Origin of the sequence: Stutzerimonas stutzeri (assembly GCF_000219605.1) — a bacterium.
GTDB lineage: Bacteria > Pseudomonadota > Gammaproteobacteria > Pseudomonadales > Pseudomonadaceae > Stutzerimonas > Stutzerimonas stutzeri.
The window spans coordinates 1,191,080-1,639,606 of sequence record NC_015740.1 but is presented as its reverse complement, the minus strand read 5'-3'; the positions used below and the strand labels follow the sequence as shown (position 1 = coordinate 1,639,606).

Sequence of the window (448,527 nt, the reverse complement as noted above, 5' to 3'; positions counted from 1 at the left end):
GGTGCCGTAGAAGTGGTCGACGGTCTTGTAGCGAAAGCTCATCGTGTGCCAGTTGAAGCGCAGCTTGCAGAAGCCCTCGCCCTGCTCGATCAGCTCCAGGTTGCTGATGTTGTGCGAGGTGCGTGTATCTGGGATCGTGGCGCTGGAGCGCTCGGTGCGGATGCGAAACACACGGTCTTCCAGGCCGCCACGGTTGCCGTACCAGATCAGCGAGATTTCCCGCTGCGGATCTTCGGTGAGCTGGTCGGCGTCGTCCCAGGCCGGCATCCAGAAGGTGGCGTCGGCGGCATACAGTTCCAGCCAGCTGTCCCAGTCCTTGTCGTCGAGGTAGCGCGCTTCGCGGTAGAGGAAGTCACGCGCGGTTTCGTAGGCGATGCTCATTTTCATGCACCCTCCACGTGAATCAGCTGTTCCTGCTCGGCCTTCACGGCCTTGATCATCTGCTGTTGCCAGTAGTGGTGCTGGAGCACGAACAGGCCCTCATCCTCGGTGCGCGCACCGCTCATCATCGGCTGCAGGTCGATGCTGCGGGCGCCATCGTCCGCTCCCTCGATCCAGTGCTTGGCACCGCGGGACATGTCGTTCCATTCCATGGCGCGACCGGCAAAGCCCTGCTGGCAGGCGCGGAACTCTTCAAGATCATCCGGCGTGGCCATGCCGCTGACATTGAAGAAGTCTTCGTACTGGCGAATGCGCCGCGCCCGCGCTTCGGCACTCTCGCCCTTGGGTGCGATGCAGTAGATGGTGACTTCGGTCTTGTCCACCGACAGCGGCTTGGCGATGCGCAGCTGCGAGCCGAACTGATCCATCAGGTACAGGTTCGGGTAGAGGCACAGGTTGCGCGAGTTCTCGATCATCCAGTCGGTACGGGCCTGGCCGAACTCGGCGACCATCTCCTCGCGACGGGCATACAACGGGCGATCTTCCGGGTTGTCCCAGCGAGTCCAGAGCAGTAGATGGCCGTTCTCGAAGGAATAGAAACCACCGCCCTTCTTGCCCCAGCCGCCGGCGCTCATCGCACGGATGTCGTCGCCGGCTTCCTTGAGCTTGCGCTGCTGCTGGGTGGCGGCGTAGTTCCAGTGCACGGCGGTGACGTGGTAGCCATCGGCGCCGTTCTCGGCCTGCAGCTTCCAGTTGCCTTCATAGACATAGGTGGACGAGCCGCGCAGCACTTCGATGCCATCCGGCGATTGATCGACCACCATGTCGATGATCTTGCGTGACTCGCCAAGGAATTCCTCAAGCGGGGCGACGTCCTCGCGCAGGCTGCCGAAGAGGAAGCCGCGGTAGGACTCGAAGCGGGCGACCTTCTTCAAGTCATGGGAGCCGTCGCAGTTGAAGCTGTCGGGGTAGCCGGCTTCCTTGGGGTCCTTGACCTTGAGCAGCTTGCCCGAGTTGTTGAAGGTCCAGCCATGGAACGGACAGGTGTAGGTCGCCTTGTTGCCGCTCTTGAAGCGGCAGAGCATGGCACCGCGGTGGCTGCAGGCGTTGATGAAGGCGTTGAGTTCACCCTCCTTGTTGCGCGCGATGAAGATCGGCTGACGCCCCATCTGGGTGGTGTAGTAGTCGTTCTTCTCGGGGATCTGGCTCTCGTGAGCGAGGTAGATCCAGTTGCCCTCGAAGATGTGCTTCATCTCCAGATCGAACAACCGAGGGTCGGTGAACATCTCCCGCTTGCAGCGAAAGATGCCCTTCTCTTTGTCGTCTTCGAGCAGCGAATCAAGGTAGTCGATTCCCAGGGACATGGCCGGGGCCTCCATTGTTATTGTTTCCACGTGATGAAGGCTACGGCGGGGGGAACGGCATCAATATCCGTTTTCTGCAGCATCTCTATCCGTTTTCTGCAACACGCAGGCAGACGGATGCCGCGCCTGCAGCGACGCGCTGAGGGCGATCAGCGAAGGGAGGAATGGGCGTAGCGGATGCGGCCGCCGTCAGGCTGGCGGCCGCCGAAGCGGATCAGTGATGGCGGCGCAGGGTGTCCGACGGCAGCTCGCCGAAGGTGCTCTTGTAGCTTTCCGAGAAGCGCCCCAGATGCATGAAGCCGTAGTCCATGGCGATCTCGGTGATGTTGCGTACCCTGGCCGAAGGGTCGCTCAGCCGGCCATGGATCTGCTCCAGCTTGCGCTGGCGGATGTAGGACTTGGGCGTGGTGCCGACCTTGCGCTCGAACAGCAGGTACAGCGAGCGCAGGCTCATGTTGGCCAGTTCGGCCAACTGCTCGACGGAGATATCCTGTTTCAGATGCTCGTCGATGTAGTCGGTCAGCCGACCGAACGACGGGCAGCTGTCACCGAACGGATCGCGCTGGATATTGCTGGCCAGGCTGCAGAGCAGCTTGCTGGCGATGATCCGGCTGTACTGCTCCTGAATCTGCGGGATGCTCTGCTCTGAGCCCGCCTCGCGGCAGACCAGCCCAAGCAGGCTGTCGAAGCCGTCCATTTCGCCGAGCGCATGGCGATTGGCACTGAACCGGATGCCACCGGAGGGGGCACGCCATTGGTTCTCGCTGCAGGCCTGTTCGAGGAAGGACGCCGGCAGCTTGACGATCAGCTTTTCGCAGTCGTCCGAGTAGGTCAGGTCAACCGGATCGTCCGGGTTGATCAGCAGCAGCTCACCGGGGGTGAAATAGTGCTCCTGGCCCCGTCCGCGCCACAGGCAATGGCCACGCTGCAGCAGCTGCAGGTGATAGATGGTTTCCAGGGCTGGCGAGGTGACATGAACGCTGCCGCCATAACTGATCTGGCAAAGGTCGAGCTTGCCGAACTTGCAGTGGCTGAGGCTGGCCTGAGGCGTGCCGGTACGAGGCAGACGAATGCAGTGCACGCCTACATGCTGATTGACGTAATCCGACACCGCATGCGGATCAGCACGCTCGAAGATCCTGCTTTTTTCATTCAGCAGTCGTTCCATCACCCGGCACTCGGTTGTTTTTATAGTTGGCCGGCGCTTGGTGGCCGGCTTGGTCGGTATCACGCAGATCGAGAATATTGATCTGCGTCAAGAATATCGACTGATCGAAGCATAGGAGATTCGACCAACGGCGGACACCCCGCCGTTCGGTGACCGAACAGTTTTTGCACAAGCGCGCCATCGTTCACATATGGGCACGATTGCGGCGGAACGCTCGGCGCCTCTTCGCACTCTGAGTGCAGATCGCACAAAACGGATAGGTCGTTGGGCGACGCCGAGCATCGGCGGCCCTATGACCCAGCACAAGAAGGTGTGCCCTGCATGAAGATTTCCCTCTTCCCCATCGCCCTGCTGGCACTGCTCTGCAGTGGCACCAGCGCCGCGTCCGCGGTCACAGAACCGGCCCACGACGGGTTGGCTGCGCTGGAGGTCATACGCCCGAGCCGCCCCTGCTCGTCATTGCTCACGCTCGACCTCGCATCGATCGGCGGAAGCGGTAGTCGCGTCACGTCCGCATCGGTACAGGACACTGATCAGGGCGCCACCGTATGCAATGTCGAAGGCACGCTGGCACCGAGCATCGGCTTTCGCGTGCAACTGCCGCTGGATGGCTGGACCCAGCGCTTCCTGCAGGTCGGCTGCGGCGGGTTGTGCGGCCGCATTTCTCTGAGACCGGACGCAGTCGCAGGCTGCGTACCGTTCGAAAGCGGCCGCTTCGTCGTAGCCAGTACCGACATGGGTCATCAGGGCAATGGCGGGACCTTCGGTGCCAATCCGCAGCAGCGCGCCGATTTCGCCCACCGCGGTGTGCACCTCACCGCACGGGCTGCGAAAGCACTGATCAAAACCTTCTACGACCGGGGTCCGGCGTATTCCTATTTCAGTGGATGCTCGGACGGCGGGCGCGAAGCCCTGATCGAGGCGCAACGCTATCCGGACGACTTCGACGGCATCGTCGCCGGCGCGCCGGCAATGAATTTCCAGGTGCAGAACTCGCTGCTGCACGCCTGGCAGGCGCGGGTGAACCGCGCCCCGGATGGTCGCAGCGTGCTGGTCGCCTCACAGCTGCCGCTTCTGCATCGAGCCGTGCTTGAACAGTGTGACGGCCTGGATGGCCAGCTCGACGGGCTGCTCAGCGACCCACGAATCTGCCGATTCGACCCGGCAACGATCCAGTGCCCCGCTGGCCAGGACAGCGACCAGTGCCTGACTGCCGCACAGGTGCAAGCGGCAAGGCGCATATATGACGGGCCGCGCGACGAGCGTACCGGTGAGCGATTGGCCGTCGGCGGTCCGCAGCCCGGCTCGGAGCTCGCATGGGGCGGCGTGTTCGTGCCCGAACGCGCACACGGCCCGCTATTCAGCGAAACCATCGCCCTCGAGGCACTGCGCTATCTGGTGTTCGAACAGGCACCGCAGCCTGGCTATCGGCTGGAGCAGCTGCGCTTCGACGCCGAGACCTTCGATCGCCTGCGCGCCCGCCATCCTCTGTTCGATGCGACCGACCCCGACCTCTCCGCCTTCGCCGACAAAGGCGGCAAGCTGATTCTCTGGCATGGCTGGTCCGATCATCATATCTCGCCGATCAATACCATCGCCTACCACGAAGCCCTGCAGCGCCACCTGGGCAAGCCAGAAGTCGAGCGCTTCGTGCGCATGTACCTGGTGCCGGGCATGTACCACTGCCACGGCGGACAGGGGCCGAGCGAACTGGACCTGCTGACGCCGCTGATGCGCTGGGTCGAATCCGGCCAGGCCGCTGACGAGATCAAGGTGTATCAGGCGAGCCGATCCGGCCTGCCGCTCTCGCCGAAGAGCAGGCGTGCCAAGACCGGGCGAACCCCGGAGTACCGGCCGGTCTACCCCTACCCGGCCGTGGCGCGCCTCGTCAGTGATGGCCAAGGAGAACGCTATACCCGCGGCGAACCCCTGACCGATACGCCGACGCCAGCCTGGCGAGGCGCGGACTTCTACCAGCCCTACCGCCCGCGCGAGCGCTGAGTGATGGCCGACTATTTCCCGTTATGGCTGACTTTCAGGCTGCGCTTTCTGGAGCTGGCTTCGGCGGTTCAAGGTCGCACGAATGGGCTTCATGGCGCCCTCACCGACGTAGGCCTGAGATCGCTCGCGCGCCGTACGGTGCCGACGGAGCGGAACACAAACCAAGGGCGATTATCGAACAGATTCGCTCGTTTACTGCGCCACTCGGTTGCGATGCAACCGGCGAGGTTGCTTCTATACGGAGGCGTTCACCGTCTCGGCGACTCGCGTGTAGCGGGGCTGCCGGAGCGGAACATCCGCGGGGCAGCCGGTTGCACGCGCAATTACAACAACAAAAGGGAATACCCCATGTCGAAATTGCCCAGGGCCTTGCTGGCACTTGCCTGCGTCAGTTGTCTGAGCCTGTCCGCCTACGCTCAGGAAGCGGTCGTGACGCTCAAGGTTCATCATTTTCTTCCCGCCCATTCGTTGACCCAGGCGAACCTGCTCAAGCCGTGGGCGGACGAGATCACCGAAGCCTCCGACGGCCGTATCCAGTTCCAGTTCTATCCCTCGATGCAGCTGGGCGGCACACCACCGCAGCTGGTGGACCAGGTGCGTGACGGCGTTGCCGATATCGTCTGGACGCTGCCGGGTTACAACAGCGGGCGCTTCCCGCTCATCTCGGTCTTCGAGCAGCCATTCATGAGCCGCTCCGCCGAGGCGACCAGCCAGGCGATGTGGGAGTTCGTCGCCAAGCACGGCGAGAAGGAATTCGCCGGCATGCACCTGCTTGCGACCCATACCACGGACGGTGCGCTGATCCACACCGGGAAGAAACCCATCAACAGGATGGCCGACTTCCGCGGCAAGAAAATCCGCGCCGCCAACCGCACCTCCACCAAACTGATCTCCCTGCTCGGCGGGACCCCCGTCGCCATGCCGGTCCCGCAGATTCCCGAGGCCCTGTCCAAGGGCGTGGTCGACGGTGCAATCGTGCCCTGGGACGTGGTACCAGCGCTCAAGTTGCACGAGCTGGTCGGCCACCACACGGAAATGGCCGAGGGGAAGCCGGCACTGATGTACACGGTGATGATTCTCGCCATGAACCCGGCTACCTATGAGGGGTTGCCCGAAGACCTGCGCAAGATCATCGACGAGCGCAGCGGCGCGGTGCTCTCGCGTCGAGCGGGCCAGCTGTTCGACGAGATCGCCGTGCAGAATGGCCATCGTCTGGCCGAAAGCCGCGGCAACATGATTCACCAGCTGTCCGAAGACGAACAGCAGAAGTGGATGAAGGTGGCCGAGCGCCTCGACCAGGACTGGATCAAGGAAGTCGAGGGCAAAGGCTATGCGAATGGTGCCGCCCTGCTCGAGGACGCACGCCAGCTGATCCAGCAGCACAGCGACACCGCTTCCCGCTGATCGACCCCGGCGCCAGTTCGCCCGGCGCCCTGCTCCGGAGACTTTCATGAGCGAACCTGACGTTCGGGCCGCGACCGTGCCTGCCGATCCGATGGGCCGCGTGCTCGATCGGCTGTCACGGCTGCTGGCCTTCGTCGGCGGCCTGCTGCTGGTGGCCATGACGGTGATGGCGACCTACAGCATCGCCATGCGCACCCTCTTCGACGAACCGCTGCTCGGCGACGTCGAACTGGTGCAGATGGGTTGTGGCATCGCCATCGTGTTCTTTCTGCCGCTGTGCCAGCTCCGCCGCGGCAACGTCATCGTCGATGTATTCACCTTGCGCGCCTCGCCTCGCGTGCGCAGCGCGCTGGATGGCCTGGGCAGCGTGCTTATGGGGTTGGCTGCTGCGCTGCTGGCCTGGCGTTCACTGGCGGGCACGCTGGACGCCTACTGCACCGGCGAGGAATCGATCATCCTGGGCGTGCCGATCTGGTGGTCGATGAGCGCCTTCGCACCGGGCTTCGCACTATTGGCGGTGGTGGCGTTGTACACCGCCTGGCAGGACTTTCGTGGTGAGGGCAAACCCGCATGAGCAGTGTCGAAATCGGCGGGCTGTTCCTAGCCGCCCTCCTCGTTTTGCTGGTGGTGCGCATCCCGATCGCCATCGCCATGCTGCTCACCGGTGTCGGCGGCTACGTGGCGATTTCCGGTTGGTCGCCGCTGCTCAGCTATCTGAAGACCGTCGCCTATGCGCGCTATACGGTCTACGACCTCTCGGTCATTCCGCTTTTCCTGCTGATGGGGCAGTTCGCCTCCCGCGGTGGCCTGGCGACCGGCCTGTTCCGAGCCGCCGCGGCCATGATCGGCCACTGGCGCGGCGGTCTGGCGATGTCGGCCGTTGGTTCCTGTGCTGCCTTTGGTGCCGTCTGCGGCTCATCCATCGCCACTGCGGCGACCATGGGCCAGGTCGCGCTGCCGGAACTGAAGAAATACAACTACTCGGGCGCGCTTGCGGTGGGCAGCCTGGCCGCCGGGGGCACCCTGGGCATCCTGATTCCGCCGTCGGTGGTGCTGGTGATCTATGCCATCCTCGCCCAGGAAAACATCTCCGCGCTGTTCATGGCCGCATTCATCCCCGGCGTGCTGGCGGCAATCGGCTACATGATCGCGATCGCCATCTACGTGCGGATGAACCCGGACGCCGGCCCCGCGCAACCGAAGCTGACCTGGCGCGAGCGGCTGGCCGCGCAGCGTGGCGTCTGGCCGGTGTTCCTGATCTTCCTGCTGGTACTTGGTGGTATCTATGCCGGCTGGTTCACACCGACCGAAGCGGCGGCCATCGGAACCGTGGGCACCGGCCTCTTCGCCGTCGCGCTCGGCGGCATGCGCTGGGCCCAGTTCAAGGAAGTGCTGTTCGGCACCGCGGTCACCACCGGGATGATCTTCATGATCCTGCTCGGCGCCGATGTCATGAACGCCTTCCTCGCCGTGTCGCAGCTCCCGGTGGCGTTGGCCGAGGCGATCAACAATGCAGGCGTGGGGCCCTTCATGGTGCTCGCCGGTATCCTGATCCTGTACCTGATCCTCGGCTGCGTGATGGACACCATGTCGATGATCCTGCTGACCATCCCGATCTTCTTCCCGCTGATCATGGGGCTGGACTTCTACGGCCTGGATCAGACCGAGAAGGCCATCTGGTTCGGCATCCTCGCACTGATGGTAGTGGAGATCGGCATGATCACCCCGCCGGTGGGCATGAACGTCTACGTGATCAGCAGCATGGCCCGGGATGTCCCCCTACGCGACGCCTTCCGCGGCGTGGTGCCCTTCCTGATTTCCGACATCCTGCGCGTCGTGGTACTGGTGCTCTTCCCCTCGATCACGCTGTGCCTGGTGCGGTGGCTGACATGACGACCGCCGTCCGGCTGATCCGATTGCCGAGCCTCCCTCTCCTCGATGCTCCACTTTCGCACGCCAGCTAACGGGGCATTTTTTCCGGGTTGCGTGCTCACGCGCCAACCCGTTACCCACCGCTCGGCGTCCGCCATCGAATTCGCTTATCGGGACAGCAGCCACCACCATGCTCAGGCCAGGGCGCGCCTGATAGAATGCGCGGCCGCGATCCAGACCCGACCCCGTCCGCATGACTCTCGACCAAACGCCCTCGGCCACAAAACCGGTGCTGTCCCGCCGCTTCTCCGTCGCACCGATGATGGACTGGACCGACCGCCACTGCCGGTTCTTCCTGCGCCAGCTTTCCAAGCACGCCCTGCTCTACACCGAAATGGTGACGACCGGCGCGCTGCTGCATGGCGATACGGCGCGGTTTCTGCGTTACGACGAGAGCGAACATCCGCTGGCGCTGCAGCTGGGTGGCAGTGTGCCGGGCGATCTGGCGGCGTGCGCGAAGCTCGCCGAGGCCGCGGGTTACGACGAGGTGAATCTCAACGTCGGCTGCCCCAGCGATAGGGTGCAGAACAACATGATCGGCGCCTGCCTGATGGGCCATCCGCAGCTGGTCGCCGACTGCGTGAAGGCCATGCGCGACGCGGTGGGCGTCGAGGTCACCGTCAAGCACCGCATCGGCATCAACGGGCGCGACAGCTATTCCCAGTTGTGCGACTTCGTCGGTCAGGTGCGCGAGGCCGGCTGCCGCAGCTTCACGGTGCATGCTCGCATCGCCATCCTCGAAGGGCTGTCACCCAAGCAGAACCGTGAAGTGCCTCCGCTGCGCTACGACGTCGCCGCGCAGCTCAAACGGGATTTCCCGGACCTCGAGATCATCCTCAACGGCGGCATCAAGACGCTGGAAGAATGCCGCGAGTATCTGCTGACCTTCGATGGGGTGATGCTCGGCCGCGAGGCCTACCACAACCCCTATCTGCTGGCGCAGGTCGACAGCAGCCTGTTCGGCAGCAACGCACCGGTGATCAGCCGTGCGCAGGCGCTACGCAACATGCGCCCGTACATAGAACGGCATCTGGCCGAGGGTGGCGCCATGCACCATGTCACCCGCCACGTGCTCGGCCTGGGCCAGGGTTTCCCCGGCGCGCGGCGCTTCCGTCAGCTGCTTTCGGTGGACATTCACAAGACCGACGAGCCGCTGGCGCTGCTCGATCAGGCGACGGCATTGCTCGAGGGCCACTGAAGTCCCGCGGCAAGGAACGCTACCGAGACTATCGGATCAAAGGCCAGGCGCATCCGGGTCCATGCGCTCGTTGAGCGGGCAGACGGGCTCGGGTAAGGTCATGCCACTCACAGGACGGAGCCCTCCTTTATATGACTTCCAAGCTGGAACAACTCAAGCAGTTCACCACCGTTGTCGCCGATACCGGCGATATCGACGCCATTGCCCGCCTGAAGCCCGTGGATGCGACCACCAATCCGTCGCTGCTGCTCAAGGCCGCGGCCATGCCGCGCTACGCCGAGCATCTCGGCAACGCGATGAAGCAATGCCAGGGCGATATCGGCCTGGCCTGCGACCTGTTCGCGGTCGCTGTCGGCAAGCAGATCCTCGAACTCATCCCCGGACGCATTTCCACCGAGGTCGACGCGCGCCTTTCCTTCGACACCCAGGCCATGGTCCAGCGCGGCGAGCGCCTGATCGGTCTGTACGAGCAGGCCGGCATCAGCCGCGAGCGCGTGCTGATCAAGATCGCGTCCACCTGGGAAGGCATCCGCGCCGCCGAGCAGCTCGAAAAGGCCGGCATCCAGACCAACCTCACTCTGCTGTTCTCGTTCACCCAGGCGGTGGCCTGCGCCGAGGCCGGCGTGTTTCTGATCTCCCCCTTTGTCGGCCGCATCTACGACTGGTACAAGAAGCATGAAGGCCGCGACTATCAGGGCGCGGAAGATCCGGGCGTGCAGTCGGTCAGCCGCATCTACGACTACTACAAGACACACGGCTACAAGACGGTGGTGATGGGCGCGAGCTTCCGCAACGTTGGCCAGATCGAGGCGCTGGCTGGCTGCGACCGGCTGACCATCAGCCCGGAACTGCTCGGCCAGCTCGCCGAAGCCAGCGGCACGCTGGAGCGCAAGCTGGAGCCGGGCCGCGCATCCGAACAGCGCATCAGCCTGGATGAGAAGAGCTTCCGCTGGGGGCTGAACGAGGATGCGATGGCGACCGAAAAACTTGCCGAAGGCATCCGTCAGTTCGCGAGGGATCAGGAGAAGCTCGAGGCGCTACTGGCGCAGCTGGCCTGAGTTCCGCTCAGGAGCGCTCCAGCGCGGTGACGAGGTCATGGAAGGCCTCGCGGTTGGATTCGTTGAGGCTCATCAGGATACGGTGAGCCTCCAGCACCTTGGCCTTCACCACGTCCTCGGACTGGTCCTGCGAAGGCAGGTCGGCCAGGCACTCCGGGCACGGCAGCGGCGTGTCGACGATGTTGAACACCTGATCGAAGCCCATCGACTGCAACAGTCGAGTGATGTCCGGATGGGTGGTGACCAGGGTCGGCAACATGCCGACCTTCTGCCGCGACAGGATCGACAGCTTGGCCAGCAGGCCCAGCGTGGTGCTGTCGATGCTTCGGCTCTCGGTCAGATCGATGACGATGGAAGAGAAATTCAGCGACGAGAAGATCTTCTCGATCGTCGCATCCAGCGCCGAACAGAGCGTCAAACGGATCTCACCAATGAACTTCAGAACAAAGGTGCCATCCATCTCGGCGAACTGGATTCTACCAGTACTCATGCAAGGTTCCTGCTCAACACCAGCAAGGCGATATCGTCGGGCATGTCAGCCAGTTCGGCCAACCCGAAGACTCGACGTAAACCGTCCAGCGTGCCACCGGCGTCCGAGATCAGACCGGGCAACGCAGACTCTTTTTCTTTGAGTGTCTCGCCAGGCAAAAGGTCCAGAATGCCATCGGAGAGCAAGGTCAGGCTGAAGGTCTCAGGCAGCTTCAGCTCGAAATCCTGATAGGTCGCTTCGACGAACAGGCCGACCGGCAGACCGCGTCCTTCCAGGTAGTGGGCGCCCTCGCCCGTATAGAGCACCGGCATCGGCAGATGACCACCGATGCTGTAGTGCAGCACGTCACGCTCCTGGTCGATCACCCCACCCAGCATGGTCACGTGCTTGCCCAGCTTGCAGTTGATCAGCCCGCGGTTGATATGGTCGAGCACTTCCGAGGGCTTGAACTCGCGCAGCGTACCGCCGCGGCGCGACTCGTACAGCAGGCGGGTGGTCATGAACTTGAGCAGCACGGTGACGAATGCCGACGACGCACCGTGGCCGGACACGTCGGCCAGATAGAAGCCGATGCGGCGCTCGTCCACGCGGAAGTAGTCGACGAAGTCGCCGGACAGATACAGCGAGGGGATGATCTGGTGCGCAAAATCGAAGCCGTCAACGCTCCAAGGCGTTACCGGCAGCATGTTCATCTGAACCTGGCGCCCGGCGTCCTGATCTTCCTGCAATAGATGCAGGCTGGCCTGCAGGTCGCGGTTGGCGGTCTCCAGTTGCTCCCGATAGCGACGATTCTCCAGGCGCAGACGAGAGCGATCCAGCGCGCGGCGAACCGAGTGCTCGAGCATCGCCAGATCTTCGAGCGGCTTGATCAGATAGTCGGCGGCGCCCAAACGCAACGCCTCCACGGCATCGCTCATAACACCGGCACCCGAGACCACGATGACCGGCAGGTCGATCTGGCGCTCACTGATCTGGCGGATCAGTTCCAGGCCGTCCATCTGCGGCATGCGCAGGTCGCAGATCACGAGGTCGGGCTGCTCGGATTCGAAGAGCTCCATACCCTGCGGCCCATTGGCGGCCTGCAGCACACGGAAACCACTGTCATCCAGATAGGCAGCCAGGCTGGCTCGAACCACATCGTCGTCGTCTATGATCAGCAGCGTCGCGCTTGGTTTATGCATGTTCCTACCAGGCGGTGTCGCCAGGATGGTTGGCGAATACATTGGCCCGGCGTGATGCGGGGCATAGGTTCGATTCAAGGCGCAGACGGTACTCCCATACGATCGGGGTTTCAAGCCGACCGGCAGGCGCCTTTACAGGTCGAATTGAGGGGCGCTATAAGAATCCCGCTAGCCATATATAAAAGGTAGAACCATGAGCCAGAAAGACCGCGATTACAGCGAAAAACGCGATTTCATCCGGATGCAGATCGAAACCACCGTCGCGCTGGAACATGGCGACACAAAACTGAGCGGCGTCTGCATCGACCTTTCCAGCACCGGCATGCAGATCCTGGCCAGGACGAACCTGAGCATGGGCGACAAGCTGCGTGTGCTGATCCCTTCCGAGCACAGCGAGCTCAAGGGGCTGGATGCGCAGACCGAAGTAGTGCGCATCAGCCAGCTCGACGATGGCCGTCAGAGCCTGGGCCTGGCCATTCTTTCCATGTCCTGACCCCACTGCCCCGCTCCGGCATTGGCCGCAGCAACTGCGGCCAATATCAGAAATCGTCCTCGACCTCGCCGTCCTTCACCCGGAACTCGCGGTTCTGCAGGTAGGCGTTGCGCACGAAGATGTAGCGATCGCCACGAATCATCTTTTCCGCCGACAGCAGGCTGGCACGCGTATCCACCAGATCCACGCCGCGCGTCACGTTGCGCGTAGGCACGTGACTCATGTGCGGATAGGGCTCGAGGAAGGCATCGGGCACGCGGCCGATCGCATCGCGCACGGTGCTCGGGCCCAGCAACGGCAGCACCACATATGGCCCACTGTCCACCCCCCAGGCGCCCAGGGTCTGGCCGAAATCCTCGTCGTTCTTGTGCAGCCCCATGCGGGTCGCCACATCGAAGAAGCCGAGCACGCCGAACGTGGTGTTGAACAGAATGCGACTTGTGTCGATGCCGGCATCGCGGACCTTGCCCTGCAACAGATCGTTGGTCAGGACGATCACATCGCCGAGATTGCTGAACACGTTACCGATGCCGTCTTCGACGAACTCCGGGGTCACCTTCTGATAGCCCTTGGCCAAAGGCTTGAGCGTGTAGGTGTCGACGGTATCGTTGAAGCGGAACACCGCGCGGTTGACGCCTTCCCACGGATCTTCTTCGGCGGCCAGCGCAGGGGCTGCCGCAAGCATGGCGGTGGCAGCGACGAAACTGGCCTTGAGCACGGCGATCCAGGCCGTTGCGATCTTGGGCATTGCTTTTATCTCCCTAGGTTTTTGGTGCATGCGGCGCACCGACGCAGACCGCGCAGTATAGAGCGAACACCCGTTTTGCGGCAGTCAGCCGGACACGCGGCCTGCCCTGCCCCCGCCCACCGATGCAAAGGCACGACAACACCAGGCCGCTGGTTTAACCTTCGGGTATCGAGGCTTTTACCCGTCGCCCGTAAACCCATGAGAGGGAAGCAAAATGCCGGAACATGATCTGCAGTCGCAGCTCGAAGAACTGCGTAGTCAACTGGCCCAGGACACGCCGCTGACCGATGAGGAGCGCGCTTCGTTGCAGGCGATCGCTCAGGATATCGAAGCGCGACTGGCGACCGAGGGCACGACCGAATACAACGACTCGCTGGTGGATGGCGTCAACCTCGCGGTCGAACGCTTCGAGGTCAGCCACCCTGGCATGGCCATGACCCTGCGCAACATCATGCAGACCCTGGCCAATATGGGTATCTGAAAACCGCTCGCGGGTCGCGCCATGCGACCCGCTGCGTCACTGGCGCACCAGGCGGCGGTTGTCCACCACCAGCGCCTCGGTGCTGCGGTACGGGTTGATATCCAGCCCGCCACGGCGCACATAGCGCGCGTAGACGGTGAGCTTCTCGGGCTGCAGCAGACGCTGCAGGTCCAGGAAGATGCGCTCCACGCACTGCTCGTGGAAATCGGCGTGCTGGCGAAAGCTCACCAGATAGGCCAGCAGACTCTCCGGCAGCAGCGCCGCACCGCGATACTCCACCACCACACTTCCCCAGTCCGGCTGGCCGGTGACCGGGCAGTTGGATTTGAGCAGGTGGCTGTGCAGTGATTCCTCGACCACCCGACCGGCATCGCAGGTCAGCAGCTCGGGCCGCGGATGGTCATAGTCCTGAATGGCGACGTCCAGTGCGTCGATGCAACGCCCTGGCAGCGTCGCGACGCCATCGGCGGTGACTTCGTCCAGCGTGCGCAGGCGCACCCTGACTGGCTTGCCGGCAGCGGCCGACAGATCGCCGGTCATCACTTCCAGCAGCGCGTCCCGTGATTCGAACACCGATTGGTTCAGCGAATTGAGGTAGAGCTTGAACGACTTGGACTCGATGATGTTCGGCGAGTCCGCCGGAATCTCGAATTCGCCGATCGCCACCACCGGCTTGCCGGACGGCAGCAGCCAGGACAGCTCGTAGCAATTCCACAGATCCACGCCCTGATAGGGCAGCGTTTCTGCGGTCAGCCCGAGCTCGGCCCACTTCGGCGCACGCGGAATCGGGAACAGCAGCCCCGGGCTGTAGGTGGCGACGTAGTCGCTGGACTTGCCCAGCGGAGAATGTTCGGCGGGATGCTGCATCGGAAGGGAACCTGAACGGAAAACGCCGCGAAGTTTAGCGCTTCGCGGCGTTCTTTTCAGCGCCATCGACGCTGCGGGCGGAGAAGCGGCTGCTATTGCCGCATGCCTCGCCCACTCTTGAGCAGATGCACGGATACCAGGTAGAGCACCGCCACCGCTACCAGCATGAAGCTGATCGCAACCCCGATGCGGATATCCGAAACGCCGAGAATGCCGTAGCGGAAGGCATTGACCATGTGCAGCACCGGGTTGGCCAGCGACAGCGTCTGCCAGAACGGCGACAGCAGGTTGATCGAATAGAACACACCGCCCAGGTAAGTCAGCGGCGTCAGCACGAACGTCGGGATGATCGAGATATCGTCGAAGTTGCGCGCGAACACGGCGTTGATGAAGCCGCCCAGGGCGAAGATGCTAGCGGTCAGGGTGATGACCAGCACCGTCACGCCGAGGTGGTGCACCTGCAGCGAAGTGAAGAACATCGACAGCAGCGTGACGATCACCGCCACCGCCAGCCCGCGGGTGATCCCGCCCAAGGCGAAGCCGATGACAATGACGTGCGGCGACACCGGCGAGACCAGCAGCTCCTCGATGGAGCGCTGAAACTTGGTGCTGAAGAAGCTCGATACCACGTTGCTGTAGGAGTTTGTGATCACCGACATCATGATCAGCCCCGGCACGATGTAGTCCATGTAGCTGAAGCCATCCATGTCACCGATCCGCGCGCCGATCAGGCTGCCGAAGATGACGAAGTACAGCACCATGGTGATCGCCGGGGGCAGCAGCGTCTGTGGCCAGATGCGCGTGTAGCGACGGATCTCGCGCTGCACGATGGTCTGCAGCGCGACCAGGTTGGGACGCAGTTCGCCGCTCATGACTTCACCTTCAGGTTGTTCTCCACCAGCGACACGAACAGCTCCTCCAGCCGGTTGGTCTTGTTGCGTAGGCTCAGCACCTCGATGCCCTGGGCGCCGAGCAGACGGAACAGCTCGGTGACACCCTGGCTTTTCTCCACCTGCACTTCGAGGGTGTGATGGTCGATCAGCCGCGACGGATAGTTGCCCAGTTCAGGCGCCACCAGTTGCGACTCCTTGAGATCGAGCAGGAAGGTTTCCACGTGCAGCTGCTTGAGCAGCTCGCGCATGCTGGTGTTCTTGACGATCTGGCCGTGATCGATGATGCCGATGTTGCGGCACAGCTGCTCGGCCTCTTCCAGGTAGTGGGTGGTGAGGATGATGGTGATCCCCTCGCGGTTGAGTTCGGTGAGGAACGACCACATCGACCTGCGCAGCTCGATGTCCACGCCGGCGGTGGGCTCGTCGAGAATCAACAGGCGCGGCTGATGGATCAGCGCCCGGGCGATCATCAGACGACGCTTCATGCCGCCGGAGAGCATGCGCGAGGACACGTCACGCTTGTCCCACAGGCCCAACTGGTTGAGGTAGCGCTCGGCGCGCTCCTTGGCGATCTTCGCCGGAATGCCGTAATACCCGGCCTGGGTGACCAGAATGTCGAAGGCCTTCTCGAACTGGTTGAAGTTGAATTCCTGCGGCACCACGCCCAGGCAGCGCTTGAGCCCGGACGGGTCGCGATCCAGGTCGTGGCCGAACACGTTAACCGTGCCGCCACTCTTGTTCACCAAGGTCGAAAGGATGCCGATGGTGGTGGACTTGCCGGCGCCATTGGGGCCGAGCAACGCGAAGAAGTCGCCTTCGGCGACATCGAGATCGATGCCCTTGAGGGCCTGGAAGCCGTTGCCGTAGGTCTTGGTCAACTGCCGGATGGACAGAGCAGTACTCATAAGAAGGTGCACACAACGCAGGAGGAGTGAAGCTAGATAAGGGCGCGAGCAGCCAATTGCAACCGCGCATTTCCCGGCGCGGGTATCACTGCCCTGCCTCGAGCCGCTCCAGCGGCACGACGATCAGCGCCGCACGCTGGCCTTCGGCGACATCGGCCATGGGAAACAGAATGCGGGCGCCCGGTTCGTCGACCACCCAGCGCGCCGCCTCATCCTCGGCCAGCAAGCTGCCGAACGGCAGCGGCGTGAAGTTCTCGATATCCGGCGGCAGACACAGCCGGAACCGCGGGCTGCGCTTGATGATCTCGCGGGAAATCTGCAGCAGCTGCAGCTCGGCCCCGGAACCGACCGGCAGCGTTCGCCCCTCGATCATTGCGATCAATCCGGTTTCGAACGCCAGCACGGCAGGGTGCACGGCCTCCACCCCGCTTTCGGCGAGTTCGAGGGTGAAGGCCTCGGCGCCATGTCGCATGGCAGTCAGCGCGGTGAAGGTGGACGTGGCCTGACGCTGCAGCAGGACGCCATCGATGGCCAGCCCCTGCAGCCGGGCCAGCGCCTCGGCGGGCGCCTGTTGGTCTTCGCGCCAGGGACAGATGGCGAACTGGGGCAGGCGCGACGGACGCATCGCCGAGTGCAGATCATAGTGCCGGCGCTGGCGCCCGGAACCACCGAAGAAGCTGCTGACCAATGCTTCCAGCTCCGCCGCACGAATGGCCTCGCTGCCCCAGTCATCGGCATGCGCGCCCCGGAACAGGCGATTGAGGTCATGGTCGACCTGCCGCAGCGTCCGCCGCATCGCCGCCGGGTTGGCGAACAGCAGCAACAGGCGTGCACGGGGCCTGATCTCGCCACGGGCGAGCGCTCGGATCAGGCGATCCAGCACATGAATGGGGACGAGTTCGTTGCCATGAACGCCTGCAGAGATCAGCAGGTCGAGGCCGAGGTCGGTGCTGGCGGGCGGAGAAACGAGCAGCGCGCCCTCGGCCAGCCAGTGCAGCTTCACCCCATGCGGGGTGAGCTGGATCTTCTCGCAGGGCTCACGGCCGGCGAGGGTCAGCTCCAGCAGCTTGCCGAGGGCGAGCATGCCGGGCCGCGGTCAGTGGTTGCAGTCGGGGCCGTGGACGTGCTCGTCGTCATCGGCCTCGACCGGCTCCATTTCCAGCTGCAGGCTGACCAGGTTGGTCGCCAGCGGGCGCAGCACCAGATTGGCGTATTCGGTATCGCCATCCTCGACATCCACGCCGATCATCAGCTGGCCGTTGCCGACCTGTTGAATCCATACCTCGCGCCCCTGCCAGACGACCGCGAAGCGGGTGCAGGAGGTTTCCAGTTGGGTTCCGTCGACGTCTTCCAGAACCAGTTGCAGGCTATCGCTCATTGAGTGTGCTCTCGTTTGGTAGAGGCGCGATGCCCTTCGGCACCGCGCAGGATTGATCAGGCCTGGGTCAGCGTCGCGATGGCGCGCTCGAAACGATCCAGCCCCTCGTCTATGTCAGCTTCGTCGATGATCAGACTCGGCGCCAGACGAACCACGTCCGGCCCTGCCTGCAGCACCATCAGCGCCTCCTTCTCCGCCGCGGCCCAGAATGCACCGGCCTTGCCTTTCCAGGCATCCGAGAGCACGCAGCCGATCAACAGGCCACGGCCGCGGACCTGGCTGAACACGCCGTAGCGCTCACCGATCTGCAACAGCCTGGCCTTGAAGCGCTCGTGGCGGGCCTTGACGCCCTCCAGCACCTCCGGCGTGTTGACGATATCCAGCACCGTCTCAGCCACCGCGCAGGCCAGCGGATTGCCGCCGTACGTGGTGCCGTGGGTGCCGACGCTGAAATGGGCGGCGATCTCGTTGGTGGTCAGCATCGCACCGATCGGGAAGCCGCCACCCAGGCTCTTGGCGTTGGTGAGAATGTCCGGCGTGACGCCATAGTGCATGTAGGCGAACAGCTCACCGGTACGGCCCAGACCGGTCTGCACCTCATCGAAGATCAACAGCGCGTTGTGCTCGCTGCACAGCTGGCGTGCACCTTCCAGGTACGCCTGCTCGCCCGGCAGGATGCCGCTCTCGCCCTGGATCGGTTCGAGCACCACGGCACAGGTCTTGTCGGAGATCGCCGCCTTCAGCGCTTCGAGGTCGTTGTAAGGCACGTGAGTGATGCCTTCGATCTTCGGCCCGAAGCCATCGGAGTACTTCGACTGCCCGCCCACCGTGACGGTGAACAGGGTGCGGCCGTGGAAGCTGTTGAGCGCCGAGATGATCTCGAATTTCTGCGGGCCATACACATCATGGGCGTAGCGACGGGCCAGTTTGAACGCCGCCTCGTTGGCCTCTGCGCCGGAATTGCAGAAGAAGGCGCGGTCGGCGAAGGTCGCCGCCACCAGCTTCTTGGCCAGGCGCAGCGCCGGCTCGTTGGTATAGATGTTGGAGATGTGCCAGAGCTTGCCAGCCTGCTCCGTCAGTGCCGCGATCATGGCCGGATGGGCATGGCCCAGGGCGTTAACCGCGATGCCGCCAGCGAAGTCCACCAGTTCTCGACCGCTCTGATCCCATACTCGCGAGCCCAGACCACGCACCGGCACGAAGGCGGCGGGGGCGAAAGTGGGAACAATGACCTGGTCGAAATCGGCGCGTTCTACCGGGGTGTGCGGGGCGGACATCGGGGCTCTCCTGCGAGGCGACACTGAATGAGAAATGAAAACGCCCCGCCATCGGCGGGGCGTCACTTGCGCAGTGTAAACGCAGGGCCGGCCCTCGTGCGCACTCGAACGGAAATTCTCTCGCGCAGTGGGCCTGCCGGGTCAGCCGAAGTGCTGCTGATCCAGGGCGATCGCCTGGTCCAGCGTCTCCAGCAGAGCCTTGCGCACTTTCAGCTTGGTGTTCTTGTGCGCCACCATGTTGATCTTTTTCAGCTGCTCGGCAGCCGCCTTGGCCACCGCCAGCAGCTCACCGGCTGGCACTACCTTGTCGAGGAAGCCGGCATCCACTGCGCCTGCCGGGTCGAACATCTCGCCATTGATCACCGAGCGATGGAATGCCGACTTGCGCAGGCGATCACGTGCCAGCTCGATACCAGCGTGGTGCATGGTCATGCCGATCTGCACCTCGTTGAGGCCGATATGGAAAGGGCCCTCGACCCCGATGCGGTAATCCGACGACAAGAGCAGGAAAGCGCCCTTCGCGATGGCGTGCCCCGGGCAGGCGACGATGATCGGGAATGGATGCGCCAGCATGCGGCGGGAGAAGGTCGAGCCGGTGGCGACCAGTGCCATGGCGTTCTGCGGGCTGGAGGTCATGACCTTGAGGTCGTAGCCACCGGAAAGGATGCCGGGCTGGCCGGTGAGGATGACGATGGCCCGGTCCTGCTCGGCGCGATCCAGCGCCGCATTGAGCGCCTCGAATACCGCAGGCGAGAGCGCGTTGACCTTGCCGTTACAGAGCGTCAGCGTGGCGACGCCGTCTTCGAATTGGTAGGAGACCAGCTCAGTCATGACGAGATTCCTTGTTCTTGAAGTGCGCAGACGTTACCCAGCACCCGGGTTCAGGTAAAGCACGATGACCGACCGGCCGGTCACGCTTTGCGCCTGGAAACGGCGGCGCAGGCGGTCGGTGCCAGGGCTCAGGCGTCCAGTTCGAAGTCGGCCAGGGCCTGCGGATGCAAAATCGACTGCAACTCCGGATCGGCGATATGCAAACCGAAGGAGCCATCGGGCAGCCCACCGCAGATGCGATAAGGCGTGCCCTCCTCGTCCACGGTGATCCGCGCCAGGTCCAGATAACGCGGCGTGCAGCGCTGCTTTGCCGCATCGCGCAGCACCACGACCCGCGGGCGCAGCTGCAGCTGCTCGTGCTTTTCGACCACCACCGCCACTTCGCCGGTGTGCAGTTCGACCAGCGTGCCGACCGGGAAGGCGCCGAGCCAACGGATGAATTCGCGCACCAGCTCCTCGTCGAATTGCCGGCCACTGGCGCTGCGCAGGATCTCGAACGCCGACTGCACCGGTCGCGCGTAATCGTAGGCGCGATGACTGGTGATGGCATCGAACGCATCGACGATGGTGATGATGCGCGTCATGTAGGGAATCTGTGACGGCCCGGAGCCAAGCGGATAGCCAGTGCCATCGAGCCGTTCGTGATGACCGTAGGCGGCCTGCAGCGCCACCTGGGGTATGCCCGGCTGCGCCTGTAGCGCCTCCAGCCCGAACGCCGGGTGGCGCTTGATCAGTTCGAATTCCTCGGCGGTGAGTTTGCCCGGCTTGTTGAGAATCTCGGGATCGATGCGCATCTTGCCGACGTCATGCAGCAGTCCGGCCATGCCCAGCAGCTGCAGCTTGTCATCCGCCAGGCCGAGGTGATTGCCGAATCCCATCGCCATGATCGAAACGGACAGGCAGTGCAGGCTGGTATACAGGTCCTTGCTCTTCAGCCGGATCAGCCAGAGCATCGCGCTTTCATTGCGCAGCATGCTCGCCAGGTTGCGCTTGACCACGCCATGGCAGGCCCGCGTGTCGATCACTCGGCCATGCTGCACGTCGGCGAGAACCTGTTCGATCAGCTCGGAGCCGTTCCGATAAGCCGCGCGAGCCTCTTCTATCTCGCTGGCCAGTGGCTGCTGCGGCCGCTGCGGGGTCTTGCGTTCGCGCGGCGCCACGGCGGCCGGTCCACCGTGCTGTAACCGAACCCGCCGCGTATCGTCGACATACACGTACAGGCAGCACTCGCGCACGGCACGCATCTCGTCGGGCGTGAGCAGTGGAAATCCCTGAAAGGCGAAATTCGTTTCGCTCCATGGACGGTCCAGCTCACAGACGAACATGCCCAGTTCCAAGTTGGCCACCGCCACCCGACGTCGGGTAGGCACCACCAAGGTATCGGGATGGTTGTCTGACTCGCTTGTCAGTCTCATGGGACAGCCGCGCTCCATTCGCTTGCCTTTAACATAACCCAAGCGAACGCCGAGGTTGCAACTCAGTCTAGCGGAACGTGCAGCCCATCACCCGAGCGAAGCGGATTTGTTAAGCGCATGAATAAGTTAAAAAAGTTTTTGCCAAAGGCCATTCGTTCGATTACATTAGCGCGCCTCGACGGACATGAACCTCCGTCGATCCGGTGAGGTGTCCGAGCGGTTGAAGGAGCACGCCTGGAAAGTGTGTATACGAGAAATCGTATCGAGGGTTCGAATCCCTCCCTCACCGCCAGATCGAAGAAAAGCCCTGACTTCCAAGAAGTCAGGGGCTTTTTCGTTTCGGGTGCCTATATCTCATGGCTGCCTCGCACCCCGATGACTGGCGACCACCCCGCCGCATGTCCAGCAGCCGTTGCCAGTCCCCGCCACCTGTAGCATGTTCAAGGCGTTGCTTCACGACGGGATGCCTTACCCATGAACGACCCATTCGACCTGCAGCGCTTTATCGATGCCCAGCGCGACCACTACGAACAGGCGCTGCAGGAGCTGCGCGCCGGGCGAAAACAGACGCACTGGATGTGGTACGTATTCCCGCAACTGCATGGGCTGAGCCGTAGCGCCATGGCGCAGCGCTACGCCATTTCCGGGTGCGACGAAGCCCTCGCCTATCTGCAACACCCTTTGCTCGGGCCCCGCCTGCAGGCCTGCACCCAGGCAATGCTCGAACACCGGGCCGCCAGCGCGCACCGGATTCTGGGCAACCCGGACGATCTCAAGTTCCACTCCTGCATGACCTTGTTCGCCCGTACCGCGCAGCAGCCAGCCTTGTTCGAAGACGCCCTGCAGGCCTTTTTCGACGGTCAGCCGGACAGGGCGACGCTGGAACGCCTGGACGGCAGCTGATCAGGAAGCGTCAGCACCGATCAAGGTTGCCCCGCCGCACCGCCAGTCGGGCCACCGGTCGCCGCACCGCCACTGCTGGATCCGGCAGCACCGTTACCGTCATCTGTTCCCAATCCACCCGGCGGGGTGACGCCGCCCGGGCTGGCGTTTCCATTGGCACCACCTGGCGTGCCCGGAGTCTGGGTTGCGCCGGGTGCAGGGGCAGTCCCGGCACCACCACTGGGCTGCTGCATATTGTCCTGGGTGCTGGGCAAGCCGGTCCCGGCCGGCGGGTTGGCGGTACCTGGAACGTTCGGCTGCGGATTGACCGCATCGCTCTGCACGCCGCCGCGATTGATGCCCTGCGTCTGATTCTGCGAGGCATCCGACTCGCGGATTCGGTTGATATCCCGGCCGATCTGCTGGCGATTGTCCTCCAAATCGGCGCCCATCTGATCACGCTCGTGCTGCAGCGTCATGTCCTGCTGCTGGGCGAAGGCGGCGGTGGATGCGGCACTGAGCAGCACCAACAGCGATAGCATTGGCTTGTTCATCGGTAGCCCTCCAGTTCTGTCTACTCATGGAAGACAACCTGAAGATGCGCTTGGCTCCCTTCTTCAGCCCGATTGCTGGTGTGGAACTTGCTTGCATCTCTCCGCCAGGGCCGAATGATCAGCGCGTCTCGTTTTCGCAGAGAGCTTTCTGGAAACCGCGGGCCGCGTGCCGTCTCGGCCATCGCGACAAGGCGACAATCCGCTACACAAAAGAATAAAAGGCCATGTCATGCTCAAGCAGAAGAAATTTCGTCAGGCGACACTGATCGTGATCGCCACGGCAGTGATCCTGATCCTGCCAAACCTGTCCCGCATATTCAGCTGAGCGCGCCCACAGCGCGCCGCGAGGAGTCCGAAAATGCGCGCTCTCACCCTACTGCTGCTCGGCGCTCTCGGCTTCGGCGCCAACGCCGGCGAGATCGACCAGGCCGCCGCCCTCAAGCTCCTGCAGCAACCGGAAACCGTGCTGATCGATGTTCGAACCGCGGACGAGTTCGCCGAAGGCGCCCTGCCCGGCGCGGTTCGCATCAAGACGCCGGACCTGGCCCGACACATCGGCTCCCTGGCGCCCGCCAAAGACACGCCCATCGTCGTCTATTGCCGTAGCGGCCGACGCTCTTCGGCCGCCCAGGACGTTCTCGAGGGGCTCGGCTACAGCCGCGTCGTCAACGCCGGCGCCTACGAAACGCTCGCCCCGGCGTTCAGTCCCGACTGATCCTGCTCTCACGCCGCACTAGCGCCTACCTCCGGCAGACCACCGACAAGGGAACTTCTGCGCAGCGAGGAGCACTGAAAAACGTGGTCTTCGCCGCATTCATGCGCACCCTTACCGGAGGATTGGATGAACTGGGACGCCCTGCTAAACGAGACTTTCTGGATCAACCTGGCCATCGTGCTGGGCATCACCATCGTCAGCTTTCTGGTCCTGCGCACCATTCTAGGCATCGTGACCCGACGCCTGAGCAAGCTGGCGACCGGAGCGAAGACCAAGTTTCTCGGCATCGCAGCTGAACTGCTTTCGCGCACCAGCAACCTGCTGATCCTGGCTTTCTCACTGCTCATCGCCCTGAAGACGGTCGAATTGTCGCCACGCTGGGAATCGACCATGTCCCATGGCTGGTTCATCGCCCTGGCGTTCCAGATCGCCCTGTGGATGGATACCGGCGTGCGCCTGTGGATGGAGAGCCTGACCCGCGACGGCAAGGCGCGTAATCCGGTGACCACCACCATCATCGGCATCATGATCCGCATCGTGGTCTGGACCATGATGCTGCTATCGATCCTCGCCAACCTGGGTGTCGACATCACCGCCATGATCGCCAGCCTCGGCGTCGGCGGTATCGCCATCGCCCTGGCAGTACAGACGCTGCTCAGCGACATCTTCGCCTCGCTGTCCATCGGCGTGGACAAGCCCTTCGAGATCGGCGACTTCGTGGTGTTCGGCGAGGTGGCCGGCAACATCGAGCATATCGGCCTGAAGACCACCCGCATCCGCGCCCTGAGCGGCGAGCAGGTGGTGATCGCCAACGCCGACCTGCTGCGCCAGATCGTGCACAACTACAAGCGCATGAACACGCGGCGGATCGTCTTCAAGTTCGGCATCACCTACAACACGCCGACCGAGAAGGTGAAGGAAGTCGCCGCCCTGGTGAAACGCATCATCGAGGGCATTGAGGTGGCCAAGTTCGATCGCGCGCATTTCCTGGGGTTCGACGACAGCCAGCTGACCTTCGAAGTCGTCTACATCATGCAGGTATCGGACTACAACCGGTACATGGACACCCAGCAGGCGATCAACCTGGCTCTGCTCGAAGGCCTGCGCGAAATGGACGTACAGTTCGCCTTCCCGACCCGCAGCGTCGAGTTCATTGGCGGGCGACTGCCCGAGGTCAGCGTGGCCGGCGTGCCGCAGGAGAAAGCGGCCAACCAGCCCGCCGGCGATGCCGAAAGCCAACCGCGCGGGATCCAGCCCAGCACCTGATGAATCACCCGCCGCAGGCCGACGGCCTGCGGCGACACCGCGTCCCACGCCCGCTCGGCCGCGAGCGCCTATGCTGAAGACGGAAGCATTTCACCCATAAAGGACAAGACTCATGACGCTGCTCTGGCTGTTGGTACTCCTGCTCGGCATCGCCGTGCTCGCCCACCTGCGCGTAGCGCCCCGGCTGGCACTGGCGATCGTCGCCACCTACCTGATCTTCATGACCGCGGCGGAAACCTCCGGGGTGGTGGTGTTCCTGCTCTGGCTGGTGCTGATCGCCGTGGCCGTGCCACTGCTCGTCGCCGATGTGCGCCTGCGCTATTTCAGCGGCCCTATGTTCGACTGGTTCAAGAAAGTCCTACCGCCGATTTCCGCCACCGAGCGCGACGCCATCGACGCCGGCACCGTCTGGTGGGATGGCGAGCTGTTCAGCGGCCGCCCGGATTGGGACACCCTGCTCGGCTATCCGAAGGCGCGCCTGACGGATGAAGAACAGGCCTTCCTCGACGGGCCTACCGAAACCCTCTGCGAACTGGTCAGCGAATGGGATATCGCCCAGCGCATGGACCTGCCGCCCGCCGCCTGGGACTACATCAAGGCCGAAGGCTTCTTTGCCCTGATCATCCCCAAGGAATATGGCGGCAAGGGCTTCTCCGCCTATGCCCATTCGCAGATCGTGATGAAGCTAGCCACCCGCAGCGGCGACCTTGCCAGCACCGTGATGGTGCCCAACTCCCTCGGCCCGGCCGAGTTGCTGATGCACTACGGCACCGAGGAGCAACGCAACCACTACCTGCCACGCCTGGCCAACGGCACCGACATCCCCTGCTTCGCCCTCACCGGCCCCTACGCCGGGAGCGATGCGGGCGCCATGAACGACAGCGGCGTGATCTGCCGCGGCCAATGGCAAGGCGAGGAAGTGCTCGGCCTGCGCCTGAACTGGGAGAAGCGCTACATCACCCTCGGCCCAGTGGCGACGCTGCTCGGCGTGGCCTTCAAGACCTACGACCCGGACCACCTGCTGGGCGATGAAGAAGAGCTCGGCATCAGCCTGGCACTGATCCCCACCGACACGCCCGGCGTTGAGATCGGCCGTCGCCATCTGCCACTGGGCGCAGCCTTCATGAATGGGCCGAACTGGGGCAAGGACGTCTTCGTGCCACTGGAAGCCATCATCGGCGGCCGCGACATGATCGGCAAAGGCTGGATGATGCTGATGAACTGCCTGTCGGTCGGCCGCTCGATCTCCCTGCCGGCGACCGGCACCAGCGCCGCCAAGGTCTGCAGCTACGTGAGCGGTCGCTATGCGCAGGTCCGCGAGCAGTTCAACGTGCCGCTCGCCGCCTTCGAAGGCATCCAGGAACCGCTGGCGCGCATCGGCGGCAACGCCTGGCTGATGGACGCGGCACGTATCCTCACCGCCAACGCCGTCGACCTGGGCGAAAAGCCCTCGGTGCTGTCGGCCATTCTCAAGTACCACCTCACCGAACGCGGCCGCGCCTGCATCACCGACGCCATGGATATCCACGGCGGAAAGGGCATCATCCTCGGCCCGAACAACTACCTCGGGCGGATGTGGCTGTCGGCGCCGATCTCCATCACCGTGGAAGGTGCCAATATCCTCTCGCGCAACCTGATGATCTTCGGTCAGGGCGCGATCCGCTGCCATCCGTTCGTGCTGCGGGAAATGGAGCTGGTCCATGAGCCGGACCGCGACGCCGCGGTGAACAAGTTCGACGACCTGCTGATGCAGCACATCGGCTTCGCCGTCAGCAACACGGCCAGCACCCTGCTGCTGGGCCTGAGCTTCGGCCTGATGGGGCGAGTGCCCGGCACCGCCGTGACGCAGCCCTACTTCCGCGCGCTCAACCGCATCGCCGCAGCCTTCGCCATGCTGGCCGATCTGTCGATGATGCTGCTGGGCGGCGAGCTCAAGCGTCGCGAACGGCTGTCCGCGCGCCTGGGCGACGTGCTCAGTCATCTCTACCTCGCCTCGGCTGCGCTCAAGCAGTTCCACGACCTCGGCCACCCGGCTGAACAGGAGCCGCTGCTGCGCTGGGCGCTGGAGGACTGCCTGGAGAAAGCCGAAAGCGCGCTGCAGGAAGTGCTGGCCAACTTCCCCAACCGCATCCTCGGCCATCTGCTGCATGCCCTGGTGTTCCCCTTCGGTGCACGGCACAAGGGGCCGTCGGACACGCTGGACGCCGAAGTCGCCGCCCTGCTCGGCCGCCCCGAGGGCGATCCGGCGCTGGAGCGCATCCTCGACGGCATGTATCGCCCGCAGGACCCCGAGCAGCCTCTGGGCGCGCTGAAGCATGCCTTCGACGCCCTGGCCGCCAGCCAGGGTGCGGCGAAGAAGCTGGCCAAGGCGATGAAAGGCGGCACGCTGCGGCCGTTGCCGGGCGAACATCCGATCGATGCAGCGCTGACCGCCGGCGCGCTCGATCCGGCCGAAGCCGAACAGCTGCGCATGGCCGAGCTGGCGCGCCGCAAGGTGATCGACGTGGATGACTTCGCCAAGGAAGAGCTGACGCTGGATGAAGGCCGGATTCGTTGATGGAGATTGGGGCGCGGGCACTACGTAGCATTCGCGTAGGGTGGGCTTCAGCCCACCAGCCCTCCCCTCGCCACAGCTTCCAGCGGGCTGAAGCCCGCCCTGCCGCAGCTGTGGGAACGTCAGCTCAATCCACGTGCTGTCGCGGCCAGACCAGACTGAAACGCGCGCCACCGAGCTCGCTGTGCCCGACCTGGGAACGGCCGCCATGCCAGTAGATGATGCGTCGCACGATGGACAGGCCCAGCCCATGCCCGCCCGACGCACGGGTGCGGCTGTCGTCCAGACGCAGGAATGGCGTGAAGACCTTTTCCCAGTCCGCTTCCGGCACACCGGGGCCGTCGTCGTCCACATCCAGCCGCGCCGTTTGCCCGTTGATGACGAAGCTGACCCGTACCTGTCGCTCGGCATGGCGCATGGCATTGGTGATCAGGTTGCTCAGCGCGCGGCGCAGGTACTGCGGCTCGGCATCGGCCCACCCGCTGCCGTCTTCGGCGACCACGCACTCACCGCGATCGACGCTGACATCAGGGCGCAAGGGCGCCAGTTCGCCGATCACCTGATCGACCAGCGCCCCCAGTTCCACCCGCTGGAAACTCAGGTTCGGCGAACCGCGCTCCAGCCGTGAATACACCAGCATCTCGTCCACTAGTGCGTCGAGGTCGTCGATGTCGCCATCCATGCCGGCCAGGTATTTCTGCCGCGCCTCGTCGGTCTGGGCCTCGGCGGTCATCTCCAGGCCGAAGCGCAGGCGCGCGACAGGAGTGCGCAGCTCGTGGGCGACGGCGCTGACCATCTCCCGCTGTACTGCCAGCAAGCGCTGCAGATGCTTGGCCATGCCATTGAAGGCCGCCGCCAGTCGGCCCACCGAGTCGGTGCCGACATCCGGCACGCGGGTTTCCAGATTGCCCGCGGCGATGCGCGTGGCTGCGCTTTCCAGCACGCTCAGGCGCTGCTCGAGCTGGCGCACCAGCAGGTAGACCGTCAGGCCAATCAGCGACAGCCCGAGCACACCGATCAGTACCAGCAGCTGCCGCGGATAGGGATTCATCTGATGCAGCGGGCCGAGCTGCATGATCCAGCGCGTACCGGCGATGGCGGCGAACACGCGCACGGCATCACCGCCGCGGGCCAGGGCCATCACGGTATCGCCTTCGTCCAGGCGCCTGCGCTGATCGTCGTCGAGGTTGGCATTGTCGCGGGTCAGCAGCTCCAGATCGAAGCCGAAGCCGCGCGCCTGCTTCAGCTCGGCGAGCCGCCTGGGCTGCTCCACTTCGGGATAGCGGATCAGCTCGTCGATCAGCAGATAGATGGTGGCGCGCGCCAGCTGCTCGCTCAGCTGCTCCACCTCGCCGGTGAGCACCAGCCGATCGCGGGCGCTGACCAGGCTGAATACCGTGGTGCTGCGCGGCCGGATCTGCTCGACGAGCACCTGCCCGCGTAGAAGGCGCGCCTCCAGCCGGCTATCCAGGCTGACATCGTCCAGCGTCCGTACCCGCAGCGGAATGCCCAGCAGCCGCCCCCAGAGGTTGGCGGCCTGGCGCCGCTCGACGGGCGTCATGCTGCTCATGTTGTGCGCCATCAGGCGGAAGGTGCCGCTGGCCAGGCGCTCGCGGTGATCGTCGGCGCGAAACTGGTTGAGCAGATGCAGCCCGCCGGCGCCGAGCAGCGCGACCAGCACCAGCACGCCGAGCATGCCGCCGTAGATGCGCAGGAAGATCGAATTCATGGAGAACGGCGCTACACCAGCGCCGCAGCCGCTTCGGAAACGAACAGATAGCCCTTGCCGCGCACCGTCTTGATCAGCCTGGGGTGATCCGGGTCATCACCGATCTTCGGGCGGATACGCGAAATACGCACATCGATGGAGCGGTCCTGGCCGTCGTATTCGATGCCGCGCAACTGGGCGAAGATTTCTTCACGGGAGAGGATGCGCCCGGGGTTGGACGTGAGCAGCCAGAGCAGATCGAACTCGGCGCCGGTCAGCTCGATCTGGTGTTCGCGCAACCAGGCCTCGCGCAGGGCGCTGTCGATCACCAGCGGGCCGAACTGCAGGCGCTTGGCGCTGGCCGGCACTTCCGCCTCTCGGCGCCGCAACAGGGCGCGGATGCGCGCCAGCAGCAGCCGCGGCCGCACCGGCTTGCAGACGTAATCGTCGGCGCCGGTTTCCAGCCCCAGCACCTGATCGAGATCATCGGCCCGCGCGGTGAGCATGAGGATCGGCCCATCGTAGCGGTCGCGCACCCGTCGGCAGATCGACAGGCCGTCTTCGCCGGGCAGCATCAGATCGAGCACCACCAGGTCCGGACGCTCCTCGATGATGCGCTCGACCGCACAGGCGCCGTCCGACTCGATCGACACCTCGAAGCCGCCATTGCCGTGCAGATACTCCTGCGTCAGCTCGGCCAGTCGCCGATCGTCCTCGACGATGAGAATACGCCACGTCTCTTGTTCCATCCCCGCCCCCTGTCTACGCGTCAGGCCACAAACCGAACAGCGCGCATTGTACCCAACGCCTGCCCGCGCACGATGCACAAAAAACGTGCAGGGGCAAACACAACATCTAGTGTCGGCCCAATCCGTGAAAATGCGCCCGGCGGTGCGTATTTCGTCGGCTTTCGCGCAGGCGCCGAAGCCATGCGGGCTGTGGCCGGGCGCTGTGCTTTAACCCACAAAAGGCTCACACCTTATCCACAGCTTATCCCCGGAGGCGGTCTTGCATTGGCCCCGAGCCAGCATTATCTTGTCGCCTCTGCGCGTCTCAGCCCCTAGATGTTGGGTTCTGGCACGCGAAACGACACAAGTGAAGAAATATCGAGCCGGGCGCGCTGCCCTCCTCCCGATCAGTTCTGCAACATTGTTCGGCGCCTCAGGTCAAGCGCAACAGCACGACCGCAAGGCCGCCATGACGACTTCAAGCCCGGATCTAGGAGCTGTGCTCGGAGCCACGACAAAACACAACATATTGTGTTGACAGTTCCTCCAGCCTGACTATCCTTCCGGACACCGACTCCGCCAGCGAATGGCCAGGGTCACGTTTTCCTTGCGACACACATGCGCCCGCAATGCGGGGCATGGCTTATGCAACAGACAACGCCGTGCTCAATCGAGCCCGCAGACAGATAGAACCGCGACCAGAAGAGAATCCGGAGCCCCCATGCAAAACCAATCCACTCGCGAGAACCCGCTATCAGCCGATGCACCGGATCTGGCGGCTACCGCCCCGGGCCAGCTGCGCGTGATCAAGCGCAACGGTACCGTCGTCCCCTACACCGACGACAAGATCACCGTCGCCATCACCAAGGCCTTTCTCGCAGTGGAAGGCGGTAACGCTGCCGCTTCCTCGCGCATCCATGACACCGTCGCGCGCCTGACCGAGCAGGTCACCGCCACCTTCCGCCGTCGCATGCCCTCCGGTGGCACCATCCATATCGAGGAAATCCAGGACCAGGTCGAACTGGCCCTGATGCGTGCCGGCGAGCAGAAGGTCGCGCGTGACTACGTGATCTACCGCGAAGCCCAGGCCGTCAAGCGCAAGAGTGCCAGCGGCAGCAGCGACATCGCCCAGCCGCACCCGAGCATCCGCGTCACCCGCGCCGATGGCAGCCAGCAGCCGCTGGACATGGGCCGCCTGCAGACCATCATCACCGAGGCCTGCGAAGGCCTGGCCGAAGTCGATGGCGCGCTGATCGAGCGCGAGACCCTGAAGAACCTCTACGACGGCGTGGCCGAGAAGGACGTCAACACCGCGCTGGTGATGACTGCCCGCACCCTGGTCGAGCGCGAGCCGAACTACAGCCAGGTCACCGCGCGTCTGCTGATGGACACCCTGCGTGCCGAAGCCCTGGGCTTCCTCGGCGTAGCAGAGTCCGCCACTCACCACGAGATGGCCGATCTCTACGCCAAGGCCCTGCCGGCTTACATCGAGAAAGGCGTCGAGTTCGAACTGCTCGATTCCAAGCTCAAGAGCTACGACCTGGCCAAGCTGGGCGCCGCGCTCAACCATGAGCGTGACCAGCAGTTCACTTACCTCGGCCTGCAGACCCTGTACGACCGCTACTTCATCCACAAGGACAACGTCCGCTTCGAGCTGCCGCAGATCTTCTTCATGCGCGTAGCCATGGGCCTGGCCATCGAGGAAGAGCAGAAAGAAGCGCGCGCCATCGAGTTCTACAACCTGTTGTCGTCCTTCGACTACATGGCCTCGACGCCGACCCTGTTCAACGCCGGCACCCTGCGTCCGCAGCTGTCCTCGTGCTACCTGACCACCGTGCCGGACGACCTGGGCGGCATCTACGACTCCATCCGCGACAACGCCCTGCTGTCCAAATTCGCCGGCGGCCTGGGCAACGACTGGACCCCGGTGCGCGCACTGGGTGCCTACATCAAGGGCACCAACGGCAAGAGCCAGGGCGTCGTGCCGTTCCTGAAAGTGGTCAACGACACCGCCGTCGCGGTCAACCAGGGCGGCAAGCGCAAGGGCGCGGTCTGCGCCTACCTGGAAACCTGGCACCTGGACATCGAGGAATTCCTCGAGCTGCGCAAGAACACCGGTGACGACCGTCGCCGTACCCACGACATGAACACCGCGAACTGGATTCCGGACCTGTTCATGAAGCGCGTCTTCGACGACGGCCAGTGGACCCTGTTCTCCCCCTCCGACGTACCGGACCTGCACGACCTCACCGGCCGCGCCTTCGAGGAGCGTTACGAGTACTATGAGGAGCTGACCAAGTACGGCAAGATCAAGCTGTTCAAGACCCTGCCGGCCAAGGACCTGTGGCGCAAGATGCTCTCGATGCTGTTCGAGACTGGCCACCCGTGGCTGACCTTCAAGGACCCGTGCAACCTGCGCAGCCCGCAGCAGCACGTCGGCGTGGTGCACAGCTCCAACCTCTGCACCGAGATCACCCTGAACACCAACAAGGACGAGATCGCCGTCTGCAACCTGGGCTCGATCAACCTGGTCAACCACATCGTCGACGGCAAGCTGGATTCGGCCAAGCTGGAGCGCACCGTGCGCACCGCTGTGCGCATGCTCGATAACGTCATCGACATCAACTACTACAGCGTGCCGCAGGCGCAGAACGCCAACTTCAAGCACCGCCCGGTGGGCCTGGGCATCATGGGCTTCCAGGACGCCCTGTACCTGCAGCACATCGCCTACGGTTCCGATGCCGCCATCGACTTCGCCGACAAGTCCATGGAAGCCATCAGCTACTTCGCCATCCAGGCCTCCTGTGACCTGGCCGACGAGCGTGGCGCCTACTCCAGCTTCGACGGCTCGCTGTGGTCCAAGGGCATCCTGCCGCTGGATTCCCAGCAGATCCTCATCGAGGCCCGTGGCCAGAAGTACATCGACGTCGACCTCTCCGAATCCCTGGACTGGGCGCCGATCCGCGAGCGCGTGAAGAAAGGCATCCGCAACTCCAACATCATGGCCATCGCGCCGACCGCGACCATCTCCAACATCGTGGGCGTGTCGCAGTCCATCGAGCCGACGTACCAGAACCTGTACGTCAAATCGAATCTGTCCGGCGAGTTCACCGTGATCAACCCGTACCTGGTCCACGACCTCAAGGCCCGCGGCCTGTGGGATCCGGTGATGGTCAACGACCTCAAGTACTACGACGGCTCCGTACAGCAGATCGAGCGCATCCCGCAGGATCTGAAAGACATGTACGCCACCGCCTTCGAAGTGGAAACCCGCTGGATCGTCGACGCCGCCAGCCGCCGCCAGAAGTGGATCGATCAGGCGCAGTCGCTGAACCTCTACATCGCCGGCGCCTCGGGCAAGAAGCTCGACGTGACCTACCGCATGGCCTGGTACCGTGGTCTGAAAACCACCTACTACCTCCGTGCCCTGGCCGCGACCAGCACCGAGAAGTCCACCATCAACACCGGCAAGCTGAATGCCGTGTCCAGTGGTGGCAGCGAGGCGGCGAACTCCGCCAGCGCCGCGCCGGCTGCAGAGCCGAAGCCGGCTCCGGTGCCGCTGGCGTGTTCCATCGATAACCCCGACTGCGAAGCCTGCCAGTAACAGAAGTCGCGCGTAGCTGAGCGGCGTCTGCGGCGTTGGCCGCCGAACCGGACCCCATCACGTACAGCTGTACGCTCAGGGGTTCCGGCTCGGCAGCCGCCTAGCAGCCACTCGCTCAGCTCCACGCTCGCACCCTGTTGCAACAAGGAAACAGAACGGCCCGCTCCTGCTCGCCAGGAGCCCAAGGCCAACGCAGTGGCTACCGATCGAACAAGCCAGACGCCAACGCCGAACCAGTCCCCTCGCCCCTCCGGGGAGAGGGTTAGGGTGAGGGGCAACCCCACCAGACGATACAAAAGGCCCGACCTACCTCGGCCAAAACCAGACACCGCTTTTGCGTGCAAACCAAAAGCCACCCAAATACATCCGACCGGCCAAGCCCCGGTCCCCGATCAGGAGCAATCGCACATGCTGAGCTGGGACGAATTCGACGAAGAAGACACCACCACCGCCGCGCCGGCCACCGCTGCCGCGCAGCCGGCAAGCCAGACCGCCGTCAAGCTGGACAACGAAGCCGCCGGCTCCGTGGAAGAAGCCCGCGCCGTTGCCGCTGACGACTCCGACGCCATCGCCCGTGCCAAGCGCGCGCTGGACGAGCTGGACATCCGCGAAGGCCTCAACGAACTGGAAGGCGAAGCCGCCCGCGTGCGCGTCGACGAGAAGCGCATGATCAACGCCCGCGCCGACCTCAACCAACTCGTCCCCTTCAAGTACGACTGGGCCTGGCAGAAGTATCTGGATGGTTGCGCCAACCACTGGATGCCGCAGGAAGTGAACATGAACGCCGACATTGCCCTGTGGAAGAGCAAGGACGGCCTCAGCGAAGACGAGCGCCGCATCGTCAAGCGCAACCTCGGCTTCTTCTCCACCGCCGACAGCCTGGTCGCCAACAACCTCGTGCTGGCCACCTACCGCCTGATCACCAACCCCGAGTGCCGCCAGTACATCCTGCGCCAGGCCTTCGAAGAGGCGATCCACACTCACGCCTACCAGTACTGCATCGAATCGCTGGGCATGGATGAAGGCGAGATCTTCAACATGTACCACGAGATCCCGAGCGTCGCGAAAAAGGCCAGCTGGGGCCTCAAGTACACCCGCTCCATCTCCGACCCGACCTTCCAGACCGGCACCCCGGAGACCGACAAGCAGTTCCTGAAGAACCTCATCGCCTACTACTGCGTACTCGAAGGCATCTTCTTCTACTGCGGCTTCACCCAGATTCTCTCCATGGGCCGCCGCAACAAGATGACCGGCACCGCCGAGCAGTTCCAGTACATTCTGCGTGACGAGTCCATGCACCTGAACTTCGGCATCGACATGATCAACCAGATCAAGATCGAGAACCCGCACCTGTGGGACGCCGAGATGAAGGACGAAGCGACCCAGATGATCCTCCAGGGCACCCAACTGGAAATCGAATACGCCCGCGACACCATGCCCCGTGGCGTACTCGGCATGAACGCCGCAATGATGGAGGACTACCTCAAGTTCATTGCCAACCGTCGCCTGACGCAGATTGGGTTGAAGGAAGAGTATCCAGGCACTACCAACCCGTTCCCGTGGATGTCGGAAATCATGGATTTGAAGAAGGAGAAGAACTTCTTTGAGACGCGGGTTATTGAGTATCAGACTGGTGGGGCGTTGAGCTGGGATTAAATGTAAAGATTGTCGCAGAACCATAAATGAGCCCTGCTAATGCAGGGCTTTGCTTAAGAGTTTTTCACTAGGACGCCGAAAATGCTCTCTTGGGAAAAGTTGCTAAACCCTGTTCGCAGGAAAGATCTTCATGGCTCAAGCGAGACCATAGGCACTGCTTCGAAAAGAACAGAGATCGAGCGTGATTACGATCGCATTCTGTTCGCAACACCAACTAGGCGCCTAGCTGATAAAACGCAAGTATTTCCAATGGAGGAAAACGACTCTGTCAGGACTCGTCTGACTCACTCACACGAAGTCAGCAACCTAGCCAGGGGAATTGGTATTCAGCTTGCGTTTGAGCATGCAGAACGGGTTTTTGGGCCAGACCACGAAAAGCTAAACGTTAAAAGGAACATTCCTCCTTTATTAGCTGCCGTAGGACTAGCACACGACTTGGGCAACCCTCCGTTCGGGCACCAAGGCGAATTAGCAATGCAACAATGGTTTGCGGAGCGGAATGATGAAAATTTTGACCTCGATTTCCTAGAGTTCGACGGCAATGCTCAGACGTTCAGGCTACTGACTCGGCTACAGGTGTTAAACGATCAATTTGGTTTAAACCTCACGCTCGCAACATTGGCGGCATTATTAAAGTACCCGAGCATTTACGGCTCAGAAAATAAAGGCGGATTCAAAAAGGCCGGGATATTCAAAAGTGAACGAAGCATAGTTCAAGAAGTATGGGAACATACTGGACTATCTGAAGGCATAAGACACCCCCTCGCATATATCATGGAGGCTTGTGACGATATCGCATATTCAGTTATTGATGCGGAAGATACAGTCAAGAAAGGCTACGCATCTTTCTATGACCTCATGGATTACCTCGACAGTAATTCGCATCAAGACGAGGTCATCGAAAGAGTCATTACCTCATCCAAACGTAAAAATGAAGAGTTCAGAAAGGAAAACCTTAGCTCTCGCGAGCTGAACGACATATCGATGCAAATGTTTCGCGTGACAGCGATTTCTGAAATGGTTAATTCAGCAATCAGTGTTTTTGTAGAAAAAGTTGACGACATAATGAGCGGAGAAATTGCCCCCGGCTTCGAAATCATCAAAAACTCCAGCTGCCGCCACCTTTGCGCAACGACCAAAAAATTTGATTTTCACTTTGGCTTCCAACATAAAGATGTGCTAAAGCTCGAGTTGCAAGGGAGCAATCATATAAAAAGCATGATGGACATGCTCTGGGACGCCGTTTCCAAAGGCGAAAGCAGAGATCACCCATTCGAGCGTTACGTTTTCGGAGCCATTTCAGAAAACTACAGGAGAGTCTACAAGGACGCTGTTACGACTGGAGGCCATGAAAACCCGAACTACCCAAAAGCGCAATTAATTTGCGACGCACTCTCCGGAATGACTGAGTCATACCTCATTAAGAAGCATAACGAATTTAGATCATTGACAGGCTTCTCCCAATAGCATGCGAGCAGTCGCCTCATTCTCTAACCTAAAGTCTAGGGTAGAAAGGTTTTTTGATACCGCACCCAAGCGGCCAATGACCAAAAACCAAATCCCCCTAGACTTAAATGATACTTCCACGAAGACGGGAGGCGCCGCCTATGCCTTCAAAAAGCCAAAAGATTTTATTGAATTAATATCCAAGAGCTCCCCCTATTCAGATATCTATCTTTTTGGAGGAATACTCCGCGACATAGCCATGTTCGGAAAAAAAGGTTTCTGCTCAGATATTGACATAGTCATAGATGGGAACTGGGAAGACTGTTTTAATATAATCTCAAACCTTGGACTCACACCGAATAAATTCGGCGGCTACAGACTAACTGTCGCCGGCTGGCCAATTGACATATGGCACGCAAAGGACACATGGGCTGTAGCTCGCGGCTTCGTAAAATACGAATCAATTCATTCCCTAACCAAAACAACAATTCTAAACTGGGATGCCATACTAATGAACTGGCGCTCCCGTGAAGTCATTTGCGATTCTAGCTATCTAGAAAGCTTAGAAAGAAAAAAAATGGATATAGTGCTTTTGCACAACCCAAACCCCAAAGGAGCTGCCGTCAGGGTCTTTAGACATTTATGCCTTAAAGATGCGAGAAGCATAACGCAAAGCACAGCCCTTTACTTAATTAATACAACAAAACAGTTTTCGCTGCATGAGCTAAAAGAATACGAGCTTTATAGTTACAGCAATACGTTTATCGAGCCCAGCATTTATGAACTTTTTAAAAAAGCCCAAGAAATTGAGGCACTATCTACAAGAGACCGCATCGACGAAGCTGCAAAGCTTTTACTTATGCAAGGCGTAGCACCCTCTTTTAAACAAATGCACTGGGACTTTTCTTGAGCTTCTCCTTTCTATGCAACTAGAAATGAGCCACAAAAAAGTGAACAGTTTATTTTCAGGTGATGGCGCGCTGCTTGATGCTCCCGCCACGCTTTCCTCGTCCCAACCGGCAGATTTCGCCTGCACGGCGAGTCACTTTCTCTTGTCTGGCCAAGAGAAAGTAACCAAAGAGAAGGCCACCCCGACATCCGGGTCTGACCTCCGGCCAGACTTCCCTCGCACCGGCGCTGCTCCGGAGGCCGGCTTACAAGGGCCATCCTTGGCCCTTTATGCGGGGGCGCCTAGCCCTCTCGCCGCATCCATGCGGCTCGTCCCCCTACGCAGCACCTCCACTCGGCCTCCTGACGGGAAGCGAAGCCCGAGTCGCCTGAAAGTTCGAGCCCCACTTATTTCGGTTTTGCAGAGTTATCAGGCGACACCAACCGCCCCTTTCAGGAGGGTGAGTGGAATCGCCGTGGAAGGGGTTGAGCGGCATGGATGCCGCGAGAGCCGCGATGGGCCAGGGATGGCCCTTCGCGGCGTGCCCCTGGAATGGCGATGGAGCGAACGAACCCGGAGCGAAGCGCAGGGCCGGATGGCGGGGCAAGCGTTTTTGGTTACTTTTGTCGCGACTGACAAAAGTGACCCGCCCAGCAGGGCGGAACAGAAGTTTCGCCCCTGAAGCGAGTAGCCGGTATATGACGGATTGAAAAGGCTTCGCCGTTTCCATCCCGTCGTCAGCCCAAACGCCGACTGTCACCCAACCGCACAAACCGCTTGCCGATCCCCGCGGCTATCGGCAAATTGCTTGACGCAATCATTTAGCCATCACAAGGACGCGATATGGCCCGCCGCCCCAAGCAATCGCCTTTCGAAGACCTGATCGATCTCGCAGCATTGATGCCCTGGTGGATCACCCTTCCACTGGCGCTCATCGCGTACCTGTGGCTCAACAGCATCGTCACTTCACCGATACCGGCACCAGCCAATCCAGCCGATTTAGGCAGCCACATGTCCGGCATGATGCTTCGAGGATTGGCAGTACCCGCGCAGTACTTCGTCCCTGCCGCACTGGTATTTGGAGCCATCGCTTCAATATTTGGCCGCATGCGACGCAAGAAGCTTTTCGACTCCGTCGCAAGCAACGAAAACACCCTGGAATCCATCAGCTGGCGCGAGTTCGAGCTGCTGGTTGGTGAAGCGTTCCGACGCAAAGGATTTACTGTTCAGGAGACAGGCCAAGGCGGAGCCGATGGCGGCATTGATCTGGTGCTTCTGAAGGACGGCGAAAAGTACTTAGTCCAATGCAAACAGTGGCGTCGCCAGCTGGTTCAGGTGAACGTGGTGCGTGAGCTGTTTGGTGTGATGGCGGCGGAGAGAGCAAAAGGCGGCTTCATCGTGATCTCCGGTCGGTTTACCGAAGATGCGAAGGTGTTCGCCCAAGGCAAGAATCTGCGGCTGATCGAAGGCGCCGAGCTAAACGAGATGATTCGTCAGAGCCGCGCAGCCGCGGCGCGTCAGAACTCCCAACCGACAATTAGCAAAGCGCCCTACCAACCTACATCGGCCACACCAGACCCGCTCGCCCACCCCCCTCGCGAAACACAACCCATCTGCCCTACCTGTCAGGCGCCGATGGTTCAGCGTGTGGCGAAACGAGGAAGCAATGTCGGGAATACGTTTTGGGGTTGTTCGCAGTACCCCAAATGCAAAACCACACGAAACGAGATGCCAGCGTAGCGGGGCCTTTGGAAGTACGCATGTCAGCCTAATACGGCCCCGCCTTGCGCGGTTCGCCTCCCCATCGAAGACTTGGAGGGACGCGTGGAAAAGGCTTCGCCGTTTTCCACCCTACGCTGCGGCGAATTAGCCAGTCAGCTCACACAACCCACCCGGCACTTTCATCACCCATTCCCTTACCGCCCGAACCGTCGGGTCATCCCGACGGCTCTCCGGGTACACCAGATGAAACGGCTTGCCCTCCATCTCCGGCCCGAACGGTTGCACCAGCCGTCCTTCCCTCAGTTCATCTTCGATCAGCTGCCGACTCATCAGCGCCACACCCTGCGCGCCGATGGCGGCGGAGATGGCGTGGGTCTCGTCGGAGAAAACCAGCCCGGCGCTCACATCCAGCCCCGGTACATTGGCAAGTTTCTGCCACGACGCCCAATGAATCGGCGCGGACAAGGCGGCTTGCGCACGGAAGTGGATCAACGGGTGTTTGGGCAGCTCGGCTACATCACGCAAGCCGAGGTGCGGGCTGCAGACCGGGACGAAGGTGTTGTCGAACAGTTTCTCCGCCACCAGCCCCGGCCAGCGGCCATCGCCGTAGCGGATGGCGATATCCGCCGTGACGCCATCCAGCGCAACCGGTTCATGGGAGGTGTGGAAGCGCAGGTCGATATCCGGATGCGAATCACGTAGCAGGCAGACCCAGGGCACCAGCCAGCGCACAGCGATGGCCGGTGTGGTGCTGAGGGTGATCGCCTGGCGGCAGGGCTTCGCGCTCAGGCGTTCGACCGTGGCGCTGATGCTGTCGAACGCCGTCTCCAGCGTCTGTTGCAGCTCGCGCCCCGGGTCGGTCAATTTCAGCTTTCGCGGTTTACGCAGAAACAGCGCCACACCAAGGGATTCCTCCAGCGCACGAATCTGGTGGCTGATCGCCGTAGCCGTGACGGACAGCTCCTCCGCAGCCTGTTTGGCGCTCTCGTGGCGAGCGGCGGCTTCGAAGGCTCGCAGCGCAGAAAGCGAAGGCAAGCGGCGGTGCGCCATGGCTGAGTTTCTCTCATCTGTAGTTGGAAGAAATGGTCGTTTGTCGCTCGTACAGCCTAGCCCTAGGCTGGATTTACCGCGAACGACAGATGAATTCAATCACAGAGGAGATTCGCCATGACGCACCTTCTGCACCTCGACGCCAGCGCCCGCCCCGGCCTTGCCGGCAAGGACGAACACGGTTCTCACAGCCGCAACCTCAGCCAGCGCTTCGTCAGCCAATGGTTGGCGCGTCGCCCGCAGGATGGCGTGACCTACCGGGACATCGGCCAGAACCCACCCTCCTTCGTCAGCCATGATTGGATCGCCTCGGCCTTCACGCCGGAGGAGCGCCGGGAGCCGTGGATGAAGGACGCGTTGGCCGAAAGCGACAGGCTGGTCGACGAACTGTTGGCCGCCGATGTGCTGATCATCGGCACGCCGCTCTACAACTTCGGCATGCCGGCGGCGCTCAAGGCGTGGATCGATCAGGTGGTGCGCCTGAACCGCACGGTCGGGCTGGACGAGAGCAACCCGCTTGATCCCTACGTGCCCATGTTGGCGGATCGGGAGCGGCACGCGGTCATCCTCACCGCCCGGGGTGGCGTAGGCTTCGGCCCCGGAGGGGCGATGGCGCATATGAACCATCTGGAGCCGAACCTGGCGACCGCGCTGGGGTTCATCGGCATCACCCGCATCCACCAGATCGCCATCGAGGGTCAGGAGGTGGGGGGCGAGCTGATGGCCAATTCGGTAGCCGAGGCGCTGCGTCAGGTGGATGCGCTGGTGACGGAGCTGCAGAGCACCATCGCCGCGCCACGCCCCCGCGTCAGCCAGCGCCAGGCCGAAGCGAGCTAGCGAGCTAGCGAGCCTGGATGGCGGCCGGGCGACGCGAGCGAAGCGGCGTTCGGTCGCCGCGACTGGGCGGAGCCTCCCGCTCCTAGGGGCGATATGGAACCGACTTCCCTCTCCCCTGCCTGCCCCTGGGCCTTACAATGCCGCCTTTGCCGCACAGCCCGGAGCCCCCATGTTCACCCTCGCCCATCTGGAAACCCCGCCGCCGGAAGCGCTGAAAGGCCAGCTGCTGCAGATGGTGGTGGACTACCTCGGCGACATCAGCGCCGTCTCGCTCACGCCGAGCAACCTGCTGTACCCGCTGTATCAGTACGTGGTGGGGCTCGAGGTGCATCGCTATCTCGACAGCATGGACGGTGCGCAGCCCGGCAAACCGGAGTTGATCATGGCGCTGGATGCGGAAGATCCGGCGACGCTGCTCGGCTTCGCGCTTTACCTGCCGTATGTGGACGACCCCGAGGCCTGTGCCCTGGTTTACCTGGCCGTGACCGCGGAGCAGCGCCGGCAGGGCATCGGCCGGGCGATGCTCGAACGGATGCTGTCGCGCTATCCCCACGCGGAGGTGGCGTGCGTGGCGGGCAAGGCCGGGTACTTCGAGGCGCAGGGCTTCATGCCGCTGGTAGCGCGCGGCCCGCAGGTGCTGATGAACACGCGGAGCCAGGCTTCAGACGGTGCGGTGGCGGTGCAGGATCTGCAGCCCATCTTCCAGTCCAGGGAGGTCCGGCAAATCTACAGCTACCTGGTCAAGCAGCACGGCCAGAGCGCCATGAAGGCAGCCGAGAAACAGCGCGACTGCTGCTCGACGAGCTGGCCCGACAGGCCGATCAGCTGATCGGGCTGCGCACCTCGGCCAAGCGGTTGCACTGATCGCGCTAGCTGCGTGCACGCCGATCAGCGCTTCACGCAGGCGAAGATGGCGTTGCCGGACGCCGTGTCCCACGGAGCGATCTTCTGGTAGTCGTGCTCGAGCACATGCACCTCGAAATAGGGTTCCAGCAGCGCGATCAGTTCAGCGAAGCTCACCGCCACCATCGGATGCTCGTCCTGCCAGACCTGACTGGCTCCGGCCAGCGTCTTTTCGATGCGCAACCGCAGCAATTGCCGCTCGCCCTGACCGCTGTAGTACCAGCCGGAACTGAAGCCGAACAGGCCATCGGCATGGTGAGCGGTGTGAGACACGTATGAGCGGTTGTCGATCCGCCGCTTGTCCACGGCGTTGAAGCAGAACAGCCCCTGGTCGGCCAGCGCGGCGTGCACATGGGCGATACAGGCGGCGAGCCGCTCGAGCCCGGCGCTGTAATGGATCGAGTACAGGAAGCAGGTGATCAGGTCGACCGGCCGATCCAGGCTGAAGCTGCACATGTCCTGCAGCGAGAAGCGCGCCTCCGGGCAACGCAGCGTGGCCCGGTCCAGCATCGGCTGATTGATGTCCAGCCCGCTGCTGTCGTAGCCCGCATCGATGAAATGGCGCACATGCGGCCCGGTTCCGCAGGCGAGATCCAGATGCCGTCTTCCACCATTGCCGAACAATTGCTGCAGCCGCTGGACGGCACTGCTCTGGGCGCCGTAGTCGATATCGGCGCACATGAGGTCGTAGTAACCCGACAGGTCGGTATAGATGGCGGTGCCGGGCATGCTGGTCTCTGCTGAGCGAGGCGCTGGGGGCGCGCATCATAGCCGGGCCGCAGGAAAATCGCGCGGCAAAGCTGTGGCGCAGGCACTTGCCGGTCAGGCTTGAAAGCAACGGCGGCGCCCCGCAGGACGCCGCCGCCGCACCTAGGCCGACAGTTTCTGGCTGAACTGATCGGCGGGTTTGCCGATGTCCATCCGGTCGGCGTTCATCACCTTGTCCCACGCCTTGGCGAAGTCGCGCACGAACTTCTCGTTGCCGTCGGCCATGCCGTACACCTCGGCCTGGGCGCGCAGCTCCGATTGCGAGCCGAAGATGAGGTCCACACGGGTCGCCGTCCAGGTGGGCTGGCGGGTCTTGCGGTCCAGGCCCTGGAAGCGGTTCTTGTGCTCGGTGGCCGTCCACTCGTTCTTCATGTCCAGCAGGTTGACGAAGAAGTCGTTGGACAACACGCCGACGCGGTGGGTGAACACACCGTCCTGACTGCCGCCGGCATTGGCGCCCAGCACGCGCATGCCGCCCACCAGCACGGTCATCTCAGGTGCGCTCAGGCGCAACAGGTGCGCCTTGTCCACCAGCGCTTCCTCGGGCGCCATGAAGTGGGACTCGTGGTAGTAGTTGCGGAAGCCGTCGGCCACCGGGCGCAGCGCCTCGAACGACTGCGCGTCGGTCCATTCCTCCAGCGCATCCATCCGCCCCGGGGTGAAAGGTACGGCGACATTCACGCCGCCATCCTGCGCGGCCTTCTCGATGGCCGCACAGCCGGCCAGCACGATCAGGTCGGCCATGGAAACCTTCTTGCCACCGGTGGCCGAGCCGTTGAAGTCACTCTGTATCTCGCCGAGCTTCTGCAGCACCTGCGCCAGCAGCGGCGGGTTGTTGATTTCCCAGTCCTTCTGCGGAGCGAAGCGAATGCGCGCGCCATTGGCTCCGCCGCGCTTGTCCGAACCGCGGTAGGTCGCCGCCGAGGCCCAGGCCACCGACACCAGGTCCGATACGGAAAAGCCCAGGCCGAGGATCTTCTGCTTGAGCGACGCGATGTCGGCGTCGTCGATCACCGGGTGGTCGCGCTCGGGAATCGGGTCCTGCCAGATCAGCTGCTCCTTCGGCACCAGCGGGCCGAGATAGCGCGCGATGGGGCCCATGTCGCGGTGGGTCAGCTTGAACCAGGCGCGAGCGAAGGCATCCGCGAATTCGTCCGGGTTCTCGAGGAAGTGGCGCGAGATCGGCTCGTAGATCGGGTCGAAACGCAACGACAGATCGGTCGTCAGCATCGTCGGCTTGCGTTTCTTGTTCGGGTCGAAGGGGTCGGGAATGATTTCCGGGGCATCCTTGGCCACCCACTGGTGCGCACCGGCCGGGCTCTTGGTCAGTTCCCATTCGAAATTGAACAGGTTCTCGAAGAAGTAGTTCGACCATTTGACCGGCGTCTGGCTCCAGATGACTTCCAGCCCCGATGTGATGGCGTCCGGTCCGATGCCGGTCTGGAACTTGCTGCGCCAGCCCAGGCCCTGGTCTTCGATCAGCGCGCCTTCTGGCTCCGGCCCGATGAACGAGGGATCGCCCGCACCGTGGGTCTTGCCGAAGGTGTGGCCGCCGGCGATCAGCGCCACGGTCTCGTAGTCGTTCATGGCCATGCGGGCGAAGGTTTCGCGAATGTCGACGGCCGCGGCCTTCGGGTCCGGGTTGCCGTTGGGACCTTCCGGGTTCACATAGATCAGGCCCATCTGCACCGCACCCAGGCCCGGGTGCAGCTGGCGTTCGCCGCTGTAGCGCTCGTCACCCAGCCAGGTGCCCTCAGGCCCCCAGAAGAGCTCTTCCGGCTCCCAGGTGTCGGCACGGCCGCCGCCGAAGCCGAAGGTCTTGAAACCCATGGATTCGAGCGCGACGTTGCCGGTGAGCACGAACAGGTCTGCCCAGGACAACTTGCGTCCGTATTTCTGCTTGATCGGCCAGAGCAGGCGTCGCGCCTTGTCCAGCGAGGCGTTGTCCGGCCAGCTGTTGAGCGGAGCGAAGCGTTGCTGCCCGCCGCCCGCGCCGCCGCGGCCGTCGGTGATGCGGTAGGTCCCGGCGCTGTGCCAGGCCATGCGGATAAAGAGGCCGCCGTAATGGCCGAAATCGGCCGGCCACCAGTCCTGCGAATCGGTCATCACCTTGTGCAGGTCGGCGATCACCGCATCGAGATCGAGGGAGTTGAATTCGGCGGCGTAGTCGAAATCGCCCCCGTAGGGATTGGAGCGTGGCGAGTGCTGGTTGAGCGATGTCAGGCTCAGTGCTTCAGGCCACCAATCGCGATTGCTCGGGCGTTTGCGCGGTGCGCCGGCGCCATGACCGAGTGGGCAGCCGCCCCCGGCATTTTCTCCAGATTCGGCGTTCATGTTGCATTCCTCACGTGGTTGTCGTTAGCGGCCAGGCACCGCTCAGGAAACCCTAGCACCCGGTCCGCTCGGCGTAGGGCACCGCACGCTGCCAGCGGGGCCGATCTGCCGTGCCGACAATTGCTAGATAGGCTGAAAGACCCTGGCTAGAGCGGCTGCCCTGAGGCGAAGCAGCGCTTGCGAGCGGCCATGAATAATCCCTATCGCTCCGATAGAAGTTTTTCCGCGTGTAAACGCGCCCACAGCTGAGCGTGGACAACGCTTCGCTTGTTCGCCGAAGATGTCGCACGGCGCTGGCGCGTCCGTCGTTGAACCGCCGGTAGTGCGCGCACCCTCGTTATCAAGAGCACAGCATGAAAGCACTTTCGATTACGGGCCTGGCCCTCGCCCTTCTGATTCCCGCAGCCCAGGCTCAGGAGCTGCAGGTCACGCTCAGCGGGCTGCAGCATGACCGCGGCCAGGTGGCCGTGGCGGTGTTCGCCGATGCCAAGAGCTTCCGCAAGGATGACCAGGCCTTCGCCGCGCAGAAGGCCAAAGCCGAAGCCGGTACGGTAACCGTGACGTTCGACGATGTGCCGCCCGGCCGCTACGCGGTGCTGGCCTACCACGACGAGAACGATAACGGCCGACTGGACCTGCGCTTCGGCATGATTCCGGTCGAAGGCTACGGGCTATCGAACAACCCCAAGGTGATGGGCCCACCGTCCTACGAGGACAGCGCCTTCGAGGTGACCGCCAACGAGCCCGCGCGGATCGAGCTGAAGATGCGTTACTAGTCGCGCCTTCCACGGCCTTGCGATCAGACGGCACCAACGAGACGGCGACACGACCGAAACTCATGGCCGGCGCCGGTGCACTGACCAGCCCCAGCTGGAAGAACCCGCGCCGCGTACGGTCCAGCTCGCCTTCAACAGAACCGGTTCAGGGTTCTCGGCATCTTCATCCTGATCCGAGCGGTCGTAGCGACACGCGAATACCGATCCGTACGAAACAGCTCACAAAAATATCGCCAGCGTAATGGCATTTAGCCCGTATTATCTCGGCTGCCAAGGACGGCGGAAAGGCTCCAACTTCAGAGAGTAGCTGCACGTCGTTCGCGGCCTGCCAACCCGTAGAACATCAAGGAAGTACCATGACCCCCTTCAAATATCTGGTCGCCGGCCTGTTGAGCCTGGCGCTGACCGGTTGCGTCTCGTTCACCCCCACTGGCCCCATTGGGCTGCCCTCCCAGGCGATGGCGCAATCCGTCCCGGTTGGCGCTTTGCTCAAGGACGTCCAGGTTAGCGACCCGCAGCTGAACGAGACCCAACGCCGCAACATCAGCAATGTGCTGACCGCCCAGATTGCGCAACATATCGATCGTGGCGAGTACTTCGAACGCATGATCAGCTTCCCCGCCAAGCTGGACGAGCGAGACGTTGAGCTGCGCTTCAACTTCACCTCCCTCAAGGGCAAGCGCACACCGCACCCGGGCTATTTCCCGGGTGCGCTGCTGACGCTGACCATGTGGATCTGGGTGAACGGCCCCATCTACGTCGACAAGTACGATCTTCGCGGCGAGCTGACGATCGACGATGCCGCCGGTAAGCAAGTGGCACATGTAGAGAAGGTCCTGGTGCTGAATCAGAACACGGGACTATGGGATGCCGATTACTTCAATGCGTCCGGCTCGCAGCAACTGACTCAGCTGGTTGAGCAGTTGCTTAAAGACGGCACGCAGCAGCTCGCTCACTGACAGGGATGCCAAACATGAAAAAACTGATGACCATCGTTGCCGCCCTGGCGTGCCTGACCCTGACGGGATGCATGACCTACTCCCACAAGTCGCTGCCCGAAGTGAGTCAATGGCCGCTCGAATCGGTACAGAAGAAACCGAGCGCCTACATCAAAGTACAAACCGAGTATTCGTTTAACGGCACACCGAAGGCGAGCAATCCCAACATCGCCCGGCTTGAAGAGCTGATCAGAAAGGAGTTCGTCGACAGCGGTCGCTTCTCCCGAGTGAGCACCGAACAAGAAGCCTCGGATGTCTACGTGACCGTAACCTTGCGCAACCAGGAAACCGGCAATCTCGGTCTGGCGGTGATCACCGGCGCGACGTTCTTTCTGATCCCGGGCACCTTCGACAACACGCTGATCATGGACATGACATTCCGCGACGGCGAAGGCAGGAAAGTCGGCCAGGTACAAAAGCAGGAGACCCTGACAACCTGGATGCACCTGTTCCTCGTCTTCGCTCTGCCCTTCAACGGTTCGGGCGAGGAGATCCTCGGTGAACTGGCCAAGAGCAACCTTGAAGCAGCGGCGCAGAAGAACCTGATCTGACCGGTTGGCCCCGCCGGCGACGCGCGGGGCACAACCGTGTACTCTGCGCGCAGTTCCGCGCTCCGATGGAGCAGGGTTCGACCGCCCTCAACCATCGGAGCCGATCACGTGGATGCAGAGCCCCTCAGCGCCCGGCGCCACTTCGGGCCGCAGCGTCAGCGCCGGAATCTCGTAATCCCCACCGTTCTGCTTGCGGTACGCAATCGGCTCAGTGCGCCACAGGCTGTCGAGGCGCTCACCCAGTTGTTCGCGGATGTCGGCAAAGCGCGCCTCATCGATGCGGCTGGTACGGTACACCACGAACGGCGGCAGTACATCGAAGCCGGGGTAATGCAGGATGCCGTGCTGGATCGGAAACAGCAGATCGTCCATCGGCCCGTTGATACCGCGCGGGCTGTAGTGCGATGCCCAACCACCGGTGGTAACGATAAGCATGGCCCGCTTGCCGACCATCGTGCCTTCGCCGTAACGATCACCCCAGCGCGCATCCGAGTGCTCGCCTACACCGTAGGCGAAGCCGTAGGCATACACCCGATCGACCCAGCCCTTGAGGATGGCCGGCATCGAGAACCACCAGAGCGGGAACTGCAGGATCAGCGCATCGGCCCAGCGCAGTTTGTCCTGCTCGGCGGCGATGTCCGGGCTCTGCCGGCCGCTGGCGAACGCACGGCGCGAATCCTGCGAGGGGTCGAAGCGGCTCTCCAGGTCGTGATCCAGGCTGTCTCGGGCGTCGATGGGGGCTTTCCAGCCCATGGCGTACAGATCGGACAGCTGCACGGCGTGGCCAGCGGTGCGCAGCCGCTGGACAGTGAAATCCTTCAGGGTGCCGTTCAGGGAACGCGGTTCGGGATGGGCATAGACGATCAGAACATTCATGGCAGGTCTCCGGTTGCAGGACACGCGCAGGATGCCGAGCGCACCAGGTATATTGGAAATGAATAACCAAGATTCCTGGTATGTGCATGAATAATCTCAGACGTCTGGACCTGAACCTGCTGGTGACCCTCGATGTGCTGCTGGCCGAGCACAACGTTACCCGCGCTGCCGAGCGGCTGAACTTCTCCCAGCCTTCGGTGAGCGTCCATCTGGCCAAACTGCGCGAGATATTCGGCGACCCCCTGCTGCTGCCCGGTCCCCGCGGCATGCACCCGACGGCACGTGCCGAGGAGTTGCGCGAGCCGCTGCGCCTGGCCTTGCAGGCGCTGGAACGCGCGGTCGCGCCGGCCAGCCCGTTCGACCCGGCCGCGGCGCAGGATGTCTGGCGGGTCGCTGCGACCGATTACGGTGAATCGGCCATCGTGTTGCCGGTGCTGAGCCGGCTACGCAGTATGGCGCCCGGCACTCGCCTGGCAGTGGTCGAAATGGTGCCGGCACGCATCGCTCGTCAGGCGGAACAGGGCGATATCGACCTCGCCTTTCATACCGCAGAGGGTTCGCCGCCCGGCCTTCGCCGGCGTACGCTGTTCACCGAGCGCTACGTACTCGCCGGTCGAGTCGGCCATCCCCAGCTGAAGCGGCGGCCGACGCTCGAACGGTTCTGCACGCTCGAGCAGGTCATTGTCTCACCGGACGGCGGTGGGTTTCAGGGTGCAACCGACGAGGCCCTCGCGCAGCGAGGCATGCAGCGGCGGGTCGTATTGTCGGTACCGCATTTTCTGTTCCTTCGATCGGTGCTGGAGAGCACCGATCTGGTGGCCATGCTTCCCGAACGGCTGGTGCGCGGCAGCAGCGCGCTACAGGTGGTCGAGGCGCCGCTGGAGGTGCCAGGTTACGAGATGGCCATGCTCTGGCACGAGCGTTCGCACCGCGATCCCGCGCATCAATGGCTGCGTGAGCAGATCGCCAAAGCCGTGTAGGAGGTGGATCAGGCGGCGCCCCGGTGGGGCCATGGCTAGCGGCAATTGCCGGCGCAACCGCCACGCGCGCAGGCCGGCGCTTCAGGGTTTTTCAGCACCCGGCTGCTCACCACTCCGGCGGCGGTCAGCAGCCGGGTCACCGGCGCATCATCCGCAATGGTGGCATCTTCAGCCAGCGCGCCGGCCACACGCAGCTCACCCCAGGTCTTGGGGCGCAGCGCCATGGCATGGCGCACTTCATAAACCTGGCCGTTGGCTTCACAGCGATAGTCGTAGGTCGGCATGGCGATTCCTCTTGGGTAGACGGGCCGGGCCGTTGGATGGAAGAAAGCGCGATTGTACGAGCGAAAGAGCCGTTCGTTCAGCCCCGCCGTCACATCAGGAGTCGACCCGGCGCGGCGGACTGGCGGGCATGAGCTTGCGGGCCGTATCCACGAATGGCATCAGGATCAGGCTGTAGAGCGTCAGGTAGCGGTGCGAGTCTTGCTCCGCGGTACCGAAGCGCAGCGTCTCGGGGCTGGCGCTGGTGACGTAGAGGGTGCCGAACATCCAGTCCCAGATGGACAGATTGGTCCCGAAGTTCTTGTGGAAATGCCGTGGCGCATCGCTGTGGTGGATCTGGTGCTGCGCCGGGCTATTGAGAATGTGCTCCAGACGTGGCCCGAACGACAGCCAGACGTGGCTATGTCGCAGGTTTGAAGCCAGCGCGTTGAAGATGAAGACCAGATAGGTCACCCCGAACAGCGTGTAGCGGCTGATCTCACCGCCGCAGGCGTACCAGAAGATGCCGGCGTAGGCGCCAAGCAGCACCAGGTCCACCAGCCGGCCGACGATCTTCTCCAGAAAGTGCACGCGGCTGGCCGTCAGCGGAACCATCACCGGTGCCGAATGGTGCACCTTGTGAAATTCCCACAGCCAGCCGCAGTGGAACGCCCGGTGCACCCAGTAGCCGGCGAAGTCACTGATGATGAACACGCCGAACCCGTAGAGCAGCGCCAGCGAAAGGTTCTGCCCAACTTGCGGCCGCGCACCCCAGAGGTTCTCGAAAAAGGCGATGTAGTCGCCCGAACGCAAGATGTATGGATCGACGAGCGCCACGATCGGCACCACCAGCGCGACCTTCAGCACGCCCCGCACGAAGTAGTAGCGGTAGTCCAGACGCGCCGAAGGATGCCAGTGCACGCGCCAGCCTCCGAGAAAGGCCCAGAACGACATCGCCTGCGTCAGCCCATGCTGTCGTCGGTAGCGAAATAGCAGATAGGCGACGGCATAAGACACGCCGAGAAACAGCAGGCCCAGGCGACCGTTCAGGTCGAACAGGCTGGTGAACTGGTGTACGAAAGGATCGATCAGGTACCGCTGGAAGGAGTCGGAAACGCCCATGCCTGGCCGCCTCGGAAAAAAGGTGGCGGATTATAGAGGCAGGCGAAACGCTTCGTATATGCGAATGCTTATCGTACGATAGTTGCAGGCCTTCCCTGCTCCGCTACGAACAGGCACGCACGCAGGCCGCAGGAGCGGCGTACGGTCACCGGACTGCTGAAACTCCTGTTGTAGTACAACTAGACAACACCACACTCTCGCAAAACCCTAATTTATCTACATAAAACACTTACGGCTTCGCCTATGCTTTTTGTCATTTTGAAAGTCATCATACCTCTACTATGATTCGTTCGCGGTCCCCCTCCGATTTCGAACAAGGGTCCCTCAAAATGGACGAACAAGAACAACACTCATCACCCGGTTCCCGCCGCCGCTTTCTAAAGCAATCCGTTGCCTGCTCCACCGCGTTGCTGGCTACCGGCATGGCGCTGCCGCGGCTCGCTCAATCAGCTGAGCCACTCAGCAGGCGTTACCCCGATCCATCCCTGGAAGTACTGGATGAAAGCTTTCTGCAATTGCGCCTGTTCAACGCCAGCGTCGAGAAGATCGCCGACGGTCTGCGCTGGGCCGAAGGTCCGGTATGGGTTGGCGACGGGCGCTACCTGCTGCTCAGCGACATTCCCAACAACCGCATCATGCGCTGGGACGAGATCAGCCAGTCGCTGGGCGTATTTCGCGAGCAGGCGAACTTCTCCAATGGCCTGACCCGCGATCGCGAGGGCCGGCTGGTGGTCTGCGAAGGCTCCACGACGCATGAACTGGGTCGGCGCGTGACCCGTACCGAGCACAACGGTGCGATCACCGTGCTGGCCGACAACTATCTGGGCAAGCGCTTCAACTCGCCGAACGACGTGGTGGTCAAGCGCGATGGGTCCATCTGGTTCAGCGATCCGCCCTTCCAGGCTGGCAACTATTACGAGGGGCACAAGATTCAAACCGAGCTGCCGGACGCGGTCTACCGCATCGATGGCAGCACGCTGGAGGTGACCCGGGTTATCGAGGGCATCGCCGGCCCTAACGGTCTGTGCTTCTCGCCCGACGAGAGCACGCTCTATGTGGTCGAGGGCCGCGCCAAGCCCAACCGCCTGGTGTGGGCCTATGCGGTGAACGGCGACGGTACGCTGGGTGAGCGCAGCCGGCATATCGAGGCGACCGGCCATGGTGCACTGGACGGCATCAAGTGCGACGAGGCCGGCAACCTCTGGTGCGGCTGGGGCAGCTCCGGCTCGCCGGAAGCCAACCCGGAAGGCCTGGACGGCGTTCGGGTTTTCAATCCACAGGGCGAGGCGATCGGCCATATTCACTTGCCGGAACGCTGCGCCAACCTGTGCTTCGGCGGTGTGCAGGGCAACCGCCTGTTCATGGCCAGCAGCCACGCCCTCTATGCGCTGTACGTGAACGCGCGAGGCGCCACCTTCACCTAAGCAGTCGCCGATGCGGCGCCAAGACCTCGCGTTTACAGCGGCTTGATCATCACCAGCGCGAAACCGGCAGCGATGCCCGCCAGGGCGATCAGCCAGCCGATTCGGTGGGCGCGGTTCTTTTCGGCTTGCCGGATGGGGTCGACGGGCTTTTTCTTTTTCACGGTAGGTCTGCCTTCAGCCAAGGATGCCGCACCGGCCTCAGGGCGGCCGGCGCAGCGCGCTTTTTAGGCCGGGCGGGGAGAATTGTCCAGTCACGCCGGCAGAAGGCGTTATCCCAGCGGGCTTTCTCCCGCGTTCGGCTCGTCACTCGGTTGGCTGTCGTCAGCGTTCTCGCCGGAATCCGGCACGTCGCCGTATTCGTCGTAATCGGGCGGGGTCAGTCCATCCTTGAGCGGGTCGTCTGGATCGATCATGGCAGCGTCCTCGGCAGTGGGTTCAGTGCGTTGGAGTGCCGTACTAGCTGGTCGTTCTGCGATCGTCGACAGTGGGCCCGGCCTGCTGTACCGCTGCCGAAAGCGCTTCGATGATGCGGCAGTCTTTCACCGACGACTGATTGCAACCGGCCAGGCGCTGCAACTCCGCCTCGAGCCGCTGCAGGTCGGTGATGCGCTGGCGCACTTCGACCAGGTGGGTCTGAACCAGGCGATCGACATCGCTACAGGCGTGACCCGGCTGATCGGCCAGTTCGACCAGCGTGCGAATTTCTTCAAGAGAGAAGCCCAGCTCCCGCCCCCGCTTGATGAACCGCAACCGCGCCACGTCCTGAGCCGTGTAGCTGCGATAGCCGGACGACGTCCGCAACGGCGCCGCGAGCAGGCCGATGCGCTCGTAGTAGCGGATGGTCTCCACGTTCACAGCCGTGGCCTGGCTGAGTTTGCCGATGGTGATAGACATGGCTTGACCCTGTAGTTGCTACAGGGTTTAGCGTAATGCCATCGACATTCCGAGGCGACGTACATGGCAGGAAATTGCTGCAACAGTGGTTGCGCCAGCGCAGCGGTGCGCGGGCGCTATCGGCGGATTCTCTGGATCGCGCTGCTGATCAACCTGGCGATGTTCGCCGTGGAGATAGGCGCCGGCGTGCGGGCCGGTTCGGTCTCGCTGCTGGCCGACTCGCTGGACTTCTTCGGCGATGCGGCCAACTACGGTGTCAGCCTGTTCGTGCTGGGCATGGGCGTGGTCATGCGGGCCCGGGCGTCGCTGGCCAAGGCACTGACCATGGGTCTGTTCGGCCTGTTCATCCTGGTAGTCGCGATCGACAACTTCATCGATGCCAGCGTGCCCCAGGCCACGACGATGGGCATCGTCGGCACCATCGCACTGCTGGCCAACGTCGCCGTGGCGCTCATGCTCTATGCCTACCGTGAAGGCGACAGCAACATGCGCAGTGTCTGGCTGTGCAGCCGCAACGATGCGCTGGGCAATATCGCCGTGATGCTGGCGGCGCTGGGTGTGTTCGGCACTGGGGCGGGCTGGCCGGACCTGATCGTGGCCAGCATCATGGCGCTGCTGTCGATCAGCGCAGCCGTGCAGATCACTCGCCACGCCCTCGACGAGCTGCGCACCGAGCGAATGGCCGTCAGGCAAATGGAGCGAGGCGCCTGACGCAGGCTTCGCGTTCTCTACCGATCGCAGCCCGACCGGCTGCGCTCGTGGAGGAAGGCCACCGGAGCCGAGCCATCGGCGTTCAGCTGGAGGATTTCCCGCGGCCTGCCCTGCTCATCCAGCACCAGCAGGCCGATGCCCGAGCCGTTCCACAGACGCTCGCCCGCCTGGCTGCGGTCCGGCACACGCGGCACGACTTCCAGGCGCCGCCGCTTGGTCAGCCAGTTCAGCGGCGACCAGGGCGCATACAGCCAGCGATTGAGGCGATCGAACCAGTCCAGCAGGCGTCGTGGAAACTCGTTCTTCACCCCGCTGCTGGTGATCTGCCAGACCCTCGGCCCGCTGTCGCGGGCGCGGATGTGCACTTCGTAGACGAAGGAGTAATGCACGTCACCGGAGAGGATCACGTAATTACCGGGCGTGCGCGAATGACGGAAGATGTTCATCATCACGTGCGCGGCACCACGGTGGGCCATCCAGTTTTCCGCATCCACCAGCAAGGGCTGGCCGGCCCAGCTGAACACCCGCTGCACCGCCTCGATCAGCTTGACGCCGAACATCGGCGCCGGCGAGACGATCAGCACCGAGGGCTTGTCGAGGATGTTCTGCTGCAGTTCGCTAAGCGCCTCCCAATCCATCAGGCCGGAAGGGCGACTCAGATTGCGCTCGCTGCGCCAGCGCCGGGTGCGGGTGTCGAGCACCACCAGCGGCGGTTCGCTTGGCAACTCGTAGCCCCAGCCGTCCAGACGCAGCAGCGTCTCGATGAGACGGTCCTGTTCGGCGCAATCGAGCCAGCCATCCCGAGCAGCCTCCAGCAGCTGCTGCACCTGCGCCAGCAGCGCGCCGAAACGCTCGGGCTGATTGCCCCAGGCCTGGCAGAGCAGATAGGCGATGAGCGCATTGCCGATGATCCGCCGCGACAGCGGGTGACCGTAGGCGGTCTCCTCCCAGCGAGCCGACAGGTTCCAGTCGTCGGTGATGTCGTGGTCGTCGAAGATCATCAACGACGGCACATGGGCCAGCGCCCGCGCAGCCTGCGGCAAAGTGCGCCGGAACCCCCGCAGACAGTGCTCTTCGCGGCGATAGCGCTCGGCGTGCTTCGTCTCGAGCGCAGGCATCACCGGTTCGATCAGCGACCACGGCGTGGGCGACCACACCAGCAGGTACATGGCCATGACTTCGGCGAGGGTGATCAGGTGGTTCTGCCCGTTGGCGGTGGTGAACACCGGCTTTTCCACACCGCCGAAGAAGCGTTCGCGCAACGCCTCGTTGGACTTGAACGCGGGCAGCAATTGCTCGCGCCGGTAGTAGGTGGCCGGGAGGGCCAGCAGTTCATCGCTGTCATCCACCACCGCGCCCTGGAGATGCTCGCCGTACAGGCCCAGCCGGCGCATCAGCGCGTGGATGGCAACCAGCATCGGCCCAGCGACATCATCGGCGTAGACCTGGTCGCCGGTCATCAGCAGCACTGCCGGGCGCGCGTCCGGATCGGTCAAGCCGCGGCGCACCAGCTCATCCACGCACAGCAGCCCATCCGCGGCCGCATGGTGCGGTTTGCGACAGGAGCCGTGCAGCACGCGGTCGAGCCGCGACTTGATGACGAAGCTCGGCCGCGTGGCGCCGTCGTGCAGCAGGTGTGGCGCCCAGTCGGCGATGCCCCGCTGCTGCTCGCCCTCGTGGAGCAAAAGGTCGTACTCGATCAGGCAGTCGCCGGGCAGCGCTGCATCGGGCGTGAAACGGATGAGGTGCAGCACCGCATGATGGCCAAGCCGCAGCCGCTGGCAGGCCTCGCCTTCGAGTCGAATGCGCCGCTGCTGGCCGGCCTGGGGGCTTTCAAGGATCAGCGACAGCTCGAGCACGCGTGACGCGATCAGCCAGAAGGTCAGACCGCCAGGCTCGGCTCGACGCAGCAACGGGCCGGCCAGCACGGGCGGCAGATCCTGGTGGGTGGGAATATCGGTCAAGGGCAACCCTGTCTGTGGCAACAGGCTTCTCTGACAGCACACCGGCCCCGATCGCTCATTGGAAGCAACGAGGGGCTCGACTTGCCGTTCAAGGGGCGCCGAACATGGCCGTCCAGTAGATGGCCGCGTCGCTCTGCGGATCGACCGCATAGGCCGCGCCTAGCTCGGTGTACGCCGGGTTCATCAGGTTGGCGCAGTGCCCCGGGCTGGCCAGCCAGCCTTCCAATACCTTGCGCGCGGTCGGCAGCGCCGCGGCGATGTTCTCACCGACCAGGCTGCCGGCGTAGCCGGCGAGTTCGGCGCGATCGCCCGGCGTACGGCCGTCCTCGCTCAAGTGACTGAAGAAGTTGCGATTGGCCATCGCCCGACTGTGAGCCTCGGCGGTGCTGCCCAACGTCGCGTTCCAGGCCAGCGGCCGCGCGGCGGCGAAATCCTGGCTACCGCAACGGCGCGCCGAGGCCCGGGCACGATTGATCTGTTCCAGCAGCTTCTGCCCTTCGGCCTGCCAGTCGCCGAGGCGACCATCGAGCAGCGGCCGCGCCACCACGATGCGCCAGTCGCGACCTTCGCGGCTGACGCCGATATCGGTGAACTGAGGATCGAGGATCACCCGGCAGAAGCTTTCGCGCAGCGCCTGCATCGCCGCCTGGGCATCCCGCGGACCGGACAGCGTGATCGCCTGCACCGTGACCATCGGGTAGCCAGCGCGGGACAAGGCATCCTGCAGGTCACCGGCGGCGCCGACCGGCAAGTTCAGCCGCGAATCGGCCGTGAGTGGCGGCAGCTCCTCGCTGGCCTTGCTGCCGCAGCGCTGCACCTCGCCACGGTAGGCATTGATCGACTCGACCAGCCGGGCCTCCTCGGCCGCAGCGGTGCCGGCAACGCAAAGGGTCGCCAGCAGCAGGACGGATGACAGAACACGCATGACAGTTCTCCAGCAATTCCCTGACGGAACGACGCGCACCCGGCGCGGAAACTGGCGCCATGGTGCGCGACACCGCCGCGCTTGTCATCACCGCAGCGGCACAAGGCCACCGGCTGGGCGCCGCTGGCGGCCTTGGCTATGATCAGGCGCCATGAACAGCCAACCGCCGATTCGCCAATCCTGCCCACCCGGCACCTGCACCTGTCGGCGGGACGAGCTGCTGGAAGCACCGGGCGCCGACGTGCGCATCCTGCTGCTCACCCGCCACGAGGAAAACCGCCTGCTCGAGCGTCTGGCCAACGTGCAGAGTCTGGAGGAACTGGAGCGGCTGCAGCAGCGCATGTTCGAACAGCTGGGCATTCGCATGACGATCGCCCCCGGCCACAACGAAGTGCGCAGCATGCGCGGCATCGCCATCGAGTTCGCCGAGCAACCCGGCCTCTGCCGCAAGACCCGCCCCGCCATTGCCGCCGCCGTTCGCCGCGGTCTGGCGCAGCGCCCGGAAATCGCCTGGCGCCTGCTCGATGCGCACGATTTGCTGGGTGGGTTATGAGCAACCTGCGCCCCGTCGCGATCGACCTGCGTTCGCTGCCATGGGCGGTTTCATAGCCGAGCCCGCCCCCTTCGAAAAAAATCCGTTCCTGCCGCTTGACCCTCACGCAGCGTCAGCCCCGACGATCCCTGCCGTGCGAAACGAAAAGGAGACATCAATGTTGCTCAAGGTAGGCGAACTGGCCAAGCGCTCCGGCGTGACCGTCCGGACGCTGCATCACTACGACAACCTTGATCTGCTCAAACCGTCCGCACGCTCCGATGCCGGTTATCGGCTCTACGACCGCAAGGACGTCGAGCGCCTGCATCACATCCAGGCACTGCGTGGCCTTGGCCTGTCGCTGACCGACATCGGAGCCCTGTTGAACCAGCGCGCGGTTTCCCTGCCCGGACTGATCGACCAGCAATTGCTGCAGCTCGATCGCCAGTTGCAGAGCCTCCAGCGCCTGCGCAGCCGATTGCACAGGCTGCGCGAGCGCTACGTTCTGGGCGAAGAACCCGCGCTGACCGACCTACTGGATACCCTGGGATCGATGATCATGTACGAAAAGCACTTTTCCGCCGACGAACTGGCCAGGCTGGCCTTCACCGAACGCCTCGACCAAGGCACCAGTGCCTGGCCCGCCCTGGCTGAGCAGGCCAAGGCACTGATGGAGGCCGGCGTACCGCCGCAGGCTGAGCAAGCACAGCGGCTGGCGCGGGACTGGATGATCCAGCTCGAGCGCGACACCGCACAGGACCCAGCCCTGCTGACCAGGCTCGACACCATGCACGCAGCCGAGCCAGGGCTGCAGCAGCGAACCGGCGTCAGCCAGGCCATGCGCGACTATGTGCTGGCGGCGTTCGCCGAATACCGCCTGGCGATCTACCGGCGCCACCTGACGGACGACGAGTTCGCCCACATGCGCACGCATTACGCCGCAAGCCTGCGCCAATGGCCGGAACTGCTCGCGCAGCTTCAGCGCTGCCGTAGCGAGCGTCTCCCGCCGGAGCACGAGCGGGTGATCGCACTGGCACGCCGCTGGGGTGAGTTGTTCAGCGCCTACGCCGGCCCGAACGCCGACACCCAGCGCCGAATCCAGCAGGCCGAGCAGCAGGAACCGGAGTTGCAGGCCGGCACCTGGGTAGCGCCCGAGGTGATCGATTACCTGCGGCAGGCCATGACGGCCCTGATGCAGCAGGGCCGCGGCTAGGCAGACCGCCGGCGACGAGCCTGCATGCCGGCCACGCAGGCTCCCGGCTCGGCGGCAACAGATCGTCGCCAACGGAGGCGTTGCGCATAGACGCTGCGCGGCAAGTCTTTACAATGCACGACCTCGAAACACAGCCGGTCCGTGCCCATGTCCCTTCCCAAGCACCATCTCGAACTGCTCGCCCCTGCCCGTGACGCCAGCATCGCCCGCGAGGCCATCCTGCATGGCGCCGATGCGGTGTACATCGGCGGCCCCAGCTTTGGTGCCCGGCACAACGCCGAGAACAGCGTGGCCGACATCGCCGAGCTGGTGAAATTTGCCCATCTGTTCCACGCGCGGGTGTTCGTCACGCTGAACACCATCCTGCACGACAACGAACTGGAAGCAGCGCGCGCGCTGATCCAACAGCTGTACGAGATCGGCGTTGACGCGCTGATCGTGCAGGACATGGGCATCATGGAGCTGGATATTCCGCCCATCGAGATCCATGCCAGCACCCAGACCGATATCCGCACGCTGGAACGGGCCAAGTTCCTCGACAAGGCCGGTTTCTCGCAGCTGGTCCTCGCCCGCGAGCTGAACCTGCAGGAAATCCGCGCGATCTACGACGAAGTGGATTCGACCCTGGAATTCTTCATCCACGGCGCGCTGTGCGTGGCGTTTTCCGGGCAGTGCAATATCAGCCACGCGCAGACCGGGCGCAGCGCCAATCGCGGCGACTGCTCGCAGGCCTGTCGCCTGCCCTACACGCTGAAGGACGATCAGGGCCGCGTGGTGGCCTTCGAAAAGCACCTGCTGTCGATGAAGGACAACAACCAGAGCGCCAACCTGAGCGCGCTGGTGGATGCCGGCGTGCGTTCGTTCAAGATCGAGGGGCGCTACAAGGATGTGAGCTACGTGAAGAACATCACCGCTTACTACCGCCAGCGCCTGGACGGCATTCTTGCCGAGCGCCCTGACCTTGCCCGCGCCTCCAGCGGCCGCACCGATCACTTTTTCGTCCCGGACCCGGACAAGACGTTCCACCGCGGCAGCACCGACTACTTCGTCACCGACCGCAAGATCGACATCGGCGCCTTCGACTCGCCGACCTTCACCGGCCTCGCCGTGGGTGAAGTGCTCAAGGTCGGCAAGCATGACCTGACCGTGCAGACCCGCGAGCCGCTCTCAAACGGCGACGGCCTCAACGTGCTGATCAAGCGCGAGGTGGTGGGTTTCCGTGCCAGCGTGGTCGAGCCGCTGAAGCAGTTCGAGGAAGACGGTCAGCCGTTCTGGCAGTACCGCGTCGAACCCAACGAAATGCCCGCCGCGATGCGCCAGGTGCGCCCGAACCATCCGCTCAACCGCAACCTGGACCACAACTGGCAGAACGCACTGCTCAAGACCTCCGCCGAGCGCCGCATCGGTGTGCGGTGGCTGGCAAAATTGCGCGCCGATGAGCTGGAGCTGCATGTCACCAGCGAGGAAGGCGCCTATGCCACGGCCACCCTGCCCGGCCCCTTCGGCGAAGCGAAGAAGCCCGAGCAGGTGCCCGGCCAGATCGCCGACCTGCTAAGCCAGCTGGGCACCACCATCTACCACGCCGAAGAGGTCGAGGTGGATGCGCCGCAGGCGTTCTTCATCCCCAACTCGCAACTCAAGGCGCTGCGCCGCGAGGCCATCGAGGCACTGACCGAAGCGCGCGAAGCCATCCGCCCGCGCGGCGGGCGCAAGCCGGTCAGCGTGCCACCGCCGGTCTATCCAGAATCGCACCTGTCGTTTCTCTACAACGTCTACAACGAGAAGGCCCGGACCTTCTATCACCGTTACGGTGTGCAACTGATCGACGCGGCGTACGAGGCCCACGAGGAAACCGGCGAAGTGCCAGTGATGATCACCAAGCACTGCCTGCGCTTCTCCTTCAATCTGTGCCCGAAGCAGGCCAAGGGCGTCACCGGCGTGCGCACGAAGGTCGCGCCGATGCAGCTGGTGCACGGTGACGAGGTGCTGACGCTGAAGTTCGACTGCAAACCCTGCGAGATGCACGTGATCGGCAAGATGAAAGGCCACATCCTCGACCTGCCGCAGCCGGGTAGCGCCGCCAGCGTGGTCGGGCACATCACGCCGGATGATCTGATGAAGACCATTCGCAACAAGCCGCACGCCTGACGGTAACCAGGGCAGCCGAGATTTCGTTCGCGGACTGCTCTGCACCGAGGGCCAGAGCTGGCAGCTATACCGCCGGCGTGCTGGCGGTTCGAGAGAACCGGTAGGTGGCGACGCCACACAGCAACAGGCCGGCGACAGCGAGCAAGCCGGCAGCCACGCCGATCTCACGCAGCCCCAGATGGCTGACAACGAGGCTGCCAAGCAAGGCGCCGCCGCCGATTCCGACGTTGTAGATGCCGGAGAACATAGCCATGGCGACGTCGGTCGCGTCCGACGCCAGGTTCAGTACCTTCGATTGCACGGCCAGGCCGAAGCACATCCCGGCGATACCCCAGATCACCACCACCGCACCGAGCAGCGAACTCTCGCGCGAGGCCGGCAGCAACAGCAGCAGGCAGGTCGCCATGACCGAGATCGCCGCAATCAGAAAGCCCCGTGGATAGCGTCCGCTGTAACGGCTGAACAGCAGTGAGCCGAGCAGACCAGCACCGCCGAACAGCAACAGCAGGACGGTGGTCATGTCGCCGCTCAGGTGCGCGACGGTTTGCGCAAAGGGCTCGATGTAGGTGTAGGCGGTGAATTGCGCGGTGATGACCAGCGCGGTCAGCACATAGGCAGTCAACAGCGCAGGGCGCTTCAACAGCACCGGCAGGCTCCGCAACGAACCGGAATTCTGGCTCGGCAGCGATGGCAGCGTACGCGCCAGGACGACCAGCACCAGCGCGGCAATCACGCCGATGGCCAGGAAGGTGGTACGCCAGTCCAGCGCCTCGCCCACCACGCGCCCCAGCGGAATTCCCAGCACCATCGCCAGCGCACTGCCGGTTGCCAGCAGGCCCAGGGCTTGTGCCTGCTTGCCTGCGGGCGCGACACGCACCGCCAGCGATGCGGTGATCGACCAGAACACCGCGTGCGCCAGGGCGATGCCGATCCGGCTGAGCATCAGCATGCCGTAGCTAGACGCCACGCTCGAAACCAGATGGCTGCCGATGAACACCACGAAGACCAGGATCAGCAGCGCGCGCCGCTCGAAATTGCGCGTCAGCAGCATCATCGGCAGCGACATCAGTGCAACCACCCAGGCGTAGATGGTCAGCATCAGCCCGACCTGGGATGGCGGCATGTCGAACGAGCGGCCGATGTCACTGAGCAGCGCCACAGGGACGAACTCGGTGGTGTTGAAGATGAAGGCGGCCAGCGCCAGTGCGATCACGCTGAGCCAGCTCCCGGCAGGGGAGCTTTGCGATTCGTTCATGGAGAAGTGGGTCTGGTATCGATTCAATCGAAGCAAAGCGCGACGAATGAGGGTGTAAGGGCGACGGTTCCTGCCCGAATGCCATGACACACGCGGCCCGCACGCGCGAAGCGAGCAGGATGGCAGCGGGAGCGGATGGAGGTGAGTGGCAGGACAGTCGAAGCGGCGCGAATTCTACGCCCGCCATCCGCTGATGTCAGGTCGCGAACGTGCGCCACGACGAGTGGCCGCGATGGCGTCGGCGCTGCCGGTGGTCGTCAGGCCCGATCTGGACTCCGCTGCAGCCGCCTTCGCTCGGCAAGCACGCCCCCCAGATGCTCGAAGACTTTCGGCAGCCAAATGCCCATGAGGCGCTGCGGCCCCGTCCGAACTAGGCTCGGCTTACGTTTAACTCGCCTGCGAAGACTCGTCATATGTCGGCGGCCAGACCATTCATATCAATGGCGGCAAGGTGATCAACGGCTAACCCGCGATGAATCTGCAACCCAAGCCGCGCCGGCCAGGCGCGGCCCTGGTGGTCAAGGCCGAACGGCAGTGACTTCAATCTCGACAAGCCAATCGGGGTTGGCCAAGCCTGCAACCTGAAAAACAGATCGGGTCGGAAGATTCGGCTGGTCTTCGGTGCCGAAGAACTGTGTATAACCCTTCATAAACCCCTCGAAATCCATCTTGCCGGCCTTGGCCGAGTCGCCGACAAGAAATACCTGCATCTTGATCACATCCTTCATCGCAAGATTCAGGCTCTTGAGCGTTGCCTCGATGCTCTGCAGCACACTGACTGTCTGCGCTTCGGTATCACCATCGCTGATCTTCGGCACAGCGCCACTAAGGTTGACCACGGTCACGCTCGCAGGGATTTCCACCGCCAGCGAAATCGGGAAATCCGAATTGGGGATCTTGTGGCGAACTATGCCATCGGCTGCCTGGACATGGCTCACGAACAGAACGGTGGACAGCAGCGTGGCGGCATTTAGCAATTTTCGGGACATCGATTTCTCCTGGTTGATATTCGAGCTCTAGCGCAGGCTGATCTTGCGCACGTCCTCGACGCTGACGGCGTCGGAGAAGTTGTTGTCGAAGTGAGTACGGACATAATTCACCACCTCGGCGATCTGCTGATCACTGAGATAGTCCTTGAAGCTGGGCATACCGCCCTGGCCGTTCACCACCATGTAGATCGGGTAAGCCGCTGACGCGACGCGCGGATTGCCTTTGAGCGCGGGGTACGCACCCGCCCCTATCGCGCCTTGTCCGCCTTCCATGTGACAGCCCTGGCAGATACCGTTGAATAGATCCTCCCCGGTCGTCTCCTCGAAGGTTTCGCCCTTGGAAAAAGGTGGCGGATTGGCCGCCGAAGCGGGAGTCGCCGCGACCGCCACGGCCAGAAGGCTGATCGCTGAAACCAGGCCTAGGTTGAATATCGACATGATGCTTCTCCTCATGGGCTCAGGCAGCGCGCTGCGTGGCGACGGCGTGGGTGTGAAGGCGTTTGATTGCATCGAGCGAGGACTGAATTGCCCCTTCCATCCAGGCCGGAATGTAGGACGCATGCTCACCGGCCAGAACGATGCGGCCATCGATCTGGCACAGATTGCGGTAATGCTTTTCACGGCTGCCTTCGCTCCACATGCCGTAGCATCCCTGCGCCCAAGGCACGCGGTGCCAGCCAACGGCGATGCCGTTATCGAACTCCTCGGGATATTGCTCGTGCAGCAGCGCGCCGTACTCGACTGCTTTTTTCACACGCTGCTCAGGAGACATGGCGGTGAATTCGTAGGCATTGGGGCCCCAGACATAGGCGCCCAGTAGCACTGCCTTGCCGGGTTTTCCGTAGTCAGTGCTGGGGTAGCTGATCTTCTCGATGGGGGTGTTGGTGTAGCTGATGCCACCATAGATGTGCTCATCTTCTTCCCAGAACCGACGTTTGAACTGCAAACCGATCTTTACGGAAGAGTCATAGGGCACGGCGCGGATCGCATCCTGCATGGATTGGCTGACGTTTACGGGGATCTGGCTCAGGATCGACAGGGGCAGCGTGCAGACGCACCAGTCGGCTTTGTCCTGCATCGCTTCGCCGCTGCCGTCGCTGTTCTTGTAGGTCACGGTGACGCCCTGCTCGTTCTGGTCGATGCGAGTGACCTTGGAACCGTAGCGAATCATTTCCCCCGTTTCACGCTCGAAGGCCTTGGCAATCATGTCCATGCCACCGACCGGCTGGAAGATGCTGCTCTGATACTCGTATTCCTGCCCGTCGATCAGTTTTTTCCATAGCCCAGAATCGAGCAGCGCATGCCGGTCGATAGGCTCCGATGGCTCGGCCAATGGCATCAACCCGCCCCCTGCATCGACTGCAAAGCCGCGGCGCAGGCTCGATTCCATGTTTTTTTGGTAATTGCCGTCGTGGTCGAGCGCCCCCCACGCGCGTAGCGACTCGAAAAGCTTTTCGCGATCTTCCACGGTCAGGCTCTGGTCCAACGCGCCCTGATTGACCGCCTTGCCCAATAACTCGGCGACGTGTCCCTGAAAATCGGCCTGCACTTCGCGGTGACGCTTCGGCTTACCGCCAAAGGCCTCAGTGGAATGGACCAGCGCGTTGTAATTGACCTGAATGAAGGGTTCGAGCTTCACCCCGAAACGCTTGCAGTAAGCCAGAACAGCATGATGGTGATAGGGAATCCGCCAGGGACCGGGATTTAGGTAGTTGCCTTCATCGAAGCGGCATTCCTGCGTCGCACCGCCCAACTCTGTGTAACGATCGCCTCCGCGCAGGGACCAACAGCGCCCGCCAGCCTTGGCGTTGTACTCAAGCACCTTGACCTTGTAGCCGGCACGGCGAAGCTCGTAAGCCGCGGTCATTCCAGCGAGCCCTGCGCCCAGCACAAGTACAGACGCGCCCTTTGGTGCGCCGCTCAGGGCGAACTGCTCGTCGTGACGGGTTTCAGCGGCAAAGCCAAGCGAGGTCATTGCCTGGTACATGGCAGCCGCACCAGCCGTTTTGCCAATCCACTGCAAAAGTGTACGTCTGCTTACTGCGTAACTTTCCATAATACTAATTCCTTGAATCTGCATAACTAAGCACGCCAACTGCTGATCAAACAGAAGAGCGATAGAAGCGGATCCCGCTTCCGGTTTACCTAGGCGATTCGTACTTAGCAATCAGCGCGCCAGAAGCTCGAGGACGGCCTTCTCAAGGAAACAAAAACCAAGACTATCTGCAGACAAAGGAAGTAAATAAGGATATTAACGGAGCAGTTTAAATTGTACCGGAACAGTTAATGACTGTTTTCAGGACTACCATTACCACCACGCAATAAGGTGGTGCATTGCACGAAAAGAAGCACCTGAAAAGCGCATTGTTAATCAGCCAATCGCAGCAGGCATACACCGAAACTCGAACTTGCCCATCTCTGCCTGAAGCATCGGGAAATGAGCGCGCATGGAACCTTCGCCAAGGTAGTCACGCCAAATAGTCGATACCTATGCGTTGACCCCTATAGGTCCAGACGCCCGCCACCGCAGCCATGCTGCATATGAAAAGGTGTAGTCATGACCCAAATTCTAATTGCCGCTTTCGACCGCTATGCCGAAGCAGAGAAAGTGAAAGCCGAACTCGTGAGCGAGGGGGTGTCCAGTGATGACATCCAGATATCGGCATCCTTCAACGCCGACAATGTCGATAGCAGTCGCGTGGAAGTAGTCGGCGAGGAGCCGGATGAAGATGCAACGGTGGCCGACAAGATCGGCAGCTTCTTTCATAAGGTTTTCGGCGATGGATCCAGCCAGCATGCCGGTCGCTACCCCGAAGCGGCCCGCCGCGGATCGACCATCGTGACCGTCACCCTTGAAGACGACAGTCGCGTATCAACGGTCGAACGAGTCATGGAGCGCAACGGCGCCATCGACATCGACGAGCGCAGCGTTGGCTGGAGCGATGCCGATGCCACGCCGGTGACCGCCAGCACCGAGACGCTGACCACCGGCTATCCGGATGCCGCGTCGATCAGTGTCGACCAGCGCGAACTGGACGGCAGCGCCACGCCCGACCGAGGCCAGGATTCTGGCTCGATCCCGGGCCGCGCGGAGAACGAAAAAGCAGGGCGGCGTGACAATACCGCAGGCCGCGTGCGCATCATTCCGCGCTGAACCGACGCGCCCCTCTCAACAACGCAACATCGCCTGCAACGCCAGCGCGTTTTCGGTCGCAGCGCCGCTGGCAGTGTTGTCGAAGATGCACCAGCAGGGTGTATCGCTGTAGTCACGCAATTGCTCGGCCAGGCGCTCCAGCCATTGGCTGGGATACGCCGAGTGATAGATCCGCGGGGATCCATGCAGGCGGTAGTAGCGCAGGCCCGGCCAGCCACCCGGCTCACCGCCACCCGGGAGGGGCGACGGGTCCGCGGCGGCACGGGCGATACGCCAGTGCCGGAGCTGGGCGTCGGCCTCCAGCCAGCTGGCATGTCGTGGTTCCAGCGCCAGGTCGCCTCCGTAGCGCTCGCGCAGTTCCGCGAAGAACGCCTCAGCCGGCGTGTGCTCATAGGGCAGCGATGGGGGCAACTGCAGCAGCAGGCAGCCGAGCCCGGCACCCAGCTCGGAAACTTCGCCGAGAAAGCGCTCCAGTTCCTGCGTGCAATCTCGCAGGCGCTTTTCATGGCTGATCTGCCGCGGCAGCTTCACGCAGAAGCTGAACCCCTCCGGCACGCTGGCGGCCCACTTGCGGTAGGTCGCAGGGCGATGCGGGCGATAAAAGGAAGAATTGATTTCCGTCGCGTGAAGCACCTGTGCATAACGCTCGAGATGAGTGCCCTGCGCGGGGAAGACTCGCCAGGCCTCGCGCGGCAGGCTCCAGCCGGCACAGCCGAGGCGAATGTGTGAGCTCTTCGTCATCGCGACCTCTTCTTCTCCGATATCCACGCAACACCGAGCCGGTGCTTTAGACTTGCGCGCTTTTCGCAGTTCACGACTCACGGTCAATCCATGAAGCAGCGCCCCGTCACCCCCTTTCAGATCCTGACTCTGGTCCTGTCTGTCTATGTGATCGGCGCACTGGTGGCCGACCTGGTATTCGACCTGCCTGACGATGTTTCGACGTTGCTCGGTTATCTGGACAACGTCGTGTGCTTCTTTTTCTTCCTCGATTTCTGGATGCGCCTGCAACAGGCGGAAGACAAGCTGCGCTTCATGCGCTGGGGCTGGATCGATCTGCTGGCCAGTGTGCCGGCCGGCGGATTGCAGGCGGCCAAGCTGTTCCGCGCCTTCCAGGTGCTGCGGGTGCTACGGGCGATCAAGTCGCTGCGGCTGATCTGGCGAATCCTGTTCCGCAATCGCGCCGAGGGCATCGTCGCTTCTGCCGCCACCGCGACCATGGTGCTGGTGGCATTCGGCGCGCTGACTATGCTGCTGGTCGAGGCACCCAACCCGCAGAGTTCGATCAACACTCCCGAAGAAGCATTGTGGTGGGCGTTTGTCACCGTCACCACGGTCGGCTACGGCGATTTCTACCCAGTCACGACCGAAGGTCGCATCGTTGCCGTGCTGCTGATGGTGTCAGGCGTAGGTCTTTTCGGCAGCTTCGCGGCGTATATCAGTTCGCTGTTCGTTGCCGACCGGCACGCAGAGCACCAGTCAGCCGATGCAGAGACGCTGCACCGCCTACTGTTGCAAATGGAAAGCCTGACGGAGGAGGTGCGCACTTTAAAACTGCGGCTAGAAAGCCAGCCGACAGGCCGCGACCATTCGCAGGGTGCACAATGAACTAGCCAGGTCGTCGGATTGATAACGCGTATGGCGACTCCTTAGTAGTAGCACGAGTCGTAACAGAACACTGATCAGCAAAGGCGTCGATCATGGCAAAGGCCGGAGGCAAGCAGCTCAAATCCATCAGGCTCGAGCGCCTGGCGCGGTTCATCGAGTGGGCAACGGCGCGTTATCCGGATTTCGTCGCGAAGAAGCACCACCAGGAAAAGTGGTTCGCGCCCTATATCGGCTACCCGATGCCGGGGCTCGGCCGGGCGGCAAAAGCGTTCTGGCTGGGGCTGCAAGGCCCGGCAGTGGACCAGCTGATGGCCGAGCCCGCTACGGATGAACTGCTCGAGCGGATCGTCAGCCGCGACCTCGGCGAGATCCCCTGCAGCATCGATGTGTACGGCAGCCAGAAGACGTTCACCCTGGGTTCGCCCGCCCACCTGCTGGAACCGGAATGGGCACTGCGCCTGGCCGACAGTCCACAGCGCGACGACTTCCCAGGCAATCTCCAGGCGGCCGTCCAGCAGTACGTACGCGGTCGTCTGCAGTTGCTCGAGCGGCCCTTCGCCGAGATGGACGAAGAGGACCGCCAGCGCTGCCTCGCGCGGATCCGGCCGGAGCTGTCGCGACTCGACGAGTTCCTGCAGCACGCGGTCGCCACGGTCAACGAGATCCGCCACGACCTGCGCTATCTGGTGACGCTGCACCATGGCCCGCTCGAGCTGGAACTGCAGCGGCGCATTCCCGCCGACCAGGACCACCTGCTCAGCGCTGCCGAAGTCGAGGCCTGGCAACGTCAGGACCGGGCCGACCTGCAGGCCAGCTTCGAACGCATGCTCGAACTCGCCGACGGCTTCGACCTGCAGCAGCTCGGCCACAAGCGTCTCACCGAACTCATCGCGCTCGAACCCGGACGCATGCGCAAGGCAATTCGCGCCGCGCGCCGCGAGCATGAGGAGCGCATGGCCTTCGCCGTGCTGCTGGAAAACAACCCGCGCTTCGTCCATTACCACAAGCTCTATCCGGCGCGCCGGCTGACGCGACGCTGGATCGCCCTGCTCGGCCCGACCAACAGCGGCAAGACGCACCGCTCCATCGAGGCGATGGCCGCCGCCGAGCACGCCATCTACCTCTCGCCGCTACGTCTGATGGCACTGGAGAATCAGGAGCGCATCGAATCGATGGGCGTGCCCTGTTCGCTGGTCACCGGCGAGGAGGAAATCATTCGCGAAGGCGCCACGCACTTCTGCTGCACCGTGGAGGAGTTTGCCCGCTTCCGGCACCAGCACTGGGACGTGGTGGTGGTCGACGAGGTGCAGATGATGGCCGACCCGCAACGCGGCTGGGCCTGGGTCGATGCGCTGGTCAGCGCACATACGCCGAAGCTGATGATGACCGGCCCGGCGCTGATCGAGCCGTCGCTGCGCACGCTCTGCGAACTCTGCGAGGACCAGCTGCAAGTGCAGCGCACCAAGCGCCTGTCGCCAGTGGAAGTGGCCAAGCACGCCACCACGCTGGAGCGCCTGGAGCCCGGCTCGCTGCTGGTGGCGTTCAGCCGCAAGCTGGTGCTGGAACTCAAGGGCATGCTCGAAAGCGCCGGCAAGAGCGTATCGGTGGTCTACGGCGCGCTTTCGCCGGAGGTGCGCCGCGAGCAGGCCCGCCGCTTCCGCGAAGGCGAGGCGGACATCATGGTCGCCACCGACGCGGTGGGCATGGGCCTCAACCTGCCGGCGCACACACTGTGCTTCTACACCGACGAGAAATTCGACGGCATCCAGAATCGCCAGCTCAAGGTGCAGGAGGTCAAGCAGATCGGTGGCCGCGCGGGCCGTTTCGGCCACCACGACAGCGGCGAAATCACCGCGCTGGACCCGCAGACGCTCAAGTCCATCCGCCGCCTGTTCAACAGTCCGGACGCGCCGGTGGACCTCAGCCAGTTCCAGGTGCGCCCATCCATCGATCACCTGTCCGCCATCTCCGAGCTGATGGGCGAGCCGAGCCTGCTGCGGTCCTGGCTGACCTTCAACCGCAACATCAATTACGGCGAAGCGTTCGTCTCGGTGCTGCCGGACGAACTGGCCGAGTGGATCGAGCTGATCGACGATCCGAAAATCCCACTCTGGTTGCGCTGGACGTTCGCCTGCACGCCGATCCGCGGCGGTTTCGACAGTCCGGCCAGCCAGCATGCACAGCGCTGGATCAAGCGCGTCGCCGAAGGCCACGCCATCCCCATGCCGCGCCTGCTGCTGGGCGCCGACCTGGCCAGTCTGGAAAGCACGCTGCATGTGGTGGAAACCTACCTGCATCTGGCCCGCAGCCTCCCCGAGCATTTTCCCGAACACGACGATGGCGAGGAGGCCCGCAAGCTGCTGAACGATGCCATCACCCGCGAACTGTCGCGCCAGCGCAAACCACGGGCGGCGAAGCGCGGTGGCGGGCGCAAGGCAGGCAGGCGGCGCTGAGTTTCGCCGACACGCGAGGTAGGCGCGCGCGCGTCGCTATAATCGCCGCTTTGCCGCCAAGCGCGAGCCCCGCATGCCGATCAACTATGCCCGTCGCCTGACCGATCGCCGACGCTCCACCCGCAGCAACCGCCAGCTCGGACTCTGCCTAGCCTTCGTCGCCGGCGCGGCGAACGCCGGGGGCTTTCTGGCCGTGCAGCAATACACCTCGCACATGACCGGCATCGTCTCGGCGATGGCCGACAACCTCGCCCTCGGCGCCACCGATCTGGCGCTGGCTGGCTTCGGCGCACTGCTCTCGTTCGTCCTTGGCGCCATGTGCTCGACGCTGATGATCAACTTTTCGCGACGGCGCCGACTGCACAGCCAGTACGCCCTGCCGCTGGCGCTGGAAGCCGGGCTGTTGCTGCTGTTCGGTATCCTCGGCGCGCAGCTGATGTCGGTTCCGGGCTTCTTCGTGCCGCTGACAGTGGTGCTGCTGTGCTTCATCATGGGCCTGCAGAACGCGATCATCACCAAGCTTTCCAACGCCGAGGTGCGCACCACGCACATCACCGGAATGGTGACCGACATCGGCATCGAACTGGGCCGGCTGATCTATTTCAACCGCAATCGCGATGGTGAACTACCGCCGGTGCGCGCCAATCGCGAACGTCTGCGCATCAATGCGTTACTGGTCGGCAGCTTCTTTATCGGCGGCCTGAGCGGCGCACTGGGCTTCAAGCACTTCGGCTTTCTCTCCACCGTACCGCTGGCCGCTCTGCTGCTGACTCTGGCGCTGGTGCCGATGGCCGACGACTTGCGGCTAGGCTGGCGCCTCTGGCGTCGGCGGCGCTGAATCACCGCCCCAGTGAATCGGCGCCGACCGCAGCAGCACCCGTTGGTTCCGTGACCAGCCTGAAAAATGTTCGATTTTTTACTTTGACAGCGGCTTTCTTTGCCTCTAAGTTTTCGTTTCCGAACAATTCCGAACCAAAGCAGTGCTCGGAATAAAACAAAAACAAACGAACGAGGCTCCGCGCATGAGTACGCCCATCGTCCCGACCCTCAAGGGACAATGCATCGCCGAATTTCTCGGCACTGCCCTTCTCATCTTCTTCGGTACCGGCTGCGTCGCAGCGCTCAAGCTCGGCGGCGCCGACCTGGGGCTGTGGGAAATCAGCATCATCTGGGGTATCGGCGTTTCGATGGCGGTGTACCTTGCCGCTGGCGTTTCCGGTGCCCATCTGAACCCGGCCGTCACCATCGCACTATGGCTGTTCGGCACCTTCGAGCGGCACCGGGTGCCGGCCTACATCCTGGCGCAGGTGGCCGGCGCCTTCTGTTCCGCGGCATTGGTCTACGGGTTGTATAGCAGCCTGTTTTTCGATTTCGAACAGGCCCAGCAGATGGTTCGCGGAAGCGTCGAGAGTCTCGAGCTCGCGTCGATCTTCTCCACCTATCCGCACGCCTCGTTGTCGTTCGGTCAGGCGTTCCTTGTGGAAGTGGTGATTACGGCCATTCTGCTGGCGATGATCATGGCCATCACCGATGACGGCAATGGCCTGCCCAGCGGCCCGCTCGCCCCTTTGCTGATCGGCCTGCTGATCGCCGTGATCGGTGGTGCGATGGGACCGCTGACCGGCTTTGCGATGAATCCGGCGCGGGATTTCGGGCCTAAGCTGATGACCTTCCTGGCCGGCTGGGGTGACGTGGCCTTCACCGGTGGGCGAGACATCCCGTATTTCCTGGTTCCGATCTTCGCCCCGATTCTCGGTGCCTGCCTCGGCGCTGCAGGTTACAAGGCACTCATCTGCCGGCACCTGCCAGGGGTTGGCTCGGCCGCCTGTGATGCACCCAAACCCAAGGAAAAGGCCACTGCCGAAATGGGCTCCGCGCAGCCCGATGTCAGCAAAGTTCGCTAAGGAAACGTCGCCATGAGCAACCAGAACAAGCAATTCATCGTCGCCCTCGACCAAGGCACCACCAGTTCCCGCGCCATCGTGCTGGACCGCAACGCCAACGTGGTGACCATCGCCCAGCGCGAGTTCGCGCAGATCTACCCGCAACCGAGCTGGGTCGAGCATGACCCCATGGAAATCTGGGCGACCCAGAGCGGCGTGTTCGTCGAAGCCCTGGCCCAGGCCGGCATCACCAACGAGCAGGTGGCCGCCATCGGCATCACCAACCAGCGCGAGACCGCCATCGTCTGGGACAAGATAACCGGCCGTCCGATCTACAACGCCATCGTCTGGCAGAGCCGCCAGAGCACGCCGATCTGCGACCAGCTCAAGCGCGACGGCATGGAAGACCACATCCGCAAGACCACCGGCCTGGTGATCGACCCCTACTTCTCCGGCACCAAGATCAAGTGGATTCTCGATCACGTCGAAGGCAGCCGCGAGCGCGCTCGCCGTGGCGAGCTGCTGTTCGGCACCGTCGACTGCTGGCTGATCTGGAAGATGACCCAGGGCAAGGCCCACGTCACCGACTACACCAACGCGTCGCGCACGCTGCTGTTCGATATCCACAAGCTGGACTGGGACCCGGTGATGCTCGAAGCGCTGGACATTCCCCGCGAGATGCTGCCGGAGGTGCGCTCATCCTCGGAAGTTTACGGCCACGCCTATATCGGTTCCGGCCAGAGCACCGGCATTCCCATCGCGGGCATTGCCGGCGATCAGCAGGCCGCGCTGTTCGGCCAGATGTGCGTCGAACCCGGGCAGGCCAAGAACACCTACGGCACCGGCTGCTTCCTGCTGATGAATACCGGGACCAAGGCAGTGCAGTCCGAACATGGTCTGCTGACGACCATCGCCTGCGGGCCGCGGGGCGAAGTGAATTACGCGCTGGAAGGCGCCATCTTCAATGGCGGCTCCACCGTGCAGTGGCTGCGTGACGAACTGAAGGTGCTCAACGAATCGCTGGATTCGGAGTACTTCGCCACCAAGGTGCCGGACAGCAACGGCATCTACCTCGTGCCGGCGTTCACCGGCCTTGGCGCGCCCTACTGGGACCCGCGTGCCCGCGGCGCACTGTTCGGCCTGACCCGCGGGGTCAAGGTCGATCACCTGATCCGTGCTGCGCTGGAATCCATCGCCTACCAGACCCGCGACGTGCTCGACGCCATGCAGCAGGATGCCGGCGAGCGCCTGCGCGCCCTGCGTGTGGATGGCGGCGCCGTGGCCAACAACTTCCTCATGCAGTTCCAGGCCGACCTGCTCGGCACCCAGGTCGAGCGCCCACAGATGAAGGAGACCACCGCCCTTGGTGCGGCCTACCTGGCCGGGCTGGCGACCGGTTTCTGGAGTGACCTCGACGAATTGCGCAGCAAGAGCAGCATCGAGCGCGTGTTCGAACCGGCGTGCGGAAGCGAACAGCGCGAAGCGCTCTATCGCGGCTGGCAGAAGGCGGTCGAGCGCACCCGCAACTGGGCCGAGGACTGAGAAGCCCACCCCGCGCCTGCCCGCGACCGGGTCGCAGGCAGGCGCGGTATTGCGCGAATTCGAACAAAGCGCGCTTTAATCGAACGTCAGACTGGGGCATGCTTCCGCCACCACCGCGAACAAGGAAGCCCCATGAGCCTGGCGCCCCGACAGCAGAACATTCTCGAACTCGTGCGCGAACGCGGCTATGTGAGCATCGACGAACTGGCCCGGCACTTCGCCGTCACCCCGCAGACCATCCGCCGCGACATCAATCAGCTGGGCGACGCCGGCCTGCTGCGGCGCTACCACGGCGGCGCGGCCTACGACTCCAGCGTGCAGAACACTGCATACAGCCAGCGCGCGCATCAGATGCGTGACGAAAAACAGCGCATCGCCACCGCCATGGCCGCACGCATCCCCGACCAGGCTTCGCTGTTCATCAATATCGGTACCACCACCGAAGCCATCGCCCGCGCCCTGCTCAACCATCGCGACCTGAAGATCATCACTAATGACCTGCATGTGGCGAGCATCCTCAGCACCAAGGAAGACTTCGATGTGCTGATCGCAGGCGGCAACGTGCGCAGCGACGGCGGCGTGGTGGGCCAGGCGACCGCAGACTTCATCAGCCAGTTCAAGGTCGATTTCGCCTTGATCGGCATCAGCGGCATCGACGAGGACGGCACCCTGCTCGACTTCGACTACCAGGAAGTCCGCGTCTCCCAGGCGATCATCCATAATGCACGCAAGGTCTTCCTCGCCGCGGACTCCAGCAAGTTCGGCCGCAGCGCCATGACCCGGCTCGGCTCCCTGGAGCAGATCGACTGCCTGTTCACCGATACCCAGCCGGACGACGTGTTCGCCGAACTGCTGGCACGGTACAAGGTGCATCTGGAGATCGCCGACTAGGTTCGGCGTCAGCCCTTCTTCGCGGCCAGGTCCGCTCCCACGAACGGAGAATCCAGGAGCCGCGGTCGCCATCGTCCAGGCCGCTAACGGCGGCCGGCAACGATTCACCCGCCCCGCCTATTGTCCGCATGTCCGCCTGGGCGCGCGCGACCTGCCAATGTCAGCAGCCGGCGCCCACGCCCTAAGCGTGGAAGCCCTCTGCATCACCCCCTGCTCTGCCGCACCTGTTCGCGGACAAGTCGTTCCCTTGAGCGATGCCAAGCCTCTGGAAGCGACCGCGACCACGAGCCAGACGGAACAACCATGCCCGCGAAGCAAGAACTCGCCCTTCGTTTTATCGATTTCGAACATTTTGCACTTTCAATAATGTTTATTAACGAATAGGATGTTCCAAAACGAACATCGTATTCGTATTCGAGGAGGAACCCGTGCCCCATATTGCCCAGCCCGTCTCCGAGCTTTATGACATCGCCGTGATCGGCGGCGGTATCAATGGTGTCGGCATCGCGGTCGATGCCGCCGGCCGTGGGCTGTCGGTGTTCCTTTGCGAACGCGACGACCTGGCCAGTCATACGTCATCAGCGAGCAGCAAGCTCATTCATGGCGGGCTGCGTTATCTGGAACACTACGAATTCCGACTGGTCCGCGAGGCACTGGCCGAGCGCGAGGTGTTGCTGGCCAAGGCGCCGCATATCGTCAAACCGATGCGCTTCGTGCTGCCGCACCGCCCTCACCTGCGCCCGGCGTGGATGATCCGCGCCGGTCTGTTCCTCTATGACCATCTGGGCATGCGCAAGAAACTGCCGGCGTCGCAGGGGTTACGCTTCGGCAGCGAGAGCCCGCTCAAGCCGGCCATCACCCGCGGTTTCGAGTACTCCGACTGCTGGGTCGACGACGCACGCCTCGTGGTGCTCAATGCCATGGCGGCGCGGGAAAAAGGGGCGCATATCCATACCCGCACGCTGTGCCTGAGCGCCAAACGTGCTGGAGGCATCTGGCACGTCGAGCTGCAGCGCGAGGACGGCAGTCGCTTTTCCTTGCGCGCCAAGGCACTGGTGAATGCGGCAGGGCCCTGGGTCGCGCAGTTCATTGGCGAGCGCCTGCAGCAGCGATCGCCGTACGGCATCCGCCTGATTCAGGGCAGCCACATCATCGTGCCCAGGCTGTATGAAGGTGAGCAGGCCTACATCATGCAGAACGAAGATCGGCGTATCGTCTTCGCCATTCCTTACCTGGACCGCTACACCATGATCGGCACCACCGACCGCGAGTATCACGGCGATCCGGCCCAGGTGAGCATCACCGAGCAAGAGATCGCCTACGTGCTGGGTGTGGCCAATACGCACTTTCGCAAGCAGCTGGAACCCAGGGACATCGTGCATACCTTCGCAGGCGTTCGCCCCTTGTGCGATGACGAATCGGACAATCCGTCTGCCGTCACCCGTGACTACACCCTATCGCTGGTTGCTGAGGAAAAGCAGGCGCCGCTGCTCTCGGTGTTCGGCGGCAAACTGACCACCTACCGCAAGCTCGCCGAATCGGCGATGGCTCAGCTTAAGCCATTTTTCCCCGGCATGGGCGACAGCTGGACGGCCGATGCCGCGCTGCCCGGCGGCGAAGACATGGGCACGCCCGAAGCACTGGCCGAGGCACTGGTCGCCCATGTGCAAGGGCTGGAGCTGCCCCTGGCCAAACGATGGGCCACGCTGTACGGCAATCGCGTCTGGCGGATGCTCGGCGACGCCCGTTCCCTCGATGCCCTGGGTGAAGACCTTGGCCAACAGCTCTATGCGCAGGAGGTCGAGTACCTCTGCCGGGATGAGTGGGCAATGCAGCCGGACGACATTCTCTGGCGACGCACCAAACTCGGCCTGGCCTTCAGCGAGCCGGAAAAATCCCGCCTGGCACGCTATCTGGCGGAGCGACCGGCCGCTGAGTCCACCCACAGCAGCGACGCGGCCTGAGCGCAAGAACACGGGCCTGCCTTACGCAGGCTCGTGCTGATCTGGTACTGACCGGTCGCATACGCTCGATCGAGCAGGAAACGGTTCAATCCCAAGGGCACCGTTCATCCGTACAGGCCGCTTCGGTCATCAAGCGTTCACACCATGGCACACCGTCGAGCGACCGACCTGCTCGCGGGAGTTGCCAGATGACGACGAATACCGGCGCCCTAGCCGACCACTCCACACCCGCTACGCGCCAATGGCTGTCGTGGCTGTTGGTCATCACACTGATCTATCTGCTGCTGGCAGCCGTCGGTGCTATCGGAGATGGCTTCAAAGCGGCGGTCGGCGACAACGCCAAGGAACTGTTCGCGTTCGCCACCAACCCCTTTGTCGGCCTGATGATCGGCGTTGCAGCGACCGCACTGATCCAGAGCTCCAGCACCGTAACGTCCATCATTGTCGGGATGGTTGCCGGCGGGCTGCCCATTCCGATCGCGATCCCGTTGATCATGGGCGCCAACATCGGCACGTCCCTCACCAGCACCATCGTCAGCCTCGGCCATGTGCGCAACGGCGTCGAATTTCACCGGGCCTTCGCGGCCGCAACCGTGCATGACGCATTCAATATCACGGCGGTGGCGATCCTCCTGCCGCTCGAACTGCTGTTCCATCCGCTGGCGCAGATGTCCGAAGTTCTGGCCGGCCTTCTGGTCAGCGACAGCACAAGCGTCGACATGAAGAGCGTGAACTTCATGAAGACTCTCCTCACCCCTGCCAGCGACCTGCTGAACGCCAGCGTGGCCTGGCTGCCAAGCCAGGTCTGGTCGGGTGTCGCGCTGATCGTCATCGGGATCGGCCTGATCCTGTTCGTGGTCCAGGCCATCGGCAAGGTGCTGCGCAGGGTCATGGTCGGCCGCGCCAAAGAGATCATGCACACCAGCGTCGGGCGTGGCCCGGTTTCGGGGATCGCCTCGGGAACGATCATCACGATCCTGGTGCAATCCTCATCGACCACCACCGCGCTGATCGTGCCACTGGCAGGAACCGGTGTCTTTTCGCTCAAACAGGTCTATCCGTTCACCCTCGGCACCAACATCGGAACCTGCGTGACCGCGCTGCTGGCGGCCACCGCCATCTCCGGGCCCACCGCCGAACTGGCGATGCAGATCGCACTGGTACATCTGCTGTTCAACCTGTTCGGAATCTTCCTGATCTACGTACTACCGTTTCTGCGCGGCGTTCCGCCTGCCATCGCCACGCATCTCGCCGATCTGGCGCAACGCAGCAAGCTGTACGTCGGGGCCTACATCGGCGGTGTGTTTTTCGGCCTGCCTCTGCTGTTGATCGGCGGCAGCCAACTCTGACCTGGTCGGGAGCCCGCACCTATGCAAAGCGAACGTCGTAACCAGACCGAGAATCGCATCCGCGAACTGCGCGAATCGCTCAATGAGCTCGAAGCACAGCTCAAGCAGATCGATGCTCAGGAACAACAGGCCCAGCATCGGGAAATCGATCGGCTGGATGACTACATCAATGCGGTAGACACCCGCTTCCACAGCCTGCAGGTGTTCTGGAACTCACTGAAGCACGATTGGCTGAAGGCCAAGCCCTGAGCCAGGCCAAGGAGCGACAGCATGCACGTCAAAACCGGCCCGCTACTGCTGATCAGTCTTTCGCTTGGCCTGCAGCTGGCATCCACGCCAGCCGTGAGCGCTGCCGAATCCGCCGCCGAAGGGCTGCTCATCGAAGGCTCCAGCACCGTTTACCCACTGACCCGCGAAGCGGTAAGCCGTTTCCAGCGCGCGCAGCCTGGGCATCCGATCGAGGTGGCGTTTTCCGGGACCAGCGCTGGTTTTCGCCGCTTCTGTGCGGGGAAGACGGACATCAACGACGCCTCGCGCAGGATGAACAGCAACGAGCAGGCACTCTGCGCGCAGAACGGCATCGGCTATCGTGAAGTGCCCCTGGCCATGGACGCGATCACGGTCGTCGTACACCCGAGCAATGATTGGGCGAGCGACATCACCGTCGAAGAGCTGAAGAAACTCTGGACGCCCGCAGCCGAAGACAAGGTCAGGCACTGGAGTTACATCCGTGCCGGCTGGCCCGACCGGCCGGTGAAACTGTTCGGCCGAGGTCAGGACTCCGGCACCTACGACGTCTTCACCAGGCAGATCGTCGGCGAGGCGCATCGCAGCCGCCAGGACTATACCGCCGGCGAGAACGAAGAGGAGTTGGCCGCCGGCATCGCTGCCGAGCCGGATGCGCTCGGATTCTTCGGAATCGGCGCCTATCACCGGCACTGGGACGAGCTGAAGCTGCTTGCCATCGACAGTGGCAAGGGCCCGGTCTACCCGACGCTCAAAACCGTCAGCGAGGCGCACTACCAGCCATTGACCCGCCCGCTTTTCATCTATCTGAGCGAGCGGAGCCTGCAGGAAAAGCCGACCACACGAGCATTCGTGATGCATTACCTGCAAGGCCTGCCGACCTGGATCCACTTCACCGGTTTCATGCCGCTGCGCGCCGAGCGCTACGCGCAGAGTCTGCAAAGTCTCGAGTCGTTCAACGCAGCGCCGGCGGCGGATCCAGCGGGCACTCGGTGAGAACCCCTGAGCCGGTGCACTGCGGGCACGATCACCCGCGACGTTTGACTCGCAGGGCAATTGCGGTAGGCTCGCAGCTTTTCCACAGGAGTACACACCATGGCCCGAGCCACTGCCCGCCACATCCTGGTTTCCACTGAAGCAAAGTGCAACGAGCTGAAAGCTGCCATCGAAGGCGCCGCCGACTTCGCCCAGGTCGCCAAGGAAAACTCCACGTGCCCGTCCAGCCGCCAGGGCGGCGATCTGGGTTCGTTCGGTCCGGGTCAGATGGTCAAGGAATTCGACACCGTGGTGTTCAGCGCGCCGCTGAATGTCGTGCAGGGCCCGGTGAAGACGCAGTTCGGCTATCACCTGCTGGAAGTGACCAGCCGCCAGGACTGATCCACCCCTGTCCCCGCGCGTCCATGCGCGGGGGCACTCGCACCGAGCGGTGCACTATCCGCCGCACCACCCTGCCTCACCTTCCTGTCACGCCTGTAGGCGGAAACGCCCCGTCAGCGCCTTGAGCCCGTTAATGCTCTGCATGATGGTATTGCCCGATGCCGCGGTATCGTGCGTGACGCTCGCGGCCTGATCAGCCACCTGGGCGATGCGCGTCAGCGACTTGTTCATGTCCTCGGCGACCTGCGACTGCTCCTCGGCAGCCGTGGCAATCTGATTGGTCATGCCACGAATGGTCTGCACCGCACCGACGATCTGGCCCAGCGCATGTTGCGCCGCCTCGATCTGCGTCAGGGTGATGGTGCTGCTCTGACGCGAGGCATCCATGGCCTGCCCGGCGCGCGAGGCCTGGCTCTGCAGGCGCTCGACCAGCACGCCGACCTCCTTGGCCGAACTCTGGGTGCGACTGGCGAGGCTGCGCACCTCGTCGGCAACTACCGCGAAACCGCGGCCCTGCTCACCGGCCCGTGCTGCCTCGATGGCTGCGTTGAGCGCCAGCAGGTTGGTCTGCTCGGCGATGCCGCTGATCACGTTGAGCACCTTGCCGATCTCGTGGCTGTCGAGCACCAGCTGCCGCATCACGTCCGCCAGGCCATCGACATGGCCACTGAGCGTGCGGATGGCGCCGACCGATTCGTTCATCACGGCGCTGCCGGCGTTGGTCTCCTGTTCGGCGACGTCAGCGGCATTGGCGGCCTCGACAGTGCTGCGTGCAACTTCCTGGGAGGTGGCGAGCATTTCATTCATGGCAGTAGCGACCTGATCGATCTCCGCCTGCTGGCCTTCCACATTGCGCGCGCTGTCCCCGGCCAGGTTCGCCATGTGCTTGCATTGCCCGTCAGCGTCATCGGCCGCCTGGCGCACGCCGCGGATCATCTCGCCAACCTGACCCAGCAGGCTGTTGTAGGCCAGGGTGATCCTGCCCATCTCGTCATCGGCATGACGCACCTGCAGCGGCGCGGAAAAATCGCCCTGGCTGACCTTCTCCAGGCGCCCGCGCAGCTCGTCGATCTGCAGCATCAGCCAGTTCATGCCGGCGATCCGTCCGAGCACCACCAGCAGCAGGATGCACAGGGTGGAACCCAGCGCGACCCACAGCTGCTGGGAGGCACTGCGATTGGCCTGCGCCGAGATCAGCGACACCACTTCGTTGGAGGCCGCGAGAATATCGTTGGAGTCGCTGGCCAGGATCTTCAGATCGGCGCTCTGCCCTGCGGCCAGCGCCTGTACGGCGGGACGGTAGCGCTGCAAGATCTGATCGACGCGCTGCAGGTACGGCTGTGCGCTGGCCAGCTCGACGCGGACGACACCCTGGGCGCTGTCGCCGTTGAGCAGCAGCCGATGGGATTGCTCGAAGCGCTGGATGGTCTTGTCGACATCCGCCGGGCTACCGATGCCCTGCGCAGCGAGCAGCGCCTCTTTCATCATCTTCTGGCTGAGCATGCGCTGCGCGCCGGCCATGTCGATCTGGCTGGCGTCCTTGCTGGACATGAACAGCACCCCGGCGGTCAGCGCCGCGCAAAGGAAGATCAGGCTGTAGGAAAAGAAAAATTGCAGGTTGATGGTACGTAGGCCCAGCCCGCGCAGTACGGACTGGATGACGTTCGCCAAGGTGCTGGTCATGAAGGAATTCCAACTGCAGAAAAGCAGGAAAGAACGCGCCGCCGCCACTCGCTGGCGTCGCAGTTATTCCGTTTCTCGGCCGGCCAGCGAGCAACTTGATACCGTTGGTCCGCCGCCTTGAAAGCCAGGCGCCACGCGGCCTGCAGGCACTTTTGCTAACGCACGGATCAACGCCTCGCATGCTGATCCAGATCAATGGAATCGCCCGCGTTTCGCCTGTTTTTTTGGCTCGATCCCCTCGCAGCGACTATGGTCTGAGGACATCGCGGCCACCCGCAGAACCGAGAGGGACTCGTCATGTTTCAGGTATCGCGCAGAGGCGAAAACCGCATCGATATCGACTTCTCCGGCAAGCTGGACAGCCAGGCCATGCGCGCCGCGCTGGACGACCTGCTGTTCAAGTCCGAAGGCATCAGCCACGGCCGCATGCTCTACCGCATCGGCGACTTCGATCTGCCGACCCTGGGTGCCGTCGGCGTGGAGCTGTCACGCCTGCCCCAGCTGCTGCGCTTCATCCGCCGCTTCGACCGCTGTGCGGTGATCGCCGGCAAGGAGTGGTTGCGCAAGGCCAGCGAAGTCGAGGGCGCATTGATTCCGGGACTGACCATCAAGGCCTTCGATCTGCACCAGGAAGCCGAAGCCCTCGCCTGGCTCGAACACAGCTGACCGAGCGAACCGACCTGTGGAACGAATGGCACGCCGTGGGTTGTTGTCGAACGCAGACACCAACAGCACGGAGAACGGACATGGGACTTTTCGATTCGATCAAGGCGAAGCTCGGCCTGGGCGATGTCTCCAACGAAGCGGAGCGCAAGGCCGACACGCCGCCGGCTGACGCCAGCCACTCCAGCGCCGAAGGCATAACACTGAGCGAGCGGCCGTCGACCACGACCAACGCGACACTCGGGCCGGACAGGGATCTGAACCAGCCGACTGCCCCCGCCCGTGGCGTGGACGTGGTGGCGCAGCTGGAAGCGAAGGCGGCGGCACACCCCGAAGCGCTGAACTGGCGCACCTCGATCGTCGACCTGATGAAGTTGCTGGGCCTCGACAGCAGCCTGGAGTCGCGCCGGGAGCTTGCCACCGAGCTGGGCTGCCCGCCCGATCAGATGGCCGATACGGCGCAGATGAACATGTGGCTGCACCGCGCGGTGATGAAGAAGCTGGCCGAGAATGGCGGAAGCATTCCGCCGGAACTGCTGCACTGATGCGCGAAGGGCCTTCCGCTGGGAAGGCCCTTCATCGGGGGCTTATGAATTGCGGACCAGTTCGTCCGCGAGGAAATCTTCCTCCAGTAGCGCGTCACGACCGGCTACGGCACCGTCGATTATCTGCGGCTGGGCGCCGGCGCGCTTGCTGCGCAGCTTGCCGAACTGGTGAGCGAGCGCATTGCTCAGCTTGTCGACCGCGCCGTCGATGGCCAGCTCCAACGATTCAGCCTTGTGGGTGACGGAGATGGGTTGCAGGCCCTTGGGCCGCGCCTCGATCTGGCAGCGCTTGTCATGCGCGCCGGCCTTGTCGCCGTTTTCGTCGTTGAGGTGCACGACGACACGTGTCAGCTCGTCGTCATACCGGTCCAGCTTGCCTGCGACACTGGCACTGACCCAATCAGCCAGACGGGCACTGCCTTCGATGTGGTTATCGCTATGAACCTGGATTTGCATAAGTCGTCCTTACTTCCGCTTATGAACACCACCGTTGCCGGTGGCTTGGTGATAGCTATGCCACCGTTTGGATCATTAAGCAATGCGCCAAATGTCGCCGAACCTTTCCTGGGCAATGCGCCGTGATAGCGTTGCACTCAGGAAGACTGCGCAATCGCAACCAATGCCAGCATGGGTCTGAAAATGCCGGCACGCAGCCTCGTGCGCGGAGGGGCCGCTGAGCCCTATCTAAGTGCTATCGGCCTGATCCAGGACAACAAAAACGCGCCGGACGCAGGCGTCCGGCGCGCAGTAGCAAGAGCGGTCAGGCGGCCTTTTGAAACAGCTCGCGCCCGTGGTCGAGGTGCTGGTCCACCAGCCACTTGCCGTGGGCGATGGACAGCCGCTGGGCCTTGTCCAGTTCGTCCATGAACGCATGCTCGAGTGGCAGCGGCAGGCGACGGGTGACGTGTCCGTCGGGGGCGGTAATCCGGCAGCCGCCGGCCCAGGGAGTGGAGGTGCCAGGATATTCCATTACCTCGGCGGTGATGATGTGGTCGCGGTAGGTGCATTGCATCATGGTCATGATCGTTACCTCGCTATGTGCGGGCAGCCATCGATCACGCAGGTTGGCTCGGGCCCGATGGCTGCCGGAATTCCCCCCTGTTCAGAGCGGGCCAGGCGGATAAGCCGGCCCTCGGTGCGTCACAACGGTATAGCACAGGCTGCCGACCGCGCCTGCGCCGATCGACGAACGCGCGGCTCAGGCATCCAGCGAAGGGCCGATCAGTTTGGCCAGCTGGCTGTACACCCCGGGCGCCGCCACCAGATACGGATTACCTCGCAGCAGACCGTCGTTACGGAAGAAGTCGTTGCGCAGGCCACCCGCTTCGGCCACCAGCACCAGCCCGGCCAGGCAGTCCCAGCTCTTGAGCTCGGTCTCGTAGTAACCGATCAGGCGACCCGCAGCGACGTAGGCGGTCATCAGCGCGCCGGAGCCGTTGCGGATGAACATGCCGCCTTCGGCCAGCAGTTTCTCCAGAAACGGAATGAAATGTTCCTTGCCGCGTGGATGGAAGGTACCGGCGCCGGTCAGCCCCTCGCACACGTGGGTCGCGGTGCTGGCTCTGAGCGGCGTCTCGTTGACGTAGGCGCCCCGGCCAAGGCAGCCATGGAAGAGTTCGTCGTGATTCGGATCGGCGATCGCGCCGACGTGCGGTTCGCCGTCCACCAGCAGGCCGATGGAGACGCACCAGTTGTGCAGGCCGTTGACGAAGCAGGCGGTGCCGTCGATGGGGTCGATGACCCAGACGCAGCGTGCCTTGAGACCGGCCGAGCCGCTCTCCTCGCCGAGAAAGCCGTCTTCGGGAAAACGTTCGGCGAGCCGCCCGCGAATGAAGTCCTCGATGCGCTTGTCGGCGATGCTGACCACGTCCTGGCGATCGCTGCCCTTGTGCTCCACATCCAGTGTCTCGCGCTGACGGTAATAGGTCATGCCGAGCTGCGCAGCTTCCAGCGCAAGGCTCTTGGCGCAGGCATAGCGGGCGTCGATGTCGAGGTTGCTCATGGCGGATTTCCCGGTCAAAAGCGGCATTCTAGGCGGACGTGAAGCCCAGCACGAGGAGAGGTGCGCAGTCCGAAGGCTTCGGCTGGTAGCCGGCCACGAGCGACGAGGCGCGACTAATCGAAGCGCCGGCGGTCCTAACTGCGAGCCAAGGCTCACGTATCCACGCAGACAGGAGAATCCTCATGGGCTTGTTCAGTTCGATTCTGGAAAAGATCGGCATCGGCCGGGCGCACGCCGAGCCGGACAGCACCGCACCCACTACCCCGCCGGAAGCGTCCACCGGTGGTGCCGGCGCACCCACGACGCCTGCCGTGGATCAGGTAGACGTAGCCGCGAAGCTGGACGGTATGGCCAACAATCATCCGGAAAAGCTCAACTGGCGCACCTCCATCGTCGACCTGCTCAAGCTGCTGGGCCTGGACAGCAGCCTGACGGCGCGCAAGGAGCTTGCCACCGAACTCGGCTGCCCAGCGGACAAAATGGGCGATTCGGCGCAGATGAATCTGTGGCTGCACAAGGCCGTGCTGAAGCGGCTGGCCGAGAACGGCGGCAATGTGCCGGCCGATCTGCTGGATTGAGCCACAGCCCGCGCAAGCTGCGGTCGCTGCCGCAGCCTGCGTGGCGATCAATGCTCGTGCAGGCGCACGTTCAGCTCGTCGACGATGGGCGCCCATTCGGCGTCCTCGACCCATTCGTCACGCAGGAACGCGCGCTGCGACTCGTTCCAGAACGGGGCATCGGCCAGACGGACATCCTCCGGCAAGCGGCCGTGCTTGGCGATAAAGGCATCGATGCTGGCAGGATCGGATTCCAGGCCGAGCTGTTCGAACAGGGTGCCGAGGTCTTTGTTGGGCAGTTCCATGAGATTCTCCTTGGGCTTGGTCAATGGGCCGGACGGCGCGAGCGCGGTCCGTGACTTGCCTATTCAGAGACTCCGCGGCTGACTACAGTTCCGCTTCGCCCACCTGGAGCCATTCCATGGACCTACTGCTTTGCGGCAGCTTCGACAGCGAAGAACGCGACGCCTGGCTCGTCGAGCTGCAACGCGCCATGCCCGATGCCCGCTGGCACCTGCACGTCCCGACGCAGAACGCCGGGCGCATCGTCGCCGCCGTGGTTGCCAACCCGCCGCCAGGCTCCCTGCAAGGCCTGCCCCGGCTGCGCCTGATCCAGTCGCTCTGGGCCGGCGTCGATCGCCTGCTGGACGATCCCAGCCTGCCGGACGTACCCCTGGCGCGCATGGTCGACCCGGCGATGAGCGCGGCCATGGCGGAAACCGCCTTGTGGGCGACGCTTTCGCTGCATCGCCGCTTCTTCGACTATGCGCAACAGCAGCGCGATCGCCACTGGTACCCTCTGCCGCAGCGGCGCGCCGACGAGATCGAGGTAGCCGTGCTGGGCATGGGCCAGATGGGCCGGACCTGCGCGCGGCGGCTGCTGGAAACGGGTTACCGGGTGACCGGCTGGAATCTGCACGGTGGCACCATCGCCGGCATGGCGCTGGAGCACGGCCTGGAAGCGCTGTGGCCGCTGCTGGCACGCAGTGACATCGTGATCAACCTGCTGCCCCTCACCGCACAGACCGCCGATCTGCTGGACCGACGGTTCTTCGCCGCCATGCGCCCCGGCGCTGCCCTGATCAACCTCGCCCGTGGCGGGCACCTGGTGGAAGCCGACCTGCTGCAGGCGCTGGACAGCGGACAGCTCGATCGTGCGGTGCTGGATGTGTTTCGCCAGGAGCCGCTGGCGACGGACCATCCGTTCTGGTGCCATCCGCGCGTGACGGTCCTGCCGCATAGCGCCGCCGCGACGGACATGCGCAGCGCCGCGTCGATCGTCGCGCAGAACCTGCAGGCCCTGCGCGACGGCCGGCCGATCAACCATCTGGTGCAGCGCAAGCGCGGTTATTGAGCCGCGGCTTGCGCCAGCGCAGCGCCTCAGTCGTGGCTGAGCGCGCCGATGCGATGGATCGAGAGGTCCGCCCCGTTGAATTCTTCCTCCTGGCTGAGGCGAATGCCCATGGAGTGCTTGAGCAGGCCGTAGACGCCGAAGCCACCAACCAGTGCCACCAGCATGCCCAGACCGCTGCCGATCACCTGGCTGATCAGGCTGACGCCGCCGAACCCGCCCAACGCCGCCTGGCCGAAGATGCCGCAGGCGATGCCGCCCCAGATCCCGCACAGACCGTGCAGCGGCCATACACCCAGCACGTCGTCGATTTTCCAGCGGTTCTGCGTGGCGGTGAACGCCCAGACGAACAGCGCCCCGGCAATCGCGCCGGTGGCCAGCGCACCGACCGGATGCATCAGATCGGAGCCGGCGCAAACCGCCACCAGCCCGGCCAGCGGGCCGTTGTGCAGGAAGCCCGGGTCGTTGCGGCCGGCCAGCCAGGCCGCGGCGGTGCCGCCCACCATCGCCATCAGCGAGTTCACTGCCACCAGGCCACTGATGCCCTCGATGGACTGCGCACTCATGACGTTGAAGCCGAACCAGCCGACGATGAGAATCCACGAGCCCAGCGCCAGGAACGGGATATTCGACGGGGCGAAGGCCACCAGCCGGCCGTCGCGGTAGCGGCCGTTGCGACGCCCGAGCAGGATGACCGCACCAAACGCCAGCCATCCGCCCATGGCGTGCACCACCACGGAGCCGGCGAAGTCATGGAAGGGCGCACCGAACTGGTGCTCCAGCCAGGCCTGGAAACCGAAATTGCCGTTCCAGATCAGCCCTTCGAAGAACGGATAGACGAACGCCACGATCAACAGCGTCGCGCACAGCTGCGGACCGAAGCGCGCACGCTCGGCGATGCCGCCGGAGATGATCGCCGGAATCGCCGCAGCAAAGGTCAGCAGGAAGAAGAACTTCACCAGGGCATAGCCGTGGTCGGCCACCAGCTGATCGGCCGGCTGCATGAACGTCACGCCATAGGCGATCCAGTAGCCGATGAAGAAGTACGCCAGGGTCGATACGGCGAAGTCGGTGATGATCTTCGACAGGGCATTGACCTGGTTCTTCAGCCGCACGGTCCCGACTTCGAGGAAGGCGAAGCCGGTATGCATGGCCAGCACCATCACCGCGCCCATCAGGAGGAACAGGGTATTGGAGCCATGGACCAGGGTTTCCACGGCGCTGTTGAGGCTTTCCATGGGTTACTACAGACTCAGCGGGAATACGCACCAAAACGGTAATCGCCAGAGTGCGAATGCACCGAGATGCATCACCGCGCACGCGACGACTACCGCCACCTGCAGCCGGAGTCTGCCTCGGTAGAATTGCCGAGGCACCATGAAACCTTTGTTTTCAACGGGTTATGGGAACTGCCGGGATTTCATCGTGCGCCATTGCGGGGCTTGCACGACGACTGCTGCACCAAGCCATAGCAATGCCTGTACCAAGCGCAGCGCTGAGCGCTGCCGAGACCGGCTTCAGCCTCATCGATCGACCTGGGCTCAGAGCGCCGACAGCGCGCGGTACTCGTCCTGGGCAAGCTGGTCGGTCATGCCGCTGATGAAGTCCTGCAGCATGCGGTTGCGGTAGTAGAACTCCCACAGCGGGCGATCGTCCGACGTCTCGGTATGGGGCTTGAGCGCCTCGTGATAGGCCTTGACCAGCTGATTGGGCAGCCGCCGCGCCAGCATCTGCAGATGCGGCTCGCTGCGACAGCCGCCCAGGGTTAGCGCGTCGAACACCGGCGCCGGCACGCGCAGCAACGGCGCATAGAAGTCCAGCAGTCCCTGGAGGATGCGATAGCCCTGCAGCTGCAGCGTTTCCACCTCGCGGTGGCAGAACACCTTGTCCATCGCCACATCCTTGAAGGTCTGCACGATGGCGTTGGGCAGGCTGTCGTCCTCGAGCAGGGCGCGGTCCAGCGTGCCGTGGTACACCGCTTCGATGTTGTCGATGAACTGACGGGCAGCGTGCTGCACCAGCGGGTGGATCATGTTCACCCGCAGCCAGATGAAGAACTCGCCGGCCTTGTTGATCGGCTCCTTCTGCGCCCGCTCCAGGGCGTAGCTGACCATGCTGCGGAAACTGCGCTCCGGACCGGGCACGGGCGCATCGACGTCGCCATGCAGGGCGAACTTGTCCAGCAGCAGCTGTGCCAGCTGCTCGATGCTGAAGATGCCCTTCTCCACCGAATCCTCGATGTCAGCCAGGCAGTAGGCAATGTCGTCCGCCGCCTCCATCACGTAGGCCAGCGGGTGGCGCGTGCAGGGCTCCATCTGGAGGGCCGCCTGCAAGGCACGCACGAAGGGTTCTTCGGAGAGGTAGAAGCCGGGCTTCTTCTGCAGATAGGCGCCCGGCGTGCCTTTGTCCGGTCGCGGCATGTAGGCCGGGCGGACGTATTTGAGCAGGCCGGCGGTCTGGGTGTAGGTCAGGTTCAGGCGCTGCAGCGAGACCACCAGACGAATCGCCTGAGCGTTGCCCTCGAAGAGGTTGAGGTCATCTAGCATGCGCTGGCGTAGCCCGGTGTCGCCCTGCCCTGGCGGCACGGCAGCGGCGAACAGTTCATCCAGGTGGCGCTCGAACCATTCGCCGATGGCGTATTCACCGAAATGGCCGAATGGCGGATTGCCGATGTCATGCATCAGGCAGGTCATCTCCACCAGGCTCTCCAGTGCCGTCTCCAGCCCATCCAGGCCGAACGCCGCGGCACGGCTGCCAAGCTGCTTGTAGAGCGTACGGACGATGAAGCGGCCGGTCTGCTGCACCTCCAACGAGTGGGTCAGGCGGCTGCGCACTGCGGCATTGCGCTCCAGCGGAAAGACCTGCGTCTTCTGCTGCAGGCGGCGCACCGCCGCGGAATTGATGATGCGCCCGCGATCGCTTTCCAACTGGTCGATGACCGCGCCCAGATTGCCCTCGCTGGCGCGCAGGCCGGGCTCGGCCTTGCCGTAAGGACGTTGACGGGAAATCTTGTGCTTGAAGTTCACGGGCTCGGACATGCATCGTTCTCATGGCGCGACAAACAGCCCCGGAGCCTAACGCGAGCGTTCCGGGTTTACCATCGCCCCCCACCTGCCAGCCAGAACATCGCGACGGAGACCAGCCGTGAGTCGTGCCGACTTCCACCACCGCAACGCCGAACGAGCCAGCGCCGAAGCCCAACGTCTGATCGAACAGCGCGCCATTCTGGGCGCTCGCTGGCTGGACTGGGTCGCCGGCGAACTGTATCGCCTGAGCCCGCCGGAATACGCCTCGATGGTTCGTCGTGAACTCGAACGTCTGGCCCAACCTTGAGCGATAAAATGGCTGCATCCTGGACCGTTAGCGGCCCACTGCTGTGCCATGCGTTCACCCCACTGCCGGGCAGCCGCAAGGCGACCGCGATGGACAAGCAACCGGCAGACGGCCCGCTCTGGCTGGGCAGGGATGGCCTGCGGGGCGACCGGGTCGCCGAGCGGCGTTTTCATGGCGGGCCGGACCGTGCCCTGTGCCATTACCCGACGCAACATTACCTCTATTGGGCGCAGCGCTTTGCGCCGCTGCGCACGCAGCTGGGGCTCGGCGCCTTCGGCGAGAATCTGGGTGGCGAAGGGCTGAACGAAGCGCAGCTGTGCATCGGTGATCGCCTGCGCTGGGGCGATGCGCTGATCGAGGTGAGTCAGCCGCGCTCGCCCTGCGTGCGCCTGGACACCCGTCACGGCATGCGCGGTCTGGCGCGAGAGCTGTCAGCGAGTGGCCGCACCGGCTGGCTTTATCGGACCCTGGAGCCAGGCCACGTGCGCCCTGGCGACACGCTGCAACTGCTGGAGCGCCCGCACCCGAATATCAGCGTCGCCTACCTGTGGCGCTGCTTTCTCGATCCGAACCAGGCGCGAGACAGCCTGCTGCAGCTTGCCGAGCTGCAGCCTCTGGCCATGCACTATCGGGCGATCTTTCGCCAGCGTTACGACGTGCTCCGCGGCCAGCGGGACCAGCACAGCCTGTTCGACTGATACCTAGGGTCTTTTCCCCTTTCGTACGCGGCCGCGCGGGAGCCGTTTGGCGCAGCGACGCGCCTTGCAACGAAACGGGAACAGTCCTAAGCAACGCAACGCGTGCATTGCGGCCCAGCAATGCCATACTGCAGCAGTCACGGAAGACGGCAGGCCGGAAACAGGCATCGCTCCTGCAGCGACAGTCAGGCCTTCGCCCATCAGGACATGTCCAGCCAGCAATCAGAGGTGAACACCATGAGCAAGGGAATGGACGCAAAGAAAAACAGCAAGAAGAAGCCGATGAAAACGGCACAGGAAAAACGTATGGCCAAGCGCGACAAGAAGAGCGGTTCCACCACACTGCTCGGCACCCACGCCGCCACCCATTGAGCCTGATCGCCACAACGCCCGGCTGATGCCGGGCGTTTTCAGACGCGCACCAGGCGCAACCGGCCGAACAGCCAGCCTCCCCAGACATTGACTGCCAGCCCGATCATCACCAGCAGCGCACCGGCCAGCTGCAACAGGACCAACCGCTCGCCCAGCAAGATACTGGCCGAGGTCAGCCCCACCACCGGCACCAAGAGCGAAAACGGCGCCACCTGGCTGGCCGGATAGCGCGACAGCAGCCGACTCCACAGGCCATAACCGAGAATGGTCGCGCCGAAGGCCAGGTACACCAGGACCAGAATCGTCTGCCAGCCGATACCACGCAGCGCCGCTTCGATCACGCCCGGGCCTTCCAGCCATAGTGACAGCGCGAGAAACGGCAACGGCGGCACCAGGCTGCCCCACACCACCAGCCCGACCAGATTCACCTTGCCGACCTTGCGCGTGACGATATTGCCCAGCGCCCACATCGAGGCGGCACAGATCGTCAGGAGAAATCCGCCAAGGGTCATGCCCAGCCCACTCTGCGCGCCGATCAGTGCGAGGCCGCAGGCCGCGATCAACAGGCCCAGCAGGTTGGCCGCGCGCAAGCGCTCGCCGAGAAACAGCGCAGCGAAGAACAGCGTGAAGAACGCCTGGGACTGCAGCACCAGCGACGCCAGGCCTGCGGGCATGCCGTGCTTCATGGCGGTGAAGAGAAAGGCGAACTGGCCCAGCGAGATGGTCAGCCCGTAGGCCAGCATCCAGCGCAGCGGCACCTGCGGCCGTCTGATGAAGAACACCGCCGGCACCGCCGCCAGCATGAATCGCAGGGCACCGAGCAACATGGGCGGGACGTCGTGCAGGCCGACCATGATGACCACGAAGTTCATTCCCCAGACGACGATGACTACCAGTGCGAGCAGCAGGTCCCGAGGCGACATGACGACGCACCCTGTTACGAAAACATCCATTAGAGCGGCGCGATGGCTGTACCGCTCCATACAGTGAGCAGCGAATTGGCCGGCACAGTCCGGCTTCGCCGTCGATCGGCCCAAGCTCATCCTCGCCCAGCACCGGCGACGAAACCCGCGGTGACGCTATAGAATTCGCGCCTGGTTCCCTCACATCAGACGAGTACGAGCATGGGCGCACAGTGGAAAGCGAAGCATAAGGAAGCGGCGGCGAACGCCAAGGGCAGGATCTTCGGCAAGCTGTCGAAGGAAATCATGATCGCGGCCCGCAGCGGTGCCGACCCGGACATGAACCCACGCCTGCGTCTGGTGGTCGAGCAGGCCAAGAAGGCTTCTATGCCCAAGGACACCCTGGAGCGCGCCATCAAGAAAGGCGCCGGCCTGACCGGCGAGGTGGTGAACTACGAGCGCACCCTCTACGAAGGCTTCGCTCCGCATCAGGTGCCGCTGATCGTCGAATGCCTGACCGACAACGTGAACCGCACCGTTGCCGAGATCCGCGTGCTGTTTCGCAAGGGCCAGCTGGGCTCTTCCGGGTCGGTGAGCTGGGATTTCGACCATGTCGGCATGATCGAAGCCGCACCCGCAGGCGACGCCGACCCGGAAATGGCCGCCATCGAGGCTGGTGCTCAGGATTTCGAGGCTGCCGACGATGGCGCCACGCTGTTCATTACCGAGCCGACCGACCTCGATGCCGTGTGCAAGGCCTTGCCGGAATTCGGCTTCACCGTGCAATCGGCGCAGCTGGGCTATCGACCCAAGAATCCGGTCAGTCTGTCCGGTGCCGAGCTGGAAGAGGTCGAAGCCTTCCTCGAGGCCATCGACGCCCATGACGACGTGCAGAACGTCTATGTCGGCTTGGCGGGCTGATGGCCCATCGTCTTTACTAGGCCCTGTTGGCGTTCGGTTCGCGGCCACGCCGTGACCGGATGTCACCGACAACCCAAGCAGCCGGCGAGTACTCATCATGAGCAGCAACAAACCCACCACGCCCTACAGCCAGCGCGAGCAGGGCTATCGGGAAAAGGCACTGAAGATGTATCCCTGGGTCTGCGGGCGGTGCGCGCGGGAGTTTTCCGGCAAGCGCCTGAGCGAGCTGACGGTCCATCACAAGGACCACAATCACGACAACAATCCCGAAGACGGCTCCAACTGGGAGCTGCTGTGCCTCTATTGTCACGACAACGAGCATTCCCGCTATACCGACAACCAGTACCAGGCCGAAGCCCGGCCCGGTAGTGACCTGGGCCCGAAGGAAACCTTCAAGGCCTTCGCCAACCTGGCCGACCTGCTCAAGGGCAAGCAGGGCTGATCGGCCAGGCCGGATGCCTCCTTCTATTTGACCAGCAGAACCGGAACCGACACCTCGTGGATCACCCGGCTCGCCACCGAGCCCAGCACCAGCCCGGTGAAGCTGCCCAGGCCGCGAGTGCCCATCACAACCGTGTCACAGCCCAGCCGCTTGACCGCATCGTTGATCTGTTCGGCCACGTTGCCCAGCTGGGTGTGGGTCTCGCAGGTCAGCCCACCGGCCTGCAGCATCGCCGCCGCCTCGTCGAGCACACTGCGGGATTTGGCCCAGGCTGTTGTTGAGCTCGTCGATCATGGCCGAGGTGACGTACTCGCCATAGATGATCGGCTCGTGTTGAACATTGACCACGTGGATCTGCAGCGCCATCCCGGTGTCCCGGGCCAGATCGACGACATACTGCAGGGCGCGCTTGGAGTTGTCCGAACCATCGTATGCAACCAGAAGCCTGCGCATTTCCTGTCTCCGCTGTTGGGTAGGTCTTCAGCTTAGACCAGCTGCCGCGGCGTTGTGGCCACTGCTTGCACTTGTCTTGATCTGGCACAAGCGCGCATCATCCCGCGCCCCGTTTCCAAGCCAGAGGCGCACTATGAATCCCGATCAACGTCCCGTTTTCGGCGTCGGTGACGCCTCGTTCCAGGCAGCCGGTGGCGAAGCCGGCCTGCAGCGGCTGGTGGCCGATTTCTATCGGGTGATGGACGAAGCGCCCGAGGCCGCGAACGTCCGCGCGATGTACCCAGCGGACGTCAGCGAAGCCGCCGATCGACTGGCCAGCTTTCTGTGCGGCTGGTTGGGTGGGCCGAAACGCTACGCCGAGAAATATGGCGCCATCAGCATCCCGCAATTTCACACCCGCTGGCCGGTCGGCGAAGCCGAACGCGATGCCTGGCTGTTCTGTATGGAGCAGGCGATCGCCAGGCAACCCTACAGCCCGGACTTTTCCGAGTACCTGCTACGCCAGCTGCGCGTGCCGGCCGAGCGTATCCGCCAAGTGCAGGCCGCCTGCCCTGCCCGCCCAGGTCAGAACTGAACGCAGTGGCCGAGGCGGTCGGCCCGACGCAAACAACCGAAGGCATGCCCTTGCGCAGGACGCCTCGCCTGAACATCCTGGCTTGCGTTTAAGCCGCCGTTCGCATCGATGATCGCGTCGCGCCTGCTAGGCGAAATCCGCCACGCAGGAGAACCGAGCCCTTCCCCTTGCGTCATACAAGCATGGCTATACCGACGCGACATCCATTCGCTGCGCAACCGGAGCTGGCTCGTTCGATGAAAATCCGCTTTGCGTCCATCAATCAGCAGAAGATCCGCGAGGTTCGCGAGATCCTCGAGCCCAGTGGAATCGAGGTGAAGCCCTTTCCGATCCGCATCGAAGAGCTGCGTACCGAGGACCTTTACCAGCTGGTCAGCGACAAGCTGCTGGTGGCGTTCAAGATGATCGGCAAGCCGGTGTTCGTCGAGCATACCGGGCTGTTCATCAACAGCCTCAACGGCTTTCCCGGCGGTCTGACCCAGATATTCTGGGACCGCCTGCAGGCCGAGCGCTTTTCCGAGCTGATCGGAAGGCTCGACGACCCCGCAGCCGAAGCGCGAACCTTGATCGGCTACTGCGATGGGCGCAAGCGACATTTCTTCGAAGGCGTGGTGCCGGGTCGCATCTCGCCGTCGCCGGCCGGCCATGGCGGCTTCGAGTGGGACGACGTGTTCATTCCCGAAGGCCAGAACCAGACGTTCGCGCAGCTGGGCACGCAGAAGAACGGCCTGTCCATGCGCCGTCGCGCGCTGGACGCCTTCGTCACCTTTCTGCGGGAGTCCTGACGCATCATGGACCAGCTGCGCGACGCCTACCGCAACAATCGACTGATCCTCTTCGTTGGCTCCGGGGTGTCGGCCAACATCGGCCTGCCACCTTGGAAAGAGCTGATCGACGAGATCGCCGTGCAGCTCGACTATGACCCGGAGGTCTTCAACACCTACGGCAATTTCCTCGCCCTGGCTGAATACTACCGGATCAAGAAAGGCAGCATCGGCCCACTACGCAGCTGGATGGACCGCGAGTGGCACCGCAACATCGAGATCCGCGACTCCGAGATCCACCGGCTCATCGTTCATGGCCGTTTTCCGGCGATCTACACCACCAACTACGACCGCTGGCTGGAATATGCCCATGATGCCTACGCGGTGGACTACATCAAAATCGCCAATGCCAGCGACCTCACCAAGGCGCGTGATGGCGTCCGGCAGATCGTCAAGTTTCATGGCGATTTCGATGACGACGCCTCGATCGTGCTCGACGAGACCAGCTATTACCAGCGGCTGCAATTCGAGACGCCACTGGATATCAAATTGCGCGCCGACACGTTGAGCAAGGCCGTCCTGTTTATCGGCTACAGCCTGTCGGACACCAATATCCGATTGCTTTTCCACAAGCTGTCGAAGATATGGAATGAACACGAAACACTGGGCGTTCGCCCTATTTCATATGTGTTCTCGCACAAGCCGAATCCGGTTCAAGAGGAGGTGTTGCGCCAATGGGGGATTCGCATGATTGCATCCGAGGATGATGAACCTGGCATTGCACTCAGGAATTTCCTGCAGCAACTGGTGGAAGCCTGATAGAAAAATACGCGGCAGATAGAGGAAAAAAGTTGCGCGACGCCAACGAGGCGCCGCGCATGCTTCGATCAGTAATTGAAGCCAATACCGATGCTGTAGAGGAATACGCCGTCATCATATCGGTCCTGCGCATCACTGCCGCTCTTGAACAGGAATTGATATTCCGCCATTGCAGTAATGAACGTCTTGTCCTGAACGCTACCGCCAAGTGCTATTAAAATGACACAACTCAAAAACGGGGCGTTATATATGTAACGAAACGCCCCGCTATTTAACCTGCCATGTCCGGCCGCTCGGCCTGAAGTTCGGGTGCCTCTTCTTCATGCTGATCATCGAAATAACGGCTGAAGGCGAGATACATCCAGACCGGCATCAAGACCAGGCCGATCACCACACATATCCAGGCCAACATCGGGCTGCCGTCGGGTTGCGGGAAGAGCAGGCGACCTACACCGATCAACAGCGTGTACACCGACAGGGCCGTTACCGCCACGGCGAACAACCGGGCACCCAGCGCCTTGAGCGATTCACGGCGGGTAACGCCACAACGCGACGCGGTCCGCCCCCAGAACCCGAACGGGCGCACCTTGCGGTAGAAGCGATCCAGCGTCTGCGTATCGGTCGCAGGGGTGACGAAGCTCACCAGAATTGCCGCGCTGCAAGTCACCAATGACATGATGCCCAGGCGTATCCACTCGCGCTCAGGGTCAGTCCCAAGGAAATACAGCAGCAGCGGCGCCGTGATCAGCGACACCACCATGGCCGTCAGTTCGGAATACAGGTTGATCCGCTCCCACAACCAGCGCAGCACCAGCACCGACCCCATGCCGGCCCCGAACAGCAGCGAGATGAACCAGGCGGTCTGGATCGAGCCCAGATTGGCCATGATGACCATGGCGATCAGCAGAATCAGCACGTTGGACAGTCGCGCCACCAGTACCAGCTCCTTGTCCTTCGGCTTGCGCTTGAGCAGCTTCGGCGCCACCACACCACCGTAGACGTCGTTGCTCCAGTACGAGGCGCCCCAGTTCAGATGCGTATCCACCGTCGAGGCCAGGGCTGCCAGCAGCCCTACCAACATCAGGCCGCGGAAGCCCGGCGGCAGCAGCTCGTCGATGCCGGTGACGAACAGCGCCTCGCGGGCGGCCGTAAAGCCGTCACCATTCATTTCCTCGGGGCTGAACGGATAGAGCACCAGCAGGCCAATGGCGATCGCCAGCCAGAACAGGCTGCGCAGGAATATCTGCAGCCAGGTGAACACCAAACCGGCGATACGTGCTTCGCGATCGGTCGGACAGGCCATGCTGCGCTGCGCCAGGTAGCCGGTGCCGTCCGAGTTCATCTGAAACAGCCACTGCAGCCCGACGATCACCAGGAATGGCATCAGCGCCTCACCCGCGTTACTGGGCGGCGAGAATGAAAGCATCTTGGCCGCCTGCTCGCTGCCGTAGATCTCGACGATCCGGTCGGTCAGCCCCCCGAGTCCACCTGCCGCATCGACCACGAACCAGGCATAAACCAGCGTGCCCAGCATGGCCACACTGAACTGCATGACGTCGGTCTGGACGACCGCGCGCAAACCGCCGGTGATGGAGTACATGGCGGTGAAGACCAGAATCAGCACGATCGAAATGAGGTTGTTGGTGCTGGTCGTCAGTTGATCGAGCCCGGTGATGCTGTCGCCCAGGCGTATCCCGCTGGCTTCGACCACGCCCTTGATCATTTCGTACAGCCCGCCCGGCAACCAGTCGTGCCAGGGTAGGAACACCTCGGCGATCCGGATCGCCGCGACCAGCACCATCGCCAGGACGACACAGTTGATCACCGTGCCGTAATAGATCGCCTTGAACAGCCGCAGCGGCACGACGGCGAGGCCGCTGTAACGCACCCGGGTGAGTTCGGCATCGGTAAGCACGCCGGCGCGCCGCCAGCCAGACGCGAATACCCACGCGAGCAGGAGAAAGGCCAGGCCGTAGATCCACAACCGCCATAACGCAAAAACCCCGGCAGTGGCGACGAGTCCACTGACCAGCAGCGGCGTGTCGGCCGCAAATTGGGTGGCGGACATAGATACGCCGGCCCGCCAACCCTTGATGGTTCGTCCGGCAAGGAAGTATTCGTGCAGACTTTGAGAGGCTTTGCTGCGCGCTCGCATCCCCGCAGACAGCCCGTAGAAGACGAAGGCGAGCACAATCAGTAGGTCCAACATGTTGTTATTCCTGTCGTTGGAGGTGCTAAGGGTGAGAACACCTCGACGACGGAAAAGATGCAGCGAACGGACAAACGGCACACACCGGCGAAGAAAGTTTGGCGCCGGCGGCCCAGACGCTAGACTAGCGGCCCCCGTAGACAGCCCGGATGGCCATGCCTGCTCTCGACTTTTCGCCGCTTCCACATGCCCTTCAGCCGCTGCTGGTGAGGTTCTATCGAGCCCACAACAGCCGCAATCGGGTGCGCTCCGAAGCAGTCTGCTGGGTCGCCAGGCGGGGCGGCATCCTGGCGGGTCTATGCCTGACGCCCGTCGCCCACGGGCATTTCCTGACCGGGCTGCTGGTAACCCCGCCGGAACGCAATCGCGGAATCGGTGCACGACTGGTGCGCGAGGCACTGGCCGCCAGCGCGGGGCCGGTCTGGCTGTTCTGCAAGCCCGAGCTGTTGCCTTTCTATACGCGTCTGGGCTTTGGTGTCGCGGACCAGCTACCGGATACGCTAGCCGAGCGTCTCGCCCGCTATCGACGCACCAAGACGCTGATTGCGCTACTCAATGACCGAAGGATAGAGCCTATGCCCGTCGCGACCCTGACAATCGCCATTGCCTGCCTGTTCGATGAACAAGGCCGGGTGCTGGTGGTACGCAAACGAGGGACCCGCTTTTTCATGCTGCCCGGTGGCAAGGCGGAAAGAGGCGAGCGTCCGCTGGACACGTTGAGGCGCGAGCTGCACGAAGAGCTCGACCTACAACTCGCAGAAGCCGATTTCCAGCCGCTCGGGCACTTCCAGGCGCCGGCCGCCAACGAGCCGGGCCATCAGGTCGAGGCAGACGTGTTCATGGCGCGGCTGCCTCGTGCCGTCACCGTGCAGGCCGAACTGGAAGAACTGGGATGGTTGGCGCTGGCGCCATGCGAGCGCGAGGACATCGCGCCGCTGCTACGCAGGCACATCATGCCCGCGCTGCTGGCCCGCGCGGCGCAAGCCGAGAGCCAATCCGCGACGCGGGCCAGGTAGGAAATCAGGGCGAGATCGGATCGCTGGCCGGAAAGGTTTCCTCGATCGCCTCATCGAGCTGATCCTCGTCCGCTTCATCCGGCCGACGAACCACGTCGTCCCGCTCTTTGGTTGGCTGATCGTTGTGCTGTTCGCCGTTCATAGGTTCCTCCGCTGATGGGCTGTTCACCTTAGGCCGTGCCACGGCCACTGGGTTCAGCTGGAGTTTCCGGCGGGCAAAAAAAGGGGCGGGGTTGACCCCGCCCGCCTCCTTCCCTGTTCCCTGTATCCCTTCTCATCGTCCTGGATGACATCGCGTCCTGCGATGGTCCTGACCCTCGTCCTGAGGGCCGCGCTAATCCCTGAGCGCGGGAGCGATATTAATGGAAGCCTTTTGCGCAGCAAGCTGCGACACACTCGCGCAGGGCCGCGGACGACACACGACCAACAAAAACAAACTCATCCAAATCAATGAGTTAAAAAACTTTCAACAGCGGAATCGTCGTTTGTCAACACGCACTCTTGGGCTTTGCTTACAGAGCGTGTAAGCAAATGCTTACACGCGAATGAGAGATCCAGGAAATCGGCCCAAGAATGGATTAACCCTATGGAGTGATGCCATTCGGGGACGGATGCCGGATAAGAGCGGCGGGATCAAAGGAGGCACAGCGTAACGCCGGAGCCCGGAAACCAGGCCCCGGAGTACCGTTGGTGTCACTGGAACAGCGCGTCGCTCGACAAGCCGTTTCGCTCCAGTATTTCGCGCAGACGCCGCAGCGCTTCGACCTGAATCTGGCGCACCCGCTCACGGGTCAGGCCGATTTCCTGGCCCACCTCCTCGAGTGTCGAAGCTTCGTGGCCCCGCAGGCCGAAGCGGCGGATAACCACTTCGCGCTGCTTTTCCGAAAGGTCTGACAGCCACTGGTCGATGCTGTTGGACAGATCATCATCCAGCAACAGCTCGCATGGATCAGTGGGCCGGTCGTCCGTCAGCGTGTCGAGCAGGGTCTTGTCGGTATCCGGGCCAAGCGAGACATCCACCGAGGTGACCCGCTCATTCAGGCCCAGCATGCGCTTGACTTCGCCGACCGGCTTCTCGAGCAGGTTGGCGATTTCCTCAGGGCTGGGTTCGTGATCGAGCTTCTGGGTCAGCTCGCGAGCCGCCCGCAGATAGACATTCAGCTCCTTCACCACATGGATCGGCAGGCGAATCGTGCGGGTCTGGTTCATGATGGCCCGCTCGATGGTTTGCCGGATCCACCAGGTCGCATAGGTAGAGAAGCGGAAACCACGTTCCGGGTCGAACTTCTCCACTGCGCGAATCAGCCCCAGGTTGCCCTCCTCGACCAGATCCAGCAGGGACAGGCCGCGGTTGACATAGCGCCTGGCGATTTTCACCACCAGTCGCAGGTTGCTTTCGATCATGCGCTTGCGCCCCGCCGGATCGCCTTTCTGCGCAAGGCGCGCGAAGTGCACTTCCTCTTCGGGGGTCAGGAGGGGGGAGAAACCGATTTCGTTGAGGTACAACTGGGTTGCATCCAGGGCCCGGTTGTAGTCGATGAACTTGTGCTGTCTGGTGCTGGATGCGGCCTTGGGTCTGCCTGCAGAGGCAGCCTTGGTCACTTTGTCTTTCTGGTCGAAGTGGATGGGCGTTTCCATGAGCAGAACCGCATCGTCGACGTCAAACTCCAGCGCTTGGTCTTTAAGTGCCATTATTCTTGTCCTGTTCCGAGTTCGACAACAGGCCCAAGCGACGCGGGTCCCTGGCTACGCTCAAGCCTAACCTAGTGCTGGAACAGGCAGGCGACAGGTCAACGTCTTGGCAGATATTGCAGCGGGTCTACGGGTTTACCCTGGCGACGAATTTCGAAATGCAGCTTCACCCGGTCGGTTCCCGTCGATCCCATCTCGGCAATACTTTGCCCAGCCTTGACTTGTTGGCCCTCCCGCACCAGCAGCCTGCGGTTGTGTCCGTAGGCGCTTACATAGGTATCGCTGTGCTTGATGATCACAAGTTCGCCGTAACCCCGTAATCCACTGCCGGCGTACACAACAGTCCCATCAGAAGCAGCCAGAACAGGCTGTCCTAATTCCCCAGCGATATCAATTCCTTTATTCAAACTACCGTTTGAGGAAAAACGACCGATGATCGTGCCGTTCGCCGGCCATGCCCAACCGCTTGCCGAGCGGGCAACCGGCGTAACCGGCGTGCTTGCCGGCGGAGCGGCAGGTGGCGGGCTGGCGGGTGTGGTAATGGCAGGTTGACGCGGCACCGGCGTGGCTACTACCACCGGGCTGGTTGGCGCAGGTGCTGGGGCTGGCTGAGGTGCCGGTCGCGGCGCGGCGGAGGCGACACGCGAAGCACCGCCGTCGAAGCGGATCTTCTGTCCGGGGTAGATGACGTGCGGCGGCTGAATGCCGTTCACCCGCGCCAGCTCGCGCCAGTCCCAGCCGAAACGGAACGCGATGGACCAGAGCGTATCGCCGCGCCGCACGATGTACTGGCCGCTGGTGACCTTGTCACGCTGGTTGCGGTCGACGACCTGTACGCCGCCACCCTGAGGCGATGACGCACAACCGACCAGCGTTCCGGCTATCACCAGAACGCCGAGCATCGAACGGACCATGGGGTCGCGCATCCACCGCGGTACTGCTGTGAGCCTCAATGCCCGCTCCCTTTCATAGACAAGTGCGTCAGACGCCTTCGGTCATCGGCTGACGCCGGCCGGCAAACCACTCAAGCCCCAGGACCAGCACGATACCGGCCACCGCCAGCAGCACCGACAGCAGCAGCTGCGGGTCCTGGCCGGTCAGATCGCCATAGGCGCCGGGCAGCAGGTTCTGCTGCAGGACCGGAACGTTCTCGCCACTGGAATTGGTGCGCCAGGTCAGCGTTTCCTTCCACGGCCAGACCTTGTTCAGCGAGCCGAGCATCAAACCGGTGAGAAACGCCAGGGTCAGGTCCCGCCAGCGCTTGAGCAGCCAGCTGAGGAACTTGGCGAAGCTGAGCAAGCCTACCAGACACCCGGCGGCGAAGATCGCCATCACGCCAAGATCGAAACTCTTCACCGCCCCCAGAACCACCGGGTACAAGCCCAGCAGCACCAAGATGAAACTGCCGGAGATGCCCGGCAGGATCATCGCGCAGATGGCGATGGCGCCGGCGAAGAACAGGCTCAGGCTACTGCTGCCCCATTGCACCGGCGCAGCCACGGTGATCCAGTAGGCGAAACCGATGCCCAGGCAGAAGCTCACCAGGCGCGACAGGTTGCGGCGCTGGATTTCCTTGCCCACCAGATGGACCGAAACCAGGATCAGCCCGAAGAAGAAGGACCAGACGGGAATCGGATGCGCTTCCAGAAGATAGGTGATCAGCCTGGCGAGGCTTAGGATGCTGGTCAGAATGCCGGCGAACAGCACCAGCAGGAAGCTTGCATTGGCGGTTTTCCAGGCCTCGGCGAAGCGCCCCCGCAGCAATGGGCCTACCGCGTAGGGCACTGCGCTGATGGAGCGCAGCAGCTCATCGTAGATACCGGTGATGAACGCCACGGTACCGCCGGAGACACCGGGCACCACATCCGCAGCACCCATCGCCATGCCTTTGGCGTACAACAAAAAAGCGTTTTTCATGCTTCCTTCCGCTGAATGATCAAATCACGGGTCCATTGAGCAGCGGCACGAAACGTACGGTATCCAGAAGATGGCGGGAAAAGCCGTTTTCCTCTCGAATGATCAGCATGAGTTGCTGGACCTCGCCGGCCCCCACCGGAATCACCAGGCGCCCACCGGGCGCCAGCTGATCGAGCAAGGCCTGCGGCACATCGGCTGCCGCCGCGGTGACGATGATGCCGTTGTAAGGCGCCAGTGCAGGCCAGCCCTCCCAACCATCGCCCCAGCGAAAGACCACATTGCGCAGCTTGAGTTCGACCAGGCGCTCCTTGGCACGATCCTGCAGCGCCTGGATGCGCTCGACCGAGAACACCCGCTCGACCAGCTGCGCCAGCACGGCGGTCTGATAGCCCGAGCCGGTCCCGATCTCCAGCACCTTGTCCAGCGGGCCGTCAGCCAGCAACAGTTCGCTCATGCGCGCAACCATGAACGGCTGCGAAATGGTCTGGTTGTGGCCGATGGGCAGCGCCGTGTCCTCGTAGGCGCGATGCGCCAGTGCCTCGTCGACGAACAGATGACGAGGGGTACGGCGGATCACTTCGAGCACATGGGCGTTGGACAGGCCTTCTTCGTAGAGTCGCTGAATCAAGCGGTCACGTGTGCGTTGCGAGGTCATACCCGAGCCGTGGAGCAGGCTGTCTTGTCCGCGATGTCTCACAGCACGCTCTCCAGCCAGCTCTCGAGGCCGTCGAAGGCCTCGCGGAAGGTTCGATCCAGCTGCAACGGGGTGATCGACACGTAGCCCTGCATCACCGCATGGAAATCGGTTCCCGGGCCGCCATCCTCGACGTCGCCCGCCACGGAGATCCAGTAGCCCTCCTTGCCGCGCGGATTGGCCTGCTTGACCGGCGGCTTGGCCCGACTGCGATGGCCCAGGCGGGTCAGCTGGATGCCACGGATATGATCCAGCGGCAGATTGGGCACATTGACGCTGAGCACCGTGCGCGGCGGCAGCTCGAGCCGATCGTGCTTCTCCACCAGCGCACGCGCGATGTACGCCGCTGTAGAAAGATTGTCGGGCAGGCGCGACAACAACGAGAAGGCAAACGCCGGCCGCCCGGTGAAACGCCCCTCGATGGCCGCAGCGACGGTGCCAGAATAGAGCACGTCATCCCCGAGATTGGCACCGAGATTGATGCCGGACACCACCATGTCAGGGGTATGTTCGAGCAGGCCATTGAGGCCGAGATGAACGCAATCGGTAGGCGAGCCGTTCAGGCCGATAAAGCCGTTGGGCATGCTTACGGGGTGAAGCGGGCGGTCCAGGGTCAGCGCGCTGCTGGCGCCGCTCATGTCCTGGATCGGGGCTACCACCGTGCACTCGGCATAATCCGCCAGCGCGTCATAAAGCGCGGCGAGCCCGGGTGCATACACCCCGTCGTCGTTGGCGATCAGAATACGCATCAGATGTCCGTCTGCCCTGCCAGGCTGACCAGCTCACGCACCATGGCGGTGGCGAAGCATCCGGTCGGCAGGACGAATTCCAGTTGCAGAATGTCAGGCCCGGGATAATGCCACGACAAACCGCCAATGGGGAGGCGAAGAATGCGCCGTTCGTGCTTCATCCCCGCCTGCGCCAACCAATTGGCGATCGGTTCTTCACTTGCAGCCACTGCATCTTCGAGCGCCTGGATCTCGGCGCCCGCCGGCGAGCCCCCTTCACCCCAAAGCGGGCCAGTGGGATGCAGGTCGAGGATCGCCAGGCGCGGATCGCTGCACTCCGCCTCTGCGGCGGGAAAGAAACTGCGGCTGTCGGTGAACGCCAGCAGGTCCCCTACCCGCGCCTCGGCCCAGCTGCCATCGGCGACACGCTGGGCCAGCACGCGATTGAACAGGTAGCTGCGCCCCGCCGAAAGCAGACGCGAACGCAGGTTACGCTGAACCGGCAGCTCGGCCTTGGCGGCGAAATCACGGGCGCCAAGGAGGTTGCCACCTTCATAGCCGAAACGTTGCAGACCGAAGTAGTTCGGCACGCCCTGCGCCCTGATCCGCTCCAGCCGCGCATCGAGCTGCGCGTGATCGGCATGCAGATCGGTCAGGCGCAGGCGAAAGCCATTGGCCGAATGTGCGCCGCGCTGCAGCTTGCGCTGATGGCGAACGCGCTGGAGCAGCCGCAGGCTGTCATCTTCGGCGGCAGACAGATCGGGGTCGGCCTTGCCCGGCAAATGCAGGCTGAACCACTGCCGGGTCAGCGCCTGACGATCCTTCAGGCCCGCATAGCTGATCAGCTTCAGTGGGACGCCGGCAGCACGGGCGATGCGCTTGGCGGCCTCCTCGGTGTTGAGGTTGCGCTTTTCCACCCAGAGCCAGAGGTGCTCACCCTCCCCCGACAGGGGGATGTCCAGCACCTCGTCGACCTGGAAGTCCTCGGCGACCGCCTTGAGCACAGCGCTGCCACAAGGCTCGCCGTGGGCACGCGGGCCGAGCAGCTGATCCTCGGTCATGGGCGAACCAGCAGGGCGACCGCGTGCACGGCGATCCCTTCCTCGCGCCCGGTAAAGCCGAGCTTCTCCGTGGTGGTGGCCTTGACGTTGACCTGATCCAGCTCCACTTGCAGATCTGCGGCGATCAACGCGCGCATGCGCTCGATATGCGGCGCCATCTTCGGTGCCTGGGCGACGATGGTGGCATCGACATTGCCGACCACATACCCCTTGGCCTGCACCTGCGCCAGAACATGGCGCAGCAGTGCGCGGCTGTCGGCGCCCTTGAACTGCGGGTCAGTGTCCGGGAAATGCTTGCCGATATCTCCCAGCGCCGCGGCACCGAGCAGCGCGTCGCTCAGGGCATGCAACAGCACGTCACCGTCGGAATGGGCGAGCAGCCCGAACCTGTGTGGAATCCGCACGCCGCCAAGCGTGATGTGGTCGCCTTCGCCGAAGCGGTGCACGTCGTAACCGTGGCCGATACGCATAGATCAAACACCCTGGAATAACTCGAGGCGGCGATTCTACAGGAGCCGGATGACCCCGGGCGGATCGTCACGGTCCGCTCGATCATCGACCTCGACGATATGCACCATCAGCCGAATCGATCTTGTATCGTCAGTTGGCGATATATAGTTCGTCTCAATCCGATACAGGCAGCCGAAACTCATGCCGGACGACTTCGACGACATCATCAAGGCCCTCGCCCACCCGCTGCGCCGCGACATTCTGCGTTGGCTCAAGGAGCCGCAGCGCTATTTCGCCGCGCAGCACCATTCGCTGGAGAACGGCGTGTGCGCCGGCCAGATCGACCAGCGCGCCGGCCTGTCGCAGTCCACCGTTTCGGCTCACCTGGCGACCCTGCAGAAGGCCGGGCTGGTCACCTGCCAGAAAATCGGCCAGTGGCACTTCTTCAAGCGCAACGACGCAGTCATCCAGACCTTCATCGAGCGCATCGGCCAGGAACTCTGAGCCTTTTCTCGCACCACCACACAGGAGCGGTATCGCTATGCCCACGCTTTTCGACCCGATCAAGATCGGCGACCTGGAACTGAACAACCGCATCATCATGGCGCCGCTGACCCGCTGCCGCGCCGAGCCTGGCCGCGTGCCCGGCGATCTGATCGCCGAGTACTATGCCCAGCGCGCCGACGCCGGCCTGATCATCAGCGAGGCCACCTCGGTCACGCCGATGGGTGTGGGCTATCCGGACACTCCTGGCATCTGGTCGGCCGAGCAGGTCCAGGGCTGGAAGAAGGTCACCGACGCCGTGCATGCCAAAGGTGGCAAGATCGTCCTGCAGCTCTGGCATGTCGGCCGTATTTCCGATCCGCTCTACCTCGACGGCCAATTGCCGGTCGCCCCCAGTGCCCTCAAACCCGCGGGCCATGTCAGCCTGGTCCGTCCGAAGAAGGATTACGAGACCCCGCGCGCCCTGGAGATCGACGAAATCCCCGGCATCATCGAGGCCTACCGCAAGGGGGCGGAGAATGCCAAGGAAGCCGGTTTCGACGGTGTCGAGATCCATGGCGCCAATGGCTACCTGCTCGATCAGTTCCTGCAGGACAGCACCAACAAGCGCACCGACGCCTACGGTGGCTCACTGGAAAACCGTGCACGACTGCTGCTGGAAGTGACCGATGCCGCCGTCTCCGTATGGGGCGCCGGGCGCGTCGGAGTGCATCTGGCGCCGCGTGCCGACTCCCATGACATGGGCGACTCCAACCGTGCCGAGACCTTCGGCTACGTCGCCCGTGAACTGGGCAAGCGCGGCATTGCCTTCATCTGCACCCGCGAGAAGGCCGGTGAAGACAGCCTCGGCCCACAGCTCAAGCAGCTCTTCGGTGGCGTCTACATCGCCAACGAACGCTTCACCAAGGAGCAAGGCAACGCCTGGCTGGCGGAAGGCAAGGCCGATGCGGTGGCCTTCGGCATTCCGTACATCGCCAATCCGGATCTGGTCGAGCGCCTGCGTCAGGATGCACCGCTGAACGAGCCCAAGCCCGAGCTGTTCTATGCCCAGGGCCCGGACGGCTACACCGATTATCCGTCGCTCTAAGCTCCTGGCGATGGAAAGGCCCGAGCGGCATATCCGCTCGGGCCTTTTTTGTGGCTGACGTTTCTGGCAGTCGGCGCGAGCGCCGTTGCCCACCCTACGCCGTCAACGCGTCGGCATGATGGCGCAGGTGATCATCGATAAAGCTGGCAATGAAGTAGTAGCTGTGGTCGTAGCCCGGCTGGATGCGCAGCGTCAGCGGGTGCCCGACAGCGTCCGCAGCGGCACGCAGCGCTTGCGGCTTGAGCTGGCCGTCCATGAAGTCATCGCGGTCGCCCTGGTCCACCAGCAGCGGTAGCCGCTCGCTGGCTTCGGCGAGCAGCGCGCAGGCATCCCACTCCCGCCAGCGCGAACGGTCCGCGCCCAGATAGCGGCTGAACGCCTTTTCTCCCCAGGGACAGTTGATCGGGTTGCTGATGGGCGCAAAGGCCGATACCGAGCGATAGCGGCCAGGATTTTTCAGCGCGCAGATGAGCGCCCCGTGTCCGCCCATGGAGTGCCCGCTGATGCCGCGGCGGTCGGAGACCGGGAAGTTGGCCTCGACCAGTGCCGGCAGTTCCTCGACGACGTAGTCGTACATCCGGTAGTGCTGGGCCCAGGGCTCTTGCGTCGCATTGAGATAAAAGCCCGCGCCCAGGCCGAAATCCCAGGCGCCGTCGGCGTCATCCGGCACGCCTGGGCCACGCGGGCTGGTGTCCGGCGCGACGATGATCAGACCGAGCTCGGCCGCCATGCGTAGCGCTCCGGCCTTCTGCATGAAATTTTCGTCGGTGCAGGTCAAGCCGGACAGCCAGTACAGCACCGGCAGTTTGTCACCCTGCTCGGCCTGCGGCGGCAGGAACACGGCAAATACCATGTCGCAGTTCAGGGCGTTGGAGCGGTGGCGGTAGCGCTTGTGCCAGCCACCGAAGCTCTTGTTGCTGGAAACGATTTCAAGGGTCATGAACGGGCCTCGCGCAGGTGGAAACCGCACGGGCCTCCACGGTCGAGGTGGACAAGCCGCCGAACGACGGCATTGCCCACCCAGGGATCAGAAGTGGATGACGGTACGGATGCTCTTGCCTTCATGCATCAGGTCGAACGCTTCGTTGATCTGCTCCAGCGGCAGGTTGTGGGTGATGAAGGTGTCCAGCGGAATCTCGCCGCTCTGCGCCTTCTCCACATAGCTCGGCAGCTCGGTACGACCCTTCACACCGCCGAATGCCGAACCGCGCCAGACGCGCCCGGTGACCAGCTGAAACGGACGCGTGCTGATTTCCTGGCCCGCGCCGGCGACACCGATGATGGTCGACTCGCCCCAACCCTTGTGACAGCACTCCAGCGCTGCGCGCATCAGCTGCACATTGCCAACGCATTCAAAGGAATAGTCGACACCGCCATCGGTCATCTCGACGATTACCTCTTGAATCGGCTTGTCGTGATCCTTCGGATTGACGAAATCGGTGGCGCCCAGCTCTTCGGCAATAGCGAACTTGCCCGGGTTGATGTCGATGGCAATGATCCGGCTGGCCTTGGCCATCTTCGCACCGATGATCGCCGCCAGGCCGATGCCACCCAGGCCGAAGATCGCCACGGTAGCGCCTTCCTCCACCTTGGCGGTGTTCAGTACGGCACCGATCCCGGTGGTCACGCCGCAGCCCAGCAGGCAGACCTTTTCCAGCGGCGCCTCCTTGGGAATCTTGGCTACCGAGACTTCCGGCAGCACGGTGTACTCGGAGAAGGTCGAGCAGCCCATGTAGTGGTAGATCGGCTCGCCGTTGTAGCTGAAGCGCGTGGTGCCATCGGGCATCAGGCCCTTGCCCTGGGTGGCGCGCACGGAGCTGCACAGGTTGGTCTTGCCGGACTTGCAGAACTTGCACTCGCGGCATTCGGCGGTATAGAGCGGGATCACGTGATCGCCGACCGCCACCGAGGTGACGCCCTCGCCAACGGCCTCGACGATCCCACCGCCCTCGTGGCCAAGAATGCAGGGAAAGACACCTTCCGAATCCTCCCCCGAAAGCGTGTAGGCGTCGGTATGACAGACACCGGTGGCCACGATACGGATCAGGACCTCGCCGGCCTTGGGCGGAGCGACATCCACTTCGACGATCTGCAGGGGCTGGTTGGGGCCGAAGGCAACGGCCGCGCGCGACTTGATGGTCATGAACATCACTCGACTGTGTGGAAAAGCATAGAGTGTAATTCACGCTCATTCAGGGATTGATGGATGATTCTGGAAAACATTGTTGCCGTACAGGGATAATCCGGCGAATGCTGAATCTTGTGCGTCGATAAACCTGCCTCAAGGAGGTGAGCATGAACCGCTGGGAAGGGCTCGACGAATTCGTCGCGGTTGTGGAATGCGGCAGTTTCATGCGCGCCGCCGAACGTCTGCGGGTGTCGTCCTCCCATGTCAGCCGCCAGATCGCCCGTCTGGAAGAGCGCCTGCAGGCCCGCCTGCTCTACCGCACCACTCGCCGCGTGTCGCTGACCGAAGCCGGTCATACTTTTTTCGCGCGCTGCCAGCGCTTGATCGAAGAGCGCGACGATGCCTTCCTCGCCATCAGCGACCTGCACAGTGCCCCCACCGGACTGCTGCGCATGACCGCCGCGGTGGCCTACGGCGAGCGCTTCATCGTGCCGCTGGTGAATGAATTCATGGCGCGGCATCCACAGCTGCGCGTCGACATCGAACTGTCCAACCGCACACTCGATCTGGTGCAGGAAGGCTATGACCTGGCGATCCGTCTCGGCAAACTCGGCGAGTCCCGCCTGGTGGCCACGCGGATCGCGCCGCGAGCCATGTACCTGTGCGCCGCACCGGGCTATCTGGAGCGCTACGGTCGGCCGCATACGCTCTCAGAACTGGCACGGCACAACTGCCTGATCGGCACCAGCGACGTCTGGTCGTTCCAGTCCGACGGGCGCGAGCAGCACTTCAAGCCCAGCGGCAACTGGCGCTGCAATAGCGGCCAGGCGGTGCTGGATGCCGCATTACGTGGCTTCGGCCTGTGCCAGTTGCCGGACTACTACGTGCTCGAACCGCTGCGCCGGGGTGAGCTGGTCTCGCTGCTCGAGGCCAACCAGCCTCCGGACACCGCCGTGTGGGCGGTGTATCCGCAGCGGCGCTACCCGCTGCCCAAGGTCAGGTTGCTCGTCGAGGCGCTCAAGGTCGGTCTCGCCGCGCGCCCGGAGTACCGCGGCGGGCAAAGCTGAACAAAGGTTGAACCGCGCGTCTGAGGTCCGCGCCGAGGCGGAACCCGTCTTAATCCGCCACGTCGTACCTTCTGTAGCCGCAGCTCGTCGTGCGGCGCCGCAAATCAGGAGGAAACCATGCAGGTTCTGGTGAACAGCAACCACAGCATCAGCGTTACCGCCGATCTCGAAGAGCGAATCAAGGCGACGGTGGAGACCGAGCTGGACCGCTTCGACGATCATCTGACCCGCGTCGAAGTCCATCTCAACGACGAGAACAGCAACAAGAGCGGACCGCATGACAAACGCTGCCAGATGGAGGCGCGCGTCAAGGGCCACGACCCGATTTCCGCCACGCACAAGGCCGAAACCCTGGACCTCGCCATCAACGGCGCCGCGGAGAAACTGAACCACGCGCTCAGTCACGCCCTGGACAAGCTCAACCGCCACTGACCTGGCCCATCGTTGGCCATTGAGTGGCCATCGACATCTCTGCGAGGGACCGAACCACAGCAACTGGAGGCCACGCATGAACCGACTGCTCGATCGTGAAACCCTTACCCAACTGCTGAAACGCCGGGACGGGCCCTGCCTCTCCCTGTACCAGCCGACTCATCGCAGCTTTCCGGAACGCCAGCAGGACCCGATCCGCTTCAAGCAACTGGTCAAGCAACTGGAAGAATCCCTCAAGCAGCAGGGCCATGCCGAACAGGCACGCAGCCTGCTCGAGCCGTTCCATGCACTGATCGACAACAACGACTTCTGGAACCACAACCTCGATGGCCTCGCAGCCTTCGCTGCCAAGGACTATTTCCAGGTCTATCGCCTGCAACGTAGCGTGCCCGAAATGGCCGTGGCCAATGCGCGCATGCACCTCAAGCCGCTGGTTCGCATCGCCCAGTCAGCTGATCGCTTCCAGATCCTCTGCCTCTCGCGTGACTCGGTGCGCCTGTTCGAGGGAAACCGCGACGCGCTCGATGAGGTGCACCTGCACGAAGCGGTGCCCAAGACACTCGCGGACGCGTTGGGCGGCGATCTCACCGAAAAGGGCCAGAGCGGTTTTCCCCAGGGCTACAGCCGTGCCAGTGAACGTGGCGACCCGATGCAGGTGGAAGCAGGCGGCAGCGGCAAGCAGGCGGAGATCGATCGCGACCGCGACCGCTATTTCCGTGAGGTGGACCGGGCCATCATCGAGCACCACTCGAGAGCCTCGGGACTGCCGTTGATTCTCGCCGCGCTGCCGGAGCAGCAACCCCACTTCCGTCGCATCAGCCATAACGAGAACCTGCTGCCTGAAGGCATCGAGATCGGCCAGAGCACGCTGAGCCTCCAGGAATTGCGCGAGAAGAGCTGGATGGTGATGCAGCCGCGCTACCTCAAGCGCCTGGAAGGTCTGCTCGACCAGTTCGGCGCGTCCCATGGCCAAGGCCTGGCGTCGGATCAGCTCGAGGACATCGGCCAGGCCACGCGTCAGGGCCGCGTCGCGACGCTTCTGGTGGAAGCCGAGCGGCAGATACCGGGGCACGTCGACCGTAACGATGGCACGGCCACAGCTGCCAACGAGGATGAGGTCAACACGCCGGACCTGCTCGACGAACTGACGATCTGGACGCTGGAGCAAGGTGGCGATGTGGTCGTGGTGCCGACCGAGCGCATGCCAACCGGCACGGGTGCCGCGGCGATCTATCGTTTCTGACGAGGATGGCGGGCAGACTTGCCCGCCATCACTGACGACCGGTATTCCAGCACTGCGCGAGCCAGCGCAGATCTTCGGGGCGGGTTACCTTGAGGTTATCCGCTCTCCCCTCCACCAGCTTCGGCGAATACCCCGCCCACTCGATGGCGGACGCCTCATCGGTAACCGGCACGCCATCGCCAAGCGCCGCGCCCAGCGCGTCGCGCAGCATTCCGAGGCGGAACATCTGCGGTGTGAAAGCTTGCCAGATAACGCTGCGATCCACGGTTTCCGCGACGCGTCCGTCCGCGTCCGCACGCTTGAGCGTATCCCGCGCAGGTACTGCGAGCAGCCCACCGACCGGGTCCGCCGCCAGCTCGTGCAAGAGCTTGTCCAAGTCCTCCCGGGCGAGGTTAGGCCGAGCGGCGTCGTGCACCAGCACCCAGTCCTGGTCAGCAGCGCCCATCAGGCCGAGACGCTGCAGGCCGCTGAGCACGGAATCGCACCGCTCACGACCACCAGGCGCGCGCTGGATGCGTGGGTCACTGGCGCAGGGGAGACCCGGCCAGTACGGATCGTCGGCCGCGACACAGACCACCAATCCGGCGAGTGTCGGATGGTCGAGGAAACAATCGAGGGTGTGTTCGATGATGCAGCGCCCGGCTACCTGCAGGTACTGCTTGGGGCGATCGGCGCGCATCCGGCTGCCAACGCCGGCTGCCGGAATCACCACCCAGAATGCAGGCTGGCTCATTCGATAAGCTGGTAGAGGGTTTCACCCTCTTTGACCATGCCGAGCTCCTGACGGGCGCGCTCCTCAACGGTCTCCATGCCCTGCTTGAGCTCCAGCACTTCGGCTTCCAGGATTCGATTGCGCTCCAGCAACCGCTCGTTTTCACCCTGCTGATCGGCGATCTGCTTGTTCAGGCTGTTGACCTGCGCCAAGCTGCCCTCGCCTACCCAAAGACGGTACTGCAGCCCGCCAAGAAGCAGCAGCAGGACGACGAACAACCAGTAGGGGCGACGCATAGCAGGCATGAAACGACTTCGGCTGTGATTCGGGTATCGGAACGCCATCGGCGTGGCCGGCGCAACGCCGGTGCAACAATGATTGCGCCGGCACGACGCCGATTGAAACAAAAAAGGGCGACTCGCGCCGCCCTTTTTTAATGCCGCAGGATCAGCCGCGGAATTCGGCGCGCCCCTTGTATGGCGCCTTGCCTGCCAGCTGCTCTTCGATACGCAGCAGCTGGTTGTACTTCGACACGCGGTCGGAGCGGCACAGCGAACCGGTCTTGATCTGACCAGCGGCAGTGCCTACGGCCAGGTCAGCGATGGTGCTGTCTTCGGTCTCACCGGAACGGTGCGAGATCACCGCGGTATAGCCGGCCGCCTTGGCCATCTGGATGGCCTCCAGGGTTTCGGTCAGCGAGCCGATCTGGTTGAACTTGATCAGGATCGAATTGCCGATGCCCTTCTCGATGCCTTCCTTGAGGATCTTGGTATTGGTCACGAACAGATCGTCACCGACCAGCTGGACCTTTTCGCCGATCTTGTCGGTCAGCGCCTTCCAGCCAGCCCAATCGGCTTCGTCCATGCCGTCTTCGATGGAGATGATCGGGTAGCGCTGGGTCAGGCCCGCCAGGTAATCGGCGAAGCCCTCGGCGTCGAACACCTTGCCCTCACCGGCCAGGTCGTACTTGCCGTCCTTGTAGAACTCGCTGGAAGCGCAGTCCAGCGCCAGGGTAACGTCGGTGCCCAGCTTGTAGCCTGCCTTCTCGACCGCCTCGGCGATGGCACCCAGCGCATCCTCGTTGGAAGCGAGGTTCGGCGCGAAGCCACCTTCGTCGCCCACGGCAGTGTTCAGGCCACGCCCCTTCAGCACGGCTTTCAGGTGATGGAAGATCTCGGCGCCCATGCGCAGCGCGTCGGCGAACGTCTTGGCGCCAACCGGCTGAACCATGAATTCCTGGATGTCGACGTTGTTGTCCGCGTGCTCGCCGCCATTGATGATGTTCATCATCGGCACCGGCATCGAGTACTGGCCGGGAGTGCCGTTGAGGTCGGCGATGTGCGCGTAGAGCGGCACACCCTTGGCCTGGGCAGCTGCCTTGGCGGCAGCCAGGGACACGGCGAGGATGGCGTTGGCGCCCAGCTTGGCCTTGTTCTCGGTACCGTCGAGCTCGATCATCGCCTGATCCAGAGCCTTCTGATCGGCCGGATCCTTGCCCAGCAGCAGATCGCGAATCGGCCCGTTGACGTTGCCCACGGCCTTCAGCACGCCCTTGCCCAGGTAACGGCTCTTGTCGCCATCGCGCAGTTCCAGAGCCTCGCGGGAGCCGGTGGATGCACCGGACGGCGCGCAGGCGCTGCCGATGATGCCGTTATCGAGGATCACATCGGCTTCCACGGTGGGGTTGCCGCGGGAGTCGAGAACTTCACGCCCCTTGATGTCGACGATCTTTGCCATTGTTGTTAACACTCCATAGATAGCTGCAAGGCTTTCAAGCAGTTTCGATTGGCGGGAAATTCTTGACCAGATCATCCAGCTGCTTGAGCTGGGTGAGGAAAGCTTCGAGCTTGTTCAAGCGCAGCGCGCACGGGCCGTCGCACTTGGCATTGTCAGGATCCGGGTGCGCTTCCAGGAACAGCCCGGCCAGCCCCTGGGACAGGCCGGCCTTGGCCAGATCGGTGACCTGGGCACGACGACCACCGGCCGAGTCGGCGCGACCGCCGGGCATCTGCAGGGCATGGGTGACGTCAAAGAACACCGGATACTCGAACTGCTTCATGATGCCGAAGCCGAGCATGTCGACGACCAGGTTGTTGTAACCGAAGGACGAGCCACGTTCGCAAAGAATCAGCTGGTCGTTGCCGGCCTCCTCGCACTTCTTGAGGATGTGCTTCATCTCCTGCGGTGCGAGGAACTGTGCTTTCTTGATGTTGATCACCGCACCGGTCTTGGCCATCGCCACCACCAGGTCGGTCTGCCGCGAGAGGAAGGCCGGCAGCTGGATGATGTCGCAGACATCGGCCACCGGCTGCGCCTGCCACGGCTCATGTACGTCGGTGATGACCGGCACGCCGAAGGTCTTCTTCACTTCCTCGAAGATCTTCATCCCCTCTTCCAGACCCGGGCCGCGGAACGAAGTGATCGAGGAGCGGTTGGCCTTGTCGAAGCTCGCCTTGAAAACGTAGGGAATGCCGAGCTTCTCGGTCACCCGCACGTACTCTTCGCAGGCCTGCATGGCCAGGTCACGGGACTCTAGGACATTGATGCCACCGAACAGCACGAACGGCTTGTCGTTGGCGATCTCGATGTTGCCTACGCGGATGGTCTTCTGACTCATGCCTTTTTCGCCTTGTATTCCAGCGCTGCGTTGACGAAACCGCTGAACAGCGGGTGACCATCGCGCGGCGTGGACGTGAATTCAGGGTGGAACTGGCAGGCGACGAACCACGGATGATCCGGAGCCTCGACCACTTCCACCAGCGCACCGTCTCCGGAGCGCCCGGTAATCTTCAGTCCGGCTGCCTGCAGTTGCGGCAGCAGGTTGTTGTTCACTTCGTAGCGATGACGGTGGCGCTCGACGATGCGCTCCTTGCCGTAGCATTCGAATACCTTCGAGCCCGGTTCCAGGCCGCATTCCTGAGCGCCAAGACGCATGGTACCGCCCAGATCCGAGTTATCACTGCGGGTTTCCACGGCGCCACTGGCGTCTTCCCACTCGGTGATCAAGCCGACAACCGGATGGCTGCTGTCCTTGTCGAACTCAGTGGAGTTCGCGTCGGACCAGCCCAGCACATCACGGGCGAACTCGATGACCGCGACCTGCATACCCAGGCAGATGCCCAGATACGGGATCTTGTTCTCGCGGGCGTAGCGCACCGTAGCGATCTTGCCCTCGACGCCGCGCAGGCCGAAACCGCCTGGCACGAGGATGGCATCGACACCTTCGAGCAGACCGGTGCCCTGGTTCTCGATATCCTCGGAGTCGATGTAACGCAGGTTCACCTTGGTCCGGCTCTGGATGCCAGCGTGGCTCATCGCCTCGATCAGAGATTTGTAGGCGTCCAGAAGTTCCATGTACTTGCCGACCATGGCGATGTTGACTTCCTTCTCTGGATGCAGCTTGGCATCGACGACACGATCCCATTCGGAGAGATCGGCGCCACGGCATTCGAGACCGAAACGTTCGACGACATAGTCATCGAGGCCCTGGGCATGCAGGATGCCCGGAATCTTGTAGATGGTATCGGCGTCCGGCAGGCTGATCACCGCACGCTCTTCGACGTTGGTGAATAGCGCGATCTTTCGCCGCGAAGACACGTCGATGGCGCGATCGGAGCGGCAGACCAGCACGTCCGGCTGCAAGCCGATGGAGCGCAGCTCCTTCACCGAATGCTGGGTTGGCTTGGTCTTGGTTTCGCCGGCGGTGGCGATGTAAGGCACCAGCGTCAGGTGCATCAGCATGGCGCGCTTGGCGCCGACTTCCACGCGCAACTGGCGGATGGCCTCGAGGAAAGGTTGCGACTCGATGTCGCCCACCGTACCGCCGACCTCCACCAGGGCCACGTCGGCGTCGCCGGCACCCTTGATGATGCGACGCTTGATCTCGTCGGTGATGTGCGGGATGACCTGGATGGTTGCGCCCAGGTAGTCGCCCCGGCGCTCACGGCGCAGCACGTCTTCGTAGACGCGACCGGTGGTGAAGTTGTTGTTCTGGGTCATGCGGGTGCGGATGAACCGCTCGTAGTGCCCCAGATCGAGGTCGGTCTCGGCGCCGTCATGGGTGACGAACACCTCACCGTGCTGGAACGGGCTCATGGTGCCCGGATCGACGTTGATGTAAGGGTCCAGTTTGAGCATCGTGACCTTCAGGCCCCGCGCCTCCAGGATGGCCGCCAATGAAGCCGAGGCGATGCCTTTCCCCAATGAAGAAACAACACCACCCGTGACGAAGATGTAGCGCGTCATGAAAAACCCTAGAAGTCTGCGTTAAGCGGCCGGCGCCGCCGGGGGAAAGCGAAGGTGCCATTGCGCGGATCGGCAATAGCGCAACTGCCACGGATTCGAAGAAACCGCAGAAGCTGTATTGAGACGGGAGCGTAGTCTACCGGAAAGGCCCTATCAGCTCAAACCACTTAGCAGCCCGGCGCGCACCAATTCAGGGCGCACCGGCCAGCGCTCAGTTGCGGCAGATTGGCCACGGCGACCAACTCGCCATTGCAATACAGCAGCGGCAGGCGCTTTCGGGCGAACGCAGGCACCGCGGCTTCATTCAGCAGGCGCTTGAGATCGCGCCGGCCGCGACCGGACACAGCCATGACTTCACCGCCGCTTCGATAGCGAATCTGCAGCCTGCCAATGGGCGGCGCCCCCTCTAGCCGAAGCGAGCCATTGCCGGGAAGCTGCAGCTCGACGGACGGGTCGGGCCAGTCAACCGGCCCACTAACAGAGGCAAGCCAGCCGTCCGGCAGCCACCAGACGCGCTCGCCACTGCGCTGGAGCTCGCCACCTGCCAGCCGCCAGCGAGGCGTGGCATCTGGCTTGGCGTCACGCAGACACTCCCAGCCGGCCCAGTGATTCTCATCCGGCGCCAAGGTCAGCCCTGCCAGCCAATGGCGCAGCGCATTACGCTGCCGCGCCGATGTCAGCTCGCGCAGCGGCGCTAGCGCGAGGCTCGGCAGGTTCAACCATCGGCAATCGCTGCCAGCCTGCGCCGCGGCGAGATCCTGCTGCGCAAGCTCGTCGAGCAAGTGCTGCGCCTCGGCCATAAGCGCGGCGGTACGCGCCAGGTTGGACGCCGCCCGAGGCCAGCGCTGCTGTAGCAAAGGCAAGACCTGCCGACGCAGAAAGTTGCGTGAATACTCCAGCTGCTGATTGCTGGGATCCTCGACCCAGGCGAGACCGTTGGCACGCGCATAATCCTCCAACTCGGCCCGGGAGACCTCCAGCAACGGCCGAACCAGGCTGCCGCGCCCCATCGATCGCACATCCGGCATCGCCGCCAGCCCGCGCACACCGGCGCCGCGCAACAGGCGGAACAGCAGCGTCTCGGCCTGGTCATCGCGGTGCTGCCCGGTCAGCAGCAGCTCACCCTCCCCTACACAGGCGCTGAACGCCTGGTAGCGGGCATCGCGCGCAGCCCGCTCCAGACTGGCACCGGGAACCACCCGCACACGCACGATTTCCAGCGTGACGCCGAGTTGGTCGCAGACTCGCTGACAGTGTGCCGGCCAGTCATCACCAGCGGCTTGCAGGCCATGATGCACATGGATCGCACGAATCACCGGCAGCGCCTGACGCTCAGACAGCCGCGTCAACGCATGCAGCAAAACGGTGGAGTCGAGACCGCCGGAGAACGCCACCCACCACGCCGATGAGCCGCGCCACGGAGCAAGACGGGAAAGGAGAAGGGAATCGAGGGACATGCGGGCGCTTCGAAATCGAGAATGCCGGCAAGCATAAGGCTCAGGAGCGAAAGCCGCGAGCGAAGGCCCGACAGCGAATCCTGGCGTGCCTCGCTCAGAGAGGCGAAGCACGCACAGGGATGACTCAGGCGATACCGTAGCTCATCAGACGCTCATAGCGACGCGCCAGCAGCGCATCGGTGTCCAGCGACTTGAGCATGTGCAACTGGCTGTTGAGCTGCTCGCGCATGGCCGCAGCCATGACGGCCGGATTGCGATGCGCGCCGCCCAGCGGCTCGGGGATCACCTTGTCGACGATGCCCAGATCCTTCAGGCGCTCGGCGGTAACACCCATGGCCTCGGCGGCTTCCGGCGCCTTCTCGGCGGTACGCCAGAGAATCGAGGCGCAACCTTCCGGCGAGATCACCGCGTAGGTGGAATACTGCAGCATGTTCAGCTGGTCGCAGACGCCGATCGCCAGCGCACCGCCAGAACCGCCCTCGCCAATCACGGTGGCGATGATCGGCGTCTTCAGTCGCGCCATCACGCGCAGGTTCCAGGCGATGGCCTCGCTCTGGTTGCGCTCTTCGGCATCGATCCCCGGGTAGGCGCCCGGCGTATCGATGAAGGTCAGGATCGGCATCTTGAAGCGCTCGGCCATCTCCATCAGGCGGCAGGCCTTGCGGTAGCCCTCGGGACGCGGCATGCCGAAGTTGCGACGCACTTTCTCACGTACCTCACGGCCCTTCTGATGGCCGATGACCATCACCGGCTGGCCGTCCAGACGCGCGGTACCGCCAACGATGGCCGCGTCATCGGAGAAATGGCGATCACCGTGCAGTTCTTCGAACTCGGTGAACAGGTGATTGATGTAGTCAAGGGTATAGGGCCGCTGCGGGTGGCGGGCCAGACGGGCGATCTGCCAGCTGGTCAGATTGCCGAAGATGCTTTCGGTGAGCGACTCGCTCTTGTCCTGCAGGCGGGCAATCTCATCGCCGATGTTCAGCGAGTTGTCGTTACCAACCAGGCGCAATTCTTCGATCTTGGCTTGCAGGTCGGCGATCGGCTGTTCGAAATCCAGGAAGTTCGGGTTCATAGGCATCCGTCATGCGTCGACGGCCAGGCGGCCGGGAGGCTGTTCCGTTTTTTGCGCCTTACCTTACGGGAGCGGCGCATTCAGGTCGAACAAAAATTGTTCTGAAACCATGACCCGGTCACTGCCGGGCCGTTCAGGCCTGGCTCGGAACGCGCACCTCGGTGGCATCCCGGGCCATGGCCCTCTATCGGTATTGCAGGAAGACGTTGTCGCGTCCGAACTGGTCACGCAATGCCTGAATCAAGTTGTCCGCCGGATCGATCCGCCAATCCTCACCGAACTGCAGAAGCGCCCGTGCATCATGTCCGGTGTACTCCAGCGTGATCGGACAGGCCCCGCGATGGCGACCGCAGACCTCGGCCAGCCAGCGCATGCGTTCGCCCTTGAGCGCCTCGCCGGCGACCTTGACCCGCAGGCTCTCGGCCAGACCAGTACGCGCTTCCTCCAGGCTCATGACACGTTTGGCTCGCAGGCGCAGACCGCCAGAGAAATCATCGTTGCTCACCTCGCCCTCCACCACTACCAACGCATCGGTCTGCAGCAGGGCCTGGGCGCTGTTGAACGCTTCGGCGAACAACGAGGCCTCGATGCGCCCGGAGCGGTCGTCCAGGGTGATGAACCCCATCTTGTCGCCCTTCTTGTTCTTCATCACTCGCAAATTGACGATCAGCCCGGCGATGGTCTGTTCGCCACGCGCCGGGCGCAGATCGATGATGCGCTGGCGGGCGAAGCGACGGATCTCGCCCTCGTATTCATCGATCGGATGGCCGGTGAGATACAGGCCGAGGGTGTCCTTCTCGCCTTTCAGACGTTCCTTGAGCGACAGCTCGCGGGCGTTGCGGTGATTGGCATAGACGTCGGCCTCCGGCTCGGCGAACAGGCCGCCGAACAGGTCCATGTGACCGCTCTCCGCGCTGCGCGCCGTCTGTTCGGCGGCCTGCACCGCCTCTTCCATAGCCGCCAGCAGTACCGCGCGATTGCGGTCGATGTTGGCCTGATAGGCCTTGGCCTCCTCGAAGAAGTACGGCCCCAGGCGGTCCAGCGCGCCGGAGCGGATCAGCGCTTCCAGGGTGCGCTTGTTGATGCGCTTGAGGTCGATGCGTGCGCAGAAATCGAACAGATCCTTGAACGGGCCGCCTTCGGCACGGCATTCGGCGATAGCCTCAACCGGCCCCTCACCCACGCCCTTCACTGCACCCAGGCCATAGACGATACGGCCGTCGTCGTTGACGGTGAACTTGAATTCGGAGACGTTCACGTCGGGCGGATCGATGCGCAGCTTCATGCTGCGGCATTCCTCGATGAGGATCACCACCTTGTCGGTGTTGTGCATATCCGCCGAGAGCACGGCCGCCATGAACGGCGAAGGGTGGTGCGCCTTGAGCCAGGCCGTCTGGTAGGACACCAGGCCGTAGGCGGCCGAGTGCGACTTGTTGAAGCCGTAGCCGGCGAATTTTTCCACCAGATCGAAGATGTTGCCTGCCAGGTCCGCATCGATCCCGTTGTTGGCGCAACCCTCGATGAAGCCACCGCGCTGTTTGGCCATTTCCTCCGGCTTTTTCTTACCCATGGCGCGGCGCAGCATGTCGGCGCCACCGAGGGTGTAGCCGGCCATCACCTGGGCGATCTGCATCACCTGTTCCTGGTACAGGATGATGCCGTAGGTGGGCTTGAGCACCGGCTCCAGCCCGGCGTACTGATAATCCGGGTGCGGATAGGAGACTTCCGCACGGCCATGCTTGCGGTTGATGAAGTCGTCCACCATGCCCGACTGCAACGGGCCGGGGCGGAACAGGGCCACGAGCGCGATGAGGTCTTCCAGACAGTCGGGCTTGAGCTTCTTGATCAGCTCCTTCATGCCGCGCGATTCGAGCTGGAACACGGCCGTGGTCTCGGCCTTCTGCAGCAGCTGGTAGGTCGGCTTGTCGTCCAGCGGGATGAAGTCGATGTTGACCGGTTCCAGGCCCTTCTTGGCCTGCTCGCGGTTGATGGTCTCCAGCGCCCATTTGATGATGGTCAGGGTGCGCAAGCCGAGGAAGTCGAACTTCACCAGGCCGGCCTGCTCGACGTCGTCCTTGTCGAACTGGGTCACCAGTCCGCCGCCCTCCTCGTCACAGGCGATCGGCGCGAAGTCGGTGAGCTTGGTCGGCGCGATCACCACACCACCGGCGTGTTTGCCGGTACCGCGGGTGATGCCTTCGAGCTTGAGCGCCATCTCCCAGATTTCGCGGGCATCCTCGTCGACGGCGAGGAAGTCGCGCAGCGGCTCTTCCATCTCGTAGGCCTTCTCGAGGGTCATGCCCACCTCGAAAGGAATCATCTTCGACAGACGGTCGGCCAGGCCATAGGACTTGCCCTGGACCCGCGCCACGTCACGCACCACCGCCTTGGCCGCCATGGTGCCGAAGGTGATGATCTGGCTCACCGCATTGCGCCCGTACGCCTCGGCCACGTAATCGATGACCCGGTCGCGGCCGTCCATGCAGAAGTCGACGTCGAAGTCGGGCATGGAAATACGCTCGGGGTTGAGGAAGCGCTCGAACAGCAGGTCGTAGGCCAGCGGATCGAGGTCGGTGATCTTCAGCACGTAGGCCACCAGCGAGCCGGCACCCGAACCACGGCCCGGACCGACCGGAACGCCGTTGTTCTTGGCCCACTTGATGAAGTCCATAACGATCAGGAAGTAACCGGGAAAGCCCATCTGAATGATGGTGCCCAGTTCGAACTCGAGGCGGTCGATATAGACCTGCTTCTTCGCCTCGTAGTCCGGCGTGTCCTTTGGCAGCAGGACTTCCAGGCGCTCCTCCAAGCCCTCGAACGAGACCTGACGCAGGTAATCGTCGATGGTCATGCCTTCGGGAACCGGGAAGTTCGGCAGGAAGTAGGTGCCCAGCTGCACTTCGATGTTGCAGCGTTTGGCGATCTCGACGGTGTTTTCCAGCGCCTCGGGCAGGTCGGCGAACAGCTCGGCCATCTCCTCGGGCGTCTTCAGGTACTGCTGATCGGAATAGGTACGCGGGCGTCGCGGGTCGTCCAGAGTGCGCCCTTCACCGATGCAGACGCGGGTTTCATGCGCCTCGAAGTCTTCCTGTTTGAGAAAGCGCACGTCGTTGGTCGCCACCAGCGGCGCGCCGCTGCGCTCGGCCAGCGCCACGGCCGCATGCAGATGCTCTTCGTCATTGACCCGATTGGTGCGCTGCACTTCCAGGTAGAAGCGATCGGCGAATACCTCGCGCCATTCGGCAAGACGCGACGCCGCCAGCGCTTCGTCGCCATTGAGCAGAGCGTGGCCGATCTCCCCTTCCTTGGCACCGGAAAGCGCAATCAGCCCTTCGGCCGCTTCCTTGACCCACTCCCGCTCGATGATGACCAGATCGTTGCGCTGGCCTTCGGTCCAGCCGCGAGAAATCAACTCGGTGAGATTGCGATAACCCTTGGGGTTCATCGCCAGCAGCGTCAGGCGGCTGAGAGGACCATCCTCGTCGCAGCCAGCCAGCCAGATATCGGCGCCACAGATCGGTTTGATTCCGGCGCCCTGCGCCGTCTTGTAGAACTTCACCAGCGAGCACATGTTGCTCATGTCGGTCACCGCCACCGCGGGCATTCCGCCCGCCGCCACCGCCTTGATCAGCGGCTTGACGCGCACCAGGCCATCGACCAGCGAGTACTCGGTATGCAGACGGAGATGGACGAAGGAAGCAGGCATGAACAGACCTTGAGCTGGCAGAACGACAAGCGCGGGATTGTACCGGAAAGCAATCGTCCGCTGGCGAACCTACCGACCGCCAGAGCCATTGCAAACCGTGATCGCAGAAGCGCATGAAGGCAGAGCGGAACCTCTGTCCGTGGCAGCCGGCAAGCCCTAGACCAGCAGGACGCTGGCCGGAACCTCTACCTCGATGCTCACCTGCTCGAGCATCGCGCGGACGGGCGCAAACGAGCGCCGATGAATGGGCGTGGGCCCGAGGCGACGAAGCGCCTCGAGGTGGCTCGGCGTCGGGTAGCCCTTGTGGCCGGCCAGACCATAGCCCGGATAGCACAGATCCAGCGCCTGCATTTCGCGGTCACGACTGACCTTGGCCAGAATGGACGCCGCCGCGATTGCCGGAACCTGTGCATCACCCTGGATCACCGGCGCGCTGGGCACAGCCAGTTGGGGACAACGATTGCCGTCGATCAGCGCCAGCCGCGGCGTGACACTCAGCCCTTCGACGGCGCGCTGCATGGCCAGCATGGTGGCATGCAGGATATTGAGCTGGTCGATCTCCTCCACCTCGGCACGGGCGATGCACCAGGCGACCGCCTTCTCCCGGATTTCGTCGAACAGGGCCTCTCGGCGAGCCTCGGTCAGCTTCTTCGAGTCGTTCAAGCCTTCGATCGGCCTTGCCGGATCGAGAATCACGGCCGCCGTCACGACCGGCCCACACAGCGGCCCACGACCCACTTCGTCGACACCCGCGACCAGCTCTTCCACGAGATTGAAATCGAGCCCGAACTGCATCAGCGCGCTCCTACCAGCCGCAAAACCGCGTCTGCAGCCTGGCTCGACGCATCGCAGCGCAGCGTGCGATGGATGCTGTCGAAGCCTTCCGTTTGCACTTCGCCATCGTCCAGCAGCGGCGATAGCGCCTGGGCCAACGCCTCCGGTGTCGCCGCGTCCTGCAGCAGCTCCGGCACCAGCAGGCGCTGCGCCAGCAGATTGGGCAACGCAACGTAGGGGCTTTTAACCAACCGGCGCAGGATGCGATAGGTCATCGGTGCCACGCTGTAGGCCACCACCATCGGGCGCTTGAACAACAGCGCTTCGAGCGTGGCGGTGCCGGAAGCGATCAGCACTGCGTTGCAGGCGGCCAGCGCCTCGTGGGACCGGCCGTCGAGCAGCGTCAGCGGCAAGTCGCGGGTCGCCAGCATCTGCTCCAGCTGCAGCCGGCGCTCCGGGCTGGCGCAGGGCATGACGAAACGAATGCCGGGCCGCATGGCGCGCAACCGCTCGGCGGCACTGAGGAACAGCTCGCCCAGGCGAGCCACCTCGCCGCCCCGACTGCCCGGCATCAGCGCGACGATCGTGCCCTGCTCCGGCAAGCCGAGCGCCAACCGCGCGGCTGCTCGGTCGGCACATAGCGGAATGGTATCGGCCAGAGGATGACCGACGAAGCGCACCGGGACCTGATGGTCGTCGTAGAACTTGGCTTCGAAGGGGAACAGCGTCAGCATCAGATCGCAGGCTTCCCGGATCTTCAGCACCCGCTTCTGGCGCCAGGCCCAGACCGACGGGCTGACGTAATGCACTGTCCTGATCCCGGCTCGACGCAGCTTGAGCTCGAGCCCCAGGTTGAAGTCAGGGGCATCAATGCCGATGAACACATCGGGCCGCTGCTGGATCAGCGTATCCACCAGGCGCTTACGGCGCGCCAGCAGCTCCGGCAGACGGCCGAGCACTTCGACCAGGCCCATCACGGCCAGTCGCTCCAGCGGGAAATAGGATTGCAGCCCTTCGGCCTGCATGCGTGGACCACCGACGCCAATGAACTCGACATCGGCGTGTTGCGCCTTCAGCGCCTGCATCAGGCCCGCGCCGAGAATGTCACCAGAGGATTCCCCGGCAACCAGGGCAACCCTGAGCGGCCTGCTCATCTCAGCGGGTGATGCCACGAGTCGACGCCTGGATGGAGTCGCGGAAGATCGCCACCTCCGGGAAGGCCGCCGCACTCTCGGCCAGCTCGCTGAGCGCTGCCTCCACCGTCAACCCTTTGCGATAGACGATCTTGTAGGCATTGCGCAGAGCGTGCACGGCTTCGGCGCTGAAGCCGCGACGACGCATGCCCTCGAAGTTCATGCTGCGCGCTTCTGCCGGGTTGCCGAATACGGTGACGAATGCCGGCACATCCTTGCCAATCGCCGTCCCCATGCCGGAGAAGCTGTGCGCCCCGATGTGACAGAACTGGTGGACCAGGGTGTAGCCGGACAGAATCGCCCAGTCCCCCACGTGCACGTGCCCCGCCAGCGCGGTGTTGTTGACCAGGATGCAGTGGTTGGCGATGACGCTGTCGTGGCCGATATGCGCGTACGCCATGATCAGATTGTGATCACCGATGGTGGTTTCGGAGCGATCCTGCACGGTGCCGCGATGGATGGTGACACCCTCGCGAATCACATTGTGATCGCCGATCACCAGTCGAGTCGGCTCGCCCTTGTACTTCAGGTCAGGCGTATCTTCGCCTACCGAGGAGAACTGATAGATGCGATTGTGCCGACCGATACGGGTCGGCCCTTTGATGACCACGTGCGACGCGATCACCGTACCCTCGCCGATTTCGACATCCGGACCAATGATCGACCAGGGCCCCACCTGGACGTCATCCGCCAGCCGAGCGGCAGGATCGATGATGGCGCGAGGGTCGATCAAACTCATATTTCCTGTTCCGCGCAGATGATTTCAGCCGAGCAGACCGGCTTGCCATCGACGGTAGCGCGACAATCGAACTTCCAGATACCGCGCTTGTTGCTCAGGAAATCCGCCTCGAGAACCAGCTGGTCGCCGGGGCGTACCGGCTGGCGGAACCGCAGCTTGTCAGAACCGACGAAATAGTAAAGCGTGCCATCGGATGGCTTGACACCCATCATCTTGAAGCCCAGGAGGCCAGCGGCCTGCGCCATGGCTTCGATGATGAGCACGCCCGGCATGATCGGGTGCTGCGGGAAATGCCCATTGAAGAACGGCTCATTGATGGTCACGTTCTTGTAGGCGCGAACGCGCTTGGCCTCGACATCCAGTTCCGTTACCCGATCCACCAGCAGGAACGGGTAGCGGTGAGGCAAATATTCGCGAATCTCGTTGATATCCATCATGTCAGGAAAGAGCCCGTAAAAAAGTATAGGGCCGCCTGCGCCGAAGCTCGCGCCAGCACTCACAGGCAGTTACCCCGAAAAAACCGGATCAGACGGTAAGTTCAGGCATCAGAAGACGGATTCTGACCCTGAGTCACGGCGGCCAAGCTTTTCTCCAGCTGCTGCAACCGACGCGCCATGTCGTCCAGCTGCCGAATGCGCGCAGCGCTTTTTCTCCAATCGGCCGCATTCTGCATGGCCGTACCGGAAGAATAACTTCCAGGCTCGGTAATGGAACGCGTGACCATCGTCATTCCAGTCACGAAAACGTTGTCGCAGACCTCGATGTGGCCGACCATGCCGACGCCACCTGCAATCATGCAGTTGCGCCCGATCTTGGTGCTGCCGGAAATTCCCACGCAGCCAGCCATCGCGGTGTTGTCGCCGATCTGCACGTTGTGCGCGATCATGATCTGGTTGTCGAGCTTGACGCCGTTGCCAATCAGCGTGTCGGAGAGCGCACCACGGTCGATGGTCGTGTTGGAGCCGATCTCGACGTCGTCGCCGATGCGCACGCCGCCGATCTGGGCGATCTTCTGCCAGGCACCTTTTTCCTTGGCAAAACCGAATCCCTCGCCGCCGATCACCGCCCCCGACTGGATGACCACTCGCTTGCCGATCTGCACATCGTGATAAAGCGTCACACGCGGCGCCAAACGACCGCCTTCACCGACCCGACTGCGCGCACCGATGAACGACTGCGCGCCGATCTCCACATCCGCCTCGATACACGCCCCCGCCTCGATCACCACGTAGGCACCGATGCTCGCCGACGGATGAACCTCGGCATCGGGCGCGACGACCGCAGTCGGATGCACACCGCTAGAAAATGCCGGGCGAGTTTCGAACAGGTGGGATGCCCGCGCGTAGGCAAGATACGGATCGCTGACGATGATCGCCGCGCCCGGGTAGCCCTGCACATCATCGGACGAAAGCAATACCGCGCCCGCCCGAGTAGAAGCCAGGTACTTGCGATACTGGGTATTGGCCAGAAAGCTCAGCTGAGACGGGCCAGCCTCCTGCAAAGTGGCAAGCCCGTCGATGACTCGGGCGGCATCGCCGCGCAGGCTGCCACCCAGCTCCTCGGCCAGCTGACCGAGCGTAAACACTGCGCCGGCCATGTCAGCGCAGTTGGTTCATGCGCTCGATGACCTGGCGGGTGATGTCGAACTGCGGCTTGACATCCACCACGGCGCCACGCTCGAACACCAGGTCGTAGTTACCCTTCTTGATGACTTCTTCGACTGCCTGATCCAGCTTGGGCTTGAGCTGCTTGAGCATGTCACGGTCAGCGACGGCCTTCGCCTCGTTCAGCTCCTTGGACTGAAACTGGAAGTCACGGGCCTTCTGCTTGAACTCCAGCTCAAGGCGCTCACGCTCGGCCTGCTGCATCTTGTCACCGTCCTTGACCAGGCGGTCCTGGATGCGCTTGGCATCGCTTTCCAGCGTCTTGAGCTTGCTCAGCTGGGGACCGAATTTCTTCTCGGCATCGACTGCATAGCGCTTGGCCGCGTCGGACTCCAGCAATGCCATCTGATAGTTCATGACGGCGATCTTCATTTCGGCGAATGCGGGAGTCGCCACCAGCGCGGCAACGACGAGAAACAGTTGAGTCAACTTACGCACGGTACACACCACTCCTGAAAGAAAGCACTGAAGCATGGCGCCCCAATGCTAGAACGTTTGTCCCAGCGAGAACTGGAATACCTGGGTATCGGCATCGTCCGGCTTCACCACCGGCATCGCCAGGCTGAAGCTCAATGGTCCCATCGCGGTAATCCAGGTCAAGCCGACACCGACCGAACTGGCCATGTCACCAAAATCGATATCGCTGCAATTGGCGGCACCGGACGGGCAATTGGTGTCAAAAACGTTACCAACATCCCAGAACACAGAGGTTCTCAACGAGCGCTGATCTTTGACGAACGGCATGGGAAAGAGCACTTCCAGCCCGCCTTGGACCAAAACGTTACCGCCGAAGGGCAACGGATCTTGGTCCGGATCACGAATCGTCCCCGGTTTTCCGCCAGGATTACCTTCTCCCCGGCTAGGAGTGCTACGCGGACCGAGACTACTGTCCTCAAAACCGCGAACGGAATTGAAACCACCCGCGTAGTAGTGTTCATAGAACGGCAATCTAGAAGTAGAACCGTAGGCATCACCGTAGCCCAGGCGCGTATGCATGCGCAGGGTGTAATCCTTCGTCATCGGCACGAACAGCTGGCCGTTGTAGTCCAGCTTGTAGAAGGACAGGTCGCTACCCGGCACGGTGGTCTCGAAGACCAGGCTCTGGGAGTGACCGCGAGTGGCCAGCACGCCGCGGTTCAGCGTCGACTCCGACCAGCCGACCGACGCCTTGAAGTTGAGAAAGCTATCGCCCTCTTCTTCCATGAAGTCGAAAATCTCATCGACGGTATAGCGACCGGTATCCAGATCGTCCTGCTGCACGGTCAACCCGAAGGACAGACGCGAGGTCTCACTAATCGGGTAGCCGATGTTGATACCGGCACCCAAGCTATCCACCGAGTAGCTGGAGACGTCATAGTCCAGCTCGTCGTAGTCGGTGGTGCGATAGAAGGCGTTGTAGCCCAGGCTGACGCCATCTTCGGTCCAGTAGGGGTCGACGAAGCCAAAGTTGTAGCGCGACTGGTACTCGCTGCGGGTCAAGCCCAGCGAGACACGGTTACCGGTACCAAGGAAGTTGTTCTGACTGATGGAACCGCCAAGGATCAGGCCGGCGTTCTGCGCGAAGCCGATACTGGCCATGATCGAGCCGGACGGTTGCTCCTCGACGCTGTAGTTGACGTCGATCTGGTCGTCGGTACCAGGCACCTGAGGTGTTTCGACGTTGACTTCCTTGAAGAAGCCCAGGCGCTCGAGGCGAGTCTTTGACTGGTCGATCAGGTAGGTCGATGCCCAGCCGCCCTCCATCTGGCGCATCTCGCGGCGCAGCACCTCATCTTCGGTCTTGGTGTTGCCACGGAAGTTGATGCGATTGACATAGGCACGCTTGCCCGGATCGACGACGAAGGTGATCGAGACGGTGTTGTCCTCGTCGTGCGCCTCCGGGACACCATTGACGTTGGCGAAGGTATAGCCCTCGTTGCCAAGGCGACGGGTGATCAGCTCGGACGTCGAGGTCATCACCTTGCGGGAGAACACCTGGCCTTCCTTCGCCAGGAGCAGCGCCTCGATCTCTTCCTGCGGAACCTTGAGATCACCGCTGAGCTTGACGTCGCGAACGGTGTAACGCTCGCCTTCGTCGATGTTGACCGTCACATAGACGTGCTTCTTGTCCGGCGTGATGGATACCTGGGTCGAGGTGATATCCATGTTGATGTAGCCACGGTCCAGGTAATAGGAACGCAGGCGTTCCAGGTCGCCGGACAGCTTCTCGCGGGCGTACTTGTCGTCGTTGCGGAAGAAGGAAAGCCAGTTGGTGGTCTTGAGCTCGAACAGGTCGACCAGATCCTCGTCCGGGAACACCGAGTTGCCCACGACGTTGATGTGCTTGATGGCAGCGACCGAGCCTTCGTTGATCTTGATCTTCAGCGCGACGCGATTGCGCGGCTGGGCCACCACTTCGGTTTCGATGGTGGCCGAGTAACGACCCTGGGCGACATATTGACGCTGCAGCTCGTTGCGCACGCCTTCGAGCGTCGCACGCTGGAAGATCTCGCCTTCGGCGAGCCCTGACTGCTGCAAGCCTGACAGGAGATCTTCGGTCTTGATCGCTTTGTTGCCCTCGATTTCGATGGCGGAAATCGACGGACGCTCGACTACGCTGATAACCAGCACATCGCCTTCACGACCAAGCTGGATGTCCTGGAAAAAGCCGGTTCGAAAGAGCGCGCGAGTAGCATCGACAAGTCGCGCATCATCGGCCGCCTCGCCCACATTCAACGGAAGCGCACCAAAAACGCTGCCGGCGGAAACCCGCTGCAAGCCGTTGACTCGGATATCGGAGATAGTGAAGGACTCAGCGTGAACTTCGGCAATCATCAATGCGGAAATAACCGCAGGTAGCAGCAGACGTTTCATGAAGTCCTTTCTTATTCAAACCTGATAAATGAACCGGCAATTAGGCGCGGCGACACTACGGATTCGGCGTTACAGACGGCCAAGATCATTGACCAATGCAAGCAGCATCACCCCTACCACGAGGCTGATGCCGATCTGTACCCCCCATCCCTGCACCCGTTCCGAAAGCGGACGCCCGCGGACCCACTCGACGAGATAGAAGAGCAGATGGCCGCCATCGAGCACCGGGATAGGCAATAAATTGAGAACCCCCAGACTTATGCTCAGATAGGCGAGGAAATTGAGGAAATCCCCAAGGCCGGACTGGGCCGAAGCGCCCGCCACTTTAGCAATCGTTATCGGACCGCTCAAGTTTTTTACCGAGAGCTCCCCGAAGAGCATTTTCTTCAGGGAATCGAGCGTCAACAGGCTCATGGTCCAGGTGCGTTTCGCCCCTTCCACCACCGCATCCAGCGGGCCGAAACGAACCTCGCGCAACATCTCGGCCGGCCATTCACCGCCTTCGACGCCCGCACCGAGATAACCGCGCCGCGCTTCACCCTCTCCGCGAGCGGCAAGTGTCAACGGCACATCAACACGTTGCCCGTCACGCTCAACCTCGAGAACCGCTGTCGCGCCGGGCAGAACCTTGACCGCGTCGATTACCTGCTGCCAATCGTCGAGCGGTTGCCGGTTCAAGCTGATCAACCGATCGCCGAGTTGAATTCCGGCAGCCTGGGCAGGGCCTTCGGGATCGAGCTGGGCGATCACCGGCGCGATCTGTGGGCGCCATGGCCGAATGCCGAGCGCCGTAATCGGGTCCGGCTCCTCCACACCTTTAAGCCAGTTCTGCAGCGGAATCTGCAGCTGCCTTTCGGCGGAGCTGCCGACCTCACGCACCGTCACGTCGAGCTGACCGCTTTCGCCCAGGCGCCGTACCAACTGCAGGTTGACCTCACCCCAGCCACTGACAGGCTTGCCGTTGACCGCGACGATCTCCTGATCGACCGCCATCCCGGCCTGCGCGGCGAGGCTACCAGACTCCACAGCCCCAACCACTGGACGCACCTGCTGGCTGCCGAGCATTGCCAGGAGCCAGAAGAACACCAGAGCGAGAAGGAAATTGGCCAGCGGACCGGCAGAGACGATGGCGAAGCGCTGCCGCACCGTCTTGCGATTGAACGCACTGTCGAGCAGCGCTGGTGGCACGTCACCCTCGCGCTCGTCGAGCATCTTGACGTACCCGCCGAGCGGGATCGCGGCGATCACGAACTCGGTGCCGTGCCGATCATGCCAGCGCACCAGCGGACTGCCGAAGCCGACCGAGAAGCGCAGTACCTTGACGCCGCAACGCCGTGCGACCCAGAAGTGACCGAATTCGTGGAAGGTAACCAGCACCCCGAGCGCAACGAGGGTGCCGATGATCATGTAGAGCGCGCCCATAACTTTCCTCCGGGGTGGGTCTGGTGACGTTCGACTGCAAGCCGCTCGGCCGGCAGACCCCTATCGCCCGTTGCGGTACAGCCACTGCCCGGCGACATCCCGGGCGCGCCTGTCAGCCGCCAACACATCTTCGAGGCAAACGGTGGGAACCGACGCCTCATGATTCAACACGTCGTCGATGATACTCGCGATCTCGGTGAAACGGATGCGACGATTGAGAAACGCGTCGACGGCCACCTCGTTCGCCGCATTGAGCATTGCCGGCGCGGTCCCACCGACCTCCGCCGCCGTCCGGGCGAGTCGCAGACAAGGGAAACGCCGATCATCGGGAGCCTGGAAGTCCAGACGCCCGACCCGCAGCAGATCAAGCGCCGATACGCCCGACTCAATCCGCTCCGGCCAGGCCAGCGCATGCGCGATCGGCGTGCGCATGTCCGGATTGCCCAGCTGCGCCAGTACGGAGCCATCCACGTAGTCCACCATGGAATGAATGACGCTCTGCGGATGGATGACCACCTCGACCTGATGCGGGCGTGCATCGAACAGCCAGCAGGCCTCGATCAATTCGAGCCCCTTGTTCATCATGCTCGCCGAATCCACCGAGATCTTTCGCCCCATGGACCAATTGGGATGAGCGCACGCCTGCTCGGGAGTCACATCGCTCAGAAGGTCGGGCGCCATTTCTCGGAACGGCCCACCCGAAGCGGTGAGCAGGATCCTGCGCACACCGACGGTCCCAAGGCCTTGCGAATAGTCCGTCGGCAGGCACTGAAAAATCGCGTTGTGCTCGCTATCGATCGGCAGCAGAACGGCACCGCTGTCACGCAACGCCTGCATGAACAAGGCACCGGACATGACCAGCGCCTCCTTGTTGGCCAGCAGCACCCGCTTGCCGGACTGCACCGCCGCGAGCGTAGGCTTCAACCCTGCCGCCCCGACGATGGCGGCCATTACCACGTCCACCTCCGGGTGCGCTGCCACTTCGCTCAACCCACCTTCGCCGTCCAGCACGCGAGTGCTGACGCCATCGGCATGCAGCTGATCCTGCAGTATCCGCGCCTGCGCCTGATCACCAACGACCGCATAGCGTGGTCGGTGCTTGAGGCAGAGCGCACGCAGCTCGGCAAGCCGACTGAAGCCGGTCAGGGCGAAAACATCGTAGCGATCCGGATGGCGGGCGACGACATCGAGCGTGCTCAGGCCGATCGAGCCGGTCGCGCCCAATATGGTGATCTGCAAAGGTCGACTCACAATGCGCCCCAACCGGCAAGCCATAGCAACACAACGAAGACCGGAATGGCCGCGGTGAGACTATCGATGCGATCCATCACACCGCCATGTCCGGGCAGCAGCTGGCTGCTGTCCTTGATGCCTGAACTGCGTTTGAACATGCTTTCGGTGAGGTCACCGATCACCGAGATCGCCACTACCAGCGCGGCGCCGAGAAGTGCGAGGATCAACTCGCGCGCCGACCAGCCACGATAGACACCCACAGCCAAGGTGATCACAAGACTGGTCAGCAGACCGCCGATCAGCCCCTCCCAGCTCTTGCCAGGGCTGACCTGCGGAGCGAGCTTTCGCTTGCCAAAGGTCTTGCCGGAAAAATAGGCACCGATGTCGGCGGCCCATACCAGGATCATCACAGCCAGGATCAGCCAGTTGCCCAGCTCCCACTGCTTGAGCAGGATCAGCGCCTGCCACGACGGAAGCAGGATCGCCAGGCCGATCAGCAGACTACCACCCGCCCCGCCCCACAGGCGGCTGCTTTGCGGGTAGGTCAATACCAGGTAGGTGGCCGCCATCCACCAGAGTACGGCCACCGCCAGCAGCCACGGCGCCAATCCCGGCAGCTGGTAGAGCAGGCCTAGCAGAATCACCACCAGTGCGGCATAACCGACGCGTACCGGCTGGCTGGTAAAACCCGCCATCCGCGCCCACTCCCAAGCCCCCAGCGCTACAACCAGACCAATGAAGACCGCGAAGGCAAGCCCCTCGAGTAGGAAGAAACCGATGATCGCAATGGGCAGCAGAATGGCTGCGGTGATGATTCGCTGCTTCAGCATTCGGCCTTGACCTCGCTTTCGACCTGCTCACCCGTCTTGCCGAATCGCCGCTGCCGCGTCGCGAAATCGGCAAGCGCCTTGCGCATGGCCACGTGCTTGAAATCCGGCCAGTACAGGTCGGAGAAGTACAGCTCGGCATAAGCGAGCTGCCAGAGCAGGAAATTGCTGATGCGTCGCTCGCCACCAGTACGGATACACAGATCCGGCAGCGGCATGTCGCCCGTAGCAAGGTAGCTCTGGAACAATGCCGGCGTGATCTCGGCTGGATTGAGCCGCCCGGCCTGAGCTTCAGTGGCCAGATGCTGAGCAGCCTGAAGGATGTCCCACTGACCACCATAATTGGCGGCAACCTGGAGCACGAAGCGATGGTTGGCCGCGGTCATTTCTTCGACTTCCGACATCGCCGCCTGCAGCTCGGGATGGAAACGCGAGCGATCGCCGATGATGCGCAAGCGGATGCCGTTCTCGTCGAGCTTGCGCGCCTCGCGCCGCAGCGCGGAAAGGAACAGCTCCATCAGCGCACCGACCTCATCGGCCGGACGCTGCCAGTTCTCGCTGGAAAAGGCGAAGAGGGTCAGCACCTCCACACCGGAATCGGCACAGACCTCGATCACGGCGCGAACCGCATCGACTCCGGCCTTGTGCCCAGCCACGCCAGGCAGCAAACGTCGCTTCGCCCAACGATTATTGCCATCCATGATGATCGCCACGTGGCGGGGTACGTTCCGCCCAGGGATCCGCCTGACCTTTTCCATGAACAACTCTACTTGCGCTAAAACACGCTGCGAACCAAAAGAAAAAGCTGCAAGCAACAGCTCGATGGCATCCTCGCGACCACATCGGAAAGTTCTTCCGTGTGGCCGCGAAAGCGCGATGCCGGCCTTATACGGCCATCAGATCGGCTTCTTTTCCTTCGAGAGCCTTGTCGATTTCGGCAACGTACTTGTCCGTCAGCTTCTGGACATCGTCCTGACCGCGACGCTCCTCGTCTTCGCTGATTTCCTTTTCCTTGACCAGGTCCTTGAGCTGAGCGATCGCGTCACGCCGGATGTTGCGCACCGCAACGCGGGCATTCTCGGCTTCGGCGCGCGCCTGCTTGGTATAGCCCTTGCGGGTCTCCTCGGTCAGCGCCGGCATTGGTACGCGGATGGTGGTGCCAGCAGTAGCAGGATTGAGCCCCAGATCGGAGGTCATGATGGCCTTCTCCACCGCCTGGATCATGCTCTTGTCGAACACGGTCAGGGCCAGGGTACGGGAGTCCTCTGCCACCACATTGGCAACCTGGCGCAACGGCGTGTCGGCGCCGTAGTAGGAGACCATCACGCTGTCGAGGATGCTGGGGTGGGCGCGACCGGTACGGATCTTGGCGAACGCATGGTCCAGCGCTTCCAGGGTTTTCTTCATGCGCTCCTGCGCGTCTTGCTTGATCTCGTTGATCATTCGTTCGATTCCTCGATCAGGGTTCCTTCGGCACCGCCCAATACGATGTTGAGCAGGGCGCCGGGCTTGTTCATATTGAAGACTCGCAGCGGCATGCTGTGATCGCGGCACAGGCAGATGGCAGTCAGATCCATCACCCCGAGCTTGCGATCGAGCACTTCATCGTACGTGAGCTCGGCAAACTTCTCGGCGTTCGGATCCTTGAAGGGATCAGCCGTATAGACGCCGTCGACCTTGGTGGCCTTGAGCACGACATCCGCCTGGATTTCGATCGCGCGCAGGCAGGCCGCCGAATCAGTGGTGAAGAATGGATTGCCGGTTCCAGCAGAGAAGATCACCACTTCGCCACTCTTGAGATGACGCATGGCCTTGCGACGATCGTAGTGGTCGGTGACACCGACCATGGAAATGGCGGACATCACCAGCGCGGGAATATTCGAGCGCTCCAGGGCGTCACGCATGGCCAATGCATTCATAACCGTGGCCAGCATACCCATATGGTCGCCGGTCACACGATCCATGCCGGCCGCCGAGAGCGCCGCGCCGCGAAACAGGTTGCCGCCACCGATAACCAGACCGACTTCGACGCCGATGCCAACCAGCTGGCCGACTTCCAGGGCCATGCGGTCGAGCACCTTGGGATCGATGCCGAAGTCCTCGGACCCCATCAGGGCCTCGCCGCTTAATTTGAGCAGAATGCGTTTATAGCGAGGATTGCGTGCACTCATCTGCTGAGCCATTGGCGTGTTATCTCCTGCGGCGTGCTATGACCAAGTCTGAATGACTCAGACAAAAAATATCTGCGCTTTGACAGCGCAACTCGGGGTTGGTGCCAAGCGATGACTATACCGTGACAAAAAAACAAATCCGCTGCCCAATTCGACAAAGAGGCCGCGCGCGTGAGCGGGCAGCCTCTTTGCCAGAACCACCGAAGCGGTCTTATTTCTTGGTCGCAGCGACCTGAGCAGCCACTTCGGCAGCGAAGTCGACTTCGGCCTTTTCGATGCCCTCGCCCACTTCGTAGCGAACGAAGGAAACGATTTCAGCGCCAGCCTTCTTGGCCAGATCACCGACCTTGACTTCCGGATCCTTGACGAAAGGCTGCTCAACCAGGCTGGCTTCGGCCAGGAACTTGTTGATACGACCCTTGATCATGTTCTCGACGATGTTTTCCGGCTTGCCGGCGATCTTGTCGGCATTGAGCTGCAGGAAGATTTCCTTTTCCTTGGCGATCAGCTCTTCGGACACATCCGCCGGACTCAGGACGGCCGGGTTGCTGGCAGCCACGTGCATGGCGATGTCCTTGGCCAGCTCGGCGTCGCCGCCTTTCAGGGTGACCAGTACACCGATGCGATGGCCGTGCAGGTAGGCACCCACCACTTCGCCTTCAACCGCGCTCAGGCGACGGATGTTGACGTTCTCGCCGCACTTGGCAACCAGGGCCTCACGGGCGGATTCGCGGGAAGCGATCAGCGGAGCCACTTCGGTCAGTTTCTGCTCGAAGGCCTCGTCCAGGCTCTCCTTGACGAATGCCTTGAAGTCGTCCTGCAGAGCCAGGAAGTCGGTCTGCGAGTTGACTTCGATGATCAGACCACGGCCACCTTCGACGCGAACGGCGATCGAACCTTCGGCGGCGATGTTGCCCGACTTCTTGGCGGCCTTGATGGCACCGGAAGCGCGCATGTCGTCGATGGCTTTCTCGATGTCGCCACCAGCGGCAACCAGAGCCTTCTTGCACTCCATCATGCCCTGGCCGGTACGCTCGCGCAGTTCTTTGACCAAGGCTGCAGTGATTTCTGCCATGTTGGGAATCCTCTCGATTTGGTTTCTAAACCACTCACCCAAAGACACAGGTGATCAATTCGCAAGAGACAAAAAGGGGGCCTAGCCCCCTTTTCGTTTATCGGGTATCACGCTGCAGTGCGTCGCACTCAGCCCTGAGCCGCCTCGGAAGCTACTTCTTCGACGAACTCGTCAGCACCACCGGCACCGTTCTGACGACCGCGCAGAACGGCATCAGCCATGGAGCCGAGGTAGAGTTGCACGGCACGGATGGCGTCATCATTACCAGGGATGATGTAGTCGACGCCTTCCGGGCTGCTGTTGGTATCGACCACGCCGATTACCGGAATGCCCAGCTTGTTGGCTTCGGAAATGGCGATGCGCTCGTGATCGACGTCGATGACGAACATGGCGTCCGGCAGGCCGCCCATGTCCTTGATGCCGCCCAGGCTGCGCTCGAGCTTCTCGAGGTCACGGGTACGCATCAGGGCTTCTTTCTTGGTCAGCTTCTCGAAAGTACCATCCTGAGACTGGGCTTCCAGCTCACGCAGACGCTTGATGGAAGCGCGGATGGTCTTGTAGTTGGTCAGCATGCCGCCCAACCAGCGATGATCGACATACGGCGAGCCGCAACGAGCAGCTTCTTCGCGAACGATCTTGCCAGCGGAACGCTTGGTACCGACGAACAGAATCTTGTTCTTGCCTGCAGCCAGCTTCTCAACGAAACGCAGGGCGTCGTTGAACATCGGCAGGGTCTTTTCCAGGTTGATGATGTGGATCTTGTTGCGCGCGCCGAAAATGTACTTGTCCATTTTCGGGTTCCAGTAACGGGTCTGGTGGCCGAAGTGCACACCGGCCTTCAGCATATCGCGCATGGTGACTTGAGACATGATAAGTCCTCGAATAAGTCGGGTTAGGCCTCCACGCGTCCCGATATCCAACTCTTGCGAGCACCCAGGATACCGTGTCGACACGTGTGTGGGGTTAAGCGCGACGGGGTGTCCCCGTCGAGCGGCGCGTTTTATAGCATAAAGGCCATCGACAGGCTACTGCTTTGACCATCCGCCGCATGTTCGGCTGCCGATCGCCCCCTCTCCTGCAGGGTATGGTTGCTTTGGTTTATCATCGCGGCTTTCCGTTTATTGCCTTCGCCTGCCGGCGCACTAAGAGGTTTGCATGACAGTCACCATCAAGACGCCCGAAGATATCGAGAAGATGCGCGTAGCCGGGCGTCTCGCCGCCGAGGTTCTGGAAATGATCGGCGAACACGTCAAGCCGGGCGTGACCACCGAGGAGCTCGACCGCCTGTGCCACGACTACATCGTCAACGTTCAACAGGCGACTCCGGCACCGCTGAACTACAAGGGCTTCCCCAAGTCGATCTGCACCTCGATCAACCATGTGGTCTGCCACGGTATTCCCAACGACAAGCCGCTCAAAGACGGCGACATTCTCAATATCGACATCACCGTGATCAAGGACGGCTACCACGGCGACACCAGCAAGATGTTCATGGTCGGCAAGGTGCCCGAGTGGGCCGAGCGCCTCTGCCAGGTGACGCAGGAATGCCTATATAAAGGCATCGAACTGGTCCGTCCGGGCGTCCGTCTCGGGGACATCGGAGAAGTCATCCAGAAGCATGCGGAGAAGAACGGCTTCTCTGTGGTGCGCGAGTACTGCGGCCACGGGATCGGCAAGGTGTTCCATGAGGAGCCGCAGGTACTGCACTACGGCCGTGCCGGCACCGGCATGGAGCTCAAGGAAGGCATGACCTTTACCATCGAACCGATGATCAACCAGGGCCGCCCGGAAACACGCCTGCTTGGCGACGGCTGGACCGCGATCACCAAGGACCGCAAGCTCTCGGCGCAATGGGAGCACACCATCCTGGTCACCGCCGATGGTTACGAGATCTTCACGCTGCGCAGCGACGACACCATCGCCCGCACTTCAGCCTGAGACACCCCGCCGCCGCATTGATGGGAGGACGTTCGCATGCCCCAGGTTGATCCGGAGCTGTTTGACCGCAGCCAGTTCCAGGCGGAGCTCGCACTCAAGGCCAGCCCCATCGCTGCGTACAAGAAGGCCATTCGCCAGGCACGCCAGGTGCTGGACGAACGCTTCAGGGCGGGGCGGGACATTCGCCGCCTGATCGAGGATCGCGCCTGGTTCGTCGATCAGATCCTGCGCTCGGCCTGGAGCCGCTTCGATTGGGACAAGGGCGCCGACATCGCCCTGGTCGCCGTGGGCGGCTACGGGCGCGGCGAACTGCATCCCTATTCCGATATCGACCTGCTGATCCTGCTGGACGAGAACGATCAGGAAATCTTCCGCGAGCCGATCGAGGGCTTCCTCACCCTCCTCTGGGACATCGGCCTGGAGGTCGGCCAGGCTGTACGTTCGGTAGCCGAGTGTGCCGATGAGGCGCGCGCCGACCTCACCGTCATCACCAACCTCATGGAAAGCCGCACGATCGCCGGTCCGGAGCGCCTGCGCCAGGCCATGCTGCAGGTCACCAGTACCCAGCAGATGTGGCCGAGCAAGGAGTTCTTCCTTGCCAAGCGCAACGAGCAGCGCGCTCGCCATGCCAAGTACAACAACACCGAGTACAACCTGGAGCCCAACGTCAAGGGTTCCCCCGGCGGTCTGCGCGACATCCAGACCATCCTCTGGATCGCGCGTCGCGAGTTCGGCACCCTCAACCTGCAGGCCATGGTCGACCAGGGGTTCATTACCGAAGGCGAACATAGCCTGCTGACCGCCGCCCAGGAGTTTCTCTGGAAGGTGCGCTATGGCCTGCACATGCTCGCCGGACGGGCCGAGGACCGCCTGCTGTTCGACCACCAGCGCAGCCTTGCCGCCCTGCTCGGTTACGAAGACAGCGATGCCAAGCTGGCCATCGAGCGCTTCATGCAGAAGTACTACCGGGTGGTGATGAGCATTGCCGAGCTCAGCGATCTGGTCGGCCAGCACTTTGCCGAAGTGATCCTCTGGGAAGGCGAATCAGGCCCGATCGTTCCGCTCAACAGCCGCTTCCAGGTACGCGACGGGTATCTGGAAGTCAGCAACCCGGCGATCTTCAAGCGCACACCGTTCGCCATCCTGGAAACCTTCGTGCTGCTCGCCCAGCATCCGGATATCCAGGGCGTACGCTCCGACACCATCCGCCTGCTGCGCGACCATCGATACCTGATCGACGACACTTTTCGCCAGGACCTGCGCAACACCAGCCTGTTCATCGAGCTGTTCAAGTGCAAGGAAGGCATCCACCGCAACCTTCGCCGTATGAACCGCTACGGCATCCTCGGCCGCTACCTGCCCGAATTCGGCCACATCGTCGGGCAGATGCAACACGACCTGTTCCACATCTATACCGTCGATGCGCACACGCTCAACGTCATCAAGTACCTGCGTAAGCTGACCAAGCCAGGCGTGGCCGAGAAGTATCCGCTGGCCAGCAAACTCGTCGAGAAGCTGCCCAAGCCCGAGCTGATCTACATCGCCGGCCTCTACCACGACATCGCCAAGGGTCGCGGCGGCGACCATTCGGAGCTGGGCGCGGTCGACGCCGAGCAGTTCTGCCGTCGCCACAAGCTGCCGGCGTGGGATACCCGGCTGGTGGTCTGGCTGGTGGAGAACCATCTGGTCATGTCCACCACCGCCCAGCGCAAGGATCTATCCGATCCACAGGTCATCAACGACTTCGCCCAGCGCGTCGGCGACGAGACCCATTTGGATTACCTGTACGTGCTGACCGTGGCGGATATCAACGCCACCAACCCCACGCTATGGAACTCTTGGCGCGCCAGCCTGCTGCGCCAGCTCTATACGGAAACCAAGCGCGCGCTCAAGCGCGGGCTGGAGAATCCTCTGGGCCGTGAGGAGCAGATTCGCCAGACCCAGCGCGCCGCCCTCGACGATCTGGTGCGCCATGGCACCGACCCGGATGATGCCGAGCAGCTCTGGGCGCAGCTGGGTGACGACTATTTCCTGCGCCACACCGCCACCGATGTCGCCTGGCACACCGATGCGATCATCGAGCACCCGGCCAATGGCGGCCCGCTGGTCCTGATCAAGGAAACCACGCAGCGCGAGTTCGAAGGCGGCACGCAGATCTTCATCTATGCGCCGGACCAGCACGATTTCTTTGCGGTAACCGTGGCGGCGATGGATCAGCTCAACCTGAACATCCATGACGCCCGCATCCTCACCTCGAGCAGCCAGTTCACCCTGGACACCTACATCGTGCTGGAAGCCGACGGCAGCCCCATCGGCAACAACCCCGAGCGCATCGAGGAAATCCGCAGCGGACTGATCGCCGCGCTGCGCAATCCGGACGACTACCTGACCATCATCCAGCGCCGTGTACCGCGCCAGCTCAAGCACTTCGCCTTCCCACCGCAGGTCACCATTCACAACGACACGCAGCGCCCGCAGACCATTCTCGAGATCATCGCGCCCGACCGTCCCGGCCTGCTGGCGCGGGTCGGGCAGCTGTTCCTGGATTTCGACCTGTCGGTGCAGAACGCGAAGATCGCCACGCTTGGCGAACGGGTGGAAGACGTGTTCTTCGTGACCGACGCCGACAACCAGCCGCTTTCGGACCCGCAACTCTGCCTGCGCCTGCAACAGGCGATCATCAAGGAGCTGCAGCAGGAAAACGAGCAGCAGCCTTCGCCGAGCAGCATCGTCATCTGAACGGCGGCTGACCGCGCCGTGACGCGCGGTCAGCTGCGGGCATCAATCCCAGGGTTTGCCGCGGGTCTGCTCCACTGCGGGCAGTTTCTGCTGCATGGCCGCCTTGGCCAGCATGTGCGCACTGACCGGAGCCGTGATGAACAGGAACAGGGTGATCAGCAGCTCATGCAGACTCAGTCCGTCATTGTGATGACTGAAGAACAGCATCGAGGCGATGACGATGCCGCCCACACCAAGCGTGGTCGCCTTGGTCGGCCCGTGCAGACGCGTGTAGAAATCCGGCAGACGGTACAGCCCGATGGCTCCGATCAGCGCGAACAGGCTGCCGATGATGAGGAACACGCTGACCAGCGCTTCAATCCAGAATGGCATATCGCCTCCTCAGTCGATGATGTCGCCGTGCAGCAGGTGCTTGCCCACCGCGACGGTACTGACGAAGCCCATCACCGCGATCAGCAGCGCCGCCTCGAAGAACAGGTCCGATGCCAGCCAGATGCCGAACAGCACGATCAGCGCCAGGGCATTGATGTACAGCGTATCCAGCGCCAGCACCCGATCGGGCATGTCCGGGCCCTTGACCAGGCGCACGACGTTGAGCACCGCGGCCAGGCCCAGCAGCGCCAGGCAGAAAGGGATCACGTACGCGAGCATTCGAAAATCTCCAGTAGCGGCGCTTCGTAGTTGCGCTTCACATCGGCCGCGACCTCGTCGGCATCCGGCGCATCCAGCGCATGCAGGATCAGCAGCTTGTGGTCCGCGCTGAGCCCGGCGGACACGGTCCCGGGGGTCAGCGAAACGATGCTGGTCAGCGTGGCGAGGACGAACTCGTTCTCGATCGCCATCGGAACCACGATGAACGCCGGTTTCAGGCGGCTTTTCGGCCCGAGCACCAGCTTGGCCACGTGCACGTTGGCGACCACGATGTCGTAGAACACCTTGAGCATGAACAGGCACAGCTTGAACGGCTTGCGTACCCGCGGCACCTCGATCAGGAAGCCCCGCACCAGCAGCGGGATGGCCCAGCCGAGGAACAGCCCCAGCAGCAGATGGGCGAAGCTCAGCGTATTGTTCAGCAGCAACCAGATCAGCGTGAGCAGCAGCGTCAAGGCGGGATTGGGTAACCAGCGGGCCTTCATGCCTCACCTCCGCGGATGATGTCCAGATAGGGCGCCAGATCGAGCAGTTGCGCGGCGGTGGCCTGCACATAGCCCTGCAGCGGTTGCGCCGCAACCACCAGCACCAGGCTGCCGAGCAGCAGCCCGAGGGTGGCCAGCACCCGGACCGGATCGGCAGTCAGGCCGCTGGCCGCTTCGCTGGGACGCCAGAACACCAGGCTGCCGGAGCGGCTCAGGGCGATCAGCATGCCCAGCCCGCCGACCAGCACCACGGCCCAGAGCGCCACCGCTTCCGGCCCCGGGGCGACGGCGCGCAGCAGCATCAGCTTGCCGAGGAAGCCCGAGAAAGGCGGCAGACCGGCCACCGAGATCGCGCCGACGAAGAACATCGCCCCCAGCAGCAGCGGCTGGCGCAGGGCCGGCGCGGTGACCAGGTCGGTGCCGTACTCGCCGCGCTGGCGGGCGATGAGATCGGCCAGCAGGAACAGCGCGCCGGCGATCAGCGTGCTGTGGATCAGGTAATACAGGGCTGCCGCCAGCCCCTGTGCGTTGCCCAGCGCGATGCCGGCCAGCAAGGTGCCGACCGAAGCCACCACCAGGTAGGCCAGCATCACCTGCAGGTTGCGCGCGGCCAGTGCCCCGACCACGGCCACACCCAGGGTGAGCAGGGCCAGGGGCCAGAGCCAGTCCTCGACCATGTTGCTCAGTGTTCCCGCCTCGCTGCCGAACACCAGCGTGAACACCCGGACGATGGCGTACAGGCCGACCTTGGTCATGATTGCGAACAAGGCAGCGACCGGGGCCGTAGCCGATGCATAGGCCCGCGGCAGCCAGAAATACAGCGGCAGCACCGCTCCCTTGAGGGCGAAGACCACCAGCAGGATATAGCCGGCGGCCGCCAGCAATGGTGCCTCGGCGGGATCGGCGAGGCTCACTCGCAGGGCCAGATCGGCCATGTTCAGGGTGCCGAGCAGGCCGTAGAGCATGCTCACGCCGATCAGGAACAGCGCCGACCCCAGCAGGTTCAGCACCACGTAGTGCATCCCGGAGCGCACCCGCTGCGGCCCATGGCCGTGCAGTAGCAGCGCATAGGAGGAGATCAGCAGGATCTCGAAGAACACGAAGAGATTGAACAGGTCGCCGGTGAGGAAGGCGCCGTTGATGCCGAGCAGCTGGAACTGGAACAGCGCATGGAAGTTCGGCCCGCGCTCGTCGTCGCCGCGGCTGGCGTACAACACCGCGAAACCGGCCAGCACCGCGGTGACCAGCAGCATCAGCGCGTTCAGCCGGTCGAGCATCAGGATGATGCCGAACGGCGGCTGCCAGTTGCCCAGCGCATAGACGCGCAGCTGTCCGTCGTCGGCCAGCAGCAGCAGCCAGATCGCGATGGGTACCAGCGCCCATGTCGCCGCCAAGGAGAGAATTCGCTTGGCCGGCTTGCCCATGCGGTGGCACAGCAGCAACAGCGCGCCAACGAACAGCGGCACCAGCAGCGGGAGGATCAGCGCATGATTCATTTGCGGGGCTCCTGCCCATCGACATGGTCGGTACGTACTTCGCCGATGCTGCGCAGCGACAGCACCACGACGAATGCCGTCATGGCGAAGCCGATGACGATGGCCGTGAGGACCAATGCCTGAGGCAGCGGATCACCGTACTCGGCACTTTTGCCGATGACGGCCGGAACCCCGGTAGCCAGGCGCCCCATGGAAAAGATGAACAGGTTGACGGCGTAGGAAATCAGCGTCAGCCCCATGACCACTGGAAATATCCGGGCGCGCAGGAGCAGGTAGACACCACTTGCCGTCATGATTCCGAGCGTGATCGCGAATACCGCTTCCATCACACCACCTCCCTGTTGGAATCGTCCTGCCTGACTTGGCCGATATTGGAAAGAATCAGCAACGTCGCGCCCACAACCACCAGATAAACCCCCAGATCGAACAGCATTGCAGTGGCCAACTCGAATTCGCCAATGAGCGGCAGATGGAAATGATCGAACGCGGATGTCAGGAACGGGTAGCCCAGCAGCAGGCTGCCCAGGCCGGTTGCTCCGGCAATGAGCAGGCCGGCGCCGCACAGCGAGTGGTAGCTGAGCGGCTGCCGCGCCTGGGCCCAGCTCACACCATGGGCGATGTACTGCAGGATCAGCGCGACGGCGGTAATCAGGCCGGCGATGAAACCGCCGCCCGGCAGGTTGTGTCCGCGCAGGAAGATGAATGCGGAAATCAGCAGCGCCATCGGTAGCAACGCGCGCGCCAGTGCGTCCAGCACCATCGGATGCTTGTCCAGTGACCACAACCGCCCGCCGGCGTCCCGGATCGGATGTGGCAGGCGCAGGCCGCTGAGCAGGCTGTAGATGCCGACCCCGGCAATGGCCAGCACGGCGATCTCACCCAAGGTATCGAAGCCGCGGAAGTCGACCAGGATCACGTTGACCACGTTCGTACCGCCCCCGCCGGAGACGCTGTTCTCGAGGAAGTAGGAAGCGATGCTGTCGTAGGGGCGCGTCAGCACCGTATAGGCGAGCAGCGCCACCATGGTGCCGCAGCCGGCGGCCAGGACGAAATCACGGAACGCCCGCAGGCTGCTGGATTCAGCCGGCGTACGATCGGGCATGAAGAACAGCGCGAGAATCAGCAGGATGATGGTCACCACTTCCACTGACAGCTGCGTCAACGCGAGGTCCGGCGCCGAGTAGCGGGCAAAGCCCAGGGCGACCATGAGCCCGACCACGCTGAGCACCATCAACGCCACCAACCGCTGACGGTGGAACAGCACGGTGAGCAGCGACGTGAGCGCGAGAATCACCATGCCCAGCACCGTGATCGCGTCGAGCGGCGTCAGGGCCACCGGACCATGCAGCGTTTGCAGCGGCGTCAGCGCATACACCACCAGCACCAGGGTGCTGATGAGCATGAGCGCGACATAGCGCTGCAGCGAACCATTATCCAGCAGGCAGGTTAGATGACGTGCGCCCAGCGTCAGCCCAGCCATCACCTGCTCGAACACTTCCAGCGAATCGACCGTCGGCAGGCCCTCATACCAGCGGAACGCCCACTTGCGCAGGGAATAGATCAGGATGCCGCCGATCAGTGCCGCGAAGCTCATGGCCAGTGGCAGATTGAAGCCGTGCCAGATCGACAGGCTGTACTCGGGTACGTTGCCGTTCAGCGTCCCGGACACCGCGGCGGCGAGCAGCGGACCAACGGTGAATGCGGGCAGCATGCCGACCAGCAGGCAGAGCAGCACCAGGATCTCCACCGGGATCTTCATGTAGCGCGCCGGCTCGTGCGGCGGATACTTCGGCAGGTCGACCGGCTCGCCGTTGAAGAACACGTCATGCACGAAACGCAGCGAATAGGCGACCGAGAACGCACCAGCCAGCGTGGCCGCAGCGGGAATCGTCCAGTAGAAGCTGCCCAGCAGGTGCTGATCGAGGGTCTCGGCGAAGAACATTTCCTTGCTGAGGAAGCCGTTGAGCAGCGGCACACCGGCCATGGCCAGGGACGCGACCATGGCCAGCGCAGCCGTATGCGGCATGTACTTCCACATGCCATTGATACGCCGCATGTCCCGGGTGCCGGTCTCGTGATCGATGATGCCGGCGGCCATGAACAGCGATGCCTTGAAGGTCGCGTGGTTGATGATGTGGAAGATCGCTGCGACGGCGGCCAGACGCGAGTTCAGGCCGAACAACAGGGTGATCAGCCCCAGGTGGCTGATGGTCGAATAGGCCAGCAGTCCCTTGAGATCGTGCTGGAACAGCGCCATGACGGCACCCAGCAACAGCGTGGCCAGGCCCGTCATGCTGACCAGGTAGAACCACCACTCCGATTCGGCCAGGGCCGGATACAGACGGGCAAGGAGGAAGACCCCGGCCTTGACCATGGTCGCCGAATGCAGGAACGCCGATACCGGCGTCGGCGCAGCCATGGCCTGAGGCAACCAGAAATGGAACGGAAACTGAGCGGACTTGGTGAACACGCCCAGCAGTATCAGGATCAGCGTCAGCGGGTACAGCGCATTGGCACGGATCAGATCGCCCGATGCCAGCACGGTCGACAGTTCGAAGCTTCCGACGATGTAGCCGATCAGCAGGATGCCGGCGAGTAGCGCCAGCCCTCCGCCACCAGTCACCGCCAGTGCCATGCGCGCGCCCTGACGAGCATCGGCCCGATGGTTCCAGTAGCCGATCAGGAGGAATGACGACAGGCTCGTCAGCTCCCAGAACATCAGCATCAGCAGCAGGTTTTCGGACAGTACCACGCCGAGCATCGCGCCCATGAAGAGCAGGAAAAACCCATAGAAGCGCCCCATGGGATCTTTCTTCGACAGGTAATAGCGCGCGTAGAGGATTACCAGCAACCCGATGCCGAGAATCAGCAGGGCGAACAGAAAGCCCAGCCCGTCCAGCCGCAGGCTGAGGTTCAGGCCCAGCTGCGGCAACCAGGTGTAATGGATGATCTCGGTTTGGCCGGAAAACACGTCAGCGCGTTTGGTCAGCAACAGAACCAGTGCTGCCAGTGGCGCCAGACCTGCACCGAAGGCACAGGCGGAACGACCGAAACGCTCCAGAAGCAGGGGCAGGAAGATGCCCAGAAATGGCAAAGCGATAATCAGCGCAAGCGCCATGAACGAGACCCCTTAAGCCATCAGTCCGGATGGCATTCTTATCCTTGCAGGCACGGCAACTGCCTGAAACGGCACACAAATGTGTGCCCGATTATCCATACGGATGATGCCGACGTCATGGACTCATGTATTTCGAAAAACAAAAGGCGCCGCCTCCGTCCCGTTTATCGGAACGGAAGACAGCCCCCGGCTTCAGCTGTGGGCGATGTTCGGCGCGCTCAAGGGGCCACGCGGCTGGTGCCACTGACAGTGAGGATGCGCACCCGCTGACCGACGCGGAATACCTGATTCGGCTCAACGGCCTGAACATAGGCGCGCATGTTGCCGTCATCTTCGCGCACCGTAATCTCCACCCCCTGGGTGCGGGTGATTCCCTCCTCAGCCGCAGCGCCGAGCATACCGCCAGCGACCGCACCGATTACCGCGGCGACCGCACTGCCGCGCCCACCGCCGACACCACTGCCGGCCACGCCGCCGACCACGGCGCCTGCGCCTGAACCGATCGGCGTCTTGGTTCCCTCGATCTTCACGGGCCGCAGCGATTCGATTGTGCCGTAGCGTACGGTCTGAACAGCACGCGCCTCGTCCCGGGAATAGGTATCGCCGGTAAGGCTCGAGGCGCAGCCGCCCAGAGTCAGCGCCAAGGCGGTAAAGGACGCGACAACGATGGATTTACGCATTGAAAGTCTCCTGCAGACTGCTGTTTCGTTCCCGGGGAATGGCTTAGGTGGCAGCGACGAAACGGCACTTGGCAACTTCACCGCCCTGACTCAGCATTCGCCATCTTCCAAGCATACCTATGCGAGTCGAACCTGGCGTATCAGGTTCCTTCAACGAGATGAACCATGGATTACTTCATCATAGCCATCACTACTGTGGCTGGCCTGGCTTTTCACGCCTGGCTGATCATTCGCTTCCGCCGCTGGGCCGATCGCGACCTGGCATTGTCGATTGCCGGAAGCGACCCCGACCGGCGCGCCTGGATGCTGCAACGTCTGACCGACGCGAAAAACCAGAAGGTCAAGCGGCGCGACCTGCAAGGTTGGCTCGAGCAACAGGCCCAACGCTACCCCGACGCCTGAGCGCGGCCACACGGCGGGTACCATCCGCCGAGCCCGGCCAGCCTGCCATATCGCACCAAATAAAAGGTGATTTTCCGAGCCCGCCGGTTTGCCGGATGGTTACGGCAAATTACTAACCCACTCACCGTCGTGCCGCTAGCCGCTGGGAGTGAGCGGCTCGAATGCAGCGACCGAATCAGGGGGCCAGGCGCTCGCGCTGCCAGCCATTGGCGACCAGGCGATAGTCGAGTCGGTCGTGCAGGCGGCTCGGCCGCCCCTGCCAGAACTCGATGCGCTCCGGCAGCAGCCGGTAGCCGCCCCAGTGCGGAGGACAATGGGGCGCCTTATCGAGGAAGCGCTGCTCGGTCTCGGCCAGCAGCCGCTCCAGCTCAGCGCGATCGCGAATCACCTGACTCTGCGGTGATGCCCAAGCTCCGAGCCGACTGCCTAGCGGGCGCACCTGGAAATAGGCATCCGATTCCTCTGCCGTCACCTTCTCGACGCGCCCCTCGATACGGACCTGTCGTTCCAGCGTCGGCCAGAAGAACGTCATGGCGGCATAGGGGGACGCGCCCAGCTGCTGCCCCTTGGCGCTGTCGTAGTTGGTGAAGAACGTAAAACCGCGGTGATCCAGCGCCTTGAGCAGCAGGATGCGGCAATGGGGCCGACCGTCGACGTCGACGGTTGCCAGAGACATGGCATTGGGTTCGACGGGCGCCTGCTCGGTCTGAGTTGCCTCGGTGAACCACTGACGGAACAGACCGAAAGGGTCGTCGGGCGCGTTGGCCTCGCTGAGTCCGTCACGGGTGTAATCGCGGCGCATATCGGCCAGGGTCTGGATCATCGCGTGGCTCCTTCATCGAATAGGCAGGCTTTCAGCGTATCAGGGCGCAGGATCGGGCGACGACCATGAACCGAGCCGGCCTGCCGAAAAAGCTTATCCGCGTTTGCCCGTCACGCCTTGATTCAAGGCAACCAGCCACAACGAAAACAGGCCCGCATGCGGGCCTGTTGCAGTCGAACTCGATCCAGCCCCTACTTGGCGACCTCGGCCTGGGCTACCTGGGTCGCAGGCTCTGCCGGCCGCTCGTACTTGGCGATAAGTGCCAGCATCGTGGTCTGCGGCGCCAGCACCATCTCCACCCGACGATTCATCGCCCGGCCTTCCTTGCTGTCATTGGCCGCGCGCGGCATGTCGGAGCCCAGCCCACGAATACGCAGGCGGTCGTGCTTGAAGCCACTGAGGCGGAAGATCGCCGCGACCGCGCTGGCGCGCTCACGGCTGATGGTGCGATTGACGTCGTCCGCACCGGTGCTGTCGGCATGCCCGAGGATGACGACCGCCGTCTTCTCATCCTTCTCGACCAGCTTCGCAACGCGGGTGATCGGGCCAAGGGTCACCGGCAACAGCATGCCGGGACGATCGGGATTGAACGAGGAATCCACTGGTGCCGTGACCACCAGCACGTTATCGCGGCGCTCGACCTCGAAACGGCTGTCCACCAGCGCATCGCGCAGCTTCGGTTCATATTCGTCAAGCCAGGCGTAATCCACCTTCGGCGCAACCGGAGCCGCTGCCTCACTGGGTTTCTTCTCGCCCTTCGAGCTACAGCCGGCGATGACGATCATGCAGAGAATCAGGGAGGCGCTCTTCAGCAGGTTCATGAGCAAAATTTCCGTGCACCAGATGCGTTTCTTGGACGGGCATCGAAGATGAGATGCCACTATTGAGTTTGATTCGAAATTGTGGACGCAAGTCCTTCTTTTGAAAAGTCCGGCCGCCTTGAAGTGACGAGTGGTTCAATGCAGGCAGGCGGCTACGCAGCGAGCCAGCGATTGCGCTCTCGGGTCCATCAGCACATAGGGCCCGAGAGTATTGGTGACGAAGCCGAACCCCAGTTCACGCTCCGGATCGGCGAAGCCAATGCAGCCACCCGCACCTGGATGGCCGAACGCGCGCGGCCCCATGGCGAACGTCGCATTGGCAACGTCAGGCTGATCGAGCCAGCAACCCAGGCCGAAGCGCGTCGAGGCCAACAGGGTACGGTCCTCGCCAGCGCTGTGCTCATGGGTCATCTCACGCAGGACCGCCTCATCGAGCAGCCTGCCCTGAAGCAAACCGGTATACAAGCCGGCCAGCGAGCGCGCGTTGCCGTGGCCGTTGGCCGCCGGCTGCGCCATGCGTCGCCATTCCGGCTTGTTGCCGCTGCTCATGATGGATGGCGGATTGTTGAAAGCGCGGGCGCTGATGGATGCAGGATCACTCATCAGCGCCTTCAACAGACGCTGGGCGCAAGCGTCGCCGAAGTCGTTCTTGGTCCTGGTCAGGTAAGCGACGCGATCGGCCTGGCTGTCGTCCAGGCCAACATGGAAGTCCAGCCCCAGGGGCGCCGCGGTGCGACGAACGATCGACTCGCCCGCTCCGCAGCCATCGACACGACGCAGCAGCTCCCCGACCAGCCAGCCGTAGGTCATGGCGGCGTAACCCTGGTCGGTACCCGGTGCCCACCAGGGCTCCTCGGCGGCCAGCGCGTCGGTCATGCACGTCCAGTCGTAGAGTGCCTCGGGCGCCAGCGGCCGGCGAATGGCCGGCAGCCCGGCGCGATGACAAAGCAGCTGGCGCAAGGTTATCGATTCCTTGCCATTGGCCGCGAATTCCGGCCAGACCCGCGCGACCGGGGCATCCAGTTCCAGCTTGCCCTCCTCGACCAGCTGCAGCGCGGCCACCGCGGTAAAGGTCTTGGTGCAGGAAAACAGGTTGACCAGCGTGTCGCTGTGCCAGGCCTGCTCGCCCTGGTTGTCGGCGACGCCAGCCCACAGATCGACCACCGTTTCGCCGCCGATCTGCACACAGAGTGCGGCGCCGCGTTGCTGGGTGCCGTCGAACAATGCGGCAAACGCATCGCGAACCGCTTCGAAGCGAAGATCGAAATAACCCTGAACCTGCACGTCGCTACCCCTCATGTTTGATTGCGGGTGATTCTTGCAAGCGCGGCCCGGCAAGGGAACCGGCAGCCAATGCCGTGATGGACAGCTATCGCAGCCCGTGATCCTGCCCGATCAGCCGATGTGCCGCCTGAATGGCGGCAGGGCATTGAGAATCGCCTTGCCGTAGCGCTGCGTCACCACTCGCCGGTCGAGCAAGGTGATGGTCCCGCGGTCCTGTTCGGTCCGCAACAGACGCCCGCACGCCTGGACCAGCCGCAGCGAAGCGTCCGGCACAGCGATCTCCATGAACGGATTGCCGCCGCGGGCCTCGATCCACTCCGCCAATGCCGCCTCGACCGGATCGTCCGGCACGGCAAACGGAATCTTGGCGATGACCACGTGTTCGCAATAGGCCCCAGGCAGGTCGACGCCTTCGGCGAAGCTGGCCAGGCCGAACAGCACACTGGGTTCGCCCTCGTCCACGCGCGCCTTGTGCTTGTTCAGCGTTTCGTGCTTGGACAGATTGCCCTGAATCAGCACGCGTCGGCGCCAGTCCCGCTCCAGCCCATCGAAGACGTCCTGCATCTGCCGGCGCGACGAAAACAGCACCAGCGTTCCACGGGCGCCTTCCACCAGCTTCGGCAGCTCGCGGACGATGGCGGCGGTGTGCGCCGGCGCATCACGAGGGTCAGCCTGCAGATCCGGAACCCTGAGCTCGCCGGCATCGGCATGATGGAAGGGGCTCGGCACCACGGCAGTGACCGCCGCCTTGGGCAGGCCGGCTCGCATCCGGTAGCGATCGAAGCTGTTCAACGCGGTGAGCGTGGCTGAGGTTACCAGGGCGCCGAAGGCGACATTCCAGAGGTTGCGCCGCAACGTTTCAGCAGCCAGGATCGGACTGGCATTGACCTCGATATCGAACAGCGCGCCGCCTTCGGCCAGCGTCAACCAGCGTGCCATCGGCGGGCTGTCTTCCGGATCCTCGACGGTGAAGGCCGTCCACAGGTCCCAGTTGCCCTGCGAGCGCGTCAGCAGGCTGCCGAACAGGGGATACCACTCCTCCGCCTGGTGGCTGGCGATGCCGCTGCCGGTCTCGCCGTCCATTGCCTCCTTGAGCAGTTCGGCGATGCGGGTGAAGAGATCGGTCAGCTTGGCGAAACCTTTCTTCAATTCAGTGCCAAGCTCGACCAGATGCCCTGGCACGACGCCACCGACGAAACGATGTCGCGGCCGCTCACGCCCCTCCATGTCCTCCCCGGCCTTGAAATCCGCGACCTGCTCGCAGGCGCTGAACATGAACTGTTGCTGGGTACGCAGCTCTCGGGCGATCTCCGGAATGCCTTCGACCGGGCGCCCCAGCTCACCCGGTAGCGAATGCTGGGCCAGCAGTTTGGTCAGGTTCTTTTCCACCTGCGCCAACCAGTCCGCCGTCGAGCGCAGCCGAGTGAAATGTGCGAAGTGGCCAATGGCCTTGTCGGGCAGATGATGCCCCTCATCGAACACATAGATGGTGTCACGCGGGTCGGGTAGTACGGCCCCGCCCCCGAGCGCGAGGTCGGCCAGCACCATGTCATGGTTGGTGACGATGACATCCACCTTGGTCATGCCTTCCCGCGCCTTGTAGAAGGCACATTGCTGGAAGTTGGGGCAATGTCGTCCGGTGCACTGGCTGTGATCAGTGGTCAGCTGTCCCCAGTCCGCATCGCCCAGCTCTTCCGGCCAGCTGTCCCGATCGCCATCCCACCGATTGCCGGCCAGTTTTTCGATCATGCTGGTGAACAGCTTCTGGCTGCGCTCGTCGACCTCGATGCGAAAGCCTTCCTCCTCGAACAACTGCGCGGTGGCGCTCTGTGCCTGACCTTCCTGCAGCAGCATGTCCAGCTTGGACAAGCACAGGTAACGCCCCCGACCCTTGGCCAGGGCGAAGCTGAAGCTGAGCCCGCTGTTGCGCATCAGATCAGGCAGATCCTTGTGCACGATCTGCTCCTGCAGCGCGACGGTCGCGGTGGCAATCACCAGCCGCTTGCCGGCAGCCTTGGCCGTGGGGATCGCGGCCAGGCTGTAGGCGACGGTCTTGCCGGTGCCGGTACCCGCCTCGACGGCAACGACAGCCGGCTCGCTGCTACGACGACCTTCATCGTCGACCTTGACCGTGCCCAGCACCTTGGCGACTTCGGCGATCATCAGGCGCTGGCCATAGCGGGCCTTAAGCCCCTTGGCTTCGAGGAAACGGGTATAGGCGCCCTGGATCTGGGACTTGAGTTCGGTGCTGAGCATGGGCGCGGAGCTGTATATATTTTCAGTACTTCGATCGGGCGGCTATGATAGCGCGCGTTCGCCCAACCGCCACCGGAGATTTTCCCATGACACCTTTTGCCTTGCTTTACGCACTGCACGTACTCGCCGCAACGGTGTGGGTCGGCGGCATGTTCTTCGCCTGGATGGTCCTGCGACCAGCGGCCGTGGCGATGCTGCAGGCGCCGGAGCGGCTGCGGCTGTGGACCGATGTACTCCGCCGCTTCTTCGTCTGGGTATGGGTAGCGGTGCTGGTGCTGCCGATCAGCGGAATCGGTATGTGGCACATGCGATTCGGCGCGCTGGAAAGCGCGCCTCGCTATGTGCACATCATGGCGGGGCTGTATCTGGTGATGCTGGCGCTGTTCCTGCGTATCCAGCTGCTGCAGCTACCCTCGCTCAAAAGAGCCGTCGAGGCCGAGCAATGGCCAGCAGGCGGCGCAGTGCTGGGGCAGATTCGCCGGCTGGTGGGAATCAACCTGATTCTGGGCCTGCTGGTGGTCGCACTGGCCAGCGCCCGCCCCCTGTTCTGACTCGCCCCCAAAAAAAGCCGGGCGCAAGGCCCGGCTGGATCAGTACTCAGCTGATTGATCAGGGACGCGCTTCGACCTCGGCTTCCACGCGACGGTTGATCGCGCGACCTTCCTCGGTGGAGTTGTCGGCGACCGGGCGAGACTCGCCATAACCGACGGCGTTCACGCGATTGCCCTCGACACCCAGTTCATCCACCAGCACTCTGCGAACGGCGTTGGCACGACGCTCGGAAAGGCGCTGGTTGTAGGCGTCGGTGCCGACCGAGTCGGTGTGGCCTTCCAGTACGGTGGTGGTCTGGCGATATTCTTTCATGAAATCGGCCAGGTTCTGGATGTCGCTGTAGCTGTCCTGCTTGACCACGTCGCGGTCGAAGTCGAACTTGACGTCCAGTTCGACGCGCACCGGCGCGGCAGCCGGTTCCGGCTCAGGCTGGGTCTGGGGCATCGGCTCGACCGTTTCCACGACCGCGACGGTTTCCTCTTCCATGCCGTTGGCCCAACAATAGGCCGCCGCGACGCCACCACCGATCAGCGCACCCCAACCGGCGTAGGTGCTGCTTTCGATGGCCCCCAGCGCGGCACCAGTCACGCCACCTACAGCCGCACAGGTCGGCCAGTCCTGCTTCTGCACGCCTGCACAACCGGCCAGGAACGTGGTCATGACAATAACGGGTACTGCTGTCCGTAATGTACTCATTGATCAAAACCTCCAGTATGGACATTCAGCCAGAAACGCCACGCATGGGAATCCGGGCGGCTCCGGTTACTTTTCAGACTAGGCCGACAAACGGCACCGCGCTAGTCTTCACCTTTGAAACGAGGATTCTCTGTTGAGCGAAAACCCTGTACCGCTGCATACGCCGCAGCAAGCGCTTGCGGCAATGCTCGACCATTACGCCCCAACACGCGTGCTGCTCGTGGGGCGCAGCGATCAACCTGCTCTGGCTGCCTACGCCGAATGCCACCCGGAGTGTCAGCTCGATCGCGCCGATCCCGCACCGCTGCCTGACGATCTGGCGAACCAGCGCTACGACCTGGCCATATTCGTCGACTGCCTCGAGCATCTGCCCAAGCGCAACGGCCTGGAGCTGCTCGGCAGCATCCGCAATCTGAATACCAGCCGGATGGCGGTACTCGTCGATCTCGATGCATGCGAATGGCGGACTACGGACTTCTATGCACTGGCACTGCAGGTCAGCGAACGCTTCCAGCGCGACGGACAGACCTTGACGCTCTTCACTTACGACCTGCTGCAATACAAGCAGGTTCCGGACTGGCTCAATGCCAGGTTCTGGGCCAATCCTGAAATGTTCGGCAAGTACTGGTGGTGACATGAGCGAACCGCGTCCAACCGACCTGAACTGCCCCTGCGGCAGCGGCGATGCCCTCGGCGAATGCTGCGGGCGCTATCACGCAGGCATGGCCGCGCCGAGCGCCGAGCTATTGATGCGCTCGCGCTACAGCGCTTATGTACTGGGGCTGGTGGACTATCTGCGGGCCACTACGCTTCCCGCGCAGCAGGATGAACTGGATGTAGAGGGGATGCGCCGCTGGAGCCTGGAGAGCACCTGGCTAGGGCTGGAGGTAAACGAAAGCAGCGTGCTGGGCGGCAAGCCCGAGCATGCGCTGGTGACCTTCACCGCCCGCTGGCACGACCAGAGCGGCGAACATGCCCACCAGGAGCGATCGGCATTCGTCCAGCGGGACGGGCGCTGGTATTTCATCGATCCGACGGTACCGCTCAAGGCCGGCCGCAACGACCCCTGCCCCTGCGGGAGCGGTCTGAAGTTCAAGAAGTGCTGTGCGGCTTACCTCTGAGCGGCGCGGAGCATGAGCGGACGTGCCGCTGCGTGACAGCGGCGACATGAGCCCAGTCGTTTACTTCTCGACGAAGGCCCGCTCGATCAGGTAGTGCCCCGGATCGCCCATGCGCGGCGAGACTTTCAGACCGAAGCTGTCCAGCACCTGGCTGGTTTCATCCAGCATGCTCGGACTGCCGCAGATCATGGCGCGGTCATCTTCTGGGTTGATCGGCGGCAGGCCGATATCACTGAACAGTTTGCCGCTGCGCATCAGATCGGTCAGACGGCCCTGATTCTCGAACGGTTCGCGGGTCACGGTCGGGTAGTAGACCAGCTTGTCCTTGACCGCTTCGCCGAAGAATTCGTTTTGCGGCAGGTGTTCGGTGATGAACTCGCGGTAGGCGACTTCATTGACGTAGCGAACACCGTGCACCAATACGACCTTCTCGAATCGCTCATAGGTTTCCGGATCCTGGATCACGCTCATGAACGGCGCCAGGCCCGTACCGGTGCTGAGCAGATAGAGGTGCTTGCCGGGCAGCAGATCGTCCAGGACCAGCGTGCCGGTCGGCTTGCGGCTGATCATGATCGAATCGCCTTCCTGCAGATGCTGCAGTCGGGAGGTCAACGGGCCGTCCTGCACCTTGATGCTGAAGAATTCCAGGTACTCTTCGTAATTCGGGCTGGCGATACTGTAGGCGCGCATCAGTGGACGCCCCTCGACCTCCAGGCCGATCATCACGAACTGACCGTTCTCGAAGCGCAAGCCTGCATTGCGAGTGGTCTTGAAGCTGAACAGCGTATCGTTCCAATGGTGCACACTGAGAACGCGCTCTACGTTCAGGTTGCTCATGCTGCGAATTCCTCATGGTGTCGCGACGGACGTCGATAATGACGGCAGTTTAGCGAGCGGATCCATATTCGTTAACTGGATAATAAAGATATAGGTTATCGGTTATATAGATATGCATTTCACGTTGCGCCAGATCGAAGTTTTCGCCGCCATTGCCCGCCAGGAAAGCGTTTCCAAGGCTGCTCAAAGCCTGTCGCTGTCCCAGTCGGCAACCAGCACATCACTGGCCGAGCTGGAGCGGCAATCCGGCTGCCAACTGTTCGACCGGGCCGGCAAGCGGCTCTGCCTGAACGCGCTGGGCCAGCAGCTGCTGCCGCAGGCGGTCGCCCTGCTGGATCAGGCGCGGGCCATCGAGGATCTGCTGAACGGCAAGAGCGGGTTCGGCTCGCTCGCGGTGGGCGCCACGCTGACCATCGGCAACTATCTCGCCACGCTGTTGATCGGCAACTTCATGCAGCGTCACCCTGAATGCCGGGTCAAACTGCACGTCCATAACACCGCGCATATCGTGCATCAGATCGCTCAGCACGAACTTGATCTTGGTCTGATCGAGGGTGACTGCCAGCATCCCGATCTGGAAGTGCAGCCCTGGATCGAGGACGAGCTGGTGGTGTTCTGCGCGCCGCAACATCCGCTGGCCGGACGCGATGCGGTGGATCTCGCGGAACTGTCGGGCGAGGCCTGGATTCTGCGCGAGCAGGGTTCGGGAACGCGTATGACCTTCGAGCAGGCCGTGCGGCACCGCCCAGGGAAGCTGAACGTGCGCCTGGAACTGGAGCACACCGAGGCGATCAAGCGCGCCGTCGAATCGGGCCTTGGCATCGGCTGCATCTCGCGACTGGCGCTACGCGATGCGTTCCGCCGCGGCAGCCTGGTGCCGGTGTCGACACCGGAGCTGGATCTGCGACGCCAGTTCTATTTCATCTGGCATACGCACAAGTACCAGACCGCGGCGATGCAGGAGTTCGTCGAACAGTGCCGGGCGCTGACCTCTGGCGTGCGCCGCAGCGATGAAATCCAGCTGCCGCCGATCGCCTGAAGCGCCGGCGGCAGCGGTTCAACTGGTGGGAATGGAACCCATCTGCTGCAGCAGCAAGGCCGCCTGGGTTCTGGTGCGCACGCCGAGCTTTCGGAAGATGGCGGTCACATGGGCCTTGATGGTCGCTTCGGAAACGCTGAGTTCATAGGCGATCTGCTTGTTCAGCAGGCCATCGCAGACCATCGTCAGGACGCGGAATTGCTGCGGCGTGAGGCTGGCCAGTCCGGCGCTGGCCGCCTTGGCTTCCTCACTGACATTCGCTTCGTCCTGAATGTTGCTCGGCCACCAGACGTCCCCTTCCAGCACGGCCCGTACGGCCTCCTGGATCGTCTCGAGCGAACTGGACTTGGGGATGAAACCGCTGGCACCGAACTCGCGCGAACGCGCAACGACCGCCGCGTCTTCCTGAGCCGAGATCATGACCACCGGCAGATGCGGATACTGCCCCCTCAGCAGCACCAGGCCGGAAAAGCCATAGGCCCCCGGCATGTTCAGGTCCAGCAGGACCAGATCCCAGTCGGCACCCTGGTTCAGAAAGCCTTCCAGTTCGGCGATGCTGGCCGCCTCCACCAGACGTACGTTCTCACCAAGCCCCATGGTGAGCGCCTGCTGAAGCGCACTGCGGAAAAGCGGGTGATCATCGGCAATGATAATTTCGTAAGCAGCCATTGGCAGACCTGTAATTTTTATTGGCGCTTTTCATCGGCTTGAGCAGCCGATGCCGACAAGATGACGGCAGAAGACCCCGTAAAACCGCTCCGGGGGTGGTCCGATGTAGATTTTCAACTGACAGACCGAATATCGGCCGCCCGCTGCAACAAATCAAGCGGCGCAAGCATGCCCACCGATGAATAAGTGGTCAAGCGCGGCGCTTTGTAGCAAAGTCTGCGACTTTTCCCTGACGAGCCGAAACATGCGTAGCCAAGCCCTCCGCGCCGACTTCCTGATGCTGATCACCGCCATGATCTGGGGGACCGCCTTCGTGGCCCAGCGCATCGGCATGGACAATATCGGCCCGTTTCTTTTCACCGGTCTGCGCTTCGCCCTGGGTGCCCTGGCGCTGCTTCCTCTGGTGATCTACCAGGGGCGCACTGCGGCCCGGCACGAGCCCTTCCTGCAGCGCGGCCTGATCCTGGGCGGCCTGAGCATGGGCCTCGCACTCACCCTGGGGATCAATCTGCAGCAGGTCGGCCTGCTGTTCACGAGCGTGACCAACTCAGGCTTCATTACCGGCCTTTATGTGATCGTGGTGCCGTTGCTGGGGCTCGCCATCGGGCACAAGACCGGTCTGGGTACCTGGCTCGGTGCGTTCCTCGCGGTGGCCGGCATGGCATTGCTGAGCATCGGCGAGGACTTCACCGTCGCCTCGGGCGACTGGATTCAGCTGGCCGGCGCCTTCGTCTGGGGTGTGCACGTGCTGCTGGTGAGCTTCTTCGTCAGCCGTCATGACGCCATCCGGCTGGCCTTCCTGCAATTCGCGACCTGCGCGGTGGTGAGCCTGTTGCTGGCGCTGATCTTCGAAGACATCAATCCGGCCAGCATCTGGCTCGCCGGCCCGGCCCTCATCTATGGCGGACTGTTCGCGGTAGCGGTCGGCTACACCCTGCAGGTCGTCGCACAGAAGCATGCGATCGCCTCCCACGCGGCCATCATTCTGTCGCTGGAAGCGGTCTTTGCGGCAATCGCCGGCGCCCTGTTCCTCGAGGAGAGTCTGACCCTGCGTGGCTACATGGGCTGTGTACTGATGTTCATCGGAATGCTTGCCGCACAGCTGTGGCCGCGCAAACCGGAACCGCTGGCTACCGCAGCCCCGGCCAAGGCCTGAGGCCTCACGCCGACCCGTCAGGTACCTGCAGTGCCCGGTGCGCAGCGTTGTGCAGATCCGGCTGGCGATGGTGCTTGGCGCCCAGATAGTGTTCGGTGAACACGTCGAGCCAGGCGTCCAGCGTGTTGGCTGCAGCCGAATCCCCGGCCAGCTCCAGACAGAGCGCAGCGACCTCGGCGGTGCACAGATGATCGCTGCGGGTCGAGCGCCGCAGCCGATAACGTGACAAGGCTTCGGGCTGCAGGCTCAGCACCGGCAAACCGTCCAGATAGGGGCTTTTGCGAAACATCTTGCGCGCCTCGGTCCATGTTGCATCCAGCAGGATGAACAGGGGCCGCTTGTCTGGCTGTCGCTCGACTCGCTCGACCACCCGCTGCGGGGCCGCATATTCACCGGGGAAGATCACCAGCGGCTGCCATTGCGGATCGGCCAGCAGATCCAGCAAGCGCGGATCGACCCCGGTGCGCTGCCAGGTGAAGGCGAAGGTATCCGGCACCACATCGGCGATCAGCCAGCCCGTATTGCTCGGCTTCAACGGTTCGATGTCGTGCATCAACAGGCACACGCCGCACTCGCTGTCGACCCTGGGCAGCCAAGGGCACAGGCAATGGCTGAACGGTACTCGGCAACGCAGACAGCGCGGTGCTCGCGAGCCGCGCGCGACGAAGGGCTTCAGGCTTTTCGCCAGGCGCTCGTCGCGCAAACGGGCTACGGCATGGGGCATGGATCGACTCGGGATTGACGGCGGAGCGCGGCAGTCTACCAGCGCGGACAGGGCGGCGGCAGGGCGGACGAATGAACCGTGCCACGGCCCGCCGGTCGAACTAGCGCAGTCATAAGGAGACCGCCATGTATCGTCTGACCACCCTGCTCGCCCTGAGCCTCGCCCTGCCCGTTGCCCATGCCGCCTCGCTGCAAGAACAGCAGCTGAGCCAGTTGCTCGATCAGGTAGCCCGCGAAAGCAACGTCGGCACGCCTCGAGCGATCAACGAAGACATCCTCGACCAGGGTTACACCGTAGAGAACAACCATCTGGTCAACCATCTCAGTGTGCAGCCACGCCATGCAGCGCAGATGCGCGACAACCCCGCCGACGTGCGCAGCCAGCTCGCGGTCAGCGTCTGCGGCAACGAGGGGCTGCGCAAGCTGATGAGCCAGGGCGCGGTGCTGCGCTACGACTTCAGCGAATACCAGAGCAACAAGCCCATCGCCAGCGAGCGCTACACCGCCGCAGACTGCAAGTAAGGCTGCAAGAAATGGGCGGGAGCGGCGGACACGCCGCATCCCGCCGGGCCGAACTCAGCCTTTGTCGTGCCGCAGGATCTGCGGATCACCCTTGCCCGCCACCGCGGCAGCTTCGTCCCGAGTGAGCAATGCGGTACGCGGCACGTTGCGCAACCGCGCACAGGCTGCCAGCACATTGGCCCAGCTGGCGCGGTTGGCGAACTGCATGCCGAACTCGTCCAACGTGCCGCCACGGTTGCGATAGCCGAGTGCCGAGCACTTGCGAGCGTCCGGCAGGATCGGCCACAGGTGGCCGCGCGCGACTTCCGGGCGCATGTGGGTCAGCAAGACACGCATCTCCATCGAGTCCGGGAACAGTCGCTCCGCCACCCCCTCGCTTGCCCGTGCCTCGACTTCCCAATGATCGCGCGGCCCGCGGAAGCGACCCGGCTCCTGCAGATAAACCAACCGGTAGGCGCAGTCGGCCTCCTTAAGCCGCTTGGCGGCGCGGAGCATCTCGCCCAACTGGTAGCTGCCGTTGGCGATCAGCAGCAATGCCTCACTGCCCGGCACCTCCTCGACCACAATGGCGCCATCGCGGGCCAGCTGCTCGGCCTGTTGCCGATTGAAGTAGCACGGCCGGTCGCGCTTGGGCATGACCATGCAGGTCAGTTCGCCACGCGCCTGATAGATCGAAGGCAGCAGCGCCAGAGCACTGTTGTGGTCCGCCGGGAAAAGCACGCGGACCATGTCGTTCATTTCGCCGAGCAGCGCCTCGCAGAAGGTGGTGTCCTGATGCGACTGCTGATTCTTGCCGTTCTCCCAGGTATGCGACGTCGCGATCAGCGGCCACCCCAGCCAGCCTGCTGGCCTGCCGATCTCCTTCTGCTGACGGGAGAAGATGATGCTCTGGCGCACCACGCCGAGCATCTTCACGCAGAACGCCTCATAGCTGGCCACGAGGTTCAACCCGCCCTGGTTGGCCAGGCAGGCGGAGACCACGGCCTCTTCGTTGAGCGCGGTGATGACGGCGCCGTCGATCGCCTCCAGTTCGCTCTCCGGCTCGATCACACGGTGCTTGAGCGCCTTGAGCACGCCACCCAGCCGGTTGCTCGCCAGCTCGTCAGGGTTGCCCACCCGTGGTCGCAGCGAAGGGTTGGCCTCGGTCAGCTCGACGAAGAAGCGATCCACCGCGGCCATCGGCGAGCAGGCATCGTCACGATACTTGAGCTGCGGGATGACCGGCGCCGGCGGGCGTCGCAGAGCCAGCGGATTGTCGCGTTCGAGCAGGCGTCCCTGACGGCTGCGCACGAACAGCTCGAGGGCCGCCTGAAGATCGCCCTGCGGCACGAAAAGCCGCGCCGTATGCTCGTTGAACAGGTTTCGGGACACCTCGTCTAGGCGCGGGTTGCCCGGCAGCGGCAGGTTGTGTGCGGCATTGCTGCCCGCGCCATAGAAGCCGAAGCCCTTGACCGTCTCGGCAATGCCGTAGGGAATCGGCAATGGATAGTTGAGGATGCCGCGTGCCTTTTCCTCCACGCGGCGCTCCAGGCGCAGCTCCATTTCCCAAAGGGTCGCGACGAATGCGGCCGGGTCGCGCCCATCGAACGGCATCGGATCGAAGCCGCATTGGCTCAGGTGCTGGCGGAAATCCTCCAGGCCCTGCTCGGTCCCCAACGCCGTTCGCTGCTCGATTCGCCGGCCGTTGGCGATCATCACTGGCAGCGCCACACCGCAATCCTCGGCCCGCCACCAGCGCGGAATCCAGTCGCTGCCGCGCTGTTCTTCGGCCGCACCATCGGACAGGAACGCCACCAGCGTCTCGCCGGGCAGCGGCATGTGGGCATATTGAAGCTCGGCGAAGCCCAGATAACCGCCTTCGGCAATCCCACCGGCGGTATGCGGATTGACATGACTGCCCAGCGGCGCCAGTGGGCTGCCATCGGCGGCCTGGCGATAACCGTAGAAGTCCTGCAGCAGGCGGTTGATGCCCGCTTCGCCGCCAGCATAAGCCTGCGCCTGCTCGGGGTGCAGATTGCCGGTCAGCAGGTTGAGTGCGTCGACCGCAGCCACGCAATGGCCCTGCCCCATCAGCCAGGCTCGGGTACGGCCGGTCAACGCATTGAGCGCCAGATAGCCGGCATAGGCAGGCACCATGTTCAGCGCGCCGCCGGTATGGCCTTCGGGATTGGTCTTGAAGTCGTCGGCCGCCAGCGGCGTGCCGTCCAGGTGCACCTGCTGCGCATAGGTCATGTGCACCACCAGCCAGAGGCCGGCGCTGGCAACGCGATCGACCGCCTGCAGCAGTCGATAGACGCTCGCCAGATCCGGCTGATGTCCTGCCTGTACCAGCTGATGGGCCAGACGGAACACCGCCGCCTGGGTCTCCAGCGCGTGCTCGAACGGCCCGAAGCCGCCACGCCAGGTGGCGAACTCCGGTTCGGCTTGCGCGTGTTGATCCAGCTCGACGAGGCTGGGCAGTAGCTGACTCATGGGTTCACTCCGTTGGTAAGCGGGATGTGCTGTAGTCTAGGCAGGGCTCGTTTGGTTATCTCTGATATGTATCAAGTGGTCGTGGCAACCGAGCGGGCACAGTGGACATCATCGTACGAACAGGAAGGCAACATGGCTTTGCTCAGTTTTCTCGGTGCCATTCAACAGGTAACCGGCTCCTGCTACCTCATTGAGACACACGACGGCGCAAGGGTTCTGCTCGAATGCGGCATGCATCAGGGCCGCCGGGAGGAGGAAAGCGACAACCGCGCCGCCTTCGCCTTCGATCCGAAGAGCCTGGACGCCGTGGTCCTGTCCCATGCCCATATCGACCACAGCGGGCTGCTGCCACGGCTGGTCGCCCTCGGCTACCGCGGCCCGGTGCACTGCACCGAGGCGACAGCCGAGCTGCTGGAGCTGATGCTGCTGGACTCGGCGCAGATCCAGGAGAAGGACGCCGAGTGGGAAAACAAGTGGCGCGCACGCATCGGCAAGCCCATGGTTCAGCCGCTGTACACCCGCGTCGATGCAGAGCGAACCCTAGGGCAGCGCGCCCCTCCCCCCTACGGCGAAACCTTCGAGGTTGCCCGGGGCGTCGCGGTGACCTTCCACAACGCCGGACATATCCTCGGCTCGTCCATCGTCCAGATGGATGTACACGACCATGGCAGGACGCGGCGACTGGTCTTCTCGGGTGATCTGGGCAATGTCTGCTCACCGCTGATGCCCGCCCCGACGGTGCTCAAGGAGGCCGACGTGGTGCTGATGGAGTCGACCTACGGCGACCGCGACCATCGCAGCCATGAGGACACCATCGAAGAGCTGGCCGGTATCCTGCAGCAGGCCCACCGCGACGGCGGCAACGTGCTGATGCCTTCCTTCGCCGTTGGACGCACGCAGGACCTGATCTACTACCTGGGCCGCTTCTACCGTGAAGGGCGACTGCCGCAGCAGGCAGTGTTTCTCGACAGCCCCATGGCCATCGGCGCCAATGCCATCTACGCACATTACAAGGACCAATTGGACCTCAACGGCATCGATCCGGCCTTGAGCGGCGCCAGTGGCAAGCTCTACGCCGAGCGCTGGCTGCCGATTCTCAAGTCCACGCCGACACCCGAAGAGTCCATGGCGATCAACCGCTTCAAGAGCGGCGTGATCATTATCGCGGGCAGCGGCATGTGCACCGGCGGGCGCATCCTGCATCACTTCAAACACAACCTCTGGCGCGAGGAATGCCACCTGGTCATCCCGGGTTTCCAGGCCAGAGGCACTCTGGGCCGCGCGATCGTCGATGGTGCCGGCAGCGTCAAGCTGCTGCACCAGCGCATCGCGGTGAACGCCAAGGTGCATACCCTCGGCGGTTTCTCGGCCCATGCAGGCCAATCGCAGCTGATCGACTGGGTGAGCAACTTCGAGAATCGGCCGGAGCTCTACCTCGTCCACGGCGAAACCGAAAAAATGCAGGTCCTGCAACAAGCCATTCGGGATCGTCTTGGCTGGGAAGCCCGCATTCCGGAACTCGGCGATCGCATCGCGCTCTGAGCGGGACGACTGGCCCGAGCCTCCGCGCCCGGGCCACCAGCGGCCGCCAATGCTTGAGCCCACCGGCCGCAGCCTATAGCCTGAACGCGACGCCCATACATGGAGATGTTGTATGTCCTTTGATCCGGATGACTATCTGTCGCGACACTTCCAAACCAGCGGCGCCGAACTGGAAAGCAAGATCGATGAGCTGGCGGCCATGGTCGTTCCGGCCAACAGTCCCAACCTGCCGCTGTACCGGGAAATGCTGGTGACCGTCACACGCATGGCGCAGGCCGATCGCAGCCGCTGGGACGCCAAGATCCTGCTGCAGACCATGCGCGAGATGGAGCATGCATTCAGCCGCCTCGACCAGTTCAAGCGCCGGCGCAAGGTCACGGTATTCGGTTCCGCGCGCACACCGGTCGAACATCCGTTGTACGCCCTGGCGCGTCAGCTGGGCTCCACGCTTGCGCACTACAACTTCATGGTCATCACCGGTGCCGGTGGCGGCATCATGGCGGCCGCCCACGAAGGGGCCGGTCGCGACAACAGCCTGGGCCTGAACATCACCCTGCCGTTCGAGCAGCACCCCAACCCGACGGTTGGCGGTACCGAAAACCTGCTCTCGTTCCACTTCTTCTTCGTCCGCAAGCTGTTCTTCATCAAGGAGGCGGATGCCCTGGTGCTCTGCCCTGGCGGGTTCGGCACCTTGGACGAGGCACTCGAAGTGCTGACACTGATCCAGACCGGCAAGAGCCCACTGGTGCCCGTCGTGCTGCTCGACGAACCCGGTGGCACTTACTGGAAGGATGCACTGCGCTTCATGCGCGGCCAGCTGGAAGAGAATCGCTACATCCTGCCCAGCGACATGCGTCTGATGCGCCTGGTGGATGATGCCAACGAGGCGGCGAAGGAGATCGCCAACTTCTACCGCAACTTCCACTCCAGCCGCTGGTTGAAGGATCGCTTCGTTCTACGCCTGAACCACAAGCTCAACGAACAGGCCATGGAATACCTGAACGAGGAATTCGTCGACCTGTGCCTGACAGGCTCGTTCGAACAGCAGAACTGCTGTGAGTCCGAACTGGACGAACCGGAACTGCAGCGACTGCCGCGTTTGAGCTTCGTATTCAACGGCCGCAACCATGGTCGATTGCGCGAGCTCACCGATTACGTCAACGAACCGGCCAACTGGGTGCGGCCGCTGGACAACGAGGACTGAGGGCGCGCCAGCGCCACGGCTCAGCTCTGTCGAACTGCGAAACCGCATCAGGCACGCCTGCGCTCGAACCCAGCGATCAATCAGCCGAACCATTGCCTCGCAACAGGCGGCTGATCAACTCCAGCGGATAGCCGCGATAGCTGAGAAAGCGCCCCTGCTTGGCGCGCTCCCGCGCATCCGCCGGCAGGCTTCCGGCGAACTTGCGTTGCCACAGCTCTCGCAGCTGCTCGCTCCAGTCGAAGCCACTGTCGCGCAACGCCTGCTCGATATCCGCGCGCGGCAATCCGCGCTGCGCAAGCTCTTCACGGATGCGCAACGGCCCATAGCCGGCGTTGGCTCGGCTTCTGACGAAACTTTCGAGGTAACGGGATTCCGACAGCAGGCCCTGTTCGCAGAGGCGATCCAGAGCCTGTTCGATCAGATCAGGCGGGGCGCCACGCTGGCGCAACTTGCGGGCCAGCTCGACACGACCATGTTCGCGGCGAGCCAGCAGGTCCATGGCTGCCCGCCGCACCGCGACGGGGTTATCGAGCACGGCGGCCATGGGGATCAGAGATCGGCGTCGACCAGATCTTCGCTGACCACGTTCGCCTTGCTGCTACCGCCGGAAACCACCAGCAGCTTGTCGCGGATCTGCTGTTCGATTTCGCGACCGATTTCCGGATTGTCTTCCAGATACTTGGCGGCATTGGCCTTGCCCTGACCGATCTTGTTGCCCTTGTAGGCATACCAGGCGCCAGATTTCTCGACCAGGCCCTGCTGCACGCCGAGATCGATGACCTCGCCATTGCGGTAGATGCCCTTGCCATAGAGGATCTGGAACTCAGCCTGACGGAAGGGCGGCGCCACCTTGTTCTTCACTACCTTGACGCGGGTTTCGCTGCCGACCACTTCGTCGCCTTCCTTGACCGCGCCGGTACGGCGAATATCCAGACGAACCGAGGCGTAGAACTTCAGCGCGTTACCACCGGTGGTGGTTTCCGGGCTGCCGAACATCACGCCGATCTTCATGCGGATCTGGTTGATGAAGATGACCAGGCAGTTGGCGTTCTTGATATTGCCCGTGATCTTGCGCAGCGCCTGAGACATCAGACGGGCCTGCAGGCCGACGTGCGTATCGCCCATCTCGCCTTCGATTTCGGCCTTGGGCACCAGCGCCGCCACGGAGTCGACGATGATCACATCCACCGCGTTGGAGCGCACCAGCATGTCGGTGATTTCCAGCGCCTGCTCGCCGGTATCAGGCTGCGAAACCAGCAGGTCGTCGACGTTCACGCCCAGCTTGCCAGCGTAGTCCGGGTCCAGCGCGTGTTCGGCGTCGACGAAGGCACAGGTGGCGCCCATCTTCTGCGCTTCAGCGATTACCGACAGGGTCAGGGTGGTCTTACCGGAGGATTCCGGACCGTAGATCTCGACGATACGGCCCTTGGGCAGGCCGCCAATTCCAAGCGCGATATCCAGGCCCAGCGAGCCGGTAGAAATGGCCGGAATGGCCTGGCGATCATGATCGCCCATGCGCATCACTGCACCCTTGCCGAACTGCTTTTCGATCTGGCCCAGGGCTGCAGCCAGGGCGCGCTTCTTGTTCTCGTCCATCAAATCCTCACTTGATCAAGAGGGCCGGAGGCCACAACAACTGTATAAGTAGCCAGTATTAGAACATAGGCAAATTTACTCGCCTAGCCCCGAAACTGTTTTTCTCCGACCGCCAGCGCAAGCAAACCTTGCAACGCCGCCGCCACCGTCTGCTCACGTACGGCCTGGCGATCACCGGCGAATAGATAGCGTTGGGCCTGCAGATGCGAATCATCTGCCCAGGCAATCCAGACCGTACCAACCGGTTTTTCTGCCGTGCCGCCGCCGGGTCCGGCAATGCCGCTGACAGCCACCGCAAAGCGCGCACCACTGTTGCGCTGCGCGCCTCGCGCCATGGCCTGCACCACTTCGGCACTGACCGCGCCGACCTGCTCGAATAGCTCCGCCGGTACGCCGAGCTGGCGCGTCTTCTGGGCATTGGAATAGGTGATGTAGCCGGCCTCGAACCAGGCCGAGCTGCCGGCGATACGGGTGATGGCCTCGGCAATGCCACCACCGGTGCAGGATTCCGCAGTGCTGACTTGCGCACCCAGTCGTTGCAGCGCATCACCCAGCTGTGCCGCCAGTTCGGTGAGATTCATCAGGGCTCCAGCCGAAGGAAAGTGGCCGATACCCTACACCAGCGGGCTCCCGAGTTCAGCCATCCGGATGGCCAATGGTCGAGTTACGCGTCGCCCATCAGGCATCCTGGCGAACCGGCAGCACGACACGCTCGCCGATGCTCCGTCCGCGACGGCTTACCACTGCATCACCATAGCGCTGGATGGGATCTGCCAGGGTTCGCTTGACGAAGAAGCCGAACAGCGTCACCAGTAACAGCATCACCGCGATGTAGAGCGGGCCGGGAATGGCCAGCGCTCCAGCGCCGAAGCCCAGTCGCTCGGCGATTGCGAATACCGATGGATGAGACAGGAAGACGATATAGCCGATCCCACCTAGCGGCGCGATCCAGCGCAGCCCTTTGCCGCTGATGCGTGTCGCGCCAATGAAGACCGCAACGCCCACCGCATAGCTGACGAAGTAGCGATACCAGGTTTCCCCGAGACCGGTATCGCGCGAGTAGGCCAGCACGCAGATCGGCAACAGAAACAGGTAGAACAGGCCCACTGCGATGCGCGCGTAATGCCCGGTATCGGGTGCGCGACCGTTATCCGTGGCCTTCCACAATGCGCCGAGGAAACACACACTCAGCATCAGCGGCAGAGCCACCGGCAGCTTCATTTCCAGCTTGTAGCGCAGGAACGCGAGCAGCAGGGTAAAGACGTACTGGGCCAGCAGAAACAGCAGATCGCGCTTGGCCGAGCCGCCCAGACGCAGCGCGAAGATGACAATGCACAGCACATAGAAGGTCAGCTCTATCTGCAGCGTCCAGTACAAACCGATCACGTTTTCGACAAACACGAAGCCTTGCAGCATCGTCGCATTGATCGCGATGACAGCCGGACTGAACACCCGAGCCGGATCGTCCCAAGGAAACATCACGCCGAGAAGCAGCGATAGCCAGTACAGGGGAAACAGCCTGAAGAAGCGCTGATAGACGAACGCCGCGATCGGCCGTTCGTAGCGATGGCGGCTCTTGTACAGCGCCGCAACGACGAAATAGCCGCTCAGCGCGAACAGCACCAGCACGCTGGTCTTGCCGACATCCAGTACCGTTTTGCTGACAAGAAACAGATCGCTGGTCAGCCCATCGAAATGGCCGTCACGCTTCATTTTTGCGATCAGATGGGAATAGGCAACGCACAACGCCGCAACGCCGCGCAGGGCGTCGAGTCCGAGTAGTCGAGACATGTCTGCTGCTCACTTGACCAGAAAGGGAGGTCGCCAGCATTACTGCAGGAAGAACTGACGCGAGGGGGTAGAACAGGCATTCGCCGAGGCGGGATGGCCGGGGCTGCAATCCACAGGGCGGCGAAGCACGAGCGATAATCAGGCAAGCTACCGCGACAGGCACCGAGGGGCCTGCACGACTGCGTGATCGAGGGAGTCGCAGGCCCGGCGTACACGAGGCCCGAAGCGCACCGGCAACCTGTCGACAGACCAGAGTTACCAACAGCTCCGGTTCGCTTGTCAACGCCTTCTGTGCCCGGCCCGACAAATGACACCTGAACGTCGCTCAGACTGTCCCATGTCGTCACCTGTCGAGCCGCTCGGCCCGTGTTAACCTTGCCGGCTTTCCCGCGGGAACCTGGCTGCGGACGATCCGACCGCATCGTCATCCGATAGCCTTACCCGCCACTCAACGAACCGCACGCAAACCGATGACCAAGCCCAACGCCGACCTTTCCGCCCATACGCCGATGATGCAGCAATATTGGAGACTCAAGCGCGAGCATCCGGACCAGCTGATGTTCTACCGCATGGGCGACTTCTATGAGCTGTTCTACGACGATGCCAAGAAAGCCGCCGCGCTGCTCGACATCACCCTGACCGCACGCGGGCAGTCGGCGGGCACGGCGATCCCGATGGCAGGCATTCCGTTCCATTCCGCCGAGGGTTATCTGGCGCGGCTGGTGAAGCTTGGCGAGTCGGTGGTGATCTGCGAGCAGATCGGCGACCCGGCCGCCAGCAAGGGACCGGTGGAACGCCAGGTGGTGCGCATCATCACCCCCGGTACGGTGAGCGACGAAGCGCTACTCGATGAGCGCCGCGACAACCTGCTGGCCGCAGTAGTCGGCGATGAGCGCCTGTTCGGTCTGTCGGTGCTGGACATCGCCAGCGGCCGCTTCAGCGTGCAGGAACTCAAGGGCTGGGAAACCCTGCTCGCGGAACTGGAGCGTTTGAGCCCGGCCGAGCTGCTGATCCCCGACGATTGGCCGCAGGGCCTGCCGCTGGAGAAACGCCGCGGTGTGTGCCGTCGCGCGCCCTGGGATTTTGATCGCGATTCGGCATTCAAGAGCCTCTGCCAGCAGTTCTCCACCCAAGACCTCAAGGGCTTCGGCTGCGAGAACCTGACGCTGGCCATCGGCGCCGCCGGTTGCCTGCTCGCCTACGCCAAGGAAACCCAGCGCACCGCCCTGCCCCACCTGCGCAGCCTGCGCCACGAGCGCCTCGACGACACGGTGATCCTCGACGGCGCCAGTCGGCGCAATCTGGAGCTGGACGTCAACCTTTCTGGTGGCCGCGACAACACGCTGCAATCGGTCATGGATCGCTGCCAGACCGCCATGGGCTCGCGGCTCCTGACCCGCTGGCTGAACCGCCCGCTGCGCAACCGCGAGATTCTCGAAGCGCGCCAGGATTCGATCACCTGCCTGCTCGAACACTACCGTTTCGAGCAGCTGCAGCCGCAGCTCAAGGACATCGGCGACCTGGAACGCATCCTCGCCCGGATCGGTCTGCGCAACGCCCGCCCGCGCGATCTGGCGCGCCTGCGCGACGCCCTCGCCGCGTTACCGCAGCTGCAGGCCGGCATGCAGGATCTGGTGGCGCCGCATCTGCTCGGACTGGCGAAAAGCATCGGCACCTACCCGGAACTGGCCGACCTGCTGGCGCGCGCCATCATCGACAATCCGCCTGCGGTGATTCGCGACGGCGGTGTGCTCAAGACCGGCTACGACGCCGAGCTGGACGAGCTGCAGTCGCTCTCCGAGAACGCCGGCCAGTACCTGATGGATCTGGAGACTCGCGAGAAAGCGCGCACCGGGCTGGCCAACCTCAAGGTCGGCTACAACCGCGTCCACGGCTACTTCATCGAGCTGCCGAGCAAGCAGGCCGAATCGGCGCCGGCCGACTACATCCGCCGGCAGACGCTCAAGGGCGCCGAGCGCTTCATCACCCCGGAACTCAAAGAGTTCGAGGACAAGGCGCTGTCGGCCAAGAGCCGTGCCCTGGCCCGTGAAAAGCTGCTCTATGACGAGCTGCTGGAAATGCTCATCGGCCACCTGGCACCGCTGCAGGAAAGCGCCGCCGCACTGGCCGAACTGGACGTGCTGAGCAACCTCGCCGAGCGGGCGCTGAATCTCGATCTGAACCGCCCGCGCTTCGTCGAGCAACCCTGCCTGCGCATCGAGCAGGGCCGTCACCCGGTGGTGGAGCAGGTATTGGAGACGCCTTTCGTCGCCAACGATCTCGCCCTCGACGACGCTACCCGCATGCTGGTCATCACCGGGCCGAACATGGGCGGTAAGTCCACCTACATGCGCCAGACTGCGCTGATCGTGCTGCTGGCGCAGATCGGCAGCTTTGTCCCGGCGGCTGCCTGCGAGCTCTCGCTGGTGGACCGTATCTTCACCCGCATCGGCTCGTCGGACGACCTCGCCGGCGGGCGCTCCACCTTCATGGTGGAAATGAGCGAAACCGCCAACATCCTGCACAACGCCAGCGACCGCAGCCTGGTCCTGATGGACGAAGTAGGCCGCGGTACCAGCACCTTCGATGGCCTGTCGCTGGCCTGGGCCGCCGCCGAACAGCTGGCCCGGCTGCGCGCCTTCACGCTGTTTGCCACCCACTACTTCGAACTGACCGTGCTGCCGGAAAGCGAGCCGGTGGTGGCCAACGTGCACCTCTCGGCCACCGAGCACAACGAGCGCATCGTCTTCCTGCACCACGTGCTACCCGGTCCGGCGAGCCAGAGTTACGGCCTGGCGGTGGCGCAACTGGCAGGCGTGCCGGGCGAAGTCATCCAGCGTGCACGCGACCATCTGTCGCGCCTGGAAACCACCAGCCTGCCCCACGAAGCGCCGAGAATGGCACCCGGCCAGCCAGCGCCGCCGATGCAGAGCGACCTGTTCGCCAGCCTGCCGCATCCGGTGCTCGAGGAATTGGGGCGGATCAATCCCGATGATGTGACGCCGCGCCAGGCGCTGGAGCTGCTATACAGCTTGAAATCACGCATTTGATACGCCGCGAAAGCTGCTAGAATCGCGCGCATTTTTTTGATAAGCGGCATTTGCCTGTGCCGCCTACTCGCAGGGGCGTCACCGTAACGCCTACCTGACACGCCTGAGGAGATAGCTAGACATGACCTTCGTCGTCACCGACAACTGCATCAAGTGCAAATACACCGATTGCGTGGAAGTCTGCCCGGTGGACTGCTTCTACGAAGGCCCGAACTTTCTGGTGATTCACCCGGACGAGTGCATCGACTGCGCCCTCTGTGAGCCCGAGTGCCCTGCCCAGGCGATCTTCTCCGAGGACGAGGTACCGGAAGACCAGCAGGAGTTCATCGAGCTGAACGCGGATCTGGCGGAAGTCTGGCCGAACATCACCGAGAAGAAGGATGCACTGGCCGATGCCGAAGAGTGGGACGGCGTGAAGGACAAGCTGCAGTACCTGGAGCGCTGATCGCGCAACACCGCTCAAAAAAAATGCCCGCTCGATGCGGGCATTTTCATTTGTGGGGCAAGCCGTTCAGGCCTTGTCGATGCCCTTTTTCAGGGTGTCTTTGACATCACCCTTGACCTGCTGAGCCTCGCCCTTGACTTCCTGGCGCTGGCCCTCGCCTTTCAGACGCTGGTTGTCGGTCGCTTCGCCCACACCCTGCTTGATCTTGCCTACGGCTTCGTTGGTGTTGCCCTTGACCTTGTCTTCGGTACTGCTCATGGCGTGATCCTCGCTTCTTCATTGATGACATAGGGTGGACCGCCCGAGCGAAGCGTTAGTTTCTCCCGGCCATCGGGCTAGAGCCGCTCAGGCATGCCGCGACGGCATCAGCCGGCGCAACAGCGGCCGCCCTGCCAGCTGCAGGAATACCGGTGCGCCGACGATCAGGTAGAAGTAATAGGTCACGAACCGCCAGATCAGGATCGCCGCGGCCGTGGTCGACTTGCCCACCATGGGCGTCAGCAGCGCCGCCGAGGCCAGCTCGGCGCTGCCGGCACCGCCGGGCAGCAGGCTGACCTGGCCGGCGGTGAGCGCGAGCAGTTGCACGAGGAAGGTCCAGGCCCAGGCCAGTTCGCTTCCCAACCCCTGGAGGGTCAGGTAGAGCACGCTGAAGCGCAGCAGCCAGTGCAGCGTGGTCAGCCCGAAAACCGCAAGCAGGATTCGCCGTGGCAGACGGAAGCAGTCCACCAGCGCGTTGCGAAAGCCCAGCACCTTGCGCGCCCACCGCCGCTTGCGCGTTTCCTTCATGCCGAGCCGCGTCACCAGCCAGCCGTTGAGCAGGAAGACCTGGTGGTGGAAGCGTCCAAGCAGCGCCAGCAGCACCATCACCCCGATCAGCAAGGCCGCACTGAAGCCCAGCAGGCTGGCGATATGCGTGCTCAGGGCATGAGTCAGCGCATAGATCAGCACGCCGACCAGGGCACAGGCGAAGAACAGCAGATCGCTCAGCTGCTCGACGGCGTAGGTCGCGGTGCCTTTGGCCGGCGCGACGCCCTGGCGCATCAGCAGCGCCATCAAGGTCAGCGGGCCGCCGGCACCGCCAGGCGTCGCACAGATGGCGAACTCGGTCGCCACCACGATTCCGAAGGCACGCCGCTGGCCCAGCTTGCGCCGCCCCAGCAGCAGGCGCAGGCGCAGCGCATTGAGATTCCAGCCGACCAGCACCATGGCGAGCATGGTGACCAACAGGCTGCCAGGGAAATGGCGCAGCCGCTCGAACAGGCCGGTACCGCCGAGCAACAGCGGCACCATAGCCGCTGCGAGCAGCGCGCCACCCAACAGCCACCAGCGTCGATTCATGCGGCGGTGCTCGTGGAACGGTAGCGGTCCAGCCAAGCGATCTTCGTCATCGGTCGGCGCCCCTGATGCAATAGCCGCATCAGCACATCGAGCCAGTAGCGACGGGAAAACTCGTGACGCATATCCACGGGATGCAGGCCGAGGCGCAGCAATGGCGCCGCCTGGCTGCGCCGCAGCTGCCGCTCGCTGACCAGCCAGGACGCACCGCGCCGCCAGGCGCTACGGGCACTCCAGACCAGGCCGGGCGCGGCAATGGGCGTGAACGCGGGCAACAGATAGAAATGCCGGGGGTCGCTGGTATAGACCAAGCCGCTGCCGGCCAGCACGCGCCGGGTGCCCTCGCCCATCAACCAGGCGGGAGCAACGAAACCATGCAATGGCCATTGATAGCGCTGGAACAGTGCCATCCCATGCCGCAGGCGTTCGCCAGCGGCGTTTTCGTCCAGCCCGTAGAACTCGCCTTCATGGGTGTATACCCGACGCATGAACCAGTCCCGCGGCGTTTTCGGAGCAGGTTCGAGGTCGGCATGGTAGCAACCGTGCAACACCAGTTCGTCGCCGCGCTGCACGCGCGCATCCAGCACGCGGCGAAACTCCGGCTGCTGGTCGAGGGGGTTGCGCCGATGGAAATCCGGTACCACCAGCCAGGTGATCGGCACCCCACCGATGGCATCCACCGCCTCGACGAAGGGACGGTAGTCGGGCCAGGTTTCTGCCGCGACGTCGTGCAACACCAGGGTCAGGGCGCGCTCAGCCATGTACCGCCACCGGCAGCTCTGCCGTGCCCAGTACGGCGTGGTAATGCGCGAGCAGGCCGGCTACCACCGCATCCCAGGCATGGTGCGCCTCGACATGCTGGCGGGCCTGTTGCCCGAGCAGGCGCGGATCATCTTCGAACAGCTCGCGTACGGTATGCGCCATCGCCCTGGCATCCAGCGGCCGACACAGGCGCCCGCTGTAGAACGGCACCAGTTCTGGCAATGCACCCGCCCGCGCCGCGACTACCGGGATACCGCACGCCATGGCTTCCAGCGCCACCAGGCCGAAGGTTTCCTGATTGCCGGCGTGCAGCAGCACATCGCTGCTGGCCATGAAGCGCGCCACCTCACTGGCTGGGCAGAAGCGATCGATCACCGTGACATTGTCCGGCACCCGTTGCGGCATGCTCGAGCCAACCAGCAGCAAGTGATACGGTTTGCCCAGCTGGCGCGCAGTCTCCAGCAGGATATGCAGGTTCTTCTCCCGCGAGCCGCGCCCGGCGAAGATCATCAGCCGCGTGTCGTCCGCCAGGCCTAGCTCCCGGCGCACCTCCGGGTCGCGACGCTGGGGGCAGAAGGTGTCCAGGTCGACGCCCAACGGCTGCACGAACACATTCTTCACCCCGAGATGGATCAGCTTGTCCGCCATCACCTCGCTGGGCGCCAGCACACGATCGAAACTGCCATACAGACGCGACACGTAGCCATTGAGATTGGTGCCCAACCAGCTGCCGATACGATTGCTGACCAGCAGCGGCAGGTCGGAATGGTAGAAGCCGATCACCGGCACGTTCAGCCGGCGCCCGGCGTCCAGCGCGGCCCAGGCCGTCATGTAGGGGTCGCCCACCTCGATCAGATCCGGGCGCAGTGAGCGCAGCAGGTTGCGCCAGGGCGCACGCCGAATGGGAAAACGGTAGCCCTTGCCAAACGGCAGGATGGGCGCTGGAACCTGGTAAAGCCCGTCGTTGTGGCTGTAATCACCGCCCGGTACCAGGATGCTGTGACGCACGCCCGAGTAAAGCTGCAACCGGCGATGCTTGGCCTCTAGGTAGGTGCGCACGCCACCGCTGGCAGGTGCGTAGAACATGGTCATGTCCGCGATATGCAAGGTACTTCTCCGTTCGGTCCCGTTGCAGAACCCGGTCTTCGCCGGACAGGCCGACGCTTCGACGGCCCGCTCCGCAATCCCTGCGGAATAATTCTGTAATGAAATAAATGACCGTCACGTAGAAGGGTCGTTCGCAGCGGAGCGCCGGACGGCGGCTCAGCCATCCATCTGCTTGTCGCCCGGATCCTTGCCCTCCACCGAGGCGTGCTCGATGACTGCGTTGAGCTCGGCGCCGAACAGCAGAACCGCGGCCGATATGTAGAGGTATAGCAGCAGCACGATGATCGCGCCGATGCTGCCGTAGGTCGCGTTGTAGTCGGCGAAGTTCTGCACATAGACGCCAAAGGCGACCGAAGCCAGAATCCACACCAGCACGGCCAGCACCGAGCCGGGTGTAATGAAACGGAACTCCTGCTCCACGTCCGGCGCCACGTAGTAGAGCAGCGCGACCACCAGCATCAGCATCAGCACGATCACCGGCCAGCGCAGCCAGGTCCAGAGCACCACCACCAGCTCGCGCATGCCCACCTGCCCGGCCAGCCATTCCATGGCCTGGGGGCCGATCACCATCAGCCCCGCGGTGAACAGCAGCAGCACAGCGACACCGGCCGTGTAGGCCAGCGCCAGAATGATCAGCTTCCAGGTGGGTCTTCCCTCTTCCACGTCGTAAGCCTTGTTAAGCGCATTCATCAGCGAGCGAAAGCCGATGGATGCCGTCCACAACGCCACCAGAATACCGAACGACAGCAAGCCGGCCTGCTGTTCCTGCAACTGGTCGATGACCGGATTGATCTGCTCCATTGCCACCGGCGGCAGCGCCAGCTCCGCTTGCATGCGCAGCCAGTCGAAAAAATTCTGCAGGTCGAGAAAGCCCAGCAAGGCGATGAGAAAGACCAGGAACGGGAACATGGCGAACAGCCCCCGATAGGCCAGCGCCGAGGCGTAGGTCGACATGTCGTCGCTGCTGAATTCCTTGAGAGTGCGCTTGAGCAAGGTAAAAGCCCCGACGCCGCGGGTGTCCAGCATGGCCATTGAAGATTCCCCGGTCAGTGAAGTGTTGCGGTCTAAAAATGGGACGACCGCACTGCCGGAGAGTTCGCTGCGATGCCCGGGGGCCAAAGGAGTAGCCATCAGCGGGAACGTTTTCAATGTGCGCTCGGTCACATAAGGGCAGATTGGCATCAGACCTTCTGGGCCGAGTCGCTCGACGAGCGAGGCCGTCATTACACGCAGAGGACGACAGGATGTTTTCCAGCTATCTCTATGAAGCCGCACTCATCTATGGCCTGGTCTTCACTTCGGTGGGGTTCGTGCTGGGCATGTTCTACAACAACCGCAAGGTCTTCCAACTGGAGGACAAGGTGCAGCGTCTCAAACGCACGATCCGGCACCTGCAGCGCAAGAGCGAACCTTCGGCTTCGCGACCACGCATCGTACGGCAGCCGCCCGGCAGCGCAGGTTTGAGCAGCGCTCGCTGAACACCCCAGGGCATACCTGCAAAAACCGATTGGCGGGCAGAAATCCGATTTCTGTCCGCCAATCGGCGTTTTCGCTACGTGAAGTCATGCACTAACCTGAACGCAGCAGATCGGCCGGCAGTTGCTGCGCCATCCGTCGGTACGGACCTGCGTTCCCCCTCCGCCGCCCCATCAAGTCCAGCCATTCGCACAAGCGAACCGGCGGAAAGGAATACGGTCCGAGACAAGACATACAAACAAGAATGTAAGCCAGGAGTCAGATCATGCATGCTCGTTCTTTGCTGTGCCTGTGCCTGCTCGCCGCATCGCTCGTGCCCGCCCTTGGCCACGCCGACATCCTCTCCCTCAAGGTGGAAAACGACATCATTGCCACTGGCAGCGATGGTCATTACACCAACGGCGTGGAAGTCATCTGGGGCTTCGCGCCGGATGAGCAGAACTGGACCCGACGCTTCGCCGACCTGTTGCCGGGCTGGTCGGGGAGCAACCTCGACAACGTCGCCTACCGCTTCGGCCATCAGATCTACACGCCGAAGGAGATCGAAACCGAAAGTCTGATCGAGAACGACCGCCCCTATGCCGGCCTGCTGTTCGCCGGGATGTCGATGTTTTCCGATACTCAGCACGATGGCTGGCGCGCGGCCCAGGGGCTGCATCTGGATGTCGGCATGGTCGGTCCTGCCGCCGGCGGCAAGCGGCTGCAACGCGCCGTACACAAGGTCACCAGCAGTGACGAGCCCAACGGCTGGAACAATCAGTTGGAGAACGAAGCCTTCGTCAATCTGGGCTATCAGCATCGCTGGTGGCTGCAGCAACGCTTCGCCGGGCTTGAGCTGGAATACGGCCCCAGCCTCGGCTTCGCCCTCGGCAACCTCTACCGCTATGGCTCGGCCGGGCTCGGTTTGCGCCTGGGGCAGAACCTGCAACGCAGCTTCAGCATCCCGGCGGTCACGCCGGCCCAGAGCGGCAGCCAGCTCTTCCGCCCGGGCGGCGACTTCGCCTGGTACGGCTTTGCCGATCTCGAGGGTCGCTATATGGCCCACAACATGCTGCTGGACGGCAACACGTTCGAGGACAGCCACTCGGTGGACCGCCGCGAATGGGTCGGCGACGCCAAGCTCGGCGTGGCGCTGACCTGGAGTCGCTGGCAGCTGGCGTTCGCCAGCGTCTGGCGCAGTCGCGAATTCCAGGGGCAGAAGGAGCATGACCAGTTCGGCTCGATCACCCTGTCCACTGCTCTCTGATGATTCACCGACGGGCGTCGGTGCCGTTTGCGTCGCGCATTCGCAAGTCTCCCGCCGCAACACCGCCTCGATGCGAACGCTCAGTTCGCACAGGTTGAATGGCTTGAGCGGATAGCCGTCGGTGCCGGGGCTGAGCCGCCGATGCGACCTGCTCGTCACCAGCGCTGACGCAGGACGCCCGACGGCGCAGCTGCTCCAGCACATCTAGCCCGCTGGCGCCGAGCCCATGCGCATGCAGCAACGCCAGCTGGCTGGCCGACCCCGTGTCAGACGCAACAGTCATGTATCATTGCTGGCCAGTGGCTTCCTCTCGGCACGAAGTCTTACCAAACCCTTCATTGGCGACGACGCCAAGCACGACCCGGAATGGAAGCTTCATGTCCCGGCTGGATCTACAGAAACTCACGCTGCTGCTGGCACTGGTGGCAGGCCTGCTGACCTTCGCCAACAGCTTCTTCGCTGGCTACAGTTCCCAGCGCGACCAGCTGTTCGATCAGACACTGGAGGCCAACCGGGCCTATGCCCGCAAGCTGGCCGACACGACCGATCAGTTCTTCGTGAACAGCCGCCGTGAACTGGCCTTCGCAGCCGAAACGCTGTCGACCCGCTTCGACGATCCCGAGGCCCGCGATAGTGAGACGAAGCGGCTCAAGCTCAAGAGCGACCAGTTCAGTCGAGCCATCATCGTCAGCGCCGCCGGGGAGATTCTCTCCGCCTCGCCGGGAAGCAGCTTGAAAGTGGGAATGAAGGTCAACAGCGTCGGTGCGACCCGCGCGCTGACTGAACGCGCCCCGCTGATTACCGACCCGTACACCGCCACGGACGGCATCTACCTGATCGCGATATCCCATCCGATCTTTGGCGCCGACGGCAGCTATCGAGGCTTCATCAGCGCCTCGCTGTTCCTGCGTGAACGCAACGCACTGCATGGCCTGCTGGGCGTCCATTACTACCGCGACGGCTCGTACCTGTACGTCGTCGATACCCAGGGCAACCTGGTGTTCCACGAAGACGGCGAGCGGGTCGGGCAGAATGTATCGAGCAATCCTGTCGTACAGCAGGTGCTGCAAGGCCAGGAAGGCAGCCAGCGGGTGATCAACACCCGTGGCGTGGACATGCTGGCGGGCTACGCCCCCATCCAGAGCACCGGCTGGGGCATCATCGCCCAGCGTCCCACGGCCGCCATTACCGCCAAGCTCACCCAGCTGGCACGCGCGACGCTGCTCAACGCGGTGCCGTTCGCCATCCTTTCCCTCGCCGTGTTCTGGTGGCTGTCCAAACTCATCTCCTCACCAATCCGCGCGCTGGCCGATACCGCCGAGCACTGGGGTGCACCAGAGGCCGCGCAGCGCATCTCTACCGTCAACTCCTGGTACTTCGAAGTTGCCCGTCTGAAGGTGGCGATGCTGACCGGCGTGTCGCTGCTGCAACAGAAGATGGGCGCACTGGAGGCAGCCTCCATGACCGACCCGCTGACCGGTCTGCGCAATCGTCGCGGCCTGGAGCTGGCCCTCAAGCAGTTCGAACTGCTCGATCAGGGCTATGCGGCGCTGGCACTGGACATCGATCATTTCAAGCAGGTCAACGACCAGCACGGCCATGATGTCGGCGACGAAGTGCTTCGCTTCCTGGCGGCGGAGATGCGTGAATGTTCGCGCCCCACCGATGTGCTCTGTCGTATGGGTGGCGAGGAGTTCCTGATGCTGCTACCCGAGACTGATGCCACGGGTGCCAGCGTTGCCGCCGAACGCCTGCTGACACGGCTGAGGCAAACCACAAGCCCGACCGGAACGCCGGTTACCGCCTCAGTCGGCATTGCCTTTAGCGGCGACTACCCGAACGCCGATGCCACCTTCAAGGCCGCGGACGCCGCACTCTACCAGGCGAAACGAGCCGGCCGAGACCGCGCTGTGGTCGCCGCCGCGTAGCGATTCAGGCAGCCCCCAACGGTCCTGACGCAACGCTGACACTTCGCGTGCGGAGCCTGCACGGAGCGGTGCACGCCATCTGTTGCCTCGCAGCGGTTTCGTCGCATGAAGATGAGAACATATCCTGTTTGATAATAGTTGTTATTGATATTAGGATGCGCGCCCTCGCTCCCCTTCAAGGAGCTTCCGATGCGGCGCCTTATCGTCTCGATGCTTGCGGTTCCGACCCTCACCAGCCCTCTCGCCGCCTACGCCAACGACGCCCCCTCGACGCCGCTGGCGCTCGAGGAAATGCAGGTCACCGCATCTGCCGAACGCGCCGACGGGCCAGTACAAGGCTATCGCGCCACCCGCTCGGCCAGCGCGACACGGACCGACACCGCCATTCATGACACGCCGCAATCGATCAGCGTGGTGCCGGCACAGGTGGTACAGGACATCGGCGCGGTGCGCCTGGAAGATGCGCTCGACTACGCCGGCGGCGTGGAGCGCGGCAACAACTTCGGCGGGCAGGGCCTGACCGATTCCTGATTCGCGGCTTCAACAGCCAGGAGTTCTATCGCAACGGTTTCGCCGTCAACCGTGGCTACCCGAACATGCCCGACGCTAGCACCATCGAACGCATCGAAGTGCTGCGCGGCCCGGCCGCCATGCTCTACGGCCGCAGCGACCCGGGCGGCACCTTCAACATCGTCAGCAAGCAGCCGCAGGCCGAGCGCCGCACCGTGCTGGGCAGCCAGGTCAACAGCGAAGGCTTGCGTCGCGGCACTCTGGACACCACTGGTGCGCTGGACGAGCAGGCCGACTTCACCTACCGCCTGAACCTGGTAGCCGAAGGTGGCGACAGCTTCCGCGACGACGTCGAGAGCGAGCGCTACAACGTCGCTCCCGTGCTGCGCTGGCAGCTCAACGAAGCCACCGCCATCACCCTCGAAGGCGACTACCTGCATAATCGCCACCCGCTCGACCGCGGGGTCACCCGCTACGCCAACCAGCAGGGCAAGCTTCCGCGCGACCACTTCCTCGGTGAAAAGGCTGCCGGCAAGCTGACCAACGAGAACGCCACCACCCAGCTGCGTATCGAGCATCTGCTCAATGAGAGCTGGACGCTGCGTGGCGGCGTGCAGTATCTCGATGGCGAGATCTACGGCGGCGCCGTGGAGAACAACAGCAACAGCTATGCGATGGGTCTGTCGCCGGGTACCAGCTTGGTCGGACGCAACTACAACGAACGCTGGCTGAACTGGAACGACGTCAATGCCCAGGCCAACGCCGAAGGCAACTTCGACCTCGCCGGCTTCGCCCATACCCTGCTGGTGGGTGTGGAGTACGACAAGTTCAACTACAACTCGCTGATCATCCGCTCGCCCGGTGCTGGGGCCTACCCCATAGATATCTACAACCCGGTACACGGCCAGCCGCTGCCGGCGCTGACCCGCACCACCACCCACGACAGCGAGAACCTCGAGTCCTACGCCTTCTTCCTCCAGGACCAGATCGCCCTGACCGAACGCCTCAAGGCGCAACTGGGCGCGCGCATCGAGCGCTTCGAGCAGCGCTATAACGACAAGCTCAACCCCAACGGGAACTGGGACCAGGCGCATAACGCCGTCACCCCGCGCTTCGGGCTGATCTACGACCTCACCGACGAGCTGGCGGTGTTCGCCAACACCTCGCGCTCGTTCAAGCCCAACCGCGGCGCCGACCGCCTGGGTAATTCCTTCGACCCGGAAAAAGGCGTCGCTCACGAGGTCGGCATCAAGTACGACATGGCCGACCGTGACCTGAGCCTGACCGCGGCGATGTTTCATATCGTCAAGGAGAACGTGCTGACCAACGATCCGCTGGACAGCACCCGCAGCGTCGCCGCCGGCGAAGTACGCAGCCGCGGCTTCGATATCAACCTGGCCGGCAACATCACCCCGCAGTGGCGTGTGATCGGCGGCTATGCCTATGTCGACGCCGAAGTCACCAAAAGCACCAGCGCCAGCATGCCGTCCGGGTCTCGCCTGGGTAACGTGCCACGCCACAGCTTCAACCTGCTGGATACCTACGAGTTCGCCGGCGGCCCCCTGGCCGGCCTCGGCCTCGGTGTCGGGCTCAAGTACGTCAGCGATCGCCAGGGGCAGACCAGCAACAACACCTTCGACATGGACGGCTACGGCCTGGTCGATCTGCTGGCCTATTACCCGCTTACCGAAAACGTGCGGCTGAACCTGAACCTGAACAACGTGTTCGACAAGCACTACGAGGAACGCGCCTGGAACGCCTGGGCCTATCCGGGCGAGCCTCGCACCCTGCAGGCCGGCATCTCGATCAGCCTCTGACCTCCGCGGGCGCAGCCACCCTGGCTGCGCTCCCGCTCGCGCTATTGCACCGCCTCATAGGGCAGCCCCACATAGTTTTCCGCAATGGTCGTCAGCGCCGCCGGCGTGCTGGTGAAGTAATCCTGCTCGCTCGCCTGAATACGCCGGGCGAAGGCATCGGTATCCGGGAAGCGATGCAGCAGGCCGGTCATCCACCAGGAGAAGCGCTCGGCCTTCCAGATGCGCCGCAGACAGATCGGCGAATAACGCTCCAGCAGGTCGACACGCCCCTCTCGATACACGTTGAGCAGGATGCGGTACAGCGTGCTGACATCGCTGGTGCGTCGGTAACGGCCGAGTCGCGGACAGGAACTGCTGGCACGTTTCACACGCCTGGTGGAGCAAGACTTCCGCCAGCAGCGCTCGGTAGAAGCCTATGCCATGCAGCTCGACATCAGCCCGGCCTACCTCAACACGCTGGCCCGACGCTTCGCCGGTCACACCGCCCTGGGGTTGTTGCACCAGCGATTGTTGCTGGAGGCCAAGCGGGAGCTGATCTACACGTCCATGACCATCAGCCAGATCTCGGATCAACTTGGATTTTCCGAGCCTGCGTACTTTTCCCGATTCTTCAAGCGAATGACCGGGCGATCGCCGAAGGACTTCCGTCAGCAGCCCAGCGGCGCTTGAGCATCAGCTGTCGGCGCGCACCAGCGCGGCGATGTCACCAAGCACGTCGCGCCACTCCTCTTCGCTGATCTCCATCAGGCGAAAGAAGCGCAGCGTGAAGATTCCTTCCGTGGCAAAGAAGGCCAGCCGCGCCCGCCGGCCCGCCTCGCTGGACGTATCGAGGCCGGCCAGGCGCGCCTGATACCAGGCGCGGGTCGAAGCCAGGTGCTCGGGCGTCTGCAGCAACGCCGCCATCAGGCTCGCGGCCTTGGCATCGGCGTCCGAATCCGAGGCGCGGGTCGCCTCGACATGGGCGCGCACCGCCGTCAGCGGGTCAGGATCGTCTCCGGCGATGCGCTGGAACTGTTCCGTATAGCCCTTGCCCCAACGCTCGAACATGGCATTGATCAGGTCGTCCTTGCTGCCGAAGCTGTACTGCACGCCGCCCTTGGTAATGCCCGCCGCCTTGGCGACTGCGTCAATGGTCAGCGCGGCAGCGCCCTGCCGATTGACGATGCCCTCGGCCACATCCAGCAACGCTTCGCGATCGATTGTCTTCTTTCTGCCCACCGACGCCCCTTTTAATTCAATACGTATGTATTTATATTCTACCGGAACAACCATGCTCCAACCAATCGCGCTGCCACCCGCAACCTGAAGGATCGACTCGTGAAATCGCCTCTTCGCTGGCTGGTGCTGGGCATCCTGTCCAGCGCGCTGCTGCTGATCGTCATCGACATGACGGTAATCTACCTCGCCCTGCCCAGTCTGACCTACGAGCTGCGTGCCACGGCCAACGAAAAACTGTGGATCGTCAACGCCTACGCTCTCACCGTTGCCGGCCTGCTGCCGGGCATGGGAGCGCTGGGCGACCGTTTCGGCCACAAGCGGATGTTCGTCGCCGGGCTGGTGGTGTTCGGCCTGGCCTCCCTCGGCGCCGCCTTCTCGCCCAGCCCGGCGCTGTTGATCGCGGCACGCGTCGCGCTCGCGGTTGGGGCGGCAATGATGATGCCGGCGACCCTGGCGATCATCCGTCATGTTTTCGACGATGATCGCGAGCGCGCCCTGGCGTTCGGCATCTGGGCGGCGATCGCCTCCGGTGGTGCAGCCTTCGGGCCGGTGGTCGGCGGTGTGCTGCTCGAACACTTCTGGTGGGGCTCGGTGTTCATCATCAATGTGCCCATCGTCCTGCTCGCTTTGGTTCTCGCCTTGCGCTGGGTGCCAACCAGGCCCGGCAATCCCGAGCGGCCGTTCGACCTGCTCGCCTCGCTGTGGGTCATGGGCGCCCTGGTCGGCCTGACGCTGGCCATCAAGGAAGCCGGCAAGGCCGACTTCTCGCTCCTGCAAGCCGGTATGGCGGCAATCGCGGCAGTGATCTGCAGCCTGGCTTTCCTGCGACGTCAGCGGCGAGCGACGATTCCCATGATCGACTTCACCCTGTTCCGTGACCGCAGTTTTTCTGCCGGTGTGGCCACCGCGCTCATCGCTTCCGCTGCACTGATGGGTATGGAACTGGTGGTCAGCCAGCGTCTGCAACTGGTGGTAGGCCTGTCGCCCCTGCAGGCGGGTCTGACCATCCTGCCAATCCCCCTCGGCGCCTTCATTGCCGGCCCGCTAGCGGGGCTGGCACTGCCGCGCCTGGGCGCCGAACGCATTCTCAGTGCATCACTGGGCCTCGCCGCAGCCGGAGCCCTGCTCTACCTGCTGGGCTACAGCGCCGCGTACTGGATTCAGCTGGTCTCGTTCGCCCTGCTCGGTTTCGGCGTCGGTGCGGCAATGACGGCCGCCTCCAGCGCCATGCTGCTGCATGCTCCGCCAGACCGCGCCGGCATGGCCGCTTCGATCGAGGAGGTTTCGTACGAACTCGGCGGCGCATTCGGCATCGCCGTGCTGGGCAGCGTGATGTCGGCGGTTTACACCCGCGCCTTCGCTGCCCCTGCCAGTGTGGACGCCCCGGCACTGGCCCGTGACAGCCTGGACGGCGCGCTGATCGCCGCCGAGTCCCTGCCCGACAGCGTGGCTGCTCAGCTCATCGGCGTGGCACAAAGTGCGTTCGACAGCGCATTCGTGACGGTCATGATCCTGGTCGCCGCCCTGCTGACAATGGCCGCACTCGGTATTGCCCTGACCACGCGAAGAGCTCGGTAGCCCAGCCGCCACGCCAACAGCGCCCATAAAACGAAAAAAGCCCGCATCGCTGCGGGCTTTGAGTTCTGTGGTGCCGGAGACAGGAGTCGAACCTGCGACCTTCGCATTACGAATGCGCTGCTCTACCTACTGAGCTACACCGGCGCCAGGCGGCGGATTATCGGAGGTTATGCGATCGGACTCAAGCCCACCGCGCGTCTCGCGAACGGCAACCCGCCGACGCTCCGTCAGTGCGGCCGTGAGGCCGGTTGGCCGTGATCGCGCTCCAGGTCGTGCTTTACCTGGCTGGCCAGATGCTCACCTTCGGCACTGGCCATTTCGTAGCCTTCACGGGCCTTGTGCTTGAGCTTGCCGGTCAGCTCGTCGCTCTTCTGACCCATCAGTTCGTCTTCACGACGGGTCGGTGGAACGGTAGCAGCCAGCAGAGCACCCAGGGCAATACCCATGGCGCCAAGGGCGAGCGGCTGCTCGTTGAGCAACTGGCTGAAGCCACCACGAGCGCGATCGGCGGTGTGCTTCAGGCTTTCCGCCGCCTGACGGCTGGAGTCGCTGACCCGATGGCGGGCGCTGCCCAGACTACTGGAGGCGTCATGACTCATCTGAGCCGCCTTGTCCTTGATGCCGGTGCCCTGCTGCTTCAGGCCAGAGGCCTTGGCCGCGAGCTTGTCGGTCATCGACGGGCCGCTGGAAGCGTGGGCACTGTAATCCGGGCGACGATTCTGCCCGGCCATCAGCCAGACCAATCCGATGCCGGTAAGCAAAGTGGGCACAGGGTTGGCCTTCACCGTATCGCTGAGGTTGTGCAGGAACTCACCGCCACCACCCTTGGCGTAGCCCAGTGCGGTGTCGATCATCTGCCCCGGCGACAATTTGCTTTCCAGAGCGTGGACGATGTTGCCGATCTCGGCACGCTGCTGATCGATCTCGCGTTCGAGCGTGCTCGGGTCTTTCTGCGCTTCCAGATCTATCTGATTGTGCGTACTCATGCGTGCCCCCTGACGATTTCTTTGTCCTTCTGCAGAGAATGGATGGTGCGGTCAGGCTTCAACGAAGAAGCTTCGAATTTCTTCTTGCCCGCCGAGACCATGATCAGGCCTACCACCACCACGACCACGCCGACGATCAGCGCAGCGAGCCACAGCTCCATCATCGTTCCGAGGAAGTACACGGCCGACATCAGCAGCACGATGAAGCCAGCCAGCAGCACGGCACCACCGGTGGCCACGCTCGCGGCGCCGGCTTTGGTGGCACGGATGGATTCGCTCAGCTCGGCCTTGGCCAGAGCCAGCTCCTTGGTGAACAGTGACGGCACTTCACGCGTCAGCTGCCGCAACAGGCCGCCCACGGAAGTGTCGTGCTCGGGGTTCGCCGCCGGTTCGTAAGGCGTGTTCAGGTTACGTTGCTCGTTCATCGATTCAGCCCTCCGTTTGTGCCTCTGCCGTTGGCGCCGATGCCGTTGGTGCTGCCCGGCGTCGAGGTCATGCCCGCATTGCTGACGCTGCCGACCGTACCGCCCGATGCGCCGCTTGAAATGCGCGAATCGAGTTCGGCCTGGCTCGGCAGGGTTTCAGCTGTTACGTCAGCCGGAACGCCCAGCGGCGAAGTGGGATGCGGTCGAGCAGCATCGGAATGGCCGTAATCGGTGGTGGGCTCGCGTGCCGTCGTGTGGGTGCGATTACTCGAAGCCCGCGCAAAGCGGGTCAGGCCGAAGCCGAGGGCGACGCTGCCGGCAATGAACAGGCCCGGATTGTTGCGCGCCAGGCGGTTCACCTCGCCGACCAGCTCGTCGACGCTCTGGCCGCGCAGGTTGTCGGCCAGGTCGACCATGCTCTGAGCAATGTCGGACACGTAGTGGGACAACCCGGCGCTGTCCTGATTTTCCAGCTCTGCGGCGGCAGCCTTGGCGCTTTGCGCGACCTTTTCCAGTTCGTCGGCAGCGGTGCCGCGATAGCTGTCCAGCTGTGCCTTGCCCTGATTTTTCAGCTGTTCGCCGGCTTCGGCTGCCTTGGCCTTGATGTCCTCGCTGGTGGCACCCTGGCTGGCCCCGGAGCCACTCATCGGGGCCGCACCAGTGCCGGACGACGAACTGCTCGACTGTCCGCTGGAGGCGGCCTTCTGCGGCGTGCCGGTGCCGGCTTGGCCGCCGTAACCTGTGATTTCTTCATCGGGTGTCGTCATTTTGTCCACCTTTATAGGGTTATGGATTGGCCGGATGACCACGGTCCGTTGAAGCACAGCGATGCGGATCGCCGCGGCCGTGCAATGTAAGTGCGCACATAAATGGTGACCGGACCCCATTTTTCGAGTTCCGTGGCTCGGGCCAGACGGTTCCGGCGTTCGCTGGCGGGCTATCGCGGCGGCGCCGGTAGTGGACGAGCGAGCCGGACAGCGCTGGTTTGCTGGCGCTCTGCCCACGATAGGCCTGCAGGCGGCATCGCGACTGGGCTACGGATCGGCGTACGAAAACAAGCGAAACGGCGCGTGACGGCACGTTTGTGACCGAATGGTCGAAGGTAGCTGGCACCGGGCTGCCTCGAGCGAGCCGACGAGCTGTAGCAGACAGGCTGGGCGCTGAAACGCAAAAACGGGCCCGAAGGCCCGTTCTTGCTTGAGGGTGAAGTCCTTACAGCGGACCGATGCTGGTGCAGCTGTGCGCGGTCTTGGCGTGCTTCTGCAGAATCGGCAGCTGCGGGCGGTGCTTGCCACTGGTCACGTCCAGCGACAGTGCGTACTCGCCCCACCAGGGACCTGCTGCCCAGTAAGTGCTGGGGATGCAGTTCTGACGCAGGTAAGACAGCAGGTTGTCAGTGGCCACCAGGGCGGACGGCGAGAAGTCCGGAATACCGTGCTCACCGATGTAGCCACGCAGCTTGTTCTGCTTCAGCCAGTCGACGAAAGGCTTGACGCGATTGACACCGATCATCGGGTCGAACTTTTCGTTCTTGTCGAAGTAGTTACCGGAGAAATCCTTGTCGATGTACATGTGTGCTTCGTACACCAGGTTGTTCTTCGGATCGCGCATCCACGGGTTGCTGATCAGCTGAGTGTTGTAGTGCGGCCAGTGGAAGGCACTGGACCAGCGGTCACCGGCCACGTAGATCCAGCGCTTGGAATCCACGGTGCGGATCGCCTGAGCAGCAGCCAGGGCGGCCTGTGGCCAGAGCCCATTGGTCGAATGTGGCTCGTTCATCAGCCCGTAACCTTCCACCGCCGGGTGGTTGACCACTTCCTGCGCAATCTGCTTCCACACCGCCGCGAATGAGCTGATGGGTACTTCGTTCGAGCCGATCAGCTTGTTGAAATAGCGGTAGTAGTTGTGCAGGTCGAGGATCACCTTGACGTTGTGCTTCTGCGCGAAATCCAGCGACTGCTTCAGGCGCGCAAGTTCTGTGGCATTCAGCGGCGTGTTCAGCTTGGGCTGGATACGCTCCCAGAGGAACGGCAGGCGTACCAGCGGCATGCCGAGGTCGGCGTACTTCTTGTAGTACGACTCGGCCGGGTAGGTGTAGTTGGTGCCGTGTGTACCGGGAACCACCGACGGGCCGAAGCCTGCACCGGACAGGTTGACGCCAACCAGCAGCGGCTTGCCATTGGTGGTGCTCGGCGCTGACGGCGCTGGGCTCGGGGCCGGTGCGGCAGCCACGGTTGCGACCGACTGCGGTGCACCCACCTTGTTGCCATCGAGCTTGGCGCCATCAAGGAACACACTCATGTTGCTGCCGACGACCTGCGCGCGGCTGATGGTGCGCACTTGGCCGTCCGCCAGGCGAACCGAGGCGCCCGCCTTGAAAGCCGCCTGGTTGGCAGCCGTGGCCGGAATGGAGAAGCCTGCGCCAGTGCGCCAGACACCATTAAGCCAGTCGGTATTGGTAAAGGCGTTGACCTTGGTGGAAACGGAGGCTGCAGCGACAGTGGTAGCTGCAGCAGCGTAAGGAACAGTTGCTACGGTTACGCCACCCATGAGAGCAGCCATGGCGATGGAAGCGACGAGTGCCTTACGGGCACCGGTAAACAGGTTGGTGGACATTGAGTCTTTCCGGAACTTACTGCTTCAAAGGCCCAGCCTTCGAAAAGTGACGGGAGGTCGATAAGTCGTGGGGCGATACTGGAAGGAACCGCGGTGTCACAACAAACGAACCGTTCTACAAGAAATTTCCCGCCGTCCACTCCCTGAACAAACCGGTAAATCGTCTTGCGTGGCGGCTTTATAATAGGTTCGAAAAAATAATGGAAATCTTTGTGGCGAAAAAAGATCGCCAATAAGCCGCCATATATCTGTCACCGATATTATGTTGCCATTATATAAACGGGTACAGATATCGATTTGATATGACGCTTAGCCCCCTTGCTAGAGGAATTTGTCGTTCCGCTTGCGACGGTTTTTTGAATTCGCCAACTTTCAAACGGCATTAAATCCTATGATTTTGTCCCGACGAACGGCACCGCATAATTGCGCGAAACGGCAGGGATTAATCCCTATATAAGGGTGACGCTCGGGCAACCGTCGGCGCGCTTTCGAGGTCCAACATGAGGATCAACAGACGCAGGCGGAGGTTAGCGATGAGCCATAAGTTCAAGGTCGGCGATCACGTGAGCTGGAACTCGGAAGCGGGACGAGTCCGCGGTCGCATCACTCGGGTGCACACGGCCGACACCGAGTTCATGGGCCGGACCCGGCGTGCCAGCCCCGAAGCACCGCAGTACGAGATCAAGAGCGACAAGACCGATCACGTGGCGATGCATAAAGAGTCGGCGCTGACCAAGCTGGACTGATTGCATGACTGACACGCTGACCGTCTGGACCATTGGCCATTCGAACCGCTCGCTGGAGGCCTTTGTCGAGCTGCTGCAGTTGCACGGCATCGAAGCCATCGCCGACGTGCGCCGCTTCCCCGGTTCGCGGCGGCTGCCACAGTTCGGCAGCGAGGCGCTGCGGGGTGCATTGGGTGAAGCGGGTATCGGCTATGCCTGGTTCGAGGAGCTTGGTGGTCGCCGACGGCCGCTTGCGGATTCGCCCAACCTGGCCTGGCGCAACAGCTCCTTTCGCGGCTACGCCGATCATTTGCAGAGCGACGAATTCAACCGCGGGCTCAACCGTTTGCTGGAAATGGCGGGCCGGCAACGCACCGCGATGATGTGCGCCGAGGTGCTCTGGTGGCGCTGCCACCGTTCACTGGTATCGGATGTGCTGAAGACCCGAGGTATCGAGGTGCTGCACATCCAGGACGAGAAGCCGCCCGCCGCCCACCCTTTCACTGCCCCGGCACGGCTGGTCGACGGCCAGCTGAGCTATGCCGCAGGCAAGGGCGTGCCGCTGAGGAAGGAAGCTGGCAGCCAGATCGACCTGGATCTTTAGCCCATGACGCGCATCAGGGGCGCTCGATGCGGTCCGGGTGGATGACGATGCGGCCCTGCTTGTAGAGCCCGCCGATGGCCTTCTTGAAGTTGCCCTTGCTGACACCGAACCGCCGCGCGATCTCTTCGGCCGGGCTCTTGTCGCTCACGGCCAGCACGCCCTGGTTTTCCTCCAGTTGCTGGAGGATCAGCGCCTGCAGCGCATCGGTCGCCTCGCTGCCGATCGGCTGCAGGCTCAGGCTTATCTTGCCGTCGGCGCGCAGCTCGCGGATGTAACCTCGCTCACGCATGCCGCCGCGCAGGAACTTGAACACCTCGTTCTTGTGGATCAACCCCCAGTGCTGGCCGTTGATGATCGCCTTGTAGCCGAGATCGGTCGGCTCGACGATCAGCAGGTCCACCGCGTCGCCCACCCGGTAGCGCGCCGGCGTCTTGTCCAGATGGCGATCCAGCCGTGCGGTGGCGGTGATGCGACGGGTGCGCTGGTCGATGTACACGTAGACCACACAGTAGTCGCCGACTTGCAGCGGCCGCTTCTCCTCCGAGTGCGGCAGTAGCAGATCCTTGGGCAGCCCCCAGTCGAGGAAAAGCCCGACGCGGTTGATTTCCGCCACCTTGAGACTGGCAAACTCGCCGACCTGCACCCTGGGCTTTTCCGTGGTCGCGATCAGCTTGTCCTCGCTGTCGAGGTAGACAAACACGTTCAGCCAGTCGTCCACCTCGGTCGGCACATCCTTGGGGATGTAGCGGTTGGGCAGCAGAATCTCGCCATCCGGCCCGCCGTCGAGGTAGAGGCCGAAACCGGTGTGCTTGACGATCTGCAGGCTGTTGTAACGTCCGATGGCGGCCATGGCGGGTGTCCCAGTGATGAAGGCGGCGATTCTAGCGGCGCGGCAAGGCATAAGCGATGACTGAATCCCCTGCCTTGGTGCCCAGCGAGCCATGCCCGCCGGCGACCACCACCACCATCTGCCGCCCGGAACGGGTCTGGTAGGTCATCGGCGTCGCCTGGCCGCCAGCCGGCAGGCGCGCCTTCCACAGCTCGCGACCGGTACTGACGTCGTATGCACGCAGATAGTAGTCCAGCGTGCCGCTGAGAAACGCCACGCCACCGGCGGTGACCATCGGCCCGCCCAGGCTCGGCACCCCCATCTTGAACGGCAGCGGAATCGGCGAGCGATCCCGCACGGTGCCGTTCTTGCGCAGCCAGTGGGTCTTGCCGGTGCGCAGGTCGGCGCCCGCCACATAGCCCCACGGCGGCGCGGTGCATGGCAAGCCGATCGGCGATACGAAGGCCTCCAGTTCCACCGCGAATGGCGAGCCGAAGTTCTCGTTGAGAAACGGCTCCTTGTCCGAGACATAGGTCGTCTCGTCGTCCTCACGCGGGATCAGCCGCGAAGTGAAGGCCAGGTACGCCGGTGTGCTGAATACCATCTGGCGTACCGGATCAACCGCCACCCCACCCCAGTTGAAGACGCCGAAGTTACCCGGATGAACCAGCGTGCCCTGGGTGGAGGGTGGCGTGTAACGTCCCTCGTAGCGCAGCGAATGGAACTGGATATGGCACATCATCTGGTCGATCAGTGTGGCACCCCAGAGGTCCTTGCCCTGCAGCTTCGGCGGTTCGTAGGACAGTGCCGACGCAGGCTGCGTCCTGGCGACCCAGTCGCCTTCGGCCGCACCTCGTGGCGCGGGCACCTCGCGCACCGGCAGGATCGGCTCGCCGGTGCGGCGGTCCAGCACATAGATGTCGCCCTGCTTGGTCGGCGCCACCAACGCCGGCACCGGCCCCTCCTCCGTCTGGATGTCGATCAGGCTAGGCTGTGCCGGCACGTCCATGTCCCAGAGGTCGTGCCGCACGGTCTGGAAAACCCAGCGCAGCTGGCCGCTATCCAGGTCGAGCGCCACGATGGAGGAGGAAAAACGCTCGCTGTTCTCGCTGCGCCGCCCGCCCCACTGATCCGGCACCTGGTTGCCGAGCGGAATGTAGACCAGCCCCAGCGTCTCGTCCGCGCTGGAAATGCTCCAGCTGTTCGGGCTGCTGGCACTGTATGTCTGCCCGGCAGCGATGGGCGCGGTCTCGTCGGGGTTGCCCGGGTCCCAGTTCCACAGCAGCTTGCCAGTATAGACGTCATAGGCGCGGATGACCCCGGACGGCTCGTTGGCGCGCACGTTGTCGTTCACCGCACCGCCGATGATCACCCGGTCGCGCGCGACCACCGGCGGAGAGGTCGAGTAGTAGAAACCCTCTTTTACGTGGGGCATGTTGGCCCACAGGTCCACTTCGCCGTTGTCGCCGAAGCCGGGGCATATCTCGCCGGTTCTGGCATCCAGCGCGATCAACCGGGCGTCGGCAGTGGGCATGAACAGCCGCTGGCGACAGCTCTGCGCCTGGCTGGAGGCGGGAGCGGCATGATAGGAAAGCCCACGACAGGTCAAGTGCTGGCGGTTGACCGAATGCGGCACCTTGGGATCGAAGCGCCAGCGCTCTTCGCCGGTCTCGGCATCCAGGGCGATCACCAGGTTGTGCGGCGTGCACAGGTAGAGGCTGTCGTCGACCTTCAGCGGAGTGACCTCGTAGGTGGTCTCGTCCGGGTCGTCCGGACCGCGCAGATCGCCGGTCTGGTAGTGCCAGACCGGCTCCAGGCGCTCGACGTTCTGCGGAGTGATCTGCGCCAACGGCGAATAGCGCTGGCCATGCTGGGTACGCCCGTAGGCATGCCAGTCGCCCTCCGGCACGCTGTCGTCGACGGCAGGCGCCTCGGCCAATGGCGGCGGCAGCATGCCTTTGATGTCATGGCTGTCGCGCCCCACCGCATAGATGGCCGCCACACCCCAGAGCAACACCGCCAGCATCAGCGGAAGCGCTGCACCACCCCAGGCACGGAAGCCGAAATGCTGCCAGCCCAGGCGACGCGCGATCCATGGTGTGAGCAGCCACAGGCCGAGCGGCGCGATGATGCTGCCGCGTGGCGCCAGTTGCCACCAGTCCAGGCCGACTTCGTACAACGCCCAGCCGAGCGCACCGAGCATGAGCAGGGCGTACACCCACAGCGCCGTGCGGCGGCGCATCAGCAGCAGGACACCGGTCAGCAGAAAGCCGGCCGCCAGGATGGCGAAGTACCAGGTTCCGCCGAGGCTGATGACCTTTGCACCGCCGACGCCAAGCGCCAGCCCGACGATGATGCAGAACAATCCGCTGATGACTACTGCCACGGCGCCAACTCCTCGCTCTTGTTATTCGACCTGCACACATTCCAGATGACCGGCACGGACGGCCATCACTGGAATGGGACAGGCGATGAGCGGGAATGCTCCGTGGTAGCGGCAGTGCGGCGGAGCAGGCCGCCTGCCCGCCGCTGCCCCGGCGATTAGTTGCTGTCCAGCCCTACCTGCAGCAGCTTGCCGTCAGCGGCATCGGTGAGCAGGTAAAGGAAGCCGTCCGGCCCCACACGCACGTCACGGATACGCGCATTCAGGTCCTTGAGCAGACGCTCCTCGCCGACGATCCGATCGCCATCCAGCTGCAGCCGGATCAGCGACAGGTCCACCAGGGCGCCGATGAACAGGCTGTGCTGCCAGGCCGGGAAACGCTCGGCGTCGTAGAACGCCATGCCGCTGATACCCGGCGATTTGTCCCAGACGTGATGGGGCGGCTCGGTGCCCTTCACGGTTTTGCCCTTGGCCTCCGGGAACGGCAGCATGCTGTAGTTGATGCCATGGGTCGCCAGCGGCCAGCCATAGTTCTTGCCGGCCTGAGGGATGTTGATCTCGTCGCCACCACGCGGGCCATGTTCGTGCGTCCAGAGCACGCCGCTCCAGGGGTTGAGCGCGGCCCCCTGCTGATTGCGGTGGCCGTAGGACCAGATTTCCGGACGCACGCCGTCGCGCCCCACGAAGGGATTGTCGTCGGGCACGCTGCCGTCCAGGCTGATGCGCACCACCTTGCCCTGATGCTTGTCGAGGTCCTGCGAGGTGGAGCGCTGGTTGTTCTCGCCCAGCGCCACGAACAGATGGCCGTTGCCATCGAAGACCAGCCGCGAGCCGAAATGAATGCCGCTGGACAGCTTGGGCAGCTGGCGGAAGATCACCTCGAAGTTTTCCAGCCGGTATCGATCATCACTGAGCCGGCCGCGACCGACGGCCGTCCCGGCCTTGCCGTCCTCGCCAACCTCGGCGTAGCTCAGATAGACCAGGCGGTCCTGCTCGAACGCCGGCGACAGCCGGACATCGAGCAGGCCACCCTGCGCGCGGGCGAATACGTCCGGCACGCCAGCCAGCGGTTCCGATCGGCTGCCATCGAGCCCCACCAGCCGCAGCCGACCGGGCCGCTCGGTCACCAGCATGTGCTCGCCATCCGGAAGAAGGCCAGCCCCCACGGGTTCTCCAGCCCCGCGGCGATCTCCTTGACGGTTACCTGCCCCGCCTCGCTGGGAAAGCGTTGCGTTTCACCGGCAACCTGGAACGAAGCGGCAATGACGAAACCGCAGAGCGTGGTGCGAATGGCTTGACGCAGCATGAAGGTCCTCCGGTGATGGGGCGTTGTGATTCCCAGATACGCCGCTTCATTGAAGACCAGAGCGTCGGCTCGGTGGTTGCGAAAACGCTTCAAGAAATGACCGACCGTAAAAAGCTGAACAAAATTTGATCAAATCTGTATAATGCCCGGTTCGACTGATTGAAGGAAAAGCGATCCATGGCCACCAAGACCACCAGCGCCAAGCGCAAACCCGAACCCGCGACCGAAACCAGCCAGTCCCTGGCAGAGCAGATGGCCGCGTTCCTCAAGGCCGGCGGTGAGATCCAGACCATCCCCAACGGCGTGAGTGGCCAGACCCAGGGCCCGTCCCGGCAGATCACCATCAGCAAGAAGTGATGCGCTGACACGAACCGCTTTCGGCGAGCCGCTCTGTACAGGCTCGCCGCGTTCCACCTCCTTCCTGATTTCTCCGAGCATCCCATGACCGATCCCGTGCGCCTTGCCAAACGCGTCGCCGAGCAGTTCGGCTGTTCCCGGCGCGAGGCCGAGCTGTACATCGAGGGCGGCTGGGTCACTGTCGACGGCGAGCTGGTCGAAGCGCCCTTCCTCAAGGTAGGTCCGCAGCAACGTATCGAACTGCAGCCCGGCGCCACGGCGAAGGAAATCGCCCCAGTGACGCTGCTGCTGCACAAGCCAGCCGAACTCCCGATCGACAGTGATAACGATGGCCCCCGCCGTGCGCTGCAGGCCAGCGAGCACTGGGTCGATGATCCGTCCCGCGCCGAACCACTGCAGCGTCACCTGCTGCGCCATACCTTGCTGCTGCCCCTGGATGCCGATGCCAGCGGCCTGAGCGTGCTCAGCCAGCAGCGTGAAGTGATCCGCCTGCTCGGCGACACGCGCAACAAGCTCGAGCAGGAGTACGTCGTCGAGGTCAGCGGCGAAGCGGAAGAAGGTGGCCTGGCGCTGCTGGCCAAGGGAATCGGGCATCGTGGCAGGATCCTGCCCAAGGCCAAGGTCAGCTGGCAGAGCGAAAACCGCCTGCGCGTGGTGGTCAAGGAACCCGCACCAGGCGAGGTTCGCATGCTCTGCGAGGCCATCGGCCTGCGCGTCGTCGCCAGCAAGCGCATACGCATCGGCCGACTGTCGATGGCCAAGCTGCCGGTGGGGCACTGGCGCTTTCTCGGCGAACACGAGCGTTTCTGACGCTGCCGCCTGCACCAGTCGGCGGAGCGCGCTTGCCTTGCCCGCCGCGCTGAATCAGTCTTGAGCACTGGGCCGGGGCAATTCGCCACGACGGCCCACCCTCCAAGACAGGACCGCGATGCAGAAACTGCTGCTCTTGTTGCTGATTCTTCTATCGCTGCATACCCAGGCGGCCGAGCCTGTCACTGTCTGGGCCTATCAACCTTCTCCGCCGTTCGCCTCCGGCCAGAGCCCCGGCCTGTCCGAAACCCTGGTACAGCTGCTCAACGAGCACCCGACCAACCAGGGTCGTTACGAATTCCGCCTGACGCAGCTGCCGCGAAAGCGACTCGATGCCCGGCTCGCCGCCAACGAACCGGGCATTCTTTTATGGGCCACACCGGAGTTCTTTCCCGAACGGTTAACCGCTCGGGCCAGCTGGACGCGACCGCTGCTCTGCGACATTCAGGATTTCGTCTCGCGGCGGGCGGCTCCGGTCGACTATGACGGCCCGCGCTCGCTGCACGGCCTGCGCCTGGGCGGAATCCTCGGGCATCGCTATCGCACACTGCAGGCGGATATCGACAAGGGGCTGATCCGCCGCGAAGACGTGCATACGGACCTGCAGAATCTGAACAAGCTGCTCTCAGGGCGCATCGATGTCGCCCTCATCCCGCGCTCGTCACGCCTGTTCTACAGCCTGACCGAGGTGCCAGAAGCGCAGCTGCACGTTTCACCGAGCCCCCTGTACGTGTTCGACCGCCACGTGCTCATGACTGCCAGCCTGCCCGCCGCGACCACGCAGTACATCCAGCAGCTTGTCGCCGACCTGCCGCACAGTGCCCGCTGGCAGACGTTGCTGCGCCGCTATGGCCTGCAACAGATGAACGCGCCCTGCCCCAATTTCTAAGCGAACGTAAGCCGCACTGGCGAATCGAAGCAGGCACGCCCCATACTGGCGAAAAGAGAACGGAGTACCAATTCAGCCATGAAAAAGGCATTGCTCTTCGGCCTGCTGTTGACTCTCGGCGGTTGCGCCAGCCAATCCTGCGATCGCGCCTGGGACGACGACGGCTGTCGCGCCGAGCGTCTGCTGTACCAGAACGATCTGATGCAGGCCAAGATTCTGATATCGGTCGGTGATGAAGACAGCTACGAACTGGCCCAGGCCCTGCTCGATCGCAGCGCGCGGCTGGATCGGCGCGGTGAGACCGAGTTCTACCAGGCGCTGCTGCTGATCCGTCAGGGCCCGGAGCCCTCCGAAGTGCTGCAATTGCTGGAGAAGGCCAAGCGCAAGGGCCACCCGCACGCGGTGGCGCTGCTCTACAAGATCTACCAGGAGCCCTATCTGATCGAGCAGGCGGACCCGATCAGGGCCGAGGTCTATCGACAGGCCTACGGCGAACTGGACGTCGCGCGCAGCGGCTACCCATCGTTCGACAAATCGCTGGAACTGGTCGATCAGCTGGTTGCGCCACCGCCACCCTCTGTGCCGTACCAGGCACCATGCCCGCAACACTGCCTGGAGCAGTCACGCTAGCATCGCGGGCTGGCGAGGAGCGATCAGGGCGCAGGGGTCTGCGAAATCCGCGGTTCCTCTTCGCCGTCGGCGACCGCGCGCGCTTCCGCTTCGGTGGCGTAAGGGCCGCCAACGATGGTGCCGTTCAGTTCCACCACCCAGCATACGGCCCAGGTCGGGCGCCAGGCTTTGGGTACGTCTTCGCCGCTGAGGTGCTTGATCTGCGAGGTCATGGCGTTTCTCCATTGCTACTGAGACAAGACGGCCGTCCGCGCCGCGGAGCCGGCCCCATGCAATGCAGACCACAAGCCGGCACGCTTTGCTCGTCCCGATCGACGAAACGGACCGAGCCAGAACCCTTGGCGGCAGCTGGGCTCTACACACACAGGTGCCGCCCGCTGAGGAAAGACGATGCGCTCCACCAGCCGCCTGTTTCTGCTGATGTCGCTCTGCACCTTCCTGCTGGTCGGCTGCAGCCGCGCAACCCTGGTCTACCGCAATCTCGACACGCTGATTCCCTGGACACTCAACGATTACCTGGACCTGGACCGCACCCAGCAGCGCGAACTGCGCCAACGGCTGCGTGAACACCTGGCCTGGCACTGCAGCACCCAGTTGCCGGAACTCCTGGCCAGGCTTGACCGGCTGGAGCGAAGCAGTGCCGACGGCCAATTCGAGCCGAGCGATCTGGAGCCACACTACCGCGGCGTACGCGACGCCATGCACAGCATCGCGGTGGAGGTCACCCCGACCGCCACCGATCTGCTGCGGGCATTGAACGACGCGCAAGTCGAGGAACTGCGCAAGGCGCTGGACGAGAACCGCCGTGAACACCGGGAGAAGTACCTCGAGCCGCCCCTGGAGCAGCAGATCCGCGAACGCGCCGAGCGCATGCAGGAGCGCCTGCAGTACTGGTTCGGCCCGCTGAACGCGCAGCAGCGCCAGCGCGTGCTGCGCTGGGCGCACACCCTGAGCGAGCAGAACTGCCGCTGGCTGCGCAACCGCGAGCAATGGCAGGCGATGCTGCTGGCCGCCGTCGAGCAGCGCCACGGCGCCGATTTCGATAAGCGTATCGCCCGGCTCTTGCAGGATCGCGAAGCGCTGCTGAACGAAGATGACCGCGCGGCGCTGCAACGCGCAGAACAGGCCGGTCTGGAACTGGTGGCCGACCTCCATCGTCTGGCCGACGACGGCCAGCGCGCCCATCTGAGCGGACGGCTGACGCAGCTGCAAAGCGACTTCGGCAGTCTGAAGTGCCTGGCCCAGGCCGGCTGACGACCGGGCCTCAGTGCCCCGTCGAGGTCAGCCGACGCAGGGCCTCACGCTGCGCCGGCTCGTCGAGGTCGAGCAACCACTGCGGCTTGCCCGCCACCAGCGCCGCCAGCGGCACGCCATCGCGGTAGAGGATGCGGTTGCCCGGCAGCGCCGGCACCTTGCTGCCCGGCAACAGCGTCCCCAACTGATTCAGCGGATCGACTGCCGAGACCGCCAGCAGCTCGCCCGCCAACGGCCGCTTGCGCACCTCACGCAACAGCGCCAGCGCTTCCGGCAGGGCGAACTGCTCGCCCGCCACGCCTGCGACGAAACGCCCGCCGCGGATCTCGCCACGCGCTTCCAGCCGGTGGTAGACCCGCAACAGCTCGCGCCAGGGCGGCAGCCAGTCCGCCTCGCGCGCCAGCAGTCGCCAGAACACCACGCCGTAACGGCGCAGCAGCACGCGGGCAATATGCTCCAGCGCCTCAGCCGAAAAGCCGGAGCGGCCGGTCGTTTCCTCGGCCTCGGCAGGTTTGCGCACCAGCGCCCAGCGCCCCGCGTCGGCCATACCGCCGATAAAGGCGCCTCCGAGGGTTCGCCGCGCCGTGCGCGAACGCTTGCTGGCCGGCGTCAGCAGCGCACGCAGGCCGGCGAAGCTGTCGGCGTTCACCAGCCCGACCGCCACCAGTTCGCCCAGGGCGTCCTCCAGTTCGCTGCGCAGCAGATGGGCATCGTGCTGCAGTTCGTCGAAGAACAGCGCGCCATGGGTCTGCAGGCAATCGAACACGCGCTGCGCCCGCGATGACAGTTCCGGCGCGGGCGCGTCGCTGGCCAATGCATGCCAGGCACCGAGCTGGCGCCGCGGCAACAGTACGATAGGCGTGCCACGTACCGGCCCGCCGCTGGCCTTGAGACGCCCGGACAGCCGCGTCCAGACAATGCGACCGGAGCGGCACAGCTCATCCAGCCAGGTGCTGCCGTAATCCTTCAGACGGGCCGGCAGCAAGTCGCTTTCCCAGGCCGTCGCGGCCGCCTGGAAGCCTTCCAGCTGCTCGACCAGTGTGCCCAGCGCCTCGCGCCCCTGCATGCGGGTGCCCGCCGACAGATGCTGCCAGTCGGCGAGAAAGCGCATGCAGTCGGCAAGCTCCACCGGCTCGATCTCGCGGCGCAGGCGCTTGACCGTGTAGCGATGGATACGCGCCAACAGGTGCCGCTCGCACCACTCGTCCTCGCTCGCTCCCGGGCTGAAGCGCCCGCGCAGCACATAGCCCTGGGCCTCCAGACGGGTCAGCGCCAGCGCCACCGCCGAGGCCGGCAGGGCCAGCGGTCTAGCGATCAGCGGTACCGGCAGCGGCGCGAAACCGCTCAGACGGGCGCGGATCAGTTCCACCAGCGCCTCCTCTTCGTCGAGCAGCTGGTCATAGCCGGCCGGCAATGGCAGACACGGCTCGCAGGCCGCCTGCGGATAGATCGAACGCAGCCAGGCCAGGCGCTCCAGCGGGGTCCAGAGCGCGCGGTCGTGAGCCACCTGCAGGCGTGTCGCCCGCCCCGCGCGGGCCAGCTCGGCGAGCCATTGCAGCCAGTGCGGCTGCCCCGCCGCCTCGGCCTCGGCGATGCAGCCCAGCGCCGTCAGCGCCTCGTGCAGCTCGTCGCTGTTGCGCGCCTCCGGCCAGGCCTCCGCCCCCACCGCCGCTATCGCCTCGGGGTCCAGCGCGCCAAGGTCGTCGGCCGATTCCGGATCGCTCCAGCGACGGGCGAGCACCGCCTGGGTGCGTCGCTCTTCCAACGGGGCGTCGTCGAGAAAGGCGTAGGGGCGCGCGCCGAGGATTTCCATGGCCAGTGGCGACGGCGCCGGCAGGTCACGTGTCAGCAGCTCGACTTCTCCGCTCTCCATGCGCCGCAGCAGCGCCAGCCAACCCTCGCTGTCCATGGCCTCGTGCAGGCAGTCGTCGAGGGTCTGGCGCACCAGCGGGTGGTCGGGAATCTCCCGCTCACCCACGATGTTCTCCAGGCAGGCCACCTGATCGGGGAACACCGTGGCCAGCAGGTCTTCGCTTTTCATCCGCTGCAGCTGCGGCGCCACCTTGCGCCCGCCGGCCATGCGCGGCAGGGCCAGCGCGGTAGTGGCGATCCAGCGCCAGCGCACGCCGAACAGCGGCGCGTCGAGCAGCGCCTGGATCAACACCTGTCGAATGCAGATAGCGCCAGACCTCATCCAGCGCGAAGCTGTGACTGGTCGACAGCGACAGGATGATCGCGTCCTCGGTGGCTGCCGCCTGCAGCTCGAAGTTGAAGGTGCGGCAGAAGCGCTTGCGCAGCGCCAGGCCCCAGGCACGGTTGATGCGGCTGCCATAGGGCGAGTGGATCACCAGCTGGGTGCCGCCGGACTCATCGAAGAAGCGCTCCATGATCAGCCGCCGCTGGGTCGGCAACGCGCCCAGCGCCGCACATGCACGGGAAAGGTATTCGACGATCTGCTGCGCGGCTTCGCGTGGGATGCCCGGGGTATCGGCGAGCCAATCGATCACCGGCTGCAGGCGTTCGGCCGCTTGCGACTCGGCGCTGGCCAGGCGCTGGTCGATTTCCCCGCGCAGGCGGGCGACCGCGGAGGACAGCTCGTCGCTGCGCCCTGGCGCTTCGCCGAGCCAGAACGGGATGCTTGGCGGCATGCCCTGGGCGTCCTCCACGCGCACCCGCCCCGCCTCGATCTTGAGGATGCGGTAGGAGGTGTTGCCGAGCTGGAACACGTCCCCGGCCAGGCTCTCCACGGCGAAATCCTCGTTCACCGTGCCGATGTTCAGCCCCTGCGGCTCCAGCAGCACGGCGTAGTCGGAGTTGTCGGCGATGGTGCCGCCGGAGGTCAGCGCGGTCAGCCGCCCGCCGCGGCGGCCGCGCAGGCTGCGGGTCGCCAGGTCGCGATGCAGATAGGCGCCGCGCGCGCCATGGCGAGTGGTATAGCCTTCGGCGAGCATCCTCAGCAGCGCCTGATAAGTGTCGTCATCCAGCACCGCATAGGGCATCGCCCGGCGCAGCAGCGCCAGCAGCGCGTCCTCCTGCCATTCACGGCTGGATACCTCGGCGACGATCTGCTGGGCCAGCACGTCCAGCGGCGCCGGGGGAATTCTCAGCGTGTCCAGTTCGCCGCGGCGCACGGCATCGAGCAGCGCGGCGCATTCGATCAGGTCATCACGCGAGCTGGGAAACAGGCGCCCCTTGGATACGCCCGACACCTGGTGACCGGCGCGCCCTACTCGTTGCAGGAAGGCGGCGATCGAACGCGGCGAGCCGAGCTGGCAGACCAGTTCCACGTCGCCGATGTCGATGCCCAGTTCCAGCGAGGCGGTGGCCACCAGCACCTGCAGTTCGCCGCGTTTGAGCTTCTGCTCGGCCGTCAGCCGCTGCTCGCGCGCCAGGCTGCCGTGGTGCGCCGCCACCACCGCGCCGCCCAGCCGTTCGGCCAGATGGCGGGTGGTGCGCTCGGCCATGCGGCGCGTGTTGACGAACACCAGGGTGGTCCGATGCTCGCCGGCCAGCGCGGCCAGGCGGTCGTAGACCAGCGCCCAGGCATCGTTGCTCATTACCGCTTCCAGCGGCACCGGCGGGACTTCAAGCGCCAGGTCGCGGGCGCGGCCATGGCCGATATCGACGATCTCGCAAGGGCGCTCGGTTCCGACCAGAAAGCGCGCAACCGCGTCTATGGGCTTCTGTGTGGCGGACAGCCCGACACGCACCAGCGGCCGTTCGCAGAGCGCCTCCAGCCGCTCCAGCGACAACGCCAGGTGGCTGCCGCGCTTGTTGCCGGCGATGGCGTGGATCTCGTCGACGATCACGCTGCGCACATCGCGCAGCATCTGCCGCCCGGACTCGGAGCCGAGCAGCACGTAGAGCGATTCCGGCGTGGTGACCAGGATATGCGGCACCCGCTTGCGCATCGCGTTGCGCTCGGCCTGCGGCGTGTCGCCGGTGCGCACAGCGGTGCGAATGTCCACCGGCGGCAGGCCGAGCCGTTGCAGCTCGGCGCCGATGCCGGCCAGCGGTTGCTCGAGGTTGATATGGATATCGTTGGACAGCGCCTTGAGCGGCGAGACGTATAGCACCTGGGTGCCGTCGACCAGCCCGCCCTCGGTCAGGCCCTGCTGCACCAGCGCGTCGATGGCAGCGAGAAAGGCGGTCAGCGTCTTGCCCGAACCGGTCGGCGCGGCGACCAGGGTCGAGCGACCGGCGCGTACCAACGGCCAGGCTGCTGCCTGAGCCGGTGTCGGGGCGGGAAAGCTGCGGGAAAACCAGCCCGCCACGGCGGGATGGAAGCGGCACAGCGGATCGGGGGCAGGCATGCTCATGCGGATGAATATGGTGCCGCGCCTGCCATTGCACAAGCGACAGCCGGTCGGCTGTGGGGAAACGGCACCGGCATATGGCGGTCAACTCCAGACAACGGCAACGCAACGGAGACGATCATGACCACAACGCCCCTGAGCCTGGACAACGCGATGCAACTGGCCTCGGAAGCCTTTCTGCCCTGTGGCTGCGTGACCAGCGCCAACCCCGAAGACGACAGCTTCGGTTTCACCGTGATGAACGGCAGCGGCGAAGAACTCGCCCGGGTAGCGCAGGTGCGCGACTACGCCGACCCGCTGCGCATGGCCCAGGTCATCGAGCAGACCCGCCAGGAGCTGATCGACAAGGGTTGCACCCTGGAGCCCTGGACGATGCCCTTCATCACCGACGCCAGCGCCATTCCGGAAACCACTCCGAACTACTGAGGAGGCGGCATGAGCGATCCCGTTCTGTTGATCACCGGCGCCTCGTCCGGGATCGGTGCGGCCACCGCGCGCCAGGCCGCCAAGGCCGGCTATCGCCTGGCACTGGCCGCGCGTTCGGCGGACAAGCTGCAGCGGCTGGTTGATGAAATCGGTCCGCAGCGCGCCATCGCCATCCGCTGCGACGTCACCGACTACGCCGAACAGCAGGCAATGGTGCAGCAGGTTCTGGAGCGCTTCGGCCAGCTCGATGCGGTCTACGCCAACGCCGGCATACCGGGCAGCGAAGGCGGCTTCAGCGCGGCCGACCCGGCGGTATGGAAGGAGATGCTGCTGACCAACGTCTATGGCGTCGGGCTGACGCTGCGCTGCACGCTCGCCGCGCTGAAGGCCAGCCGCGGCCATCTGCTGCTCACCGGCTCGGCGGCAGGGCGCTTCGTCATTCCCGGTTCGATGTACAGCGCCAGCAAATGGGCGGTGACCGGCATGGGCCTGAGCGTGCGCGAGGAGCTGCGCGGCAGCGGTGTACGGGTCACGCTGATCGAGCCGGGCATGGTCGATACGCCGCTGTTCGACGAGCCGCCGGCCTATGCCCTGCAACCGGAGGACATCAGCCGTGCGGTGGTCTACGCGCTGTCGCAACCGGCCCATGTGGATGTCAACGAAATCCTGATCCGCCCGACACCGCCGCTGCAGGACAAGCAATAGGCGCGGCGCTCAGTGCGGGTCGCTGCGCTGCTGCTGTTGCCGCAGGCGGCCCGACTCGTTGATCTCCGCCGGTCCGGCCGTATCGCCATGCCGGTGTTCACCCGCGCCACGCACCCGCTGCAACTGGATGACCTCGCCCTTCTCCCAGGCATTGGCAGCCGTGTCGACCTCGGGTTGCACGATCGATTCGCGGTCACGGCGCCTGGCCTGGGTATCCACACCCAGGCGCTCGTCACGGGCCTTTTCCAGCGCCGGGTCGAGCTGGCCGTCGGCGGTAAAGCCCATCATCAGCGCCGGAATGCCGTAGGGCAGCTCCTTGTCTCGATCGGTATGCCAGGTATGCCAGGTCTTGCCGTAGGTGCTGACCACCTGTTTCATCAGCCGCCTTTCCGCTGCCTGCGGTAGACCCGGCGCAACCAGGCTGCCGGATTTCACCTCGTAGTCGTGGCTATGCCAGAGCTTCTTCTCCTCTTCCGGCAGGGTCTCGAACAGGCGCGCGCTGATGATGTACTCCACCCCCATCAGCTTGGCGTCGCGGCCGTTGCCGTCGTAGATCAGCGCCTGCATCACGTCCTCGTTGAGACGGGTGACGTAGTGGTGCGTCTCCATCTGTCCGTTCATGTCGCCGTTGTAGAAGTGAAAGCCGTTGAGATAGGCGCTCACCGCATTCAGCGGGGCCTGCCCCTGCAACAGCCTTGCCCCCGCCTCCAGGGCATGGGTCTCGACGCTTTTCGGCTTGCCCGCGGTCTCGGTGTAGGACGCGGTGTCGTGCTGGGCGCAGGCGGCGAGCCCGAGCGCCGAGCACAGCATCAGAAACTGTCGCATGGATCGAACTCCTGCTTGGCTTCCTACAGGGAGTGGCCAGGCGTCAGGCGAGTTCAGGACCGAGCAGAAACTTTTGCCCGGCCCGTCGGGTCGCTATGGGAGGCCGTTTCGGTCGTGCAGACACCGCAGGGGGGAACGCCATGGGCAACCTGGCAGAGCAGCCACATCCGCACCCGGCACTCGCCGAACTCGATCAGCTTTTGCAGCGCTACCGCCTGGTGCGCGCCGCCAGCGAGGCGATCTGCACGCCGCTGCAGGTGGAGGACTATGTCATCCAGAGCACACCGGAGGTGAGCCCGCCGAAATGGCATCTGGCACACGTCACCTGGTTCTTCGAGACCTTCGTGCTGCTGCCCTACCTGCCTGGCTACCGGCGCCTGAACGAGGCCTACGACTACCTGTTCAACTCCTACTACCAGACCCATGGCCTGCCCTTCCCGCGAACGCGGCGCGGCGTGCTGTCGCGTCCGGGGGTCGAGGAGATTTATGCCTATCGCCGGCATGTCGATCAGGCCATGGGCGAGCTCTTGGTAAATCCGCCGCGCGAGCAGGCTGCCGAGATCGTCCGTCGCGTCGGCCTGGGCCTGCAGCACGAGCAACAGCACCAGGAGCTGCTGCTCATGGACATCAAGCACATTCTTGCGCAGAACCCCATGCACCCGGTCTATCGCGACGACCTCGCCAGGCCGCAGCCGAGCAGCCCGGAGCGCCCGCGCTGGCACGAGTTCGCTGGCGGCGTGCAGCATATCGGCCATGCTGGCAGTGAGTTCGCCTTCGACTGCGAGACACCGCGGCACCGCCAGTTCGTCGAAGATTTCCAACTGGCCGAACGCCTGGTGAGCAATGGCGAGTACCTGTCCTTCATCGCCGATGGCGGTTACGCGCGACCGGAGCTCTGGCTGTCGGACGGCTGGGATCTGATCCAGCAGGCTGGCTGGAATGCCCCGCTGTACTGGCTGCGCGAGGATGGCGCCTGGCACGAGATGACCCTCGGCGGGCTGCGCACGCTGGATCTGGAAGCGCCGGTCTGCCATGTCAGCTATTACGAGGCCGACGCCTATGCGCGCTGGGCCGGCGCACGGCTACCCAGCGAAGCCGAGTGGGAAGTGGCGGCAGCCGACCAGCCGCTGCGTGGCAACTTCCTGGAAAGCGATTACCTGCAACCGGTCGCTGCGCCTGCCGGCCACGATGGCCCGCAGCAGCTGTTCGGCGACGTCTGGGAGTGGACCGCCAGCGCCTACCTGCCCTACCCCGGCTTTCGCCCGCTGGAAGGCAGCCTCGGCGAATACAACGGCAAGTTCATGTCTGGACAGATGGTGCTGCGCGGCGGCTGCTGCGCCACGCCGGAATCCCACGTGCGGGTGACCTACCGCAACTTCTTCCAGCCGGCGATGCGCTGGCAGTTCGCCGGGCTGCGCCTGGCCAGGGGGCTTTGAACATGGCATTGGCGATACATTTTCACGATCAGCTGCAGCAGCCGCACGAGGCCTCGCTGCGCGACGAGACCCTGGCCGGGTTCGCCGCCACGCCCAAGTGGGCGTCGCCGAAATTCTTCTACGATCGTCGCGGCTCCGAGCTGTTCGAGCAGATTTGCCGGCAGCCGGAGTATTACATCACCCGCACCGAGGAGCAGATCCTCGCCGAGGCGGCCAGCGACATCCTCGACATCGCCGGCCCTCACAGCGATCTGATCGAGCTGGGCAGCGGCGCCAGCCGCAAGGTTCGCCTCCTGCTGGAAGCGCTGCACCCCACCAGCTACCTGGGCATCGACATCTCCGAGGACTTCCTGCTCAGCAGCACCCAGCGCCTGGCCGCGGATTACCCCTGGCTGGAGGTGCATGCTGCCTGCACCGATTTCTCTCATGAACTGAACCTGCCGGATGATTTCTCCAGCGAGCACCCGCTGGTGTTCTTCCCGGGCTCGAGCATCGGCAACTTCACACCCGCCGAGGCCGCGGCATTCCTGCAGCGCCTGCACGATGTGCTGCCGGCCGGCGGCGGTCTGGTGATCGGCGTCGACCTGGTCAAGGATCGGGCGGTGCTGGAAGCGGCCTACAACGACCGCGCCCATGTCACCGCCGCGTTCAACCTCAACCTGTTGCAGCGCATCCGCAACGAGCTGGACAGTGACATCGACCCGTCGCGCTTTGTCCATCGGGCGTTCTTCAACGAGGGCGAGTCGCGCATCGAGATGCACCTGATCAGCCCCGAGGCGCAGGATGTGACCATCGAGGGCCGACGTTTTCACTTCGATGCCGGCGAGAGCCTGCATACGGAAAACTCCTACAAGTACACGCTGGACTCCTTTGCCGCCCTGGCCGACTCCGCCGGCTTCGACTGCCGCGGCCAGTGGACCGATCCGCGCGGGCTGTTCAGCGTCAACTACCTGCAACGGCGTTGACCCATGACGTGTCGATTACCTGCTTCGTTCGCCCTCGGCCTCGCCATGTTCGGGGCCATGGCCACCGGCCCGGTGGCTGCCAGTGAGGAACTGCGCATCGCCCGGCTCACGCGGTGCGGCGATCTGTTCGCCGAGAACGCGCTGAGCTGGTGCCTGAATGCCCGCGGCCTGCCCCGTGCCGACGTGCAGCTGAAGCTGAGCGGCGAGGCGCTGCCCGCCGAGCAGATCAGCCGCGACGGCAATCAGCTGCGTCTGACCCTGCCCGCCGACCAGGTCCGCAGCGGCCCGCTGTGGCTCGAGCACGACGGCAAGCGCAGCAATCCGGTCTGGCTCTCGGCAGGTCGCAGCCAGGTACTCGCCGCCAAGCCCGACGAGGTGGCGCGCAACATGGATGACCTCACCACCTATGTCGATCTGGTCAGCCTGATCATCGAGGAAGACCACGAAGGTCTGGAGAAGGCCCGCCAGCTGTCCGAAAAGTACGGCGCCGAGGTAGTCGGTGCCATCCCGCCGCTCAATACCTACCAGTTGCGCCTGCCGGTGAAAGACCTGACCGAGCGCGATGCCATGGTGCTGCGCCTTGGCAGCGAGGTCGGCGTAGATGCCGTGGTGATCGAGGAATCCGCCGCGGAAAGCGACGAACAGGACAAACAGGAACGGCCGCGCCGGCAGAATCGCGAATGGGCGGCCAACCGCTTTCTCGACGCTGTCGACTATTACCGCGAGCGCATCCCGGATGACCAGCGCGCCGCCGACCGCGCGCCGGTACGCATCGGCATCATCGAACGCGCGGTGGACTTCGACGCCCCGCACTTCGCCGAATACCTCCAGCCCTGCGATCCGCCCGAGCAACGCACCTGTCTCTATGCCCGCGACGCCGACAAGCCGGACAACCACGGCAGTAGCGTGGCCGGCATCCTCGCCGCCCACGCCAGCGACGCCCGAGACCAGGGCTTTCTCGCCTCCCTGGACGGCACCGGCCCGGGCTTCGAGGTGATAGTCGAGCGCAACTCGGACGCCGGCATCACCGCCAATGTGGCGGCCTCGGTGAATCTGGTCGAAGACGGCGCGCGGATTCTCAACTGGAGCTGGGGCATCCATCGCATCGGCACGGTGGACGTGGAAGGTGAACCGGTGGATTCGCTGCTGCGCTCGGGCATCGCCATGAGCGGCTACGAGGAGCTGCTGGAAGAGTTCTTCCTCTGGCTGCGCCGCGAACATCCCGACGTGCTGGTGATCAACTCCGCGGGCAACGGGTCGGCGCACTCCGGGCGCGACGATTATCGCCTGCCGTCGTCCTTCATCACCGAGCAGCTGCTGGTGGTCGGCGGCCACGAGCGCAACGACAAGAAGGATGTCTCGGTGGAACACCCGGACTATGTGCGCAAGCGCAAGTCATCCAATGTCGACATGCGTGTGGACATCACCGCCGCGGCCTGTACGCGCGCCGCCACGCTCGATCCGGAGCAGCGCGGTGACGTGCACTGCGGCACTTCCTACGCCACACCGCTGGTGGCCGGCGCGGTGGCGGCCATGCTGTCGGTCAATCCCGAGCTCGAACCCGATCAGGTGCGTGAATTGCTGCGCCGCAGCGCCATGACCATCGGCCGCGACTCGGACTTCGAACCGGCCGAGGCGGACGACCTTACCGCGCCGATCCTGCCGTCCGAGCGCGGCTATCGGCTGGATGACAACGATGTCGGCCGCTCGGCTCGACTCGACATGCGCAAGGCCCTGGAACTGACGGTCAAGAGCCTGGAGAACACGCGCTAGGCCACGTCACTCCATGTCGCCACAGAGTTCGGCGGCACGCAGCAAGGCCGCCGTCAGCGCGTGGCGCTCCCACGGCGGCAGCGCGGCGAAACGTGTGCGGAATTCCGGCGGCAGCAACGCCGGTGCGTCCTGGAGCAATTCCCGGCCGCAGTCGCTGAGCAGCAGCCATTGGCGGCGGCGGTCCTGGTCGTCGCGCTGACGTTGCAGCAACCCGCGTTCTTCGAGTCGATCGAGCTGACCGGACAGCGTCGCGGCGGTCAGGCTCACGCGCCGGCTCAGGGCACTGGCGGTCATCTGCCCTTCACCGGCCAGCACCTGCAGGATCATCAGCTGCACCGGGCTCAGGCCACCGTAACGCGCCAGACGCTTGGCATGCACTTCGGCATCCTGCTGCAGCCGGCGCATGGCCTGGAACAGCGGCAGTTCGAAGGCCTGAACCTCCAGCACATTAATTTCATTTGAAACTGTTTTTTCAGCCATAAGAACACTTTTCATTGATCCACTCACTTTGACATCAAAGCATTTTTTTGCTTTGGTGTAAAAAGATGACTGACCCGGCCTTAAGCCGATCCAGCGCCGCTGCGCTGGTCCGAAAAGCTGAACTTAGGCGATGACGGGTCAGTCACACTCCCCAACGGCAAAACCGGTAAGGACCTTATGTGTGGCATAGCTGGAGAACTTCGTTTCGATAACCGCCCCGCCGATCTGGCCGCGGTTGAACGCATCACCCAACACCTGACCGCACGCGGCCCGGACGCGTGCGGTTTCCACAGCCAGGGGCCGCTGGCCCTCGGCCATCGACGCCTGAAGATCATGGATCTGTGTGAGGCGTCCGGCCAGCCGATGATCGATTCGGCTCTCGGCCTGTCGATGGTCTTCAATGGCGCCATCTACAACTACCCCGAACTGCGCGCAGAGCTGGAAAACCTCGGCTATCGCTTCTTCTCCGAAGGCGATACCGAGGTGCTGCTCAAGGGCTACCACGCCTGGGGCGAGGCATTGCTGCCACGCCTTAATGGTATGTTCGCCTTCGCTATCTGGGAGCGGGACCGCCAGCAGCTGTTCATCGCCCGTGATCGCCTCGGCGTCAAGCCGCTGTACCTGTCACGCACCGACCAGCGCCTGCGCTTCGCCTCCTCGCTGCCGGCCCTGCTCAAGGGCGGCGACATCGCCGGTGTGCTGAACCCGGTGGCGCTGAACCATTACATGAGCTTCCATGCCGTGGTGCCGGCACCGGACACCCTGATTGCCGGCATCGAGAAGCTACCCCCGGCCAGCTGGATGCGTGTCGACGCCGATGGCACGACCACCACCGAGCGCTGGTGGGAGCTGCAGTTCGGTGCCCGCGAAGACGAGCGCGACTACAGCTTCGAAGACTGGAAGCGTCTGACCCTGGACACCATGCGCGAAGCGGTGGCGATCCGACAGCGTGCCGCAGTGGACGTCGGCGTGCTGCTGTCCGGCGGCGTCGACTCCAGCCTGCTGGTGGGTCTGCTGCGCGAGGCGGGTGTCGACGACAACCTGCTGACCTTCTCCATCGGCTTCGAAGACGCCGGCGGCGAGCGCGGCGACGAGTTCAAGTACTCGGACATCATCGCCAAGCACTACAACACCCGCCATCACCAGCTGCGCATCCAGGAAAAGGAAATCCTCGAGCAGCTGCCGGCCGCCTTCCAGGCCATGAGCGAGCCGATGGTCAGCCACGACTGCATCGCCTTCTACCTGCTCTCGCGGGAAGTGGCCAAGCACTGCAAAGTGGTGCAGAGCGGCCAGGGCGCGGACGAGCTGTTCGCCGGTTACCACTGGTATCCGCTGGTCGATGGTGCCGAGGACCCGGTGGCGGCCTACCTCGCCGCGTTCCGCGACCGCAGCTACGAGGAATATGCCCAGACCATGCAGCAGCAATGGGTGCAGGGCGATTTCTCCGGTGATTTCGTGCGCCGCCACTTCGCCCAGCCGGGTGCCGAGGCCGCGGTGGACAAGGCGCTGCGCATCGACAGCACCGTGATGCTGGTGGATGACCCGGTCAAGCGCGTGGACAACATGACCATGGCCTGGGGCCTGGAGGCGCGCACGCCGTTCCTCGATTACCGCGTGGCTGAACTGTCGGCGCGGATTCCGGCCAAGTTCAAGCTGCCCGAAGGCGGCAAGTACGTGCTCAAGGAAGCCGCACGCCAGGTGATCCCCGCCGCGGTGATCGACCGGCCCAAGGGCTACTTCCCGGTGCCGGGCCTCAAGCACCTGCAGGGTGCCACGCTGAACTGGGTGCGCGAGATGTTGCTCGACCCCAGCCAGGAGCGCGGGCTGTATAACCCGCAGATGCTGGAGAAGCTGCTCGCCGATCCGGATGGCCAGCTTACCCCGCTGCGCGGTTCCAAACTCTGGCAGCTGGCGGCGGTCAACCTATGGTTGAGCGAACAAGGCCTCTAGGGGCATCGATGAGGTCGCGCCATGGCTAGACGGCCCCAATAACCCGCTCACGAACGGCTGCGGCTGGCACGCGCCACGGGGGCGACCGTTTCGCCCCGCCGCTGGCCGGTTCGTGACTTAGCATCAAGGAACGTACCATGCAGAAGTCCCAAGCCTACGGTCAGCGCCTGCTGCGCGGCCAGGCCCCGACCTACCAGCGGTTGCAGGCACGCTTCGCGGAGGATGGTCAGGAAGAACCCTGTGGGCCCGTGGTCCTGCACTGCGGCTGGGGGCGCATCCTTGTCGGCCACACCTATTCGGATCCCGCGCAGCTTGCCGCCGAGCTGCTCAACGAGCAGGCCGGCGAACGCGATATCGCGTTGTACGTGGCGGCGCCCCATCAGGTCCTGTCCTACGCACCACAGCAGCTTTTCCTCGATCCCTCCGACACCCTGCGCATCTGGTTCAGCGACTACCGCCCGTCACAGAAACCGTTTCGCGGCTTCTGCGTGCGCCGCGCCCAGAGCGAGGCGGACTGGCATGCGATCAACGGCCTCTATCAGTCGCGCGGCATGATGCCGGTAGACCCGGAGCGCTGCACGCCACGCGAGCAAGGCGGGCCGGTGTACTGGCTGGCCGAGGACGACACCTCCGGGCAGATCATCGGCAGCGTGATGGGCATTGATCACCACCGCGCCTTCAATGATCCGGAAAACGGTTCGAGTCTCTGGTGCCTGGCAGTCTCGCCCAGTTGCCCCCGACCCGGCGTCGGCGAGGCACTGGTACGCCATCTGATCGAGCACTACATGGGGCGCGGCCTGGCCTACCTGGACCTGTCCGTGCTGCACGACAACCAGCAGGCCAAGGCGCTCTATGCCAAGCTCGGCTTCCGCGACCTGCAGACCTTCACCGTCAAGCGCAAGAACAGCTTCAACCAGCCGCTGTTCCTCGGCCCGGGGCCGGAAGCCAAGCTCAACCCCTACGCCAAGATCATCGTCGACGAAGCCCGCCGGCGCGGCATCGAGATCGAGGTCAACGATGCCGAGGCCGGACTGTTCACGCTCACCCAAGGTGGTCGGCGGGTGCGTTGCCGGGAGTCGCTGTCCGATCTCACCTCGGCCGTGAGCATGACGCTCTGCCAGGACAAGCGCCTGACCCACCGCACCCTGTCCCACGCCGGGATCTGCCTGCCGGCGCAGCGGCTGGCTGGCACGGCGGAGGAAAACGCCGCCTTTCTCGCCGAACATGGCAGCGTGGTGGTCAAGCCGGTGGATGGCGAGCAGGGCATGGGCGTGGCGGTGGACCTGCGTGACGGTGCCGAGATGGAGGAAGCGATCCAGCGCGCCCGCCAGTACGACAGCCGGGTGCTGCTGGAGAGCTACCATCCGGGCCTGGACCTGCGCATCGTGGTCATCGGCTACGAGGTGGTTGCGGCAGCCGTCCGCCGCCCCGCCGAAGTCATCGGTGACGGCCGCACCCGCATCGGCGCGCTGATCGAGAAGCAGAGCCGGCGGCGCCAGGCCGCTACCGGTGGGGAGAGCCAGATCCCGCTGGACGAGGAAACCCAGCGCTGCCTGCGTGACGCCGGTTTCGATTTCGACAGCGTACTGCCCGAGGGCAAGCGCCTGTCCGTGCGGCGCACCGCCAACCTGCACACCGGCGGCACGCTGGAGGATGTCACCGCCCAGCTGCATCCGGTGCTGATCGATGCCGCTGTGCGTGCCGCCCGCGCGCTGGACATCCCGGTGGTCGGCCTCGACCTGCTGGTGCCGGCGCCGGACCAGCCGGAGTACGTCTTCATCGAAGCCAACGAGCGCGTCGGCCTGGCCAATCACGAGCCGCAGCCGACCGCCGAGCGCTTCATCGACCTGCTCTTTCCGCTCAGCGTCGCTGGCTGATCGCCACCCGCCCGGCCTCGGCCGGGCGCAGGCCATCCATCGAGGGGCAGCCCAAGGGCGCCCATCACGCTGTCTCCATTCATTTCATCGGGTGGCTGCAAGGCCGCCGTCAACGGGAGGTTTCCATGACCGCACAACTACCCGAGCCCGATCTCAACTACATGCAACGGGTGCTGCTGGAGATGCTCGCCATCCCCAGCCCGACCGGCTTCACCGACACCATCGTGCGCTATGTCGCCGAGCGCCTGACCGAACTGGGTATCCCCTTCGAGCTGACCCGCCGCGGCACCATCCGCGCCACGCTCAAGGGTCGCCGTTACAGCCCGGACCGCGCGGTCGCCGCTCATTTGGACACCATCGGCGCCATCGTCCGCGAGATTCACGATACCGGCCGCCTGGGCCTGGCGCCGGTGGGTTGCTGGTCGAGCCGCTTCGCCGAGGGCAGCCGCGTCAGCGTTTTCACCGATACCGGGGTGATCCGCGGCAGCGTCTTGCCGCTGCTGGCCTCCGGGCACGCTTTCAACACCGCGGTGGACGAGGCTCCGGTCAGCTGGGACCACGTCGAACTGCGCCTGGACGCCTACACCTACAGCCGCAACGAGACCTGTGCCCTGGGGGTCAACGTTGGTGATTTCGTCGCCTTCGATCCCATGCCCGAGTTCACCGAGAGCGGCTATATCAGCGCTCGTCACCTGGACGACAAGGCCGGCGTCGCGGCTTTGCTGGCCGCGCTCAAGGCCATCGTGGAAAGCGGCCGCGAGCCGCCGATCGACGTGCACCCGCTGTTCACCATCACCGAGGAAACCGGCTCCGGTGCCGCCGGCGCCCTGCCCTGGGATGTCAGCGAGTTCGTCGGCATCGACATCGCCCCCGCCGCCAAGGGCCAGGCCTCCAGCGAGCATGCGGTCACCGTGGCGATGCAGGATTCCGGCGGCCCCTATGACTTCCACCTGTCGCGCCATCTGCTCAAGCTCGCAACCGAGCACGAGATACCGGTACGCCGCGACCTGTTCCGCTACTACCACAGCGATGCGCAATCGGCCGTGGAGGCCGGGCACGATATCCGTACCGCGTTGCTGGCCTTCGGCTGCGACGCCACCCATGGGTACGAGCGCACCCACATCGACAGCCTCGCGGCCATGAGCCGGCTGCTCTGCGGCTACATGCTCAGCCAGCCGGTATTCGCCAGCGATGCCCAGCACGCGAAGGACTCGCTGGAGCGCTTCAGCCATCAACTGGAGCACGATGCGCAGATGGAAAACGATACCCGCGTGCCACCGGTGGATACCCTGATCGGCCGCCATTCCAATCCGCAGGAGCGCAACAGCTGAAATCCGATTGCGTGACAAGCCGCCTGCTTTGCCGCAGGCGAGGCTTGCCGCTCGGCGCGTAACTCGGCAAAGTTGTCCGGACAAGGACGTGCGGCACTCTGAAGGCGCCATGTAGAGCCCGAAGGAATCGGTACCGTCACACCGCTCTACTAATCTGTGTCGCCCTGCCCAACGGGCGCACCTGCCGGATCGAAAAATGTTGCCGCGTTTATGCCTGGCTCTGCTGCTGTTTTGCCTGTCGCTTCAAGCCTGGGCATTCACGCCTGTGGTGCTCGACTCGATCGATACGCGCCAGTCCCTCGGCAATGGCACCTTCTACCTGGAAGACCGCACCGGCCGTCTGGACGTCGATGAGATCCTGGCACTACCGCCCGAGCGCTTTCGTGCCGTCGAGGGTGGCCACGTCAACGAAGGCAAGAACAGTTCGACCTAGTGGCTGCGCGCCGGTCTGTCCAACCGTCTCGCCGAGCCGCTGAGCGGCTTCATCGAGATCAACTACCCGCTGCTCGACCATATCGAGCTGTTCCTGCGATACCCCGATGGCAGTCTGAGCCAGCAGTTGACCGGAGACCTCCACCCGTTTGCCGAGCGCCCGGTGAAGGTCAGCAATTTCTGGTTTCCGGTGAACCTGCCGCCCGGCGAAACCACCCTGCTGCTGCGCATCAAGACCACCAGCACGCTATACGTGCCGCTGTACTTCAGCACCTACAATGCCAGCGCGTCCCAGCACGAGGAGCTGAACGGGCTCAGCGGCGCCTTCTACGGCGTGCTGTTCGCGATGTTCTGCTACAACCTGTTCCTCTTCGCCTCGCTGCGTGAGCCGGCCTATTTCTGGTATCTGATCTACACGGTCAATGTCGGGCTGTTCGCCCTGTCGTTCGACGGTTTTCTGGTCAAGTGGCTGGCCGACGATGGCGGCTGGGTCGCTCAGGGCATCTACGTGCTGATGTTCAGCCATTGCCTGATCGCCATCCAGTTCAGCCGGCACTTCCTGCATACCCGCGAACTGTTCCCGCGACTCGACCTGCTCCTGCGCTGCACCCTGCTGGCCGCGTTCGGCAGCATGATTTCCGGCCTCGTGCTGGACGTGCAGAGCTGGAGCATCCTGGCGAGCATCACGGTGATCATCGTGTCGGCCGGGCTGCTGCTGGCGGGCGCCTTTGTCTGGCGCCGAGGCGTGCGCTACGGCGTCTACTACACCCTGGCCTGGGGCGTGCTGCTGGCATCCTTCATATTGGTCACCGCCGGCTCCCTCGGCATCGAGCTGTTGGGGCTATACGGGGCGGCCGTGGTGAAAGCCAGCGTCGCCTTCGAGCTGATCACCCTGTCCATCGGACTTGCCGACCGCATCAACCTGCTCAAGGAAGAGGGCTACCGCTCCCGCGAGGCTGCCGAGCGGGCCGCCAGCGAGAACGAGGCCAAGAGCCGCTTCCTCGCCAAGATGAGCCATGAGATCCGTACTCCGCTCAACGGCGTGCTCGGCATGCTGCAACTGCTGCGCGAAACGCCGCTGGATCGCAGCCAGCAGTTCTACCTGGATACCATCTCCAGCTCCGGCAATTCGCTGATGGCAGTCATCAACGACATCCTCGACTATGCCCGCATCGGCTCCGGCAAGCTGAGCCTCGAAGACATCGACTTCGACCTGGAAATCCTCATCTCCGAGACCATTCGCCTGTTCACCGCCCAGGCGCTGGAAAAGCAGCTGAGCCTGCATGTCGGCCTGGAGCCCGGCGTCCCGCGACGCATCCGTGGCGATCCCACCCGCCTCAAGCAGATTCTGATGAACCTGCTGAGCAATGCGCTGAAGTTCACCGAACACGGCCATGTGCTGCTGGAAGTGTCCAGCCGGCAGACTCAGGACGGCTCGCGGCGCCTGGTGTTCTGTGTCAGCGACAGCGGCATCGGCATGCGCCAGGAGGTTCTGGCTCAGCTGTTCGAGTCCTTCTCCCAGGGCGACTCCAGCACCACGCGCCGCTATGGCGGCAGCGGGCTGGGCCTGGCCATCAGCAAAGAGCTGGTGGAAATGATGAACGGCCATATCGAGGTGCAGAGCGCACCGGGCCGTGGCAGCCGTTTCTGCTTCGAGATTCCTTTGCATGCCGCCAGCGACGTGGAAGACCCGCTGAACCAGCTGCTGGCGGGCCGGCCGGCGCTGCTCGCCTCGCAGGACGCCCAGGGGCTGGAGGCACTCAGTCATCTGCTGCGTCGCTGGGGCATGCGTACCGAGCGTTGTCACGACCCGGAGCGCCTGCCGGATTGCCTTGCCGACTTCACCGCCCCGCCATTGCTGGTACTGCTGGCGCCCTGGCCGGGCAGTCCGAGCCAGTGGCTGGAACGTCTGCGCCCGCATCTGGAGAGCAATCAGCGCGTGCTGATGCTCTATTCGCCGATTCACGAGCCGCCACCCGTCACGCCGGGGCTGCGTCTGGTCAGTCTGGCGCTGCCGCTGCAGAGCGCGCCGCTGCGCGAGGCATTGCAAATGCTCTACGCCCAGAAACCGGCAACCGCCGGCGAGCGCGGTTCACCCTCACCGGCGCAGCCGCAGGGCGAACCCTGCATTCTCGTCGCCGAAGACAATCCGGTGAACCAGATGGTGGTGCGCGGCCTGCTGAAGAAACGCGGCTACGCCGTGCAGCTCGCCGACAACGGCCGCCAGGCCGTGGATCTCTACCGCCGCGATCCGCACGCCGTTCAGCTGATCCTGATGGACTGCGAAATGCCCGAGCTGGACGGTTTCGAGGCCAGCCGCCAGATCCGTGAACTGGAAGCGGAACAGCAGCTGCAGGCCGTGCCCATCATCGCGGTGACCGCCCATGTGCTGGCCGAGCACCGCCAGCGTGGCCTCGACGCCGGGATGGACGAGTTCATCGGTAAGCCGCTGGAGAGCCGGCAGCTGTATGCTTGCCTGGACAGCTACCTGCAGGGCGGCGCGACCTAGCATCGCCCGTCCGTCTTATCGAAGAAGCCCCATGCTCATACCCCACGACCAGCTCGAACCGGACACCCTGACCCGCCTCATCGAGGATTTCGTCACTCGTGACGGCACCGACAATGGCGACGAAACGCCACTGGAAACCCGGGTCGCGCGGGTACGCCGCGCCTTGGACAAAGGCGAAGCCGTTATCGTCTTCGATGCGGACAGTCAGCAGTGCCAGCTCGCGCTCAAGCACGACGTGCCCAGGGAGTGGCTGGACTGAGCCGCACCGGGGTCAGCCGAACAACCCGCTTTCCCGCTCCCAGGCGCAGCGCATGCGCAGGTCGCTCTGCTGCGGGCTGTGGCTACCCGAGTCGGTTTCCCAGCGAAAGGTATGGGTGCCGTTGAGCTCGGTCTCCAGGTGCACCACGGCGCTGGTCCAGTACAGCTGTTTGAGCAGCGCCTCGAAACGCTGCACCCACAGCGCCCACTCGTACTCCACTGCGCGATAGCTGGCGCCGAAATGGATCACCTGGGTCTGGTACAAGCCCAGGTCCTCGTCACGGCAGAAGGAGAACATCTCGCGGCCGATGAACGGCCAGGCCTCACCCTGCGGCAACGCCTGCACGGCGGCGAGATTGTTCGCCCGGCGCTGGCGGCACTGCTCGAGGTCGGCGGATGGCCAATCGCGGATGCAGCCATAAACGATGGATTCAGACTCCAAGCAGAACTCCGGCGCGCTAGGTTGGGACGTGGACGGCGAGCTTTCTAGCACAGCACGGCGAGCCGGTCATCCGCGGCATGGCAAGCGGTGACGCAGGCCACAGCCAGACCGCTCAGCGATCGACATGTCGTGGCCGCAGCCGCATCGCCAGCAGTGACATGCACGCCGCCATGACGGTCAGCACCAGGAATGGCATGCGGTAGTCGCCCGCCAGATCACGGCCGAGTCCGGCCAGCACCGGTGTCAGGCAGGCCAGGCAGTAACCCGTGCAGAGCATCATCGCGGTGAGTCGGCTGACGGCCAGCGGCGTGCCGGCTTCGTACATCGGCGAAATCAGCGCCAGGGAAAAGGTGCCATTGAGCGCAACACCCAGCAGCATGCAGACCACCAGCGGCTGCCAGCCGGGTCGCAGCGCGATCAGCGCCAGGCACAGGGTCGCCAGCACTCCGCAGGTCGCCATGATGCGATGACGGTTGCCCAGGCGCTGCGCCAGCCAGGGCATGGCGAAGGCGCTCGGCAGGCCGATCAGCATGAAGCCACTGAAGAACGCATTGCTCTGCAGCAGGCTGTAGCCCACCTCGTGATAACGCGCCACCAGCCAAGTGGCCAGCGCGTAGAACAGCCCGGCCTGCAGCGCGAAGTAGATGCTCAACAGCCAGGCCCGCGGCTCCTTCCAGGGCAAGCCCGCACCGCTTTCACTGGCGGCCTCCGGCTGATTGGGCAGACGCAGCCAGATCAGCAGCGCCAACACCGCCGGCAGCGCCCAGATCGCCAGGCCAGCCGTCCACCGCTCGCCCAGCACCTGGGCCGCAGGCGCCGTCAGCACCACGCCAAGGGTCCCGCCCACCGCCATGCTCAGCGAGTACCAGGCGGCGACCTTGCCCATGCGTTCGAGGAAGTAGCGTTTGATGAAGCCGGACAGCAGCGGACCGGCAACGGCGATGCCGGCACCGACCAGGCCGGCAGTGACGATCAGCAGCACGGCATTGTGGCCGAATAGACGCAGCACCAGCGCCGCGGCGATCAGGCCAAGACACAGGGCGATGCTGCGCTCCAGACCGAAGCGCACCGCCAGCCGCGGTGCCAACGGCGCCAGCAGGCCCATCAGCAATACCGGCAAGGCTGTGGTCAGGCTGATCAGGCCACGGGACAGGGCAAGCTCTTCGGCGATGCGTTCGATAAGCGGGGCGAAGGACGTGATACCAGGACGCAGGTTGATCGCTGCCAGCACCAGGGCCAGCATCAACAGTCCGCGGGAAGGGAAATTCACAAGCGATCCATAGGGTTACGGCAAGAAACCGGACAGGCAACCCTACTCCCCAGCCTCCCCGGAGGCAACCGCACCGGCCGCTTGAAGGCAGCGGCCGGCCGGATTCAGACGGCCTTGCTCTTGGCCCGCTTCTTTTCGGCGAGCAGCGCCATCTCGTCATAGATCGCCTGAGGATTCTGCTGCTTGACCTTCCAGGCCATGCGCCCCTCCTCGTGCGGCAGGATCATGAACTCGCCCTTGGCGACCTGCTGGTGGATGTAGTCGGCGATGTCCGCCGCGGTGATCGGCGATGACTCCAGCAGCTTGCCGATCTGCGCCTTCACGTTCGGCGTCGGCCCGCGGAAGGAATCCAGCAGGTTGGTCTGGAAGAACGACGGACAGACCACGTGCACACCCACTTCGGCCTGGCGCAGCTCGACCATCAGGCTCTCGGAGAGCGCCACCACACCGGCCTTGGCCACGTTGTAGTTGCTCATGCCGGGCGCCTGCATCAGCGCCGCCATGGAGGCGATGTTGATGATCTTGCCCTTGCTCTTCTGAACCAGCGGCAGGAATGCCTTGCAGCCCTTGACCACCCCCATCAGGTTGATCGCGATCTGCCAATCCCAGTCTTCCAGCGACAGCTCGTCGAAGAAACCGCCCGATGCCACGCCGGCGTTGTTGACCACGACATCGATGCCGCCGAGCTTCTCTTCGCAGGCCTGGGCGAAGGCGATCAGCTGGCTGTAGTCACGTACGTCGCAGCGCATGGTGAAGCCATCGCCGCCCGCCTCGCGAACCATTTTCAGGGTTTCCGCCAGCCCGGCCTCATTGACGTCGGAAAGCGCCAGCTGCCAGCCGTCGCGCGCCCAGCGCAGGGCGATTTCCCGTCCGAGCCCGGAACCGGCGCCGGTGATCATCATGCGATTGTGCATTGTTGTGCTGCCTTTGTTGTTCGGGTAGTGGCAGCGAGTCTAGCGAATGCCCGGAGCCGTACCGGCATCCATCAGATTGATGAATGCCCCTCGCAAACCCTTGGCCAATGGGGCTGACCGCCCGGTTCCCGGCAGGCAATATGGCGGCAACATGGGCGCGGTGCACGCTGGTGATTTGCACGCCACCAATGAAAAAGGGCAGCCCGTGGGCTGCCCTTTCGCTTGCCGGCTGATCGCCTTAGTGAGCGACGGCGCCAGTTGCACCCAGACCGGTCTGCGAACGGACGAACTGGGCGAAGAAGCGCTCACGCTCCTCCCCTGCCCGCTTGGAGTTGTCGGTAACCGAGAAGAACCAGATACCGACGAAGGCGGCGACCATAGAGAACAGCGCCGGGTACTTGTAGGGGAAGATCGCCTCGGCATAGCCGAACACGTCGACCCACACGGTGGGGCTGATGATGGTCAGCACCAGCGCGGTGATCAGGCCCAGCGCGCCGCCGAACAGCGCACCGCGCGTGCTCAGCCCCTTCCAGTACATGGAAAGGAACAGCACGGGGAAGTTGCAGCTGGCGGCGATGGAGAACGCCAGGCCGACCATGAAGGCGATGTTCTGCTTCTCGAAGATGATGCCAAGCAGAATCGCCACCACGCCCAGGGTCAGGGTGGTCAGCTTGGTCACACGCATCTCGTCCTCTTCCCGCGCCTTGCCCTGCTTGATCACGCAGGCATAGAGGTCATGGGAAACCGCCGAGGCACCGGCCAGGGTCAGGCCGGCCACTACCGCGAGGATGGTGGCGAAGGCGACCGCGGAGATGAAACCGAGGAACAGATTGCCGCCCACGGCGCTGGCCAGGTGGATGGCGACCATGTTGGTGCCGCCGACGATGGCACCGGTCACGTCCTTGAAGTCCGGGTTGGTGCTGACCAGCAGGATCGCGCCGAAGCCGATGATGAAGGTCAGGATGTAGAAGTAGCCGATGAAGCCGGTGGCGTAGAACACGCTCTTGCGCGCTTCCTTGGCGTCGGACACGGTGAAGAAGCGCATCAGGATGTGCGGCAGGCCGGCGGTACCGAACATCAGTGCCAGGCCCAGGGAAATCGCCGAGATCGGGTCGGAAACCAGACCGCCCGGGCTCATGATCTGCGCGCCTTTCTCGTGGATCTTCACCGCTTCGGCGAACAGGCTGCCGAAATCGAAGCCGACGGTCTTCATCACCATGATGGCCATGAAGCTGGCGCCCGACAGCAGCAGGACCGCCTTGATGATCTGCACCCAGGTGGTCGCCAGCATGCCGCCGAACAGCACGTACATGACCATCAGCACACCGACCAGCACCACAGCCACGTAGTAGTCCAGGCCGAACAGCAGCTGGATCAGCTTGCCGGCACCGACCATCTGCGCGATCAGGTAGAAGGCCACCACGATCAGCGAGCCGAATGCCGAGAGCAGACGGATCTGCGTCTGGCCGAGGCGATAGGACGCCACGTCGGAGAAGGTGAACTTGCCCAGGTTGCGCAGGCGCTCAGCCATCAGGAACAGGATGATCGGCCAACCGACGAGGAAACCAATGGAGTAGATCAGGCCGTCGTAACCGCTGGTGTAGACCAGCGCGGAAATGCCGAGGAAGGACGCCGCCGACATGAAGTCGCCGGCAATCGCCAGACCATTCTGGAAGCCGGTGATGCTGCCGCCGGCGGTGTAGTAGTCAGCGGTCGAGGTGTTGCGCTTGGCCGCCCACTTGGTGATGCCCATGGTGAACACGATGAACACCACGAACATGATGATGGCGGTGTAGTTGGTGGCCTGCTTCTGGACTTCGCCGGTAATGGCATCGGCGAGCAGCGCGGGCGAGACTGCCAACAGCAGGGCAGTCATCAGGAAACGCAGGATCATTATTTCTGTGCCTCGTTGAGGATTTCCTGGTTGATGCGATCGAACTCACCGTTGGCACGCTGCACATAGACACCGGTCAGGATGAACGCCATGAAGATCACTCCGATGCCAACCGGAATGCCCCAGGTGGTCACGGTATTGGCGGACAGCGGAATGCCGAGGATCTTCGGCTCGAAGGCGATCAACAGGATGAACGCCAGGTAGGCGCCGAGCATGACGGCCGACAGCAGCCAGGCGAAACGCCCGCGCTTGGCCACCAGCTCCTGGAAACGCGGATTGGCATAAATCTGCCGGTAAACATTTTCATTGTGCATTGGAATCTGTCTCCACGGTCGCTGCCCCCTGATGGAGGCAGGGCGGCCACTTTAGGCCCGGCCGAAGCGAACACCACCCGACTTTGGTCTGAATGCGTCTTGCGAAAAGGCCCGACATAGAGCCCTCGAGCCGCATGAATCGGCGCTTCGCAACAATTCCAAACACAAATAGTGTGGCGCTATGTCGCACATGCAGAACGTTGATTTCAGACATTGCTCGACCTCGACCAGACTCTCCTTGTCGCGAGAACGATTCTCGACTGCACAAGGAGACAGGCCATGCTCAAGACCGTGACGTTCACCCTGATGCACTTCTGCATCGCCTTTTCGGTGACCTACGCGCTGACCGGCAGCATCGCCATCGGTGGACTGGTCGCCGCCATCGAGCCGCTGTGCAATTCGGTAGGTTTCTACTTCCACGAGAAGGTCTGGCAGCGATTCGAACGCAGTAGACGCAGCGCAGCGATTCCTAAGCATGCCTGGCTGCATCATCAGGCGTGACGACCGCGGCAGACGAGCCACTTAGCCCGGCGGTTCGCCAGCGACCGTCGGTCGTCGACATTTTCCATCCCCGCGCAGGGATCGAATTCCCCGCGCCGCTGCCATAGAGATGTTGGCTTGCACTGCGCTGCCAATGCAGTTCTGATGGGACAGGCGGCACGAGACATCCGTTGCCGCCTCGCTACAGGCCGCGATGGCCTGTCAACGGAGATACACCATGCAGCTGTTGTTGCGCCTGACCGCCCTGCTCGCCCTTATCGTTACGCCGCTGCACGCGGCTGATCTCAGCATCGAGGAGTATGGCTACCCCCTGGCCAATCCTTTCGAAGCGACCATCGCCGGCACGCCGAGCGCATTGCGCGCCGAGGTACCCAGTGACGACGCCATCGACCAGGCTGACTACAGCCTGCGTCTGCGGCCGGAGCGCGAATTCACCCTGCCGGACAACTTCTGGCCGGTCAAACAGCTGCGCTATCGCCTGGCACGCCAGCGCGGGCCGGCGCCGCTGATCTTCATCATTTCCGGCACCGGTGCGCATTACTCGGCGGGCAAGACCGAGGCACTCAAGCGGCTGTTCTACGGCGCCGGCTACCACGTGGTGCAGCTGTCTTCGCCTACCAGCTACGACTTCATGTCCGCTGCCTCGCGCTATGCCACACCGGGCATCAGTGCCGACGATGCCAAGGATCTCTATCGGGTCATGCAGGCCATTCGCGCCAGGCACCACAAGCTGCCTGTCACCGAGTTCCACCTCACCGGCTACAGCCTCGGCGCGCTGAACGCCGCGTTCGTCAGCCAGCTGGACGAAACCCGCGGCAGCTTCAACTTCAAGCGCGTGCTGCTGCTCAACCCGCCGGTAAACCTCTACACCTCGGTCGGTAACCTGGACAAGCTGGTGCAAACCCGCGTCGAAGGCATCGACGACCACACCACCTTCTATGAAGTGGTGCTGGAAAAACTGACCCGCTACTACCAGCAGCGCGGCTACATCGACCTCGACGAGGCGATGCTCTACGACTTCCAGCAGTCGACGCTGAAGCTCAGCGATGAGCAGATGGCCATGCTGATCGGCTCGGTGTTCCGTTTTTCCGCGGCCGACATCAATTTCACCTCGGACCTGATCAACCGGCGCGGGCTGATCGTGCCGCAGGATTATCCGATCAACGAGGGCACGCGTCTGGAGCCATTCTTCAAGCGCGCCCTGCTCTGCGATTTCGACTGCTACATCACCGAGCAGCTGATTCCCATGTGGCGGGCGCAGTACGACGGCGGCAGCCTGCCGCAGCTGATCCAGCAGGTCAGCCTTTACGCCCTTGAGGATTATCTGCGCCAGAGCCCGAAGATCGCGGTCATGCACAATGCAGACGACCTGATCCTCGGTGCCGGTGATATCGGCTTCCTGCGCCGCACCTTCGGCGACCGTCTGACGCTGTACCCGCGCGGCGGCCACTGCGGCAATCTCACCTACCGCGTCAACGCCCAACACATGCTGGAGTTCTTCCGTGGCTAAAGGAATGCTGTTGCCGCTGCTGCTGCTCAGTGGTCTGGCCTTCGCCGACACACCGGCGGTCGACGAGGATGGTTTCACCCATCCGTTACGCAACCTGGAGTTCAATCCGGGGCTGGACCAACGTGAGTTCGAGCGCGCTACCTTTCAGGCGCTGGACGTCTACGACCCGTTCGAATCGGTCAACCGGCGCATCTACCACTTCAACTACCGGCTCGATCAATGGGTGATGCTGCCGGTGGTGCGAGGCTATCGCTATGTCACGCCGCAACCGGTGCGCACCGGCGTGAGCAACTTCTTCGCCAACCTCGGGGAGATTCCGACGCTGTTCAACAGCGTCGCGCAGCTCAAGGGACAGCGTGCGGCGAATGCCACCGCCCGCTTTCTGTTCAACAGCATTCTGGGCGTCGGCGGACTCTGGGACCCGGCCACGCGCATGGGTCTGGTGCGCCAGAGCGAGGACTTCGGCCAGACACTCGGGTATTGGGGCGTTCCCCAGGGGCCATACCTGATCATTCCGGCTCTCGGCCCCTCCAACCTGCGCGATGCCACCGGCCGCGTCACCGATTTCGCCGTCGAGCGACAGGTCGATTTCCTCCAGTACGCCGAGACCACCGGTGGCGAGTTGAGCCTGACCGCGTTGCGCGCCATCAACGCCCGCCACGTCACCAGCTTCCGTTACGGCCAGCTCAACTCGCCGTTCGAGTACGAGAAGGTGCGCTATGTGTATAGCCGTGCGCGGGATCTGATGGTGGAGGAATGATCCAACTAATTGATTGGTTATAGCGATAATGCGCAACCGTTAATCGAAGCCGTACGTTTACGCTGGAGACATTCCAGACCGAGAGGCATTCGATATGTCCCAGCGTGAAATCCTTTCCATCACCACCGGCCGCCCGACTTCCGATGGCGCCGGCGTCAGTCTTACGCGCGTATTTGGCGGCGCCGCGCCGGAGCGCTTCGATCCGTTCCTGATGCTCGACGAGTTCGGCTCCAACGATCCCGACGAGTACATCGCCGGCTTTCCACCACATCCGCACCGCGGCTTCGAAACCATCACCTACATGCTCGAGGGGCGCATGCGTCACGAGGATCACATGGGCAATGTCGGGCGGCTGGAAAGTGGCGGCGTCCAGTGGATGACCGCAGCGCGCGGTGTGATCCACAGCGAGATGCCGGAGCAGGAGCAAGGCCTCATGCGCGGCTTCCAGCTGTGGCTGAACCTGCCCGCCCACGCCAAGCTCGGCGAGCCGGGCTACCGTGACTTCGCACCGGCGGAAATTCCACAGCTGACGCTGCCAGGCGGGGTCCAGGCAAAAGTCATCGCCGGCACGCTGAAGGTCGACGGCATCGAGCAGCCGGGCGTCGTGCAGCGTCCGGATACCGAGCCGCAGCTTTTCGATCTGCATCTGCCGGCCGGTAGCGGCATCAGCCCGCAGGTGCCGGAAGGCCATCGGCTGCTGCTTTATGTCTACGAGGGTGCGCTGCGCCTTGGCGAACACACGCTGGGCAAAGGCCAGCTGGTGCGCCTGTCCGAACATGGTGAGGTGCGGTTGCACAGCGAGTCGGGAACCCGCCTGCTGCTGTTGGCCGGGCGCCCCCTGGGCGAGCCCATCGTGCAGTACGGCCCCTTCGTAATGAACAGCCGGGAGGAGATCGAGCAGGCGCTGCGGGATTTCCGCGATGGAACGCTGGCCTGATTCGGCTGGGTCGACTGGATGGCCGGAACCACCGGGACGCCGCCCGGGATGTAGCCGGCCGTCACCCACGGGGTGGCGTTAGCGCACCACACGCCCGCCACGCTACACGGGCAGGAAAGCGCATTACACCGGCTTGCGCTTCTTCTTTTTCTTGTACAGCCCCGGCTCGCCGTCCGGCCGGGTCTTGAAGCGCCGGTGCGCCCAGAGATACTGCTCAGGCAGGGCGCTGACGGCCTCCTCGACCCACTGATTGATCCGCAGACAATCAGCCTCCTCGCTCTCGCCAGGGAAATCCTCCAGCGGCGGATGGATCACCAGCCGATAACCCGAACCATCCGCCATGCGCTCCTGCGTGAACGGTACGACCTTGGCCCTGCCTAGCCGAGCGAACTTGGTGGTGGCGGTCACCGTGGCGGCCTGGATACCGAACAGCGGTACGAACAGACTCTGCTTGCGGCCATAGTCCTGATCCGGCGCGTACCAGATGGCGCGGCCGGCACGCAGCACCTTGAGCATGGCCCGCACGTCTTCCCGCTCGATGGCAGTGGCGTCGCGGTTGTGCCGCTCGCGTCCGCGGCGCTGTACATAGTCGAACAGCGGATTCTTGTGCTCGCGGTACATGCCATCGATGGTGTGGCGCTGACCGAGCAATGCGGCGCCGATTTCCAGCGTGGTGAAATGCAGCGCCATCAGGATCACCCCCTGCCCGGCCGCCTGGGCCTGCTGCAGATGCTCCAGTCCCTCGATCTTTGCCAGCCGCTGCAGGCGCGCCTGCGGCCACCACCAGCTCATCGCCATTTCGAAGAAAGCAATGCCGGTGGACGCGAAGTTCTCGCGCAACAGACGTTCACGCTGCGACTGGCTGAGTTCGGGAAAGCACAGCTCCAGGTTGCGTCGCGCGATGTAGCGCCGGGAACCGGCGAATCGGAACATCAACGCGCCGAGCCCACGGCCCAGTTGCAGCAAGAGCGGATACGGCAACTGCACCAGCAGCCAGAGCAGGCCAAGCCCCAGCCACAGCGGCCAGAAGCGCGGATGCAGGAAGTACGCACGAAACTGAGGACGGTCCATGAATAGCTCGACAACCGATGAAGCGACGCATTCTAGCGGCAAAAGGCGTGGTTGACCGAGCCTCGGCGCACCAGCGATCGCCCGCGACACACGCGGCGGGTTGCAGGCAGCGGCACACCTCGTTATAAGTCCTCGCCATTTACCGCAGCAGGCAGACCATGAGCCAAGCCGACCTCCCCGACCAGTCCCCAGCCTTCCAGCTCAAGGGCAGCATGCTCGCCATCACCGTGCTGGAGCTGGCCAGCAACGACATCGAACGTCTCGACGAACAGCTCGCGGCCAAGGTCGAACAAGCCCCGGACTTCTTCAACAATACGCCGCTGGTCCTGGCGCTGGACAAGTTGCCCGAGGCGGCGCGGGAAATCGACATCAAGGCATTGGTCGCACTCTGCCGCAAGCATCGGTTGCGCACCCTGGCCCTGCGCGCCAGCGAGCCGGCGCATATCGAAGCAGCGGCGGTGCTGGATCTACCGGTGCTGCCGCCTTCGGGGGCTCGCGAGCGCCAGGTCGACCTGGCATCGAAGGCTCCGGCCAAGCCTGCCGAACCGGTCTACCGCCCGACCCGCGTGGTCACCACGCCCATCCGCGGCGGCCAGCAGATCTACGCACAGGGCGGCGACCTCATTGTGCTGGCGCCGGTAAGCCCCGGTGCGGAACTTCTCGCCGATGGCAACATCCATGTCTACGGTCCGCTTCGCGGTCGCGCCCTGGCTGGCATCAAGGGCGATACTTCGGCGCGGATCTTCTGCCAGCAGCTCGCAGCGGAAATGGTCTCCATCGCCGGCCAATACAAGGTCGCCGAGGACCTGCGACGCGATCCTCTCTGGGCTGAAGCGGTACGCATCAGCCTCTCCGGCGACGTGTTGAACATCACCCGCCTTTAACGGATACTGCCGCGAATTTTCAAGGACCAAACGGGCAATCCTGACGCCAAAACCGGGCGGAAGGTCCCGATTTTTCAATTTTTAGGGTGAATCACCTTGGCCAAGATCATCGTAGTCACTTCCGGCAAAGGTGGCGTTGGTAAAACCACCACCAGCGCCGCCATCGGTACCGGCCTCGCTCTGCGCGGCCACAAGACTGTCATCGTCGACTTCGACGTCGGTCTGCGGAACCTCGACTTGATCATGGGCTGCGAACGCCGGGTGGTTTACGACTTCGTCAACGTCATCAATGGCGATGCCACCCTGACCCAGTCCCTGATCAAGGACAAGCGTCTGGAGAACCTCTACGTGCTGGCTGCCAGCCAGACGCGCGACAAGGACGCCCTCACCCAGGAAGGCGTCGGCAAGGTGATCGACGAGCTGGGCAAGAACTTCGAATACGTCATCTGCGACTCCCCGGCGGGCATAGAGAAAGGCGCTCATCTGGCCATGTACTTCGCCGACGAAGCCATCGTCGTGACCAACCCGGAAGTCTCCTCGGTACGCGACTCCGACCGCATGCTCGGCCTGCTGGCCAGCAAGTCGCGTCGCGCCGAAAACGGCGAAGAGCCGATCAAGGAACACCTGCTGCTGACCCGCTACAACCCTGAGCGCGTCACCAAGGGCGAAATGCTCGGCGTCGAAGACGTCGAGGAAATTCTCTCCATCCGCCTGCTGGGCGTGATCCCCGAGTCGCAGGCTGTGCTCAAGGCGTCCAACCAGGGCATCCCGGTGATCCTCGATGACCAGAGCGACGCCGGTCAGGCCTACAGCGACGCGGTGGACCGCCTGCTGGGCAAGGAAGTGGCGCACCGCTTCCTCGACGTCAAGAAGCCTGGCTTCCTGCAACGACTTTTCGGAGGCCGCGAATGAACCTCTTCGACTTCTTCCGTGAACGCAAGAAGAAGGAAACACCGGCCGCCATTGCCAAGGAACGCCTGCAGATCATCGTCGCCCACGAACGCGGCCAGCGCACCGAGCCGGACTACCTGCCGGCATTGCAGAAGGAGCTGGTCGAGGTGATCCGCAAGTACGTCAACATCGACAGCGATCAGGTTCAGGTCGCCCTCGAGGATCAGGGCAGCTGCTCGATTCTCGAACTGAACATCACCCTGCCGGATCGCTGAGCGGCACGGCGTACAGAAGCGGCGGCCCACGGGTCGCCGTCTTCGTTTGTGGGAAGAACAATGCCTCTTAGCAACATCCAGATCATTCACCAGGACGCCGCCCTGCTGGTGATCAACAAGCCGACCCTGCTGCTCTCCGTGCCAGGACGGGCTGAAGACAATCGTGACTGTCTGGTGACCCGCCTGCAGGACAACGGCTACCCCGAAGCCCGCATCGTGCACCGCCTGGACTGGGAGACCTCTGGGCTCATCGTGCTCGCCCGCGACGCCGATACGCACCGCGAGCTGTCCCGTCAGTTTCATGACCGCGAAACGGAAAAGGCCTATACCGCGCTGTGCTGGGGCCAGCCGGAGCAGGACAGTGGCAGCATCGACCTGCCGCTGCGTTACGACCCGCCGACCAAGCCACGGCATGTGGTCGATCACGAACTGGGCAAGCATGCGCTGACCTTCTGGCGCGTACTCGAGCGCTGCAGCGACTACAGCCGCGTCGAACTGACCCCCATCACCGGGCGCTCTCACCAGCTGCGGGTGCACATGCTGTCGATCGGTCACCCGTTGCTCGGCGACCGGCTTTACGCGCATGAACAGGCGCTGCATGCGCATGAGCGGCTGTGCCTGCACGCCAGTATGCTTACCCTGACTCATCCGCAGACAGGCGAGCGCCTGCGCTTCGAGTGTCCCGCGCCATTCTGATGGAGCGATTTCTTCAGGCGACCCGCGGCGCCCCCGAACATCCCAGCCTGCGCAAGGCGCTCAACCTCTGGAAAGCGCCTCCCGGAACCGCGCTTGACCTGGGCTGCGGCGCAGGTCGCGACAGCCTGGCGCTGCTGCGCGATGGCTGGAGCGTGGTCGCACTCGATCAGTCCAGCCCCGCGCTCGATGCGCTGCGGGCACAGGTGGACACCGGTGTGCATAAGCTCACCACGCTCTGCGAGCCATTCGAGAGTGGTGCTCCCCTTCCCACCGTCGAGCTGGTTAATGCCAGTTTCGCTTTACCGTTCTGCAAACCGGAGGCATTCACGAGTCTCTGGACGCGCATCATGGAGTGCCTGTGCAGGGGTGGCCTGTTCAGCGGTCACTTTTTCGGGCTTCGTGACAGCTGGGCGGGGCGCAACCTCACCTGTCACCGTTATGAGCAGCTTCTGGAGTTGTTCGAAGACTGGGAGCTGCTGGAGCTCAACGAGATCGAGTTCGACGGCAAGACGGCGACCGGCCAAGACAAGCACTGGCATCTGTTCGAGGCCATCGCTCGGCGCAGGTGAGGCCGTGGGAATGCAGCCATGCCATGCGATGGGATAGACTTCGTGACCTTGCAGTCCGGAGTCCGAAATGCGCAAAGCTCTCAACCAAGGCCTGATCGAGTACCTGCAGGCATCGCCCACCCCGTTCCATGCCACCCAGAATCTCGCCCAGGCACTGCAGGCGGCCGGCTACCGTGCGCTGGATGAGCGCGAGGTCTGGCACACCGAACCTGGTGGACGCTACTACGTCACCCGTAACGATTCGGCCATCGTGGCGTTTCAGCTGGGCAGCAAATCGCTGGTCGAGCACGGCCTGCGTCCGGTCGGAGCCCACACCGACAGCCCCTGTCTGCGTGTGAAGCCACAGCCGGAACTGCAGCGCCAGGGTTTCTGGCAAGTAGGAGTCGAAGTCTACGGCGGCGCCCTGCTGGCCCCCTGGTTCGACCGCGATCTGTCCCTGGCCGGACGGGTGACCTACAGCCGGGATGGTCGCATCGAGAGCCAGCTGATCGATTTCAAGCTGCCGATCGCAACGATCCCCAACCTAGCGATTCACCTCAACCGGGAAGCCAATCAGGGTTGGGCGATCAACGCGCAGAACGAACTACCGCCGATCCTCGCGCAGATTGCCAGCCAGGAAAGCCCGGACTTCCGTGCACTGCTCGCCGATCAGCTCGGCCGTGAGCATGGGCTGGTCGCCGATGTGGTGCTGGATTTCGAACTGAGTTTCTACGACACCCAGAGCGCCGCGGTCATCGGCCTGCATGGGGATTTCATCGCGGGGGCACGGCTGGACAACCTGCTGTCGTGCTTTGCCGGCTTGCAGGCCCTGCTCGCGGCCGAGCGCGAACATACCTGCGTGCTGGTCTGCACCGACCACGAGGAAGTCGGCTCTACCTCCATGTGCGGCGCGGATGGCCCGTTCCTGGAGCAGGTACTGCGTCGCCTGCTGCCTGACGAAGACGACTTCCAGCGTGCGGTCAGCCATTCGCTGCTGATCTCAGCGGACAACGCCCACGCCGTTCACCCGAACTATGCGGACAAGCACGACGGCAACCACGGTCCGAAGCTCAACGCCGGCCCGGTGATCAAGGTGAACAACAACCAGCGCTATGCCACCAGCAGCGAAACCGCCGGCTTCTTCCGCCATCTCTGTCTGGAAAACGAGGTGCCGGTGCAGAGCTTCGTCACTCGTAGCGACATGGGCTGTGGCTCGACGATCGGCCCGATCACCGCTAGCCAGCTGGGCGTGCGCACCGTCGACATCGGCCTGCCGACCTTCGCCATGCATTCGATTCGCGAGCTGGCCGGCAGCCAGGACCTGGCCCATCTGGTCAAGGTGCTGACCGCTTTCTACGCGAGCAACCAGCTGCCCTGAGCTGTCCCGGCCGGCCCGCGATCGCCGCGAGCCTGCCGGAGGCGCGTCAGGACAGCGAGCTGTCGATCACCAGGGCCAGCTTGCCGGACACGGTATTGCTGGCCAGAGCCTCGAACGCGGCCTCGACATCGCCGATGGCGAAGGTGCGCTCCAGCCGCGGCGACAGCTTGCCCTGGGTGAACAGCGGCCAGACCTTCTCTTCCATCTCCGCCAGCAGGCCGGCCTTGTAGTCGGCGTCGCGGCTGCGCAGGGTGGAGCCGATCAACTGGATACGCTTGGCCAGCAGCCCCGCCAGGTCCATCTCGGCCTTGCGGCCGCCCATCAGGCCGATCATCACCCAGCGCCCGTCCATCGCCAGCAGCTGCAGATTGAGCGCGGCGTACTTGGCGCCGACCGGATCGAGGATCATGTCGAACGGCCCGAAGTCACGCAGCGCTTCCAGCGAGTCGCCACGCAGCACACCACCCTGTGCGCCTAGTGACTCGCAATAAGCCAGACGCTCGGCCGAGCCGACGCTGACCCAGCAGGGATTGCCGAACGCCTTGCACAGCTGGATGGCCGCCGAGCCGACACCGCTGGCACCGGCATGCAGCAGCACCCTGTCGCCGGCCAGCAACGCGCCGAGGCGGTAGAGATTGAGCCAGGCAGTGGCGTATACCTCGGGTATCGCAGCCGCTTCGTGCAGCGACATGCCTTCCGGCACCGGCAGCACGTGGCGGGCATCGACCACCACTTCCTCGGCCATGCCGCCTCCGGCCAGCAAGGTGCAGACGCGGTCGCCCACCTTCCAGCGGCTGCGTCCGTTCACCTCGGCGATCACGCCGGCACACTCCAGGCCAAGGATGTCGGTCACGCCTGCGGGCGGCGGGTAATGGCCGGCGCGCTGCAGCAGATCCGCCCGGTTCAGCCCAGCGGCCGCCACCTGGATGCGGACCTCCCCTTCGCCACATGCGGGAGCGGGCCGCTCTGCCCACTCCAGATGACCCTCGATACCTTGCAATGCCTTCATGCTGCCTCCATAGTGGTTCCTATCTATGCCCACCCGACCGATCACTCGCTGGCCTTCTTTTGACCACCTGTACCATCGGGCTCGTGCTTTCCACCGCCGGACGGAAAACCGAACCGGCGCTTACTGTAGATGGCCTAATATGCGTTATTCCCTTGCATCTCGTCGCCCCCACGCCATGAAACGTACGTTGACCTGCACCGTTCTCGCCGTTCTCTTCGGCCTTCAAGCATCCCTGGCGATGGCCAAAGCGGTCAGCACGCCGGAGAACTGGGACTACCTGCAACCCGATCGTGATCAGGTGATCGCCAGCCTCAACGTCGTCGAGCTGCTCAAGCGCCATCACTACAACAAGCCGCCGCTGAACGATGCCCGTTCGGCGAAGATCTTCGACAGCTATATCAAGATGCTCGACCCTGCGCGCAGCTACTTCCTGGCATCCGACATCGAAGAATTCGGCAAGTGGCGCAACCAGTTCGATGACTTCCTCAAAGGCGGCAACCTCGAACCCGGCTTCGCCATCTACAAGCGGCACCTCGAGCGGCTGCAGAACCGCCTCAACTTTGCTCTGGGCCTGCTCGGCAAGGGCGTCGAGAGCTTCGATTTCACCGTCGATGAAGAGCTGCTGGTCGACCGCGAGAAAGCCGCCTGGGCCAAGGACATGGCCGAGCTCGACGACCTCTGGCGCAAGCGCGTCAAGGACGAGGTCCTGCGCCTGAAGATTGCAGGCAAGGAGCCCAAGGCCATCGAGGAGCTGCTGACCAAACGCTACAAGAACCAGCTGGCGCGCCTCAACCAGACTCGCGGCGAAGACGTGTTCCAGACCTACATCAATGCGTTCGCCCAGTCCTACGATCCGCACACCCAGTACCTCTCGCCGGACAATGCCGAGAACTTCGACATCAACATGAGCCTGTCGCTGGAAGGTATCGGCGCGGTGCTGCAGAGCGACAACGAGCACGTCAAGATCGTACGCCTGGTGCCGGCCGGCCCGGCAGAAAAGAGCAAGCAGCTGGCACCGGCTGACAAGATCATCGGCGTTGGCCAGGCCAACGACGAAATGGTCGACGTGATCGGCTGGCGCCTGGATGAGGTGGTCAAGCTCATCCGCGGTCCAAAGGGCTCGGTGGTCCGCCTCGAAGTCATCCCGGCGAGCAATGCACCGAACGACCAGAGCAGCAAGGTGGTGGCCATCACCCGTGAGGCGGTCAAGCTCGAGGAGCAGGCCGCCAAGAAGTCGGTGCTGAACCTCGCGCATCAGGGCCAGAACTTCAAGCTCGGCGTGATCGAGATTCCGGCGTTCTACCTCGACTTCAAGGCCCTGCGTGCCGGCGACCAGAACTACAAGAGCACCACCCGCGACGTGAAGAAGCTGCTATCCGAACTGGAAGCGGAAAAGGTCGACGGCGTAGTCATCGACTTGCGCAACAACGGCGGCGGCTCGCTGCAGGAAGCCACCGAACTCACCGGCCTGTTCATCGACCAGGGCCCGACGGTGCTGGTGCGCAACAGCGACGGCCGTGTCGACGTGCTGGCCGACGAGCAGACCGGCGCATTCTACAAAGGCCCGCTGGCGGTGCTAGTGAACAGGCTGTCGGCCTCCGCCTCGGAAATCTTCGCCGGCGCCATGCAGGACTATCATCGCGCGCTCATCCTTGGCGGCCAGACCTTTGGCAAGGGTACCGTGCAAACCATCCAGCCCCTCAACCATGGCGAGCTGAAGCTGACCCTTGCCAAGTTCTACCGCGTTTCCGGGCAGAGCACGCAGCACCAGGGCGTGATTCCGGACATCGCTTACCCGGCCGATGTCGACACCAAGGAGATTGGCGAAAGCGCCCTACCCGAAGCGCTGCCGTGGGACAGCATCCGCGCTGCGATCAATCCCGACATGAACCCCTTCAAACCCTTCCTGGCCGAACTCAAGGCTCGCCATGAGGCGCGCACCGGCGAGAACCCGGACTTCGTCTTCACCCGCGACCGCCTGGCGCTCGCCCAGGAGCTGATGCACGAAACCACCGTCAGTCTCAACGAAAAGAAACGCCGTGCTCAGCAGGCGGATATCGAGAAGCGTCAGCTAGCGCTGGAGAACGCGCTGCGGCTGGCGAAGGGTGAACAGCCGCTGGCCAAGCTGGAGAAGGACGACGAAACCACGCCGCATCAGGAGGTGGACAAACCGAAACCAGAGGACGATGCCTACCTGTCCGAAAGCGGTCGCATCCTGCTGGACTATCTCGGCCTCAGCTCGGCAATGGCCAAGCACTGAAGGGCGCGCAACCCGCGATGTCATCAAACTGACATCACGGTGACGTGAAATGAAGGGGCCGCAATGCGGCCCCTTTTCTTTCAGCCCAGAGTCCTCCCATGACAGTCACCGAGCAGTTGAGCACGCTGGGACAGATCCTTGCTCACGGCGACATCACCACCCTGTTCCAACCCATCGTGTCGCTCTCCGAGCGACGAATACTCGGTTACGAAGCGCTCAGTCGCGGACCGTCCAACAGCCCCCTGCACTCGCCGATCAACCTGCTTACCACGGCCCGTCATGCCGGCCGCCTCAACGAGCTGGAAATGACCTGTCGCGAAACGGCGTGCCGGCGATACAGTCAGGGCGCGCTACGCGGCAAACTATTCCTCAACGCCTCGCCAGAGACCCTGCTCGATGCCACGCACAAGCCCGGGCGGACGCTCGAGCTGCTCCAGGCCTATGGCATCTCCGCCGATGAGGTCGTCATCGAACTTACCGAACAGGCCCCGGCAGATGACCTCGAGCTGCTCGACAAAGCGCTTCACCATTACCGCTCGATGGGTTTCAGCATCGCCCTGGATGATCTCGGCGCCGGCTATTCGAGCCTGCGTCTGTGGTCGGAGCTGCGTCCCGACTATGTGAAGATCGACCGCTACTTCATAGACGGCATCCATCTCGACCCGGTGAAGCGCGAGTTCGTCGAATCGATCCTGAAGATCGCCCGCGCTTCACGAGCCCAGGTTATCGCCGAAGGCATCGAACTGCAGGAGGAGCTGGTCGTGCTCGCCAGCATGGGCATCGACCTGGTTCAGGGCTACCTGCTCGGACGTCCGATGGAGCTGCCGCCTCAGAATATCGACGAAGTGCTGCCCCAGTCGGAAGTGCAGACGGCCTTCGGCGAGGAAACCGGCAACCTCAGCGCCCTGCTCATCCAGCAACCGGCCATGTCGGCCGATCGCCCGGTTGCGGAGATGCTGGAAGCGTTTCGCCTGCAGCCCAACCTGAACTCGATTGCGGTTCTCGATACCGATGCCAGACCCGTTGGCGTCATCCACCGCAATCTCATCTCGGAGGCGCTGCTCAAGCCGTACGCGACCGACCTGCTGGCGCGCAAACCCCTGAGCCGCCTGATGAGCACGGACTTCCTTGCCGTTGAGCTCGACCAGTCACTGCAGCAGGTAAGCCGACTGCTGACCAGCCGAGCCCGCCAGCGCATCGAAGAGGATTTTGTCATCACCCAGGCCGGGCGCTATCACGGCCTCGGCCGGGTCATCGATGTGCTGAGGCTGATAACCGAACTGAAGATCCAGCAGGCGCGGCATGCCAACCCGCTCACCTTGTTACCTGGCAACGTGCCTATCCAGCAATGCCTGACTCGCCTGCTGCTGCAACGGCGCCAGGCGCTGGTCTGCTATGTGGATATCGACAACTTCAAACCCTTCAACGACCTCTACGGCTATGCCAAGGGTGACGAGGTCCTGCTGTGCCTGGCGCAATGCCTGAACGAACGGGTCGATCCGCGGGTGGACTTTGTCGGCCATATAGGTGGCGATGACTTCATGCTGGTTCTGGGTGGACAGGACGGTCTGCAGCGGATCGATCAGCTGCAACATGAGTTTCTACGCCGCAGCAGAACCTTCTACCAACGCGAGCACCTGGAATCGGGAGGTTTCGTCTCTGCCAACCGAGACGGGCGCGAGCAGCGCTTTGCCCTCCTGTCGCTGTCGATTGGGATCGTCGATGTACGACCGGAACACACCGAACGGCTGGATGCTGGAAGGCTTGCCGCACTGGCGTCGGAAGCCAAACGGCAAGCCAAGCAGACGTTCGGCCCGAGCGTGCATGTCCTGGATGCGGACAGTACGTCGAAGGATGCTCACAATCCGAGCTGTGCTGCCTTCTCCTTGTAGCGGTCGGCCTGACGAGTATCGGCAGCCAGACCATGCCCCCCGGCCCGATAGAGCTGCTCGAGGCGAACCGCCGCCAGCGGGTGCCCCGCTTCGGCGGCCTGAGCCCACCATCGCGCCGCTTCGCTGCCATCAGGGCCGTGGGAGGCATCCTCGCTCAGGCTGATGACACCCATCTGGTACGCGGCCTTCACATCACCGGTGGTTGCCGCGAGCCGCAGCAGGCGAACCCCTTCACGCTTGGCGCCATGACCAAGGCCACGAAAATAGAGGATATGCCCGTAGAAACACTGGGCCTCGACATCGCCTTGTGCCGCCATGCGCGCGAACTGCCCCTCCATCCAGCGCCAGAGTTTCGGTTGCTGGACCGCACGATGCGACTTCATCAGTTTGCGCGCTGTGAAGTACCCGAGCCTGGCACGCAGCCTTCCCAACATCAGACATCCTCCGGATAGTCGAATTCGAACACCCGAGCCACCTCGCCGGCATGCCACGATGCGGCTGCGGCGCCATCGACCGGACCGGAGAACCGTCCGAGCCGGGCGGCGCATTCGAAGAAACCGGTTCGCGGCAGACGGCTGGCGCCCTGGCTGATGACCAGCGCACTACGCAATGGGCGCTCCGAGCGGGCGTCCAGAGCGGCCAGGTATTCCAGTGCCGCGGTCAGGGTTTGCATCGCCGGCGTGGGCAGCTGAAGGCGCTCGATTAGCGCTCGGTAGGTCACCAGGTGCCGCTGCCGCCGCGCATCATCCAGTTCGCCGAGCAATGCCTGCCAGTGCTGGCGGCTGATGGATACCGAGGTCAAGCGTCGCCCTCCCAGCCATCGATCTCCAATGCGCGGGCCAGTGCCCGGCGAATGGCCGCATCGGGAACCCGCTCGCCCGCCTCGATCAGTGCGAGATAGGCGGGACTGATCCCGACCGAGCGCGCCAGCGTGTCCTGGCTGAGTCCCTTGCCCTCACGAAGCGAAGACAATTCGGTAAGCGCCGATAGCCGCTGCGTGTCCGGGCTGGAAACCGTAGCCGAGGAAGATGGTGCGCCTACGGCGGCAAGCAGAGCCTGGTACTCGTCCCATGGCAGTACGGCGTATTCCGGCGAGCCGTCACGCATGATGACCTGTACGTTCATCCGTCTATTTCCCCTGGCTTCTCGATCAGAGGCGGAATCTTAACAGCCCTCGCGGCTCGTTGAAGCCACCTGCCTGCAGGAGGCAAAAGCGAATCGGGATCGACGCCGCAAATGTCCGAATGCTGCCGACCAACGGGCGTACCCCCATAGCCGCTGCATCGGCCTGATCATCCGCCAGCCCGGGGCTCGTCAAGTTGCGGGAGCTCTTTCAGGGCGGCCTGGCGCTCGGCCGTCTGCGTCTGCTTCCAGGCTCTGAACGCATCCAGTTCAGCCGACCACTTACGCATCACCCAGCCCAGAACAGCGAGATCGTCCACAAATCCCAGCCCGGGAATCCAATCGGGAATCGCATCCAATGGTGAGAGGAAATAGAGCAGGCCGGCGACCACCGCTACCAGCGCGTTGGGGCTGATGGCCCGATACTCGCCGCGCCACCAGGCAACACACAGCGCCTGTAGCAGCGACAGGTCCTCGCGAAGCCCCTTTATCAGCCCACGCTTGGATGATGACTTGCGGGCCACGGCGAGAAGCAGAGCGGGGATTTTTCCGTGCTTGATCAGACGCCGCGCCAGCGGCAGATAGCGCAGCAAATTCCAGGGAGCTTTCATCAGACACCTCCAGCCAGCGCCATCCGTGACCTCGGCTACGTTATCCACCGAGCCTGTGGATAACCTTGTGAACAGTTTCTGGATGACCGCCGCTAACGCCCGTGCCACGGGGGTGGCGAACAGATCGGTGTTTTTTTACTCAGCTCATGATTCCCTTTTAAATCAATGATTTACAAAAGGCCACAAAAGCAATGTACAAATGAGGGAGCAGAATGAATGGAGCTATTTCGAATGTGCATAACCGCGGAATGTCAATGCCTTTCAAGCTCTTTGACTGGCCATTGCACAGGGTGTTCGGTGTGGCAGGCGGGCGACTATCTGGGCAGCCGATCAAGCCACGACGGGGCCGCCCATTGCGAACGGCCCGGTCTTTCAATCACTGAACGCTGAGTTGACTCCGCAATTTTTCCAGAGTGGCCGAGCCGATCCCTTTTACCTCGAGCAGCTCATCGACCGAACTGAACGGTCCATGCTCTTCCCGGTAGTCGATGATGGCCTTGGCCTTGGTTGCACCGATGCCTTTCAGCTCGCGGGTAAGCGTAGCGGCGTCGGCGGTATTGAGGTTCACCGGCGCTTGCGCCACGGCTGCCGCCGGGGCGGTCGGAGCCGGTTGGGCTTGGCTGGCGGCGTAGCTGCCGAACGAGAAGCTGGAAAGTACGGCAAAAGCCGCTGCGGCAATAAACGCGTTGCGCATGAGCATGTTCCTTATGCGATTGGGGAGTTTTGCGGGACATCCTGCTCCGCGTCAGCCAATCTAGCCGCCTACCCACCGATGTCAAAACGAGGTCGTTTTTTTGCGAACCTCGTCAAACCTCTCAGCGCATCGCGTTGAACAGGTTCAGGCCGCTGATCTTGACGTAGCTCTGCTGAGCCGCCTCGAGAAGAATGGTCTGAAACGACAGCCTGGACAGGGCCTCGGCGTAATCCAGCTCACGCAGCTCGGCCTGGACGGCCTTGTTCACCAACGCGACATCTTCGTTGTCGGTCTGAGTCGTTTCGATCACATTGAGGCGAGCACCGATGTTACCGCGAGCCGCATCGACGCTGATCATGCCGTGGTCGAGGTTTGTCAGGGCTACGGCTACGGCGTCACGGACGCCGTTCCCGTTGGAGCCAGGGTTCTCGAGTGCGGAACGAAGGTTTGCGATGGTGTCGAGAATGCCTTGTTTGCTCTGCACCGTCGCGTTGGGGTCGCGAAGAACACTTCCGTCCGTATCAAGGCCTGAAATGCTGCCAGGTACTATCGCAACCCTGTCTCCTTCAGCCGGAGTCCCGTCAAGGTGTACCGTAACGCCGCGAAAAACCAATTTATCGCTTTTCTTGGGATCGTTATCCATCGACAAATCATCTTTTAAAACAACGTCGTCAGCGGGATCAAGTGCCCTGGGCAAGCGATAAATTACGTACTTTCCGTCAGCTTGGAATTCGAGCTCAATGCCCTCTGGCGGAAACGGTTCGGCTCCTGAAAAAGCCACCTCATCACTTACTAGCGGCGCAGAGACAACTAGGGTGCTCGTCACTGGCGCGCTCGCGTTAAACACTGGAGCGGTTGTTAAACGCCCGGCATTAGTGATGTTCTGGAAAATTGACTTACCGTTGTCACTGATGGGGATATTGAGCGAACTAGCGATCTGCAGCTTCCGCTGCCCCTCGTCGCCCTGGTAGCTATAGCTGCCGGCACCATCTCGCACGAATGGCTGTGTCTTGCCCTGAAAGCCCGAAAAGAGGTACTCGCCGCGAGCGTTGCGTGTGTTCATCAAGGACAGCAGTTCATCTTCGCGCTCGCGCAGTTCGGCAGCGATGGATTTCCGATCCTCGGCGCTCAGACCACCGTTGCCCGCCTGTACGGCAAGCTCACGTACACGCTGCAACACGGTATTGACCGAGTTGAGAGTGACTTCTTCCTGGGTCAGGCTGTTCTTCGCCGCGGTCAGGTTGGCATTGTATTGACTCAGCACGTTCTGCTGCTGGTCCAGCTGCAGCAGGCGCACCGACGCTACCGGGTCATCTGCTGGTGTCAGGATGCGGTTGCCGGTACTGATCTGTTCCTGGGTACGGGTCGCGTTGGCGTAGTTGCGCTGCAGTCCGGCGACGCCGTTATTGAATGCTTGCAGGGTGGAAATGCGCATGGGGCGGCCTATTACCTGAAGGTGCTGATCAGTGTATCGAACAGGGAGCGGGCAACTTGAATGATCTGAGCCGAGGCGTTGTAGTACTGCTCGAACTTGATCAGGTTGGCGGCCTCCTCGTCCAGGTTCACCGCCGAGAGCGAATCACGGTTGTCGGTCGCCTGCTTCAGAATGGCCCCGGTGGCTTCGCTGTCCATCCGGGCCTGCGCCGTCAGCGTGCCAACGCGTTCGACCAGCTCACCGTAACCATCGGTGAAGCTGAAACCCGAGCCAGCAATGCCCGCTGTCACGCCGACGGTCTGCTTGCTTTGCAGATCCACCAGCTTCAAGGCGTTGCGGTTGTCGGACACACCGTTCTGGTTAAAAGCCAGTGCGAATTCGTCTCCAGCCATAGGCCGACCGCTCATAGAAAGCTCGAACCGGTAGGTCTCACCATCGGCTGCAGCGTAAGCCAAGCGCACAGTATTGCTGTTACCCATGGTCATCGCAGGCGCTACAACCGGCTGCCCATTAACTTCAAGCGGTTGGCCATCATCATCCAGCACCCGTGCTAATGGGTTGCCATCCTGATCTGCCAACGGCTCGATCAGGTCACCATTTGCGGATCGCTGAGGCACGATTGGGTCACCTCCTTTGGCTACATACGACCAGCCAGTCGGAAGGGCGCCCAGCGTATAGGTTTTTCCGTCCGCGCTCAGATTCGCGCCGAGAGAAAGGTTTGCCACAGCAAGCGCATCCCTACTGATCGGTGACGGGCCGGCAACCAAGCTTGGCTGACCAATAACTCCAGTGCCTCGGTTCTGCAGCTTGCTTTCGGCACGAATAGGCGCGGCGAAGGCCAGCTGGTCGGCCTGATCCAGCGTCGCCTTGATATCGGACGCGCCACGGCGGGTCGGCTGCAGGCTGAACTTGTCCCCCGCTGTCGGAGCGGGATTTCCCAAGACGACCTGGAAGCCCTGATCCCGTCCATTCTTGTCCGTGAAGGACAACGTCCCAACGGGATTTTCCGCCACGGTCATCAACTGGTTGTCGCTCAGGCGCCTCACCTTGTAGCTGCTACCGTCATACTCCATCAGATAGTCGCTGGTGGTGAGCACGCTGGTATCGGTGATATTCATCAGCGGCTGCGCGTTGCTGTTGCCCACGAACGCATTGACACGCAACTTGGCCAGCGCCGGATCGTTGTAGTTGCCAAACAGTGCCGAACCGACCTGTCCCTTGAGATCCAGCCCCTGCCCCAGCTGCGTGTTGACCTGGTCGCTCACGGCGAGTGCCAGGCGGCCCAGGGAGTTCATGGTGGAATCCAGCACTTCCTCGCGATAGCGAATCAGCCCGCCCAGCTCGCCGCCGGTGATCTGCGACGTGATGCCCTGCCGCGAGCCGCCGCTGATGAACTGCACCTCATGGCGGTTGGGATCGCCCTGCCCCGGCACTACCTCGAGACGCGCCACCTTGCTGCCAACCACCAGCGGCTGACCGCTGCCGATGAAAACGTTGAAGCTGCTGTCATCCTGCGGGACAACGGTCACGCCGATATAGCCCGACAGCTGGCGGACGGCTTCATCGCGGGCATCGAGCAGGTCGTTCGGCTGCTTGCCGTTGGCCGCCGCGATGGCAATCGCTTCGTTCAGAATGCCGATGCTGCCCGCCAGGCGATTGACCTGGTCGGTCACCGCGGCCATCTGCTTGTTGGTGAAATTGTTCTGCTCGGAGAGCCGGTCATAGACCGTGTTGAAGCGCCTGGCCAGGCCTTCTGCCTCCGCCAGAACCAGTTGGCGTGCCGGGATGTTCGCCGGATCTTCGGCAGCCGTTTGCAAGGCCGAGAAGAACTTCTGCAGCGAGGGCGTGATGCCGGTGGTGGTGCCGGCCAGCAGCGAATCGAGCTGATTGATCTGGCTCTTGTAGGCCTCCACATCCGCGCTCAGCGATGTACTACTACGCAGCTGGCTGGTGAGGAATTCGCTATAGCTGCGGCGAACTTCCACCAACGTGGTCCCCGAGCCGATATAGCCGGCGCCGCTGAACTGCGGCGAGCGGGTAGCCTGGGTTGCGTCCTGCCGGCTATAGCCAGGCGTGTTGACGTTGGTGATGTTGTGGCCGGTGATGGACAGCTGGGTCTTGCTGGCGGCCAGGCCGGAAAGGCCAATGCTCAATAGGTCAGCCATGATTTAGCCTCTGGTCCGCATCGCGGGCACCGAATTCGCGTCGGCAACGGTCTGGTAGGTCTGCATCTTGCGCGCGATCTGGGTGATCTTGCGGGCGTACTGGGGATCGGTGGCGTAGCCGGCTTTCTGCAGTTCCTTGACGAAACGCTCCGAATCACCCGTGTTGCTCGCGACCTGGATAGCGGTCCGATAGCGGTCGTTGTTCTCCAGCAGGCTGACAAAATCATCGAAGCTCTGCTCGAACGAGTCGTACGCGCGAAACCCCGCCTTCTCGCGGGTTGCCTTGCCGTTGACGTACTCGGTGGTCATTACGGTGGCAGAGGCGCCTTTCCAGCCAGTGGCCTTGATACCGAACAGGTTGTGGCTGTTGCTGCCATCGGCCTGGCGGATCATGGACTTGCCCCAGCCGGTTTCCAGCGCGGCTTGCGCTACCAGGAATCGCGGTTCGATACCCAGGCGCTCGGCCGCCTTCTCGGCCATCGGCAACATGGTGGTAATGAACTCTTCGGAAGAACTGAAGCGCGTCTTGCTCGGTGAATTGGGCGCGCTCTTCTCCACTCCATTGACCGTCAATGGCCGGTCTTTCGGCGGAACGAACGCCGTGGCGGGCTTCCAGTCGACATTGACCAGCGGCTGCGCGCCTTCGCCGGTTGTCGTCGGCGCGGTAGCCGATACGTTGGCCAGCTGGCGATCGCTCGCCTTGCCCGGCAGAGCCAGTCGACGCTGATTGAGCAGGCGCGAGTCATCCCGGCCGGACTCGACCGCAGCCGCCGCCGGCTTGCTCGGCCAGGCCGCGCCCTCGGTTCGTGCGACCTGAGCGAACGGGTTGTTGCGGGTCACCGTCTCGGTCTGCTTGCTCAGCTGGCGCACGAGTACGTCAGCAAGCCCGATGCCGCCGCCCTCCTTCGAGAGACTGACCGACAGTTGCTGGTCGTACATGTCCTGGTACTGCTTGGTCGCCTGGCTGTTCAGCGGGTTGTCCTTGGCCAGCACCTCGGTAGCCGAGCGCATCGACTTGAGCATCTCGTTCAGAAACAGCGACTCGAATTCCTGCGCAACCTTGCGCACGTTCTCCTCGCCATCCCGGTCCTTGCCGACCTTGAGCTGGCTGAGTCGATTGAGATCGTTGTAACTGCCGCTGTCGAGGGCGCGGGCCCCGCTGCCGAGTCGGTTTTCCATGTCGCTAATCCTTAGATCACGATCAGATCGGCTTGCAGCGCGCCAGCCTGCTTCAGGGCTTCGAGAATGGCCATCAGGTCGCTGGGCGCAGCACCCACCTGGTTCACCGCCCGGACGATCTCATCCAGCGTGGTGCCCGGGCCGAATTTGAACATCGGCTTGGCTTCCTCTTCGGCTTTCACCTTCGAGTTGGGTACTACCACGGTCTGCCCATCGGAGAACGGCTCGGGCTGGCTCACCTGCGGGTCTTCGGTAATGGTGACCGTCAGGCTGCCGTGGGTAACCGCGGCCGGCTGAACCCGCACGTTCTGGCCAATGACGATGGTGCCGGTACGCGAGTTGATGATGACCTTGGCCACCGCCTGGCCGACCTCGACCTCGAGGTTCTCCAGAATCGACAGGTAATCCACCCGCTGACTCGGATCCAGCGGCGCAGTCACGCTGATCGAACCGCCATCCAGCGCCTGAGCCACGCCCGGGCCGAGCAGGTCATTGATCTGATCGACGATGTTCTTCGCCGTGGTGAAATCCGGGCGATTGAGGTTCAGCGTGAGCGTATTGCCCTGATTGAAGCCACTCGGCACCGGTCGCTCGACCGTGGCACCACCGGGGATGCGTCCAGCCGACGGCGAATTGACGGTAATGCGCGATCCATCGGCGCCACTGGCGTCAAAGCCGCCGACAACCAGGTTGCCCTGAGCAACGGCATAGACGTTGCCATCGATCCCCTTCAGGGGCGCCATCAGCAGGCTGCCGCCACGCAGACTCTTGGCATTACCGATGGACGATACGGTGATGTCGATGGTCTGCCCCGGCTTGGCGAAGGGTGGCAGCTCGGCATGAATCGACACCGCGGCGACGTTCTTCAACTGGATATTGCCGCCGGCCGGCACCTTGATGCCGAACTGCGCCAGCATGTTGTTGAAGGTCTGCACGGTGAACGGCGTTTGGGTGGTCTGGTCACCGCTGCCATTCAGGCCAACGACCAGGCCATAGCCGATCAGCTGGTTGCTGCGCACACCGTGAATGGTCGCGACATCCTTCAGCCGCTCGGCCTGAGCAGCGCTGCAGAGCATGAGTGAACCCGCGAGCAGAAGCAGTTTTTTCCACATGGCATCAGCTCCGGTCAGAAGGGCCACATCGGGCTCATGAAGAAACGGTCGAGCCAGCCCGGCTGGCTGGCATCGGCAAAGGCGCCGGTGCCCGAGTAGGTGATGCGCGCATCGGCAATACGGGTGGACGGCACGGTGTTGTCGGTGGAGATATCGTCCGCGCGAACCAGACCTGCGATACGCACCAGTTCGTCACCGGTATTGAGCGTCATCCACTTCTCGCCGCGCACGGCAAGGATGCCGTTAGGCAGCACTTCGGAAACGGTGACAGTAATGGAGCCGGACAGGCTGTTGCTCTGCCCTGCCTGGCCAGAGCCGGAGGTGTCGCGCGACGCCTCGTACTCGGCTCCCAGGTTCATCGAGTTGCCGGTCAGAGGGTTGGCCATGGACACCGCGCCGCCAAACAGCGAGCCGAGACCTATGTTCGCGCTGCTGTCCTTCGAGAGTTTCGACGTCGCGTTCTTGCTGGCCTGGGTCCGCTCGTTGAGGGTAATGGTGATGATGTCACCAACCCGATGAGCCTTGCGGTCGTCGTAGAGGTTGGTTTCAAAGCCCGCCTGGTAGATCGCGCCATTGTTCTGCGCAGCCGGCAACGGTGTGCGTGGCAGCACCGGCGCGTAGTACGGATCGTTCGGTTTCGGCGCAGGAGCAACACATCCGACCAGCGCCAGGGCAGAAGACATCGAAACAACAATCAACAAACGGCTCATAAACACCTCAAGCCATGACAGGCCATCGAAACTACAGCGGGGGGACATGGTGCCTACCCGCAAACAACGGCGAACCCGCGATCAGAGCTGCTGCGTCACGAACGACAGCATCTGGTCCGCGGTGGAAATGACCTTGGAATTCATCTCGTAGGCGCGCTGAGTGGTGATCATGTTCACCAGCTCCTCAACGACGCTGACGTTGGAGTTTTCCAGGGTGTTCTGCAGCACGGTGCCCAGACCATTGAGCCCCGGCGTGCTGACCTGCGGCGCGCCGCTGGCAGCGGTCTCGAGGAACAGGTTGCTGCCCATGGCTTGCAGACCGGCCGGATTGATGAAGTCGGCGGTCTGGATGTTGCCAATGATCTGCGGCTGCGGATTGCCCACGGTGGTCACCGAGACGGTGCCATCCTCACCAACGGTGAAGGTCTGGGTTTCCGGCGGAACAACGATGGCGGGCTCCAGCGCATAGCCATTGGAGGTCACCAACTGGCCGTCCGAACTCAGATGGAAGCTACCGTCGCGGGTGTAGGAAACAGTGCCATCGGGTAGCAATACCTGAAAGAAACCACGTCCATTGATGGCCATGTCCAGCGGTTGCTCGGTGGTTTGCAGGCTGCCGGTGGTAAAAATCTTCTGCGTGCCGGTCACTCGCACACCGGTACCCAGCTGCAGGCCGGAGGGCAACTCGCTGTCCTGGCTGGACTGACCACCGGGCTGGCGGCGAATCTGATAGAGCAGGTCCTGAAACTCGGCACGGTCCTTCTTGAAGCCGGTGGTGGACACGTTGGCCAGGTTGTTGGAAATGGTCGTCAGGTTCATGTCCTGAGCGGACAAACCCGTCTTGCTGACCCAAAGTGCTGGAAGCATGAGCTTTCTCCTCGTGCGCCGCCGGCGCTACGCTATTAGCTGAGTTGCAGTACGCGCGCCATGGCAGCCGCATCATCTTCGGCGGTGCGCATCATCTTTACGTGCAGTTCGAACTGGCGGGACAGCGCCAGGATGGAAGTCATTTCGGAAACCGCGTTCACGTTGCTCGTTTCGAGAAAGCCCGACACGACCCGTACGTTCCCGTCCGCCTCTACCGGCTGGCCACTCTTGAGTCGGATCAGGCCATCGGTTCCCTTTTCCAGCTGTTGCGGATCGGGATTGACCAGCTTGATGCGGTCCACGGTAACCACGATGTTCGGATCCTCACCCAAGGCGCGGATGCTGATGGTGCCGTCATGGCCGACATCCACCTTTTCCTCCGGCGGAATGGCGATCGGCCCGCCATTGCCCATCACCGGCATGCCATCGGCGGTGCGCAACATGCCCAGCACGTCAATATTCAGGCTGCCGGTACGGACATAAGCCTCGCTCCCATCCGGAGCCTGCACGGCGATCCAGCCCTGCCCTTCGACGGCCACATCCAGATCCCGACCGGTCTCCTGCAAGGTCCCCGGAGTAAAATCGGTGCCCGGACGCTCCGACATTGCATAGACGCGCGCCGGATGGCTGTCGCCGAAAACCTGCATCGAGCGGGCCTGCTCGAAGTCACGGCGAAAACCGGTAGTGGAAATGTTCGCCAGATTGTTGGCATGAGCCTGCTGGGCCCGCGCGTTCTGGCTGGCACCGGTCATGGCCACGTAGAGCATCTTGTCCATCGACTTCTCCGAGACGCGAGTTTGACACTAGCGATTCTGTTGATGAGCAAAAATGCAAGACGCATGCCACTCCGGACAGCATCATTCAACTGCTTGATTCTGATAGGTTTTTCGAAAAGCAAGAAGGCCCCGAAGGGCCTCCTCTGGCAAGAGCGGCGGAATACTGCCGTCGGCGGCAATCTTCCGCTGCCGTACCTATCAACGCAGATTGATGATCGTCTGGGTGATCGCGCTTTCGGTCTCGATGGTCTTGGCGTTGGCCTGGTAGTTGCGCTGCGCAACGATCAGATTGACCAGCTGGTCCGACAACTCGACGTTGGAGTCTTCCAGCGCTCCAGCCTGGAGCGCACCGAGCGTTCCGGAGCCAGGTGTACCCACTACCGGTTCGCCTGATTCGAACGACTGTACCCACTGGGTCTTGCCCACGGGAGTCAGGCCCTGGACGTTGGCGAAGTTGGCCAGGATGATCTGCCCCTGCACTTTCGACTGCCCGTTGGTATACCGCGCGAAGATCACGCCGGTATCGTCGATCTCCAGGCCGGCCAGCTCGCCGGTGGTGTAACCGTCCTGCGCGACGCTGTTCACGGCGAAGGCACTGGCGTACTGCGACGACTTGGAAAAGTCCAGCACGATGCCGCCCGGATTGGCCAATGCTCCATTGGCGGACCAGGTCGCCGGAGTGGCACCGTTGGAAATCGCGGGAACCCAACCATCGTTACTTCCGACTGAAGATGCGCTACGAAGTGTGATTTTGTTATCCGCCGAAACACTGAACAACGCAGAGTCGCCAGTTCCGATGGACTTCAGTGCTCCCGAGGAATCGAACTCCAGCCCCATCACGTAGGGGGTCGGCGGCTGCTCTCCGGGATTCGCGGGGTTTCGACCGTCGATGAGCACCTTCATGTCCCAAGTATTGGCTCCTGTCTTGACGAAATATTGCGTCATAACATGGGCGTTGCCCTGCGAATCGTAGATGTTAAGAGAGGTAGAACTATTATAGGTGGTCGGATCAGCCGGATTAAAAGTCAACGCCGCATCACGAAGCGCAGTATCTTCAACTGCAGCAACCGCAGCGGAGTCGGCAAGGACTGCTGCATCTGCGGCACTCATTGCCGACCGAATTGCCGCCTTGATGGCGGTTTCGTATCCGGTGGAATCAACAAGATTTCCCAAATCATCTTCAAATGGCGTCCTGCTTGGCTCGCTATACACACCTTTCAATTTTGAAAGGAAAAAATCGCTTGCCCCCGGCGCAGCTGATAACAGGTTCGACTGCCATGCAACGGGGTCGAACGCAACATCATTTATCTGGGTGCCGGATAGCGCCATGCTTCCCGTTTGGGCCCGCAGAGCGGTTAAAGCTGAGTTATTGAAAGCAGCCTGCCACGTCGCCGGCGATTTCTGCGTCGAGTTCAAGTTAAACGCCGTATCGATCTTGCTGGTAGCTTTCGGCGCCTGGTTGGTCGTCTGGACCTGCAGGTTGCCAACGACGCCATTTTGCAGGTTGCCGTTGTTGTCCACCGGAAAACCCTGCAGCTTGTAGCCGAAGTTGTCGACCAGAAAGCCTTCGCGATCCGTACCGAAGTAACCGGCGCGGGTGTAGCTCACCGCACCGTTATTGGAAACCTGGAAAAAGCCGTTGCCGTTGATGGCCAGGTCCAGCGCGTTCTGGGTGTAGTTGATGTTGCCCTGGTTGAACTGCTGGGAGATGTTGGACATCAGCACGCCGCTGCCCTGCGGGTTCTTGCCCGTGCCGAGGACGGACGCCGCGTAGACGTCGGAAAACTCCGCGCGCGATTGCTTGAAGCCCACGGTGCCGGCGTTGGCGATGTTGTTACCAGTGACGTTGAGGTCCTTGCTCGCGGCACGCAGGCCGCTCAGACCGATATTGAAGGACATGGAATTACTCCTTTGCCGAGGTGCCGGCGGTTATTGTCCGATGATCTGGACCTGGGAGAGGCCGATGCTGCCGATACCGGCAAGGTTGAGCATCAGCTCCCCGCCGTTCTGCCCAAGCGTGACGCTGTCGACGTTCGCCGGCAGCAAGGTGTAAAGCCCTTTGGTTTCGCCCTGATAGGTAGCCTGCGCCTCGAAGCGATAGGTACCAGGCGGCAAGACATTGCCACTGGCATCTTTGCCGTCCCACATGAAGGACACGTTGCCGGCTTGCTGCTGGCCCATGTTCACGCGCCCGACCGAAGCACCCGTGCTGTCGTAGATATTCACGAATACGTTGCTGCTGGAGGTCGGCAATACCAGGCTCGCCTTGAAGGTTTCGCTGGTATCGACCACTGCCTTGTCAGTCGGCACGATGACCTTGCGCCCTACCAGCGACGAGGCCTGCAGCGCCTGGGACGATTGGTAGCCGGACAGGATCGTCTGCATGCTCGAGTTGAGCTTCTCGACGCCTTCCACGGTGCTGAACTGCGCCAGCTGACCGATGAACTCGCCGTTTTCCTGCGGCTCCAACGGGTTCTGGTTGTTCAACTGGGCCACCAGCAACTCAAGAAACTCGTTCTTGCCGAGGTCGTTACCCTTGGCTTCGCGCTTTTCGCCGAACTGGTACTGATCCAGTATCGAGCCGGTTCCACCGACGCCGTTCGTAGTGCTCATAATTGCGCTCTCGTAACTATCACTGACCCAGCGTCAGCACTTTCTGCAACATGGTCTTGGCCGTGTTCATCAGCTCGGCGTTGGTCTGGAAGGCACGACTGGCCGAGATCATGTCAGCCATCTCTTCCACCACGTTGACGTTCGGGTAATAGACGTAACCGGCCTCGTCGGCAGCGGGATGATTGGGCTCGTAGCGGGCCTGCAGCTCGCTCTGGTCCTCGACTACACCCAGCACCTGAACACCAACCCCGGCCTGGTCCTGACCGGCGAACAGCGACTGGTCGGGCTGACCGTTGGCCTGTTGGAAGACCGTGGCGAATACCGGATGACGCGCCCGGTAGGTCTGATCGACGCTTGACGAAACGGTCTCGGCGTTGGCGATGTTGCTGGAAATGGTGTTCAGCCGAGTGCTCTGGGCACTCATGCCGCTGCCGGCAATGTTGAAAACGCTGCTAAGAGACATGAGACACTCCTTTATTCGCCGCGCAGGGCGCTCATCAGCCCTTTGAACTTGCTATTGAGCAGGGTGAAGCTCGCCTGGAAGTCCACAGCGTTCTTCGCGTAGTTGGATTGCTCGATCTGCAGATCGACGGTGTTCTGATCGAGGGACGGATGCGCCGGCGTGCGAAAGCGCAGCGAGGCATCAGCGATCTCCAGCCCCTCGGCGGCAATGTGCCTTTCACTGGTCCGGGCGACGCCGAAGCCGCCCTGGCTACGAGCAGATTGCTCGGCGAGCACGCTGCTGAAATCCAGATCACGGGCCTTGTAGTTGGGGGTATCGGCGTTGGCGATGTTGTTGGCCAGCACCTCTGCACGCTGGGAGCGAAAGCCCAGCGCCTTTTCGTGGATGCCAAGTGCCTTGTCGAAACTGATGCTCATGTCTGGCCCTCTGCCGGATACAAGTCTGCTTGCGCATACTCCAGCAAAGCTCATGCCATCAAACACAAATCAATGATTTTAAAGGACTTTCAACCTGGCGGTATCGCCGGTCGCGTCAAAAGCGGCAAGCCATTACCGCTTTATTGCCGCAGACCGCCACCTTGCATGACGGTTTTCTGCCGCCAAGTGAGGCTCACTTGGCCTTGTAGATGATGCCTGGGCTGCACTGAATCATCTGGTACAGCTCGGGAAGACCATTGAGCGCTTCGGACGCGCCAAGGAAGAGATAGCCACCTGGTCGCAACGTCGCGTGAATACGCTTGAGGATGTCCTTCTTCACATCGGCGGAGAAATAGATCAGCACGTTACGACAGAACACGATGTCGAACTTGCCCAGTGCCGCATAGCTATCCAGCAGGTTCTGCACCCTGAACTCGACTCGCGATCGGATGGCGGGCTTGACCGCCCACCGACCCGGCGCCTTGACATCGAAGTAGCGCTGCAGGCGATCCGATGACAACCCACGGGCAATCGCCAGGCTGTCGTACTCCGCCGCCTTGGACGCAGCCAGCATTGCCCCGGACAGCTCCGTTGCGACGATCTGGATGCCCGTCTTTGGCTGACTCGGATTGCTGCGCTCGTACTCGTCGATCGCCATGGACAGCGAATAAGGCTCCTGCCCGGACGAGCAGGCCGCCGACCAGATACGCAGACGCTGCCCGGAACCGGCCTTGAGCATCTCTGGCAGCACGCGACTCTTCAGCACCTCGAACGGATAGGTATCACGGAACCACAGCGTTTCGTTGGTCGTCATCGCGTCGACAACCGCTTCGCGCAAACCGCTGCGTGGCTGCGCCTGAATCTTTCTGACCAGATCACCAAGCGTCTTGATGCCCTGCTGTTCCATCAGCTTGTTCAGGCGGCTGGATACCAGATACTGCTTGTTGCTGCCCAGCAGGATGCCGCATGTCTTTTCAAGAAATACCCGGAACTGCTCGAAATCCAGATCGACTGACACCAATAAAGCCTCACCATCATGAGAGGAGCTAGCCTCAGTTTGCATCCGCCTGCCTGATCCGCTCGGCCACCCGAGCAGCAAGATCATCAGGCTGGAACTTGGCGAGGAAATCATCCGCCCCCGCTCGCTTCACCATGTTCTGGTTGAACACACCGGAAAGGGAAGTATGCAGGAGTATATGCATTGCATGCATGCGCGGATCGTGTCGCACCTCGGTAGTCAGGGTATAGCCATCCATTTCCGGCATTTCAATATCGGAAATCATCATCAGAAACTCTTCCGCCGGATTCTTGCCCTCGTCGGCCATCCGCTTCAGGTAATTGAGTGCCTCGCGGCCGTCGTTGAGCTTGATGACCTCGATACCAATGTTCTCCAGGCAGCGGGTAATCTGCTTGCGCGCCACCGACGAGTCATCCACAACCAGGACGCGACACGACAGCGCCTTGGCGCGAGTATCGTCGTCCACCACTTCCGGCGAAACCTCTTCCGAGGTAGGCGCAACTTCCGCCAGCACCTTCTCGACATCGATGATTTCCACCAGCTTGTTGTCGATGTGCGTCACAGCGGTCAGGTAATGATCGCGCCCAGCACCGCGCGGAGGAGGCAGAATGGCCTCCCAGTTCAGATTGACGATCCGCTCGACAGAACTCACCAGAAAACCCAGCGTCCTGTTGTTGTATTCGGTGATTACTGCGAACGAATTTTCAAGATTCATCAGCGCCGACTTACCGGTCGCTAGCGAAAGATCCAGGATCGGCAGCGTGCTACCGCGGATGCTGGCCACACCACGAACCACTCGACCACACTTGGGCATGATCGTCAGGCGCGGGCACTGCAGCACTTCCCGCACCTTGAAAACGTTGATGCCATAGAGCTGCTCGCCATCGAGGCGAAACAGCAACAGCTCCAGACGGTTCTGTCCCACCAATTGGGTACGCTGGTTAACCGAATCCAATACACCGGCCATGCCAGTTCCTCTCTGCTTGCAGATTACGGGGCCGAACGATTCAGACGCGGCACGCCCCTTGCTTTGGTTGGGATATGAACGTCCTTATGACCATTTTCCGACGCGCCGATCTGGCGCTGTGCCGGATTGCGCTGCTACTAGTACTTTGCGCGACGGGCTCACTCGCCCACGCGTCAACCATGTCACATCCTGAACAGCTTATCGACGTGACCGAGCAGTTTCTTGAGCGCACGGTTGGCGAGTATTTGATCCGCAGCGCAATCACCGCCCGGCATGAGATCAGCGTCAATCGATTGGACCCTAGGCTGCGCCTCAACCCTTGCGATCAGCCGCTCGCCGCCAGCCTTGGCGGAACCACCGCTCCCGTTGGACGTGTCACGGTAAGGGTAAGTTGCGAAGGCAGCAGCCCGTGGTCGGTTTTCGTACCGGCGCAGGTGCGCCTGTATCGCGAGGTGATCGTCGCAAACAGATCCCTTCTACGCGACACGGTGCTGAGCCAAGCGGATGTCAGCCTCGCCGAGCGGGATGTGTCGGCGCTCAATCAAGGCTATTTGACCCGAATGGACGAGGCCCTGGGCAACAAGCTTACCCGCCCGGTGCAACCCGATCAGGTGATCACACCCAATCAGCTGGCGATGGCCAAGGTTGTCCGCAAGGGGGATCAGGTCGTCATCACCGCCAAGACGGGTTCGATCAGCGTACGCATGCCCGGCGAGGCAATGGCTGATGGCGCTCCGGGCAAGCAGATTCCTGTCAAGAATCAGCGTTCGGGCCGCACGATCAAGGCCAGAGTAACCGGCCCCGGCCAGGTGGAGGTCGCGATGTGACCGGGATTCAACAGTTTTCCGATGTGTACCCAGGAAAAAAACGCTAAAGTTTCCATCACTGTTGCCGAACACATGGCAAGCGTCCTGATTCCTTCGAGGTTTGCATCATGGTCATCGACTTCAATCGGCCCAACAGCCCACTGAATGCCCCCAGCGGGCGCAACGGTGTGCAAGGTAGCGAGCGCGCAGCCAACCCGCAGCAAGGGCCGGCAAGCGAAGCAACGAAAACCAGCACCGTCAGCGGCAATGCCAGCGACACCGTTCAACTGAGCCCTGAAGCTCAACGCCTGCAGCAAGCGGCCGACAAATTGGCTGATCAACCCGCTGTAGACCAAGAGCGCGTAGAAAAACTGAAAGCAGCGATTGCAGACGGCTCTTATAAAGTCGACAACCAGCGCGTAGCAGCCAAGCTGCTGGCGTTCGAGACGCAACGCTGAGCCTGAGCCCGACTAACGCGAGCAAGCCCAGAGACCGAAATGCACGAAACAGCCCTGCTTGAGCAGCTAACCGAAGATATCGGCATTGCACATCAACTCCTTGAGCTTATCGATGAGGAGTTTGCTGCTCTGGGCAACCGTGATCTTGCTGGGCTTGAAGCGATCCTGACAAAAAAGCAGCCTTTGCTGGCACTGCTCGGCCAGCATGGCGCCCAGCGCAGTCAGTGGCTGACCGGACAACAACTGACACCTGATCGCAATGGCCTGCAGGCCGCAGTCAGTGGCTCACCGAGCGGCGAGACCATTCTCGAACAAGCCCGCACGCTCGAAGCCGAGCTGGAAAGCTGCCGTAGCGCCAACGAGCGCAATGGCCGGCTGATACGCGCCAACCAGAGCGCCTTGGGTAGCATGCTGCACATACTCCAGGGCAAGGACGATACTCCCGACCTGTATGACAATCGAGGCGGAGCGTCCAAGAGCAAGCAGCAACGACCTCTCAGCCAAGCCTGACGATAGACCGCTACAAGGACGCCACGCGATGGTGATAACAATGCGCCGGAGAACACCGGACCGTGTCTAACTCATTTTTTGGTGACGAGGGCCCGCAACCGCCCAAGGTACTGACGGCACCGCTAGAGATCTACGCCAATCTGCGTCCCCTGCTGGATAACAATATTCCCCTGACACTGCGCTTCCACGAGCGCAGCCAGCGATACCAGAGTTATCTGGTCGAGATGAACCGCGAAACCGGCTGGATCGCCCTCGACGAGCTTATCCCCAACGATGGCGAGAGACTGCTCCTGCAGGGCGAAGCCGTTCACGTCGAAGGCTTCTACGAAGGCGCACGCATCTTCTGGACAAGCCAGCAAGACGTGCATCTTGGAGAAATAGACGGGGCACGTTGCTACTGGATCCCTACCCCTGCCGAACTGACCTATCATCAGCGCCGCAACGCTTATCGCGCGCAGCTGAAGGAGCTTGCCGTCACCGCCCAGCTAGGCGGCGCAGCGGTACGAAATGCATTGGAAGGCCGCCTGCTCGATATCTCCGCAACGGGCTGCAAACTGAGCATCAAAGGCAATCAGGGTAATCTGCAGACAGGCCAGGTTTATGAACTGGCCGCCAAGCTCCCGATCGGAACCATTCAGACGGAAGTCGAACTCCGCCACCTGGTGGTCGATGAAAAGCTGGATATGACCATGTGCGGGCTGCGCTTCCTGCGGATTCCACGGTCATCTGGCCACCCATTCCATGAGCATCTGACCACCGATTCCACGGTGATCCGGCCACCCATTCCACGCGTATCCGACCACTGATTCCACGGCCATCCGGCCACCCAACCGGGTAGGCAGCTACGCAGGATTTCTTCACTACCATCGACCTCTTTTTCGAAGCAGAGAGGTCGTCGTGGAGCGTTTATCCATGCGTAAGATTCGCGAAGTACTTCGTCTCAAGTTCGAGGTCGGGCTATCGGCTCGCCAGATTGCGGTCAGCGTGCAGATCGGTCGTGTCACCGTCGGCGATTACCTCAACCGCTTTGCCGCCAGCGGCCTCAGTTGGCCCTGTTCGTTGTCCGATTCCGAGCTGGAACAGCAGCTGTTCCCACCGGCGCCGGCAGTGCCCAGCGAGCAGCGGCCACTGCCTGATTGGTCTTGGGTGCATGCCGAGCTACGCCGGCCGGGCGTGACCTTGGCGCTGCTCTGGCAGGAGTATCGCCTGAGCCAGCCGAAAGGCTTTCAGTACAGCTGGTTCTGCGAGCACTACCGGGCCTGGCAGGGCAAGCTGGACGTGGTGATGCGCCAGGAGCACCGCGTCGGCGAGAAGTTGTTCGTCGACTACGCCGGGCAGACGGTGCCGGTGATCGACCGCCACAGCGGCGAGATCCGCCAGGCGCAGGTGTTCGTCGCGGTGCTCGGTGCGTCCAGCTACACCTTCGCCGAAGCCACCTGGTCGCAGCAGCTGCCGGACTGGCTGGGCTCGCATACCCGCTGCTTTGCCTTCCTCGGCGGCGTGCCGGAGATCGTGGTGCCGGACAACCTGCGCAGCGCGGTGAGTAAGAGCCATCGCTACGAGCCGGACATCAACCCGAGCTACCGCGATCTGGCCGAGCACTATGGCGTGGCGGTGGTGCCGGCGCGGGCGCGTAAACCGCGCGACAAGGCCAAGGCCGAGGTCGGCGTGCAGGTGGTCGAGCGCTGGATCCTCGCCGCGCTGAGGAATCGGCAGTTCTTCTCCCTGGATGAACTCAACAGCGCCATCGCCTTATTGCTGGAGCGGCTCAACCGACGACCGTTTCGCAAGCTGCCGGGCTCCCGGCAGTCGGCCTTCGAAGCTCTGGATCGTCCGGCGCTGCGCCCCCTGCCGGAGCAACCCTACGTCTACGCCGAGTGGAAGAAGGCGCGGGTGCACATCGACTACCACGTCGAGGTCGATGGGCACTACTACTCGGTGCCGTACCAACTGGTGAAGAAACAACTGGAAGTACGCCTGACAGCGCGCACGGTGGAGTGCTTCCACGCCAATCAGCGGGTGGCCAGTCACCTTCGCTCAATGCACAAGGGCAGGCACAGCACGCAGGCCGAGCACATGCCCAAGAGCCATCGCGAGCATGCCGAGTGGACGCCGCAGCGGCTGATCCGCTGGGCCGAGCAGACCGGGCCGAACACGGCCGGCGTGATCCGGCACATCCTCGAACGGCGCATCCATCCGCAGCAGGGCTACCGGGCCTGCCTGGGCATCCTGCGCCTGGGCAAGACCCATGGCGAAGTGCGCTTGGAGTTGGCCTGCCGTCGCGCCCTCAGCCTCGGCGCGTGCAGCTACAAGAGCCTCGAATCGATCCTGCGCCAGGGGCTGGAAAACCTGCCGTTGGCTCAAGCCAACCTGCCCCTGCTGCCGGACGACCACGCCAACCTGCGCGGCCCCGCCTACTACCACTGACCCCAAGGAATCCCACCATGCTGCCCCATCCGACCCTGGACAAGCTCCAGACCCTGCGCCTGACCGGCATGCTCAAGGCACTCGCCGAGCAACTGAAAACCCCCGACATCAACAGCCTGAGCTTCGAGGAACGCCTCGGCCTGTTGGTCGACCGCGAACTGACCGAACGCGACGACAAGCGCCTCAGCAGCCGCCTGCGCCAGGCCCGGCTCAAGCACAACGCCTGCCTCGAAGACATCGACTACCGCAGCCCGCGCGGGCTGGATAAGGCGCTGATCCTGCAACTGAGCGGCGGCCAGTGGCTACGCGACGGCCTCAACCTGATCATCGGCGGCCCCACCGGCGTGGGTAAAACCTGGCTGGCCTGCGCCCTGGCCCACCAGGCCTGCCGAGAGGGTTACAGCGTGCGTTACCTGCGCTTGCCACGCCTGCTGGAAGAGTTGGGCCTAGCCCACGGCGACGGGCGCTTCGCCAAGCTGATGAGCGGCTATGCCAAGACCGACCTGCTGATCCTTGATGACTGGGGTCTGGCCCCGTTCACCGTTGAACAGCGCCGTGACATGCTGGAGCTACTGGACGACCGCTACGGCCAGCGCTCGACCCTCGTGACCAGCCAAATGCCCGTGGACAACTGGCACGAACTGATCGGCGATCCGACCCTGGCCGATGCCATCCTCGACCGCCTGGTGCACAACGCTTATCGGATCAACCTCAAGGGCGAATCGATGCGCAAACAGACGAAGAAATTGACGACACCGGGCACCTCAGACTAACAATGCAACCCCTGCGTCGCTGCGCTCCGACTGCCCGGCCGGATGGCCGTGGAACAGGTGGCCAGATGGCCGTGGAATGCCTGGCCAGATGAGCGTGGACTGGGTGGCCGGATGGTGTGGAATCCGCACTCAGCGCGTGCAGTTCGCTGAAAAGGCCCAGATCACGACCCTGAGCGCCACCCAGGGCAGCATATTGGCTCAGCCGCAACGCTGGGTCTTTTAAGGGATTGGATTTTGAGCGGATCGTTCCGCAAAGGAGATATTCATGTCCAAGTTCGCATTGACTTGCCTACTGCTCACCGCGGCCTGTGTGTATGGCGCATTCGCAGAAATACAGGAGCCGGGAGCGCTAGCTGCCGCTTGCAAGGCGGGCATCGGAGTCTTTGGGACGCTGTTCCTGATAGCCCTGATGATTGGGCGCAAAATAAAGTTCGATCCGGTACTGCGTTGATTCATCCCCGCTGTGGAAAATGGACTGCATCACAGTAAAGGCACTTTGATAGCACAACCACTTTACTAATCACCGATTCGTCGTACAATTGGCGCCATGAAGCCGTCTTCTTTTTTTTCCCTTGGTCGACGGAACAGCGAGTACTGGTGGTTGTCAGACCGGTGACTACCCCGGCAATACGCCAGCACGCCCACCTGACTAACCGGTTAATTATGGTTCATCGCGCTTTCCCGGGGAAGGCGGCCTTGATTTTCAGGAAGAAGTACTCCGAGTCCCGGAATCCATAGGCCATGCGCTTGATTACCTTGATGCGGTTGTTAACACCCTCAAGGACGCTGGTATGCATGTGGAAGTGAGCACTGGCAAGGATGCCTCGCGCGTATTTGCGCAGGTTGCGAGCGAAGCGTTGCAGCGGCGCGAGGTCGCTCTCGCGAGCATGTCGCAGCCAGGTTCGCCAGCGTCGCCAACCCTCTCGTACGCTGGGGGCGTACCAAACATCCTTCAGCGCATCCTTGAGCACATAGACCGTAGCCAACGGCTGGTTGGCAGCAAGCAGCTCCTGTAACTGCACGGCCTGTCCGTCCTTCAGGTTGTCGCGGTTGCGCAGCAGCAGCCAACGACTCTGCTTGACCGCCTTTCGTGCCGGCTTGTCTTCGCGCAGAAGGTTGGCCTGGTCGACCCGGATTCGGTCGATCACATCCCGACCGTAGCGCGCGACGACGTGAAACAGGTCGTACACCACTTCGGCCTGCGGGCAATGCTTCTTCACCTCCAGGTCGAAAGCCGTGTTCATGTCCATGGCCACCGCCTCAATCTGCTGGCAGTGCTCGCCGAGCAATTCAAAGAACGGGCGGATCGCCTCACGGCTGTTGCCGTGGCCGACCCACAGCACCCGTGTTCGCTCGGCGTCCATGATGACCGTGGCATAGCGATGCCCCTTGTGCAGGGCGAACTCGTCCATCACCAGGCGGCGGACACCGCTTGAATAGAAGGTGCCTACCTCGGCTTGCAGGCGGCGCTTGTCGAGCGTCTTGAGGGTGTGCCAGTGCAGGCCGGTGAGCTGGCTGACGTGGCTGATCGGCAGCAGCCGCAGCAAGCTTTCGAGCCAGACCTGTAACCGCCGGGTCAGGCGAGATGCAGGCTCCAGCCAGTCGATCCGCTCGGTCACCCGACCACAGTTCAGGCAATCGACTCGGCGCACGGGTAGTTGAAGCAAGACGCGCTGATCGAACAGATCACGATCGCGCACCAGACGAATTCGGCGCTCGTGAATCAACGGACTGAGCTGACCACAACGCCCGCACCTGGGCACTGAACCGGCTTGAGGCTCGAGCTCAATCAGAAGGGAGTTGTTGGCGGATGAACGGCAGGCAACGGCGTCATAGCCTGGCCAGAACGAGGCAAGATCAATAGGATGCACGGCGACAGCAGGGACAGGTGAAGGGTGTGTTTGGCGACTGCCAATTTACCTGCTTCCCTGACTGTCAACTCGCTCTTCCCCCAGAGTCCGCGAAGAACCTTAATTATGCGCCCTATGAAACAGGCAGTTTATTCCAGCCGCACGGCTGACAAATTCGTGGTTCGGCTTCCCGATGGCATGCGCGAACGCATCGCTGAGGTAGCGCGTAATCATCACCGCAGCATGAACTCGGAAATCATCGCCCGCCTGGAGCAAAGCCTGCTGCAGGAAGGCGCTCTGGACGACGATCTGAGCATGCGTTTGGACAGTCCTGAGCTGTCACTGCATGAACGAGAGCTGCTCCAGCGTTTCCGTCAGCTGGCTCACCGACAGCAGAACGCCTTGATCGCGCTGATCGCTCAGGATACCGAGCTCGCCAAGGAAGACTGACAGCAGCTGGACAGGGGCGTGACAGGCCCCTGTCCATGCATCCACGGCCTCACCTGGCCAGCACCTTCCCCGCCGCCCCCCTTCTATCTGCCTGCCCCCAGCCAACCAAGCCGCTTGGCACGAAGCCACCACTTGCATGATGGCAATGCCCGGTGAAAAGCACTGACGCAGGCGCCGCCATCAGCGACCGCGCATCGGGCGGACACTGACCATTCGACTTGCTTGATCGGAAGGGAAAAAGGTGAACAAGGTCACCTCAGACGCACCTCAGAAAGAGGCCGCCTGAGGGAGGAAGACAGGACATGCGGCGCTAGCCGACGAAGTTTAGAAGCACGCCTGCGGCTACCGCAGAGCCAATGACGCCCGCCACGTTTGGCCCCATGGCATGCATCAACAGGAAGTTCTGCGGATTAGCCTCCAGACCAACCTTATTCGAAACGCGCGCCGCCATCGGCACGGCCGACACACCGGCGGAACCGATGAGCGGGTTGATTTTGTTCTGGCTGAAGCGATTCATCACCTTGGCCATGAAAATGCCCGCCGCCGTACCGCCACAGAAGGCCACCATCCCCAAGACCAGAATCCCCAGCGTCTTCATTTGCAGAAACGCCTCGGACGACAGCTTCGAACCGACCGTCAGGCCCAGCGCAATGGTGACGATATTGATCAGCGCGTTGCGCGACGTATCGGCCAGACGATCCACAACGCCGCATTCGCGCAGCAGGTTGCCGAAAGCGAACATGCCCACCAGGGGCGCCGCATCCGGCAGCAACAAGCCAACCAGAATGCAGAGGACCAACGGAAAAACGATTTTCTCCGCCTGGCTGACATGGCGCAGCTGCATCATGACGATGGCACGCTCTTCCTTGGTGGTCAGCGCACGCATGATCGGAGGTTGTATCAGCGGAACCAGCGCCATGTAGGAATAAGCCGCCACGGCAATCGGCCCCAACAGTTCAGGCGCAAGCTTGGAGGTCACGAAGATCGACGTCGGGCCGTCCGCACCGCCGATGATCGCGATGGAGGCCGCCTCACGCAGCGTGAACTCCACTCCTGGGATTCCCAGCGCAGTCAGCGCCAGCGCACCGAGCAGGGTGGCGAAGATACCGAACTGGGCTGCCGCCCCGAGCAACAGCGTCTTCGGATTGGCCAGCATCGGACCGAAATCGGTCATTGCTCCGACACCCATGAAGATCAGCAGCGGAAACACGCTGGTCGGCAGGCCGACCTCATAGAACAGGTGCAGGATGCCAGCTCCCTCACCCATGTTCGCCACCGGGATGTTCGCCAGGATGCCGCCGAAACCGATCGGAATCAGCAACAGCGGCTCAAAACCCTTGCGGATCGCCAAATAGATCAGCCCCAGGCAGACGAGGATCATCAGCGCCTGCCCGGGCTCGAGGTGATAAAGACCGGTTCCCTGCCACAGCTTGAGCAACTTATCCATGCGACTCCCCTTAAGCGATGCTCAATAAGCTGTCGCCGACCGAAACCGCGTCGCCAACCTTGACGTTGACCGAGGCAACGGTACCGGCCTTGAACGCACGGATCTCGGTTTCCATTTTCATGGCCTCGAGAATCACCACCAGGTCACCCTCCTGAACGAGCTGCCCAGGCTGCACCAATACCTTGAATATGTTGCCGGCCAGCGGTGCTGCCTGCGGCTCGCCACCAGCCGGAACGGCTGCTGCAGTCGAACCGGCACTGACGGCGCTGGTCGCAGGACCCGCACCGAGCGGCTTGATGCCTTCGATGTCGCCCCCCTCGTTGACCTGCACGACGAACGACTTGCCATTGACCTCGACGGTGTACACCTCGGGCTTGCCCGGCTCGCGCGCCGGCAGCTCGCTGCCGGTGGGTGCCGGCTCGAACGCCGAGGGATTGCCGCGATTCTCGAGGAACTTAAGACCAATCTGCGGGAACAATGCATAGGTCAGGACATCATCGATGACATCCTCGGCCAACTTGATGTTCTTCTCGCGGGCCAACCCTTCGAGCTCGGCCGTCAACCGCTGCATCTCCGGCTGCAAAAGATCCGCGGGACGGCGAGTGATGACCTCTGCGCCGTCGAGCACGCGCGCCTGCAATTCGGCGTTGAAAGGAGCAGGCGCTGCGCCGTACTCACCCTTGAGCACACCGGCAGTTTCCTTGGTGATGGACTTGTAGCGCTCACCGGTGAGCACGTTGATCACCGCCTGGGTGCCAACGATCTGCGAGGTCGGGGTTACCAGCGGGATGAAGCCCAGATCCTCGCGCACGCGCGGAATCTCAGCCAGCACCTGATCGAACTTGTCCTGGGCGCCCTGCTCCTTGAGCTGGCTTTCCATGTTGGTGAGCATGCCGCCCGGCACCTGGGCGACCAGGATGCGCGAATCGACGCCTTTGAGGTTGCCCTCGAACTTCGCATATTTCTTGCGCACCTCTCGAAAGTAGGCGGCAATCTCTTCCAGCAGCTCCAGGTCCAGCCCGGTGTCGCGCTCGGTACCCTGGAACATGGCCACCACCGACTCGGTCGGCGAATGACCATAAGTCATCGACAGCGAGGAGATGGCAGTGTCGACATTATCGATACCGGCTTCCACCGCCTTGAGAATAGACACCGAGGACAAACCGGCAGTGGCGTGGCACTGCATATGGATCGGGATAGCCAGGCTGGCCTTCAGGCGCGAGACCAGTTCGAACGCCGTATAGGGGGTGAGGATGCCGGCCATGTCCTTGATCGCCACCGAGTCGGCGCCCATGTCTTCGATCTGCTTCGCCAGATCGACCCACATCTCCAGGGTGTGCACCGGGCTGGTGGTGTAGGAAATGGTGCCCTGGGCGTGCTTGCCGTGCTGTTTCACCGCACGCAGTGCCGTTTCCAGATTACGCGGATCGTTCATCGCATCGAACACGCGGAACACGTCGACGCCGTTGACCGCAGCGCGCTCGACAAACTTCTCCACGACATCGTCGGCATAGTGGCGATAGCCCAGCAGGTTCTGCCCACGCAACAGCATTTGCTGGCGTGTATAGGGCATGGCTTTCTTCAACTCACGGATGCGCTCCCACGGATCCTCGCCGAGGTAGCGGATACAGGCATCGAACGTCGCTCCACCCCAGCTCTCAACCGACCAGAACCCGACCTGATCGAGCTTGGCGGCTATAGGCAACATGTCCTCTAGCCGGACGCGGGTGGCCAGAATGGACTGATGGGCATCACGCAGCACCACATCGGTGATACCGAGCGGCTTTTTAGCAACTGTCATGGAAGGAACTCCCTTTCCAGAGTCAACCGCGGCGCGCGCGGTGTTGATGAATCGCGGCCTGGATGGCTGCAAGAATGTCCGCGTCTGTTTCAGCACCTGCATGCGGTGCAGGCGCAGCCTGAGGCGCCGGTGCACTTACGAAGCGACCGGTCAGATACGACATCAGGCGAATGCAAAGGATCAACAGAACGAGGAATGCGAAGACGAAACCGATGCCGAACAGCATGAGTTCGACGCCTTCGAGCAGGAGTTGGCTGGGGGTCATCGGGAGTTCCCTTGTCAGCAGCTCAAGCTGCTTGTTATTCGCTGCGTTAGTTCGGACACGTTCCGCGACACACGAAACGGCCGAACCTTAGCCCGAAACAACGAAACAAGGCAAACCCCAACACGACGCGAAAAGCGCCGCTACAGCAGAAAAATTGTCGCCAATCCGAGGAAAATGAAGAAACCGCCACTGTCGGTCATGGCCGTGATCATCACGCTGGCCCCCATCGCCGGATCGCGCCCCAGTCGCGCCAGCGTCATCGGAATCAGCACGCCCATCAGCGCCGCGAGCAGCAGATTCAAGGTCATCGCAGCCGTCATCACGACGCCCAGAGACCAGCTACCGTAAAGCCACCAGGCTACCGCGCCTATCACGCCACCCCACACCAGACCATTGACCAGACCGACCCCGACCTCCTTGCGCAACAGGCGTACGGTGTTCCCAGTGCCCACCTGATCCAGCGCCATGGCGCGTACGATCATGGTGATCGTCTGGTTGCCGGAGTTGCCGCCGATGCCTGCGACAATTGGCATCAGCGCAGCCAGCGCCACCAGCTTCTCGATCGAGCCATCGAACAAGCCGATCACTCGCGAAGCAACGAATGCGGTGACCAGGTTGACCGCCAGCCAGGCCCAACGGTTGCGCACGGACTTCCAGACCGAAGCGAAGATATCTTCCTCCTCGCGCAGACCGGCCATGTTGAGGACTTCGCTTTCGCTCTCCTCGCGGATCAGGTCGACCATCTCGTCGATGGTTAGGCGCCCGATCAGCTTGCCTCCCTTGTCGACGACCGGTGTCGAAACCAGGTCGTAGCGCTCGAACGCCTGAGCCGCCTCGTAGGCGTCTTCGTCAGGATGGAAGGTGACCGGGTCGCTGGCCATTACCTCGGCGACCTGCTTGTCCGGATCGTTGACCAGGAGCCGCTTGATCGGCAGCACCCCCTTGAGCACACCGTCGTAATCGACCACGAACAGCTTGTCGGTGTGGCCAGGCAGCTCCTTGAGCCGCCGCAGGTAGCGCAGCACGACTTCCAGGCTGACATCTTCGCGGATGGTCACCATCTCGAAGTCCATCAGCGCGCCAACCTGATCCTCCTCGTACGACAAAGCCGAGCGCACACGCTCGCGCTGCTGGGCGTCCAGGCTCTCCATCAGCTCATGAACGACATCACGGGGCAGTTCAGGGGCCAGGTCGGCCAGCTCGTCGGCGTCCATCTCCTTGGCCGCGGCGAGCAGTTCGTGATCGTCCATGTCGGCGATCAGCGTCTCCCGCACCGCATCGGAGACCTCGAGCAGAATGTCGCCATCGCGCTCGGCCTTGACCAGCTGCCAGACGGTCAGGCGCTCTTCGAGCGGCAATGCTTCCAGGATGTGGGCGACGTCCGCAGGGTGCAGCTCGTCGAGCTTGCGTTGCAGCTCGGCAAGGATCTGCCCCTGATCATAATTCTCGGCGGGCTCGACCTGCAGATTGTCCTGCCGGTATTCGCCATCCTCACCGAGGCGATGGCGTTGCAGCAGTTCGACCACCTGCGCCAGGCGGTCCTGCAAGGTCTCTTGTGGCTTTTTTGCTTCTACTTCTGTCATGGCGCACTCCACCCCCGGCCGGGAGCGCGCCGGGGGAATCAATCAATCTTCACGTGATTGGCAAGCGGGAAACTTGAATGGCTACTGGGTAAGTCCATAAGGAAAGGTTGTTCCACAGACCCATAGGGGCAGATGCGGCAATCATACCATCGCCGCGGCGCGCCGGACGTGCTCAAGTACAGCCCTTTCGGGCAACTTGCACACAGACACGTCAGCAGCATGGACGCCGACTTTTCTGTCGACGCCTTCACGGCGCAATGAGACACGGATGTACGGACAGCTTTTATTGAGTAGCCTGCAAGGCGCTTGTTCAGTCAAGGAGGACGACAATGAAAATGTGGGTGATCTGCACCGGCCTGCTTTTGCTGGCGAATCCGGCGTTTTCCGCAAGCGTGTTTCGCTGCGTCGATACCGCGGGGCACGTCACTTTCAGCCAGCAGGGCTGCCCCACGGACCAGAGCAGCGAGCGACAACAGGCGGTTAACCCGAAGCCCAGCTCCGACGAGACCGTGCGCATGGCCACGACTGCCAGCAGTACGAATCACGGGCGCAAGGTCGGCAACGACGTGGCGGTAGTTGCCGAGAAAGACGACGGGTGCGGCAACAGGGTGACCGGCAGCGAGCGGCGCAGCGCGATCATCAGCAAGAGCATTCGTGCGGGGATGACACGCAGCGACGTGGAAAGCGCGCTGGGCCGACCGGAAAGCACCACAAGCACCAACGGCAGAGACCGCCTGCGCTTTCGGGACGGCAAGGGACAGGTACGCACGGTCAGCTTCGATGAGCACGGCTGCGTGCTGGGCAAGCGCTAGCACACCAAAACGAAAAAGGGCCTGCATCGCTGCAGGCCCTTCTCTTGATTGGCGCACTCAGGAGGATTCGAACCTCCGACCGCTCGGTTCGTAGCCGAGTACTCTATCCAGCTGAGCTATGAGTGCGTAAGCGCTTGATAAACCAGATCACTGCTGGTTGCCCGAGCGACTCGCAAGATGCCAGTCATTCGAATATGGCGCACTCAGGAGGATTCGAACCTCCGACCGCTCGGTTCGTAGCCGAGTACTCTATCCAGCTGAGCTATGAGTGCGCTGAGCGTGCGCATTATAGGGAGTAAACAATGATGGTCAAGCACTTTGCCGTGGCGCTTTCCATCTGAAAGCAGGCTGACGCAAGAATCAAAAACCCTAGAACGCAAAATGGCGGAGAAGGGGGGATTCGAACCCCCGACACCCTTTTGAGGTGTACTCCCTTAGCAGGGGAGCGCCTTCGGCCACTCGGCCACCTCTCCGCAACACGGGGCGCATCATACCCATCTTTACCCCGTTTGCAAAGCCAAAAATTACAGAAAAATTAGTGGCTTGGTTCCTGATCCTTCTCTTTCTGGATCCGCTGGTAAATCTCCTCGCGATGCACCGCCACCTCCTTGGGCGCATTGACGCCGATACGTACCTGGTTTCCTTTCACACCCAACACAGTGACAGTCACATCGTCACCCACCATCAGGGTTTCTCCTACCCGGCGAGTCAGAATCAGCATTCCTTTCTCCTTAAACGGATTCAGTTCAGTAAACAGTCTGCAAAGATAAATACGGAAAATGTCCCGTAAAACATGAAGCTAGAGCCTTTCACCAGGTATTGACCCGCGCCCGGGAGCCTAAAGTTCCTTTTAGCACGGCCCAATACGACAGAAGGCGCGGACTAGCGCGCCTTCTGCGAATCACTCCGCAGTATTGCCAGCCGGCGCATCCAACTCAAATGCGGTGTGCAACGCACGTACTGCAAGTTCCAGATACTTCTCTTCAATGACAACCGAAACTTTGATTTCGGACGTCGAAATCATCTGAATATTGATGTTTTCCTTGGCCAGCGCCTCGAACATCCGGCTGGCGACGCCCGCGTGCGAACGCATACCGACACCGACGATAGACACCTTGGCGATGTTGGTGTCACCAATGACTTCCCGGGCGCCCATCTCGGCGGCAATCCCTTGCAGCACCTGAAGCGCATTGTTGTAGTCGTTGCGGTGCACGGTGAACGTGAAATCGGTGGTGTTATCGTGCGCGACGTTCTGCACGATCATGTCCACTTCCACATTCGCGGCGCTGATCGGTCCGAGAATCTTGAACGCTACGCCGGGCGTGTCCGGCACCCCACGGATGGTCAGCTTGGCCTCGTCACGATTGAAGGCGATGCCGGAAATGATGGGCTGTTCCATGGATTCCTCTTCATCAAGGGTAATGAGGGTACCCGGACCCTCCTGAAAGCTGTGCAGTACACGCAGCGGGACACTGTACTTGCCGGCGAACTCAACCGCGCGGATTTGCAGCACCTTGGAGCCAAGGCTGGCCATTTCCAGCATTTCCTCGAAGGTGATCTTGTCCAGACGCTGGGCCTTGGCAACGACGCGCGGGTCGGTGGTATAGACGCCATCCACATCGGTGTAGATCTGACATTCATCGGCCTTCAACGCTGCCGCCAACGCCACGCCGGTGGTGTCGGAGCCACCGCGCCCCAAGGTGGTGATGTTGCCCTTCTCGTCCACACCCTGGAAGCCAGCCACAACGACGACACGCCCCGCCTTGATGTCGCGCTGGATGCGCTGCGCATCGATCTGCAGGATGCGCGCCTTCGTGTGGGCGCTATCGGTGAGGATACGGACCTGATTGCCAGTGTAGGACACCGCCGGAACGCCGCGCTTGATCAGCGCCATGGCCAGCAGGGCGATCGTCACCTGCTCGCCCGTGGACACCATGACGTCCAGCTCGCGCGGAACCGGCTGCTCGCTGATCTGCTTGGCCAGATCGATCAGACGGTTGGTTTCGCCGCTCATTGCCGAGACGACCACGACAATGTCATCGCCACCGTCGCGGAATTTCTTGACCTTTTCGGCCACCTGCTCGATTCGCTCGACGGTGCCGACCGAGGTGCCCCCAAACTTCTGTACGATCAAAGCCATTGTTAGCCGCCTAGAGCCCGCAAAGGGCATTCATTAAACAAACAACCTGCAGATGCCGGAGGCGCCTCCGGCAACTTAATCACAGTGCCTTCTGAGCAAACGGCAGGGCCAAGGCCAACGCCTCGTCCAGCTTGGCGGCATCGGTACCGCCGCCCTGGGCCATATCCGGGCGACCACCGCCCTTGCCACCTACCGCGGCAGCGGCCTGCCTCATCAGATCCCCGGCCTTCAGGCGCGAGGTCAGGTCCTGCGTCACGCCGGCAACCAGGACGACCTTATCGTCCTGAACCCCGCCAAGCAGAATGACCGCACTGCCCAATTTGTTCTTCAGCTGGTCGACCAGCGCCAGCAACGCCTTGCCGTCGAGCCCATCCTGACGCGCCGCCAGCACGCGGATGCCGTTCACCTCAACCGCCGATGCCGCCAGGTCATTACCTGCAGCGCTGGCGGCCTTGGCCTTGAGCTGCTCGAGCTCCTTTTCCAGCTGACGGTTGCGCTCCAGGAGGCCACCGAGCTTGTCCAACAGATTCTCGCGGCTGCCCTTGACCAGGCTGGCCGCCTCCTTCAGCTGTTCCTCGGCGTCATTGAGGTAGGCCAGCGCCGGTGCGCCAGTTACCGCTTCGATCCGCCGCACGCCAGCGGCCACGCCGCCTTCGCTGGTGATCTTGAACAGGCCGATGTCGCCGGTGCGGTTCACGTGGGTACCACCGCACAGCTCGACGGAAAACCCGCCACCCATGGTCAGCACCCGAACGGTGTCGCCATACTTCTCGCCGAATAGCGCCATTGCGCCCTTGGCCTTGGCGGTATCGATATCGGTTTCCTCGATCTCCACCGCCGAGTTGCGGCGGATCTCGGCATTGACGCGATCCTCCAGCGCGCGGAGCTGCTCCGGTTTGATCGCTTCGAAGTGGCTGAAGTCGAAGCGCAGGCGCTGACTGTCCACCAAGGAGCCCTTCTGGCTCACGTGCTCACCGAGAATTTCACGCAACGCAGCATGCAGCAGGTGGGTCGCCGAGTGGTTGAGCGCCGTAGCCTGGCGCACTGAAGCGTCGACCGTCGCCTCGACCTGCGCGCCGGTGGTCAGCGTGCCGCTGTCGACGATTCCGTGATGCAGGAATGCGCCACCAGCCTTGCTGGTGTCGCGCACATCGAAGCGCAGACCCTGTGCCTCGAGGTAGCCGCAGTCACCGATCTGCCCGCCGGATTCGGCGTAGAACGGCGTCTGATCGAGCACCACGACGCCCTCCTCGCCAGCGCTCAGGCTATCGACCAGCATGCCTTGCTTGAACAGCGCCAGAACCTTGCCGCTGCCCGACGTGCCCTGGTAACCGATGAAGCGCGTCTCGCCTTCCACCTTGACCAGGCTGTTGTAGTCCATGCCGAAGGCGCTCGCCGAGCGGGCACGCTCGCGCTGGGCCTGCATCTCGCGCTCGAAGCCCTCTTCATCCAGAGTCAGATTACGCTCGCGCGCGATGTCACCGGTCAGATCGACCGGGAAGCCGTAAGTGTCGTACAGCTTGAACACCACCTCGCCGGGAATGACGCTACCGGCAAGCCCGGCCAGATCCTGCTCCAGGATCTTCAGCCCCTGCTCCAGGGTCTTGGCGAATTGCTCTTCCTCGTTCTTCAGCACGCGCTCGATATGCGCCTGCTGTTGTTTGAGTTCGGGGAAGGCGTCGCCCATCTCCGCGACCAGCGCGGCGACGATGCGATGGAAGAAGCTGCCCTTGGCGCCGAGCTTGTTGCCATGGCGGCAGGCGCGGCGAATGATGCGGCGCAGCACGTAGCCACGGCCTTCGTTGGACGGCGTCACGCCATCGGCGATGAGGAAGCCGCAGGAACGGATATGGTCGGCAACGACCTTCAGCGAAGCCTGGCCTTCGTTGGCGCAGCCAATGGCGTCCGCCGCCGCGTTCAGCAGGCTCTGGAACAGGTCGATTTCATAGTTCGAATTGACGTGCTGGAGCACGGCGCTGATGCGCTCCAGGCCCATGCCGGTGTCGACGCTCGGTGCCGGCAACGGGTGCAGTACACCGTCCGCGGTGCGGTTGAACTGCATGAACACGTTGTTCCAGATCTCGATGTAGCGGTCGCCGTCTTCCTCTGGCGAACCGGGCGGGCCACCCCAGATGTGTTCGCCGTGGTCGAAGAAGATCTCGGTGCAGGGACCGCAAGGGCCGGTGTCGCCCATCGCCCAGAAGTTGTCCGAAGCGTAGGGCGCGCCCTTGTTGTCACCGATGCGCACCATGCGCTCGGCCGGCACGCCGACTTCCTTGGTCCAGATGTCGTAGGCCTCGTCATCGGTGGCATAGACCGTCACCCAGAGCTTCTCCTTGGGCAGGTTCAGCCACTTGTCGCTGGTCAGAAACTCCCAGGCGTAGTGAATCGCGTCGCGCTTGAAATAATCGCCGAAGCTGAAATTGCCGAGCATCTCGAAGAAGGTGTGGTGACGCGCGGTGTAGCCGACGTTTTCCAGGTCGTTGTGCTTGCCGCCGGCACGTACGCACTTCTGGCTGGTGGTGGCACGGGTATAGGCGCGCTTCTCCAGGCCGAGGAAGCAGTCCTTGAACTGATTCATGCCGGCGTTGGTGAACAGCAGGGTCGGGTCGTTCGCCGGAATCAGCGAACTGGAGGCCACGCGAGTGTGGCCCTTCTCTTCGAAGAAGCGGAGGAAGGCTTCACGGATTTCTGCGCTTTTCATAGATTTCTTCCAGAGGACTGCGGCCGAACGGCTGCAAAACGACACGGCGAGGCGGGACCACCGAAAGCCGGTTCGCAACTATCCAACGGATAGCCGGCAAAGGGCCGCATTATATCGGGCCTGCGCGCCGGGTATAGGGGATAAAGGCGATTGAATCAAGCAATTCGACGTCAATTGCCGCTCATGTTCCCGGCGAATTCGGCGAAGGCATGTACCACCATCGGCAGGTGCTCGTCGTGCACGTCGAGATGGGTCACCAGACGCAGCCGTGCCGAAGGGGTCAGCCGGATGCCACGCGTCGAACAGAACTCCGCCAATGCCGAAGCCCTGTCACCCATCGCCACATAAACCATGTTGGTTTGCACGGGCTCGACCGCGAACCCAAGCGCGGCCAGCTCCTTTCCGAGCCACTGGGCGCGACGATGATCCTCGGCGAGCCGAGCGACATTGTGCTCCAGCGCGTAGAGCCCGGCGGCGGCGAGCACGCCAGCCTGGCGCATGCCACCGCCGACCATCTTGCGCAGGCGCCGCGCCTTGCCGATGAATGCCTCGCCACCGCAGAGCACCGACCCCACCGGCGCACCGAGCCCCTTGGACAGACACACCGAAACCGTATCGAAATGCCGGGTGATCTCTTGGGCATCGCAACCGAGCCTTACCGCCGCATTGAACAGCCGGGCACCATCCAGATGCAGCGCCAGGCCGTGCCGGCGCGTGAGGTCGCGAGCCGCGGCAAGATAGTCCAGCGGCAGCACCTTGCCCTGCATGGTGTTTTCCAGCGTCAGCAGACGGCTACGGGCGAAGTGGAAGTTGTCCGGCTTGATCGCCGCTTCGACGCGGGCAAGGTCCAGCGTGCCGTCCGCCTCCATTTCGATCGGCTGCGGCTGAATCGAGCCCAGCACCGCCGCTCCGCCGCCTTCGTATTTGTAGGTGTGCGCCTGCTGGCCAACGATGTACTCGTCACCCCGCTCGCAGTGCGCCATCAGCCCCAGCAGATTGCTCATGGTCCCCGAAGGAACGAAGAGCCCTGCGGTAAACCCCAGACTCGCGGCGAGGCGGCTCTCGAGCAGGCTGACCGTCGGGTCCTCGCTGTACACGTCATCACCGGTCGCAGCACAACACATCACTTCACGCATTGCGCTGGAGGGCTGAGTGACGGTGTCGCTGCGAAGATCGATGATGGTCACAGAAGTCTCCTCATGGGGCGGGCCGACCCTGGCGATTCGGACTCAGCGCAGCAGTCGGGTGTTGAGCGCCTTCGAGCCGCCGCCGAGCAGCGTTTCGGTTATGGTGATGAAGTCGTCCGTGCTGACGGTATCCATGCGCATCAGGCCGCGCGCGACATCGTCCAGCGAATGCCGCCCCTTGCTGCGCTGGCGGATTTCCTTGTCCAGATCCTGCAACAGCAACACGGCGCGCGCAGTAATCGGGCCGGTGGAATGCTCGGTGCGCAGGCTATCGACCTTGCGACTCCATTTGATCAGGTGCTCCCGAACTGCCTGATAACGATCCTCGCTCATCCCTCCGGCACGGCGCACCAGTTCGATGGCGTAGTATTCGGCCAGCCCTTCGCTGATCCAGTCGCTGCGATCGGTGTCCTTGATGCGGCTGAACACATGCACCAGCTCATGCACCAGCGAGCTTGTGCCGTTCTCGCTGACCAGCGGGCGGTCGGCATGCATGTACAGGGAATTGGGTCCGGAGAGCCCACCGCGCCACATGGGATCGCCGGCACCGACTATCAGCAGCTTTGCCGGATCGCGGGGAAAGACGTTCTGCACCTGCGGCCAGACGAAGGTAAGCATGGTCAGGATGTCCATCCGCCGCACGCCCTCGCCTACCGGCGCTGCGACGGTGACCTCGGTTTCGCCAAGCTTGGCGCGACGGGTGCCCAGTTTGCCGGCCAGCATCCAGCCGGTCGGGCGATCGAACAGACGCTCGCGGTTGTCCACGCGAAAGCGGTTCTTGCCGATTCGCGGCCAGCCGGTTTCGATGCTCTTCCAGCCTTCCGGCAGCTCGAAGCTGATGCGTGACACCAAGCTCACGCCATCGACCTGATCCAGCCGCGCCGGCGGCACCAGATCATCGCCGCGGAACAGCGCCCAATCGGGCGTCATCCGCGCATCGAAGCGCCCGTTGTCACGGGGATGACTGATGCGAACGCGATAGCTCAGGGTCGCCTTGCCGGGGGCAGGTCGCCAGGTGCCCAGTGCTGGCGACTCCTGCTGCCATTCGCCGTCCGCCTGGAAGTCGCTGTAGTAACCCTCGTCGCCCAGGTTGAACTGCAGGCTGCGGACCGCCTCGCCCTTTTCCAGGATCAGCTGCACCACTGCCTGATCTTCCGCCGGGAGGAAGCGCACGTGATAGTCAAGATCGACCCGCTTGGCCGCCTGTGCCGGGCCGACGATGAAAAGAACGAGAGCGAACAACGACAGCAGTCGAGCGAGCATCGAAGAGAACTCCACGGAATCGGATAACGCGAGGGGTGTGCTGATCTTGAGACGATGCAATCGGCGCTTAGATTCAACCAGCACGGAAAATCAGATGGTCTTCCCAATGCTCCTCGGCAACGCTGCCTTCAGCGAGCATCCTGCCGGCCTGGGAAATGCGCTCGACGTGTACCGCCTCGCGGTCGCCACAGACCAGATGGTGCCAGAGCGGCAGGTCCTTGCGCTCGGCCACCAGGCGGTAGGCGCAGGTGGGCGGAAGCCACTTGAACTGTGCGGCGTCCTGGGCATTGAGCTGAATGCAGTCCGGTACGCTGGCGCGCCGATTGGGGTAATCGCTGCATTGACAGGTCTTCAGATCGAGCAAGCGGCAGGCGATGCGCGTGTAGTACACGGCGCCATCTTCCTCATCCTCGAGCTTCTGCAGGCAGCAGAGGCCGCAGCCGTCGCATAGCGACTCCCACTCGGCCGAATCGAGCTCGGCGAGGGTCTTGCGCTTCCAGAAGGGTTCGACTTTGGCCGCCATCTCTCTGTCACTACCGGGAAAAAGCGGCAAGTCTAGCCACTGCTGGATATCCGGCCAATAGCCGGCAGGCGGATCAAGGTCTGAGCCGTGGCCGCCGGCCGGAGCGGCAGGCAGCCACGCGGCGGATTACTGCTTGTCGAGCATGTCGCGATGGCTGCGCATCTGCTCGAGCATCTGTTCCATATGCTGGATGCGCATGTCGAGCATTTCCTTGGACGGTGCCGCCATCATGCGGCCGCCGCCCATTGCCCCCTGCATCGGCTTGCCGCCCTGTTTGCCCATGCCGGCACCCGGGCCGCCCATCGGGCAGCCTCCCATGGCGCCCATGGTCGACTGCATGCTCTGCCAGTGTTCGTCCCGCAGCTTCTGCCGCTCTTCCGGCGTCTTCGCGGCCTGCCAGGCCTGACGATATTCCTGCATCTTCTGCCAGTGCTGCTGCCAGGCTTCGTTGTCGTAGGCCGGCGCCGGCTGCGCGCTGGCAGACATCGCCAGACCGGCAAGGATCGAACCGAGTACCCAGGAACGCGTTTTCATGAGCCGTCTCCCTATGCATGTGCGGACGACTTCAGAATAGTCCGATCCGCCGGCACGACCTTGTCCCCGGTCATGCCTGGCCGGGCACCTTCACATGGGATCGTTCATGCGCAGCAGTTCCTCGGGCAGGTGCTCGATGTACTCGTCCTCGGCCGGCGGCATCTGCAGGTGATAGCCCTGCGCCTCGATGTTGGCGAGCACCTTGTTGATGTCCTCGCGCGCCAGCTGGCGCTCCGGGGTGAGGACCAGCTCGAATGCCAGCTGCGGCGCGCCGAATGCGGCGAGCAAGCCCTCGGGCACGCGCTTGAGCGCATCGCGCTTGTCGACGTAGAGGTACATGCCGTCCTTGCGGGGGCTCTTGTAAATGGAACAGATGAGTTTCATGAGCGTTTTTCCAGAACATCCAGCAGGGCCTGCCCCATCCGCTCGCGGCGCCAGCCGCGCAGCGAATCGGGCAGTTGATAAGGGCCGTCGGGGTAGCCGCTTTTCAGCAGTGCCTCCAGGGTCTTCTTGCGCAGCATGAGCTCCGGCGCGATATCCAGCGCCTTCGCCTCGCGCTGGCCGACCGCCCGCAACTTCTTCAACACGCCGGAAACTTCCAGCGGCAACGGCTCCGGCAGCGCCGCCGGCCAATCCTGTTCGGGCGTCGCGGCAGCCTCGCGGATCATCGCCAGCAAGGCTTCACCATCCTGGCGTACGGTGCGCGGATGCATCTCATCGATGCGCGCCAGCGTAACCAGATCGCGCGGCTGGGTACGCGCCAGCGGCCACAGACTGGCCTCGCGCAACACGCGATTGCGCGGCTGGTTGCGCGCTCGGGCCTGGCGCTCACGCCAGGCGGTCAGCACCTTGAGCACGGCCAGCTGTTGAGGCTTGAGGCGCCAGGCCTGCTTGACCTCTCGATAGGCCTCCTCCGGGTCGGATTCGCGCTGCAGGTTGGCGACCAGCTCGGCACCGTCCTCCAGCACCCAGGCTCGCTTGTCGTCCGACAGCTTCGGCAGCAGCGCTTCGTAGAGTTCGGCCAGGTGCTGCGCATCCTCGGCGGCGTAGCGCACCTGCATCTCGCTCAGCGGCCGCTGGAGCCAGTCCGAGCGCGTTTCGCCCTTGGGCAGTTCGATGCCAAGCACGGCCTGGACCAGCCGCGAATAGCCCATGGAAAAGCCGATATTCAGGTAGCCGGCGGCCAACTGGGTATCGAACAGCGGCTGCGGCAGACTGCCGGTCAGGCGCAGCAGCACTTCGAGGTCCTCGCTGCAGGCATGCAGCACCTTTACCACAGCAGCATCGTCCAGCAGTGTGGCAAACGGACGCCAATCGCGCACCGCCAGCGGGTCGATCAGATAGGCGCGCCGCCCGTCACCGACCTGCACCAGCCCGGCGATGGGATAAAAGGTGTCCACCCTCATGAATTCGGTGTCCACCGCCACAAATGGCAGTTGGCGCCATTCGGCGCAGAGGCGGGCCAGATGTGCATCATCCACGACCCATTGAGTTTCGATGGCCACACGGCCTCCTTTTCGGCTGACGACCGGCGCGCGGCCGAACGAGGCGCGCAGTATATATCGAGCATCCGACCGGCCGGGCATTCATGGCCGGCGCGCACGCTGGTAGTGTTTAGCGATGTTTCCCCGGAGGCTTACGATGCCACTTGCACAACTCATCACAGCCGAGCAACTGGCCCGGCGCCTGGACGATCCCGCGCTGCGCATTCTCGATTGCCGCTTCGCCCTGGAAGATTCCACCTACGGCGAGCGCAGCTACCGCCAGGGCCATGTTCCCGGCGCTCGGTTCGCCGACCTGGAGAAGGACCTATCCGGCGCGGTCACCCCTGGGGTCACCGGCCGGCACCCACTGCCGGATCCGGAGCGGCTGGCAGCGCGCTTTCGCCAATGGGGCCTCGATGACGACAGCGACGTGGTGCTGTACGACGACGGCCCCGGTGCCTTTGCCGCACGGGCATGGTGGCTGCTGCTCTGGCTCGGTAAACGCGACGGCATCTACCTTCTCGATGGCGGCCTCAAGGCGTGGCGCGAAGCCGGTCTACCGATGGACGAAGCGATCCCCGATACTGAGCCAGGCACCTTCAGCGGGCGCACCGACAGCAGCCTGATCATCGATGCCTCCGCGCTTCAGGAGCGCCTCGACGATCCGCAACTGGCGCTGCTCGACGCCCGCGCGCTGCCCCGCTTTCTCGGCGAAGTCGAACCCATCGATCCGATCGCCGGGCATATCCCCAATGCCACTTGCGTTCCGTTCACCGAGAATCTCCGCGGCGACGGCCGGTTTCTCCCGGTCGAACAGCTGCGCAGACGCTTTGAACCGCTGCTGGGCAACAAGCCACCCCAGCGCACCGTCGCCTACTGTGGCTCCGGCGTGACCGCCTGCCACAACCTGTTTGCCCTGTGTCTGGCTGGCTATCCGCTGGCGACGCTCTATCCCGGCTCCTGGAGCGAGTGGATCACCGACACCCGGCGGCCTTGCGCCTGAGTCCGATCCCCACGCGGCGCCAGCAGGCGCGGCGTGGCTGACGAGTCACAATACGCCTCTGCAGTTTTGCCGAAGTTACATTTGTTTTCACAACCGTTAGTCGCCATCTTTACGAAAAATTGCAATTCATTGTCTTGCTACCTGTCCGAGAAAGTTGCTAGGTTCCGACCCGCTTTTATCCCGGAGTAGTACAACAATGAAAACAACATGGTTGAAGACCGCACTCGCGGTAGCCGTAGGCGCCTTGTCCAGCCAGGCAATGGCAGCCGGTTTCGCCCTCAACGAGCAAAGCATCAGCGGCATGGGCACCTCCTTCGCAGGCCGCTCATCTTCCGCCGACGACGCCACCACCCTCTTCGGCAACCCGGCCGGCATGTCCCGCCTCAAGCGTGAAGAGGTCAGCTTCGGCATGGCGGCGATCCATGCGAAGACGGATATCAAGAACAATTCCGGTTCGTTCTCGGGCCCGGCGCTCGGCGGTGCGACCGTGCCATACAGTGGCAGCAACGACGGAGACATGGTCCCCTTCACGGCAGTGCCGATGGGCTACTACGTCAAGCCGATCGACGACAAATGGGCTGCAGGCGTTGGCGTTTATGTGCCGTTCGGCCTGGTCACCGACTACGAGAGCGGCTATCAGGGGCGCTACTTCGGCAACTACAGTGAAGTGCGCGTGATCACCGTACAGCCCACCGTCAGCTACCGCTTCAACGACAAGTTGTCTGTCGGTTTCGGCCCGACCATCAACCGCATCGATGGTGAGCTGCAAAGCAACTCGCCGAACCCTGTCGGCCCGCTGGGCTCGAACGATGGCCGAGTGAAGGTCACGGGCAATGATACGGCGCTCGGCTTCAATGCCGGCGTGCTCTATGAATTCACTCCGCAGACCCGCGCGGGTGTCACCTACCACTCCAAGGTCAAGTACAAGCTTGAGGGCGACACCAAGCTTTCCGGACCAGGGTTCGATGTATCCGGCGCATCTGGCAAGTACGATACCTCCCTGGACCTGGACACGCCAGAGTCGGTGGATGTATCGCTGACGCACGAACTCAACGACCAGTGGACGCTGTACGGCGGTGCCATGTGGACCCGCTGGAGCCGCTTCGAAGCGATCATCATCGAGAACGACGGAATTCCGGGCCCGCTGCAAGGCAACCTGGCGCCCATCGTCGAAGAGCAGGACTGGCATGACACCTGGTCCTATGCCATCGGTGCCGCCTACAAGCTGAACCGCGAATGGACGCTGCGTACCGGTCTGGCCTTCGACCAGAGCCCGACCAACAACCTCCATCGTTCTCCGCGCATCCCGACGGGCGACCGCACCGCGATCAGCTTCGGCCTGGCGTGGAATCCCACCGACGACATGACCGTCGACCTGGCTTACTCGTACCTGCGAGAGGAAGAAGTCGATATCAGCCGCAGCCGCAGCTATCAGGGCGGACTGCTTGAAGCCAACTACGACGCGACGTTCAAGAATAGCGCCCACGGTTTCGGTGCCTCGCTCAGCTACCGCTTCTGATTCAAGCGCTACAAAAAAGCCCCGGTTCTCCGGGGCTTTTTCTTTTCTACCTTGCCAGCGCTTTTTCCACCGCAGCGATCACCCGCGGGTCATCCGGCTTCACCTTGCTGGAAAAATGCGCAACGACTCGCCCTTCACGGTCGACGACGTACTTGTAGAAGTTCCAGCGCGGCGCTGCCCCGGCCTGCTCTGCCAGTTCGCGAAACAGTGGCGTAGCGTCACGCCCGCGCACCGGCTGGGTCTGGGTCATGGTGAACGTCACGCCGTAGTTGACGTAACAGACCTCAGCCGTCTCGGCCTCGTCGTCTGACTCCTGAAAAAAATCGTCTGACGGCACGCCAAGCACCTCCAGGTCTTCCTCCTTGTAACGCTGGTAGAGCGCTTCAAGCCCCTTGAACTGCGGAGTGAATCCGCAATGGCTGGCCGTATTGACCACTACCAGTGCCTTGCCCTGGAACTGGCTGCACAGATCGACGGTGTCCTTGGAGCGCAGCTTGGGTAGCTCGTGTTGCAACAGTGCCGGACATTCGGCGGCAACCACCGAGCCGCTGGCGAAGGCCAACATCAGAACTACCAGTGAGCGGGTGATATTCATGGTCAGCTCTCCGATCACGGATTCAACACGCTACTCCCCCGGCGTGCTCGCGACAATGCCGGTGAGCGTCGAAGCGTGCCCGGTCAATCACAGCCTGGCCAAACTGCAATATGATGCGGCCAGCCGCTTTGCACCGAACGAGGCCGTATGACGCTATCTCGACTGTTCCACTACGCCATGGCACTGCTTCTGCTACACGGCAGCACTGCCTTTGCCGCCCAGGTACAGGTTGCCGTCGCCTCCAATTTCACCGCTCCGATGCAGGAGATTGCAGCACGCTTCGAGCGCGACACAGGCCACCAGGCGCGCCTTGCCTTCGGCGCCAGCGGCAAGTTCTACGCCCAGATTCGCAATGGCGCGCCATTCGAAGTGCTGCTTTCAGCGGATGACACCACGCCGCAACGGCTCGAACAGGAGGGCGCTGCCATACCCGGTAGCCGCTTCACCTATGCCGTGGGTCGGCTGGTGTTGTGGTCGCCGACTGCGGGCGCGGTGCAGGACGGCCCCGAACTGCTGCGCAATGGCGATTTCCGTCACCTCGCCGTGGCCAATCCCAAGACCGCGCCCTATGGCGCTGCCGCCTTGGCCACACTGGAGCAGCTCGGCCTTGCCGAAACCCTCCGCGGTCGATTGGTGCAGGGTGAAAACATCGCCCAGACCTACCAGTTCGTCGCCAGCGGCAATGCACAACTGGGGTTCGTTGCGCTGTCTCAGGTGGCGAAGGATGGCGAGATCACCACCGGTTCCGGCTGGATCGTGCCCACCGACTATCACGCGCCGATTCGTCAGGACGCCGTGCTGCTGACCAAGGGCAAGGACAATCCGGCTGCCAAGGCTTTGCTGGTTTACCTGGCCCAGCCGCAGATCCGCGAGCTGATCCAGTCCTACGGCTACGGGCTGGAGTAGCAACATGCCGCTGGACAGCGTCGACTTGGCAGCAATCTGGCTGACCTTCAAACTGGCCAGCGTGACCACGCTGATCCTGCTGCTGATCGGCACGCCCATCGCCTGGTGGCTGGCACGCACCCCTTCGCGCATGAAAGGGCCGATCGGGGCCGTGGTCGCGTTGCCGCTGGTGCTGCCGCCGACGGTGCTCGGCTTCTACCTGCTGGTGGCCATGGGGCCCAATGGCTTCATCGGCCAGTTCACCCAGAGTCTAGGCCTGGGCACCCTGCCCTTCACTTTTGCCGGATTGGTGGTCGGCTCGGTGTTCTACTCGCTGCCGTTCGTGGTGCAGCCCTTGCAGAACGCCTTCGAAGCCATTGGCGAGCGCCCGCTGGAAGCCGCCGCCACGCTGCGCGCCGGCCCCTGGGACACCTTCTTCAGCGTGGTGCTGCCACTCGCCCGCCCCGGTTTCATCACTGCCAGCATCCTCGGTTTCGCCCATACCGTCGGCGAGTTCGGCGTGGTGCTGATGATCGGCGGCAACATTCCGGGCCAGACGCGCGTGGTGTCGGTGCAGATCTACGATCATGTCGAGGCCATGGAGTACGCCCAGGCGCACTGGCTGGCTGGCGGCATGCTGCTGTTCTCCTTCCTGGTGCTGCTGGTGCTTTATGGCAGCCGGTTGAAGCAAGGGTGGCGCGGATGAGCGACGCTGCAACCAACAGCGGAATCCAGGCACGCTTTCGCCTCGACTATGCCGACTTCAGCCTGGATGTCGACCTGGAGCTGCCCGGCCGTGGTGTCACCGCGCTGTTCGGCCATTCAGGCTCCGGCAAGACCACCCTGTTGCGCTGCGTCGCCGGGCTGGAACGCTCTGGCCGCGGCCAGCTGAGCGTCAACGGCGAACACTGGCAGGACTGCGCGCGCAAGCTGTTCGTACCACCGCATCAGCGCGCGATCGGTTACGTGTTCCAGGACGCCAACCTGTTCGCGCACCTGTCGGTGCGACGGAATCTCGAGTTCGGCATGCGCCGTGTGGCGGCCAACGCTCGGCGCGTGGCCTTGGAGCAGGCGGTGGAACTGCTGGGCATCGCTCACCTGCTCGAACGCATGCCGGATCGGCTGTCCGGCGGCGAGCGCCAGCGGGTCGGCATCGCCCGCGCGCTGCTGACCAGCCCGCGCCTGCTGCTGATGGACGAGCCGCTGGCGGCGCTGGACCTCAGGCGCAAGAACGAAATCCTGCCCTACCTGGAGCGCCTGCACGACGAGCTGGATATCCCCGTGCTCTACGTCAGCCACTCGCCGGACGAAGTGGCGCGGCTGGCCGACCACGTGGTGCTGCTGGAGCAGGGCCGGGCCATCGCCCAGGGCGAACTGCGCGAGACCCTGGCACGGCTGGACCTGCCCACCGCCTTCAGCGAGGACGCCGGCGTGGTGGTCGAGGCCGAAGTCGCTGAGCACGACGTCCACTACCATCTGACCCGACTGACTTTCCCCGGTGGCGAAGTGCTGGTTTCGCAGCGCCCGGAAGCACCGGGGCAGCGCCTGCGCTTTCGCGTGCATGCGCGGGACGTAAGCCTGGCGTTGCAGCGCGCCGAAGGCAGCAGCATCACCAACCTGCTGCCGGCGCGCGTCGCAGCCGTGGTAGCGGCCGATACTCCCGCGCACGTGCTGGTGCGCCTGGATGCCGGAGGCACGCCGCTGCTGGCGCGGATCACCCGGCGGTCGGCGGATCAGCTGGCGATCGCCCCTGGCCAGCAGCTGTGGGCACAGATCAAGACCGTCGCCTTGCTGGGTTGAACGTCGCGGCCGCTCAGGCCGCATCGGGCAGCCTGGCGATGACCTTGATCTCGAACTGAAAGCCATAGAGCCAGGTCACGCCCACGGCGGTAACCGTCGGATGCGGTGCCTGCCCCCAGTACTCGGACACCACCAGGTTCCAGACCCGCTCGAAGATCGCCTGCGGATCGACCATGAACACCGTGACGTCGATCACATCCTCAAAGGTGCAGCCTGCAGCCTCGAGAATCGCATTCAGGTTGTCGAAGGCGCGCCGGACCTGTGCCTCCAGCTCAGGCTCTGGCGAGCCATCCTCGCGGCTGCCGACCTGCCCGGAGACGAACAGCAGGCCATTGGCGCGGATGGCCGGTGAATAGCGGTTGTGCTCGTAGAGCGCCTGGCGTCCCGGCGGAAAAACAACGTCACGCTGTGTCATGTGCAAACCTCCAGCAAGGGTCGAGCGACCCGTTCAAGTGAGAACTCACTGTAGAACTCGACGAACACTGGATAAACGCGCGAGTGCGCTCAACACTGTTTGCTCAAACCAAACAATCCTGGAGTGACGATGGACCGTTTCGATGCGATGCAGGCCTTCGTTCGCGTAGTGGAAACCGGCAGCTTCACCAAGGCTGCGGAAACGTTGCGCATCAGCAAAACCAGCGTGACCCAGCAGGTCCAGCAACTGGAGGCCCGGCTTCGTGTCCGCCTGCTCAACCGCACCACGCGCAGGGTCAACGTCACCGCCGATGGCGCCGCCTTTTACGAACGGGCGCTGCGCCTGCTGGCGGACCTGGACGACGCCGAGACCAGCCTGTCCGCCGCTGCGGCGTTGCCGAGGGGACGCCTGCGCGTCGACGTGCCCAGCCCGTTGGCACGCATGATCCTGATACCGGCGTTACCGGCGTTTCATGCCCGGTACCCGGACATCCAGCTGGACATGGGCGTCAGCGATCGGCGGGTGGACCTGATCGGCGAGAACGTGGACTGCGTCGTGCGCGGCGGCGAACTCACCGACCAGTCGTTGATCGCCCGCCGCGTCGGCGACCTAAGCCTGGGCGTGTACGCGGCGCCGCGTTACCTGGCGCGTGCCGGGGTACCGGGCCACCCAAGCGAACTGGAAAACAGCCATCACCGCGTGGTCGGCTTTCTCTGGGGACGCACCGGCAAGCCCACGCCGTACGTCATGCAGCGGCAGCACGAGCGCATCCGGGTACATGGCCGCTACGTGCTCGCGGTGGACGATGGCAACGCCTGCCTGGCCGCGGGACTGGCCGGGTTGGGCGTGCTCTGGTTGCCGCATTACATGGTGAAGACGCATCTGGCCAATGGCGAGCTGGTGCCGTTGTTGGAGGACTGGCACCTCGATGCGATGCCGCTGTACCTGGCGTTTCCGCCGAATCGCCATGTCAGCGCCAAGCTGCGGGTGTTCATCGACTGGGTCGTCGAGCTGATGGCCCAGCATGCTCCCGTGCTCGACCGTCGCGCGACGGTCGAGGGCTAAAGCTGCAACGCCAACCCGACCAGCACGGCGCATTCCACCAGCTCCAGCAGCGCACCGGCGGTATCGCCCGTGGCGCCACCGAGGCGGCGGAGCATGGCGCGACGCGCCAGCAGAAAGGTCACGCCGGCCAGCGTCAGGGCCAGCAAGCCGGTGGCGCCGAGCAGCAGGCACCCGATAACGACCAATGCCAGCACCATCAAGGCCCTGCTGCGCGGCAGGTTCGCCGCCAGTGCCTGGCCGAGGCCATTCGGGCGCACATAAGGGGTGCAGAGAAACAGAGCCAGCAGCGCCGCGCGCCCGAGCAGGGGCGCCAAGACCAGCGCGGCGGGCTGCTGCGCCTGCAGCACCACCAGCAGGGCGCTGAACTTGAGCAACAGCATTATCACCAGCACCACCACGGCCACCGGGCCGCTGCGCGGGTCCTTCATGATCTCCAGCGTACGCGCCGGGTCGCCGAAGCCGCCGAGCCAGGCGTCCGCACTGTCAGCCAGACCATCGAGGTGCAGTGCCCCGGTCAGTGCGACCCACAGCGCCAGCAGCAATGCCGCCTGCAGCAGTGGCGATGCACCTTCCAGCAGCAGCGCCGCCAGCCAGAGCAGCGCGCCAAGAAACAGGCCCACCGCGGGATAATGCAGCAACGAACGGCCCTGCTGCCGCGGCGTAGGCATGGCAGGCAGCCGGATTGGCAGGCTGGTGAGAAATTGCAGGGCGATCAACAGCGGCAGCATCGGCACACCCTATTCGTCCAGCGCCGCGGGTTCGCCCGCCGGACAAGGACTGAGCGGCAGCAATTCGCCGTGGGCCACGTTCACTTCCAGCAGCCGCTCCCGCGGCAATCCCCGCCCCTGCGCCAGCAGCAGGCGCATCACCCCGGCGTGACCGATGACCAGCACGCGTCGGCCGGCAAAATGCAGGCGCACGCGCTCGATGGCCGCCAGTACGCGCGCTTCGAACCGCAGCAGCGGCTCGCCACCAGGCGGAGTGAAACCGTAGGGATCGGCCCAGAAGCGTCCCAGCGCCTCGGCATCCGTGCTCATCAGCTCGGCGGCGCTGCGCCCTTCCCAGGCACCGAAATGCAGCTCGCGCAACTCAGGCTCGATGTGGAGCGGCAGCCTACGTTCGGCGGCGAGCTCACGGGCGAAAGCTGCGCAGCGTTGCAGCGGCGAGCTGACCAGCACGTCCCAAGGGCCGGCAAGCGCCACCGCATCGCGCATCTGTTGCCAGCCGTGAGCGGTCAGGGCGTCGTCAAGGCTGCCGCGAAAGCCGCCGCCCCGCTCGGTCTCGCCATGGCGCAGCAGGTCGATGCGCGTGCTCATGCCGGCCGGTCCGCCACCGCTGCCTCGGCGAAGGTGGCCATCTCGTTGTGCAATGCGCACGCCTGCTGGAGCAGCGGTACCGCCAGCGCCGCACCGCTGCCCTCCCCCAGACGCAGACCCAGATCGAGCAGCGGCGCCGCTTCGAGCGCCTCCAGCACAGCCAGGTGCCCCGGTTCGGCGGAGCGATGGGCGAACAGCAGCCAGGCCCGACACGCCGGGTTCAGGCGCACCGCGCAAAGCGCCGCGACGCTGCAGATGAAGCCGTCCACCAGCGCCGGGATACCCTGCTGAGCACAGGCGAGATAGGCGCCGGTCAACGCCGCCACTTCGAAGCCGCCAAGCCGCCGCAGGGCTTCCAGCGGCACGCCGCAATGCCCGGCATGCAGCCGCACGGCGCTCTGGATGACCTGTTCCTTGTGTCGCACCCCGGGTACATCCAAGCCCGTCCCCGGCCCGACCAGGGTCAGCGGTGAGCGCGGCAACAGCACCGCGGCCAGGGCACTGGCGCTGCTGGTGTTGCCGATCCCCATCTCGCCGCCGATGAACAGCTGCACGCCATTCGCCGCTGCGCGCTGGACGCTGCTCCGCCCCGCCGCCAGCGCCTGATCCAGCTGTGCCTCGCTCATGGCCGGCTCGCGGGTGAAGTTAGCCGTGCCCGGCCCCAATCGCAGATGAGTGACACCGGCCAGTTCCAGCGGCTCCACGGTGCCGAGGTCTATCACCTCCAGCACTGCGCCGAGCCGGCGCGCCACCACGGAGAGTGCCGCACCACCGGCGACGAAGTTGTGCAACATCTGCCCGGTGACCGCCTGCGGATAGGCGGAAACGCCCTCCTCGACCACGCCGTGGTCACCGGCGAAGACGCACAGGTGCAGCCGCTCGACGGCGGGCCGGTCGCATGCCTGCAGCGCCGCCAGGTTCACCGCCAGCGCCTCGAGCTGGCCCAGCGCGCCGCGCGGTTTGGTCAGCTGATCCTGGCGCGCCATGGCACGGATACGCGCGGCTTCGTCCGGCTGCCGGCAGGGTTCGTTCCACCACTCTTGCATCACTGTGCTCCCTTCAGGGTCATGGGCAGCCCGGCGACCATGAAGGTCACCCGCTGCGCCCGATCCGCCACCGCCTGGTGCAGCCAGCCGGCCTCGTCCACGTAACGACGGGTCAGCTCGCCCAGCGGCACCACGCCGAGGCCCGTCTCGTTGCTGACCAGGATGATCCGCCCTGGTAACTCAGGCAGACATTCGAGCAGCGCATCACGCGCCTCCGCGAGGCGGGCCGCGTCGTCCAGCATCAGCAGGTTGGTCAGCCAGAGAGTCAGGCAGTCGACCTGCAGGCAGCGCTGCGGCGCGGCCTGCTCGCGCAGCACCCGCGCCAGCTGCAGCGGTTCCTCCACCAGCGACCAGTGCACCGGGCGCCGTTGCCGATGATGGGCGATGCGCGCGCTCATCTCCCCATCCAGCGCCTGGCTGGTGGCGATATAGGTGACCGCCAGGCCGCTTTCGGCAGCCAGACGTTCGGCAAAGCGGCTTTTGCCCGAGCGGGCACCACCTAGGATCAGTTCCAGCATCGTCAGCCTCCCAGCCCGCAGAGTCGGCGCAGCTTCGCGGTGTCCAGATGCGTCTCGACCAGATCGGCCAGCCGCTCGATGTCGCGCTCGCGCAGCGCGTGGTAGTCGACCCGCTGCACTGCTTCGAGCCCAGCCCAGCGCAACAGCGCCGCGCAGGCATCGGGACTTTCGAACAGGCCGTGCAGGTATGTGCCGAGGATCTGCCCATCGGCGCTGATGGCGCCATCGCCGCGCCCGTCATCCAGCTGCACCGCGGGCCAGGCGAGGGCCGAGCCAGTGCTGACGCCGGCATGGATCTCGTAGCCGGTGACTGGCACAGCTTCCGGCAGCAGCCGGCCCTGCACGTTACGCAGCTGCTTGTCGGCTTCGAGCACGGTGGCGAAGTCCAGCAGACCAAGTCCGGCGCTTTCTCCCGCTGGGCCTTCCAGCCCGAGCGGATCGGCAATACGCGTGCCGAGCATCTGCAGGCCACCGCAGATGCCAAGCAGCTTGCCGCCGTAGCGCAGGTGCTTCTGGATCGCCGCCTCCCAGCCGTTGGCACGCAGCCAGGCGAGGTCGGCACGCACGCTTTTCGAACCGGGCAGGATGATCAGGTCCGCGGAGGGAACGGGCTGGCCGGGTCCGACGAATTGCAGATCGACCTGCGGATGCAGGCGCAGCGGATCGAAGTCGGTATGGTTGCTGATCCGCGGCAACACCGGCACCACCACCTTCAGGACCTCGGCGGACTTGCCGGCCTGGCGCACATCGATGGCATCTTCGGCCTCCAGGTGCAGATCCATCAGGTACGGCAGCACACCCAGTACCGGCTTGCCGGTGCGCTGCTCCAGCCAGTCCAGCCCCGGTTGCAGCAGCGCGATATCGCCGCGAAAACGGTTGATGACGAAGCCCTGCACGCGCACCTGCTCGCTTTCCGAGAGCAACGCCAGGGTCCCGACCAGATGTGCGAACACCCCACCCTTGTCGATATCAGCGATCAGGATCACCGGGCAGTCCACCGCCTCGGCGAAGCCCATGTTGGCGATATCACCGGCGCGCAGATTGATCTCCGCAGGCGAGCCTGCGCCCTCGACCATCACCACGCGATACGCAGCGGACAGCCGCCGGTGCGAGTCGAGCACGGCCTGCAACGCGACGCGTTTGTAGTCCTGGTAGGCAACGGCATCCATGCTGGTCACCGCGCGGCCATGGACGATCACCTGGGCCCCGATGTCGCTGTTGGGCTTCAGGAGCACCGGGTTCATGTCGGTGTGCGGCGCAAGGTTGGCGGCCTGCGCCTGTACCGCCTGGGCACGGCCGATTTCGCCGCCGTCGGCGGTCACCGCGCTGTTGAGCGCCATATTCTGCGGCTTGAACGGCACCACCGCGATACCCTGGCGCGCCAGCCAGCGGCACAACGCGGTCACCAGCGTGCTCTTGCCGGCGTCGGACGTGGTGCCCTGCACCATCAGCGTGGTCATGAATGTTGCTCCCGATAGGCCTGCAGAGCGTGGTCCAGACGTTGCCAACCGGCGTCGGTCGGCAGCCCGAAGCGCAGGCTGGATGGCTGCGCGAACAGCCGAGTGAGGATGCCGCGGCGGGCGAGAAATTCGTGCAACTGCGCAGCTTCGGCAGCGACCCACCACTGAAACAGGGCGCAGCCTCCCAGTGGAGTCAGCGCATGTCGCCGCAGCAGCTCGGCCAGGCGCTGGCCATCGCCGTGCAGGCGCTCACGCTGCCGTTGCTGCCCGGTCTGGTCGGCCAGCAGCTGGCGGCCGAGCTGACGCGTCGGGCCGTTCACCGTCCAGGGGCCAAGCAGTTCGGCGAGCGCACGCAGGACACCGGCATGGGCCAGCACGAAGCCCAATCGCGCACCCGCCAGGCCGAAGAACTTGCCGAACGAGCGCAGCACCACTAGCCCCGGCAGATGGCTGTGCGCGGCCAGGCTGTGCTCGGGCGTGCAGTCCATGAACGCTTCGTCCACCACCAGCCAGCCCCCGTAGGTCGCCAGTGCGCTGCGCCATTGCAGCAGGCGCTGCGCTGCGATCAGCTGCCCGGTTGGGTTGTTCGGATTGACCACCAACAGCACGTCCAACTGATCCAGCGCCCGTGACACGCTGGCTTCGCACAGCTCGACGACTCGGTGACCGGCACGCCGCCAGGCCTTGGCGTGTTCGGCGTAACAGGGCGAGACGATGCCGACCCGCGCCGGCCCGCGCAGGCGCGGCAAGGCCTGGATGGCACTTTGCGAGCCGGCTACCGGCAGCACCGCGCGTGCCCCGTAGTATTGCTGCGCCGCCGCGTCCAACCCATCATCGGGCTCCGGCAGGCGTGCCCAGGCATCGCTGGTGATGGTCGGCAGATCCGGGTGATAGGGCGCCACGCCGGTGGACAGGTCCAGCCAGTCCGACAACGGGATTCCGTGGCGCTGCGCGGCCAGCCGCAGCCGACCGCCGTGCTCAAGCATAGAGCCAGCCTCCGAACAGCAGCACCAGCAGCCAGACGCCTACACCTGCCCAGACCAGATCCAGCGCATGTTCGATATGCCGCGCCTGCGGGGCACTGCCCCGGCCCAGCTCCGGTCGGGCATGCAGTTCCCCGTGATAGATCGCCGCGCCGCCCAGCACCACGCCCAGCGCACCGGCCCCTGCGGCCATCACCGGGCCGGCGTTGGGGCTGTCCCACAAGGGCGCCTGGGTACGCCAGCAACGCAGCGCGCGACGGGTCCGGCCGAGCGAGGCATAGGTCAGGGCGACCAGCCGTGCCGGCACGTAATTGAGCAGATCGTCGATGCGCGCCGCGGCCCAGCCAAAGCGCTCGAAGCGCGCGTTGCGATAGCCCCACATGGCGTCCAGCGTGTTGCTCAGACGGTACAGCACCACACCCGGCGCACCCGCGACGATGAACCAGAACAGCGCGGCGAACACCGCATCGCTGCCGTTCTCCAGCACCGACTCGGTGGCAGCACGGGCCACGCCCTCTTCATCCAGCTGGCTGGTGTCTCGGCTGACGATGCAGGCCACCCGCCGACGCGCCTCGGGCAAGTCGTGGCGCCACAACGCCTGGGCCACCGGCAGCGCATGCTCGCCCAGGCTGCGCAGGCCGAGGGCCAGATAGAGCAGCACGATCTCCGCCAGCCAGCCGATGCCCGGCAACAGGCTGAGCAGCCAGACCAGCAGCGTCAGCGGCAGCACGGCCAGGCACCAGGCTGTCACCCCATGGCTGCGCCAGCCACGGCCCGCAGCACCGTTGAAATGCTGCTCCAGGCGGTCGGCCAGGCGTCCGAAGGCCACTAGCGGATGGCCCCGCTTCGGCTCACCCAGCAGCGCATCCAGCAGCAGCGCCGCGATGACGCTGAGGAACACGCTCACTCAGGGCGCTCCGCACACGCGCGAATCAGGGCATGCAGCTGCCGCACGCCATCGGTCAGCACCGCCGGGCCGGGGTTGAGGATGTCCGGCGACTTGATCTCGTGCAGCTGGCCATTGCGTACCGCCGGGATCGCCTGCCAGCCCGGTCGGGCCGCCACCTGTTCCGGGCGGAAACGGCGGCCGCACCAGGAGCCGACGATCAGCTCCGGCGCGCGCCGCACCACGTCCTGCGGATCCTCGATAATGCGTTGCTTGGCGCGCTTGAACGGCGCCAGCTCGGCGAAGCAGTCCTCGCCGCCGGCCAGTTCGATCAGTTCGCTGACCCAGCCGATGCCGGAAATCAGCGGCTCGTTCCACTCCTCGAAATACACCCGCGGCCGGCGAGGCAAGCTGGCCGCGCTGGCGCGGATGACGTCCAGCCCGGCCTGGAGCTCGGCGGTCAGCGCCCGCGCGCGCTCGCTGGCGTGCACCAGTGCGCCGAGCGTCTCGATCATGCGCAGGATGCCGGCAATGTCGCGCTGGTTGAACAGATGCACCTCCAGCCCCTCGCGGGCCAGCTCGGCGAGCATGTCGGCCTGCAGATCGCAGTAGCCCAGTACCAGGTCCGGTTTCAGGGCCAGGATCTGCTCGTGCTTGACGCTGGTGAAGCCGCTGACCTTGGGCTTTTCCTTGCGCGCCTGCGGCGGGCGCACGGTAAAACCGGAAATGCCGACGATGCGCGCCTGCTCGCCCAGCAGGTAGAGCGTTTCGCAGGTCTCGGTGGACAGACAGACGATCCGCTGCGGCCCCTTGCTCATGTCACCTCCCATCCGTTCTCGAAAACCAGTTCGTGCAGCAGCCTCGGCGTCGTCCAGCCCTCCAGCGCCAGCATCGGCGCCGGGTAGAATTCGTGCACCGGGCCGAGGCAGAGGATCGCCACCGGCTTGGCGCCTTCCGGCATGCCGAGCAGCGCAGCCAGCGCCAAGGGATCGAACAGCGACACCCAGCCCATCCCCAGGCCTTCCGCACGGGCGGCCAGCCACAGGTTCTGGATCGCGCAGGCCAGCGAGGCGAGATCCATTTCCGGCAGGGTGCGGCGGCCGAACAGGTGCCCCTCGCGGCCATCCATCAACGCGGCGACCAGCAGTTCGGCGCAGTCCTCGATGCCCTCGACCTTGAGCCGCAGGAACTCGGCGGACCGCTCGCCCAGCGCCACGGCCGTGCGCTGGCGCTCCTCGCCCACCAGATTGGCGATGGCCTGACGCCGTGTCGGACAGGTGATGCGAACGAAACGCCACGGCTGCATCAGGCCGACGCTGGGTGCCTGGTGCGCAGCGTTGAGCAGTTTCGACAGCAACTCCGGTGCTACCTCGCCGCCCGCGAAATGGCGCATGTCACGGCGCTCGGCAATGGCGCGGTAGACCGCGGCGCGCTCCTCGGCGCTGAAGGCGTGTGCACTCATGGCCTGAGCAGCGCCGCGGCCGCCAGCGGATCGGACGGCAGGTAGAAATGGATGTAGGACGCGGTCAGCCGCCCGCTTCGATAGACCGCCTCGGCGGTGCGCTTGTAGTTCGGACACTCGCCGCGGGCCAGCGGCTGCAGCGGCGATTCCAGCGTCGAATGATGAAAGGTGTGGCCGCGCAATCGCCCTTCCGGCAGTTCCACTTCCTGCAGCGCCAGTGCGCTCAGGCGCTGCTGCATGCGCGCCTCGCCGGGCAGCAGGCCGAGCATCTCGGCTCGCTCGTCGCCGCGATCGGTCAGCCCGTCGAGCAGGTAGAGCATCCCCCCGCATTCGGCCAGGATGGGTTTGCCGGCTGCATGATGCGCGCGGATCGCCTCGGCCATCGGTCCGTTGCGCGACAGTGCACGCAGGTGCAGCTCGGGGTAGCCCCCCGGCAGGTACAGGCTGTCCACCGCGGGCAGGCGGGCAAAGCGCAGCGGCGAGAAAAACAGCAGTTCGGCACCCAGCGCCTGCAACAGGTCGAGGTTGGCCTGATAGAGAAAGGCGAAGGCGGCATCGCGCGCCACACCGATGCGCACGCCGGCCAGCAGCGGCTCCAGCGAAACGCGAGTCGGCGCCGCAAAGCTGACGGCCGGGGGCAGTTCGGTTTCCGCGCTCTGCGCGAGTGCGTCGGCCGCGGCATCCAGGCGCGCATCGAGATCGGCCAGCTCCTCGGCCTGCACCAGCCCGAGGTGGCGGCTCGGCAGCTCCATGTCGAGGCTGCGCGGCAGGGCGCCGTACCAGCGAATCGACTCCGGCAGGCTGTCGCGTAGAATCTCGCCGTGCCGCGTGCTACCGACCCGGTTGGCCAGCACGCCGGCGAACGGCAGGTCCGGCTGGAAGCTCTTCAGGCCGTGGGCCAGCGCGCCGAAGGTCTGGGCCATGGCCGAGCCATCGATCACCGTCAGCACCGGCACGCCGAAGCGCCGCGCCAGATCCGCGGCCGAGGGCGCACCGTCGAACAGGCCCATCACCCCTTCGATCAGGATCAGGTCGGCCTCGCCCGCCGCTTCCCAGAGCAGGCGTCGCGACTCCTCCTCGCCGACCATCCACAGGTCGAGCTGGTAGACCGGGCGGCCGCTGGCACGGGCCAGAACCATGGGGTCGAGAAAGTCCGGCCCGCACTTGAACACCCGCACGCGCTTGCCCTGCCGCGCATGCAACCGCGCCAGAGCCGCGGTGACGGTGGTCTTGCCCTGGCCGGATGCAGGGGCGGCAATCAACAGCGCCGGGCAGTTTCTACTGATCATCGCGGTCTCTCCTGCTGTTCATCTCGTTTCGCCCATGTGCGCGCAAGGAAGCGCCGCGCAGCAGTACGTCCAGTACGGCAAACGGCGCTGACGCAAGGCCCGGCGCATGGCGAACGAGAGCATCAGAACTCAACGCCTTTCTGCGCCTTTACCCCGGCCTTGAACGCGTGCTTGATCAGGCCCATTTCGGTGACGGTGTCCGCCGCCTCGATCAGTCCGTCGGGCGCGCCGCGGCCGGTGACCACCACGTGCTGCAGCAGCGGCCGTGATTCGATGTCGGCAAGCACTGGCGCGAGCTCCAGGTAGCCGTACTTAAGGGCGATGTTCAGTTCGTCCAGCACCACCAGGCCGATTTCGGGATCGGACAGCAACTCGGCCGCCACCGCCCAGGCCTCGCGGGCCTTGGCGATGTCGCGCTGGCGATCCTGGGTTTCCCAGGTAAAGCCCTCGCCCATGACGTGGTAGCGCACCTCGTCCGGAAAGCGCCGAAAGAACGCCTCCTCGCCGGTGCTGGCCGCGCCCTTGATGAACTGCACCACGCCGACCTTCATGCCATGGCCCAGCGCACGCGCCAGCATGCCGAAGGCCGAGCTGCTCTTGCCCTTGCCGTTGCCGGTATGCACCAGCAGCAGGCCGTACTCGTCCTGCGCCTCGGCGATCTTCTCGTCCATCAGCGCCTTCTTGCGCTGCATGCGCGCCTTGTGGCGTTCGTCGCGCTCGGTCGATTCGCTCATGCCCGCGCCTCGCCGCGCTGGGCGCTCCAGGCGCGCAGGCCGATGAACAATAGCGCCGCAACGCCAACGTACAGCGCTAGGGATGACAGGTAACGCGGGTAGTAGGTGGCGATTCGGTCGACCAGCAGCATCAGGCTCGGCTCGGGGTAGCGCCCGGAGAAATAGAGGAAGCCGCCGCCGGAGAACAGGTAGCAGACGAAGGCGCTGACCATCACGCACAGGGCCAGGGTCGCCAGACTGCTGAACTGGTCGCGATGCCAGCGGGCATACAGGCGCCCGCCCAGCCACAGCGAACCGTAGGCCGGCACCAGCATCCAGTAGGCCGGCGACATGCACCAGTCGCTCACACCCGCCCACTGGATGGCGGCGAAATCGAGCAGCGACGCCTCGAGAAACAGTGCCGGAAACACCCACTTCGGCCGCACCAGCACGCCGGCGAGGAAGAACACCGCCCAGGACGCGCTCGGCAGGTTGACGTTGGCGAAGTGCTGTCCGCGGGTCATGGCCAGCAGCGCGGCAAGCGCGAGGCCGACCAGCAGCTGGTATCTCGGGGCAAGCTTGATCATTGCAGTCTCCTTCTCTGGGCGCGGGCGACATGCCCGCGCCGCGGTCTTACAGCGCCTGGTAGCGCACCGTCAGGTAGGCCGCCTGGCCGGGCTGGTTGTAACCCTCCGCGGTCTCGTAGTCGGCATCCAGCAGGTTGGCGACGCGCGCCTGCAGGCGCCACTCGGGGGTGATGCGGTATTCGCCGCGCAGATCGAGGGTGGCGTAGCCGGACAGCTCGCGGGTGTTGGCCAGATCGTCGTAGCGCTGTCCCTCGGCATGCAGGCTGGCACCGATGCTGAAGGCGCCGAGCCGGCGATCGAGGTCAAGGTTGAACAGCTGCTTGGCGCGACGCGCCAGTTCGTTGCCCCGGTTGGCGCCGGCGGAGCGGTTCTCCGGTTCCAGCAGGCTGTAGTTGGCGTTCCAGTCCCAGCCCAGCAGCTGGCTGCCGAGCACCAGCTCGACACCACGGATACGCGCTTCCTGCACGTTGGCCGGAGCCGAGATGCTGGCGTCATAGGCGATCAGGTCATCCACTACGGTGCGATAGGCGTTCACCGCCCAGTGTCCCCAACCGTGCTGACCGGCCAGGCCGGCTTCGAGACTGCGGGAGGTCTCCGCGTCCAGCGCCGGGTTGCCGTAGTCCGGGAAGTACAGCTCGTTGAAGGTTGGCGCCTTGAATGCCGTACCGTAGCTGACGGTGGCGCGCAGCCAGTCGGTCAGCGCATAGCCGTAGCCGATGTTGCCGGTATCGTGCAGGCCGAACTGCTCGTTGTCGTCCCGACGCAGTGACAGCTGCCAGTCATGGCGGCCGGCCTCGCCCAGGTATTGGACGAAGCGCCCGAAGTTGTCGCGCGAATCCTCGGCGTACGCTGTGGTGCCGTTGATCTCGTCGCGCTGGTAGTCGGCGCCTACCGTCAGCATGTGGCCCGCGGCGATGTCGATGTCGTTCTGCCAGGCCAGCGAGTCGCGACGGCTGTCGAAACGCGAGCTGAATCGCCCGTCCTGATAGGCATCGGACTTGTCCTCGCTGCGCCCGGCCTGCAGGGTTACCCGCCAGGGCTCCAGTGGGCTGAAGCGCGCGCGCGTGACGAACACCTTCGACTCTCCATCGGCATTGGCGCCGAAGCCAGATGTGCGTCGGCTGTTCACACTGTCGTAATCGTTGTGCGATTTGGCCTGCAGCAGGTTGGCGTCCAGCTCCAGGCCATTGTCGAAGCGGTAGCCGGCGGCAAGCGTGGCAGACAGGTTGCGATAGCCATCGGCATCGTTTTCATAACCGCTGGTGCCTGCCGACTTCACGTTGATGCCGTCGGTGTCCGAACCGCTGACGCCCAGGCTGTACCAGCCACGGCCGTCGCCGCCGGAAACGCCGGCGCTGCCCGTGTAGGTGTCATGAGTGCCGTAGCCGGCGGAGAAGAACGGCTTGACGCCCTGCCCCTGGCCCTTGCGGGTGAAGATCTGGATCACCCCGCCGATGGCTTCCGAGCCGTACAGGCTGGAACGCGGGCCGCGTACCACCTCGATACGTTCGATCAACTCCAGTGGCAGATCCTGCAGGGCCGCTCCGCCGGCGGACACTGAGCCGATCTTGATACCGTCGATCATCACCAGCACGTGGTCGGACTCGGTGCCGCGCATGAACAGCGCGGTGGACTTGCCAGGCCCGCCGTTGTTGGCCAGCGAAACGCCAGGCACCTGCTTGAGCAATTCGGGTAACGAAGCCGCCTGGCTGCGCTCGATGCGCTCGCGGTCCAGCACGGTGACTGCGGCCAGGCTCTGCTGGGCGGTTTGCGCGGTACGGGTGGCGGTCACCACCTGCTGTTCGAGGTCCAGCGGGGCTGCGGCCAGTTGGCCGATGGAAAAGGGAAAACTGCCGAGCAGCACATAGGCCGCTGGCGTGAAACGGGGCTTGCCAGTCAAGGTTCAGGTCTCCGTCGTGCCCACCCGCACGACTGAAAGTCGACGAAGACAGACGGAGGAACCGCAAAAGGAAGTGAATACCGCGAGGGATACGCACCCGCCCAGCGCCCACCGCACTGTCAGTGAAATGCGACAGGCCGGTCTCCGGGCTTGCGAGCGTATGCCTTGCGGCATCCCGAAACCGCGCCTTCCCATGCGTCATGCACAGTGGCCGTTGCGGTTTCTCGACTCGCCTACCGTTGCGGGGGCAGCGCCGGAATCTTCGTGAGAATGGACCGGCTTCCCTGTTTCACCCGTCTGGCACAAGGCCAGGGGGCACCTGAGGCGACGCGGAGGTTAGTCCAAGGTCGAACATCGCGCAACCATGAGGTTGTCGCGCAGCCTCTGCAATTTCCGCTTGCATCTCGCCGCTTGGAACGGCGGACGCCGAAAGGCTTCGAATGCAACAATGCCAGCCATCAGCCAGGACCATCAGCCAAGCCCATGACCAGCATCGTGCAGATCTCCGACACCCATTTCGGCACCGAGCAACCCGCCGTGGTCCAGGCGCTGGAGGATCATGTACGCGAGCATCGAGCAGACCTGCTGGTGTTCTCCGGCGACATCACCCAGCGCGCCCGCCGCGGCCAGTTCGCCAGTGCCGCCGCCTTCGTCCGCCGCCTGGAGGCCGATGGCGTCGGCGATACGCTGGTGATTCCGGGCAACCACGACATCCCGCTGTACAACGTCTTCGCACGCCTGTTCACACCCTACGGCAATTACCGCCAGCATTTCGGTGACGATCTGGAGCCGGTCTTCGAGAACGAACAGATGCTGGTGATCGGGCTCAACACCACCCATCCCCGCCGGCACAAGGACGGCGTGGTAACGGCACGGCAGGTGGAGCGCGTGGCGCGGCGTCTGGAGGAAAGCGACCCGGGCAAGATTCGCATCGTGGTGGCGCATCAGCCGTTCGGCGCCATGGTGCCGAGCGACCTGAGCAACCTGCAGCACGGCGCCGAACCCGCGCTGCAGCGCTGGGCAGAGCATGGCCTGGACCTGGTCATGGGCGGGCATATCCACCTGCCCTACGTGCTGCCGCTGTCCAGGCAGTATCCCGGGCTCGCCCGCGAAATCTGGATGGTGCAGGCCGGCACCACGCTTTCCACTCGCCTGCGCGGCACCTCGCCGAACTCCTTCAACCGGCTGAAACTGCACCCGGGCGATGAGAAGAAGGTCTGCGTCGAGCGCTGGGATCTTTCCGCTGGCCGTTTCGTGCTGGGTTCGCACTTCAACCTGAGCTGGTGATCCCGGCGCTCGCGCGGGGTTCTCAGCCTATCGACAGACCGATCAGGTAAACGCCGGCAAAACCGATGTTGAAGGCGACGAACAGATAGAGCATGTGCCGCAGGTAGCTGCCGAAGGTCAGCCCCGGAACCTTGCTCATCGCGACGATACCGGAGGCCGAACCGATCACCAGCAGCGAACCGCCGACACCGACCGCGTAGGTCAGCACCATCCATTCGGCAACGCCCATTTCCAACCCGGATTTGAGCAGCGCGGCGGTCAGCGGCACGTTGTCGATCGCCGCCGACATCACCCCCATCAGGTAGTTGGCCATCACCGCCGGCACCTGGTCATAAATGTGCACCAGCCCGTCGAGCACGCGGATTTCCTTGAGCATGCCCACCAGCAGCAGGATGCCGAGGAAGAAGAACAGCGTCTCGAACTCCACCTGGCGCACGTACTCGAGAATCGGGTCGGAATCGTTGTCATCACTGAAGAAGCGCGCCACCAGGAACATCACCGACAACCCGGCGAGGAAGGTCAGCACAGGCGGAATCTGGAACAGGAAGTTGCCGATGATGGTGCTCAGAATGGTGCAGAGGAAGATCAGCGCGATGGCCACATCCACGCCGCGCACATCGTTGCGATGGCCCTGTACCACCACTTCGCCCTTCATGCCGATCGACAGCATCGCCGCCAGCACCATCACCGCGACGAAGGCGGGCACGGCCAGGGCCAGCAGCTGGAGAATCGCCACCTTGCCGGCGAGGAAGATCATCAGCGTGGTGACGTCACCGGTGATCAGCGCGACGCCGCCGGAGTTGACCGCGAACACCACCAGCGTGGCGAACTTGATGGTCTTGGCCCGATCCAGCTGCAACGACAGGATCAGCGTGATGGAGACCAGCGTCGCCGTGATGTTGTCGGCGAGCGACGAGAACACGAAGCAGAAGGTCGCCGTGAGAAACAGCAAGGCCCGCTCGCTGATCCGCTTGGGCAACACCAGGTAGATCAGGTTCTCGATCATGCCCTTCTTGTTCAGGTAGGCGACGAAGGTCATCGCCGCCACCAGGAATATCCACAAGCCGGCAATCTCGGCGATGTTCTCGTTGAGGCTTTCCAGCACGGTTTCCCGCACCTCGCCTGCCGGGGCGAACATGAACAGCAGCAACCAGGCCAGGGTGCCGAAGAACAGCGTGACCTTGGCCTTGTTCACATGGGTAATTTCTTCGAGCACGACACCAAGCAGTGCCGCCACCGCCAGTGCGATCAGCACGTACGTCAGCAATACAGGCATAACTCACCTAAAGGAGAAGTGGGAAAAGGGTCTATGCGCGACGGATCGACGCACGCGAGGAATTGGGGATGCGCATGGTAGCCAAACGGCCGGCGAAGCGATATCACCGCATGTCAAACGCAGACTGTTGCAGGATATGAACAGGACTAAAGGCGACGAACCGGCACGTTGAAAGGACGGTCGATTTCAGGGATTGCGTGCCAGTTGCTCGTGGTCGAGCACACGCTTGGCGCCGAGGTAGCTCTTCTGCCAGTAACTGGCGGTCAGGCTGTCCAGGCGTACGGTGCCGCCGGACGAAGGCGCGTGGACGAAACGGTCCTGGCCGACATAGATGCCGGCATGGCTGACGCGGCGCCCACCGTTGGTGGCGAAGAACACCAGATCGCCGGGTTGCAGCGCGTGACGACGCACGTTCGGCCCGCGCAGATTGCTCATTTCCTGAGTGGTACGAGGAAGATCGATACCGGCTGCACCACGGTAGACGTAGCCGATCAGCCCGCTGCAGTCGAAGCCGCTGTCCGGCGTGTTGCCACCCCAGCGATAGGGCGTACCGACCAGCCCGAGTGCGCTGAACAGCACATCCTCGGCGATACCGGGCATGGCGTGGGGAGTGCTAGGCGCCTCGGCGATTGGCGGCGCCGGCGGCTTGCCGGCACAGGCAGCCAGCAAGGCGAAAAGAACCACAAGGGTGGAACGGGCCAGATAGCGCATGGCAGAGCGGTCCAGGCAAACGAGCCATCACTCTGCCGGCATGCGGGGGAAGACGCAACCCCCGCAGATCGTCCGGTCAGCGGTGCGCGGTGTGCGGGGTCAGCTCCGAAGCCAGTGCCAGCACGCGCTTGGCTTCCATGTAGCTGGCGCGCCAGTACTTGTCGTCCAGGCTGTCGACGCGCACGCCGCCGCTGCGGCTGCTGGAGGCGTGGATGAACTGGTCGTCGCCGATGTAGATGCCGGCGTGGCTGACGCGGCCACGGCCACGGTTGTTGAAGAACACCACATCACCCGGCTCGAGCTCGTTGCGCTTGACCACCGGCGCGTCGAGGTTGATCAGCTCGCGGGTGGAGCGTGGCAGCTCGAGCCCTGCTTCCTTGCGGAACAGGAAGCCGACGAAGCCGCTGCAATCGAACCCGGTCTTCACCGAATTGCCACCGAAGCGATAAGGCGTACCGACCAGGGTAAAGCCGCGTTCGAGGATGCTGTCGGCCAGTTCCGGCAACTGGTATTCGTGCTCGTCGGTCAGCTCGGCCAGCGACTCTTCTTCGCTCTTGTCGAGGGCCGCGAAGTCGAAGCCAGCCAGGGGATGGTTTTGCGACAGCCGAGGCGATTCGATCTGCTGCTCGGTCTGTACAGGCTGACCGGCACAGGCCGTCAGCAGGGCGATGAGTGCGAGAGGCACGAGGGGTGCGAAGCGTTGGCGCATGGGCACGACCGTGTCGGTGATTTCAAAGTGCCCGCGACTATGCCCGCTATCGCTTCGATGATCAAATTCAATCGGATGAAATGTGACGTAATAAGTGCGACAAAACGTCTGCGGCCCTTCCCTGCAGGCTGAGGTTTGCCAGCGGATTGATGTCGGTGGGTTGCAGGTTCACCTCCACGACCAGGCCCCCGCTCTGCCGGGCACGCCATATCGGTTCGAGGATATAGCCGAAGCTGGCGGTGGTGCCGACCACCAGCACGGCATCGAAACCAATGCGCGATTGTTCCTGCAAGCGGGCCAGGGCGCGCTCCGGAAGCATCTCCTCGAACAGCACCACGGCCGGCCGCAACACGCCGGCGCAAACCTCGCAGCGTGGCGGCAATGGCTCGTCCAGCAGCGAGGCCAACGGGCGCCTGTCAACCTCGCCGCAGGCCATGCAGGACAGCGGTGCCAGCTCGCCGTGAATCTCGATCAGGCGCTCGGGCGGACTGCCGGCCCGGCGATGGAAGCCGTCGATATTCTGCGTGAGCAGCCAGGTGCCGGGCCTCTGCCGCTGCCACTCGGCAATGGCGAAATGGCCGGCGTTGGGCTCGGCGCGCAGGCAGGCGCGGCCGATCTCGGCGAGGTATTTCCAGCACAGCGCCGGTTGGCGCTGCAGCGTCGGCCCCGAAAGCGCCACCTCGATCGGCACGCCGTCGTCCGTCGCCCCGTTGTATAGCCCGCCCAGTCCACGATAGGTGGGCAGCCCGGAGTCGGCGGAAAGCCCGGCTCCGGTGATGATCAGCAGGCGTTCGGCCGCGGCCAGCGCCCGCGCGGCCTTGTCGATGTCCATGATGACGGCGAGCCCGGTTCGATGACTGGCCCGCGGCGATGCCGCGGGGTTGTCACCATCAGACCACGAACCAGGGCTTCTGTCTGCCCGAGCACCCGAGCCCGCTCAGCCCAGCCTCGCGTGCGCCAGCACGGCATAGCCCAGCGCGCAGAACAGCCAGGCCGGCAGTGGCCCGAGCAGCCAGCGCCAGCCCCACCACTGCGGAACGAAGCCGACGCCGTGCACGAAACCTGCGGAAATCCCCCACATCACCAGCATCAGCTGGGGGTGGCTGTAGCCGCCTTGTCCGTCGAGCATCGCCGCCGGATGGATCAGCAGCACCAGCGCCAGCGGTGACGCCAGCAGCAGAGAGAGAAGCCGCGCGGGAGTCCGGTACAGCAGCCGGTGCGCCATGCCGCTCACGGCTCGGCATCCAGATCCTGGGTGGCTTCCAGCCACAGCGCATTGATGATGCCGAAGCTGCAGGCCAGCAGCACGCCGAGTATCCAGGTGAAGTACCACATAGTCGTCTCCTTGGCGGGCGAGTACGGAAGCCCGCCCGCTCGATCAGTAGAGCCCGTGAGGGTTGGCTTCGATGGTTTTCTGGGTGAGCCGGCCCCACATGCGCACGTAGCTCCACAGCGTGTAGCAGAGGATCAGCGGCACGAAGAGGCAGGCGACGACGAACATGATGCCCAGGGTCTTGTGGCTCGAAACCGCATCCCAGATGGTCAGGCTCGAGGCCGGGTCCAGGCTCGACGGAAAGACGAAGGGGAAAAGCGCGAAGCCAGCCGTGCAGATGGCGCCGACGATCATCAGACTGGTGCCGAGAAAGCTCACTCCACCGCTGTTGCGACTGGAACCGAGCAGCGCCAGCAACGCCCCGAGGATGCCCGCAGCCGGCGCGATCAGAGTGACCGGATAGCGGCCGTAGTTGGCCAGCCAGCCGGCGTTGTCCTGCGCTACCTGCTTGTCCAGCAACGGATTGAGTGCCGCGCCCGGATCGCTGACAGACAGCTGGCTGAAGCCCTCAACCCCCAACACCAGCCAGGCGCCGGCGGCGGCGAAACCGAGCAGGAATACCAGCGCACACAGCCATGTTGCCTGCCGCGAGCGTTCGGCCAGCGCGCCGTCGGTGCGCAGCATCAGCCAGGCGCCGCCATGGGCACTGAGCATGCTCAGGCTGACGACGCCGCAGAGCAACGCGAACGGGTTGAGAAGCGCGAAGAACGAGCCGTGATAGGTCGAGCGCATCAATTCGTCGAGCTGGAACGGCAGACCGAGAAACAGGTTGCCGAAGGCAACGCCGAACACCAACGCCGGCACCGCCCCACCAACGAACAGCGCCCAGTCCCAGGCGTTGCGCCAACGCGGGTCCTCGACCTTGCTGCGGTAGTCGAAGCCCACCGGCCGGCAGAACAGCGCGAACAGCACCAGCAGCATCGCCCAGTACAGACCGGAGAAGGCCACCGCATAGACCATCGGCCAGGCAGCGAACAGCGCGCCGCCCGCGGTGATGAACCACACCTGGTTGCCATCCCAATGCGGCGCGATGGTGTTGATCGCGACGCGCCGCTCGTTGTCGGTCTGGCCGACGAAGGGCATCAGTGCCATGGCGCCCATGTCGAAGCCATCGGTCAGGGCGAAGCCGATCAGCAGCACACCGATCAGCACCCACCAGACCAGCTTGAGAACCTCGTAGTCGAACATTTTCTTTCCCTCACACGGCGGACGGTTCGGTGGGAGCCCCCTTGGCGGCAGGCACGGCGACCGCATCGCGCAACTTCTGCGCCTGGCCGGCGGCCTGCAGCTCGAAGTGATAACGACCGGTATGCAGGCTGCTCGGCCCGAGGCGGGCGAAGCGGATCATCAGGAACATTTCCACCACCAGCAGCAGGCTGTAGAAGGCCACCAGAGCGATCAGCGACCCCCAGATATCGCCGGCGGCAAGCGTCGAGGTGGACAGATGGGTCGGCAGCACCTCGGCGATGGACCAGGGCTGGCGGCCATGCTCGGCGACGTACCAGCCGGTCTGCGCGGCGATCCAAGGCAGCGGCAGGCTGAACAGCGCAAACCTGAGCAGCCAGGGCTTGCGCTCGGCATTGCGCTTGATCGAAGCCCAGCTGGCCAGGGCGAACAGCACCAGCATCAGGAAACCGGCGGCGACCATCACGCGGAAGGTCCAGAACAGGCTGAACACATCAGGGATGGTGTCCAGCGCGGCTCGGTGGATCTGCTCGTCACTGGCGTCCACCACATCGGCGGTGTACTTCTTCAACAGCAAGCCGTAGCCCAGGTCCTGCTTGACTTCGTTGAAGGCGGCAATCGCCGCGGCCGACTTGTCGCCACTGCGCAGGACCTGCAGGCGCTCGTAGGCGAGCATGCCGTTGCGGATGCGCAGCTCGTGTTCGGCGATCAGGTCCTTGATGCCCCTGACCTCCTCATCCACCGAGCGGGTGGCGATCAGCCCCAGCACGTAAGGGATCTTCACCGCGTAGTCGGTGCGCTGCTCGTCCTGATTCGGCAGGCCGAACAGGGTGAAGCCGGCCGGCGCCGGGTGGGTCTCCCACTCGGCCTCGATGGCCGCCAGCTTGACCTTCTGCACGTCACCGATCTCGTAACCGGATTCGTCACCGAGGATGATCACCGAGATCGTCGAAGCCAGGCCGAACACCGCGGCGATGGCGAACGAACGGCGGGCAAAGCCCAGGTCGCGCTTCTTCAACAGGTAGAACGACGAGATCGCCAGCACGAAGATCGCCCCGGTGACATAGCCGGCCGACACCGTGTGCACGAACTTGACCTGTGCCACCGGGTTGAACAGCAGCGCGCCGAAGTCCACCAGTTCCATGCGCATGGTCTCGAAGTTGAACTCCGAACCCACCGGGTTCTGCATCCAGCCGTTGGCAATGAGAATCCACAGTGCCGAGAGGTTCGAGCCCAGCGCCACCAGCCAGGTCACCGCCAGGTGCTGCACCCTCGAGAGGCGATCCCAGCCGAAGAAGAACAGGCCAATGAAGGTCGATTCCAGAAAGAACGCCATCAGCCCCTCGATGGCCAGCGGTGCACCGAAGATGTCGCCGACGTAGTGGCTGTAATAGGCCCAGTTGGTGCCGAACTGGAACTCCATGGTCAGCCCGGTGGTGACGCCCAAGGCAAAGTTGATGCCGAACAGCTTGCCCCAGAACTGGGTCATGTCCTTGTAGACCTGCTTGCCGGTCATCACGTAGACCGACTCCATGATGGCCAGCAGGAACGCGAGCCCCAGGGTCAGCGGCACGAAGAGAAAGTGGTACATCGCCGTCATGGCGAATTGCAGACGGGACAGATCGACAACGCTTTCCGAGATCATCTCGGCCCTCCCTCGGGATTGGTATCCCGCTTATCAAGCAAATGCTCGGCGACCCTCGCCGAACCGTTCTCGGGAATGCTGGGAGCATCGAACCAGATGGTTTTTATGCTTGTGAGGATCGCGACCTTGACCAGCAACACCAGCACGATGTCTCGCTTGAGCGATGACTTGAACATGCTTACCTCCCGGCTCGCCCGACGCCCGGCAGAAACCTGCCGCAACGCCTGCCGCCATCACCGCCAGTTGCGATTGAAGGCCCCCTGGGGGTGAGGGCCGGGACCCGGACACGCGGCCCGGACTCAATCGCCGCGCCCCAAACCCACCCGTGGAAGCACTGCTCGGGTTCAGGGCGAGCGCAGTGTCGGAAGCGCCGGATCTGGCGACAACTGCGACAGCCTGCCCCACCCCGCCGAGCCGGCCGTGATCGCCGCGCGGCGTCGCTTGCAGAACGTAGCGGCGCGACCGGCAGGCCCCATGCAAAGGCAGCAGAAAACCTGGGGATGCGGCATCCGGTCGCGGTCATGGCACACGCAGCCAGCGGCGAAAGCCGTTACTGCCGCTGGAGGCGAGCGGACTCCAGGCGAAGTCCCAGCGCGTCGGCGGCAGTTCCTCGGCCTGTGCCGTCAACCGCGCGGCCTGGCGAACCCGCGGCTTCCAGTCGAAGACCGGCTCGTCGCCAGCCTGCCAGGCCAGCACGATACCGATGGCCGGGCTGTCGTCGCTGGCTACCCAGCGCGCCGCGGCGGCGAGCATCATCGCCTCGATGTCCTGCGCCTCGATCAGCTCGCGATAGTCCGAAGCGAGCAGCCAGCGGCACACGCCGAGGTGGAAGGTCCAGTCGAGGGCGAGCTGGCAGCCATACGCCCAGGTCATGAACTGGCGGAAGATCTGCAGGCCGTCCGGTGGGTCGAGCCTGAGCAGACGCGGGCAGACGTCGAACAGCGCGTGCCAGTACGGCAGCAGCTTGGCATCCAGATGCACGAAGCTGCGCGCGTTGCTGGGGTAGTCCGGGAAAGGCAGCCGATAGCTGACGCGGCTCTCGGCGCGGGTGAAGCGTTCCATCATGGTCATGCTGAAATCCCCTGAAGCGAGCGTGCCGTCGGAGGGTTCCGACAGTTGGCCGGCCGACTGCAGCACTGGCGCAACAGCGGCGGCGGTACGTCAGTCAGGAAAGCTTCAGGGAGCCTGCGGATTCAGCGCCGGCCATTGCTGGCGCGGGCCGCGCAGATCATCGCGCGGGCGCGCAAGCGGCCCCCTCGCCCGCCGGCCCAGCCAGCCCAGGGCCAGCAGCACGACGACGGCGAGGAACAGCGAACTGCACAGCGGGCAGTCGAAAGCCTGTTCGGGGGCGTCATGGGCACCTGCAGCGGGCGTCTTGCCGCCGGATGACGTGCCATCGGCGAAACAGAAGGCGTCCTGCCCCATGGCCAGCTCGAAACCCACATGGCTGGCATGGTTCAGGCTGCAGACAAAGACATTGAGCAGGATGCAGGTGAGAAGCACCCATACGATCTGCGCACGTTTGTCTTTGACGATGGTCATGTTTGAACTCTACACCGCGCCTATTCGCGCAGCGCTGTGCCAAACCGTCGCAGCGCTCTCAGTGGTTCACGGTGAAGGCCAGCATCGCCGAAAGCTGACAGAGCGGCCGGCCACTTTCGGCCTGCCATTGATTGAAGGCCGCCTGAACCGCAGCCTGATCGCGCTGGCTGCTGGGCACCTTGTCGACGATTTCCTGTGCCTTGAGCGCCGCCACCACGTCGTCGCTGGGCACGAAGGTGTCCTTGCCGGCCATGCGCAACAGGCGCGGCGCCGACAGGCCGCCGAGCTGGCTGCCGTGCCTGGCGAGATAGCGCCACAGGCCGACGATGTCGCTGCTCGGCCAGTCCGCCAGCAGATTGCCGAAGCTGCCCCGCTCCTTGGCCACGTCCAGCACGAACTGGGCATTGCGCGGTACGCTTTTGAGCTTGCCCAGATGGCGGATCAACCGGGCGTCCTGCATCAGCCGCTCGATGTGCTCGCCGCCCATCAGCACCACCTTTTCCGGATCGAAGCCGAAGAACGCCCGCTCGAAGGCCGGCCACTTGGCGTCCACCAGACTGTGCTTGAGCCCGGCACGGAAGATGCGCAGGCTGATCAGCGACAGGTAGCGATCGTCCGGGACAGCTCGCAGCTCATCGGTGCTGCGCGGCTGCGGCAACCGCGCTTCCAGCGCCGCCGCGGAACCGAAGCGATTGAGGCAGTATTCGTGCAGCCATTTGTAGTCGTGCATGGATGGGCCTTTCGGTTGATCAAGCGACGGCAAAGGGTGCCGAGGTTGGCGATTGCCTGCAAGCCGGCACTCCGACCGCCCGCAGGCGTGGATGGCGACCGCTACGCCACGGCCTGCCCACCCTCACCCGCCCCGGATGCCTCAACCACGCAATCGCTCGGCTGCCTCGCGCAGCAGCTGCTCGGTGCCGCTCCAGCCCAGGCAGCCGTCGGTGATCGATACGCCATAGCGCAACTCGCCGGAGAGCGGCTGGCAACCATCGAACAGGTGGCTTTCGAGCATCACGCCGCGCAAGCTCGCATCGCCGGCCAGGCGCTGCGTGATGACCGACTCCAGCACTGCCGGCTGGCGCAGCGGGTTCTTGCCGCTGTTGGCGTGGCTGCAATCCACCATGATTCGCGGTGCGATGCCCTGCTGCGCGAGGGCGGCACGTGCGGCGGCGACGCTGGCGGCATCGTAGTTGGGTGCGCCGTGCCCACCACGCAGCACCAGATGCGTATCCGGATTGCCGTGTGTCTGCAGCAGGGCCGGATGGCCGAGCTCGTCGATGCCGAAATGCTGGTGCGGGTGCTCGGCCGAACGCATCGCGTCGCAGGCGATGCCGAGGCTGCCATCGGTACCGTTCTTGAAGCCCACCGGCAGGTCCAGCCCGCTGACCAGCTCGCGATGGATCTGCGATTCGCTGGTGCGTGCACCGATCGCGGCCCAGCCAAGCAGATCGTCGAAGTACCCGGCAGCCAGCGGCTGCAGCAGTTCGCTGGCGATGGGCAGACCGGTTTCGAGAATATCCAGCATCAGCCGCCGCGACAAATGCAGCCCCTCGGCCATGTTACCGCTGCCGTCCAGATGCGGATCGTAGACCAGCCCTTTCCAGCCGACGGTAGTGCGCGGCTTTTCCACATAGGTGCGCATCACCAGCAACAGCTGGTCGCTGACTTCGTGCACCAGCGCGGCCAGGCGCTCGGCGTATTCCAGCGCGGCGACGGGATCGTGCAGGGAACAGGGCCCGACGACGACCAACAGGCGCGGATCGTGGCCGTCGAGTACAGCGCGGATGGCGTCGCGGTCGTTGCGGATGCGTGCGGCAAGGGCGTCGCTCAAGGGCAGACGCTGGCGCAATACGGCGGGGCTTGGCAGCGGCTGTGCGCTGCGGCGAGCGACGCTGGCTTCGGCGGTGGCGGCGGGTTGTTTGGCAAGTACGGTGGCGGATGCATTCATGATCTGGCGGTTCCTTCTGCCGGCGCGGGTGGTCCGCGGCGGCGCTAGTCGGGTGTTCGGTCGCGTGAGGGCTGTTTGACGTCGAAGCGGCTAAATCGCCAGTCGTAGCGGTAGTAACGATCGGTGCGGTAGGTGGTCATGGCGTGTTCCTCGTAGCGTTATGGCCATCGGATGGCCGAAAAAACAAAACCCCCGGTCGGGTGGCCGACCGGGGGTTCGAAAACTGCTCTGGTGGCGACCCTGCTTGCTAGGGCGCCTGTGGGGTATCAGGCGCGCCTGTGGCTAAACCAATACCCAAAGTAATAACCAGCGGCGGCAACCTGCTGCCCACGAACGACCACGGTGCGAATGGCACCGGCATCGACAACGTTGAGGGCTACAGGGTTCAGGGACATGCTGATCTCCAGAAGATGACCAAACCATACTCCGCCAGGCGTGCGGCTTTCAACCCGCATGGCGAAAAAGCTCGCTGGGTGGGCTTCAGCCCACCGAGGCGATGCGATGAATGACGATGGCGGGCTGAACAAGCCCGCCCTGCGGAAACCGCTAGCGCGACCTACAGGCTCATCACATCGACAAAGCGCGGCGTGGCGCTGTCGTCGATGCGCAGGCTCTTGAAGTCAAACAAGTTGCGGTCGGCCAGCTGCGAAGGCACCACATTCTGCAGCGCGCGGAACATGATTTCGGTGCGTCCCGGCGACTTGCGTTCCCATTCCTGCAGCATTTCCTTGACCACCTGACGCTGCAGGTTTTCCTGCGAGCCGCAGAGGTTGCACGGGATGATGGGGAACTCCTTCATCTTCGAGTACGCCTCGATGTCCGCCTCGCTGCAGTAGGCAAGGGGCCGGATCACCACGTTGCGTCCATCGTCGGAGAGCAGCTTGGGCGGCATGGCCTTCAGCGTGCCACCGTAGAACATGTTGAGGAAGAAGGTTTCCAGGATGTCGTCGCGATGGTGCCCGAGCGCCATCTTGGTCGCACCGATCTCGTCGGCGAAGGTGTACAGCGTGCCGCGGCGCAGACGTGAACACAGCGAACAGGTGGTCTTGCCTTCCGGGATCTTCTCCTTCACCACCGAGTAGGTGTCCTTCTCGATGATGTGGTACTCGACGCCGATGGACTTCAGGTACTCAGGCAGGACGTGCTCGGGGAACCCCGGCTGCTTCTGGTCCATGTTCACCGCGACCACTTCGAACCTGATCGGCGCGACCTTCTGCAGATAGAGCAGCACGTCGAGCATGGTGTAGCTGTCCTTGCCGCCGGACAGGCAGACCATGACCTTGTCGCCATCCTCGATCATGTTGAAGTCGGTGACGGCCTCGCCGGCGAGGCGGCGCAGGCGCTTCTGCAGTTTGTTCTGGTTGACCGAGAGGTTGCCCATGTCAGGTGTCCGGGTGAGATGCGAAAACCGCGCATTTTACGCGTAAAGCAGACCCGACCGCAGCCCGTTCGCCGTGCGACCGATGTGAACCAGCGCTGACCCGCCGTTGCTGGCCCTGTGCTAGTCTCGGCCGATGGACGACCTCTCCCCCGCACTGGATCTGCCAGACCATCTGCTTCTGCTGTTGCAGGAAAAGCCCGAGGGCCGCAGCGAATACGAGCTGATCCAACAGCTCAAGCGACGGCACAGCACGCACGTGCCCAATTTGCCGCTGACCGACAAGCTGGTGCTTTTCCGCACGCATTTCCTGGTGTTCAACGCGTTGTACCTGCTGCGCGACCGGCTCTGGGCCGAGGGCAGCGGGCATCTGCAGATCAGCCCCCTGCACATCCAGTTGCTGCCCTATGCCAGTGCAGCCGCCGGGCTCGCCGAACAGGACGCGTTGCGCGAGTACTACCTGGACCTCAGCAACCTGCGCGACACCGACGAGGACGATGTAGAACGCCTGCTGGCAAGCTTCTGGACGCGCATGCAGGGCAGCGACGAGAAGCGTGCGGCACTCGAGCTGTTCGAGCTGGACCGCTCGCCCCAGCCGCTTACGCTGGAGCTGATCAAGCATCGCTACCGACAGCTGGTGAGCCTGCATCATCCCGATCGCGGCGGCAGCACCCAGCGTCTGCAGTCGATCAATCTGGCCATGGAAATACTCGCGCGCTATTACCACTGACCGCATAGCTTCGAAACGCTCTAATCGGGCTGATGCATCTACGAGCCGCATTCCTATACTGCGACATAAGGTCGCACGCGCCGTCCTCGATGACGACCGCCAGGCGAAGCGACCCTCCATAAGCAGAGGAGACGCTGGCATGATCCATCACGTTTGGGGTTTGTTCACCCACCCTGGTCAGGAGTGGAACGAAATCCGTGGCGAGGAAGAGACCGTCAGCCACATGTATCTGACCCATGTGCTGCTGCTTGCGGCAATCCCGGCTGTGTCGGCCTACATCGGCGCGACCCAGGTGGGTTGGAGCATCGGAGGTGGCGAGCCGGTCAAGCTGACACAGGCCAGTTGCATGCAGCTGGCGATACTCTCCTACTTTGCGATGCTGGCCGGTGTGGCGGTAATGGGCGGTTTCATCCACTGGATGGCGCGCACCTACGACGCCAACCCGACGCTTACGCAGTGCATCGTATTCGCCGCGTACACCGCGACGCCGCTGTTCATCGGCGGGCTCGCCGGCCTCTACCCGCACCTGTGGCTCGGGATGCTGGTGGGCACCGCGGCGGTCTGTTACACGGCCTACCTGCTCTACGTTGGCTTGCCGAAGTTCATGAACATCCCGGAAGACGAGGGTTTCATGTTCTCCAGCTCGGTGCTCGCCGTGGGGCTGGTGGTGCTTGTGGCCATCATCGCGCTGTCGGTCATTACCTGGGGCATGGGCATCGGCCCCGTCTACGTGCGCTGAGCCGCTGTGCTTGATCAGGCCGCCTTCGGGCGGCCTTTTTCGTACTCGCCAAGGGAGCGCGACGAAACGACAGGGAAACCCTCGCCGCATCTGCCGTTCTAAAGCCATAACGCCGCTGGCGACTCGTAGCGCAGCGGCCCTCAAGGCAGACGGAGACTCGGTATGATCCCGCACTTTTTCACATTGCTTACCCGCCCCGACAAGGCGTGGACCGACATTCGCCGCGACGAGGAGAAGAACAGCTCCAACTACCTTGTCCATCTGCTGCTCTGGGCATTGCTGCCTGCCATCTGCATGTTCATCGGCACCCGCTACGTCGGCTGGAGCCTGGTGGAAAACGAACGCATCTGGCTCGACACCCGCAGCGCGTTCCAGCTGAGCCTGCTGATCTATCTGACGATCATCCTCGGCACGTTCATCATGGGCTTCTTCCTCCGCTGGATGTCGCGGACCTTCGACGCCCGCCCGACATTCAACCAGTGTGTCGGCTTCACCGCCTACGTCATCACACCATTCTTCCTCGCCGGGCTTGGCGCGCTCTACCCGACGCGCTGGATCGCCATCCTGGTGATCGTGGCCGCGGGGGTCTACTCGACCTACCTGCTCTTTGTCGGCCTGCCGAAATTCATGCGTATCGACAACCGCAACACTTTTCTCTACGGCGCCTGTACCTGGGCTGTCGGGCTGCTGGTGCTGGTCAACCTGAAGGTGCCGATGATCCTGTTCTGGCTGCAGGTGCTGGAGCCCACCTATGAGCGCAATACGCCGGAAAACCAGAGCTACGGCTTCGAGGAGAATCGCCCGCAGGACGAACCGGGCGGTCTGGACAACGAACGCCGATTCAACGAACGACCGAACGAGTGACCAACGAGACTGCTAGGCCCCGAGGCGCTTTGGCATAATGCGGCGCTCCCAGGAGTTGTCTCAATGCCCGAGCGTCTCAATGCCCGCGTCGAAGCCTGCTACGCGCTGGCCGAGCAATTTTTCAAGCGCCGCTTCCCCCGCCCCGAGGTGAGCCTGAAGTTGCGCGGCCAGAAGGCCGGCGTGGCTCACCTGCAGCAGAATCTGCTGCGTTTCAACGAACAGCTCTACCGCGAGAACACCGAACACTTCCTGCGCCAGACCGTGGCTCATGAGGTCGCGCACCTGGTGGCACATCAGATGTTCGGCGCACGGATTCAGCCCCACGGTGAGGAATGGCAACTGATCATGCGCGGCGTCTACGAGCTGCCACCGGATCGCTGCCACACCTATGCGATACGCCGCCGCGTCGGCACACGCTACGTCTATCGCTGCAGCTGCGCCGATCAGGAGTTCGCCTTCACGCCGCAGCGTCATGCGCTGGTTGCCAAGGGTCGACGCTACTACTGTCGGCGCTGCAAGACGACGCTGTCGTTCACTGGCGAACAGCGCCGCGAATGAAGCCGTCGCGGCTGCTCAGAGTGCTCGCGCCCGCCAGCCGGCCATGACGAACAGCCCCGCCAGCAGGGCCATCAACGGCTGCCAGCCGGCGTGATCCCAGACATACCCGGCACCGTACCCCACCACGCTCGACCCCAGATAATAGGCGCAGAGATAGAGCGCCGAGGCCTGCGCACGCGCGCCCTGGGCATGACTGCCGACCTGGCCGCTCGCCACTGCATGCGCGGCGAAGAAACCGAGGGTGAACACGCCGAGGCCGACGACAATGCTGGCCAGCCAGGTCGTTGCGCATAGCCCGACGCCGAGCAGCATGAGCGCCACGCCGCCGCGCAGAACCTGCCGCGCACCGAAGCGCGGCACCAGACGGCCCGCCCAGCCGGCACTGAAAATGCCGCCAAGATAGACGACGAACAACAGACCGATGAACGTGGAAGACAGGCCGAATGGCGCGCCGGCCAGGCGGAAGCCAATGTAGTTGAACAGCGCGACGAAGCCCCCCATCAGCAGGAAGCCCTGCAGGAACAGGCTGCGCAGGGCCGGGTTCGACAGGTGCAGGCGGAAATTGGCCAGCAGGACCGTCAACGAGAGCGGCTGCGCCTTGAAGTGGCGCGACGCCGGCAGCAACCAGACGAACAGGCTCAAGGCCACCATTCCCAGCGCGGCGATACCGCCGAGCGCCAGCGTCCAGCCGCCCAGATCACTCAACAGGCCGGACAGCAAACGCCCGAGCATCCCACCCAGAGCAGTGCCGCCGATGTACAGCCCCATCGCCGCCGGCAGCGAGTCCGGGTCGAACTCTTCGCCTACATAGGCCATCGCCAGCGCCGGCAGGCCACTCAGCGCCAGGCCCAGCAGCGTGCGCAATAGCAGCAGCAGGTGCCAGGACTCCACCAGCACGCATGCCAGGCCAAGCAGGCTCGCCAACCCGAGCGCTGCGGCCATGACCGGCTTGCGCCCCCAGCTTTCAGCCAGCGCCCCGGAGATCAGTAAGCAGAGTGCGAGCGACAGCGTCGTCAGCGACAGCGCCAGGCTGCTATTGGCCGCGGAGACGGCGAAATGCGCGGCCAGCAACGGCAGCAACGGCTGGATGCAATACAACAGCGCGAAGGTGGCGAAGCCGGCACAGAACAGCGCCAGCGTGGCGCGTCGATAAGCGGCAGTACCGCGTTTGAGGTGGGAGGTTTCGATCATCGTCAACGCCTGCAGCAGGCTGCAAAAAAAGCCGCGCAGGCTAGCACGGTTGCCCCGTCGCCGCGCGCCGATCGAGTGAGTCGCCAATCGATGGGGCCGCGCCGACTGCAAAACTATCGAAACGAACATTGCCCTATGTTGGTCTAGTGACTAGACTCCCCTATATGCCAGTCGGAGTAGAACAATGACAGTAACGCCGAATGACACCCGCCCCTCTGTCGCCTCGACCAAGCGGGACGAGACCCGCCTGTTCGTCTTCCTGATCGTGTTTCTGTTTCCCATCCTGAGCGTCGCGCTGGTCAGCGGCTACGGTTTCATCGTCTGGATCGTGCAGATGATCTTCGGGCCGCCGGGCCCAGCCTAGCTCCCGCACCATTGACCGGGGCGCTCACGCCCTGCCACCAAGCCAGACGGAAACGCGTGATGGGACACCCTTTGCATATCGCCAGCCTCCTGGTGCACTGCCGCCCCGAGTGGCTGGCCGCGCTGAAAACCAACCTCCAGTTGCTACCCGGTCTCGAGCTGCATCAGGAAAGCCCCAGCGGCAAGCTGGTGGTGGTGCTCGAGGCCGAGCACGAGTCGCGCATCCTCGCTGCGATCGACCGCATCCAGCAGCTGCCTGGCGTCCTTAACGCCGCCCTGGTCTACCACGAAGAACTCCTCGAAGGAGACGCCTGATGAGCCTTACCCGACGTCAATTCGCCAAGGCCAATGCCGCCGCCATCGCGGCGACCGTGGCCGGCATGCCCATCGCTTCGACCGCGAGCAATCTGGTCACCGAAGCGGACGCCACTAACCTCAAGTGGGACAAAGCGCCCTGCCGTTTCTGCGGCACGGGCTGCGGCGTGATGGTGGCGACGCGAGAGAATCGGGTGGTCGCCACGCACGGCGACGTCAAGGCGGACGTCAACCGCGGCATCAACTGCGTCAAGGGTTACTTCCTGTCGAAGATCATGTACGGCACCGATCGCCTCACCCAGCCCCTGCTGCGCATGAAAGACGGCAAGTTCGACAAGCAGGGCGAGTTCCAGCCGGTTACCTGGGATCAGGCCTTCGACATCATGGAGGAAAAGTACAAGGCCGCACTCAAGGCTGGCGGCCCGGAAGCCATCGGCATGTTCGGTTCGGGGCAGTGGACGATCTGGGAAGGTTACGCCGCAAATAAGCTGATGAAGGCCGGCTTTCGTTCCAACAACATCGACCCCAACGCGCGCCACTGCATGGCCTCGGCAGCATTCGGCTTCATGCGCACCTTCGGCATGGACGAGCCGATGGGCTGTTACGAAGACATCGAGGCCGCCGACGCTTTCGTGCTGTGGGGCTCGAACATGGCCGAGATGCACCCGGTGCTGTGGACGCGCCTCACCGACCGCAGACTGAGCGCACCACACGTCAAGGTCGCGGTGATGTCCACCTTCGAGCATCGCAGCTTCGAGCTGGCCGACATCCCGATGATCTTCAACCCGCAGACCGACCTGGTGATCCTCAACTACATCGCCAACCACATCATCCAGAGCGGCGCGGTGAACAAGGAGTTCATCGACAAGCACACCCGATTCGCCAAGGGTGCCACGAACATCGGCTACGGCCTGCGTCCGACCGATCCACTGGAGCTGAAGGCCGAGAATGCCGCGGTGGCCAACACCTGGACCGACATTGGCTACGAGGACTACGTCGAGTTCCTCAAACCCTACACCCTGGAACACGCCGCCAAGGAATCAGGTGTACCGGCCGAGCGCCTGAAGGCCCTGGCCGAGCTGTACGCCGACCCCAAGGTCAAGGTGATGTCCTTCTGGACCATGGGCTTCAACCAGCACACCCGCGGTGTCTGGGCGAACAACATGATCTACAACATCCATCTGCTCACCGGAAAGATCAGCGAGCCGGGCAACAGCCCGTTCTCGCTCACCGGCCAGCCCTCGGCCTGCGGCACCGCGCGCGAGGTCGGGACCTTCTCCCACCGCCTGCCAGCGGACATGGCCGTCACCAACCCCAAGCATCGCGCCATTACCGAAAAGATCTGGAAGCTGCCCGAAGGCACCATCCAGGAAAAGCCCGGGTTCCACGCCGTCGACCAGAGCCGCAAGCTCAAGGACGGCGTGCTGAAGGTGTACTGGACACAGGTGACCAATAACATGCAGGCCGGTCCCAACGTGATGCAGGAGATCCTGCCAGGCTGGCGCAACCCGGAAACCTTCGTGATCGTGTCGGACGTCTACCCCACGGTCTCCGCCCAGGCCGCCGACCTCATCCTGCCCAGCGCCATGTGGGTGGAGAAGGAAGGCGCTTACGGCAATGCCGAGCGCCGCACCCAGTTCTGGCACCAGCTGGTCACCGCACCCGGCGAGGCGCGCTCGGATCTGTGGCAACTGGTGGAGTTTTCCAAGCGCTTCCGCGTCGATGAGGTATGGCCGGCGGAGCTGCTGAGCAAGGCGCCGGAGTTCAAGGACAAGACGCTGTTCGACGTGCTGTTCAAGAATGGCCAGGTCGATCGTTTCTCCAACGACGAGATCGCCGAGGGTTACGCCAACCATGAGGCCGAGGCATTCGGCTTCTATCTGCAGAAGGGCTTGTTCGAGGAGTACGCCGAGTTCGGCCGCGGCCACGCCCACGATCTGGCGGCGTTCGACGTCTACCATCGTGAACGCGGCCTGCGCTGGCCGGTGGTCGACGAGAAGGAGACCCAGTGGCGCTACCGCGAGGGTTACGACCCCTACGTCGAAGCCGGCAGCGGTGTGCAGTTCTATGGCAATGCGGACAAGAAGGCGATCATCTTCGCGCTTCCCTATGAGGTACCCGCCGAGGTGCCGGATGAAGAGTATCCGTTCTGGCTGAGCACCGGTCGGGTGCTCGAGCACTGGCACACCGGCAGCATGACGCAGCGTGTCGACGAACTGCACAAGGCGGTACCTGACGCCCTCGTCTACATGCACCCCGAGGATGCGCGCAAGCTCAACGTGCGCCGCGGCAGTGTGGTCAAGATCGTCAGCCGACGCGGCGAGATGCAGGGCCGGGTCGAAACGCGCGGGCGCAACAAGCCGCCGATGGGGCTGGTGTACGTCCCGTTCTTCGATGCCAACAAGCTGATCAACAAGGTCACGCTCGATGCCACCGACCCGATCTCCAAACAGACCGATTTCAAGAAATGCGCCGTGAAGATCGAAGTGGTCAGCATCGCCTGAGGAGAGCCGCCATGAAATTCTGCCTACTGCCGCTGACCCTGCTCGCGGTGTTCGGTCTGGCTGTTGCCGCCGAAACCAACTACCCCCTCGACGCCCCCGCGCCGGACGGCCGACGCCCGGGCGGCACCATCACCCAGGAATTCACCCCGCCGCCGTTGCACGACGAGGAAAACAAGGATGTCCGGCGCGAACGCAACTACCCGGAGCAACCGCCGACCATCCCTCACAGCATCCGCGGCTATCACGTAGACAAGAACGCCAACAAATGCCTGAGCTGCCATAGCCGAGCCAACAGCGCCCGCGCCCAGGCACCGATGATCAGCATCACCCACTACACCGACCGCGATCAGCAGACCCTCGCCGCGGTGGCGCCACGACGGTACTTCTGCACGCAGTGCCACGTGCCGCAGCAGGATGTGAAGCCGCTGGTGGAAAACCGTTTCAAGAACATCGACGAGCTGCTGTACCGGGAAACCTCACCATCAACCGGCGGAAACTGAGGGGGCCTGGATGAAGTCGATCAAGTCGTTTTTCAAACGCTACTGGGCCGTCCTGCGGCGACCGAGCGTCCACTACAGCCTCGGCGCGCTGACGCTTGGCGGGTTCATCGCCGGGATCATCTTCTGGGGCGGTTTCAACACGGCGCTGGAGGCCACCAACACCGAGGCATTCTGCATCTCCTGCCACGAGATGGAAGACAACGTGTTCATGGAGATCAAGGACACCATCCACTACAGCAACCGCTCCGGCGTGCGTGCGACCTGCCCGGATTGCCATGTGCCGCACCAGTGGACCGACAAGATCGCGCGCAAGATGCAGGCCTCCAAGGAAGTCTGGGGCAAGATCTTCGGCACCATCAGCACCCGCGAGAAATTCCTCGAGAAACGCCGCGAGCTGGCCGAGCACGAATGGGCACGGCTCAAGGCGAACGACTCGCTGGAGTGCCGCAACTGCCACAACTTCGACTACATGGACTTCACCCGGCAGGGCAAGCGTGCAGCGGAGTTCCACTCCACCGCCCTGGCCAGCGGCGAGGCGACCTGCATCGACTGCCACAAGGGCATCGCCCACAAACTGCCGGACATGCGAGGGGTGCCGGGCTGGTAACCGGCAGATCGGCGCAAAAAAAAACCTGGCTCAGGCCAGGTTTTTTCATATCCGGAAAAGCTTAGGCCTTCGGCAGCGTCACGCCGCGCTGGCCCTGGTACTTACCGCCGCGGTCGCGGTAGGACACCTCGCACTCCTCATCCGATTCGAGGAACAGCATCTGCGCCACACCTTCGTTGGCGTAGATCTTCGCCGGCAGCGTGGTGGTGTTGGAGAACTCCAGGGTCACATGCCCTTCCCACTCAGGCTCCAGCGGCGTCACGTTGACGATGATGCCGCAGCGCGCATAGGTACTCTTGCCCAGGCAGATGGTCAGCACGTTGCGTGGAATGCGGAAGTACTCGACGGTGCGGGCCAGCGCGAAGGAGTTCGGCGGGATGATGCAGACGTCGCTCTTGATATCGACGAAGCTCTTCTCGTCGAAATTCTTCGGGTCCACCGTTGCCGAGTTGATATTGGTGAAGACCTTGAATTCGTCAGCGCAGCGCACATCGTAACCGTAGCTGGAGACGCCGTAGGAGATCAGCCGGTCATTGCCTTCATTGCGCACCTGGCGCTCGACGAAAGGCTCGATCATGCCGTGCTCCTGGGCCATGCGGCGAATCCACTTGTCCGATTTGATGCTCATGGCTGGCGTCCTGAATAGGTTAATGGGCCTGCGAAGAGGCGCATCTTACCGAGCCTGGCGCGGGTGTTCAAAGCCTGGCTACTGGCGCGCCGCAACGGCCGTCACAGCCAGCAGCAGCCACTCGGCGAAGAAATCCAAAATAAAGCTCGCTTTGCTCCAGAAAAACGGTATTGTTACTGGGCTGCTGCTGCATGTGTCACCGTGAATCGCTACATGTTTAGATTTCGATCCAAATATCGATACGACTCCTATCTCCTTGCACACAGTGATGTTCGGGCCTTTTAGCCCGCACTTTATTCTTCAAAACTTGGTTCAAGGAGACATCAAATGTCCAATCGCCAAACCGGTACCGTTAAGTGGTTCAACGATGAGAAAGGCTTCGGCTTCATCACTCCGCAATCCGGTGACGACCTCTTCGTACACTTCCGTGCCATTCAGGGTGACGGCTTCAAGAGCCTGAAAGAAGGCCAGCAAGTCTCCTTCGTCGCTACCCGCGGCCAGAAAGGCATGCAAGCTGAGGAAGTTCAGGTTATCTAACCTGAAGCTTCTCTGAAAAAGCCCCGCTTCGGCGGGGCTTTTTTGTGCCTGCGATTTCCTTCAGCCTGCGGGCAGCGAGCTGACCCCGCCCGCAGGCTGTCGACTCAATCCTCGGACACCACGATCTTCGGCATCGACTGGGCGATGATCTGCCCACTCTGGGCGATGCGAGCGCCGACGGTACGCGCCATCTGCTGATAGATCATGGCGATCTGGCTGTCCGGATCGGCAATGGTGGTCGGCTTGCCGGCATCCGACTGACTGCGGATCGCCATCGACAGCGGCAGCGAGGCCAGCAGATCGACGTTGTACTGCGAAGCCAGCTTCTCGCCGCCACCCTCGCCAAACAGGTGTTCGGCATGACCGCAGTTGGAGCAGATGTGGATGGCCATGTTTTCCACCACGCCCAGCACCGGGATATTGACCTTGCGGAACATCTCCACGCCTTTCTTGGCATCCAGCAGAGCCAGGTCCTGTGGCGTGGTGACGATCACCGCGCCGGTCACCGGGACCTTCTGCGCCAGCGTCAGCTGGATATCCCCGGTGCCCGGCGGCATGTCCACCACCAGGTAGTCGAGATCGTTCCACTCGGTCTGGGTGATCAGCTGCAGCAGCGCACCGGACACCATGGGCCCGCGCCAGACCATCGGCGTCTTGTCATCGGCGAGGAAGGCCATCGACATGACCTGCACGCCATGCGCCTGCAATGGAATGAACGCCTTGCCGTCACGGATCTCCGGCCGGGTGCCCTCGGCGATGCCAAACATGATGCCCTGGCTCGGCCCGTAGATGTCGGCATCCAGCACACCGACCCGCGCCCCCTCACGGGCCAGCGCCAGCGCCAGATTAGCCGCCGTGGTGGACTTGCCGACGCCGCCCTTGCCGGACGCCACCGCGATGATGTTCTTCACATTGGCCAGCGCCGGCACCTGATCCTGCGCCTTGTGCGCACGAATCACGCAGTCCACCTGCACATCGGCACGGTTGACGCCCTCGAGCCCTTCAATGGCCATCGCCAGCATCTGCGCCCAACCGCTGCGAAACAGCCCGGCGGCGTAGCCCAGCTCCAGCTGCACGCTGACCCGGTCGCCCTGGATGTCGATTGAACGCACACAGCCGGCGCTCACCGGATCCTGATTCAGATGGGGGTCGGTGTACTGGCGCAGTACGGTTTCCACAGCTTCGCGGGTGACGGACATGGTTACTCCTGGAAAGACCGAGCAAATCAGACAGGCATCTTACCCTGCCCTGTAGTTCCGAGCCCACCGACGACCGGGACTACGGCCAACCTTGGTCACGCGGGTGAAAAAACCGTGGCAGAGCTATATAGTTGCAGACTTTCTTTCGCCATTCCGACTGTCGAGTCCCCATGTCCGAAGCCCGCCAGATCCTCGTTACCAGCGCCCTGCCCTACGCCAACGGTTCGATCCACCTCGGCCACATGCTCGAGTACATCCAGACCGACATGTGGGTACGCTTCCAGAAGCTGCGCGGCAACCAGTGCATCTATGTCTGCGCCGACGACGCCCATGGCTCGGCGATCATGCTGCGGGCGGAAAAGGAAGGCATCACCCCCGAACAGCTGATCGCCAACGTCCAGGCCGAGCACAGCGCCGATTTCGCCGACTTCCTTGTCAATTTCGACAACTTCCATAGCACCCACTCGCCAGAGAACCGCGAACTGGCCGAGCTGATCTACACCCGCCTGCGCGATGCCGGGCACATTGCCACCCGCTCGGTGACCCAGTATTTCGATCCCGAGAAGGGCATGTTCCTCGCCGACCGCTTCATCAAGGGCACCTGCCCCCGCTGCGCGGCCGAAGATCAGTACGGCGACAATTGCGAAAAATGCGGCGCCACCTACGAGCCCACCGAGCTGAAGGATCCACGCTCGGCAATCTCCGGCGCCACCCCGGTGCTCAAGGATTCCAAGCACTTCTTCTTCAAGCTGCCCGACTTCGAGGCGATGCTCAAGGAGTGGACCCGCGGCGGCGCGCTGCAGGAATCGGTGGCCAACAAGATCGCCGAATGGCTCGACGGTGGCCTGCAGGAATGGGACATCTCCCGCGATGCGCCCTACTTCGGCTTCGAGATCCCCGGCGAGCCGGGCAAATACTTCTACGTCTGGCTGGACGCGCCGATCGGTTACATGGCGAGCTTCCAGAACCTCTGCAAGCGCCGCCCCGAACTTTCCTTCGATGCCTTCTGGAGCAAGGAATCGAGCGCCGAGCTGTACCACTTCATCGGCAAGGACATCATCAATTTCCACACCCTGTTCTGGCCAGCCATGCTCGAAGGCGCGGGTTTCCGCAAGCCGACCGCGGTCAACGTGCACGGCTACCTGACGGTGAACGGGCAGAAGATGTCCAAGTCGCGCGGCACCTTCATCAAGGCGCGCACCTACCTCGATCATCTCAATCCCGAATACCTGCGCTACTACTATGCGTCCAAGCTCGGCCGTGGTGTCGACGACCTCGATCTGAACCTCGACGACTTCGTGCAGAAGGTCAACTCCGACCTGGTCGGCAAAGTGGTCAATATCGCCAGCCGCTGCGCCGGCTTCATCCACAAGGGCAACGACGGCGTGATGGTCGAGGCCAACCCAGAGCCGGAACTCTGGGCAGCCTTCCAATCCGCCGCGCCGAGCATCGCCGACGCCTACGAGGCACGTGATTTCGCTCGCGCCATGCGGGAGATCATGGCCCTGGCCGACCGCGCCAACGCCTGGATCGCCGACAAGGCGCCCTGGGCGCTGAACAAGGTCGAGGGCAAGCAGGCCGAGGTGCAGGAAATCTGCGCCCTGGGCGTCAACCTGTTCCGCCAGCTGGTGATCTTCCTCAAGCCCGTGCTGCCGAACCTGGCGGCCGCTGCCGAGCAGTTCCTCAACGTAGCGCCGCTGAGCTGGGACGACCATGCCACGCTGCTGGCCAACCACAAGCTCAACGCCTTTACCCCGCTGATGACCCGCATCGAGCCGGCAAAGATCGACGCCATGATCGAAGCCTCCAAGGAAGATCTGGCCGCCACCGAAGCCGCTGTTCCAGCTGGCAACGGCGAACTGGCCAAGGCACCATTGGCCGCCGAGATCAACTTCGACACCTTTGCCGCGGTGGACCTGCGTATCGCCCTGATCGAGAAGGCCGAGTTCGTCGAGGGCGCCGACAAGCTGCTGCGCCTGACCCTGAATATCGGCGACGCCACGCGCAATGTCTTTTCCGGCATCAAGAGCGCCTATCCCGACCCGAGCAAGCTCGAAGGCCGGCTGACTCTGTATGTCGCCAACCTGGCGCCGCGCAAGATGAAGTTCGGCATGTCCGAGGGCATGGTGCTGGCGGCAGGCCCTGGCGGCAGCGAGATCTATCTGCTTAGCCCGGATAACGGCGCCAAGCCCGGCCAGCGCGTCATGTAACCCGGCTTCGCGTGCCGGCCCGCCGGCACGCGAAGCTCGTCGTTAACGGAAATGCCATGAGCGAGCCTGTAGATCCGTCACGCTGCCCGCTCTGCGGCCAGCCCAACCAGTGCGCCGAGTGCGATCCCGCCGCGGACCAGCCCTGCTGGTGCTTTACCGCCACCATTCCGCAGGACACGCTCGACGGCATTCCCGCTGCCCTCAGAAACCGGGCCTGCATCTGTCCTCGCTGCGCTCGTCGTGAAACCGCAGCCAAAAGCTGATGCGCCTCGATCGTTATCTCAGTAGCCGCGCACAGCTCAGCCGCCAGGACGTCCGCCGGCTGGTGAGCGATGGCCGAGCACGGGTAAACGGCGAAGTCACTCGCACCCTGGACCGGGAGGTGCGCATATTCGACTGTGTCGAACTTGATGGTCAGGTTCTGCAACCGGGCAAGGTCGCCCGCTACCTGATGCTGCACAAACCCCCCGGCTGCGTCAGCGCCACCCGTGATGCCGCACATCGCACGGTGATCGACCTGATCGATGAACCGGACAAGGATGACCTGCATATCGCCGGCCGCCTCGACTTCAATACCACCGGCCTCATGCTGCTGACCAACGACGGCCAGTGGTCACGCCGCCTGACTCAGCCGACCAGCCTGCAAGGCAAGGTCTATCTGGTGGAAACCGAAGACGAGATCGATCCCAGCTGCGTCGAGGCCTTCGCCCGAGGCCTGTACTTTCGTTTCGAGGATCTCACCACCCTACCGGCCGAACTGGTGCTGCTGAGCCCTCGCCGAGCCCGCCTGACCCTGCATGAAGGGCGCTACCACCAGGTCAAACGCATGTTCGGCCACTTCGGCAACAAGGTCACCACCCTGCACCGCGAGAGCATGGGCCCACTGCTGCTGGACGCCAGCCTGTCACCTGGCTGCTACCGACCATTGACGGACAACGAGATCGCACAAATCTGACCGCCCATAGCCACCGGCCAGAAAAACCTGCCGCCACGCTTCATTTCACCCCCGCCTTCTGGTAAAAAGGCACCCCTGAGCGGGCGTCGTATAATGGCATTACCTGAGCTTCCCAAGCTCATGACGAGGGTTCGATTCCCTTCGCCCGCTCCACTGCATCATTCTGCGGACTTCCGCAGAAGTCCAAGAGAGTCTGCAAGTCGTTGCCACACAAGGACTTTTCCTCTCTTTGACGTTCTGCCGCGGTCCACTGCGATCCATCTACAGCCGGGACTTTTAAGTCCACAAACAAGTCCATTTTTGCGGGCGCGGCTGATTCCGGATTGTTGATGGAGGGGCGAGGTCGACGTGACCAGCATCTGGTTCCTGACTCATGTTCAGGAGCAAGAGCATGGCACTCTCAGACCTGGCCGTTCGACAGGCCAAGGCAACTGGCAAGGCATACACCCTCCCTGACTTGGATGGCCTCTCCCTGGCCGTCACGGCTGCAGGGGGCAGGACTTGGCACTTCCGCTACTACTGGGCGGGCAAGCAGAAGCGGATGTCGCTCGGCACCTATCCGGAGGTGACGCTTCGCGAGGCCCGCAGCCTGCGCGACGAAGCGCGCGCCCTGCTGGCCAAAGGCACCAATCCTCGCGTTCACCGCAAGCAGAAGCGCACCGCTGTCCGGCTCGCCGACGAAAACACCTTCGAGGCGGTGTATCGCAAGTGGCTCAAGCATCGCGGGCTCAGCCTCAAGGAAGGCCGGCAGACGACCCTCTCGATACTTCCGCGCATCTTCGACAAGGATGTGCTGCCCGCCTTGGGCAAGCGGTCGATCTATGAGATCAAGCGTCCCGACCTCTTGGAGGTGATCGCCAAGATCGAGAAGCGCAGGGCGCTCTCCGTCGCCGAGAAAGTCAGGACGTGGTTCAACCAACTGTTCCGCTACGCGCTGGTGATCGTGCCGAGCCTGGAGCAGAACCCTGCCTCCGATCTCGATGTGGTGGCGCTGCCGCTGCCACCCGTCAACCACAACCCGTTCCTGCGCATGGCCGAGCTGCCGAAGCTGTTGCAGCGGCTGCGCAGCTATCGCGGCAGGCGGCAGACCCAGCTCGGGCTGCGGCTATTGCTGCTGACCGGCGTGCGAACCGGAGAGCTGCGACAGGCGACGCCGGATCAATTCGATCTGGACCGTGGGTTGTGGATCATCCCGCCCGACGTCGTGAAGCAACTCCAGTTGGATATGCGCAAGAAGCGGCAGCAGGCGAAGGACATCCCGCCCTACATCGTGCCGCTGTCGATTCAGGCCATGGAGATCGTCCGGCACCTGCTGGATGAGTTCAAGCCGGCCCAGCGCCACCTGTTCCGGCACGACAGCGACTTGAAGAAGCGCATCAGCGAGAACACGCTCAATGGTGCCCTCAAGCGCATGGGCTATCAGGAACGCCTGACCGGACACGGTATCCGCGGCACGATGTCCACTGCGCTCAACGAGATCGGCTACCCGAAGGTCTGGGTGGATGCACAGCTCTCGCATGTCGATCCCAACAAGGTCAGCGCGACCTACAACCATGCCCAGTACGTGGAGCAGCGTCGCCGCATGATGCAGGACTGGGCCGATCGGCTCGACCTCTTCGAGCAGAACCAGGTCGAGGCGGCCAGCATGCCGCTCACCGTGCATCTGGAAGGCGTTCCCGCGTTCCCGAATGAGCAAACCGCAAGCGCACCCTCCACGCCGGTTGCCGCTTCGCCAATCCTGCTCGTGACGAAGCCCGGCGACGCCATGCCGTTGGTTTCTGCCGCCGCACATCGGCTGCCGGCGGTTCCGCCCCCTCGATCGGCCGCGCCGCTGGTGCCTTCGGACATTCAGCGCGAGAGGATGGAGCTGTTCGATGTCTTCGAGGCGCCGCACAACCTTCCCGTCGCTGCGTTTGCGAAGATGGCGGGCAAGTCCCGCAGGTGGATCAGCTACGAGATCAAGGCGGGCAACTTGCTGGCGTTGAACGTGGGCAACCGCGGCCAGCGGGTGCCGGACTGGCACCTCGACCCACTCAAGCACGAGCTGATCCAGTCCGTCCTCAAGCTGACCAGGGGTGCCGACCCTTGGCAGATCTACCATGCACTGCTGCAGCCGCGCTCGATGCTGCGGGGGCGTTCGGCACTGGAGGGCGTGACGGCCAGCAATCTCGACAAGCTCGTCATGGCAGTGAGCACAGCCGTGAAGGAAAGCGAATGGACCCCGCCGCGAGTCGGGGTCGCCTAGCAGCAGGAATGCGGGATCGTGGCGAAACCGCGATCCCGGCGTATCTGTCAGGACACCAAGCGCGCGCGGCGGGCGAATCTTGCCTGGGTGTCCGACAAGGAAGCATCGCGGCGGAGCAGGTAAGCCATCACGATCGTTGGTGCGCCGGCCAGCGGCCGCACGGCGATGCCTCGGCGTAGGTAGCTCGCCAGTCTCGCGGCAGGCGCAATGGCGATCCCGTACCCGGCGGCAACCAGCGTCATCGCCACATCGAATGTCTCCACCGTTTGCTCTCGCTCTTGCAGCGCGTTCTCGAACACGCGCTGCACGGTCATGCGCCATGGTTCATCGGCCGTGGACTGCGAGCAGATCAACGGCTGCTTGAGCACTTCCTGGCACGGCACTTCACGGTAGGCCAGCAGGTGGGAGCGCTTGGCCACGGCGACCGCCAGCGTGTCATGCCACAGCGGCTCGCATACCCAGCCAGGCCACTGCCGGGCAACCGCAGACAAGGCGAAGTCGAAGCCGTCGCCCGGCAGCTCCGCGCCTCGACCGGGATCTGTCCAGCCGGCCAGGACGGCATGAGTCTCCGGCTCTTCGGTACGCTGCAGGGCGAGCACGTCGGCGAGCTGGGGAGGCACCCATTCGCCGAGGACGGCCATGCGAATTTCGGCGGTGATGTCACTCGATTCCACGTCCAGCTCCCCCCAGGCGGTGAACTCGTGGCAACTGATCTCGAAGCCGTTGAATGAGTTAAGTTTAACGTGGTTTAAATCGTGACCGTGTTCGACGCTCTTGGCAATGCCAAAGCGTTCGATCCAAAGGGGCCGCCCCACCGGCACCACTACCTACGAAGCGGAACCAGCCATCGCGTTTGGGGCTGCCGTGCGGGAAGAGAGAACCAACCAGGGTATCGCTCAGGAAACGCTGGCTCACATGGCCGGCATCGAGCGGTCTCACATGGGCAAGATCGAGCGCGGCGAGCATGTCCCCACGCTCCCCCTCATCCTCAAGATCGCCCGTGCGCTGAAATGCAGTTCCGCCCACTTGATGACTCTGACCGAAGCCAAGCTGGCAGAGTCGGCCCCATCCGCGGATTGAAGCCGGCCTGCGCAGCGGCCGCACGGCTACCCCTGATCGTCGTTGTCCTTGGGGTCGTCTCAGAAAACGGAAAATAAAGCACGTTAAGCTGGTTGCAGCGGCCGTAGCGGCCTGAACTTGCCCGCGCCGATCTTGGCGTTGCTGCGCCAGAGGTAATCGCCAGTCAGGTTGATGTGCTCCCAACCCAGCGGCGACAGATACTGCAATAGAGAGTCATCAACGGACTTGCCGTGGCCACGCAGGGCATTCGCGGCCCGTTCCAGATAAACCGTGTTCCACAGCACGATGGCTGCCGTCACCAGGTTGAGGCCGCTGGCCCGGTAGCGCTGCTGCTCGAAGCTGCGGTCACGGATTTCGCCCAGGCGGTTGAAGAACACGGCGCGAGCCAGCGCGTTGCGCGCCTCGCCTTTGTTCAGCCCGGCATGCACGCGGCGACGCAGCTCGACGCTTTGCAGCCAGTCCAGGATGAACAGCGTGCGCTCGATGCGGCCCAGCTCACGCAGAGCCACGGCCAGGCCGTTCTGGCGCGGGTAGCTGCCGAGTTTCCGCAGCATCAATGAGGCGGTCACCGTGCCCTGCTTGATCGAGGTGGCCAGCCGCAAAATTTCGTCCCAATGGGCGCGGACGTGCTTGATGTTGAGCGGGCCGCCGATCATGGGCTTCAGCGCGTCATAGGCGGCATCGCCCTTCGGGATGTAGAGCTTGGTGTCGCCCAGGTCGCGGATGCGCGGGGCGAAGCGGAAGCCCAAAAGGTGCATCAGGGGAGAAGCTGGACAAGGCTAACCGCGAGCTGGTGGAACTCTATTTGCAGCTTGATCTGCCTAAGCTCTGGGGCGATGGCAAGGCGGTGGCAGCGGACGGCACGCAGTTCGACTTCTATGCCGCGCTCGCACTACGGTCAATCCAATGCAGCCGCAGCAGGCTTCGGTATTGGTGGAATCTGGTATCTACCAGTACAGCCGCAACCCCATGTATCTGGGCTTCGCCATCATCCTAGCAGCTTGGGCGCTGGCCCTGGGCTCGCCTCTAACCCTGCTGGGCGTGGTTGCCTTCGTGCTGTACATGAACCGTTTCCAGATCGCACCCGAAGAGTGGGCGCTAGAGGCGCTGTTCGGCGAATCATTCGTTCGCTACCGCGCCCGCGTCCGCCGCTGGATCTGAGCGTTGTCAGTGGTAGTGGCTAGGAGACTTGCTATCGCGTCAGCCTGCGGCAGGTGCACTTGAGTTAGCTGAATTTTATCGTGACGAGCTGCTTATCTATATACCTGAAATATGTCGCAGGTCGAGGGCATAGCGCCAATAAGTGATATTCGGCTATTCGCTCTGTTAATACCTTGTTTTAATTGTAGCGCATAGTAAGCTTATGCTTCGCTGCAGTGATTGTCGGTCTGCTTGGTGTCGAGACAAACACTGCCGTCTAGCTCCATCTCGAGTGTCGAGTGGCTGATTTTGAATTGCTCATGGAGTACACGTTTCAAATCAGTCTTCACTCGTTCGATCCCAGGCAGACTCGCCTTCTTGATGACAACATGTGCTTCCAGTGCAATTGTATGCTCAGCGATTTCCCAAACATGCACGTGGTGAACGCCCTCGACGTCGTTTACTTGTTCCATGACATTGATTATATCAGCGACGGAAACGCCTTCTGGCGCGCCCTCCATTAACAGATGGATGGTTTTAGGCAGCATGCTAAAGCCTTGCCAGAGCACGTAGCCAGCAATCATCAGTGTCAGTACAGTATCCGCCCAGTACCACCCATACAGAAGTATCAATGTCCCGGCGATAACAACGCCGACGGAGGCCAGCGCATCCGACACATTGTGCAAGAATGCCGCCTTTATATTCATGCTGTTCTTGGACATTGTGTAGGTGAGAAAGGCCGTGACGATATCTACAACCAAGGCTATTCCCGCGACCACGACCACTGTCCAACCTTCAATGGGCTGCGGGGAAAACAACCGGCCTATGGCCTCGTAAATAAGATAGAGACCGACGATGATCAGGGTGACCAAGTTGATCAAAGCCGCTATGGTTTCACTGCGTCGATAGCCAAAGGTTTTAAATGCATCTGGCGGTCTGCGACCGATCTTACGTGCGATCAGCGCAATAACCAGTGATGCGGCATCGCTCAAATTATGTAGCGCGTCAGCAATGAGTGATAAGCTACCAGAGAGTATTCCACCGACTATTTGTGCCAGTGTTAATGCGGCGTTAACGCCTATAGCAGCAATTAGACGCTTATCGCCTATAGCTTCGGTGTTATGGTTATGTTCGTGGCCCATTGGTTTTTAACCACCCTTAAAAATCTAAAAAAAGACTAAGCACAGGAAGCCAAACGGTCGTCTATAGCAACAAATAAATATACTAGTGCCTTTGTACCGTCTGACACGGAGACAGCCTCCAAACCGTTGACAGAAATCCGACCATCATCGCCCGAGTTCGTGCGCCATTGCCTTCAATACGCCGATAACTGGCTAACCCTTGTCATGATCTGAATATGACAGATTTGTAATCTTCACATCATCTTTCGTGGTTCAAGCTGCACAGCGGAAGATTACATTTCAATAATGTAATGTTTGGCTCACACTGCCGTTATCTTCAGTCGCGCAAAATTCGTTAGAACCTGTAGAGCTCACCGGGAAAGCTCAACAAGCCACTTTGAATTTAGCGAGGGCTGCCCATATGAATCTGTTGAAAGCTATTATTGTTGGATCGGTAATCTTCGGCTCCGCATTATCCTATGCAGGAGACGGCTACGATCGTTCAATGAAATTTAACGAAAAGTTTCGTGCAGAACAAAAACGGATTCACGAAACCGAGTCTGGTGAAGAAAAAATAGACGGACTAGAAGCTAAGAATCCGCGCCCGGATCAGAGCAATATGCAAATAAAGAAAGAATCCAAAACTGAATAACCGCTTCACCCGAACAATCTTCGCCTCCGATAGCTTCCGAATCCCGTTGGTAAAGCTGTATTTAAGCGCCTTTCGAGGCGCTTTTTTTGTTTCTCGATAACGTACCCGTCAGTCGTTACCAGCGCATTGGGGCCACAAATCCTTTCAGTGAACCCTTCGAAGCTTCGATTGGATATTCATAAAAAGGCCAGGCATCAAGCCTGGCCTACGTTGGGAGAAAACCAATATCAGCTCGCGTCCTCATCCTCTTCGTTGCGTTTCATGCGGCGCTGCAGAGCCGTGTAATAGAGCGCAGGCAATACCAGCAGCGTCAGTGCTGTCGAGGACAGGATGCCGCCAATGACCACGGTCGCCAGAGGCCGTTGGACTTCCGCGCCGGTCCCTGTGGCCAACGCCATTGGGACGAAGCCGAGCGACGCCACCAGCGCTGTCATCAGGACTGGGCGCAATCGCACCAGTGCGCCCTCACGCACAGCCTCGGATAAAGGCCGGCCTTCCTCTAGCAATCCTTTAATGAAAGCAATCATCACCAGTCCGTTGAGTACTGCCACACCCGACAACGCGATGAACCCGACGCCAGCGGAAATTGAGAGGGGAATGTCCCGGAGCCAGAGTGCAAGAATTCCCCCAGTAAGCGCGAACGGAATGCCAGTGAAGACGACCAGCCCATCGCGCAGTGTGTTGAACATCATGAACAGCAGCACGAAGACCAGCAGTAAGGCGACTGGGACGACCAGCTGCAGGCGCTTGGCGGCAGCCTGCAGCTGCTCGAACTGCCCACCCCACGTCGTCCAGTAACCGGGCGGTACCGGGTTTCGTTCAGCGATTGCTGCAGACGCATCTTGGACGAAACTGCCAATGTCACGCCCTCGAACGTTGGCGCTTACCACCACCAGACGCTTGCCATCCTCACGGCTGATCTGATTCGGGCCCAGCACGAATTCCAGCGTGGCAACCTCAGCCAGCGGGATAAAGTCGATTCGGTCGTTGGCAGCACCCGCTACCGCTGGCACCGGAATCGGCAGGCGAGCCAGCACATCCGGATCGGCACGCAGCGTATCGGAAAGACGAACAACGATGTCGAAACGACGGTCACCCTCAAAAAAGGTTCCGGCTTCCCGTCCGCCAATCGCGGCGGCGACGGTATCCTGCACATCGCCGATGTTGAGTCCGAAGCGTGCCGCCTTGTCGCGATCCACATTGACGCTCAGCAGCGGGAGGCCCGTTGTCTGCTCGACTTTTACTTCGGACGCGCCTGGTACGTCCTGAAGTATCGCCGCGATGTCATCAGCCGTTTTGTTGAGAATATCCATGTCGTCCCCGAACACCTTAACGGCCACATCGCTGCGAACTCCGGAAATCAGCTCGTTGAAGCGTAACTGGATCGGCTGAGACATCTCATAGTTGCTGCCTGGTACAGATGCGGCCGCCTTCTGGATGTCCTCAATGAGCTGCTCGCGGGATTTGTCCGGATCTGGCCATTCTTCCTTGGGCTTGAGCATCACATAGCTGTCCGAAATATTCGGCGGCATAGGGTCAGCCGCGATCTCTGCGGTGCCGGTTCGGGCAAACGTACGCTTGACCTCCGGGACCTGTTCGGCAATTGCCTTTTCGAGCCGCTGCTGCATATCCACGGATTGGGAGAGGCTGGTCCCTGGAACGCGCAGAGCTTGAAGCGCAAAATCACCCTCGCTGAGGCTCGGAACGAACTCGCTACCCATTCGCATGGCCAGCAGCGCAGACAGCAGCACGCTAGCGACGGCGCCACTGAATACCAATGTGCGATGACGCATGACCCAGTCGAGCACCGGTGCGTAGCCATTGCGCGCGGCACGCATCAGGCGGTTGTCCTTCTCTTGCACTTTACCGGTGACAAAAAGGGCAACAGCAGCGGGTACGAAGGTGACCGAGAGAATCATGGCGCCCAACAGTGCGATTACCACCGTGAATGCCATGGGGTGGAACATCTTCCCCTCGACACCGGTGAGCGCAAAGATCGGCAGGTAGACCACCATGATGATCAGCTGGCCGTAGATCAGCGGACGCCGTGCCTCCTTGGCCGCCGCGAATACTTCGTGGAAACGCTCACTGCGGGTCAGAATCCTGCCATGTTTTTCCTGGGCGTGGGCAAGCCGGCGGATTGCGTTTTCGACGATGACCACCGCACCGTCGACGATGATGCCGAAGTCGAGTGCCCCTAGACTCATGAGGTTGGCACTGACCTTATTAGTCGCCATGCCGGTGAAGGTGAATAGCATGGAAAGCGGGATGACCATCGCTGTGATTAGGGCTGCACGCAGGTTGCCGAGGAACAGAAACAGCACGGCGATAACCAGGATCGCGCCTTCGATTAGGTTCTTGCGAACCGTGGCGATGGCCTTGTCAACAAGGTCGGTCCGGTCATAGACCGTTATGGCGCTCACGCCTTCTGGCAGGTTCTGGTTGATAATCTCCAAACGCTGCGCGACTGCCTGCGACACGCTACGGCTGTTTTCTCCCACCAGCATAAAGGCGGTCCCGAGGACCACCTCGCGTCCATTGTCGGTGGCCGCGCCAGAGCGCAGCTCGCGACCGATCCCCACTTCGGCAATATCGCGTACCCGCACGGGCGCACCGCCTGCGTTGCTCAGGACGATATTGCCAATGTCCTCGGGGGAGCCGAGCTGGCCGGGTGTGCGGATCGACAATTGTTCGCCATTACGCTCGATGAAGCCGGCGCCGACGTTGGCGTTGTTACGTTCGAGCGCAACTACAAGTTGTTCCAGAGTGATTCGGTACGCGGCCATGCGCTTCGGATCGGGCGCTACCTGATACTCTTTGGCGAAGCCACCGATCGTGTTGATCTCGGCAACGCCTCGAACGTTTCGCAGCTGCGGCTTGATGATCCAGTCCTGGATTTCACGCAGGTCGGTCGGCGTGTAGGGCTGACCATCAGGACGGCGCGCCTCGGGCTCGGCCTCGACCGTCCAGAGGAAGATTTCCCCCAGGCCGGTGGAGATGGGACCGAGAGTGACCTCCACGCCCTGCGGAAGCTCGTTGCTCGCGGCCTGCAGCCGTTCACTCACCAATTGCCGGGCGAAATAGAGATCGGTGCCATCATCAAAGATTACGGTGATCTGAGCGAACCCGGAGCGCGATAATGAACGTGTCTGGCGCAGGTGGGGCAAGCCGGCCATCGCCGTCTCGATGGGGAAGGTAACGCGTTGCTCGGTTTCAAGCGGCGACGCGCCTGGGACTGCGGCGTTAATTTGAACCTGTACATTGGTGATGTCGGGCACAGCGTCGATAGGTAAGCGCTGATAGCTATAAACCCCGACGCCCGCCATGCCCAAGACCGCCAGCAGCACTAGCCAGCGCTGCTCGATGGCGAAGCGAAGAATACGTTCGAACATGAGTTAGGTATCCGGAGGATCAGTGAACGTGCTCGGCGGAGCCTTTGCCGAGTTCGGATTTCAGGATGAAGCTGCCAGCGGTCGCGATCTGTTGGCCGGCCTGCAATCCGTCACGAATTTCCACGCGATTTTCGTCGCGCTGGCCCAGCGAAACCGGGTGCGCCTGGAAGCCGTGCGGCGTGCGAACGAAAACCGTCGGCGCGTTTTCGACGGTCTGGACCGCCTCGACTGGAACCGTGACCGGAACACTACGTCCGTCGGCGCTAACTCGGACCGTCACGAAAAGACCGGGACGCCAAGCCCCATCGGGGTTGGCCAGGGTCACGCGGGCTGTCGCGGCACGCGTCTGCTCGCCCAGCAGGCTGCCCACATGGGCGACCTTCCCCATTGTTCGCACGCCTAGCTCGCCGGCAACAACTTCGACTTCTCGGCCGACGGTTACGCGCATCAAATCACGGGCAGGTACGCTGAACGTGGCCCAAACCCGCGACAAATCAGTCAGAGTGAAGACGCTGGTCGTTTCATCCACACGCTCGCCCAGCACAATATGCTTCTCGACGACCACTGCATCGAAAGGTGCGCGCAGCTCGTAGCGGTTGCCTACGCCTGCGCCACTTCCGCCGCCCAGCGCCCGTGTTTTTTCTTGGGCATTACGCAAGTCGATTTCTGCTACGCGCAGGCTCTGCTGGGCCTGCAAATAGTCCTGTTCTGCAGAGATACGCTCCTGCCATAGGGTGCGCTCACGCTCGAACAAGGTGCGAGCCAGCCGGAGGCGCTGCTCGGCGGCAGCCAGCTCACTACGCTGCTCGGACAGCTGCTCGCTGGCGATAACCGCCAGCAACTGGCCCTTCTTCACTTGGTCACCCAGGTTGACCGAAACCGATTCGACAACGCCGGCCACACGGGGCACGACATGTGCGGTACGGTCTTCGTCGAAACGCAGCTCGCCCGGCAAAGATACAGACGAGCCGATTTCAGCCGGTCCGGCCTTGCTTAGCTGAATGCCTGCGGCACGTATCTGCTCTTCGGAAAGCTCAATCTCACCTTCGGCATGCGTTTCGTTGCCGTGCTCGTCCTCCTCACCGCCATGACCGCTTTCGTCACCATGGCCGTGGCCATCGCCTTCAGCGTCATGACCGTCTTCGTCCCCATGGTCGTTCTCAGATTCCTCGTGACCGCTTTCTCCATCCTCATGCGCGTGGCCATCCTCGGCGTGCTCAGCCTTGTTATCGCTGGCCTGCGCCTCAAGAACGAAGCCCTGTTTTACGCCAACGCCGGTCAGCAGTACCAAAGCGACCGCCAGAGCGATTCCCGTCTGTTTTTTCATGCAAGCTCCCCCACCGCCAATACGTAATGGCGGCGTTTCGGTCATTCGAAGGTAGTGGTAGGTCCGTACAGCCGCTCGATACGCGCCCAGGCGTCGACCACGGCTTGCAATGACTGCAGATAGCGCGTGCGTGCATCTATCAGCGCACGCTGTGCGTCGAGCACGTCGAGGAACGCGAAGCGGCCAAGACTGAAACCACGTGTGGCCGCTTCCACGGTTCGCTGTCCTGCCGGCAGTATCCGGTTGCGTATTTCCTCGACGTCTGCACGTGCGGTACGCCAGTCGCGAAGGGCCTGCTGGATCTCCGCACGAACGCGCAGCTCTGCCGCATTACGAAGATCACGCGCCTGCTCCGCCCGCCGTGCGGCCGCCAGAACATTGCCTTGGTTACGATCGAATAAAGGCAGCGGAACAGAGAGGCCGACGAGGTTGACGCGCTCACGCTCGATTTCGTCGTACTGGCTACCGATACTGACGCTTATGTCCGGGTAGCGCTGGCTTCGCTGAAGCCCCAGCTCGGCTTCACTCAAGGCCACTTGGCGCAGAGCCCTACGCATATCGGCACTCTCACGCACGCGCGCCAATAATGCAGATTCGCTAGGCACATCTGGCAGGTGTTCGAAACTGCCCAGCAAACTGCCAAACTCCGGTGCGTCGGTCCCGAGCAGGCGCGCTAGCATCTGTCGAGCGTTGTCCCATTCCTGGCGTGCTCGCCGCAGGTCCAGTTGTACGGACGCCAGTTGCATATCGGCGCGCGTCGCCTCCACTGGCGAAACTTTTCCGGCATCGACCTGTGCGTCGGCGACCTTAGCAGCCCGCTCGGCCAATGACAGAGAGGCCTCGGCCAGTTGCATGCCCTCCTGGGCACGCAGGGCGGCGAAGAATGCCTGGATCACATCTGCACGTAATCCTTGGCGTCGAAGGTCGAGATCGGCATCCACCATCGAGCGATTAGCATCCGCCACGCCGATTCGAGCGCCGCGCTTGCCGCCCAACTCGATCGACTGGGTGATTGTAATTGAGCGGGTCTGGCGGTCGGACTGAGTGTCTTCCACCTCGAACCCTAATTCCGGGTTCGGGATAACCCCAGCTTGGCGGCGCAGACCGCTTGCGATGCCGATCTCCGACCGCGCAGCGGAAAATTCTGGGTTGCGTTCATACGCAAGGGACACGGCCCGCTCCAGTGTCAGACCGTCTTGCGCGCCCACCTCGAGCGACATTAGTGCCAGCCCGAGCCCAAGCAGCCCGCTAGCAAGCAGATACAAGCGTTTCTTTTGATACATACGCAACACTGCAGTGCAGTGCCCCCTTCGTCGATAGCGTTTCCTCAGCCGCACTAAACCGGCCAGATAGCTGATGGCTAAGCGGCGTGACTTTAGATAAGCGCGGATATCGGCCGGGTGACTACGACATTACAAATTTGTAATCCAAGGAATATCTGCGATTGCACCGCTCAAGATTACGAGATCGTCATTTACCGCTAATCCTGCGGTCATTTACAGGGGAAGATCATCGCCCGGCACTCGAACAAAAAGGCGAAGGCGTCATTCGAGCGCTGACATGCCGTATATCAGGAGCATCATCATGAGCAAAAAGGCCGCCCTTTCACTTACAGCCCTTTCACTGGCACTGGGCAGCGCCCCGGTCTTTGCCCAATCGGAAACAGCGGAGGGCTTCATCGAAGGCAGCACGCTTTCGCTGATAAATCGCAACTTTTATTTCAACCGAGATTTTCGCGACGGTGGGAGCGCCACCGGCAATGGCTATTCTGAGGAATGGGCTCACGGACTGATGGCATTCTTTGAGTCCGGATATACCCAAGGCTCGGTGGGGATCGGCGTCGACGCCTTCGCCATGCTCGGCCTCAAACTCGATTCTGGATCAGGACGTTCCGGTGCTGGCGGAACCGTCGATCTTCTCCCCTACAATAGCGCCGGCGATGCCGAGGATGACTTTTCTCGAGTAGGGGGGGCCGTGAAAGCACGGTTCTTGGGCACCGAGATCAAGGCAGGCGATGTATTTCCCGCTACTCCTGTCGTGCACTTTGGTGACGCACGGCTGCTGCCGGAGTCTTTCAAGGGTGTCACCGTTGTGAACAACTCGCTGGACGACCTCACCCTCCAGGGCGGCCGCCTGCACGCGATGAGCCAGCCCAATACCAGCAACACGAACGATGACTTCGTCACGTTTTATGGCGGCGGCGTCGACTCGCCTTGGCTCGGCTACGCAGGCGGCGACTATAGCGTGAACGAAAACCTCAGTCTTAGCCTGTATACCAGCCGGCTGAAGGATGCCTGGGATCAACATTATTTCGGTGTCTCGGCCACCTATCCACTTTCCGATGCCGTCGTGCTGCTGGGCAGCTTCAACTACTACAAGGCAACCGACGAAGGTCGGAAATTGCTGGGCGAGTTTAACAACAGCATCTGGAGTTCCAGTCTGGGTGTCGCCTTCGGCGCGCACACCGTCACGGCGTCGTATCAGCGAAACAACGGTAACAACGACTTTGACTACTTGCGCCAAGCGGACTCGATCTACCTGAATAACTCCATCCAGTACAGTGATTTCAACTCACCTAAAGAGCAGTCCTGGATGCTGCGTTATGACCTGAACATGGCGGGTTACGGCATACCTGGGCTTACGTTCATGACTCGCTACGCCCGCGGCTGGGGCGCCGATTACAGCAACGCAAATGAGGTATATATGCGCCAAGACGATAACGGCGCGCCTCTGTCCGGACAGAAGCGCTGGGAACGCGACGTCGAAGCACGCTACGTTGTACAGACAGGCTCGTTCAAGGACCTCTCTCTGCGGGTGCGCCAGGCTACAACACGGGCGACTGCTTTCGAGTCCGACCTCAATGAGGTTCGATTCATCGCCGAGTACCCGCTCTCGATCCTGTGAAGCACTACGAGCAACACCACATCTTCTTTTTGTGCTCCCTTGGTTTGAAGATGTGTTTCAGGCGCCCGTAGGGCGCCTTTTTTTGCTTAAGTGCACCTCCTTGCGCTGCGGGCCAACCAAATGACAGGTAGATTACAAATTTGCAAGACAGCCCCGCAGGACTTTTACCGCGTTAAAGTGCTTCCCGCTTCCCTAGGCTGATCTTTACGGCCTGCCTTCCATGCTGGGCAAGCCGCGTTAGTCTTGGCCTAGTTGCTACATGAATAATTTTTTGGTTCCGCTTACCGCGCACCTCATTGCTGAGTCATCTGAAAACATGCGCATTCTGGTTGTAGAAGACGAGATTAAAGCTGCGGAATACCTGCAGCAGGGTCTCATCGAGTGTGGTTACACGGTCGATTGCGTAAGTGATGGGCTCGATGGATTCCACCTGGCACTGCAGAACGACTATGACATCGTGCTGCTAGACGTGAATCTGCCAACCATGGACGGGTGGGAGGTGCTCGAACTCATCAGGCGACGTAAGCAGACACGCGTCATCATGCTGACGGCCAATGGCCGCTTAGAGCAAAAGGTCCGCGGCCTGGAGTCGGGCGCCGACGACTATATGGTCAAGCCGTTCCAGTTCCCCGAGCTGCTCGCTCGTATCCGAACATTGTTGCGGCGAGGCGAGGCGGTCGCACTCCCGAGCAATCTGCGTGTAGCCGACCTCGAACTCGACCCGGGCCGGCATCGGGCCTACAGGAGCGGTCAGCGTATTGATCTCACCAGCAAAGAATTTGCGCTACTGCATCTGCTCATGCGCCGGACTGGCGAGGTTCTCACGCGTACCGAAATAACCGCCCTGGTGTGGGACATCAACTTCGACTGCGATACCAATGTGGTGGATGTTGCAATCCGTCGCCTACGGATGAAGGTGGACGAACCCTTTGGCGATCGCCTGATACACACCATTCGCGGTGTCGGCTACGTGCTGGAGGCGCGGCCTTGAAGCCACTCAGCCTCGCATCGCGTCTCGCGCTTCAAATCACATTGACCGGCGCCGTCTTGGTCGCGCTGTTGATTGCACTGAGCTACTGGGTACTTGTGCGCCAACTGGAACTGCGCGCCCAGGAGGAAGTGACGGCCAAGCTCTCGCAGATCGATCATGGACTCCTAGAAGACACCAAAGCCCGTATGGGCCGCTCCTGGCAACACGCACTGAGCGATACGGTACTCGGCCATGACAACCTTTCGATTACCGTCATCGGCGATAGAGCCAAATCCCCCATTTTTAGTATCGGCCGGTTCGCCCATGCGCCGCAGCAGATGGATCTTGTGAACAGAGACGGTGAATACCTAGGCTGGACCACGGAAGACGGCGTGCAGATGCTAACCGGGCGCAAGCAAATACAGGTCCCGGGACTGGCTCCAATGACGCTTTTACTTACGCAAGATCGCAGTGCCGATCAACTGCTAGTGGCTGCATTCCTGCGCTCGGCCTTAGTGACTGTGCCGATGCTGCTGATGTTGATCGGGTTGGCTGGATGGCTAGTTGCTAACAACGGTTTGCGACCGCTTCGCAAGTTCCGGGCCTTGGCGACTAAGGTATCGACACAGGACCTATCACCCCGAATCAGTAGCGATCGGCTTCCACTAGAGCTTCAGGAATTGGCGCACAGCCTCAACGTAATGCTTCATCGACTCGATGACGGAGTTCAGCAACTGTCACAATTCTCGGACGATGTGGCCCATGAGTTGAAGACTCCCCTAAATAACCTGATAGGCAAGGCGCAGGTGACATTGGTGCGTGAGCGAAGCAAGGAGCAATATAGGGAAGTGCTCGAATCGTCGGTCGAAGAGCTCGAACGCATGGATCGAATCGTGTCAGACATGCTGTTTCTCGCCCAGGCCAGCCACGCCAGCCCAGCACTGAAACTCGAACAACTATCCCTGGGAAGTGAGGCGAATCGCGTCTGTGAATACCTCGAAGTCCTCGCCGAAGAAGCCGGAGTCGCAACGACGGTAACGGGCGATGCCATAGTTCTAGGAAATCGGCTTATGGTCCAACGGGCCATTTCCAACCTGCTATCCAACGCGTTGCGGCATTCGAATACTGGCAGCACGGTCGAAATTAAGATACTTGAGAAGGACATAGACATCGTCTCGCTGGCTGTCACCAATCATGGCGCGACTATCGAATCGGATCATCTCCCGCACCTGTTCGACCGCTTTTACCGCGTTAACGGCATACAACCTCGTGGGGCAGGATTGGGGCTAGCTATTGTCCGTTCAGTGATGAACCTCCACAAAGGCCACGTGGCCGTCGCCAGCAAAGACGGTCGGACCACATTCGAACTCACCTTTCCTCGGCACGCCTGATTCAAAGTGATACGGCTTGGTACCCACTCCCCATCAGACCAACGCCATACATTTAATGCATGCATGTAATGCATGCATGGCCTAATCGAGCGTGGGATGGTCTACAAAAACGATGAGTTTAAAACAGAGCCGAATCGGCAGAAAGCGATGGTTAATTACTGCTTTGTAATGCGAAGAACATCTTCTGGTAAGGGTCAACCCTTTAATCTAAAGGTATCTACTAACCCAAGAGGGTAACAAATGAACCGCCCTGCTAAAGTAATCCTGCCGTTCTTTCTGGCCGCTGCTTCTTCGCTCGCTATGGCTGAAGACGGAGGGGAACTAACAATGCAGCGCCTTGAGAGTGCGTCAGTAACAAATCCCACCCTTAAAATACTTGTTAAAGAAGGTAAAGTGCTGAGCATAGCACCTGCAGGGACGACCGGTACGACCGGAATGATTCAGAGTTATAGAACTAACGGCAAAGTTCAAACGTACGAGATGAAGGTTAAGACCCCTGATGGGAAGATCCATACGGTTGAGTTTTTGAGCGCCCCGGTTGGTATAAACAACGGCTAACAGGCCAGTAAGCCCCAACGCCATTAATTTAATGCACGCGTCCTCGCTAATGCCAGCGAGAATTCCACAAGCCTCAACTTCCCGCCCATCACTGCAATTAGCCCGCAGTGATACGAGTTGTCGTTCGAGTGACTGCAGAGCGGTTATCTGCGACTTGGGGGAACCGCAGAATTCGGAAAAAATCGTACGCTAAGCTAACGGTGTTCTCGTGACAGCTCTTTGACTAGGCTTTCTAAGGGGTCGTCTCAGAAAACGGAAAATAAAGCACGCTAAGGCATAGCCGAACCTGCCAAGCTTGCTCCACCCTGTAGTGACGCGATCAGCGGGCAGGAAACGTTCCCCCTTCGCGCATGGCAGGCGCACACCAACTCAGACAGCACGGCCTCCATGCGCGCCAGGTCAGCCATTTTCTCGCGCACGTCCTTGAGCTTGTGCTCGGCCAGACTGCTGGCTTCCTCGCAATGGGTGCCATCCTCCAGCCGCAGCAGCTCGGCGATCTCATCCAGGCTGAAGCCCAGCCGCTGGGCTGATTTCACGAAGCGCACCCGCGTTACATCCGCCTCGCCATAGCGGCGGATGCTGCCATAGGGCTTGTCAGGCTCCAGCAACAAGCCCTTGCGCTGATAGAAACGGATGGTCTCCACATTGACCCCGGCCGCCTTGGCGAAAACGCCAATGGTCAGGTTCTCCAAATTGTTTTCCATATCGCTTGACTCCGTACATGAGTACGGAAGTAAGGTTACGCTATCCAATTTCAATTCGAAAGGACAAGCGCATGTCTGAACCAAAAACCGGGCGCGGCGCGCTCTTCACTGGAGGGCTTGCCGCCATCCTCGCCTCGGCTTGCTGCCTCGGGCCGTTGGTTCTGATCGCCTTGGGGTTCAGCGGCGCTTGGATCGGCAACTTGGCGGTGTTGGAACCCTATCGCCCCATCTTTATCGGCGTGGCGCTGGTGGCGTTGTTCTTCGCCTGGCGGCGCATCTACCGGCAGGCAGCGGCCTGCAAACCGGGTGAGGTCTGCGCGATTCCCCAAGTGCGAGCTACTTACAAGCTCATTTTCTGGATCGTGGCCGCGCTGGTTCTGGTCGCGCTCGGATTTCCCTACGTCATGCCATTTTTCTACTGATCGGAGTTCACCATGAAGAAACTGTTTGCCTCCCTCGCCCTCGCCGCCGTTGTTGCCCCCGTCTGGGCCGCCACCCAGACCGTCACGCTGTCCGTACCGGGCATGACCTGCTCCGCCTGCCCGATCACTGTCAAGAAGGCGATTTCCAAGGTCGAAGGCGTCAGCAAAGTTGACGTGACTTTCGAGACACGCCAAGCGGTCGTCACCTTCGACGATGCCAAGACCAGCGTGCAGAAGCTGACCAAGGCAACCGCAGACGCGGGCTATCCGTCCAGCGTCAAGCAGTGAGTCACTGAAAACGGCACCGCAGCACAACGGACGTCATTGTCTGGCGCCACAAACGATAAAGGATCTGTTGCATGACCCATCTAAAAATCACCGGCATGACTTGCGACTCGTGCGCGGCGCACGTCAAGGAAGCGCTGGAAAAAGTGCCAGGCGTGCAGTCGGCGCTGGTGTCCTATCCGAAGGGCACAGCGCAACTCGCCATCGTGCCGGGCACATCGCCGGACGCGCTGACTGCCGCCGTGGCCGGACTGGGCTACAAGGCAACGCTAGCCGATGCGCCACTGGCGGACAACCGCGTCGGACTGCTCGACAAGGTGCGGGGATGGATGGCCGCCGCCGAAAAGCACAGTGGCAACGAGCCCCCGGTGCAGGTAGCGGTCATTGGCAGCGGTGGAGCCGCGATGGCGGCGGCGCTGAAAGCCGTCGAGCAAGGCGCGCAGGTCACGCTGATCGAGCGCGGCACCATCGGCGGCACCTGCGTCAATGTCGGCTGTGTGCCGTCCAAGATCATGATCCGCGCCGCCCACATCGCCCATCTGCGCCGGGAAAGCCCGTTCGATGGCGGTATTGCGGCAACTGTGCCTACGATTGACCGCAGTAAGCTGCTGGCCCAGCAGCAGGCCCGCGTCGACGAACTGCGGCACGCCAAGTACGAAGGCATCCTGGGCGGTAATCCGGCCATCACCGTTGTGCACGGTGAGGCGCGCTTCAAGGACGACCAGAGCCTTACCGTCCGTTTGAACGAGGGTGGCGAGCGCGTCGTGATGTTCGACCGCTGCCTGGTCGCCACGGGTGCCAGCCCGGCGGTCCCGCCGATTCCGGGCTTGAAAGAGTCACCCTACTGGACTTCCACCGAGGCCCTGGCGAGCGACACCATTCCCGAACGCCTTGCCGTAATCGGCTCGTCGGTGGTGGCGCTGGAGCTGGCGCAAGCCTTTGCCCGGCTGGGCAGCAAGGTCACGGTCCTGGCGCGCAATACCTTGTTCTTCCGTGAAGACCCGGCCATCGGCGAGGCGGTGACAGCCGCTTTCCGTGCCGAGGGCATCGAGGTGCTGGAGCACACGCAAGCCAGCCAGGTCGCCCATATGGACGGTGAATTCGTGCTGACCACCACGCACGGTGAATTGCGCGCCGACAAACTGCTGGTTGCCACCGGTCGGACACCGAACACGCGCAGCCTCGCGCTGGACGCAGCGGGGGTCACTGTCAATGCGCAAGGTGCCATCGCCATCGACCAAGGCATGCGCACGAGCAACCCGAACATCTACGCGGCCGGCGACTGCACCGACCAGCCGCAGTTCGTCTATGTGGCGGCAGCGGCCGGCACCCGTGCCGCGATCAACATGACCGGCGGCGATGCGGCGCTCGACCTGACCGCAATGCCGGCCGTGGTGTTCACCGATCCGCAAGTGGCGACCGTGGGCTACAGCGAGGCGGAAGCCCACCACGACGGGATCGAGACCGACAGCCGCACCTTGACCTTGGACAACGTGCCGCGTGCGCTCGCCAACTTCGACACACGCGGCTTCATCAAGTTGGTTATCGAGGAAGGCAGCCATCGGCTGATCGGCGTACAGGCGGTCGCGCCGGAAGCGGGTGAACTGATCCAGACGGCGGCTCTGGCCATTCGCAACCGCATGACGGTGCAGGAACTGGCCGACCAGTTGTTCCCCTACCTGACGATGGTCGAGGGGTTGAAGCTCGCGGCGCAGACCTTCAACAAGGATGTGAAGCAGCTTTCCTGCTGCGCCGGGTGAGAAAAAGGAGGTGTTCAATGAACGCCTACACGGTGTCCCGGCTGGCTCTTGATGCCGGGGTGAGCGTGCATATCGTGCGCGACTACCTGCTGCGCGGATTGCTGCGCCCGGTGGCGTGCACACCAGGCGGCTACGGCTTGTTCGATGACGCCGCCTTGCAACGGCTGTGCTTCGTGCGGGCGGCCTTCGAGGCGGGCATCGGCCTCGACGCGCTGGCGCGGCTGTGCCGGGCGCTGGATGCGGCGGACGGCGACGAAGCGGCCGCGCAGCTTGCCCTGCTGCGTCAGTTCGTCGAGCGTCGGCGCGAAGCGTTGGCCGATCTGGAAGTGCAGTTGGCCACCCTGCCGACCGAGCCGGCACAGCACGCGGAGAGTCTGCCATGAACAACCCCGAGCGCTTGCCGTCCGAGACGCACAAACCGATCACCGGCTACCTGTGGGGCGGACTGGCTGTGCTGACTTGCCCCTGCCACCTGCCCATCCTCGCTGTCGTGCTGGCCGGCACAACCGCCGGTGCTTTCCTCGGCGAGCATTGGGTCATCGCGGCGCTCGGTTTGACCGGCCTGTTCCTTCTGTCCCTGTCGCGGGCGTTGCGGGCATTCAGGGAAAGAGAATGAGCGCTTTCCGGCCGGATGGATGGACGACGCCGGAACTGGCCCAAGCGGTCGAGCGCGGGCAGCTTGAACTGCACTACCAGCCCGTCGTCGATCTGCGCAGTGGTGGGATTGTCGGCGCGGAAGCCCTGTTGCGCTGGCGTCATCCGACGCTTGGACTATTGCCACCGGGCCAGTTCCTGCCCGTGGTCGAATCGTCCGGCCTGATGCCTGAAATCGGCGCTTGGGTGCTGGGCGAAGCCTGCCGCCAGATGCGTGACTGGCGAATGCTGGCATGGCGACCGTTCCGGCTGGCCGTCAATGTTTCGGCGAGCCAAGTGGGACCGGACTTCGACGGGTGGGTAAAGGGCGTGCTGGCTGATGCCGAGTTGCCCGCCGAGTATCTCGAAATCGAGCTGACCGAATCGGTCGCGTTTGGTGATCCGGCGATCTTCCCCGCCCTGGACGCCTTGCGGCAGATCGGTGTGCGCTTCGCCGCCGATGACTTCGGGACGGGGTATTCCTGTCTGCAACATCTGAAGTGCTGCCCAATCAGCACGCTCAAGATCGACCAATCGTTTGTCGCCGGGCTCGCCAACGACCGCCGCGACCAAACCATCGTGCACACCGTGATTCAGCTTGCGCACGGGCTGGGCATGGATGTGGTGGCTGAAGGCGTGGAAACATCGGCGAGTCTTGATCTATTGCGACAAGCGGACTGCGACACAGGACAAGGCTTCCTGTTCGCGAAGCCAATGCCGGCGGCGGCATTCGCCGTCTTCGTCAGTCAATGGAGGGGTGCCACCATGAATGCAAGTGACTCGACCACCACCAGTTGCTGCGTGTGCTGCAAGGAAATCCCGCTCGATGCCGCCTTCACCCCGGAAGGCGCGGAATACGTCGAGCACTTCTGCGGGTTGGAGTGTTATCAACGCTTCGAAGCGCGTGCCAAGACAGGGAACGAAACCGATGCCGATCCGAACGCCTGCGACTCGCTACCGTCAGATTGAGGCATGCCCTAACCTGACGTCAGGACAGCCTACCCAGAAACGTCCGGATAGACTCCATCGCTTAATTTATTGACACAGGCTGCTCAAGGTCATAGATTTATTCCTGACACTTTTCTGTTTGGGGGCATCTTGCAAGGTCAACGTATCGGCTACGTCCGGGTCAGCAGCTTCGACCAAAACCCGGAGCGGCAACTGGAACAGGTCGAAGTCGGAAAGGTATTCACCGACAAGGCATCGGGCAAGGACACCCAGCGCCCAGAACTTGACTCGCTGCTGGCCTTCGTGCGCGAAGGAGATACGGTGGTGGTGCACAGCATGGATCGCTTGGCCCGCAACCTCGATGACCTGCGCCGCCTTGTGCAAAAGCTGACCAGGCGCGGTGTGCGCATCGAGTTCGTCAAAGAATGCCTGACCTTCACCGGCGAGGATTCGCCGATGGCGAACTTGATGTTGTCGGTCATGGGCGCGTTCGCCGAGTTCGAGCGAGCATTGATCCGCGAGCGGCAGAGGGAAGGCATCGCGCTCGCCAAACAGCGCGGAGCTTACAGGGGCCGCAAGAAAGCGCTTTCGCCCGAACGCGCCGCTGAACTTCTGCAACGCGTCAAGGCCGGCGAACAAAAGGCAAAGCTGGCCCGTGAATTTGGCATCAGCCGCGAAACGTTGTACCAGTACCTGCGCGAAATTGGAGCTTAACGTGCTTTATTTTCCGTTTTCTGAGACGACCCCTCCTTGCCCCCAAGGGCTGAATCTTCGCGCTTTGCGGCCTCGTTGAGGAGCCGCAGGTATGGGTTGTCTGGCGGCGTCTCCCGGAACAGCGCCTCCGGGCTGGCGAGCAGATAGCCGTGCAGCCGGCGCGACTTGCGCGGCCCCGTGACTTCGCAGGTCCAGATGTTCAGCCCGCTCGGCTGCTTGCGGTGCTGTCCCAGCTTCTCGAAGCGCTTCTGTACCCACTGCCACCCCTCCAGCTTCTCCTGCTTGGCCAGCGCGGCGACTTGAAGGTACTCCTGCGCGTAGCGCTGGAACACGCCGGGGCTGACGAGATAGGTCGTACCGGCGACGGTATGCACCAGGGCCTTGGCGTCGTTGATGATGAGCTTGCGCGTCTGGATGCTCTGACGCAGCCAGGCCATGAAGTGCGCCCCGGAGGGCTCCGCGCGATCCTGGGAAGGCGCGAGGCTCATCTGCGGCGGGGGCACGGTCGAAGGGGCCGGCTCGGCCTCGGCGATCTCCGGCGCTGTGGATGGAGCAGTGTCGCCCAGCAGGTCGAGCAGCGCGGCCACGCCGATGTCCGTGGCTGCGGATGCGATCGGCGCCGTGCTCGCGGATGCAGCTTCGATGCCTTCGGCGCGCGGCCCATCGGCCACCGTTGTCGCCTGCGGCGTCGGCTCCGCCTGTTCCTCTTCGACCTGCACACGGCCTGCGAACGGCGCCGGCCGGTCGGCGGCATCCCAGATCATCGCCGGCGAGAGTTTCAGGAAGGTGAAGGCGTGCGACCAGCCGGCGTCGCTGGTGACAGAAGCCTTCCAGATCGCCTTGCCATCCGGCGTTGGCTGCACGATGCCGTGATCCTGCAGCACGTTGAACACCGCCGTGTTGCTCGCCGGAATGCCGTCGATGCCTTGCGATAGCAGATGTGCGCGCAGCTTGTCGGAGACGGTCTTGCTCACCAGCCACAAGGCGTCTTGGGTCAGCCAACCGTCCGCCGGGCCGGCCTGGTTCAGCTTGAACGCTTCCTTGAGCAGGTAGCGCAAGCCGTCGAGCAATTTGCGTTGCAGAGCATGCTTGGGCGCCACCAGCGCCTTGCTGGGATCGCCGCCGAGTTCTTGGGCGACCGATGCCTGGTCGGCCTGCACGACCAGCTCGCCGAGCGTGCCGGCGTGCTCGTACTGGCCGGCCAGCACGTACAGCAGCGCGGCCCAGAGGTCGGGATAGCCGCTGAGCCAGTCGAAGATGTCCCGATCGAGAAGGCGCGCGTAGAGCAGCCCGGTGGCGGCGCTATGCAGGCGGTACTCGCGCTCCTTTCGGTAACGGAAGCGGTAGGGCTTTCGCAGCGGGCCGTGCCAGGGATGCCAGACGCTGCCGTCGGCATGTTCGACGTGCAGATCGACGGCAATCTTGCCGATGTCGTGCAGCAGGGCCGCGTAGGCCGTGCCTGCGGTCCAGGCTTCGGCCTGGGCCGCCTGTGCCTCCGGCGTGACGCCCGCAGGCAGCAGGTATGACTGCCGCAGTTTCAACGCATAGGCGACGATCTCCAGGCCGTGGTCCAGCATGCCGCCCGGATAGGCGTGGTGGTGGTTCTCGGAGGCCGGGAACTGCTGGACCAGCTCGGCGTAGCGCTCCAGTGGGGCGAGGTAGAGCCTGGCGAACTGTCGGCGCGAGAGCGATGTGCGCTGCCAGATGTGTTCCAGCAGCTTCTGCCGACGCGGCGTGGCCAGCAGCGATGCGGCCGACTCCGGCCGCATCAACCCTTTCGGAGTTTCGATGGCGGATGTGGGCGGTGTGCCGGCGGTGGGTGGCACCCGTTTGCGCTGGAACAGCGAGAGCATGGCGAACCCCGGATGACGGACTGCTCGGGGGCGCCTTTTGGCCTTTTCAGGATAGGGCCTTTCCCCTTGGCGCCCTTCCTTTGCCCCTTCCCAACCCTTTGGCCTTTGTCGGAAGCCTTTGGGTATAGGGCCGCTGCTGCGCGGGTGCCACGATGAATGCGGCATGGGGCAATCCCGGCAAGTGGGGCGCTGCGGGATGTTCGTCAGCTCTGGCCCAAGCCGGTGTCGAGGGCGGCGGATTGCGCTGCGAAGTCGTCGGGACGGCGCTTGCGGAAGGTTTCGAGATTGGCGAGCTTCCAGCGCAGTGCCGGCAGTTGCGCGGCGTGCTGGCACTGCACCAGCGACCAGTCCGGTTCTGCGCGCGCCAGCCCGCTCAGAAACCGCCTGTGCGCGGTGTTCAGTCGCTGTGGCAGCTCGCGCCGCATCCTGGCGCGAGCGTCGAGCAGTGTCTCCAGGGAGCAGTCCACTTCGGTCATGCCGACAAAGGCCCGCTCGTACTCGCCGGCGATGTCCTTGTCGTTGCCGAACAGCACTTCGTGAGGCGGCCGGTTGTGGCCCGCCAAATAGATCACGAAGCACTCGACCATGCCGTCGCTGATGTCGCCCGATTCGTAGAGCTGCCACACGTCGAACAGGTCGCGGGGGTGCTGCCGATCCAGCGCGGCCACCAGCTTGCTGGCGTACAGCTCGTCCGGTGCCAGAACCGGCAGCTCGAACTCGACGCCGAACAGATCGCTGGTCTTGGCGCTCAGCGGCCGCCGCTCGACGGGCAGCACGCTGCCTCGGAACACGACGTTGACCTCGATCTTCACCTGGCTGGCGTCGTTCTCGACGATCAGCTTGGTGTCGCCCAGGTCCTTGGCGCGAACCAGGCGTGTCTGCACGCCCAGTGGTGCAACGCGCGCGGCGATGGCGGCCAGCTCCTGGTTGATGGCTTGCAGCGCTTCGTCGCGCGGCGTCTGCCATGGGAGGTACACCACGTCGATGTCCACCGACAGGCGCGGCATGTCCCGCACGAAGAGGTTGATGGCCGTGCCGCCCTTCATGGCGAAGATGTCGTTGGCGAACACGTCGGGCGCGACGGCCAGCAGCAGGCGAACGGTGTCCGCGTAGGTCTTATCCATGAGGTTTCAGGCTCAGCAAGGTGCCGTCATCGAGCCGGCTCATCCAGCGCGTGGTGCTGCCGGTGCGAACCGGGTACTGCTCCAGCAGGGCATCGACATCCACAAGGCTGGTCTCGCGCGCCCAGGTCAGGAACAGGCGCACGGCCTTCACGCTGGAGCAGCAGGACAGCAGTTGCCCGAGCAAGTCCTTGCGGGGGGAACGCAGTCCATCGAAGAGGTTGCGGGCCTCTTCGAGGCTCTGCTTGACGCCGGCTTCGTACAGCAGCTCCAGCACGGCACGCTCGGGGGCTGCCACCCGCAGATCCTCGGGTAGGCCAGGCGGCGTGGTCAGGGTCTTGCCGGCCAGCGCCGTATCCGGCCAGTCGAACAGGCGGGCGTGGACGTAGCGGGCCGGAAAGCGCGAAGTGAACCAGGCCGGCAACGCGAAGCGACCGTCGCCCCACAGCACCAGCGCCTCCCGGCTGCCCAGGTTGTGCCGCACACCCTGCAGGGCCAGGGCGCTCTTGCCGCCGACGTGCAGGCCGGGCACGCGCTGTTGCAGGAACTTCAGCGCACCGTAGACCCCGAATTCATCGTTCGGGAAGGCATAGACGCCATGGGCCAAGCGCACGAGCCATCCGCCGTCGGCATAGTGGGCGGCGAGCTGGGGCGACACCCCGAACTGGCTCAGGGTGGCAAGGTCGAACGGCGCCCCGCGGGGGAGTCCCGCCTGCAGCCGCTTGATTACCTGGTGCCGAGAATTTCCATCCATGTTATAAAAATAACACAGAATCCAATCGACCCCTAGAGCCATTTCAAAAACGTGCAGGGAAAGTAACATAAGGCTTGATTTATCGTGCAGCATCTAATCGACCTTCGGCCCGAGCCAACCCGGCTCTGCCGGCCGCAACCCGCCCTCCTGATCGCGGTCTATGCTGGAGGACAGGCCACGACCGGCCGCTCCGCGAGGTGAGGCACCACTGAAACCGAGGCACATGAGCATGACCACCAACACGCACAACAGGCGCTGGAGCCACCGGCTGGGCCGGGGGGCTGGCCGTGCCTGGCGTGGATACCTGCGCCGCGAGCAGCGTGTCGCCGGCTGGCTGGTGACGCGCGGGGTGCCTGCGGGCGCGGCGACGGCGGTGCTCTGGATCGTCAAGCTCGCCGTGCTCGGTGCGCTGCTCTACTCCGCGTTCTGGCTGGCCCTGCTGCTTGCCTTTGCGGTGACTGCTGCATGGCTCGTGCAGCACGACGACCCTGATCAAGAGGAACCGCAACCCGAGTGGAGGGAAGGCCCCAACGGCTTCGGGCTTTATGACAAGAGCGACTGGCGCATCGACCCGCATGTGACCGACGACGACTGAACGGCGGTCACTTCTTCGATACAGCGCTCATTGCCATACCAGCGCCACGCCCCCCAGCGCCCTTGGCGTCCGAGGTGGCGGTGGACAACCCCTGCACGATATTTCCCGTGCGAACGCCTGCCCAAGCCAATGCCATGACCCAAAACGTCGGCAGCACGATGAACATCATCGCCATGACGAAGTTAAGGAGCATGTCGCCAAAGGCGTTGTTCAAACCGATCAACGGATCGAAGTTCGTGTGCGGCCTGTCCGCGCCAAACCCCCAGCCGTAGAGCGCATCCAGGATCGTGCTGTCGATCCAGCGCGCGAGCTGGAACCAGAAGTCCACGAAGAACAGCGCGAACTGGACGCAGCTCACCGTCACCACCGTCTTCAGGTCGTAGGTGCCGATCAGCAGCACCAACGGGATGCAGATGACGAGCGCCATCTTGAGCATGGTCAGCACCATCGGCAGCGCCTGGCGCACCACGTCCATCGCCGGAAAGAAGCCCAGCGAGCCGACGGTCAGCGCCAGGTCGCTCGCGCCGCGCGTGACGATGTTCGGCAGCGTCTTGTCGATCTGGCCGCCGTAGTCGGTGTAGACGGCGCCCTGGTTCATCTTCTGCTGCCGCGGTGAGACGACGGCGCGGATCACCGAGTCATTGACCTCGCTCTGCGACAGGAAGCCCGCCCAGCGCCCGATGCGGGTCAGCAGGTCCGGGTCGACCTGTGCCAGCAGCCGGCTACGCAGTCCCTGGCCGCCATCGGCCCACCACTGCTGGCAGGACGGATAGCCGCCGCCGCTGTCCACCTGTGCCAGCCCCGCATCGCGGGTCGCGTCGTAGGGCCAGGCCGTGCGTGGGGTCTTGGCGCGATAGGTGTCATAGAAGCCGGGCGTGTCGAGGAAGTAACTCGACCCGATCCAGGTGACGTCGTTCATCTGCTCGTCGGAGAGCGTCGGCCGGTTCATGAACAGCTTGGCGCGCGACGGCCCGTAGCAGTCGTGCGTGAAGTCGGCGACCTCCTGTGCCAGCACCGGATCGTCGATGCGCGTGGCATCCACATCCATGCGAATCTGACGCAGGTCCGTGCCGCAGGGAATCGCCGCCACCGCGGAGCCCGTCACGGCTTTCGACAGCGCGTGCATGAAGAACCACCACACCGGCACCAGCGCGCTCTGGTCGTTGAGCGCCGTGTAGACGTTGGACCAGCCCGTGTCGTTGGGCAGCGGGACGTTGACCTGGCATTGCGCGGAGCGCGTGGTGTCGAACCTGATCGTGGCGAGATCCACCGGGATGAACGGGATGCCCGCGAACATGATGACCACGATCGCCACCCACACCCGGTTCTCGATGCGCATCGACGACAGCACGCCCTTGTTGCCTTCGTCCGCACCTTCGCTGCGGGCCTTGAGCCATTCCTGGATCACGATGGCCACGAACGGCAGCGCGAACACGCCGCTGGCCACGAGGATGCTCCAGATGCCGTTGTTGACCACCCAAGCCACCAGGGTCAGGTAATACTCCAGGTAGTCCGTGGTGTAGAGCGTCATGCCTGCCTCCCGGTCTCAGCCGTGCCGCAACAGTTGGCTGGCTTCCAGCGCGACCACGGCGATCACGGCCGCGATCTCCGTGCGCAGCAGGCGCTGATGCGTCTCGCGGGACGGCTCCCGCCGCAACAGGCGCCGACGCATCCACCACCAGCCGTAAGCCGTCGCTCCGTAGAGGCACAGACGCCACACGAAGAAGTGGCCGGCGTGCGCCTGCAGCCAGTGCTGCCAGCCCTCGATGCCGCCGACCACGTGGATGCCGGCGATGTTCACCGCCACCGCGGCGGCGACCACCAGCAAGGTCCACAGCAGCGCCACGCCGACGCGGCGGTTGAACAGCCATGCAAGCCGCAGCCAGGCGAGCCGGCTCATGGCGTACCGCTCCGCGGCTTCTGGACTTCCCGCAGACGGTCGCGCGTGGTGTCGCCCTCGAAGACGCCGCGCGAGCCGGCAGCGCGGGTGCTGTGGCGCTGGATGATCGCCATGGCCGAGTTGCCGGCCAGCGTGCGGCGCAGCTCCAGCTCGGTCTTGAGGTTGTTGATCTCCTGCTCCAGCGCGCTGTTCTCCTGGTCGACCGCCTGCACGGCCAGCTCGTTGGCGGCGACGTTCGGCTCCTTCTTGCCGGTCAGCAACGTGCGTTGCAGCAGCAGGGCCTTCTCCAGCACGCTGGACAGCGCCGCCTCGGACGCGAGGCGCCGGCCCAGCATGTCCTGGTCGGGTTCGTCACGCAGGGCCTCGATCACGCCGCGGGTGATCGGCAGCGAGCTGCTGCCGGCTGCGTCGAGATTGGCCAGCGTCGTCGGCCGGGCGCCCGTCACCAGTTCCTGCAGCGCCTGCAGCTTGGTCTCGTACTCTTCCTGGATCATTGGCGTCAGCCCGACGCCAGGCGTGGTCTGGGTCTTCGTGCAGTTTTCGCAGGTGCGCTGCTCGCGTTCGCCCAACACGCGGGTCGCCCAGTCCGCGGCCGCCTGGGGCGAGGACCAGGTTTGGCAGGTCAGGCGGTTGCCGCAGGCGCTGCGCGCGATCGACGAGGTATCGGTGGCGCTGCGCCCGTTGAGCAGGTTGTAGCCCGCGCGCGTCACATCGCCGACCACCTTGATCGAACTCTGACCGGAGCCGCCCGCGTTGCCGCCGCCGACCCAGGGCACGCCGTTGTTCCCTTTGTTGGACTCGGCCTGCTCGATGGCGGAGACGGCATCGGTGCTGCTGACCGCATCCCGCAGCGCCATCCCTTCGGCGAGCTGGTCCCAGCCGGCCTGGCCGCCGGCCATGTCCGCCATCCGATTGGCGATGGCCCGGCAGGTCATCTTCGAGCGGTCGAAGTCCAGGCGCGCCTGGAGGATGCCGTTGGTCAGCAGGTTGTAGAGACCCGGGTCGGCGCGCTGGATGATCAGCGCCGGCAGCGAGGCCACGGCGCTGGTGGCATTCTGGATCACGTTGCTCATGATCGTCTGGAAGCCGTTGGTGATGCCGTTGAGCTGGTTCTGCAGCGTCGTGGTGATGCTCATGTCGCCGCAGATCAGGTTGCTGTTCCAGCCGACGCCGACGCCGATGCTCTGCATGTTGCCGGCACCACCCATCGACACGGCCCGGCCGCCGCCGATGCTGTAGAGCACGTCGTCGCCGATCACGCTGCCGCTGACGTTCACGCCATTGGGGTCGATGCGGGTCTGCGCCCAGGCGACGCCGACGACCAGCGTGATGGCCGCCACGAGCAGCGTGGCCCGCAGGAGCGACTTCGCGCGGTGCAGGAAGTCAGGGAGGGAGGCGTTCATCGTGGGTTCCTCACATGAAATCGACGCTGCCGAGGAAGACCTGGCCACGGCGCCGGCAGCAGGAGTACGGCCGCCACAAGGCCCAGGCGTAGTCGCCTTGCTGGGCCTGCACGCGGGTGCGGCTGTGCGGGAAAACCACGCAACTGTTCGAGAGCGTGGGTGTCAGCTCCTGCCACTTGCCCGTCGAGGCGTCGGTCTCCATCAGCGCGCCGGCCGGCCAGTAGCCGTCGCGGGCGTTGGCCAGCAGAGGCTGGTACACGTGAATCTGGTTGCGGCGCGTCACGATGTCGCCCGCGCGCTGCGCGACCACGGCGCCGCTCTTGTGGTCGTCGGTCTGGTGCAGGAAGCCACCGCGGGGATACACGTTGCCCCAGAGGTTCAGGCCGGTGCGCGTACCGATTTCGCGCCGGCCGGGGATGAGCGCTTCGGGGTAGAACGCTTCCGGGATGTTGTAGCGCCAGGCGATCGTGTCGAGCGTGCTCAGCAGATACGGCATGAAGGCCGTGCCCGCGCCTTCGCAGGTGTAGCCGGAGGCGCTGGCGAACTGGCTGAACACCATCCCGGCCGGATGGCCGATGACATCGGCGTTCTTGAACTTGGCGAGATTGTTCTCGTTGTCGTGGTTGGTCGTGCCGTCACCGCCCGCCTTGGCGGTCGGGTTGGGCATGCTCATCGCCCTGACCTCCAGCCACGGGTTTTCGCCGGTGTTCGAGTAGCTCGACACCACCGCATCGGGGACGTAGTGGCGCACCTTGACGGAAGTGCGAACCGAGCAGCCGAAGGGCGTGCAGTACAGCCAGTAGCAGATACCGACCACGCGGTATTCGAGGCAGTCGGGGGACAGCGCCGACGAGACGATGGTGGCGGTGTCCAGGGCGAACGTCGACGTGGCCGTGCTCAGCAGCAGCGAGGCGACGGTGGCGCGCAGGCGCCGGGATGCCAGCAGGAGACTCATGGCTGCGTGCTCCGGTAGGCCTTGATGCGCGCGACGGCGCGGGGCACGTCGGGCTCGCCGTAGACCACGTAGCGTCGATCGACCACCACGGCGGGAATCTTGGCGATGCCCAGTCCCCAGGCATCCGCGACACCTTGGTAGGCATGGCCGATGCGGCGTTGGAGCGCCTCGCCGCCGTCATGCAACCGCTGCCGCACCAGGGCCGCGGCCTGTTGCGGGTCGGCCGGCAGGTGCGCGGCGAGTTCGACCTCGATGCGCGTGGCCTGGTCCAGCTCGATGATCCGCACGCCGGCCGGGGCCTGCACCGGATGACGGCTGTCGGTGACGATGAGCACATCGGCGGCCGCCGCGATGGGACCGAGCAGCGCGGCGCACAGTCCAGCGGCCAGCCTCGTGGCCAGGGGGCGCCGCGAAGCGGCAGGAAGGTTGAGGGAATGAGCCGGCATGTCGCGCCTCCGCGGAGTCGATGCAGACTCGTAGTCGAGCGCAACGCAGATCAGGGGACGACAAAGAAACCGAAACCGGTCAGTCCCGATTTCTCGGCGGGTCGGCGAAAGGAAACGGGAGCCAAGGGCTCCCGTGGTGATGACATGAATGCGCGTCCGCTGGTGCTGCTACAGCAAGCCGGCTTCGGCGAACGAGTACGGGCTGCCCTTGCCGACGATGAAGTGATCCAGCACCCGGACATCGACGGTGGCCAGGGCGCTCTTCAGCCGCTCGGTGATCACACGATCGGCGGCCGAGGGCTCGGTGTTCCCCGAGGGATGCTGATGCGCCAGGATCAGCGCCGAAGCGTTGAGCGCCAGCGCACGCTGGACCACCACCCTCGGATACACCGAAGTCTGGTCGACCGTGCCCTTGAACAGCGGCTCGTAGGCGAGCACCTGGTGCTGGTTGTCGAGAAACACGACGGCGAAGATTTCGTTCGGCTCCGCGACCAGTTTCAGGCGCAGGTAGTCGCGCACGGCGGCGGGACTGCCCAGCGCTGGACCGGCCTTGAACACGCGATTCTCCAGCAGGGTGATGGCCTGCCGGATGATCCAGTCTTCGTGCTGGGCGGCGATCAGGGTGAGCGACTCCGGGCGGGAGTCGGCGATGGCAAGAGACATGGCGAACCTCCAATGGATGAGATCGGAGGGCGCCTGCCCCAGGAGGGCAAACCCTCCGGGGGACGATGGGGATGGAACAGGTGACGAGCGGGCATCCACCACCGCGGATGCGGTGGCTGTTCGCGTCAAGGGATGCGATGCGAACGGGTTTCGATCAACGCGGACGAGCCGCGCCGCAGCCTTGAAGATCGATGGCTACCTGGGCATGTCACCGGCGACGCCGGCGGGCATGTCTGGGGAATGGGCGGGTTCGGCTGCAGTCGTGCTGCCGGCGGCAAGCAGGTCGATGGCCGACAGCAAGGCATCGCCTTCGACGGGGCCGTGCAGCAGGAGGGTCTTGCCGGACTCGCGGTCGCGCAGTTGCAGGGCCGGCGTGGCCGCGATGCCCTGCTGTGCTGCTTCCGCCGCCTGGGCACGGATGACCGCATCGGGGCGATCGCTGTCGAGACAACCCTGCATGGCTGGCGTGAGGTCGGGATAGCGCAGGCCCTCCGGCAGGCCCTGGCCGTCGCCACGGGTGTGCGCGTAGAGCCACGCCACGGCTTGCCAGAACGTGGCATGCCCGCCGGTCTCGCCCGCGCACTCGGCCAGGCGCGCCCCGGCAGTCGCGGCCGGCTCGTGCATGGACAGCGGCAGGTGGTGCCACTGCCAATTCACCTCGGGATGGGCGTCGATCCAGCGCTTGAGCGCGGGGAAGTAGGCCCGGCAGTACGGACACTCCAGGTCGGCGTACCCGACCACCGTGAAGCTCGCATCGGCACGGCCATACAGCCAGGGCGGGCCGGCCGGTTTCGGCGCTTCGGACCCGGCGGCGGCCAGGGGCATGGACTCGGTTGCCGGATGCGGCGCGCGCAGCAGCATCCACGAGGCCACCGCAATCGTCGCCACGATCAGCAGACCGATCCGGGGATGACGGCGGGCGAATGAAGGCATGCGCATCGTGTTGCTCCCGTCAGGCCAACGTATCCAGCGCCAGCGGTTCGATGCCCCGCGCACGGTCGATCTTCTCGGCCACGCGGAAGGCGGCATCCAGCTCGCTGATGCCGTGCTGCTGCATCAACTGGAAGCGTTCGGCCTTCTCCTCGGGCTCGGTCATCGCCATCGCCAGGTAGAGGCTGGGCGGCACGGCGCGGAACAGCACTTCCATCGACTTGGACAGGATGACGCCCTCGCTGAACTTGCCGGCCTCCTTGCGTGCCGAGAGCATCAGCGCCTTCTGCGAAGCGTTGAGTTCGCGGAAGCGCGCGATCTTCTCGACTTCATCGGGTGGCATCGACAGGCAGATCCACCACTCGATCATGTTGAGCATGGGCTCGGCCGCTTTCGGCAGGTCGTCCAGGTTCTGCGTGGCGAGCCAGAACCAGGCGCCGAGCTTGCGCCACATCTTGGTGATCTTGACCACGTAGGGCGCGAGCAGCGGGTTCTTCGTGATGATGTGGCCTTCGTCCGTCACGTTGATGATCGGGCGGCCCAGGAACTGGTCGCGCTCGGCGATGTTGTTGACCGTGTTGATGAGCGAGATGTAGGCAATCGAGAGTTGGGCGTTGTAGCCCTCGCGCGCGAAGGTGGCCAGGTCCACGATGGTGATGTCCGCCTCGGGCCACGGCGTGCCGGACCGGTCGAACATCTCGCCGTCCACGCCCTGGCAGAACATATCCATGGCGTCGGCCATCTCCAGCAGCCGTGCGCGCCGCATCTCCGGCAGCGTGGCGTCGCGGGCGCGCTCGCGCAGCGCGTCGCGCACATCGCGTGTGAGCACCGTGCGTTCGTCCGCCACGCAATGCTGTGCCGCATCGAGAATGCACTGGCGGATCAGGCTGCGGTCGGCGCGGGTCATGCGCGCTTCTTCCTTGTCCTCGCCGCCGGTGATCATCAGTCGTGCAGTGATTTCCAGCTCGCCGAGCACGTCGCGCTGCTCGTCGCCTTCCACGGCCATGCCGGCATCGGTCTGGTCTTCGTCGAGCGCATCGGCGTCCAGCGTCTGTACCTGGCTCGGCGTATCGACCAGGCGCCAGGCGTCGGCGAACGGCGCCAGACTGACGCCCGCGCCCGGCGAGAGCTTCACCCGATGCACGGTGAGGCCCAGCCGTGCCGCGAAGTCGCCGAACAGGCCGAAGCTGTTGCCCGCCTCGACGATGAACAGGCGCGGCCGATAGATCGCCGTCACCTGATTCAGGATGTTGTTGAGCGTCGCGCTCTTGCCCGAACCCGTGGGGCCGAACAGGAACAGATGCGCGTTCATCTGCCGGTCGAGGCGGTTCAACGGATCGAAGGTGATCGGGCCGCCGCCGCGGTTGAAGAACGTGATGCCCGGATGCCCCGTGCCCTGACTGCGGCCCCAGACCGGCGCCAGGTTCGCCGCGTGCTGCGCGAACATGAGCTGGGTGTACCACTGGCGCTTGTCGGCCGCCGGATCGAACACGCACGGCAGCCAGCGCAGATAGCTGTTCAGCGGCGCCACCTCGTCCTCTTCGCGCACCGGTTGCAGACCGGCGTTGAGCATCACGTTGACGAGCTGCAGGCCGCGCGCATCGAGCTGGGCCAGGTCGCGGCCGCGCAGGTAGAACGCCAGCGCGCCGCGGTAGAGCTTGTGCGCGCTGCCGATCAGGCCGCGCGCCTGCTGCACGTCCTGCCGGGTCTGCTCCGAGGCCAGGGTCTCGCCGACGGCTTTCCTGGCGAGGTGGTTGAGGTGCGCCTCCAGAACGTCCTGGGGCGTGGCGACCAGCGTCAGGCACATCACCGTGTCCTCGGGCATCTGATCGAACAGCGCGTTCATGGCATCGCCGCCTTTGCGCGTCTCGCCCGTCAGATGGCCGGTCACGGGTGGCGTGCGCAGGCGATCCATCACGATCACCCGATGCGGCATGCCGTCGAAGAACCACAGGCCGTTGGGCACGTCCGAACGTGGCTGGCCGAAGAACAGGCGCTGCGCGAAGTCGGTGCCGCTGGCGAGTTCGATCTCGCCCTCCTCCCGCTCTTCCGGGTAGCGGGTCAGCGCGTAGAAGCGTTCCCGATCTTCGGCAGTGGCGCCGAGCAAAGTCGGATTCGGGTTGAACCAGCGCAGCAGCCAGGCGTGGATGTCCGCCGCGCCGAGACGCCGGGCTTTCACGCCGGCATTCGCCAGCCCGCCGACGAGGCGGTCGCAGATCGTCGTCAGCGCCTGCTCGGGCGACTGGCCGCGCCGCGAAGCCGGGGCCGCGGACGTGCGGCGGTAGACCACCATGCGCACGCGCCGGACCTGACCGCGCCACGGCAGGCGCGTCACCGTGGTGTCCTCGAACAAGCCACCCGGCTTGGCGATGGCCCGCAGATGATGGGCGAAGAAGCGCAGGTAGAAGTCGCTGAACGCACTGCCCTGCGCACGCGGCTGCAGATAGTTCGCCAGGGAGCGCAGATAGTTGTCCCAGTCGGCCTCGTCCTGGGCGTAGAGCTGCACCACCCAGGGGTTGTCGTCCAACTCGTCGAAGGAGTCCTGCAGGGCGTTCTCCAGCGCATCGCGCGCCTGCCATAGCCAGGCCATCTCGCGGCCCTCGGTGCCGACCGGCGCCAGCTCGAAGAAGGCCGCCACCGACTGGCCATCTTCCAGCAACATGCACTTGCTGCCGGGCAGGTACTCGACCCAGGGCAGCAAGTCCGCGAACGACGGCGCGACGCCATAGAGCGCATCGTGGTCGGCCTGGGTGGCCGGCCTGCGCCGGCCCCGGCCGAGCGCGCTGCCCGGCTCGGCGACACCCTGTGCCACCAAGGCCGCCACGTGCCGTGCCCAGGCATCATCGGTCGCATCCACGGCGTCAGCAGGCGATGCGTCGCCCTTGCGTGACCACGACAGCGACCAGGCCATCAGTAGTCCTCCACGCGCTCGCCCGGCATCGCGTACTGCACGCGCTGGTAGAGCGGGAACACCGTGCTGTAGCCGGGCACCGGAACCGGGTCGGTGCCCGCCAGGTGCGGGAACACGTACATCACCAGGTCGGGGTTCGGCAGGCGGTGGAACTGGCGGTAAATCTCGTTCTGCGCGGTGCGGGTGTAGCGCGCCTGCACGCCGGGCGCCGCCTGCACATCGGCCTCGGCCAGCGGCCGGCGCAGGCCCTGGCGCGCATCGAGCAGTTGCCGCGCGGCCTGGCCGCCGCCCGCGCTGCCGCCGGTCTCCCGATGCCAGATGTCGAGCATGGTGCTGTCGCCGTGCGGCAGCAGCTTCTCCTTGCTGGTAGCGCAGCCGCCGAGCAGGGTGGCCGCCAGCAGCACGGCGGCCGCGTCAATCCAGATCCGAGGCATGGGCTTCTCCGGTGCGGTGGTGAACCCGACGCCCCTTGGCGTCGTAGTCGATGTCGAGCGGCTGCTCCAGATGCACGGCCACCTTGGCGCCGGGCTGCACGTAGACCGCCGCGAAGGCCTGGCCGTAGAGCTTGTTGACCCAATCGGCCATGTCGCGCACGCCGCCCGCGAGGATGCGGCCCATCGCTTCGTTGCCGCTGATGCCGACGGTGCCCAGCGAGCCGTTGCTGTTGGCGACCACGGCCACGCTGCCGTTGTCGGACTTGATGAGCGAGGCCGCGCCGGCGCCGGCCGCGGTGATGAGCGCCTGACTGCCCAGGTACTGCTGGGCGTTGCTGCGCCGCTCGCCGCTGACGCAGGGAATGCCGTAGGGGTCGCTGATCCAGCCCAGGCCGCCCTGGATGCTGGCGCCGTTGTGACCCGAGTTGCCGCCGCTGCTGCCGCCCTTGCCGCTGTCCTCCGGCACCGTGCGGATGGTGCCGTCCTGGAACACGAACGTGACCGAGCGGATTTGCCCGCGCACGCACGAGAGCGTCCAGTCGCCCGAGGCCGTGCCGCTGACCACGGCGCCGGCCACGTCGGGGATGTCGATGCCGTTGGCCGTGAGGTTATCCGGGCCGATCAGCACCTTGAACGGGTACGGGTCGTTGACCGTTCCATCGATCGGCACGCGCCCGATCAGCGCCGTCATGGCAATCGACCCCATGAGCGTCGAGTTCGACGGCACGGTGTAGACCGCCTTCGTGGAGGCACCCACCGCGCGGCTGCCGACGTCGGCGACGGATTCCGCTGCGGCCGACAGGCTTTTCTGGGCCGGCCCGAAGCTCAGGGGAAAGCTCGGCTCCTTGCTGGCGTTCTTGGCGTCGACCTTGGCATCGTCGGGCTCGACCCACTGCGTACCACCGACGCCGCGGTTGAAGCGCTTGCCGTCACCCTCTTCCAGCCCCAGCCCGACGGGCAGGTCGGACGGGCCACCCTTGCCGGCAAGGCCGTCCAGTTGCCGCTGCAGATCCTGCAGCAGCCCCTGGGTCTGCTGCCTGTCGCTGGCCACCTGGGTGCGCTCCTGCTCCAGGCGGTTGCGTTCGCCTTCCAGCGCGCTCTGGATGCGCTGGTCGATCGCGCTTTCCCGGGCACGCAGGCGCTCGTTCTCGGCCTTGTGCTGCTTGTTGTCGCCGAGCGCGCTCTGCAGCTCGGTGCGCAACTGCTTCACCTGGGCCACCAGCGTGGCGACGGTATCGCGCGGCGTGTCGCCGGCGATGCCCAGGGCTTTCATCTCCTCGGGCGTGAGCGTACTGGCCGCGCCCTTGGGGGCGGGCTGGCCGCCGGGGGCGCCGGAGAACAGTTTGACGCCGACGAACACCAGCAGCAGCGCCATCGGGATCAGCAGCCACTTGAGCAGCGGATTACTTTTCATCGCGCGCGCCTCCGGTCGAGCCGGCCGCGGCGGCCGGCGGCAGGTTCGCGGTGGCATCGATCGGGCTCAGCGCCGGCAGCAGCGACTCGGCCAGGCCGTGGCCGCGCGTGACCAGGTAGAGCACCGTGGTGTCGGACGGAGTGCCGGCCGGACCCAGGTTCGGATGCTGGAAGGTCGCCGCCACGAAGTTCCCCTGCAGGGCGCGCGGGTCGAGGTCGAGCCAACGCGCGGCGGTGTTGGTGAGTCGCACGGCCGTCACCCACTGGTCTTCCAGGCGCCACGCGGCCAGTGCCCGCGCCTGCACCGGCAGCGTCGGCAGCAAGGTGTCCAGCGCGAGGCCGCGGCGCAGGTTCACGCGCCCGATGCCGGCGACTGGCTCGACGGTGCGCAGCGGCGCGTACAGGTTCTGTGCGGCATGGCGCGTCAACACGACCGATACCGGCGTTTCGCGCCGGGGAACGGATTTGTCTGCGGGCGCATCGGCCTGCTCGTCCGCGCCACTTGCTGCACCGCCGCCGTAGCGCTTCGCGGGGGCCTCCGCTTCCACGATGCGCACCGGCTCCAGCGGCGCCTGGCCGTCCTTCGCCGGCTCGGCGGCGATGTCGAGCAGGATCAGCGCGCCGGATTCCACGTCCTGCAGTTGCAGCCGCGTGGGCGGAATCGGCTCGCTCGCCCGCAGGTAGATCGCGCCGCCCGCACTCTGCACGCGCAGATGGTCGCCGACGCTGGCCGGTACGCCGACGCGCACATTGCGGTCGATGAAGACCACGCGCTCCTGGCCGACCACCAGCGGCACCGGCAGGGGCAGCCGCTCCCAGCGCAGGATTTCCACGGCCTGGCTGGCCGGCACGACACCGAGGATCAGCAGGACGCCGGCCAGGGCCGACAAGGCAACGGGCTTCATGGGGAGTCTCCCTGCAGGTGGCCGGAGGCGTTGGCGGGCGCGCCGGCCTGGGTCGGCGTCGGCGGCGTTTCGATGCGCTGGGGCGCGCTGGCGTAGCAGTCCAGCGCCAGGCCAAAGGGGTTGCGCTCGGGGTCGATGTCCAGCCGGACGACCTTGATGGGGTAGCGCACCAGGGCACGCTTGACCTGCTCGGAGCCGTAGTATTCGTCCGCGCTCACGTCGAGCGTGACGATCCAATCGCGGTCGGAGAGCACCTTGACGCGCGTGGCCGGATCATCGCCGTAGCCGCGGCCGGGAATCTCGTAGATGCCGCGCACGCGCTGACGCAGCTCGCCACTGGCGCGCCGGTACTCGTAGTCCTGTTGCAGGAAGGCCCGGCAGCTCGGCGTCAGGTAGGCCGACAGCGCGCGCAGGTTGCGCGGATAGTCTTCTTCGCCGTTCGTGGGCCAACGCTGTACCTGCTGCCAGATGTAGAACGAGAAGGCATACACGCTCTCGGGCGGCACGTCCCACCACTTGCGCATGCTGCCCGAGCGCAAGTCCGGCGGCACATGGATGGTCAGACTCTTCGGCGCACTCCACCAGCCGAAGCCGAGCAGCAGCGCCACCGCGAACAACGCGCCGGCCCCCAGACGCAGCGTCTTCACGTGCGCCTGCAGGTGCGCAACCTCGTTCCTGAAACGGCTCATGGCGCACCTCGATTGGCGTTGCGCCGGGTCGTCCAGTAGCCCGAGCGGGTGATGAGGCGCTGCCCGCCCAGGAGCGCTGCCAGCGCCGGGTGCCGCAATGCCAGCCGCCACTGGAGCTGTCGGTAGAGCCAGGTGTCGGGCCGGCCGCGCTTCTGTGCGCGCAGAAAACCACCGCCGACGAAGACGCCCAGCGCGATGCCGGCGACGATCAGCGTCGGCACCATGGCGATGCTGTGCGTGAGCCAGGCCAGCGGCAGGCCGAGTGCGAATCCGGCTGCGGCCGACAGGCCGGCGCAGATCCACAACTCGTCGGCGGTCAGCCCGCGCACGACCACCGGCTGGCGATTCAGCCGGTGCGGCAGGAAGCTCACCAGCGTGTCTTGCGGGGTCTCCGAGGGGACGGCCATCGCTTGCCGCCCTCACAGCACGCCGGTGGCCTTGGTGAGCAGCCAGATGCCGACCACCAGCAGGATCGCGCCCACGGCGACCGTCAGGCCGAACTGGCCCCAGGTGGCGCGGCCGGTGTGGATCTCCGAGTAGCGCGTGTAGGCGTGATAGCAGACACCGACGAACATCGAGGCGACCACCAGCAGCGCGATCAGCAGCACGATGTCGTAGCCGTAGTTCTGCAAGGTCTGCAGGATGCCGCTGCCCTGGCCGCGCGAAGGGTCCTCCATGGTCGGCAGGCCCTGCGCGAAGGCCGACAGCGGCAGGCCCGCGAGCGCCAGCGGCAGCAGCGGTGCGGCGATGCGGGACGGAATGCGATGGGATGTCGATGACGTGTTCATGGCGTTTGGCCTTTCGTGACGGTCAGGAGAGGAGGAAGAAGGTCAGTACCAGGTACATCGCCACGAAGCGCACGACGACGGCGAGAAACTGACGCTCGGTGATGCGGTGCTCGGCCCAGCCGACGTAGGCGGTGCGCATGGCCCACACGCCCCACAGCAGCAACACGGCGAACACGAAAGCGAGCACCACGGCAGAGACGGCCGAAGGCGCGAAGCCGCCGTTGGCCTGGAAGGCGGCGACCTGATCGGCAGAGGGCGTCATGGCGATGGCTCCTCGTCGTCGTCGTCGGCGCGGTCACGGCGGACGTAATCGCCGGCCAGCGGGACGGGATCGCGCGGCTGGGCGCGCTGGGGCACGAGGTAGTCCTCCAGGCCGGCGCGAACGCGCTTCAGGTCGGCACGCAGTTGGGCGTAGTCGAAGTGGTAGCGGGCGCGCTCCTGCGGAGCGGTATTGGCGGCGTGCTCGGCGAGGCGGTCGATCAGGTCGAGTTGGCGGGCAAGCGCGGCGAGCTGCTCACGCTCCGAGGCGAGGCTGTCGGCAGCGGCGGCAGGCTGCAGCGCCGAGAACGACACAGCCAACACCACGGCAAGCGCAGGCCATGCGGATGTGCGGCGGTTGGTCTGTCCCATCGTGCCATTCCCCGTTGAAGCGGATGGCCAGATGCTGTGGCGCGCCCTCGCTTCGCGCCGCAGGGAATGGGAACTACGGCATGACCGGATTTGTTGGTCGCGCTGGCCGACATTCGCGCAATGCCTGGTGGATTTCTTGTTGGCTAGCGCCTACCACCCTTTGGTAGAATTGAGCAAACTTGGCAATCCAAAGTCACGAAAGACCAAACCAGATGGTTTTCAGATGAGTGAAGTCGAGAGCGAGATCCTCACGCTGGAGGAAGTCGCGGCCTACCTCAAAGCCGGCAAACGGACGGTCTATCGCCTTGCCCAGAAAGGAGAGATTCCAGCGTTCAAGCTTGGGGGAACCTGGCGCTTTCGCCGCTCGGAGCTGGATCGGTGGATCGCCGAAAGCATCAACAAGAAGAAGCCGGAGGCCGAGTGAGCGCGGACCATGCCAGCCGCCGAATCACGCTCGGGGAAGAACAAGGGGAGGATCGCCGTTGACGACACAGCAGCTTCTGACGCCGCACCAGAGCCAGTACTTTGCTTGGCTGCTGACCAGGCGTGCAGCAGGCGACTCCGTGGAGTCGCTGGCTTCGACTTTGGTCGATTCGCAGGTCGATCTGAATCCCCATCAGGTCGAGGCCGCGCTCTTCGCTTGCCGCAACCCCCTCTCACGCGGCGTGATCCTCGCCGACGAGGTTGGTCTAGGCAAGACCATCGAAGCCGGCTTGGTCATCTCCCAACGCTGGGCGGAACGGCGGCGGAAGGTGCTCATCATCGTTCCAGCGAACCTGCGCAAGCAATGGCACCAAGAGCTGCAGGACAAGTTCGGCCTGCAAGGGCTGATCCTCGAAGCCAAAAGCTACAACGCGATCCGCAAACAGGAGCAGCGGAACCCGTTCCTGTTCGCCTCCGGTCCGATCATCTGTTCCTACCAGTTCGCGAAGGCCAAGGCTGACGATGTCAAGGGCATCGATTGGGACTTGGTCGTCCTCGACGAAGCGCATCGCCTGCGCAACGTCTACAAAACCAGCAACGTCATCGCCAAGACCCTCAAGGAGGCGTTGTCGCGCGTTCACTCCAAGGTGCTTCTGACCGCGACGCCGTTGCAGAACTCGCTGCTCGAACTCTATGGGCTGGTCAGCTTCATCGATGACCGCGTGTTCGGAGACCTTGATAGCTTCCGCTCGCAATTCACTGGCAGAGAGCAATCCTTCAGCAGCCTGCGTGACCGGCTGGCCCCCATCTGCAAGCGCACCCTGCGCAAACAGGTTCAGCCCTACGTGTCGTACACAGCGCGCAAGGCCATCGTCGAGGAGTTCACGCCGTCGAGCGAAGAGCAGGAACTTTCCAGGCTCGTCGCCGATTACCTGCGCCGCCCCAACCTCAAGGCCCTGCCCGAGGGGCAGCGCCAACTGATTTCACTCGTGCTGTGGAAGCTGCTTGCCTCCAGCACGCACGCGATTGCGGGTGCGCTGGAGACAATGGCCAAGCGCCTCCAGGGTGTGCTCGACAAAACCACCGAGGTTCCCGATCTGGCCGAGGAACTCGATGAGGACTACGAGTCGCTCGACGAAACCGCCGATGAGTGGAACGACCAAGGCTCAGACGTCGCAGCACCGAGCCGCTTGGAACGCGATGCCATCGCGGAGGAGATCGACGAGCTTCGCCACTTCAAAACGCTGGCAACCAACATCCGGGACAACGCGAAGGGCAAGGCACTGTTCACCGCGCTGGATCGAGCCTTCGCCGAACTGGATCGGCTAGGCGCGCCCAGGAAGGCCATCATCTTCACCGAGTCCAAGCGCACGCAGGAATACCTCCTCAACTTGCTGGCCGACACGCCATACGGCGACGGCATCGTGCTCTTCAACGGCACCAATAGCGACCAGCGTGCGCAGGCGATCTACAAGGACTGGCTGAAGCGCCACGAAGGCACCGACCGCATCACCGGCTCCAAGACCGCCGACACCCGTGCGGCACTGGTCGAGCACTTCAAGGAGCGTGGCAAGGTCATGATTGCCACCGAGGCCGGAGCCGAAGGCATCAACCTCCAGTTCTGCTCGCTCGTCATCAACTACGACCTGCCGTGGAACCCGCAGCGCATTGAGCAGCGCATCGGGCGCTGCCACCGCTACGGTCAGAAGCACGACGTGGTGGTGGTCAACTTCGTCGACCGCAGCAATGAAGCCGATGCACGGGTGTACGAACTGCTGTCGCAGAAGTTTCAACTCTTCGAGGGCGTATTCGGGGCCAGCGACGAAGTGCTGGGCGCCATCGGTTCGGGCGTCGATTTCGAGCGGCGTATTGCCGAGATCTACCAGAACTGCCGAGAGCCCGAGGAAATCAAGTCCAGCTTCGAGCAACTCCAGCTCGACCTCTCCGGCGAGATCAACGAGGCGATGGTCAAGACGCGCCAGGTATTGCTTGAGAACTTTGATGAGGAAGTGCAAGAGAAGCTGCGCATGCGGGCCGACGACAGCCGCAACGCGCGCAATCGCTTCGAGCGGATGCTGATGGACTTGACCCGCGCCGAACTGGTCCATTGCGCCGCGTTCGATGACGACGGCTTCGATCTTCGCCACATACCGACTGGAATCGAGCACAGCGGCCTCGCGGGCATCGAGCTGGGGCGCTACGAATTGCCCCGCCGCTCCGGCGACGCGCATCTATACCGCATCAATCATCCGCTGGCGCGATGGGGCATCGAGCAGGCCAAGGCTCGGGCACTCGACGGGGCTCGTCTCGTCTTCGACTACAACGCCTACGGTTCAAAGATCAGCACCCTCGAAACCTATCGCGGCAAAGCCGGATGGCTCACCGTGAAGCTGATCTCGGTCGAGACACTCGGCAACCAGGAGCAACATCTGCTGGTTGCCGCGGGCACGACCGACGGCGTCGTGCTCGCGGAAGAAGACCCGGAAAAGCTGCTGCGCCTGCCCGCGACCACGCAGGCGGCCAGTCTGCTCAACGCTCCTGACGCCACCCTGCTGGCCGACGTGGAAGCCCGCAAGACCGCACTCCTGCGCGACGTCAACGAGCGCAACCTCGGCTACTTCGAGCAGGAAGTCCAGAAGCTGGATGCCTGGGCGGACGACCTGAAGCTCGGTCTGGAGCAGGAGATCAAGGAGATCGACCGCGAGATCAAGGAGGTGCGCCGAACCGCCGCGACCTCGCCGACGCTGGAAGAAAAGCTGTCATGGCAGAAGAAGCAGCGCGAACTGGAGAGCAAGCGCAGCAAGCTGCGCCGCGAGTTGTTTGCCCGGCAGGACGAAGTCGAAGCGCAGCGCAATGACTTGATCAGCCAGCTTGAAGTGCAACTCCAACAGCAGGTCGAGGAGCGCACGCTGTTCACTGTCGAGTGGGAGCTGGTGTAATGACTAATCAAGTAGCACCGTTAGACCTGCGCATGACCAGGCCGCGGTTGAAGCGTGCCAAGAATTGAGGAGAGCGAGATATGGCTAGCGGAAAATTACTGCGGCAACTCATCAAATCGGGAACGCAAGGCGATGCTTCGGGCTTTCGCGCGGCGTCCGAGGCAGTGATCAAAGAGGAGCGCGAGAAGAACCATCATCTGCTCGCAAATGACCTTGAGCGTTTACTTTACGGCGATCAGGCAACGGTCGGGAAGAGTGCGCGGAAGCTGCAAAGTTTGCCCAGCGTGCCGACAAATAAAGACAACGGCCTTGCGCTACTAGAAGAGCGTGCCGTGATTCGAGAGGAGAAAGACATCATTCTCTCGGATGCTTCGCAGTCGGCACTCGATGAAATCCTGATGGAGCACAACCGGACGGACGTGCTTCGATCCTATGGCCTGCAACCCGCGCAGAAGCTGTTGTTTTGCGGGCCTCCCGGCTGCGGCAAGACGCTGGCCGCCGAAGTCATCGCGCATTCCCTGTCCATGCCGCTCATCCTCGTTCGGCTGGACTCGGTCATCTCGTCGTTTCTGGGAGAGACGGCCGCCAATTTGCGCAAAGTGTTCGATTACGTCGCAACGCATCCCGTGGTCGCATTGTTCGATGAATTCGACGCCCTGACCAAGGATCGTGGCGACAGCGCCGATCATGGTGAGCTCAAACGCTCCGTAAATGCCGTCTTGCAGATGATGGACGGTTATCGAGGCGAGAGCATCCTGATCGCCACCACCAACTACGAAACCTTATTGGACAAGGCGGTTTGGCGACGCTTCGATGAGGTTGTGCGCTTCGAGATGCCGAATCTGGAGCAGATCAAACGCTTGTTAGCTCTGAAACTCTCCGGTGTCCGCCGCAATTTCGAGCCTGACGATGGCCAGGTGGCATCCGTGTTTAAGGGCATGTCGCACGCCGACATCGAGCGGGTTCTTCGGCGCTCCGTCAAGGAAATGATCCTGTCCGGCCGGGAGTTCCTGGAGAAAAGCCACCTCGATACCGCGCTTGCCCGTGAGTATCGTCATAAGAGTTAAGGGATGGAGGGGGAGGCATGGCCTATGAACACTTGCGCTTGGAGCGAGAAGCGCCCTCAACGGAGCGCCATCCGAGGCGTCATCCGGGAATTCGCCCTCCTGCCGATCCGAGAGCGCATGGTGCCGCGTTAGCCGGGCGGCTCGACCAAGCGCGGCAACGTGCGATGGCAGAGGACGTCGGCGGGTTCGACGACCGTAAGCTGCTCAAGATTCGGCTGCGCGCGGGCGACAAGAGCGTGCCCGCCTTCGATGCCATTCCTGGCGTGGAGATTGTCAGCCAGGAAGATGAATCCATCGTGCTGGCATTCGCCACTGATGACGGCTTGAGCGAGTTCGAGAGCCGCCTGGCCACCCTTGCACGTGATGGCGTTGTTACACGCAAGGAACTGTTCTACGTCATCGAAGACTTCGACCACTGGACACCCCAGGACCGTACCGGCGCGGCCTTGCTTGAGCAAGGATTTCCAGCCGCGCCAACCTTCATGCTCGATGTCGAACTATGGCCCCAGGAGCGACAGGACAAGCGCCAGCAAATGGTGCGTGCCTTTCTCGACTGGTTGCATGCACAAGGCATTGAGCGGCTGGACGACATCCAGCAACCCTCGCTCGTCATGGTCCGTGTGCGCTGCAACGGTGCGCAGGCCGAGCAGATCTTGCACCATCGCGATGTGCGCACTGCCGACCTGCCGCCCCGCTTGGGTGTGGCCGTACAACTGCTTCATACCGACATCAACCAATTTCCTCCGATCGATCCCCCTTCTGACGATGCTCCGTCCATTGCCGTGCTGGATTCAGGCTTGACGCGCGGACATTCGTTGCTCGGTGCAGCGGTCGGCGACGCGCAGGGCTACCTCGCACCGCATCGCAGTGCGGATGACACCGATCCCCACTGGCACGGCACCTTCGTCGGCGGGCTTGCGTTGTACGGCGATGTCCATAGCGCTATTCAGCAAGGGCAGTTCGTCCCGCAGCTTCGCCTGTTCTCCGGCAAAGTGTTCGAAGACGACGGACAAGACCAAACTGAGTTCGTCGAAAAGGCGGTCGAGGAAGCCGTGCGCGAACTGCATGCGCAATACGGCTGCCGGGTCTTCAACCTAAGCTATGGCGACCTGAACAAGGTCTACGATGGCCGTCATGTGCGCGGGCTCGCCTACACGCTGGATCGGCTGACGCGTGAGCTGGGGGTCCTGTTTGTAGTACCAGCGGGCAATTTGTTGTCATCCCAGTTGCCAGCCGATACACGCGCGAGTTACCCGGACTACCTGTTCGAAGGCCACGCCCGCCTGCTGGACCCCGCCACATCGCTCAACGCGCTGACCGTTGGCGGCTTGAGCCTGAATGAGGCCACACGCAATGCACAGCGCCATCCCAACACGATTGAAGACCACGTGTTGGCACGGGCGGAGCAGCCGTTTCCATTGACTCGCAGCGGCCCTTCTGCCAGCGGCGCCATCAAGCCCGACGTGGTCGCGCATGCCGGCAACATCGCCTTGCGGCGCACTGGAGGGGGCACAGACCATGCCGGTCTGGGCGTGGTGTCGCTCAACGGCGGCTTTGCTTCGGGCCCGGCGTTCAAGGAAGACATTGGCACCAGCTACGCCGCACCCCAAGTCGCCCACCAAGCCGCGCGGCTACTGGCCGAAGTGCCCGACGCCTCGCCCAACCTGCTGCGCGCACTGATCGGCGCCCATGCCCGTTGGCCGCAAGCCTGCGAAGCGCTGTTGAACCCCGGCAACAATGCCGAAGGCCGCGACAAACTCCTGCGCCTCGTCGGGTATGGGCGCGTGGACGATACAGCGCTGTTCCGCTCGCTTGATCACACCGTCACCCTGCTGGCCGAAGAGCGCGTCGGCAACGACCAGCACCACTTCTTCGAATTACCTTTACCAGACAGCTTTTGGGATGGTGGCCGCCGCGCCCGTGAGGTGACCGTCGCGCTCGCCTACAGCCCTGCCGTGCGCACCACGCGGCTGGACTACCGCAGGGCCAAACTGTGGTTCCACCTGGTGACGGCTGGCAGCCTGGATGAGGTCACCCAAGCCTACCGCCGCAATCGGGAAGAAGGCATGGGCGAACGTGCCAACGGCCGCTGGCTACCCAACGATGCCCGCAAGAACGGCACCTTGCAGGTCTCCCGATGGCGCTTCAAGCAGGCGCTGGCCAATGGCCACAAGGTGTTCGTCGTGGTCACCCGACAAGACAGCGCATGGTCGCAAGACGAGCACAAAGCCGAGGCGGAACCCTATGCCATCGCCGTGGTGCTGGCTGACCGCGAGCAGGCCAACGCCCAGCTCTATGCGCAAGTACGGGCGGCGCTGCAAGCCCGCGCCCAAGTACGTGCGCGTGCCCGAATCTGAAAGACAGGAACCTCTTGATGAGCAAACAAAAACTCGAACTCACCTGGATCGGCAAGGAGAAGCGGCCCAAGCTGGAGCCGCGTATCCTGCTGGAAGATCCGGAAAAGTCGTATCACGCCAAGCATCGCGTGACGGACAACGACATCTTCGACAACCGGCTGATCTTCGGTGACAACCTGCTGGCGCTGAAGGCCTTGGAACAGGAATTCTCCGGCAAGGTGAAGTGTGTATTTATTGATCCGCCGTACAACACTGGCAGTGCATTCAAGCATTACGACGACGGCCTGGAGCATTCGATCTGGCTCGGTTTGATGCGTGATCGTCTGGAAATCATTCGGCGCTTGCTATCTGAAGATGGTTCACTGTGGATCACGATTGACGATAATGAAGCGCACTACCTCAAGGTTCTGTGCGACGAGATTTTCGGCCGCGCCAACTTTTTAGCTTGCTCGATTTGGAATCACAGCGTTCAATCTAAGGGGTATAGCGGGAAGTTTTCTGTTCACCATAACTACGTCCTTGTTTATCAAAGAACCCCTTCTTTTCAGCTGAAGGATTTGCCACGAGAAGACGCGCATAACGTCAATTATTCCAATCCCGACAATGATCCGCGCGGCCCTTGGCGTTCGGGAGATGTGAGAAACTCGCTCGTCCGACCCAACTTGATGTATGACATCAAGACTCCAAGCGGAAAGGTTATTAAGCATCCTCCAAAAGGGTGGCGTTTTAGTCGCGAGACTTTCGAGAAGGAGCTTGCTGAAGGAAAAATCAAATTTTCCAGTGACGAAACTCGAATTATCCGGAAGATCTATTTGGCGGACCAAGAAGGTCGCGTCCCGGAAACTATTTGGTTTGCTCAAGATGTAGGAACTACACGCGAAGCAAATGGTGAGGTTCGGGCGTTCGTTGAGGGTGATTTCTTTGATACACCTAAGCCAGAGCGATTGCTTGAGCGCGTCTTAATGCTTGCGACCAACCCCGGTGATCTTGTGCTTGATTCCTTCGCTGGTTCCGGCACCACCGGCGCTGTCGCTCACAAAATGGGCCGTCGCTGGATCATGGTGGAGCTGGGCGAGCATTGCCATACGCACATCATCCCGCGCCTTAAAAAGGTGATTGACGGCGAGGACAAGGGTGGCATCACCGAGAGCGTGGGTTGGCAAGGCGGCGGCGGCTTCCGCTATTACCGCCTTGCCCCCAGCCTGATCGTCAACGACCGCTGGGGCAACCCGGTCATCAATCCGGAGTACAACGCGGCGATGCTGGCCGAGGCGCTGGCCAAGCTGGAGGGCTTTACCTACGCGCCGTCGGAAATGCACTGGTGGCAGCATGGCCATTCCAGCGAGCGAGACTTCATTTACGTCACCACGCAGAACCTCTCCGCAGAACAGTTGCAGGCTCTGGCCGATGAAGTCGGTCCGGAGCGCAGCCTGCTGGTGTGCTGCGCGGCTTTCCATGGCGTTACCGCGACCAAGGCGGCGGAGCGCTGGCCGAACCTGACGCTGAAGAAGATTCCGAAGATGGTGCTGGCCCGTTGCGAATGGGGGCGTGACGACTACAGCCTGAACGTGGCGAACCTGCCGATGGCCAAGCCTGATCCCGTTGAGCCTTCGGCTCAGGCTGAAACGAGCAGAAAAAAAAGTAGAAAAGCGTCGGCTGAGGATGCGAGCCAAGGCGCGTTGTTTGGGGAGGATGAATGATGAACAGCCGCGTTCTGCACGCCGTGACCGGCCGCCTGTCGCTGCGGCCGCCGCAGGAGGAGTCGCTGAAGCGGCTGGCGCACGCCATTGGGGCCGCGCCCGAGCTGTTGAGCCACGATCGGGAGGTGGGAGCCATTCTTTCCACGCTGAAGGCGGAGTTCCCCACGCTGGAGGACTTCGAGCGTGACTTTCCCTCGCTGTGCTTCGCGCTGGCCACGGGCGTGGGCAAGACCCGCCTGATGGGCGCGTTCATTGCCTACCTGCATCTGGCGCACGGCATCAACAACTTCTTTGTGCTGGCGCCCAACCTGACCATCTACAACAAGCTGATCACGGATTTCACGCCCAATACGCCTAAGTACGTGTTCAAGGGGATCGCCGAATTCGCGCAGCAACCGCCGCTGATCATCACGGGCGACAACTACGACCAGACCGGCGCGGCAGTGGACGATCAGTCCATGGGCTTTGCCCACGACGTGCGCATCAACATCTTCAATATCTCCAAGATCAACTCCGAGGTGCGCGGCGGCAAGGAGCCTCGCATCAAGCGAATGCGCGAGGTGCTGGGCGACAGCTACTTCAACCACCTGGCGAACCTGCCCGATCTTGTGCTGCTGATGGACGAATCGCACCGCTACCGCGCCAGCGCGGGCGTGCGCGCCATCAATGACCTGAAACCGCTGTTCGGACTGGAAGTGACGGCGACGCCCTTCGTGGAGTCGAGCCGAGGGCCGGTGCCGTTCAAAAACGTGGTGATGGACTACCCGCTGGCGCGGGCAATGGAGGACGGCTTCGTCAAGGAGCCGGCCGTGGTCACCCAGCGCAACTTCGACGCCAAGGCGCACACGCCCGAGGAGATCGAGAAGACCAAACTGGAAGACGGTGTGCGCCTGCACGAGACCACCAAGGTCGAGCTGCTCACCTACGCCCGCGAGAACGGCGTCAAGCCGGTCAAGCCCTTCATGCTCGTCATCGCGCGCGATACCACGCACGCGGGGCAGCTCTTGGCGCTTCTGGAGTCGGAAGCCTTCTACGAGGGGCGCTACCAGGGCAAGGTGATTCAGGTCGATTCCAGCCGTACCGGCGCGGAGGAAGAGGAGATGATCACGCGCCTGCTAGCCGTGGAGAGCGTGGACGAGCCGACCGAGATCGTGATTCACGTCAACATGCTCAAGGAAGGCTGGGACGTGACCAACCTCTATACCATCGTACCGCTGCGCGCCGCCAATGCCCGCACGTTGATCGAACAGTCCATCGGGCGCGGCCTGCGTCTGCCCTACGGCAAGCGCACGGGCGTCGCGTCCGTGGATCGCTTGAACATCGTCGCGCACGACAAGTTCCAGGAAATCATCGACGAGGCCAACCGCGGCGACTCGCCCATCCGCCTGAAGCAGGTCATCCTCGATGCGCCGAGCGCCGACGACAAGAAGGTCAGCGTGCAGGTCGAGTCCGGGGCAGCGGCGCGTCTCGGTTTGACGGAAGCACCGGTCGTGGTCACAGGGGCTTCAGCCACTGACAGTGGAGCGGAAGTCCCGGTGCCCAAACCGGTGTTCACCACGGAGGCAGAGAAGCAGGCTGCGCGCGTGGTCATGGACGTGATCGGCAAGTACGAGGTCAGGCGCGATCTGGTGCCCACCAGCAGCGCGCTGCTGAAACCCGAAGTGCAGAAGGAAATCCTCGCGGAGGTGGCGGAGCGGTTGAAGCCGTTGCAAGGCGAATTGCTGGCGGGCGTGGATGAATCAGTTCCCGCACTTGACTTGTCCGCCGTGGTGGCGAAGACCACCGAGATCGTGGTGCAGCAGACCATCGACATCCCGCGCATCGCAGTGGTGCCGACTGGCGAGGTCACGACCGGCTTCCACGCCTTCAAGCTGGATGTGAGCCAGCTCCATCTCCAGCCGGGCCAGCGTGAGATCGTCGGGCAGATGCTGCGCACCAACGAGCAGTTCACCTTGGCCGCCGAGGTCGGGCTCAAGGAGCAGCGCCCGGAGGACTACATCGTCCACGCGCTGGTGGACTTCGACGACATCGACTACTTCACCCACGCCGATCTGCTCTACGACCTCGCGGGCCAGATGGTGCAACACCTGCGCGGCTATCTGTCCGAGGACGAGGCCATCAGCGTCCTCGATCGTGACCGCCGCCTGATCGCACGGGAAATCCACGCGCAGATGATGACCCACTTCTGGGAGGAGGCGACCGAGTACGAGGTGCAAGTCAGTCGCGGCTTCACCGAACTCAAGCCGTGCAACTACACCGCCACGGCAGGCCAGACGGCCCACCACTTCCGGGAGACCGTGACCGAGACCAGTCGCATCAAGCAAATGCTCTTCGGTGGCTTCGCGCGTTGTCTGTACCCGCTGCAGAAGTTCGACTCGGATACCGAGCGGCGCTTCGCCATCATTCTGGAGCGCGACGCCTTGAAGTGGTTCAAGCCCGCGAAGGGGCAGTTCCAGATCTACTACAAGCTCGGCACCGAGCAGCCGGAGTACATCCCCGACTTCGTGGCCGAGACGGACGCGACCATCTTCATGGTGGAGACCAAGGCACGCGCCGACATCAACACCCAGGAGGTTCAGGCCAAGGCCGCTGCCGCCCTGCGGTGGTGCAAGCACGCATCCGATCATGCGGCGAACGTAGGCACCAAGCCCTGGAAGTACCTGCTGGTGCCCCATGACGAAGTCAGCGAGTCGAAACAGCTCGCGGATTACCTGCGCTTTGAGGTCAAGGCTAATTGAGTTGCCATCGATCGATTACGGTGAGCAAGAGCGATTCCGGCAAGGCACCCAGGCGGCGGGAAATCGCCGCTTCATGGGCATGATGAATCGGCAGGGAAGAGGAACAAGAAATGCAGAAGCCCGCCGCACAGCAGAAGACCGTCCTGGAAACGATTCTGGACTGGTCAAAGGATCGTCCACTCTGGCAGCGTGACGCCCTGCGCCGCATCATCGCAAACGGCCGTCTGACGGACGCCGATATCGGCGAACTCGTGGACCTTTGCAAACAGGGCAAAGGTGCCCCCGTAGGCGCGCTGAAAGCGGTACCGCTGGAGAAGGCCCACCTTCCGGCCAACCCCGGTCAGACCGCGGCGGTATCGCTTCTGTCGATCGCCGACGTGACCGGCGTGAACAACCTTGCCGCCGGTCAAACCCTCGGCTTCGAGCCGAATGGAATCACGATCATCTACGGCGACAACGGTGCGGGCAAGTCCGGCTACGCAAGAATCCTGAAGCGCGCATGTCGTGCAAGGCATGCCGGAAAGATTGAACCCAATGTGTATGCCGATCAGCCCCCTAAGCGCGTCGGCGCGAACATCGCGTACGGGGTCGGCGGTGTGCCGCAGCCGGTCGAACAGTGGCAGAACGGCGCAAATCCGCATGCAACGCTGTCAGCGGTGAGCGTGTTCGATAGCGACTGCGCCTCAGTGCATATCCGCGAGAAGAACGAAGTTGCATTCCGGCCCTTTGGCCTGGACGTACCGGATGAGCTTGCTGCAGCCTGCCAGGCGGTGAAGGACGCCCTCGCAGCTGAGCAGAAGCAGCTTGAGAAGGCCCGCAATCCGATCTTTGCGGCGCCGACCTGGAAGGCCACCACGGCCGTGGGGAAGGCGCTTGCCGCGCTGAATGCCAACACAGACGCAAAGAAGATCGAAGCGCTGGCGGCGCTTTCGGCAGACGAAAGCGCCCGTCTTGAGCGTCTGCGTGAAGACCTGTCGAAGAATCCGGCCAAGGCAGCGGCGGAACAGACCGTCAAAGCCGACAACGTCATGCGGCTGATTACCGCGGTAAACAGCGTTGCAGCCAGAACCACCGATGAGGAACTGCTGGCGGCCGCTGCCCTCGCCAGGGACGCACGGTCGAAACGGGACGCTGCACGTCTTGCCGCGGAGAAGGCCTTCACGGGCGAACCCCTTGCCGGCGTCGGCGGCGAGACGTGGCGGGCACTTTGGGAATCCGCCCGACGCTACTCGACGGAGATCGCATACCCTGGACAGCCGTTTCCGCCGTCGGCAGAAGACGCGCATTGCATGCTTTGCCAGCAGCCATTGGAAGCTGAGGCACGTGCACGGATGGCACGCTTCGAGGATTTCATCCAGAAGGACACGGAACAGCTGGCACGCGAGGCAGAGAAGGCAGCTCAGGCCGCACGTCAGACCATAGCTGGCGGGGCAATCGGCACGCGGGCGGTGAAGGCCAGTCTTGACGAGCTGGGCCTCCAGAATGAAGTGCTGCAGCAGCAGACGCGCCGCTTCATCGCCGCAGCCCGGCTGCGGCGCCACGTGCTGCTCAAAGCCCTGGGCGGAAACGGCGAGGTACAGCTTCCGTCCGTTCCACCGTCGCCGCTGCCTGATCTCAGCCTGCTTCAGACCACGATCCGCAACTACGCCGCCGAGCTGCGCAAGTCCGCTGACGCGGATGAACGTAAGAAGCTCGAAGCCGATTTCGCCGAGCTGAGCGACCGGGCGCTGCTCGCCGGCATGCTGCCGGTCGTCACTGACGAAATCCAGCGGCTGAAGACCATCCGGTTTCTGACCGAGTGTGCGGGCGACACGGCGACGAACACAATCACCAAGATGGGCAATGACATTGCCGACACCGTGATTACGCCTCGGCTGCGCGACAGATTTCAGGAAGAGATTGTCAGGCTTGCGGCGTCGAAGGTTCGCGTCGAAATCGTGCGCTCCGGCGGCAAGTACGGCTCACCGCAGTATCAGGTGCGCCTCTTCGCCAAGCCGGATGCCAAGGTCCACGAAATCCTGAGCGAAGGGGAAAAGACCTGCGTGGCGCTGGCCGCCTTCATGACCGAGCTTGCCACCGCGATGCACCGCTCTGCTCTGGTCTTCGATGACCCGGTGTCCTCGTTGGACCATCGCTGGCGTGGGCAGGTGGCCAAGCGTCTCGTGGAAGAAGCGGAAAACCGTCAGGTCATCGTCTTCACGCATGATTTGGTGTTCGTGAACGATCTGAATGACCACGCGACGAAGACCGGGCGGGCAGTGCGACTCACGACGCTCAGTCGTGGCGCCGCGGGAGCCGGTATGGTGGCCGACGGCCTGCCCTGGAAGGCCCAGAGCGTCGAAGATCGCATCGACAAGCTGGAGAAGGCGGCACGTGCGGCAAAGCTGCTGCATGACAACAACCAGGAAGACGAGTACGCCGTTGAGGTGGCAAAGCTCTACAACGCGCTGCGCGCCACATGGGAGCGCGGCCTGGAGGACATCGCTTTCGTCCGCGTTATTCAACGCCACAGGGACTACATCAACGCCAAGGACCTGAAGAAGGTCAGTGCGCTCACCGAGGCTGACTGCGATGCTTTCGCCGCCGGATTCAAGAAGTGCTGCGACATTGTTGACGCACACGATCCATCCAGCGGTAGGAATGCCGCGCCGCCACCACCTACTGATCTCTTTCAGGACATTCAGGCTTTGAAGGACTGGGCCGCGTCTCTGCGAGACAGGCAAAAGAAGATTGCTTGAAACGTATTTGCTATGGCTTCGTTCACCTGACCTGGCGCAGGGCAGCTACAGATACTTCTTGAACGTCGCCGCCGCAATGCACACCGCCACGCCGAGCAATGCGGCACTGGGCAGCAGGATCAGCAGCGGGTTCACGCTGACCGGCAGTGCCAGGTAAGTCACCCACGGCAGCACGGCCAGCGGGATCAGGCTGGCCCTGGCGCGGTGATAGATGAACCCCGACTCGCGTCCCGCGCCGAAGCGGCGGATGTCCCGGCGCACCAGGCCGTCGACCAGCCCGACGAAGGCGGCCATCAGGAACAGCGGCAGGGTCAGGCACAGCACCAGCAGCCGCACGAGGAAGACCAGCGTCGTATAGGCCGCCGCGATCAGGTAGCTCTCCACGTTCACATAGACCAAGCCGATGTAGTAGCGGAAATCCTTGGTCGGACGATGGCTGCCGGCGCTGGCCTGCGCCGAGGCGTCGCGTATCCAGTCCAGCAGACCGCTTTTCACGAACAGCCAGTCGTAGCCCTGCTCGACCAGCCGGTGCGCGGTGCGCCCCGGCTCCTGCACCAGCGCGCTGCGGGTGAAATGCGTGGAAAGCTGATCCAGCTCGTAGTGCAGCATGCCCTGCGCGTGGCGCCAGCCCTGCTCGGGCCAGAAGAAGTGCATGCCGACGCATTCGATCAGGATGCACAGCAGCAGCGCGCCGCACAGCACGCCGAAGAAGCGGAACGGCAGCGTGACCAGGCTGGCGATCAGGCCTTGCTGTCGTTGCTGCTGGCGCTGTGCCGCGACGGCCGGATCGCTCATGCTTCGGCCTCTTCAGCCGCGGCCATCTGCTTGAAGTCGTCCAGCAGGTCGTCGGGCAGCGCCTTGTCCTGCAGGCCGGGGATGCCTTGGTTCTCCCACCAGTCTCCTGCCTCGACGTAGTGCTGCCGCATGTAGCCGGCCAGCTCCTGCAGATCCTTCGGCATGGCTTCGTCGGGGTCGGGCGCAGGCAGCGGCATGCGGACTTTCCAGAGGTTGCCGCCCTCGGTCAGCGCGAAGCACTGCCCCTTGGGCAGCGCCACCACATGCGCCGGCTCGATCAACGGCACGCTGTTGCTGCTGATGCGGTCCTGGGTGTTGGACGTGAACGCGGTATTGCCGTGCGGATCGGAGCTGTCGGTGGCGCCGCTCATCAGCGCCGTGGCGTACACCTCGACCTTGGGCAGTTGTCGCGTCAGCAGCTCGGCGGTGGCGGTCTCGCGCACGCGCAGCATGAACAGGTTGTTGAAGTTGCCGACCACCTGGCCGGCCTTGGCACGATTGCCGATGCGGGCCTCGATGTCGCTCAAGGTCTGCGTGTAGGCCGTCACCTGCACGCCGGCACCGCCGCCCTTGTTGACCATCGGAATGAACTCGTCGCCCATGAGTTCGTTGAATTCGTCGGCGTGGACGTTGATCGGAATCTTGGCGCCCGCCGCGGCGCCGGGCAGCCCGTCGTCGACGCCGAACTTGTAGATGTGGCCGGCGACCGAGACCAGATCGCTGAACATCGAGTTGCCCACCGCCGCCGCGACTTCGGCGTCGGACAGCGCATCCAGCCCCACGTAGACCACCGCGCGTTTGCGGATGACCTGCATCCAGTCGAAGATCGGCCGCGGGTCGGACAGGTCGGAATAGTTCGGTGCGAGCAGTTGCGCGATCTTGCCGGTGGTGAGCTTCTCCAGCAGCGGCAGCAGCGAAGCGACGATCTTGTCGAAGTAGGTCCGGTCGTAGCGCACGGCGCTGCGCAGGCCGTCGAGCACCGGGTCATAGATGCGCACTTGGGACAGGTACTGTTCGAGGGCCACCACGCGCTTCTCGCGCCCGATCATGTTGCGCGGGATGTTCTTCTCGTTCAGCTTCGCTTCGAGCTGGACGATGACCTCCCAGGCCTTCGGCTCGTTCTTGGCGAAGTAGTGCTGGGCGTACTCGATGAACAGCGCGTCGATGTTGATGACGTGGCGCTGGATCAGCAGGTAGTCCGGCCGCTGCCCCAGCTCGACCAGGGCGCGCGCGATGATGTTGACGAAGCGCCAGGCGAATTCGCGGAACGCGGCGCTGTTGCCTTCGCCGGAGAGCTGCCCGGCGATCCGCGTGGCCACCTCGGAGATCCGCCCGAACCGGCCCACGGCGTTGTAGCGCGCCGAGATGTCCGGCCAGCCCAGATGGAAGACGTAGAACTCGCCTTCGCGCCCGGCGCGCTTGGCCTCGACGTACATGCGCTTCAACAGGTCCGCATCGCCCTTGGGGTCGAAGACGATCACCACCTCGTGCTCGCCGCGGACCTTGCGGCGGATGTCCTGGGTGATGAACAGCTCGGCCAGCCGCGTCTTGCCCACGCGCGTGGTGCCCAGCACCAGGGTGTGGCCGACGCGCTCGCCCAGCGGCAGGGTGACGTCGACCTCGGCAGGTTCGATGCCATGCAGGCGTGGCAGTCCGCCGACCGACGGCAGTGGTCGCGCCGGGTTGAGCGGGCTGTCCCAGGCCAACGCGCGCGCCAGCGTCGAGACGGGAAACGGCGCGAACTCAAGCCGCTCCTCCAGCCGCCGGGCGGCCCGGTAGATCGCCGTCGGCTCGACGTAGCGGCGGAACTCCGGCCGATAGGTCTGCATCAGCCGGTGCGTGTGCCGCTGTTCCCAGCGAAAGCCCTGGCCGACGAACAGCCGTTGCTGACTCACCGGCACGTCGCGGCTGGTCATCACGTAGCGCGGCAGGCGGCGGATGTTGCGGCGATAGCGCAGGATCGCCCAGGCATCGCGCAGGCGAATCGCGCCGAAGGTCAGGAAGGCCAGCGCCGAGCCCAGGCCGAGCAGCGGGTTCAGCGCGAGCGACCACGGTGCCACCAGGCACAGAATCGCGGCGCCGGTGCAGACCGCCACGGTATAAAGCTCCACCGCTGGCCGCAGCAAGACCTCGACCGCATGCGGTTGGGCCATTTGCGCACCTACTGCTCGACACCGGTGGCCGTGATGAGCACCGGGTAGTGGCGCAGGCCCAGGCGCTGGGCCAGATCATCGCCGGAGGCCGGCGACAGGATCAGGCCGGGCGCCAGCCTGCGCAGCGCCGTCAGCGCAGCCATCGACTCCACGTTGACCACCAGGCCCACGGCCTGCAGCTCTCGCAGCGCCGCCTGCCGCTGCCGCAGCCAGGCGCGCGAACGCTCGTCGTCGCCGATCAGGAACAGCGCCGTCAGGCCCGGCGCCCGGATGACGCGGCGCTGCACCTCGCCCGGCGACAGTTGCGTCGAGCGCACCGGCAGCATGGCGGCTTCGGCGTCGGCCGTGTTGCCCGCGCGAGGGGTCGGCATCGGGGCCGGCGGCGTGGCCTGATCCGGCTGAGGATTCAGCGACTGGTAGTACGGCAGCGCGGAGTCGCCGCCGCGGTCTTCGACGACGATCAGCGGCCCGGAGACGGTCTGGGCGAAGATGGTGGTCGTGGACAGCAGCCCGATGGCGGCGATGAGGACGGTGTGGTTCATGGCGTGGTGGCCTGGAGAGTTGGAACGGGAACGCCGGGGTCGAGTACGCGGGTCAGGTGCCGATGCACACTGCGCCGGTATCGCGCCGCGGGTGCCCCGCCGGCGGGCCGGTGGTAGCGGCCGATGGCAAGCAGCCAGTCCTCGCCCGGCGTGTGCTGTTCGCGCAGGATTTCCGCAGCGATGGCGAGGTTGCGGTACGGGTCCAGCAGCTCGCAGGGCTGCGTGTAGCGATGCGTGTGGTAGCCGAGATTGACCTGGCCGAGGCCGGCGTCGATGCGATTGGCCGGCGTGTGGGCGAGCGCACGGTGCAGCCCCGCGCAGGCCTCGACGCGGGTGGCGTAGCGCTGTGGCGAGCCGGCGACGTTGAGCGTCCACGGCCAGGGGATCAGGCGCCCGCGCAGCATGGCGCCGCTCTCCTGCAAGGCCACCGCGTACAGCACGGCCGCCGGCACGTCTGCACGATGCGCCGCCAGTTGATAGGCCGGCGGCGGCACTTCCCGCGCCAGGGCGGCCAGCGCCCAGCCGACGGTGGTGAGCAGCAGCGCGGCGCTGGTGCAGCGGATGGCGACGCGGGACGGCCGGTGCTCCCGGCCCGGAGCACCTATTGCCGCTGCCATTGGCCGTTCACCTCGCGCACCACGGCCGGCAGATCGCCGGGCAGGCCGAGCGACAGCCAGCGTCCCGCATCGTGGTTGAGCGTGATGGTGCGGGCGCGCACCCTGGCCGGGTCGATGCCCGCCTGGGTGGCCCACTGCCGGATGCGCGCGTCGTCCTGACGGCTGCCGACCATGTAGAGATCGAAGGCCGTGCCGGCCGCCTGCAACTGCTGCACGCGCTGCGCGCACGGTGCGCAGTCGGCCTTGACGAAGACCGCCAGGCGCCCGGAGCCGGTGTTGCCGGCACCCTGCGCCTTGGCGCCGGGCAGGCTCACGCGCGGCTGGCCGGGAAACAGGCGCTGCCACGCCGCGTCGTAGGCGCGCTGGTAGGCCAGCGTCTTGCCGACGCGCTGGGCCTCGGCCTGCACCTGCAACTCCGCGTAGCGCCTGCGCTCCTCGTCGCTGCGGGCCTCGATGCCCAGCGCCGTGAGCGGATCGAGCTGGGGCGAATAGACCCCGAGCGGCCCCTGCATCAGTTGCCGGTAACGCGCCCACTCCTCGGAGCGAAGCCCCCACTCCCGCGCCTGCCTCTCGTCGAGCGCGGCATCAGCGCCCGGCTGCACTTGAGCGGGCACCATGCGCGAGTTCGTCACCGGGGCCGGTTGGGCGGATGCGCCGAAAGTGGCGAACAGGACGACGGCAGCGAGCAACGGCCGCAGGTTCATGGCGACCTCCTACGGCACCGCAACGCGCTGCGTCTGGCCGTTCACCTGGAACACGCCCGCCTGCGCCTCGATGGACTGCAGTTGCCAGCCGCCCTCGGCGTCGCCCTCGCGCAGCAGCCGGGCGCCCGCGAGCGAGGCCGCGGCGGTGGAGGTGATCGACAGAAAGCGCTCGCCTCCCCGCAGCTCCACGCCGAGCACCCGGAACGGCGGCTCCGGCACCTTGGGCTTCGTCGCAACCGGAGTGCGCGGGCGAGCGGCGGATGCCACCTGCCGGGTTTTCTCCAGGCGGGTTTCGATTGCGTTCACGCGCGCCTGCAGCGTCTGCAGGTCGACGGCCAGGGCCCTCGTCTCGTCGGCCTCTTCGAGGCGCGCCATCCGCTCGTCCAGCGCCTGCCGCGCGGTGGCGAATTCGGCCTGGCTGATCGGCACCGGCCGGCGCTTGTCCGCATCGGCCTGTCGTTCGAGATCGGCCACGCGCAGGCCCAGCGCCTTGACCTGCGCATCCTGTGCGCTGCTCTGGGTCTGTTCGGTGAGCCGCGACAGGCCGACGCTGTTGATGAGTGCCACGGCACTGATGAGCAGCAGCCAGAAGGCCGCGGCGACCTTGAGCCAGCGCGTGCGGGAATTGCGCTCGGATGGCGCTTGGGGAAAGGTCATGGCTGCAGCTCCTCGGGCCGGTCGGCGTCCGGCACGGGCGTGGCGGTGCCGGGCGGGTTGGCGGAAAGGAAGGTGGGAGCACCGTGCCGGCTGAAGCAGACCTGGCGGGTCAAGTCATCGACCGACAGCTCCCAGGCGGGGCCGGCAAGGGTCAGCAAGGCATCGCGCAGCATCAGCGGGCCCAGGCGCAGGTGTGCGGCAGGCAGCGGCAGCGCGTAGAGCGTGGCGGCTTCGACCGCATCGCAGAGCCGGTAGCCCGAGCGCAGGAGCACATGGCGCATGGCATCGCCCACGCTGGCATCGAGCATGGGCGGAATCGAGACCTCCACCGCCTGCTGCAAGAGATCACGCTGCGCAGGTTCCGGCACCAGCTCGACCAGGGTGTAGCGGCCGTAGCGGGCCACCGGAACGAAACCCGGCTCCGGCGCGACGGCGGTTGGCGATGCGGCCGGCACCGCTGCCGCAGACGACGCGGCGGTCGTGGCGCAGCCGGCGGCCAACAGGCTGCCGGCCAGCAAGCCAGCGGCGAGGGCCAGGCGGTGAACAGCGCGGATGGATGGTTGCATGGAGGGCGCTTCCCTGGAACACGGAGCGCTCACCATCGCCGCCGCTTGGCCTGCGGGCAGCAAACAAAACGCACTGACGCCCGCCCGAATACATGGCTGGGCAGCGCCATGGACTGTCATACGCCCAAGAAAAACGGCCCCGAAGGGCCGTGGAAAGAAGCCGGCGACCCCGAGGGGCCACCGGCATGGGCACATGGATCAGACCGTGACAAGCTGCCGGGCCAGTGCGACCTCGACGGAATCACCATCCTGGTTCAGAACATCCAGGCCCGACTCGGGTACGTCTCCCGACGTGCTTTGCGAGACCATGATCTTCCTGGCCATCAACCCCAGGCAGGTCATCTGCGAGGAGTTGGCATAGCCCAGGTAGATCACGCGCACCGGCTGCTTCTGGCCGATGCGCCATGAGCGCCGGGCGGCCTGCTGCAGCGAATACACGTTGTAGCCGGACTGGAGGAACACGATGGTCGGGAACTCCAGCAGGTCCAGGCCGGTTTTCACCAGCTCGGGATTGGTGATGAGCACGTCGATGCCACGGTCCAACTGCTCGGCGATCCAGTCTTCGCGGCGGGAGGCATCCACGCTCGCGCGCAGTACCGCCACCTTGAAGCCTTCCTGCTCCAGCAGCACCTTCAAACGCGACGTGGTATCGCGCGTGCCGGTGTAGACCGAATAGACCAGGGTCTTGCGACCTTCTGCTTTCTCCTGCTTGCAGATCTCGATCAGCTCGCGTTCCTTGGGCATCACCTCCAGCTCGTTGAACTGAGCCGGGACGAAGGCCAAGGTGTTGCGCGTGCGCGGATGCACCACCGTTTCCGACCGGAAGCAGCAGTCCGGCCAGGCCAGCAGCACGTTGAGGACCACACCGAGCAGCGTCGTGTCGCGCTTCGCCAGGGCCTGCTTCAGCTCCTGGGTCAGGCGACCCGCCAGATCGCGGTAGGCCGCGGCTTGCGCCGTGTCCATCGCGACTTCGCGGAACTCCTCGTCGTAGGGCGGCAGCACGTTGCCACCGATGTCCTTCAACTTGAGGAAGACCGTGAACGGCAGGACGCAACGCAGTACGCCCTTGGGACCGAAACCCGGCGCCTTGACCGTGCGCACCGATACCTTGGTGCCCTTGGCCGTCTTGTGCGCCGTGCCGGTGCTCTCGGAGTAGATGTCCTTCAAGACACCGTGATCGCGCATGAACGCCATCGCGGCCGAGGTCATGCTGCCGCTCTTCGTCGGCCGGTAGCCGTCTTCGATCATCCGCCCCGGCAGGGCGCGGAACAGCAGGTGGAACAGGTCGTCGCCGTAGCCGCCCATCAGCGTGCCGGTGAGCAATAGCGTCTTGCGCGCCTTGGCCGCCAACACCCCCATGGCCTGGCCCTGTGCGGAGCCGCCGTTCTTGTACTCGTGCGCCTCGTCGGCGATGAGCAGGTCGAACGTGCCTTGGGGAAGCTGCCTCTTGATGAACTCGGACGGCTGGTAGCCGCCCTCGCCGAAGCCGAACTCCATGTTGGCCATCGCGCGTTCCATCCGGTGGGCTTGCCGGTCCGAGAAGACCAGCTCGCCGTTGCCATCCATCAGGTTGATGAACTCGTGGATGTTGTCCCCGAGCATCGACGCGAGGAAGGCGTCACCGAACTTCTGCATCAGCTTCTGCGCGGTGACTTCGCCAATGGTTGGAATGCGCTTCAGTGCCTTGAGCACGGTCGAGGACTGGTCGCTGGCGGACAGGCCTCTGGGACGGATCAACGACCACAGCGGTGCACGGCAGTGGCTGCACTTGCGGCGGGACTCCTCGGCTTCGAGCGCGACCGGGTTGATCGGCTCGCCGTCGAGGTCGGTGATGACATGCCCGCAATCCGGGCAGGCCCCCACGTCGCCGTGAGGCGTGCGCCGCCGAACGAAGACAGGCTTCCAGTGGAACCCCATCCGCATCCGCACGCGGCCCAGGACGAAGAACTCCTGGCCCTGGGCCGGCACGCCCAACTGCTCGCGCAGTTTCAGCAGCTTGACCAGCGTGTCCGGGCCATTGAGCACCCAGACCTTGGCACCGGCCACCGTCTCCTGGATTTCGCGCCGCCACTTGTAGACCAAGTGGGGTGGCGAGAGCACCAGGGTGCGGCGGTAGCCCTCGGCGTTGAGCACGGCGGCCGTGGCGATGCCGACGGTCGTCTTGCCGCAACCCATCTCGCCATTGACGATCGCGGCGCGTTCGCCGCGGTCTACCAGTAGCTCGGTGACGGCATGGACCACATCGGCTTGCGCCGGGAACAGCTTGCGCTTGAGCGCGGCGAGGATCAGTTGCCTATGCACCCGCACCTGGCCAGTGTAGACCGGAGGATTGGCGCGGTTCAGCGAATCGAGCAACTCGTCGCCGAACTCCGATACGAAGTCCTGCAGGCTGAGCGTGAGGGGTGAAGCAGCCGTTTCGAGCAGGTCGCCCTGCACAGCGGTTTCGGGAACGGTTTCGAGATCGAGGGACATGGTGATGCTCCAAAGCAATGGGGCATGCACCTCCCCCACGGGGCGGTGACATGCCCCTGGGTGGGAAGAAAGAAGCGGCGCGAGGCCGCTGGATGTGGATCAGTATTCGCTGGGCAACAGCAGCGTGGTGACGCTGCGATCCCATTCGGTGATGATCCAGAGCTTCAGGTCGCGCGTGACCTGGTAGGACGAGAACAGACGATCCTCGCCGGACTTCAGCGCGGCGTCGTTCTGCCGCCGATCGCTGTCGTCCAGGTCGCCCCAATCGCCATGAAGATGGCGGCGCAGGTACGGCGAGGGGTTGAGCCGGCCCTGTCGGACCAGCTCGTCGACGCCGGCGGTCATGACCACCTGCCCTGGCGAAAAGCGTGCTTGTGACGCGAGGTTGAGGACTGCGAGTGCCATGGTGGTTTCTCCTTCTGGAAGAAGGGGCCACGGCACCCCATCGGGGCAACGTGACCCCGGTGGGTGGATGAAAGCGACGGCGAACCGTCAGGGAACAGCGATCAGCGGATGGTCAGCACTTCGCCCCACGTAGGCGAGCCCAGCGTCAAGTCCCATGCACGAATGACCGGCACGAACTTGTCGGTGAGGATGCGCGTCTCGGCCACGGAGCCGTCGTCGCGTTCGGTGTATTCCGTCTGGAGGGTCTTCTCCTTGTGGGTATCACCTTTGACGACGAGCACGCGCCCGCTCTTGGACTTCACTACGCCAGAGATCGCGCCTGCGGCCAAGGCCAAGGCGAGATGCCAGTGCGACAAGGCCCGCGCGGGCGGACGCAGCGATTGCTGCGCGGCGCCCAGGTGCGTATCGAGCGCCGGCCAGAGACCTTGCAGCCGGCCGACTTCATCGGCGAACTGCTCGGGCTCCATCGTCACGCGATAGAAGTGCTCCGGCTCGGCCGGGCTGGCAGGGACGGTGTACGGCAGGAACGGCCATTCGAGCGGCAGTTCCTCGGCTTCGGCGTCACCCTGTCCAATCTGCAGCAGCAGACCGCGGGTGGCCTTGACCGAATCCGATGCCTGGTCGCGCTGACGAATCCTGCGACCGAAGATCACCACCTGCTTGAACTGCGTTTCCACCGCACGGTAGATGCGCAGGTCGGCGAAGTGGCGCGTCAGCCATCCGACCAGCTCGGCGTCGAGCACGTAGGACGGCACGATGAAGATCAGCACGCCACCGTACTGCAGCAGCGGCAGCGCGCGCTGATAGAACAGCTTTTCCAGCCGCGCACGGCCCTGGCCTTGATAGCCGATGTTGCCGTTCACGTCCTTGCTCAGGTCGCCATACGGCGGGTTCAGCCACAGCAGCCCGAATGACTGGCGCGAGATCAGCGTGTCCATCAGGTCACCGTGGATGCAGCGATCGACCAGTTGCCGCGCGTGGCGGGCACGCTCGGCGTCGTACTCGACGACGAAGGCCTGGACCTGCTCGCGCCCGAGGGCGTGGGCGGCTTCGGCAATCGCCACGCCTTCGCCGGCGCAGGGATCGAGGATGGACATGGAGCCGGGAGACGGCGCCAGTGCGGACAAGGCCCGCTCCAGCGTCGGCTCGTCGGTGGGAAAGTAGCCGTTACGAATGAAATTGCGCGCCAGGCGCGGAAACATGAGTGCCATGGATTTCTCCTGGTGATGGATGAGGGAAGGCGGGCACGCGCGGCGCGCATGCCAGTGGGGATGGCTCACGCCACACGCCGAAGCGGTGCGTTCGCGGCCAGTTCGTACTGCGTGGCACCGAGGGTGCCGTTGCGGATCAGCTCGCCCAGCGCCTTCGTCAGTGCCGGGACATCAAGGGCCAGCCGAAGGCCTTCCAGCGGCCCGAGGGCCAAGGGAAGACCGGTCAGCATCCGCCGTGTCTGCAACAGCTCCAGCACGGTGTCGCGCCAGTGGTCGAGCAGTGGCAGCGGGCAGGTGTCCTGCACCAGCGTCCACAGCCGGTCGAGCCGGTGAGCGGAATCCCTGGGCAGAAGCGCCAGCGCGCTGGCGTTGGCCTTGTCTGGCTTCACGCAGCGACGATCGAACAGCCACACATTCGTCAGCGAACCGAACAGCGTTCGCCGATAGGCGCGGGTGATGCGCTTTTCCAGGTTCTCGACGTTGCCGACGAAGACCGGGATGGATGCGCCCTGCTCGGTGATGACGTGGAACTGATCCAGTCCCTGTTCATCCCGGCCGAGGGTCAGGCGGGCGAGGAACTCCTGAACGGCGGTGTCGCGCGCCCAGATCGAGAGAAAGACGAGATTGCCCTGCTCGTCACCGACGCAACCGTCGGCCATGAGGTCGGGGCATTCGTCGATGCGGTACAGCGGTTTCGCGGAAGAAGGTGCAGGCATGGTGATGTCCTCTTGGAAAAGAAGGAGCAACCACAGCCCGCGGGGCCGTGCTCGCCCCGGTTGGGTGAAGGAAGATGCGTGCCGCTAGACAGCGCGTCCCGCGTGGAAGCGGTGAACCCGCTCGCGCCACTCGGAGCTTTGCACCGGCGCCATGTCGAGATAGCGCAGCGGGCACGAGTAGTAGTACGGATGCACGGACTCATCGAGGGACTTGTAGCCCCAATCGCCGCCCGAGCTTTCCAGCAGATGGCAGCCGATGTAGCAGACGGACTCACCGGCCGCGAGGCCCATGACGCCCGCCTGCCTGGCGGTGACGCGAACCACGGTCCACAGAACGTCGCCGTCCAGCGTGTGGTCGATGACTTCGCAGCAAGCGCGTTCGGACGCCTGCGGAGCGAGCAGCTCGCGGATCAACTGATCGCGCGTCTGACGAACGAAGGTCCAGCCCATGAGGGTCTCCTTGAAGAAAAGGCCGGAGCCCTCCCCGTCGGGGGAGAACCCCGGCGGGTGGCGGAATGCCGCGCAAGGCGGCGGATGGATCAGGCAGCTTGGAGGTGCCAGTCCTGGGACAGCGGAGCGAACTCGTAGCCCAGCTTGTCGAGACGGTCGCGCTGCTGACGCAGCACACGACGATCCACGGTCGCATCGAGCTTTACGGTCTCGCCCAGGGGCCACAAGGCACCGAACAGCGCCGCGTCGTCTGCCTCGGCCGAGGCCGCAGCGGACACGGGAGCCGGTTCGCTGCCGAACGGCGTGGTATCGACCAGGGGATCGCGCGGACTGCGCGGCTTCGCCTTCGGCTTGGCCGGGGGCGTTGCCGGCGCGGGCGCCTGCGCTTCCTCGTCGATTGGATCGACTTCCTGCGGACTCAGCCGGCGGGCTTCGTCGCGGCTCAGGGCGTCGATGTTGGACAGTGTCATCCCGCCCAGATGGGCGCGGATCTCGATGACCATGCGGCCGTTGGCGTTGTACGTGGAGGGACGAATCTCGACGATGACGAAATCACCGTCGTACTTGCCCTCGCGGTACTGATCGAGTTCGGCGTTCTTCACGACGAACTCGCCGATCGAGGTCGCCAGGCGGCCGACGTTGAAGTCGCCGTTCCTGCCGTGGATGGTCTTGATGGCCAGTTGGCCGGGGATGGTGATCATGAAGGTCTCCTGCGGACGAAGAGAAGACAAGGCCCCGGGGATGGGGCCTTGCGGATCAGAACGACTCGGCAACTGCCAATGCGGGGGCATCGGCTGCGTCGTCGGCAGCATCGGCGACGGGCTTGGAAGGCTCCGGTGCCGAGGCTTGCTGCGCAGCGGTCGCGTCGGACGTCACAGGGACTTCCGGCTCCCGCTCGTCGGTCTCGGTCGGCTTGGGTTCGGCCTTGTAGACGAGCTTGCCGTCGACCTTGATCCAACTGACGAACAGCAGGCGGGCCTTGAGGCTCACCCCCTGCTCGCCGGCACGCTTGCCCTTGGAGTAGGTGAAGGTGTCGGTCCACAGGTCGCCCAGGCGGAAGCCGATCATCACCTTCTTCTCGGCGTCGACCGCCTGAATGCAGCGGCGCACCAGGTGCTGCGCTTCCGAACCCGATACGCGCGTGTCGAAACGCACATACGAGACGTCATCGCTGGGACCGTTCAGAGCCGCGATGTCGCAGGCCAGGAACGCATCGCCTTTCTTGGGCTTCACTTCGCGGATGCGATTGAGATACCCGAGGCCGGTGATGTGCAGATCGAAGTAGGACTTTTCGGTGGAAGTGGTCATGGTGAATCTCCTGAGAACAATGAGGCGGAGACACACCCGACCCAGGCGGGGAAGGTGTGGAACCCCCGCGTGGGTTGATGGAACAGCTTGGTGGCATCGCCATCGAAAACCGATGGCCGTTCGCGCATGGATGCCGGTGCGAACTGTGGTGATCAACGCGGTCGGAACCGCGTCGCAGCCTTGAAGATCGTGGCTGCCTGGGCATGTCGCTGACGGACGTCAGCGGAACATGGCCGGAAGCGTGGCGCCGGGACGGCGCGCAGGCGAGCGGCAATCGGCACTCGCGGCTGTCCGCATTGCCGGGAAGAAAGAGGCCCCCGGAGCGGGGGCCAGGGATGGGCGGTCAGTTACCGCTGGGCGTGGGAGGAACCGCCTGCAGCGACAGGTGTGTCGCGGTGGCGGACACGTCGAGGTCGTCCTCGCTGCGCAGGATGCGCGCAAACACGCCCTCCTGCGGATCGAAGAACTCGCCGAAGTCGTCGCCACCGAACTCGGCACGCGCCAGTTCCCACCAGTCGTCGAAGGCATCGACATCCGGGTTGCAACCGGCGGCATAGGCGATGGTCTTCTGGCGACCATCGGGTCGGCGCTCGCCGCACTCGGCCAGAAAGTACACGCCCTGATCCTTGACCAGGATGACGCGGCATTGATTCGCCACCGCTTCGGCGAGCACGGGCCGCAGCTCCGTGCCTTTGAATCGAACAGTCATGAGTGTGATCTCCAGGGGGCAGGAAAAACGGCTTCCCGCCGCGAGGGCGGGAAGCTGCTGTGAGATCAGTGCCGGATAGCCTTACGACACGACAGGCACTGCACGCGGATGCGCCGCCAACTCCCGTCGTCGATCAGCCGTTCCAGCGTCTCGCCGAGGGTGTCGAAGAACACCTCATCGACCCGTTCGATCAGCTCGCCGTCGCGGCGCAGCTCCACCGCGTAGAGATCGAGGCCACGCTCATACAGCACGGTGACGCGACCGTGGAACTTCGTCGTGGCGACGGTGAAGCCGATGGCCGGCGGTGTGCGGATGATGTCGGCGGGCAGCGGATCGACCCAGGTGATGTCCCGCGCGCCGGCATCCACCAGCATGTGGGTGACGCGCCGGAAACCGTCGGGAGCGGGCAACTGCTCCAGTTGGTTGACCAGTTCCTGCAGCTCGGGGCAGCGAGGCTTGGGAATCGGCAGCTTCGCCGGTGCGGACCCGAGCACCAACCGCTTCACCGTGTAGGGCTGGCCGTCGGCGGTGAACTCGGTCTGCTCCTCGGGCGTGTCCGCTCGCTGACCGTCGAAGCGGCGTCTGACATAGGGTTCGACCTGCACCTTGGCGCCCTCGTCGGGCACCTCAGTCACGAGCGTGCGATCGAGCACCGCGAACTCGGCTCGCCCCGTCTTGACGACGATGGCCTCGTCGGTGGTGGCGATGACCTTGCCCTCGAAAGGCTTCGGGTCGATGTGAAAGCCCAGCGTCGAAACCTTGGGCTGGCCGTCGAAGATGTTGAACTTGAACGAACGGACGTTGGAAGGCACATGACCGACAACAAGCGTTGGCATCTGTGCACGGATGGCTTGGGTATCCATGGGGAGACTCCTTGTGGCAACCAAGGGACTCCCGCCCGCAAGGGAGGTCTGTCCCTTGAGGGTGAGGTGGATGGACGCGGGTGCGCCCGGAGAACGAAGCAACCAGCACGGCGAACCGCGCCGCAGTCTTGAAGGTCTCGACTGCCTGGGCATGCTGCCGGCAACGCCAGCGAACATGCGGCCAGCGTGCGGCACATGGCGGCGGCCGTCCGTTGGGAATCGGCAATGCGCCGGCACCGCGTTCCGCGAAAAAGAAGAGCCCCGACGTGGGGGCTCGAATGGGTTGCGGGTTACTCGTCGTCGTAGAGCGTCAGCCCGTCCAGCACGGGCGCGTCGGCATCGAACACCAACATGCGAACGTCAGCGAGCGCAGCCAGGTGCAACACTTCCACGAGGGACTCCGGCACGCCCTTGGCCCGGTGCTCCTGCCGCAGCTCTTCGGCGGTGATGCCCTCGACATGCTGCAGGTTCGCATCCGTCCAGGGCGTGGCGACCAGCTTCACGCCGACCGCCGGGCTGTAGGGAATGCGGAAGGCCACGAACAGAAAACCGCTCGGCGTGGCGATGTCCGCCAGTTCGGCGAGGAAGCGACCGGCCTCCTCGGTGATGTGCGCCGAACTGATTTCCCAGGCACGGCTGTAGAACCCGGTCTCGAAGCGCAGGCGCCGCACCACCTCGCGCGCGGCTTCCTCGGAGTAGGTATCGCCGACGTGCAGTGGCTGGCCGGCTTCTTCGGCCATGACGGCGTAGACGAGGTTTCGGGCGATACCGTGGCTGGGGCACTGCGCGTCCAGCTCGGGCGGCACGTTCTGGCCCTCGGTGATCAGCGCGAAGTCGTCGCAGAAGACGCAGGCATGGCGCTCGACCTGGCTGTCCGGCAGGTGCGACTGCGAGACGTGCAGCGGCAGATAGCTCAGCGGGCAGTCGTCGTCGTAGGAAATCGCCAGCAGCCGCTGCACGGACAGGCCATCGTAGCCGCGGACGAAGGGGTTTTTGGAATGAGACATGGGATTCCTCCAGCAGAGGATGGCCGAGGCAATCCCCTGCCGGGGATTGAACCCCAGCGAGTGGATGAAGTGGCAGCCGGTCAGCCGGCCGCGGCGTCGGGCCGCCCTGGTGGCGGGCGGTGCAGGTCAGTGGAAGATGCTGATTCGGGACATGGCCGCTCCTGCGAAAGGAAGGAGGGACATGGCCCCGAACGGGGACGCATGTCCCTCGTGGGGTGGGATGAAAAGACGGCGGGTTGCCAGGCGCGGCTCACCAGCCGTTGTAGTGCAGCGTGAGGTCGGCGATGACCTGGCGCCGTTCCAGATCGAGGCCACCGAAGTCGGACAGCCCCTCGAAGCCGCAACGCTTGAGCATCGCGCCGCCCTCGCGGGAGTTGTAGAAGCTCACCATCGCGGACAGGAACATGCGTTGACCGCTGCTCAGCACGCCCAGGGCGTCGTTGAGCATCAGCATGTTGGGCCGCAGGTCCCACTTGGTGGTGGCACGCTGCAGACCTTCGCGTGTGCCGTCGCCGAACCACTCGTGACCGGCGATCTGCGCGCCGCGCTTCCAGGCCTCGAAGAAGGCCTGCGGTGCAGCGTCGAAGTGCGCCTGTTCCAGCGCCATCTGATCGAGCACGTCTTCGGGTAAAGACAGATTCATGAGAGAACTCCTTGAAGGGTGGGAATCAGGGGTGAGCGCGCTGTGTCCAGGCATGGGTATCCAGGGCGCGCTGTGCTGCGAGGTGGTTCGGGAAATACTCGACGGACTCCCGCGATACCGGGCCTTCGTCGTCTTGCGTGCCGATGTAGTGGCCGGCCGCGCTGCGCAGCACCTGTAGCGGCAGACGCTTGCCGGTCCAGGCCAGCGCCAGCGCACCACTGCGTACTGCGGTTGCAGAGGAAGATGCAGAAGGTTCAGACATGCCGTGCTCCTTGGGTGGGTCGGGGAGCACGCATCCCGCAGGGGATGGGGTTCCCCTCGGGTGGTTGAGAAAAGTGCATCGTCGCCAGGCCGGCGAGCGTCCGCGGTGGGCGATGCGAAGCGGACTGGATCGGTCAACGCGGCGAACCGCGTTGCAGTCTTGAAGACCGAGACTGCCAGGGCATGCCGCTGACGACTGTCAGCAACGCATGGCGTGAGGATGGGCGCGAAGCATGGCTGCCGTCGCAGGGAAAACCGAATCGCGGACGGTCCGCTTTTAGGGCAATGGCCCGCGTCACGGGACAAGGCAAAGACCAGGGCGCCGAAGGCCACGCGGGCCTTCGGCTGGAGAGGAAGGAAAACCACCTGTGGGCTGCGTCAGCGCAGGCCGTCGTCAAAGCCGTTCGCTGCATCAGCAATCGCACCCGGCCCGTTTCGTGGCTGGGGCCGGAAACCTCTGGCGTGCATCCACACACAAAGGGAGCCCGATGTTTCGCCGGCGGGCACCGGCACGGAATACCCTCGGCCCAAGGGGCCTCCTCACGGCTCGCGCGGCGGCAAGGCGTCAGGAAGCCCCTCTGACCGAGGCAAGGCACACCGATCAAGGGAATGGCGGCGGGCGCGATTCGTGGAGCAATGACCTTCTCGCCCCGTTGCCCGATGGCGGGCAGACGGGGCGCGCACACCGTTGCAGAAGGAGACGCGCGCTTTGGAGTCCCGCGCGGTGCGGGACGTTTGCCTTGCCGCCAGTGAAGTGGCCGGCGCGGCAGGGGGAAGCGAGGATCAGGACGCCTTGGAGGCAGCGCGCCGCTTGCGCGGTGCGCTGCGCCGGCCCGTCGGGGACTCGATCGGCAACGTGCCCCTGCAGTCCGGGTAGCGCGAGCAGGACCAGAACGCGCCGCTCTTGCCCGTGCGCTGCTGCATCGGTGCGCCGCACTGCGGGCAGGCCGGCGTCGGCGGCAGCTTGAGCGAGAGCGTCGCGCCGCGGTACTGCTGCACGAGCTGACCGACCCACACGGACTGCTTCTCGATGAAGGTGTCCAGCGCCATCTGACCGGCCTCGATCATGTCGAGCGCCTGCTCCCACACCGCCGTGGTGCCGGGGTCGGCGATGGCCGAGGGCACCGCGTCGATGAGCGTGAATGCTGCGTCGGAAGCGCGGACGGCACGGCCTTTCTTGACCAGGTAGCCGCGACCGATCAGACCGTTGATGATGTTGGCGCGGGTCGCCTCGGTGCCGATGCCGGTGGTATCTCGCAGCTTCTGTTTCAGCCGCGGGTCGGTCACGAACTTGGCGACGGTCTTCATGGCCTTGATCAGCTCGCCCTGCGTGTAGGGTTTGGGCGGCAGCGTCCTCAACGCCTTGAGATCTACCTTCCCGACTGGGCAGGACAGGCCCGCATGCAGGGCGGGCAGAACCTGGCTGCGCAGCGCATCCTCGCCATCGGCATCGTCCGGCCCCGGCGTCGCCAGCACCTCGCGCCAGCCGGTGACGGCGATCTGCTTGCCCACGGCCGCCAGCGACTGACTGCCGCACGAGAACTGCGCTACCGTCCGGTCGAACTCATGGTGCGGGAGGAACTGCGCGAGGTAATGAGCGCGGATCAGCCGGTAGACGGCCAGTTCCTTCTCGTTCATGGCCGATAGGTTGGCGGGCTCCAGCGTCGGGATGATGCCGTGGTGAGCCGACACCTTGCCGTCGTTCCAGGCGCGCGAACGCTGGTTGCGGTCGAGCTGGCCGATCAAGGGCCGCAGGCTGGGATCGGTGGCGAGCAGTGCATCGAGCACCGCCGGCACTTCCGCGAGCATGCTTTCGGGCAGGTATCCCGAGTCGCTGCGCGGATAGGTCGTCGCCTTGTGCGTCTCGTACAGCGCCTGGGCAATGTCCAGCGTCTCCTGCACGTCGAGGCCCAACTGCTTGGAGCACACCTCCTGCAGCGTGCCCAGGTCGAACGGCAGCGGCGGTGCCTCGCGCACGCGCTCGGTGTCCACCGACACGACCTGCGCATCGCGTGCCGCGCGAATGCGATCCGCGGCCTGCTGGGCGACCGGCTGCTGCAAGCAACGGCCCGCATCGTCGGTGCTGCCTTGCGGCGGCGTCCAGCTTGCGACGAAGGGCTGGCCTGCATGCGATAGCGCAACCTCGATGGCCCAGAACGGTACGCAGACGAAGCGCGCGATCTCGCGATCGCGGTCCACGACCAACTTCAGCGTCGGCGTCTGCACGCGCCCCACCGACAGCACGCCGCTATAGCCGGCCTGGCGCCCCAGCAGTGTGAACAAGCGGCTCAGGTTCATCCCGATCAGCCAGTCGGCGCGCGATCGGGCGAGTGCGGAGAAATACAGCGGCAGCGTCTCGGCGGACGGCTTGAGCGCACCCAGCGCCTTGCGGATCGACGCATCGTTGAGCGCCGACAGCCACAGGCGCTGAATCGGCCCGCGGTAGCCGCATAGGTCGATGATCTCGCGGGCGATCATCTCGCCCTCGCGGTCGGCGTCGGTCGCAATCACCAGCTCGCCCGCCTTGGCGACGAGCTGCTGCACGACTTTGAATTGCGCTGCGGTCGCCGCCTTGGGCTCGACACGCCAACGCTCAGGAAGAATGGGCAGTTGCTCGATGGCCCAGCGCTTGTATTGCTCGCCGTAGCCTTCGGGCGGAACCGCCTCCACCAGATGACCGATGCACCAGGTCACAACGACACCCGCGCCGCTGTAGCAGCCGTTGCCGCGTTGACCGGCACCCAGCACACGGGCGATGTCCTTGCCCTGGGACGGCTTCTCGCACAGGAACACGCGCATGAAGCCTCCTTGGAAATGTGCGGTTCATCGGATGGGCGTCAGCTTGGCGGGGCCAGGAGATGCCGGCAGCAAGGAAGTCGATTGATGCAGACACCGCTTTGTGATTGGCAGGCGGTTCGTTGCCGCAGCGGTGTGCATAGATCGTAGGAGCTGGCACAGCAAGAGCGTCGTTTCGGGAGGGCGGCTGGAACTCCGTGGACGACCTTGGAGCTATCCCCTGGGGATAGCTCGCTGGTGCATCGCGGGCGTATGACGGTTGCTACAGCCGCCCTCGGGGGAACGGCGATGGGCGAATTACTGTCCGCCGGCCGGCTTGGCGCTGAGCGCCACCGACTCGATGCGGTACGGCAGGATGCCCACGCGCCGGGCCTCGACCTTGAACGTCACGCGCTCGTTCTCGTCGGCGTCCTCCCATTCGTCGCGCACGGTGCGGCCCTCGACCAGCACCCGCATACCTTTCTGGTACAGCGTCTTCCAGTGCTCGGCGTCGCGGTGCCACAGCTCCACGGGCGCCCAGAAGCCGCCGCGATCTTCGTACTCGCCGTCCTTCTTCGGGATCGGGTTGTCGAAGTAGACGTTCAGGCGAAGCAGCCGGCGTGGCTCGTCGTTGCCGTTCGGAAATTCGCGGTAGTCCGGCGCAGAACCGATGTTGCCCTCGCCGACGAAGTGCGTGCTCATGGTGACTCCTTGGTGGTGGGTGGAACGGACGCGGTATGCCCGTGGACGCGCCGCAGGTAAGCCGCTTCGGCCTGCGCGGCCTTGTTGGCGCATTCCAGGGCTTGGCGAGCGATGCTGTGGGTCAGACTGATCTGCATGTTCAGCACGATGCGCTGCAGTTCGATCGCGTACAGCTCGTCGATCAGCGAGGCCGGCGTCGCGGGGTTGGCCAGCAGGGCCTCCCACAACGCCACGCCCATGGAGGAACGGTCGAGGTTGCGCCAGCGCAGGAAGGTCGTCCCTGCGCCAGTGGCCTGCTGGGCCAGTTGCACGTGGAGCAGGCTGAAGGGATAGGCGCGCGCCTGGGCCAGCACGCGCCGCTGCGCCAGGCCAATCACGCCGTCGCGCAGCGCTGCGCACTGGCTGGCCCAGGTCTCCAGACTCCCCTTACCCTTAAAGGGCTGTAAAAGGCCTTTTAGGTAGCCTGCGTGTTCCAGCCGCTGGAAGTCCGCCTGTTCCAGCGCCACGAAACGCGTGGAGTGGCTGATGGGGGGCGATGCTGTCATGCGCCAGCACCCTCATTGCCCGCCGCACCATCGGCTGCGCCACCCGTGGGAGCCGGCGTATCGGGCTCGATGGCGGACGCTGCAGGCGGCGTGCCGGGCTTGGTCGTCCGCCGCGCGATCGGTGGCGCAAAGCGCGAGCGGCGCGTGCCTTCCAGCACGTCCTGCGGCAGCTCGCCGAATTTCTCCAGCGCCGCTCGCGCCGCGGCGTTCTTCGCCGCGAAGTCGTCGCGCGTCGTGCCCGAGTAGCGGTACTGCTGGGCCAGCGAGAACAGGCTGCGCAGCGCGTGCGCGCCATCATTGAGCCAGCGCTCCAAGGTGCTGCGGTCGATCAGCGCCGTGTGGTGCGCCAGGATGAGTTTGCGTGCCAGGTCGTCGTAGTCGGCCAGCAGGTACACCGCCATGAAACCGAGCTGAGCATTGACGAACAGCGGCAGCTTCACCGGCTGCACGTTCATGTTCTCGCCCAGCGACAGCGCCGCTGGCACGTCGGCCAAGGCCTGATCCACCTGTTCGCGCAGGGTCTGCAGACGGGTCCTGGTGTCGGCGAGCTTGTCCTCGATCCGCAACATCCACCAGTCCGAGTACGGGTCGTCCTGCTCGGCGCCGCGCTTCATCTTGTTCATGGCGCCGATATAGCCGTTGAGTCCGATGATGCCGGGGCGCCCCTCGGTCGGCGCGCGGCCGTGCCAGATGCGCGAAGCGTGGTGCGTGTGCAGCGTCAGCGACATCGCGCTGCGCAGCGATCCGAGATTCAGTTGCAGGGGTTCATTGGCCATGGGTGACGACTCGCATTAACGGAACGAGTCGCCAGCATCGGCACCGCCCGGAAGGCCGTCAGTCAACAAACCGCAATCGGCGTGCGCCCGGTTTGTCGGTGGCGGGAAGGCTGGCTGTCCCAGCTATCCCCTGGGGATAGCCTCGCGGCGGGTAGCGACGGCAAGCGCCGCCTGCTGTCCCAACTGTGCAATGAAACCTTCGAGTTGGCCGTCGGCAACATCGGCATGGCGGCCGGCGGCGATGTCGGCCCAGCCCATGCAAGCTGCTTCCTGCAGCGCCTTGAGTTTGGCTGCTTCAGGCTCCTTGGTATTCATGGTGAATCTCCAGTGAGGAAAACCTCCTTCACTCCCGTGCCGGCGGCCACTGCTGCGCGGCGTGCAACACGCGCAGGATGGACACCGCGCGGGTGTCCTCCATGTAGACCACCACGTAGTTCGCACGCACGACCATCTCCCGCGTGCCGGCCACGCGGCCAGGCCGGTAGAGCTTCGGGCGCTCCGGCAGCTTCGCGGCCTTGGCCTCGATGTCGTCCTTCAACCGCTGCGCGGCATCGGGGTTGTCGTCCGAGATGTAGTCAACAATCGCCAGCAGGTCGGCGCGGGCAGCTTCCCGCCACTCAAGTACGCGCACGCCGCTTCCTGTCGATCAGGGCCTGCGCCTCATCCATGACCTGCTGGTGCGGCACCGGCGGCCGTGTGTCGGCCAGCGCCTCCTGGACCTTCGCCCGGAACCAGGCATCGTAGGCCTCCGGGTCGGCCGTGAGGCCAGCCGGCAGTGCGCCTTCCTTGACCACACGGGTCAGCAGGATGCGCACGGCGTCCGAAACGGTGAGGCCGACCCCGGCGAGTTTCTCGGCTGCATCGGCCTTGAGCTTATCGTCCACGCGGATGTGCAGCATCGAAGTCTGTGCGGCCATCGTTGCTTCTCCTGTTATGCATTAGCCCCTACTTTGTATCTCAATTGAGACCTTGGCAAGGGTGTAGCCGGATTGACCCGCCGGAAGGCTCCCTGTCCCAGCTATCCCCAGGGGATAGCTCGGCCGGTCACGGGTCGCGCAGGGCCGCCCGCAACCGCGCCAGGTGGGCGCGCGCCACTTCGGGGGATACCGGCGGTGCCGATGGCGCCGGTGCCGGTGCGGGTGGACGGGAAGCAGGCGGCACCGTGGCGCTGTCGCCCGCCCAGGCCTTGAACTCCCCACGGATCGCCTTCTGGATGATGCCGAACAGGTAGCCAGCCGGGTTGCGCACCGAGCTGTTGCAGCAGCGCGCCTCCCATTCGTCCAGCACCGCCTGCCGCAGGGCTTCGTCCACCTGCCGCAAGGCCACCAGCGCGCCGGACTGCTGCTCGTGCTTCAAACGCTGGAAGCGGTCTGGCAGCCGCAGGTTCTGCAAGGCCCTCGCGCGCGGTACTGTACGTACTTCATTTATACGATCATTACGTACTGTACGGTCCTGCTTCGGAATCCGAAGAGAGCCGTCCGGCGCGGGTTTCGGCCCTGCTTCGGATTCCGAAGACGGGCGCGCAGCATTCCGAAGAAGGGCTTCCTGGCCTTCTTCGGATTCGTGGTCCGCACCCTCCTGTGGATAACCTGGCGTCGTCCAGCCATGCCGCGCCATGCGCTGCGCCAGCACCTGCAAGCGGGTCGGCAGCGTGCGGCCGCTGAGCAGCGGGTCTTCGGCGATCTCCCGCAGCGTGTTCATGCCCACGACCTGCACCGCCTTCGCCGCGTGCGTGAGCGCCTGACTGACCAAGCCCAGGTAGTCCGGGTCGAGCTGCATCGCCTCGAAGGGCGACAGCGGTTCGTCGTGCAGCACGTAGAGGTTGCCTTGGATACGGCCGGTCCTGGGATCGCGCCGCCGCCGCACCAGGCTGAGCCAGCGTGTCAGCCGCAGCAGCGTCAAGGCGCGCGCCACGGTCTCGTGCGAGGCTTGTGCCGCGCAGGGCATCGAGGCCAGGTAGGGGCGCAATTGGTCGTAGGTGGGAAAGGCGGTCACGCCGTCGTCGTTGAGCTGCAGACGGAACACCTGCCAGGCGTTGCGCTCCAGCGGCGTCAGGCGTCGGTCGAGGAACAGTCGGCGTGGCACGCTCTCATGGCGGTTGCCGCTGTAGAGGAAACCGTCCTGGTTCGGCGCCGTGCCCTGCGCCGGTTCCTTCGACTCAAGGTGCCGCAGCGCCTCGTCGAACAACGCCGACAGCGCAACCGGGCCTTCGCGCCGTGGTGCGCCGCCCGTGGTCATGGCTACACCAGCCCCTGGTCGATCCAGTTGCGTATCGCCGCCCACACCACCGACATCGGCAGGCTCAGCGCCTCGGCCAGGTCCATGGTCAGCGCCAGCATCGCCATGTCATCGGTCAGGGCGATATGGCGCTCGGTGACGCCGGCCTTCCAGCGCTCCCACAAGGTCACGTCCTGCGCCTCATCGAGCACCGGATGCCGGCCCTTGCGCTTGGGTAGCCCGAGGATGTCGCGGCGCAGCGCCACTTCCTGATGCGTGAGGCCGTAGAACTTGCTGACCATCTCCGTGCTCGCCCCCAGGCGCAGCATGCGGTCCACCGTGGCGATCTCCCGCTCCATGTCGTGCACCTGGCTCAGCAGCCGCTTCAACACCTCCCGGTTCACCGACACCGAACACCACGACACCGTGGCATTCACCAGCATGCTCACGAGTTCGGGGTGCTTCAGCGCATCCAACTCCTCCTCGCCGAAGCCCATGGCCTTGCAGCGGCGCAACTGGCCGTTGCGCAGGTCATGCAGGGCCTGGGCGATCACGGCCTGGTTGAGCGGGTGCGGTGCCGACATGCGAGAGCCTCCTGCGCTCAGGATTCCTGGCCCGCTTCGCCGGCTTGCAGGTCCAGCAGCCGGCGCGCCAGGCGCAGCAGACGGAACAGCTTCACCAGCGCAGCATCGCTCAGGCGTGTGGCCGAGCCGCCGTGGCCATGCAGCAGCGCCGCCAGCTCGTCGGCCAGCCGCGCGCGGTCCAAGCCGTTCGCGGCAGGCGGCGCCGCACTCAGCGCATGCAGCAGGGTGAGCACCGCCCGCGCGAACGCCGGCAGCGCTTTCGCCTGGCCCACGGCCGGCGCCACGCAGACGAAGCCGATGCCGCCGTCGATGGCCTCGATGTGGTCGGCCACCGCCGCGTCCCCGGCAATCTCGCGCGCGAACTGCGCGATGTGCACGCGCAGGCGATCCGGCGCGTCCAGCCCCGGCTCGATATACCAGACGTCCGAGATGGGATAGAGCCCGCCAGCCTGCACGGGGATCGCACGCAGCGCGTCGACCTCGAAGTCGGGCAGCTTGTCGCCGAGCTGGTCCGCGACCATCCGTTGGATGGACAGCAGGCGCTCGGTGGTCGGTGCCGGTGTCACGATGTGCCCTTGCAGACGCTCGTCGCGTTGCCCGTACTGTTCCTCCGGCGCTCCGGGCGGTGCAGGCGGTGTTGCTGCTGGCGCCGGAGGCGCGACCGGCGTGGTGTCGCGCGGCACAGACGAGGCGGGTGGCTGCCGAGGCGCGGAGACCGGCGAGGGCGGTGTAGCAGGCAAGACAGGTGCTGCCGGGGGCGTCGGCGCTGCCGGTTCGCTGGTCAGCGCACGCTGGCGGCTTTCGCTGTCGTTGATCTCCAGCGCCAGCGTGTCGTAGTCCGCCTCCAGCAGCTCGGCCATCTGGCCCACGAGCTCGTCCTGCACCCGCTGCGGCGAGAAGTCGTCTGGCTGAGTGTCGAACTGCGTCAGCACGTCCTGAAACAAGGTAGCGAAGTCCACGGCCACGGTGCGGCCCAGCGCACGCCGCTCCCAGGTGCGCTCGCACGCCTTGCGCAGCACCGCGAGCCGGTCCACCTGATGCCGGCCCAATCCGCCGTACAGCAGCGTCGGGATCGCCGGGAGCAGATAGCGCACCGCATCGTTCATGCGGCTGATGTGCGACTGCGGCACCGGATAGCCGTCGGCAGTCAGCCGCCGCGCGAGTTCGCTCTGCGACAGCGCCTGGCCGCTTTCCTGCTCGTAGAACTCGCGCGCCTTCTCGATGCCCAAGGCCCGCTCGATGAAGGTCAGCCCGCCGCGCAGCTCGTTCTCGGCCAGATGCCCGGTCAGCGCCACGATTTCGCCGCGCACCGGCCACGGGCGGAACAGGCACGCAATGCGGAAGAAGCGTTCCTCCTTGGTCTCGCTCCACAACTCGCGCAGGATCGCCAGCCGCGTGTTGCCGCCGTTGCGAATGATGTAGTGCGCCTCGCCCGGCCTGCGCGTGATCGCGGGGGGCGCGTCCAGCCCACGTTCGCGGATGGACGCCTTGATCTCCGCATAGGCCGGGTTGCGCGTCACGCGCGGGTCGTGGTCGTAGGGCCGCAACTGGTCCAGCGTCACCACCATCGGCGTGTCGGCGATGGGGTCGCTCAAGGTCGCGGCCGAAGGGCCACTGCGCTCGAAGCCGGTGGCCAGCAGCTTGGCAGCCATGTCCTGCGGCGTCAGCTCAGCCACGGCCGTTCTCCTGCGCCTGCCTGTCGGCGCGGCGAAGCTGCGCGCGGGCATTGCGGTCGGCACGGTGGTCGCTCGCAGTCGAACTGGTGTAGATCGACGCGCAGCCTGGTTTCGTGAATTTCAGGTGCCCGCCGGACGTGCGCACCACGCGCCAGCCTTCGCCCAGCGCGAACTCGATCAGCGCGCGCAGCCGTTCACGGCCGCGCGCCAGTTCATGTGCGCTCGCCATGGCTGGCCCCTCCCGCATCGGCCCGGCCGGTGACCAGCGCGAAGCGCTCCCGCCACGCGGGGAACAGCTCACCGGCCAACGTGCGCATGGTGTCCAGCGCTGCGGGCGCCGTGCGCCCAGCCGGCCGCCGGTACTCCACCCGATGCACCGGCAATCCTCGTGTCGCAGCGCGCGGATAGGCTTCGATGGCCGGCACGTCGGTGTCCAGCACCTGCACGCCGGCCTGTTCCTGGAACACCTGTCGCAGCGCCTGCTGGACCAGCCGTGCGTTCGACGACACCGGATGCACACGGTTGATGAGCAGGCGCAGCGGCGGCGGTTCGATGCCCAGGTGCCGATACGGCGCGATGTCCTCGATCAGTTGCAGCGTGCCGCGTCGCAGCTCGCGTGCCGCGAGGATTTCCGGCGTCACCGGCGACAGCGCCAGGTCGGACGCCAGCACCGCCATCTCCAGCAGCACGCTGCGCGCGCCCTGCGTGTCGATCAACAGCAAGTCATAGTGCGGGCGGAAGACGGGAAGCAAATGGCGCAGTCGCAGGCGCCCATCCGGAGCGTGCAGCAGCAGCGTGTTCAGTTCGCCGCGGTCGTCGTTGGAGAGCACCAGGTCCAGGCCCGCGATCGCGGTGCGCGACACCAATTGCTCGATGCGCCGCTCGTTGAAGGCCAGCATCTCGTAGATGCCGGCGGGCGCGCGCACGTCCAGCGTGAAGTAGCTCGACAGCGTGGGCTGCACGTCCAGGTCCAGCAGCAGCACACGCAGCCCGGCATCGGCGATGAAGCCGCCCAGGTTGGCGGCCGTCGTGGTCTTGCCCACGCCGCCCTTGGTCGAAATGATGGACACCACCTGCATGAGCTTCTCCTCGTCGAATGGCATGAACCGAGAAGAAGCGTCAGGCGCGTTCTTTGAGGCGCTCGGCGATCCACTGTTCGATCTCCACCGAGTCCCAGCCCACCGCGCGCACGCCCAGGCGCAGCGCCTTGGGGAACTTGCCTTCCTTCATCAGGCTGTAGATGTGCGCGCGCTTGAAGCCGGTCTTGGCTTCGACCTCGGCGCGGCGCAGGATGCGGTGCTCGGTCGGTGCCGCCGTGGCGGTGGTCTGCGAAGACATGAGGGTCACTCCTTAACGCTCAGTGGCGCTGATTGGCGTGACTCGAATTAAGAACGCCGCGTTAAAGAAAGACACCGCAAATGCGGTTTCCGCGACCGCAGATACGGTCTGGCATCGCTCAGGAAGTTGTGCTCTGCAGATTGCGCCGAGCCAGTGCGAACTTGGCCTGCAGGGTGCGCTCGGTGATGCCCATCGCGTTGCCGTGGTGCGCCACCATCGCGCTGATGATGGCCTCCTGCGTCAGGAAGCTGGAATACGGCATGCCGCTGGGCGACTTGCCCAGCAGCAGCGTCAGTAACCCGCCAACGATGTTCAGGTAGGTCGATTCGCTGCGCGGCCCCAGCGTGTTCGCACGCTCCGTGTCGGCCGCGCAGGCGGCGTGCGTTTTCAGCAGCGCCTCATGCTCGGCGCGCAGCGTCTCGAGCACGCCCAGGTGTTCCGCCAGCCGCGCCTTGATCGCTTCCCGTTCGACCAGCAATGCGCCCACTGTGTCCAGGCTGATCGCCGGGTGAAGCGCACGCTCGATCTCATCGAACAGAAACGTCGGTTTCTCGCCTGGGTAGTAGTGCGCCATCCAGGCTTTCAGATCGACGTGCCGCACCGTCAGCGACGGGTCGTCCATTGCCAGGCCCTGCGTGTCCCGCACTAAGCCCTCCTTGCCATACGGCATCTCGCCGTGAGCCAGCGCATCGAAGATTCTTTCGGCGTTCAACCGCAGCATCGGCCAGCGCGGAAACTCCGTTGCCTCCGGCAGAGGCCGCTCTCCCAAGGCCGCCAGGATGCGCCGCTCGAAGCGCAGCAATCCGCTCCAGCGGATTGCCGCCTCGATCGGGCGGTAGTAGGTCTTGGCGCCATCGGCCAGGCTGCTCGACTTCGGCATATCGCGCGCCTCCATTCGTCATCGCACCGAGTCCAAGCACGCGCACCCGCCGTACAGGCGGCGTGCGTGGCTGTCCAGGAATCTCCGGGCGAAACGAGCAGATGGCGAAGCGGCGAAGACCGTGGCATCGGTGATACCGCCGGTTCCGACGCGAGATGTGCGCCTTGCCGCGCAAGGCGCCATCACTCACAATTCGCAAGCCACGAAACATGCTGTCACCAGCGTCATTCGCGGGCGCCATGCCTGACCCGGATAACCAGGCCAAAGTCTTTGCAGGGAAAAAGGCCCAGTAAAGCGCGATCAGCTCAACACGCCAGAGCCGATGCGCATACGGCAAGCACTGTTGCGCCGCGCGTCTTCGCTGTGACGCGCCACGATGGGCATGCGAGTTTCATCGCAGGATGCCAACCGCAAGCGCGAGCAGCCTGAGTGCAGCACGCCCGTGCACCGCGTCAATGGAACCCCGCTATGACAAAACGGGTCTGGCACCTTGACCAAAATGGCATCGCCCCAACCCGCCTGAAGCAGCCTCATGCGAGCCGTTGCGTATCCAACGGCATATGGCCGACACGCTGCGCACGGTCGATGAAGTGGCGCAGTGGCTCCGACATCGCGCCCTCGGGATGTAGCAGGTAGGTCGTCAGCGCCGCCGAGTCTTCATCCAGCGGCCGGACGATCACGTCCGCCTGCCGGCATGCCACCACGTGCGCCGCGGTGGAAAATCCCACGCCATAGCCGGCCGCCACCAGGGCCAGCATCAACGAGTGGGTCGTCACGTACTCGGCCACGACCGGCGGTGTCTCCACCAGGCGCAGCAGGCGCTCGCATTGCCGGCTGCACTCCTGACAAACCTGCGGGTGACACAGCACCAGCGGGTAGCCCACCACCTCGTCCAGCGGCACCCGCTTGTGCGCCAGCAAGGGGTGCCGCGCGGGTATGGCCACCACCAGCGGGTCTTGCCACACCGGCATGGCGACCACCCCGGCCTCCATCTCGCCGGCCATCGCAAAGGCCGCGTCGTACAGGTCGTTGCCCAGCCCGCCCACCACCTGCGACAGCGGCGCCTCGAACAGCCGGATGCCCACTTCCGGCGCCTCCTCCCCGCACAGCGCGAGCAGCGCCGACAGCCGGGTCCGCCCGACGCCGCCGGCCAAGGCGATGCGCAGGGTGCCCCGGTGTCCCGCCGCCACCGCCCGCGCCTTGGTCTGGGCTTGCTCAAGGGTCAGCAGCACGCGCCGGGCCTCCTCCAGGAACACCTGCCCGGCCGGGGTCAGGCGCACCCCGCGCGGCGTGCGCTCCAGCAGCGTCACGCCCAAGTCCGCCTCCAGTTGGCGGATCGTTCGCGACAGGGGTGACTGCTCCACATGCAGCCTTCGCGCCGCCCGGCCGAAGTGCAACTCCTCGGCCACGGCGATGAAACAGCGAAGATGGCGTAAGTTCATGTACTTCCCCCCCAGAAAGTGGAGTCCATTCCTCTGGCCGTAGGGAACCGCATGAGTGCTTCCCGGTGGCGATGCCGGTCACAGAGGCTTTCCAGTTGCCGCCATCCGGCCTTCAGTCGCTGGCGAGGCTGCGAGTGTCCAGGCAAGGCCGGGTTATTCCATCGGTGTTGCCATATCACACAAAACCACGGACAATCAATAATAATTCTCATTAGTATCTGTGTCTGAATGGAGTGAAGCCGATCAAGCCCGACGCGGCGAACCTGTCCGTCACCACCCACGGCAGCGTGTCCTGGAACGACGAACGCATGGGCGATGGGCAGCTCGCGCAGCGGCTGCAGGCCTCCGCGCCGCGTCAACCGCAGCCCGAGGACTTCATCCGCGGCGACCGCTTGGTGGGCCCGCCAGCGCGTCGCCCAGGTGTTGGCGGCTACGCAGAAGTCCGGGTGTTGAAACTGAGCTTCGTGACCGACCCGGGCAGCGACCGGGGTGAGCCGAAAGACACCCCCATGAAACTGCATCGGCACGCCCGCCCTGACGCCGGCGTGTCGTCGTCGGCTGCACTGATCGCGGACACGAGCCACACGCGCGCACCTGCGCGCGGTGCCCGGCGCACCGCTGCCCGCCCTGGCATGGCAGCAGCAGGCGCTGACCATCAGCATTCAGCCCGGGCTGTGCGCCGGCCTGCTCCGCGCGTGTCGGCGACGGGCCTGCTCCCGACAGGCATGAGTGCTTCGACGCGATGCCATCGAAGGAGGTGCTGACGGGATGCGGATGTAGATGCTGGCGCCCGAGAGGCCGAACCAGAAGAAGACAAACAGGAGGTGGCCTTGGATTTCAGATTGCTGCGTTACTTCATCGCAGTTGCGGAAGAACTGCATCTGGCCCGTGCAGCCGAGCGTCTGGGCATCGAGCAATCGCCTGTGTCGCGTGCGATGCGCGACCTGGAAAGCCAGCTTGGCGTGCAGTTGTTCGACCGCAGCACACGCCTGACGCGGCTGACCTGGGCCGGCCAGGTGTTCCTCGGCGAATGCCGGCGCGTGCAGGCCACCGTGGAGCAGGCAGTCAAGAGCGCCAAGGCGGCGGCACAGGGCTACCAGGGCCATCTGCGCATCGCGATCTGCGACAGCCTGGCGCAACCCCGCATCGCCACCTTGCTGGCACGCAGCCGCGAGGATGAGCCCGAGCTGGAGATTCACGTCTTCGAGCTGCCGTTCGCGCAGCAGCTCAAGATGCTGCACAACGATCTGCTGGACATCGGCTTTGGCTTGTCAAACGCGGTGCATGATGGCCTCGTCGCCGAGCCGGTGTGGACCGATCCGCTGTCGGTGATCGTGCCCGCACGCCACCCCTTGCTGGCACACGTGCAGGTGCCGCTGCCCGAAGCCTTGAAGTTTCCGCTGGTTCTGTGCCACCCCGAGGCGGGCTCCGGTTGCCGCCACCAGATTCAGGCGGTGCTGCAGGACACGAACATGCCGCTCAAGCTGGTGGACGAAGTGACCAGCCTGGGCGTGATGCTGACCCTGGTCGGCGCCGGCTACGGCATCGGCTTCGCCATCGCCTCGCAGGTGCAGACGCTACAGCGCCCGGACATCTCCATTCGTCCCCTGGCCGGCATCCCACCGATGCTCTCCACCTACCTGCTGCGCCGCCGGGGCGAACCCTCGGAGCCCATGAGGCGGTTCATCGAGCGGGTGAAAGACGGGGCCGCGCCGGTCGATGATGAGCCGGTCCTTTGAGGACGCAGCTCGCCTGTCCGTTGCGGCCTGTGGCGTTATGTGCCGGTGGACAGATAGACTTCGGAATGAAATCCGATGCTCTGGCTGTTGATGGATGTGCTTGGCTCGCTTTGGATCACCCGCAACGGCCTGCGTTGACCAGGCCGAAGACTTGAGTCCACAATCGAGTCCATTCCGTGACGCCTGGATCGGAAAAAACGTTCGTAATAAACGAGTTAGCGACCGGGTGCTGTTCCCTTCGCCCGCTCCAGACACCTAACGTTAAGGCCCTGTTTTCACAGGGCTTTTTCGTTTCTGGCTTTTGCTTCTGAGCTATCCACCGCCAGGCTCTACGCCGCCGGCTCCGACATGGCCAGCATTACGTTGTCGAGGTATGTGGCATCCGCGCTAGGACGCCAGGCAAACCGCCCGGCCACCGGTAAGGCGGTACGGGGCGTGGGTGGGGCGAGAGCGGCTGGCGCGGTGGGTTCAGGACTCGCCGAGCGATTCGACGCCCAGCTCGGCGTAGACTTCCTCGGCCAGGTGGAAGCTGGCGTTGGCCGCCGGGATGCCGCAGTAGATGGCGCTCTGCAGCAGCACTTCCTTGATTTCCTCACGGGTGACGCCGTTATTGCGCGCGGCGCGCAGGTGCAGCCTCAGCTCGCCCTCGCGGTTCATGCCGATCAACATGGCGATGGTGATCAGGCTGCGGGTGTGGCGTGGCAGGCCGGGCCGGGTCCAGATATCACCCCAGGCATGGCGGGTGATCATCTCCTGGAACTCGGCGTTGAACTCGCTGATGTTGCTCAGGCTGCGGTCGACATGGGCATCGCCGAGCACAGCGCGCCGCACCTGCATGCCGGCTTCGTAGCGTTGCTTCTCGTCCATTGTGGGGCGTCTCCTGTCAGGGCAAGCCGGCGACTGAGGCCGGTCCGCCGGGATAAGCAGTGTTTAGAGGTTGCGGTGGACTGAACGACCAGCGCTCAGCCGCGAAGAAAATCCAGCACGGCCTGGGTGAAGGCATCGCCCGCCTCGACGTTGGACAGGTGCGCCGCGTCGAAATCCACTCGCTTGGCGCCGGCGATGCGCTGCTCCATGAACTGGCCATGCTCGACCGTCGTGACCGGGTCCTGTGTGCCGCAGACCACCAGGGTCGGCGCCTTGATCGCACCCAGCTGCTCGCGAAAATCGGCATCGCGCACCGCCGCGCAGTTGGCCGCGTAGCCATCCGGCGCAGTGCTGGCGATCATCTCGGTGATACGCGCCGCCACCGCCGGGTTGGCCTGGGCGAAGGCCGACGTGAACCAGCGCGCGATGGAGGCATCGCGCATGTCGCGCATGGCCTGCTCACGGCCGGTCAGCACGCCCTCGATGCGCGCGTTCCAGACCTCGTCGGTACCGATTTTCGCCCCGGTATTGCACAGCACCAGGCGCTCGAGGCGGTCCGCGGCATGGATACCCAGCCACTGGCCGATCAGTCCGCCCATGGACAGCCCGCAGAAGGAGAAGCGCTCGATGCCGAATGCAGCGAGCATACCGAGCACGTCATGGCCCAGCTGCTCGATGCTGTATGGCCCCGGCGTGACGCCCGAAGCGCCATGGCCGCGGGTGTCGTAGCGCAGCACGCGGAAATGCTCGGCGAAGGCCGGAATCTGCGCGTCCCACATGTGCAGGTCGGTGCCCAGGGAATTGGAGAGCACCAGCACAGGCGCGCTCTCCGGGCCGTCGAATCGGTAGTTCAGGCTGACATCGGCCAGTTGTACGCTCGGCATCGTCGTTCTCACTCGTTCAGGGCATGGTGTTCGGCCACGGCGCGCTCGACCCAGCGGCGCGCCTGGCCCAGATAGTTGGCCGGATCGAGCAGGCGATCCAGTTCGGCATCGTTGAATCGGCTGCTGACCTCGGGACTGTCGCGCAGCACACCGCGCAGGTGGCGGCCCTCGGCCACGGCCTGCTTGCAGCACTGCTCGACCAGTTCGTGGGCTTTCTCGCGACCGACGCGCTGCGCCAGAGCGATGCTTACCGCCTCAGCCAGCACCAGCCCGCGGGTCAACTCCAGGTTGCCGCGTAGCCGTTCGCCATCCACCTCCAGCGCCGGGACGGCGATCAGCGCCTGGCTCAGGGCGCCGGAAACCAGGCAACAGAGTTCCGGCAAGGTTTCCCATTCGGCGTGCCAGAGACCGAGGCTGCGCTCGTGTTCCTGCGGCAGCGCCGACAGCATGGTAGCCACCAGCCCCGGCGCCCGGGTGGCGGCGGCGATCATCACCGCGCAGCCGACCGGGTTGCGTTTGTGCGGCATGGTCGAGGAACCGCCCTTGCCCGGCGCGGCGGGTTCGAAGACCTCGCCGACGTCGGTCTGCATCAGCAGGGCCAGGTCGCGGCCGAGCTTGCCCAGGCTACCGGCGATCAAGCCAAGCAGGCTGGCGAACTCCACCAGGCGATCGCGCTGGGTATGCCAGGGCTGGTCGGGCAGGTTGAGCCCGAGTTCACCGGCCAATGCCTCGGAAACCGGCCAGGCCTGCTCGCCGAGCGCAGCCAGCGAGCCGGAGGCGCCACCGAACTGGAGGCACAGGAGCCGCGGTCTAAGTTCGGCGAGCCGCTGGCGATGACGGGTCACGGCACCGAGCCAGCCGGCGATCTTCATGCCGAGGGTTACCGGGGTGGCATGCTGCAGCCAGGTACGCCCGGCCATCGGGATCTCGGCATGGCGCGCGGCCTGGTCGGCCAGCGCGTCGCCGAGACGGCGCAGGTCCGTCTCGAGCAGCGCGAGGGCCTGACGCAGCTGCAGGACCAGCCCGGTGTCCATGGCATCCTGGCTGGTGGCGCCCAGGTGCACGTATTTCTCGGCATCCGGGTCGTTGGCCGCAACCTGCCGGCCGAGCGCCTTGACCAGCGGAATCGCCGAATTGCCGGCCGTGGCTACCGCCTCGGCCAGTGCGCACAGGTCGTAGTGCTCGGCATGACAGGCCGCCTCGACGGCGTCGACCGCAGTGGCAGGGATCACCCCGGTCCGCGCTTCGGCCCGGGCCAGCGCCGCCTCGAAATCCAGCATGCCCTGCACACGGCCGCGGTCGGAAAACACCTCACGCATCGGGGCGCTGGTGAAATAGACATCGAAGAGTTGGTTGCTCGGCCGGTTCAAAACCCGATTCCTTGTTGTTCGATCGACGGATCAGTGTGGTCCAAATGCCTGCCCGCGCCCACCGCTGGATGAACGTATCCGGGCACCGGTGTGAACGTCGCTCGGCGAGGATGCGGCGGTTGGTGGGCTGCAGCCCAGCCTGCCGGATTGCCGCCTGCCATGTCGCAGGGCGACTTCAGCCCATCCACCCTCGCCCATTCACAGGCCAAGCTACCGCGGCCTGTCAGACCCGCTCCACCACCAGCGCCAATCCCTGACCGACCCCGACGCACATGGTCGCCAGGCCCAGCTTGCCGCCGGATTTCTCCAGTTGATGGACCGTTGTCAGTACCAGCCGCGCGCCGCTCATCCCCAGCGGATGGCCAAGGGCGATGGCGCCACCGTTGGGGTTCACACGGGCATCGTCGTCCGCCAACCCGAGATCACGCGTGACGGCCAGGCCCTGAGCGGCGAAAGCCTCGTTGAGTTCGATGACGTCGAAATCGCTGACGGCCAGCTTCAGCCGCTCGCACAACTTCTTCACCGCCGGCACCGGGCCATAACCCATGATGCGCGGGGCGACGCCGGCACTCGCCATGCCGAGCACCCGGGCGCGCGGCTTGAGGCCGTACTTCTGCACCGCCTCGGCGCTGGCGAGAATCATCGCCGCCGCGCCGTCATTGACGCCCGAGGCGTTGCCGGCGGTGACCGTCTTGCCTTCGCCATTGACCGGCTTGAGCCTGGCCAGGGCCTCGGCCGTGGTATCGGCACGCGGGTGCTCATCGGTATCGACCACCGTGTCGCCCTTCCTGCCCTTGATCACCACCGGGACGATCTCCTCGGCAAAGAAACCGGCTTGCTGCGCGGCAGCGGTGCGCTGCTGGCTGCGCAGGGCAAAGGCGTCCTGATCCTCGCGGCTGATGCCCCACTCGTCGGCGACGTTGTCGGCGGTCTGCGGCATGGCATCCACGCCATACATGTCCTTCATCTTCGGGTTGATGAAGCGCCAGCCGATGGTCGTGTCTTCGATCTTCTGGCTGCGGCCGAATGCGCTGTCGGCTTTGCCCATCACATAGGGTGCGCGGGACATGGACTCGACGCCGCCGGCGATGGCCAGCTCCAGTTCGCCGCAGGCGATGGCGCGGAAAGCGGTGCCCACCGCGTCCATACCCGAGGCGCAGAGACGGTTGAGCGTCACGCCCGGAGCCGTCTCCGGCAGCCCGGCAAGCAGCGCGGCCATGCGTGCGACATTGCGGTTGTCCTCGCCGGCCTGGTTGGCGCTACCCATGAAGACTTCATCGACCGCCGCCGGGTCGAGACCGGGGTTGCGTTCGAGCAACGCCCTGAGCGGAATCGCCGCCAGGTCGTCGGCTCGCACGCCCGCCAGCGCGCCGCCGAAGCGGCCGATGGGCGTTCGTACGGCATCGCAGATGAATACGTCGCGGCTCATTCCTCACCTCCTGGCTGACCGTGGGCGGCGGCGGTGCGGGCCTCTAGGGCGCGCAGCGCCTGAAGCTCCTCGGCACGCGGCGCCTCGGTGGTGGTTACCTGCTCGGCGAAACGGATCGCCCAGCCGGTGTTCTCGACGACCTGCTCGCGCGTCACGCCCGGGTGCAGCGCGGTGACGACGAACTCGTGGGTGCCGACCTCCGGTTCCATGATGCACAGGTCAGTGATGATCGCCACCGGGCCCTTGCCAGGCAGCCCCAGTTGCTTGCGGTGCTCGCCGCCCTCGCCGAAACCGACGGAGGTGATGAAGGCCAGCTTGTCGACGAAGGTGCGATGCGACTGCTTGAGGATGATCAGCACCTCCTTGGCGCTACCGGCGATCTCCGGCGCGCCGCCGGCGCCGGGCAGGCGTACCTTGGGCTTGTGGTAATCACCGATCACCGTGGTGTTGATATTGCCGTACTTGTCCACCTGTGCCGCGCCGAGAAAGCCCACATCAATGCGCCCTCCCTGCAGCCAGTAGCGGAAGATCTCGCCGGTGGGCACCACAGTGTCTGCGGTCTCGGCCAGTTCGCCGTCGCCGATGGACAGCGGCAGCACGGACGGCTTGGCACCGATCGGGCCGGATTCGTAGATCAGCACGACTTCAGGTGCATGGGTCAGGCGCGCCAGGTTGGCGGCCTTCGATGGCAGGCCGATGCCGACGAAACAGACGCTGCCGTTACCGAGGCGGCGGGCGGCGGCCACGGTCATCATTTCATTGGTGCTGTAGGCGCTCATCAGTTGGCCTCCTGCTGCTGGGCCAGCTTGCGCTGGAATTCGGCGAAGTCTTCGGTGCCACGGATGTAGGTGTCGACCCAGGCGCTGAACGCCTCGCGGTCGCGGGCGATCGGGTCCCAGGCCTGATAGAAGCGGTTGTCGCGCTCGTAGTAACCATGGGCATAGGACGGATGCGCACCGCTCGGGACGAGGCAGACCGCAGTCAGCGCCCAGGTGGGCAGCACACAGGCGTTCATCGGCGCATTGAGGTCGTCGACGATTTCCTCGACGGTCACGATGCAGCGTTTGGCGGCCAGGGCGGCCTCCTTCTGCACGCCGAGGATGCCCTGGATCAGCACGTTGCCCTTGCGGTCGGCCTTCTGCGCGTGGATCACGGTGACATCCGGGCGTACCGAAGGCACTGCAGCAAGCATCTCACCAGTGAACGGACAGGTAACCGATTTGATCAGTGGGTTGACCTTGGGCAGGTCGGAGCCGGCGTAGGCCCGCAGCACAGCGAATGGCAGGCCGGAAGCACCGGCGACGTAAGCGTTGGCGAGATCGGCGTGACTGTGCTCCTCGATCTCCAGGGGATGCTGCCAGCCCTTCTCCACCGCGTCGCGCAGGCGGTGCAGCGAGCCGACCCCGGGGTTGCCGCCCCAGGAGAAGACCAGCTTCCTCGCGCAGCCGGCACCGATCAACAGGTCGTAGACCAGGTCCGGGGTCATGCGTACCAGGGTCAGGTCCTTGCGGCCCTGACGCACGATCTCGTGGGCCGCGGCGGTGGGAATAAGGTGGGTAAAGCCTTCCAGGGCGATCGTGTCACCGTCCTGGATAAAGCGCTCGACGGCTTCGCGGAGCGTAAGGAGTTCAGCCATGAGTCGAATCTCGTGTTGTTTTCGGTACGCTGATTGCGTTGTGAAAACGGTAACGGTCCAACTCCCGGGCCACAATCCGATAATCGACATAGCGTTCGATTATCGAACGGATTAGCGTGCCATCCCCGTTTTTATCTGCAACGTCCGCCTGGCCTCCTTCCCCGGCATTTCGACTAGGCGGACCGTATCATCAGTGGAACAGCCGCGTGCTCAGTTCGCGGCTGGCTTCCAGCAACACCGGCAGGAAGCGCGTTTCCAGTTCCTGGCGCGAAACGCGGCCGGCATGGGTGCCGACGTTGAGTGCCGCCAGCACCTGCCCGGCGGAATCCTTCAGCGGCACCGCCAGCGAGCGCAGGCCCACTTCCAGCTCCTGATCGATGATGACCCAGCCCTGGTGGCGAATCTCGGCGATGTTCTGCCGCAGGGCCTCGGCCGTATGCAGGGTACGGCTGGTCTTGACCTGCAAGTCGGCGCGTTCGAGGTATTCGTCGAGGGCTGCATCGTCCAGCGCGGCCAGCAGGATACGGCCCATGGACGTGCAGTACGCCGGCAGCCGGCTGCCCACCGACAGATCCACCGAGATCAGCCGCTGCGGCGTGGCGGAGCGGGCGACATAGAGCACCTCGTCACCCTCCAGCGTGGCCATCGAACAGGCCTCGTGCAGCTGTTCACTGAGGCGGTCGAGGATCGGCTGCGCGGTCATCGCCAGCGGTGTGGAGGACAGGTAGGCGTGCCCCAGCGTCAACACCTTGGGCAGCAGCGAATAGGTGCGGCCGTCGGTAGTGACATAGCCGAGCTTCATCAGCGTATGCAGGCAGCGGCGCACGGCGGCGCGGGGGATTTCGGTGCGGTGGCTGATCTGCGCGATGGTCAGGTGACGCTTGCGCTCCTGGAACGCATGGATCACCGCCAGGCCACGGGCCAGCGACGTCATGAAGTTGGGATCGCCGGTCAGTGCCTCGATGCGCTTGGCAGGCGAAGCGACGATTGGCGGTGCCATCGGTGGTTGGAGAACGCGCGATTCGTCGGTCATGGCGGAAACCCCGGACAGCTGATGTAGGGCGATTATCGACACCGTGACCGATAATCGCCAACGCGGCTTTAGTGCAGCAGCCAGAGAAACAGGCTGATCGACAGGAAGGACAGCACCGTCGCGCTGACCACGGCGGCCGCGCAGCGTCCTTCCAGGCCGTAGCGTGCGCCAAGGATCGGATAGATGCTCATCATCGGCGCCGCCGCCATGAGGATGCCGGCCAGGCGTAGCTCCGGATCGTTCACCGGAAACAGCAGGAAGCACCCCATCACCAGCAGCGGATGCAGCAGCAACTTGCCCACTGCCAGCAGCGCCATGTCGGTATACAGTGCGCCGACCCGCAGGCCGTTGAGGCTGGCACCAATGACGAACAGCGCCACCGGTGCGGAGGCCAGCGCCAGCATGTCGATGACCCGCATCATGACGGCCGGCGGCGCAGCCCGAGCACCGCCAGCGTCAATCCCAGCGTGATCGCGATCAGCACCGGGTGGCATACCAGGCTTTTCAGCGTGCCGCTCAGTGCTCGCCAGACGCCCGCGTCCGATTGCCGTCCGAGTTCGGCCAGCGTCAGCGCCAGCGGAATCATCAGCAGGTTCTCGATCATCATGCCCAGCGCGAGCGCCACCGCGGCCGGCGAGCCGACCACCATCACCACGATCGGATAGCCGACGAACCCGCTGTTGGAAACCGAACTGCCGAGTCCCGCTAACGCGCTGCCGCTCAGGCTGTCGCCCCGCACGCGGCGTGAGATGCCGTAGCCCAGGGCGAAGGACGCCAGCGAGCCCAGGCCATAGGCGCACAGGTAGTTCCAGTTCAGCACCTGCTCCAGCGGCTGGTCGATCAGCGCTTTGATCACCAGCGCCGGCAGCGCGAAGGTGATGACGAAGCGCCCCATGCCCGCCGCCTGCTCGCGGCTGATCAGCTCGCTGCGACAGGCGAGAAAGCCGATACCGACGAGGATGAAGATGGGCGCGGTAATCCCGAGGATCGCGAGCATGGAAGTCTCGTCAGGCGGTCGGGGCATCGCCCGGTGGCAGCAAGCGCAACTGCTGCAACCGGCTGCGGGTGCGGGAGAAATCCACGTGGGCGCTTTCGCTCAGCAGCGCCGACAACGGCATGTCGCTCACCAGCAGCAGCCGGTTGCCGTGGTCGTAGAGAATGTCCACCAGGTTGAGAAAGCGCTGTTGCACGTCGATGCCCTGCCCGTCGAGCGGAGGCACCCCGGACAACGCCAGCGCATGGAACTCTTCGGCCAGCCAGAGGAAGTCGGCGCTGGCGCGTGGTTCGCGGCACAGCGTGTCGAAATGCAGCCAGCCGCGCTCCGCCTCGCGGGCCAGCAGCGGCAGCGGACGACGGTTCACCTCCAGCATCAGATCGTGCTCGGCAGCCTCGCTCAGGGGCAGCAGCGCGGCGACCCGGGCGCCCTGCTCCGACTCCGGCGCGACCGCGTAATCTCCCCATCGGTAGTCGCCGCGCAGACGGTAATCCTCACCGCCATCGAGTTGCAGCACCTGGAAGCGCCGCTCGAGCAGCGCGATGGCCGGCTTGAACCGGTCGCGATACAGCGGATTGGGGCACAGCCCGGCCGGTGGATAGTTGGACGTGCACACCAGCCCGACACCGGCATGCACCAGGTGCTGCAGCAGCCGACCGAGCAGCATGGCGTCGCCGATGTCATGCACATGGAATTCGTCGAAGCACAGCAGCCGGCTCTGCCCGGCGATCTCGGCGGCGATCAGCCGCAGCGGATCGGGCTGGCCGGTGATCTCCTGCAGGCGCAGCTGCACCTCGTGGAGAAAGGCATGGAAATGCACGCGGCGCTTGCTCGTCACCGGGGCTGCGGCAAAGAAGGCGTCCATGACGAAGCTCTTGCCGCGGCCGACGCCGCCCCACAGGTAGACCCCGGATGACGGCGCGCGCAACCAGCTGCTGCGGCCACGCAGCCAGCGCTCGAGCCAGCCGGCGAGCTGGTCGATCGCGCGCTGCTGTGCCGGGTCGGCACGGTAGCCACGGGCCTGCAGGGCATCGGCAAACCGTTGCTGGATATGCGGGGCAACCCGCTCGCTGGTTACGCCCGCGACGGCGCTGAGCTCAGAAGTCAAAGAAAACCGTTTCCGCCTCGCCCTGGAGATGAATGTCGAAACGATACGCCAGTTTGCCGTCGACCTCGCAGCGTCGGGCGATCAGGGTCTCGCGCCGATGGGTCCATTCGATCAGGTTCAGCACCGGATCGGCGGCATTGGCCTGCGCCTCATCATCGAAGTAGATGCGCGTGTGCAGGTGGATGTTGATCCCGCGGGCGAACAGCGACACGTTGATGTGCGGCGCCATCGGTATCCCGGCACGGCTCTTCACCACACCCGGCTTGACCGTACGAAGGGTCCACTCGCCGGCATCGAAGGTGGTGGCGGTACGGCCGAAGCTGTTGAACGACTGCTCCGGATCGAAACGCGGCTGATACCGGCCGGAGCTGTCGGCCTGCCAGAACTCGAGAAACGAATCGCGCACCAGATGGCCGCTGCCATCGTAGACGCTGCCCAGCAGCAGGATGTGCTCACCTGGCGCGTCCGTCCTGGCCATCTCGTTCCAGATTTCCTGTTCGCGGGTCGGGTTGCCGGCGGCAGCCGGCGCCAGGCCGATGTGCACATAGGGGCCGGCCGTCTGCGAGCGGGTCTCCGGCAGCAGTTCAACGGGCATGTCAGAGCCTCCTCAGCGGTTCTCGAAATGGGTCTTGCGCTGCCCGCGCAGCACGATGTCGAAGCGATAGGCCAGGCAATCCATGGGATTGGCGTTGCCCATGTCGAGCCTGGCGATCAGCGTCTGCACCGCGGCGGGGTTGGCGATGGTCTTGACGATCGGGCACAGCGGAATCAGCGGGTCGCCTTCGAAATACAGCTGGGTGATCAACCGCGTGGAGATCGACGGGCCGCTGACCGAGACGTGGATGTGCGAGGGCCGCCAGTCGTTCGGCCCGTTGCGCCAGGGATAGGGACCCGGCTTGATCGTGCGAAAGATGTAGTTGCCTTCGCTATCGGTCAGCGTACGACCGACACCGCCGAAGTTCGGGTCGAGCGGCGCCACGTAGCGATCGTTCTTGTGCCGGTAGCGCCCGCCGGCATTGGCCTGCCACATCTCCACCAGGGTGTCGGGGATCGGCTTGCCGTTCTGGTCCATGACCCGCCCGGAGATGATGATCCGCTCGCCGATGGGCAAGCCACCATGGTTGAAGTTGAGCAGCAGATCGTTGTCATGCTCGCCGAACTTCAGGTGCGAGAAATCCGGGCCGGTGGTTTCGGACAGCGATGCGGGGATGCTGATCAGCGCCTGACGTGGCGACCGGGCTACGGAGGTCCTGTAGTCGGGCGTCAGCGCCGCCGGATGCCAGGTGCGATCACGGGCGACGAACAGGCGGGTGTCCGGTTCGGACATGGCGGGCTCCTTTCTTGTCGTTGGGCACGAAGCCTCAAGGCGGAGCCAGTGTGCGACAGCCTGCCGCAGGCCGAAACTGAAAAGAACGGTGCAATCCATAACCCAAAGGTTATGGATTGCGGTAAACCGCCGCTGCTTCGCGCAGCGCCTCGCAGCACCACTGCATGGCCAGGGTGGGCGGTAGCGATGGGTTGCTGCAGATGCCCACCGAGCCGCCGGGCTCCTTCAAACCCAGATCCAGCTCCACCAGCTCTCCGCACGCGAGGTCTGGCGCACCGCATCCAGTGGCGCAACCCAGACGGCATCGCTGTCGAGCACGTAGCGACGGCTCAACGCGACGGACAGCGTTTCCAGGCGCCGCGGCGGCGCAGCGATGCCCAGCTGCATGAACAGGCTGTCCGCCGAGCGCCGGATGCTGGTGCCGGCCAGCGGCAGCACCACCGGATAATCGCCCAGCTGCCCGGCGCCGGCGCCTAGCAGTGCATGGTCCGGGCGCACCACCAGCGTCATGGACTCGCTATAGAGGTGCTCGAAACTGAGCCCCTCGATCTGCGGATTGTCGGTGACCCGGCCGATCACCAGGTCCAGCTCGCCGCTGCGCAGCTGGCCCAGCAGGTATGCGCCCGGCCCCGTGGCAACGCTCACCACCAGCGCCGCATGCTGGGCATGCAGCCGACGCACCACATCGGGCAGTAACGCGCTTTCCACCGTGGACAGCACACCCAGGCGCACCATGCCGGCCTCATGCTCGCCCGCTCGCAGGCTGCGCACGCCTTCACGCAGCGCCTGCACGCTCGGCCCGGCGTAGCGCAGGAAGGCGCTGCCGGCGGCAGTCAGGCGGACGCCGGTCTTGCTGCGCTCGAACAGGCTGGTGCCAAGTAGCGCCTCGAGTTCCTTCAAGGTCTTGGAGATCGCTGGCTGGCTCACCGCGAGCGTTTCGGCGGCGCGCGCCAGACTGCCCTGCCGGGATATTTCCAGAAAGCAGAGCAGATGACGGTACTTGATTCGGTTATCGATGTTCACCGGAGCCCCCGTTGGCGGTGCCGGTCGATTGTAGCCTCAGCGGGTCACGGCGCTGTGCATCCATATCGCAGCAGGCTCGAACCGAGACGCAAAGAGGGCATCTACTGAAGGGTGGACGGCCTACGGAGGAAAACGATGAACGTGACCCGCGGAGTGGTCTGGCTGGCGCGCAGCGGCTATGCAGCGCGTGGCCTGGTGTATGTGATCGTCGGATTCTTCGCCGTCATGGCCGCACTGGGCTCGGGAGACACCGTGGACACCCGCGGCGCCGTGCAGCAGCTGCTCGGGCAGCCCTTCGGTGCCGTGCTGCTCTGGCTGGTGGTGATCGGCCTGCTGGCCCATGTGGCTTGGCGCCTGACACAAGGCATCGGCGATACCGACCGGCACGGCCGCGATGCCAAGGGCCTGCTGGTACGCACCGGTCTGGTCAGCAGCGGTGTGGTGAATCTGTTGCTCGCGCTGTTCACCCTGAGCCTGCTGGTGAGCGGCCTGGACCGTTTCGCCGAGGGCGGCGGCGGTTCCGGAAGCGACAGCACCGACAGCCTGATGCGGCTGCTGGGCCTGGAACATTCGCACTGGCTGATCTGGGCGATCGCGCTGATCCCGCTCGGCGTCGGCATCGCCCACCTGATCAAGGCATGGCGCGCGCATTTCGAGCGCTACTTCCAGTGCGACGAGGGCACCATGCGCCTGGTTCGACCCGTCTCGCGTATCGGCCTGGCTGCACGTGGCTGTTCCTTTCTGATCATTGCCGGGCTGCTGTTCATGGGTGGCAGCCGTTACGAACCGACCGACCCACCCGGCCTCAAGGAAGCGCTGGAAGCGCTGCAGGGCATGCCTGCCGGTGGCGCGCTGCTGCTGGCAATCGGCGTCGGCCTGCTGGCCTTCGCCGTGTACAGCTTCGCCGAAGCGCGCTGGCGGCGGATCGATTTGTCCGAGGTGATGGATTGAGCAGATTGGCGAAGGGCCGGGCGGGATGCCTTACGCCTTGAATCGGATCGACCGTAGCGGTGGGCTGAAGCCCACCCTACGCAGGATTGGCATGACGGTTGTGCACGTCCGCTTTTTGTAGGGTGGGCTTCAGCCCACCACGCGCGCGCACCCACTCCGGTCATCAACCGGCGTGGTAGTCCGCATCCGCCTCCTCGAAGCGCTTGACGATACTCGGCGCCGGCTCGGCGCCCAGCTTGCTCACCACCACGATGGCAATACTGGCGAGGATGAAACCCGGGATGATTTCGTACAGGCCCAGGCCGATGAACTCCTTCCACACCACCACGGTGACCGCGCCCACCAGCATGCCGGCCAGCGCGCCGTTGCGCGTCATGCGCTTCCACAGCAGCGAGATCAGCACCACCGGACCGAACGCTGCACCGAAGCCGGCCCAGGCATAGGACACCAGGCCCAGCACCTTGCTCTCGGGGTTGGAGGCGATGCCGATGGCGATCAGGGCGATCAGCAGCACCATGCCGCGGCCGACCCACACCAGTTCGGTCTGCGAGGCGTGCTTGCGCAGCATGGCCTTGTAGAAGTCCTGGGTCAGCGCACTGGAGCTGACCAAGAGCTGCGCACTGAGGGTGCTCATCACCGCCGCCAGCACGCCGGAGAGGATGATGCCGGCCACCCAGGGGTTGAACAGGATCTTCACCAGCTCCATGAACACCCGCTCGCCGTTCTGGCTCACCGCACCGGCCTGGTCCGGGTGATCGGCGAAGTAGGCGATGCCGAGGAAACCCACCGCCACGGCACCGGCCAGCGTCAGGATCATCCAGGTCATGCCGATGCGACGGGCGTTGGGAATGGTCTTGATCGAGTCGGCGGCCATGAAGCGCACCAGGATGTGCGGCTGGCCGAAGTAGCCCAGGCCCCAGGCCAGCAGCGAGATGATGGCGACGAAGGACAGCCCGCGGAACATGTCGAAGTTGGCCGGGTTCTGCGCCTCGATGGTGGCCATCACGGTGCCCATGTCACCGAGGGCGAGGATGACGAACAGCGGCGTGATCAGCAGCGCGAAGATCATCAGCGCGGCCTGCACGGTGTCGGTCCAGCTCACCGCCAGGAAGCCGCCGATGAACACATAAAGGATGGTCGCCGCAGCGCCGACCCACAGTGCGTATTCGTAGGGCATGCCGAAGGTGGACTCGAACAGCCGCGCGCCGGCCACCACGCCCGAGGCGCAGTAGATAGTGAAGAACACCAGGATCACCAGCGCGGAGAAGATCCGCAGCATGCGGCTCTCGTCCTCGAAGCGGTGCGAGAAATAGTCCGGCAGGGTCAGCGCGTTGTGGTTGTGCTCGGTGTGCACGCGCAGGCGACCGGCAACGAACAGCCAGTTGAGCCAGGCGCCGATGATCAGGCCGATGGCGATCCAGCTTTCCGACAGGCCGGCGACGAAGATCGCGCCGGGCAGGCCCATCAGCAGCCAGCCGCTCATGTCCGAGGCGCCCGCCGACAACGCGGTGACGAAGCTACCGAGGCTGCGCCCGCCGAGGATGTAGTCAGAGAAGTTCTTGGTGGCACGGTAGGCGATGAAGCCGATCAGGATCATCGCGGCGATGTAGACCACGAAAGTGATCAGAGTGGGGGTGCTGACGTTCATGGGACTTGTTTTCCTTGTGTGTCCTGACGCTCCGCCCGCCGAGCCCGGCCGCGGAACCATCGAGGGGCGCAAGGATAGCGCGTCGCCCGCCTGCGTGCGCGTGACCGCCAGGTTCTCCAGGAGCGCAGCGCCGCCGCTATAACGAAAAAGGGCCGGCAAACGGTGCCAGCCCTTTTGGCGCAATCACCGTGTCGTCAGAACGCCAGGCGCACGCCTACGGTCAGGTTGCGACCGGGCAACAGCACCTCATCCTTGATGAACGAGGTGTGCTGACGGGCCTTCTCGTCCAGCAGGTTGTTCGCCTTGAGATAGAGCAGGTAGTCGGTCTGGCTCAGCGAGCCGCTGTAGCCGAGGCTGGCACCGAGCATGTTGTAGCCGCCCGTTTCTGTTTCGTAGTCGGCCAGGTCGTCCTGACGCTGCACGCGATAGAACTCCAGTTGACCATTGAGCGCCGGGGTAAAGCTCTGGTCCAGCCGCACGCCGAGGCGATCGGCGGGAATGCGCGGCAGGTCGCCACCGTTCCCGCGAAGCTTGCCGCGCACGTGGTCGCCGAACAGAGTGAACGCGGTGGCGTCGGTGGCCTGGAAGCGCACCTCCCCTTCCGCGCCGGTGAGCACGGCGTCCTGCTGACGGTATTCGATCTCGCGGTAACCGCCGCCGATGTCGTTGCCGGTGTCGGCGGCATAGATGAAGTCATCCACCTCGTTGCGGAAAACGCTGAGGCTGAAGGTGGTACGGCCGGCGAACTTGCGCAGGGTGACCTCGGCGTTGTGGGAGGTTTCCTCTTTCAGGTCGACGTTACCCAGCTCGACGGTGCGGGTCGCCGCATGCGGGCCGTTGGCGTAGAGCTCCTCGGCACTGGGCAGGCGCTGCGAACGGGTCAGCGAGAAGCCCAGCGAGTACTGCGGAGCGAAGGTCCAGACCGCGCCGGCGGACATCGAAGTGCCACTGTGGTCGGTATCCGGGCGGCCATCGGCATCGATGTCCTGCCATTCGTGACGCAGGCCGAGTTCGTAGCGCCAGGCGCCGGCGGTGTATTCCTCCAGCAGGAACAGACCGTGGTTGCGGGTCAGCGTCTGCGGCACGTAGGCCTCCTCGCCGAGGGCTTCGAAGTCGCGACGCAGGGTCTGTGCCCCGAGCACGCCGCGCCAGCCGAACAGCGGCTGATGGGTCAGCTCCAGGCGGGCATCGGTGGCGTCGTTGTTGAAGCGAGTGCCCACTTCCCCGCCTTCGATCTCCTTGTGCTGGTAATCGCTGTGGCCGACACGCAGCCGTGCCAGTTCAAAGCCCGGCAGCGGATCGCTCAGCTCGCCGCGCAGATCCCAGCGCTTCTGCCGCATGTCGACGTAGGGCACGCTGCCGTGTTCATGGTCGTGATCATGGTCGTCGTCATCGTCATCGTGGCCGCCGCAATGCCAGTCGCTGCCGTGGGTGTGGCAATCGGCGTGCTCGTGGGCCAGCAGCCCGTAGCGGTTGTTCTGCTCACCGTAGGCGGCGCCGATATAGCCACGCTCGCCTATGAAGCTGGCGCCCAGGTTGAAGCTGTCGGTGTCGTTGTAGGAGCCTTCCTGCTTGTTCGGCGAGCCGAGGATTTCATAGGGGTCGGCCTGACGCTTGGTACCCTCGGCGCGGACGGCGAAGTTGCCGCTGCCGGCAGTGATACCGAACACCCCGGCACCTTCGTTGGCGGCGCTGTTGGCGCGTAGCTCCAGCTCGCCTTCGTAGCCCTTCTCCGGGACGCGGGTGGGTATCTTCTTGTCGATCACGTTGACTACCCCGCCGATGGCGCCGCCACCGTAGAGCAGGGTCGCCGGCCCCTTGAGCACCTCGATGCGCTCGGCCAGCAAGGGCTCGCTGGTCACCGCGTGGTCGGGGCTGATGGTGGAAGCGTCGAGCAGCTCGACGCCATCGCTCAGCACCTTGACCCGGGCGCCATCCAACCCTCGGATCACCGGACGTGCCGCGCCGGCGCCGAAGCTGCTGGAGCGCACGCCCGGCAAGCTTTCCAGGGTTTCGCCCAGTGTCGCTTCACGGCGCAGCACCAGCTCATCGTTTTCCATCACGGCGACCGGGGTGGTCATCTCATGGCTCTGCTTGGCCAGGCCGCTGGCGCTGACCACGACGGATTGCAGTTCGACCGGATCGGCGGCCCAGGCAGCCGGAACCAGAGCCAGGCTGATCGCCCAGGCCAGGGGATGACGCTTCAGTTTCATGTGATTCTCCAGACAGTGGCGGTTGCCTTCCGAGGCAACCGAAGAGGCTGTGCGCCGGCATCGGGACACGAGCACCGGCATGCGGGGCGAGAATCTAACATGTTATATCGTAACATTTCAGTCTGTTTTTCCTGGCAGGCACAACCGATGCCACTCGTACGTGGTCCAAACGAAGAGGCCGTGCGAGCCGCGTGCGGCTCTGGATTGCTTCGGGAGGTAGATCATGACCGTCGACATCGACACCACCACCGGCACCTGCTGCGTGGTCATCAACGGCAACACGCACCGCAGCGCCCTGATGGACGTGCGCATCACCACCGATCCAGAGGCACGCATGTCGGTGATGAACATCGACGGCACCAGCATCCATGTGCCGGAGGACGAAGCCGAACATCTGATCGCCGCCGGCGCGGTGGACGATCGCTCCAATCTGGTGGCGGACGACTAGGCTCAGGCCAGAAAACAAAAACCCCGGCTAGCCGGGGTTTTCGCCATTTGGTGTGCGAGTCGGTGGCGACCATCCGGGCGGGCTCAAATGGGGCCTGCCTTGCCATCCTCTATTCGCGCAGCGAGCGCGCACCCGCTCCGGTCATCAACCGGCGTGGTAATCCGCATCCGCCTCTTCAAAGCGCTTGACGATGCTCGGCGCCGGCTCGGCGCCCAGCTTGCTCACCACCACGATGGCGATGCTGGCGAGGATGAAGCCCGGGATGATTTCGTACAGGCCCAGGCCGATGAACTCCTTCCACACCACCACGGTGACCGCCCCCACCAGCATGCCGGCCAGCGCGCCGTTGCGCGTCATGCGCTTCCACAGCAGCGAGATCAGCACCACCGGACCGAACGCTGCACCGAAGCCGGCCCAGGCATAGGACACCAAGCCCAGCACCTTGCTCTCCGGGTTGGAGGCGATGCCGATGGCGATCAGGGCGATCAGCAGCACCATGCCGCGGCCGACCCACACCAGTTCGGTCTGCGAGGCATGCTTGCGCAGCATGGCCTTGTAGAAGTCCTGGGTCAGCGCGCTGGAGCTGACCAAGAGTTGCGCACTGAGGGTGCTCATCACCGCCGCCAGCACGCCAGAGAGAATGATGCCGGCCACCCAGGGGTTGAACAGGATCTTCACCAGCTCCATGAACACCCGCTCGCCGTTCTGGCTCACCGCACCGGCCTGGTCCGGGTGATCGGCGAAGTAGGCGATGCCGAGGAAACCCACCGCCACGGCACCGGCCAGCGTCAGGATCATCCAGGTCATGCCGATGCGACGGGCGTTGGGAATGGTCTTGATCGAGTCGGCGGCCATGAAGCGCACCAGGATGTGCGGCTGGCCGAAATAGCCCAGGCCCCACGCCAACAGCGAAATGATCGCGACAAAGGACAGCCCGCGGAACATGTCGAAGTTGGCCGGGTTCTGCGCCTCGATGGTGGCCATCACGGTGCCCATGTCACCGAGGGCGAGGATGACGAACAGCGGCGTGATCAGCAGCGCGAAGATCATCAGCGTGGCCTGCACGGTGTCGGTCCAGCTCACCGCCAGGAAGCCGCCGATGAACACGTAAAGGATGGTCGCCGCAGCGCCGACCCACAGTGCGTATTCGTAGGGCATGCCGAAGGTGGACTCGAACAGCCGCGCGCCCGCCACCACACCCGAGGCGCAGTAGATGGTGAAGAACACCAGGATCACCAGTGCGGAGAAGATCCGCAGCATGCGGCTCTCGTCCTCGAAGCGGTGCGAGAAATAGTCCGGCAGGGTCAGCGCGTTGTGGTTGTGCTCGGTGTGCACGCGCAGGCGACCGGCAACGAACAGCCAGTTGAGCCAGGCGCCGATGATCAGGCCGATGGCGATCCAGCTTTCCGACAGGCCGGCAACGAAGATCGCGCCGGGCAGGCCCATCAGCAGCCAGCCGCTCATGTCCGAGGCGCCCGCCGACAACGCGGTGACGAAGCTGCCGAGGCTGCGCCCGCCGAGGATGTAGTCGGAGAAGTTCTTGGTGGCACGGTAGGCGATGAAGCCGATCAGGATCATCGCGGCGATGTAGATCAGAAAGGTGATCAGTGTGGGTGTACTGACGCTCATTGTGAATCCCTCGTTAGTTGTTGTTCGGCGGAGCGCGAGCGAACTCACGCGCCGCCTTGGCAGAGGGCGATGGCGAATGCGGCCATCACCGGCGACAGGCCCAAACCGGGCCCGTCAGTGGCGGAAGAGCGTCCGCCAACTGTCCAATTTGTTGTTGTATGCCAGCTGCCGGGACAGCCGGGTTGATGTCATGCGCGGGTTGCGGCCGAAGCCAGCCCCCGCGGTTACACGCCGACGCCCCTGCGGGCGTCAACAACCCGCTCAGTCGTCGCCGAGCGACAGCAGCGAGGCGTTGCCGCCCACCGCCGTGGTGTTGGTGGAGGTGGTGCGCTCGTTGGCGAAGCGCAGCAGGTAGCTCGGGCCGCCCGCCTTCGGGCCGGTGCCGGACAGGCCACAGCCACCGAACGGCTGCACGCCCACCACCGCACCGATCTGGTTGCGGTTGACGTAAAGGTTGCCGACCCGCGCCAGACGCTCGATGCGTTCGGCGGTTTCCTCGTTGCGGCTGTGCACACCGAGCGTCAGGCCGTAGCCGGTGCCATTGATCGCCGCGACGACCTTTTCCAGGTCCGCCGCGTCGTAGCGCGCCACATGCAGCACGGGGCCGAAATGCTCCTTCTTCAGCTGGTGGATGCCGTCGATCTCGAAGGCCACCGGCGCCACGAAATGGCCGTTGAGCCCCTCCGGCAATCGGGCTTCGGCGATCAAGCGCCCTTCGCTCTTGAGCTGCTGGATATGCGCCAGCAGGCCTTCGCGCGCCTCCTGATCGATCACCGGGCCGATGTCGTTCTCGCGCAGATGGGTCGGCCCCACCCGCAGCTCGGCCATGGCACCCTTGAGCAGCTCGATCACGCGGTCGGCGATATCACGCTGCACGTAAAGCACGCGCAACGCCGAGCAACGCTGGCCGGCACTGGTGAAGGCCGAACCGACCGCGTCCTTGATCACCTGCTCGGGCAGCGCCGTGGAGTCGACGATCATTGCGTTCTGTCCGCCGGTCTCGGCGATCAGCGTGGCGATCGGGCCCTCGTTCTCGGCCAGCTGGCGATTGATGATGCGCGCCGTGTCGGTGGAACCGGTGAAGCACACGCCGACCACCCGCGGATCGCGACAGAACACGCCGCCCAGGGTGGCGCCGTCGCCCGGCAGGAAGGCGATCGCCTCCTTCGGCAGGCCGGCTTCGAACATCAGCTCCAGCGCACGGGCGGCGATCAGGCTGGTCTGCTCGGCCGGCTTGGCCAGCACGGTGTTGCCGGCCACCAGTGCCGCGCTGATCTGGCCGAGGTAGATGGCCAGCGGGAAGTTCCACGGGCTGACGCAGACGAACACGCCGCGGCCTTCATGGAACAGCTCGTTGCGCTCGCCGGTCGGGCCTTTCAGCTCTTCGCGGCCGAGCTTCAGGCGTGCCTGCTGGGCGTAGTAGCGGCAGAAATCCACCGCCTCGCGCACCTCGTCGATGCCATCCTGCAGCGACTTGCCGGCTTCCACCGTACACAGCGCCATCAGCTCGGCACGGTGTTTTTCCAGCAGATCGCCGAGACGCTCGAGCACCGCCGCGCGGCTCTCCACGGGCGTCGCGTTCCAGGTCGGCCAGTAGGCGGCCAGCCGCTCGACCGCCTGGCGTGCCTGCTCGGCGCTGGCGAACTGGGCCTGGCCGACGACCTTGTTCAGGTCATAGGGGCAGCGTACCTCGGACGGCGTACCGGCCAGGGTCTGCCCGCCGATCACCGGCGCGGCCTGCCATTGACGATCGAGGAAAGGTTGATAGGCGCTGGCCAGTTCGTTCCATTCTTGTTGGATGTTCATGTTGATCCCTTGGGAGTTCTTGCGATTGCCGTACAAGGCCGGCGGCAGCGGAATGCGCGGGTTGCCCAGCGCGGCGAACCTGCGCAGCTGGCTAACCGGGTGATCGATCAGCGACTCGACCGGCACGCGCGGATCGACCAGCTGATGGACGAAGGACGAGTTGGCACCGTTCTCCAGCAGGCGGCGCACCAGATAGGGCAGCAGGTCCTTGTGGGCGCCGACCGGCGCATAGATGCGCACGTGCTTGCGGTACTTCTCGATCACCGTGTCGTACAGCGCATCGCCCATGCCGTGCAGGCGCTGAAACTCGAATTCGCGCGGCTGCGCCGCCCGCTCGGCCATGTCCAGGATGCAGCTGACGGTATGCGCGTTGTGGCTGGCGAACTGTGGGTAGATCACGCCGCGGGTGTGCTCGGAGAGCAGGTAGCGGGCGCAGGCGAGGTAAGACGTATCGGTGCCTTCCTTGCGGGTATAGACCGGGTAACCGTCCAGCCCCTGGACCTGGCACTGCTTGATCTCGCTGTCCCAGTAGGCGCCCTTGACCAGGCGCAGCGGAATGCGCGCGTCCAGCTCGCGGCCCAGCAGTGTCAGCCAGACAAGCACCGGCAGGCAGCGCTTGGAATAGGCCTGGATGACCAGGCCGAACTCGCCCCAGCCGGCGATAGCCGGATCACGCATGAGCTTCTCGAACAGTTCGAGCGACAGCTCCAGGCGGTCGGCCTCCTCGGCATCGATAGTGATACCGACATCCAGGCGGCGGGCCAGGATGGCTAGCTCGCGGACGCTGGCGAACAGCTCGTTGAGCACCCGCTCGCGCTGAGCGACTTCGTAGCGCGGGTGCAGCGCCGACAGCTTGATCGACACCGAAGGTCGTGGCCCCGGCCCGACCTGCGGCTCGGCGCCCACGGTTTCCACGGCCTGGCGGTAGTCGGCCATGTACTTTGCGGCGTCTTCAGCGGTCAGCGCGGCCTCGCCGAGCATGTCGAAGGAATAGGTGTAGCCCTTCTCCCGCTCCGGTCGGCCGTTCTTAAGGGCTTCTGCGATGGTGCGACCGAGCACGAACTGCTTGCCCATCAGCTTCATGGCCTGGTTCATCGCGGCGCGGATCACTGGCTCGCCGGAGCGTTTGAGCAGGCGGCCGATGACGTTCTTCGGCCGGCCGTCGGCAGTCTCCGGATCGACCACCTTGCCGGTCATCACCAGGCCCCAGGCAGCGAAGTTGACCAACACGTTGTCGCTCTGGCCCAGGTGGCGCTCCCATTCGGCGGCGTTGAGCTTGTCGCGGATCAGCGCATCGGCGGTCGCCGCGTCCGGTACGCGCAGCAGCGCTTCGGCCAGGCACATCAGCATCAGCCCTTCCTGGGTATCGAGGCTGTACTGGCGCAGCAGGGCATCAAGGGTGTCGACCGCGTTGTCACGAGCGCGCACGGCTTCGATCAGCGTGCGCGCTCGTTCGCGAATGGCGGCGATGCCCGCCTCGCCCGGATCGGCGAGCTGCAGCAGTTCAGTGAGATAGGCCGCCTCGTCAACGCTGTAGTTGGCGCTGATGGCGGGAAAGAATTCTGCTGCTGTCTGGTTGGCGAAGGCGCCATCCAGCACGTGACCGGCCTTGAACATGCGCCGCTCCTCTTTTGAGTTGTGTCTGCTTATAGGTCTAGTCCACGGCCGGGCTGATGATGCAGCACAAGACGATGAGCCAGGTCGGGAAGCGGAATGTAGGGTCAGCGCGTCGAGCCGTTCTTACGCAAAACTACGGAAGTTTTGCGAAAAACTCCGATAGGGGAAGGCGGAAAAGCTGTGGTAACAAAAGCGCACCAGGATGGCGCAGGAATATCTGCGTAATCTCTGTCCGGCGCGAAAACAGGGCGATCCAGGGCCGATCAGCAATCCGACTTGCGCAGCCCGCGAGGGGTCAGGCCGAGGTAGCGGCGGGTGGCCGTGGTCAGTGCACTCTGGCTGGAGAAGCCGCACTCCTCGGCGATGCGCACCAAGGGCAGCGGCGTCTCGCGCAGCAGGCGCGCGGCGCGATCGAGGCGGGCCTTGAGCAGGTACTGGTGCGGGGTGAGGCCGACGCTGTCCTTGAACTGGGCGTGAAAATGGCTGGGGCTCAGGCAGACCACCTGGGCCAGCTCGGCGACCGTGATGCGCCGCGCCAGATTGCTCTGGATGTGGCTGTCCAGTCGCTGCAGATCCAGCGGGCCGGCCGGACGCTGCTGGGCTTCGCCGAACAGCCGCAGGTGCAATGCCCGTAACAGCACGCCACCCAGCGCGCGGGCCAGCAGCGGATCGCTGCCGTAGCGCGCCAGCTCGGCACCGGCGTACGCCAACAGGTTCTGGAAGTCGGCATCCAGCGCCGGATAGCGCGGCGCCTCGAACAGGCGCGCCAGCAGTTCGGGATCTTCGGTGCCGACTTCCTGCTCGTCCAGGTCGATGATCAGCATGCGGTTGTCGCCCATGCCGGCGAAACCATGATCGGCATCCCCCGGCACCAGGCAGGCGCGCATCCGGCACACCTCCCCGCCCGAGCCGTTGACCTCGAATTCCGCACGACCGGCCAGCGACATCACCAACTGGTGATAGTCGTGGGCGTGCTGGTGAGTCTGGTCATCCAGGCGAAGCAGACGGGCATTGAGCATGTGGGCACCTGAGGTTGGCAGCCGTCGCCGTTGATGAAAGACGCCGGCCAGTGCGCACTCTACCTAACGCCGGGGAAGGTGCCCACCCCGCGGCCGGGATTGAAATCATCCGGGGCACTACCCATCTAAGGAGCACGTATTCGCAACGGGTGCCGCATGAACGACGACATCAATCAGGATCAGGAAATCATCTCCAACGGCCTCGTGCTGCCTGACCAGCAGCAGCCGGACAAGCTCTACATCATCCCGGTGCACAACCGGCCGTTCTTCCCGGCTCAGGTGTTGCCGGTCATTGTCAATGAAGACCCCTGGGCCGAGACCCTGGAGCGCGTGGCCAAGACGCCGCACCAGCGGGTGGCGTTGTTCTTCGTCGACTCGCCGGTGCTGGACATGGCCACCTTCGACCCGGACAGCCTGCCGGAACATGGCACCATGGTCCGCGTACACCACGCCTCGCAGGAGGGTGGCAAGCTGCAGTTCGTCGCCCAGGGCCTGGCGCGGGTGCGCATCCGCGGCTGGCTGCGGCGCAAGCCGCCGTATCTGGTGGAAGTCGATTACCCGAAGAGCGACGAGGACCCGCGCGACGAGGTCAAGGCCTACGGCATGGCGCTGATCAACGCGATCAAGGAGCTCTTGCCACTCAATCCGCTGTACAGCGAGGAGCTGAAGAACTACCTCAATCGCTTCAGCCCCAACGACCCGTCGCCGCTGACCGACTTCGCCGCCGCGCTGACCACCGCGCCGGGCGCCGAACTGCAGGAAGTACTGGACACCGTGCCGGTCTTGAAGCGTATGGAAAAGGTGCTGCCGCTGCTGCGCAAGGAAGTCGAGGTCGGCAAGCTGCAGAAGGAGCTCACCGGCGAGGTCAATCGCAAGATCGGCGAGCGCCAGCGCGAGTTCTTCCTCAAGGAACAGCTGAAGATCATCCAGCGCGAGCTGGGCATCACCAAGGACGACAAAAGCGCCGACGCCGACGAGTTCCGCGCGCGCCTGGAAGGCAAGGTGGTGCCACCGGCCGCGCAGAAGCGCATCGACGAGGAACTGAACAAGCTGTCGATCCTCGAGACCGGCTCGCCGGAATACGCCGTCACCCGCAACTACCTGGACTGGGCCACCGCCCTGCCCTGGGGGGTCTACGGCAAGGACAAGCTCGACCTCAAGCGCGCGCGCAAGGTGCTCGACAAGCATCACGCCGGACTCGACGACATCAAGAACCGCATCCTCGAGTTTCTCGCCGTCGGCGCCTTCAAGGGCGAGATCGCCGGTTCCATCGTGCTGCTGGTCGGCCCGCCGGGCGTGGGCAAGACCAGCATCGGCAAGTCCATCGCCGAATCCCTCGGCCGGCCGTTCTACCGTTTCAGCGTCGGCGGCATGCGCGACGAGGCGGAGATCAAGGGCCACCGCCGTACCTACATCGGGGCCCTGCCCGGCAAGCTGGTGCAGGCGCTCAAGGATGTCGAAGTGATGAACCCGGTGATCATGCTCGACGAGATCGACAAGCTCAGCAGCAGCTACCAGGGCGATCCAGCCTCGGCGCTGCTGGAGACCCTCGACCCGGAGCAGAACGTCGAATTTCTCGACCATTACCTGGACCTGCGCCTGGACCTGTCCAAGGTGCTGTTCGTCTGCACGGCCAACACGCTGGACTCGATCCCCGGCCCACTGCTCGACCGCATGGAGGTGATCCGCCTGTCCGGCTATATCGCCGAAGAGAAGCTGGCCATCGCCAAGCGCCACCTGTGGCCGAAGCTGCTGGACAAGACCGGCGTGCCGAAGGAGCGCCTGGCCATCAGCGACAGCGCCTTGAAGGCGGTGATCGAAGGCTATGCCCGCGAGGCTGGTGTACGCCAGCTGGAAAAGCAGCTGGGCAAACTGGTGCGCAAGGCGGTGGTCAAGCTGCTGGAAGATCCGCAAGCGGTGCTGAAGATCACGCCGAAGGATCTCGAAAGCTACCTCGGCAAACCGGTGTTCCGCAGCGAACAGGTGCTCTCCGGCGTCGGCGTGATCACCGGCCTCGCCTGGACCAGCATGGGCGGCGCCACGCTGCCGATCGAGGCGACGCGCATCCATACGCTCAACCGCGGCTTCAAGCTCACCGGCAAGCTCGGCGACGTGATGAAGGAATCGGCGGAGATCGCCTACAGCTTCGTGACCTCGAATCTGAAGACGTTCAAGGGCGATCCGCAGTTCTTCGACCAGGCCTTCGTGCACCTGCACGTGCCGGAAGGCGCGACACCCAAGGACGGCCCCAGCGCCGGCATCACCATGGCCAGCGCACTGCTGTCGCTGGCACGCAACCAGCCGCCGAAGAAGGGCGTGGCCATGACCGGCGAGCTGACCCTGACCGGCCATGTGCTGCCCATCGGCGGGGTACGCGAGAAGGTCATCGCCGCGCGGCGGCAGAAGCTCTTCGAGCTGATCCTGCCGGAAGCCAATCGTGGCGACTTCGACGAGCTGCCGGACTACCTGAAGGAAGGGCTGACGGTGCACTTCGCCAGGCGCTTCGCCGATGTGGCCAAGGTGCTCTTCTAAGTAGAAACAGCCTGCGCGGGCGTACGGTGCGCTTGCACAGCCGCCCTGCGCTCGCCGCACCCCTGACACGTCTGCAGCCGGATGCTTTTGGGCTATCCTTCCGGTTCCATTCCGACTGGTGCCGATCATGCCTTTCGACATCCCTCGCCTGCTGCTACCCACCAGCCTCGCCCTGCTGACCGCCTGCGCCGGCCAAGAGAGCGCACCGCCTTCGAGCGTGGTACTCAGCGACGATCGCCGCTGCCCGCAGAGCCTGCAGAACGGTCAGCAGTTGATCGTCAGCCTGCCGAGCAACCCGACCACCGGCTATCGCTGGATCCTCCACGAGTCGGCCCCGGAGCAGCTGCGCAGTCTTGGGCCTGAAGTGTTCAGCAACCCGAAGGACGACATGATCGGCGGCGACGGGCTCTCTACCTGGCGTTTCGAAGCGCGGCAGGCCGGCAGCGGTCGGCTCTACCTGACCTACCAGCGCCCCTGGGAGGCCGATGGCGAGCCGGCCGGGCTGTTCGATTGTCGGATCGAGGTGCACTGAGGCAGGGCCAGGCAGCCGCTTTCCGCTACAATGCCGCCCCATTTTTCCAACACGCCGCCGCCACCGTGAGTCACGATCCCGACCGTCTGTTCGCCCAGCCCCTAGCCCGTGTCCAGGACTTCGTCTTCAACGAGGACGTGGCACGGGTGTTCCCCGACATGATAAAGCGTTCGGTACCTGGTTACCCGACGATCGTTGAGAATATCGGCGTGATCGCCGCACAGTTCGCTCAGCCTAATACCCGCCTGTACGACCTCGGCTGCTCGCTGGGTGCGGTGACCCAGGCGCTGCGCCGGCATGTGAGTCAGGACAACTGCCAGGTGATTGCCGTGGACAACTCAACCGCCATGGTCGAGCGCTGCCGCGAATACCTGCATGCGCAGGACTCCATGTACCAGGAGCTGTTGCCGGTGGAGGTCATCGAAGCCGACATTCTGGCCCTGGAGTTCCAGTCCAGCTCGCTGGTGGCGCTGAACTTCACCCTGCAGTTCATCGCCCCCGTACAGCGCCCGGCCCTGCTCGGCCGCATTCGTCAGGCACTGGTGCCGGGCGGCGCGCTGATCCTGTCGGAGAAACTGCGATTCGAGGAAGACGAGGAACAGCAGCTGCTGACCGACCTGCACATCGCTTTCAAGCGCGCCAATGGCTACAGCGAACTGGAAATCGCCCAGAAGCGCAGCGCCATCGAGAACGTGATGAAGCCCGATAGCCTGGAAACCCATCGCCAACGCCTGCTCGAGGCCGGCTTTTCCAAGGTCGTACCCTGGTTCCAATGCCTGAATTTCGCTTCGCTGATCGCCCTGCCATGAATCTCGACCTCACTCCCCTCGCCTGGCGCCTGGCCGGCACACCACTCGCTGCCTGGGCCAACGACGTTCAACAGCAACTGGACGCCAAACTGGCCATCGGTCATGGCGATCTGCCGCGCTGGCGCCGGGCCGTCGATGCGCTACCGGCGCTGATGCCGACGCAGATCCAGCTGCGCGAATGTTTCTGCCTCGCGGCCCCCTGCGACGAAGCCACACGCCAGGCCACCCGCGAGGCGCTGATGGGGCTGTCGCCGTGGCGCAAGGGGCCGTTCGAGGTATTCGGCGTGCATGTGGACACCGAATGGCGCTCGGACTGGAAATGGGCCCGGGTCGCGCCGCATCTCGACCTTGCCGGCAAGCGCATCCTCGACGTCGGCTGCGGCAATGGTTACTACATGTGGCGCATGCTCGGCGCCGGTGCTGACAGCGTGGTCGGTGTCGACCCGAACTGGCTGTTCTTCTGCCAGTTCCATGCGATGAAACGTTACCTGCCGGAGCTGCCCGCCTGGCACCTGCCGTTCGCCCTGGAAGAGCTGCCGCCCAAGCTCGAAGGCTTCGAAACGGTATTCTCCATGGGCGTGCTCTACCATCGCCGTTCGCCCGTCGATCACCTGCTCGATCTGAAGGACTGCCTGGTCCGCGGCGGCGAGCTGGTGCTGGAAACGCTGGTGGTCGAGGGCAACGAGAACACCGCGCTGGTACCGGAAGACCGCTACGCACAGATGCGCAACGTCTGGTTCCTGCCCTCGGTGCCGGCGCTGGAGCGCTGGCTGCGACGGGCCGGGTTCCTCGACGTGCGCTGCGTGGACGTCAGCGTGACCAGCGTCGAGGAACAGCGCAGCACCGACTGGATGCGTTACCAGTCGCTACCGGATTTCCTCGACCCTCAGGACCACGGCCGCACCGTCGAAGGGCTGCCGGCCCCCATGCGCGCCGTACTGCTGGCACGCAAGCCCTGAGCATCTCGGCCTGATGATGTCAGGCGCCACGCTTGCGGCGCCGCCCCTCCACGAGTTGCCGCAGCGGCAGGCGCGCCCGTTCGAGCAACTGCTGGCGGCTCAGGTCGCGCTTGGCCAGCTCGGCGTCGTCCAGTCGCAACAACTGCCGATAACGGCTGCGCTGCCGCCACGCCCGGTACCAGTCATGCAGGCTGCGTTGCAGACCGAGCGGCCACATGGCCGGCATGTAGACGTCAGGAATCTGGGGCTCCACTGGCCGCCGTGATCGGATGTTGCGTGGCTCTGTAGACATGCTCACCTCCGTTTCGCTGGCCGTGGGCACGTCATGGATATGGCGGCCACGGGTTCACGAACAGGATGAGCGGACGCCCACTGTTCAAACAAACGACTAATATAAAAGCCTGCGTTCAAGATTATTGAATGGTGGCTCATGCTGGAACCATCCAACCCCGGTACGACTGCCCCGTTGCTGGAAAGCGACGTGCTACGCACCTTTGTCGCCATCGCCGAGAGCGGCAGCTTTACTCGCGCGGCCGGGCAGATCTATCGCAGTACCTCGGCGGTCAGCATGCAGATCAAGCGGCTGGAAGATACCTTGGGCCGCCCGCTGTTCGTCCGTGAGGCTCGTCAGGTGCGCCTCACCCCCGCTGGGGAGACGCTGCTCGGCTACGCGCGGCGCCTGCTCAAGCTCAACGAGGAAGCGATCGCCCATTTTCTGCAGCCGGCATTGCAAGGGCGTGTGCGTTTCGGCACGCCGGCCGATGTCGGCACACGCATCCTGCCCGGCCTGCTGGCGCTGTTCGCCCGCAGCCATCCCGGCGTGGAGGTCGACGTCTCGGTCGCCCGCAGCATCGACATGATCGAACGTATCGATGCCGGCGAACTGGATCTGGCGCTGATCACTACCGGCAATCTCGGGCAGGACGATTCGCGGGGCGAGCCGATCCACAGCGAACCCCTGGTCTGGGCCGGCCGCAGCGGCGGTGTCGCCGCGCTGCGCACGCCGTTGCCACTGGCGCTGGCCAGTCCGGACTGCGCCTGGCGACGGCAGGCCCTGGACGCGCTCGACCGAATCGGGCGCGGCTACCGCATCGCCTACTCGAGCGAGCAGACCTCCGGCCAGGAAGCGGCGATGATCGCCGATCTGGCAATCGCGCCCTACCCGGCGAGCCTGGTCCGCCCGCCCCTGCAGCGGCTGGACGGGCAGTACGGGCTACCGCAACTGGGCGACTATCGGATCAACCTGCTGCGTGGAAGCAATCGCAGCGATGCGGTCGAGGTGTTGGCCGCCCAGGTGATTGCCGCCTTCGCCGAGTACCGCAGCCGTTTTGGCGGCCATCGCCCGGAAGCCAGCGAGGAACCGACATGGCACGCTGGATGATCCTCGCCGGGGCGGTACTGCTCCTGCTCGGCATCGCCTGGCACTACTTCCCCTGGCTGCTGAACTGGTTCGGCCGGCTACCGGGCGACATCCGCATCGAGTCCGAACGCAGCCGGGTGTTCATCCCGATCACCTCGATGGTGATTCTCAGCCTGGTCCTGACCGTGCTGATCAACCTGTTCCGCCGCTGAGCAGCGCCGTCCCCGCGGAGAGAACCGCGAATGGGCCCTTCAGCGGACGGCTTGTCTCACCCTCGCGCTGCGGCGCTGAGGATCAGATGCTTCATTTCCTTGACCGCCTGCTTGAAGCCGACGAACAGCGCATGAGCGACGATGGCGTGACCGATGTTCAGCTCATTGACACCACGGATGGCGGCGATGGCCTCGGCGTTGTGGTAGTGCAGACCATGCCCGGCATTGACGATCAGCCCGTGGCTGAGACCGACCTCGACACCGTCGCGAATCCGCGCCAGTTCGCAGGCACGTTCAGCCACGCTGTGAGCATCGGCATAGCGACCGGTGTGCAGTTCGATGGTCGGCGCACCGACCCGTGCCGCCGCCTCGATCTGCCGCGGATCGGCATCGATGAACAGCGAGACCTCCGCACCGCAGCCGCGCAACCGCTCCACCGCCTCGCGAATGCGCGCCTCCTGGCCGGCGACATCCAGCCCACCCTCTGTGGTCAGCTCCTGGCGGGTTTCCGGCACCAGGCAGACATGCTCCGGCCGCAGCTGCTCGGCAAAGGCCAGCATCGCCTCGGTGACACCCATCTCGAAATTCATCCGCGTCTGCAGGGCGTCCTTCATCATCAGCACATCGCGTTCCTGGATATGTCGACGGTCCTCGCGCAGGTGCACGGTAATGCCGTCCGCGCCTGCCTCTTCGGCGTCCAGCGCGGCCTTGACCGGGTCCGGATAGCGGGTGCCGCGGGCCTGGCGCAGGGTGGCGACATGGTCGACGTTGACACCGAGCAGGATTCGATTGGCTTCAGTCACGCGGGGACTCCTTCAGATTCATGAACAGTTCGCGGCTGACCAGCGGTCGGCCGCCCAGATGCGGAGCCAGAGCCTGGCGCATCAGCCGCTTGGCGGCGGCCAGCGCGCCCGGCACCTGCCAGTCGGCCTCGGCCATCGCGAGAAGTTCCGCGCCATTGAACAGCCCTGGCTGGAATCCCACAACCGGCTCCAGGCCGGCGTCCGGCACCAGCCGATACAGCCGCTGCGCGTCGATCGGCTGACCGGCGATATCGATGTCGAGGGCAAAACCATAGCCCAGCTCGTCGAGCAGTCGCCATTCGAAGGCCCGCAGCAACGGCTCAAGCGGCCGGTGCTCGGCCAGCGCCGGCAGAGTCGCGACGTAATGCTCGAACAGTGCAGGGTGCGCGTCCTCCGCCGGCAGCAGGCGGATCAGCAGCTCGTTGAGGTACATGCCGCTGAACAGCGCCTGGCCATCGAGCCAGTGGGCGGGCCCGGCACTTTCCAGGCGGGCAACGGTCTTCAGTTCGGACTTGCCGCGCAGTTCGACTTCCAGCGATACGAACGGGCGGATCAGGCTGCCGGCCTTGCCCCGCGCCGCACGCATGACGGCGCGCAGCCGCCCCTGCGGAGTGAACAGGTCGACCAGCGCGCTGCTTTCCTTGTACGGACGGCTGTGCAGAACGAATGCAGGCTGGTGCATGGCGGCCCAGGGGGTGCGCAATGCGCACGGGTGAGTGCGAAGAGGCTGTTACTGATAGCCCAGCGAATGCAGTGCGCGCTCGTCGTCGGACCAGCCGCCCTTCACCTTGACCCACAGGTTGAGCATGACCTTGGAGTCGAAGAGGACCTCCATGTCCTTGCGCGCTTCCTGGCCGATGCGTTTGATGCGCTCGCCCTTGTCGCCGATGATGATCTTCTTCTGCCCGTCGCGCTCGACCAGAATCAGCGCGTGGATGTGCAGCACGTGGCCTTCCTGCTTGAAGTCCTCGATCTCGACGGTGATCTGGTACGGCACCTCGGCGCCAAGCTGACGCATGATCTTCTCGCGCACCAGCTCGGCGGCAAGAAAGCGGCTGCTGCGGTCGGTGATCTGATCTTCCGGGAAGAAGTGCTCGCCCTCGGGAAGGCGCTCGGCCACCAGCTGTTCCAGGGTTTCCAGATTCTGCCCGTGCTGCGCGGAGATCGGCACGATTTCGGCATTCGGCAGCTGCTCGGCCAGCCAGCGCAGGTGCGGCAGCAGCTCGGCCTTGTCCTCGATGCGGTCGGTCTTGTTGACGGCGACGATCAGCGGTCCGGTGACGTATTGCACGCGCTCCAGCACGGCCTGGTCTTCATCGGTCCAGCGGGTGCGGTCGACGACGAAGATCACCACGTCGACATCCTTTAGCGCCGAGGCCGCGGTGCGGTTCATGTAGCGGTTGAGCGCGGTCTCGCCATTCTTGTGCAGACCCGGGGTATCGACATAGACCGCCTGCACGCTGCCCTCGGTCTTGATGCCGAGCATGTTGTGACGGGTCGTCTGCGGCTTGCGCGAGGTGATCGCCAACTTCTGCCCGAGGATGTGGTTGAGCAAGGTGGATTTGCCGACGTTCGGCCGGCCGACGATGGCGACATAACCGCAACGGCTGACGTCTTCGGATTGTTGCTGCTCGTCAGTCATGTCCATTCTCCACGCCCAGGGCGATCAATGCGGCTGCTGCGGCAACCTGTTCGGCAATGCGGCGACTGGCGCCCTGCCCATGAGTTTTGTCGTTGAGCAAGGCCACCTGGCATTCGACGAAGAACGTGCGGCAATGCGGTTCGCCCTGGATGTCCACCACTTCGTAGCGCGGCAGCTCACAGGCACGCGACTGCAGAAACTCCTGCAGGCGGGTCTTGGGATCCTTGTTGGTGTCCACCAGCGTCAAGCCCTGCAGCTCGTTGGCCAGCCAGGCGATAACCCGCTCACGGGCGACATCCATGCCGGCATCGAGATAAATGGCGCCGATCAGCGCCTCGAGGGTATCGGCCAGAATCGATTCGCGGCGGTAGCCACCGCTCTTGAGTTCACCGGAGCCGAGACGCAGGTGATCACCAAGCTCGAAGCCGCGTGCCAGAACGGCAAGCGTCTCGCCCTTGACCAGCCGGGCCCGCAGCCGCGACAGCTGGCCTTCACGGGCCTGCGGAAAATGGTTGAACAGCGCCTCGCCAGCAACGAAGTTGAGGATGGCGTCGCCGAGAAACTCCAGACGCTCGTTGTTGCGTCCGGCATAGCTGCGATGGGTAAGGGCCAGGAGCATCAGCTCCTGGTCCTTGAATTGATAGCCGAGCTTGCGCTCGAGGCGGGCTAACGAAGTGCTCACGGCATCCTTAGGCGATATTCTTTGTCGAAGTTCGCCACCAGATCGAGATTGCGGATCAGCGGCTCGCGTTTTTCGTACTTCAGGTGTGCCCTGAATTCATTGTTCTGGATCTCGACCTTCAGCGCTTCCTTCAGATCGATATTCTGGATGCCGTTGACCTGCATCCCCTTGCTGACATGACTATAGAACTCCCCGACGCTGCGAATCTCAAGCGCTTCGTCGGTTTCCACGGACTGGATGATCTTGTCCATGGACATGTAGTCGAAATAATGCGGGAACATCTTGAACCCGGTGCTGGCCACAAACGCCACAACCGCCAGGAGCATGATCCAGCTCAGCATGGACAGCCCTTTTTGCGAACGCGCAAAACTCATGTCGACCTCTATGTCGTAACGATACCCACCGATCGGGGCAGGACAAATATAACGAGCCCACTACGCTCGACGGGGGCCGCAATTCACAGCTTTCAGTGAATCAGGCCCACGCGGGAGAAATTCGGCAGATTGCTGAGTTTCGGATCGGGCCAGCTCATCCACACGGCGAAGGCCTTGCCGACGATGTTGCGGTCCGGAACCATGCCAGCAAGCTCGGCGGGGATCGAGTCGTCCTGCCAGTAGCGGCTGTCGTTGGAGTTGTCGCGGTTGTCGCCCATCATGAAGTAATGCTCGGCCGGCACGGTCCACTGGCGGCTCGGTTCGATTCGATAGCGCCCCATTTCTTTGCGGATCAGGTGCTCCACTTCGCCAAGTTTTTCCCGATACAGCACGGCGCTGCCGAGACTGCCCGGCTCTTCGCCGACCAGTATTTCGGCCACCGGCTGATCGTTGACGAACAGACGGCGGTCGCTGCTGTAGCGCACGGTGTCACCCGGCAGACCGACGACCCGCTTGATGTAGTTGATGCTGGGTTCGTTCGGATAGCGGAAGACCATCACGTCGCCGCGCTTCGGATCGCTGACTTCGATCACCTTGGTGTCCACCACCGGCAGGCGGATGCCGTAGGCGAACTTGTTGACCAGGATGAAGTCACCGACCTCCAACGTCGGAATCATCGAACCGGACGGGATCTGGAAGGGTTCGACGAGAAACGAGCGCAGTACCAGCACGATGGCCAGCACAGGGAAGAAGGACTTGCCATACTCGATCAGCAGTGGCTCCTTGTTCAGCGCCTCCAGCGTCGATGGATCGATTTCCCCGGTGCGCCCTTCGTAGTTGGCGATCGCAGCCCGACGCCGGGGTGCGAAGAACAACAGATCGCTCAGTGCCAAAAGACCGCAGACGGCCACGGCGATAACCAGCAACAACGGGAAATTGATCGACATATCAGCTATCTACCTTCAGTACCGCGAGGAACGCCTCTTGCGGGATTTCCACGCTGCCTACCTGCTTCATGCGCTTCTTACCGGCCTTCTGCTTTTCCAGCAGCTTGCGCTTACGGCTTACGTCGCCGCCGTAACATTTCGCCAGAACGTTCTTGCGCAACGCCTTGACCGTGGTCCGCGCGACGATCTGCCCGCCGATGGCCGCCTGGATCGCCACATCGAACATCTGCCGTGGGATCAGCTCCTTCATCTTCTCGGTCAGCTGACGGCCTTTGTAATGCGCATTGTCTCGGTGCACGATCAATGCCAGAGCGTCGACCTTCTCGCCATTGATCAGCACGTCCAGCTTGACCAGGTTCGCCGACTGGAAACGCACGAAGCTGTAGTCCAGCGAGGCGTAACCACGGCTCACCGACTTCAGACGATCGAAGAAATCCAGCACCACTTCGCTCATCGGCAGGTCGTAGCGCACCTGAACCTGCGAGCCGAGGAACTGCATGTCGCGCTGCACGCCGCGCTTCTCGATGCACAGGGTGATGACGTTGCCGAGGTGATCCTGCGGGACCAGGATGTTGGCCTGCACGATGGGTTCGCGCATGTCTTCGATGAAGGACAGGTCCGGCAGGCGCGACGGGTTGTCGACGTAGATGGTGTCGCCGTTCTTGAGCAACAGCTCGTAGACCACCGTCGGCGCCGTGGTGATCAGGTCCAGGTCGTACTCGCGCTCCAGGCGCTCCTGGATGATCTCCATGTGCAGCATGCCGAGGAAGCCGATACGGAATCCGAAACCCAGCGCCTCGGAGCTTTCCGGCTCGTATTGCAGTGCCGCGTCGTTGAGCGTGAGTTTCTGCAGGGCTTCGCGGAAGTCCTCGAAATCGTCGGAGCTGACCGGGAACAGGCCGGCATATACCTGCGGCTTGATGCGCTGGAAGCCGGGCAGCATCTCCACGTCCGGCGTGCTGGAGAGCGTCAGGGTATCGCCCACGGGCGCGCCATGGATATCCTTGATCCCGGCGATGATGAAGCCCACTTCGCCGGCCTTGAGATCGGCGGTGGCGGTGTGCTTGGGCGTGAACACACCAACGCTGTCCACCTGATGCACCTTGCCGGTGGACTTCACCAGCACCTTGTCGCCCTTCTTGATACGACCGTGGCGTACCCGCACCAGCGACACCACACCCAGGTAGTTGTCGAACCAGGAGTCGATGATCAGCGCCTGCAGCGGCGCCTCGATATCACCGGTGGGCGGAGGAATCACTGCGACCAGACGCTCGAGCACCTCGTCGACGCCCATTCCGCTCTTGGCACTGCAGGCGACCGCATCGGTGGCATCAATGCCGATGATGTGCTCGATCTCTTCCTTGACGCGCTCGGGTTCTGCCTGCGGCAGGTCCATCTTGTTGAGCACCGGCATGACCTCGAGACCCTGCTCGATGGCGGTGTAGCAGTTGGCAACCGACTGTGCCTCCACCCCCTGACCGGCATCCACCACCAGCAACGCGCCCTCGCACGCGGCCAGCGAGCGGCTGACTTCATAGGTGAAGTCGACGTGTCCGGGGGTATCGATGAAGTTCAGCTGGTAGGTCTTTCCGTCCCGCGCCTTGTAGTGCAGCGTGACGCTGTGGGCCTTGATGGTGATACCACGCTCACGTTCGAGGTCCATCGAATCCAGTACCTGAGCGGCCATTTCGCGCTCGGACAGGCCACCGCACATCTGGATGAAACGGTCCGCCAGGGTCGACTTGCCGTGATCGATATGGGCAATGATGGAGAAATTGCGGATATGACTCAGGTCACTCACAGCTCAACACTCGGTAGTCGCGGGCCGATTGCCCGCCGAAAATAGCCGCGAAGTGTAACTGATCAGCCCCTGCAGTGCCACGCACAAGCCGCCCGCATCACGATCAGCTGCATCCAGTGGCCAAACGGCAGAAACGAAGAAGGGCGGCCTGAGCCGCCCTTCGTTTGCTGAACCCGCGCTTACTCGGCCAGCTTGAAGGTAATGAAGCTCGCACGCCCCTGACGCAGCACGCGCATCGAAACCGAGCGGTTCTTGGGCAGCTGCTCGGCAACCCGGCTGAACGTCGCCGCCGAATTGATCGCCTGGTTGTTCAGATGAGTGATGACATCCCCGGGGCGCAGGCCGATCATCGCTGCCGGGCCATTGAGGATCTCGGTGATCACCACGCCGCCCGGCAGATCGAGGCTCTTCTTCTGCTCCTCGGTCAGCTCGGTGACCTTCACGCCCAAGCGATTGTCGCTGCGCTCCTGACCACCGCCAGACGCCACCACCGCTTCGCCTTCCTCCGGCATGGCGCCGATGCTGACGTCCAGCGTCTTGCGATCACCGTCGCGCACCACTTCCATGCGCGCCTTGCTGCCGGGCTTCAGCGCACCGACCAGATGAGGCAGATCCGCAGACATGACGATCGGCTTGCCGTTGAGGCTGAGGATCACGTCGCCGACGCGCAGCCCGCTACGAGCCGCCGGACCGCCATCCATTACCTGGGCCACCAGGGCTCCGGCCGGGCGCTCCAGCCCGAAGGACTCGGCCAGGTCCTTGTTCACCTCCTGAATCACCACGCCGAGCCAGCCGCGATTGACCTTGCCGTCGGTGCGCAGCTGATTGGCCACGTCCATCGCTACATCGATCGGAATTGCGAAGGACAGGCCCATGAAGCCGCCTGAACGGGTGAAGATCTGCGAGTTGATACCGATCACCTCGCCCTTGGGGTTGAACAGCGGGCCGCCCGAATTGCCCGGGTTGATCGCCACGTCGGTCTGGATGAAGGGCACGTAGCTCTCGTTGGGCAGGCTGCGGCCAGTCGCACTGACAATACCCGCGGTCACGGTATGGTCGAAGCCGAACGGCGAGCCGATGGCCAGCACCCACTCGCCAGCCTTGAGCTCGTCGGAGCGCCCGATCTTCACAGTCGGCAGGCCCTTGCCTTCGACCTTCAGAACGGCCACATCGGAGCGAGGGTCGGCGCCGATCAGCTTGGCTTCGAGCTCGCTTCTATCGGGCAGGCGCACAATGATCTCGTCGGCACCGGCCACCACGTGGTTGTTGGTCAGCACATAGCCGTCATCGGAGATGATGAATCCGGAGCCCAGTGATTGCGCCTCGCGCTGCTGGCCCTGGCCCGGCGCGCCCGGCATTTGTGGAATGCTGCGCTCGAAGAATTCGCGAAAGATCGGCGGCAACCCTTCGAGTTCAGGAATCTGCGCGGTGGCCCCACGTGTGGGCACTTTCTGCTTGGTACTGATGTTGACGACCGCTGGCGAGGCATTTTCAACCAGCGGCGTAAAATCAGGCAAAGCCGCTTGCGCTTGCGCCACCACGGCCTGCCCGAACAGGGCCAGGCCTGCCACGAAGGCAAAGCAGCTGTTTCGATTGAGCATGACTACAAGTCTCCCCACTGACAAAACAAGGAAGCTCAGGGACTCGCAGGCCCCGCGAGCATAGCGCGCAAAACCACCGGCTGCAGATTCGGATCGCTTGCCACCGTTCGGCTTCTCATGCGCACGAACAGCCAGGCAACGAAGAATCCCCCGAACCCCGCCAGGATGACGAGCGGTTCATGCGCAGAAAACTGGGCGGCGAGCGTTGCTGCCGCCATCAGCATGAGCAGAGGGAGAAGATAGACAAGTACGGCACCGCGCAGCAACACGTCCTCGCGGACCCCGACGATGACCGAGTCACCCACCTGGAGCTGCAGGTCGCTAAGCGCCCGAATCAGCCCTCGTTGCTCACGCACCCCGAGGGTATCCATCAAGCCCTGCCCGCAGCCGTTCTTCGCCGAACAGCCAGAGCAGGTGCTTTTGCGCCGAGTTTCGACCCAAACGGCGCCGTCATCCAGCGCAACGACCCGCCCCGACTCTTCGATCATCGCTGCGCCTGTTCGGCACCAGCACGCATGGAGAGCGCCACGCGTTCGGCCGTACCGAGCGGGATCTCGCCGACGACGGTCACCATCACGTCACCGTCCTCGGTGCTGATGCGCTTGGACACGGCGACGGTGGGCCCCATCTGACTACGCGCATCTTCGACCAAGGCGCCGCGCAAAGGCTCGAGAAACACCGAAAACTTGGCCAGGCCGTCGCCATAGAACAACCAGGACACCGTTTCGGAAGACGCGGGACTCGGACGCTGGTTGGCATCAAGCAACTTGAAACCGGCCGGCAGCCAATCGGAACGCCAGACTGAAGAGGGGTTGGCTTCACGCTTGCTGACCGATACCGGCTTGCAATCGGCACTTGGCTTCAGTTGTTGGGTATCGATCGGATCGGTAGAGAACTGCGCATACTGGAAGCGCTCGAGCAGCTGCCCCTTCTCATTGAGCATCAGGGACTTGAGCGGCAGTGCGGTCTCGCGATCGAGGTGAAGCTCGAATCCGTAGCGATGCTGGTCACGCGGAACGACGGCAAGCGCCACCGCAGAACGGCCGGCGACACGAGAGTCACCGATCTCACGGAATTCGTACCATTCGGAAAGTGCCTTGGGGTCCAGACGCTGACCGTGCCACGCCTGCGCCTCGCGCACCTGAGCCGCCAGCTCATCGGTGGCGCACTGCATCTGTCCATCGACCAACAGAACTTCGGCAGGCGCCCCATCCAACTGGAGGAAGCGCTCCTGCACCCGCTTTCCGTCGACCTGCTGCCAAACAGCATGGCTGGAAAAGCTGCCGTTACGCTCGTAGACGAAAGTCCCTGCATAACTCTGCTGCTGCTCGGCTATCGCGAGGCGCCCCATCCAGGACTCGGCATCAGCAGCGAGGGCCGGCATCGATAGCCAGCCCCCCATCACCACATACAGCGGTAATACGCGCATGTTTCTCCCTAACGTTCTTCCATGCTGGCCGCACGAGCGTACGGCAGCGCGCTCTCCGATCCGGTGCCAAAGGCAGCCTGCTGTGCATGCTGGCGAACATAAGAAGGCAGACGCTCCTCATGCCAACGCTCTACCGGTGCTGACTCCGCTGTCTGCGCGGGCAGCTCGGCCTGCTCGCTGTAACCAGCCAGCACCGTCGACCCCTGATTGGCCTGCGGCACGGAGATGGTCGGCTGCGGCGCTTGCTGGGCAAGCTGCGGACCGGCAACTTCGTTCTGATTGTACAGGCGTACACCTGCCAGAACAGCTACCGTGACCGAAGCCGCTACCGCGAGACGCCCCAGACTTGTCCAGCCGGTACGCTGCTGCTCCTTGACCGGAGCGGCCTCGTCGGCCAGCGCAGCCGATACCGCAGCTGCGATGTCCAGGCGCGGCTCGATCAGTTCCTTGTGCATTGCGGCACGAGCGAGCTGATAACGCGACCAGGTGGCACGCAGCTCGGGGTTGTCGCCTGCGAGTACGCGACGTAATTCCAACTCGTCCGCTTCGTTATCCATCACCGCGGACAGCGATTCATGCAGGGCTTCACGACTCATGGCGGTTCCTCTCTTGGCTGTCGCCGCTGTCTCAGGATTCATGCAACAAGGGTTGCAACGCTTTATCTATGGCTTCACGCGCCCGGAAGATCCGAGAACGTACTGTGCCCACCGGACACTGCATGA

General features: G+C 63.7%; 434 protein-coding genes, 6 tRNA genes, 14 pseudogenes and 1 riboswitch (2 of these 455 only partly in view). Of the genes and pseudogenes, 173 read left to right on the top strand and 281 right to left on the bottom strand.

What is annotated here, in order from left to right; genetic code table 11:
* The 3 genes from benB to PSTAB_RS07830 form a co-directional block, all read right to left on the bottom strand.
* On the bottom strand, positions 1-381 hold the 5' portion of the coding sequence (gene benB / locus PSTAB_RS07840) for a benzoate 1,2-dioxygenase small subunit (protein WP_011912829.1). The gene continues 108 nt to the left of window position 1, outside the view; only the first 381 of its 489 coding nucleotides appear in the window; it begins with the start codon at positions 379-381; its stop codon lies beyond the left edge, outside the window.
* Positions 382-383: 2 nt separating this feature from the next.
* A complete protein-coding gene (gene benA / locus PSTAB_RS07835) occupies positions 384-1,745 on the bottom strand; it encodes a benzoate 1,2-dioxygenase large subunit (RefSeq protein WP_026012457.1) in 1,362 nt (453 codons plus the stop codon).
* A 214-nt stretch (positions 1,746-1,959) separates the two neighbouring features.
* Entirely contained in the window at positions 1,960-2,913 is a 954-nt protein-coding gene (locus PSTAB_RS07830) for an AraC family transcriptional regulator (protein WP_011912827.1), read from the bottom strand.
* A gap of 321 nt (positions 2,914-3,234) precedes the next feature.
* Here PSTAB_RS07830 and PSTAB_RS07825 point away from each other — a divergent pair, with 321 nt between their 5' ends.
* The 6 genes from PSTAB_RS07825 to tal all read left to right on the top strand — a co-directional run bounded on the left by PSTAB_RS07825 (position 3,235) and on the right by tal (position 10,506).
* Positions 3,235-4,914 carry a tannase/feruloyl esterase family alpha/beta hydrolase gene (locus tag PSTAB_RS07825; RefSeq protein WP_013982437.1) on the top strand — a complete coding sequence of 560 codons (1,680 nt, stop codon included), beginning with the start codon at positions 3,235-3,237 and terminating at the stop codon, positions 4,912-4,914.
* Positions 4,915-5,262: 348 nt separating this feature from the next.
* Positions 5,263-6,318: a TRAP transporter substrate-binding protein gene (locus tag PSTAB_RS07820; RefSeq protein ID WP_041771695.1), complete on the top strand. Its 1,056-nt coding sequence runs from the start codon at positions 5,263-5,265 to the stop codon at positions 6,316-6,318.
* A 46-nt stretch (positions 6,319-6,364) separates the two neighbouring features.
* Positions 6,365-6,892: a TRAP transporter small permease gene (locus tag PSTAB_RS07815; RefSeq protein ID WP_013982434.1), complete on the top strand. Its 528-nt coding sequence runs from the start codon at positions 6,365-6,367 to the stop codon at positions 6,890-6,892.
* A complete protein-coding gene (locus PSTAB_RS07810; protein WP_013982433.1) occupies positions 6,889-8,211 on the top strand; it encodes a TRAP transporter large permease in 1,323 nt (440 codons plus the stop codon). The genes PSTAB_RS07815 and PSTAB_RS07810 overlap by 4 nt, the downstream gene beginning before the upstream one ends.
* Before the next feature lie 232 nt (positions 8,212-8,443).
* On the top strand, positions 8,444-9,448 hold the full coding sequence (gene dusA, locus PSTAB_RS07805; RefSeq protein ID WP_041771694.1) for a tRNA dihydrouridine(20/20a) synthase DusA: 1,005 nt from the start codon (positions 8,444-8,446) through the stop codon (positions 9,446-9,448).
* Between the two features lie 131 nt (positions 9,449-9,579).
* On the top strand, positions 9,580-10,506 hold the full coding sequence (gene tal, locus PSTAB_RS07800; protein WP_013982431.1) for a transaldolase: 927 nt from the start codon (positions 9,580-9,582) through the stop codon (positions 10,504-10,506).
* A gap of 7 nt (positions 10,507-10,513) precedes the next feature.
* On the opposite strand, the gene rssC is transcribed toward tal, so the two are convergent.
* Positions 10,514-10,996, bottom strand: coding sequence for an anti-sigma factor antagonist RssC (gene rssC, locus PSTAB_RS07795; RefSeq protein ID WP_011912820.1), 483 nt, complete (start codon positions 10,994-10,996; stop codon positions 10,514-10,516).
* Entirely contained in the window at positions 10,993-12,177 is a 1,185-nt protein-coding gene (gene rssB / locus PSTAB_RS07790; protein ID WP_013982430.1) for a two-component system response regulator RssB, read from the bottom strand. Before rssB ends, rssC begins: the two co-directional genes overlap by 4 nt.
* A gap of 193 nt (positions 12,178-12,370) precedes the next feature.
* Here rssB and PSTAB_RS07785 point away from each other — a divergent pair, with 193 nt between their 5' ends.
* Positions 12,371-12,670 (top strand): PilZ domain-containing protein, encoded by a 300-nt coding sequence (locus PSTAB_RS07785; RefSeq protein ID WP_013982429.1) that lies wholly within the window; start codon positions 12,371-12,373, stop codon positions 12,668-12,670.
* 46 nt (positions 12,671-12,716) lie between these two features.
* Here PSTAB_RS07785 and PSTAB_RS07780 read toward each other — a convergent pair whose 3' ends face one another.
* Positions 12,717-13,418 (bottom strand): MlaA family lipoprotein, encoded by a 702-nt coding sequence (locus tag PSTAB_RS07780; RefSeq protein ID WP_013982428.1) that lies wholly within the window; start codon positions 13,416-13,418, stop codon positions 12,717-12,719.
* A gap of 214 nt (positions 13,419-13,632) precedes the next feature.
* Here PSTAB_RS07780 and PSTAB_RS07775 point away from each other — a divergent pair, with 214 nt between their 5' ends.
* The gene (locus tag PSTAB_RS07775; RefSeq protein ID WP_013982427.1) at positions 13,633-13,899 is read left to right on the top strand and encodes a DUF4404 family protein; all 267 of its coding nucleotides are present in this window, start codon (positions 13,633-13,635) and stop codon (positions 13,897-13,899) included.
* A gap of 36 nt (positions 13,900-13,935) precedes the next feature.
* Here PSTAB_RS07775 and queF read toward each other — a convergent pair whose 3' ends face one another.
* From queF to PSTAB_RS07735, 8 genes are all read right to left on the bottom strand, one after another.
* Complete coding sequence (queF, locus tag PSTAB_RS07770) at positions 13,936-14,766, bottom strand: NADPH-dependent 7-cyano-7-deazaguanine reductase QueF (protein ID WP_013982426.1); 831 nt, start codon at positions 14,764-14,766, stop codon at positions 13,936-13,938.
* Positions 14,767-14,858: 92 nt separating this feature from the next.
* Entirely contained in the window at positions 14,859-15,638 is a 780-nt protein-coding gene (locus tag PSTAB_RS07765; RefSeq protein ID WP_011912814.1) for an ABC transporter permease, read from the bottom strand.
* Positions 15,635-16,564, bottom strand: a complete 930-nt coding sequence (locus PSTAB_RS07760; RefSeq protein WP_013982425.1) for an ABC transporter ATP-binding protein — start codon at positions 16,562-16,564, stop codon at positions 15,635-15,637. The genes PSTAB_RS07765 and PSTAB_RS07760 overlap by 4 nt, the downstream gene beginning before the upstream one ends.
* An 85-nt stretch (positions 16,565-16,649) precedes the next feature.
* Complete coding sequence (locus PSTAB_RS07755; RefSeq protein ID WP_013982424.1) at positions 16,650-17,648, bottom strand: succinylglutamate desuccinylase; 999 nt, start codon at positions 17,646-17,648, stop codon at positions 16,650-16,652.
* Between the two features lie 12 nt (positions 17,649-17,660).
* Positions 17,661-17,942, bottom strand: a complete 282-nt coding sequence (locus PSTAB_RS07750) for a hypothetical protein (RefSeq protein ID WP_011912811.1) — start codon at positions 17,940-17,942, stop codon at positions 17,661-17,663.
* 56 nt (positions 17,943-17,998) lie between these two features.
* On the bottom strand, positions 17,999-19,219 hold the full coding sequence (locus tag PSTAB_RS07745; RefSeq protein WP_013982423.1) for an aspartate aminotransferase family protein: 1,221 nt from the start codon (positions 19,217-19,219) through the stop codon (positions 17,999-18,001).
* Between the two features lie 141 nt (positions 19,220-19,360).
* Complete coding sequence (locus PSTAB_RS07740; protein WP_013982422.1) at positions 19,361-20,050, bottom strand: crotonase/enoyl-CoA hydratase family protein; 690 nt, start codon at positions 20,048-20,050, stop codon at positions 19,361-19,363.
* Positions 20,051-20,178: 128 nt separating this feature from the next.
* Entirely contained in the window at positions 20,179-21,465 is a 1,287-nt protein-coding gene (locus PSTAB_RS07735) for an HD-GYP domain-containing protein (protein WP_020308100.1), read from the bottom strand.
* Positions 21,466-21,667: 202 nt separating this feature from the next.
* On the opposite strand from PSTAB_RS07735, the gene PSTAB_RS07730 reads away from it, so the two are divergent.
* Positions 21,668-21,757: transfer RNA gene (locus tag PSTAB_RS07730), tRNA-Ser, on the top strand.
* Positions 21,758-21,939: 182 nt separating this feature from the next.
* The gene (locus PSTAB_RS07725) at positions 21,940-22,368 is read left to right on the top strand and encodes a DUF1810 domain-containing protein (protein WP_013982420.1); all 429 of its coding nucleotides are present in this window, start codon (positions 21,940-21,942) and stop codon (positions 22,366-22,368) included.
* Between the two features lie 20 nt (positions 22,369-22,388).
* Here the strand turns inward: PSTAB_RS07725 and PSTAB_RS07720 are convergent, their stop codons facing one another.
* Positions 22,389-22,901, bottom strand: coding sequence for a hypothetical protein (locus PSTAB_RS07720; protein WP_013982419.1), 513 nt, complete (start codon positions 22,899-22,901; stop codon positions 22,389-22,391).
* A 358-nt stretch (positions 22,902-23,259) separates the two neighbouring features.
* Between PSTAB_RS07720 and PSTAB_RS07715 the strand changes: the two genes are divergently transcribed.
* The 3 genes from PSTAB_RS07715 to PSTAB_RS07705 all read left to right on the top strand — a co-directional run bounded on the left by PSTAB_RS07715 (position 23,260) and on the right by PSTAB_RS07705 (position 27,439).
* Complete coding sequence (locus PSTAB_RS07715; RefSeq protein WP_013982417.1) at positions 23,260-23,616, top strand: rhodanese-like domain-containing protein; 357 nt, start codon at positions 23,260-23,262, stop codon at positions 23,614-23,616.
* A gap of 126 nt (positions 23,617-23,742) precedes the next feature.
* On the top strand, positions 23,743-24,882 hold the full coding sequence (locus PSTAB_RS07710) for a mechanosensitive ion channel family protein (RefSeq protein ID WP_013982416.1): 1,140 nt from the start codon (positions 23,743-23,745) through the stop codon (positions 24,880-24,882).
* 112 nt (positions 24,883-24,994) lie between these two features.
* Positions 24,995-27,439 carry an acyl-CoA dehydrogenase gene (locus PSTAB_RS07705; RefSeq protein ID WP_013982415.1) on the top strand — a complete coding sequence of 815 codons (2,445 nt, stop codon included), beginning with the start codon at positions 24,995-24,997 and terminating at the stop codon, positions 27,437-27,439.
* 124 nt (positions 27,440-27,563) lie between these two features.
* Here the strand turns inward: PSTAB_RS07705 and PSTAB_RS07700 are convergent, their stop codons facing one another.
* A complete protein-coding gene (locus tag PSTAB_RS07700; protein WP_013982414.1) occupies positions 27,564-29,165 on the bottom strand; it encodes an ATP-binding protein in 1,602 nt (533 codons plus the stop codon).
* A gap of 11 nt (positions 29,166-29,176) precedes the next feature.
* Positions 29,177-29,893, bottom strand: a complete 717-nt coding sequence (locus PSTAB_RS07695; RefSeq protein WP_011912800.1) for a winged helix-turn-helix domain-containing protein — start codon at positions 29,891-29,893, stop codon at positions 29,177-29,179.
* 700 nt (positions 29,894-30,593) lie between these two features.
* Between PSTAB_RS07695 and PSTAB_RS07690 the strand changes: the two genes are divergently transcribed.
* The 5 genes from PSTAB_RS07690 (at position 30,594) to PSTAB_RS07675 (ending at position 39,207) form a co-directional block, all read left to right on the top strand.
* Positions 30,594-33,476, top strand: a complete 2,883-nt coding sequence (locus tag PSTAB_RS07690; RefSeq protein ID WP_013982413.1) for a ribonucleoside-diphosphate reductase subunit alpha — start codon at positions 30,594-30,596, stop codon at positions 33,474-33,476.
* A 408-nt stretch (positions 33,477-33,884) separates the two neighbouring features.
* Positions 33,885-35,132 (top strand): ribonucleotide-diphosphate reductase subunit beta, encoded by a 1,248-nt coding sequence (locus PSTAB_RS07685; RefSeq protein WP_013982412.1) that lies wholly within the window; start codon positions 33,885-33,887, stop codon positions 35,130-35,132.
* Between the two features lie 81 nt (positions 35,133-35,213).
* Positions 35,214-36,599, top strand: a complete 1,386-nt coding sequence (locus PSTAB_RS07680) for a deoxyguanosinetriphosphate triphosphohydrolase family protein (RefSeq protein ID WP_013982411.1) — start codon at positions 35,214-35,216, stop codon at positions 36,597-36,599.
* Positions 36,600-36,675: 76 nt separating this feature from the next.
* Positions 36,676-37,488, top strand: a complete 813-nt coding sequence (locus PSTAB_RS21535; protein WP_148263411.1) for a hypothetical protein — start codon at positions 36,676-36,678, stop codon at positions 37,486-37,488.
* Positions 37,489-38,310: 822 nt separating this feature from the next.
* Positions 38,311-39,207, top strand: a complete 897-nt coding sequence (locus PSTAB_RS07675; protein WP_013982410.1) for a restriction endonuclease — start codon at positions 38,311-38,313, stop codon at positions 39,205-39,207.
* 126 nt (positions 39,208-39,333) lie between these two features.
* Here the strand turns inward: PSTAB_RS07675 and gcvA are convergent, their stop codons facing one another.
* The gene (gene gcvA / locus PSTAB_RS07670; RefSeq protein ID WP_013982409.1) at positions 39,334-40,239 is read right to left on the bottom strand and encodes a transcriptional regulator GcvA; all 906 of its coding nucleotides are present in this window, start codon (positions 40,237-40,239) and stop codon (positions 39,334-39,336) included.
* A 117-nt stretch (positions 40,240-40,356) separates the two neighbouring features.
* On the opposite strand from gcvA, the gene PSTAB_RS07665 reads away from it, so the two are divergent.
* A complete protein-coding gene (locus tag PSTAB_RS07665) occupies positions 40,357-41,076 on the top strand; it encodes an FMN-dependent NADH-azoreductase (RefSeq protein ID WP_013982408.1) in 720 nt (239 codons plus the stop codon).
* A gap of 169 nt (positions 41,077-41,245) precedes the next feature.
* A pseudogene (locus tag PSTAB_RS07660) lies at positions 41,246-41,940 on the top strand (GNAT family N-acetyltransferase).
* A gap of 24 nt (positions 41,941-41,964) precedes the next feature.
* On the opposite strand, the gene PSTAB_RS07655 reads toward PSTAB_RS07660, so the two are convergent.
* Together PSTAB_RS07655 and katG are read right to left on the bottom strand one after the other, a co-directional pair.
* On the bottom strand, positions 41,965-42,708 hold the full coding sequence (locus PSTAB_RS07655) for a class I SAM-dependent DNA methyltransferase (protein ID WP_013982406.1): 744 nt from the start codon (positions 42,706-42,708) through the stop codon (positions 41,965-41,967).
* Positions 42,709-42,849: 141 nt separating this feature from the next.
* Entirely contained in the window at positions 42,850-45,081 is a 2,232-nt protein-coding gene (gene katG, locus PSTAB_RS07650) for a catalase/peroxidase HPI (protein WP_011912791.1), read from the bottom strand.
* A gap of 353 nt (positions 45,082-45,434) precedes the next feature.
* Between katG and PSTAB_RS07645 the strand changes: the two genes are divergently transcribed.
* From PSTAB_RS07645 to PSTAB_RS07635, 3 genes are all read left to right on the top strand, one after another.
* Entirely contained in the window at positions 45,435-45,857 is a 423-nt protein-coding gene (locus PSTAB_RS07645; RefSeq protein WP_013982404.1) for a DUF2141 domain-containing protein, read from the top strand.
* Between the two features lie 356 nt (positions 45,858-46,213).
* The gene (locus PSTAB_RS07640; RefSeq protein ID WP_013982403.1) at positions 46,214-46,816 is read left to right on the top strand and encodes a hypothetical protein; all 603 of its coding nucleotides are present in this window, start codon (positions 46,214-46,216) and stop codon (positions 46,814-46,816) included.
* Positions 46,817-46,830: 14 nt separating this feature from the next.
* Positions 46,831-47,406, top strand: coding sequence for a hypothetical protein (locus PSTAB_RS07635; protein ID WP_013982402.1), 576 nt, complete (start codon positions 46,831-46,833; stop codon positions 47,404-47,406).
* 87 nt (positions 47,407-47,493) lie between these two features.
* Here the strand turns inward: PSTAB_RS07635 and PSTAB_RS07630 are convergent, their stop codons facing one another.
* On the bottom strand, positions 47,494-48,282 hold the full coding sequence (locus tag PSTAB_RS07630; RefSeq protein WP_013982401.1) for an NAD(P)H-dependent oxidoreductase: 789 nt from the start codon (positions 48,280-48,282) through the stop codon (positions 47,494-47,496).
* A gap of 86 nt (positions 48,283-48,368) precedes the next feature.
* Here PSTAB_RS07630 and PSTAB_RS07625 point away from each other — a divergent pair, with 86 nt between their 5' ends.
* The gene (locus PSTAB_RS07625) at positions 48,369-49,262 is read left to right on the top strand and encodes a LysR family transcriptional regulator (RefSeq protein WP_041771928.1); all 894 of its coding nucleotides are present in this window, start codon (positions 48,369-48,371) and stop codon (positions 49,260-49,262) included.
* A gap of 35 nt (positions 49,263-49,297) precedes the next feature.
* Here the strand turns inward: PSTAB_RS07625 and PSTAB_RS07620 are convergent, their stop codons facing one another.
* Positions 49,298-49,546: an FmdB family zinc ribbon protein gene (locus PSTAB_RS07620; protein ID WP_013982399.1), complete on the bottom strand. Its 249-nt coding sequence runs from the start codon at positions 49,544-49,546 to the stop codon at positions 49,298-49,300.
* A 94-nt stretch (positions 49,547-49,640) separates the two neighbouring features.
* Complete coding sequence (locus PSTAB_RS07615; RefSeq protein WP_011912784.1) at positions 49,641-50,645, bottom strand: sterol desaturase family protein; 1,005 nt, start codon at positions 50,643-50,645, stop codon at positions 49,641-49,643.
* Positions 50,646-50,974: 329 nt separating this feature from the next.
* Between PSTAB_RS07615 and PSTAB_RS07610 the strand changes: the two genes are divergently transcribed.
* Positions 50,975-52,069, top strand: coding sequence for an SMP-30/gluconolactonase/LRE family protein (locus PSTAB_RS07610; protein WP_013982398.1), 1,095 nt, complete (start codon positions 50,975-50,977; stop codon positions 52,067-52,069).
* A gap of 32 nt (positions 52,070-52,101) precedes the next feature.
* On the opposite strand, the gene PSTAB_RS22035 is transcribed toward PSTAB_RS07610, so the two are convergent.
* The 3 genes from PSTAB_RS22035 to PSTAB_RS07605 all read right to left on the bottom strand — a co-directional run bounded on the left by PSTAB_RS22035 (position 52,102) and on the right by PSTAB_RS07605 (position 52,963).
* Positions 52,102-52,230 (bottom strand): hypothetical protein, encoded by a 129-nt coding sequence (locus PSTAB_RS22035; RefSeq protein ID WP_013982397.1) that lies wholly within the window; start codon positions 52,228-52,230, stop codon positions 52,102-52,104.
* Between the two features lie 108 nt (positions 52,231-52,338).
* The gene (locus tag PSTAB_RS21770) at positions 52,339-52,482 is read right to left on the bottom strand and encodes a hypothetical protein (protein ID WP_013982396.1); all 144 of its coding nucleotides are present in this window, start codon (positions 52,480-52,482) and stop codon (positions 52,339-52,341) included.
* Between the two features lie 43 nt (positions 52,483-52,525).
* A complete protein-coding gene (locus PSTAB_RS07605) occupies positions 52,526-52,963 on the bottom strand; it encodes a MerR family transcriptional regulator (RefSeq protein WP_011912782.1) in 438 nt (145 codons plus the stop codon).
* 63 nt (positions 52,964-53,026) lie between these two features.
* Here PSTAB_RS07605 and PSTAB_RS07600 point away from each other — a divergent pair, with 63 nt between their 5' ends.
* On the top strand, positions 53,027-53,674 hold the full coding sequence (locus tag PSTAB_RS07600; RefSeq protein WP_011912781.1) for a cation efflux transmembrane domain-containing protein: 648 nt from the start codon (positions 53,027-53,029) through the stop codon (positions 53,672-53,674).
* A 17-nt stretch (positions 53,675-53,691) separates the two neighbouring features.
* Here the strand turns inward: PSTAB_RS07600 and PSTAB_RS07595 are convergent, their stop codons facing one another.
* Together PSTAB_RS07595 and PSTAB_RS07590 are read right to left on the bottom strand one after the other, a co-directional pair.
* Positions 53,692-55,602 carry a metallophosphoesterase family protein gene (locus PSTAB_RS07595; protein ID WP_013982395.1) on the bottom strand — a complete coding sequence of 637 codons (1,911 nt, stop codon included), beginning with the start codon at positions 55,600-55,602 and terminating at the stop codon, positions 53,692-53,694.
* Between the two features lie 124 nt (positions 55,603-55,726).
* Positions 55,727-56,563: a CAP domain-containing protein gene (locus PSTAB_RS07590; protein ID WP_013982394.1), complete on the bottom strand. Its 837-nt coding sequence runs from the start codon at positions 56,561-56,563 to the stop codon at positions 55,727-55,729.
* Between the two features lie 151 nt (positions 56,564-56,714).
* On the opposite strand from PSTAB_RS07590, the gene PSTAB_RS07585 reads away from it, so the two are divergent.
* The 3 genes from PSTAB_RS07585 to PSTAB_RS07575 all read left to right on the top strand — a co-directional run bounded on the left by PSTAB_RS07585 (position 56,715) and on the right by PSTAB_RS07575 (position 60,456).
* Positions 56,715-57,116: a hypothetical protein gene (locus tag PSTAB_RS07585; protein ID WP_013982393.1), complete on the top strand. Its 402-nt coding sequence runs from the start codon at positions 56,715-56,717 to the stop codon at positions 57,114-57,116.
* A gap of 157 nt (positions 57,117-57,273) precedes the next feature.
* Positions 57,274-58,308: a MerR family transcriptional regulator gene (locus PSTAB_RS07580; protein WP_013982392.1), complete on the top strand. Its 1,035-nt coding sequence runs from the start codon at positions 57,274-57,276 to the stop codon at positions 58,306-58,308.
* Positions 58,309-58,455: 147 nt separating this feature from the next.
* Positions 58,456-60,456, top strand: coding sequence for a peptidase U32 family protein (locus PSTAB_RS07575; protein ID WP_013982391.1), 2,001 nt, complete (start codon positions 58,456-58,458; stop codon positions 60,454-60,456).
* A gap of 64 nt (positions 60,457-60,520) precedes the next feature.
* Here PSTAB_RS07575 and PSTAB_RS07570 read toward each other — a convergent pair whose 3' ends face one another.
* The 4 genes from PSTAB_RS07570 to PSTAB_RS07555 form a co-directional block, all read right to left on the bottom strand.
* Complete coding sequence (locus PSTAB_RS07570) at positions 60,521-61,711, bottom strand: sugar transporter (protein ID WP_080564971.1); 1,191 nt, start codon at positions 61,709-61,711, stop codon at positions 60,521-60,523.
* A 518-nt stretch (positions 61,712-62,229) separates the two neighbouring features.
* Complete coding sequence (locus PSTAB_RS07565) at positions 62,230-62,700, bottom strand: RidA family protein (RefSeq protein ID WP_011912774.1); 471 nt, start codon at positions 62,698-62,700, stop codon at positions 62,230-62,232.
* Positions 62,701-62,727: 27 nt separating this feature from the next.
* Positions 62,728-63,138 (bottom strand): c-type cytochrome, encoded by a 411-nt coding sequence (locus tag PSTAB_RS07560; RefSeq protein ID WP_011912773.1) that lies wholly within the window; start codon positions 63,136-63,138, stop codon positions 62,728-62,730.
* 19 nt (positions 63,139-63,157) lie between these two features.
* Positions 63,158-64,687 carry a flavin monoamine oxidase family protein gene (locus PSTAB_RS07555; protein ID WP_013982389.1) on the bottom strand — a complete coding sequence of 510 codons (1,530 nt, stop codon included), beginning with the start codon at positions 64,685-64,687 and terminating at the stop codon, positions 63,158-63,160.
* Positions 64,688-65,257: 570 nt separating this feature from the next.
* On the opposite strand from PSTAB_RS07555, the gene PSTAB_RS07550 reads away from it, so the two are divergent.
* On the top strand, positions 65,258-65,854 hold the full coding sequence (locus PSTAB_RS07550) for a hypothetical protein (RefSeq protein ID WP_011912771.1): 597 nt from the start codon (positions 65,258-65,260) through the stop codon (positions 65,852-65,854).
* Positions 65,855-65,869: 15 nt separating this feature from the next.
* On the opposite strand, the gene PSTAB_RS07545 is transcribed toward PSTAB_RS07550, so the two are convergent.
* Positions 65,870-66,595 (bottom strand): DUF72 domain-containing protein, encoded by a 726-nt coding sequence (locus tag PSTAB_RS07545; protein ID WP_041771690.1) that lies wholly within the window; start codon positions 66,593-66,595, stop codon positions 65,870-65,872.
* 90 nt (positions 66,596-66,685) lie between these two features.
* Here PSTAB_RS07545 and PSTAB_RS07540 point away from each other — a divergent pair, with 90 nt between their 5' ends.
* From PSTAB_RS07540 to PSTAB_RS07490, 11 genes are all read left to right on the top strand, one after another.
* Positions 66,686-67,462, top strand: coding sequence for an ion transporter (locus PSTAB_RS07540; protein WP_013982387.1), 777 nt, complete (start codon positions 66,686-66,688; stop codon positions 67,460-67,462).
* Positions 67,463-67,554: 92 nt separating this feature from the next.
* The gene (locus tag PSTAB_RS07535) at positions 67,555-69,915 is read left to right on the top strand and encodes an SUV3 family DEAD/DEAH box RNA helicase (protein ID WP_013982386.1); all 2,361 of its coding nucleotides are present in this window, start codon (positions 67,555-67,557) and stop codon (positions 69,913-69,915) included.
* 73 nt (positions 69,916-69,988) lie between these two features.
* On the top strand, positions 69,989-70,753 hold the full coding sequence (locus PSTAB_RS07530; protein WP_013982385.1) for a YoaK family protein: 765 nt from the start codon (positions 69,989-69,991) through the stop codon (positions 70,751-70,753).
* Positions 70,754-70,937: 184 nt separating this feature from the next.
* The gene (locus PSTAB_RS07525) at positions 70,938-71,819 is read left to right on the top strand and encodes an MIP/aquaporin family protein (protein WP_011912766.1); all 882 of its coding nucleotides are present in this window, start codon (positions 70,938-70,940) and stop codon (positions 71,817-71,819) included.
* Positions 71,820-71,831: 12 nt separating this feature from the next.
* Positions 71,832-73,340, top strand: coding sequence for a glycerol kinase GlpK (gene glpK / locus PSTAB_RS07520; RefSeq protein ID WP_011912765.1), 1,509 nt, complete (start codon positions 71,832-71,834; stop codon positions 73,338-73,340).
* Between the two features lie 132 nt (positions 73,341-73,472).
* Positions 73,473-74,231 carry a DeoR family transcriptional regulator gene (locus PSTAB_RS07515; RefSeq protein WP_013982384.1) on the top strand — a complete coding sequence of 253 codons (759 nt, stop codon included), beginning with the start codon at positions 73,473-73,475 and terminating at the stop codon, positions 74,229-74,231.
* A 428-nt stretch (positions 74,232-74,659) separates the two neighbouring features.
* A complete protein-coding gene (gene glpD / locus PSTAB_RS07510; RefSeq protein WP_013982383.1) occupies positions 74,660-76,195 on the top strand; it encodes a glycerol-3-phosphate dehydrogenase in 1,536 nt (511 codons plus the stop codon).
* Between the two features lie 188 nt (positions 76,196-76,383).
* Complete coding sequence (locus PSTAB_RS07505; RefSeq protein WP_041771689.1) at positions 76,384-77,544, top strand: Na/Pi symporter; 1,161 nt, start codon at positions 76,384-76,386, stop codon at positions 77,542-77,544.
* A gap of 21 nt (positions 77,545-77,565) precedes the next feature.
* On the top strand, positions 77,566-77,793 hold the full coding sequence (locus tag PSTAB_RS07500; protein ID WP_013982381.1) for a hypothetical protein: 228 nt from the start codon (positions 77,566-77,568) through the stop codon (positions 77,791-77,793).
* A 21-nt stretch (positions 77,794-77,814) separates the two neighbouring features.
* Complete coding sequence (locus tag PSTAB_RS07495) at positions 77,815-78,786, top strand: PstS family phosphate ABC transporter substrate-binding protein (RefSeq protein WP_013982380.1); 972 nt, start codon at positions 77,815-77,817, stop codon at positions 78,784-78,786.
* Between the two features lie 99 nt (positions 78,787-78,885).
* Positions 78,886-79,167: a peptidylprolyl isomerase gene (locus PSTAB_RS07490; protein ID WP_013982379.1), complete on the top strand. Its 282-nt coding sequence runs from the start codon at positions 78,886-78,888 to the stop codon at positions 79,165-79,167.
* Between the two features lie 87 nt (positions 79,168-79,254).
* Here the strand turns inward: PSTAB_RS07490 and PSTAB_RS07485 are convergent, their stop codons facing one another.
* On the bottom strand, positions 79,255-80,850 hold the full coding sequence (locus PSTAB_RS07485; RefSeq protein WP_013982378.1) for a methyl-accepting chemotaxis protein: 1,596 nt from the start codon (positions 80,848-80,850) through the stop codon (positions 79,255-79,257).
* 297 nt (positions 80,851-81,147) lie between these two features.
* On the opposite strand from PSTAB_RS07485, the gene PSTAB_RS07480 reads away from it, so the two are divergent.
* Both PSTAB_RS07480 and PSTAB_RS07475 read left to right on the top strand, forming a co-directional pair.
* Positions 81,148-81,516: a SpoIIAA family protein gene (locus PSTAB_RS07480; protein WP_011912758.1), complete on the top strand. Its 369-nt coding sequence runs from the start codon at positions 81,148-81,150 to the stop codon at positions 81,514-81,516.
* A gap of 80 nt (positions 81,517-81,596) precedes the next feature.
* Positions 81,597-82,058: a DUF3597 domain-containing protein gene (locus tag PSTAB_RS07475; protein ID WP_013982376.1), complete on the top strand. Its 462-nt coding sequence runs from the start codon at positions 81,597-81,599 to the stop codon at positions 82,056-82,058.
* Positions 82,059-82,100: 42 nt separating this feature from the next.
* Here PSTAB_RS07475 and PSTAB_RS07470 read toward each other — a convergent pair whose 3' ends face one another.
* The 3 genes from PSTAB_RS07470 to PSTAB_RS07460 form a co-directional block, all read right to left on the bottom strand.
* Complete coding sequence (locus PSTAB_RS07470; RefSeq protein ID WP_013982375.1) at positions 82,101-82,514, bottom strand: HPF/RaiA family ribosome-associated protein; 414 nt, start codon at positions 82,512-82,514, stop codon at positions 82,101-82,103.
* Between the two features lie 304 nt (positions 82,515-82,818).
* On the bottom strand, positions 82,819-83,079 hold the full coding sequence (locus tag PSTAB_RS07465) for a hypothetical protein (protein ID WP_013982374.1): 261 nt from the start codon (positions 83,077-83,079) through the stop codon (positions 82,819-82,821).
* Between the two features lie 177 nt (positions 83,080-83,256).
* Positions 83,257-84,060 carry an inositol monophosphatase family protein gene (locus PSTAB_RS07460; protein ID WP_013982373.1) on the bottom strand — a complete coding sequence of 268 codons (804 nt, stop codon included), beginning with the start codon at positions 84,058-84,060 and terminating at the stop codon, positions 83,257-83,259.
* A gap of 182 nt (positions 84,061-84,242) precedes the next feature.
* Here PSTAB_RS07460 and PSTAB_RS07455 point away from each other — a divergent pair, with 182 nt between their 5' ends.
* A complete protein-coding gene (locus PSTAB_RS07455; protein WP_013982372.1) occupies positions 84,243-84,638 on the top strand; it encodes a DUF3597 domain-containing protein in 396 nt (131 codons plus the stop codon).
* 47 nt (positions 84,639-84,685) lie between these two features.
* Here the strand turns inward: PSTAB_RS07455 and PSTAB_RS07450 are convergent, their stop codons facing one another.
* On the bottom strand, positions 84,686-84,922 hold the full coding sequence (locus PSTAB_RS07450; protein WP_011912753.1) for a DUF2789 domain-containing protein: 237 nt from the start codon (positions 84,920-84,922) through the stop codon (positions 84,686-84,688).
* Positions 84,923-85,038: 116 nt separating this feature from the next.
* On the opposite strand from PSTAB_RS07450, the gene PSTAB_RS07445 reads away from it, so the two are divergent.
* On the top strand, positions 85,039-85,971 hold the full coding sequence (locus tag PSTAB_RS07445; protein WP_013982371.1) for a 2-hydroxyacid dehydrogenase: 933 nt from the start codon (positions 85,039-85,041) through the stop codon (positions 85,969-85,971).
* 26 nt (positions 85,972-85,997) lie between these two features.
* On the opposite strand, the gene PSTAB_RS07440 is transcribed toward PSTAB_RS07445, so the two are convergent.
* Positions 85,998-87,206: an ammonium transporter gene (locus PSTAB_RS07440; protein ID WP_013982370.1), complete on the bottom strand. Its 1,209-nt coding sequence runs from the start codon at positions 87,204-87,206 to the stop codon at positions 85,998-86,000.
* Positions 87,207-87,509: 303 nt separating this feature from the next.
* Positions 87,510-89,006, bottom strand: a complete 1,497-nt coding sequence (dgt, locus tag PSTAB_RS07435) for a dGTPase (RefSeq protein WP_013982369.1) — start codon at positions 89,004-89,006, stop codon at positions 87,510-87,512.
* Between the two features lie 106 nt (positions 89,007-89,112).
* Between dgt and PSTAB_RS07430 the strand changes: the two genes are divergently transcribed.
* The 3 genes from PSTAB_RS07430 (at position 89,113) to PSTAB_RS22030 (ending at position 90,371) form a co-directional block, all read left to right on the top strand.
* Positions 89,113-89,301, top strand: a complete 189-nt coding sequence (locus PSTAB_RS07430; RefSeq protein ID WP_013982368.1) for a hypothetical protein — start codon at positions 89,113-89,115, stop codon at positions 89,299-89,301.
* Positions 89,302-89,309: 8 nt separating this feature from the next.
* A complete protein-coding gene (locus tag PSTAB_RS07425; protein ID WP_041771688.1) occupies positions 89,310-89,999 on the top strand; it encodes an MOSC domain-containing protein in 690 nt (229 codons plus the stop codon).
* A gap of 237 nt (positions 90,000-90,236) precedes the next feature.
* Positions 90,237-90,371: a hypothetical protein gene (locus PSTAB_RS22030; protein WP_013982366.1), complete on the top strand. Its 135-nt coding sequence runs from the start codon at positions 90,237-90,239 to the stop codon at positions 90,369-90,371.
* Between the two features lie 38 nt (positions 90,372-90,409).
* Here PSTAB_RS22030 and PSTAB_RS07420 read toward each other — a convergent pair whose 3' ends face one another.
* On the bottom strand, positions 90,410-91,294 hold the full coding sequence (locus PSTAB_RS07420; RefSeq protein ID WP_013982365.1) for an O-acetylserine/cysteine exporter: 885 nt from the start codon (positions 91,292-91,294) through the stop codon (positions 90,410-90,412).
* Positions 91,295-91,495: 201 nt separating this feature from the next.
* Here PSTAB_RS07420 and PSTAB_RS07415 point away from each other — a divergent pair, with 201 nt between their 5' ends.
* Together PSTAB_RS07415 and PSTAB_RS07410 are read left to right on the top strand one after the other, a co-directional pair.
* Positions 91,496-92,194 (top strand): YebC/PmpR family DNA-binding transcriptional regulator, encoded by a 699-nt coding sequence (locus PSTAB_RS07415; RefSeq protein WP_011912745.1) that lies wholly within the window; start codon positions 91,496-91,498, stop codon positions 92,192-92,194.
* Between the two features lie 97 nt (positions 92,195-92,291).
* Positions 92,292-92,636: a YajD family HNH nuclease gene (locus tag PSTAB_RS07410; protein WP_011912744.1), complete on the top strand. Its 345-nt coding sequence runs from the start codon at positions 92,292-92,294 to the stop codon at positions 92,634-92,636.
* A gap of 23 nt (positions 92,637-92,659) precedes the next feature.
* On the opposite strand, the pseudogene PSTAB_RS07405 reads toward PSTAB_RS07410, so the two are convergent.
* Positions 92,660-93,089, bottom strand: a pseudogene (locus PSTAB_RS07405) (universal stress protein).
* 133 nt (positions 93,090-93,222) lie between these two features.
* On the opposite strand from PSTAB_RS07405, the gene PSTAB_RS07400 reads away from it, so the two are divergent.
* The 4 genes from PSTAB_RS07400 to PSTAB_RS21730 all read left to right on the top strand — a co-directional run bounded on the left by PSTAB_RS07400 (position 93,223) and on the right by PSTAB_RS21730 (position 95,464).
* Positions 93,223-93,663: a group II truncated hemoglobin gene (locus PSTAB_RS07400; RefSeq protein ID WP_013982363.1), complete on the top strand. Its 441-nt coding sequence runs from the start codon at positions 93,223-93,225 to the stop codon at positions 93,661-93,663.
* Positions 93,664-93,899: 236 nt separating this feature from the next.
* On the top strand, positions 93,900-94,448 hold the full coding sequence (locus tag PSTAB_RS07395) for a non-canonical purine NTP pyrophosphatase (protein ID WP_013982362.1): 549 nt from the start codon (positions 93,900-93,902) through the stop codon (positions 94,446-94,448).
* Positions 94,449-94,454: 6 nt separating this feature from the next.
* Positions 94,455-95,246 (top strand): SIR2 family protein, encoded by a 792-nt coding sequence (locus PSTAB_RS07390; protein ID WP_011912740.1) that lies wholly within the window; start codon positions 94,455-94,457, stop codon positions 95,244-95,246.
* Positions 95,247-95,278: 32 nt separating this feature from the next.
* Positions 95,279-95,464 (top strand): hypothetical protein, encoded by a 186-nt coding sequence (locus tag PSTAB_RS21730; RefSeq protein ID WP_013982361.1) that lies wholly within the window; start codon positions 95,279-95,281, stop codon positions 95,462-95,464.
* Positions 95,465-95,517: 53 nt separating this feature from the next.
* On the opposite strand, the gene PSTAB_RS07385 is transcribed toward PSTAB_RS21730, so the two are convergent.
* Positions 95,518-97,455 (bottom strand): sodium:solute symporter family protein, encoded by a 1,938-nt coding sequence (locus PSTAB_RS07385; RefSeq protein WP_041771687.1) that lies wholly within the window; start codon positions 97,453-97,455, stop codon positions 95,518-95,520.
* A 155-nt stretch (positions 97,456-97,610) separates the two neighbouring features.
* Here PSTAB_RS07385 and PSTAB_RS07380 point away from each other — a divergent pair, with 155 nt between their 5' ends.
* Positions 97,611-98,471, top strand: coding sequence for a GNAT family N-acetyltransferase (locus PSTAB_RS07380; protein ID WP_013982359.1), 861 nt, complete (start codon positions 97,611-97,613; stop codon positions 98,469-98,471).
* Between the two features lie 4 nt (positions 98,472-98,475).
* On the opposite strand, the gene PSTAB_RS21765 is transcribed toward PSTAB_RS07380, so the two are convergent.
* The 8 genes from PSTAB_RS21765 to ispF all read right to left on the bottom strand — a co-directional run bounded on the left by PSTAB_RS21765 (position 98,476) and on the right by ispF (position 105,033).
* On the bottom strand, positions 98,476-98,613 hold the full coding sequence (locus PSTAB_RS21765; protein ID WP_013982358.1) for a hypothetical protein: 138 nt from the start codon (positions 98,611-98,613) through the stop codon (positions 98,476-98,478).
* 551 nt (positions 98,614-99,164) lie between these two features.
* Positions 99,165-100,163, bottom strand: coding sequence for an RNA polymerase sigma factor RpoS (gene rpoS, locus PSTAB_RS07375; RefSeq protein ID WP_013982357.1), 999 nt, complete (start codon positions 100,161-100,163; stop codon positions 99,165-99,167).
* Between the two features lie 98 nt (positions 100,164-100,261).
* On the bottom strand, positions 100,262-101,077 hold the full coding sequence (locus PSTAB_RS21130; protein WP_013982356.1) for a peptidoglycan DD-metalloendopeptidase family protein: 816 nt from the start codon (positions 101,075-101,077) through the stop codon (positions 100,262-100,264).
* A gap of 67 nt (positions 101,078-101,144) precedes the next feature.
* A complete protein-coding gene (locus tag PSTAB_RS07365) occupies positions 101,145-102,080 on the bottom strand; it encodes a polyprenyl-phosphate transporter (RefSeq protein ID WP_013982355.1) in 936 nt (311 codons plus the stop codon).
* 19 nt (positions 102,081-102,099) lie between these two features.
* Positions 102,100-102,735: a protein-L-isoaspartate(D-aspartate) O-methyltransferase gene (locus PSTAB_RS07360; RefSeq protein ID WP_014596311.1), complete on the bottom strand. Its 636-nt coding sequence runs from the start codon at positions 102,733-102,735 to the stop codon at positions 102,100-102,102.
* Between the two features lie 38 nt (positions 102,736-102,773).
* A complete protein-coding gene (gene surE / locus PSTAB_RS07355; RefSeq protein WP_013982353.1) occupies positions 102,774-103,523 on the bottom strand; it encodes a 5'/3'-nucleotidase SurE in 750 nt (249 codons plus the stop codon).
* Positions 103,523-104,563: a tRNA pseudouridine(13) synthase TruD gene (gene truD, locus PSTAB_RS07350; protein ID WP_013982352.1), complete on the bottom strand. Its 1,041-nt coding sequence runs from the start codon at positions 104,561-104,563 to the stop codon at positions 103,523-103,525. The genes surE and truD overlap by 1 nt, the downstream gene beginning before the upstream one ends.
* Positions 104,560-105,033, bottom strand: a complete 474-nt coding sequence (gene ispF / locus PSTAB_RS07345; protein WP_011912729.1) for a 2-C-methyl-D-erythritol 2,4-cyclodiphosphate synthase — start codon at positions 105,031-105,033, stop codon at positions 104,560-104,562. The genes truD and ispF overlap by 4 nt, the downstream gene beginning before the upstream one ends.
* A gap of 181 nt (positions 105,034-105,214) precedes the next feature.
* Between ispF and PSTAB_RS07340 the strand changes: the two genes are divergently transcribed.
* Positions 105,215-105,517 carry an ArsR/SmtB family transcription factor gene (locus PSTAB_RS07340; RefSeq protein ID WP_013982350.1) on the top strand — a complete coding sequence of 101 codons (303 nt, stop codon included), beginning with the start codon at positions 105,215-105,217 and terminating at the stop codon, positions 105,515-105,517.
* Positions 105,518-105,554: 37 nt separating this feature from the next.
* Positions 105,555-106,604 (top strand): alkene reductase, encoded by a 1,050-nt coding sequence (locus tag PSTAB_RS07335; RefSeq protein ID WP_013982349.1) that lies wholly within the window; start codon positions 105,555-105,557, stop codon positions 106,602-106,604.
* Positions 106,605-106,698: 94 nt separating this feature from the next.
* Here the strand turns inward: PSTAB_RS07335 and fghA are convergent, their stop codons facing one another.
* Together fghA and PSTAB_RS07325 are read right to left on the bottom strand one after the other, a co-directional pair.
* Positions 106,699-107,544: an S-formylglutathione hydrolase gene (gene fghA / locus PSTAB_RS07330; RefSeq protein ID WP_013982348.1), complete on the bottom strand. Its 846-nt coding sequence runs from the start codon at positions 107,542-107,544 to the stop codon at positions 106,699-106,701.
* Between the two features lie 87 nt (positions 107,545-107,631).
* Positions 107,632-108,747 (bottom strand): S-(hydroxymethyl)glutathione dehydrogenase/class III alcohol dehydrogenase, encoded by a 1,116-nt coding sequence (locus tag PSTAB_RS07325; RefSeq protein ID WP_041771927.1) that lies wholly within the window; start codon positions 108,745-108,747, stop codon positions 107,632-107,634.
* A gap of 152 nt (positions 108,748-108,899) precedes the next feature.
* Between PSTAB_RS07325 and PSTAB_RS07320 the strand changes: the two genes are divergently transcribed.
* The 3 genes from PSTAB_RS07320 (at position 108,900) to PSTAB_RS07310 (ending at position 111,474) form a co-directional block, all read left to right on the top strand.
* Complete coding sequence (locus PSTAB_RS07320; protein ID WP_013982346.1) at positions 108,900-109,799, top strand: LysR substrate-binding domain-containing protein; 900 nt, start codon at positions 108,900-108,902, stop codon at positions 109,797-109,799.
* A 117-nt stretch (positions 109,800-109,916) separates the two neighbouring features.
* Complete coding sequence (locus PSTAB_RS07315) at positions 109,917-110,231, top strand: HPF/RaiA family ribosome-associated protein (RefSeq protein WP_011912724.1); 315 nt, start codon at positions 109,917-109,919, stop codon at positions 110,229-110,231.
* 76 nt (positions 110,232-110,307) lie between these two features.
* Positions 110,308-111,474, top strand: coding sequence for a baeRF3 domain-containing protein (locus tag PSTAB_RS07310; protein WP_013982345.1), 1,167 nt, complete (start codon positions 110,308-110,310; stop codon positions 111,472-111,474).
* Between the two features lie 28 nt (positions 111,475-111,502).
* Here PSTAB_RS07310 and ispD read toward each other — a convergent pair whose 3' ends face one another.
* From ispD to rpsB, 23 genes are all read right to left on the bottom strand, one after another.
* Complete coding sequence (ispD, locus tag PSTAB_RS07305; RefSeq protein ID WP_013982344.1) at positions 111,503-112,207, bottom strand: 2-C-methyl-D-erythritol 4-phosphate cytidylyltransferase; 705 nt, start codon at positions 112,205-112,207, stop codon at positions 111,503-111,505.
* Positions 112,204-112,482, bottom strand: a complete 279-nt coding sequence (gene ftsB, locus PSTAB_RS07300; RefSeq protein WP_013982343.1) for a cell division protein FtsB — start codon at positions 112,480-112,482, stop codon at positions 112,204-112,206. The genes ispD and ftsB overlap by 4 nt, the downstream gene beginning before the upstream one ends.
* Before the next feature lie 151 nt (positions 112,483-112,633).
* On the bottom strand, positions 112,634-113,923 hold the full coding sequence (gene eno, locus PSTAB_RS07295) for a phosphopyruvate hydratase (protein ID WP_013982342.1): 1,290 nt from the start codon (positions 113,921-113,923) through the stop codon (positions 112,634-112,636).
* A gap of 34 nt (positions 113,924-113,957) precedes the next feature.
* The gene (gene kdsA, locus PSTAB_RS07290; RefSeq protein WP_013982341.1) at positions 113,958-114,803 is read right to left on the bottom strand and encodes a 3-deoxy-8-phosphooctulonate synthase; all 846 of its coding nucleotides are present in this window, start codon (positions 114,801-114,803) and stop codon (positions 113,958-113,960) included.
* Positions 114,800-116,431, bottom strand: a complete 1,632-nt coding sequence (locus tag PSTAB_RS07285; protein ID WP_013982340.1) for a CTP synthase — start codon at positions 116,429-116,431, stop codon at positions 114,800-114,802. Before PSTAB_RS07285 ends, kdsA begins: the two co-directional genes overlap by 4 nt.
* Before the next feature lie 167 nt (positions 116,432-116,598).
* On the bottom strand, positions 116,599-117,888 hold the full coding sequence (tilS, locus tag PSTAB_RS07280; RefSeq protein WP_169313163.1) for a tRNA lysidine(34) synthetase TilS: 1,290 nt from the start codon (positions 117,886-117,888) through the stop codon (positions 116,599-116,601).
* 124 nt (positions 117,889-118,012) lie between these two features.
* On the bottom strand, positions 118,013-118,963 hold the full coding sequence (locus PSTAB_RS07275) for an acetyl-CoA carboxylase carboxyltransferase subunit alpha (protein WP_013982338.1): 951 nt from the start codon (positions 118,961-118,963) through the stop codon (positions 118,013-118,015).
* Between the two features lie 184 nt (positions 118,964-119,147).
* Complete coding sequence (dnaE, locus tag PSTAB_RS07270; RefSeq protein ID WP_013982337.1) at positions 119,148-122,669, bottom strand: DNA polymerase III subunit alpha; 3,522 nt, start codon at positions 122,667-122,669, stop codon at positions 119,148-119,150.
* Between the two features lie 156 nt (positions 122,670-122,825).
* Positions 122,826-123,464: a ribonuclease HII gene (gene rnhB, locus PSTAB_RS07265; protein WP_011912714.1), complete on the bottom strand. Its 639-nt coding sequence runs from the start codon at positions 123,462-123,464 to the stop codon at positions 122,826-122,828.
* Entirely contained in the window at positions 123,464-124,597 is a 1,134-nt protein-coding gene (gene lpxB, locus PSTAB_RS07260; protein ID WP_041771685.1) for a lipid-A-disaccharide synthase, read from the bottom strand. The genes rnhB and lpxB overlap by 1 nt, the downstream gene beginning before the upstream one ends.
* A 1-nt stretch (position 124,598) precedes the next feature.
* Complete coding sequence (gene lpxA / locus PSTAB_RS07255; protein WP_011912712.1) at positions 124,599-125,375, bottom strand: acyl-ACP--UDP-N-acetylglucosamine O-acyltransferase; 777 nt, start codon at positions 125,373-125,375, stop codon at positions 124,599-124,601.
* Entirely contained in the window at positions 125,372-125,812 is a 441-nt protein-coding gene (gene fabZ / locus PSTAB_RS07250; RefSeq protein ID WP_013982334.1) for a 3-hydroxyacyl-ACP dehydratase FabZ, read from the bottom strand. The genes lpxA and fabZ overlap by 4 nt, the downstream gene beginning before the upstream one ends.
* 101 nt (positions 125,813-125,913) lie before the next feature.
* Positions 125,914-126,972, bottom strand: a complete 1,059-nt coding sequence (lpxD, locus tag PSTAB_RS07245; RefSeq protein WP_013982333.1) for a UDP-3-O-(3-hydroxymyristoyl)glucosamine N-acyltransferase — start codon at positions 126,970-126,972, stop codon at positions 125,914-125,916.
* A 1-nt stretch (position 126,973) separates the two neighbouring features.
* Positions 126,974-127,477, bottom strand: coding sequence for an OmpH/Skp family outer membrane protein (locus PSTAB_RS07240; RefSeq protein WP_003295019.1), 504 nt, complete (start codon positions 127,475-127,477; stop codon positions 126,974-126,976).
* A gap of 48 nt (positions 127,478-127,525) precedes the next feature.
* Entirely contained in the window at positions 127,526-129,892 is a 2,367-nt protein-coding gene (gene bamA, locus PSTAB_RS07235) for an outer membrane protein assembly factor BamA (protein ID WP_013982332.1), read from the bottom strand.
* A gap of 69 nt (positions 129,893-129,961) precedes the next feature.
* Positions 129,962-131,314, bottom strand: coding sequence for an RIP metalloprotease RseP (gene rseP, locus PSTAB_RS07230; protein ID WP_013982331.1), 1,353 nt, complete (start codon positions 131,312-131,314; stop codon positions 129,962-129,964).
* A 60-nt stretch (positions 131,315-131,374) separates the two neighbouring features.
* Positions 131,375-132,565 carry a 1-deoxy-D-xylulose-5-phosphate reductoisomerase gene (ispC, locus tag PSTAB_RS07225; protein WP_026012586.1) on the bottom strand — a complete coding sequence of 397 codons (1,191 nt, stop codon included), beginning with the start codon at positions 132,563-132,565 and terminating at the stop codon, positions 131,375-131,377.
* Positions 132,562-133,377, bottom strand: a complete 816-nt coding sequence (locus PSTAB_RS07220; protein WP_013982329.1) for a phosphatidate cytidylyltransferase — start codon at positions 133,375-133,377, stop codon at positions 132,562-132,564. The genes ispC and PSTAB_RS07220 overlap by 4 nt, the downstream gene beginning before the upstream one ends.
* On the bottom strand, positions 133,371-134,132 hold the full coding sequence (gene uppS / locus PSTAB_RS07215) for a polyprenyl diphosphate synthase (protein WP_017244593.1): 762 nt from the start codon (positions 134,130-134,132) through the stop codon (positions 133,371-133,373). Before uppS ends, PSTAB_RS07220 begins: the two co-directional genes overlap by 7 nt.
* Before the next feature lie 127 nt (positions 134,133-134,259).
* Complete coding sequence (gene frr, locus PSTAB_RS07210) at positions 134,260-134,817, bottom strand: ribosome recycling factor (RefSeq protein WP_013982327.1); 558 nt, start codon at positions 134,815-134,817, stop codon at positions 134,260-134,262.
* A complete protein-coding gene (gene pyrH / locus PSTAB_RS07205) occupies positions 134,814-135,557 on the bottom strand; it encodes a UMP kinase (protein ID WP_011912702.1) in 744 nt (247 codons plus the stop codon). Before pyrH ends, frr begins: the two co-directional genes overlap by 4 nt.
* Positions 135,558-135,756: 199 nt before the next feature.
* Complete coding sequence (gene tsf / locus PSTAB_RS07200) at positions 135,757-136,620, bottom strand: translation elongation factor Ts (protein WP_011912701.1); 864 nt, start codon at positions 136,618-136,620, stop codon at positions 135,757-135,759.
* A gap of 128 nt (positions 136,621-136,748) precedes the next feature.
* On the bottom strand, positions 136,749-137,489 hold the full coding sequence (rpsB, locus tag PSTAB_RS07195) for a 30S ribosomal protein S2 (protein WP_011912700.1): 741 nt from the start codon (positions 137,487-137,489) through the stop codon (positions 136,749-136,751).
* 286 nt (positions 137,490-137,775) lie between these two features.
* Between rpsB and map the strand changes: the two genes are divergently transcribed.
* Both map and PSTAB_RS07185 read left to right on the top strand, forming a co-directional pair.
* Entirely contained in the window at positions 137,776-138,558 is a 783-nt protein-coding gene (gene map, locus PSTAB_RS07190; RefSeq protein ID WP_013982326.1) for a type I methionyl aminopeptidase, read from the top strand.
* 36 nt (positions 138,559-138,594) lie between these two features.
* The gene (locus PSTAB_RS07185) at positions 138,595-141,297 is read left to right on the top strand and encodes a [protein-PII] uridylyltransferase (RefSeq protein ID WP_011912698.1); all 2,703 of its coding nucleotides are present in this window, start codon (positions 138,595-138,597) and stop codon (positions 141,295-141,297) included.
* A 42-nt stretch (positions 141,298-141,339) separates the two neighbouring features.
* Here the strand turns inward: PSTAB_RS07185 and PSTAB_RS07180 are convergent, their stop codons facing one another.
* From PSTAB_RS07180 to PSTAB_RS07150, 7 genes are all read right to left on the bottom strand, one after another.
* Positions 141,340-141,669: a Na+/H+ antiporter subunit G gene (locus PSTAB_RS07180; protein ID WP_013982325.1), complete on the bottom strand. Its 330-nt coding sequence runs from the start codon at positions 141,667-141,669 to the stop codon at positions 141,340-141,342.
* A 9-nt stretch (positions 141,670-141,678) separates the two neighbouring features.
* Entirely contained in the window at positions 141,679-141,948 is a 270-nt protein-coding gene (locus PSTAB_RS07175; RefSeq protein ID WP_013982324.1) for a K+/H+ antiporter subunit F, read from the bottom strand.
* Positions 141,933-142,433, bottom strand: coding sequence for a Na+/H+ antiporter subunit E (locus tag PSTAB_RS07170; RefSeq protein ID WP_013982323.1), 501 nt, complete (start codon positions 142,431-142,433; stop codon positions 141,933-141,935). Before PSTAB_RS07170 ends, PSTAB_RS07175 begins: the two co-directional genes overlap by 16 nt.
* Entirely contained in the window at positions 142,430-143,929 is a 1,500-nt protein-coding gene (locus PSTAB_RS07165) for a monovalent cation/H+ antiporter subunit D (RefSeq protein WP_013982322.1), read from the bottom strand. The genes PSTAB_RS07170 and PSTAB_RS07165 overlap by 4 nt, the downstream gene beginning before the upstream one ends.
* Positions 143,926-144,255, bottom strand: coding sequence for a Na+/H+ antiporter subunit C (locus tag PSTAB_RS07160; protein WP_011912693.1), 330 nt, complete (start codon positions 144,253-144,255; stop codon positions 143,926-143,928). The genes PSTAB_RS07165 and PSTAB_RS07160 overlap by 4 nt, the downstream gene beginning before the upstream one ends.
* Complete coding sequence (locus PSTAB_RS07155; RefSeq protein ID WP_013982321.1) at positions 144,255-147,047, bottom strand: monovalent cation/H+ antiporter subunit A; 2,793 nt, start codon at positions 147,045-147,047, stop codon at positions 144,255-144,257. Before PSTAB_RS07155 ends, PSTAB_RS07160 begins: the two co-directional genes overlap by 1 nt.
* Before the next feature lie 218 nt (positions 147,048-147,265).
* On the bottom strand, positions 147,266-147,727 hold the full coding sequence (locus tag PSTAB_RS07150; protein WP_011912691.1) for an outer membrane lipoprotein: 462 nt from the start codon (positions 147,725-147,727) through the stop codon (positions 147,266-147,268).
* A 165-nt stretch (positions 147,728-147,892) separates the two neighbouring features.
* Between PSTAB_RS07150 and PSTAB_RS07145 the strand changes: the two genes are divergently transcribed.
* Positions 147,893-148,129 carry a hypothetical protein gene (locus PSTAB_RS07145; protein WP_013982320.1) on the top strand — a complete coding sequence of 79 codons (237 nt, stop codon included), beginning with the start codon at positions 147,893-147,895 and terminating at the stop codon, positions 148,127-148,129.
* A gap of 175 nt (positions 148,130-148,304) precedes the next feature.
* On the opposite strand, the gene pdxH is transcribed toward PSTAB_RS07145, so the two are convergent.
* The 4 genes from pdxH to dinG form a co-directional block, all read right to left on the bottom strand.
* Positions 148,305-148,952 (bottom strand): pyridoxamine 5'-phosphate oxidase, encoded by a 648-nt coding sequence (pdxH, locus tag PSTAB_RS07140; RefSeq protein ID WP_013982319.1) that lies wholly within the window; start codon positions 148,950-148,952, stop codon positions 148,305-148,307.
* A 191-nt stretch (positions 148,953-149,143) separates the two neighbouring features.
* Positions 149,144-149,773: an OmpA family protein gene (locus PSTAB_RS07135; RefSeq protein ID WP_013982318.1), complete on the bottom strand. Its 630-nt coding sequence runs from the start codon at positions 149,771-149,773 to the stop codon at positions 149,144-149,146.
* A 135-nt stretch (positions 149,774-149,908) separates the two neighbouring features.
* Positions 149,909-151,057: an EstA family serine hydrolase gene (locus PSTAB_RS07130; RefSeq protein WP_013982317.1), complete on the bottom strand. Its 1,149-nt coding sequence runs from the start codon at positions 151,055-151,057 to the stop codon at positions 149,909-149,911.
* A gap of 111 nt (positions 151,058-151,168) precedes the next feature.
* Positions 151,169-153,313, bottom strand: coding sequence for an ATP-dependent DNA helicase DinG (dinG, locus tag PSTAB_RS07125; protein ID WP_013982316.1), 2,145 nt, complete (start codon positions 153,311-153,313; stop codon positions 151,169-151,171).
* An 86-nt stretch (positions 153,314-153,399) separates the two neighbouring features.
* Between dinG and PSTAB_RS07120 the strand changes: the two genes are divergently transcribed.
* Entirely contained in the window at positions 153,400-153,864 is a 465-nt protein-coding gene (locus tag PSTAB_RS07120) for a CopD family protein (RefSeq protein WP_013982315.1), read from the top strand.
* 58 nt (positions 153,865-153,922) lie between these two features.
* On the opposite strand, the gene PSTAB_RS22025 is transcribed toward PSTAB_RS07120, so the two are convergent.
* Complete coding sequence (locus tag PSTAB_RS22025) at positions 153,923-154,561, bottom strand: OmpA family protein (RefSeq protein ID WP_011912684.1); 639 nt, start codon at positions 154,559-154,561, stop codon at positions 153,923-153,925.
* 133 nt (positions 154,562-154,694) lie between these two features.
* Between PSTAB_RS22025 and PSTAB_RS07110 the strand changes: the two genes are divergently transcribed.
* Both PSTAB_RS07110 and PSTAB_RS07105 read left to right on the top strand, forming a co-directional pair.
* The gene (locus PSTAB_RS07110) at positions 154,695-155,195 is read left to right on the top strand and encodes a DUF6231 family protein (RefSeq protein ID WP_013982313.1); all 501 of its coding nucleotides are present in this window, start codon (positions 154,695-154,697) and stop codon (positions 155,193-155,195) included.
* Between the two features lies 1 nt (position 155,196).
* Positions 155,197-155,682, top strand: a complete 486-nt coding sequence (locus tag PSTAB_RS07105; protein WP_013982312.1) for a YchJ family protein — start codon at positions 155,197-155,199, stop codon at positions 155,680-155,682.
* A 60-nt stretch (positions 155,683-155,742) separates the two neighbouring features.
* On the opposite strand, the gene fpr is transcribed toward PSTAB_RS07105, so the two are convergent.
* Positions 155,743-156,519 (bottom strand): ferredoxin-NADP reductase, encoded by a 777-nt coding sequence (fpr, locus tag PSTAB_RS07100; RefSeq protein WP_013982311.1) that lies wholly within the window; start codon positions 156,517-156,519, stop codon positions 155,743-155,745.
* 112 nt (positions 156,520-156,631) lie between these two features.
* Here fpr and PSTAB_RS07095 point away from each other — a divergent pair, with 112 nt between their 5' ends.
* The gene (locus PSTAB_RS07095) at positions 156,632-157,558 is read left to right on the top strand and encodes a LysR family transcriptional regulator (RefSeq protein ID WP_013982310.1); all 927 of its coding nucleotides are present in this window, start codon (positions 156,632-156,634) and stop codon (positions 157,556-157,558) included.
* Between the two features lie 18 nt (positions 157,559-157,576).
* Here the strand turns inward: PSTAB_RS07095 and erdR are convergent, their stop codons facing one another.
* Entirely contained in the window at positions 157,577-158,227 is a 651-nt protein-coding gene (erdR, locus tag PSTAB_RS07090) for a response regulator transcription factor ErdR (RefSeq protein ID WP_013982309.1), read from the bottom strand.
* 244 nt (positions 158,228-158,471) lie between these two features.
* Between erdR and PSTAB_RS07085 the strand changes: the two genes are divergently transcribed.
* Positions 158,472-159,383, top strand: a complete 912-nt coding sequence (locus tag PSTAB_RS07085; RefSeq protein WP_011912678.1) for a DMT family transporter — start codon at positions 158,472-158,474, stop codon at positions 159,381-159,383.
* Positions 159,384-159,387: 4 nt separating this feature from the next.
* On the opposite strand, the gene PSTAB_RS07080 is transcribed toward PSTAB_RS07085, so the two are convergent.
* Positions 159,388-160,107 carry a tRNA-uridine aminocarboxypropyltransferase gene (locus PSTAB_RS07080; protein ID WP_013982308.1) on the bottom strand — a complete coding sequence of 240 codons (720 nt, stop codon included), beginning with the start codon at positions 160,105-160,107 and terminating at the stop codon, positions 159,388-159,390.
* A 125-nt stretch (positions 160,108-160,232) separates the two neighbouring features.
* Here PSTAB_RS07080 and PSTAB_RS07075 point away from each other — a divergent pair, with 125 nt between their 5' ends.
* Positions 160,233-160,628: a PA3611 family quorum-sensing-regulated virulence factor gene (locus tag PSTAB_RS07075; RefSeq protein ID WP_013982307.1), complete on the top strand. Its 396-nt coding sequence runs from the start codon at positions 160,233-160,235 to the stop codon at positions 160,626-160,628.
* A 54-nt stretch (positions 160,629-160,682) separates the two neighbouring features.
* On the opposite strand, the gene PSTAB_RS07070 is transcribed toward PSTAB_RS07075, so the two are convergent.
* Positions 160,683-163,100, bottom strand: coding sequence for a phosphoketolase family protein (locus tag PSTAB_RS07070; protein ID WP_013982306.1), 2,418 nt, complete (start codon positions 163,098-163,100; stop codon positions 160,683-160,685).
* 132 nt (positions 163,101-163,232) lie between these two features.
* On the opposite strand from PSTAB_RS07070, the gene PSTAB_RS07065 reads away from it, so the two are divergent.
* Complete coding sequence (locus PSTAB_RS07065) at positions 163,233-164,642, top strand: MBL fold metallo-hydrolase RNA specificity domain-containing protein (RefSeq protein WP_013982305.1); 1,410 nt, start codon at positions 163,233-163,235, stop codon at positions 164,640-164,642.
* Between the two features lie 112 nt (positions 164,643-164,754).
* Entirely contained in the window at positions 164,755-165,846 is a 1,092-nt protein-coding gene (locus tag PSTAB_RS07060) for an LOG family protein (protein ID WP_013982304.1), read from the top strand.
* Positions 165,847-165,922: 76 nt separating this feature from the next.
* Here PSTAB_RS07060 and recX read toward each other — a convergent pair whose 3' ends face one another.
* The 4 genes from recX to PSTAB_RS07040 all read right to left on the bottom strand — a co-directional run bounded on the left by recX (position 165,923) and on the right by PSTAB_RS07040 (position 169,233).
* Positions 165,923-166,390, bottom strand: a complete 468-nt coding sequence (gene recX, locus PSTAB_RS07055; RefSeq protein WP_013982303.1) for a recombination regulator RecX — start codon at positions 166,388-166,390, stop codon at positions 165,923-165,925.
* A 5-nt stretch (positions 166,391-166,395) separates the two neighbouring features.
* Positions 166,396-167,442, bottom strand: a complete 1,047-nt coding sequence (recA, locus tag PSTAB_RS07050) for a recombinase RecA (RefSeq protein ID WP_013982302.1) — start codon at positions 167,440-167,442, stop codon at positions 166,396-166,398.
* A gap of 83 nt (positions 167,443-167,525) precedes the next feature.
* Positions 167,526-168,023: a CinA family protein gene (locus PSTAB_RS07045; protein WP_013982301.1), complete on the bottom strand. Its 498-nt coding sequence runs from the start codon at positions 168,021-168,023 to the stop codon at positions 167,526-167,528.
* 97 nt (positions 168,024-168,120) lie between these two features.
* A complete protein-coding gene (locus PSTAB_RS07040) occupies positions 168,121-169,233 on the bottom strand; it encodes an acyltransferase family protein (RefSeq protein WP_013982300.1) in 1,113 nt (370 codons plus the stop codon).
* A 470-nt stretch (positions 169,234-169,703) separates the two neighbouring features.
* Between PSTAB_RS07040 and mutS the strand changes: the two genes are divergently transcribed.
* Entirely contained in the window at positions 169,704-172,283 is a 2,580-nt protein-coding gene (gene mutS / locus PSTAB_RS07035) for a DNA mismatch repair protein MutS (RefSeq protein ID WP_013982299.1), read from the top strand.
* A 121-nt stretch (positions 172,284-172,404) separates the two neighbouring features.
* Positions 172,405-172,728 carry a ferredoxin FdxA gene (gene fdxA, locus PSTAB_RS07030; RefSeq protein WP_003285709.1) on the top strand — a complete coding sequence of 108 codons (324 nt, stop codon included), beginning with the start codon at positions 172,405-172,407 and terminating at the stop codon, positions 172,726-172,728.
* 66 nt (positions 172,729-172,794) lie between these two features.
* Here the strand turns inward: fdxA and PSTAB_RS07025 are convergent, their stop codons facing one another.
* The 5 genes from PSTAB_RS07025 to PSTAB_RS07005 all read right to left on the bottom strand — a co-directional run bounded on the left by PSTAB_RS07025 (position 172,795) and on the right by PSTAB_RS07005 (position 176,964).
* Entirely contained in the window at positions 172,795-172,986 is a 192-nt protein-coding gene (locus tag PSTAB_RS07025; protein WP_013982298.1) for a CsbD family protein, read from the bottom strand.
* A gap of 87 nt (positions 172,987-173,073) precedes the next feature.
* Positions 173,074-174,066: a lysylphosphatidylglycerol synthase transmembrane domain-containing protein gene (locus tag PSTAB_RS07020; RefSeq protein ID WP_013982297.1), complete on the bottom strand. Its 993-nt coding sequence runs from the start codon at positions 174,064-174,066 to the stop codon at positions 173,074-173,076.
* Positions 174,063-174,824 (bottom strand): DUF2334 domain-containing protein, encoded by a 762-nt coding sequence (locus PSTAB_RS07015; protein WP_013982296.1) that lies wholly within the window; start codon positions 174,822-174,824, stop codon positions 174,063-174,065. The genes PSTAB_RS07020 and PSTAB_RS07015 overlap by 4 nt, the downstream gene beginning before the upstream one ends.
* Positions 174,817-175,932 carry a glycosyltransferase family 4 protein gene (locus tag PSTAB_RS07010; RefSeq protein ID WP_013982295.1) on the bottom strand — a complete coding sequence of 372 codons (1,116 nt, stop codon included), beginning with the start codon at positions 175,930-175,932 and terminating at the stop codon, positions 174,817-174,819. Before PSTAB_RS07010 ends, PSTAB_RS07015 begins: the two co-directional genes overlap by 8 nt.
* 156 nt (positions 175,933-176,088) lie before the next feature.
* Entirely contained in the window at positions 176,089-176,964 is an 876-nt protein-coding gene (locus PSTAB_RS07005) for a YihY/virulence factor BrkB family protein (RefSeq protein ID WP_013982294.1), read from the bottom strand.
* A 212-nt stretch (positions 176,965-177,176) separates the two neighbouring features.
* On the opposite strand from PSTAB_RS07005, the gene PSTAB_RS07000 reads away from it, so the two are divergent.
* The 4 genes and pseudogenes from PSTAB_RS07000 to PSTAB_RS06985 all read left to right on the top strand — a co-directional run bounded on the left by PSTAB_RS07000 (position 177,177) and on the right by PSTAB_RS06985 (position 182,909).
* On the top strand, positions 177,177-177,410 hold the full coding sequence (locus PSTAB_RS07000) for a hypothetical protein (protein WP_013982293.1): 234 nt from the start codon (positions 177,177-177,179) through the stop codon (positions 177,408-177,410).
* A gap of 263 nt (positions 177,411-177,673) precedes the next feature.
* Complete coding sequence (locus tag PSTAB_RS06995; RefSeq protein WP_013982291.1) at positions 177,674-178,654, top strand: lipid A deacylase LpxR family protein; 981 nt, start codon at positions 177,674-177,676, stop codon at positions 178,652-178,654.
* Positions 178,655-179,031: 377 nt separating this feature from the next.
* Positions 179,032-180,582 (top strand): sensor domain-containing diguanylate cyclase, encoded by a 1,551-nt coding sequence (locus PSTAB_RS06990; RefSeq protein WP_013982290.1) that lies wholly within the window; start codon positions 179,032-179,034, stop codon positions 180,580-180,582.
* Positions 180,583-180,771: 189 nt separating this feature from the next.
* Positions 180,772-182,909: pseudogene (locus tag PSTAB_RS06985) on the top strand (TonB-dependent siderophore receptor).
* A 41-nt stretch (positions 182,910-182,950) separates the two neighbouring features.
* Here the strand turns inward: PSTAB_RS06985 and PSTAB_RS06980 are convergent.
* Positions 182,951-183,226, bottom strand: a pseudogene (locus PSTAB_RS06980) (4-hydroxybenzoate 3-monooxygenase); the annotation flags it as partial.
* Between the two features lie 13 nt (positions 183,227-183,239).
* On the opposite strand from PSTAB_RS06980, the pseudogene PSTAB_RS06975 reads away from it, so the two are divergent.
* Positions 183,240-183,578 (top strand): annotated as a pseudogene (locus PSTAB_RS06975) (helix-turn-helix domain-containing protein); the annotation flags it as partial.
* A 3-nt stretch (positions 183,579-183,581) separates the two neighbouring features.
* Here the strand turns inward: PSTAB_RS06975 and PSTAB_RS06970 are convergent.
* Complete coding sequence (locus tag PSTAB_RS06970; protein ID WP_013982287.1) at positions 183,582-184,127, bottom strand: TetR/AcrR family transcriptional regulator; 546 nt, start codon at positions 184,125-184,127, stop codon at positions 183,582-183,584.
* Positions 184,128-184,160: 33 nt separating this feature from the next.
* Here PSTAB_RS06970 and PSTAB_RS06965 point away from each other — a divergent pair, with 33 nt between their 5' ends.
* Entirely contained in the window at positions 184,161-185,705 is a 1,545-nt protein-coding gene (locus PSTAB_RS06965; protein WP_335324191.1) for an MFS transporter, read from the top strand.
* Positions 185,706-185,773: 68 nt separating this feature from the next.
* On the opposite strand, the gene PSTAB_RS06960 is transcribed toward PSTAB_RS06965, so the two are convergent.
* The 5 genes from PSTAB_RS06960 to PSTAB_RS06940 form a co-directional block, all read right to left on the bottom strand.
* A tRNA-Thr gene (locus PSTAB_RS06960) sits at positions 185,774-185,849 on the bottom strand.
* Positions 185,850-185,932: 83 nt separating this feature from the next.
* A complete protein-coding gene (locus PSTAB_RS06955) occupies positions 185,933-186,691 on the bottom strand; it encodes a DUF3618 domain-containing protein (protein WP_011912634.1) in 759 nt (252 codons plus the stop codon).
* Positions 186,688-187,116, bottom strand: a complete 429-nt coding sequence (locus PSTAB_RS06950) for a phage holin family protein (protein ID WP_011912633.1) — start codon at positions 187,114-187,116, stop codon at positions 186,688-186,690. Before PSTAB_RS06950 ends, PSTAB_RS06955 begins: the two co-directional genes overlap by 4 nt.
* A complete protein-coding gene (locus tag PSTAB_RS06945) occupies positions 187,113-187,883 on the bottom strand; it encodes a hypothetical protein (protein WP_013982285.1) in 771 nt (256 codons plus the stop codon). The genes PSTAB_RS06950 and PSTAB_RS06945 overlap by 4 nt, the downstream gene beginning before the upstream one ends.
* 445 nt (positions 187,884-188,328) lie before the next feature.
* Positions 188,329-189,732 (bottom strand): glycoside hydrolase family 5 protein, encoded by a 1,404-nt coding sequence (locus tag PSTAB_RS06940; RefSeq protein WP_013982284.1) that lies wholly within the window; start codon positions 189,730-189,732, stop codon positions 188,329-188,331.
* A 533-nt stretch (positions 189,733-190,265) separates the two neighbouring features.
* On the opposite strand from PSTAB_RS06940, the gene PSTAB_RS06935 reads away from it, so the two are divergent.
* A complete protein-coding gene (locus PSTAB_RS06935) occupies positions 190,266-190,478 on the top strand; it encodes a hypervirulence associated TUDOR domain-containing protein (RefSeq protein WP_013982283.1) in 213 nt (70 codons plus the stop codon).
* Positions 190,479-190,482: 4 nt separating this feature from the next.
* Positions 190,483-191,061 carry a DUF488 domain-containing protein gene (locus PSTAB_RS06930; protein ID WP_013982282.1) on the top strand — a complete coding sequence of 193 codons (579 nt, stop codon included), beginning with the start codon at positions 190,483-190,485 and terminating at the stop codon, positions 191,059-191,061.
* 13 nt (positions 191,062-191,074) lie between these two features.
* On the opposite strand, the gene PSTAB_RS06925 is transcribed toward PSTAB_RS06930, so the two are convergent.
* From PSTAB_RS06925 to PSTAB_RS06915, 3 genes and pseudogenes are all read right to left on the bottom strand, one after another.
* The gene (locus PSTAB_RS06925; RefSeq protein WP_013982281.1) at positions 191,075-191,911 is read right to left on the bottom strand and encodes a CvfB family protein; all 837 of its coding nucleotides are present in this window, start codon (positions 191,909-191,911) and stop codon (positions 191,075-191,077) included.
* Between the two features lie 31 nt (positions 191,912-191,942).
* Positions 191,943-194,276, bottom strand: coding sequence for a glucose/quinate/shikimate family membrane-bound PQQ-dependent dehydrogenase (locus tag PSTAB_RS06920; protein ID WP_013982280.1), 2,334 nt, complete (start codon positions 194,274-194,276; stop codon positions 191,943-191,945).
* Positions 194,277-194,431: 155 nt separating this feature from the next.
* A pseudogene (locus PSTAB_RS06915) lies at positions 194,432-195,579 on the bottom strand (PQQ-dependent sugar dehydrogenase).
* On the opposite strand from PSTAB_RS06915, the gene PSTAB_RS21715 reads away from it, so the two are divergent.
* From PSTAB_RS21715 to PSTAB_RS06895, 5 genes are all read left to right on the top strand, one after another.
* Complete coding sequence (locus PSTAB_RS21715; protein ID WP_155416511.1) at positions 195,568-195,708, top strand: hypothetical protein; 141 nt, start codon at positions 195,568-195,570, stop codon at positions 195,706-195,708. The pseudogene PSTAB_RS06915 and the gene PSTAB_RS21715 sit on opposite strands and share 12 nt — an antisense overlap.
* A gap of 48 nt (positions 195,709-195,756) precedes the next feature.
* The gene (locus PSTAB_RS06910; RefSeq protein ID WP_013982276.1) at positions 195,757-195,936 is read left to right on the top strand and encodes a hypothetical protein; all 180 of its coding nucleotides are present in this window, start codon (positions 195,757-195,759) and stop codon (positions 195,934-195,936) included.
* 84 nt (positions 195,937-196,020) lie between these two features.
* Positions 196,021-196,746: an RNA pseudouridine synthase gene (locus tag PSTAB_RS06905; protein ID WP_013982275.1), complete on the top strand. Its 726-nt coding sequence runs from the start codon at positions 196,021-196,023 to the stop codon at positions 196,744-196,746.
* Positions 196,747-196,864: 118 nt separating this feature from the next.
* Positions 196,865-197,635 (top strand): hypothetical protein, encoded by a 771-nt coding sequence (locus tag PSTAB_RS06900; protein WP_011912623.1) that lies wholly within the window; start codon positions 196,865-196,867, stop codon positions 197,633-197,635.
* 78 nt (positions 197,636-197,713) lie between these two features.
* On the top strand, positions 197,714-198,265 hold the full coding sequence (locus tag PSTAB_RS06895) for a hypothetical protein (protein WP_013982274.1): 552 nt from the start codon (positions 197,714-197,716) through the stop codon (positions 198,263-198,265).
* 23 nt (positions 198,266-198,288) lie between these two features.
* Here the strand turns inward: PSTAB_RS06895 and PSTAB_RS06890 are convergent, their stop codons facing one another.
* A complete protein-coding gene (locus tag PSTAB_RS06890; protein ID WP_013982273.1) occupies positions 198,289-198,477 on the bottom strand; it encodes a hypothetical protein in 189 nt (62 codons plus the stop codon).
* Positions 198,478-198,655: 178 nt separating this feature from the next.
* Here PSTAB_RS06890 and PSTAB_RS06885 point away from each other — a divergent pair, with 178 nt between their 5' ends.
* Positions 198,656-199,519 (top strand): DUF6279 family lipoprotein, encoded by an 864-nt coding sequence (locus PSTAB_RS06885; RefSeq protein ID WP_013982272.1) that lies wholly within the window; start codon positions 198,656-198,658, stop codon positions 199,517-199,519.
* A gap of 10 nt (positions 199,520-199,529) precedes the next feature.
* Here the strand turns inward: PSTAB_RS06885 and PSTAB_RS06880 are convergent.
* Positions 199,530-203,838: pseudogene (locus PSTAB_RS06880) on the bottom strand (DEAD/DEAH box helicase).
* Positions 203,839-203,955: 117 nt separating this feature from the next.
* On the opposite strand from PSTAB_RS06880, the gene PSTAB_RS06875 reads away from it, so the two are divergent.
* Together PSTAB_RS06875 and PSTAB_RS06870 are read left to right on the top strand one after the other, a co-directional pair.
* The gene (locus PSTAB_RS06875) at positions 203,956-204,261 is read left to right on the top strand and encodes a hypothetical protein (protein ID WP_013982271.1); all 306 of its coding nucleotides are present in this window, start codon (positions 203,956-203,958) and stop codon (positions 204,259-204,261) included.
* A 9-nt stretch (positions 204,262-204,270) separates the two neighbouring features.
* On the top strand, positions 204,271-204,966 hold the full coding sequence (locus PSTAB_RS06870) for an SDR family oxidoreductase (protein WP_013982270.1): 696 nt from the start codon (positions 204,271-204,273) through the stop codon (positions 204,964-204,966).
* Positions 204,967-204,975: 9 nt separating this feature from the next.
* Here the strand turns inward: PSTAB_RS06870 and PSTAB_RS06865 are convergent, their stop codons facing one another.
* On the bottom strand, positions 204,976-205,791 hold the full coding sequence (locus PSTAB_RS06865; protein WP_013982269.1) for an OBAP family protein: 816 nt from the start codon (positions 205,789-205,791) through the stop codon (positions 204,976-204,978).
* Between the two features lie 140 nt (positions 205,792-205,931).
* Here PSTAB_RS06865 and egtB point away from each other — a divergent pair, with 140 nt between their 5' ends.
* From egtB to PSTAB_RS06850, 3 genes are read left to right on the top strand one after another with little or no spacing between them, the layout of a single operon-like run.
* Positions 205,932-207,227 carry an ergothioneine biosynthesis protein EgtB gene (egtB, locus tag PSTAB_RS06860; protein ID WP_013982268.1) on the top strand — a complete coding sequence of 432 codons (1,296 nt, stop codon included), beginning with the start codon at positions 205,932-205,934 and terminating at the stop codon, positions 207,225-207,227.
* A gap of 2 nt (positions 207,228-207,229) precedes the next feature.
* Positions 207,230-208,192, top strand: coding sequence for an L-histidine N(alpha)-methyltransferase (egtD, locus tag PSTAB_RS06855; protein ID WP_013982267.1), 963 nt, complete (start codon positions 207,230-207,232; stop codon positions 208,190-208,192).
* A 3-nt stretch (positions 208,193-208,195) separates the two neighbouring features.
* On the top strand, positions 208,196-209,965 hold the full coding sequence (locus PSTAB_RS06850; protein WP_013982266.1) for a S8/S53 family peptidase: 1,770 nt from the start codon (positions 208,196-208,198) through the stop codon (positions 209,963-209,965).
* 6 nt (positions 209,966-209,971) lie between these two features.
* Here PSTAB_RS06850 and PSTAB_RS06845 read toward each other — a convergent pair whose 3' ends face one another.
* The gene (locus tag PSTAB_RS06845; protein WP_013982265.1) at positions 209,972-210,445 is read right to left on the bottom strand and encodes a MarR family winged helix-turn-helix transcriptional regulator; all 474 of its coding nucleotides are present in this window, start codon (positions 210,443-210,445) and stop codon (positions 209,972-209,974) included.
* 177 nt (positions 210,446-210,622) lie between these two features.
* On the opposite strand from PSTAB_RS06845, the gene PSTAB_RS06840 reads away from it, so the two are divergent.
* The 5 genes and pseudogenes from PSTAB_RS06840 (at position 210,623) to PSTAB_RS06820 (ending at position 218,803) form a co-directional block, all read left to right on the top strand.
* Positions 210,623-212,395 carry an N-acetylglutaminylglutamine amidotransferase gene (locus tag PSTAB_RS06840; RefSeq protein ID WP_011912612.1) on the top strand — a complete coding sequence of 591 codons (1,773 nt, stop codon included), beginning with the start codon at positions 210,623-210,625 and terminating at the stop codon, positions 212,393-212,395.
* Positions 212,396-212,532: 137 nt separating this feature from the next.
* Entirely contained in the window at positions 212,533-214,272 is a 1,740-nt protein-coding gene (ngg, locus tag PSTAB_RS06835; RefSeq protein ID WP_013982264.1) for an N-acetylglutaminylglutamine synthetase, read from the top strand.
* A 125-nt stretch (positions 214,273-214,397) separates the two neighbouring features.
* On the top strand, positions 214,398-215,603 hold the full coding sequence (locus PSTAB_RS06830; RefSeq protein ID WP_011912610.1) for an osmoprotectant NAGGN system M42 family peptidase: 1,206 nt from the start codon (positions 214,398-214,400) through the stop codon (positions 215,601-215,603).
* 196 nt (positions 215,604-215,799) lie between these two features.
* Positions 215,800-218,544: pseudogene (locus PSTAB_RS06825) on the top strand (hybrid sensor histidine kinase/response regulator).
* A 31-nt stretch (positions 218,545-218,575) separates the two neighbouring features.
* The gene (locus PSTAB_RS06820; protein WP_013982263.1) at positions 218,576-218,803 is read left to right on the top strand and encodes a YheU family protein; all 228 of its coding nucleotides are present in this window, start codon (positions 218,576-218,578) and stop codon (positions 218,801-218,803) included.
* Between the two features lie 12 nt (positions 218,804-218,815).
* Here PSTAB_RS06820 and PSTAB_RS06815 read toward each other — a convergent pair whose 3' ends face one another.
* The 5 genes from PSTAB_RS06815 to PSTAB_RS06795 all read right to left on the bottom strand — a co-directional run bounded on the left by PSTAB_RS06815 (position 218,816) and on the right by PSTAB_RS06795 (position 223,636).
* Positions 218,816-219,244: a hypothetical protein gene (locus PSTAB_RS06815; protein ID WP_013982262.1), complete on the bottom strand. Its 429-nt coding sequence runs from the start codon at positions 219,242-219,244 to the stop codon at positions 218,816-218,818.
* A 112-nt stretch (positions 219,245-219,356) separates the two neighbouring features.
* Positions 219,357-220,487 (bottom strand): MFS transporter, encoded by a 1,131-nt coding sequence (locus PSTAB_RS06810; protein ID WP_013982261.1) that lies wholly within the window; start codon positions 220,485-220,487, stop codon positions 219,357-219,359.
* A gap of 131 nt (positions 220,488-220,618) precedes the next feature.
* Complete coding sequence (locus tag PSTAB_RS06805) at positions 220,619-221,428, bottom strand: SDR family oxidoreductase (protein WP_013982260.1); 810 nt, start codon at positions 221,426-221,428, stop codon at positions 220,619-220,621.
* Positions 221,429-221,666: 238 nt separating this feature from the next.
* Positions 221,667-223,322: a cation acetate symporter gene (locus tag PSTAB_RS06800; protein WP_013982259.1), complete on the bottom strand. Its 1,656-nt coding sequence runs from the start codon at positions 223,320-223,322 to the stop codon at positions 221,667-221,669.
* Complete coding sequence (locus PSTAB_RS06795; RefSeq protein ID WP_013982258.1) at positions 223,322-223,636, bottom strand: DUF485 domain-containing protein; 315 nt, start codon at positions 223,634-223,636, stop codon at positions 223,322-223,324. The genes PSTAB_RS06800 and PSTAB_RS06795 overlap by 1 nt, the downstream gene beginning before the upstream one ends.
* A 279-nt stretch (positions 223,637-223,915) precedes the next feature.
* Between PSTAB_RS06795 and PSTAB_RS06790 the strand changes: the two genes are divergently transcribed.
* The 4 genes from PSTAB_RS06790 to PSTAB_RS06775 all read left to right on the top strand — a co-directional run bounded on the left by PSTAB_RS06790 (position 223,916) and on the right by PSTAB_RS06775 (position 227,344).
* Positions 223,916-224,137 (top strand): DUF2061 domain-containing protein, encoded by a 222-nt coding sequence (locus tag PSTAB_RS06790; RefSeq protein WP_013982257.1) that lies wholly within the window; start codon positions 223,916-223,918, stop codon positions 224,135-224,137.
* A 217-nt stretch (positions 224,138-224,354) separates the two neighbouring features.
* On the top strand, positions 224,355-225,647 hold the full coding sequence (locus PSTAB_RS06785; RefSeq protein WP_013982256.1) for an alpha/beta fold hydrolase family protein: 1,293 nt from the start codon (positions 224,355-224,357) through the stop codon (positions 225,645-225,647).
* Between the two features lie 4 nt (positions 225,648-225,651).
* Entirely contained in the window at positions 225,652-226,407 is a 756-nt protein-coding gene (locus tag PSTAB_RS06780; RefSeq protein ID WP_013982255.1) for an MlaA family lipoprotein, read from the top strand.
* 94 nt (positions 226,408-226,501) lie between these two features.
* Positions 226,502-227,344 (top strand): pirin family protein, encoded by an 843-nt coding sequence (locus PSTAB_RS06775; RefSeq protein WP_013982254.1) that lies wholly within the window; start codon positions 226,502-226,504, stop codon positions 227,342-227,344.
* Positions 227,345-227,467: 123 nt separating this feature from the next.
* Here the strand turns inward: PSTAB_RS06775 and PSTAB_RS06770 are convergent, their stop codons facing one another.
* Positions 227,468-228,415 carry a lipid A biosynthesis lauroyl acyltransferase gene (locus PSTAB_RS06770; RefSeq protein ID WP_013982253.1) on the bottom strand — a complete coding sequence of 316 codons (948 nt, stop codon included), beginning with the start codon at positions 228,413-228,415 and terminating at the stop codon, positions 227,468-227,470.
* A gap of 158 nt (positions 228,416-228,573) precedes the next feature.
* Here PSTAB_RS06770 and minC point away from each other — a divergent pair, with 158 nt between their 5' ends.
* The 6 genes from minC (at position 228,574) to PSTAB_RS06740 (ending at position 233,087) form a co-directional block, all read left to right on the top strand.
* Entirely contained in the window at positions 228,574-229,299 is a 726-nt protein-coding gene (gene minC, locus PSTAB_RS06765) for a septum site-determining protein MinC (RefSeq protein WP_013982252.1), read from the top strand.
* 96 nt (positions 229,300-229,395) lie between these two features.
* A complete protein-coding gene (gene minD / locus PSTAB_RS06760) occupies positions 229,396-230,211 on the top strand; it encodes a septum site-determining protein MinD (protein ID WP_013982251.1) in 816 nt (271 codons plus the stop codon).
* Positions 230,208-230,465, top strand: coding sequence for a cell division topological specificity factor MinE (gene minE / locus PSTAB_RS06755; RefSeq protein WP_003301267.1), 258 nt, complete (start codon positions 230,208-230,210; stop codon positions 230,463-230,465). The genes minD and minE overlap by 4 nt, the downstream gene beginning before the upstream one ends.
* Before the next feature lie 60 nt (positions 230,466-230,525).
* Complete coding sequence (locus PSTAB_RS06750; protein WP_013982250.1) at positions 230,526-231,161, top strand: RluA family pseudouridine synthase; 636 nt, start codon at positions 230,526-230,528, stop codon at positions 231,159-231,161.
* Entirely contained in the window at positions 231,161-231,730 is a 570-nt protein-coding gene (locus PSTAB_RS06745) for a class I SAM-dependent methyltransferase (RefSeq protein WP_041771681.1), read from the top strand. The genes PSTAB_RS06750 and PSTAB_RS06745 overlap by 1 nt, the downstream gene beginning before the upstream one ends.
* A 67-nt stretch (positions 231,731-231,797) precedes the next feature.
* Positions 231,798-233,087, top strand: coding sequence for a M18 family aminopeptidase (locus PSTAB_RS06740; RefSeq protein WP_013982248.1), 1,290 nt, complete (start codon positions 231,798-231,800; stop codon positions 233,085-233,087).
* Between the two features lie 46 nt (positions 233,088-233,133).
* Here PSTAB_RS06740 and PSTAB_RS06735 read toward each other — a convergent pair whose 3' ends face one another.
* On the bottom strand, positions 233,134-234,096 hold the full coding sequence (locus PSTAB_RS06735; RefSeq protein WP_013982247.1) for an NAD(P)H-quinone oxidoreductase: 963 nt from the start codon (positions 234,094-234,096) through the stop codon (positions 233,134-233,136).
* 175 nt (positions 234,097-234,271) lie between these two features.
* Between PSTAB_RS06735 and PSTAB_RS06730 the strand changes: the two genes are divergently transcribed.
* Positions 234,272-236,356 carry a carboxy terminal-processing peptidase gene (locus PSTAB_RS06730; protein ID WP_041771679.1) on the top strand — a complete coding sequence of 695 codons (2,085 nt, stop codon included), beginning with the start codon at positions 234,272-234,274 and terminating at the stop codon, positions 236,354-236,356.
* 98 nt (positions 236,357-236,454) lie between these two features.
* Positions 236,455-238,248 carry a bifunctional diguanylate cyclase/phosphodiesterase gene (locus PSTAB_RS06725; RefSeq protein WP_013982244.1) on the top strand — a complete coding sequence of 598 codons (1,794 nt, stop codon included), beginning with the start codon at positions 236,455-236,457 and terminating at the stop codon, positions 238,246-238,248.
* Here the strand turns inward: PSTAB_RS06725 and PSTAB_RS06720 are convergent.
* The 18 genes from PSTAB_RS06720 to PSTAB_RS06635 form a co-directional block, all read right to left on the bottom strand.
* Positions 238,215-238,682: a tetratricopeptide repeat protein gene (locus PSTAB_RS06720; RefSeq protein WP_013982243.1), complete on the bottom strand. Its 468-nt coding sequence runs from the start codon at positions 238,680-238,682 to the stop codon at positions 238,215-238,217. The genes PSTAB_RS06725 and PSTAB_RS06720 overlap by 34 nt on opposite strands.
* A complete protein-coding gene (locus PSTAB_RS06715) occupies positions 238,682-239,050 on the bottom strand; it encodes a hypothetical protein (protein WP_013982242.1) in 369 nt (122 codons plus the stop codon). The genes PSTAB_RS06720 and PSTAB_RS06715 overlap by 1 nt, the downstream gene beginning before the upstream one ends.
* Entirely contained in the window at positions 239,047-239,373 is a 327-nt protein-coding gene (locus tag PSTAB_RS06710) for a helix-turn-helix transcriptional regulator (protein WP_013982241.1), read from the bottom strand. Before PSTAB_RS06710 ends, PSTAB_RS06715 begins: the two co-directional genes overlap by 4 nt.
* Positions 239,374-239,540: 167 nt before the next feature.
* A complete protein-coding gene (locus PSTAB_RS06705) occupies positions 239,541-239,981 on the bottom strand; it encodes a YkvA family protein (RefSeq protein WP_013982240.1) in 441 nt (146 codons plus the stop codon).
* 376 nt (positions 239,982-240,357) lie between these two features.
* Positions 240,358-240,675 (bottom strand): ComEA family DNA-binding protein, encoded by a 318-nt coding sequence (locus PSTAB_RS06700; protein ID WP_013982239.1) that lies wholly within the window; start codon positions 240,673-240,675, stop codon positions 240,358-240,360.
* 121 nt (positions 240,676-240,796) lie between these two features.
* A complete protein-coding gene (flgL, locus tag PSTAB_RS06695; protein ID WP_013982238.1) occupies positions 240,797-242,110 on the bottom strand; it encodes a flagellar hook-associated protein FlgL in 1,314 nt (437 codons plus the stop codon).
* Positions 242,111-242,121: 11 nt separating this feature from the next.
* Positions 242,122-244,275, bottom strand: a complete 2,154-nt coding sequence (flgK, locus tag PSTAB_RS06690; RefSeq protein WP_013982237.1) for a flagellar hook-associated protein FlgK — start codon at positions 244,273-244,275, stop codon at positions 242,122-242,124.
* A 3-nt stretch (positions 244,276-244,278) separates the two neighbouring features.
* On the bottom strand, positions 244,279-245,454 hold the full coding sequence (gene flgJ / locus PSTAB_RS06685) for a flagellar assembly peptidoglycan hydrolase FlgJ (RefSeq protein WP_013982236.1): 1,176 nt from the start codon (positions 245,452-245,454) through the stop codon (positions 244,279-244,281).
* Positions 245,455-245,465: 11 nt separating this feature from the next.
* Entirely contained in the window at positions 245,466-246,566 is a 1,101-nt protein-coding gene (locus PSTAB_RS06680) for a flagellar basal body P-ring protein FlgI (RefSeq protein WP_013982235.1), read from the bottom strand.
* A gap of 14 nt (positions 246,567-246,580) precedes the next feature.
* Complete coding sequence (gene flgH / locus PSTAB_RS06675) at positions 246,581-247,276, bottom strand: flagellar basal body L-ring protein FlgH (RefSeq protein WP_013982234.1); 696 nt, start codon at positions 247,274-247,276, stop codon at positions 246,581-246,583.
* Between the two features lie 81 nt (positions 247,277-247,357).
* On the bottom strand, positions 247,358-248,143 hold the full coding sequence (gene flgG / locus PSTAB_RS06670) for a flagellar basal-body rod protein FlgG (RefSeq protein ID WP_013982233.1): 786 nt from the start codon (positions 248,141-248,143) through the stop codon (positions 247,358-247,360).
* A 35-nt stretch (positions 248,144-248,178) separates the two neighbouring features.
* A complete protein-coding gene (gene flgF / locus PSTAB_RS06665) occupies positions 248,179-248,919 on the bottom strand; it encodes a flagellar basal-body rod protein FlgF (RefSeq protein WP_013982232.1) in 741 nt (246 codons plus the stop codon).
* A gap of 198 nt (positions 248,920-249,117) precedes the next feature.
* Positions 249,118-250,818 (bottom strand): flagellar hook protein FlgE, encoded by a 1,701-nt coding sequence (locus PSTAB_RS06660; protein WP_013982231.1) that lies wholly within the window; start codon positions 250,816-250,818, stop codon positions 249,118-249,120.
* 30 nt (positions 250,819-250,848) lie between these two features.
* Positions 250,849-251,532, bottom strand: coding sequence for a flagellar hook assembly protein FlgD (flgD, locus tag PSTAB_RS06655; RefSeq protein WP_013982230.1), 684 nt, complete (start codon positions 251,530-251,532; stop codon positions 250,849-250,851).
* Between the two features lie 19 nt (positions 251,533-251,551).
* Positions 251,552-251,995 (bottom strand): flagellar basal body rod protein FlgC, encoded by a 444-nt coding sequence (gene flgC, locus PSTAB_RS06650; RefSeq protein ID WP_013982229.1) that lies wholly within the window; start codon positions 251,993-251,995, stop codon positions 251,552-251,554.
* A gap of 11 nt (positions 251,996-252,006) precedes the next feature.
* Positions 252,007-252,411 (bottom strand): flagellar basal body rod protein FlgB, encoded by a 405-nt coding sequence (gene flgB / locus PSTAB_RS06645; RefSeq protein ID WP_013982228.1) that lies wholly within the window; start codon positions 252,409-252,411, stop codon positions 252,007-252,009.
* A 193-nt stretch (positions 252,412-252,604) separates the two neighbouring features.
* A complete protein-coding gene (cheR, locus tag PSTAB_RS06640; protein ID WP_386416351.1) occupies positions 252,605-253,474 on the bottom strand; it encodes a protein-glutamate O-methyltransferase CheR in 870 nt (289 codons plus the stop codon).
* The gene (locus PSTAB_RS06635) at positions 253,464-254,396 is read right to left on the bottom strand and encodes a chemotaxis protein CheV (protein WP_013982226.1); all 933 of its coding nucleotides are present in this window, start codon (positions 254,394-254,396) and stop codon (positions 253,464-253,466) included. The genes cheR and PSTAB_RS06635 overlap by 11 nt, the downstream gene beginning before the upstream one ends.
* Positions 254,397-254,482: 86 nt before the next feature.
* On the opposite strand from PSTAB_RS06635, the gene flgA reads away from it, so the two are divergent.
* The 7 genes from flgA to PSTAB_RS06600 all read left to right on the top strand — a co-directional run bounded on the left by flgA (position 254,483) and on the right by PSTAB_RS06600 (position 259,821).
* Complete coding sequence (flgA, locus tag PSTAB_RS06630) at positions 254,483-255,223, top strand: flagellar basal body P-ring formation chaperone FlgA (protein WP_041771677.1); 741 nt, start codon at positions 254,483-254,485, stop codon at positions 255,221-255,223.
* 107 nt (positions 255,224-255,330) lie between these two features.
* On the top strand, positions 255,331-255,660 hold the full coding sequence (flgM, locus tag PSTAB_RS06625; protein WP_013982224.1) for a flagellar biosynthesis anti-sigma factor FlgM: 330 nt from the start codon (positions 255,331-255,333) through the stop codon (positions 255,658-255,660).
* 39 nt (positions 255,661-255,699) lie between these two features.
* Positions 255,700-256,170, top strand: coding sequence for a flagella synthesis protein FlgN (locus PSTAB_RS06620; RefSeq protein ID WP_041771675.1), 471 nt, complete (start codon positions 255,700-255,702; stop codon positions 256,168-256,170).
* 62 nt (positions 256,171-256,232) lie between these two features.
* Positions 256,233-256,976: a flagellar brake protein gene (locus PSTAB_RS06615; RefSeq protein ID WP_013982221.1), complete on the top strand. Its 744-nt coding sequence runs from the start codon at positions 256,233-256,235 to the stop codon at positions 256,974-256,976.
* A gap of 106 nt (positions 256,977-257,082) precedes the next feature.
* The gene (gene istA, locus PSTAB_RS06610; protein ID WP_013981288.1) at positions 257,083-258,597 is read left to right on the top strand and encodes an IS21 family transposase; all 1,515 of its coding nucleotides are present in this window, start codon (positions 257,083-257,085) and stop codon (positions 258,595-258,597) included.
* A 17-nt stretch (positions 258,598-258,614) separates the two neighbouring features.
* On the top strand, positions 258,615-259,370 hold the full coding sequence (gene istB, locus PSTAB_RS06605) for an IS21-like element helper ATPase IstB (protein WP_013981287.1): 756 nt from the start codon (positions 258,615-258,617) through the stop codon (positions 259,368-259,370).
* A gap of 265 nt (positions 259,371-259,635) precedes the next feature.
* Complete coding sequence (locus tag PSTAB_RS06600) at positions 259,636-259,821, top strand: PA3371 family protein (RefSeq protein ID WP_013982219.1); 186 nt, start codon at positions 259,636-259,638, stop codon at positions 259,819-259,821.
* A gap of 217 nt (positions 259,822-260,038) precedes the next feature.
* On the opposite strand, the gene PSTAB_RS06595 is transcribed toward PSTAB_RS06600, so the two are convergent.
* Positions 260,039-261,241 carry an ISL3 family transposase gene (locus PSTAB_RS06595; RefSeq protein ID WP_013982218.1) on the bottom strand — a complete coding sequence of 401 codons (1,203 nt, stop codon included), beginning with the start codon at positions 261,239-261,241 and terminating at the stop codon, positions 260,039-260,041.
* A gap of 105 nt (positions 261,242-261,346) precedes the next feature.
* Here PSTAB_RS06595 and PSTAB_RS06590 point away from each other — a divergent pair, with 105 nt between their 5' ends.
* Positions 261,347-261,670 (top strand): Arc family DNA-binding protein, encoded by a 324-nt coding sequence (locus PSTAB_RS06590; RefSeq protein ID WP_013982217.1) that lies wholly within the window; start codon positions 261,347-261,349, stop codon positions 261,668-261,670.
* Positions 261,671-261,980: 310 nt separating this feature from the next.
* Here the strand turns inward: PSTAB_RS06590 and PSTAB_RS06585 are convergent, their stop codons facing one another.
* From PSTAB_RS06585 to mgtE, 4 genes are all read right to left on the bottom strand, one after another.
* Complete coding sequence (locus PSTAB_RS06585; RefSeq protein WP_013982216.1) at positions 261,981-263,117, bottom strand: sodium ion-translocating decarboxylase subunit beta; 1,137 nt, start codon at positions 263,115-263,117, stop codon at positions 261,981-261,983.
* A 10-nt stretch (positions 263,118-263,127) separates the two neighbouring features.
* Complete coding sequence (gene oadA, locus PSTAB_RS06580; RefSeq protein WP_013982215.1) at positions 263,128-264,918, bottom strand: sodium-extruding oxaloacetate decarboxylase subunit alpha; 1,791 nt, start codon at positions 264,916-264,918, stop codon at positions 263,128-263,130.
* Between the two features lie 22 nt (positions 264,919-264,940).
* Positions 264,941-265,183 (bottom strand): OadG family protein, encoded by a 243-nt coding sequence (locus PSTAB_RS06575; protein WP_013982214.1) that lies wholly within the window; start codon positions 265,181-265,183, stop codon positions 264,941-264,943.
* 140 nt (positions 265,184-265,323) lie between these two features.
* Complete coding sequence (mgtE, locus tag PSTAB_RS06570; RefSeq protein WP_013982213.1) at positions 265,324-266,766, bottom strand: magnesium transporter; 1,443 nt, start codon at positions 266,764-266,766, stop codon at positions 265,324-265,326.
* 329 nt (positions 266,767-267,095) lie between these two features.
* Between mgtE and PSTAB_RS06565 the strand changes: the two genes are divergently transcribed.
* Positions 267,096-267,578: a DUF4124 domain-containing protein gene (locus PSTAB_RS06565; RefSeq protein WP_013982212.1), complete on the top strand. Its 483-nt coding sequence runs from the start codon at positions 267,096-267,098 to the stop codon at positions 267,576-267,578.
* A gap of 49 nt (positions 267,579-267,627) precedes the next feature.
* Here PSTAB_RS06565 and PSTAB_RS06560 read toward each other — a convergent pair.
* From PSTAB_RS06560 to rnd, 12 genes are all read right to left on the bottom strand, one after another.
* A tRNA-Arg gene (locus tag PSTAB_RS06560) sits at positions 267,628-267,704 on the bottom strand.
* Between the two features lie 69 nt (positions 267,705-267,773).
* Positions 267,774-267,850 (bottom strand) — tRNA-Arg (locus tag PSTAB_RS06555).
* A gap of 110 nt (positions 267,851-267,960) precedes the next feature.
* Positions 267,961-268,051, bottom strand: a tRNA-Ser gene (locus PSTAB_RS06550).
* Positions 268,052-268,113: 62 nt separating this feature from the next.
* Positions 268,114-268,299 carry a carbon storage regulator CsrA gene (csrA, locus tag PSTAB_RS06545; protein WP_003283978.1) on the bottom strand — a complete coding sequence of 62 codons (186 nt, stop codon included), beginning with the start codon at positions 268,297-268,299 and terminating at the stop codon, positions 268,114-268,116.
* Between the two features lie 180 nt (positions 268,300-268,479).
* A complete protein-coding gene (locus PSTAB_RS06540; RefSeq protein WP_013982211.1) occupies positions 268,480-269,718 on the bottom strand; it encodes an aspartate kinase in 1,239 nt (412 codons plus the stop codon).
* A gap of 79 nt (positions 269,719-269,797) precedes the next feature.
* A complete protein-coding gene (alaS, locus tag PSTAB_RS06535) occupies positions 269,798-272,422 on the bottom strand; it encodes an alanine--tRNA ligase (protein WP_013982210.1) in 2,625 nt (874 codons plus the stop codon).
* Positions 272,423-272,592: 170 nt separating this feature from the next.
* Entirely contained in the window at positions 272,593-273,609 is a 1,017-nt protein-coding gene (ltaE, locus tag PSTAB_RS06530; RefSeq protein ID WP_013982209.1) for a low-specificity L-threonine aldolase, read from the bottom strand.
* A gap of 42 nt (positions 273,610-273,651) precedes the next feature.
* Positions 273,652-274,872, bottom strand: coding sequence for a M61 metallopeptidase family protein (locus tag PSTAB_RS06525; protein WP_013982208.1), 1,221 nt, complete (start codon positions 274,870-274,872; stop codon positions 273,652-273,654).
* Between the two features lie 73 nt (positions 274,873-274,945).
* Complete coding sequence (locus PSTAB_RS06520; RefSeq protein WP_013982207.1) at positions 274,946-275,395, bottom strand: YcgN family cysteine cluster protein; 450 nt, start codon at positions 275,393-275,395, stop codon at positions 274,946-274,948.
* 126 nt (positions 275,396-275,521) lie between these two features.
* Positions 275,522-275,929: a hypothetical protein gene (locus tag PSTAB_RS06515; protein ID WP_011912542.1), complete on the bottom strand. Its 408-nt coding sequence runs from the start codon at positions 275,927-275,929 to the stop codon at positions 275,522-275,524.
* A 90-nt stretch (positions 275,930-276,019) separates the two neighbouring features.
* Entirely contained in the window at positions 276,020-276,313 is a 294-nt protein-coding gene (locus PSTAB_RS06510; protein ID WP_011912541.1) for a YcgL domain-containing protein, read from the bottom strand.
* Positions 276,310-277,434: a ribonuclease D gene (rnd, locus tag PSTAB_RS06505; protein WP_013982206.1), complete on the bottom strand. Its 1,125-nt coding sequence runs from the start codon at positions 277,432-277,434 to the stop codon at positions 276,310-276,312. The genes PSTAB_RS06510 and rnd overlap by 4 nt, the downstream gene beginning before the upstream one ends.
* Positions 277,435-277,570: 136 nt before the next feature.
* On the opposite strand from rnd, the gene PSTAB_RS06500 reads away from it, so the two are divergent.
* Both PSTAB_RS06500 and PSTAB_RS06495 read left to right on the top strand, forming a co-directional pair.
* Positions 277,571-278,416 carry a sulfurtransferase gene (locus tag PSTAB_RS06500; protein WP_013982205.1) on the top strand — a complete coding sequence of 282 codons (846 nt, stop codon included), beginning with the start codon at positions 277,571-277,573 and terminating at the stop codon, positions 278,414-278,416.
* A gap of 196 nt (positions 278,417-278,612) precedes the next feature.
* Positions 278,613-279,935: an OmpP1/FadL family transporter gene (locus PSTAB_RS06495; protein WP_013982204.1), complete on the top strand. Its 1,323-nt coding sequence runs from the start codon at positions 278,613-278,615 to the stop codon at positions 279,933-279,935.
* Positions 279,936-279,981: 46 nt separating this feature from the next.
* On the opposite strand, the gene PSTAB_RS06490 is transcribed toward PSTAB_RS06495, so the two are convergent.
* Positions 279,982-280,530: a glutathione peroxidase gene (locus tag PSTAB_RS06490; protein ID WP_013982203.1), complete on the bottom strand. Its 549-nt coding sequence runs from the start codon at positions 280,528-280,530 to the stop codon at positions 279,982-279,984.
* 147 nt (positions 280,531-280,677) lie between these two features.
* Between PSTAB_RS06490 and modA the strand changes: the two genes are divergently transcribed.
* Genes modA through modC form a run of 3 tightly spaced genes read left to right on the top strand, consistent with a single transcriptional unit; the run spans position 280,678 to position 283,215 of the window.
* Positions 280,678-281,436, top strand: coding sequence for a molybdate ABC transporter substrate-binding protein (modA, locus tag PSTAB_RS06485; protein ID WP_013982201.1), 759 nt, complete (start codon positions 280,678-280,680; stop codon positions 281,434-281,436).
* Between the two features lie 4 nt (positions 281,437-281,440).
* The gene (gene modB / locus PSTAB_RS06480; RefSeq protein WP_003283954.1) at positions 281,441-282,121 is read left to right on the top strand and encodes a molybdate ABC transporter permease subunit; all 681 of its coding nucleotides are present in this window, start codon (positions 281,441-281,443) and stop codon (positions 282,119-282,121) included.
* The gene (modC, locus tag PSTAB_RS06475; RefSeq protein ID WP_013982200.1) at positions 282,118-283,215 is read left to right on the top strand and encodes a molybdenum ABC transporter ATP-binding protein; all 1,098 of its coding nucleotides are present in this window, start codon (positions 282,118-282,120) and stop codon (positions 283,213-283,215) included. Before modB ends, modC begins: the two co-directional genes overlap by 4 nt.
* Positions 283,216-283,228: 13 nt before the next feature.
* Here the strand turns inward: modC and PSTAB_RS06470 are convergent, their stop codons facing one another.
* A complete protein-coding gene (locus tag PSTAB_RS06470) occupies positions 283,229-283,630 on the bottom strand; it encodes a RidA family protein (RefSeq protein WP_013982199.1) in 402 nt (133 codons plus the stop codon).
* 129 nt (positions 283,631-283,759) lie between these two features.
* Between PSTAB_RS06470 and PSTAB_RS06465 the strand changes: the two genes are divergently transcribed.
* A complete protein-coding gene (locus tag PSTAB_RS06465) occupies positions 283,760-284,695 on the top strand; it encodes a LysR family transcriptional regulator (RefSeq protein ID WP_013982198.1) in 936 nt (311 codons plus the stop codon).
* Here PSTAB_RS06465 and PSTAB_RS06460 read toward each other — a convergent pair.
* The 13 genes from PSTAB_RS06460 to btuB form a co-directional block, all read right to left on the bottom strand.
* Positions 284,692-285,423 (bottom strand): adenosylcobinamide-GDP ribazoletransferase, encoded by a 732-nt coding sequence (locus tag PSTAB_RS06460; protein WP_041771673.1) that lies wholly within the window; start codon positions 285,421-285,423, stop codon positions 284,692-284,694. The two genes, PSTAB_RS06465 and PSTAB_RS06460, sit on opposite strands and share 4 nt — an antisense overlap.
* A 9-nt stretch (positions 285,424-285,432) precedes the next feature.
* On the bottom strand, positions 285,433-286,011 hold the full coding sequence (cobC, locus tag PSTAB_RS06455; protein WP_013982196.1) for an alpha-ribazole phosphatase family protein: 579 nt from the start codon (positions 286,009-286,011) through the stop codon (positions 285,433-285,435).
* Entirely contained in the window at positions 286,008-287,057 is a 1,050-nt protein-coding gene (cobT, locus tag PSTAB_RS06450) for a nicotinate-nucleotide--dimethylbenzimidazole phosphoribosyltransferase (RefSeq protein WP_013982195.1), read from the bottom strand. Before cobT ends, cobC begins: the two co-directional genes overlap by 4 nt.
* Positions 287,057-287,575 (bottom strand): bifunctional adenosylcobinamide kinase/adenosylcobinamide-phosphate guanylyltransferase, encoded by a 519-nt coding sequence (cobU, locus tag PSTAB_RS06445; protein WP_013982194.1) that lies wholly within the window; start codon positions 287,573-287,575, stop codon positions 287,057-287,059. Before cobU ends, cobT begins: the two co-directional genes overlap by 1 nt.
* A 2-nt stretch (positions 287,576-287,577) precedes the next feature.
* Complete coding sequence (locus tag PSTAB_RS06440) at positions 287,578-289,035, bottom strand: cobyric acid synthase (protein WP_013982193.1); 1,458 nt, start codon at positions 289,033-289,035, stop codon at positions 287,578-287,580.
* Positions 289,032-290,021: a threonine-phosphate decarboxylase CobD gene (gene cobD / locus PSTAB_RS06435; protein ID WP_013982192.1), complete on the bottom strand. Its 990-nt coding sequence runs from the start codon at positions 290,019-290,021 to the stop codon at positions 289,032-289,034. Before cobD ends, PSTAB_RS06440 begins: the two co-directional genes overlap by 4 nt.
* Complete coding sequence (gene cbiB / locus PSTAB_RS06430; protein ID WP_013982191.1) at positions 290,014-290,925, bottom strand: adenosylcobinamide-phosphate synthase CbiB; 912 nt, start codon at positions 290,923-290,925, stop codon at positions 290,014-290,016. The genes cobD and cbiB overlap by 8 nt, the downstream gene beginning before the upstream one ends.
* A complete protein-coding gene (locus PSTAB_RS06425; RefSeq protein ID WP_017244692.1) occupies positions 290,922-291,722 on the bottom strand; it encodes a cobalamin-binding protein in 801 nt (266 codons plus the stop codon). Before PSTAB_RS06425 ends, cbiB begins: the two co-directional genes overlap by 4 nt.
* Positions 291,719-292,366 carry a 5,6-dimethylbenzimidazole synthase gene (gene bluB, locus PSTAB_RS06420; protein ID WP_013982189.1) on the bottom strand — a complete coding sequence of 216 codons (648 nt, stop codon included), beginning with the start codon at positions 292,364-292,366 and terminating at the stop codon, positions 291,719-291,721. The genes PSTAB_RS06425 and bluB overlap by 4 nt, the downstream gene beginning before the upstream one ends.
* Complete coding sequence (locus PSTAB_RS06415; RefSeq protein WP_013982188.1) at positions 292,363-293,655, bottom strand: cobyrinate a,c-diamide synthase; 1,293 nt, start codon at positions 293,653-293,655, stop codon at positions 292,363-292,365. The genes bluB and PSTAB_RS06415 overlap by 4 nt, the downstream gene beginning before the upstream one ends.
* 122 nt (positions 293,656-293,777) lie before the next feature.
* A complete protein-coding gene (gene cobO / locus PSTAB_RS06410) occupies positions 293,778-294,389 on the bottom strand; it encodes a cob(I)yrinic acid a,c-diamide adenosyltransferase (RefSeq protein WP_013982187.1) in 612 nt (203 codons plus the stop codon).
* Complete coding sequence (locus PSTAB_RS06405) at positions 294,386-294,955, bottom strand: hypothetical protein (protein ID WP_013982186.1); 570 nt, start codon at positions 294,953-294,955, stop codon at positions 294,386-294,388. The genes cobO and PSTAB_RS06405 overlap by 4 nt, the downstream gene beginning before the upstream one ends.
* Before the next feature lie 46 nt (positions 294,956-295,001).
* The gene (gene btuB / locus PSTAB_RS06400; protein ID WP_013982185.1) at positions 295,002-296,855 is read right to left on the bottom strand and encodes a TonB-dependent vitamin B12 receptor; all 1,854 of its coding nucleotides are present in this window, start codon (positions 296,853-296,855) and stop codon (positions 295,002-295,004) included.
* Positions 296,856-296,973: 118 nt separating this feature from the next.
* Positions 296,974-297,193, bottom strand: a riboswitch (cobalamin riboswitch).
* Between the two features lie 145 nt (positions 297,194-297,338).
* Between btuB and PSTAB_RS06395 the strand changes: the two genes are divergently transcribed.
* Complete coding sequence (locus PSTAB_RS06395) at positions 297,339-298,142, top strand: metallophosphoesterase family protein (RefSeq protein ID WP_013982184.1); 804 nt, start codon at positions 297,339-297,341, stop codon at positions 298,140-298,142.
* 22 nt (positions 298,143-298,164) lie between these two features.
* Here PSTAB_RS06395 and nhaD read toward each other — a convergent pair whose 3' ends face one another.
* The 15 genes from nhaD to ttcA all read right to left on the bottom strand — a co-directional run bounded on the left by nhaD (position 298,165) and on the right by ttcA (position 309,872).
* Complete coding sequence (nhaD, locus tag PSTAB_RS06390; protein ID WP_011912465.1) at positions 298,165-299,418, bottom strand: sodium:proton antiporter NhaD; 1,254 nt, start codon at positions 299,416-299,418, stop codon at positions 298,165-298,167.
* A 186-nt stretch (positions 299,419-299,604) separates the two neighbouring features.
* Positions 299,605-300,129 (bottom strand): C40 family peptidase, encoded by a 525-nt coding sequence (locus PSTAB_RS06385; protein ID WP_013982183.1) that lies wholly within the window; start codon positions 300,127-300,129, stop codon positions 299,605-299,607.
* Between the two features lie 76 nt (positions 300,130-300,205).
* Complete coding sequence (locus tag PSTAB_RS06380; RefSeq protein ID WP_011912463.1) at positions 300,206-300,838, bottom strand: C40 family peptidase; 633 nt, start codon at positions 300,836-300,838, stop codon at positions 300,206-300,208.
* Between the two features lie 67 nt (positions 300,839-300,905).
* Entirely contained in the window at positions 300,906-301,670 is a 765-nt protein-coding gene (locus tag PSTAB_RS06375) for an NAD-dependent protein deacylase (protein WP_013982181.1), read from the bottom strand.
* A 105-nt stretch (positions 301,671-301,775) separates the two neighbouring features.
* Positions 301,776-302,072, bottom strand: a complete 297-nt coding sequence (locus PSTAB_RS06370) for a cyd operon YbgE family protein (protein ID WP_013982180.1) — start codon at positions 302,070-302,072, stop codon at positions 301,776-301,778.
* Positions 302,069-302,173, bottom strand: coding sequence for a cytochrome bd-I oxidase subunit CydX (gene cydX, locus PSTAB_RS20950; protein WP_003292563.1), 105 nt, complete (start codon positions 302,171-302,173; stop codon positions 302,069-302,071). Before cydX ends, PSTAB_RS06370 begins: the two co-directional genes overlap by 4 nt.
* Before the next feature lie 43 nt (positions 302,174-302,216).
* Positions 302,217-303,359 carry a cytochrome d ubiquinol oxidase subunit II gene (cydB, locus tag PSTAB_RS06360; RefSeq protein WP_013982179.1) on the bottom strand — a complete coding sequence of 381 codons (1,143 nt, stop codon included), beginning with the start codon at positions 303,357-303,359 and terminating at the stop codon, positions 302,217-302,219.
* Between the two features lie 10 nt (positions 303,360-303,369).
* Positions 303,370-305,001, bottom strand: coding sequence for a cytochrome ubiquinol oxidase subunit I (locus tag PSTAB_RS06355; protein WP_013982178.1), 1,632 nt, complete (start codon positions 304,999-305,001; stop codon positions 303,370-303,372).
* Complete coding sequence (cydP, locus tag PSTAB_RS06350) at positions 304,998-305,177, bottom strand: cytochrome oxidase putative small subunit CydP (RefSeq protein ID WP_013982177.1); 180 nt, start codon at positions 305,175-305,177, stop codon at positions 304,998-305,000. The genes PSTAB_RS06355 and cydP overlap by 4 nt, the downstream gene beginning before the upstream one ends.
* Before the next feature lie 343 nt (positions 305,178-305,520).
* The gene (locus PSTAB_RS06345; protein WP_013982175.1) at positions 305,521-306,072 is read right to left on the bottom strand and encodes a putative natural product biosynthesis protein; all 552 of its coding nucleotides are present in this window, start codon (positions 306,070-306,072) and stop codon (positions 305,521-305,523) included.
* Positions 306,073-306,177: 105 nt separating this feature from the next.
* Complete coding sequence (locus PSTAB_RS06340) at positions 306,178-306,543, bottom strand: DUF2946 domain-containing protein (protein ID WP_013982174.1); 366 nt, start codon at positions 306,541-306,543, stop codon at positions 306,178-306,180.
* 58 nt (positions 306,544-306,601) lie between these two features.
* Positions 306,602-307,273 (bottom strand): DNA-3-methyladenine glycosylase I, encoded by a 672-nt coding sequence (locus PSTAB_RS06335; RefSeq protein WP_013982173.1) that lies wholly within the window; start codon positions 307,271-307,273, stop codon positions 306,602-306,604.
* 141 nt (positions 307,274-307,414) lie between these two features.
* Positions 307,415-308,491 (bottom strand): 3-deoxy-7-phosphoheptulonate synthase, encoded by a 1,077-nt coding sequence (locus tag PSTAB_RS06330; RefSeq protein ID WP_013982172.1) that lies wholly within the window; start codon positions 308,489-308,491, stop codon positions 307,415-307,417.
* Between the two features lie 266 nt (positions 308,492-308,757).
* Positions 308,758-308,886 carry a hypothetical protein gene (locus PSTAB_RS22020; protein ID WP_017244708.1) on the bottom strand — a complete coding sequence of 43 codons (129 nt, stop codon included), beginning with the start codon at positions 308,884-308,886 and terminating at the stop codon, positions 308,758-308,760.
* 161 nt (positions 308,887-309,047) lie between these two features.
* The gene (gene ttcA / locus PSTAB_RS06325) at positions 309,048-309,872 is read right to left on the bottom strand and encodes a tRNA 2-thiocytidine(32) synthetase TtcA (RefSeq protein WP_011912455.1); all 825 of its coding nucleotides are present in this window, start codon (positions 309,870-309,872) and stop codon (positions 309,048-309,050) included.
* Between the two features lie 133 nt (positions 309,873-310,005).
* Here ttcA and PSTAB_RS06320 point away from each other — a divergent pair, with 133 nt between their 5' ends.
* From PSTAB_RS06320 to PSTAB_RS06305, 4 genes are all read left to right on the top strand, one after another.
* Entirely contained in the window at positions 310,006-310,599 is a 594-nt protein-coding gene (locus PSTAB_RS06320) for a DNA-J related domain-containing protein (protein WP_013982171.1), read from the top strand.
* A 139-nt stretch (positions 310,600-310,738) separates the two neighbouring features.
* The gene (locus PSTAB_RS06315; RefSeq protein WP_011912453.1) at positions 310,739-311,338 is read left to right on the top strand and encodes a Yip1 family protein; all 600 of its coding nucleotides are present in this window, start codon (positions 310,739-310,741) and stop codon (positions 311,336-311,338) included.
* A gap of 162 nt (positions 311,339-311,500) precedes the next feature.
* On the top strand, positions 311,501-312,202 hold the full coding sequence (locus PSTAB_RS06310) for a Yip1 family protein (protein ID WP_011912452.1): 702 nt from the start codon (positions 311,501-311,503) through the stop codon (positions 312,200-312,202).
* Between the two features lie 63 nt (positions 312,203-312,265).
* Complete coding sequence (locus PSTAB_RS06305; protein ID WP_013982170.1) at positions 312,266-312,760, top strand: SprT family zinc-dependent metalloprotease; 495 nt, start codon at positions 312,266-312,268, stop codon at positions 312,758-312,760.
* Positions 312,761-312,775: 15 nt separating this feature from the next.
* On the opposite strand, the gene PSTAB_RS06300 is transcribed toward PSTAB_RS06305, so the two are convergent.
* The gene (locus PSTAB_RS06300) at positions 312,776-313,951 is read right to left on the bottom strand and encodes an MFS transporter (protein ID WP_013982169.1); all 1,176 of its coding nucleotides are present in this window, start codon (positions 313,949-313,951) and stop codon (positions 312,776-312,778) included.
* 184 nt (positions 313,952-314,135) lie between these two features.
* Here PSTAB_RS06300 and napE point away from each other — a divergent pair, with 184 nt between their 5' ends.
* From napE to PSTAB_RS06275, 5 genes are read left to right on the top strand one after another with little or no spacing between them, the layout of a single operon-like run.
* Positions 314,136-314,315, top strand: coding sequence for a periplasmic nitrate reductase, NapE protein (gene napE, locus PSTAB_RS06295; protein ID WP_011912449.1), 180 nt, complete (start codon positions 314,136-314,138; stop codon positions 314,313-314,315).
* Between the two features lie 59 nt (positions 314,316-314,374).
* Positions 314,375-314,629: a chaperone NapD gene (locus PSTAB_RS06290; RefSeq protein WP_013982168.1), complete on the top strand. Its 255-nt coding sequence runs from the start codon at positions 314,375-314,377 to the stop codon at positions 314,627-314,629.
* Entirely contained in the window at positions 314,629-317,133 is a 2,505-nt protein-coding gene (gene napA, locus PSTAB_RS06285; RefSeq protein WP_013982167.1) for a nitrate reductase catalytic subunit NapA, read from the top strand. The genes PSTAB_RS06290 and napA overlap by 1 nt, the downstream gene beginning before the upstream one ends.
* A gap of 11 nt (positions 317,134-317,144) precedes the next feature.
* A complete protein-coding gene (locus PSTAB_RS06280; protein ID WP_011912446.1) occupies positions 317,145-317,633 on the top strand; it encodes a nitrate reductase cytochrome c-type subunit in 489 nt (162 codons plus the stop codon).
* Between the two features lie 10 nt (positions 317,634-317,643).
* Entirely contained in the window at positions 317,644-318,240 is a 597-nt protein-coding gene (locus PSTAB_RS06275) for a cytochrome c3 family protein (RefSeq protein ID WP_011912445.1), read from the top strand.
* A 61-nt stretch (positions 318,241-318,301) separates the two neighbouring features.
* Here PSTAB_RS06275 and dcd read toward each other — a convergent pair whose 3' ends face one another.
* A complete protein-coding gene (dcd, locus tag PSTAB_RS06270) occupies positions 318,302-318,868 on the bottom strand; it encodes a dCTP deaminase (RefSeq protein ID WP_013982166.1) in 567 nt (188 codons plus the stop codon).
* Between the two features lie 327 nt (positions 318,869-319,195).
* Between dcd and PSTAB_RS06265 the strand changes: the two genes are divergently transcribed.
* A complete protein-coding gene (locus PSTAB_RS06265) occupies positions 319,196-319,405 on the top strand; it encodes a cold-shock protein (protein WP_003282211.1) in 210 nt (69 codons plus the stop codon).
* Positions 319,406-319,509: 104 nt separating this feature from the next.
* On the opposite strand, the gene apbC is transcribed toward PSTAB_RS06265, so the two are convergent.
* Positions 319,510-320,604, bottom strand: coding sequence for an iron-sulfur cluster carrier protein ApbC (gene apbC, locus PSTAB_RS06260; RefSeq protein WP_011912443.1), 1,095 nt, complete (start codon positions 320,602-320,604; stop codon positions 319,510-319,512).
* 170 nt (positions 320,605-320,774) lie between these two features.
* Between apbC and metG the strand changes: the two genes are divergently transcribed.
* From metG to PSTAB_RS06240, 5 genes are all read left to right on the top strand, one after another.
* The gene (gene metG / locus PSTAB_RS06255; RefSeq protein ID WP_013982165.1) at positions 320,775-322,814 is read left to right on the top strand and encodes a methionine--tRNA ligase; all 2,040 of its coding nucleotides are present in this window, start codon (positions 320,775-320,777) and stop codon (positions 322,812-322,814) included.
* 56 nt (positions 322,815-322,870) lie between these two features.
* A complete protein-coding gene (locus PSTAB_RS21120; protein ID WP_079329368.1) occupies positions 322,871-323,077 on the top strand; it encodes a cysteine-rich CWC family protein in 207 nt (68 codons plus the stop codon).
* Positions 323,077-323,769 carry a pseudouridine synthase gene (locus PSTAB_RS06250; protein WP_013982164.1) on the top strand — a complete coding sequence of 231 codons (693 nt, stop codon included), beginning with the start codon at positions 323,077-323,079 and terminating at the stop codon, positions 323,767-323,769. The genes PSTAB_RS21120 and PSTAB_RS06250 overlap by 1 nt, the downstream gene beginning before the upstream one ends.
* A 79-nt stretch (positions 323,770-323,848) precedes the next feature.
* A tRNA-Gly gene (locus tag PSTAB_RS06245) sits at positions 323,849-323,922 on the top strand.
* Positions 323,923-324,160: 238 nt separating this feature from the next.
* Positions 324,161-326,014 (top strand): tyrosine-type recombinase/integrase, encoded by a 1,854-nt coding sequence (locus tag PSTAB_RS06240; RefSeq protein ID WP_041771672.1) that lies wholly within the window; start codon positions 324,161-324,163, stop codon positions 326,012-326,014.
* A gap of 47 nt (positions 326,015-326,061) precedes the next feature.
* On the opposite strand, the gene PSTAB_RS06235 is transcribed toward PSTAB_RS06240, so the two are convergent.
* On the bottom strand, positions 326,062-326,688 hold the full coding sequence (locus tag PSTAB_RS06235) for a LysR substrate-binding domain-containing protein (RefSeq protein ID WP_041771671.1): 627 nt from the start codon (positions 326,686-326,688) through the stop codon (positions 326,062-326,064).
* 106 nt (positions 326,689-326,794) lie between these two features.
* On the opposite strand from PSTAB_RS06235, the gene PSTAB_RS06230 reads away from it, so the two are divergent.
* A complete protein-coding gene (locus PSTAB_RS06230) occupies positions 326,795-327,094 on the top strand; it encodes a helix-turn-helix domain-containing protein (protein ID WP_003282197.1) in 300 nt (99 codons plus the stop codon).
* An 83-nt stretch (positions 327,095-327,177) separates the two neighbouring features.
* On the opposite strand, the pseudogene PSTAB_RS06225 reads toward PSTAB_RS06230, so the two are convergent.
* Positions 327,178-327,855 (bottom strand): annotated as a pseudogene (locus tag PSTAB_RS06225) (Tn3 family transposase); the annotation flags it as partial.
* Between the two features lie 2 nt (positions 327,856-327,857).
* Here PSTAB_RS06225 and PSTAB_RS22125 point away from each other — a divergent pair.
* Both PSTAB_RS22125 and PSTAB_RS06220 read left to right on the top strand, forming a co-directional pair.
* Positions 327,858-327,974 (top strand): annotated as a pseudogene (locus PSTAB_RS22125) (Tn3 family transposase); the annotation flags it as partial.
* 2 nt (positions 327,975-327,976) lie between these two features.
* Positions 327,977-328,255: pseudogene (locus tag PSTAB_RS06220) on the top strand (methyltransferase family protein); the annotation flags it as partial.
* 200 nt (positions 328,256-328,455) lie between these two features.
* Here PSTAB_RS06220 and PSTAB_RS06215 read toward each other — a convergent pair.
* Positions 328,456-329,376, bottom strand: a complete 921-nt coding sequence (locus PSTAB_RS06215; protein ID WP_011914465.1) for a cation diffusion facilitator family transporter — start codon at positions 329,374-329,376, stop codon at positions 328,456-328,458.
* 400 nt (positions 329,377-329,776) lie between these two features.
* Between PSTAB_RS06215 and PSTAB_RS21115 the strand changes: the two genes are divergently transcribed.
* Positions 329,777-330,007: a hypothetical protein gene (locus PSTAB_RS21115; RefSeq protein WP_003282470.1), complete on the top strand. Its 231-nt coding sequence runs from the start codon at positions 329,777-329,779 to the stop codon at positions 330,005-330,007.
* A 227-nt stretch (positions 330,008-330,234) separates the two neighbouring features.
* On the opposite strand, the gene PSTAB_RS06210 is transcribed toward PSTAB_RS21115, so the two are convergent.
* From PSTAB_RS06210 to PSTAB_RS06200, 3 genes are read right to left on the bottom strand one after another with little or no spacing between them, the layout of a single operon-like run.
* Positions 330,235-333,399 carry a CusA/CzcA family heavy metal efflux RND transporter gene (locus PSTAB_RS06210; RefSeq protein ID WP_013982156.1) on the bottom strand — a complete coding sequence of 1,055 codons (3,165 nt, stop codon included), beginning with the start codon at positions 333,397-333,399 and terminating at the stop codon, positions 330,235-330,237.
* Between the two features lie 19 nt (positions 333,400-333,418).
* Positions 333,419-334,726 carry an efflux RND transporter periplasmic adaptor subunit gene (locus PSTAB_RS06205; protein ID WP_013982155.1) on the bottom strand — a complete coding sequence of 436 codons (1,308 nt, stop codon included), beginning with the start codon at positions 334,724-334,726 and terminating at the stop codon, positions 333,419-333,421.
* A gap of 41 nt (positions 334,727-334,767) precedes the next feature.
* On the bottom strand, positions 334,768-336,009 hold the full coding sequence (locus PSTAB_RS06200; protein ID WP_013982154.1) for a TolC family protein: 1,242 nt from the start codon (positions 336,007-336,009) through the stop codon (positions 334,768-334,770).
* 301 nt (positions 336,010-336,310) lie between these two features.
* Here PSTAB_RS06200 and PSTAB_RS06195 point away from each other — a divergent pair, with 301 nt between their 5' ends.
* The 4 genes from PSTAB_RS06195 (at position 336,311) to PSTAB_RS21885 (ending at position 340,549) form a co-directional block, all read left to right on the top strand.
* Positions 336,311-337,630 carry an OprD family porin gene (locus tag PSTAB_RS06195; protein ID WP_011914459.1) on the top strand — a complete coding sequence of 440 codons (1,320 nt, stop codon included), beginning with the start codon at positions 336,311-336,313 and terminating at the stop codon, positions 337,628-337,630.
* Positions 337,631-337,946: 316 nt separating this feature from the next.
* Complete coding sequence (locus tag PSTAB_RS06190) at positions 337,947-338,621, top strand: heavy metal response regulator transcription factor (protein WP_013982153.1); 675 nt, start codon at positions 337,947-337,949, stop codon at positions 338,619-338,621.
* Positions 338,618-339,991 carry a heavy metal sensor histidine kinase gene (locus PSTAB_RS06185; protein WP_013982152.1) on the top strand — a complete coding sequence of 458 codons (1,374 nt, stop codon included), beginning with the start codon at positions 338,618-338,620 and terminating at the stop codon, positions 339,989-339,991. The genes PSTAB_RS06190 and PSTAB_RS06185 overlap by 4 nt, the downstream gene beginning before the upstream one ends.
* 240 nt (positions 339,992-340,231) lie before the next feature.
* Positions 340,232-340,549 (top strand): co-regulatory protein PtrA N-terminal domain-containing protein, encoded by a 318-nt coding sequence (locus PSTAB_RS21885; RefSeq protein WP_019405735.1) that lies wholly within the window; start codon positions 340,232-340,234, stop codon positions 340,547-340,549.
* Between the two features lie 42 nt (positions 340,550-340,591).
* Here the strand turns inward: PSTAB_RS21885 and PSTAB_RS21880 are convergent.
* Together PSTAB_RS21880 and PSTAB_RS06175 are read right to left on the bottom strand one after the other, a co-directional pair.
* Positions 340,592-340,705: pseudogene (locus PSTAB_RS21880) on the bottom strand (Cd(II)/Pb(II)-responsive transcriptional regulator); the annotation flags it as partial.
* 113 nt (positions 340,706-340,818) lie between these two features.
* Positions 340,819-341,253 (bottom strand): mercury resistance transcriptional regulator MerR, encoded by a 435-nt coding sequence (locus tag PSTAB_RS06175; RefSeq protein ID WP_003131969.1) that lies wholly within the window; start codon positions 341,251-341,253, stop codon positions 340,819-340,821.
* 71 nt (positions 341,254-341,324) lie between these two features.
* Between PSTAB_RS06175 and merT the strand changes: the two genes are divergently transcribed.
* From merT to PSTAB_RS06140, 7 genes are all read left to right on the top strand, one after another.
* On the top strand, positions 341,325-341,675 hold the full coding sequence (gene merT, locus PSTAB_RS06170) for a mercuric ion transporter MerT (protein ID WP_003131974.1): 351 nt from the start codon (positions 341,325-341,327) through the stop codon (positions 341,673-341,675).
* Positions 341,676-341,687: 12 nt separating this feature from the next.
* Complete coding sequence (merP, locus tag PSTAB_RS06165; protein WP_003131987.1) at positions 341,688-341,963, top strand: mercury resistance system periplasmic binding protein MerP; 276 nt, start codon at positions 341,688-341,690, stop codon at positions 341,961-341,963.
* 71 nt (positions 341,964-342,034) lie between these two features.
* Positions 342,035-343,720: a mercury(II) reductase gene (merA, locus tag PSTAB_RS06160; RefSeq protein WP_003158917.1), complete on the top strand. Its 1,686-nt coding sequence runs from the start codon at positions 342,035-342,037 to the stop codon at positions 343,718-343,720.
* A 17-nt stretch (positions 343,721-343,737) separates the two neighbouring features.
* Positions 343,738-344,103, top strand: coding sequence for a mercury resistance co-regulator MerD (gene merD / locus PSTAB_RS06155; protein ID WP_000995360.1), 366 nt, complete (start codon positions 343,738-343,740; stop codon positions 344,101-344,103).
* Complete coding sequence (gene merE, locus PSTAB_RS06150) at positions 344,100-344,336, top strand: broad-spectrum mercury transporter MerE (protein WP_003132004.1); 237 nt, start codon at positions 344,100-344,102, stop codon at positions 344,334-344,336. Before merD ends, merE begins: the two co-directional genes overlap by 4 nt.
* Positions 344,333-345,322: a DUF3330 domain-containing protein gene (locus PSTAB_RS06145; protein ID WP_003132006.1), complete on the top strand. Its 990-nt coding sequence runs from the start codon at positions 344,333-344,335 to the stop codon at positions 345,320-345,322. Before merE ends, PSTAB_RS06145 begins: the two co-directional genes overlap by 4 nt.
* A 129-nt stretch (positions 345,323-345,451) precedes the next feature.
* Positions 345,452-346,015, top strand: coding sequence for a recombinase family protein (locus PSTAB_RS06140; RefSeq protein ID WP_003799980.1), 564 nt, complete (start codon positions 345,452-345,454; stop codon positions 346,013-346,015).
* Here PSTAB_RS06140 and mobH read toward each other — a convergent pair.
* From mobH to PSTAB_RS06125, 3 genes are all read right to left on the bottom strand, one after another.
* Complete coding sequence (gene mobH, locus PSTAB_RS06135; RefSeq protein WP_013982151.1) at positions 346,012-347,868, bottom strand: MobH family relaxase; 1,857 nt, start codon at positions 347,866-347,868, stop codon at positions 346,012-346,014. The genes PSTAB_RS06140 and mobH overlap by 4 nt on opposite strands.
* Positions 347,869-348,071: 203 nt before the next feature.
* A complete protein-coding gene (locus PSTAB_RS06130; protein WP_013982150.1) occupies positions 348,072-348,992 on the bottom strand; it encodes a nucleotidyl transferase AbiEii/AbiGii toxin family protein in 921 nt (306 codons plus the stop codon).
* Positions 348,985-349,743, bottom strand: a complete 759-nt coding sequence (locus tag PSTAB_RS06125) for a type IV toxin-antitoxin system AbiEi family antitoxin domain-containing protein (protein ID WP_033949182.1) — start codon at positions 349,741-349,743, stop codon at positions 348,985-348,987. The genes PSTAB_RS06130 and PSTAB_RS06125 overlap by 8 nt, the downstream gene beginning before the upstream one ends.
* A 223-nt stretch (positions 349,744-349,966) precedes the next feature.
* Between PSTAB_RS06125 and PSTAB_RS06120 the strand changes: the two genes are divergently transcribed.
* Positions 349,967-350,338: a DUF3742 family protein gene (locus PSTAB_RS06120; protein ID WP_013982148.1), complete on the top strand. Its 372-nt coding sequence runs from the start codon at positions 349,967-349,969 to the stop codon at positions 350,336-350,338.
* 7 nt (positions 350,339-350,345) lie between these two features.
* Here PSTAB_RS06120 and PSTAB_RS06115 read toward each other — a convergent pair whose 3' ends face one another.
* The 16 genes from PSTAB_RS06115 to PSTAB_RS06040 form a co-directional block, all read right to left on the bottom strand.
* Entirely contained in the window at positions 350,346-351,869 is a 1,524-nt protein-coding gene (locus PSTAB_RS06115; protein WP_013982147.1) for a conjugal transfer protein TraG N-terminal domain-containing protein, read from the bottom strand.
* A 15-nt stretch (positions 351,870-351,884) separates the two neighbouring features.
* Positions 351,885-352,238, bottom strand: a complete 354-nt coding sequence (locus PSTAB_RS06110) for a hypothetical protein (protein ID WP_013982146.1) — start codon at positions 352,236-352,238, stop codon at positions 351,885-351,887.
* Positions 352,235-353,641 carry an integrating conjugative element protein gene (locus tag PSTAB_RS06105; RefSeq protein ID WP_013982145.1) on the bottom strand — a complete coding sequence of 469 codons (1,407 nt, stop codon included), beginning with the start codon at positions 353,639-353,641 and terminating at the stop codon, positions 352,235-352,237. Before PSTAB_RS06105 ends, PSTAB_RS06110 begins: the two co-directional genes overlap by 4 nt.
* Before the next feature lie 10 nt (positions 353,642-353,651).
* Positions 353,652-354,596 carry a TIGR03756 family integrating conjugative element protein gene (locus PSTAB_RS06100; RefSeq protein ID WP_013982144.1) on the bottom strand — a complete coding sequence of 315 codons (945 nt, stop codon included), beginning with the start codon at positions 354,594-354,596 and terminating at the stop codon, positions 353,652-353,654.
* A complete protein-coding gene (locus PSTAB_RS06095) occupies positions 354,593-355,042 on the bottom strand; it encodes a TIGR03757 family integrating conjugative element protein (protein ID WP_013982143.1) in 450 nt (149 codons plus the stop codon). The genes PSTAB_RS06100 and PSTAB_RS06095 overlap by 4 nt, the downstream gene beginning before the upstream one ends.
* Before the next feature lie 168 nt (positions 355,043-355,210).
* Positions 355,211-355,705, bottom strand: a complete 495-nt coding sequence (gene radC / locus PSTAB_RS06090; protein WP_013982142.1) for a RadC family protein — start codon at positions 355,703-355,705, stop codon at positions 355,211-355,213.
* Between the two features lie 195 nt (positions 355,706-355,900).
* Complete coding sequence (locus PSTAB_RS06085) at positions 355,901-356,644, bottom strand: DsbA family protein (RefSeq protein WP_009397200.1); 744 nt, start codon at positions 356,642-356,644, stop codon at positions 355,901-355,903.
* Positions 356,645-356,657: 13 nt separating this feature from the next.
* Entirely contained in the window at positions 356,658-359,546 is a 2,889-nt protein-coding gene (locus PSTAB_RS06080) for a conjugative transfer ATPase (RefSeq protein ID WP_013982141.1), read from the bottom strand.
* Positions 359,546-359,980 (bottom strand): TIGR03751 family conjugal transfer lipoprotein, encoded by a 435-nt coding sequence (locus tag PSTAB_RS06075; protein ID WP_023094193.1) that lies wholly within the window; start codon positions 359,978-359,980, stop codon positions 359,546-359,548. The genes PSTAB_RS06080 and PSTAB_RS06075 overlap by 1 nt, the downstream gene beginning before the upstream one ends.
* Positions 359,961-361,394, bottom strand: coding sequence for a TIGR03752 family integrating conjugative element protein (locus tag PSTAB_RS06070; protein ID WP_013982139.1), 1,434 nt, complete (start codon positions 361,392-361,394; stop codon positions 359,961-359,963). Before PSTAB_RS06070 ends, PSTAB_RS06075 begins: the two co-directional genes overlap by 20 nt.
* Positions 361,384-362,298, bottom strand: coding sequence for a TIGR03749 family integrating conjugative element protein (locus PSTAB_RS06065; protein WP_013982138.1), 915 nt, complete (start codon positions 362,296-362,298; stop codon positions 361,384-361,386). Before PSTAB_RS06065 ends, PSTAB_RS06070 begins: the two co-directional genes overlap by 11 nt.
* The gene (locus PSTAB_RS06060; protein WP_013982137.1) at positions 362,295-362,987 is read right to left on the bottom strand and encodes a PFL_4703 family integrating conjugative element protein; all 693 of its coding nucleotides are present in this window, start codon (positions 362,985-362,987) and stop codon (positions 362,295-362,297) included. Before PSTAB_RS06060 ends, PSTAB_RS06065 begins: the two co-directional genes overlap by 4 nt.
* Positions 362,984-363,394, bottom strand: a complete 411-nt coding sequence (locus PSTAB_RS06055) for a TIGR03750 family conjugal transfer protein (protein WP_003140993.1) — start codon at positions 363,392-363,394, stop codon at positions 362,984-362,986. Before PSTAB_RS06055 ends, PSTAB_RS06060 begins: the two co-directional genes overlap by 4 nt.
* 12 nt (positions 363,395-363,406) lie before the next feature.
* Positions 363,407-363,775, bottom strand: coding sequence for a TIGR03745 family integrating conjugative element membrane protein (locus PSTAB_RS06050; RefSeq protein WP_003140995.1), 369 nt, complete (start codon positions 363,773-363,775; stop codon positions 363,407-363,409).
* 22 nt (positions 363,776-363,797) lie between these two features.
* Positions 363,798-364,037 carry a TIGR03758 family integrating conjugative element protein gene (locus tag PSTAB_RS06045; RefSeq protein WP_003140997.1) on the bottom strand — a complete coding sequence of 80 codons (240 nt, stop codon included), beginning with the start codon at positions 364,035-364,037 and terminating at the stop codon, positions 363,798-363,800.
* Positions 364,034-364,405: an integrative conjugative element protein, RAQPRD family gene (locus PSTAB_RS06040; RefSeq protein WP_013982136.1), complete on the bottom strand. Its 372-nt coding sequence runs from the start codon at positions 364,403-364,405 to the stop codon at positions 364,034-364,036. Before PSTAB_RS06040 ends, PSTAB_RS06045 begins: the two co-directional genes overlap by 4 nt.
* A 31-nt stretch (positions 364,406-364,436) precedes the next feature.
* Here PSTAB_RS06040 and PSTAB_RS22175 point away from each other — a divergent pair, with 31 nt between their 5' ends.
* The 7 genes from PSTAB_RS22175 to PSTAB_RS06005 all read left to right on the top strand — a co-directional run bounded on the left by PSTAB_RS22175 (position 364,437) and on the right by PSTAB_RS06005 (position 378,367).
* On the top strand, positions 364,437-364,829 hold the full coding sequence (locus PSTAB_RS22175; protein WP_425444919.1) for a helix-turn-helix domain-containing protein: 393 nt from the start codon (positions 364,437-364,439) through the stop codon (positions 364,827-364,829).
* A 58-nt stretch (positions 364,830-364,887) separates the two neighbouring features.
* Positions 364,888-367,767, top strand: coding sequence for an SNF2-related protein (locus PSTAB_RS06030; RefSeq protein ID WP_041771669.1), 2,880 nt, complete (start codon positions 364,888-364,890; stop codon positions 367,765-367,767).
* Between the two features lie 80 nt (positions 367,768-367,847).
* Positions 367,848-368,834 carry an AAA family ATPase gene (locus PSTAB_RS06025; RefSeq protein WP_003141003.1) on the top strand — a complete coding sequence of 329 codons (987 nt, stop codon included), beginning with the start codon at positions 367,848-367,850 and terminating at the stop codon, positions 368,832-368,834.
* Positions 368,835-368,998: 164 nt separating this feature from the next.
* Positions 368,999-371,191 (top strand): S8 family peptidase, encoded by a 2,193-nt coding sequence (locus PSTAB_RS06020; RefSeq protein ID WP_013982134.1) that lies wholly within the window; start codon positions 368,999-369,001, stop codon positions 371,189-371,191.
* 17 nt (positions 371,192-371,208) lie between these two features.
* Positions 371,209-372,891 (top strand): site-specific DNA-methyltransferase, encoded by a 1,683-nt coding sequence (locus PSTAB_RS06015; protein WP_013982133.1) that lies wholly within the window; start codon positions 371,209-371,211, stop codon positions 372,889-372,891.
* Positions 372,891-375,629, top strand: coding sequence for a DEAD/DEAH box helicase (locus PSTAB_RS06010; RefSeq protein ID WP_013982132.1), 2,739 nt, complete (start codon positions 372,891-372,893; stop codon positions 375,627-375,629). The genes PSTAB_RS06015 and PSTAB_RS06010 overlap by 1 nt, the downstream gene beginning before the upstream one ends.
* Positions 375,630-375,739: 110 nt before the next feature.
* On the top strand, positions 375,740-378,367 hold the full coding sequence (locus PSTAB_RS06005) for an AAA family ATPase (protein ID WP_003141007.1): 2,628 nt from the start codon (positions 375,740-375,742) through the stop codon (positions 378,365-378,367).
* Positions 378,368-378,412: 45 nt separating this feature from the next.
* Here the strand turns inward: PSTAB_RS06005 and PSTAB_RS06000 are convergent, their stop codons facing one another.
* From PSTAB_RS06000 to PSTAB_RS05835, 34 genes are all read right to left on the bottom strand, one after another.
* A complete protein-coding gene (locus PSTAB_RS06000) occupies positions 378,413-379,162 on the bottom strand; it encodes a TIGR03747 family integrating conjugative element membrane protein (RefSeq protein ID WP_011829970.1) in 750 nt (249 codons plus the stop codon).
* The gene (gene traD, locus PSTAB_RS05995; RefSeq protein ID WP_003141010.1) at positions 379,159-381,315 is read right to left on the bottom strand and encodes a type IV conjugative transfer system coupling protein TraD; all 2,157 of its coding nucleotides are present in this window, start codon (positions 381,313-381,315) and stop codon (positions 379,159-379,161) included. Before traD ends, PSTAB_RS06000 begins: the two co-directional genes overlap by 4 nt.
* Before the next feature lie 8 nt (positions 381,316-381,323).
* Positions 381,324-381,857 carry an integrating conjugative element protein gene (locus tag PSTAB_RS05990; protein WP_003141015.1) on the bottom strand — a complete coding sequence of 178 codons (534 nt, stop codon included), beginning with the start codon at positions 381,855-381,857 and terminating at the stop codon, positions 381,324-381,326.
* Positions 381,854-382,474, bottom strand: coding sequence for a lysozyme family protein (locus PSTAB_RS05985; RefSeq protein ID WP_013982131.1), 621 nt, complete (start codon positions 382,472-382,474; stop codon positions 381,854-381,856). Before PSTAB_RS05985 ends, PSTAB_RS05990 begins: the two co-directional genes overlap by 4 nt.
* A complete protein-coding gene (locus PSTAB_RS05980; RefSeq protein ID WP_013982130.1) occupies positions 382,459-383,178 on the bottom strand; it encodes a TIGR03759 family integrating conjugative element protein in 720 nt (239 codons plus the stop codon). Before PSTAB_RS05980 ends, PSTAB_RS05985 begins: the two co-directional genes overlap by 16 nt.
* Before the next feature lie 9 nt (positions 383,179-383,187).
* The gene (locus tag PSTAB_RS05975) at positions 383,188-383,835 is read right to left on the bottom strand and encodes a hypothetical protein (RefSeq protein ID WP_013982129.1); all 648 of its coding nucleotides are present in this window, start codon (positions 383,833-383,835) and stop codon (positions 383,188-383,190) included.
* A complete protein-coding gene (gene pilL2, locus PSTAB_RS05970) occupies positions 383,832-384,401 on the bottom strand; it encodes a PFGI-1 class ICE element type IV pilus protein PilL2 (protein WP_013982128.1) in 570 nt (189 codons plus the stop codon). Before pilL2 ends, PSTAB_RS05975 begins: the two co-directional genes overlap by 4 nt.
* A gap of 198 nt (positions 384,402-384,599) precedes the next feature.
* The gene (locus PSTAB_RS05965) at positions 384,600-386,873 is read right to left on the bottom strand and encodes a helicase-related protein (RefSeq protein WP_013982127.1); all 2,274 of its coding nucleotides are present in this window, start codon (positions 386,871-386,873) and stop codon (positions 384,600-384,602) included.
* A 99-nt stretch (positions 386,874-386,972) separates the two neighbouring features.
* Entirely contained in the window at positions 386,973-387,278 is a 306-nt protein-coding gene (locus PSTAB_RS05960; RefSeq protein WP_023124349.1) for a hypothetical protein, read from the bottom strand.
* Positions 387,279-387,379: 101 nt separating this feature from the next.
* A complete protein-coding gene (locus PSTAB_RS05955) occupies positions 387,380-388,489 on the bottom strand; it encodes a DUF6094 domain-containing protein (RefSeq protein ID WP_013982125.1) in 1,110 nt (369 codons plus the stop codon).
* 65 nt (positions 388,490-388,554) lie between these two features.
* On the bottom strand, positions 388,555-389,205 hold the full coding sequence (locus PSTAB_RS05950) for a hypothetical protein (RefSeq protein ID WP_013982124.1): 651 nt from the start codon (positions 389,203-389,205) through the stop codon (positions 388,555-388,557).
* Between the two features lie 84 nt (positions 389,206-389,289).
* Positions 389,290-389,655 carry a hypothetical protein gene (locus tag PSTAB_RS05945; protein WP_013982123.1) on the bottom strand — a complete coding sequence of 122 codons (366 nt, stop codon included), beginning with the start codon at positions 389,653-389,655 and terminating at the stop codon, positions 389,290-389,292.
* Between the two features lie 89 nt (positions 389,656-389,744).
* Positions 389,745-390,356: a DUF3275 family protein gene (locus PSTAB_RS05940; protein WP_010792165.1), complete on the bottom strand. Its 612-nt coding sequence runs from the start codon at positions 390,354-390,356 to the stop codon at positions 389,745-389,747.
* 55 nt (positions 390,357-390,411) lie between these two features.
* Positions 390,412-390,963: an STY4534 family ICE replication protein gene (locus tag PSTAB_RS05935; protein ID WP_013982122.1), complete on the bottom strand. Its 552-nt coding sequence runs from the start codon at positions 390,961-390,963 to the stop codon at positions 390,412-390,414.
* Positions 390,964-391,306: 343 nt separating this feature from the next.
* Positions 391,307-391,672 carry a DUF3085 domain-containing protein gene (locus tag PSTAB_RS05930; protein ID WP_029578154.1) on the bottom strand — a complete coding sequence of 122 codons (366 nt, stop codon included), beginning with the start codon at positions 391,670-391,672 and terminating at the stop codon, positions 391,307-391,309.
* A gap of 65 nt (positions 391,673-391,737) precedes the next feature.
* Positions 391,738-392,535 carry a hypothetical protein gene (locus PSTAB_RS05925; RefSeq protein ID WP_013982120.1) on the bottom strand — a complete coding sequence of 266 codons (798 nt, stop codon included), beginning with the start codon at positions 392,533-392,535 and terminating at the stop codon, positions 391,738-391,740.
* A gap of 290 nt (positions 392,536-392,825) precedes the next feature.
* Positions 392,826-393,542 carry a DUF5983 family protein gene (locus PSTAB_RS05920; RefSeq protein WP_013982119.1) on the bottom strand — a complete coding sequence of 239 codons (717 nt, stop codon included), beginning with the start codon at positions 393,540-393,542 and terminating at the stop codon, positions 392,826-392,828.
* A gap of 250 nt (positions 393,543-393,792) precedes the next feature.
* A complete protein-coding gene (locus PSTAB_RS05915; RefSeq protein ID WP_003141051.1) occupies positions 393,793-394,185 on the bottom strand; it encodes a hypothetical protein in 393 nt (130 codons plus the stop codon).
* A gap of 25 nt (positions 394,186-394,210) precedes the next feature.
* Positions 394,211-394,447 carry a hypothetical protein gene (locus PSTAB_RS05910; protein ID WP_013982118.1) on the bottom strand — a complete coding sequence of 79 codons (237 nt, stop codon included), beginning with the start codon at positions 394,445-394,447 and terminating at the stop codon, positions 394,211-394,213.
* 782 nt (positions 394,448-395,229) lie between these two features.
* Complete coding sequence (locus PSTAB_RS05905) at positions 395,230-397,245, bottom strand: DNA topoisomerase III (RefSeq protein ID WP_013982117.1); 2,016 nt, start codon at positions 397,243-397,245, stop codon at positions 395,230-395,232.
* Positions 397,246-397,539: 294 nt separating this feature from the next.
* Positions 397,540-397,923 carry a single-stranded DNA-binding protein gene (locus PSTAB_RS05900; RefSeq protein WP_004362284.1) on the bottom strand — a complete coding sequence of 128 codons (384 nt, stop codon included), beginning with the start codon at positions 397,921-397,923 and terminating at the stop codon, positions 397,540-397,542.
* Positions 397,920-398,468, bottom strand: coding sequence for a DUF3158 family protein (locus PSTAB_RS05895; RefSeq protein ID WP_041771667.1), 549 nt, complete (start codon positions 398,466-398,468; stop codon positions 397,920-397,922). The genes PSTAB_RS05900 and PSTAB_RS05895 overlap by 4 nt, the downstream gene beginning before the upstream one ends.
* Complete coding sequence (locus tag PSTAB_RS05890; RefSeq protein ID WP_013982115.1) at positions 398,465-399,244, bottom strand: PFL_4669 family integrating conjugative element protein; 780 nt, start codon at positions 399,242-399,244, stop codon at positions 398,465-398,467. The genes PSTAB_RS05895 and PSTAB_RS05890 overlap by 4 nt, the downstream gene beginning before the upstream one ends.
* A 123-nt stretch (positions 399,245-399,367) precedes the next feature.
* Positions 399,368-399,559, bottom strand: a complete 192-nt coding sequence (locus tag PSTAB_RS05885; protein WP_011805449.1) for a hypothetical protein — start codon at positions 399,557-399,559, stop codon at positions 399,368-399,370.
* Between the two features lie 28 nt (positions 399,560-399,587).
* Entirely contained in the window at positions 399,588-399,875 is a 288-nt protein-coding gene (locus PSTAB_RS05880; RefSeq protein WP_009618209.1) for a type II toxin-antitoxin system RelE/ParE family toxin, read from the bottom strand.
* The gene (gene relB, locus PSTAB_RS05875; RefSeq protein ID WP_009618210.1) at positions 399,862-400,161 is read right to left on the bottom strand and encodes a type II toxin-antitoxin system RelB family antitoxin; all 300 of its coding nucleotides are present in this window, start codon (positions 400,159-400,161) and stop codon (positions 399,862-399,864) included. The genes PSTAB_RS05880 and relB overlap by 14 nt, the downstream gene beginning before the upstream one ends.
* Before the next feature lie 127 nt (positions 400,162-400,288).
* Positions 400,289-401,482 (bottom strand): STY4528 family pathogenicity island replication protein, encoded by a 1,194-nt coding sequence (locus PSTAB_RS05870; RefSeq protein ID WP_013982114.1) that lies wholly within the window; start codon positions 401,480-401,482, stop codon positions 400,289-400,291.
* A 2-nt stretch (positions 401,483-401,484) separates the two neighbouring features.
* Positions 401,485-402,045 (bottom strand): DUF2857 domain-containing protein, encoded by a 561-nt coding sequence (locus PSTAB_RS05865; RefSeq protein ID WP_013982113.1) that lies wholly within the window; start codon positions 402,043-402,045, stop codon positions 401,485-401,487.
* Positions 402,046-402,062: 17 nt separating this feature from the next.
* A complete protein-coding gene (locus PSTAB_RS05860) occupies positions 402,063-403,721 on the bottom strand; it encodes a ParB family protein (protein WP_013982112.1) in 1,659 nt (552 codons plus the stop codon).
* Positions 403,714-403,950, bottom strand: a complete 237-nt coding sequence (locus PSTAB_RS05855; RefSeq protein WP_013982111.1) for a type II toxin-antitoxin system HicA family toxin — start codon at positions 403,948-403,950, stop codon at positions 403,714-403,716. Before PSTAB_RS05855 ends, PSTAB_RS05860 begins: the two co-directional genes overlap by 8 nt.
* The gene (locus tag PSTAB_RS05850) at positions 403,934-404,800 is read right to left on the bottom strand and encodes a ParA family protein (protein WP_013982110.1); all 867 of its coding nucleotides are present in this window, start codon (positions 404,798-404,800) and stop codon (positions 403,934-403,936) included. Before PSTAB_RS05850 ends, PSTAB_RS05855 begins: the two co-directional genes overlap by 17 nt.
* Positions 404,801-404,840: 40 nt before the next feature.
* Entirely contained in the window at positions 404,841-405,059 is a 219-nt protein-coding gene (locus tag PSTAB_RS05845; protein WP_011829925.1) for an AlpA family transcriptional regulator, read from the bottom strand.
* Positions 405,060-405,177: 118 nt separating this feature from the next.
* Positions 405,178-405,939: a hypothetical protein gene (locus PSTAB_RS05840; protein ID WP_013982109.1), complete on the bottom strand. Its 762-nt coding sequence runs from the start codon at positions 405,937-405,939 to the stop codon at positions 405,178-405,180.
* A gap of 530 nt (positions 405,940-406,469) precedes the next feature.
* On the bottom strand, positions 406,470-407,381 hold the full coding sequence (locus PSTAB_RS05835) for a LysR family transcriptional regulator (protein WP_013982108.1): 912 nt from the start codon (positions 407,379-407,381) through the stop codon (positions 406,470-406,472).
* 233 nt (positions 407,382-407,614) lie between these two features.
* On the opposite strand from PSTAB_RS05835, the gene PSTAB_RS21105 reads away from it, so the two are divergent.
* Positions 407,615-408,145, top strand: a complete 531-nt coding sequence (locus PSTAB_RS21105) for an ExbD/TolR family protein (RefSeq protein WP_080564969.1) — start codon at positions 407,615-407,617, stop codon at positions 408,143-408,145.
* Between the two features lie 66 nt (positions 408,146-408,211).
* Positions 408,212-409,120 (top strand): LysR family transcriptional regulator, encoded by a 909-nt coding sequence (locus PSTAB_RS05830; protein WP_013982106.1) that lies wholly within the window; start codon positions 408,212-408,214, stop codon positions 409,118-409,120.
* A 468-nt stretch (positions 409,121-409,588) separates the two neighbouring features.
* On the opposite strand, the gene pcaC is transcribed toward PSTAB_RS05830, so the two are convergent.
* From pcaC to pcaQ, 12 genes and pseudogenes are all read right to left on the bottom strand, one after another.
* Positions 409,589-409,987, bottom strand: coding sequence for a 4-carboxymuconolactone decarboxylase (gene pcaC, locus PSTAB_RS05825; RefSeq protein ID WP_013982105.1), 399 nt, complete (start codon positions 409,985-409,987; stop codon positions 409,589-409,591).
* A 95-nt stretch (positions 409,988-410,082) separates the two neighbouring features.
* Positions 410,083-410,871, bottom strand: coding sequence for a 3-oxoadipate enol-lactonase (gene pcaD / locus PSTAB_RS05820; protein ID WP_013982104.1), 789 nt, complete (start codon positions 410,869-410,871; stop codon positions 410,083-410,085).
* 8 nt (positions 410,872-410,879) lie between these two features.
* On the bottom strand, positions 410,880-412,241 hold the full coding sequence (locus PSTAB_RS05815; protein ID WP_013982103.1) for a 3-carboxy-cis,cis-muconate cycloisomerase: 1,362 nt from the start codon (positions 412,239-412,241) through the stop codon (positions 410,880-410,882).
* Positions 412,242-412,464: 223 nt separating this feature from the next.
* A complete protein-coding gene (gene pcaF, locus PSTAB_RS05810; protein ID WP_013982102.1) occupies positions 412,465-413,670 on the bottom strand; it encodes a 3-oxoadipyl-CoA thiolase in 1,206 nt (401 codons plus the stop codon).
* Entirely contained in the window at positions 413,667-414,449 is a 783-nt protein-coding gene (locus tag PSTAB_RS05805; RefSeq protein WP_011912436.1) for a CoA-transferase subunit beta, read from the bottom strand. Before PSTAB_RS05805 ends, pcaF begins: the two co-directional genes overlap by 4 nt.
* Positions 414,449-415,306 carry a CoA transferase subunit A gene (locus tag PSTAB_RS05800; RefSeq protein ID WP_013982101.1) on the bottom strand — a complete coding sequence of 286 codons (858 nt, stop codon included), beginning with the start codon at positions 415,304-415,306 and terminating at the stop codon, positions 414,449-414,451. The genes PSTAB_RS05805 and PSTAB_RS05800 overlap by 1 nt, the downstream gene beginning before the upstream one ends.
* Positions 415,307-415,496: 190 nt before the next feature.
* Positions 415,497-416,339, bottom strand: coding sequence for an IclR family transcriptional regulator domain-containing protein (locus tag PSTAB_RS05795; protein WP_017246327.1), 843 nt, complete (start codon positions 416,337-416,339; stop codon positions 415,497-415,499).
* Between the two features lie 68 nt (positions 416,340-416,407).
* A pseudogene (locus PSTAB_RS05790) lies at positions 416,408-417,336 on the bottom strand (AEC family transporter).
* Positions 417,337-417,346: 10 nt separating this feature from the next.
* Positions 417,347-418,441, bottom strand: a complete 1,095-nt coding sequence (gene zapE / locus PSTAB_RS05785; RefSeq protein ID WP_013982099.1) for a cell division protein ZapE — start codon at positions 418,439-418,441, stop codon at positions 417,347-417,349.
* Positions 418,431-419,036 carry a protocatechuate 3,4-dioxygenase subunit alpha gene (gene pcaG / locus PSTAB_RS05780; RefSeq protein ID WP_013982098.1) on the bottom strand — a complete coding sequence of 202 codons (606 nt, stop codon included), beginning with the start codon at positions 419,034-419,036 and terminating at the stop codon, positions 418,431-418,433. The genes zapE and pcaG overlap by 11 nt, the downstream gene beginning before the upstream one ends.
* A gap of 12 nt (positions 419,037-419,048) precedes the next feature.
* On the bottom strand, positions 419,049-419,768 hold the full coding sequence (gene pcaH / locus PSTAB_RS05775; RefSeq protein ID WP_013982097.1) for a protocatechuate 3,4-dioxygenase subunit beta: 720 nt from the start codon (positions 419,766-419,768) through the stop codon (positions 419,049-419,051).
* 109 nt (positions 419,769-419,877) lie between these two features.
* Positions 419,878-420,791, bottom strand: a pseudogene (gene pcaQ / locus PSTAB_RS05770) (pca operon transcription factor PcaQ).
* Positions 420,792-420,926: 135 nt separating this feature from the next.
* Here pcaQ and PSTAB_RS05765 point away from each other — a divergent pair.
* Positions 420,927-421,742 carry a DUF1206 domain-containing protein gene (locus PSTAB_RS05765; RefSeq protein WP_013982096.1) on the top strand — a complete coding sequence of 272 codons (816 nt, stop codon included), beginning with the start codon at positions 420,927-420,929 and terminating at the stop codon, positions 421,740-421,742.
* Between the two features lie 163 nt (positions 421,743-421,905).
* On the opposite strand, the gene putP (PSTAB_RS05760) is transcribed toward PSTAB_RS05765, so the two are convergent.
* Positions 421,906-423,390, bottom strand: a complete 1,485-nt coding sequence (gene putP, locus PSTAB_RS05760; protein ID WP_013982095.1) for a sodium/proline symporter PutP — start codon at positions 423,388-423,390, stop codon at positions 421,906-421,908.
* Positions 423,391-423,584: 194 nt separating this feature from the next.
* Complete coding sequence (locus tag PSTAB_RS05755; protein WP_013982094.1) at positions 423,585-425,603, bottom strand: TonB-dependent receptor; 2,019 nt, start codon at positions 425,601-425,603, stop codon at positions 423,585-423,587.
* A gap of 223 nt (positions 425,604-425,826) precedes the next feature.
* Here PSTAB_RS05755 and PSTAB_RS05750 point away from each other — a divergent pair, with 223 nt between their 5' ends.
* The gene (locus tag PSTAB_RS05750; RefSeq protein ID WP_011912425.1) at positions 425,827-426,051 is read left to right on the top strand and encodes a DUF3203 family protein; all 225 of its coding nucleotides are present in this window, start codon (positions 425,827-425,829) and stop codon (positions 426,049-426,051) included.
* Positions 426,052-426,195: 144 nt separating this feature from the next.
* Here PSTAB_RS05750 and putP (PSTAB_RS05745) read toward each other — a convergent pair whose 3' ends face one another.
* From putP (PSTAB_RS05745) to PSTAB_RS05735, 3 genes are all read right to left on the bottom strand, one after another.
* Positions 426,196-427,680, bottom strand: coding sequence for a sodium/proline symporter PutP (gene putP, locus PSTAB_RS05745; protein WP_013982093.1), 1,485 nt, complete (start codon positions 427,678-427,680; stop codon positions 426,196-426,198).
* A 261-nt stretch (positions 427,681-427,941) separates the two neighbouring features.
* A complete protein-coding gene (putA, locus tag PSTAB_RS05740; protein WP_013982091.1) occupies positions 427,942-431,103 on the bottom strand; it encodes a bifunctional proline dehydrogenase/L-glutamate gamma-semialdehyde dehydrogenase PutA in 3,162 nt (1,053 codons plus the stop codon).
* A 263-nt stretch (positions 431,104-431,366) separates the two neighbouring features.
* Entirely contained in the window at positions 431,367-432,122 is a 756-nt protein-coding gene (locus tag PSTAB_RS05735; RefSeq protein WP_013982090.1) for a helix-turn-helix domain-containing protein, read from the bottom strand.
* Between the two features lie 156 nt (positions 432,123-432,278).
* Here PSTAB_RS05735 and lon point away from each other — a divergent pair, with 156 nt between their 5' ends.
* The 4 genes from lon (at position 432,279) to cmoB (ending at position 436,954) form a co-directional block, all read left to right on the top strand.
* The gene (lon, locus tag PSTAB_RS05730) at positions 432,279-434,654 is read left to right on the top strand and encodes an endopeptidase La (RefSeq protein ID WP_013982089.1); all 2,376 of its coding nucleotides are present in this window, start codon (positions 432,279-432,281) and stop codon (positions 434,652-434,654) included.
* Between the two features lie 127 nt (positions 434,655-434,781).
* The gene (locus PSTAB_RS05725; protein ID WP_017245691.1) at positions 434,782-435,186 is read left to right on the top strand and encodes a protease inhibitor I42 family protein; all 405 of its coding nucleotides are present in this window, start codon (positions 434,782-434,784) and stop codon (positions 435,184-435,186) included.
* A 65-nt stretch (positions 435,187-435,251) separates the two neighbouring features.
* On the top strand, positions 435,252-435,995 hold the full coding sequence (cmoA, locus tag PSTAB_RS05720; RefSeq protein WP_013982088.1) for a carboxy-S-adenosyl-L-methionine synthase CmoA: 744 nt from the start codon (positions 435,252-435,254) through the stop codon (positions 435,993-435,995).
* Positions 435,992-436,954, top strand: a complete 963-nt coding sequence (cmoB, locus tag PSTAB_RS05715) for a tRNA 5-methoxyuridine(34)/uridine 5-oxyacetic acid(34) synthase CmoB (RefSeq protein WP_013982087.1) — start codon at positions 435,992-435,994, stop codon at positions 436,952-436,954. The genes cmoA and cmoB overlap by 4 nt, the downstream gene beginning before the upstream one ends.
* A 19-nt stretch (positions 436,955-436,973) precedes the next feature.
* Here cmoB and PSTAB_RS05710 read toward each other — a convergent pair whose 3' ends face one another.
* Positions 436,974-437,246: a hypothetical protein gene (locus tag PSTAB_RS05710; protein WP_230387561.1), complete on the bottom strand. Its 273-nt coding sequence runs from the start codon at positions 437,244-437,246 to the stop codon at positions 436,974-436,976.
* Positions 437,247-437,384: 138 nt separating this feature from the next.
* Here PSTAB_RS05710 and PSTAB_RS05705 point away from each other — a divergent pair, with 138 nt between their 5' ends.
* Positions 437,385-438,335 (top strand): LysR substrate-binding domain-containing protein, encoded by a 951-nt coding sequence (locus PSTAB_RS05705; RefSeq protein WP_011912417.1) that lies wholly within the window; start codon positions 437,385-437,387, stop codon positions 438,333-438,335.
* On the top strand, positions 438,320-438,526 hold the full coding sequence (locus tag PSTAB_RS05700) for a DUF2905 domain-containing protein (protein WP_011912416.1): 207 nt from the start codon (positions 438,320-438,322) through the stop codon (positions 438,524-438,526). Before PSTAB_RS05705 ends, PSTAB_RS05700 begins: the two co-directional genes overlap by 16 nt.
* Positions 438,527-438,582: 56 nt before the next feature.
* Here the strand turns inward: PSTAB_RS05700 and pdxJ are convergent, their stop codons facing one another.
* From pdxJ to rpoE, 12 genes are all read right to left on the bottom strand, one after another.
* On the bottom strand, positions 438,583-439,329 hold the full coding sequence (gene pdxJ, locus PSTAB_RS05695; RefSeq protein ID WP_013982085.1) for a pyridoxine 5'-phosphate synthase: 747 nt from the start codon (positions 439,327-439,329) through the stop codon (positions 438,583-438,585).
* Positions 439,322-440,011, bottom strand: coding sequence for a DNA repair protein RecO (gene recO, locus PSTAB_RS05690; RefSeq protein WP_013982084.1), 690 nt, complete (start codon positions 440,009-440,011; stop codon positions 439,322-439,324). The genes pdxJ and recO overlap by 8 nt, the downstream gene beginning before the upstream one ends.
* Before the next feature lie 48 nt (positions 440,012-440,059).
* Positions 440,060-440,971 carry a GTPase Era gene (gene era / locus PSTAB_RS05685; RefSeq protein ID WP_013982083.1) on the bottom strand — a complete coding sequence of 304 codons (912 nt, stop codon included), beginning with the start codon at positions 440,969-440,971 and terminating at the stop codon, positions 440,060-440,062.
* Complete coding sequence (rnc, locus tag PSTAB_RS05680) at positions 440,964-441,653, bottom strand: ribonuclease III (RefSeq protein ID WP_013982082.1); 690 nt, start codon at positions 441,651-441,653, stop codon at positions 440,964-440,966. The genes era and rnc overlap by 8 nt, the downstream gene beginning before the upstream one ends.
* Complete coding sequence (locus PSTAB_RS05675; protein ID WP_011912411.1) at positions 441,650-442,027, bottom strand: DUF4845 domain-containing protein; 378 nt, start codon at positions 442,025-442,027, stop codon at positions 441,650-441,652. The genes rnc and PSTAB_RS05675 overlap by 4 nt, the downstream gene beginning before the upstream one ends.
* Positions 442,028-442,119: 92 nt before the next feature.
* On the bottom strand, positions 442,120-442,974 hold the full coding sequence (gene lepB, locus PSTAB_RS05670; protein WP_013982081.1) for a signal peptidase I: 855 nt from the start codon (positions 442,972-442,974) through the stop codon (positions 442,120-442,122).
* A 1-nt stretch (position 442,975) separates the two neighbouring features.
* Positions 442,976-444,775, bottom strand: coding sequence for a translation elongation factor 4 (gene lepA / locus PSTAB_RS05665; protein WP_013982080.1), 1,800 nt, complete (start codon positions 444,773-444,775; stop codon positions 442,976-442,978).
* A gap of 179 nt (positions 444,776-444,954) precedes the next feature.
* A complete protein-coding gene (locus PSTAB_RS05660) occupies positions 444,955-446,376 on the bottom strand; it encodes a DegQ family serine endoprotease (protein WP_013982079.1) in 1,422 nt (473 codons plus the stop codon).
* Between the two features lie 35 nt (positions 446,377-446,411).
* The gene (locus PSTAB_RS05655; protein WP_013982078.1) at positions 446,412-446,864 is read right to left on the bottom strand and encodes a SoxR reducing system RseC family protein; all 453 of its coding nucleotides are present in this window, start codon (positions 446,862-446,864) and stop codon (positions 446,412-446,414) included.
* Positions 446,861-447,805, bottom strand: coding sequence for a MucB/RseB C-terminal domain-containing protein (locus PSTAB_RS05650; RefSeq protein WP_013982077.1), 945 nt, complete (start codon positions 447,803-447,805; stop codon positions 446,861-446,863). Before PSTAB_RS05650 ends, PSTAB_RS05655 begins: the two co-directional genes overlap by 4 nt.
* An 8-nt stretch (positions 447,806-447,813) precedes the next feature.
* Positions 447,814-448,401: a sigma-E factor negative regulatory protein gene (locus PSTAB_RS05645; protein WP_013982076.1), complete on the bottom strand. Its 588-nt coding sequence runs from the start codon at positions 448,399-448,401 to the stop codon at positions 447,814-447,816.
* A 31-nt stretch (positions 448,402-448,432) separates the two neighbouring features.
* Positions 448,433-448,527, bottom strand: partial view of an RNA polymerase sigma factor RpoE/AlgU gene (gene rpoE / locus PSTAB_RS05640; protein WP_003282114.1) — the 3' portion only. Its footprint extends 487 nt past the window's final position; the window shows 95 of its 582 coding nt (coding positions 488-582); its start codon lies beyond the right edge, outside the window — the gene reads right to left on this strand; it ends in the stop codon at positions 448,433-448,435.

Bases quoted from the DNA above. Each gene is read 5' to 3' on its own strand.
- PSTAB_RS06495 (WP_013982204.1), top strand. From the start codon at position 278,613: ATGAAAACAACATGGTTGAAGACCGCACTCGCGGTAGCCGTAGGCGCC.
- PSTAB_RS06940 (WP_013982284.1), bottom strand. From the start codon at position 189,732: ATGTCCACCAACCTGTTTACCGGTGCCCGTAAGGCACTCGTCGCTTCC.
- PSTAB_RS07440 (WP_013982370.1), bottom strand. From the start codon at position 87,206: ATGGAAAGCCTCAACAGCGCCGTGGAAACCCTGGTCCATGGCTCCAAT.
- PSTAB_RS07580 (WP_013982392.1), top strand. From the start codon at position 57,274: ATGTTGCTCAAGGTAGGCGAACTGGCCAAGCGCTCCGGCGTGACCGTC.
- PSTAB_RS06515 (WP_011912542.1), bottom strand. From the start codon at position 275,929: ATGAAAACGCGTTCCTGGGTACTCGGTTCGATCCTTGCCGGTCTGGCG.
- putP (WP_013982093.1), bottom strand. From the start codon at position 427,680: ATGAGCGTCAGTACACCCACACTGATCACCTTTCTGATCTACATCGCC.
- PSTAB_RS07540 (WP_013982387.1), top strand. From the start codon at position 66,686: ATGAAGCAGCGCCCCGTCACCCCCTTTCAGATCCTGACTCTGGTCCTG.
- PSTAB_RS06175 (WP_003131969.1), bottom strand. From the start codon at position 341,253: ATGGAAAACAATTTGGAGAACCTGACCATTGGCGTTTTCGCCAAGGCG.
- PSTAB_RS07655 (WP_013982406.1), bottom strand. From the start codon at position 42,708: ATGCCCGGCACCGCCATCTATACCGACCTGTCGGGTTACTACGACCTC.
- flgL (WP_013982238.1), bottom strand. From the start codon at position 242,110: ATGCGCATTTCCACCCTGCAAGCATTCAATAACGGCGTCGCCGGACTG.
- PSTAB_RS21770 (WP_013982396.1), bottom strand. From the start codon at position 52,482: ATGATCGATCCAGACGACCCGCTCAAGGATGGACTGACCCCGCCCGAT.
- PSTAB_RS06900 (WP_011912623.1), top strand. From the start codon at position 196,865: ATGCAGAAACTGCTGCTCTTGTTGCTGATTCTTCTATCGCTGCATACC.
- PSTAB_RS06395 (WP_013982184.1), top strand. From the start codon at position 297,339: ATGACCAGCATCGTGCAGATCTCCGACACCCATTTCGGCACCGAGCAA.
- PSTAB_RS05660 (WP_013982079.1), bottom strand. From the start codon at position 446,376: ATGCTCAATCGAAACAGCTGCTTTGCCTTCGTGGCAGGCCTGGCCCTG.
- PSTAB_RS07785 (WP_013982429.1), top strand. From the start codon at position 12,371: ATGAGCCAGAAAGACCGCGATTACAGCGAAAAACGCGATTTCATCCGG.
- merE (WP_003132004.1), top strand. From the start codon at position 344,100: ATGAACAACCCCGAGCGCTTGCCGTCCGAGACGCACAAACCGATCACC.
- PSTAB_RS07025 (WP_013982298.1), bottom strand. From the start codon at position 172,986: ATGAGCAGTACCGAAGACAAGGTCAAGGGCAACACCAACGAAGCCGTA.
- PSTAB_RS06405 (WP_013982186.1), bottom strand. From the start codon at position 294,955: ATGATCAAGCTTGCCCCGAGATACCAGCTGCTGGTCGGCCTCGCGCTT.
- PSTAB_RS06735 (WP_013982247.1), bottom strand. From the start codon at position 234,096: ATGAAGGCATTGCAAGGTATCGAGGGTCATCTGGAGTGGGCAGAGCGG.
- PSTAB_RS06120 (WP_013982148.1), top strand. From the start codon at position 349,967: ATGAGCATGACCACCAACACGCACAACAGGCGCTGGAGCCACCGGCTG.
- pcaC (WP_013982105.1), bottom strand. From the start codon at position 409,987: ATGGACGAGAAGCAACGCTACGAAGCCGGCATGCAGGTGCGGCGCGCT.
- PSTAB_RS05900 (WP_004362284.1), bottom strand. From the start codon at position 397,923: ATGAGCACGCACTTCGTCGGCGAGGGCAACATCGGTTCTGCGCCGGAC.
- PSTAB_RS06345 (WP_013982175.1), bottom strand. From the start codon at position 306,072: ATGACCATGATGGAACGCTTCACCCGCGCCGAGAGCCGCGTCAGCTAT.
- PSTAB_RS07615 (WP_011912784.1), bottom strand. From the start codon at position 50,645: ATGGGCGTTTCCGACTCCTTCCAGCGGTACCTGATCGATCCTTTCGTA.
- PSTAB_RS07820 (WP_041771695.1), top strand. From the start codon at position 5,263: ATGTCGAAATTGCCCAGGGCCTTGCTGGCACTTGCCTGCGTCAGTTGT.
- PSTAB_RS06045 (WP_003140997.1), bottom strand. From the start codon at position 364,037: ATGACGCCCTCTGCCGATCAGGTCGCCGCCTTCCAGGCCAACGGCGGC.
- PSTAB_RS07695 (WP_011912800.1), bottom strand. From the start codon at position 29,893: ATGGAACAAGAGACGTGGCGTATTCTCATCGTCGAGGACGATCGGCGA.
- PSTAB_RS06230 (WP_003282197.1), top strand. From the start codon at position 326,795: ATGCCAAAGCGTTCGATCCAAAGGGGCCGCCCCACCGGCACCACTACC.
- PSTAB_RS05950 (WP_013982124.1), bottom strand. From the start codon at position 389,205: ATGCCTGCACCTTCTTCCGCGAAACCGCTGTACCGCATCGACGAATGC.
- PSTAB_RS05895 (WP_041771667.1), bottom strand. From the start codon at position 398,468: ATGACAGCATCGCCCCCCATCAGCCACTCCACGCGTTTCGTGGCGCTG.
- rseP (WP_013982331.1), bottom strand. From the start codon at position 131,314: ATGGGCGCGCTCTACATGATCATCGGCACCCTCGTTGCGCTCGGGGTG.
- cheR (WP_386416351.1), bottom strand. From the start codon at position 253,474: ATGCAAACTGAGGCTAGCTCCTCTCATGATGGTGAGGCTTTATTGGTG.
- PSTAB_RS06280 (WP_011912446.1), top strand. From the start codon at position 317,145: ATGAAATTCTGCCTACTGCCGCTGACCCTGCTCGCGGTGTTCGGTCTG.
- PSTAB_RS05755 (WP_013982094.1), bottom strand. From the start codon at position 425,603: ATGAAACTGAAGCGTCATCCCCTGGCCTGGGCGATCAGCCTGGCTCTG.
- PSTAB_RS07495 (WP_013982380.1), top strand. From the start codon at position 77,815: ATGCACGTCAAAACCGGCCCGCTACTGCTGATCAGTCTTTCGCTTGGC.
- PSTAB_RS07715 (WP_013982417.1), top strand. From the start codon at position 23,260: ATGCGCGCTCTCACCCTACTGCTGCTCGGCGCTCTCGGCTTCGGCGCC.
- PSTAB_RS05930 (WP_029578154.1), bottom strand. From the start codon at position 391,672: ATGACTGTTCGATTCAAAGGCACGGAGCTGCGGCCCGTGCTCGCCGAA.
- PSTAB_RS05845 (WP_011829925.1), bottom strand. From the start codon at position 405,059: ATGTCTTCGCAGACCACCGCCACGGCGGCACCGACCGAGCACCGCATC.
- pdxH (WP_013982319.1), bottom strand. From the start codon at position 148,952: ATGATCCAGACCCTGGCCGATATGCGCCGCGATTACACCCGTGACGGA.
- PSTAB_RS06025 (WP_003141003.1), top strand. From the start codon at position 367,848: ATGGCTAGCGGAAAATTACTGCGGCAACTCATCAAATCGGGAACGCAA.
- lpxD (WP_013982333.1), bottom strand. From the start codon at position 126,972: ATGGCCGGCGCAGTGTTTACGCTCGGTCAGCTGGCCGAGGAGCTGGGT.
- PSTAB_RS06600 (WP_013982219.1), top strand. From the start codon at position 259,636: ATGTCCAAGTTCGCATTGACTTGCCTACTGCTCACCGCGGCCTGTGTG.
- PSTAB_RS07755 (WP_013982424.1), bottom strand. From the start codon at position 17,648: ATGCTCGCCCTCGGCAAGCTGCTGGAGCTGACCCTCGCCGGCCGTGAG.
- PSTAB_RS06250 (WP_013982164.1), top strand. From the start codon at position 323,077: ATGCGCCTCGATCGTTATCTCAGTAGCCGCGCACAGCTCAGCCGCCAG.
- PSTAB_RS06935 (WP_013982283.1), top strand. From the start codon at position 190,266: ATGAGCCATAAGTTCAAGGTCGGCGATCACGTGAGCTGGAACTCGGAA.
- flgJ (WP_013982236.1), bottom strand. From the start codon at position 245,454: ATGGAAAACCGACTCGGCAGCGGGGCCCGCGCCCTCGACAGCGGCAGT.
- PSTAB_RS06790 (WP_013982257.1), top strand. From the start codon at position 223,916: ATGCTCAAGACCGTGACGTTCACCCTGATGCACTTCTGCATCGCCTTT.
- merP (WP_003131987.1), top strand. From the start codon at position 341,688: ATGAAGAAACTGTTTGCCTCCCTCGCCCTCGCCGCCGTTGTTGCCCCC.
- PSTAB_RS05905 (WP_013982117.1), bottom strand. From the start codon at position 397,245: ATGCGCGTGTTCCTGTGCGAGAAGCCGTCCCAGGGCAAGGACATCGCC.
- cobT (WP_013982195.1), bottom strand. From the start codon at position 287,057: ATGCAAGAGTGGTGGAACGAACCCTGCCGGCAGCCGGACGAAGCCGCG.
- PSTAB_RS05675 (WP_011912411.1), bottom strand. From the start codon at position 442,027: ATGAGTTTTGCGCGTTCGCAAAAAGGGCTGTCCATGCTGAGCTGGATC.
- PSTAB_RS06195 (WP_011914459.1), top strand. From the start codon at position 336,311: ATGAGCAAAAAGGCCGCCCTTTCACTTACAGCCCTTTCACTGGCACTG.
- PSTAB_RS07325 (WP_041771927.1), bottom strand. From the start codon at position 108,747: ATGACCATCAAGTCGCGCGCGGCCGTTGCCTTCGGCCCCAACCAGCCC.
- tsf (WP_011912701.1), bottom strand. From the start codon at position 136,620: ATGGCAGAAATCACTGCAGCCTTGGTCAAAGAACTGCGCGAGCGTACC.
- rpsB (WP_011912700.1), bottom strand. From the start codon at position 137,489: ATGTCTCAAGTCACCATGCGCGATATGCTGAAGGCCGGTGTGCACTTC.
- PSTAB_RS06585 (WP_013982216.1), bottom strand. From the start codon at position 263,117: ATGGATAAGTTGCTCAAGCTGTGGCAGGGAACCGGTCTTTATCACCTC.
- ttcA (WP_011912455.1), bottom strand. From the start codon at position 309,872: ATGGGCAACCTCTCGGTCAACCAGAACAAACTGCAGAAGCGCCTGCGC.
- PSTAB_RS07395 (WP_013982362.1), top strand. From the start codon at position 93,900: ATGAAAATCCGCTTTGCGTCCATCAATCAGCAGAAGATCCGCGAGGTT.
- PSTAB_RS06875 (WP_013982271.1), top strand. From the start codon at position 203,956: ATGACCACAACGCCCCTGAGCCTGGACAACGCGATGCAACTGGCCTCG.
- cobO (WP_013982187.1), bottom strand. From the start codon at position 294,389: ATGAGCGAATCGACCGAGCGCGACGAACGCCACAAGGCGCGCATGCAG.
- PSTAB_RS07465 (WP_013982374.1), bottom strand. From the start codon at position 83,079: ATGACCATGATGCAATGCACCTACCGCGACCACATCATCACCGCCGAG.
- PSTAB_RS06720 (WP_013982243.1), bottom strand. From the start codon at position 238,682: ATGTTGGGAAGGCTGCGTGCCAGGCTCGGGTACTTCACAGCGCGCAAA.
- PSTAB_RS06310 (WP_011912452.1), top strand. From the start codon at position 311,501: ATGATCCCGCACTTTTTCACATTGCTTACCCGCCCCGACAAGGCGTGG.
- PSTAB_RS07480 (WP_011912758.1), top strand. From the start codon at position 81,148: ATGTTTCAGGTATCGCGCAGAGGCGAAAACCGCATCGATATCGACTTC.
- PSTAB_RS06200 (WP_013982154.1), bottom strand. From the start codon at position 336,009: ATGTATCAAAAGAAACGCTTGTATCTGCTTGCTAGCGGGCTGCTTGGG.
- PSTAB_RS07415 (WP_011912745.1), top strand. From the start codon at position 91,496: ATGGGCGCACAGTGGAAAGCGAAGCATAAGGAAGCGGCGGCGAACGCC.
- PSTAB_RS07170 (WP_013982323.1), bottom strand. From the start codon at position 142,433: ATGAAGGCCCGCTGGTTACCCAATCCCGCCTTGACGCTGCTGCTCACG.
- PSTAB_RS07555 (WP_013982389.1), bottom strand. From the start codon at position 64,687: ATGTACCAGGCAATGACCTCGCTTGGCTTTGCCGCTGAAACCCGTCAC.
- PSTAB_RS07760 (WP_013982425.1), bottom strand. From the start codon at position 16,564: ATGAGTACTGCTCTGTCCATCCGGCAGTTGACCAAGACCTACGGCAAC.
- PSTAB_RS07120 (WP_013982315.1), top strand. From the start codon at position 153,400: ATGACACCTTTTGCCTTGCTTTACGCACTGCACGTACTCGCCGCAACG.
- PSTAB_RS06865 (WP_013982269.1), bottom strand. From the start codon at position 205,791: ATGCGACAGTTTCTGATGCTGTGCTCGGCGCTCGGGCTCGCCGCCTGC.
- katG (WP_011912791.1), bottom strand. From the start codon at position 45,081: ATGAACGCCGAATCTGGAGAAAATGCCGGGGGCGGCTGCCCACTCGGT.
- PSTAB_RS21765 (WP_013982358.1), bottom strand. From the start codon at position 98,613: ATGAACGGCGAACAGCACAACGATCAGCCAACCAAAGAGCGGGACGAC.
- PSTAB_RS06730 (WP_041771679.1), top strand. From the start codon at position 234,272: ATGAAACGTACGTTGACCTGCACCGTTCTCGCCGTTCTCTTCGGCCTT.
- pcaG (WP_013982098.1), bottom strand. From the start codon at position 419,036: ATGCCCGTTGAACTGCTGCCGGAGACCCGCTCGCAGACGGCCGGCCCC.
- PSTAB_RS05920 (WP_013982119.1), bottom strand. From the start codon at position 393,542: ATGTCTCATTCCAAAAACCCCTTCGTCCGCGGCTACGATGGCCTGTCC.
- pcaH (WP_013982097.1), bottom strand. From the start codon at position 419,768: ATGTCCGAACCGGACACCCGCCTGTTCGTCGCCCGTGATCGCACCTGG.
- PSTAB_RS06375 (WP_013982181.1), bottom strand. From the start codon at position 301,670: ATGGACATCGACAAGGCCGCGCGGGCGCTGGCCGCGGCCGAACGCCTG.
- modC (WP_013982200.1), top strand. From the start codon at position 282,118: ATGAGCGACGCTGCAACCAACAGCGGAATCCAGGCACGCTTTCGCCTC.
- PSTAB_RS07180 (WP_013982325.1), bottom strand. From the start codon at position 141,669: ATGCCATTCTGGATTGAAGCGCTGGTCAGCGTGTTCCTCATCATCGGC.
- bluB (WP_013982189.1), bottom strand. From the start codon at position 292,366: ATGAGTGCACACGCCTTCAGCGCCGAGGAGCGCGCCGCGGTCTACCGC.
- PSTAB_RS06075 (WP_023094193.1), bottom strand. From the start codon at position 359,980: ATGCCTCGGATCTGGATTGACGCGGCCGCCGTGCTGCTGGCGGCCACC.
- PSTAB_RS07710 (WP_013982416.1), top strand. From the start codon at position 23,743: ATGAACTGGGACGCCCTGCTAAACGAGACTTTCTGGATCAACCTGGCC.
- PSTAB_RS07570 (WP_080564971.1), bottom strand. From the start codon at position 61,711: ATGAACGAATCGCAAAGCTCCCCTGCCGGGAGCTGGCTCAGCGTGATC.
- PSTAB_RS06575 (WP_013982214.1), bottom strand. From the start codon at position 265,183: ATGACCCCCAGCCAACTCCTGCTCGAAGGCGTCGAACTCATGCTGTTC.
- PSTAB_RS06810 (WP_013982261.1), bottom strand. From the start codon at position 220,487: ATGCTGGCCCTGGTGCTGGCAGCGATCAACCTGCGTCCTGGTATCACG.
- PSTAB_RS06055 (WP_003140993.1), bottom strand. From the start codon at position 363,394: ATGGCCGTCCCCTCGGAGACCCCGCAAGACACGCTGGTGAGCTTCCTG.
- frr (WP_013982327.1), bottom strand. From the start codon at position 134,817: ATGATCAACGAGATCAAGCAAGACGCGCAGGAGCGCATGAAGAAAACC.
- PSTAB_RS06070 (WP_013982139.1), bottom strand. From the start codon at position 361,394: ATGAAAAGTAATCCGCTGCTCAAGTGGCTGCTGATCCCGATGGCGCTG.
- csrA (WP_003283978.1), bottom strand. From the start codon at position 268,299: ATGCTGATTCTGACTCGCCGGGTAGGAGAAACCCTGATGGTGGGTGAC.
- PSTAB_RS06040 (WP_013982136.1), bottom strand. From the start codon at position 364,405: ATGGGACAGACCAACCGCCGCACATCCGCATGGCCTGCGCTTGCCGTG.
- PSTAB_RS07070 (WP_013982306.1), bottom strand. From the start codon at position 163,100: ATGAGTCAGCTACTGCCCAGCCTCGTCGAGCTGGATCAACACGCGCAA.
- PSTAB_RS07320 (WP_013982346.1), top strand. From the start codon at position 108,900: ATGAACCGCTGGGAAGGGCTCGACGAATTCGTCGCGGTTGTGGAATGC.
- PSTAB_RS07665 (WP_013982408.1), top strand. From the start codon at position 40,357: ATGACGCACCTTCTGCACCTCGACGCCAGCGCCCGCCCCGGCCTTGCC.
- bamA (WP_013982332.1), bottom strand. From the start codon at position 129,892: ATGAAACGTCTGCTGCTACCTGCGGTTATTTCCGCATTGATGATTGCC.
- PSTAB_RS06335 (WP_013982173.1), bottom strand. From the start codon at position 307,273: ATGCACGACTACAAATGGCTGCACGAATACTGCCTCAATCGCTTCGGT.
- PSTAB_RS07735 (WP_020308100.1), bottom strand. From the start codon at position 21,465: ATGAGACTGACAAGCGAGTCAGACAACCATCCCGATACCTTGGTGGTG.
- PSTAB_RS05935 (WP_013982122.1), bottom strand. From the start codon at position 390,963: ATGACCACTTCCACCGAAAAGTCCTACTTCGATCTGCACATCACCGGC.
- PSTAB_RS06590 (WP_013982217.1), top strand. From the start codon at position 261,347: ATGCGCCCTATGAAACAGGCAGTTTATTCCAGCCGCACGGCTGACAAA.
- PSTAB_RS06005 (WP_003141007.1), top strand. From the start codon at position 375,740: ATGCAGAAGCCCGCCGCACAGCAGAAGACCGTCCTGGAAACGATTCTG.
- fdxA (WP_003285709.1), top strand. From the start codon at position 172,405: ATGACCTTCGTCGTCACCGACAACTGCATCAAGTGCAAATACACCGAT.
- flgH (WP_013982234.1), bottom strand. From the start codon at position 247,276: ATGAGCCGTTTGTTGATTGTTGTTTCGATGTCTTCTGCCCTGGCGCTG.
- PSTAB_RS06840 (WP_011912612.1), top strand. From the start codon at position 210,623: ATGTGTGGCATAGCTGGAGAACTTCGTTTCGATAACCGCCCCGCCGAT.
- PSTAB_RS07020 (WP_013982297.1), bottom strand. From the start codon at position 174,066: ATGAATCGACGCTGGTGGCTGTTGGGTGGCGCGCTGCTCGCAGCGGCT.
- PSTAB_RS06520 (WP_013982207.1), bottom strand. From the start codon at position 275,395: ATGGCGGCCAAAGTCGAACCCTTCTGGAAGCGCAAGACCCTCGCCGAG.
- PSTAB_RS07385 (WP_041771687.1), bottom strand. From the start codon at position 97,455: ATGTTGGACCTACTGATTGTGCTCGCCTTCGTCTTCTACGGGCTGTCT.
- PSTAB_RS07105 (WP_013982312.1), top strand. From the start codon at position 155,197: ATGAGCGAACCGCGTCCAACCGACCTGAACTGCCCCTGCGGCAGCGGC.
- PSTAB_RS07390 (WP_011912740.1), top strand. From the start codon at position 94,455: ATGGACCAGCTGCGCGACGCCTACCGCAACAATCGACTGATCCTCTTC.
- PSTAB_RS07160 (WP_011912693.1), bottom strand. From the start codon at position 144,255: ATGGAAGCGGTATTCGCGATCACGCTCGGAATCATGACGGCAAGTGGT.
- PSTAB_RS07075 (WP_013982307.1), top strand. From the start codon at position 160,233: ATGTATCGTCTGACCACCCTGCTCGCCCTGAGCCTCGCCCTGCCCGTT.
- cydB (WP_013982179.1), bottom strand. From the start codon at position 303,359: ATGTTCGACTACGAGGTTCTCAAGCTGGTCTGGTGGGTGCTGATCGGT.
- PSTAB_RS22020 (WP_017244708.1), bottom strand. From the start codon at position 308,886: ATGTCCCTGAACCCTGTAGCCCTCAACGTTGTCGATGCCGGTGCCATT.
- minE (WP_003301267.1), top strand. From the start codon at position 230,208: ATGAACCTCTTCGACTTCTTCCGTGAACGCAAGAAGAAGGAAACACCG.
- PSTAB_RS06710 (WP_013982241.1), bottom strand. From the start codon at position 239,373: ATGAACGTACAGGTCATCATGCGTGACGGCTCGCCGGAATACGCCGTA.
- PSTAB_RS06095 (WP_013982143.1), bottom strand. From the start codon at position 355,042: ATGCCGGCTCATTCCCTCAACCTTCCTGCCGCTTCGCGGCGCCCCCTG.
- PSTAB_RS07275 (WP_013982338.1), bottom strand. From the start codon at position 118,963: ATGAACCCGAACTTCCTGGATTTCGAACAGCCGATCGCCGACCTGCAA.
- PSTAB_RS06925 (WP_013982281.1), bottom strand. From the start codon at position 191,911: ATGGCCGCCATCGGACGTTACAACAGCCTGCAGATCGTCAAGCACACC.
- benA (WP_026012457.1), bottom strand. From the start codon at position 1,745: ATGTCCCTGGGAATCGACTACCTTGATTCGCTGCTCGAAGACGACAAA.
- PSTAB_RS07640 (WP_013982403.1), top strand. From the start codon at position 46,214: ATGACCCCCTTCAAATATCTGGTCGCCGGCCTGTTGAGCCTGGCGCTG.
- PSTAB_RS07725 (WP_013982420.1), top strand. From the start codon at position 21,940: ATGAACGACCCATTCGACCTGCAGCGCTTTATCGATGCCCAGCGCGAC.
- PSTAB_RS07175 (WP_013982324.1), bottom strand. From the start codon at position 141,948: ATGCTCGCGTACGTGATCCCTTTCTGCCTGGCGCTGCTGGGCCTGGCC.
- flgB (WP_013982228.1), bottom strand. From the start codon at position 252,411: ATGAGCATCAGTTTCGACAAGGCACTTGGCATCCACGAAAAGGCGCTG.
- recX (WP_013982303.1), bottom strand. From the start codon at position 166,390: ATGGCCGCCGTGCTCGATAACCCCGTCGCGGTGCGGCGGGCAGCCATG.
- PSTAB_RS06930 (WP_013982282.1), top strand. From the start codon at position 190,483: ATGACTGACACGCTGACCGTCTGGACCATTGGCCATTCGAACCGCTCG.
- PSTAB_RS05965 (WP_013982127.1), bottom strand. From the start codon at position 386,873: ATGTCCCTCGATCTCGAAACCGTTCCCGAAACCGCTGTGCAGGGCGAC.
- PSTAB_RS07825 (WP_013982437.1), top strand. From the start codon at position 3,235: ATGAAGATTTCCCTCTTCCCCATCGCCCTGCTGGCACTGCTCTGCAGT.
- PSTAB_RS07690 (WP_013982413.1), top strand. From the start codon at position 30,594: ATGCAAAACCAATCCACTCGCGAGAACCCGCTATCAGCCGATGCACCG.
- PSTAB_RS07680 (WP_013982411.1), top strand. From the start codon at position 35,214: ATGCTCTCTTGGGAAAAGTTGCTAAACCCTGTTCGCAGGAAAGATCTT.
- PSTAB_RS07060 (WP_013982304.1), top strand. From the start codon at position 164,755: ATGTCCTTTGATCCGGATGACTATCTGTCGCGACACTTCCAAACCAGC.
- recA (WP_013982302.1), bottom strand. From the start codon at position 167,442: ATGGACGAGAACAAGAAGCGCGCCCTGGCTGCAGCCCTGGGCCAGATC.
- truD (WP_013982352.1), bottom strand. From the start codon at position 104,563: ATGACCGAGGATCAGCTGCTCGGCCCGCGTGCCCACGGCGAGCCTTGT.
- PSTAB_RS07365 (WP_013982355.1), bottom strand. From the start codon at position 102,080: ATGAAAAACGCTTTTTTGTTGTACGCCAAAGGCATGGCGATGGGTGCT.
- pyrH (WP_011912702.1), bottom strand. From the start codon at position 135,557: ATGGCTCAGCAGATGAGTGCACGCAATCCTCGCTATAAACGCATTCTG.
- PSTAB_RS07635 (WP_013982402.1), top strand. From the start codon at position 46,831: ATGAAAAAACTGATGACCATCGTTGCCGCCCTGGCGTGCCTGACCCTG.
- PSTAB_RS06440 (WP_013982193.1), bottom strand. From the start codon at position 289,035: ATGACCACGCTGATGGTGCAGGGCACCACGTCCGACGCCGGCAAGAGC.
- PSTAB_RS06725 (WP_013982244.1), top strand. From the start codon at position 236,455: ATGACAGTCACCGAGCAGTTGAGCACGCTGGGACAGATCCTTGCTCAC.
- nhaD (WP_011912465.1), bottom strand. From the start codon at position 299,418: ATGCCTGTATTGCTGACGTACGTGCTGATCGCACTGGCGGTGGCGGCA.
- traD (WP_003141010.1), bottom strand. From the start codon at position 381,315: ATGGCCCAACCGCATGCGGTCGAGGTCTTGCTGCGGCCAGCGGTGGAG.
- PSTAB_RS21115 (WP_003282470.1), top strand. From the start codon at position 329,777: ATGAATCTGTTGAAAGCTATTATTGTTGGATCGGTAATCTTCGGCTCC.
- PSTAB_RS07335 (WP_013982349.1), top strand. From the start codon at position 105,555: ATGCCCACGCTTTTCGACCCGATCAAGATCGGCGACCTGGAACTGAAC.
- tal (WP_013982431.1), top strand. From the start codon at position 9,580: ATGACTTCCAAGCTGGAACAACTCAAGCAGTTCACCACCGTTGTCGCC.
- rnhB (WP_011912714.1), bottom strand. From the start codon at position 123,464: ATGCAGTTCGGGCTCGATTTCAATCTCGTGGAAGAGCTGGTCGCGGGT.
- mobH (WP_013982151.1), bottom strand. From the start codon at position 347,868: ATGCTCTCGCTGTTCCAGCGCAAACGGGTGCCACCCACCGCCGGCACA.
- PSTAB_RS06110 (WP_013982146.1), bottom strand. From the start codon at position 352,238: ATGAGCCGGCTCGCCTGGCTGCGGCTTGCATGGCTGTTCAACCGCCGC.
- cydP (WP_013982177.1), bottom strand. From the start codon at position 305,177: ATGTTCAAGTCATCGCTCAAGCGAGACATCGTGCTGGTGTTGCTGGTC.
- PSTAB_RS06805 (WP_013982260.1), bottom strand. From the start codon at position 221,428: ATGCACAATCGCATGATGATCACCGGCGCCGGTTCCGGGCTCGGACGG.
- PSTAB_RS06425 (WP_017244692.1), bottom strand. From the start codon at position 291,722: ATGAGCAAGGGGCCGCAGCGGATCGTCTGTCTGTCCACCGAGACCTGC.
- PSTAB_RS06680 (WP_013982235.1), bottom strand. From the start codon at position 246,566: ATGTGGAAAAAACTGCTTCTGCTCGCGGGTTCACTCATGCTCTGCAGC.
- cobU (WP_013982194.1), bottom strand. From the start codon at position 287,575: ATGCTGGAACTGATCCTAGGTGGTGCCCGCTCGGGCAAAAGCCGCTTT.
- PSTAB_RS07815 (WP_013982434.1), top strand. From the start codon at position 6,365: ATGAGCGAACCTGACGTTCGGGCCGCGACCGTGCCTGCCGATCCGATG.
- PSTAB_RS06950 (WP_011912633.1), bottom strand. From the start codon at position 187,116: ATGAACGAGCAACGTAACCTGAACACGCCTTACGAACCGGCGGCGAAC.
- PSTAB_RS07150 (WP_011912691.1), bottom strand. From the start codon at position 147,727: ATGCGTAAATCCATCGTTGTCGCGTCCTTTACCGCCTTGGCGCTGACT.
- PSTAB_RS06355 (WP_013982178.1), bottom strand. From the start codon at position 305,001: ATGATCTCGGAAAGCGTTGTCGATCTGTCCCGTCTGCAATTCGCCATG.
- PSTAB_RS22025 (WP_011912684.1), bottom strand. From the start codon at position 154,561: ATGAGTACATTACGGACAGCAGTACCCGTTATTGTCATGACCACGTTC.
- rssC (WP_011912820.1), bottom strand. From the start codon at position 10,996: ATGAGTACTGGTAGAATCCAGTTCGCCGAGATGGATGGCACCTTTGTT.
- PSTAB_RS06895 (WP_013982274.1), top strand. From the start codon at position 197,714: ATGAAAAAGGCATTGCTCTTCGGCCTGCTGTTGACTCTCGGCGGTTGC.
- PSTAB_RS06000 (WP_011829970.1), bottom strand. From the start codon at position 379,162: ATGAGCGATCCGGCCGTCGCGGCACAGCGCCAGCAGCAACGACAGCAA.
- lon (WP_013982089.1), top strand. From the start codon at position 432,279: ATGAACGACGACATCAATCAGGATCAGGAAATCATCTCCAACGGCCTC.
- PSTAB_RS07575 (WP_013982391.1), top strand. From the start codon at position 58,456: ATGTCCCTTCCCAAGCACCATCTCGAACTGCTCGCCCCTGCCCGTGAC.
- PSTAB_RS06705 (WP_013982240.1), bottom strand. From the start codon at position 239,981: ATGAAAGCTCCCTGGAATTTGCTGCGCTATCTGCCGCTGGCGCGGCGT.
- PSTAB_RS07500 (WP_013982381.1), top strand. From the start codon at position 77,566: ATGCAAAGCGAACGTCGTAACCAGACCGAGAATCGCATCCGCGAACTG.
- merT (WP_003131974.1), top strand. From the start codon at position 341,325: ATGTCTGAACCAAAAACCGGGCGCGGCGCGCTCTTCACTGGAGGGCTT.
- PSTAB_RS06470 (WP_013982199.1), bottom strand. From the start codon at position 283,630: ATGACACAGCGTGACGTTGTTTTTCCGCCGGGACGCCAGGCGCTCTAC.
- PSTAB_RS07080 (WP_013982308.1), bottom strand. From the start codon at position 160,107: ATGCCCCATGCCGTAGCCCGTTTGCGCGACGAGCGCCTGGCGAAAAGC.
- PSTAB_RS05915 (WP_003141051.1), bottom strand. From the start codon at position 394,185: ATGAATCTGTCTTTACCCGAAGACGTGCTCGATCAGATGGCGCTGGAA.
- PSTAB_RS06745 (WP_041771681.1), top strand. From the start codon at position 231,161: ATGGAGCGATTTCTTCAGGCGACCCGCGGCGCCCCCGAACATCCCAGC.
- PSTAB_RS05990 (WP_003141015.1), bottom strand. From the start codon at position 381,857: ATGAACCACACCGTCCTCATCGCCGCCATCGGGCTGCTGTCCACGACC.
- PSTAB_RS05835 (WP_013982108.1), bottom strand. From the start codon at position 407,381: ATGAACTTACGCCATCTTCGCTGTTTCATCGCCGTGGCCGAGGAGTTG.
- egtD (WP_013982267.1), top strand. From the start codon at position 207,230: ATGGCATTGGCGATACATTTTCACGATCAGCTGCAGCAGCCGCACGAG.
- lpxB (WP_041771685.1), bottom strand. From the start codon at position 124,597: ATGAGCAGGCCGCTCAGGGTTGCCCTGGTTGCCGGGGAATCCTCTGGT.
- PSTAB_RS06340 (WP_013982174.1), bottom strand. From the start codon at position 306,543: ATGACCATCGTCAAAGACAAACGTGCGCAGATCGTATGGGTGCTTCTC.
- PSTAB_RS06785 (WP_013982256.1), top strand. From the start codon at position 224,355: ATGCAGCTGTTGTTGCGCCTGACCGCCCTGCTCGCCCTTATCGTTACG.
- putP (WP_013982095.1), bottom strand. From the start codon at position 423,390: ATGAACGTCAGCACCCCCACTCTGATCACTTTCGTGGTCTACATCGCC.
- PSTAB_RS06190 (WP_013982153.1), top strand. From the start codon at position 337,947: ATGCGCATTCTGGTTGTAGAAGACGAGATTAAAGCTGCGGAATACCTG.
- PSTAB_RS06305 (WP_013982170.1), top strand. From the start codon at position 312,266: ATGCCCGAGCGTCTCAATGCCCGCGTCGAAGCCTGCTACGCGCTGGCC.
- PSTAB_RS07005 (WP_013982294.1), bottom strand. From the start codon at position 176,964: ATGGCCATGCTGGACACCCGCGGCGTCGGGGCTTTTACCTTGCTCAAG.
- PSTAB_RS07515 (WP_013982384.1), top strand. From the start codon at position 73,473: ATGAGCCTGGCGCCCCGACAGCAGAACATTCTCGAACTCGTGCGCGAA.
- PSTAB_RS07040 (WP_013982300.1), bottom strand. From the start codon at position 169,233: ATGTCTCGACTACTCGGACTCGACGCCCTGCGCGGCGTTGCGGCGTTG.
- PSTAB_RS06905 (WP_013982275.1), top strand. From the start codon at position 196,021: ATGACCGATCCCGTGCGCCTTGCCAAACGCGTCGCCGAGCAGTTCGGC.
- ngg (WP_013982264.1), top strand. From the start codon at position 212,533: ATGCAGAAGTCCCAAGCCTACGGTCAGCGCCTGCTGCGCGGCCAGGCC.
- PSTAB_RS07065 (WP_013982305.1), top strand. From the start codon at position 163,233: ATGGCTTTGCTCAGTTTTCTCGGTGCCATTCAACAGGTAACCGGCTCC.
- merD (WP_000995360.1), top strand. From the start codon at position 343,738: ATGAACGCCTACACGGTGTCCCGGCTGGCTCTTGATGCCGGGGTGAGC.
- PSTAB_RS05840 (WP_013982109.1), bottom strand. From the start codon at position 405,939: ATGCCGAAGTCGAGCAGCCTGGCCGATGGCGCCAAGACCTACTACCGC.
- PSTAB_RS05850 (WP_013982110.1), bottom strand. From the start codon at position 404,800: ATGCAGGTGGTGTCCATCATTTCGACCAAGGGCGGCGTGGGCAAGACC.
- PSTAB_RS06955 (WP_011912634.1), bottom strand. From the start codon at position 186,691: ATGAGTACGCACAATCAGATAGATCTGGAAGCGCAGAAAGACCCGAGC.
- pilL2 (WP_013982128.1), bottom strand. From the start codon at position 384,401: ATGCAACCATCCATCCGCGCTGTTCACCGCCTGGCCCTCGCCGCTGGC.
- PSTAB_RS07450 (WP_011912753.1), bottom strand. From the start codon at position 84,922: ATGGAACTGCCCAACAAAGACCTCGGCACCCTGTTCGAACAGCTCGGC.
- flgF (WP_013982232.1), bottom strand. From the start codon at position 248,919: ATGGACAAGATGCTCTACGTGGCCATGACCGGTGCCAGCCAGAACGCG.
- dnaE (WP_013982337.1), bottom strand. From the start codon at position 122,669: ATGCCTGCTTCCTTCGTCCATCTCCGTCTGCATACCGAGTACTCGCTG.
- PSTAB_RS07380 (WP_013982359.1), top strand. From the start codon at position 97,611: ATGCCTGCTCTCGACTTTTCGCCGCTTCCACATGCCCTTCAGCCGCTG.
- PSTAB_RS06300 (WP_013982169.1), bottom strand. From the start codon at position 313,951: ATGATCGAAACCTCCCACCTCAAACGCGGTACTGCCGCTTATCGACGC.
- PSTAB_RS05650 (WP_013982077.1), bottom strand. From the start codon at position 447,805: ATGCGCGTATTACCGCTGTATGTGGTGATGGGGGGCTGGCTATCGATG.
- PSTAB_RS22030 (WP_013982366.1), top strand. From the start codon at position 90,237: ATGAGCAAGGGAATGGACGCAAAGAAAAACAGCAAGAAGAAGCCGATG.
- PSTAB_RS06830 (WP_011912610.1), top strand. From the start codon at position 214,398: ATGACCGCACAACTACCCGAGCCCGATCTCAACTACATGCAACGGGTG.
- PSTAB_RS05705 (WP_011912417.1), top strand. From the start codon at position 437,385: ATGCTGGAACCATCCAACCCCGGTACGACTGCCCCGTTGCTGGAAAGC.
- PSTAB_RS07610 (WP_013982398.1), top strand. From the start codon at position 50,975: ATGGACGAACAAGAACAACACTCATCACCCGGTTCCCGCCGCCGCTTT.
- PSTAB_RS05885 (WP_011805449.1), bottom strand. From the start codon at position 399,559: ATGAATACCAAGGAGCCTGAAGCAGCCAAACTCAAGGCGCTGCAGGAA.
- PSTAB_RS06105 (WP_013982145.1), bottom strand. From the start codon at position 353,641: ATGAACGCCTCCCTCCCTGACTTCCTGCACCGCGCGAAGTCGCTCCTG.
- PSTAB_RS06780 (WP_013982255.1), top strand. From the start codon at position 225,652: ATGCTGTTGCCGCTGCTGCTGCTCAGTGGTCTGGCCTTCGCCGACACA.
- istA (WP_013981288.1), top strand. From the start codon at position 257,083: ATGCGTAAGATTCGCGAAGTACTTCGTCTCAAGTTCGAGGTCGGGCTA.
- PSTAB_RS06870 (WP_013982270.1), top strand. From the start codon at position 204,271: ATGAGCGATCCCGTTCTGTTGATCACCGGCGCCTCGTCCGGGATCGGT.
- PSTAB_RS07315 (WP_011912724.1), top strand. From the start codon at position 109,917: ATGCAGGTTCTGGTGAACAGCAACCACAGCATCAGCGTTACCGCCGAT.
- PSTAB_RS06460 (WP_041771673.1), bottom strand. From the start codon at position 285,423: ATGCTGCCGCTGTTGATCGCCCTGCAATTTCTCACCAGCCTGCCAATC.
- PSTAB_RS07530 (WP_013982385.1), top strand. From the start codon at position 69,989: ATGCCGATCAACTATGCCCGTCGCCTGACCGATCGCCGACGCTCCACC.
- ftsB (WP_013982343.1), bottom strand. From the start codon at position 112,482: ATGCGTCGCCCCTACTGGTTGTTCGTCGTCCTGCTGCTGCTTCTTGGC.
- PSTAB_RS05750 (WP_011912425.1), top strand. From the start codon at position 425,827: ATGACCGTCGACATCGACACCACCACCGGCACCTGCTGCGTGGTCATC.
- PSTAB_RS05925 (WP_013982120.1), bottom strand. From the start codon at position 392,535: ATGGATACCCAAGCCATCCGTGCACAGATGCCAACGCTTGTTGTCGGT.
- eno (WP_013982342.1), bottom strand. From the start codon at position 113,923: ATGGCAAAGATCGTCGACATCAAGGGGCGTGAAGTTCTCGACTCCCGC.
- PSTAB_RS05940 (WP_010792165.1), bottom strand. From the start codon at position 390,356: ATGATCACCATCCCCGGCCAACTGGCCATCAAGACCATCCACGGCAGG.
- PSTAB_RS06775 (WP_013982254.1), top strand. From the start codon at position 226,502: ATGTCCCAGCGTGAAATCCTTTCCATCACCACCGGCCGCCCGACTTCC.
- glpK (WP_011912765.1), top strand. From the start codon at position 71,832: ATGAGCAACCAGAACAAGCAATTCATCGTCGCCCTCGACCAAGGCACC.
- PSTAB_RS06210 (WP_013982156.1), bottom strand. From the start codon at position 333,399: ATGTTCGAACGTATTCTTCGCTTCGCCATCGAGCAGCGCTGGCTAGTG.
- napA (WP_013982167.1), top strand. From the start codon at position 314,629: ATGAGCCTTACCCGACGTCAATTCGCCAAGGCCAATGCCGCCGCCATC.
- PSTAB_RS06065 (WP_013982138.1), bottom strand. From the start codon at position 362,298: ATGAAGCCCGTTGCCTTGTCGGCCCTGGCCGGCGTCCTGCTGATCCTC.
- PSTAB_RS06125 (WP_033949182.1), bottom strand. From the start codon at position 349,743: ATGGATGGAAATTCTCGGCACCAGGTAATCAAGCGGCTGCAGGCGGGA.
- PSTAB_RS05945 (WP_013982123.1), bottom strand. From the start codon at position 389,655: ATGGGCTGGACCTTCGTTCGTCAGACGCGCGATCAGTTGATCCGCGAG.
- PSTAB_RS07720 (WP_013982419.1), bottom strand. From the start codon at position 22,901: ATGAACAAGCCAATGCTATCGCTGTTGGTGCTGCTCAGTGCCGCATCC.
- PSTAB_RS06820 (WP_013982263.1), top strand. From the start codon at position 218,576: ATGCTCATACCCCACGACCAGCTCGAACCGGACACCCTGACCCGCCTC.
- pcaD (WP_013982104.1), bottom strand. From the start codon at position 410,871: ATGCCGAGCGTACAACTGGCCGATGTCAGCCTGAACTACCGATTCGAC.
- flgD (WP_013982230.1), bottom strand. From the start codon at position 251,532: ATGAGCACTACGAACGGCGTCGGTGGAACCGGCTCGATACTGGATCAG.
- PSTAB_RS07605 (WP_011912782.1), bottom strand. From the start codon at position 52,963: ATGTCTATCACCATCGGCAAACTCAGCCAGGCCACGGCTGTGAACGTG.
- PSTAB_RS05800 (WP_013982101.1), bottom strand. From the start codon at position 415,306: ATGGCTGAACTCCTTACGCTCCGCGAAGCCGTCGAGCGCTTTATCCAG.
- PSTAB_RS07585 (WP_013982393.1), top strand. From the start codon at position 56,715: ATGAACAGCCAACCGCCGATTCGCCAATCCTGCCCACCCGGCACCTGC.
- PSTAB_RS05645 (WP_013982076.1), bottom strand. From the start codon at position 448,401: ATGAGTCGTGAAGCCCTGCATGAATCGCTGTCCGCGGTGATGGATAAC.
- merA (WP_003158917.1), top strand. From the start codon at position 342,035: ATGACCCATCTAAAAATCACCGGCATGACTTGCGACTCGTGCGCGGCG.
- fabZ (WP_013982334.1), bottom strand. From the start codon at position 125,812: ATGATGGATATCAACGAGATTCGCGAATATTTGCCTCACCGCTACCCG.
- istB (WP_013981287.1), top strand. From the start codon at position 258,615: ATGCTGCCCCATCCGACCCTGGACAAGCTCCAGACCCTGCGCCTGACC.
- PSTAB_RS21535 (WP_148263411.1), top strand. From the start codon at position 36,676: ATGACCAAAAACCAAATCCCCCTAGACTTAAATGATACTTCCACGAAG.
- PSTAB_RS07220 (WP_013982329.1), bottom strand. From the start codon at position 133,377: ATGCTGAAGCAGCGAATCATCACCGCAGCCATTCTGCTGCCCATTGCG.
- modB (WP_003283954.1), top strand. From the start codon at position 281,441: ATGCCGCTGGACAGCGTCGACTTGGCAGCAATCTGGCTGACCTTCAAA.
- PSTAB_RS06750 (WP_013982250.1), top strand. From the start codon at position 230,526: ATGCCTCTTAGCAACATCCAGATCATTCACCAGGACGCCGCCCTGCTG.
- dinG (WP_013982316.1), bottom strand. From the start codon at position 153,313: ATGCTCAGCACCGAACTCAAGTCCCAGATCCAGGGCGCCTATACCCGT.
- PSTAB_RS07460 (WP_013982373.1), bottom strand. From the start codon at position 84,060: ATGAGCAACCTCGACATCGACGCCCGCTATGCCTGCGCCAAGAGCCTT.
- PSTAB_RS07740 (WP_013982422.1), bottom strand. From the start codon at position 20,050: ATGACTGAGCTGGTCTCCTACCAATTCGAAGACGGCGTCGCCACGCTG.
- PSTAB_RS07155 (WP_013982321.1), bottom strand. From the start codon at position 147,047: ATGGCGCTTGCGCTGATTATCGCTTTGCCATTTCTGGGCATCTTCCTG.
- PSTAB_RS07600 (WP_011912781.1), top strand. From the start codon at position 53,027: ATGGCAGGAAATTGCTGCAACAGTGGTTGCGCCAGCGCAGCGGTGCGC.
- PSTAB_RS07780 (WP_013982428.1), bottom strand. From the start codon at position 13,418: ATGCCCAAGATCGCAACGGCCTGGATCGCCGTGCTCAAGGCCAGTTTC.
- cobD (WP_013982192.1), bottom strand. From the start codon at position 290,021: ATGCTTGAGCACGGCGGTCGGCTGCGGCTGGCCGCGCAGCGCCACGGA.
- PSTAB_RS06240 (WP_041771672.1), top strand. From the start codon at position 324,161: ATGGCACTCTCAGACCTGGCCGTTCGACAGGCCAAGGCAACTGGCAAG.
- PSTAB_RS07590 (WP_013982394.1), bottom strand. From the start codon at position 56,563: ATGCGTGTTCTGTCATCCGTCCTGCTGCTGGCGACCCTTTGCGTTGCC.
- mgtE (WP_013982213.1), bottom strand. From the start codon at position 266,766: ATGACAGAAGTAGAAGCAAAAAAGCCACAAGAGACCTTGCAGGACCGC.
- relB (WP_009618210.1), bottom strand. From the start codon at position 400,161: ATGGCCGCACAGACTTCGATGCTGCACATCCGCGTGGACGATAAGCTC.
- PSTAB_RS07445 (WP_013982371.1), top strand. From the start codon at position 85,039: ATGGACCTACTGCTTTGCGGCAGCTTCGACAGCGAAGAACGCGACGCC.
- erdR (WP_013982309.1), bottom strand. From the start codon at position 158,227: ATGGCTGCTTACGAAATTATCATTGCCGATGATCACCCGCTTTTCCGC.
- PSTAB_RS07620 (WP_013982399.1), bottom strand. From the start codon at position 49,546: ATGCCGACCTACGACTATCGCTGTGAAGCCAACGGCCAGGTTTATGAA.
- PSTAB_RS07830 (WP_011912827.1), bottom strand. From the start codon at position 2,913: ATGGAACGACTGCTGAATGAAAAAAGCAGGATCTTCGAGCGTGCTGAT.
- PSTAB_RS06275 (WP_011912445.1), top strand. From the start codon at position 317,644: ATGAAGTCGATCAAGTCGTTTTTCAAACGCTACTGGGCCGTCCTGCGG.
- PSTAB_RS06205 (WP_013982155.1), bottom strand. From the start codon at position 334,726: ATGAAAAAACAGACGGGAATCGCTCTGGCGGTCGCTTTGGTACTGCTG.
- PSTAB_RS07485 (WP_013982378.1), bottom strand. From the start codon at position 80,850: ATGACCAGCACCTTGGCGAACGTCATCCAGTCCGTACTGCGCGGGCTG.
- metG (WP_013982165.1), top strand. From the start codon at position 320,775: ATGTCCGAAGCCCGCCAGATCCTCGTTACCAGCGCCCTGCCCTACGCC.
- PSTAB_RS07490 (WP_013982379.1), top strand. From the start codon at position 78,886: ATGGCCCGAGCCACTGCCCGCCACATCCTGGTTTCCACTGAAGCAAAG.
- flgK (WP_013982237.1), bottom strand. From the start codon at position 244,275: ATGGCTGACCTATTGAGCATTGGCCTTTCCGGCCTGGCCGCCAGCAAG.
- rssB (WP_013982430.1), bottom strand. From the start codon at position 12,177: ATGCATAAACCAAGCGCGACGCTGCTGATCATAGACGACGACGATGTG.
- radC (WP_013982142.1), bottom strand. From the start codon at position 355,705: ATGTCTCTTGCCATCGCCGACTCCCGCCCGGAGTCGCTCACCCTGATC.
- PSTAB_RS07685 (WP_013982412.1), top strand. From the start codon at position 33,885: ATGCTGAGCTGGGACGAATTCGACGAAGAAGACACCACCACCGCCGCG.
- PSTAB_RS06290 (WP_013982168.1), top strand. From the start codon at position 314,375: ATGGGACACCCTTTGCATATCGCCAGCCTCCTGGTGCACTGCCGCCCC.
- PSTAB_RS07285 (WP_013982340.1), bottom strand. From the start codon at position 116,431: ATGACGCGCTACATCTTCGTCACGGGTGGTGTTGTTTCTTCATTGGGG.
- PSTAB_RS06115 (WP_013982147.1), bottom strand. From the start codon at position 351,869: ATGACGCTCTACACCACGGACTACCTGGAGTATTACCTGACCCTGGTG.
- map (WP_013982326.1), top strand. From the start codon at position 137,776: ATGACAGTCACCATCAAGACGCCCGAAGATATCGAGAAGATGCGCGTA.
- PSTAB_RS06660 (WP_013982231.1), bottom strand. From the start codon at position 250,818: ATGTCCTTCAATATCGGTCTGAGCGGCCTGCGTGCCGCGAGCAAGGAC.
- PSTAB_RS07645 (WP_013982404.1), top strand. From the start codon at position 45,435: ATGAAAGCACTTTCGATTACGGGCCTGGCCCTCGCCCTTCTGATTCCC.
- flgA (WP_041771677.1), top strand. From the start codon at position 254,483: ATGACCATTTTCCGACGCGCCGATCTGGCGCTGTGCCGGATTGCGCTG.
- PSTAB_RS06635 (WP_013982226.1), bottom strand. From the start codon at position 254,396: ATGGCCGGTGTATTGGATTCGGTTAACCAGCGTACCCAATTGGTGGGA.
- flgC (WP_013982229.1), bottom strand. From the start codon at position 251,995: ATGTCTCTTAGCAGCGTTTTCAACATTGCCGGCAGCGGCATGAGTGCC.
- flgG (WP_013982233.1), bottom strand. From the start codon at position 248,143: ATGCTTCCAGCACTTTGGGTCAGCAAGACGGGTTTGTCCGCTCAGGAC.
- PSTAB_RS06510 (WP_011912541.1), bottom strand. From the start codon at position 276,313: ATGAAACTCATCTGTTCCATTTACAAGAGCCCCCGCAAGGACGGCATG.
- PSTAB_RS06080 (WP_013982141.1), bottom strand. From the start codon at position 359,546: ATGGCCTGGTCGCTGTCGTGGTCACGCAAGGGCGACGCATCGCCTGCT.
- PSTAB_RS07525 (WP_011912766.1), top strand. From the start codon at position 70,938: ATGAGTACGCCCATCGTCCCGACCCTCAAGGGACAATGCATCGCCGAA.
- tilS (WP_169313163.1), bottom strand. From the start codon at position 117,888: ATGTCCCTCGATTCCCTTCTCCTTTCCCGTCTTGCTCCGTGGCGCGGC.
- PSTAB_RS06130 (WP_013982150.1), bottom strand. From the start codon at position 348,992: ATGGATAAGACCTACGCGGACACCGTTCGCCTGCTGCTGGCCGTCGCG.
- ispD (WP_013982344.1), bottom strand. From the start codon at position 112,207: ATGAGCCAGCCTGCATTCTGGGTGGTGATTCCGGCAGCCGGCGTTGGC.
- PSTAB_RS05735 (WP_013982090.1), bottom strand. From the start codon at position 432,122: ATGCTCAATGCCCGTCTGCTTCGCCTGGATGACCAGACTCACCAGCAC.
- cmoB (WP_013982087.1), top strand. From the start codon at position 435,992: ATGAATCTCGACCTCACTCCCCTCGCCTGGCGCCTGGCCGGCACACCA.
- PSTAB_RS06885 (WP_013982272.1), top strand. From the start codon at position 198,656: ATGCGCTCCACCAGCCGCCTGTTTCTGCTGATGTCGCTCTGCACCTTC.
- PSTAB_RS07085 (WP_011912678.1), top strand. From the start codon at position 158,472: ATGCGTAGCCAAGCCCTCCGCGCCGACTTCCTGATGCTGATCACCGCC.
- gcvA (WP_013982409.1), bottom strand. From the start codon at position 40,239: ATGGCGCACCGCCGCTTGCCTTCGCTTTCTGCGCTGCGAGCCTTCGAA.
- PSTAB_RS07410 (WP_011912744.1), top strand. From the start codon at position 92,292: ATGAGCAGCAACAAACCCACCACGCCCTACAGCCAGCGCGAGCAGGGC.
- ispF (WP_011912729.1), bottom strand. From the start codon at position 105,033: ATGCGTATCGGCCACGGTTACGACGTGCACCGCTTCGGCGAAGGCGAC.
- minC (WP_013982252.1), top strand. From the start codon at position 228,574: ATGAGCCAAGCCGACCTCCCCGACCAGTCCCCAGCCTTCCAGCTCAAG.
- dgt (WP_013982369.1), bottom strand. From the start codon at position 89,006: ATGTCCGAGCCCGTGAACTTCAAGCACAAGATTTCCCGTCAACGTCCT.
- PSTAB_RS07775 (WP_013982427.1), top strand. From the start codon at position 13,633: ATGCCGGAACATGATCTGCAGTCGCAGCTCGAAGAACTGCGTAGTCAA.
- PSTAB_RS06565 (WP_013982212.1), top strand. From the start codon at position 267,096: ATGAAAATGTGGGTGATCTGCACCGGCCTGCTTTTGCTGGCGAATCCG.
- lepB (WP_013982081.1), bottom strand. From the start codon at position 442,974: ATGTCGATCAATTTCCCGTTGTTGCTGGTTATCGCCGTGGCCGTCTGC.
- PSTAB_RS07470 (WP_013982375.1), bottom strand. From the start codon at position 82,514: ATGCAAATCCAGGTTCATAGCGATAACCACATCGAAGGCAGTGCCCGT.
- PSTAB_RS06265 (WP_003282211.1), top strand. From the start codon at position 319,196: ATGTCCAATCGCCAAACCGGTACCGTTAAGTGGTTCAACGATGAGAAA.
- PSTAB_RS07565 (WP_011912774.1), bottom strand. From the start codon at position 62,700: ATGTCCCGAAAATTGCTAAATGCCGCCACGCTGCTGTCCACCGTTCTG.
- PSTAB_RS07135 (WP_013982318.1), bottom strand. From the start codon at position 149,773: ATGAACCTGCTGAAGAGCGCCTCCCTGATTCTCTGCATGATCGTCATC.
- kdsA (WP_013982341.1), bottom strand. From the start codon at position 114,803: ATGAGTCAGAAGACCATCCGCGTAGGCAACATCGAGATCGCCAACGAC.
- dcd (WP_013982166.1), bottom strand. From the start codon at position 318,868: ATGAGCATCAAATCGGACAAGTGGATTCGCCGCATGGCCCAGGAGCAC.
- PSTAB_RS07015 (WP_013982296.1), bottom strand. From the start codon at position 174,824: ATGGCTGAGCGCGCCCTGACCCTGGTGTTGCACGACGTCGCGGCAGAA.
- PSTAB_RS06315 (WP_011912453.1), top strand. From the start codon at position 310,739: ATGATCCATCACGTTTGGGGTTTGTTCACCCACCCTGGTCAGGAGTGG.
- PSTAB_RS07360 (WP_014596311.1), bottom strand. From the start codon at position 102,735: ATGACCTCGCAACGCACACGTGACCGCTTGATTCAGCGACTCTACGAA.
- PSTAB_RS07340 (WP_013982350.1), top strand. From the start codon at position 105,215: ATGCCGGACGACTTCGACGACATCATCAAGGCCCTCGCCCACCCGCTG.
- PSTAB_RS06010 (WP_013982132.1), top strand. From the start codon at position 372,891: ATGAACAGCCGCGTTCTGCACGCCGTGACCGGCCGCCTGTCGCTGCGG.
- PSTAB_RS06995 (WP_013982291.1), top strand. From the start codon at position 177,674: ATGCATGCTCGTTCTTTGCTGTGCCTGTGCCTGCTCGCCGCATCGCTC.
- PSTAB_RS05865 (WP_013982113.1), bottom strand. From the start codon at position 402,045: ATGTCGGCACCGCACCCGCTCAACCAGGCCGTGATCGCCCAGGCCCTG.
- PSTAB_RS07560 (WP_011912773.1), bottom strand. From the start codon at position 63,138: ATGTCGATATTCAACCTAGGCCTGGTTTCAGCGATCAGCCTTCTGGCC.
- PSTAB_RS05710 (WP_230387561.1), bottom strand. From the start codon at position 437,246: ATGTCTACAGAGCCACGCAACATCCGATCACGGCGGCCAGTGGAGCCC.
- PSTAB_RS05985 (WP_013982131.1), bottom strand. From the start codon at position 382,474: ATGGCAGCGGCAATAGGTGCTCCGGGCCGGGAGCACCGGCCGTCCCGC.
- PSTAB_RS06620 (WP_041771675.1), top strand. From the start codon at position 255,700: ATGCACGAAACAGCCCTGCTTGAGCAGCTAACCGAAGATATCGGCATT.
- fpr (WP_013982311.1), bottom strand. From the start codon at position 156,519: ATGAGCAACCTGAACGTAGAGCGCGTTCTCAGTGTGCACCATTGGAAC.
- PSTAB_RS07745 (WP_013982423.1), bottom strand. From the start codon at position 19,219: ATGTCCGCCCCGCACACCCCGGTAGAACGCGCCGATTTCGACCAGGTC.
- queF (WP_013982426.1), bottom strand. From the start codon at position 14,766: ATGCAGCATCCCGCCGAACATTCTCCGCTGGGCAAGTCCAGCGACTAC.
- PSTAB_RS06385 (WP_013982183.1), bottom strand. From the start codon at position 300,129: ATGCGCTATCTGGCCCGTTCCACCCTTGTGGTTCTTTTCGCCTTGCTG.
- cobC (WP_013982196.1), bottom strand. From the start codon at position 286,011: ATGAGCACGCGCATCGACCTGCTGCGCCATGGCGAGACCGAGCGGGGC.
- PSTAB_RS06845 (WP_013982265.1), bottom strand. From the start codon at position 210,445: ATGGCTGAAAAAACAGTTTCAAATGAAATTAATGTGCTGGAGGTTCAG.
- PSTAB_RS07810 (WP_013982433.1), top strand. From the start codon at position 6,889: ATGAGCAGTGTCGAAATCGGCGGGCTGTTCCTAGCCGCCCTCCTCGTT.
- PSTAB_RS06215 (WP_011914465.1), bottom strand. From the start codon at position 329,376: ATGGGCCACGAACATAACCATAACACCGAAGCTATAGGCGATAAGCGT.
- PSTAB_RS06770 (WP_013982253.1), bottom strand. From the start codon at position 228,415: ATGGACCGTCCTCAGTTTCGTGCGTACTTCCTGCATCCGCGCTTCTGG.
- PSTAB_RS06850 (WP_013982266.1), top strand. From the start codon at position 208,196: ATGACGTGTCGATTACCTGCTTCGTTCGCCCTCGGCCTCGCCATGTTC.
- PSTAB_RS06540 (WP_013982211.1), bottom strand. From the start codon at position 269,718: ATGGCTTTGATCGTACAGAAGTTTGGGGGCACCTCGGTCGGCACCGTC.
- PSTAB_RS05955 (WP_013982125.1), bottom strand. From the start codon at position 388,489: ATGGCACTCATGTTTCCGCGCCTGGCGCGCAATTTCATTCGTAACGGC.
- PSTAB_RS07765 (WP_011912814.1), bottom strand. From the start codon at position 15,638: ATGAGCGGCGAACTGCGTCCCAACCTGGTCGCGCTGCAGACCATCGTG.
- surE (WP_013982353.1), bottom strand. From the start codon at position 103,523: ATGCGTATTCTGATCGCCAACGACGACGGGGTGTATGCACCCGGGCTC.
- PSTAB_RS06890 (WP_013982273.1), bottom strand. From the start codon at position 198,477: ATGACCTCGCAGATCAAGCACCTCAGCGGCGAAGACGTACCCAAAGCC.
- modA (WP_013982201.1), top strand. From the start codon at position 280,678: ATGACGCTATCTCGACTGTTCCACTACGCCATGGCACTGCTTCTGCTA.
- PSTAB_RS07675 (WP_013982410.1), top strand. From the start codon at position 38,311: ATGGCCCGCCGCCCCAAGCAATCGCCTTTCGAAGACCTGATCGATCTC.
- PSTAB_RS06060 (WP_013982137.1), bottom strand. From the start codon at position 362,987: ATGAGCCGTTTCAGGAACGAGGTTGCGCACCTGCAGGCGCACGTGAAG.
- egtB (WP_013982268.1), top strand. From the start codon at position 205,932: ATGGGCAACCTGGCAGAGCAGCCACATCCGCACCCGGCACTCGCCGAA.
- PSTAB_RS06415 (WP_013982188.1), bottom strand. From the start codon at position 293,655: ATGATCAGTAGAAACTGCCCGGCGCTGTTGATTGCCGCCCCTGCATCC.
- PSTAB_RS06795 (WP_013982258.1), bottom strand. From the start codon at position 223,636: ATGCACAATGAAAATGTTTACCGGCAGATTTATGCCAATCCGCGTTTC.
- PSTAB_RS07185 (WP_011912698.1), top strand. From the start codon at position 138,595: ATGCCCCAGGTTGATCCGGAGCTGTTTGACCGCAGCCAGTTCCAGGCG.
- putA (WP_013982091.1), bottom strand. From the start codon at position 431,103: ATGTTCAAGGCCGGTCACGTGCTGGATGGCGCCTTCGCCAACCAGACA.
- PSTAB_RS07545 (WP_041771690.1), bottom strand. From the start codon at position 66,595: ATGACGAAGAGCTCACACATTCGCCTCGGCTGTGCCGGCTGGAGCCTG.
- recO (WP_013982084.1), bottom strand. From the start codon at position 440,011: ATGCACCAGCCTGCATTCGTTCTGCACAGCCGTCCGTACAAGGAAAGC.
- PSTAB_RS07505 (WP_041771689.1), top strand. From the start codon at position 76,384: ATGACGACGAATACCGGCGCCCTAGCCGACCACTCCACACCCGCTACG.
- fghA (WP_013982348.1), bottom strand. From the start codon at position 107,544: ATGACCCTTGAAATCGTTTCCAGCAACAAGAGCTTCGGTGGCTGGCAC.
- oadA (WP_013982215.1), bottom strand. From the start codon at position 264,918: ATGACAGTTGCTAAAAAGCCGCTCGGTATCACCGATGTGGTGCTGCGT.
- PSTAB_RS07630 (WP_013982401.1), bottom strand. From the start codon at position 48,282: ATGAATGTTCTGATCGTCTATGCCCATCCCGAACCGCGTTCCCTGAAC.
- PSTAB_RS05870 (WP_013982114.1), bottom strand. From the start codon at position 401,482: ATGACCACGGGCGGCGCACCACGGCGCGAAGGCCCGGTTGCGCTGTCG.
- PSTAB_RS07425 (WP_041771688.1), top strand. From the start codon at position 89,310: ATGGCTGCATCCTGGACCGTTAGCGGCCCACTGCTGTGCCATGCGTTC.
- PSTAB_RS07310 (WP_013982345.1), top strand. From the start codon at position 110,308: ATGAACCGACTGCTCGATCGTGAAACCCTTACCCAACTGCTGAAACGC.
- PSTAB_RS07145 (WP_013982320.1), top strand. From the start codon at position 147,893: ATGGATTACTTCATCATAGCCATCACTACTGTGGCTGGCCTGGCTTTT.
- PSTAB_RS21120 (WP_079329368.1), top strand. From the start codon at position 322,871: ATGAGCGAGCCTGTAGATCCGTCACGCTGCCCGCTCTGCGGCCAGCCC.
- PSTAB_RS07705 (WP_013982415.1), top strand. From the start codon at position 24,995: ATGACGCTGCTCTGGCTGTTGGTACTCCTGCTCGGCATCGCCGTGCTC.
- PSTAB_RS06500 (WP_013982205.1), top strand. From the start codon at position 277,571: ATGCCACTTGCACAACTCATCACAGCCGAGCAACTGGCCCGGCGCCTG.
- PSTAB_RS05855 (WP_013982111.1), bottom strand. From the start codon at position 403,950: ATGGCGAGCGCACATGAACTGGCGCGCGGCCGTGAACGGCTGCGCGCG.
- cydX (WP_003292563.1), bottom strand. From the start codon at position 302,173: ATGTGGTACTTCACCTGGATACTCGGCGTGCTGCTGGCCTGCAGCTTC.
- PSTAB_RS06800 (WP_013982259.1), bottom strand. From the start codon at position 223,322: ATGATCCTGCGTTTCCTGATGACTGCCCTGCTGTTGGCAGTCTCGCCC.
- PSTAB_RS06945 (WP_013982285.1), bottom strand. From the start codon at position 187,883: ATGACGACACCCGATGAAGAAATCACAGGTTACGGCGGCCAAGCCGGC.
- PSTAB_RS07700 (WP_013982414.1), bottom strand. From the start codon at position 29,165: ATGAATTCGATCTTCCTGCGCATCTACGGCGGCATGCTCGGCGTGCTG.
- PSTAB_RS05910 (WP_013982118.1), bottom strand. From the start codon at position 394,447: ATGTCTGAACCTTCTGCATCTTCCTCTGCAACCGCAGTACGCAGTGGT.
- PSTAB_RS05725 (WP_017245691.1), top strand. From the start codon at position 434,782: ATGCCTTTCGACATCCCTCGCCTGCTGCTACCCACCAGCCTCGCCCTG.
- PSTAB_RS05765 (WP_013982096.1), top strand. From the start codon at position 420,927: ATGAACGTGACCCGCGGAGTGGTCTGGCTGGCGCGCAGCGGCTATGCA.
- PSTAB_RS05890 (WP_013982115.1), bottom strand. From the start codon at position 399,244: ATGGCCAATGAACCCCTGCAACTGAATCTCGGATCGCTGCGCAGCGCG.
- PSTAB_RS07420 (WP_013982365.1), bottom strand. From the start codon at position 91,294: ATGTCGCCTCGGGACCTGCTGCTCGCACTGGTAGTCATCGTCGTCTGG.
- PSTAB_RS05805 (WP_011912436.1), bottom strand. From the start codon at position 414,449: ATGAGCGCCTACAGCACCAATGAAATGATGACCGTGGCCGCCGCCCGC.
- PSTAB_RS06020 (WP_013982134.1), top strand. From the start codon at position 368,999: ATGGCAGAGGACGTCGGCGGGTTCGACGACCGTAAGCTGCTCAAGATT.
- PSTAB_RS07095 (WP_013982310.1), top strand. From the start codon at position 156,632: ATGCATTTCACGTTGCGCCAGATCGAAGTTTTCGCCGCCATTGCCCGC.
- PSTAB_RS06100 (WP_013982144.1), bottom strand. From the start codon at position 354,596: ATGAGTCTCCTGCTGGCATCCCGGCGCCTGCGCGCCACCGTCGCCTCG.
- PSTAB_RS06465 (WP_013982198.1), top strand. From the start codon at position 283,760: ATGGACCGTTTCGATGCGATGCAGGCCTTCGTTCGCGTAGTGGAAACC.
- PSTAB_RS06330 (WP_013982172.1), bottom strand. From the start codon at position 308,491: ATGAATGCATCCGCCACCGTACTTGCCAAACAACCCGCCGCCACCGCC.
- PSTAB_RS07625 (WP_041771928.1), top strand. From the start codon at position 48,369: ATGAATAATCTCAGACGTCTGGACCTGAACCTGCTGGTGACCCTCGAT.
- lpxA (WP_011912712.1), bottom strand. From the start codon at position 125,375: ATGAGTTTGATCGACCCTCGCGCCATCATCGATCCTGCCGCTCGGCTG.
- PSTAB_RS06015 (WP_013982133.1), top strand. From the start codon at position 371,209: ATGAGCAAACAAAAACTCGAACTCACCTGGATCGGCAAGGAGAAGCGG.
- PSTAB_RS06910 (WP_013982276.1), top strand. From the start codon at position 195,757: ATGGCCACCAAGACCACCAGCGCCAAGCGCAAACCCGAACCCGCGACC.
- PSTAB_RS07475 (WP_013982376.1), top strand. From the start codon at position 81,597: ATGGGACTTTTCGATTCGATCAAGGCGAAGCTCGGCCTGGGCGATGTC.
- PSTAB_RS06525 (WP_013982208.1), bottom strand. From the start codon at position 274,872: ATGCTCGCTCGACTGCTGTCGTTGTTCGCTCTCGTTCTTTTCATCGTC.
- mutS (WP_013982299.1), top strand. From the start codon at position 169,704: ATGACCAAGCCCAACGCCGACCTTTCCGCCCATACGCCGATGATGCAG.
- PSTAB_RS06145 (WP_003132006.1), top strand. From the start codon at position 344,333: ATGAGCGCTTTCCGGCCGGATGGATGGACGACGCCGGAACTGGCCCAA.
- PSTAB_RS06050 (WP_003140995.1), bottom strand. From the start codon at position 363,775: ATGAACACGTCATCGACATCCCATCGCATTCCGTCCCGCATCGCCGCA.
- PSTAB_RS07045 (WP_013982301.1), bottom strand. From the start codon at position 168,023: ATGAATCTCACCGAACTGGCGGCACAGCTGGGTGATGCGCTGCAACGA.
- PSTAB_RS06990 (WP_013982290.1), top strand. From the start codon at position 179,032: ATGTCCCGGCTGGATCTACAGAAACTCACGCTGCTGCTGGCACTGGTG.
- PSTAB_RS07165 (WP_013982322.1), bottom strand. From the start codon at position 143,929: ATGAATCATGCGCTGATCCTCCCGCTGCTGGTGCCGCTGTTCGTTGGC.
- PSTAB_RS07535 (WP_013982386.1), top strand. From the start codon at position 67,555: ATGGCAAAGGCCGGAGGCAAGCAGCTCAAATCCATCAGGCTCGAGCGC.
- uppS (WP_017244593.1), bottom strand. From the start codon at position 134,132: ATGGAAAAGGTCAGGCGGATCCCTGGGCGGAACGTACCCCGCCACGTG.
- pcaF (WP_013982102.1), bottom strand. From the start codon at position 413,670: ATGAGCCGCGACGTATTCATCTGCGATGCCGTACGAACGCCCATCGGC.
- PSTAB_RS22175 (WP_425444919.1), top strand. From the start codon at position 364,437: ATGCTGTGGCGCGCCCTCGCTTCGCGCCGCAGGGAATGGGAACTACGG.
- rpoS (WP_013982357.1), bottom strand. From the start codon at position 100,163: ATGGCACTTAAAGACCAAGCGCTGGAGTTTGACGTCGACGATGCGGTT.
- PSTAB_RS07550 (WP_011912771.1), top strand. From the start codon at position 65,258: ATGACCCAAATTCTAATTGCCGCTTTCGACCGCTATGCCGAAGCAGAG.
- PSTAB_RS07750 (WP_011912811.1), bottom strand. From the start codon at position 17,942: ATGAGCGATAGCCTGCAACTGGTTCTGGAAGACGTCGACGGAACCCAA.
- PSTAB_RS07400 (WP_013982363.1), top strand. From the start codon at position 93,223: ATGAATCCCGATCAACGTCCCGTTTTCGGCGTCGGTGACGCCTCGTTC.
- napE (WP_011912449.1), top strand. From the start codon at position 314,136: ATGACAGTAACGCCGAATGACACCCGCCCCTCTGTCGCCTCGACCAAG.
- apbC (WP_011912443.1), bottom strand. From the start codon at position 320,604: ATGTCCGTCACCCGCGAAGCTGTGGAAACCGTACTGCGCCAGTACACC.
- PSTAB_RS05980 (WP_013982130.1), bottom strand. From the start codon at position 383,178: ATGAACCTGCGGCCGTTGCTCGCTGCCGTCGTCCTGTTCGCCACTTTC.
- PSTAB_RS05700 (WP_011912416.1), top strand. From the start codon at position 438,320: ATGGCACGCTGGATGATCCTCGCCGGGGCGGTACTGCTCCTGCTCGGC.
- flgM (WP_013982224.1), top strand. From the start codon at position 255,331: ATGGTCATCGACTTCAATCGGCCCAACAGCCCACTGAATGCCCCCAGC.
- PSTAB_RS05960 (WP_023124349.1), bottom strand. From the start codon at position 387,278: ATGGCACTCGCAGTCCTCAACCTCGCGTCACAAGCACGCTTTTCGCCA.
- PSTAB_RS05795 (WP_017246327.1), bottom strand. From the start codon at position 416,339: ATGACCGACGAATCGCGCGTTCTCCAACCACCGATGGCACCGCCAATC.
- PSTAB_RS05655 (WP_013982078.1), bottom strand. From the start codon at position 446,864: ATGATCGAAGAGTCGGGGCGGGTCGTTGCGCTGGATGACGGCGCCGTT.
- PSTAB_RS05975 (WP_013982129.1), bottom strand. From the start codon at position 383,835: ATGACCTTTCCCCAAGCGCCATCCGAGCGCAATTCCCGCACGCGCTGG.
- alaS (WP_013982210.1), bottom strand. From the start codon at position 272,422: ATGAAAAGCGCAGAAATCCGTGAAGCCTTCCTCCGCTTCTTCGAAGAG.
- PSTAB_RS21130 (WP_013982356.1), bottom strand. From the start codon at position 101,077: ATGGTCCGTTCGATGCTCGGCGTTCTGGTGATAGCCGGAACGCTGGTC.
- PSTAB_RS06320 (WP_013982171.1), top strand. From the start codon at position 310,006: ATGGACGACCTCTCCCCCGCACTGGATCTGCCAGACCATCTGCTTCTG.
- dusA (WP_041771694.1), top strand. From the start codon at position 8,444: ATGACTCTCGACCAAACGCCCTCGGCCACAAAACCGGTGCTGTCCCGC.
- PSTAB_RS21885 (WP_019405735.1), top strand. From the start codon at position 340,232: ATGAACCGCCCTGCTAAAGTAATCCTGCCGTTCTTTCTGGCCGCTGCT.
- PSTAB_RS06740 (WP_013982248.1), top strand. From the start codon at position 231,798: ATGCGCAAAGCTCTCAACCAAGGCCTGATCGAGTACCTGCAGGCATCG.
- PSTAB_RS07000 (WP_013982293.1), top strand. From the start codon at position 177,177: ATGTTTTCCAGCTATCTCTATGAAGCCGCACTCATCTATGGCCTGGTC.
- PSTAB_RS06490 (WP_013982203.1), bottom strand. From the start codon at position 280,530: ATGAATATCACCCGCTCACTGGTAGTTCTGATGTTGGCCTTCGCCAGC.
- PSTAB_RS06380 (WP_011912463.1), bottom strand. From the start codon at position 300,838: ATGCGCCAACGCTTCGCACCCCTCGTGCCTCTCGCACTCATCGCCCTG.
- era (WP_013982083.1), bottom strand. From the start codon at position 440,971: ATGACTGACGAGCAGCAACAATCCGAAGACGTCAGCCGTTGCGGTTAT.
- PSTAB_RS06700 (WP_013982239.1), bottom strand. From the start codon at position 240,675: ATGCGCAACGCGTTTATTGCCGCAGCGGCTTTTGCCGTACTTTCCAGC.
- PSTAB_RS06085 (WP_009397200.1), bottom strand. From the start codon at position 356,644: ATGCGCATGCCTTCATTCGCCCGCCGTCATCCCCGGATCGGTCTGCTG.
- PSTAB_RS07455 (WP_013982372.1), top strand. From the start codon at position 84,243: ATGGGCTTGTTCAGTTCGATTCTGGAAAAGATCGGCATCGGCCGGGCG.